At 63.4% G+C, this 362,605-nt stretch carries 312 protein-coding genes, 3 tRNA genes, 1 other RNA gene and 1 pseudogene (1 of these 317 only partly in view); 198 read left to right on the plus strand and 119 right to left on the minus strand.

What is annotated here, in order from left to right; all coding sequences use genetic code 11:
- The 7 genes in view from dapB to BLT66_RS10130 are tightly spaced (at most 56 nt apart) and all read left to right on the plus strand, a layout consistent with a single transcriptional unit that may run on beyond the window.
- A protein-coding gene (gene dapB / locus BLT66_RS10100; RefSeq protein ID WP_092757550.1) for a 4-hydroxy-tetrahydrodipicolinate reductase crosses the window boundary here: on the plus strand, positions 1 to 259 show its final stretch. 581 nt of this gene lie to the left of the window's left edge; 259 of the gene's 840 nt are visible here — the last part of the coding sequence; its start codon lies beyond the left edge, outside the window; its stop codon occupies positions 257 to 259.
- A 4-nt stretch (positions 260 to 263) separates the two neighbouring features.
- Positions 264 to 908, plus strand: coding sequence for a MotA/TolQ/ExbB proton channel family protein (locus BLT66_RS10105; RefSeq protein ID WP_092757551.1), 645 nt, complete (start codon positions 264 to 266; stop codon positions 906 to 908).
- 4 nt (positions 909 to 912) lie between these two features.
- A complete protein-coding gene (locus BLT66_RS10110) occupies positions 913 to 1,335 on the plus strand; it encodes an ExbD/TolR family protein (protein ID WP_092757552.1) in 423 nt (140 codons plus the stop codon).
- A gap of 56 nt (positions 1,336 to 1,391) precedes the next feature.
- Entirely contained in the window at positions 1,392 to 4,049 is a 2,658-nt protein-coding gene (gene leuS, locus BLT66_RS10115) for a leucine--tRNA ligase (protein WP_092757553.1), read from the plus strand.
- Positions 4,049 to 4,543, plus strand: coding sequence for an LPS-assembly lipoprotein LptE (gene lptE, locus BLT66_RS10120; RefSeq protein WP_092757554.1), 495 nt, complete (start codon positions 4,049 to 4,051; stop codon positions 4,541 to 4,543). The genes leuS and lptE overlap by 1 nt, the downstream gene beginning before the upstream one ends.
- A gap of 8 nt (positions 4,544 to 4,551) precedes the next feature.
- A complete protein-coding gene (gene holA, locus BLT66_RS10125; protein ID WP_092757555.1) occupies positions 4,552 to 5,613 on the plus strand; it encodes a DNA polymerase III subunit delta in 1,062 nt (353 codons plus the stop codon).
- Between the two features lie 29 nt (positions 5,614 to 5,642).
- On the plus strand, positions 5,643 to 6,935 hold the full coding sequence (locus BLT66_RS10130) for a glutamate-5-semialdehyde dehydrogenase (protein WP_092757556.1): 1,293 nt from the start codon (positions 5,643 to 5,645) through the stop codon (positions 6,933 to 6,935).
- 13 nt (positions 6,936 to 6,948) lie between these two features.
- Here the strand turns inward: BLT66_RS10130 and BLT66_RS10135 are convergent, their stop codons facing one another.
- Complete coding sequence (locus tag BLT66_RS10135; RefSeq protein WP_092757868.1) at positions 6,949 to 7,827, minus strand: amino acid ABC transporter substrate-binding protein; 879 nt, start codon at positions 7,825 to 7,827, stop codon at positions 6,949 to 6,951.
- A 205-nt stretch (positions 7,828 to 8,032) separates the two neighbouring features.
- Here BLT66_RS10135 and gshA point away from each other — a divergent pair, with 205 nt between their 5' ends.
- The 4 genes from gshA to nadB all read left to right on the plus strand — a co-directional run bounded on the left by gshA (position 8,033) and on the right by nadB (position 15,038).
- A complete protein-coding gene (gene gshA, locus BLT66_RS10140; RefSeq protein WP_092757557.1) occupies positions 8,033 to 9,316 on the plus strand; it encodes a glutamate--cysteine ligase in 1,284 nt (427 codons plus the stop codon).
- 154 nt (positions 9,317 to 9,470) lie between these two features.
- Entirely contained in the window at positions 9,471 to 11,339 is a 1,869-nt protein-coding gene (locus BLT66_RS10145) for a potassium transporter Kup (protein ID WP_092757869.1), read from the plus strand.
- Positions 11,340 to 11,551: 212 nt separating this feature from the next.
- Positions 11,552 to 13,315: a methyl-accepting chemotaxis protein gene (locus BLT66_RS10150; protein WP_092757558.1), complete on the plus strand. Its 1,764-nt coding sequence runs from the start codon at positions 11,552 to 11,554 to the stop codon at positions 13,313 to 13,315.
- Between the two features lie 130 nt (positions 13,316 to 13,445).
- The gene (gene nadB / locus BLT66_RS10155) at positions 13,446 to 15,038 is read left to right on the plus strand and encodes an L-aspartate oxidase (protein WP_092757559.1); all 1,593 of its coding nucleotides are present in this window, start codon (positions 13,446 to 13,448) and stop codon (positions 15,036 to 15,038) included.
- 54 nt (positions 15,039 to 15,092) lie between these two features.
- Here the strand turns inward: nadB and pabB are convergent, their stop codons facing one another.
- Genes pabB through nadC form a run of 3 tightly spaced genes read right to left on the minus strand, consistent with a single transcriptional unit; the run spans position 15,093 to position 18,833 of the window.
- Positions 15,093 to 16,832, minus strand: a complete 1,740-nt coding sequence (gene pabB, locus BLT66_RS10160; RefSeq protein WP_092757560.1) for an aminodeoxychorismate synthase component I — start codon at positions 16,830 to 16,832, stop codon at positions 15,093 to 15,095.
- Positions 16,832 to 17,941, minus strand: a complete 1,110-nt coding sequence (gene nadA, locus BLT66_RS10165; protein WP_092757561.1) for a quinolinate synthase NadA — start codon at positions 17,939 to 17,941, stop codon at positions 16,832 to 16,834. The genes pabB and nadA overlap by 1 nt, the downstream gene beginning before the upstream one ends.
- A gap of 10 nt (positions 17,942 to 17,951) precedes the next feature.
- Entirely contained in the window at positions 17,952 to 18,833 is an 882-nt protein-coding gene (nadC, locus tag BLT66_RS10170; RefSeq protein WP_092757562.1) for a carboxylating nicotinate-nucleotide diphosphorylase, read from the minus strand.
- 113 nt (positions 18,834 to 18,946) lie between these two features.
- Between nadC and BLT66_RS10175 the strand changes: the two genes are divergently transcribed.
- Both BLT66_RS10175 and BLT66_RS10180 read left to right on the plus strand, forming a co-directional pair.
- On the plus strand, positions 18,947 to 20,347 hold the full coding sequence (locus tag BLT66_RS10175; RefSeq protein ID WP_092757870.1) for a coniferyl aldehyde dehydrogenase: 1,401 nt from the start codon (positions 18,947 to 18,949) through the stop codon (positions 20,345 to 20,347).
- 93 nt (positions 20,348 to 20,440) lie between these two features.
- Positions 20,441 to 21,628: a benzoate/H(+) symporter BenE family transporter gene (locus BLT66_RS10180; protein WP_092757563.1), complete on the plus strand. Its 1,188-nt coding sequence runs from the start codon at positions 20,441 to 20,443 to the stop codon at positions 21,626 to 21,628.
- Between the two features lie 13 nt (positions 21,629 to 21,641).
- Here the strand turns inward: BLT66_RS10180 and BLT66_RS26435 are convergent, their stop codons facing one another.
- The 7 genes from BLT66_RS26435 to BLT66_RS10215 all read right to left on the minus strand — a co-directional run bounded on the left by BLT66_RS26435 (position 21,642) and on the right by BLT66_RS10215 (position 29,790).
- Positions 21,642 to 22,073, minus strand: a complete 432-nt coding sequence (locus BLT66_RS26435; RefSeq protein WP_143029186.1) for an energy transducer TonB — start codon at positions 22,071 to 22,073, stop codon at positions 21,642 to 21,644.
- Positions 22,074 to 22,194: 121 nt separating this feature from the next.
- A complete protein-coding gene (locus BLT66_RS10190; protein ID WP_092757565.1) occupies positions 22,195 to 26,313 on the minus strand; it encodes a pilus assembly protein in 4,119 nt (1,372 codons plus the stop codon).
- A gap of 50 nt (positions 26,314 to 26,363) precedes the next feature.
- A complete protein-coding gene (locus BLT66_RS10195; RefSeq protein ID WP_143029187.1) occupies positions 26,364 to 26,990 on the minus strand; it encodes a pilus assembly PilX family protein in 627 nt (208 codons plus the stop codon).
- Positions 26,991 to 26,998: 8 nt separating this feature from the next.
- Positions 26,999 to 28,321, minus strand: a complete 1,323-nt coding sequence (locus tag BLT66_RS10200) for a PilW family protein (RefSeq protein WP_092757567.1) — start codon at positions 28,319 to 28,321, stop codon at positions 26,999 to 27,001.
- A complete protein-coding gene (gene pilV / locus BLT66_RS10205; RefSeq protein WP_255406862.1) occupies positions 28,318 to 28,761 on the minus strand; it encodes a type IV pilus modification protein PilV in 444 nt (147 codons plus the stop codon). Before pilV ends, BLT66_RS10200 begins: the two co-directional genes overlap by 4 nt.
- Positions 28,751 to 29,341 (minus strand): GspH/FimT family pseudopilin, encoded by a 591-nt coding sequence (locus BLT66_RS10210; RefSeq protein WP_092757569.1) that lies wholly within the window; start codon positions 29,339 to 29,341, stop codon positions 28,751 to 28,753. Before BLT66_RS10210 ends, pilV begins: the two co-directional genes overlap by 11 nt.
- Positions 29,335 to 29,790 (minus strand): type IV pilin protein, encoded by a 456-nt coding sequence (locus BLT66_RS10215; protein ID WP_092757570.1) that lies wholly within the window; start codon positions 29,788 to 29,790, stop codon positions 29,335 to 29,337. Before BLT66_RS10215 ends, BLT66_RS10210 begins: the two co-directional genes overlap by 7 nt.
- Before the next feature lie 228 nt (positions 29,791 to 30,018).
- On the opposite strand from BLT66_RS10215, the gene gshB reads away from it, so the two are divergent.
- Positions 30,019 to 31,005: a glutathione synthase gene (gene gshB / locus BLT66_RS10220; protein ID WP_092757571.1), complete on the plus strand. Its 987-nt coding sequence runs from the start codon at positions 30,019 to 30,021 to the stop codon at positions 31,003 to 31,005.
- 65 nt (positions 31,006 to 31,070) lie between these two features.
- Here gshB and BLT66_RS10225 read toward each other — a convergent pair whose 3' ends face one another.
- The 3 genes from BLT66_RS10225 to BLT66_RS10235 form a co-directional block, all read right to left on the minus strand.
- Positions 31,071 to 31,835 (minus strand): class II glutamine amidotransferase, encoded by a 765-nt coding sequence (locus tag BLT66_RS10225; RefSeq protein ID WP_092757572.1) that lies wholly within the window; start codon positions 31,833 to 31,835, stop codon positions 31,071 to 31,073.
- Between the two features lie 126 nt (positions 31,836 to 31,961).
- Positions 31,962 to 33,425 (minus strand): MFS transporter, encoded by a 1,464-nt coding sequence (locus tag BLT66_RS10230; protein ID WP_369821588.1) that lies wholly within the window; start codon positions 33,423 to 33,425, stop codon positions 31,962 to 31,964.
- Positions 33,422 to 33,661: a cysteine-rich CWC family protein gene (locus BLT66_RS10235; RefSeq protein ID WP_092757872.1), complete on the minus strand. Its 240-nt coding sequence runs from the start codon at positions 33,659 to 33,661 to the stop codon at positions 33,422 to 33,424. The genes BLT66_RS10230 and BLT66_RS10235 overlap by 4 nt, the downstream gene beginning before the upstream one ends.
- A 274-nt stretch (positions 33,662 to 33,935) precedes the next feature.
- Between BLT66_RS10235 and BLT66_RS10240 the strand changes: the two genes are divergently transcribed.
- The 4 genes from BLT66_RS10240 to BLT66_RS10255 all read left to right on the plus strand — a co-directional run bounded on the left by BLT66_RS10240 (position 33,936) and on the right by BLT66_RS10255 (position 38,507).
- Positions 33,936 to 34,652, plus strand: a complete 717-nt coding sequence (locus BLT66_RS10240) for a hypothetical protein (protein WP_143029188.1) — start codon at positions 33,936 to 33,938, stop codon at positions 34,650 to 34,652.
- Between the two features lie 159 nt (positions 34,653 to 34,811).
- Positions 34,812 to 35,828, plus strand: coding sequence for an iron ABC transporter substrate-binding protein (locus BLT66_RS10245; protein ID WP_092757574.1), 1,017 nt, complete (start codon positions 34,812 to 34,814; stop codon positions 35,826 to 35,828).
- A gap of 7 nt (positions 35,829 to 35,835) precedes the next feature.
- Entirely contained in the window at positions 35,836 to 37,431 is a 1,596-nt protein-coding gene (locus BLT66_RS10250) for an ABC transporter permease (RefSeq protein ID WP_092757575.1), read from the plus strand.
- Positions 37,428 to 38,507 carry an ABC transporter ATP-binding protein gene (locus BLT66_RS10255; protein WP_092757576.1) on the plus strand — a complete coding sequence of 360 codons (1,080 nt, stop codon included), beginning with the start codon at positions 37,428 to 37,430 and terminating at the stop codon, positions 38,505 to 38,507. Before BLT66_RS10250 ends, BLT66_RS10255 begins: the two co-directional genes overlap by 4 nt.
- A 420-nt stretch (positions 38,508 to 38,927) precedes the next feature.
- Here the strand turns inward: BLT66_RS10255 and BLT66_RS10260 are convergent, their stop codons facing one another.
- Both BLT66_RS10260 and BLT66_RS10265 read right to left on the minus strand, forming a co-directional pair.
- A complete protein-coding gene (locus tag BLT66_RS10260; protein WP_092757577.1) occupies positions 38,928 to 41,105 on the minus strand; it encodes a malate synthase G in 2,178 nt (725 codons plus the stop codon).
- Between the two features lie 123 nt (positions 41,106 to 41,228).
- Complete coding sequence (locus tag BLT66_RS10265; protein ID WP_092757578.1) at positions 41,229 to 41,951, minus strand: IclR family transcriptional regulator; 723 nt, start codon at positions 41,949 to 41,951, stop codon at positions 41,229 to 41,231.
- Positions 41,952 to 42,021: 70 nt separating this feature from the next.
- Between BLT66_RS10265 and BLT66_RS10270 the strand changes: the two genes are divergently transcribed.
- The 3 genes from BLT66_RS10270 to BLT66_RS10280 all read left to right on the plus strand — a co-directional run bounded on the left by BLT66_RS10270 (position 42,022) and on the right by BLT66_RS10280 (position 45,166).
- Positions 42,022 to 42,948, plus strand: coding sequence for a hydroxymethylglutaryl-CoA lyase (locus BLT66_RS10270; RefSeq protein ID WP_092757579.1), 927 nt, complete (start codon positions 42,022 to 42,024; stop codon positions 42,946 to 42,948).
- Positions 42,941 to 44,125: a CaiB/BaiF CoA transferase family protein gene (locus BLT66_RS10275; protein WP_092757580.1), complete on the plus strand. Its 1,185-nt coding sequence runs from the start codon at positions 42,941 to 42,943 to the stop codon at positions 44,123 to 44,125. Before BLT66_RS10270 ends, BLT66_RS10275 begins: the two co-directional genes overlap by 8 nt.
- A gap of 87 nt (positions 44,126 to 44,212) precedes the next feature.
- Positions 44,213 to 45,166 (plus strand): LysR family transcriptional regulator, encoded by a 954-nt coding sequence (locus tag BLT66_RS10280; protein WP_092757581.1) that lies wholly within the window; start codon positions 44,213 to 44,215, stop codon positions 45,164 to 45,166.
- A 3-nt stretch (positions 45,167 to 45,169) separates the two neighbouring features.
- Here BLT66_RS10280 and BLT66_RS10285 read toward each other — a convergent pair whose 3' ends face one another.
- From BLT66_RS10285 to BLT66_RS10300, 4 genes are all read right to left on the minus strand, one after another.
- On the minus strand, positions 45,170 to 47,611 hold the full coding sequence (locus BLT66_RS10285) for a TonB-dependent siderophore receptor (protein WP_092757582.1): 2,442 nt from the start codon (positions 47,609 to 47,611) through the stop codon (positions 45,170 to 45,172).
- Positions 47,612 to 47,779: 168 nt separating this feature from the next.
- On the minus strand, positions 47,780 to 48,790 hold the full coding sequence (locus BLT66_RS10290; protein WP_092757583.1) for a FecR domain-containing protein: 1,011 nt from the start codon (positions 48,788 to 48,790) through the stop codon (positions 47,780 to 47,782).
- Positions 48,787 to 49,341 carry a sigma-70 family RNA polymerase sigma factor gene (locus tag BLT66_RS10295; protein ID WP_092757873.1) on the minus strand — a complete coding sequence of 185 codons (555 nt, stop codon included), beginning with the start codon at positions 49,339 to 49,341 and terminating at the stop codon, positions 48,787 to 48,789. Before BLT66_RS10295 ends, BLT66_RS10290 begins: the two co-directional genes overlap by 4 nt.
- A gap of 129 nt (positions 49,342 to 49,470) precedes the next feature.
- Positions 49,471 to 49,791, minus strand: a complete 321-nt coding sequence (locus BLT66_RS10300; RefSeq protein WP_092757584.1) for a PsiF family protein — start codon at positions 49,789 to 49,791, stop codon at positions 49,471 to 49,473.
- A gap of 122 nt (positions 49,792 to 49,913) precedes the next feature.
- Here BLT66_RS10300 and argS point away from each other — a divergent pair, with 122 nt between their 5' ends.
- The 8 genes from argS to BLT66_RS10340 all read left to right on the plus strand — a co-directional run bounded on the left by argS (position 49,914) and on the right by BLT66_RS10340 (position 57,857).
- Positions 49,914 to 51,587, plus strand: coding sequence for an arginine--tRNA ligase (gene argS / locus BLT66_RS10305; RefSeq protein WP_092757585.1), 1,674 nt, complete (start codon positions 49,914 to 49,916; stop codon positions 51,585 to 51,587).
- Positions 51,588 to 51,599: 12 nt separating this feature from the next.
- The gene (locus BLT66_RS10310) at positions 51,600 to 52,310 is read left to right on the plus strand and encodes an SPOR domain-containing protein (RefSeq protein ID WP_092757586.1); all 711 of its coding nucleotides are present in this window, start codon (positions 51,600 to 51,602) and stop codon (positions 52,308 to 52,310) included.
- Between the two features lie 78 nt (positions 52,311 to 52,388).
- A complete protein-coding gene (locus BLT66_RS10315) occupies positions 52,389 to 53,051 on the plus strand; it encodes a thiol:disulfide interchange protein DsbA/DsbL (RefSeq protein WP_092757587.1) in 663 nt (220 codons plus the stop codon).
- Positions 53,052 to 53,188: 137 nt separating this feature from the next.
- The gene (lptA, locus tag BLT66_RS10320) at positions 53,189 to 53,815 is read left to right on the plus strand and encodes a lipopolysaccharide transport periplasmic protein LptA (protein ID WP_369821589.1); all 627 of its coding nucleotides are present in this window, start codon (positions 53,189 to 53,191) and stop codon (positions 53,813 to 53,815) included.
- Positions 53,812 to 54,576 (plus strand): LPS export ABC transporter ATP-binding protein, encoded by a 765-nt coding sequence (gene lptB / locus BLT66_RS10325; protein ID WP_092757589.1) that lies wholly within the window; start codon positions 53,812 to 53,814, stop codon positions 54,574 to 54,576. The genes lptA and lptB overlap by 4 nt, the downstream gene beginning before the upstream one ends.
- A 7-nt stretch (positions 54,577 to 54,583) precedes the next feature.
- Entirely contained in the window at positions 54,584 to 56,161 is a 1,578-nt protein-coding gene (locus BLT66_RS10330) for an RNA polymerase factor sigma-54 (protein WP_092757590.1), read from the plus strand.
- Positions 56,162 to 56,212: 51 nt separating this feature from the next.
- Positions 56,213 to 57,418 carry a THUMP domain-containing class I SAM-dependent RNA methyltransferase gene (locus BLT66_RS10335; protein ID WP_092757591.1) on the plus strand — a complete coding sequence of 402 codons (1,206 nt, stop codon included), beginning with the start codon at positions 56,213 to 56,215 and terminating at the stop codon, positions 57,416 to 57,418.
- Positions 57,405 to 57,857, plus strand: coding sequence for a putative toxin-antitoxin system toxin component, PIN family (locus BLT66_RS10340; RefSeq protein ID WP_092757592.1), 453 nt, complete (start codon positions 57,405 to 57,407; stop codon positions 57,855 to 57,857). Before BLT66_RS10335 ends, BLT66_RS10340 begins: the two co-directional genes overlap by 14 nt.
- On the opposite strand, the gene BLT66_RS10345 is transcribed toward BLT66_RS10340, so the two are convergent.
- A complete protein-coding gene (locus BLT66_RS10345; RefSeq protein WP_092757593.1) occupies positions 57,838 to 59,496 on the minus strand; it encodes an FMN-binding glutamate synthase family protein in 1,659 nt (552 codons plus the stop codon). The two genes, BLT66_RS10340 and BLT66_RS10345, sit on opposite strands and share 20 nt — an antisense overlap.
- A 62-nt stretch (positions 59,497 to 59,558) precedes the next feature.
- Between BLT66_RS10345 and BLT66_RS10350 the strand changes: the two genes are divergently transcribed.
- Entirely contained in the window at positions 59,559 to 60,377 is an 819-nt protein-coding gene (locus tag BLT66_RS10350; RefSeq protein WP_092757594.1) for a YecA/YgfB family protein, read from the plus strand.
- A 43-nt stretch (positions 60,378 to 60,420) separates the two neighbouring features.
- On the opposite strand, the gene BLT66_RS10355 is transcribed toward BLT66_RS10350, so the two are convergent.
- On the minus strand, positions 60,421 to 60,906 hold the full coding sequence (locus BLT66_RS10355; protein WP_092757595.1) for a nuclear transport factor 2 family protein: 486 nt from the start codon (positions 60,904 to 60,906) through the stop codon (positions 60,421 to 60,423).
- Positions 60,907 to 61,233: 327 nt separating this feature from the next.
- Between BLT66_RS10355 and BLT66_RS10360 the strand changes: the two genes are divergently transcribed.
- The 4 genes from BLT66_RS10360 to BLT66_RS10375 are packed head-to-tail and all read left to right on the plus strand — an operon-like array spanning position 61,234 to position 66,197.
- The gene (locus BLT66_RS10360; protein ID WP_092757596.1) at positions 61,234 to 62,658 is read left to right on the plus strand and encodes a class I SAM-dependent methyltransferase; all 1,425 of its coding nucleotides are present in this window, start codon (positions 61,234 to 61,236) and stop codon (positions 62,656 to 62,658) included.
- A 10-nt stretch (positions 62,659 to 62,668) separates the two neighbouring features.
- Entirely contained in the window at positions 62,669 to 64,012 is a 1,344-nt protein-coding gene (locus BLT66_RS10365) for a sensor histidine kinase (RefSeq protein ID WP_092757597.1), read from the plus strand.
- Positions 64,005 to 65,186 carry a sensor histidine kinase gene (locus tag BLT66_RS10370; RefSeq protein ID WP_092757598.1) on the plus strand — a complete coding sequence of 394 codons (1,182 nt, stop codon included), beginning with the start codon at positions 64,005 to 64,007 and terminating at the stop codon, positions 65,184 to 65,186. The genes BLT66_RS10365 and BLT66_RS10370 overlap by 8 nt, the downstream gene beginning before the upstream one ends.
- 36 nt (positions 65,187 to 65,222) lie before the next feature.
- Complete coding sequence (locus BLT66_RS10375) at positions 65,223 to 66,197, plus strand: response regulator (protein WP_092757599.1); 975 nt, start codon at positions 65,223 to 65,225, stop codon at positions 66,195 to 66,197.
- Here BLT66_RS10375 and BLT66_RS10380 read toward each other — a convergent pair.
- The gene (locus tag BLT66_RS10380) at positions 66,169 to 66,672 is read right to left on the minus strand and encodes a CinA family protein (protein ID WP_092757600.1); all 504 of its coding nucleotides are present in this window, start codon (positions 66,670 to 66,672) and stop codon (positions 66,169 to 66,171) included. The two genes, BLT66_RS10375 and BLT66_RS10380, sit on opposite strands and share 29 nt — an antisense overlap.
- 23 nt (positions 66,673 to 66,695) lie before the next feature.
- On the minus strand, positions 66,696 to 67,217 hold the full coding sequence (locus BLT66_RS10385) for a phosphatidylglycerophosphatase A family protein (protein WP_255406863.1): 522 nt from the start codon (positions 67,215 to 67,217) through the stop codon (positions 66,696 to 66,698).
- Positions 67,218 to 67,255: 38 nt separating this feature from the next.
- Between BLT66_RS10385 and BLT66_RS10390 the strand changes: the two genes are divergently transcribed.
- Positions 67,256 to 68,392, plus strand: a complete 1,137-nt coding sequence (locus BLT66_RS10390) for a M14 family metallopeptidase (protein ID WP_092757875.1) — start codon at positions 67,256 to 67,258, stop codon at positions 68,390 to 68,392.
- A 217-nt stretch (positions 68,393 to 68,609) separates the two neighbouring features.
- Here the strand turns inward: BLT66_RS10390 and BLT66_RS10395 are convergent, their stop codons facing one another.
- From BLT66_RS10395 to BLT66_RS10405, 3 genes are all read right to left on the minus strand, one after another.
- Entirely contained in the window at positions 68,610 to 68,879 is a 270-nt protein-coding gene (locus tag BLT66_RS10395) for a hypothetical protein (protein ID WP_092757601.1), read from the minus strand.
- 119 nt (positions 68,880 to 68,998) lie between these two features.
- Complete coding sequence (gene glpK, locus BLT66_RS10400; protein WP_092757602.1) at positions 68,999 to 70,492, minus strand: glycerol kinase GlpK; 1,494 nt, start codon at positions 70,490 to 70,492, stop codon at positions 68,999 to 69,001.
- Positions 70,493 to 70,513: 21 nt separating this feature from the next.
- Positions 70,514 to 71,281, minus strand: a complete 768-nt coding sequence (locus BLT66_RS10405; RefSeq protein ID WP_092757603.1) for a DeoR/GlpR family DNA-binding transcription regulator — start codon at positions 71,279 to 71,281, stop codon at positions 70,514 to 70,516.
- Positions 71,282 to 71,428: 147 nt separating this feature from the next.
- Here BLT66_RS10405 and BLT66_RS10410 point away from each other — a divergent pair, with 147 nt between their 5' ends.
- The 26 genes from BLT66_RS10410 to BLT66_RS10535 all read left to right on the plus strand — a co-directional run bounded on the left by BLT66_RS10410 (position 71,429) and on the right by BLT66_RS10535 (position 89,184).
- Positions 71,429 to 72,517, plus strand: a complete 1,089-nt coding sequence (locus tag BLT66_RS10410; protein ID WP_092757604.1) for an ABC transporter ATP-binding protein — start codon at positions 71,429 to 71,431, stop codon at positions 72,515 to 72,517.
- Entirely contained in the window at positions 72,517 to 73,587 is a 1,071-nt protein-coding gene (locus BLT66_RS10415) for an ABC transporter ATP-binding protein (RefSeq protein WP_092757605.1), read from the plus strand. Before BLT66_RS10410 ends, BLT66_RS10415 begins: the two co-directional genes overlap by 1 nt.
- The gene (locus tag BLT66_RS10420) at positions 73,584 to 74,477 is read left to right on the plus strand and encodes a carbohydrate ABC transporter permease (protein ID WP_092757606.1); all 894 of its coding nucleotides are present in this window, start codon (positions 73,584 to 73,586) and stop codon (positions 74,475 to 74,477) included. The genes BLT66_RS10415 and BLT66_RS10420 overlap by 4 nt, the downstream gene beginning before the upstream one ends.
- Complete coding sequence (locus BLT66_RS10425; protein ID WP_092757607.1) at positions 74,470 to 75,282, plus strand: carbohydrate ABC transporter permease; 813 nt, start codon at positions 74,470 to 74,472, stop codon at positions 75,280 to 75,282. The genes BLT66_RS10420 and BLT66_RS10425 overlap by 8 nt, the downstream gene beginning before the upstream one ends.
- 21 nt (positions 75,283 to 75,303) lie before the next feature.
- Positions 75,304 to 75,612, plus strand: a complete 309-nt coding sequence (locus tag BLT66_RS10430; RefSeq protein WP_092757608.1) for a DUF2160 domain-containing protein — start codon at positions 75,304 to 75,306, stop codon at positions 75,610 to 75,612.
- 92 nt (positions 75,613 to 75,704) lie between these two features.
- The gene (locus BLT66_RS10435) at positions 75,705 to 77,435 is read left to right on the plus strand and encodes an ABC transporter substrate-binding protein (protein WP_092757609.1); all 1,731 of its coding nucleotides are present in this window, start codon (positions 75,705 to 75,707) and stop codon (positions 77,433 to 77,435) included.
- 120 nt (positions 77,436 to 77,555) lie between these two features.
- Entirely contained in the window at positions 77,556 to 79,160 is a 1,605-nt protein-coding gene (locus tag BLT66_RS10440; RefSeq protein ID WP_092757610.1) for a glycerol-3-phosphate dehydrogenase/oxidase, read from the plus strand.
- Entirely contained in the window at positions 79,157 to 79,996 is an 840-nt protein-coding gene (locus BLT66_RS10445) for an HAD-IIB family hydrolase (protein WP_092757611.1), read from the plus strand. Before BLT66_RS10440 ends, BLT66_RS10445 begins: the two co-directional genes overlap by 4 nt.
- Before the next feature lie 209 nt (positions 79,997 to 80,205).
- Positions 80,206 to 80,574: a 50S ribosomal protein L14 gene (gene rplN, locus BLT66_RS10450; protein ID WP_068674584.1), complete on the plus strand. Its 369-nt coding sequence runs from the start codon at positions 80,206 to 80,208 to the stop codon at positions 80,572 to 80,574.
- Positions 80,575 to 80,583: 9 nt separating this feature from the next.
- A complete protein-coding gene (gene rplX, locus BLT66_RS10455; protein WP_092757612.1) occupies positions 80,584 to 80,904 on the plus strand; it encodes a 50S ribosomal protein L24 in 321 nt (106 codons plus the stop codon).
- A 2-nt stretch (positions 80,905 to 80,906) separates the two neighbouring features.
- Positions 80,907 to 81,446, plus strand: a complete 540-nt coding sequence (rplE, locus tag BLT66_RS10460) for a 50S ribosomal protein L5 (protein ID WP_092757876.1) — start codon at positions 80,907 to 80,909, stop codon at positions 81,444 to 81,446.
- A gap of 8 nt (positions 81,447 to 81,454) precedes the next feature.
- Positions 81,455 to 81,760, plus strand: coding sequence for a 30S ribosomal protein S14 (gene rpsN / locus BLT66_RS10465; RefSeq protein WP_092757613.1), 306 nt, complete (start codon positions 81,455 to 81,457; stop codon positions 81,758 to 81,760).
- A 21-nt stretch (positions 81,761 to 81,781) separates the two neighbouring features.
- On the plus strand, positions 81,782 to 82,177 hold the full coding sequence (rpsH, locus tag BLT66_RS10470) for a 30S ribosomal protein S8 (protein ID WP_092757614.1): 396 nt from the start codon (positions 81,782 to 81,784) through the stop codon (positions 82,175 to 82,177).
- A 16-nt stretch (positions 82,178 to 82,193) separates the two neighbouring features.
- Positions 82,194 to 82,727 carry a 50S ribosomal protein L6 gene (rplF, locus tag BLT66_RS10475; RefSeq protein WP_092757615.1) on the plus strand — a complete coding sequence of 178 codons (534 nt, stop codon included), beginning with the start codon at positions 82,194 to 82,196 and terminating at the stop codon, positions 82,725 to 82,727.
- Positions 82,728 to 82,738: 11 nt separating this feature from the next.
- The gene (gene rplR, locus BLT66_RS10480; RefSeq protein ID WP_092757616.1) at positions 82,739 to 83,104 is read left to right on the plus strand and encodes a 50S ribosomal protein L18; all 366 of its coding nucleotides are present in this window, start codon (positions 82,739 to 82,741) and stop codon (positions 83,102 to 83,104) included.
- 17 nt (positions 83,105 to 83,121) lie between these two features.
- The gene (gene rpsE, locus BLT66_RS10485; RefSeq protein ID WP_092757617.1) at positions 83,122 to 83,646 is read left to right on the plus strand and encodes a 30S ribosomal protein S5; all 525 of its coding nucleotides are present in this window, start codon (positions 83,122 to 83,124) and stop codon (positions 83,644 to 83,646) included.
- 14 nt (positions 83,647 to 83,660) lie between these two features.
- A complete protein-coding gene (gene rpmD, locus BLT66_RS10490) occupies positions 83,661 to 83,843 on the plus strand; it encodes a 50S ribosomal protein L30 (protein ID WP_092757618.1) in 183 nt (60 codons plus the stop codon).
- Between the two features lie 9 nt (positions 83,844 to 83,852).
- A complete protein-coding gene (gene rplO / locus BLT66_RS10495) occupies positions 83,853 to 84,284 on the plus strand; it encodes a 50S ribosomal protein L15 (RefSeq protein WP_092757877.1) in 432 nt (143 codons plus the stop codon).
- Between the two features lie 23 nt (positions 84,285 to 84,307).
- Positions 84,308 to 85,624, plus strand: coding sequence for a preprotein translocase subunit SecY (gene secY, locus BLT66_RS10500; protein ID WP_092757619.1), 1,317 nt, complete (start codon positions 84,308 to 84,310; stop codon positions 85,622 to 85,624).
- Between the two features lie 191 nt (positions 85,625 to 85,815).
- Positions 85,816 to 85,929 (plus strand): 50S ribosomal protein L36, encoded by a 114-nt coding sequence (gene rpmJ / locus BLT66_RS10505; protein WP_028820150.1) that lies wholly within the window; start codon positions 85,816 to 85,818, stop codon positions 85,927 to 85,929.
- 23 nt (positions 85,930 to 85,952) lie between these two features.
- A complete protein-coding gene (rpsM, locus tag BLT66_RS10510; protein WP_092757620.1) occupies positions 85,953 to 86,318 on the plus strand; it encodes a 30S ribosomal protein S13 in 366 nt (121 codons plus the stop codon).
- An 18-nt stretch (positions 86,319 to 86,336) separates the two neighbouring features.
- Positions 86,337 to 86,741, plus strand: a complete 405-nt coding sequence (gene rpsK / locus BLT66_RS10515; protein WP_092757621.1) for a 30S ribosomal protein S11 — start codon at positions 86,337 to 86,339, stop codon at positions 86,739 to 86,741.
- 110 nt (positions 86,742 to 86,851) lie between these two features.
- The gene (gene rpsD, locus BLT66_RS10520; RefSeq protein ID WP_092757622.1) at positions 86,852 to 87,475 is read left to right on the plus strand and encodes a 30S ribosomal protein S4; all 624 of its coding nucleotides are present in this window, start codon (positions 86,852 to 86,854) and stop codon (positions 87,473 to 87,475) included.
- 108 nt (positions 87,476 to 87,583) lie between these two features.
- Positions 87,584 to 88,576: a DNA-directed RNA polymerase subunit alpha gene (gene rpoA / locus BLT66_RS10525; protein WP_092757623.1), complete on the plus strand. Its 993-nt coding sequence runs from the start codon at positions 87,584 to 87,586 to the stop codon at positions 88,574 to 88,576.
- A gap of 111 nt (positions 88,577 to 88,687) precedes the next feature.
- Positions 88,688 to 89,086, plus strand: coding sequence for a 50S ribosomal protein L17 (rplQ, locus tag BLT66_RS10530; protein ID WP_092757624.1), 399 nt, complete (start codon positions 88,688 to 88,690; stop codon positions 89,084 to 89,086).
- Positions 89,087 to 89,107: 21 nt separating this feature from the next.
- Positions 89,108 to 89,184, plus strand: a tRNA-Met gene (locus BLT66_RS10535).
- Positions 89,185 to 89,349: 165 nt separating this feature from the next.
- Here the strand turns inward: BLT66_RS10535 and BLT66_RS10540 are convergent.
- Positions 89,350 to 90,027: a ProQ/FINO family protein gene (locus tag BLT66_RS10540; RefSeq protein WP_255406864.1), complete on the minus strand. Its 678-nt coding sequence runs from the start codon at positions 90,025 to 90,027 to the stop codon at positions 89,350 to 89,352.
- Positions 90,028 to 90,418: 391 nt separating this feature from the next.
- Positions 90,419 to 92,506 (minus strand): molybdopterin-containing oxidoreductase family protein, encoded by a 2,088-nt coding sequence (locus BLT66_RS10545; RefSeq protein ID WP_092757626.1) that lies wholly within the window; start codon positions 92,504 to 92,506, stop codon positions 90,419 to 90,421.
- 29 nt (positions 92,507 to 92,535) lie between these two features.
- On the opposite strand from BLT66_RS10545, the gene BLT66_RS10550 reads away from it, so the two are divergent.
- Positions 92,536 to 93,669, plus strand: coding sequence for an ABC transporter substrate-binding protein (locus BLT66_RS10550; RefSeq protein ID WP_092757627.1), 1,134 nt, complete (start codon positions 92,536 to 92,538; stop codon positions 93,667 to 93,669).
- Positions 93,670 to 93,679: 10 nt separating this feature from the next.
- The gene (locus BLT66_RS10555) at positions 93,680 to 94,864 is read left to right on the plus strand and encodes a M20 aminoacylase family protein (protein ID WP_092757628.1); all 1,185 of its coding nucleotides are present in this window, start codon (positions 93,680 to 93,682) and stop codon (positions 94,862 to 94,864) included.
- Between the two features lie 219 nt (positions 94,865 to 95,083).
- Here BLT66_RS10555 and BLT66_RS10560 read toward each other — a convergent pair whose 3' ends face one another.
- Positions 95,084 to 95,851 (minus strand): type III pantothenate kinase, encoded by a 768-nt coding sequence (locus tag BLT66_RS10560; protein WP_092757629.1) that lies wholly within the window; start codon positions 95,849 to 95,851, stop codon positions 95,084 to 95,086.
- Positions 95,852 to 95,965: 114 nt separating this feature from the next.
- Between BLT66_RS10560 and BLT66_RS10565 the strand changes: the two genes are divergently transcribed.
- On the plus strand, positions 95,966 to 96,940 hold the full coding sequence (locus tag BLT66_RS10565; RefSeq protein ID WP_176955029.1) for a DNA-binding transcriptional response regulator: 975 nt from the start codon (positions 95,966 to 95,968) through the stop codon (positions 96,938 to 96,940).
- Here the strand turns inward: BLT66_RS10565 and BLT66_RS27155 are convergent.
- The 5 genes and pseudogenes from BLT66_RS27155 to BLT66_RS10585 form a co-directional block, all read right to left on the minus strand.
- Positions 96,937 to 97,407 carry a rhodanese-like domain-containing protein gene (locus BLT66_RS27155; RefSeq protein ID WP_255406881.1) on the minus strand — a complete coding sequence of 157 codons (471 nt, stop codon included), beginning with the start codon at positions 97,405 to 97,407 and terminating at the stop codon, positions 96,937 to 96,939. The two genes, BLT66_RS10565 and BLT66_RS27155, sit on opposite strands and share 4 nt — an antisense overlap.
- A gap of 138 nt (positions 97,408 to 97,545) precedes the next feature.
- Positions 97,546 to 98,046 (minus strand): annotated as a pseudogene (locus tag BLT66_RS27160) (MBL fold metallo-hydrolase); the annotation flags it as partial.
- Positions 98,047 to 98,111: 65 nt separating this feature from the next.
- A complete protein-coding gene (locus tag BLT66_RS10575; protein ID WP_092757632.1) occupies positions 98,112 to 98,585 on the minus strand; it encodes a DUF3237 domain-containing protein in 474 nt (157 codons plus the stop codon).
- Positions 98,582 to 100,264: a DUF6351 family protein gene (locus tag BLT66_RS10580; protein WP_092757633.1), complete on the minus strand. Its 1,683-nt coding sequence runs from the start codon at positions 100,262 to 100,264 to the stop codon at positions 98,582 to 98,584. The genes BLT66_RS10575 and BLT66_RS10580 overlap by 4 nt, the downstream gene beginning before the upstream one ends.
- Positions 100,265 to 100,293: 29 nt before the next feature.
- Entirely contained in the window at positions 100,294 to 101,271 is a 978-nt protein-coding gene (locus BLT66_RS10585; protein ID WP_092757634.1) for a Bug family tripartite tricarboxylate transporter substrate binding protein, read from the minus strand.
- Between the two features lie 106 nt (positions 101,272 to 101,377).
- Between BLT66_RS10585 and BLT66_RS10590 the strand changes: the two genes are divergently transcribed.
- On the plus strand, positions 101,378 to 102,202 hold the full coding sequence (locus BLT66_RS10590; RefSeq protein WP_092757635.1) for a helix-turn-helix domain-containing protein: 825 nt from the start codon (positions 101,378 to 101,380) through the stop codon (positions 102,200 to 102,202).
- A 2-nt stretch (positions 102,203 to 102,204) separates the two neighbouring features.
- Here the strand turns inward: BLT66_RS10590 and BLT66_RS10595 are convergent, their stop codons facing one another.
- Together BLT66_RS10595 and BLT66_RS10600 are read right to left on the minus strand one after the other, a co-directional pair.
- Positions 102,205 to 103,878, minus strand: coding sequence for a magnesium transporter CorA family protein (locus BLT66_RS10595; protein WP_092757636.1), 1,674 nt, complete (start codon positions 103,876 to 103,878; stop codon positions 102,205 to 102,207).
- Between the two features lie 137 nt (positions 103,879 to 104,015).
- Positions 104,016 to 104,624 carry a TetR/AcrR family transcriptional regulator gene (locus BLT66_RS10600; protein WP_092757637.1) on the minus strand — a complete coding sequence of 203 codons (609 nt, stop codon included), beginning with the start codon at positions 104,622 to 104,624 and terminating at the stop codon, positions 104,016 to 104,018.
- A gap of 142 nt (positions 104,625 to 104,766) precedes the next feature.
- Between BLT66_RS10600 and BLT66_RS10605 the strand changes: the two genes are divergently transcribed.
- The 3 genes from BLT66_RS10605 to adeC are packed head-to-tail and all read left to right on the plus strand — an operon-like array spanning position 104,767 to position 110,557.
- The gene (locus BLT66_RS10605) at positions 104,767 to 105,963 is read left to right on the plus strand and encodes an efflux RND transporter periplasmic adaptor subunit (protein ID WP_369821590.1); all 1,197 of its coding nucleotides are present in this window, start codon (positions 104,767 to 104,769) and stop codon (positions 105,961 to 105,963) included.
- An 18-nt stretch (positions 105,964 to 105,981) separates the two neighbouring features.
- The gene (locus tag BLT66_RS10610) at positions 105,982 to 109,143 is read left to right on the plus strand and encodes an efflux RND transporter permease subunit (protein WP_092757638.1); all 3,162 of its coding nucleotides are present in this window, start codon (positions 105,982 to 105,984) and stop codon (positions 109,141 to 109,143) included.
- A gap of 1 nt (position 109,144) precedes the next feature.
- On the plus strand, positions 109,145 to 110,557 hold the full coding sequence (gene adeC / locus BLT66_RS10615) for an AdeC/AdeK/OprM family multidrug efflux complex outer membrane factor (RefSeq protein WP_092757639.1): 1,413 nt from the start codon (positions 109,145 to 109,147) through the stop codon (positions 110,555 to 110,557).
- A 59-nt stretch (positions 110,558 to 110,616) separates the two neighbouring features.
- Here the strand turns inward: adeC and BLT66_RS10620 are convergent, their stop codons facing one another.
- Positions 110,617 to 111,450: a M90 family metallopeptidase gene (locus tag BLT66_RS10620; RefSeq protein ID WP_092757640.1), complete on the minus strand. Its 834-nt coding sequence runs from the start codon at positions 111,448 to 111,450 to the stop codon at positions 110,617 to 110,619.
- Between the two features lie 48 nt (positions 111,451 to 111,498).
- Between BLT66_RS10620 and BLT66_RS10625 the strand changes: the two genes are divergently transcribed.
- From BLT66_RS10625 to BLT66_RS10650, 6 genes are all read left to right on the plus strand, one after another.
- On the plus strand, positions 111,499 to 112,500 hold the full coding sequence (locus BLT66_RS10625) for an alpha/beta hydrolase family protein (protein ID WP_143029190.1): 1,002 nt from the start codon (positions 111,499 to 111,501) through the stop codon (positions 112,498 to 112,500).
- Between the two features lie 173 nt (positions 112,501 to 112,673).
- Entirely contained in the window at positions 112,674 to 114,107 is a 1,434-nt protein-coding gene (locus tag BLT66_RS10630) for a sensor domain-containing diguanylate cyclase (protein WP_092757879.1), read from the plus strand.
- A gap of 209 nt (positions 114,108 to 114,316) precedes the next feature.
- A complete protein-coding gene (locus BLT66_RS10635; RefSeq protein ID WP_255406865.1) occupies positions 114,317 to 115,276 on the plus strand; it encodes an AraC family transcriptional regulator in 960 nt (319 codons plus the stop codon).
- Positions 115,277 to 115,378: 102 nt separating this feature from the next.
- Positions 115,379 to 115,843: a nuclear transport factor 2 family protein gene (locus BLT66_RS10640; RefSeq protein WP_092757642.1), complete on the plus strand. Its 465-nt coding sequence runs from the start codon at positions 115,379 to 115,381 to the stop codon at positions 115,841 to 115,843.
- Between the two features lie 59 nt (positions 115,844 to 115,902).
- Positions 115,903 to 117,339 carry an MFS transporter gene (locus BLT66_RS10645; protein ID WP_092757643.1) on the plus strand — a complete coding sequence of 479 codons (1,437 nt, stop codon included), beginning with the start codon at positions 115,903 to 115,905 and terminating at the stop codon, positions 117,337 to 117,339.
- Between the two features lie 19 nt (positions 117,340 to 117,358).
- Positions 117,359 to 117,793 (plus strand): (R)-mandelonitrile lyase, encoded by a 435-nt coding sequence (locus BLT66_RS10650; protein ID WP_218922592.1) that lies wholly within the window; start codon positions 117,359 to 117,361, stop codon positions 117,791 to 117,793.
- A 74-nt stretch (positions 117,794 to 117,867) separates the two neighbouring features.
- Here the strand turns inward: BLT66_RS10650 and hutG are convergent, their stop codons facing one another.
- Positions 117,868 to 118,671, minus strand: a complete 804-nt coding sequence (gene hutG / locus BLT66_RS10655; protein WP_092757645.1) for an N-formylglutamate deformylase — start codon at positions 118,669 to 118,671, stop codon at positions 117,868 to 117,870.
- A gap of 147 nt (positions 118,672 to 118,818) precedes the next feature.
- Here hutG and BLT66_RS10660 point away from each other — a divergent pair, with 147 nt between their 5' ends.
- Positions 118,819 to 120,132: a GGDEF domain-containing protein gene (locus BLT66_RS10660; protein WP_143029191.1), complete on the plus strand. Its 1,314-nt coding sequence runs from the start codon at positions 118,819 to 118,821 to the stop codon at positions 120,130 to 120,132.
- A 29-nt stretch (positions 120,133 to 120,161) separates the two neighbouring features.
- Here BLT66_RS10660 and BLT66_RS10665 read toward each other — a convergent pair whose 3' ends face one another.
- The 18 genes from BLT66_RS10665 to BLT66_RS10750 all read right to left on the minus strand — a co-directional run bounded on the left by BLT66_RS10665 (position 120,162) and on the right by BLT66_RS10750 (position 140,419).
- A complete protein-coding gene (locus tag BLT66_RS10665; RefSeq protein ID WP_092757647.1) occupies positions 120,162 to 121,535 on the minus strand; it encodes a formimidoylglutamate deiminase in 1,374 nt (457 codons plus the stop codon).
- A 576-nt stretch (positions 121,536 to 122,111) separates the two neighbouring features.
- A complete protein-coding gene (gene hutI / locus BLT66_RS10670; protein ID WP_092757648.1) occupies positions 122,112 to 123,338 on the minus strand; it encodes an imidazolonepropionase in 1,227 nt (408 codons plus the stop codon).
- A 64-nt stretch (positions 123,339 to 123,402) separates the two neighbouring features.
- The gene (locus BLT66_RS10675) at positions 123,403 to 123,969 is read right to left on the minus strand and encodes a HutD/Ves family protein (RefSeq protein ID WP_092757881.1); all 567 of its coding nucleotides are present in this window, start codon (positions 123,967 to 123,969) and stop codon (positions 123,403 to 123,405) included.
- On the minus strand, positions 123,969 to 125,474 hold the full coding sequence (hutH, locus tag BLT66_RS10680) for a histidine ammonia-lyase (RefSeq protein WP_092757649.1): 1,506 nt from the start codon (positions 125,472 to 125,474) through the stop codon (positions 123,969 to 123,971). The genes BLT66_RS10675 and hutH (BLT66_RS10680) overlap by 1 nt, the downstream gene beginning before the upstream one ends.
- Entirely contained in the window at positions 125,475 to 126,263 is a 789-nt protein-coding gene (locus tag BLT66_RS10685) for an ABC transporter ATP-binding protein (protein ID WP_092757650.1), read from the minus strand.
- A gap of 7 nt (positions 126,264 to 126,270) precedes the next feature.
- On the minus strand, positions 126,271 to 126,993 hold the full coding sequence (locus tag BLT66_RS10690; protein WP_092757651.1) for an ABC transporter permease: 723 nt from the start codon (positions 126,991 to 126,993) through the stop codon (positions 126,271 to 126,273).
- Between the two features lies 1 nt (position 126,994).
- On the minus strand, positions 126,995 to 127,720 hold the full coding sequence (locus BLT66_RS10695; protein ID WP_092757652.1) for an ABC transporter permease: 726 nt from the start codon (positions 127,718 to 127,720) through the stop codon (positions 126,995 to 126,997).
- A gap of 43 nt (positions 127,721 to 127,763) precedes the next feature.
- Positions 127,764 to 128,615, minus strand: coding sequence for a transporter substrate-binding domain-containing protein (locus tag BLT66_RS10700; RefSeq protein ID WP_092757653.1), 852 nt, complete (start codon positions 128,613 to 128,615; stop codon positions 127,764 to 127,766).
- A gap of 104 nt (positions 128,616 to 128,719) precedes the next feature.
- Positions 128,720 to 130,414, minus strand: a complete 1,695-nt coding sequence (gene hutU, locus BLT66_RS10705) for a urocanate hydratase (protein ID WP_092757654.1) — start codon at positions 130,412 to 130,414, stop codon at positions 128,720 to 128,722.
- Positions 130,415 to 130,424: 10 nt separating this feature from the next.
- Entirely contained in the window at positions 130,425 to 131,966 is a 1,542-nt protein-coding gene (gene hutH / locus BLT66_RS10710; protein ID WP_092757655.1) for a histidine ammonia-lyase, read from the minus strand.
- A gap of 61 nt (positions 131,967 to 132,027) precedes the next feature.
- Complete coding sequence (gene hutC, locus BLT66_RS10715; protein WP_092757656.1) at positions 132,028 to 132,825, minus strand: histidine utilization repressor; 798 nt, start codon at positions 132,823 to 132,825, stop codon at positions 132,028 to 132,030.
- Positions 132,826 to 132,851: 26 nt separating this feature from the next.
- Positions 132,852 to 133,628, minus strand: coding sequence for an ABC transporter ATP-binding protein (locus tag BLT66_RS10720; RefSeq protein WP_092757657.1), 777 nt, complete (start codon positions 133,626 to 133,628; stop codon positions 132,852 to 132,854).
- Complete coding sequence (locus tag BLT66_RS10725; protein ID WP_092757658.1) at positions 133,628 to 134,464, minus strand: ABC transporter permease; 837 nt, start codon at positions 134,462 to 134,464, stop codon at positions 133,628 to 133,630. Before BLT66_RS10725 ends, BLT66_RS10720 begins: the two co-directional genes overlap by 1 nt.
- A 30-nt stretch (positions 134,465 to 134,494) precedes the next feature.
- On the minus strand, positions 134,495 to 135,460 hold the full coding sequence (locus BLT66_RS10730) for an ABC transporter substrate-binding protein (protein ID WP_092757659.1): 966 nt from the start codon (positions 135,458 to 135,460) through the stop codon (positions 134,495 to 134,497).
- A gap of 460 nt (positions 135,461 to 135,920) precedes the next feature.
- The gene (locus BLT66_RS10735) at positions 135,921 to 137,621 is read right to left on the minus strand and encodes an NAD(P)/FAD-dependent oxidoreductase (protein WP_092757660.1); all 1,701 of its coding nucleotides are present in this window, start codon (positions 137,619 to 137,621) and stop codon (positions 135,921 to 135,923) included.
- Positions 137,622 to 137,700: 79 nt separating this feature from the next.
- Positions 137,701 to 138,894, minus strand: a complete 1,194-nt coding sequence (locus tag BLT66_RS10740) for an amidohydrolase family protein (protein ID WP_092757661.1) — start codon at positions 138,892 to 138,894, stop codon at positions 137,701 to 137,703.
- Positions 138,895 to 138,927: 33 nt separating this feature from the next.
- Entirely contained in the window at positions 138,928 to 139,632 is a 705-nt protein-coding gene (locus BLT66_RS10745; protein WP_092757662.1) for a TetR/AcrR family transcriptional regulator, read from the minus strand.
- A gap of 10 nt (positions 139,633 to 139,642) precedes the next feature.
- Positions 139,643 to 140,419: a ferredoxin--NADP reductase gene (locus BLT66_RS10750; protein WP_092757663.1), complete on the minus strand. Its 777-nt coding sequence runs from the start codon at positions 140,417 to 140,419 to the stop codon at positions 139,643 to 139,645.
- Between the two features lie 207 nt (positions 140,420 to 140,626).
- On the opposite strand from BLT66_RS10750, the gene BLT66_RS10755 reads away from it, so the two are divergent.
- From BLT66_RS10755 to BLT66_RS10810, 12 genes are all read left to right on the plus strand, one after another.
- On the plus strand, positions 140,627 to 142,210 hold the full coding sequence (locus BLT66_RS10755; protein ID WP_092757664.1) for a 6-hydroxynicotinate reductase: 1,584 nt from the start codon (positions 140,627 to 140,629) through the stop codon (positions 142,208 to 142,210).
- Between the two features lie 13 nt (positions 142,211 to 142,223).
- On the plus strand, positions 142,224 to 143,147 hold the full coding sequence (locus tag BLT66_RS10760) for a UPF0280 family protein (RefSeq protein ID WP_092757882.1): 924 nt from the start codon (positions 142,224 to 142,226) through the stop codon (positions 143,145 to 143,147).
- Between the two features lie 25 nt (positions 143,148 to 143,172).
- On the plus strand, positions 143,173 to 143,814 hold the full coding sequence (locus BLT66_RS10765) for an amino acid synthesis family protein (RefSeq protein ID WP_092757665.1): 642 nt from the start codon (positions 143,173 to 143,175) through the stop codon (positions 143,812 to 143,814).
- Between the two features lie 37 nt (positions 143,815 to 143,851).
- The gene (locus BLT66_RS10770) at positions 143,852 to 144,436 is read left to right on the plus strand and encodes an amino acid synthesis family protein (protein WP_092757666.1); all 585 of its coding nucleotides are present in this window, start codon (positions 143,852 to 143,854) and stop codon (positions 144,434 to 144,436) included.
- Between the two features lie 32 nt (positions 144,437 to 144,468).
- Positions 144,469 to 145,674 (plus strand): ABC transporter substrate-binding protein, encoded by a 1,206-nt coding sequence (locus BLT66_RS10775; RefSeq protein ID WP_092757667.1) that lies wholly within the window; start codon positions 144,469 to 144,471, stop codon positions 145,672 to 145,674.
- A gap of 46 nt (positions 145,675 to 145,720) precedes the next feature.
- A complete protein-coding gene (locus tag BLT66_RS10780) occupies positions 145,721 to 147,619 on the plus strand; it encodes an ABC transporter permease (RefSeq protein ID WP_092757668.1) in 1,899 nt (632 codons plus the stop codon).
- 5 nt (positions 147,620 to 147,624) lie between these two features.
- On the plus strand, positions 147,625 to 148,407 hold the full coding sequence (locus BLT66_RS10785) for an ABC transporter ATP-binding protein (protein WP_092757883.1): 783 nt from the start codon (positions 147,625 to 147,627) through the stop codon (positions 148,405 to 148,407).
- Entirely contained in the window at positions 148,407 to 149,144 is a 738-nt protein-coding gene (locus tag BLT66_RS10790; RefSeq protein ID WP_092757669.1) for an ABC transporter ATP-binding protein, read from the plus strand. Before BLT66_RS10785 ends, BLT66_RS10790 begins: the two co-directional genes overlap by 1 nt.
- 25 nt (positions 149,145 to 149,169) lie before the next feature.
- Positions 149,170 to 149,898 carry a bifunctional nicotinamidase/pyrazinamidase gene (gene pncA, locus BLT66_RS10795; protein ID WP_092757670.1) on the plus strand — a complete coding sequence of 243 codons (729 nt, stop codon included), beginning with the start codon at positions 149,170 to 149,172 and terminating at the stop codon, positions 149,896 to 149,898.
- Positions 149,899 to 149,902: 4 nt separating this feature from the next.
- Positions 149,903 to 150,367 carry a (2Fe-2S)-binding protein gene (locus tag BLT66_RS10800; RefSeq protein WP_092757671.1) on the plus strand — a complete coding sequence of 155 codons (465 nt, stop codon included), beginning with the start codon at positions 149,903 to 149,905 and terminating at the stop codon, positions 150,365 to 150,367.
- On the plus strand, positions 150,364 to 153,894 hold the full coding sequence (locus BLT66_RS10805; protein ID WP_092757672.1) for a molybdopterin cofactor-binding domain-containing protein: 3,531 nt from the start codon (positions 150,364 to 150,366) through the stop codon (positions 153,892 to 153,894). Before BLT66_RS10800 ends, BLT66_RS10805 begins: the two co-directional genes overlap by 4 nt.
- A 155-nt stretch (positions 153,895 to 154,049) precedes the next feature.
- Positions 154,050 to 155,525: a putative bifunctional diguanylate cyclase/phosphodiesterase gene (locus tag BLT66_RS10810; protein WP_092757673.1), complete on the plus strand. Its 1,476-nt coding sequence runs from the start codon at positions 154,050 to 154,052 to the stop codon at positions 155,523 to 155,525.
- A 74-nt stretch (positions 155,526 to 155,599) separates the two neighbouring features.
- Here BLT66_RS10810 and BLT66_RS10815 read toward each other — a convergent pair whose 3' ends face one another.
- The 5 genes from BLT66_RS10815 to cysK all read right to left on the minus strand — a co-directional run bounded on the left by BLT66_RS10815 (position 155,600) and on the right by cysK (position 160,197).
- A complete protein-coding gene (locus tag BLT66_RS10815; RefSeq protein ID WP_092757884.1) occupies positions 155,600 to 156,535 on the minus strand; it encodes an XdhC family protein in 936 nt (311 codons plus the stop codon).
- 165 nt (positions 156,536 to 156,700) lie between these two features.
- Positions 156,701 to 157,756, minus strand: a complete 1,056-nt coding sequence (gene ada / locus BLT66_RS10820; RefSeq protein WP_092757674.1) for a bifunctional DNA-binding transcriptional regulator/O6-methylguanine-DNA methyltransferase Ada — start codon at positions 157,754 to 157,756, stop codon at positions 156,701 to 156,703.
- Between the two features lie 83 nt (positions 157,757 to 157,839).
- Positions 157,840 to 158,499, minus strand: coding sequence for a DNA oxidative demethylase AlkB (alkB, locus tag BLT66_RS10825; protein ID WP_092757675.1), 660 nt, complete (start codon positions 158,497 to 158,499; stop codon positions 157,840 to 157,842).
- Positions 158,486 to 159,184, minus strand: coding sequence for a 2OG-Fe(II) oxygenase (locus BLT66_RS10830; protein WP_092757676.1), 699 nt, complete (start codon positions 159,182 to 159,184; stop codon positions 158,486 to 158,488). Before BLT66_RS10830 ends, alkB begins: the two co-directional genes overlap by 14 nt.
- A 95-nt stretch (positions 159,185 to 159,279) precedes the next feature.
- Positions 159,280 to 160,197 (minus strand): cysteine synthase A, encoded by a 918-nt coding sequence (gene cysK, locus BLT66_RS10835; RefSeq protein WP_092757677.1) that lies wholly within the window; start codon positions 160,195 to 160,197, stop codon positions 159,280 to 159,282.
- 70 nt (positions 160,198 to 160,267) lie between these two features.
- Here cysK and rnpB point away from each other — a divergent pair.
- The 27 genes from rnpB to BLT66_RS26775 all read left to right on the plus strand — a co-directional run bounded on the left by rnpB (position 160,268) and on the right by BLT66_RS26775 (position 189,244).
- Positions 160,268 to 160,703: RNase P RNA component class A (gene rnpB, locus BLT66_RS10840), an RNA gene on the plus strand.
- A gap of 145 nt (positions 160,704 to 160,848) precedes the next feature.
- Entirely contained in the window at positions 160,849 to 161,718 is an 870-nt protein-coding gene (dapF, locus tag BLT66_RS10845; protein WP_092757678.1) for a diaminopimelate epimerase, read from the plus strand.
- Positions 161,719 to 161,732: 14 nt separating this feature from the next.
- Entirely contained in the window at positions 161,733 to 162,416 is a 684-nt protein-coding gene (locus BLT66_RS10850) for a DUF484 family protein (RefSeq protein ID WP_092757679.1), read from the plus strand.
- 3 nt (positions 162,417 to 162,419) lie between these two features.
- Positions 162,420 to 163,373, plus strand: a complete 954-nt coding sequence (locus tag BLT66_RS10855) for a tyrosine recombinase XerC (RefSeq protein ID WP_092757680.1) — start codon at positions 162,420 to 162,422, stop codon at positions 163,371 to 163,373.
- A 17-nt stretch (positions 163,374 to 163,390) separates the two neighbouring features.
- A complete protein-coding gene (locus BLT66_RS10860) occupies positions 163,391 to 164,587 on the plus strand; it encodes a class I SAM-dependent rRNA methyltransferase (protein ID WP_092757681.1) in 1,197 nt (398 codons plus the stop codon).
- A 109-nt stretch (positions 164,588 to 164,696) separates the two neighbouring features.
- A complete protein-coding gene (locus BLT66_RS10865; RefSeq protein WP_092757682.1) occupies positions 164,697 to 165,755 on the plus strand; it encodes a CobW family GTP-binding protein in 1,059 nt (352 codons plus the stop codon).
- A gap of 54 nt (positions 165,756 to 165,809) precedes the next feature.
- Positions 165,810 to 166,520, plus strand: a complete 711-nt coding sequence (dksA, locus tag BLT66_RS10870; protein WP_369821591.1) for an RNA polymerase-binding protein DksA — start codon at positions 165,810 to 165,812, stop codon at positions 166,518 to 166,520.
- A 42-nt stretch (positions 166,521 to 166,562) separates the two neighbouring features.
- Complete coding sequence (locus BLT66_RS10875; RefSeq protein WP_092757683.1) at positions 166,563 to 168,347, plus strand: STAS domain-containing protein; 1,785 nt, start codon at positions 166,563 to 166,565, stop codon at positions 168,345 to 168,347.
- 60 nt (positions 168,348 to 168,407) lie between these two features.
- Positions 168,408 to 168,956, plus strand: coding sequence for an ATP-dependent protease subunit HslV (gene hslV / locus BLT66_RS10880; protein ID WP_092757684.1), 549 nt, complete (start codon positions 168,408 to 168,410; stop codon positions 168,954 to 168,956).
- A gap of 3 nt (positions 168,957 to 168,959) precedes the next feature.
- On the plus strand, positions 168,960 to 170,285 hold the full coding sequence (gene hslU / locus BLT66_RS10885) for an ATP-dependent protease ATPase subunit HslU (RefSeq protein ID WP_092757685.1): 1,326 nt from the start codon (positions 168,960 to 168,962) through the stop codon (positions 170,283 to 170,285).
- A 286-nt stretch (positions 170,286 to 170,571) separates the two neighbouring features.
- Positions 170,572 to 171,000 carry a division/cell wall cluster transcriptional repressor MraZ gene (gene mraZ / locus BLT66_RS10890; RefSeq protein WP_092757686.1) on the plus strand — a complete coding sequence of 143 codons (429 nt, stop codon included), beginning with the start codon at positions 170,572 to 170,574 and terminating at the stop codon, positions 170,998 to 171,000.
- A 9-nt stretch (positions 171,001 to 171,009) separates the two neighbouring features.
- Positions 171,010 to 171,963, plus strand: a complete 954-nt coding sequence (rsmH, locus tag BLT66_RS10895; protein ID WP_092757687.1) for a 16S rRNA (cytosine(1402)-N(4))-methyltransferase RsmH — start codon at positions 171,010 to 171,012, stop codon at positions 171,961 to 171,963.
- Complete coding sequence (gene ftsL, locus BLT66_RS10900; RefSeq protein ID WP_092757688.1) at positions 171,960 to 172,256, plus strand: cell division protein FtsL; 297 nt, start codon at positions 171,960 to 171,962, stop codon at positions 172,254 to 172,256. The genes rsmH and ftsL overlap by 4 nt, the downstream gene beginning before the upstream one ends.
- Entirely contained in the window at positions 172,253 to 173,983 is a 1,731-nt protein-coding gene (locus tag BLT66_RS10905) for a peptidoglycan D,D-transpeptidase FtsI family protein (protein WP_092757689.1), read from the plus strand. Before ftsL ends, BLT66_RS10905 begins: the two co-directional genes overlap by 4 nt.
- Positions 173,983 to 175,473, plus strand: coding sequence for a UDP-N-acetylmuramoyl-L-alanyl-D-glutamate--2,6-diaminopimelate ligase (locus BLT66_RS10910; protein WP_092757690.1), 1,491 nt, complete (start codon positions 173,983 to 173,985; stop codon positions 175,471 to 175,473). The genes BLT66_RS10905 and BLT66_RS10910 overlap by 1 nt, the downstream gene beginning before the upstream one ends.
- Positions 175,470 to 176,855 carry a UDP-N-acetylmuramoyl-tripeptide--D-alanyl-D-alanine ligase gene (gene murF / locus BLT66_RS10915; protein WP_092757691.1) on the plus strand — a complete coding sequence of 462 codons (1,386 nt, stop codon included), beginning with the start codon at positions 175,470 to 175,472 and terminating at the stop codon, positions 176,853 to 176,855. Before BLT66_RS10910 ends, murF begins: the two co-directional genes overlap by 4 nt.
- Positions 176,845 to 178,023 carry a phospho-N-acetylmuramoyl-pentapeptide-transferase gene (gene mraY / locus BLT66_RS10920; RefSeq protein WP_092757692.1) on the plus strand — a complete coding sequence of 393 codons (1,179 nt, stop codon included), beginning with the start codon at positions 176,845 to 176,847 and terminating at the stop codon, positions 178,021 to 178,023. The genes murF and mraY overlap by 11 nt, the downstream gene beginning before the upstream one ends.
- Positions 178,024 to 178,027: 4 nt before the next feature.
- Complete coding sequence (gene murD / locus BLT66_RS10925) at positions 178,028 to 179,635, plus strand: UDP-N-acetylmuramoyl-L-alanine--D-glutamate ligase (RefSeq protein ID WP_092757693.1); 1,608 nt, start codon at positions 178,028 to 178,030, stop codon at positions 179,633 to 179,635.
- On the plus strand, positions 179,632 to 180,888 hold the full coding sequence (ftsW, locus tag BLT66_RS10930; protein WP_092757694.1) for a putative lipid II flippase FtsW: 1,257 nt from the start codon (positions 179,632 to 179,634) through the stop codon (positions 180,886 to 180,888). Before murD ends, ftsW begins: the two co-directional genes overlap by 4 nt.
- Positions 180,885 to 181,964 (plus strand): undecaprenyldiphospho-muramoylpentapeptide beta-N-acetylglucosaminyltransferase, encoded by a 1,080-nt coding sequence (gene murG, locus BLT66_RS10935; protein WP_092757695.1) that lies wholly within the window; start codon positions 180,885 to 180,887, stop codon positions 181,962 to 181,964. Before ftsW ends, murG begins: the two co-directional genes overlap by 4 nt.
- A complete protein-coding gene (murC, locus tag BLT66_RS10940; RefSeq protein ID WP_092757696.1) occupies positions 181,961 to 183,385 on the plus strand; it encodes a UDP-N-acetylmuramate--L-alanine ligase in 1,425 nt (474 codons plus the stop codon). The genes murG and murC overlap by 4 nt, the downstream gene beginning before the upstream one ends.
- A 5-nt stretch (positions 183,386 to 183,390) precedes the next feature.
- A complete protein-coding gene (locus BLT66_RS10945) occupies positions 183,391 to 184,350 on the plus strand; it encodes a D-alanine--D-alanine ligase (RefSeq protein ID WP_092757697.1) in 960 nt (319 codons plus the stop codon).
- 23 nt (positions 184,351 to 184,373) lie between these two features.
- The gene (locus BLT66_RS10950; RefSeq protein ID WP_369821592.1) at positions 184,374 to 185,156 is read left to right on the plus strand and encodes a cell division protein FtsQ/DivIB; all 783 of its coding nucleotides are present in this window, start codon (positions 184,374 to 184,376) and stop codon (positions 185,154 to 185,156) included.
- Between the two features lie 14 nt (positions 185,157 to 185,170).
- The gene (gene ftsA, locus BLT66_RS10955) at positions 185,171 to 186,400 is read left to right on the plus strand and encodes a cell division protein FtsA (RefSeq protein WP_092757699.1); all 1,230 of its coding nucleotides are present in this window, start codon (positions 185,171 to 185,173) and stop codon (positions 186,398 to 186,400) included.
- A gap of 152 nt (positions 186,401 to 186,552) precedes the next feature.
- Positions 186,553 to 187,767 carry a cell division protein FtsZ gene (gene ftsZ / locus BLT66_RS10960; protein ID WP_092757700.1) on the plus strand — a complete coding sequence of 405 codons (1,215 nt, stop codon included), beginning with the start codon at positions 186,553 to 186,555 and terminating at the stop codon, positions 187,765 to 187,767.
- 208 nt (positions 187,768 to 187,975) lie between these two features.
- Positions 187,976 to 188,899: a UDP-3-O-acyl-N-acetylglucosamine deacetylase gene (lpxC, locus tag BLT66_RS10965; protein WP_092757701.1), complete on the plus strand. Its 924-nt coding sequence runs from the start codon at positions 187,976 to 187,978 to the stop codon at positions 188,897 to 188,899.
- A 168-nt stretch (positions 188,900 to 189,067) separates the two neighbouring features.
- The gene (locus BLT66_RS26775) at positions 189,068 to 189,244 is read left to right on the plus strand and encodes a hypothetical protein (protein WP_165830892.1); all 177 of its coding nucleotides are present in this window, start codon (positions 189,068 to 189,070) and stop codon (positions 189,242 to 189,244) included.
- Between the two features lie 4 nt (positions 189,245 to 189,248).
- Here BLT66_RS26775 and BLT66_RS10970 read toward each other — a convergent pair whose 3' ends face one another.
- From BLT66_RS10970 to BLT66_RS10985, 4 genes are read right to left on the minus strand one after another with little or no spacing between them, the layout of a single operon-like run.
- Positions 189,249 to 190,223 (minus strand): glycerophosphodiester phosphodiesterase family protein, encoded by a 975-nt coding sequence (locus BLT66_RS10970; RefSeq protein WP_092757702.1) that lies wholly within the window; start codon positions 190,221 to 190,223, stop codon positions 189,249 to 189,251.
- A gap of 7 nt (positions 190,224 to 190,230) precedes the next feature.
- The gene (gene ruvC / locus BLT66_RS10975) at positions 190,231 to 190,779 is read right to left on the minus strand and encodes a crossover junction endodeoxyribonuclease RuvC (protein WP_092757703.1); all 549 of its coding nucleotides are present in this window, start codon (positions 190,777 to 190,779) and stop codon (positions 190,231 to 190,233) included.
- 40 nt (positions 190,780 to 190,819) lie between these two features.
- Positions 190,820 to 191,809: a phosphatidate cytidylyltransferase gene (locus tag BLT66_RS10980; protein ID WP_092757704.1), complete on the minus strand. Its 990-nt coding sequence runs from the start codon at positions 191,807 to 191,809 to the stop codon at positions 190,820 to 190,822.
- Between the two features lie 3 nt (positions 191,810 to 191,812).
- Entirely contained in the window at positions 191,813 to 192,439 is a 627-nt protein-coding gene (locus BLT66_RS10985) for a lysophospholipid acyltransferase family protein (protein ID WP_092757705.1), read from the minus strand.
- Positions 192,440 to 192,681: 242 nt separating this feature from the next.
- On the opposite strand from BLT66_RS10985, the gene BLT66_RS10990 reads away from it, so the two are divergent.
- The 6 genes from BLT66_RS10990 (at position 192,682) to prsT (ending at position 201,445) form a co-directional block, all read left to right on the plus strand.
- Entirely contained in the window at positions 192,682 to 193,932 is a 1,251-nt protein-coding gene (locus BLT66_RS10990) for an ABC transporter substrate-binding protein (RefSeq protein ID WP_092757706.1), read from the plus strand.
- Between the two features lie 110 nt (positions 193,933 to 194,042).
- Complete coding sequence (locus BLT66_RS10995) at positions 194,043 to 194,924, plus strand: carbohydrate ABC transporter permease (RefSeq protein ID WP_092757707.1); 882 nt, start codon at positions 194,043 to 194,045, stop codon at positions 194,922 to 194,924.
- On the plus strand, positions 194,914 to 195,768 hold the full coding sequence (locus BLT66_RS11000) for a carbohydrate ABC transporter permease (protein WP_092757708.1): 855 nt from the start codon (positions 194,914 to 194,916) through the stop codon (positions 195,766 to 195,768). The genes BLT66_RS10995 and BLT66_RS11000 overlap by 11 nt, the downstream gene beginning before the upstream one ends.
- A 4-nt stretch (positions 195,769 to 195,772) precedes the next feature.
- On the plus strand, positions 195,773 to 196,843 hold the full coding sequence (locus BLT66_RS11005) for an ABC transporter ATP-binding protein (protein ID WP_092757709.1): 1,071 nt from the start codon (positions 195,773 to 195,775) through the stop codon (positions 196,841 to 196,843).
- Positions 196,844 to 196,964: 121 nt separating this feature from the next.
- Positions 196,965 to 198,500, plus strand: a complete 1,536-nt coding sequence (locus tag BLT66_RS11010) for a methyl-accepting chemotaxis protein (protein WP_092757710.1) — start codon at positions 196,965 to 196,967, stop codon at positions 198,498 to 198,500.
- Positions 198,501 to 198,613: 113 nt separating this feature from the next.
- Positions 198,614 to 201,445: an XrtA/PEP-CTERM system TPR-repeat protein PrsT gene (gene prsT / locus BLT66_RS11015; protein ID WP_092757711.1), complete on the plus strand. Its 2,832-nt coding sequence runs from the start codon at positions 198,614 to 198,616 to the stop codon at positions 201,443 to 201,445.
- A 50-nt stretch (positions 201,446 to 201,495) separates the two neighbouring features.
- On the opposite strand, the gene BLT66_RS11020 is transcribed toward prsT, so the two are convergent.
- On the minus strand, positions 201,496 to 202,290 hold the full coding sequence (locus BLT66_RS11020; protein WP_092757712.1) for a PEP-CTERM sorting domain-containing protein: 795 nt from the start codon (positions 202,288 to 202,290) through the stop codon (positions 201,496 to 201,498).
- A gap of 365 nt (positions 202,291 to 202,655) precedes the next feature.
- Here BLT66_RS11020 and BLT66_RS11025 point away from each other — a divergent pair, with 365 nt between their 5' ends.
- The 4 genes from BLT66_RS11025 (at position 202,656) to BLT66_RS11040 (ending at position 206,959) form a co-directional block, all read left to right on the plus strand.
- On the plus strand, positions 202,656 to 203,894 hold the full coding sequence (locus tag BLT66_RS11025; RefSeq protein ID WP_092757713.1) for an ABC transporter substrate-binding protein: 1,239 nt from the start codon (positions 202,656 to 202,658) through the stop codon (positions 203,892 to 203,894).
- Between the two features lie 225 nt (positions 203,895 to 204,119).
- Positions 204,120 to 204,986 (plus strand): carbohydrate ABC transporter permease, encoded by an 867-nt coding sequence (locus BLT66_RS11030; protein ID WP_092757714.1) that lies wholly within the window; start codon positions 204,120 to 204,122, stop codon positions 204,984 to 204,986.
- Positions 204,979 to 205,839 (plus strand): carbohydrate ABC transporter permease, encoded by an 861-nt coding sequence (locus BLT66_RS11035; protein WP_092757715.1) that lies wholly within the window; start codon positions 204,979 to 204,981, stop codon positions 205,837 to 205,839. The genes BLT66_RS11030 and BLT66_RS11035 overlap by 8 nt, the downstream gene beginning before the upstream one ends.
- Positions 205,840 to 205,843: 4 nt before the next feature.
- Positions 205,844 to 206,959 (plus strand): ABC transporter ATP-binding protein, encoded by a 1,116-nt coding sequence (locus BLT66_RS11040; protein WP_092757716.1) that lies wholly within the window; start codon positions 205,844 to 205,846, stop codon positions 206,957 to 206,959.
- A gap of 71 nt (positions 206,960 to 207,030) precedes the next feature.
- Here the strand turns inward: BLT66_RS11040 and BLT66_RS11045 are convergent, their stop codons facing one another.
- Positions 207,031 to 208,278 carry a YbiU family protein gene (locus tag BLT66_RS11045; protein WP_092757717.1) on the minus strand — a complete coding sequence of 416 codons (1,248 nt, stop codon included), beginning with the start codon at positions 208,276 to 208,278 and terminating at the stop codon, positions 207,031 to 207,033.
- The gene (locus tag BLT66_RS11050; protein ID WP_092757718.1) at positions 208,265 to 209,278 is read right to left on the minus strand and encodes a LacI family DNA-binding transcriptional regulator; all 1,014 of its coding nucleotides are present in this window, start codon (positions 209,276 to 209,278) and stop codon (positions 208,265 to 208,267) included. The genes BLT66_RS11045 and BLT66_RS11050 overlap by 14 nt, the downstream gene beginning before the upstream one ends.
- 105 nt (positions 209,279 to 209,383) lie before the next feature.
- Between BLT66_RS11050 and BLT66_RS11055 the strand changes: the two genes are divergently transcribed.
- From BLT66_RS11055 to BLT66_RS11070, 4 genes are all read left to right on the plus strand, one after another.
- Positions 209,384 to 210,385 (plus strand): Gfo/Idh/MocA family protein, encoded by a 1,002-nt coding sequence (locus BLT66_RS11055; protein ID WP_092757719.1) that lies wholly within the window; start codon positions 209,384 to 209,386, stop codon positions 210,383 to 210,385.
- On the plus strand, positions 210,382 to 210,693 hold the full coding sequence (locus tag BLT66_RS11060; protein ID WP_092757720.1) for a Dabb family protein: 312 nt from the start codon (positions 210,382 to 210,384) through the stop codon (positions 210,691 to 210,693). The genes BLT66_RS11055 and BLT66_RS11060 overlap by 4 nt, the downstream gene beginning before the upstream one ends.
- Before the next feature lie 106 nt (positions 210,694 to 210,799).
- On the plus strand, positions 210,800 to 211,075 hold the full coding sequence (locus tag BLT66_RS11065) for a hypothetical protein (RefSeq protein ID WP_092757721.1): 276 nt from the start codon (positions 210,800 to 210,802) through the stop codon (positions 211,073 to 211,075).
- A 187-nt stretch (positions 211,076 to 211,262) separates the two neighbouring features.
- Positions 211,263 to 211,532: a hypothetical protein gene (locus BLT66_RS11070; protein ID WP_143029192.1), complete on the plus strand. Its 270-nt coding sequence runs from the start codon at positions 211,263 to 211,265 to the stop codon at positions 211,530 to 211,532.
- 37 nt (positions 211,533 to 211,569) lie between these two features.
- Here BLT66_RS11070 and BLT66_RS11075 read toward each other — a convergent pair whose 3' ends face one another.
- Positions 211,570 to 212,478, minus strand: a complete 909-nt coding sequence (locus BLT66_RS11075; protein WP_092757723.1) for a LysR family transcriptional regulator — start codon at positions 212,476 to 212,478, stop codon at positions 211,570 to 211,572.
- Between the two features lie 134 nt (positions 212,479 to 212,612).
- Here BLT66_RS11075 and BLT66_RS11080 point away from each other — a divergent pair, with 134 nt between their 5' ends.
- Entirely contained in the window at positions 212,613 to 213,362 is a 750-nt protein-coding gene (locus tag BLT66_RS11080; RefSeq protein WP_092757724.1) for an SDR family oxidoreductase, read from the plus strand.
- A 70-nt stretch (positions 213,363 to 213,432) separates the two neighbouring features.
- Here BLT66_RS11080 and BLT66_RS11085 read toward each other — a convergent pair whose 3' ends face one another.
- The 5 genes from BLT66_RS11085 to BLT66_RS11105 form a co-directional block, all read right to left on the minus strand.
- Positions 213,433 to 215,979, minus strand: a complete 2,547-nt coding sequence (locus tag BLT66_RS11085) for a bifunctional diguanylate cyclase/phosphodiesterase (RefSeq protein WP_092757725.1) — start codon at positions 215,977 to 215,979, stop codon at positions 213,433 to 213,435.
- Between the two features lie 251 nt (positions 215,980 to 216,230).
- A complete protein-coding gene (locus tag BLT66_RS27415; RefSeq protein ID WP_092757726.1) occupies positions 216,231 to 217,811 on the minus strand; it encodes a methyl-accepting chemotaxis protein in 1,581 nt (526 codons plus the stop codon).
- A 97-nt stretch (positions 217,812 to 217,908) separates the two neighbouring features.
- The gene (locus tag BLT66_RS11095) at positions 217,909 to 218,370 is read right to left on the minus strand and encodes a cache domain-containing protein (RefSeq protein WP_165830925.1); all 462 of its coding nucleotides are present in this window, start codon (positions 218,368 to 218,370) and stop codon (positions 217,909 to 217,911) included.
- A gap of 134 nt (positions 218,371 to 218,504) precedes the next feature.
- Positions 218,505 to 219,977, minus strand: coding sequence for a sensor histidine kinase (locus BLT66_RS11100; RefSeq protein WP_092757727.1), 1,473 nt, complete (start codon positions 219,975 to 219,977; stop codon positions 218,505 to 218,507).
- The gene (locus BLT66_RS11105) at positions 219,974 to 220,675 is read right to left on the minus strand and encodes a response regulator (RefSeq protein WP_092757728.1); all 702 of its coding nucleotides are present in this window, start codon (positions 220,673 to 220,675) and stop codon (positions 219,974 to 219,976) included. The genes BLT66_RS11100 and BLT66_RS11105 overlap by 4 nt, the downstream gene beginning before the upstream one ends.
- A gap of 192 nt (positions 220,676 to 220,867) precedes the next feature.
- Between BLT66_RS11105 and BLT66_RS11110 the strand changes: the two genes are divergently transcribed.
- Entirely contained in the window at positions 220,868 to 221,530 is a 663-nt protein-coding gene (locus BLT66_RS11110) for an HAD family hydrolase (RefSeq protein WP_092757729.1), read from the plus strand.
- Positions 221,531 to 221,548: 18 nt separating this feature from the next.
- Here BLT66_RS11110 and BLT66_RS11115 read toward each other — a convergent pair whose 3' ends face one another.
- Positions 221,549 to 223,561 (minus strand): hypothetical protein, encoded by a 2,013-nt coding sequence (locus tag BLT66_RS11115; protein WP_092757730.1) that lies wholly within the window; start codon positions 223,559 to 223,561, stop codon positions 221,549 to 221,551.
- Positions 223,562 to 223,670: 109 nt separating this feature from the next.
- On the opposite strand from BLT66_RS11115, the gene BLT66_RS11120 reads away from it, so the two are divergent.
- The 15 genes from BLT66_RS11120 (at position 223,671) to BLT66_RS11190 (ending at position 238,294) form a co-directional block, all read left to right on the plus strand.
- Entirely contained in the window at positions 223,671 to 224,660 is a 990-nt protein-coding gene (locus tag BLT66_RS11120) for a helix-turn-helix transcriptional regulator (RefSeq protein WP_176955030.1), read from the plus strand.
- 119 nt (positions 224,661 to 224,779) lie between these two features.
- Entirely contained in the window at positions 224,780 to 225,274 is a 495-nt protein-coding gene (locus tag BLT66_RS11125) for a rubrerythrin family protein (protein ID WP_092757732.1), read from the plus strand.
- An 81-nt stretch (positions 225,275 to 225,355) separates the two neighbouring features.
- Positions 225,356 to 225,520, plus strand: coding sequence for a rubredoxin (locus BLT66_RS11130; protein ID WP_092757733.1), 165 nt, complete (start codon positions 225,356 to 225,358; stop codon positions 225,518 to 225,520).
- A gap of 33 nt (positions 225,521 to 225,553) precedes the next feature.
- Positions 225,554 to 226,747, plus strand: a complete 1,194-nt coding sequence (locus BLT66_RS11135) for an FAD-dependent oxidoreductase (RefSeq protein ID WP_092757887.1) — start codon at positions 225,554 to 225,556, stop codon at positions 226,745 to 226,747.
- A 90-nt stretch (positions 226,748 to 226,837) separates the two neighbouring features.
- Positions 226,838 to 228,460 carry a carboxyl transferase domain-containing protein gene (locus BLT66_RS11140; RefSeq protein WP_092757734.1) on the plus strand — a complete coding sequence of 541 codons (1,623 nt, stop codon included), beginning with the start codon at positions 226,838 to 226,840 and terminating at the stop codon, positions 228,458 to 228,460.
- Positions 228,461 to 228,609: 149 nt separating this feature from the next.
- Complete coding sequence (locus BLT66_RS11145) at positions 228,610 to 229,659, plus strand: hypothetical protein (protein WP_092757735.1); 1,050 nt, start codon at positions 228,610 to 228,612, stop codon at positions 229,657 to 229,659.
- A 76-nt stretch (positions 229,660 to 229,735) separates the two neighbouring features.
- On the plus strand, positions 229,736 to 230,605 hold the full coding sequence (locus BLT66_RS26780; protein ID WP_176955031.1) for a hypothetical protein: 870 nt from the start codon (positions 229,736 to 229,738) through the stop codon (positions 230,603 to 230,605).
- Entirely contained in the window at positions 230,605 to 231,684 is a 1,080-nt protein-coding gene (locus BLT66_RS11155; RefSeq protein ID WP_143029193.1) for a hypothetical protein, read from the plus strand. Before BLT66_RS26780 ends, BLT66_RS11155 begins: the two co-directional genes overlap by 1 nt.
- On the plus strand, positions 231,681 to 232,346 hold the full coding sequence (locus BLT66_RS11160) for a DUF4126 domain-containing protein (protein WP_092757737.1): 666 nt from the start codon (positions 231,681 to 231,683) through the stop codon (positions 232,344 to 232,346). Before BLT66_RS11155 ends, BLT66_RS11160 begins: the two co-directional genes overlap by 4 nt.
- The gene (locus BLT66_RS11165; RefSeq protein WP_092757738.1) at positions 232,339 to 233,511 is read left to right on the plus strand and encodes a dienelactone hydrolase family protein; all 1,173 of its coding nucleotides are present in this window, start codon (positions 232,339 to 232,341) and stop codon (positions 233,509 to 233,511) included. Before BLT66_RS11160 ends, BLT66_RS11165 begins: the two co-directional genes overlap by 8 nt.
- A 160-nt stretch (positions 233,512 to 233,671) precedes the next feature.
- Positions 233,672 to 235,678 carry an acetyl/propionyl/methylcrotonyl-CoA carboxylase subunit alpha gene (locus BLT66_RS11170; protein ID WP_092757739.1) on the plus strand — a complete coding sequence of 669 codons (2,007 nt, stop codon included), beginning with the start codon at positions 233,672 to 233,674 and terminating at the stop codon, positions 235,676 to 235,678.
- A 62-nt stretch (positions 235,679 to 235,740) separates the two neighbouring features.
- On the plus strand, positions 235,741 to 236,661 hold the full coding sequence (locus BLT66_RS11175) for a 2-hydroxyacid dehydrogenase (RefSeq protein ID WP_092757740.1): 921 nt from the start codon (positions 235,741 to 235,743) through the stop codon (positions 236,659 to 236,661).
- Entirely contained in the window at positions 236,662 to 237,570 is a 909-nt protein-coding gene (locus tag BLT66_RS11180; protein ID WP_092757741.1) for a hydroxymethylglutaryl-CoA lyase, read from the plus strand.
- Positions 237,570 to 238,070, plus strand: a complete 501-nt coding sequence (locus tag BLT66_RS11185) for a YbaK/EbsC family protein (protein ID WP_092757742.1) — start codon at positions 237,570 to 237,572, stop codon at positions 238,068 to 238,070. Before BLT66_RS11180 ends, BLT66_RS11185 begins: the two co-directional genes overlap by 1 nt.
- Before the next feature lie 5 nt (positions 238,071 to 238,075).
- Positions 238,076 to 238,294: a DUF1289 domain-containing protein gene (locus BLT66_RS11190; protein ID WP_092757743.1), complete on the plus strand. Its 219-nt coding sequence runs from the start codon at positions 238,076 to 238,078 to the stop codon at positions 238,292 to 238,294.
- On the opposite strand, the gene BLT66_RS11195 is transcribed toward BLT66_RS11190, so the two are convergent.
- Positions 238,291 to 240,018 carry a cation acetate symporter gene (locus BLT66_RS11195; protein WP_092757744.1) on the minus strand — a complete coding sequence of 576 codons (1,728 nt, stop codon included), beginning with the start codon at positions 240,016 to 240,018 and terminating at the stop codon, positions 238,291 to 238,293. The two genes, BLT66_RS11190 and BLT66_RS11195, sit on opposite strands and share 4 nt — an antisense overlap.
- The gene (locus tag BLT66_RS11200) at positions 240,015 to 240,323 is read right to left on the minus strand and encodes a DUF485 domain-containing protein (protein ID WP_092757745.1); all 309 of its coding nucleotides are present in this window, start codon (positions 240,321 to 240,323) and stop codon (positions 240,015 to 240,017) included. The genes BLT66_RS11195 and BLT66_RS11200 overlap by 4 nt, the downstream gene beginning before the upstream one ends.
- Before the next feature lie 291 nt (positions 240,324 to 240,614).
- On the opposite strand from BLT66_RS11200, the gene BLT66_RS11205 reads away from it, so the two are divergent.
- Entirely contained in the window at positions 240,615 to 242,309 is a 1,695-nt protein-coding gene (locus tag BLT66_RS11205) for an MFS transporter (RefSeq protein WP_255406866.1), read from the plus strand.
- Between the two features lie 67 nt (positions 242,310 to 242,376).
- Here the strand turns inward: BLT66_RS11205 and adhP are convergent, their stop codons facing one another.
- Positions 242,377 to 243,402, minus strand: coding sequence for an alcohol dehydrogenase AdhP (gene adhP, locus BLT66_RS11210; RefSeq protein WP_092757747.1), 1,026 nt, complete (start codon positions 243,400 to 243,402; stop codon positions 242,377 to 242,379).
- Positions 243,403 to 243,608: 206 nt separating this feature from the next.
- On the opposite strand from adhP, the gene uvrA reads away from it, so the two are divergent.
- From uvrA to BLT66_RS11225, 3 genes are all read left to right on the plus strand, one after another.
- A complete protein-coding gene (gene uvrA, locus BLT66_RS11215; protein ID WP_092757748.1) occupies positions 243,609 to 249,512 on the plus strand; it encodes an excinuclease ABC subunit UvrA in 5,904 nt (1,967 codons plus the stop codon).
- Between the two features lie 130 nt (positions 249,513 to 249,642).
- Positions 249,643 to 250,989, plus strand: a complete 1,347-nt coding sequence (locus tag BLT66_RS11220) for a KAP family P-loop NTPase fold protein (RefSeq protein ID WP_176955032.1) — start codon at positions 249,643 to 249,645, stop codon at positions 250,987 to 250,989.
- Between the two features lie 164 nt (positions 250,990 to 251,153).
- The gene (locus BLT66_RS11225) at positions 251,154 to 251,996 is read left to right on the plus strand and encodes a DMT family transporter (RefSeq protein ID WP_092757750.1); all 843 of its coding nucleotides are present in this window, start codon (positions 251,154 to 251,156) and stop codon (positions 251,994 to 251,996) included.
- Positions 251,997 to 252,070: 74 nt separating this feature from the next.
- On the opposite strand, the gene BLT66_RS11230 is transcribed toward BLT66_RS11225, so the two are convergent.
- Positions 252,071 to 252,556 (minus strand): Lrp/AsnC family transcriptional regulator, encoded by a 486-nt coding sequence (locus BLT66_RS11230; protein WP_092757751.1) that lies wholly within the window; start codon positions 252,554 to 252,556, stop codon positions 252,071 to 252,073.
- A gap of 116 nt (positions 252,557 to 252,672) precedes the next feature.
- On the opposite strand from BLT66_RS11230, the gene BLT66_RS11235 reads away from it, so the two are divergent.
- From BLT66_RS11235 to BLT66_RS27420, 11 genes are all read left to right on the plus strand, one after another.
- Positions 252,673 to 253,293 (plus strand): cysteine hydrolase family protein, encoded by a 621-nt coding sequence (locus tag BLT66_RS11235; protein WP_092757752.1) that lies wholly within the window; start codon positions 252,673 to 252,675, stop codon positions 253,291 to 253,293.
- Positions 253,294 to 253,324: 31 nt separating this feature from the next.
- Complete coding sequence (locus tag BLT66_RS11240) at positions 253,325 to 254,371, plus strand: histone deacetylase family protein (RefSeq protein ID WP_092757753.1); 1,047 nt, start codon at positions 253,325 to 253,327, stop codon at positions 254,369 to 254,371.
- Positions 254,372 to 254,673: 302 nt separating this feature from the next.
- Positions 254,674 to 255,984, plus strand: coding sequence for an ABC transporter substrate-binding protein (locus tag BLT66_RS11245; protein ID WP_092757754.1), 1,311 nt, complete (start codon positions 254,674 to 254,676; stop codon positions 255,982 to 255,984).
- A gap of 195 nt (positions 255,985 to 256,179) precedes the next feature.
- On the plus strand, positions 256,180 to 257,037 hold the full coding sequence (locus BLT66_RS11250; RefSeq protein WP_092757755.1) for a carbohydrate ABC transporter permease: 858 nt from the start codon (positions 256,180 to 256,182) through the stop codon (positions 257,035 to 257,037).
- A 17-nt stretch (positions 257,038 to 257,054) separates the two neighbouring features.
- The gene (locus BLT66_RS11255) at positions 257,055 to 257,867 is read left to right on the plus strand and encodes a carbohydrate ABC transporter permease (RefSeq protein ID WP_092757888.1); all 813 of its coding nucleotides are present in this window, start codon (positions 257,055 to 257,057) and stop codon (positions 257,865 to 257,867) included.
- A 57-nt stretch (positions 257,868 to 257,924) separates the two neighbouring features.
- Complete coding sequence (locus tag BLT66_RS11260) at positions 257,925 to 258,968, plus strand: ABC transporter ATP-binding protein (protein ID WP_092757756.1); 1,044 nt, start codon at positions 257,925 to 257,927, stop codon at positions 258,966 to 258,968.
- Between the two features lie 48 nt (positions 258,969 to 259,016).
- The gene (dalD, locus tag BLT66_RS11265) at positions 259,017 to 260,411 is read left to right on the plus strand and encodes a D-arabinitol 4-dehydrogenase (protein WP_092757757.1); all 1,395 of its coding nucleotides are present in this window, start codon (positions 259,017 to 259,019) and stop codon (positions 260,409 to 260,411) included.
- Positions 260,408 to 261,199: an L-iditol 2-dehydrogenase gene (locus BLT66_RS11270; RefSeq protein WP_092757758.1), complete on the plus strand. Its 792-nt coding sequence runs from the start codon at positions 260,408 to 260,410 to the stop codon at positions 261,197 to 261,199. Before dalD ends, BLT66_RS11270 begins: the two co-directional genes overlap by 4 nt.
- Before the next feature lie 17 nt (positions 261,200 to 261,216).
- Positions 261,217 to 262,146 (plus strand): AraC family transcriptional regulator, encoded by a 930-nt coding sequence (locus BLT66_RS11275; protein WP_092757759.1) that lies wholly within the window; start codon positions 261,217 to 261,219, stop codon positions 262,144 to 262,146.
- A 133-nt stretch (positions 262,147 to 262,279) separates the two neighbouring features.
- On the plus strand, positions 262,280 to 263,740 hold the full coding sequence (gene xylB / locus BLT66_RS11280; RefSeq protein WP_092757760.1) for a xylulokinase: 1,461 nt from the start codon (positions 262,280 to 262,282) through the stop codon (positions 263,738 to 263,740).
- Between the two features lie 168 nt (positions 263,741 to 263,908).
- Positions 263,909 to 265,468: a methyl-accepting chemotaxis protein gene (locus tag BLT66_RS27420; RefSeq protein WP_092757761.1), complete on the plus strand. Its 1,560-nt coding sequence runs from the start codon at positions 263,909 to 263,911 to the stop codon at positions 265,466 to 265,468.
- A gap of 28 nt (positions 265,469 to 265,496) precedes the next feature.
- Here the strand turns inward: BLT66_RS27420 and BLT66_RS11290 are convergent, their stop codons facing one another.
- The 4 genes from BLT66_RS11290 to BLT66_RS11305 all read right to left on the minus strand — a co-directional run bounded on the left by BLT66_RS11290 (position 265,497) and on the right by BLT66_RS11305 (position 271,746).
- Positions 265,497 to 267,860, minus strand: coding sequence for a tetratricopeptide repeat protein (locus tag BLT66_RS11290; protein WP_092757762.1), 2,364 nt, complete (start codon positions 267,858 to 267,860; stop codon positions 265,497 to 265,499).
- 28 nt (positions 267,861 to 267,888) lie between these two features.
- Positions 267,889 to 268,185, minus strand: coding sequence for a hypothetical protein (locus BLT66_RS11295; RefSeq protein ID WP_092757763.1), 297 nt, complete (start codon positions 268,183 to 268,185; stop codon positions 267,889 to 267,891).
- 148 nt (positions 268,186 to 268,333) lie between these two features.
- Positions 268,334 to 270,001 carry a methyl-accepting chemotaxis protein gene (locus BLT66_RS11300; protein ID WP_143029194.1) on the minus strand — a complete coding sequence of 556 codons (1,668 nt, stop codon included), beginning with the start codon at positions 269,999 to 270,001 and terminating at the stop codon, positions 268,334 to 268,336.
- Positions 270,002 to 270,180: 179 nt separating this feature from the next.
- Positions 270,181 to 271,746, minus strand: coding sequence for a methyl-accepting chemotaxis protein (locus BLT66_RS11305; RefSeq protein ID WP_092757764.1), 1,566 nt, complete (start codon positions 271,744 to 271,746; stop codon positions 270,181 to 270,183).
- A gap of 212 nt (positions 271,747 to 271,958) precedes the next feature.
- On the opposite strand from BLT66_RS11305, the gene BLT66_RS11310 reads away from it, so the two are divergent.
- On the plus strand, positions 271,959 to 272,579 hold the full coding sequence (locus tag BLT66_RS11310) for a tRNA-uridine aminocarboxypropyltransferase (RefSeq protein WP_092757765.1): 621 nt from the start codon (positions 271,959 to 271,961) through the stop codon (positions 272,577 to 272,579).
- Between the two features lie 59 nt (positions 272,580 to 272,638).
- Here BLT66_RS11310 and priA read toward each other — a convergent pair whose 3' ends face one another.
- The 6 genes from priA to apaG all read right to left on the minus strand — a co-directional run bounded on the left by priA (position 272,639) and on the right by apaG (position 278,784).
- Positions 272,639 to 274,747, minus strand: a complete 2,109-nt coding sequence (priA, locus tag BLT66_RS11315; protein WP_092757766.1) for a replication restart helicase PriA — start codon at positions 274,745 to 274,747, stop codon at positions 272,639 to 272,641.
- A 321-nt stretch (positions 274,748 to 275,068) separates the two neighbouring features.
- Positions 275,069 to 276,157: a uroporphyrinogen decarboxylase gene (gene hemE, locus BLT66_RS11320; RefSeq protein ID WP_092757767.1), complete on the minus strand. Its 1,089-nt coding sequence runs from the start codon at positions 276,155 to 276,157 to the stop codon at positions 275,069 to 275,071.
- A 32-nt stretch (positions 276,158 to 276,189) separates the two neighbouring features.
- On the minus strand, positions 276,190 to 276,864 hold the full coding sequence (locus tag BLT66_RS11325; protein ID WP_092757889.1) for a hypothetical protein: 675 nt from the start codon (positions 276,862 to 276,864) through the stop codon (positions 276,190 to 276,192).
- A gap of 68 nt (positions 276,865 to 276,932) precedes the next feature.
- Entirely contained in the window at positions 276,933 to 277,355 is a 423-nt protein-coding gene (locus BLT66_RS11330) for a CoA-binding protein (RefSeq protein ID WP_092757768.1), read from the minus strand.
- A gap of 45 nt (positions 277,356 to 277,400) precedes the next feature.
- On the minus strand, positions 277,401 to 278,384 hold the full coding sequence (gene thiL, locus BLT66_RS11335) for a thiamine-phosphate kinase (RefSeq protein ID WP_092757769.1): 984 nt from the start codon (positions 278,382 to 278,384) through the stop codon (positions 277,401 to 277,403).
- Between the two features lies 1 nt (position 278,385).
- A complete protein-coding gene (gene apaG, locus BLT66_RS11340; protein WP_092757890.1) occupies positions 278,386 to 278,784 on the minus strand; it encodes a Co2+/Mg2+ efflux protein ApaG in 399 nt (132 codons plus the stop codon).
- A gap of 52 nt (positions 278,785 to 278,836) precedes the next feature.
- Here apaG and rpe point away from each other — a divergent pair, with 52 nt between their 5' ends.
- Together rpe and BLT66_RS11350 are read left to right on the plus strand one after the other, a co-directional pair.
- The gene (gene rpe, locus BLT66_RS11345; RefSeq protein ID WP_092757770.1) at positions 278,837 to 279,520 is read left to right on the plus strand and encodes a ribulose-phosphate 3-epimerase; all 684 of its coding nucleotides are present in this window, start codon (positions 278,837 to 278,839) and stop codon (positions 279,518 to 279,520) included.
- 34 nt (positions 279,521 to 279,554) lie between these two features.
- A complete protein-coding gene (locus BLT66_RS11350) occupies positions 279,555 to 279,818 on the plus strand; it encodes a YfhL family 4Fe-4S dicluster ferredoxin (RefSeq protein ID WP_092757771.1) in 264 nt (87 codons plus the stop codon).
- Here BLT66_RS11350 and pth read toward each other — a convergent pair.
- The 7 genes from pth to BLT66_RS11385 form a co-directional block, all read right to left on the minus strand.
- The gene (pth, locus tag BLT66_RS11355; RefSeq protein WP_092757772.1) at positions 279,815 to 280,426 is read right to left on the minus strand and encodes an aminoacyl-tRNA hydrolase; all 612 of its coding nucleotides are present in this window, start codon (positions 280,424 to 280,426) and stop codon (positions 279,815 to 279,817) included. The genes BLT66_RS11350 and pth overlap by 4 nt on opposite strands.
- A gap of 63 nt (positions 280,427 to 280,489) precedes the next feature.
- Positions 280,490 to 281,146: a 50S ribosomal protein L25/general stress protein Ctc gene (locus tag BLT66_RS11360; protein ID WP_092757773.1), complete on the minus strand. Its 657-nt coding sequence runs from the start codon at positions 281,144 to 281,146 to the stop codon at positions 280,490 to 280,492.
- A 97-nt stretch (positions 281,147 to 281,243) separates the two neighbouring features.
- Positions 281,244 to 282,218 carry a ribose-phosphate pyrophosphokinase gene (locus BLT66_RS11365; protein ID WP_092757774.1) on the minus strand — a complete coding sequence of 325 codons (975 nt, stop codon included), beginning with the start codon at positions 282,216 to 282,218 and terminating at the stop codon, positions 281,244 to 281,246.
- Between the two features lie 76 nt (positions 282,219 to 282,294).
- A tRNA-Gln gene (locus BLT66_RS11370) sits at positions 282,295 to 282,371 on the minus strand.
- 32 nt (positions 282,372 to 282,403) lie between these two features.
- Positions 282,404 to 283,249: a 4-(cytidine 5'-diphospho)-2-C-methyl-D-erythritol kinase gene (gene ispE / locus BLT66_RS11375; protein WP_092757775.1), complete on the minus strand. Its 846-nt coding sequence runs from the start codon at positions 283,247 to 283,249 to the stop codon at positions 282,404 to 282,406.
- A 2-nt stretch (positions 283,250 to 283,251) separates the two neighbouring features.
- Positions 283,252 to 283,698, minus strand: coding sequence for an outer membrane lipoprotein LolB (locus BLT66_RS11380; RefSeq protein WP_092757891.1), 447 nt, complete (start codon positions 283,696 to 283,698; stop codon positions 283,252 to 283,254).
- Between the two features lie 35 nt (positions 283,699 to 283,733).
- Positions 283,734 to 285,473: a tetratricopeptide repeat protein gene (locus BLT66_RS11385; protein WP_092757776.1), complete on the minus strand. Its 1,740-nt coding sequence runs from the start codon at positions 285,471 to 285,473 to the stop codon at positions 283,734 to 283,736.
- A gap of 86 nt (positions 285,474 to 285,559) precedes the next feature.
- Here BLT66_RS11385 and mutM point away from each other — a divergent pair, with 86 nt between their 5' ends.
- Genes mutM through mutY form a run of 3 tightly spaced genes read left to right on the plus strand, consistent with a single transcriptional unit; the run spans position 285,560 to position 289,473 of the window.
- Complete coding sequence (mutM, locus tag BLT66_RS11390; protein ID WP_092757777.1) at positions 285,560 to 286,375, plus strand: bifunctional DNA-formamidopyrimidine glycosylase/DNA-(apurinic or apyrimidinic site) lyase; 816 nt, start codon at positions 285,560 to 285,562, stop codon at positions 286,373 to 286,375.
- 57 nt (positions 286,376 to 286,432) lie between these two features.
- Positions 286,433 to 288,376: a dynamin family protein gene (locus tag BLT66_RS11395; protein ID WP_092757778.1), complete on the plus strand. Its 1,944-nt coding sequence runs from the start codon at positions 286,433 to 286,435 to the stop codon at positions 288,374 to 288,376.
- A gap of 44 nt (positions 288,377 to 288,420) precedes the next feature.
- A complete protein-coding gene (gene mutY / locus BLT66_RS11400) occupies positions 288,421 to 289,473 on the plus strand; it encodes an A/G-specific adenine glycosylase (protein ID WP_092757779.1) in 1,053 nt (350 codons plus the stop codon).
- A 59-nt stretch (positions 289,474 to 289,532) separates the two neighbouring features.
- Here the strand turns inward: mutY and rapZ are convergent, their stop codons facing one another.
- The 3 genes from rapZ to BLT66_RS11415 are packed head-to-tail and all read right to left on the minus strand — an operon-like array spanning position 289,533 to position 292,972.
- Positions 289,533 to 290,435, minus strand: coding sequence for an RNase adapter RapZ (rapZ, locus tag BLT66_RS11405; RefSeq protein WP_092757780.1), 903 nt, complete (start codon positions 290,433 to 290,435; stop codon positions 289,533 to 289,535).
- Positions 290,432 to 292,078: a DNA repair protein RecN gene (gene recN / locus BLT66_RS11410; RefSeq protein WP_092757781.1), complete on the minus strand. Its 1,647-nt coding sequence runs from the start codon at positions 292,076 to 292,078 to the stop codon at positions 290,432 to 290,434. Before recN ends, rapZ begins: the two co-directional genes overlap by 4 nt.
- Positions 292,079 to 292,972: an NAD kinase gene (locus BLT66_RS11415; RefSeq protein WP_092757782.1), complete on the minus strand. Its 894-nt coding sequence runs from the start codon at positions 292,970 to 292,972 to the stop codon at positions 292,079 to 292,081.
- Positions 292,973 to 293,000: 28 nt separating this feature from the next.
- Here BLT66_RS11415 and hrcA point away from each other — a divergent pair, with 28 nt between their 5' ends.
- The 4 genes from hrcA to BLT66_RS26440 all read left to right on the plus strand — a co-directional run bounded on the left by hrcA (position 293,001) and on the right by BLT66_RS26440 (position 295,791).
- Complete coding sequence (gene hrcA / locus BLT66_RS11420; protein WP_092757783.1) at positions 293,001 to 294,005, plus strand: heat-inducible transcriptional repressor HrcA; 1,005 nt, start codon at positions 293,001 to 293,003, stop codon at positions 294,003 to 294,005.
- A 34-nt stretch (positions 294,006 to 294,039) separates the two neighbouring features.
- Positions 294,040 to 294,116: transfer RNA gene (locus BLT66_RS11425), tRNA-Ile, on the plus strand.
- An 83-nt stretch (positions 294,117 to 294,199) separates the two neighbouring features.
- Positions 294,200 to 295,042: a TIR domain-containing protein gene (locus tag BLT66_RS11430; protein ID WP_092757784.1), complete on the plus strand. Its 843-nt coding sequence runs from the start codon at positions 294,200 to 294,202 to the stop codon at positions 295,040 to 295,042.
- A gap of 224 nt (positions 295,043 to 295,266) precedes the next feature.
- Positions 295,267 to 295,791 (plus strand): hypothetical protein, encoded by a 525-nt coding sequence (locus tag BLT66_RS26440; protein WP_143029195.1) that lies wholly within the window; start codon positions 295,267 to 295,269, stop codon positions 295,789 to 295,791.
- 108 nt (positions 295,792 to 295,899) lie between these two features.
- Here the strand turns inward: BLT66_RS26440 and BLT66_RS11440 are convergent, their stop codons facing one another.
- Complete coding sequence (locus BLT66_RS11440; protein WP_092757785.1) at positions 295,900 to 296,202, minus strand: tyrosine-type recombinase/integrase; 303 nt, start codon at positions 296,200 to 296,202, stop codon at positions 295,900 to 295,902.
- Positions 296,203 to 296,390: 188 nt separating this feature from the next.
- Between BLT66_RS11440 and BLT66_RS11445 the strand changes: the two genes are divergently transcribed.
- The 3 genes from BLT66_RS11445 (at position 296,391) to BLT66_RS26785 (ending at position 298,133) form a co-directional block, all read left to right on the plus strand.
- Entirely contained in the window at positions 296,391 to 296,993 is a 603-nt protein-coding gene (locus BLT66_RS11445; protein WP_143029196.1) for a hypothetical protein, read from the plus strand.
- Positions 296,994 to 297,336: 343 nt separating this feature from the next.
- On the plus strand, positions 297,337 to 297,996 hold the full coding sequence (locus BLT66_RS26445) for a hypothetical protein (protein ID WP_143029197.1): 660 nt from the start codon (positions 297,337 to 297,339) through the stop codon (positions 297,994 to 297,996).
- Positions 297,993 to 298,133 carry a hypothetical protein gene (locus BLT66_RS26785; protein WP_176955034.1) on the plus strand — a complete coding sequence of 47 codons (141 nt, stop codon included), beginning with the start codon at positions 297,993 to 297,995 and terminating at the stop codon, positions 298,131 to 298,133. The genes BLT66_RS26445 and BLT66_RS26785 overlap by 4 nt, the downstream gene beginning before the upstream one ends.
- On the opposite strand, the gene BLT66_RS27460 is transcribed toward BLT66_RS26785, so the two are convergent.
- The 5 genes from BLT66_RS27460 to BLT66_RS11465 all read right to left on the minus strand — a co-directional run bounded on the left by BLT66_RS27460 (position 298,079) and on the right by BLT66_RS11465 (position 303,141).
- Positions 298,079 to 298,288: a MarR family transcriptional regulator gene (locus BLT66_RS27460; RefSeq protein ID WP_369821593.1), complete on the minus strand. Its 210-nt coding sequence runs from the start codon at positions 298,286 to 298,288 to the stop codon at positions 298,079 to 298,081. The genes BLT66_RS26785 and BLT66_RS27460 overlap by 55 nt on opposite strands.
- Before the next feature lie 388 nt (positions 298,289 to 298,676).
- Positions 298,677 to 300,020, minus strand: coding sequence for a glycoside hydrolase family 125 protein (locus BLT66_RS11450; RefSeq protein ID WP_218922593.1), 1,344 nt, complete (start codon positions 300,018 to 300,020; stop codon positions 298,677 to 298,679).
- 196 nt (positions 300,021 to 300,216) lie between these two features.
- Complete coding sequence (locus BLT66_RS11455) at positions 300,217 to 301,308, minus strand: ABC transporter substrate-binding protein (RefSeq protein ID WP_218922594.1); 1,092 nt, start codon at positions 301,306 to 301,308, stop codon at positions 300,217 to 300,219.
- The gene (locus tag BLT66_RS11460) at positions 301,286 to 302,320 is read right to left on the minus strand and encodes an ABC transporter permease (protein WP_092757789.1); all 1,035 of its coding nucleotides are present in this window, start codon (positions 302,318 to 302,320) and stop codon (positions 301,286 to 301,288) included. The genes BLT66_RS11455 and BLT66_RS11460 overlap by 23 nt, the downstream gene beginning before the upstream one ends.
- Positions 302,317 to 303,141, minus strand: coding sequence for an ATP-binding cassette domain-containing protein (locus BLT66_RS11465; protein WP_092757790.1), 825 nt, complete (start codon positions 303,139 to 303,141; stop codon positions 302,317 to 302,319). Before BLT66_RS11465 ends, BLT66_RS11460 begins: the two co-directional genes overlap by 4 nt.
- A 348-nt stretch (positions 303,142 to 303,489) precedes the next feature.
- Here BLT66_RS11465 and BLT66_RS11470 point away from each other — a divergent pair, with 348 nt between their 5' ends.
- The 4 genes from BLT66_RS11470 to BLT66_RS11490 all read left to right on the plus strand — a co-directional run bounded on the left by BLT66_RS11470 (position 303,490) and on the right by BLT66_RS11490 (position 306,773).
- A complete protein-coding gene (locus BLT66_RS11470) occupies positions 303,490 to 304,473 on the plus strand; it encodes a LacI family DNA-binding transcriptional regulator (RefSeq protein WP_092757791.1) in 984 nt (327 codons plus the stop codon).
- A 421-nt stretch (positions 304,474 to 304,894) separates the two neighbouring features.
- On the plus strand, positions 304,895 to 305,098 hold the full coding sequence (locus BLT66_RS11480) for a hypothetical protein (RefSeq protein ID WP_143029198.1): 204 nt from the start codon (positions 304,895 to 304,897) through the stop codon (positions 305,096 to 305,098).
- A 626-nt stretch (positions 305,099 to 305,724) separates the two neighbouring features.
- Positions 305,725 to 306,093 (plus strand): DUF1428 domain-containing protein, encoded by a 369-nt coding sequence (locus BLT66_RS11485; RefSeq protein WP_092757794.1) that lies wholly within the window; start codon positions 305,725 to 305,727, stop codon positions 306,091 to 306,093.
- Positions 306,094 to 306,443: 350 nt separating this feature from the next.
- On the plus strand, positions 306,444 to 306,773 hold the full coding sequence (locus tag BLT66_RS11490) for a hypothetical protein (RefSeq protein WP_092757795.1): 330 nt from the start codon (positions 306,444 to 306,446) through the stop codon (positions 306,771 to 306,773).
- 305 nt (positions 306,774 to 307,078) lie between these two features.
- Here BLT66_RS11490 and BLT66_RS11495 read toward each other — a convergent pair whose 3' ends face one another.
- From BLT66_RS11495 to BLT66_RS26450, 4 genes are all read right to left on the minus strand, one after another.
- The gene (locus BLT66_RS11495; protein WP_092757796.1) at positions 307,079 to 307,375 is read right to left on the minus strand and encodes a hypothetical protein; all 297 of its coding nucleotides are present in this window, start codon (positions 307,373 to 307,375) and stop codon (positions 307,079 to 307,081) included.
- A gap of 420 nt (positions 307,376 to 307,795) precedes the next feature.
- Positions 307,796 to 308,260 carry a hypothetical protein gene (locus BLT66_RS11500; RefSeq protein WP_092757797.1) on the minus strand — a complete coding sequence of 155 codons (465 nt, stop codon included), beginning with the start codon at positions 308,258 to 308,260 and terminating at the stop codon, positions 307,796 to 307,798.
- A gap of 6 nt (positions 308,261 to 308,266) precedes the next feature.
- Positions 308,267 to 308,665, minus strand: coding sequence for a DUF6152 family protein (locus BLT66_RS11505; protein WP_092757798.1), 399 nt, complete (start codon positions 308,663 to 308,665; stop codon positions 308,267 to 308,269).
- A gap of 57 nt (positions 308,666 to 308,722) precedes the next feature.
- Entirely contained in the window at positions 308,723 to 309,061 is a 339-nt protein-coding gene (locus tag BLT66_RS26450) for a hypothetical protein (RefSeq protein WP_143029199.1), read from the minus strand.
- A gap of 146 nt (positions 309,062 to 309,207) precedes the next feature.
- Here BLT66_RS26450 and BLT66_RS26455 point away from each other — a divergent pair, with 146 nt between their 5' ends.
- Positions 309,208 to 309,681 (plus strand): hypothetical protein, encoded by a 474-nt coding sequence (locus BLT66_RS26455; protein ID WP_143029200.1) that lies wholly within the window; start codon positions 309,208 to 309,210, stop codon positions 309,679 to 309,681.
- Between the two features lie 156 nt (positions 309,682 to 309,837).
- Here the strand turns inward: BLT66_RS26455 and BLT66_RS11510 are convergent, their stop codons facing one another.
- Positions 309,838 to 310,122, minus strand: a complete 285-nt coding sequence (locus tag BLT66_RS11510; RefSeq protein ID WP_143029201.1) for a hypothetical protein — start codon at positions 310,120 to 310,122, stop codon at positions 309,838 to 309,840.
- A gap of 881 nt (positions 310,123 to 311,003) precedes the next feature.
- On the opposite strand from BLT66_RS11510, the gene BLT66_RS11515 reads away from it, so the two are divergent.
- From BLT66_RS11515 to BLT66_RS11525, 3 genes are all read left to right on the plus strand, one after another.
- Complete coding sequence (locus BLT66_RS11515) at positions 311,004 to 311,240, plus strand: hypothetical protein (protein ID WP_143029202.1); 237 nt, start codon at positions 311,004 to 311,006, stop codon at positions 311,238 to 311,240.
- Between the two features lie 76 nt (positions 311,241 to 311,316).
- Positions 311,317 to 311,649 carry a hypothetical protein gene (locus BLT66_RS11520; RefSeq protein WP_143029203.1) on the plus strand — a complete coding sequence of 111 codons (333 nt, stop codon included), beginning with the start codon at positions 311,317 to 311,319 and terminating at the stop codon, positions 311,647 to 311,649.
- A gap of 43 nt (positions 311,650 to 311,692) precedes the next feature.
- A complete protein-coding gene (locus tag BLT66_RS11525) occupies positions 311,693 to 312,679 on the plus strand; it encodes an SDR family oxidoreductase (RefSeq protein WP_092757802.1) in 987 nt (328 codons plus the stop codon).
- Between the two features lie 45 nt (positions 312,680 to 312,724).
- Here BLT66_RS11525 and ligD read toward each other — a convergent pair whose 3' ends face one another.
- The 3 genes from ligD to BLT66_RS11540 form a co-directional block, all read right to left on the minus strand.
- The gene (ligD, locus tag BLT66_RS11530; protein ID WP_092757803.1) at positions 312,725 to 315,205 is read right to left on the minus strand and encodes a DNA ligase D; all 2,481 of its coding nucleotides are present in this window, start codon (positions 315,203 to 315,205) and stop codon (positions 312,725 to 312,727) included.
- Positions 315,206 to 316,120, minus strand: coding sequence for a non-homologous end joining protein Ku (locus tag BLT66_RS11535; protein ID WP_092757804.1), 915 nt, complete (start codon positions 316,118 to 316,120; stop codon positions 315,206 to 315,208). It abuts the gene before it with no gap.
- A gap of 67 nt (positions 316,121 to 316,187) precedes the next feature.
- A complete protein-coding gene (locus tag BLT66_RS11540) occupies positions 316,188 to 316,805 on the minus strand; it encodes an SAM-dependent methyltransferase (protein ID WP_092757805.1) in 618 nt (205 codons plus the stop codon).
- A 346-nt stretch (positions 316,806 to 317,151) separates the two neighbouring features.
- Here BLT66_RS11540 and BLT66_RS11545 point away from each other — a divergent pair, with 346 nt between their 5' ends.
- Positions 317,152 to 317,694 carry a hypothetical protein gene (locus BLT66_RS11545; RefSeq protein WP_255406870.1) on the plus strand — a complete coding sequence of 181 codons (543 nt, stop codon included), beginning with the start codon at positions 317,152 to 317,154 and terminating at the stop codon, positions 317,692 to 317,694.
- A gap of 199 nt (positions 317,695 to 317,893) precedes the next feature.
- On the opposite strand, the gene BLT66_RS26465 is transcribed toward BLT66_RS11545, so the two are convergent.
- Positions 317,894 to 318,196, minus strand: coding sequence for a hypothetical protein (locus BLT66_RS26465; protein WP_143029204.1), 303 nt, complete (start codon positions 318,194 to 318,196; stop codon positions 317,894 to 317,896).
- Positions 318,197 to 318,552: 356 nt separating this feature from the next.
- Positions 318,553 to 319,518, minus strand: coding sequence for a bifunctional helix-turn-helix transcriptional regulator/GNAT family N-acetyltransferase (locus tag BLT66_RS11550; RefSeq protein ID WP_092757806.1), 966 nt, complete (start codon positions 319,516 to 319,518; stop codon positions 318,553 to 318,555).
- Positions 319,519 to 319,643: 125 nt separating this feature from the next.
- Here BLT66_RS11550 and BLT66_RS11555 point away from each other — a divergent pair, with 125 nt between their 5' ends.
- On the plus strand, positions 319,644 to 320,390 hold the full coding sequence (locus BLT66_RS11555) for an SDR family NAD(P)-dependent oxidoreductase (RefSeq protein ID WP_092757807.1): 747 nt from the start codon (positions 319,644 to 319,646) through the stop codon (positions 320,388 to 320,390).
- Positions 320,391 to 320,480: 90 nt separating this feature from the next.
- On the opposite strand, the gene BLT66_RS26790 is transcribed toward BLT66_RS11555, so the two are convergent.
- Positions 320,481 to 320,618: a hypothetical protein gene (locus BLT66_RS26790; RefSeq protein WP_176955035.1), complete on the minus strand. Its 138-nt coding sequence runs from the start codon at positions 320,616 to 320,618 to the stop codon at positions 320,481 to 320,483.
- 655 nt (positions 320,619 to 321,273) lie between these two features.
- Between BLT66_RS26790 and BLT66_RS11560 the strand changes: the two genes are divergently transcribed.
- The 3 genes from BLT66_RS11560 (at position 321,274) to BLT66_RS11570 (ending at position 324,052) form a co-directional block, all read left to right on the plus strand.
- Positions 321,274 to 321,687: a hypothetical protein gene (locus BLT66_RS11560; protein WP_092757808.1), complete on the plus strand. Its 414-nt coding sequence runs from the start codon at positions 321,274 to 321,276 to the stop codon at positions 321,685 to 321,687.
- Positions 321,688 to 322,398: 711 nt separating this feature from the next.
- A complete protein-coding gene (locus tag BLT66_RS11565; protein WP_092757809.1) occupies positions 322,399 to 322,800 on the plus strand; it encodes a hypothetical protein in 402 nt (133 codons plus the stop codon).
- 79 nt (positions 322,801 to 322,879) lie between these two features.
- Complete coding sequence (locus BLT66_RS11570) at positions 322,880 to 324,052, plus strand: hypothetical protein (protein WP_143029205.1); 1,173 nt, start codon at positions 322,880 to 322,882, stop codon at positions 324,050 to 324,052.
- 214 nt (positions 324,053 to 324,266) lie between these two features.
- Here the strand turns inward: BLT66_RS11570 and BLT66_RS26470 are convergent, their stop codons facing one another.
- Both BLT66_RS26470 and BLT66_RS11580 read right to left on the minus strand, forming a co-directional pair.
- Positions 324,267 to 324,839: a hypothetical protein gene (locus tag BLT66_RS26470; RefSeq protein ID WP_143029206.1), complete on the minus strand. Its 573-nt coding sequence runs from the start codon at positions 324,837 to 324,839 to the stop codon at positions 324,267 to 324,269.
- Positions 324,840 to 325,100 carry a hypothetical protein gene (locus BLT66_RS11580; RefSeq protein ID WP_092757812.1) on the minus strand — a complete coding sequence of 87 codons (261 nt, stop codon included), beginning with the start codon at positions 325,098 to 325,100 and terminating at the stop codon, positions 324,840 to 324,842.
- An 823-nt stretch (positions 325,101 to 325,923) separates the two neighbouring features.
- On the opposite strand from BLT66_RS11580, the gene BLT66_RS11585 reads away from it, so the two are divergent.
- From BLT66_RS11585 to BLT66_RS11640, 12 genes are all read left to right on the plus strand, one after another.
- Positions 325,924 to 327,309: a site-specific integrase gene (locus BLT66_RS11585; RefSeq protein ID WP_143029207.1), complete on the plus strand. Its 1,386-nt coding sequence runs from the start codon at positions 325,924 to 325,926 to the stop codon at positions 327,307 to 327,309.
- A 697-nt stretch (positions 327,310 to 328,006) separates the two neighbouring features.
- On the plus strand, positions 328,007 to 328,549 hold the full coding sequence (locus tag BLT66_RS11590; protein ID WP_092757814.1) for a sigma-70 family RNA polymerase sigma factor: 543 nt from the start codon (positions 328,007 to 328,009) through the stop codon (positions 328,547 to 328,549).
- Between the two features lie 17 nt (positions 328,550 to 328,566).
- Complete coding sequence (locus BLT66_RS11595) at positions 328,567 to 328,833, plus strand: FecR/PupR family sigma factor regulator (protein ID WP_255406871.1); 267 nt, start codon at positions 328,567 to 328,569, stop codon at positions 328,831 to 328,833.
- 214 nt (positions 328,834 to 329,047) lie between these two features.
- Positions 329,048 to 329,287, plus strand: a complete 240-nt coding sequence (locus tag BLT66_RS11600) for an MbtH family protein (RefSeq protein ID WP_092757815.1) — start codon at positions 329,048 to 329,050, stop codon at positions 329,285 to 329,287.
- A gap of 5 nt (positions 329,288 to 329,292) precedes the next feature.
- A complete protein-coding gene (locus BLT66_RS11605; RefSeq protein ID WP_092757816.1) occupies positions 329,293 to 330,033 on the plus strand; it encodes a thioesterase II family protein in 741 nt (246 codons plus the stop codon).
- Entirely contained in the window at positions 330,011 to 330,709 is a 699-nt protein-coding gene (locus BLT66_RS11610; protein WP_092757817.1) for a 4'-phosphopantetheinyl transferase family protein, read from the plus strand. Before BLT66_RS11605 ends, BLT66_RS11610 begins: the two co-directional genes overlap by 23 nt.
- A gap of 5 nt (positions 330,710 to 330,714) precedes the next feature.
- A complete protein-coding gene (locus BLT66_RS11615) occupies positions 330,715 to 336,018 on the plus strand; it encodes a non-ribosomal peptide synthetase (RefSeq protein ID WP_092757818.1) in 5,304 nt (1,767 codons plus the stop codon).
- Positions 336,018 to 343,076 (plus strand): type I polyketide synthase, encoded by a 7,059-nt coding sequence (locus BLT66_RS27180; protein WP_092757819.1) that lies wholly within the window; start codon positions 336,018 to 336,020, stop codon positions 343,074 to 343,076. The genes BLT66_RS11615 and BLT66_RS27180 overlap by 1 nt, the downstream gene beginning before the upstream one ends.
- Positions 343,073 to 346,171, plus strand: coding sequence for a non-ribosomal peptide synthetase (locus tag BLT66_RS11625; RefSeq protein ID WP_255406872.1), 3,099 nt, complete (start codon positions 343,073 to 343,075; stop codon positions 346,169 to 346,171). Before BLT66_RS27180 ends, BLT66_RS11625 begins: the two co-directional genes overlap by 4 nt.
- Entirely contained in the window at positions 346,168 to 349,443 is a 3,276-nt protein-coding gene (locus BLT66_RS11630) for a non-ribosomal peptide synthetase (RefSeq protein WP_092757820.1), read from the plus strand. Before BLT66_RS11625 ends, BLT66_RS11630 begins: the two co-directional genes overlap by 4 nt.
- Positions 349,440 to 354,080: a type I polyketide synthase gene (locus BLT66_RS11635; RefSeq protein ID WP_092757821.1), complete on the plus strand. Its 4,641-nt coding sequence runs from the start codon at positions 349,440 to 349,442 to the stop codon at positions 354,078 to 354,080. The genes BLT66_RS11630 and BLT66_RS11635 overlap by 4 nt, the downstream gene beginning before the upstream one ends.
- Before the next feature lie 68 nt (positions 354,081 to 354,148).
- Positions 354,149 to 362,605, plus strand: an 8,457-nt coding sequence (locus BLT66_RS11640; protein WP_092757822.1) for a non-ribosomal peptide synthetase, incomplete at its 3' end; no start/stop codon positions are given.

Genomic DNA, 362,605 nt, shown 5'->3' on the forward strand with positions numbered 1-362,605 from the left:
GAAAGACTGCGCCGTCTACGAGCGCTACGGCGTGACCGGCGAGCGTGATCCGTCCAGCATCGGTTTTGCCACCATCCGCGGTGGCGACATCGTGGGCGACCACACGGTATTGTTCGCCGGCACCGGCGAACGCATCGAGATCAGCCATAAATCGTCTAGCCGCGCCACCTACGCCCAGGGCAGCCTGCGCGCGGTGCGCTTCCTGGCCGACAAGCAGACCGGCTTATTCGACATGTTCGACGTGCTGGGCCTGAAGTAAGCCCATGAACGCGCTGCCGCTGCTGAGCCAGGGCGACTTCGTGAGTCGCGTGGTGGCGCTGCTGCTGCTGCTGATGTCGGTGGCCAGCTGGGTGGTCATTCTGTGGAAAGGCTGGCTGCTGCGCCGCGCCCGCGTCGATGTGGCGCGCAGCACCGCGGCTTTCTGGCAGGCGCCCAGCGTCGCCGAAGCCCAGCGGCGTTTGGCATCTTTTGACCCTCTGGCGCTGGTCCTGCCTTTGCTTGTAGCTACAAAAATAGAAGCAAACGGTACCCTGGCTGCGGCCGGTGACCGCTCGCAGCAGCTCACCCGCGTACTGCGCAACGCCTTGCACGCCGTGCTGCACAAGCTGCAGTTCGGCCAGGTGCTGCTGGCCACGGTGGGCTCCACCGCACCGTTTGTCGGCCTGCTGGGCACGGTCTGGGGCATTTACCACGCGTTGGGCGCGATTGCGCTGTCGGGCCAGATCAGCATCGACAAGGTGGCCGGCCCGGTGGGTGAGTCGCTGGTGATGACTGCCGCCGGCTTGGCCGTCGCCATTCCTGCGGTGCTGGCCTACAACGTCTATGGCCGCCTGCTGGGCAGCATAGAGGCCGATCTCGAAGGCTTTGCCCGCGATTTGCGCGAGTTGCTGGTGGACCACCCGGCCTAACACCATGGCTTTCGGCCGCCTCGAACGCACCAAAGGGCCCGAGCCCATGAGTGACATCAATATGACGCCGCTGGTCGACGTGATGCTGGTGCTGGTGGTGATCTTCATCCTGACCGCGCCCCTGCTGGCGACTTCGATTCAACTGGACTTGCCCAAGACCGATGCCGCCAAGCCGCAGACCGCGCCGCAGTTCGTCAGCCTGGTGGTCGACAAGGCGGGCAATGCCTTTCTGGACAACCAGCCGGTGGGCTCCGCCGAGCTGGCCGCCCAGCTTGCCACCATTGCCGAGCACGACCCCGATACCGAGGTGCAGCTGCGTGCCGACACCACGGTGCCCTATGGCCGGGTGGTCGAAGTCATAGGCGTGGCGCAGAAGGCCGGCCTCAGCCGTATCGGCTTTGTGGCCGAGCCCGCGGCCAGACCCTAAAATCAGCCCCTTGCGGTCCATTTCGCCGCCCCGTCTTTTTGCCTCCCCCGTCCGCCATGCTCGAAAAATACAACCATCTCGAAGTCGAATCCGCAGCCCAAGCCCATTGGACGGCGCGTGACGCCTACCGCGTCACCGAAGACCGGTCGAAGAAGAAGTTCTACGCCTGCTCCATGCTGCCCTACCCCAGTGGCAAGTTGCATATGGGCCATGTGCGCAACTACACCATCAACGACATGCTGGCGCGCCAGCTGCGCATGCAGGGCTACAACGTGCTGATGCCCATGGGCTGGGACGCGTTCGGCCTGCCTGCGGAAAACGCCGCGATAAAGAACGGCGTGCCGCCCGCGCAGTGGACCTTCGACAACATCGCCTACATGAAGACCCAGATGCAGGCCATGGGCCTGGCCATCGACTGGAGCCGCGAAGTCGCCACCTGTACGCCCGAATACTACAAGTGGAACCAGTGGCTGTTCCTGAGGATGCTGGACAAGGGCATTGCCTACCGCAAGACCCAGGTGGTCAACTGGGACCCGGTCGACATGACCGTGCTGGCCAACGAGCAGGTGATCGACGGCAAGGGCTGGCGTACCGGCGCGGTGGTCGAAAAGCGTGAAATCCCCGGCTACTACCTGAAGATCACCGACTACGCCGAGGAACTGCTGGGCCAGGTCCAGGACGACCTGCCCGGCTGGCCCGAGCGCGTCAAGCTGATGCAGGAAAACTGGATCGGCAAAAGCGAAGGCGTGCGCTTCGCCTTCCCGCACAGCATCAAGGATGGCAGCGGCCAGCTGATCGACGGCGGCAAGATGTATGTGTTCACCACCCGTGCCGACACCATCATGGGCGTGACCTTCTGCGCGGTGGCGCCCGAGCACCCCTTGGCCACGCATGCTGCCAAGACCAATCCCAAGCTGGCGGCCTTCATCGAGTCCTGCAAGCAGGGTGGCACCACCGAGGCCGAGCTGGCGGTGCGCGAAAAAGAAGGCATGCCTACCGGCCTGCAGGTCACGCATCCGCTGAACGGCCATCCTATCGACGTATGGGTCGGCAACTACGTGTTGATGGGCTATGGCGACGGTGCGGTGATGGGCGTGCCCGGCCACGACGAGCGTGATTTCGCCTTCGCCCTGAAATACGATTTGCCTATCGTTCAGGTGGTGCATATTGACCATCTGCATTACGACTACCACCACTGGAACGACTGGTACGGCGACAAACAGCGCGGCGTCACCATCAACTCCGACAGCTTCAGCGGCCTGAGCTTCCAGGACGCGGTCAACGCCGTGGCCCATGCGCTGCAGGTCAAGGGCCTGGGCGACAAGAAGACCACCTGGCGGCTGCGCGACTGGGGTGTGAGCCGCCAGCGCTACTGGGGCACGCCCATTCCCATCATCCACTGTGACGAACACGGCGCGGTGCCGGTGCCCGAAAAGGATTTGCCCGTGGTGCTGCCGCAGGACTGCATCCCCGACGGTTCCGGCAACCCGCTGAACAAGCATGAAGGCTTCCACGCCGGCGTGGTCTGCCCGATCTGCGGCGCCAAGGCCCGGCGCGAGACCGACACCATGGACACCTTCGTGGATTCCAGCTGGTATTTCATGCGCTACTGCGACCCGCATAACACCGACAAGATGGTGGCCGAGGGCGCCGACTACTGGATGCCCATGGACCAGTACATCGGCGGCATCGAACATGCCATCCTCCACCTGCTGTACGCCCGCTTCTGGACCAAGGTGATGCGCGACCTGGACATGGTCAAGTGCGATGAGCCATTCAGCAAGCTGCTGACCCAGGGCATGGTGCTGAACGGCGCCTTCTCGCACAAGCCGGCGGCTGGCGGCATCCAGTACCACTGGGAGAGCGAGGTCGACGTGGTGCGCAACGAGCGCGACCAGATCACCGGCGGCAAGCTGAAGGCCGACGGCACGCCGCTGCACTACGAGCTCACCACCATGAGCAAGAGCAAGAGCAACGGCGTCGACCCGCAGGACCTGATCGAGCGCTACGGCGCCGACACCGCCCGCCTGTACACCATGTTCACAGCGCCGCCCGAGGCGACGCTGGAATGGAACGACGCCTCGGTTGAAGGCAGCTACCGCTTCCTGCGCCGGGTGTGGAACTTCGGCGTCAAGCTCGCTGCTATGGATTCTGCAGCTGCCCGTGCAAGCGTGGCCAGCGCCAGCAGCTTGAAAGATGTTGAATTCGGCAAGGAAGCCAAGGCCTTGCGCCACGAAGTCCATACCGTGCTCAAGCAGGTGGACTACGACTACCAGCGCATGCAATACAACACCGTGGTGTCGGGTGGCATGAAGCTGCTGAACGCGCTGGAAGACTTCAAGGCGCTGGACACGCCCGGCGCCCAGGTGGCGCTGATCGAAGGCTTCGGCATCCTGCTGCGTTGCCTGTACCCGGCCACCCCGCATGTGACCCACGCGCTGTGGACCGAGCTCGGCTACGTGGACCGCTTCGGCGATCTGCTCGACGCGGCCTGGCCGGTGGTCGACCCGCTGGCCCTGGTGCAGGACGAGATCGAACTGATGCTGCAGGTCAACGGCAAGCTGCGCGGTTCCATCCATGTGCCGGCCGCTGCCAGCAAGGCCGAAATCGAAGCCGCGGCCCTGGCCTGCGAAGCCTTTACCAAGGCCGCTGCGGGCGCTGCCCCTAAAAAGATCATCGTGGTGCCTGGGCGCCTGGTGAACCTGGTGCTGTGATGCGCCGCCGTAATTTTCTGTTCGCCGCCCCCGCATTGGGGCTGACCGCCTGCGGCTTCGCGCTGCGCCAGGCGCCGACCTTCGCCTTCAGCACCATCTTCGTCCGCGTGGCCGAAGCCTCGGCGCTGGGCAATGAGCTCAAGCGCAACCTCACCGGCAGTGGTTTGGTTGTCATCACCGATGCGAAACTGATGGACACCGCCCAGGTGGTGCTGGATATCGTTACCGACCAGCGCGAGAAGAGCGCCGCCTCGTTGACCTCGGCCGGCCAAGTGCGCGAATTCCAGTTGCGCGTGCGCGTCAAGTTCCGCCTGCGCACGCCGCAAGGCAAAGAGTTGATTCCCGACGTGGAACTGCTGCAGCAGCGCGACATCAGCTATTCCGAAACCCAGGCCCTGGGCAAGGAAGCGGAAGTGGAACTGCTGTACCGCAGCATGCAGACCGACATCGTGCAGCAGATGCTGCGCCGGCTGGCGGCATTGAAAGAGATCTAGCCCAGGCTATGCAACTTGCCCCCGGCCAGCTTTCGGCGCAGCTCAGCAAGGGCCTGCGCTCCCTCTACACCTTGCACGGCGACGAGCCGCTGCTGGTGCAGGAGGCGCTGGACGCGATCCGGGCCACGGCGCGTGGGCAGGGCTATACCGAGCGCACGGTGCACAGCGTGGCCGGCGCGCATTTCGACTGGAGCGAGGTGCTGGCGGCCGGCGGTTCGCTGAGCTTGTTTGCCGACAAGCAGATCCTGGAGGTTCGCATTCCGTCCGGCAAGCCGGGCAAGGATGGCAGCGTCGCCTTGCAGCAGCTGGCCCAGCAAGCCGAGGGCAATGCCGACACCCTGACCCTGGTGGTGTTGCCGCGGCTCGACAAAGTGGCCAAATCGGCCGCCTGGTTTGTGGCGCTGGAGCGCTTTGGCGTGACCATCCAGGTCGAACCGGTGGAGCGCGGCGCCTTGCCGCAGTGGATTGCCCAGCGCCTGCAGGCCCAGGGCCAGCGCGTCGAAGCCGGGGTCGAAGGCCAGCGCACTTTGCAGTTTTTTGCCGACCGGGTCGAGGGCAACTTGCTGGCCGCGCACCAGGAAATCCAGAAACTAGCGCTGCTGCATCCACCGGGCGAGCTGCAGTGGGCGCAGGTCGAGTCCGCGGTGCTGAACGTGGCGCGCTACGACGTGTTCAAGCTGTCCGAATCCGTGCTGGCCGGCCAGCGCCTGCGCACCCAGCGCATGCTCGACGGCCTGCAGGCCGAGGGCGAGGCCGAGGTGCTGGTGCACTGGGCTTTGGCCGAAGACATCCGCGCGCTGAAGCGCGTCAAAGACGCGATGGATGCCGGCAAGCCGCTGCCGATGGCGTTGCGCGACAACCGCGTCTGGGGCGCCAAGGAGCGGCTGTTCGAACGCGTGCTGCCGCGCCTGGCCAGCGCCCAGATCGCCCAGCTGCTGCAGGCCGCGCACCAGGTGGACGGCATCGTCAAAGGCCTGAAGCAGCCCGACTGGCCGGCCGATCCCTGGCAGGCGCTGCACCGACTGGCCGGCATGCTGTGCCAGGCCTGCATTCCGCAGCCCGGGCGCTAGGTTTTTGCCGCCCGTGACAAAATACGGGCATGAACGCTCTGAACATCGCCGAATACGCCCAGACTCTGGGTTTGCAAGCAAAAGTGGCTTCTGCGCATATGGCACGTGCGTCAACAGCTACTAAAAATATAGCTTTACGCAGCCTGGCCCGGCTGCTGCGCGAGAGCATCGCGCCGTTGCAGATAGAGAACGCCAAAGACCTGGACCGGGCGCGCGCCGCCGGCCTGGCCGCACCCATGGTGGACCGGCTCAAGCTCAGCCCGCAGACGCTGGAAACCTGTGCCCAGGGCTGTGAGCAGCTGGCCGCCATGCCGGACAGCATTGGCGAGATCATTGGCTTGCAGCAGCAGCCCAGCGGCATCCGTGTCGGCCAGATGCGCGTGCCGATTGGCGTGTTCGGCATGATTTTCGAAAGCCGCCCGAATGTGACCATCGAGGCCGCCAGCCTGTCGATTAAGAGCGGCAATGCCTGCATACTGCGTGGCGGCTCCGAGGCGATCGAGTCCAACAAGGCCCTGGCCCTGCTGGTGCAGCAAGCCCTGGTCGAGGCCGGCTTGCCCGCCGACGCGGTGCAGCTGGTGCAGACCACCGACCGCGAAGTCGTCGGCCAGCTGATCGCCATGCCCCAGTATGTGGACGTGATCATCCCGCGCGGCGGCAAGAGCCTGATCGAGCGCATCAGCCGCGACGCCAAGGTGCCGGTGATCAAGCACCTGGACGGCAACTGCCATGTGTATGTGGACGACCCCTGCGACATCGCCATGGCCGTCACCGTGGCTGACAACGCCAAGACCCAGAAGTACAGCCCCTGCAACGCGGCCGAAGGCCTGCTGGTGGCGCGCGGCGTGGCGGCCGAGTTCCTGCCGCTGATTGGCGCCATCTACGCCGCCAAAGGTGTGGAAATGCGGTGTGATCCGGCTGCAGTGCAGATACTGTCTGCGCATGAAGCTACCAAAGATATAGCAAATATCGTATTGGCAAGCGAGCAGGACTGGTTCGAGGAATACCTGGCGCCCGTCATCAGCATCAAGATTGTTGAAGGTGTGGATGAGGCGATTGCCCACATCAACAAGTATTCGTCCCACCATACCGACGCCATCCTGACGCGCGACCACATGCATGCCCAGCAGTTCCTGCGCGAGGTGGATTCGGCCAGCGTGATGGTGAATGCCAGCACCCGCTTTGCCGACGGCTTCGAGTTCGGCTTAGGCGCGGAAATCGGCATCAGCACCGACAAGTTCCACGCGCGCGGCCCGGTCGGGCTGGCGGGGCTGACCTCGCTGAAATACGTGGTGCTGGGCCAGGGCGAAGTGCGCGGTTAAACCGCGCGGGCGATTACAGGTCGCCTACCTTGTCGCTTGGGTACTTGAACGAGTCCTTGAGCATGTAGGGCATGGGCAGGTCCAGATTGACATTCTTGGGCGGAATGGGGTGCTGAAACCACTTGGCGTACAACGCATTGATTTCGCCGCTGAGGATGATGCGGCGCATTTCCTGGTCCACCAGTTTTTTGAATGGCGCATCGTCCTTGGGCAGGATGATGGCGTAGGGCTCGATGCTCAGGGCTTTGCCGATCAGCATGAAGTCTTCGGGCTTGGGCGCAGTGGCGCGCAAGCCCGACAGCAGTACATCGTCCATGGCAAAGGCAGAAGCCTGGCCGGCGACCACCATCGAAAAAGCCTGGGCATGGTCTGCCGCTTCGACGATTTTCAGGCCCAGTAATTTGTCGTTGTTGACGCGGCCCAGGGACTTGATATTGGTGGTGCCTTTGGTGGACACCACGGTATGGCCATTGAGTTGTTCGATGGACCGTATTTGGGAATCGGTGCGAACCAAAAAGCGGGAGCTGGAAATGTAGTGTGGAATGGTGAAGTCGACCAGCTTGCGCCGTTCCGCATTGTTGGTGGTCGAGCCACATTCCATCGAGGCCTGCCCTTCTGCGACGGCTTTCATGCGTGTATCGGGCGTGACCAGCAGGTATTTGACGGTCAGCTTGGGCAGCTTCAGCTCGCGCTTGATGGCGTCGGCCAGTTTCAAGCACAGGTCCACCGCATAGCCCATGGGACGGCCGTCGGCGTCCACGTACGAGAAGGGAATCGAGGCATTGCGGTGCGCCAAGGTGATCTCGCCGCTGCTGCGGATGGTGTCCAGGGTATCGGCCGAGGCCGATAGGGCAGTGAGGCAGGCGCAGAACAACAGACTGGTAGATTTCATGGTCAAGGGCTTGGTGGCAAACAGGTAGGCGATGATCCGCCGACTCGGCAAAGTCAGGCAGCGATATTGCGCACATTCCATGCCAATTTCTTTGGGCGGGCCTGCTATTTCGGCATGACGCGGTGTTCCAGGCCCTGGCGGCGGCGCCGGGCAGGGCGATCTGCCAAGTTCCTACAATGCGGTTATATCTTTCAAAGAAAACCCCATGGTTCCCCATCTCATTACCGCGCTCACCGGCCCGATCAACGAACTGGAACAGCGCATTCTCGACTCCATGCCGGCCATTGAGCGCTGGTTCCGGCTGGAGTGGATGGAGCACACGCCGCCGTTTTACTGCGCGGTGGACATCCGCAATGCAGGCTTCAAGCTGGCCCCGGTCGATACCAACCTGTTTCCCGGCGGCTGGAACAACCTGACGCCGCAGATGTTGCCGCTGGCCGTGCAATCGGCCATGGCCGCGATTGAAAAGATCTGCCCCGAGGCCAAGAACCTGCTGCTGATCTCGGAAAACGACACCCGCAGCACCTTCTACTTGTCCAACGTGGCGCAACTGCAGCGCATCTTCCACATGGCGGGCTTGAACGTGCGGATCGGCTCGGTCAACCCCGACATCAAGGAAACCACGGTCGTCAACCTGCCGAATGGCGAACAGGTGACGCTGGAGCCGGTGATCCGCAGCAAGCGCCGCCTGGGCTTGAAGGATTTTGACCCCTGCACGATTCTGCTGAACAACGACTTGTCGGCTGGCGCGCCTGGCATTCTGGAAGAGCTGCATGAGCAGTACCTGTTGCCGCCGCTGCATGCGGGCTGGTCGGTGCGGCGCAAAAGCACCCATTTCCGCAACTACGAAGAGCTGGCCAAGCGCCTGGGCAAGCTGCTGGGCATCGACCCCTGGCTGATCAACCCGATGTTCAACCAGTGCGGTGCGGTCGACATGGCCCAGGGCCAGGGCATGGAATGCCTGAACACCAATGTGGATGCGCTGCTGGGCAAGATCCGCCGCAAATACAAGGAATACGGCATCAACGAGAAGCCGTTTGTCATCGTCAAATCCGACAGCGGTTCGCGCAATATGGGCATCATGACGGTGCGCGACGTGAAAGACCTGGCGGTGCTGCACCACCGGGCCAAAACCCAGCAGGACAACGTACCCGCGCAGGACATCATCATCCAGGAAGGCGTGCTGACCAACGAGCGCATCAACGACGCCGTGGCTGAGCCGGTGGTCTACATGATGGACCGCTATGTGGTGGGCGGCTTCTACCGCATCCACGCCGAGCGCGGCGTGGACGAAAACCTCAGCGCCCCTGGCTCCAGCTATGTGCCGCTGGCATTTGCCGAGAGCGCGCACCTGCCCCAGGTGGGTATGCGTCCGGGCGCCAGCGCGCCCAACCGCTTCTACATGTACGGCGTGGTGGGGCGTTTGGCCATGGCCGCGGCCAGCTACGAGCTGGAAGCCACCGATCCGGATGCAGAAACTTACGATTGAAGACGATGGTGTGTCAGTTGCTGCACTGCAACATTTATTTTTTCTAGAGGCTTCATCCTGCGCGCGCAGGGGTATGTGAAGCGCAAAATACCCATCCCAAAGTTTATGGAACCCCGCCGACCCTTTTAGGGGTCATCTGGACGGGGCCTTGTTTGTGCAAAGTACAAAGTCTTCGCTTGCAGCGCTCACTCTGGGTGCGATTGGTGTGGTGTACGGTGACATCGGAACCAGTGTCCTGTATGCCGTCAAAGAGGTCTTCAACTCCGGCCATGTGCCTTTCACCCCCGACAACATCTTTGGCGTGTTGTCGATGTTCTTCTGGACCTTGACGGTCATTGTCTCCATCAAATACGTCGTGCTGGTGCTGCGCGCCGACAACAACGGCGAAGGCGGCCTGATTGCGATGTTGGCGCTGGCCTCCGAGGCGGTGCGTGACCAACCTAAATTGCGGCAGGTGCTGCTGGTTGTGGGTATCTTTGGCACCTCGCTGTTTTACGGCGACGGCGTCATTACCCCGGCGATCTCGGTGCTGTCGGCGGTGGAGGGCTTGGAGGTGATCTCGCCCAACCTGCACCGCTACATCATTCCGATGACGCTGGTGATTCTGTTTGCGCTGTTTGCGGTGCAAAAGCACGGCACCAGCGGCATAGGCAAGTTTTTTGGCCCGGTTACGCTGCTGTGGTTTCTGTGCATTGCCGTGCTGGGTGTCAACCAGATCCTGCTGCATCCGTCCATCCTGCTCGCGCTGAACCCGCTGTACGCGCTGCGCTTCATGTGGGACAACCCGGGCATTACCTTCATCATCCTGGGCGCCATCGTGCTGTGCGTCACCGGTGCCGAGGCGCTGTATGCCGACCTGGGCCATTTCGGCAAGCGGCCGATCCGTTTGGCCTGGTTTGCCATCGCCATGCCGGCGCTGACACTGAACTATTTCGGACAGGGTGCGCTGCTGCTGCGTGCACCCGAGTCGGTGAAAAACCCGTTCTACCTGATGGCTCCCGACTGGGCACTGATACCGCTGGTGCTGCTGGCCACAGCGGCTGCCGTGATCGCATCGCAGGCCTTGATCACCGGCGCCTTCAGTGTCACCAAGCAGGTGATCCAGTTGGGCTATTTGCCACGGCTTAACATCCAGCACACCAGTGTGCGCGACACCGGGCAGATCTACATCCCCTTCGTCAACTGGGGCCTGTTTGGCGCCATCGTGGTGGCCGTGGTGATGTTCCGCTCGTCCAGCAACCTGGCTGGGGCTTACGGCATTGCAGTGTGCACCGACATGCTGATCACCACGGTGTTGACCTTCTTCGTGATCCGCCACGGCTGGAAGTACCCGCTGTGGCTGTGCCTGCTGTCCACCGGCTGGTTTTTCATCGTCGACTTTGTGTTCTTTTCGTCCAATCTGCTCAAGCTGTTCGACGGCGGCTGGTTCCCGCTGATGATAGGCGGCGTCATCTTCACACTGATGATGACCTGGCAGCACGGCCGCGAACTGGTGAAGGAAAAGCTCCGTGCCGACGCCGTCGACCTCAGCAGTTTCCTGGAGTCGGTGTTCGTCAGCCCGCCCACCCGGGTGGAAGGCACGGCGGTATTCCTCACCGCCGACCCCGGCACCGTGCCCAATGCGCTGCTGCACAACCTCAAGCACAACAAGGTGCTGCATGACCACAACCTGTTCGTCACCGTGCACAACCACCCGATTCCCTGGATCGGCATGGACAAGCGCGTGGAGGTAGAGGCGCTGGGGCACAAATGCTGGCAGGTCATCATCCACTACGGCTTCAAGAACAACCCGGATGTACCCCGCGCCCTGGAGCAGATCCGTAGCCGCGGCTGCGAGCTGGAGACCATGACCACAAGCTATTTTCTGTCGCGCGACACCATCATTCCCACCCTGGGTGGTGGCATGGCGCCGTGGCGTGAAAAGCTGTTCGCGCAAATGCACCACAACGCCAGTGCCGCAGCCGACTTCTTGCGGCTGCCCAATAACGCGGTCGTCGAACTCGGCTCCAAAATCGAGATTTAACCCATGGGCTGGCAGGCCCGTGCCGCAGCCGATGGCGGCGCTGCGGACCCCGGGTTTGCCCCCCCGACTTTTTGTCGGCGGGCGTGTCAAACGCCCTGAATGCATGTAACATTTTGTGCGCGTAAGTGCTTTGCAGGGCCCCGCGCCCGGGCATTCCACAAGACGGCAGTTGCTGCCAACGCAGCTGTACTTTTACTTCACCGGTAAAGCCCATGCACTTCCTCGCCAACCTCAAAATTTCCACCCGCCTGGCAGCCGTGCTCGGCTTGTTGGTGGCCATGCTGCTGCTGATGGGGGGCATGGCCCTGGTGGAAATGGCGGCCATGCGGGCGGTCACCACCGGCATCACCCACAACTGGCTGCCCAGCGTCGAACTGGTGAACAAAATGAACACCAGTACGGCGGATTTCCGGGTTTTTGAGTTCCAGCATGTGCTCAACACGGACGAGAAGGCCATGGCCACCATCGAAAAATCCATGGCGTCGACCCTGGCGATCTTTGAGAAAAGCCGCCAAGAGTATTTGGCGCTGATCTCCAGCCCCGAAGAACGCAAGCTGTATGCAACATTCGATGCCGACTGGAAGCAGTACCTGGTGATCCACGAGCAGGTCAAAGCCCTGTCGCACAAAAATGAAAACGACCAAGCCCGTGCTTTGTTGGAGGGCGACAGCAAGAAGTTTTACGATAACGCCAGCGACACCCTGGACCAGCTGATCGTGTTGAACCGCGCAGGTGCAGATGCTGCAGCCGTTGACAGCGACAACGCGTTTGCCACGGCGCGCGACACCATGCTGGGCGTCGCGCTGTTGGCCACTTTGCTGGCGGTGGTTGCGGCCGTGTGGTTGATACGCTCGATCACACGGCCGCTGGGCAAGGCCATCATTGCCGCAGACAGCGTCGCCGCGGGAGACCTGGCCAGCCGCATCGATGTCGACAGCCGGGACGAAATCGGCCAACTGTTGGGTGCGTTGCAGCGCATGCAGCACAGCCTGGTGCAGACCGTCAGCCGCGTGCGCAGCAATGCCGATGGGGTGGCCGCGGCCAGCACCCAGATTGCCCAGGGCAACCACGACCTGTCGGGCCGCACCGAATCCCAGGCCTCGGCGCTGGAAGAGACGGCCGCGTCCATGGAGCAGTTGAGCTCGGCCGTCAAGCAAAACGCCGACAACGCCCGCCAGGCCAACCAGCTGGCCCTGAGTGCCAGCACGGTCGCCATCCAGGGCGGTGAAGTGGTGGGCCAGGTGGTAGAGACCATGAAGGGCATCAACGACAGTTCCAAAAAGATCGCCGACATCATTGGCGTGATCGACGGCATTGCCTTCCAGACCAACATCCTGGCGCTGAATGCGGCCGTGGAAGCCGCCCGTGCCGGCGAGCAGGGCCGGGGCTTTGCGGTGGTAGCCAGCGAGGTGCGTTCCTTGGCCGGCCGCTCGGCCGACGCCGCCAAAGAAATCAAACTACTGATCTCTGCCAGCGTCGAGCGGGTGGAGCAGGGCACCGTGCTTGTCGACAAAGCCGGCGTCACAATGACCGAGGTGGTTGGGTCCATCCGCCGGGTGACCGACATCATGGGCGAGATCAGTGCCGCCAGCAGCGAGCAAAGCGCGGGTGTGGCCCAGGTCGGTGACGCGGTGGTCCAGATGGACCAGGCCACCCAGCAAAATGCCGCCTTGGTGGAGGAAATGGCCGCCGCTGCCAGCAGCCTCAAAACCCAGGCCGAAGAACTAGTGCATGCCATGGCCGTCTTCAAGCTGGCGCAGGGGGCCCAGAGCGCCGCCGCCCCCCAAGTGCCGCGTCCTGCGCCGCCGCGGCCCGCACCGGCACCGGCACCAGCACCAGCACCAGCACCAGCACCTGTGGCCGCGCCTGCGCGACCCAGCCTGAAGCCTGCTCCCCCCAAGAAGCTTGCGCCCGCAGCTGCCAAGCTGCCTGCGCCGCAGCCCAAAGCCGGCGTGGACGACTGGGAATCGTTCTAAGCTTCCAAGCCCGCGGTCACCCAGCCCAGCACCGCATGGGCAATGCGACAATCTGCAAGATATGCGTTTCCCAAGGCCGCGCGCCCGCTGCCCTGCCGCTGATACGCTGACTTACAGATAACGGCCTAGCTTGAAACCACCTGTTGCCTCCTCCCTGGATTTTGATGTCTTGATCGTGGGCAGCGGCCTGGCCGGCCTCAGTGCCGCGCTGTTGCTGGCCCCCACCCACCGTGTCGCGGTGCTCACCAAGCGTGGCCTGAACGACGGCGCCAGCGCCTGGGCCCAGGGCGGTATTGCCGCGGTGCTGGGCGAGGGCGACAGCTTCGCCTCGCATGTCGACGACACCCTGGTTGCCGGCGGTGGCCTGTGCGACGTGGACGCCACCCGCTTTGTGGTCGAGCACGCGCCCGAATGCATCGCCTGGCTGCAGTCGCTGGGCGTGCCCTTTTCGCTGGAAGACGGCCACTTGCACCTGACCCGCGAAGGCGGCCACAGCCACCGCCGTATCGTCCATGCCACCGACGCCACCGGCGCTGCGGTGCAGGCCACCATGATGGCCCAGGTGCGCAAGCACCCGCAAATCCGCCTGTTTGAAAACCATACGCTGGTCGACCTGGTGATCGGCAGCAAGATCGGCCTGCCCCAAAAAGGCTGCGTCGGCCTGTACGCATTGGACGCTGATACCGACCAGGTGCTGACCTTCAGCGCACCCAACACCATCCTGGCCACCGGCGGTGCCGGCAAGGTGTATCTGTACACCACCAACCCCGACACCGCCACCGGCGACGGCATTGCCGCCGCCTGGCGCGCCGGCTGCCGCGCCGCGAACATGGAGTTCATCCAGTTCCACCCGACCTGCCTGTACCACCCGCACGCCAAGTCGTTCTTGATCTCCGAAGCCGTGCGCGGCGAAGGTGGCCGCCTGCTGCGCCCCGACGGCAGCCGCTTCATGCCCGAGCATGATGAGCGCGCCGAACTCGCGCCGCGCGACGTGGTGGCCCGCGCCATCGATTTCGAGATGAAGAAGGGCGGCTTTGACTGCGTGTACCTCGACATCTCGCACCAGCCCAAGGCCTTTTTGCTGGAGCACTTTCCGAACATTTACGACCGCTGCATGGCATTGGGCATCGACATCTCAAGCCAGCCGATTCCGGTGGTGCCCGCTGCCCACTACACCTGCGGCGGCGTGCTGACCGATCTGCAGGGCCGCACCGATGTGCCCGGCCTGTATGCGCTGGGCGAAGCCGCCTGTACCGGCCTGCACGGCGCGAACCGGCTGGCCAGCAACTCGCTGCTGGAATGTATGGTGTTCGCCCGCGCCGCCGCGCAAGACTTGGCGCAGCTAGAACGCGCACCTGCGCTGCAGCTGCCGGCCTGGGACGACACCCAGGTCACCGACAGCGACGAGCTGGTGGTGTTGTCGCACAACTGGGACGAGCTGCGCCGCTTCATGTGGGACTACGTGGGCATCGTGCGCACCACCAAACGGCTGGAGCGCGCGGCCCACCGCATCGCCCTGCTGCAAAGCGAAATCCACGAGTTCTACGCCCGCTTCCACGTCACCCGCGATCTGCTGGAGCTGCGTAACCTGGTGCAGGTGGCCGATCTGATCGTGCGCAGCGCCCGCGCCCGGCTGGAGAGCCGAGGCGGCCATTTCAGCCGCGACTACCCGGAGCTGGCGCCATCGTCCGAGCCCACGGTGCTGGTGCCTGAGAATTTATAAATAATCGGGCTTCAGCGCAGGTAGTACCTGCGCTAGCAGCTACTGAAAATATAGCTAAACCAGATCGGCGTCTATCCAGCCGCGCAGGCTGTTGACGAAGGCCAAGCCCTGTACCCGCGGCAGATCGTCTACCCGTACCAGCGCTTCCACCAGCCGGCCGTCTTCTAGTGCTTTGGCGCGGCCTATGCCGCCCAGCAGGCCACAGGCCAGCGGCGGCGTAACCCAGCGGCCATCCAGCAGCAGCGCGATATTGCCGCGCGTGCATTCGGTGATCTCACCGGTGGCGTTCCATAGCAGCGTGTCGAAGACACCGGGTGGCGTGGTAAACGCCTCGTATTGGCCGCGGCGCGTGGTTTTGAAGCGCACGAATTCGCTGTGGGCTTCGAGTAGGGGCCGGTCCGCCAGCTGCAGCCGCACCCGCGCGGGTGAGGCTTCGAGCGCATAGGCCTCGGCGGCAGCATGGCCTTGCGCATCCAGCAGCAGGCGCACGCGCCAGGATTTTTCTGGATGGCCGGCGATCAAAGTGTCCAGGGTGTGCGCCACATGCGCCGCATCCCACGGTGTGCCGAAATGCGCGGCCGCCTGGGCCAGGCGCGCCAGATGCTCGGCGCGGTTGCGCAGCACGCCATCCACCAGCGCCAGGGTTTCCAGCAGCGCGAACGGCGCGCTGGCGCGCTGCACAAAAGCCTGCTTGTTGGCCCATTCCTGCCATTCGCCCTCGGCGCTGGCGTCGAAGGTGATGCCACTGCCGATGCCGCACTGGGCCTGGGCGCCGTGCAGGGTCACGGTGCGGATCGGCACGTTGAAGGTCGCTGTACCTCCGGGCTGCACGACGCCGATGGCGCCGCAGTAAACGCCGCGCGCCCCGGGTTCCAGCGACTTGATCTTGCGCATGGCTTGCACCTTGGGCGCGCCGGTGACCGATCCGCAGGGGAACAGCGCGGCGAATACATCCGCCAGGCTGCAGCCAGCACGGGTGCGGGCACTCACATCCGAGGTCATCTGCCACACCGTCGGCAGTGCTTCGGTGTGGAACAGGCGCGGCACCTTGACGCTGAACGGCTGGGCGATGCGCGACACATCGTTGCGCAGCAGGTCCACGATCATCACGTTTTCGGCCCGTTCCTTGGGCGAGCTGCGAAGCGCTGCCGCCAGGGCCGCGTCCTCGGTCTCCGTCGCGCCGCGGCGTGCCGTGCCCTTCATCGGGCGGGCCAGAATCTGGCCGTCACGCCAGTCGAAAAACAGCTCGGGCGAGACCGACAGGATTTGCATATTGTCGGTATGGCCGGTATCAATGAACGCCGCATAGCCACCCGGCTGGGCGCGCTGCAGCGCCGCGAACAAGGCCTGCGGCGCACCACTGAAGTTGCCGCGCATCTGCGCCGTCAAATTCACCTGGTACAGCTCGCCGTCGGCAATCGCCTGCAGCAGCGTGGCCATCGCGGCGTCGAAATCTGCACGGGTGATGAAGCTCTGCCAATCGATCTGCGCTGTCTGCGTGGGGGCTACAGGCCAGGGCAGAGGTTTGTCGTACACCGCGAACCAAGCTAGCGGGCCGTCTGCCGCATGCACCGCCAGCGCTGCATCAAAAGCCGGCGCGGCTTCGTACTGCAGATAGCCTACGCACCACAGGCCTTGGGCGCTGGAGGCCTGCACGGCATCCAGCAACGGCCGCACCTGGTCCAGCGTATGGGCTACCAGCGTCTGCAGCGGCGAGCCAAACGCGTGGCGCAGCCGCGGCGCGTTGGGCTGGGCCGGGTCGCTGAAGTCGACCAGCGCGGTGATCTGCGACATCAAGCTGCGCCGATATGCGGCACCAGGCCGGTGGTGGGCTGGCCGTTCTTCAGCGCTGCGGTAAAGGCCAGCATGCGGTCGATCGGCACGCGGGCGCGCAGGCCCAGCGCGGGATCGATGTGGATCTCGTTCGTGCCCAGCTCCAGCACCTGGGCCAGGCCGGCCAGGCCGTTCATCGCCATCCAGGGGCAGTGCGCGCAGCTCTTGCAGGTGGCGCTGTTGCCGGCGGTGGGGGCTTCGATGAACAGTTTGTGCGGGTTCTGCGTGCGCAGCTTGTGCAGCATGCCGTTGTCGGTGGCGACGATGAATGTGATGGCGTCCATGGTCCGCGCGGCGTTCAAGATGGCCGAGGTGGACCCCACGGCATCGGCCAGCGCGATCACGTCGGCGGGGGATTCGGGGTGCACCAGCACCTTGGCCTCCGGGTGCTCGGCTTTCAAGGCCTCCAGCTCAAAAGCTTTGAACTCGTCGTGCACGATGCAGGCGCCGTTCCAGAACACCATGTCGGCCTGCGTTTCCTTCTGGATGTAGGCCCCAAGATGCTTATCGGGCGCCCAGAGGATCTTGTGGCCCTGGTCCTTGAGTGCGCGCACTACGTCGAGCGCGCAGCCCGAGGTGACCAGCCAGTCGGCGCGGGCTTTGACCTCAGCGCTGGTGTTGGCGTAGACCACCACGGTGCGGTCGGGGTGGGCGTCGCAAAAGGCGTTGAACTCGGCGCTCGGGCAGCCCAGGTCGAGTGAGCAGGTGGCGTCCAGGTCCGGCATCAGGATGCGTTTTTCGGGCGACAGAATCTTGGCGGTTTCGCCCATGAAGCGCACGCCGGAGACCACCAGGGTCTGCGCCGCGTGGTCGCGGCCGAAGCGCGCCATTTCCAGCGAATCGCTGACCAGGCCGCCGGTTTCCTCGGCCAGATCCTGCAGATCGGGGTGCACGTAGTAGTGCGACACCATCACCGCGTTGCGCTCTTTCAGCAGGCGGCGAATGCGGTCTTTCAAGGCCAGGCGTTCGGCCGGGCCGGGCTCGACCGGCACGCGGGCCCAGGCGTGGCGCGGGGCGCAGACCGACTCCGAGGTCGGCTGCTCGTATTCGACTTCCATCAGGGTGTGCATGGCCGTTTCCTCACAGGTCCTGGAAGCGCATGGAATAGTCGGTGGCCTTGACATCCTTGGTCAGGCCACCGATGGAGATGCGGTCCACGCCGGTTTCGGCCAGCGCGCGCAGGCCGTCCAGGGTCACGCCGCCCGAGATTTCGAGAATCGCCTTGTTGTCGCCGCGGGCTGTGTTGCGGCGCACGGCTTCATGCAGCGTCGGCAGCGCCATGTTGTCCAGCAGCACCATGCGGGCGCCGGCGTCCAGCGCCTCGTCCAGTTGCTCCAGGGTTTCGACCTCGATCTCGACGAAGCTGGCCTGCTGCGCGAGCTCGGCGGCGCGGCGCAGCACGGCGGTCACGCCACCGGCAGCGGCAATGTGGTTTTCCTTGATCAGCACCGCGTCATACAGGCCGATGCGGTGGTTGGTACCGCCGCCTACGCGCACCGCATATTTCTGCGCCAGGCGCAGGCCGGGCAGGGTTTTGCGGGTGTCGACGATGTGGGTGCCGGTACCGGCCACGGCTTGCACATGCAAGGCGGTGCGGCTGGCCACGGCGCTCAGCAGTTGCAGAAAGTTCAGGGCGGTACGCTCGGCCGTCAACAGGGCCTGGGCCGGGCCTTCCAGCTCCAGCACCACCTGGTCGGCGGCGCAGCGTTGGCCTTCATTCACCAGCCAGCGCCAGGTGGCGGTGGGGGCGATTTGGCGCAGCGTGGCCTCGACCCAGGGCGTGCCGCACAGCACCGCCGCTTCGCGGGCCAGGATGCGGGCCCGAGTATGGCGGGCCGGGTCGACCAGCGCGGCCGTCAGGTCGCCGGGGCCTACGTCTTCGGCCAGGGCGCGGGCTACATCGGCCTCGGCCAGGGTGGCGATGCTCGCCGGGGAAAAATCAAAAAACCGTGTCGTTGTCATTGTTGTGGGGCAAGTCAGTGTCTGTCGCCTATGTCGCGGGCGGGACCGAAGTGTGTCACATCCGTGTCGGCCCTTTCCCGCCATGGATTCTCCAGACTGGCACTATGCACACCATGAACACCACCGAATCCGAGCTCCAACGCCTGCTGGACCTGCAGCGCCAGGCCCACGCGGCTGACCCGGCGCCGGCCTATGCCGTGCGGCGGGACCGCTTGCAACGCCTGGGCGCACTGATTGACACCTACGCCGAGCGCTTCACCGCCGCGGTCAGTCAGGACTTCGGCAACCGCTCGGCCACAGAGACCACGCTGACCGAAATCGTGCCGCTGCGCGCCGCCATCCGCCATGCGCAAAGCCATTTGCGGGCCTGGATGCGGCCGCGCCGGGTGGCCACGGCCTGGACCTTCTGGCCGGGCCACAGCCGGTTGCTGCGCCAGCCGCTGGGCGTGGTGGGCATCGTCAGCCCCTGGAACTACCCGCTGCTGCTGGCCTTGTCGCCGCTGGTCGATGTGCTGGCGGCCGGCAACCGCGCGCTGCTCAAGCCCTCTGAGTTGACGCCCTTGTTTGCCGACACGCTGCAGGCGGCGGTGGCGGAATTTTTTAAACCGGAAGAGGTGGCGGTGCTGACCGGCGACGCGGCCCTGGGCCAGGCGTTCTGCGCCACGCCCTTCGACCACCTGGTGTTCACCGGCTCTACCGCCGTGGGCCGGCTGGTGGCGCAGGCGGCAGCCAAAAATCTGACGCCGGTGACCCTGGAGCTGGGCGGCAAGTCGCCGGCCATCGTCGATGTGTCTTGCGACCTGGGCAAGACCCTGGAGCGACTGGCCTGGGGCAAGCTGATCAACGCCGGCCAGACCTGCATCGCGCCCGATTACGCGCTGGTGCCGCGGCCGCAGCTGGATGCCTTTGTGGCGGCCTTGCGCGCCAGCATGCAGCGCCTGTACCCGCGCTTTGCCGGCAACCCTGACTACACCAGCATCGCCAGTGAACGCCATCTGCAGCGCCTGCACAGCCTGGTGGAGGATGCGCGGCAGCAGGGCGCGACCGTGCTGGAGCTGGAGCCTGGCAGTGGTCGGCAGATGGCGCCGGTGCTGCTGCTGAACGTGCACGCCGGCATGCGCGTGCTGCAGGAGGAAATATTCGGCCCCCTGCTACCCATCGTGGCCTACGACACGCTGGACGAGGCGATTGCCTTCGTCAACGCCCGCGACAAGCCGCTGGCGCTGTACTGGTTTGGCAGCGACAGCGCGCACCGCGACCAGGTGCTGGCGCAAACCCTGTCGGGCGGCGTGTCCATCAACGACTGCCTGGTGCATCTGGCGCAGGACGGCCTGCCGTTCGGCGGCGTCGGACCGTCGGGCCAGGGGCATTACCACGGCGAATACGGCTTTCGCCAGTTCAGCAAGGAAAAGCCGGTGTTCCTGCAATCGCGCTGGTCGGCCGGTGGCCTGGTCTATCCGCCGTACACGCCGCGGGTCCAGCGGATGCTGCGCTGGCTGGCCAGGCGGGCCTGATGTTTGCTCTTTAATTAATAGCTGCTTGCGCTGGTGGAATATGCGCTAGAAGCTGATTCTTCTCATATTTTTTGCGTCGCGGACAATCGCCTCATGCGTTTTTTCAAAGATCTCCATCTCTCCGCCGTCACCGCTGGCTTTGTGGCCGTGCTGGTCGGCTTTACCAGTTCGGTGGCCGTGGTGTTCCAGGCGGCCCAGGCGCTGCACGCCACGCCCGAGCAAACGACTTCCTGGATGTGGGCGCTGGGCCTGGGCATGGGCTTGTGCACCTTGTTGCCATCGCTGTGGCTGCGCCAGCCGGTGATGATTGCCTGGTCCACCCCGGGCGCGGCGGTGATCGCCACCGCGGCCGTAGCCGGCGGCTTCAACATGGCCGAGGCGGTGGGGGCTTTCATGGTCAGCGCCGTGCTGATTGCGCTGTGCGGCATCACTGGCTGGTTCGAGAAGGTGATGGACCGCATCCCCATGGCGGTGGCCGCAGCCCTGCTGGCCGGCGTGCTGGCGCGCTTCGGGCTGAACGGCTTTGTGGCCGCCCAGTCGGCCCTGCCATTGGTGCTGCTGATGCTGGCGGTGTACCTGCTGGCACGCCGCTGGTGGCCGCGCTACGCGGTGGTGCTGACCCTGCTATCTGCTATTGCTTTTGTAGCTGCCCGCGGAGAGGTGGTCAGCGCCAACATCGTATTTTCCTTGGCAACGCCAGTGTTCGTGGCGCCGCAGTTCAGCTGGGCGGCGATGGTCGGCATGGCTTTGCCGCTGTTCGTGGTGACCATGGCCTCGCAGAACCTGCCGGGCGTGGCGGCGATCCGCGCCGCCCAGTACGACATGCCGATCTCCAAGCTGATCACCCTCAGCGGCCTGGCGACCCTGGTGCTGGCGCCGTTTGGCGCGTTCGCGCTGTGCCTGAGCTCGATTACCGCCGCCATCTGCATGGGCCCCGAGGCGCATGCCAACAAATCCCAGCGCTACACCGCGGCCGTGTGCTGCGGCGTGATCTACGTGCTGATCGGCATCTTCGGCGCGGCCATCACCGGCCTGCTGACGGCGTTTCCGCGCGAGCTGATCGCCGCCATCGCCGGGCTGGCGCTGCTGGGCACCATAGGCAATGCGCTGGCCGCCGCGTTGCACGACATCCAGCACCGCGAGGCCGCTACCATCACTTTCCTGGTCACGCTCAGCGGCGTGGTGATAGCCGGTGTCGGCTCGGCCTTTTGGGGCGTGGTGGCCGGCGCGCTGGCGCTGTTTGTGCAGAGCCTGGGGCGCAGGACGCGCGCCAGCACCTGAGGGGGCGGCCGGGTTAGATCACTCCCAGGCTCAGCTCTATGTCCAGGCGCGCTGGCACCACCCGGCCATGCAAAAGCCCAGGCACGTAGGCAGTTGCCAGGAACATGGTCTTCATGTGCGCTGCCGCCTCTTCGTCGCCGCTGCTGGCCTGCAGCACCGCCACATCCACCACCCGGCCCTGGCTGTCAATAAACAGGCGTAAGCGGATCGGGTAGCCGGTGAAGCCCAGGCCTTCCAGCTGCTTTAAATCGGGTTCCGATCGGGGCAGTACCGGCTGGTCCAACTGGGTGGATGCGATAAATGCGTCTGGCGGGGCTGCTGCTTGCGTGACTGCGGGTGTGGCAGCGGAAGGCGCTGCGGGTGTCGGCGTAGGTGCCCGGCTGCTGGGCGCAGGGGGCGGCAGTAGCTGAACGTGTAGCGGTGGCAACGTGGCGGCTGCTGGCATTGTTGGCTGCGCCGGGGCGATTGCGAGCCAGGCCGCGTACAGCACCAGATGTGCGAGTAAAGAGCAGGCTGCGGCCCGAGCGAGGCCTGGTGTGCCAAGGAATGCCATCGCGGAGGGTTGGCTATTGGGCCGTCACGTCGCGCCAGTTCAGGCGCTTGATGCCGCTGGCGGTGGATAGGGCGGCCGGCGTGGTGACCGCAGTGCCAGTGCTGTCGCCCGCCACCACGCGCAGCTTGCCGTTGACGTTCTGGATCGCCAGGTCGACGATCACGCCGGACATGGTGGCGGACTGCGCAATGGTGGTGCCCGCGCTGTTCTGCAGCACGCTGGCGCCTGTCGCGATATTGAAGCCCAGCAGGTAGCCGGTGCCGGACGGGCTGCAGACCGAGCCGTTCGGCAGGTTTACGCCAAAGATGGCCGTGCCGCTGTAGGCCGTGGGGTTGACGTTGACGCGTTCGGCAATGCCGGTCGAGGTGGCGACAGACAGGTCGTAGTACCAGCCCAAAGCCGAGGTGGGGGCGCTGCCAATGCCGGTCAGCATGCTGGTGTTGGCCTCCAGCGCGCTGCGCGTCAGCGGCGTGGCATAGGTGCTTGCGGTCTGGAACGCGCCAAAGCCCGTGGTGCCGTCGTAGACCGAGTAAATGCTTTGCACGGCTGTGCTGGCAATGTCGCTGTCGGCCAGCAGGCGGCCTGTGCCCACGATGACATAGCGTTTGGAGGTGGTGGGGTTGATCTCAACCAGCGGCCGCGTCGTCACGGGCTGCGGTGTGCCCGATGTTTTGTACAGGGTTGCCATCTTCGTAGGGGTGGAGTAGGCGGCTGTTGTGGGGGTCAGGTCCAGCCGCCACAGATTGCCTTGCAGATCGCCGGTATAGATGGCGTCGGCGGTGAAGTCGGTATGGTTGGGCGAATAGCTTTCGGCCGACGCCAGATTGATCGGGGCGCTGGTCGAGCCTTCCGGTGTGGCCACGGTTTCCAGCAAGGCCCCGGTTCTGGGGTTGACGATGAAGAAGTAGCCTTTGCCGTCGCTGTTGTTGTAGCCGGAGGTGAACACCACGACCCAGCCGTATTTATTGGTTTTCATCACCATGGGCGGGCCAAAGCTGTAGCCTAGGCGGGCAATGGTGGCGGTGTCGTTCACCAGGGGGAATTCCCACAGCACTTTGGCGGCCAAGCTGGTTTCGCTGGTCCAGTCGCCATAGGTGGCACTGGTGGTGACGCCCGCGGTGGTGGTTTCGGGGGTGCCGGGATTGGTGATGTCGATGGCATAAAAGCCTTTGCCTCCCTTGCCCAGGCCGCCGACCAGCAGGGAGCGCCAGTCCGGGGTGCTGCTGACTTTGCTGCAGACGCCTGCGTTACTGCTGGTGCTGGCATCGCATACCTTGCTGAGGTCTACATCAAAGCTGAGCGGGGTGGCGTCCACCTGGTAGTAGTGAGAACGCGTCGGGCTGCCGACGGAGGCCAAGCCCGAGGTGGCGGCGCTGCTGGCGCTGCCGTAGACAAAACTGGGAATGAAGGCAAACAGTTCCTGGCCGCAGCTGGTGCAGCTGGAGGCTGCAGCCGTCGCGCCGGTGCTGGTGGTGCCCGGCATGCTGCCGTCGAAGGCGTGCAGCATGCCGTCATTGCCGCCTGCGTAGACCACGGTTTTGCGATTCGCATAGCTGCTTTTGAAGGCGGTGTAGCCGGTGTTGTACATATCGTAATAGGCTGCGCTGGGGGCGTTGACCGCGGTGACCTTGGAGTTGACGATATCGCCCAGCAGGTAGTCGCGGCGCCGGTAGATCCGGTTGGTGGCGCTCACCGTGGCACTCAATTCGTTGCTGCGGTCACCGCGCAGATAGGCCAGATACTCGGCCGCGGCAGAGCTGGAACTGGAGGTGGTTCCGGTGATGTTGGCGAACGAGGGGTAGTACAGGCGGCCGGTACTGCCGCAGGCGGTCAAGGCTGTGGAGGTAAAGGCGATGCCGGCTTTGGTGGTGTCGCAAAAGGTGATGATCTTGCGGGTGCTTGCGGGTGTTGCCAGTGCTTCCAGCTTGTCGCGGGCATTCCAGATCGCCGTGGCGGTGGCGTTGCCACTGGTGTCGTAGCTGAGGGTCGCGCCTACTACGCTGGAAGTCCAGTTCGACGGGTCGTAGCTGGCGGAGTAGCTGGCGTCACCGGAAACCACGTTGGGCGAGGCCATCGCATAGGTGGAGCTGTTGGCTGAACTCAGCTCGGTCGATATTTTGTTGAACGCGGCCGTCAAACCGGACTTCATGGTGGCCGGAGAGCTGCCGAAGTAGTAGTTGTCAGGGCGCTTGTCGTAGGTGGTGTCGGTGCTGTAGCTTAGGCCTGTGCTGGTGGTCAGGCCTGAGCTGGTGTCGGAGTTGGTATACCAGGTGCTATCCGACAATGTGCTGGTGCTGTTGCTGCTGGCATAGGGCGAGAAGCCGCTGGGCACCGTAAACCCCCCATACTTGGCGGCCAGCCAATACTGGTTCTTGTGCTTGTAGGTCTGGCTTTCCATCACGTCCAGCCAATAGGTATTGATGGTCTGCTTGCCCGACCAGTCGGAGCGCAGGTCCACTGTGTGGGCGTCATATGCCAGGCCCGCGATGTAATAGGTGTTGCATTGCTCGTAGCTGGTGCTGGAGCAACTGCTGGAGCCCGAAGACGCATAGATGCTGCTCAGGCTGGAATTGCCCTCCAGGGAGCCGACCATGCTGGTGGCCGTCGCCGCATTCACGGAGCTGTCGTCGCTGGGGTAGGCGAGTGTACTGTCCAGGGCACTGCTGGAGCGCAGGCTGCTGCCGTAGAGATTGGCATCCCGGTGCGTGTTCACGTCGCCAATGCCCAGTATGAAGTTCTTCTGGCAGGCATACAGGATGGGGTCGGCGCCCATGCTGCTGCTATCGCTCTTGCGCCATTTGGTAATCACCGGAAAGCCGTCCGCATAGGTGGCATAGGTGCTGGCCGATGCGGTGGTGGTGGTCGTGGTGGTGGCTTGCGAGGTGGCCGAGGTATAGGGGCTCCAGTTCGCCAGACCTTTGTAGTAGCGCAGAACCGTGTTGTACAGCTCGCTTACCGGGTCTTTGGACTTGTAGGCGTGAGCGTAGTTGCCGAATTTGTTGAGGTAGTTCATGGCGCCGCTTTGCACCACGGCGGTGGAGGCCAGGCCAAAGGTGCTGACGGTGTCAGACGCATCCAGGGCCGCAGGGTTGCTGGCCATGATGCCGGTGCTGGCGCTCCATTCGGGATAGCCGTCGTTGCTGACGTCGGCCGAGCCGGGTACCGGCTTGTAGGGGCCTATGTAGTTCATGCGTGCCCGCATGACCCCACCGTCGCGCTGCTGGCCGCTAACGCTGCTGTCGCCGTTGTGGTTGAGGTAGCCAAAGGCCGAGTAGCGCAGCTGCATGGCGTAGTTCTGCATCAAGCCTTCGGGTTTGTAGGTGCTGCCGTACAACACACAGTTGTCTTCCTTCAAGGCCTTGGAAACGCAGACGGCCACGTTGATGTACAGCTCGTAGACATTGCTGCTGCTGGCCCCCGAACCCTGGTCGTTATAGGCCACCAGCGTGGTGGCGGCGGTGCTGCCGCCGGTCTTGGCATTGCTCAGGTCGCCGCCGCTGCTGCCATTGGTAATCCACATCCGGTTGCCCAGGTTGCGGATGCGGGTGGCCGCGGTGGCCCAGGAAAACGGGGTGGCTCCGGCCGTGGTGGTGGTCGAGGAGGGCGTGGTTTTGTCCGGCGCGGAGCTGGTGCTGTCCACAGCCGCATAGGTCTTGGTCAGAATGGTGTCGAGATTGGTGGTGCTGGTGGCCGTGTCGGTGCTGCGGTAGCCGCCGGTCATGATCCAGCGGAATTCATCCAGGGTCTGCATCGACGCCCAGTTCATGTAGTTGCCACTCCAGAGCGCGCTGCAGGTATGGCTGGTGGCGGCACTGACGGGCAGGAAATAGCTGTTGGCGGGTGTCGTTGCGTTGTAGACGTACTGGTAGCACATCTCCGGATTGAAGTAGCCGATGAAGGTGCTGGCACTGCTGTACGCCGTGGTACTCATATAGGCCGAGGTAGTGGCGGTCGGCCATTCCACCGACAAGGCCAAGGCCAGATTGCCGGGCACCTTGACGGTGGAAAACAGGGGGTAATCTGCCAGATCGATAGCGGCCTGTGCGGGCAGCGCCAGGCCCGCATTCAGCAAAACGCAGCACAGGCCGCGGACCAGAAGCTTGAGCGAAAGACGGATGGAGTAGTTCAACATGCAGGGCTCGTGGAAGTAGGAGTGGGGCCGTGATGCCAAGCGGCAAGAACTTAGTACGCGACCACCATCTGGTGGAACACCTGGGTGTTGCGCGGGCCGGTGACGCGCACGCTGATGCGGTAGGTGGCACGGCTCTCGCCCTTGGCCCGCTTGATGGACATGGAGCCGGTTTGCGCTGCGGCGACAGCCGGTGTATTGCCCACGCAGGTGGCTGTGTCATAGGCGCCGGCTGCCGTGCATTGGCGGTCCACCACGGTGCGGATGGCGATGCCTGCCGCGGTGTCGGTGTAATCCTGGCTGGACAGCATGCCTGCGCTGGCAAAGGTGCCGTCGTTCACCAGCACATTGGGTATGCCTTGTTCGTTGGACGCCAGCATGGACGAGGAATAGTGGAGCTTGTTGGCGTCCAGATTCAATTGGTCGGCGATGCGCGCCGACTCTGCCATAAGGGTACCGCTGGAAAACTCCTTGACCGCCGCCGCCATGCCCCGCTCGGCCTGGTTGAGCAGGTCGCGCTTGAAGGCCAGGTTGCCGGCCTGCAGCAGCGAATTGGTCGAGGAGCGGGTCAAGGCGATGGCGGCGACCAGCATCAGCACCAGGCAGATGAGTGCCATCACCATCACGATGCCGGACTCCTGCTGGCGGTTGCTGGACCTGGGAGCAATGCGTTTGTGCATGGCCATCCTCACGGCAGCAGCAAGTTGTTGCGTACCGGGATGGTGGTCTCTAGCGTGCGGTAGCGGTAGAGCCGTTCGGTGTCGCTGAGACTACGGGTATAGGTCACGGCCGTGCTGGGGGGGCTGCTGGCGGCGTCCAGGTCGGCAAACAGCGTGATGCTGCTCTGGGTGCTGGTGCCCATCACGGTTTGGCCACCGGCGTTGCTGCTGGTGGTCACGGCCTTTTCTTGCAGATTGGTGCGCAGGATCAGGCCGACTCTGATCGCCAGAATTTTTTGCAGGTAGTCATTGGCGGTGGTCAGGCTGCTGCACGCCGAGGCTCTGGTGGTGGTGCTGGTGGGGCGGTTCTGTACCTCTTGCACCGTTCCCGCCATCAGGGCCGCCAGGCTGTAGCTGCTGTCGGTCGGTTTGACCCATTCATCGCTGCTGATTTTGCCGTCGCAGTTTTTATCCATGCCGTACAGGGCATGCATTTCAAATACCCCGTCTGCCCGGGCTAGGGCGGTGCGCGTGCTGTCGTTGGTCGTATTCAGCAGGTCATAGCTGTACAAGGTGTTGTGTTCGCCCACACCCCATACCTGGAACTGGGGCGGCTTGCCGAGAGCCACATTGCCCAGCCCCATGGCTGCGCTGTTGTCGGAGAAGGCCGCAAGCTGGCTGCCCGCCACGTGGTAGAGGCCTGCGAGTCTCAAGGTTTTGCTGGTCAGGTTGGCGACCTGCTCGATCAGGCAGTCGGCCACGCCACCGGTGCTGGCATCTGGTTCAGTTTGTGCCACCAGCACGATGTCATTGGCGGCGAACGGAACCGTGTTGCTGAGATTGAGCAGTGCGGCCGTGGCGAAGCTGGAAAACGTGGTGGGTGTCTCGCCAATTCCTTCGGCCCCGCCCATCACCACCAGTACGTCGGACTTTTGGCCGCTGACTCCCGGCGTGGTCTGGTTGGGCAGTATCAGTACCGGAGCCAGGCGGAAAACACCCGCAGTGCCGGTACTGGTGTCCGCAAACGGTGCGGGCAGCGCCGTAGCGTTGTAGGTCGGCAGTATCTGCGAGTTGGACTGCGAACTCTGGTAGGCATACAGCTTGCAGCCGAAGGCATAGGGTGCGGCCTGGGTGAAGCCGCTGCCCGCGTTGCGTACCGCCTGCTCCATCAACTGCAAGGCATAGTTGCCGGCCTGCTGGGTGTCGTTGACCGAGGTGAGGGTGCGCCTACGGCCTTCGGCCGAAGTCATGACGCTGAACATGGCCAGCGACAGCAGCATGCCGAGCAGCAAGGCCACCATCAACTCCAGTAGGGTCATGCCGCCTTGCCGGGCGCGGGCGCTGCGCATCATGGCATCACCACCTGCGTGAAATACTGGCTATCGGCGTCGCCCATTTTTCTGGCGGGGGCTTTCCAGCCGATGGTGACCTTGGTGATGCTGACCCCGGTGGTGGCATCGGTGCTGGTGGCGAGACTGGCGCTTGCATTTGGCAGCCCAGAGGCCGCAGGGTCTTTGACGCGCGCCATCCATTTCGCCAGAGTGGAGGGGTTGGTGGTTTGCTCCGCCCACATGGTGGCCACCAGTTCATTGGCTAGCCGGGCGGCCCGGGAGCGGTTTTCGGCGTCGATGGCATAGCTGGAGGCCTTGGCTTGCATGGCTACCATGCCTAGCACCCCGATGGAGAACAGCAGCAGCGACACCAGCACTTCGATCAGGGCAAAGCCGGCGGCAGCGCTGGGGCTGGCGCGGCGCATGCGGGGTGGCCAGGGATGCAGGGGTTTAGCAGCCATCGGGGGTGTCGGTGGAAAGCGTTTTTTTCGGATCGCACATGCGCACTTGCCCGCCTACGTTGACCACCACCTTGAGGGCGCGGTCGGAGCTGCTATTCGCCACGCTGTAGCTGGTAGCGGCCGAGGTGCAGGCGGTGCCGAGCACGTTGATGGCGCTGCTAGCGGCCAGGCTGACCACGCTGCCCAGGGGGCCAAAGCAGACCATGGCCGGGCCGGTGATCACCACTCCGGCCTGTTTGGCGTAGTTGCCGCCTTGCACAAAGTCGCTGCTGACAGCTGTTTCAGAGGTGGCGCCGCTGGTTAACGGCAAGGTCTGGATAAACCAGTTCTTGCCATTGGCAACGGGGGCTGCGTTCAGGGCCGGGCTGGCGCTGGTCAATGCAAAAACGGTCGCCCGGTTGCGCCGCAAAGCCTCGGCCTGGGCCAGGCGCAAACCGTTTTGTATTTCGTCGGCCACGCTGCGGACCTTGGCGTTGGCGATCCAGGCGCTGAAGGACGGCACGCTCGCCAGCAGTAGCAGCGCAGCGATGGTCAAAGTCACCATCAGCTCGATCAGGGTCAGGCCGTGTTGCTTCAGCATGCATCCCCCTGGCGCATGATCCAGCAGGCGGATGTGGTGCCGCCCCAGGCCGTGGACAGCGTGCTGGTCTTGCTGTCCGACTGGTCGATGGTGTAGCTGAAGCCGGCAATCACCCCCGAGCCCGTTGCGGTGGCCGTAAAGCTGCTACTGCTGATGTTGGAGCACACCAGCGCATACGGTGTGGGGCTGGTGTAGGTGCTGGCCGTCACGGTACAAGGCGCTACGGCGCTGGTCGACGTCACATAGGTGCGATTGTCTTGATAGAACTGCTCCATCTTGGCCCGGGTGGCTTGCAAGTCATTGGTCAAGGCCGCCAGATGCCCGCGTATGACGTAATTTCTGTAGGAAGGCAGTGCCACGGCCGCCAGGATGGCGACCACGGCCACGGTGATCATCAGTTCGATCAGGGTGAAACCCCGCGTCGTCGACGGCTGGCCAGGCGGGTGCATCGGGGCTAAGGAGGGTCGTTGGAAACGCATGTAGCAAATTGTAAATGGGTAAATTTCCCATTTATATGAACTTATGTAGAGATTTGTGAAGCTGGAGCCCTTGTGATGCGGGCGGCGCCGGGTTCTTGTGCTGGCCTAGGGGCAGGCAGGGCATTGGCGTGGGCTGCGGCGGCGCTTGCGTCCGGCTGTTAAGCTTTGCGCCGCTCACCATTCGACTGCCCAGACCCCATGAACATCCTCTTCGTCGCCGATCCCCTCGAGTCTTTCAAGATCTACAAGGACAGCACCTTCGTGATGATGCGCGAGGCCCAGCGCCGCGGCCACAGCATCTCGGCCTGCGAACCGCAAGACCTGCAGTGGCAGACCGGCGGTGTGGTGACGGCCCAGGTGCGGGATATCCACCTCACCGGCAAAGCCGGTGATCCACAAACCCGGGGCGACAAGACCGACTGGTTCAGCGTCAGCCAGCCGCTGTTTGCCAACAGCCCGCGCGCGCTGAAGGACTTTGGCGCCATCATCATGCGCAAAGACCCGCCGTTTGACTCCGAATTCTTCTACGCCACGCACCTGCTGGAGCAGGCCGAGCGCGAGGGCGCCAAGGTGTTCAACAAGCCGCGCGCGCTGCGCGACCACCCAGAAAAGCTGGCCATCATGGAGTTCCCGCAGTTCAGCGGTCCGACCCTGGTGACGCGCAGCGCCGAGGCGATCCGCCGCTTCCACGCCGAGCACAAGGACATCATTCTGAAGCCGCTGGACGGCATGGGCGGCATGGGCATCTTCCGCGTCAAGGAAGACGGGCTGAACCTGGGCGGCATCATCGAAACGCTGAACAAGAACGGCGCCGAGAGCGTGATGGTGCAGAAGTTCCTGCCCGCGATCGCCCTGGGCGACAAGCGCGTGCTGGTGATCGGCGGCAAGCCCGTGCCCTATTGCCTGGCGCGGATTCCGCAGGGCGGCGAGGTGCGTGGCAACCTGGCGGTGGGCGGCAAGGGCGTGGCCCAGCCGCTGTCGGCGCGCGACCGCGAAATCGGCGAAGCCCTGGGCCCTATCCTGGCGGCGCGCGGCCTGCTGCTGGTGGGCGTGGATGTGATCGGCGACTGCGTGACCGAGATCAACGTCACCAGCCCGACCTGCTTCCAGGAAATCTTCGACCAGACCGGTTGCGATGTGGCCGCGCTGTTCATCGACGCGCTGGAAGCCGCGCTGGCGGTTTAAAGAAAATCGGGCTTTGGCGCAGATACTACCTGCGCTGGCAGCTATCTAAAAGATAGCGCGCCGGTTCAGCCGACCAGCGCGCCGTCGACAAATACCTTGAGTTCGCCGGTGGCGAAGGCGGTCCAGTCTTCGTTGCTGGTCAGCGGCGCGGTGGCCACCATGGCCACGCGGTCGTTGGCGCTGGTGTGCTCGGCAAAGTTCACGCTCAGGTCTTCGTCCTTCAGCGTGGCGTGGGCAAACGGGTGTTTGCGTTCCACATAATGCAGCTGGGTCGAGGCATGGGCCCACAGCGCCTCGCCGTTGCTGAGCAAAAAGTTGAAGGTGCCGTGGCGCGCAATCCGTTGGCTGAGTTCGCGCAGGGTCAGCGTCAGCTCGGCCACGCTGGGCACGCCGGCGTGCGACTTGGCCAGCTCCTGCATCAGCCAGCAGAACGCGCGCTCGCTGTCGGTATTGCCCACCGGCTGGAAGCTGGCGTGCAGCCGCGGGTGGAAGTCCTTCAGGTCGCCGTTGTGGGCGAACACCCAGTAGCGGCCCCAGAGCTCACGCACGAACGGGTGGCAGTTCTCCAGCGCCACCACGCCCTGCGTGGCTTTGCGGATGTGGGCGATCACGTTGCGGCTCTTGATCGGGTATTGGCGGATCAGCGCCGCCACTGGCGACTCACAGGCCGCCTGGTGGTCGACAAAATGGCGCAGGCCGCGGCCTTCGAAAAAGGCGATGCCCCAGCCGTCGCTGTGGTGGTCGGTGCGGCCGCCGCGTTCGGCAAAGCCGCTGAAGCTGAACACCACGTCGGTCGGCGTGTTGCAGTTCATTCCCAGGAGTTGGCACATGGTTACTTCTTGCTCACCCCCAGGCTACAGAGCTTCGCTTCTTCCGCCAACCCCCTTGCAGGGGGCAACACCAGCAGCCTGGCAAAGCCAGTTCTGCGGTGTTTCTGGTGTGCGTGCGTTCTCAATTTAGCCGGGAGGGGTGGTGTTACGGTTAGTTTTCAGTTGCCAGGCGGCGACAAGGGCCAGCGCGCACAACGCGGCCAGCATCAGGAACGACTCATTAAACGCCATCAGCCGCTCCGGGCTGGTAACCGGGTTCGCAAACGAATCGCCGTGCGCGGCGAGCCGCCATTCCAGCACGATACCGCACAGGCTGACGCCGGTGGCGCCGCCCAGCATGCGCAGAAAGTTGATCGCGCTCGAACCCTGCGGGATCAACGCCTTGTCCAGCGGCCGCATTGCGCCCAGGTTCAGCGAGGGCAGGATGAAGCCCAGGCCGATGCGCCCCAGCACCGCCCACAGCACCAGCATCCAGATCGGGCTGCCCAGGGCAATGGTCACCATCAGCGCGAACGAGCTGGCCAGCAGCGCCAGGCCTATGCTGACCAGCAGGTAGGTGGGTTGCTTGTCGGCCAGCCGGCCCACCAGGGCGATGGTGATGGCCAGCACCAGCCCGGCCGGCAGCAGGATGGCCCCCACGTAAGAGGCCGACAGGCCCAACCCGACCTGCATGTAGACCGGCAGCAGATAGGTCGAGCCAAACAGCGCGGTGCCGTAGATCACCGCCACGATGCTGCCCATGGCGAACGGCCGGTAGCCGAACAGCGCCAGGTCCATCAGCGGCGCACCGCCCCGGGCGGCTAGGCGCCGCTGCCAGGCAATGAATCCGACCACGGCTAGCACCGCGCCCAGCAACAGCAGGCCGGCTACCGGCAGCGTGCCGCCGCGCAACTGCACCATGCCGTTCAGCAAGCACAGCGTGCCGACCGCGGCCAGTAACAAGCCGCGCCAATCCAGCGAAGCACCGCTGCTGGCCAGCGCGCCGCCGGGGGCGGTGGTGGGCACGAACTTGCGCGCCATCCACAGCGACACCAGGCAAAACGGCACCACCATGAAGAAGATCGAGCGCCAGCCGAACAGATCGACCAGGATGCCGCCGATGCTGGGGCCAATAGCTGGCGCCAGCACCACGCCCATGCCGAACAGGCCGCTGGCGCGCCCTTGCTCGTGCGGCTGGAAGGCGCGCAAGATGATGATGGCCGGTATCGGCTGCACCACGCCGGCCGCCAGCCCTTCGGCAACGCGGGCCGCCAGCACCAGGCCGTAGTCGCCAGCCAGGCCGCCGGCGATGCCGCCGACCATCAGCAACCACATGGCGCCCGCATAGGTGCGCCGGTAGCCGTAGCGGGCCAGCAGCCAGGGCGTGGTCAGCATGGACACCGTCATGGCCACCATGAAGCCGGAGGTGACCCACTGCGCGCGCGACGGCCCCAGGGTGAAGTGGTGGCTCATGTCGGGCACCGCCACGTTGACGATGGTGGACGACATGATGGACGCCATGGTGCCGATCATCACCGCCAGCAACAGCAGCCAGCGGTAGCGCTCGCCGTAGCGGGCTTTCAGGTCGGCGGTGGGGATGTGCGGGCTCAAGATGTGGGGGAGGTTGGTTGGCTGCTGTTGTTGGCGGGTAATGCGGCGCAGCGTGGGCACAGGCAGGCCCGGTCCAGCGCCGCCGGGTCGATCTGCGCCAGTGTCTCTGGGGCGATGGATTGCTGCATGCACCAGCAGGGCCCGGGTGGCAGACCGGTGCTGCGCGCCAGTTCCATCGCGCACTGGTTGGGCTGGCCGCACAGCGGGCAATAGCGGGGATCAACGGCGGAGGACATGGCAGTGGGGCGGCTGGCAGCAAGCATCGGCTGCTCAATTTATAGGAAACCAGGCATTTAAGCATGGCATATGTGCAGTAGTTGCTACACATTGGATAGTATTTGGCTATGCTTTTGTATACACGCTGAACGAATGGAAGTGCTGTTCGGTATGTGCTATTAGGTCCGTCTTTCTCATAAAATCAAATGCATTACAAAACAATACGCAGACCGGACACGGCCCCGATCCAAGGCTTGGCGGGGGCTCGCGGATCTTCGCGTTTGGAGACAAATCATGGACATGCGGGTCGGTAACGGGCGCCACAAGCCCGTCGGGTGTCTCACTGTGCTCGTGGGATGGGGCTTGGCCGCTGCCGCCTGGGCCGTACCCATAGCCGACCAGCCTGCTTCCGCTTACCAGTCAGAGCCTGCTGCCGAGGCGCCTACCGTCGATGTCAGCGCCTTGGCGGCAGCTGCCGATGCGCCGGCCAAAGCCACGGCGGCCAAGTCGGCCGAAGCCCCTGCCCGTAGCGGGAGCCCCGAGCTGCCCATGCCCCGTGCCGAGGCGACCAAGACCTCGGATGCAGCGGAACCCGAGTCGCTGCGCTCCAGCCTGAAAGAGCTGGCCAACTCCACCGGCGTGGTGGATGCCGTGCACACCCTGAATTCCGAACTGAACGGCAGTGCATCGGGTAATTTTGCCGATGCGCACGATGGCGGCGCGGAGATGGCGCGCCGCGCCGAGGCGCAGGCCGGCAGCGAGCCGCGCATGGGGGTGCGCGCCGCGCCCTTGACGGAAGAGCAACGCAAACTGGAGGAGGCGCAGGCTTCGTTCCTGTTTTCTGCCCTGGTGCAAGAGGTCACGCCGTGGCTGATCGCGGCGGTGCTGATGTACATCGTGATCTACGGTGCCCGCGTGATGCTGGCCTATTCCCGCATGAAAGCCGAGCGCAAACGCAAGCGCCGCCAGTCCAAGTCCGGTGCCCGTACGCGCAGCGCCCGTATAGATTGAGGTAAAGATCGGCAAACCCTGTGGCCTCTCGGTACCCCGCCTCCAGCAGGTGCGGGGAGCGCAGTACAATTCAGATGCAAGTAGTTCTTATTTGCAGCCCTGGTGCCCATGCCCTGTGCGTTTTGGCACCTGCGTCCACCCTCCATCTGAAGTGTTTTCATGAAAATATCTCTTCCGTTTTTGGCCCGCGCCGTCGCGTTGGCCGCCAGCATGCTGGCCGCTCCTTTGGTCGTGCTGGCGCAGGGTTCTGACAGCCTGGTGGTGTACAACGCGCAGCACGTTAGCCTGACCCAGGCCTGGGCCGATGGCTTCACCAAGGAAACCGGCATCAAGGTCACCATGCGCAATGGCGGCGACAGCGAGCTCGGCAACCAGCTGGTGCAAGAGGGCGCGGCCTCGCCGGCCGATGTGTTCCTGACCGAAAATTCGCCCGCCATGGCTTTGGTGGATGCGGCTGGCCTGTTTGCCCCGCTGGACGCAGCCACGCTGGCCCAGGTGCCGGCCAATTTCCGCCCATCGCATGGCCGCTGGATCGGTGTGGCGGCCCGTACCACCGTCTTCGTCTACAACAAGAGCAAGCTGACTGCGGAGCAGTTGCCCAAGTCCATGCTCGACCTGGCCAACCCCAGCTGGAAGGGCCGTTGGGCGGCGTCGCCCTCCGGTGCCGACTTCCAGGCTATCGTCAGCGCGCTGCTGGAGCTGAAGGGCGAAACCGTCACCGCCGGCTGGCTCAAGGCCATGAAGGAAAACGCCACGCCCTACAAGGGCAATAGCACGGTGATGAAGGCGGTCAACGCCGGCCAGATCGACGGCGGCGTGATTTACCACTACTACCATTTTGGCGACCAGGCCAAGACCGGCGAGAACAGCAAGAACACCGGCCTGCACTACTTCCGCAACGAAGATCCAGGCGCTTTCGTCAGCATCTCCGGCGGCGGCGTGCTGTCCACCAGCAAGCATGCAGCCCAGGCCCAGGCCTTCGTCAAGTGGGTGGCGGGCAAGGGCGGCCAAGAGATCCTGAAGACCGGCGACTCGTATGAATACGCCGTGGGCGTGGGCGCGCAGTCCAACCCCAAGCTGGTGCCGCTGGCCGAGCTGCAAGCGCCCAAAGTCGACCCTTCCAAGCTGAACAGCAAAAAGGTATCGGACCTGATGACACAGGCCGGCCTGCTGTAAACCTCCGGTGTCAGTCGTTCCTTCGGCCATCCCCCGCGCACCTGCCGCTGTAGGTGCGCCGCTGCATGGCTTGCGCCGCCGTGGCCCCAGGGGCTTCTCCTGGGTCGGGTCGGCGGCGGTGTTGGTGTCCTTGTTCGCGCTGCTGCCGCTGGGCTTTGTGGTCTGGGTGGCCTGGCAGACCGGCTGGGATGTGGCGGCGCCCCTGGTGTTCCGCCCACGGGTCGGCGAATTGCTGGTCAACACCGCTCTGCTGGTGGTCATCACGGTCCCCTTGTGTGCGGTGCTGGCCTTGGCCCTGGCCTGGCTGACTGAGCGCAGCGACCTGCCCGGCGCCCGCACCTGGTCCTGGCTGGCCGTGGCCCCGTTGGCGGTGCCGGCTTTTGTCCACAGCTATGCCTGGATGACGGTAGCGCCCAGCCTGCACGGCCTGCTGGGCGGCGTGCTGGTGTCGGTGATCGCGTATTTCCCGTTCATGTATCTGCCCTTGTCGGCCGCGCTGCGCCGGCTCGACCCGGGCATGGAAGATGCCGCCGCCTCGCTGGGCCTCGGCCCCTGGGGCGTGTTCTTCCGAGTGGTCTTGCCGCAGCTGCGGCTGGCTTTGTGCGGCGGTGCGCTGCTGGTCGGCCTGCACCTGCTGGCCGAATATGGCTTGTTCGTGATGATCCGGTTCGATACCTTCACCACGGCCATCGTCGACCAGTTCCAGTCCACCTACAACGGGCCGGCGGCCAATATGCTGGCCGGCGTGCTGGTGGTTTGCTGTTTTGTATTGCTGGGGCTGGAGTCGGGCGTGCGCGGCAGCGAGCGCTATGCGCGCGTCGGCACCGGCGCGGCCCGCATGCCGCTGCGCAGCGGTTTGGGCCGCTATACCGTGCTGGCCTGGCTACTGCCGTTTGCCACCACCTTGCTGGCCCTGGGCGTGCCGTTTTTCACGCTGGGCCGCTGGCTGATTGCCGGCGGCAGCGCCGTCTGGCAGCTTGACGCGATGGGCGCCGCCTTGGGCCAGACCCTGCTGCTGGCCTTGGTGGGCGGGCTGCTGACCACGCTGGTTTCGGTGCCCATGGCCTGGTTGTCGATCCGCGCGCCGGGCAAGCTGCAGCGCGTGCTGGAGGCGTGCAACTACATGGTCGGCTCTCTGCCTGGCGTGGTGGTGGCGCTGGCGCTGGTCACCATCACCGTGCGGGTCGCGCTGCCGCTGTACCAGACCGCAGCGACGATCTTGCTGGCCTATATGCTGATGTTCCTGCCGCGCGCGCTGGTCAGTCTGCGTGCCGGTATTGCCCAGGCGCCTATCGAGCTGGAATACGCGGCCCGCAGCCTGGGCCGTTCGCCCGCGCAGGCTTTGTGGTCGGTGACGATGCGGCTGGCCGCCCCCGGCGCGGCGGCCGGCATGGCCCTGGTGTCGCTGGGCATTACCAATGAATTGACGGCGACTTTGCTGCTGGCACCCACCGGCACGCAAACCCTGGCCACCGCCTTCTGGGCCTTCAGCAGCGAGATCGACTACGCGGCGGCTGCGCCCTACGCGCTGACCATGGTGCTGCTGTCCATGCCACTGACCTGGCTTTTATACGTGCAATCGAAACGGACCGCTGGACGATGAGTTTTCTTGAATTACACGCGGTGCGCAAAAGCTACGGCCCCATGCTGGCCTTGGCCGGGGTGGACCTGCATGTGCCCGCCGGCAGCCGCACTGCCATCGTTGGACCGTCTGGCTCGGGCAAGACCACGCTGCTGCGCATCATTGCCGGCTTCGAGGCGCCCGACGTCGGCCGCGTCACCCTGGGCGGCCAGGTGCTGGCCAATGGCCCGGATTCCATCCCCGCCCACCGGCGCGGCATTGGTTTTGTGCCGCAAGAGGGCGCATTGTTTCCCCATCTCAGCGTGGCCGACAACGTCGGCTTTGGCCTGGCCCGCAACGACCCGAAGCGCAGCCAGCGCATCCATGAGCTGATGCAGATGGTGGCGCTCGACCCCGCCATGCTGACGCGTCGCCCGCACGAGCTGTCGGGCGGCCAGCAGCAGCGCGTCGCCCTGGCCCGGGCCTTGGCGCAAAGCCCGCGCCTGATGCTGCTGGACGAGCCTTTTTCGGCACTCGACACCGGCCTGCGCGCCAGTACCCGCAAGGCCGTGGCCCAACTGCTGGGCGCGGCCGGCATCACTACCATTCTGGTCACCCACGACCAGGCCGAAGCCCTGTCGTTCGCCGACCAAGTAGCCGTGATGCGCGCCGGCCAGCTGGCCCAGGTTGGACCGCCGCACGCCTTGTACCTGCGCCCGACCGACCCGGCCACGGCCCAGTTCCTGGGTGAAACCATTGTGCTGCCAGCCCAGTTGGCCCAGGGCTGGGCGACCTGCGCGCTGGGCGTGGTGGCGGCTGACGACGCGCAACGCCGCGGTGCCGCACAGATCATGTTGCGCCCCGAGCAGTTGCAGCTGACCCAGGTGCCGGCTGAGGCGCTGGACCCGGACGCCGAAGCCTGCTACGGCGTGGTGGAAGACATCGACTTTGGCGGCGCGCTGTGCGGCCTGACGGTACGCCTGATGGGCGAGGCCCAGGCCGCCACGGCGCCGCTGCTGGTGCGTACCCCGGCCATCCACATCCCGCCGCTGGGTTCGACCGTGCAAATTACCGTGATGGGCCAAGCCCATGTTTTTGTGGAATCCGTCACGGTTTGAGGCCAGGTGCGGCGCAGCCGGTAAAAAACTTGTAAAAAAATTGTCAACCGTGGGGGAAGACGGTTCGTTGTAGGTGCACAAGGAGATTCCCATGAGCACCACGCAACGTACCACCGAATACAACTGGCCTTCCGACGACCGCGATCGTCGCCGTATGCCCGCCCGTTGATTCCCAACGGGGTATTTCCCGCCCGTCCGGCAACCCCGGCGCGGTGAGACTCCGGTATAACGGCAGCCCAGGCTGCCGTTTTGCATTTTTGGCATGAGATATGCCCTCTGCGCAGATAGAGACTGCGCAGGCAGCTATTATTGGAGTAGCAAAAATAAATGGCACCCGCAGGTGCCATTTTTTGTGCATGAAATCAGGCTTCTGAGCTTACTTTATAAGCGCAAGCAGCTGCTAATTCAATAGCAATCCACTCAAGCCTTGCCCGCCTTCACCTTCAGGCGCCAGGCGTGCAGCAGCGGCTCGGTGTAGCCGCTGGGTTGCTCCAGGCCCTTGAACACTAGATCGCAGGCTGCCTTGTAGGCCGCCGAGCTGGTGAAGTTCCCTGCCATGTTCGTATACAAGGAATCGCCCGCATTTTGCCCATCTACCACGGCGGCCATGCGCTCGAAGGTTTCGGTGATTTGCGCCTTGGTGACCACGCCGTGCAGCAACCAGTTGGCCATGTGCTGGCTGCTGATGCGCAGGGTGGCGCGGTCTTCCATCAGGCCGACGTTGTGGATGTCGGGCACCTTGGAGCAGCCGACGCCCTGGTCGACCCAGCGCACCACGTAACCCAAAATGCCCTGGGCGTTGTTGTCCAGCTCCTGCTGCTTTTCGGCGGCGCTCCAGTGCGGCGCGGCGCTGACGGGGATGGTCAGCAGGCCGTTCAGCAGGGTTTCGCGTTCGGCGTTGGCGTCGATCTTTTCCAGTTGAATTTGGATATCTGACACCTTGACCTGGTGGTAGTGCAGGGCGTGCAGGGTGGCGCCGGTGGGGCTGGGCACCCAGGCGGTGTTGGCGCCGGCCTTGGGGTGGGCAATCTTTTGCTCCAGCATCGCCGCCATCAGGTCCGGCATGGCCCACATGCCTTTGCCGATCTGGGCCTTGCCGCGCAGGCCGCAGCTGAGTCCGACCAGCACATTGTTCTTCTCGTAGGCCTGGATCCAGGCGCTGGTCTTCATGTCGCCCTTGCGCACCATGGGGCCGGCGTGCATGGCGGTGTGCATCTCATCCCCGGTGCGGTCCAGGAAGCCGGTGTTGATGAAGGCCACGCGCGCGCTGGCGGCGGCGATACAGGCTTTCAGATTCACGCTGGTGCGGCGCTCTTCGTCCATGATGCCCAGCTTGACGGTGTTTTCCGGCAGGCCCAGCACGGCTTCGACGCGGCCAAACAGCTCGCAGGCAAAAGCCACTTCGGCCGGGCCGTGCATCTTGGGTTTGACGATGTAGACCGAGCCGGTGCGCGAATTGCCCTTGCGTTTCAAATCGTGCATGGCGATGGTGACGGTGACCATCGCGTCCAGGATGCCTTCGGGGATTTCCTGGCCGTTACCGTACAGAACGGCCGGGTTGGTCATCAGATGGCCGACGTTGCGCACAAACATCAGCGAACGGCCGTGCAGAGTCACTTCGCCGCCAGCCGCGCCGGTGTATTGGCGGTCCGGGTTCAGGCGGCGGGTGAAGGTGCTGTTGCCCTTGTGCACTTCCTCGGTCAGCGTGCCCAGCTGGATGCCAAGCCAGTTGCTGTAGGCCAGCACCTTGTCTTCGGCGTCGACCACGGCGACAGAGTCTTCCAGATCCAGGATGGTGGACAGCGCGGCTTCCAGCACCACGTCGCTGATGCCCGCGGCGTCGGTCTTGCCGATGGTCGTGCTGCGGTCGATCTGGATGTCGATGTGCAGGCCGTTGTGCTGCAGCAGGATGGAGCTGGGGGCAGCCGCATCGCCCTGGTAGCCGATAAAGGCCTCGGGGTGCGCCAGGTGCGTGCTGCTGTTGTGCAGGGTGACGACCAACTGGCCATGCTTGACGCTATAGCCGGTGGCTTCCTTGTGCGAGCCATTGGCCAGCGGCGCGGCCTGGTCCAGCACATTGCGGGCGAAGGCGATGACCTTGGCGCCGCGCACCGGGTTGTAGCCCTTGCCTTTTTCGGCGCCACCGGCCTCCGAAACGGCATCCGTGCCGTACAGCGCGTCGTACAGGCTACCCCAGCGCGCGTTGGCGGCGTTCAGCGCATAGCGCGCGTTCAGCACCGGCACCACCAGCTGCGGGCCGGCTTGCAGGGCCAGTTCGGCGTCGACATTGCTGGTGGTGGCCGTCACGTTGGCGGGCATGGGCACCAGGTAGCCGATGGATTCCAGGAACGCACGGTAGGCCGGCATGTCGGCAATCGGGCCGGGGTGGGCTTTGTGCCAGGTGTCGAGTTCCAGCTGTAAGCGGTCGCGTTCGGCCAGCAGAGCGATGTTCTTCGGCGCCAGGTCGGCCACGATGGCATCAAAACCGGCCCAGAACTGGGCGCTGTCCACGCCCGTGCCGGGCAGCACTTTTTCTTCGATGAAGCGTTCGAGAACGGTGGCTACCTGCAGCTGGTGGCGTGTCGTGCGTGCGGTCATGGTGTGCGCCTTTGCGATGGGGAGGATGGGTAATTAAAGCAAACGATAGGCCTACTGTATTCGAACCTTTAAGACGCATTAACCGGATTAAATCGTATTTATATGTGACTTAAATGAATGCAATCAGACCTGGCCGCTCAGGCTGCGTGCGGCCTCCAGCACATGCACCACATAGCGCTCGTCGTAGCGGTGCGCGGGCATGGTCAGGGTGACGGCGGCGGCGATCGCGCCCGCGCTGTCAAACACCGGTGCCGAGATGCCGGCCACCTCGGCGAGCCGGTCGCCCACCGCGGTGTAGTAGCCCTGGGCCCGGATCTGCGCGTACAAGGCCCGGTCCTGGGCTGCTTGCTTGCTGTCGCTGCCGAAGGCGGTCAGCACGCGGCCGCCGGTGCCGTTCTCAAGCGGCAGCACGTCGCCAGCCTTGATGTGGTCGCGGATCGGGTGCGGCGAATCGACCCGGTAGCGGCACAACCGTACATCACCTTGGCGCACATGGTAGGCCGCGCTTTCGCCGGTGGCAGCCACCAGCTGGCGCAACACCGGCAGCACGACACGGTCGAGCGAAAACGCCGCCTGGTAGACGCTGTGCAGGCGCGCGACCTCGGCCCCTAGCGCGTAACGGCCGTCGTCCAGGCGCTGCACCAGTCGCGCGTGCTCCAGCGAGGCCAGCAGGCGCAGCACCGTACTTTTGTACAAGCGCGTGCGCTCGGCCAGCTCGGCCAGGCCCAGCGCCAGATCGCCGCTGCGGAAGGCCGACAACAGGGTTAGCGCGCGGTCTACTGCGGCAGCGCCGCCGGGAGCGGCATGGCTGTCGGCCAGGGATTCGGTTTGGGCTTTGCGTGGCATGGGTTGACAGCACAGTGGGAAACTGTGACTATTTCAATAGAAAGAATATTGTTCTATCTTACAGAATTTTATGAAAAACTCCATCCGTTCTATTTTGATCAGCGAAGTCGGCCCACGCGACGGCCTGCAGTCGGTCCAGGCCACCATGTCCACCGCCCACAAGCTGCGCTGGATAACCGCCTTGCATGCGGCAGGCCTGCGCGAGATCGAGGTCGGCTCCTTCGTGCCCGCTAAGCTGCTGCCGCAGATGGCCGATGTGGCCGATGTCGTGCGCCACGCACTGGCCTTGCCCGGCTGGACCGTGATGGCCCTGGTGCCGAATGCGCGCGGCGCCGAGGCCGCGCTGCAGGCCGGCGTGCACAAGCTGACGATTCCGGTGTCCGCCAGTGCCGCCCATTCGCTGGCCAATGTGCGCAAGACCCGCGAGGAAATGGTGGCCGAGGTGGAGCGCATCGTCGCCCTGCGCAATGCGACCGCGCCGCAGGTGCCGATTGAGGTCGGCATGTCCACCGCCTTCGGCTGCACCCTGCAAGCCCGGGTGGCCGACGAAGACGTGGTCTGGCTGGCCTCCGAGCTGGTGCGCGCGGGGGTAGACGAAGTGGGCCTGTCGGACACCACCGGCATGGCCAACCCCGCCCAGGTGCGGCGCCTGTTTAACCTGGTGCGCGCCGAGATCGGCGACAAGACCGGCGCTGCCCACATGCACAACACCCGCGGCCTGGGCCTGGCGAACTGCTTGGCAGCCTATGACGTGGGTGTGCGCACTTTCGATGCCTCGCTGGGCGGACTCGGCGGCTGCCCGTATGCGCCCGGTGCCTCGGGCAATGTGGTTACCGAAGACCTGGTGTTCATGTTCGAAGCCATGGGCATAGACACGGGCATCGACATCGAAAAACTCATGGCCGCCCGCGCACCGCTGCAAGCCGGCCTGCCGGGCGAGCCGATTTACGGCATGACGCCCGAAGCGGGCTTACCCAAAGGATTCAAGAATGTCTGAACCCAACACCCTCCCGTATGCGGGCATCCGCGTAGTCGAGTTCACCCACATGGTGATGGGCCCGTCCTGCGGCATGCTGCTGGCCGACCTGGGTGCCGAGGTCATCAAGGTCGAGCCCATAGGCCATGGCCGCGAGGGCGATGCCACGCGCAAGCTGGTGGGCTCTGGGGCGGGCTTCTTCCCCATGTTCAACCGCAACAAGAAAAGCCTGGCACTCGACCTGCAAACGCCGGCCGGCAAAGAGGCCGCGCTGCGGCTGATCGCCACCGCCGACATCGTCAGCGAGAACTTCAAGCCCGGCACCATGGCCAAGCTGGGTCTGGACTACGCCAGCCTGAAGACGCTGAACCCGCGCCTGATCTACATCAGCCACAAGGGCTTTTTGCCCGGCCCCTACGACCACCGCACCGCGCTCGACGAAGTGGTGCAGATGATGGGCGGCCTGGCCTACATGACGGGCCGGCCCGGCGACCCGCTGCGCGCGGGCACCAGCGTCAACGACATCATGGGCGGCATGTTCGGTGCTATCGGCGCCATGGCGGCGCTGGCCCAGCGCGAGAAGACCGGCCGGGGCCAGGAGGTGCAAAGCGCCTTGTTCGAGAACAACGTGTTCCTGGTGGCGCAGCACATGATGCAGTTCGCCGTCACCGGCAAGCCGGCCGCACCCATGCCGGCGCGCATCTCGGCCTGGGCGATTTACGACGTGTTCGCGGTCAAGGACGGCGAGCAGATCTTCCTGGCCGTGGTCAGCGACTCGGCCTGGGCCACTTTTTGCACCGCCTTCGGCTTTGCCGATCTGCAGGCCGATGCGCGCCTGGCCAGCAACAACGAACGGGTCCATGCGCGCGACTGGATGCTGCCGCTGCTGCGCGAGCGCCTGGCGGTTTTTAGTGCCGCCGAGATATCGGCCGTGTTCGAGAAGCACGCCTTGCCCTTCGCCCCCATCACCCGCCCGCACGACCTGCTGGACGACCCGCACCTGAACGCCACCGGCGGCCTGGCGCCCATCACCTTGCCCGATGGCCGCAGTACCAAGGCGGTGTTGCTGCCGCTGATGCTCGACGGCCAGCGCCCCGGCATCCGCCTGAACCCGCCGCGCCTGGGTGAGCACAGCGCCGAGCTGTTGCGCGAGCTAGGCTATGGCGACGCCGAAATTGCTGCGCTCAGTGCGCCTTGATGCTATGGATTAAATAGCTGCTGGCGCAGGTGTTATCTGCGCCAGAGCCTTATTTTTCATAAATTTCCGGCGTGCGGATAATCCGGCATGGCCCAATTCAAGCAGCTTGAGACCTTCGTCGCCGTCGTCACCCGCGGCAGCCTGACCGCGGCCGCCAAGGCCGAGGGCGTGGCGCCGGCCATCATCGGCCGGCGTCTTGATGCGCTGGAAGAGCGACTGGGCGTCAAGCTGTTGCTGCGCACCACCCGGCGCATCAGCCTGACGCACGAAGGCAGCGCGTTTCTGGAAGACTGCCAGCGCGTGCTGGCCGACCTGGCCCAGGCCGAGGCCAGCGTCTCGGCCGGCGGCGTCCAGGCCAGCGGCCATTTGCGCATCACCGCGCCGGCCGGCTTTGGCCGCCGCCACGTGGCGCCGCTGGTGCCCTGGTTCCGCGAGCAGCACCCCGAGGTGACGGTGTCGCTGAACCTCAGCGACCGTGTCGTGGACCTGGGGCGCGATGGCTTTGACTGCGCAGTGCGGGTCGGTGACCTGCCGGATTCCAGCCTGGTCAGCGTGCGCCTGGCCGACAACCGGCGTTTGTGCGTGGCCACGCCGGCGTTCCTGAAGCGCCACGGCACGCCACAGCACCCCAGCGAGCTGGGCAAGTTCGCCTGCCTGGCCTTGTCCAGCGAGTCTTCGCAAACCCGCGGCTGGGCGTTCCGGATTCCGGCAGCGTCGGGCGAAAAAGATGGCTTTGAAACCTTCTATACCAAGCCCGGCGGCCCGCTGGACTGCTCGGACGGCCAGGTGCTGCACGACTGGTGCCTGGCAGGCTACGGCATTGCCTGGCGCAGCACCTGGGAGGTGGAGGCCGAGATCGCCCGCGGCCAGCTGGTGTCGGTGCTGGACGCGTTCGCCGCACCGCCGAACGGCATTTACGCGGTGTTCGCCCAGCGCAAGCACCTGCCATTGCGGGTGCGGCTATGGATCGATTTTCTGAAGCAGCACTACGGTCGGGCAGATTTCTGGCGCGGTGGGGCCGCGTTGCATGCCGCCGGATAGCGGTCAGAACTTGGTGCGTAGCACCAGGCTCGCGTTGCGCGGTTCTCCGTAGAAGTTTTGGTAGCGGGTGGAACTGAGTCCGGCCCAGTAGCGCTGGTCAAAGACGTTCTTCAGGTTGAACTGCACGGAGGTTGTATCGCTGATGCGGTAAGCCAGCAGCAGGTCGGCCACCGCGTAGGCCTTCTGTTCTAGTCGAACCGAGCCGCTCTCCACATACTGCTGGCTTTGCGCGCGCAGTGAGCCGCCTACAGTCCATGCTTGCAGCGTGCCGGGCAGGCGGTGCGCGCTGCTCAGGCGCAGCAGGTGCCGGGGCGTGAAACTGCTGAATACATTGCCTTCGGCCGCGGTGTCGTTGAGGTATTTGGTCGTGTTGTAGGTGTAGCCCGCGGACAGTTGCCATCCTGGTGCCGGGCTGCCGGCGACCTCTGTTTCGAAGCCCTGGCTGCGGACTTTGCCTGAGGGTACATAGCAGCTGAAGGCGGTGCCGCAAGGCAGCGGCGCATTGGTATCGAGCAGCGGCCGGTTCTTCTGGTCGATCCGAAAGAGGGCCAGCGAGGCATTCAGCCGTTTGTTGAAAAACTCGCGCTTGATGCCCGCTTCAAAGTTGGCCCCGACGATGGGGTCGAGCACCTTTTGGTCCGCACCCTTGGCGTTTTGGGCTTCGAAGATGTCCGCGTAACTGGCGTAGAGCGAGGTGTTCGGATTGAGGTCGTACACCAGACCCGCATAAGGTGTCAGCGTGTTGTCGGTGCTGCTGCGGATGTCATAGCCCCAGGTGGCGGGTGCGACGCCAGCGGCCCGGTAGACGTTCTCGTAACGGCTCAAGCGCGCGCCGATGATCAGCTTTAGCGGGTCGGACAAGCTCAGGCGCGTAGTGGCGTAGCCCGCATGCTGCCGGCTGGTCTCAGAAAAACGCGAGCGGTGTGCCAGCCCGCCTTGGGGGCGTACAAAGCTGGCGGGGTCCCAGGCGTGGATATTCACTGTGCCGTTCGCGTCGTTGGCGAAGACGTAGTTGTCCATGTGCATCTCGCTGCGCTGGGTGGACGCGCCCAGCACCAGTTCGTGGTTGCGGCCCAGCAGGCGGAACGGCCCGGAGGCGTAGAGGTCGAGCCCATCGGCCTGCGTGTCGTAGACGAACGGGCCGGAAGAAAGGCCGAAGCCGACCAGGTCGTCCGCGGCCGACACCGGGCCGCTGCCGGCCGTGCCTTCTTTGTACATATCGGTCCGGTTGCTCCGGGCCGACAGCCTGAACTTCCAGGCGTTGGCGAAGCGCTGTTCGAGGTCGGCATAAATCGTGGTGCGGTCGCGGTCAGACAGGTTCCAGTTCGCGCCCAGGTAGGTGGAGCGCGGCATGCCGATGTCGCTACCGTCGGCGTAGAAGGGCAGCCCCCACCATTCCTGCGCGCCCTTGGCTTTTTGGGATGACAGGCCCAGGCTCACGGTCGTGTCGGGGGTGAGGTCGGCTTCCAGCACGCCGTACAGCACGGTCTTTTTCTCGTTGACCACGTTCTGGAATGAATGGCTGTCATCAAAGGCGGCCACCAGGCGCCCCCGCAGCCGGCCACCTTCCACCAGCGGCCCGGAGATGTCGACTTCGGTCCGGTAAGCATCCCACGAGCCCACGCTGACGCTGGCGCTGCCCTGGAACTCGCGCGTGGGCTTCTTGCGTACCAGGTTGATCGCGCCGCCCGGCTGGCCGTTGCCCTGCGTGAGCCCTGCGGCACCACGCAGGATTTCGACGCGGTCATAGAGCACCAGGTCGTCCTGCTGGCTGGTGATGCGTGCGCCGAAGTCGGTGGCCGGTGTGCCGTCGGGAATGCCGTCGTACTGCTGCGCCACGCCGAAGCCGCGCGCGGTATAGATGGCCGTGTCGGCCTGGCCTGTCTGCACGGTGATGCCGGTGGCGCCGCGCACCACCTGGTCGATGGTGGTCGCACCCTGGTCCTCCATCTGCTGCTGCGTGATGACCGAGACCGATTGCGGCGTTTCGCGCAGGGACAGGTCGAGCTTGGTCGCCGTCGTCACGGCGTCGGTGGTGTAGCTGCCGCTGCCTTCGGTGGTGGCGCTGCGCTCGGCTTGGGCGGTCACCGTTACGGTCGGCAGGGTGGTGGTGGATGCAGGGGTGGTGGCTGCAACGGCTTTGCGCAGCGTCCAGTGGCCGCCTGCTGTTTTGACCAGATCCAGCCCGCTGCCCGTCAAAGCCGCCTGTGCGGCCTGCTCGGTGGTGTAGCTGCCGCGCACCACGGGCGCATTCAGCCCGCGCACTAGCTCGGCATCGATGCTGATCTGCTGGCCGCTGGTGCCTGCAATGCGCGCCAAGCTGCTGCCCAGCGGCTGGGCGGGCAGGTCGTAGCTGTGGACGGACTGCGCATGGGCACTGAACATGCAGACGGTGGCCACGGCGGCGGCCAGCGCGCGCAATGGCACGGGGTGAAATACAGGCATGGGACTCCTCGGAAGAGCGGTTACTGGGGTGTGAAGGGCTTCCGAGGCTTGTCGATGGAGTCCAAAAAAGTGTTCATCTTTTTTGTGTTGTACCGAGATATTTTCTTGATTTACTATCGAATGTATAGCTGCTTACGTTGGTGAAATAAGCGCTAGAGGCCTATTTGGCTATGATTTTTTGCCCGATGCGGCTTCAACCACCACCAGCCAGCCCCGCTGGTAGGTGCGCACGCTGATGGGCAGCGTCTCGGCCAGCGCGGCGAGTGCGCGGTCGGTGTCGTCGAGTGCATAGCTGCCGTAGACCCGCAATGCCGTCGCCTCGGGGGCCACGCGCAGAATGCCGGGGCGGTAGGCCCGCAGTGCCTGTACCACCTCGCCCAATGGTTGGTCGTGCACTTCGAGCATGCCGTGCTGCCAGGCGCTGGCGGCATCCGGGGCATCGAGCACGGCGGTGATGCCGCCTACCCCGAAGCGGGCACTGCAGCCTTCGACCAGTTCCCGCCGCTGGCCATCCGCTGCGGTGATCTCCACGCTGTGCTCCAGCATGCCGACATAGCTGTGCTGCGCCTCTTTGCGCACCACGAAGCGGGTACCAAGTGCACGCACCTGGCCGTGGGCGGTGGCCACTACAAAGGGCGCATGTACGGCTTGCGTGGGGGTGGCCTGTGCGATCAGCGCGCCCTGGCGCAGGGTGACACGCCGGTGGCCGGGGCGGAAGTCGATGTCGGCGGCCGAACGGGCGTCGAGCGTGATCTGGCTACCGTCGGGCAGGGTGAAGTTGCTCCGTTGGCCGGTGCCGGTGCGCAGGTCGGCGTGGATCTGCGCCAGCGGGGTGTAGCGCTCGGCCACCAAGGCCACTGCGGTGGCCACGCCGCCCACGGCGAGGGCGCCCCGCAGCAGGCGGCGGCGCTGCCGGATGCGGCTTTCGGCATGGGCCAGGGTGTCGCCCAGCAGGCTGCCGATGCCCACTGTATTTGCTGCCTTGCGCGCGGGCGTGAGCAACATGCCCAAGGGCGCGGCCAGCCGTTCCCAGGCGTCGCGGTGCTGGGGGCTGGCCTGCAGCCAGGCGTCAAAACCGTGCTGTTCGGCGCGGCTCATGTTCCCTGAATGCAGTGTGACCAACCAGCCGACGGCGGCCTCGGTCGCGGCATCGAGGGTCTGGGGCGGATGCGCGCTCATCGCTTGAGCGTGCGGCTAGGTTCGGCAATGCCCGCCTGCTGGCGCGCCAGGGCCAGCGCGATGCGGCGAAAGGCATCGGCCATATGGCGGCGCACGGTGCTGTGCGAGATGCCGAGTTGCGCGGCAATCGCGTGGTAGCCCAGGCCGTCCATCTGGCTCAACAGAAACGCCTGGTGCGCCTTGAGCGGCAGTCCGTCCAGCGCGTGGGCAATGTAGTCCAGGGTCTCTAGCAGCACGGCGCGGTCTTCGGGCGAAGCGGCGGTGTCGTCGGGACGCAGGGCTAGTGCGTCCAGGTAGGCCTGCTCCAGCTCGCGCCTGCGCCACAGTGTGAACAGCAGGCGTTTGGCGATGGTGGTGAGAAAGGCGCGCGGCTCATGTACCGCGTCCAGCTGGCGGTAGGTCACCACGCGCAGAAAGGTCTCGGACGCCAGATCCTGTGCATCCGCCGTGTTGTGCAGCCGTGCCTGCAGCCGGGTCAACAGCCAACCATGGTGCTCGGCGAACATCTGCCGGGCGTGGTGCAGCAGGGCGAGGGGCGGCGGCGAGGGCATCATGCGGCCTATTTTAAGTTCTTAAATGGGAATCGTTTTCATTTGAGATGGCGTGTAACGGCCGGAAGCTGCGTAGCGCAGCCATAAAAAAACCCGGCGAGGCCGGGTTGTGTGTAGTGCGGTAGAAGATTAGCCCTTTAGGCAATCGCTCATGAACTTCTTGCGTTCGTCGCCCTTGAGTGCCTTGGTCTTGGCGTCGGCGTTGCAGGTGGTCATCTTGGTTTGCTGGGCGGTCTTGCCGTCGGCGGCTGCCGGGGCTTCGGTCTTGGCGCTCAGGCATTCGCTCATGAACTTCTTGCGGTCATCACCCTTGAGTGCCTTGGTCTTGGCGTCGGCATTGCAGGTGGTCATCTTCATTTGCTGGGGCGTTTTTTCCTTGTCGGCCGCGTGGACCGTGCCCAGGGAAAAGGCCAGGCCCAGGGCGGCGATGAGGGGGAATAGTTTTTTCATGCGAGCTCCAGTAGAAAGGAGGGGGTGGAAGTAATCCGGTGCAAAACGCCATCAGGCCATCGGATTGCAACCTATAACGGCGCATCCTGCAAGTCGGATGACCGGCCCCGTAAAATCGCCGAATGCTCTCAGTCAAACACGAATTGCTCGCGGCGCTGGCCGTCGGGCTGGAAAAAATTGCCCCCGGCGCTGGCACCAAAGCCGCGTTCGAGTCCCCCAAGGTCGCGGCCCATGGCGATTTCGCCTGCACCGCTGCCATGCAGCTGGCCAAGCCGCTCAAGCTGAACCCACGCCAGCTGGGTGAAAACCTGCGCGCGGCGCTGCTGGAGCAGCCGGCGTTCGAGAAATGGGTAGAGGCTATCGACATTGCCGGGCCCGGCTTTATCAACATCCGGCTGTTGCCCGCGGCCAAGCAGGAAATCGTGCGCGAAGTGCTGTCTGCCGGCGCCAGTTTTGGCGTGCAGCCCAGCAACGGCCAGCACATCCTGGTGGAATTCGTCTCGGCCAACCCCACCGGCCCGCTGCACGTAGGCCATGGCCGCCAGGCGGCGCTGGGCGATGCCATCTGCAACCTGTATGCGACCCAGGGCTGGGACGTGTACCGCGAGTTCTATTACAACGACGCTGGCGTGCAGATCGCCACCCTGGCCAATAGCACGCAGATGCGCGCCAAGGGCTTCAAGCCCGGCGACGCCGAGTGGCCTGAAGCGGCCTACAACGGCGACTACATCGGCGACATCGCGGCCGACTTTCTGATCAAGAAGACGGTCAAGGCCGACGACCGTGAAGTCACCGCCTCGGGCAATGTGGATGACCTGGATTCCATCCGCGAATTCGCCGTGGCCTACCTGCGCCGCGAGCAGGACCTGGACTTGCAAGCCTTCCAGGTCAAGTTCGACAACTTCTACCTGGAATCCAGCCTGTACACCAGCGGCCGGGTCGATGCCACGGTCAAGCTGCTGCAGGATGCCGGCAAGACCTACGAGCAAGACGGCGCACTGTGGCTGCAGTCCACCGACTACGGTGACGACAAGAACCGCGTGATGCGCAAGACCGATGGCGGCTACACCTACTTTGTGCCGGATGTGGCCTACCACATCGCCAAATGGGAGCGCGGCTTCACCAAGGTGGTGAATATCCAGGGCACAGACCACCACGGCACCATTGCCCGCGTGCGCGCCGGCCTGCAGGCGGCCAATGTCGGTATCCCGCAGGGCTACCCCGACTACGTGCTGCACACCATGGTGCGGGTGGTGCGCGGTGGCGAAGAGGTGAAAATTTCCAAGCGCGCCGGCAGCTATGTGACGCTGCGCGACGTGATCGACTGGACCAGCAAGGACGCTGTGCGCTTCTTCCTGCTGAGCCGCAAGCCGGATACCGAATACACCTTCGACATCGACCTGGCACGTTCGCAGAATAACGATAACCCGGTGTACTACGTGCAATACGCCCATGCGCGGATTTGCAAAATGTTACGTGACTGGGGCGGCGACGTCGCGGCGCTGCAGAGCGTGGACCTGTCCAGCCTGCTGGTGCCGCAGGCCCAGACCCTGATGCTGCAACTGGCCAAGTACCCGGAGATGCTGAGCAGCGCCACCGAGACCTTTGCACCGCACGACGTGACCTTTTATTTGCGCGAGCTGGCGGCTAATCTGCACAGCTACTACGACGCCGAGCGGGTGCTGGTAGACGACGAGCCGCTCAAGCTGGCCCGCCTGGCGCTGGTCGCGGCCTGCGCCCAGGTATTGCACAATGGCCTGGCAGTACTGGGCGTGAGTGCGCCGGAAAAAATGTAATTGACAGCAAGCATGAAAAAACAAAAGCAAAGCGGCGGCACCATCATCGGCTTCATCGTCGGTGTGGTGGTCGGTCTGGGTTCGGCTCTGGCGGTGGCGGTCTACGTCACCAAGGTGCCGGTGCCGTTCATGAACGGCAAGACCCAGAACAGCAGTGCCGACCACGATGCGGCCGAAAACCAGAAGAACAAGGACTGGGACCCGAACACGCCCTTGCATGGCAAGAACCCGGTGCGCCCGGTGGCGCCCGTCGTGGCCTCGCCCGAAGTCGCCCCCGAGCCGCCAGCTACCGCCACGCCCGTGCTGGTGCCGTCGGCACCGGTCGTGGCGGCGTCCAAGCCGGCCAAGGCCGATGCCAAGCCGACTGCTGCCGCATCCGCCAGCGCCGACCCGCTGGGCGATCTGGCCAAGGCCAAAGCGAAGGCGGCGACTACGGCCACCGCGGCAGCTGCTCCGGCCGCCCCGGCGCTGGGCCCGACGGCCGAGCCTTTTGAGTATTTTGTGCAGGCCGGCGCCTTCCGCACCCCGGAAGACGCCGAAGCCCAGCGCGCCAAGCTGGCCATGATGGGCATGGAAGCCAAGGTCAGCGAACGCGAGCAGTCCGGCCGCACCGTGTTCCGGGTCCGCATGGGCCCGTATGCCAAGCGCGACGACGCCGAGCGTGCCAAAGACAAATTGGAAAACGCCGGTGGCGAAACCACGCTGGTGCGCGTGCAGCGCTGAACGCCTCAGAACCCCGCACCGGGCGCGCTGAACTTTTCGGCTGCCGACCGGTCCGACCCCCACAAGGAGTGATTGCATATGAAACGTCGTGAGTTTTCGCTGACCTCAGCCGGTGTGCTGGCGGGCTCGGTAGTGGCCTTATCGCCCGTGGGCACGGCCCAGGCCCAGGGCAAGCCGCCTGAAGCCGGCAAAGACTATCTGGTGCTGGAGAAGAAAGTGCCGGTCGAGGCGCCTGCGGGCAAGGTCGAGGTGATCGAGTTCTTTTGGTACGCCTGCCCCCATTGCTTTGCGTTTGAGCCGGCTTTGACCGCCTGGCTCAAGCAATTGCCCAAGGACGTTGCGTTCAAGCGCGTGCCGGTGGTGTTCCAGGACAGCTTCGTGCCGCCGCAAAAGCTGTACTACACGCTGGAAGCCATGGGCCAGCTGGAGGCCATGCACTCCAAGGTGTTCAACGCCATCCACGTAGAGCGCCAAAAGCTCGACAAAGACGCGCTGGTGATCGAATGGGCTGCCAAGCAAGGCCTGGACAAAGCCAAGTTCAGTGAAACCTATAACTCGTTCTCGGTGGCTACCAAGGTGCGCAAGGCGGCCCAGCTGCAAGAGGCTTACCAAGTGGCTGGCGTGCCCGCCATGGGCGTAGCCGGCCAGTTCTATACCGACGGCACCCAGGCCCAGTCGATGGAGCGTGGTCTGACAGTGGTGGACTACCTGGTCGCCCAGCAGCGCAAGATCAAGTCCTGAAGCGCCCATGGCGTCTTGTGGCGCATAGGCCCCATAAATCTCATGGGGGCCGAATCTTCAAAAGCCCGCGAATGCGGGCTTTTTCGATTTGCGGGGCCGGATCGGCCGTTACAATGGATTGCAAGATTCGTGCCTCTATGAAAAAAGCCTACCTCTCCACTCTCCAATACCTCCTTCTGGCCCTATGCGCCCTCACGGGTGGGTGGGCCGCGGCTGAAAAAGCCGACCGTCTCAAGCCCATGAATGTCGAATCCGACGCCATGCGCTACGACGACTTGAAGCAAACCAATGTGTTTACCGGCCGCGTGGTGATGACCAAGGGCACCATCATCATCCGCGGCGCCCGCGTCGATGTGCGCCAGGATTCCGAGGGCAACCAGTTCGGCGTGGTGACCGCCGAGCCCGGCAAGCTGGCCTATTTCAAGCAAAAGCGCGATGGCTTGGACGAATACATCGAAGGCGAAGGCGAAACCATCGAATACAGCAGCAAGCTAGACAACGTGCGCTTCATCAAGCGCGCGGTAATGCGCCGCCTGGTGGGCAGCAAGGTCAACGACGAGATCACCGGCGGGCTGATCGTCTACGACAACACCACGGACGTGTTTACCGTGGACAACAACCTGGGCGGCCAGAACACGCAGAACGGCCGGGTCCGTGCGATGCTGACGCCCAAAGCCGCGGCCTCCGCCCCGGCGGGCACGGCTAGCTCCGGCGGCGGGCCGGTATTGCGCCCCAGCACCACGCTGGAGGGGGGGCAGAAGTGACGGCGGCAGTGGAAGTCGCCGACAGCCGTCTGGAAGCCCGCCACCTGCAAAAGGCCTATGGCAGCCGCAAGGTGGTGAAAGACGTGACCCTGGCGGTACGCAAAGGCGAGGTCGTCGGCCTGCTGGGCCCGAACGGCGCTGGCAAAACTACCTCGTTCTACATGATCGTGGGCCTGGTGCGGGCCGATGGCGGGCACATCTCCATCGACGGCCAGTCGGTCGAGCACATGCCTATCCACCGCCGCTCGCGCCTGGGTTTGAGCTATCTGCCGCAAGAAGCCTCGATTTTCCGCAAGCTCACGGTAGCCGAAAACGTGCGCGCTGTGCTCGAGCTGCAGCAGGATGAAGCGGGCAAATCGCTGTCCAAGGCCGCGATTGAAGAGCGTTTGACGGCCTTGCTGCAGGACCTGCGGGTCGAGCATCTGCGCGAATCCAGCGCCATGGCGCTGTCCGGGGGCGAGCGCCGCCGGGTCGAAATCGCCCGTGCGCTGGCAACCCAGCCGCGTTTCATCCTGCTGGACGAGCCGTTTGCCGGTATCGACCCGATTGCCGTGATCGAAATCCAGCGCATCATCAGCTTCCTCAAGTCGCGCGGCATCGGCGTGCTGATTACCGACCACAACGTGCGCGAAACCCTGGGTATTTGCGACCACGCCTACATCATCAGCGACGGCAATGTGCTGGCCCAGGGCACGCCCGCCGAGATCGTGGACAACGCCGATGTGCGCCGCGTCTATCTGGGCGAGCATTTCAAGATGTGATGGCGCCATGAAACAAGGCCTTTCCCTCCGCGTTTCCCAGCACCTGGCGCTGACGCCCCAGCTGCAGCAGTCGATCCGTCTGCTGCAGCTGTCCACGCTTGAGCTGAGCCAGGAAGTCGACCAGATGCTGGACGAGAACCCGTTTCTCGAACGCAACCTGGACGAAGCGCCGCGCGAGGAGTTTGGCTTGGCGCAGTCGGATACGCCCGTCAGCGCCGGCGACCGGGAAACCGAGTCTGCTACCAATTCCGTAGCTGAATACGCAGGTGAGAGCAGCGCAGAAGCCTCAAATGACTCTGAATCTCCGCTGACCGGCGGCGACGACACCAGCTGGGACGGCGACGGCACCTCCGAGGTCAAACCCGACGACAGCGAATGGGGCGGTGACGCCCCCGCGCGGCAGAACAACCTGGGCGAAGACGGCGAGGTGGACGCCACCGAGCTGGCGCGCAGCCAGGAGTCGCTGACCAGCTTCCTGCACCGCCAGGCCCTGGCCCTGCGCCTGGGCGAGGTTGACCAGGCGGCGCTGCGCTTTTTGATCGAATCGCTGAACGACGACGGCTACCTGGAAGACGATCTGCCCACCCTGGCCCAGGGCCTGGCGGGCGACGACCCGGAGGCTGTTGACGAGCTGGTGCACCGTTTCACCGTGGCGCTGCGCCTGCTGCAAAGCCTGGAGCCGGCCGGCGTCGGCGCCACCCATCTGGGCGAATGCCTGGTGCTGCAGCTCAAGGCGCTGCAATCCACTATGGGCGACGACCCGGCGCGCAAAACCGCGCTGCGCATCTGCCGCCAACCGATGGACTTGCTGGCCCGCCGCGACGTGAAGCGCTTGTCGCAGCTCTGCCACGCGACCGAGGCCGACATCAAGTTGGCCATGGGCTTGATCGCCCGGCTCGAGCCTAAGCCCGGCCGTCGCTTCGTCGACGTGGAGCGGAACATCGTGGTGCCTGACGTCATCGTCGCCAAGGTCGGCCGCGGCGCCAATGCCAAGTTCCGTGTGCTGCTGAACCCCGAGGTGATGCCGCGCTTGCGCGTGCACGACATCTACGCCAATGCGCTGCGCCAGCACAAGGGCGGCGGCAAGGATGCGTCGAACAACGCGGCGCTGCAGCAGCGCCTGCAGGAAGCGCGCTGGTTCATCAAGAACATCCAGCAGCGCTTTGACACGATTTTGCGGGTCAGCAACGCCATCGTCGAGCGGCAGAAGAACTTCTTCAGCCACGGCGCGCTGGCCATGCGCCCGTTGGTGCTGCGCGAGATTGCCGACGAGCTGGGCCTGCACGAATCGACCATCAGCCGCGTCACCACCGCCAAGTACATGGCCACGCCCTATGGCACGTTTGAGCTCAAGTACTTTTTCGGCTCGTCCCTGGGTACCGAAACCGGCGGCAATGCGTCGAGCACCGCGGTGCGCGCGCTGATCAAGCAGTTTGTCGCCTCCGAAGATTTGAAGAAGCCGTTGAGCGACAGCCAGTTGTCCGAAATGCTGAAAGAGCAGGGCATTGAATGCGCGCGCCGCACCGTGGCCAAGTACCGCGAAGCGCTCAGAATCGCCCCGACGAATCTGCGCAAAGCTCTGTAAGGGGCTGCCGCGGGCCTGTCTGGGACGCGGTGACACTAGGAAACGATTGATATGAACCAACTCCAATTATTTTTACCCTGCGCCGCCGGCGTGGAAGAGCTGCTGGCCGAAGAGGTCCATGAGATCACCGGCCTGCAGGGCGAAGACCTGCGCTCGCACCGCGGCGGCGTGCTGGTGCGCTCGTCGTGGCGCGATGCGATGCGCCTCAATTTGCACAGCCGGCTCGCGCAGCGGGTGCTGATTGAGCTGTCGAACACGCCTTACCGCAACGAGCAGGATTTGTACGAGGCGGCCAGCAATATCGCCTGGGAGATCTGGTTCACGCCCAAGCAAAGCTTCAAGATCGAAGTCACGGCCCAGCACAGCCCGCTGACGTCGCTGAACTTTGCCGCGCTCAAGGTCAAGGACGCCGTGGCCGACCGCTTCCGCTTCAAGACCGGCGTGCGCCCCGACGTCAACACCCAGTGGCCTGATGTGCGCATCTACCTGCACCTGACTACCGAACGCGCCACGGTCTACATCGACACCTCGGGCGACGCGCTGTTCAAGCGCGGCTGGCGTGAAGACAAGGGCGACGCGCCGCTGAAGGAAACCCTGGCCGCCGCGATGATCGCCGCCAGCGGCTGGGACGGCACGACACCGCTGTACGACCCCTGCTGCGGCAGTGGCACCATCGCCATCGAGGCCGCGCAGATCGCCTGCAACATCGCCCCGGGCTCCTTGCGCCGCTTTGGCTTCGAGAAGCTGCTGCCATTTCAGCCCCACGTGTGGAGCGCCATCCAGGAGCAGGCCCACGCTGCCGAGCATGAGCCGCAGACGCAGATATTCGGCAGTGATGTGGCTTTCCGGATGGTCGATTTCTCCACCCGCAATGCCGAGCGCGCAGGCGTGGCCGGCGTGGTCGAGTTCCGCGGCGGCGATGCCTTGCAACGTATGCCGCCCGCCGAATCCGGTGTGATGCTGCTGAACCCGCCGTATGGCGAGCGGATCGAAGTCGCCGGTGTGGCGGGCCGCCGCGAAGCCGCGCAGACCGAAGACGGCAGCGGCGATTTCTTCCCGCAGCTGGCCACCCACTGGAAGCGCAACTACGCCGGTTGGACCGCCTGGATGCTGACGCCCGACCTCAAGCTGCCGGGCAAGATGCGCCTGAAGGAATCGCGCCGCGTGCCGATGTGGAACGGCCCGATCGAATGCCGGCTGTTCAAATTCGACATGGTGGCCGGGTCTGCACGCCGCACGACCGATGCCGCCAAATAAGCCGCTGGAGTTGGGCCCGGGCCCGCACGCGGTGGTGCTGGACACCAACATCGTGCTGGACATGTTCATCTTCGACGACCAGGCCTCCAAGCCGCTGCAGCCCGCGCTGGTGGCCGGCCAATTGCGCTGGCTGGCGACCCAGCACATGCGCAACGAACTGGAGCGGGTGCTCGACTACACCCATCTCATTCCCCGCCTGGCGTTCTACCAAACCAGCAAGGCCGACGTGCTGGCCCAGTTCGACCGCTTTGCCAACCTAGTCGAAGTGGCGCCCCGCATCAGCGCCATCTGCAAAGACCCCGATGACCAGTGCTTCATCGACCTAGCGGTGGCCCACAAGGCCGTGCTGCTGAGCAAGGACAAGGCCGTGCTTTCCATGAAAAAACGGCTGTTAGCGCAGGGTGTATCTGCGCAAGCCGCTATTCAATTTGTAGCGTAAAGCTTTCCGCACTGGCGCGCGGCCAGTAGAACTTGTAGACATTCGGCAGGCTGCTGATGTCGCGGTCCAGCAGGGCGTCTATGGCCAGCGGTGGCAGGATGGTGACCAGCAGCTTGACCCCGGTTTCATTCACCCGGCGCACGATGTGGTGGGCGGTGATCTCACCCGGATGGCGCAGGCCCGCGGCCTGGACCATTTCCTTCAGCGCTTTCAGCGTGTTCTGGTGGAACTGCAGCACCCGCTCGGCCTTGTCGGGCACGATCAGCGCTTGCTGGCGTACCGGGTCCTGGGTGGTCACGCCGGTGGGGCAGTGGCCGGTGTGGCAGGACTGGGCCTGCAGGCAGCCCAGCGCAAACATGAAGCCGCGTGCCGAATTGCACCAGTCGGCGCCCAGCGCCATCATGCGGGCGATGTCGAAGGCGCTGACCACCTTGCCCGCGCAGCCCAGTTTGATGCGGCTGCGCAAACCGACACCGCGCAAGGTGTTGTGCACCAGCTGCAGGCCTTCCTGCAGTGGTGCGCCCACGTGGTCGGTGAACTCCAGCGGCGCGGCGCCGGTGCCGCCCTCGGCACCGTCCACCACGATGAAGTCCGGCGTGATGCCGGTGCTCTGCATGGCCTTGACCATGGCAAACCATTCCCAGGGGTGGCCGATGCACAGCTTGAAGCCCGTGGGCTTGCCGCCCGACAGCTCGCGCAGCCGGGCGATGAACTGCATCATCTCCACCGGTGTCGAGAACGCGCTGTGCGACGAGGGCGACACGCAGTCCACGCCTTCGGGCACGCCGCGGGCCTCGGCAATCTCGGCGCTGACCTTGGGGCCGGGTAGCACGCCGCCGTGGCCGGGCTTGGCGCCTTGGCTGAGCTTGAGCTCGATCATCTTGACCTGCGGGTTGCTGGCGTTGACCGCAAAGCGCTCGGCGTTGAAGCTGCCGTCGTCGTTGCGGCAGCCGAAGTAGCCCGAGCCTATTTCCCATACCAGGTCGCCGCCGTGCACCTTGTGGTGTACCGAGATTGAGCCCTCGCCGGTGTCGTGCGCGAAGTGGCCGCGCTGCGCGCCCTGGTTCAGCGCCAGGATGGCGTTCGCAGACAGCGCGCCAAAGCTCATGGCTGAGATGCTGAAGATGCTGGCGTCGTAAGGCTGGGTGCAGCTGGAGCTGGTGGCAGGCAGCCCAGTCTGGCTGTCCAGACCGATGGTGATGCGGAAGTCGTGGGTGGCGACCTCGGTGGGCGCGACCGAATGGTTGATCCACTCGTAGCCTTCGGCCAGCACGTCCAGCTGGGTGCCGAACGGCCGCTTGTCGATATCGCCCTTGGCGCGCTGGTAGACCAGGGCCCGCTGGGCACGCGAAAAGGGGTTGGCTTCGTTGTCGGCCTCGATGAAATACTGGCGGATCTCCGGACGCACATATTCCAGCATGTAGCGCATGTGGCCGATGACGGGATAGTTGCGCAGCACCGATTTTTTGGTTTGCTGCAGGTCGTAGATGCCCAGGCCGACCAGGCACAGAAACACCAGGCCGGCCAGGGCGCCGGTGTGGAAGGCAACGACGCTGAACAGACTCAGCAGCAAGCCCATCACGCACAGGCCCATGGCGGTGTAGCGCACCGGGTAAATCGAATTCAGATAGTTCAACATCGGGGGATTCTCCTGGCCGCGATGCTACTGGCTAAACTTGGGGTTTGCTATCCGAGATCACCATGACTTCCACCCCCAATTCCGCCCCTCTGCAGCCCGAAGACTTTGACGCGCTGGACCTGATCCTGGAGGATTTGCGCACCCGGTACGACGAAACACCGCAGTGGGAATTCTGTGAAGGTTTCATGGCGGCGTTGGTCTGCGGCCGCAAGGTGATTGCGCCCAGCGAGTATTTCTCGGTGCTGCTGGATATTGGCGACGAGGGCGAGGGCAGCTTTGCCGATGAGGCCCAGAAAGAAGCCTTCATGGCGCTGTGGACCCGGCGCTGGAACGAGGTGGCCACCGCGTTGGACGAGAAGGACGTGAAGAACCTGTCGGACGAAAAAGCCTACACCCCCGAGGTGCTGGATGTGCGCGCCATGATGCTGTCGCTGACCCCTGAAGAACGCGCCGAAGCCATGGTGGACGACGAGGACGGCCCGCTGCCCTCGTTCGGCCAGGTCTGGGCGCTGGGCTTCATGTTCGCGGTGGAGGCCTGGCCCGAAGAGTGGGAAGCCCCAGCTAAGGACAAGGAGGCCGTGCAGTGGTTGGACGGCGCGCTCAGCGCCATCGTGGCCCTGACCGAAGACGATACCGGACCGGCCGAGATTTCTGCCTTTGGCCCCGACGAAGAGGGCGGCGAAGAGCCGCCACCTAGCATGTCCAACGCCCGTATGGAGGCTTTCGGCGAAGCCATGTGGGCGGTGTACGACCTGCGTGAACTCTGGCGCTCGCTAGGTCCGCGGGTCGAGACGGTGCGCGTCGAAGCCACCCCGGGCCGCAACGATCCCTGTCCTTGTGGCAGCGGCAAGAAATACAAGAAGTGCCACGGCATGACCTGATCGCCATGGCTTGAGGTCGTGATCCTTTAGCGGTTTTACAGGCTCACTGTTTCGCCAGAAACTTCTGCAGATTGGCGGCCGCCTGCTTGCGCACCTTGGCGCGCAGAAACGGCGTCCAGCCCAGCAGCAGGCCGGGCGTGCCCAGCGCCTGACGCGACCAGGCCCAGAAATCGAATGCATCGCGGTGCTCGCTGATCAGGCCGGCGGCATTGAAGCGGAACCGCCCGTCGATCCGGTTGTGTACCAGCCGGCCAGTGGCGCTGAAGCGGTAGTGCGCTTCCCAGTGGGCCTGGCCGGTGTTGGCATCGGCCTGCAGGCCATTGAATTCCAGCTTCCAGGCGTCGCGTCCCTTGGCCTGGGTGGCCGTGCACAGCATGCGCCACATGCCGCCGACTTGCTGCTGGCCGCTCAGCGTGAACACCGGGTCTGTAAATTGCACATCGCTGGCATAGCAGGCGGCCATGGTGTCGGCATCGAGCCGGGCAAAAGCGGTGTAGAAGCGTTCAAGCGTGGCCTGGTTGGGGTGCATGTAAACCTTTTTGTGTTACATAATGTTGCGTTATGCGGCGATTTTGTGGGGTGCGGGCGCTTCTTGTTATCGAGTCGCGCAGCCACCACAAAGAATGCATTTTGACGGCCTGGCTGGTCTTTGGTGGCGCACAACGGTGACAGAATGGCCGGGCTTGAATGTTGTGAACCTTCGTCGCTGCGTGCGGCGGGCCAGTCCGACAGATCCAACGCCCGCCTTGACTGGGATAGGCGGGCCGCGGAATGCCCCGGAGCATGGCGGTTTTTTCACCTTAACCGACAGCCTGTTGAACCCTGCAGGCCCACCTCTTGTGAGTGCCCCATTCCCGTGCAGTCTTTAAGCTCCATCCATCCGGTGATCACGTTCCGCAACATCCACGGTGAAGCGATGCGCGGCACCCTCACAAGCTACCAGAAACGCGCTCTGGTGATGGAGGTCTATAGCCCCAATGCGATTGTGCAGATCAGCGAAGTGGTGCATGACCTCACGGTACGCGCTGGCGACAAGAGCATTTACAAGGGCAAGGCGGTGGTGGTCAGCCTGGTCAACACCGGGCTGATGACCGTGGTGTCGGTTACCTTGACCGACGATTGGAACGAAGTCCTCGGTATCCAGTCCGATCCGGCATCCTTCGCGCAGCAGGCTGCGGCCTTCGTTGAAGACTGGACTTCACGTTTCACCATCGCGCAGGACTACCAGGTCGCCGTCAGTGAACTGCGTGCCTACCTGGCCGACGTATCGCGCTGGGTCGATCAGGCCGATCTGGTGGCAACCTTGCCGCGCGAAGCCTCAGGGCGTTTGCGGGAGGACGTGTTTATGGGCATCGCGCAACCACTGATTCTGAAGGCCCGCGATTACTTTGATCGGTTTGAAGCCGTAGCCAGCGCCATTGAGCCCGAACTGAAAACTGCGCACCGCGTGTTCGCACAAGCCGCCATTCATCCGCTGATCTTGCGGGCACCGTTTGTCTACCGCACCTTCGCCAAACCTATGGGTTATGCGGGCGACTACGAGATGGTTAACCAAATGCTCACCGATCCACGGGAGGGCGGCAGTACCTACTTCCAGATCGTCAACACCCTGTTCCTGCAGGCGGCCGTGGCCCGCGCCCACCGTAATCGCATCGACATCCTGGACGGTTATCTCGCGCGCCTTCCAGTGGGATCAGACGAAGCTGCCGAACCGATCCATATCCTGAACGTAGGCTGCGGGCCAGCGATTGAAGTGCAGCGACTGATAGCGAACCATCCGACGCCCGAACGCCTGCACTTCACGCTGATGGACTTTAGCGAAGAAACCCTGGCCTACACCCAGGCCCGCATTGACGAAGCCTGCGCCAGGCGCGGCGTGCGCATTACGGTGGAATGGGTCAATGAATCGGTGCACAACCTGCTGAAGCGGGCCTCGGGTTCCGCGTCGCGGAAGTTGAACGAGCAGATGTTCGACTTTGTCTACTGCGCCGGCCTGTTCGACTATTTGTCTGAAAAAGTATGCCAGCGGCTACTCAAGTATTTTGCGGCCCGCACCAAATCCGATGGCACCATTCTGGTGACCAACGTGCATTCGAGCAATCCCGAGAAAAACACCATGGAGCATTTGCTCGAGTGGCATTTGATTTACCGTGACGAAGAAGAAATGCGTCACCTCGCCCCCACCACATGCGAGGTGCGCAGCATCTATACCGACGACACCGGCGTCAACGTTTTTCTGGAATTGCAGAACACGGCGCTGTCCTTGGACACGATGGCTTGACGCCGCGACGATGCAGCCGCAGATTCACCTCGGATACCAGGCAGAGTTGGCGAATTTTCGCCTGGCATACAGCCGCGTCGGCTGCGCGTTGGCAATTGTGCTGGTGCTCGGAGGTGTGGCGCTGGACCACGCGTTTTACCCGGACCAGGTCTGGGCGCTGGGCTTGGCCCGGCTGTGGACAAGCGGGGTCCTGGTGTTGCTGCTCGGTGCGCTGTACACCCCTCGGCTGGCCAGCACCTATGTGCGTGTTATCACTCTGCTCTGGCTGGCCCTGCCCCAGATCATGATCGCCTGGATGATCTACCGTACACAAGGCGCAGCGTCTCCCTATGTATTCGGTCTGAGCTTGGCACTGTATGCAGCCGGCATCATCATGCCGATCAGTTTTCTGCAGGGGATTTCGCTGGGCGTTTTCACTTTCGTGGCCTATATTTTGGCCTGCTTGGGGTTTGCAGCGGGTGCGCCGGACAATGCGTCGGTGCTGGCAGGCAATACGCTGTTTTTGGTGTTCTCCGCCACCATCTCCGCCGGTTGCACCTGGTTTAACGAAAAAGCTCGGCTGCAGCTGTTCCAGCTACAGCATGAAGTGTCTGAAAAAAACACCGCCCTGCAACAAACCAACAAAGCCCTGGCCGAGATCAAGGGCCACATGATGCAGCAAGAAAAAATGGCCGCCCTCGGCACTTTGGCCGCGGGCCTGCTGCACGAAGTAAACAATCCGGTGAACTACAGCCTGATGGCCCTGAACATGTCGATGATGGACCCCTTGGTGGCCAATAGCCCCGAGCTCAAGGAAAGCCTGGGCGACGCCAAGGAGGGCATGCAGCGCGTGCAAAGCATCGTCTCCGACCTCAAGACCTTCGCCTACCAAAAGCCTGGCGACGAAACCAATACTCGCATCTTCTTGTTCGAGAAAGCCCTGCAGTCGGCCTTGCGCCTGACCGGCTTCGAGCTCAAGGGGATTGCGGTGACCGTCGAATTGCCGATGGACACCCATGTGCGCGGCGACGAACCGGCGCTCATCGGCGTGCTGATCAATCTGCTGGGCAATGCGGCGCTGGCCTTGCACAAGGCCGCGCGCACCGGGCCGCGCATCGATGTGCGCGCGGTGCGCACGGGCGAGCGGCTGGAGGTCACGGTGCGTGACAACGGCACAGGCATCCAGCCCGACCACCTGGCGCGGGTGTTCGAGCCCTTCTTCACCACCCGCGACGTCGGCAAAGGCCTGGGCCTGGGCCTGAGCGTCAGCTACGCCATCGTGCAGCGCCACGGCGGGGCGCTGCGGGTGAACAGTGAGCCCGGCGTCTGGACGGAGTTTGCTTTTGACCTGGGCCTGGCGAATCAAAATGTCTGAACTGCTGCTGCCCCCACCGATCGCCGCCACGGCCTGCACCATCCTGTATGTGGACGACGAGCCGCAGTCCTGCAAATGGTTTGCGCGCAGCCTGGCTGACGAGTTCACTATCCTCACCGCCACCAGCGTGGATGCGGCGCTGGCCCTGTTGCGGGCCCACGCGTCCGAGGTGGCGGTACTGGTTACCGACTACCGCATGCCCGAGCGCAACGGGCTGGACTTGCTGGACGTGGCACTGCGCGAGCACCGCCATCTGGTGCGCCTGCTGGCCACCGGCTATGCCGAGAAAGCGGTGGCCATCGCCGCCGTGAACGTGGCCCAGGTGTTCCGCATCCTGGAGAAGCCGCTCGATGCCGAGGCCACCCGCCAGGCCTTGCGCGATGCACTGGCCTTGCACCGCCAGCAAGCGCTGCAGCGCCTGGTGCATGAAAACCGTGTCACCGCCATGCACGACACCCTGGGCTTTCTGGCGCACGAGCTGGCTACCCCGCTGAGCACGGTGCGCGGCTATATGGACGCGCTGCAGGCCCGGCATATTGCTCCCGAGAGCGGCGTGGCCCGGTTTTCCGAAAGCGGCGCGGGCGAGGTGCTGGCCGCGCTGGCCGCCAGCGAGCGCCAGGCCGCCTACTGCCAGTCGCTGGTGTCGCGCTTTGTGCAGTCGGCGCGCGATGCTGATCCGGGCGGTGTCGCCAGCCAGGTGGCGGCCAGCAGCTTGCTCAAGTCCTTGCTTGACGGCTACCCGTTTGCGGGCGACCAGCGCGCCTGGGTCCACACCCAGCTGGATGCCGACTTTGTGCTGCCCGGCAAGCGCGATCTACTGTACCTGGTGCTGTGCACGCTGACCAAGAACGCCTTGCAAGCCCTGCAGGGCCGGCCCGATCCGCAGCTGCAGATCTGGCTGGGCCACGACCCGGCCAGCCAGCGCGACTGCATCCGTGTCAGCGACAACGGCCCCGGCATCGCCCCAGAACTGCTGGCCCGGTTGAGCCTGGAGCCAACCACCACCCGGGCTACCAGCGGCGGCCACGGCATGGGCCTGGTGCTGTGCCGGCGCGTGCTGCAATCGCTGGGCGCCAGCATGGTGCTGGCCTCGCCGCCGGGCCAGGGCACCTGCGTGAGCCTGTATTTCAAACCCTTTCCTGCGCGACTTGCACCGCATCCGGATGCTGCGTAAGTTCTTCTCCTTCCACAAACATGGCAAGATGACCCTATGAGACCTGACAAAATTCTGTACGTCGATGACGAACCCATGGCGCTCAAGTACTTTGAGCGCTTGATCAGCCCGATGGCGCCGGTGCTTACCGCGTTGTCGGTGGAAGAGGGCAAGGCGGTGCTGCAAGCCCGCGGCGGCGAGATCGCGGTACTGATCTCCGACCAGCGCATGCCCGGTGCCATGGGCAACGAGTTGCTGCGCTATGCGCGCGACCACCACCCGAGCATGGTGCGCATGCTGACCACCGCGTACTCGGAACTGGGTGAGGCTATCGAGGCCATCAACACCGGCGAAATCTACCGCTACGTCACCAAACCCTGGGACCTGGAGTTGCTGCGCGCCGACATGCGCAACGCGCTGGAGCTGTCCGAAACCCGCTGCGAGCGCGACAACCTGCTGCGCGAAAAAATGGCCGTACAGCGCCAGCAACTGCTGGCCAGCCGCATCTCGCAGCTGGCCGTGGTCTGCGCGGGCTTCATGCACGCCGACTACGCGCGCGGCCTGCAGGTGTTTTTGCAGGCAGCCGAGCGCAGCGGCTGCGCGCTGCCGCCTATCGATTGGCGCAGCATGGACCACGCCGAGCTGATGCAGTACGAGGCCCAGCGCAGCGTCGCCATCGGCCAGGCCATGGCCGGCTGGCAGCATGTGTTTGCGGCTGTAGCCACCCCGGCCGCTGCCTTGCAGGCACTGGCCGATGCCTTGCCCGGCCAGGTCGAATTGGCCGGCGATAGCGCCACCATCAGCAACCGCCAGCCGCTGACCTGGCTGCTGGATGCGGCTTCGCACGAGCCGCCGTCGCCCGCACTGGTCGCCTGGCTGGCTTGGCTGATGTGGTGGGGCGGCAGCGCCCAGCTGCAGAGCAGCGAGCAGGGCCTGGTGGTCCGCTTGGGCGACACAGCATCGGCGGCGCCGGCCGACTGGATGGCGACCGCGATCGAGCGGATCAGCCTGGCGGCGTCCGAGGCGGCTTAATCAGTTCGACCAGCCGCTGCAGCGCGTACTCCACCGTGGCGGCACGCACCGCGGCCCGGTCGCCGGCGAACTGCCGGCATTCGCTGTAGATTGCGGTCTGTTCGGGGCCGGGCAGCGCAAAGCCCAGCCATACCAGACCTACCGGTTTTTCGGCACTGCCGCCGCCCGGGCCGGCCACGCCGGTGACGGCAATTGCCACCTGGGCTTGCGAGTGTGCGAGCGCCCCGGCAGCCATGGCGCGCACCACCGGCTCACTGACCGCGCCGTGCGCCGCGATCAAGGCCGCGTCCACCCCCAGCATCTGGGTTTTGGCGTGGTTGGAATAGGTCACAAAGCCGCGTTCAAACCAGTTGCTGGAGCCGGCCAGGTCAGTGCAGGCGGCTGCAATCATGCCACCAGTGCAGCTCTCGGCGGTCGCCAAGAACCAGTGGTTTTTCAGCATCAAATCGGCTATTGGCGCAGGTAGTGATTGCATGGCTAGCTATGAAAAAGATAGTTTTAGAGGAAGCGCCAGAGCGCAATCACCAGCAGTGTGCAGAACGCCGCCACCAGGTCGTCAAAAATAATCCCCCAGCCGCCACGGGCGTTCAAACCCTTGAACACCTTGTCGGCCCAGCCCACCGGTCCTGGCTTGGCCGCATCGAAATACCGGAACAGCCCAAACGCCACCAGCTGGCCGACAAAGCCGGTCGGCATTACCAGCCACAGCACCAGCCAGAAGGCGATGATTTCGTCCCAGACGATGGCGCCGGGGTCGGCCACATTCATGTGCCGCGCGCACACCGTGCAGGCCCACCAGCCGACCAGCAGCGAGCCTAGCAGCAGCCAGCCCATCTGCGCCTGCGTCAGTTGCGGCTGCAGTACCAGAAACGCCAGCCAGGCCCACAGCGTGCCGGCCGTACCCGGCGCCACCGGGCTTAGGCCCGAGCCAAAGCCCAGCGCGATGAAGTGCGCCGGGTGGGAGAGTAAAAACCGGGCGCTGGGGCGCCGCATAGGGGGCTGGGGCGAAGGCAAATCCATAGCCGACGATTATGGTGGAGGCCACTGATAATCTGCACATGACCCCACTGCATATCTCCTCCCAGTTCGACGCCGGCGCCATCGATGTCATCAGTCTGGCCGACCCGCAAGACATCCAGCTGCAGATCCGCCCCGACAACGCCAGCCCCTTCGCCCAGTGGTTCTACTTCTGCCTGCAGGGCGCGGCCGGCGTGCCGGTGGTGCTGCGGTTTTTGAACGCCGGCCAGAGCGCCTACCCGCCCGGCTGGGACGGCTACCGCATCGTGGCCAGCGTGGACCGCCAGCATTGGTTCCGCCTTGACGCCAGCTACGACGGCCAGGTGATGACGGTGCACACCACGCCCACGGCGAACCGCCTGTACTTCGCCTATTTCGAGCCTTATTCGCACGAGCGCCATCTGGACCTGCTGGCCGAGGCCACGGCCTCGGAACTGGTGGCGGTAGAGCACCTGGGCGCCACGCTGGACGGCCGCGACATGACGCTGCTGCGCATCACCGACCCGCTGGTGGATACGGCGAAGAAGAAAGTCTGGCTGATTGCCCGCCAGCACCCGGGCGAAACCATGGCCGAGTGGTTCGCCGAAGGTTTCGTGCAGCGCCTGCTGGACCGCGCTGACCCGTTGAGCCGGGTGTTGCTGCAGCAGTGCGAGTTCTACGTGGTGCCGAACATGAACCCCGACGGCGCGGTGCGGGGCAATCTGCGCACCAATGCCGGCGGCGCGAACCTGAACCGTGAATGGCTGGCACCCAGCCTGGAAAAATCGCCAGAGGTGTTCCATGTGCGCGCCAAGATGCAGGCCGTGGGCGTGGACCTGTTCCTGGACGCGCATGGCGACGAGAACCTGCCCTACAACTTCGTCGTCGGTACCGAGGCCAACCCCGGCTTCAGCCCGCGCATCGAGGGCTTGCAAAACACGTTCAAAGCCGCCTGGCTGGCCGCCAGCCCTGACTTCCAGACGGAAGTAGGTTACCCGCGCGCCGCCCCCGGCCAGGCGAACCTGAGCCTGGCGACCAACTGGGTGGGGCAGCACTTCGACTGCCTGGCGTTCACCATTGAAATGCCGTTCAAGGACAACGCCAACCTGCCGGATGCCGATGCAGGCTGGAATGGCGAGCGCTCAAGGAAACTGGGGGCCAGCGTACTGGCTGCGGTACGGGCCGCGGTTTTTGCATAAAAACGGCCTCTAGCGCAGTATTGGTCTGCGCTGGCAGCTATTTAAAATATAGCGCTATATAGCCCGCATCCGAAGCGCTGCAGGCGACCGGGAGAGCTTGCAATAAAAAACACCTGCTAGCGCAGGTGGATTGTGCGGAGTCCGCTATTTAAAAAATAGCGTCTCGGCACTTCGCCATGGGACCGGAGCCCCATTCCCGATGCGGGTGGCGCCGGGCTTACTTGGCGGCGTGCTGGATTTCGTGGCGGTCGGCGGCAGCGAACAGGTCGGCGGCGAAGCCTGGGTCGGTGTCGGCGTAGGACTCGGCCATCAGGCGCACTTGTTCGGCTTCTTCGAAGACGGTCAGGGCGCGGGGGGCGGACTTTTGGAACAGCGAAGCGGATACGGCGGCGACCAGGTTGGCGGCGGCGGTAGCGAGTTCACGCAGAGCAGAATTGACCGCAGGTGCTGTAGCGGTGCTGGTCAGTTGCAAAGTATTGGTGGTCATGGTGTTTACTCCTGTACATCGGGTTGACGTTGGAGTGAATTATAGGGTTAACCCTAGTTTTGCGCTAGCGCCTTCCTAGGGTTAACCCTCTAGCGTATCTTTTACGCCACCGTGTTGTTTTATTCCAATACGGTCTGCCGCACCGCATGTTCCCAGCGCGCCATCAATTCCGCAGCACGTTGCGTGCCAAGCGTCGGCAAAAACCGCCGTTCGGCGCGCCACAGCGCCGACAGCTCGTCGGTATTGCGGTACACGCCTACCGCCAGCCCGGCCAGATAGGCCGCACCCAGGGCAGTGGTTTCGGTGACGGCGGGGCGTATCACCGGGATGCCCAGCAGGTCGGCCTGGAACTGCATCAGCAAGTCGTTGACGCAGGCGCCGCCGTCTACCCGCAGCTCGGCCACCGGTGTGCCGCCAGCCTGCACCGCGTCGCGGCCCATGGCCAGCAGCAGGGCGGCGCTCTGGTAGGCGATGCTTTCCAGCGCGGCACGCGCGATATGCGCCAGGGTGGTGCCGCGGCTCAGGCCGGTGATGCTGCCGCGGGCCTCGGGTTTCCAATACGGCGCGCCCAGGCCTGTGAAGGCGGGCACGAACATCACGCCACCCGAATCGGGCACGCTTTGCGCAAGGTTTTGCACCTCGCCGCTGTTCGGTATGGCGTGCAGGCCGTCGCGCAGCCACTGCACCACGGCGCCACCGACGAAGACACTGCCTTCAATGGCGAATTCGGGCTGGGCCGAGGGCTGGGCGGCGCTGGTGGTGAGTAGGCCGTTATGGGATGTCTGGAAGGTACTGCCGGTGTGCATCAGCATGAAGCAGCCGGTACCGTAGGTGTTCTTGGCCATGCCGGCCTTGAAGCAGGCTTGCCCGAACAGCGCGCTCTGCTGGTCGCCGGCGACGCCGCCGATGGGGATGGCGTGGCCTAGCAGTGCGGGGCTGATGTCGCCGTAGATGGCGCTGCTGGGTTTGACGGCCGGCATCAGGCTGGGCGGTATGTCCAGCATGGCCAGCAGCTCGGCATCCCACTGGTTGCTGTGCACATTGAACAGCATGGTGCGCGATGCATTGCTGACGTCGGTGGCATGGACACGGCCCTCGGTGAGCTGCCACATCAGCCAGCTGTCGATGGTGCCGAAGGCCAGCTCACCGCGCTCGGCCTGGGCCCGGGCGTTGGGCACGTTGTCCAGCAGCCATTTGAGCTTGGTGCCTGAAAAATAGGCATCGACCAGCAGCCCGGTCTTGCGCTGGATCGTATCGGCCAGGCCGTCGGCGCGCAGTTGCACGCAGGTGGGTTCGGCGCGCCGGTCCTGCCAGACGATGGCGTGGTGGATGGGCTGGCCGGTGGCGCGGTTCCATACCACCGTGGTTTCGCGCTGGTTGGTGATGCCGATGGCGCGGATGTCCTTGGCCTGCAGCTTTGCCTGGGCCAGGGCGGCGCGGGCCGTGGCCAGCTGGGTGCGCCAGATTTCTGCGGGATCGTGCTCGACCCAGCCGGGCTGCGGGAAGATTTGCGGCAATTCCAGCTGCGACTGACTGACGATGTGGCCATCGGCATGGAACACGATGCTGCGGGAGCTGGAGGTGCCCTGGTCGAGCGCGAGGAGATAGGTCATGGTGAGGCGGTAGGGAGAGCGTTATGACGTTGCAATATGGCAGCGCACCTGGGCGTCGCGCAACAGGGCGGGGAAGGGCTCGGGCACCGGGGCATCGGTGAACAAGCGGTCGATCTGCGACAGGCTGGCCACTTCGACCATCGCCGGGCGGTTGAACTTGCTGCTGTCGGCGGCCATCCAGACCTCGCGCGCGTGGCTGATGATGGCCTGCGAGACCTTCACTTCGCGGTAGTCGAAGTCGCGCAGCGTGCCGTCCGATTCAATCGCTGAAATGCCGATCAGCGCAATATCCACCTTGAACTGGCGTATGAAATCGATAGCAGCCTCGCCGACCACTCCACGGTCGCGGCCGCGCACCACGCCGCCCGCGATGATGACTTCGCATTGTGGATTGGCGCACAGGATTGTGGCCACGTTCAGGTTGTTGGTGATCACGCGCAGGCCCTTGTGCTGCAGCAGGGCCTTGGCGATGGCTTCGGTGGTGGTGCCGATGTTCAGTATCAGTGAGCAGTCGTTGGGCACCTCGGCCGCCACCGCGCGGGCGATGCGGGCCTTGCCCTCGGCATGCAGGTTCTCGCGCTGCGGGTGGGCGATGTTTTCAATCGTCGAGCTGGGCACGCGCACCCCGCCGTGGAAGCGGGTCAACAGACCGTCGTCGGCCAGGCGCTGTACGTCGCGGCGCACGGTTTGCAGGGTGACGCCTAGCTTGTCGGCCAACTGGTCGACGGTGAAAGATCCTTGGGCCTGCACGGCATGCAACAGCAGGAGTTGGCGGGGGTTGGGATTCACAGTGTTTCGTTATGCATAAAAGACGTGTGCGGACTTTAAAACGAAAGACAAAGAACGAACCGAGGGTTGTTACTGATAAAAAAGAAACACAAACGAACAATAATTATCAAATTCGAAGATTTGTACCAGTAGCAACAAAGGAATGTGATGCAGTTGAGCTTAGAAGGCATCAGCAAAAAGGTGGGGGCGCAGACCTGGTTGTATGAAATGGGCTTGTCGCCCCAGCCCGGCGCGGTCACCGTATTGCTGGGTGCCACCCAGGCGGGCAAGACCAGCCTGATGCGCATCATGGCCGGGCTGGATGTGCCCAGCCATGGCCGCGTGCGTGTTGACGGCGTGGATGTGACGGGGCAGCCGGTGCGCGAGCGCAACGTGGCCATGGTCTACCAGCAGTTCATCAACTACCCGTCGCTCAAGGTGCGTGACAACATCGCCTCCCCGCTCAAGCTGCGCGGTGAAAAGAACCTGGAACAACGGGTGCGTGAGCTGGCTGAAAAGCTGCACATCGAGATGTTCCTGGACCGCTATCCGGCCGAGCTGTCGGGCGGCCAGCAGCAGCGCGTGGCGTTGGCACGGGCGTTGGCCAAGGCCGCGCCGCTGATGCTGCTGGACGAGCCCTTGGTGAACCTCGATTACAAGCTGCGCGAAGAGCTGCGGGATGAGCTGAGCTCGTTGTTCGCGGCCGGTGAATCCACCGTGGTCTACGCCACCACCGAGCCCGGCGAAGCCTTGCTGCTCGGGGGCTATACCGCGGTGATGGATGCGGGCGAACTGCTGCAGTATGGCCCTACCGCCGAGGTGTTCCACCAGCCCAAGTCGCTGCGGGTGGCCCGGGCTTTCAGCGACCCGCCGATGAACCTGGTTGCCGCACACACCGCCGCCGGTGGCGTGCAGTTGCAGGCTGGCCCGCTGCTGGCACTGGCTTTGCCGCCGACCACCCCGGGTGGCTTGTTGACCGTGGGCCTGCGTGCCAGCGCGCTGCGGGTGCAGGCGCGTCCCGGTGACGTGGCCTTAAACGGACATGTCGAGCTGGCCGAGATTTCGGGTTCCGACACCTTTGTGCACGTGTCTACGCCTATCGGTGAGCTGGTGGCCCAGCTGACTGGCGTGCATTACTTTGAACTGGGCACTGCTTTGACCTTGTACTTCCACGCCACCCAGGCCTATGTGTTTGACGCCCAGGGAGCCTTGCTGCTGGCCCCAGTGCGCAAGGCGAACGCCGGGGGAGCGATCTAATGGCCCGCATCGAACTCGACCTGGCGCACGCCTACCGCGCCAACCCCACGCAGGACAGCGACTACGCCTTGCTGCCGCTGAAGATGACCTTCAACGATGGTGGCGCCTACGCCTTGCTGGGCCCGTCGGGCTGCGGCAAGACCACCATGCTGAACATCATGTCGGGCCTGCTGGCGCCGTCGCAGGGCACAGTGCTGTTTGACGGCAAAGACGTGACCCGTGCCTCGCCACAGGAGCGCAATATTGCCCAGGTGTTCCAGTTCCCGGTGATCTACGACACCATGACCGTGGCCGAGAACTTGGCGTTTCCGCTGCGCAACCGCAAGGTGCCGCAGGCGCAGATCGACAAGCGCGTCGGCGAGATCGCCGAGATGCTGGAGATGAGTGGCCAGTTGAACCAGCGCGCGGCCAACCTGGCGGCGGATGCGAAGCAAAAGATATCGCTAGGCCGCGGCCTGGTGCGTCCTGACGTGTCGGCCGTGCTGTTCGACGAGCCGCTGACCGTGATCGATCCGCACCTGAAATGGCAGCTGCGCCGCAAACTCAAGCAGATCCACCGCGAACTCAAGCTGACTCTGATCTACGTGACCCACGACCAGGTGGAGGCGCTGACCTTTGCCGAACAGGTGGTGGTGATGACGCGCGGCCGGGCTGTGCAAGTGGGCTCGGCCGACGCTTTGTTCGAGCGGCCCAGCCATACCTTTGTAGGCAACTTCATCGGTTCACCGGGCATGAACTTCTTGCCTGCGACTGCGACTGCGGATGTGCTGCAGGTTGCGGGTGCGCAATGGTTTCTGCCGCGCGCATTGCCGGAGGGCGCGCTCAAGCTGGGCGTGCGGCCCGAATACGTGTCGCTGGCCCAGCCCGCCAGTGCGGGGGCCTTGCGCTGCACGGTTTCCAAGATCCAGGACGTAGGCACCCATGTGATGCTGACGGCCAGCGTGGACGGCCAGGCGCTGAAGGCCCGGCTGAGCCCGGAGGTCCAACTGCCGGCCGAGGGTGACGAGGTTTGGCTGCAGGTGCTGGGCGAGCACACCTGCTTTTATAAGAACGAGGAGATTGTGCAATGAGCACTACGACGAAACCGGTGAACCAGAAGGCCTGGTTCTTGATTCTGCCGGTGCTGATTTGCGTGGCGTTCTCCGCCATCATTCCGTTGATGACGGTGGTGAATTATTCGGTGCAGGACATCATTTCACCCGAGCGCCGGGTGTTCGTGGGCACCGAGTGGTTTGTGGCGGTGATGCGCGACGAAGAGTTGCATGCGGCGCTGCTGCGGCAAATCACCTTCTCGCTGGCTGTGCTGGCGGTGGAGCTGCCGCTGGGCATCTTGCTGGCCTTGTCCATGCCCGCAGATGGCTGGAAGGCTTCGGTGGTGCTGGTGATTGTGTCGCTGTCACTGTTGATTCCATGGAACGTGGTGGGCACCATCTGGCAGATTTTTGGCCGCTCCGATATCGGTCTGCTCGGGGCCGCGCTGCAAGGCATGGGCATCGAGTACAGCTACACCGGCAACGCCACCCACGCCTGGCTCACCGTGCTGCTGATGGACGTGTGGCACTGGACACCGCTGGTGGCTTTGCTCGGCTATGCGGGCCTGCGCTCGATTCCCGATGCCTACTACCAGGCGGCACGGATCGACGGCGCCAGCAAGCTGGCTGTGTTCCGCTACATCCAGCTGCCCAAGATGCGTGGTGTGCTGATGATTGGCGTGCTGCTGCGCTTCATGGACAGCTTCATGATCTACACCGAGCCGTTCGTGTTGACCGGTGGCGGGCCCGGCAATGCGACCACCTTTCTGTCGCAGTTCCTGACGCAGAAAGCCGTGGGCCAGTTTGACCTGGGCCCGGCAGCAGCGTTCTCGCTGATCTACTTTTTGATCATCTTGCTGCTGTGCTTTATTTTGTACAACTGGATGCAGCGCGTCGGCACCCAAGAGAAAGAAGGCGGCCATGAATAAGCCCAAGTTCCAGAAGCGGACGATCTTCCTGCTGGCCTATATCGTCTTCGCCTTGCTGCCGATCTACTGGATGGTGAATATGTCGTTCAAGACGAACGGCGAAATCGTGGCCAGCTTTTCGCTGATTCCCCAGCACTTCACCTGGGACAACTACCGCACCATCCTGACCGATCCATCCTGGTATTCGGGCTATGTCAACAGCCTGATCTACGTGAGCATCAACATGGTGATCACGCTCACCGTGGCCCTGCCAGCGGCCTATGCGTTTTCGCGCTACAGCTTTCTGGGCGACAAGCATGTGTTCTTCTGGCTGCTGACCAACCGCATGACGCCCCCGGCCGTTTTCCTGCTGCCGTTCTTCCAGCTGTATACCACCGTGGGTTTGATGGACACGCACTTGGCAGTGGCCCTTGCGCATCTGCTGTTCAGCGTGCCGCTGGCGGTGTGGATTCTGGAAGGCTTCATGAGTGGCATTCCGCGCGAGATTGACGAAACGGCCTACATCGACGGCTATACCTTCCCGCGATTCTTCTTGACGATCTTCCTGCCGCTGATCAAGGCCGGTGTGGGCGTGGCGGCGTTCTTCTGCTTCATGTTCAGCTGGGTCGAGCTGCTGCTGGCCCGTACGCTGACCAGCGTGAACGCCAAGCCCATCGTGGCCACCATGACACGCACCGTGTCGGCCTCGGGCATGGACTGGGCGACGCTGGCGGCGGCCGGTGTGTTGACCATTGTTCCGGGTGCCATCGTGATCTGGTTTGTGCGCAACTACATCGCTAAGGGCTTCGCCATGGGGCGGGTGTGATCGGACTAACAGGAGATATGTATGTTTGAGTGGATGGCCTGGACCTTGCCGGTCGCAGTTTTCTTTATTTGCATCGCGCTGATGCTGGTGGGTATGACGGTGTGGGAAATCAGGTCGCCGACCACCGTGCGGCGCGGTTTCTTGCCGATGGAAACCACCCGTGGTGACCGCTTGTTCATCGGCCTGCTGAGCGCGGCCTATGTGAACCTGGCGTTTGTCGGTTTGAGCGGCAAGTTTGCAGAGTGGTTCAGCCTGGACGGCGACCCTTCGATCTGGATCAGCTTCTTGCTGTCCATGGTTTTGCTGGCGCTGGTCATGCGCAAAGGTTGAGCAGTGTGTTTTCAAGGATTCGGCTTCCATTGCCCCCAGAGCCGAGCAAGCCTTTCGTTCCATGGGGGTGTACACCAATGAGGAGACGAGACATGAAGATGCGTTATTCCCTACTGGCCGTTGCAGCCGCTTGCGCGCTGACCGGCCATGCATTCGCCGACGAAGCGGCTGCCAAGAAGTGGATCGACAGCGAGTTCCAGCCTTCTACCTTGAGCAAGGACCAGCAGACTGCCGAGTTGAAGTGGTTCATCGAAGCGGCCAAGAAGCTGCAGGCCAAGGGCGTGAAGGAAATTTCGGTCGTGTCCGAAACCATCACCACCCACGAATACGAGAGCAAGACGCTGGCCAAGGCGTTTGAGGAGATCACGGGCATCAAGGTCAAGCATGACCTGATCCAGGAAGGCGACGTGGTCGAGAAGCTGCAAACCTCGATGCAGTCGGGAAAATCGATCTATGACGGCTGGATCACCGACTCGGACCTGATCGGTACCCACTACCGCTACGGCAAGATCATGAACCTGACCGACTACATGGAAGGCAAGGGCAAGGAGTGGACCAACCCAGGTTTGGACCTGAAAGACTTCATCGGCACCAGCTTCACCACCGGCCCGGACAAAAAGCTCTACCAGCTGCCCGATCAGCAGTTTGCCAATCTGTACTGGTTCCGTGCCGATTTGTTTGCCCGCCAGGATTTGAAAGACAAGTTCAAGGCCAAGTACGGCTATGAACTGGGCGTGCCACAGAACTGGAGCGCCTACGAAGACATCGCCGCCTTCTTCAGCGAAGACGTGAAGACCATCGACGGCAAACCCGTCTACGGCCACATGGACTACGGCAAAAAAGACCCATCCCTGGGTTGGCGTTTTACCGACGCCTGGCTGTCCATGGCCGGTACGGCTGACATTGGTAATCCGAATGGTTTGCCCGTGGACGAATGGGGTATCCGTGTAGGCGCCGACAAGTGCACCCCGGTGGGTGCCTCGGTGTCGCGTGGTGGTGCGACCAATTCGCCTGCAGCGGTCTACGCCCTGACCAAGTACGTCGACTGGATGAAGAAGTACGCGCCCAAAGAGGCTAGCGGCATGACCTTCGGCGAAGCCGGCCCCGTGCCCGCCCAAGGCCAGATTGCCCAGCAGATCTTCTGGTACACCGCTTTCACCGCCGACATGATCAAGCCCGGCCTGCCCGTGGTGAATGCCGACGGCACACCCAAGTGGCGCATGGCCCCTGGCCCGAATGGCCCGTACTGGAAGCAAGGCATGCAGAACGGCTACCAGGACGTGGGTTCCTGGACCTTCTTTGCCAACCACGACGCCGACAAGACCGCCGCTGCCTGGCTCTATGCGCAGTTCGTGACTGCCAAGACCACCTCGCTGAAAAAGACCACGGTGGGCCTGACCCCGATCCGCGAGTCCGACATCCAGAGCAAGGCCATGACCGATATGGCCCCCAAGCTGGGTGGTTTGGTGGAGTTCTACCGCAGCCCTGCGCGCGTTGCCTGGTCGCCCACCGGCACCAACGTGCCCGATTACCCCAAGCTGGCCCAGCTGTGGTGGAAAAACGTGGCCCAGGCCGTGACGGGTGAAAAGACCCCGCAAGGCGCGATGGACAACCTGGCGGAAGAGATGGACCAGGTGATGTCCCGTCTGGAGCGCGCTGGCATGGCCCATTGCGCACCCAAGCTCAACCCCAAGGGTGACCCCAACAAGTACCTGAGCGATAAGGGTGCTCCCTGGAAGAAGCTCGCCAACGAGAAGCCAAAGGGCGAAACCATTGCCTACGAAACGCTGCTGAATGCGTGGAAGAACGGCAAGGTGCGCTAACTTCGTAACAGAGATGCAATAGGCTCTGGACTGGCCGCGTGGACTGGGTTCCGCGCGGCCGTTTCTCACCCGGCACGTTTCGCGCTTGGCGGGTTTATTTGATGGTTGGAATTTAGGTTTATGACGCTCGCATCTCCCCCCCAAGCTACTGTGCGTGCTGCCCTGCTGGCGCAGCTGACGGCACCTGCCCACTATGACGTGGTGGTCATCGGTGGTGGCGCGACAGGCTTGGGTGTGGCGCTGGATGCCGCGTCCCGTGGATTTAGTGTGGCCTTGGTGGAGTCGCATGACTTTGCCAAGGGCACTTCGTCGCGCGCTACCAAACTGGTGCATGGTGGCGTGCGTTACCTGGCCCAGGGCAATATCGCCCTGGTCCGCGAGGCCTTGCACGAGCGCACCACGCTGCTGCATAACGCGCCGCACCTGGCCCAGCCGCTGGCCTTTGTGATGCCCTCGTACAAGTTGCTGGACACGCCTTTCTATGGCATCGGGCTGAAGATTTACGACGCCCTTGCCGGCAAGGCAGGGCTTGGTGCTACCGAGTTTTTAGGGCGCGACAAAACCCTGCAGTACCTGCCCACCGTCCAGGCACAAGGCCTGAAGGGCGGTGTGAAGTACTGGGATGGCCAGTTTGACGATGCGCGCCTGGCGCTGGTGCTGGCACGCACCGCGGCCGCCCACGGCGCCGTATTGGTCAACTACTGCGCGGCCACCGGCCTGCTGCACGAAGACGGCAAGGTGGCCGGCGTGCATTGCGAGGACCGCGAAACCGGCGTCCATATCACGCTGCGGGCTGGCTGCGTTGTCAACGCCACCGGCGTATGGGTCGATGATTTCCGGCAAAAGGACGGCGCGGCGACCGGCCGGGCCGCCAAGCCCATGGTCGCGCCCAGCCAGGGCGTGCACATCGTGGTGGACCGCGACTTCCTGCCCGGCGACCACGCCATGCTGGTGCCCAAGACGGCCGATGGTCGTGTGCTGTTTGCCGTGCCCTGGCTGGGCAAGGTCATTCTGGGCACCACCGATACCCCACGCGACGATCTGGCCCGCGAACCCCGTCCGTTCAAGGAAGAGGTGGAGTTCATCCTGAGCGAATCGGCACGCTACCTGAGTCGCGCGCCTACCCGGGCCGACGTCAAGAGCGTCTGGGTCGGCCTGCGCCCCCTGGTCAAGCCGCAGGACGACGATGGTGGCAATACCAAGGGCATCAGCCGTGAGCACACGGTGCTGGTCAGCCGCAGCGGGCTGGTCACGGTGACCGGCGGTAAATGGACTACCTACCGCGCCATGGCCGAGGATGTGTTGGATAAATGTTTCGATGCCGCCCTGCTGCAACCGCGCAAACCCGGTGTGACTGCCGGCTTGCGCCTGGTGGGTGCGGGCGAGGCAACCGACCTGACGCCGCCGCAGCAGAAACTCAGCGACCCACCGGGTTGGCAGGCTTATGGCACCGAGCAGGCCGCCGTCCGCGCCTTGCCGGGGGCAGACCGGCTGTTGGGTGGCGGCTTGACCGAGGCCATGGTGCGTTTCGCCGCGCGCTTCGAATATGCGCGCACGGTGGAAGATGTGTTGGCCCGTCGCAGCCGCTTGCTGTTCTTGGATGCCCGGTTGGCTGCATCTTTGGCTGCGGACGTGGCAGAGATCCTGTTGCAGGAAACTGGCGTGGACCCGCATAAAGATGCGTTTGTTGCATTGGCGCAACTCTATTTGACCCTGCCGGCGTGATCCCCTTGGCGCAATGGCCGCTGGAGCAGCGGCGCGGGCTGGTCGGTGTGCTGACCGATATCGACGACACCTTGACCACCGACGGCGCCATCACCGCAGACGCCTTGCGGGCCTTGGCCGATCTGAAGGCCGCGGGTTTGGTGGTGATCGCCATCACGGGGCGCCCAGTAGGCTGGAGCGAGCCGTTTGCCCGCACCTGGCCGGTGGACGCCATCGTTGCCGAGAACGGTGCGGTTGCGCTGTTAAATACTAGCCAAATCGGCCTCCAGCGCAATCAGGATCAGCGGGAGCTGCTATCAAAACTGTATATCCAGGATGCCATGACTCGGCAGGCCAACTTCGCCCGCATGCGGCAGGTGGCGCAGCGGGTGCTGGCCGAGGTGCCGGGAACCTGTCTATCCGAGGATTCGCCGGGGCGGGAGACCGATATCGCGATCGACCACAGTGAATTCACCTGCCTGCCGCCGGACAAAATTGCCCGGGTGGTGGCGATCATGCGGGCCGAGGGCATGCACGCGACCGTCAGCTCCATCCATATCAATGGCTGGTTTGGCGAGCACAACAAATGGGTGGGCGCGCGCTGGATCGTGCGTAGCCTGTTCGGTCGGGAGCTGGATGCCGAAGCGGACCGCTGGGCCTATGTAGGCGACTCGACCAACGACCAGCTGATGTTTGCCGCTTTACCGCACAGCATAGGCGTAGCCAATGTGCGCCGCTTTGAAGCCGAACTGTTGTCCAAGCCGCGCTACATCACCCTTGGCGAGCGTGGTGCGGGGTTTGCCGAGGTGGCCCAGGCCATTTTGGCGGCCCGCGGCGCTGGCGTTGTGGCTTCTTGACAAGGGGGTACGACGTTTTTCTTTGTGGGGTGTTGACGCACTCCGATTAATTCTGCATAATCGTGGGCTTCGCTTCCAAAAAGCGATGCTTCTGCCCAAAGGAAGCGCTATGAGTGGTTTGTAGCGTGGACGACGGGCCCAAGACTGATCAGGCGTGCTGCTTAACGAACTTGAGCAAAACAACTGATGCAAGTTGGGAAAACATAGACATGATCCAAACTGAATCCCGGTTAGATGTTGCCGACAATACTGGCGCGAAATCCGTTCTCTGCATCAAGGTGCTGGGCGGCTCCAAGCGTCGCTATGCCAGCGTTGGCGACGTCATCAAAGTGAGCATCAAAGAAGCCGCTCCTCGTGGTCGCGTCAAAAAAGGCGAGATCTACAGTGCAGTGGTGGTGCGCACCGCAAAAGGCATCCGTCGTGCAGACGGTTCGCTGGTCAAATTCGACGGCAACGCAGCAGTGTTGCTCAATGCAAAGCTGGAGCCCATCGGCACCCGCATCTTTGGACCCGTGACGCGTGAATTGCGTACCGAAAAGTTCATGAAGATCGTGTCCCTGGCTCCCGAAGTTCTGTAAGGACGCAACATGAACAAAATTCGCAAAGGCGACCAAGTCGTTGTGCTCACCGGGCGCGACAAGGGCAAGCGCGGCACCGTGGCGCTGCGCAAAGATGATTCTTACCTGTTGATCGATGGCATCAACATGGTCAAGAAGCACGCTAAACCCAATCCCATGAAGGGCGAGGCCGGCGGCATCATCGAAAAGAATATGCCGATTCACCAGTCCAACGTAGCTATCTTCAATGCAGCTACTGGCAAGGCTGATCGGGTTGGAATCAAGTTGCTGGCAGATGGCAAGCGCACCCGCGTTTACAAGTCTAGCGGCGAAGAAATCAAGGTGGCATGAGCATGGCACGTCTACAACAACTCTATCGCGACAAAGTCGCTCCCGAGCTGATGGCCAAGTTTGGCTACACCTCGCCGATGCAGGTTCCACGTTTCACCAAGATCACCTTGAACATGGGTGTGAGCGAAGCGGTTTCCGACAAGAAGGTTATGGACAACGCAGTTGCCGACCTGACCAAGATCGCAGGCCAGAAGCCTGTGGTGACCAAGGCCAAGAAGGCTATCGCGGGTTTCAAAATCCGTGAAGGCCAGGCCATCGGTTGCATGGTGACCTTGCGCGGCGTGCAGATGTTTGAGTTCCTGGATCGTTTCGTTACCGTGGCTCTGCCCCGCGTACGTGACTTCCGTGGTATCTCTGGTCGCGCTTTCGACGGCCGTGGTAACTACAACATCGGCGTGAAAGAACAGATCATTTTCCCTGAAATCGAGTACGACAAGGTTGATGCCTTGCGCGGTCTCAATATCAGCATCACGACGACGGCCAAGAACGACGAAGAGTGCAAGGCACTGCTCGCCGGCTTCCGTTTTCCGTTCAAGAACTGAGGTGACGTGTGGCTAAACAAGCTCTGATTCAGCGTGAACTCAAGCGTGACCAACTGGTCGCCAAGTACGCAGCAAAACACGCAGAGTTGAAGGCAACTTCGACCGATGCTAAGAAGACCGACGAAGAGCGCGCAGCTGCTCGCTTGGCTTTGCAAAAGCTTCCACGCAATGCAAACCCCACGCGTCAACGTAACCGTTGCGCCATCACGGGTCGTCCTCGTGGAACATTCCGTCAGTTTGGTCTGGCTCGCGCAAAAATTCGCGAACTGGCTTTTGCTGGCGACATCCCCGGTATGGTCAAGGCCAGCTGGTAAGTAAGGCAGGAGAACCTAAACATGAGTATGAGTGATCCCATCGCCGACTTGCTGACTCGCATCCGCAACGCGCAAATGGTGGCCAAAACAACGGTATCGATTCCTTCGTCCAAAGTGAAGGTTGCGATTGCCCAAGTCCTGAAGGACGAAGGCTACATTGACGGCTTCAAGGTGAAAACCGAAGACGGCAAGAGCGAACTCGAAATTACCTTGAAATATTACGCCGGTCGCCCTGTGATCGAACGTATTGAGCGCGTAAGCCGTCCCGGCCTGCGTGTTTACAAAGGCCACGGTGCCATTCCTCAAGTCATGAACGGCTTGGGCGTGGCGATTGTTACCACTCCGCAAGGCGTGATGACGGACCGCAAAGCCCGCGCTACCGGTATCGGTGGCGAAGTCTTGTGCTACGTCGCTTAAGCAGGAGAAATAGCAAATGTCTCGCGTAGGAAAAATGCCTGTTGCTATCCCCGCTGGTGTGGATGTGGCAATCAAGGACGACCAAATCAATGTCAAGGGCACCGGCGGTACGCTGTCGTTGACCCAAAATGCGCTGGTTACGGTGACGAATGACGCTGGCAAACTCACGTTTGTCCCCGCCAACGACTCCCGTGAAGCCAACGCCATGTCGGGCACCATGCGTCAGCTGGTGAACAACATGGTCGTGGGCGTGACCAAGGGTTTCGAGAAGAAGCTGAGCCTGATCGGTGTGGGCTACAAAGCCGCAGCCCAAGGCACCAAGCTGAACTTGACCGTGGGTTACTCGCATCCTGTGAATAAAGAAATGCCCGCCGGCATCACCGTAGCGACGCCTACCCCCACGGAAATCGTGATCAAGGGTGCGGACCGCCAACGTGTGGGCCAAGTGGCTGCTGAGATTCGTGCAATTCGTCCTCCTGAGCCTTACAAGGGCAAGGGCATCCGTTATGCGGATGAGAAGATCACGATCAAAGAAACCAAGAAGAAATAAGGAGCCGCAACATGTTGACCAAAAAAGAACAGCGTCTCCGCCGTGCGCGTCAAACCCGCATTCGTATTGCCACCCAGGGCGTTGCACGTCTGACGGTGAACCGTACGAATCTGCACATTTATGCAAGCGTTATTTCTGGCGACGGTGCCAAGATCCTGGCCAGCGCGTCTACCGCCGAAGTGGCTGTGCGCAAAGAGCTGGGCGGTTCTGGCAAGGGTGGCAACACCACCGCAGCACAGGCCATCGGCAAGCTGATTGCTGAAAAGGCAAAAGCTGCTGGCGTTGAAAAAGTAGCGTTTGATCGCTCAGGTTTTGCGTACCACGGACGCGTCAAGGCGCTTGCCGATGCTGCCCGCGAAGCTGGCTTGCAGTTCTAAGCAGATCGGAATAAATCATGGCTAAAGTTCAAGGAAAAATGCAAGGTAAGGCTGAAGGGCCTGAAGACGGCTTGCGTGAAAAGATGATCGCGGTCAACCGCGTTACCAAGGTGGTCAAGGGTGGCCGTATTCTTGGTTTCGCAGCGTTGACCGTGGTAGGCGATGGCGAAGGTCGCGTTGGCATGGGCAAGGGCAAGTCGAAAGAAGTGCCTGCTGCTGTGCAAAAAGCGATGGAAGAAGCCCGTCGCAACATGGTTAAGGTGACTTTGAAAAACGGTTCCGTTTTCCACAAAGTGACCGGCCAGCATGGCGCTGCTAACGTGATGATGGCTCCAGCACCTAAGGGTACCGGCATCATTGCAGGCGGTCCAATGCGCGCAGTGTTTGAAGTGATGGGCATCACCGATATCGTGGCCAAGAGCCATGGTTCGTCGAACCCTTACAACATGGTGCGTGCCACCTTGGATGCATTGCGTAATTCGACCACTCCTTCTGACATTGCTGCCAAGCGCGGCAAGAATGTCGAAGAAATCTTCGTCTGAGCAAGGTTATTCAAATGACAACGCAACAAACACTCAAAGTGACGCTGGTTCGCAGCCCGATTGGTACCAAAGAATCGCACCGTGCAACCGTTCGTGGCTTGGGTCTGCGCAAGATTCGCAGCGTAAGCGAATTGCAGGACACGCCCGAAGTCCGCGGCATGATCAACAAGATCAGTTATCTGGTCAAAATCATCTAAGGATTGACGATGGAACTCAATGGCATTAAGCCCGCAGAGGGTGCAAAGCACGCCAAACGTCGCGTCGGTCGCGGCATTGGTTCTGGTCTGGGGAAGACGGCAGGTCGTGGCCATAAAGGTCAGAAATCCCGTTCTGGTGGTTACCACAAGGTTGGTTTTGAAGGCGGTCAAATGCCTATGCAACGCCGCCTGCCTAAACGTGGTTTCAAATCGCATCTGCTGAAGTTCAACGCCGAAGTTACTTTGACTGCACTCGAGCAATTGGGTCTGGCTGAAGTGGATGTTTTGGTATTGAAGCAAGCTGGCTTGGTAGGCGAGTTGGCTAAGGTCATCAAGGTTATCAAGACGGGCGAACTCACCAAGGCAGTCAAGCTCACCGGCATCGGCGCAACCGCCGCTGCAAAGGTGGCGATTGAGGCTGCCGGCGGTAGCCTGGTTTAAGTAATTGTTGAAGGAAATATTCGGTGGCAACTAGCGCACAAATTGCGAAGACGGGTAAGTTTGGTGATCTACGTCGCCGCTTGGTGTTTTTGCTTCTCGCGTTGGTTGTCTACCGGATAGGCGCACATATTCCCGTGCCTGGTATTGATCCTACGCAGTTGCAGCAACTGTTTAATGGTCAGCAAGGCGGCATATTGAGTTTGTTCAATATGTTTTCCGGTGGAGCTTTGTCGCGCTTTACGGTATTTGCTTTGGGCATCATGCCCTACATTTCTGCTTCCATCATCATGCAGTTGATGGGCTATGTAGTGCCAATGTTCGAGCAGATGAAGAAAGAAGGCGAAGCTGGACGTCGCAAGATTACCCAGTACACCCGTTATGGAACGTTGGGTTTGGCGCTTTTCCAGTCCTTGGTGATTGCCACCGGTTTGGAAAGTTCTCCAGGTCTTGTTCTGTCTCCAGGTTTTGGTTTCCGCATGACAGCGGTGGTCAGTCTGACCGCCGGCACTATGTTTCTGATGTGGCTGGGTGAGCAAATTACCGAGCGTGGTTTGGGTAATGGCATTTCAATCCTGATCTTTGCCGGTATTGCAGCGGGCTTGCCTGGCTCGATTGGCGGATTACTGGAATTGGTGCGAACTGGTGCTATGAGCATTATTTCGTCCATATTCATTGTTGCTGTTGTTGCACTGGTTACTTACTTCGTTGTATTTGTGGAGCGCGGCCAGCGGAAGATTCTTGTAAATTATGCGCGCCGACAGGTTGGTAATAAGGTTTACGGTGGCCAGTCGTCGCATCTGCCTTTGAAGCTGAATATGGCAGGTGTCATTCCTCCCATTTTTGCTTCATCCATTATTCTGTTGCCTGCAACGGTCGTGAACTGGTTCAGTACTTCTGAATCATTGCGTTGGTTGAAAGATGTTGCTGGCATGTTGAGCCCAGGTCAGCCTGTATATGTGCTCTTCTATGCAAGTGCCATTGTGTTTTTCTGTTTCTTTTACACTGCGCTGGTTTTTAACAGCCGTGAGACTGCAGATAACTTGAAGAAGAGTGGTGCGTTTATTCCCGGTATTCGTCCTGGTGAACAAACGGCACGCTATATAGATAAGATTTTATTGCGTTTGACTTTGGCTGGTGCGGTATATATTACCTTTGTATGTTTGATTCCTGAGATATTGGTTTTGAAGTACAACGTACCATTTAATTTTGGTGGAACCTCGTTGCTGATCATTGTGGTGGTAACCATGGATTTCATGGCGCAGGTTCAGAATTACATGATGTCGCAGCAATACGAATCGCTGCTGAAGAAGGCAAACTTCAAATCGTCTGCAGGTGTTTAATCAGCATTTGTGAATGGGAAGTTTGCAAGTCGTGTAGTCCTGGGACATATTTCTGTTGGGTATAGATTTATATCTGTATCCATGCACGGGATAAGGTAACGGTTAAGTTGATGCCCTTCGACTCGTCGTGGGCTCGTATTGTGTTCTGAGCCGGTTGGGCAAGATTTGCTAAAGAGTTTTAGGAGAATTAAATGAGAGTTTCAGCTTCGGTTAAGAAAATTTGCCGCAACTGTAAAGTCATCCGTCGCAAGGGTGTGGTTCGCGTGATCTGTACAGATCCCCGCCACAAACAGCGCCAAGGCTGATAGAAAAGTTTTAGAGGACGCACATGGCACGTATCGCTGGTATTAACATTCCGCCGCAACAGCATTCTGAAATTGGCTTAACCGCTATTTTCGGTATCGGTCGCACCCGCGCTCGCAAGATTTGCGAAGCTTGCGACATTGCATATTCCAAGAAGGTCAAAGACTTGACCGACGCAGATCTGGAAAAGATCCGCGACCAAATCGCCCAATTTACCATTGAAGGCGATTTGCGTAGAGAAACCACGATGAACATCAAGCGATTGATGGACATCGGCTGCTACCGTGGTTTCCGCCACCGTCGCGGTTTGCCGATGCGTGGTCAGCGCACGCGTACCAACGCGCGCACCCGCAAGGGGCCGCGCAAGGCTGCGGCGTCTTTGAAGAAATAAAGGGATTGAGAGATCACTATGGCTAAAGCTCAACAAAGCAATGCATCGCAGCGTGTACGTAAGAAAGTTCGTAAGAACGTTTCTGACGGTGTCGCGCACGTGCATGCTTCATTCAACAACACCATCATCACGATCACCGATCGCCAAGGCAATGCATTGTCTTGGGCTTCTTCGGGTGGCCAAGGTTTCAAGGGTTCGCGTAAATCGACACCGTTTGCAGCCCAGGTCGCTTCTGAAGTGGCTGGTCGCGCCGCCATTGAACAAGGCATCAAGAATCTTGATGTCGAAATCAAGGGACCTGGTCCTGGCCGTGAATCGTCGGTTCGTGCACTGGGTGCACTCGGTATCCGTATCACCTCTATTGCAGACGTGACACCGGTTCCGCACAACGGCTGCCGCCCTCAAAAGCGTCGTCGTATTTAATTCTCTGAAATTTAATTTCGGACGAAGCTTTTTCATAAGCCCACCGCCATCTGCTGTGCGCAGGTGGCTCCCACGTTTATGCGTGGAAGATAATATTTAAGGAAGCTCAAGTGGCACGCTATCTCGGCCCCAAGGCCAAACTCTCTCGCCGTGAAGGCACCGATCTTTTCCTGAAGAGCGCGCGTCGTTCGATCAGCGATAAGGCGAAATTCGACTCCAAGCCTGGTCAGCACGGTCGCACCTCCGGTGCCCGTACTTCTGACTTCGGTTTGCAGCTGCGCGAAAAGCAAAAAGTAAAGCGCATGTATGGTGTTCTGGAGCGTCAGTTCCGTCGCTATTTCGAAGAAGCCGATCGCCGTAAGGGCAACACTGGCGCCAATCTGCTGTTCCTGCTGGAATCGCGTTTGGACAATGTGGTGTACCGCATGGGCTTTGGTTCTACCCGTGCTGAAGCGCGTCAACTGGTTTCGCACAAAGCGATTACCGTGAACGGCCAGTCGGTGAACATTCCTTCGTACATGGTCAAGACCGGTGACGTCGTAGCTATTCGCGATAAATCTAAGAAGCAAAACCGCATTGTTGAAGCCTTGCAATTGGCCCAACAAGTTGGCTTGCCAGCTTGGGTTGAAGTGAGCATTGAAAAGGCTGAAGGCGTTTTCAAGAAGGTGCCAGACCGTGATGAGTTTGCTTCCGACGTCAACGAATCCCTGATCGTTGAGTTGTATTCGCGTTAATTCCGCATTTTTCGTTTGATTTTGTTCCTAGGCTGCGGGGCACTGCGGTCTAGAACCAACACCTGCCTTACCGGTGTAACGAGCTGGGGGCAATGAGAGGAAGCATGCATGCAAACTAATTTGCTGAAACCTAAAGCCATCAACGTTGAGCAGCTTGGCCACAACCGTGCCAAAGTCGCGTTGGAGCCGTTCGAACGCGGCTATGGACACACTTTGGGTAATGCACTACGTCGGGTACTGCTGTCCTCCATGGTCGGCTACTCGGCAACGGAAGTGACGATTGCTGGTGTGTTGCATGAGTATTCGTCGATTGATGGTGTGCAGGAAGATGTTGTCAACATTCTCTTGAATCTCAAAGGTGTAGTTTTCAAACTGCACAACCGCGACGAAGTCACCTTGAGCCTGCGTAAAGATGGCGACGGTGTGGTGACGGCTGCAGACATTCAGACTCCCCATGATGTGGAAATCATCAATCCAGAGCACGTGATTGCGCATTTGTCGCAAGGTGGCAAGCTGGACATGCAGATCAAGGTCGAAAAAGGCCGTGGTTATGTACCCGGTAGCATGCGCCGTTATGCGGATGAGCAAACCAAGTCGATCGGCCGTATTGTGCTGGACGCCTCGTTCTCGCCCGTTAAGCGCGTGAGCTACACGGTGGAAAGCGCGCGCGTTGAGCAGCGTACCGATCTGGACAAGCTGGTGGTTGAGATTGAAACCAACGGTGCGATTTCTGCTGAAGATGCAGTGCGCGCTTCGGCTAAAATCTTGGTTGAACAGCTGGCTGTGTTTGCACAGTTGGAAGGCAGTGAACTGGCAGGTGTGTTTGAACAACCTGCACCACGTGGCAACACGCAGTTTGATCCGATCCTGTTGCGCCCTGTTGATGAGCTGGAATTGACGGTTCGTTCCGCGAACTGCCTCAAGGCCGAAAATATTTATTACATCGGTGACCTGATTCAGCGTACCGAAAATGAATTGCTCAAGACGCCTAATCTGGGTCGCAAGTCATTGAACGAAATCAAGGAAGTGCTCGCTTCGCGCGGCCTGACCTTGGGTATGAAGCTTGAAAGCTGGCCACCGGCCGGCCTCGACAAGCGTTAATTGGAAAAAGGCTCGTAAGGGCCTAGTTTAGAAGAGAGACCTTCGCAGGTCTCAGTGCAACGCGCAGTACCTGATCCGGCTGCGCGTCAAAATAATTGAAAGGAATGCACCATGCGCCACGGACACGGACTTCGTAAACTTAATCGCACCAGCTCGCACCGTCTTGCTATGTTGCGCAACATGATGAATTCGTTGATCGAACACGAAGCCATCAAGACCACTTTGCCCAAGGCAAAGGAACTGCGTCGCGTTATCGAGCCGATGATCACTTTGTCTAAAGTGGCAACGGTTGCAAACCGCCGTCTGGCATTTGACCGTTTGCGTGACCGCGATAGCGTCACCAAGCTGTTCAATGACCTGGGCCCCCGTTTCAACGCCCGTCCAGGCGGCTACACCCGTATTCTGAAAATGGGTTTCCGCGTGGGTGATAATGCGCCTATGGCTCTGGTTGAATTGGTCGACCGTGCTGAGTCAAAAGAAGTTGTAGAAATAGCAGCTGCCGCAGAATAAGCTGCTATAATAGAAAGATACCGCGCGATGGAGCAGCCTGGTAGCTCGTTGGGCTCATAACCCAAAGGTCGTAGGTTCAAATCCTACTCGCGCAACCAATCAGTAGCATTTCGGTGCTACGAATTAAAAAACCCGCCTTGTGCGGGTTTTTTAATTTCTGGAGCCTCATTTCAACCTATGTTGGAGGCGTTGTTTACCAACAGGCTACTCGGTAATCAACAGCCAAGCATGGCCAGCGCGCAGGCCGCCATGCTTTGACGCCGTCAGGCCGTGCTCTTGCTGGCGCGTTCTTGCTTTGCGTGTGCCAGTGCATCTTCCGCAGTGTTGAGATCCATGCCGTACATATCGGCGAACTGGGCCAGGGTTTGTCCGCTGGCTTCAAAGGCCTTCAAAAGTGCTTCGCGCTTGGCGGCGACCGCCCCGTGTTCTGCATAGGCATGGTCCAGCAATGCATTCCATGCCTCCAATGGTGGTTTGACCAGCTCTGCGTACTCGCCGCGGCTTAGCCCCGAGGCTTCAAAAGCATTGCGTAACCGCATACGGAGCTTGGCTTGGGACGCCGCACTTTGACCATTGCGATCGCGGCGCACCACTTCCATGATGGCCTGGTGGACGTGTTCGGGTGCCAGCTCCTCGACCGGGTTGCCTTGTAGGTCATGGCGTGGGACACCCATGGCCACTTGTTCCAGATAACGTGTCGAGCGTGTGTGCTGACCTAGCGCTTCGCGCAAGGCTTTGGCTTCCAGCAGGTCGGGGTGGTTGGCCACCAATTCATGGAAGACGCCCAACTTCAGAGGCAAGGCCTGTGCGCCAAACACCTTGGGGTACAGCTCGCGCAGCTTGGGTAGCAAGGGATGGATTTCTCGGGTCTGTGGTGCGCGCGCAGGCTTTGCGGTGCGGCGGGGAGCTGGTGCGGTCGGTGTTGCGGGGGAGCTTGTCACGGTGGTGCTTGTCTTCGGTAAATGGGGAAATGGGGTGCGGATGGATCGTCTTCGCAGGGGCCCCATTTTGATCGAAAACCTCTATGCGCTTATCTTGCGCGCTCTGCCGTGCACTTTGACGCTGTGCCCCTCAGTCCCCATGGCCTAACGAGATGCTCCAGCGCGAAAGTCGTCTGCGAGCGGGCCATGGCTTTGCTGCGACAATCGGCGCTCTCAAAATTTTGAAAGTGCTCATGGCTAAGAAAGCTCCCGTGGTTCCCGCAACTCCTCCAGAAGCAGTACGTACCAAACCTCTGCCCATCCCAGAAACCCCATTCAAGACGATTTGGCAAGTGGTAGGCGCCCCACCTGCAGCCACTAAAGGCAAGGGCGAAAAGGCGACTGCCGCCGCCTAGGCAACACCCGAGGTGGCGTGCTGCACTGGCGTGTCCAGTGCCACATCGACCCAACAGTCGTAGAAGGTCGGCGCACGGCCCAGGTCCGTCAACCGCTGGCTGGTCAGCTGGTTCACATTGCTGCCGTCCAGGCCCAGTTTGCGCCACCAAATTCCCATTCCGTTCACCACGCCCGCACGGGCTCGGGGCGATACCTTCGCCTTGCAACGGTAGGTGCCGCGTTGGTTGAAAACGCGCACCACCGCCCCGGTGGTGATGCCCCGGGCCTGCGCATCACTCGCATGGATCTCCAAAACCGGCTCCCCTTCAATGGCGCGCAAGCTGGTGACATTGACGAAGCTGGAGTTGAGGAAGTTACGCGCTGGCGGTGAAATCATCGCCAGCGGGTAATCGCTAGAGATTCCGGCGCCCTCATAGTTCGGCAGGTAATCGGGCAGGCCATCCAGGCCTTGCGCCGCCAGCCGCTCACTCCAAAACTCGCATTTACCGGATGGCGTAGGGAACTGCCCTGCGGCGAACGGCGCATCCGGCAACGGAATAGTGGCAAAGCCATGTTCATCCAGTGCGCCGAAGTCCACCTGGTCGCCATAGGCTGCACGGCACAAGCTCTCGTCGCTGTCGTTGAAACAATCCTCGGTAAACCCCATGCGCACAGCCAGCTCGCGGAAGATCTGGGTGTTCGGCTTGGACTCGCCTAGCGGCGCAATCGCCGGCCGGTTCAGCAAGGCATCGGTGTGGCCGTAGCTGCTGTGCACATCCCAGTGCTCCAGCTGGGTGGTGGCGGGCAGGATGTAGTCGGCATAGTCGGCGGTATCGGTTTGGAAGTGCTCCAGCACCACGGTGAACAGGTCTTCGCGCGCAAAGCCTTGCACCACCTTGCCCGACTCCGGCGCTACCGCGACCGGGTTGCTGTTGTAGACCACCAGCGCTTCGATCTTTGGTTCGACCGGGTCCAGCAAGGCATCGCCAATCGTGCTCATATTGACGGTGCGCGGCTGGCGCCCGGCCAATAGATCGGGCCGCTGCAAGGCCGCGCGCTGCAACGGGAACTGGCCCGAGCTGCTCATCAGTACGCCGCCTGCCCGGTGCCTCCAGGCGCCGATCAGCGCTGGCAGGCTGACGACGGCGCGCGTGGCGTTGCCGCCGCCACGGGTGCGCTGCATGCCGTAGTTCAGGCGGATGGCGGCGGGCTGCCCGTTCATAAAGCATTGGCCGTAATCCTGCGCCAGCGCGCGGATCTGTTCCACCGTCACCCCGCAGACCTCGGCGGCGCGCTCGGGTGGCCATTCCAAGGCCCGTTCGCGCAAGGCGGGCCAGCCCAGGGTGTGCTCGGCCAGATAGGCGTGGTCCAGCCAGTCGTGCTGGACCAGCTCGTGCATCAGGGCGAAGGCCAGGGCTGCGTCGGTACCGGGGCGCAGGGCGATGTGCTCATGGCATTTCTCGGCGGTTTCGGTTTTGCGCGGATCGATGCACACCAGGCGTGCGCCGTCGCGCTTGGCCTGCTGCACATAGCGCCAGAAGTGCAGATTGCTGCCAATCGAATTGCTGCCCCAGATCAGGATCAGCTTGGACTCGGCGAAGAACTCCACCTTCATGCCGACCTTGCCGCCCAAGGTCTGCACCAGGCCCTCACCGCCGGCCGAGGCGCAGATCGTCCGGTCCAGTAGGGATGCACCCAGCCGGTGGAAGAAGCGCGCGGCAATGCTTTCACCCTGCACCAGCCCCATGGTGCCTGCATAGCTATACGGCACGATGGCCTCCGGGTTGCGGGCGGCGATGGCCTGCAGGCGTGCCGCGATGTCGGTCAAGGCCTCGTCCCAGCTGACCGCAGCAAACTGCCCCGAGCCCTTGGGGCCGGTGCGCTTCAGCGGCTGCAGGATGCGGTCCGGGTGGTAGCTGCGCTCGGTGTAGCGCGAGACTTTGGTGCACAGCACGCCGTCGGTGTGCGCATGCGCGGGGTTGCCCTGGACTTTGATGGCGACTCCGTTATGCACCGTGGTCAGTAGCGCGCAGGTATCGGGGCAGTCGTGCGGGCAGGCGCCGCGCACCAGGCTTGTCGCGGATTGGTCTGGGTCTTGCATCATGGGTTTATCGCTTCTGACAGAATAGGTCCATGATAAATCGCCGCCGTTTTTCCATCGCCGCCGGGGCTACTGCAGTCGCTGGTATTTCAACCGTGCGCGCGCAGCCCAGCGGCAAAATCCTGATCGGCCAGTCGGCCGCGCTCACCGGGCCGGCTGCACAGCTCGGCCTGCAGTTTGCCCAGGGTGCAAAGCTGTACTTCGACCAGGTGAACGCCCAGGGCGGGGTGGAGCGCCGGCAGATCGAGCTGCGCTCGCTGGACGACGGCTACGAGCCCGAGCGCTGCATTGAAAACACCCGCAAGCTGCTTGCCGACGACACGCTGGCCTTGTTTGGCTACATCGGCACCCCCACCAGCCTGGCCGCGCTGCCGCTGGCCACCCAGGCGAAGACCGCGTTCGTGGCCCCGTTCACCGGCGCCATGGCCTTGCGCACGCCGTTCAATCGATACGCCTTCCATGTGCGCGCCTCCTACCAGGACGAGACCGCGCTGATCGTCAAGCAGCTGACCCAGCTTGGGTTGGACCGGATCGCGGTGTTCTACCAGAACGATGCCTATGGCAAGGCCGGCCTGGACGGCGTGAACCTGGCTTTGTCGGCGCTGGGCCGCAAGCCGGTGGCGCTGGCCACGGTGGAGCGTAATTCGGTGGACGTGGCTGCCGCGGTGCAGACCCTGCGCGCTGCCGAGCCCCACGCCATCGTGCAGATCAGTGCCTACAAATCCTGCGCGGCCTTTATCCGTGCCGCGCGCAAGGCCGGCTTCGGCGGGCAGTTCTTCAACGTCTCGTTTGTCGGCACCCAGGCGCTGGCTGACGAGCTGGGCAAGGATGCCGCCGGTGTGGTGGTCTCGCAAGTCATGCCCTCACCCTACAGCCCGACCAGCGCCATCGCCCGCGAGTTCACCGCCGCGGTCAAAACCGCTGGCGGCGACGCCCGCGCCAACTTCTCCAGCATGGAGGGCTATTTGTCGGCCAAGGTCTTGGTCGAGGGCCTGAAGCGCGCCGCCGGCAAAGGCCTGACCCGCGAGGCTGTGGTGGCCGGGCTGGAAGCGCTGGGCTCGCAGAACTATGGCGGCTTTACCGTCACCTTCTCTGCCACCGACCATGTGGGGTCGAGCTTTGTCAATCTGTCCATGCTCACCGGCGACGGACGGGTGCGCACCTAAGGAGTCCGCCATGCCCCTGATCGACACCCTGGTTCAGCAAGCGCCTCGTATTGCGGCCCTGCGCCGCGACCTGCACGCCCACCCCGAGCTGAGCTTCCAGGAGGTGCGTACCGCCGACCTGGTGGCGCAGCAGCTGACCGAATGGGGCATCCCCATCCACCGCGGCCTGGCCGGCACCGGCGTGGTCGGCATTTTGCAGAACGGCAATTCCAAGCGCGCCATCGGCCTGCGCGCCGACATGGACGCGCTGCCGCTGCAGGAATTCAACACCTTTGCCCACGCCAGCCAGTACCCGGGCAAGATGCACGCCTGTGGCCATGACGGGCATACCGCCATGCTGTTGGCCGCTGCCCAGTACCTGGCCGAGCACCGTAACTTCGACGGCACGGTGTACCTGATCTTCCAGCCGGCCGAAGAAGGCGGCGGTGGCGCCCGCGACATGGTGCAAGAAGGCCTTTTTGAGCGCTTCCCCATGGACGCGGTGTTCGGCATGCACAACTGGCCCGGCATGCAGGTCGGCCAGTTCGCCCTCAGCCCCGGGCCGGTGATGGCGTCCAGCAATGAATTTAAGATAACCATCCGTGGCAAAGGCAGCCACGCCGCCATGCCGCAGATGGGCGTGGACCCGGTGCCTATCGCCTGCCAGATGGTGCTGGCCTTCCAGACCATCATCAGCCGCAACAAAAAGCCCATCGACGCTGGCGTGGTGTCGGTCACCATGGTGCACGGCGGCTCGGCCACCAATATCGTGCCCGACAGCGTCGAGCTGCAGGGCACGGTGCGCACCTTCAGTATCGAGGTGCTGGACCTGATCGAAGCCCGCATGCGCCAGATTGCCGACAACCTGTGCAGCGCCTTCGACGCCCGCTGCGAGTTCGAGTTTGTGCGCAACTACCCGCCCACCATCAACCACCCGGCCGAGGCCGAGTTCGCCCGCCGGGTGATGGCCGAGGTGGTCGGTGCCGAGAACGTCATCGCCCAGGAACCCACCATGGGTGCCGAAGACTTCGCCTTCATGCTGCTGGCCAAGCCCGGCGCCTACTGCTTCATCGCCAATGGTGACGGCGACCACCGCGCCATCGGCCACGGCGCCGGCCCCTGCACCCTGCACAACCCCAGCTACGACTTCAACGACGACCTGATCCCCATGGGCGCCACCTACTGGGTGCGGCTGGCCGAGGCTTGGTTGAAATAACGCTCACCCCCAGGCTGCAGTGCTGCGCACTTTCCGCCACCCCCTTGCAGGGGGCGATGCCAGTGGCCCGGCAAAGCCGGTTCCACGGCATCCCTGGGGCATGCGCGTCATGGCTGAAGCCGCGGGTTGATCCCTTGCTAGTAGCTATTTCTGGTGCTATCAAATAAATAGCTGGTAGCGCAGGTACTACCTGCGCTGGAGGCCTAAAAAGCTTAAAAACTATGGCTTGAAGCGGCCGGCGGCCATCTCCAGCAGCCCGTCGAAGATCAAGTTGTCCACCAGCTCGAACGGCACCGACATGCTGGGCGCCATCTTCCAGCCGGCGCCGCCGGTCATGAAGCAGGCCGGCTCGGCGCCGCAGTGCTGGCGTACGTGCTGCACCATGCGCTCCACCGCGCCGGCAATCGCATAGGTGCCGCCGCTGGTCAGGGCGTCGCTGGTATTGGTGGGGAACTCGCGCACCTCGCCGGTCGGCACGTGCAGGCCGGCGGTGCCGGATTCCAGCGCGCGCAGCATGATGCCGTGGCCCGGCAGGATCAGCCCGCCGAGAAACTTACCCTGCGTGTCTACGGCCTCCACCGTCACGGCCGTGCCCACCATCACCACCACCATGGGCCGCTCGGGGCCCTGGGCCAGCATGCGGTGGCGTGCGCCCACCATGGCGACCCAGCGGTCGGCGCCTAGGCGGGTGGGGTGGTCGTAGCCGTTGACCAAACCGGCCTCGGCGGCGCTGGCCACGACCCACTGGGGCGCCACCTCCCACAGCTCCATCTGCTCGTGGACGCGGCGCTTGACCGCATCGCCGGCGACGATGCAGCCCAGCATCTGCTTGGGCGCGGCCAGACCGGCCCAGGGGCCGTCGGCCAGCTTGTCGATGTTCTCCAGAAACTCGGCGCCATGGGCCAACAAGGTGGCCCCAGGGCGGGGCGCTTCGTACAGCGACCACTTGAGGCGGGTGTTGCCAATGTCGATGGCGAGAAAACTCATCCTGCGGTCTCCGGTGTTCTTTGCGCGCATTATCGACGTCTGCCGGCTAGTAGACTCGCTGGATGGGAAAGATACCGACGTGAGCTACCCGCGCAGCACCAACCACCAGACTCCATGAGCTTCCCTCTTTTTGCATCCCCCGGCAGTGTGGTGTTTCTGGACGACGATCCCGACTACTTGGCCATGCTGCAGCTGCTGGCGCCCGCGGCCTGGCCGGTGCGCTTTTACCTGCGGCCTGCGCACTGCCTGCGCCAGCTACAGCAGGAGGTGGCCGACTGGGAGGCCGATGTGTGGGCCCAGCAGGAAATCATCGACCGCTGGCACCGCCATGGCACGCCGCTGATACCGCAGATCTTGCAGTACTGGGCGCAGCACGGCGCGCGCCGCTACGGCCTGACCCAGGTGTGCGTGGTCGACTACTCGATGCCGCTGACCGACGGCCTGCAGCTGCTGGACGCGCTGCGCGACTGGCCGGGCGCTAAGGTGCTGCTGACCGGCCAGGCCGACGAACAGTTGGCGGTGCAGGCCTTCAACCGTGGCCTGATCGCACAGTTCATCCCCAAGCAGGCGCCCGACATTTCCCGGCGCCTGGTGGATGCGGTTACCCAGCTGCTGGTAGCCACCTGCCAGCGCCATGCGGCCCTGTGGCGCGCCACGTTGACGCCCGTACAGAACGCCATGCTGCGCACCCCGGCGATGGCCCAGGCGCTGGCGCAATGGGTGGCGGCGCAGGGCTGGGTCGAGTACACGGTGATCGGTGCGCCGTTCGGCATCCTGGGGCGTAACGCGCAGGGCCAGACCGGTTGGCTGCAGCTTGAACCGCATAGCGGTCTCGACGAACTGGCGGAGCTGGCCGAATCCGTGGGGGCGGGGCCGTCGGCCCTGACCCAGATCCGCCAGGGCCGCCAGCTGATGGCCATCGAGCTTTGCCAAGCGCTAGGCTCCAAGACCTTGCCGGCCATGGCCGAGGCTTTCAGCCTGGGCGATGACGACAGCCTGTTGGGCGCGTTGTTTGCGGTGCCGGGCGACGTGGTGAGCAGCTTTGCCGAATGGATGGCAGAGCAGCCGCCACGCTTTATCCAAATCTAGCCCTGGCGCCAGGGCAGGCCGTGGAAGCGCCAGCCGCCTTGGCGGCCCCGGTGGGCATCGCCGTCCGGGTCGCCCTCGAAGCCTTCCAGGATGTTGTAGGCCTGCAGGCCCAGCTCGGTTGCGCGCTTGGCCGCGGCCACCGAGCGCACGCCGCTGCGGCACAGCAGCACGGCCTTTTTGCCGCCGGCCAGCGCGGCTTGCAGGCCGGCGTCAAAGCCCGGGTTCAGGGCCATGCCTGGCCACTGTTTCCAGGCCAGCGGCACGGCGCCGGGCACAAAGCCCACCCATTCGCGCTCGGCATCGGTGCGTACGTCGACCAATACCGCTTCACCGGCCTGCCACCACTGACAGGCCAGCTGGGGCGATACGTCGCCGGCATAGCCTTCGGCCGGGCGAGCCGCAGCGGCGGGCGCACCGGCATCGTGGCGCAGGCCGGACTGCAGGTTGGCGGGCACGGCTTCGTCCATGCGTTGCGGGCGGGGTAAATGCAATGCGTCCATGGTGGCGGTGAACTCCTCTAGGGTTTTGTGGGCGATACGGGGATTGTGTTCCCGCTCGTCGGCGATGCTGGAATGGCTGAGGCCATGGTAGTCGTGGCCCGGCCAGACCACGGTCTCGTCGGGCAGCGCAAACAGCACCTGCGTCAGGCTGTTGTACAGCGCCTTGGCGCTACCGGACTGGAAGTCGGTGCGGCCGCAGCCATTGATCAGCAAGGTGTCGCCGGTGAACACATGGTTGCGCCAGACGAAGCTCATGCTGCCCGCGGTATGGCCGGGCGTGTGCAGGGCCTGCAGGGTTTCGCCGCCAAAGCTGAGGAAGTCGCCATGCTGCAGCTGCACAGCCGCGCTGTGGATGCCGCAGCCGGCCGGGGCCGCCGTTTTGGCGCCGGTGTGTTCAGCCAGTTTGCCGGCACTGGTGATGTGGTCGGCGTGGGTGTGCGTCTCCAGCGTCCAGACCAGGGTTAGGCCCTGGGCTTGCAGCAGAGCCAGGTCGCGCTCCAGCTGGGTGTCCACCGGGTCGATGATGGCGGCGGAGCGGCTGGCGGGGTCTGCCAGCACATAGGTGTAGGTGCTGGTGGCGGGGTCGAAGAGTTGGATCGGTTGCATGGTCGGGCTCCGGGAATGCGGCAACCCTATTTTGCGGCTTGCAGCCCCACCCGGTGCCCCGTAAGTTAGCCCAGGGTAAAAAAGCGCATCTCCACCGTCTGCGGGTAGCGCGCGCCGCTGCCGACGAACAGCCGCTGGTTGATCCACTGCAAGGCCGGCGCCGCGGTTTCAAAGCGCGGCAGGCAGCGGAAGTAGATCTGCGCCGGGTCCACGGTTTCGCCGCGCACCAGGCGCGCCATCAGCTCGGCCGGCCCGGTGCGGATGGCGCGGTTGTGCACGTAGATCAGCTCGCCGCTGTCGGTCTCCAGGCAGTAGCGCGCGTCCAGCTCGGCCAGTTGCGCGTTCACCACCAGCTGGGCATCGGCTCCGCCGGGCAGCACCCGGGCGGTCCAGCCCTCGCCACGGGCGCTGCCGCCCAGGATAGGGATCAGGCGGCGGTGGCCGTGGTCGCTGGTACCGACTTCCTGCGGCGCCGCCACCTGCACCGACAGGTCGGCGAAGAAGGCCAGGCTGGGGGTGGCGATGGTGTCGGCGCTCATGGGGTGGCGCAGCTGAAGTTGCTGGCGTCTTCCATGCTGCCCGATCCCTTGTACTTGGCGTACAGCGGGTAGGCGCAAAGCGGCCGGCTGCGGTTCGGGAAGTAGCTGTTGCTGGCCGTGGCCACGGCACGGATGGTGTCGGGCGCAATGCCTTTTTCCACCCAGTCGACCATGGTTTGCAGCGAGTCAAAGCTGTCGGTGGCCGGGCCGCCCGAGCAGTGGTTCATGCCCGGCACCAGAAAGGTCCGCGCAAAGCCCTGGGTGGCGGCCAAGCCACCATTGTTGGCGCTGAGCCGGGCGTAGTAGGCCAGGGTGTCGGAGGCCGAGAAGATCGGGTCCGACATGCCGTGGATCAGCAGCAGCTTGCCACCGTGCTTCTGGTAGGCGGTCAGGGTGGCGTCGACATAGGTGTCGTACACCGCCGAGAACCAGGCCATGCGCGCCGGATCGGTATCGAAATTGAAGTTCAGCGCGTTGAACGTCGGGTCCGGCGGGGTGAAGAACTCGTGCACCAGCGCGTCGCGCATCAAGGTGTTGTAGCGCGAGTCAGGGGTGGCGGTGGTCGAGCTGCCCAGGGTCCAGCTGCGCCAGCCCGGGGCGGCCAGGCCCGGGTCCCAGGGCTGGCCGGTGTACAGCGCGCTGCCGGCGCTGTTCTTCGGGCCGCCGAACACGTCTTGCAGTGCACCCACCTGGGCGCTGCTCAGGCAGCTGGCGGTCTTGGCGCCCACGCACTGCAGCACGGCAGGGTTGAAGCTGCAGGCCTGCACGTTGTTGACCATGCCGTCGACCACGCCGTCGGCCCCATCGCAGGCGCTGTTGATGGCCTGGGCGGTGAGGTTCAGGTCGGCATCGCTGAAAGCCTGCGACAGGATGGGGTTGCCCGCGCCGTCCTGTGGCGCGATGGCCGTGAGCTGGCGGTTGTTCCACATCGCCGCCACCGTGGCGCCGCTGGACACGCGCATCGCCGGGGCGCCGGCAGTGATGCCGTCGAAGTAGTCCGGGAAGCGCTGCGAGAACATCATGCCCTGGCGGCCACCGCCCGAGCAGCCCGAGAAATAGGATTTGTCGGGCGTGCGGCCGTAGCGCTGGCGTATCAGTTCCTTGGCGCTGACGGCGGTCTTGTCGTGTGCGTTGTAGGCGTGGTCTATGCGCGCCTGCGGGTCCAGGCCGAACAGCGCACTGGTGCCGCTATGCCCTGCGTCGGTGGAGACCACGGCAAAGCCCTGGCCCAGCGGCGAGGCGGTGGCGATCGAGATGCTGGAGCTCAGCGAGGTGTCGCGCAGCGTGCCGTCGTTGCCGCCGCCACCCAGGTACAGGAAGCGGCCGTTCCAGTTGTCGGGCAGGCTCAGTTGGAAGCCGATCGCGTAGTTTCTGCCATCCACGCCGACGCGCGGGTTGATGCTGCCGGTCAACGTGCAATGGCCGGGCAGAAAGTCGCCGCTGCTGGCATTGCCCGGGCGCTTGGTGCCGGCCGGTACGTACTGGCTGGTCAGGGTGGCGGCCGACAGGCCGGCCTGGGCGGCCAGCTTGCTGCAGGCGGCGGCCGATGCGCTGGCATCCAGCGGTGCACCGGCGGCATTGCCGTCACTGCCGCCGCAGCCGGCGACCAGGCTGGCCAGCAGGCCAGCCAAGATGGAGTGTTTGGAGCGTTTGCGGCGCAGAAGGGGCAGGGTGTGCATGCGGTTTCCTGGCTGGGGTGCGGCGGCCATCAGTCGGCCTTGAATCCGGTGGCAGCCACGGCCTTGCCCCATTTGGCGGTGTCGGCGGCGATGCTGCGGGCGAAGTCTTCGCGGCTGCTGCCGGTGGCGCGAAAGCCCGCGTCCTCCAGCTTGGCCTTGCCTTCGGCGGATCGCACCACCTTGACGATGTCGGCATTCAGCTTGACCAGCACATCGGCCGGCGTTTTGGCCGGCGCCACCACGCCGAACCAGGAGTTGAATTCCAGCTCGGGGTAGCCTTGTTCCTTGAAGGTCGGCACCTCGGGCAGGGTGCTGGTGCGCACCGGGCCGGTGGTGGCCAGGGCCAGCAGCTTGCCGGCTTTGACCTGGGGCGCGGCCAGCCCCATGCTGGCGAACACGCCTTGCACATCGCCGCCGAACAGGCCTGTCAGCGCATCACCTGTCGACTTGTAGTGCACCGGCTCGGGCTGCAGCTTCAACGCGTCGCCCAGCATGAAGACCCCGAAATGCCCGGGTGTGCCGGCGCCAAAAGTGGCCATGAACAAGCCCTTTTGCGTCTTGGCAGCGTCCACGAAGTCCTTCACATTGCGGGCGGCCACCTTTTGCGGATTCACCAGAAAGGCGAAGTCCACACTGGCCACCTGGCTGACCGGGGCGAAGTCGCGCTGCACGTCGTAGGGCAGCTTGTTGTAGCTGCTGGGGGCGATGGCCAGCTGGCCGGTTTCTCCCAGCAGCAAGGTGTAGCCATCGGACGCGGCGCGGGCCACTTCGGTGGCGGCGATCAGGCCGCCGGCACCGGGCTTGTTGTCCACCACCACGCCCATGCCCCAGGCTTCGGCGAGCTTCTGGCCCAGCACCCGGGCCACGATGTCCGGCCCGGTGCCGGCGGCAAAGCCGACCACCAGGCGGACCGGTTTGCTGGGGTAGCTGGTCTGGGCGCTGGCGGCGCTGCAGGCCAGTGCGGTGAACAGGGTGGCGAGCACGCAGCGGCGTGAGGGAATGGGCATGGGGTGTCTCCGACTAGGTGTAATGCTGCATAGCGTAGGCGCCGGCCTGCCCGTATGCTGTCATCCCAGAAGATGACGCGTTAACCCTATAAGCGAAGGTACGAGGATGCGACAGTGGGCTGCCAATGCAAACGCCGCCACGCCCGGCGAGCTGCTGAACGTGCTGACCCAGGCGGTGCCCCGCCTGGGCGAGAACCACTTTGAGCAAACCCTGCTGGACAGCCTGTACCCGCTGCTGCCTGCTGCTTCCTGGTCGGTGTACCGCACCGGGCCGCTGTGTCAGCCGGTGATCTACATGTCGGCCAGCCACGGTGTGCCCGACACCACGCGCGACTGCTGGCGCGCTTACCTGTCTGGCCCGTACCTTGGCGACAGCACGCTGTACCGGGCTCCATCGGCGGCTGCGCCGCAGCAGCAGGTCAGCCACATCACCGCGCAAGAGGTGCCGCCCGAGCACCGGGCCAAGGTCTACGAGGCGCATGGCATGGCCGAACGGGTGTCGGTGGTGGAGCCGCAGGGCGACGGCGCGCTGTTTGCCCTCAACTTCTACCGCCACCAGCACCAGCGGCCGTTCAGCGATGCGCAGATTGCCGATTTCACCCAGCTGGCGCCCAGCTTGTTGGCGCTGGCCCACAAGCATCTGTTGTTGCGGCTGCCGCTGCCGCCCCACCCGACTCCCTCCGCACCCGCACGGGATGCGGGCTTTGCGGCCCAGGTGCTGCAGGTGCAGCGCCTGCACCCGGGGCTGACCTTGCGCGAATGCGAGGTTTGCGCCGGCATGCTGCAAGGCCTGACCCTGGACGGCATTGCCTGCCAGCTGGGCCTGGGCCTGCCCACCGTCAAAACCTACCGCAAGCGGGCCTTCGCCCGCCTGGGCATCCACTTCCGCAACGAGTTGTTCGCCCGGGTGCTGTCGGCCCAGGGCGTCTAGCTTCAGTCGTCCTTGCGGGTCCAGACGCCGATCAGCGCCTTGGTCTTTTGCCAGGCGGTGGTGCGCTCGTCGGACAGCACGTCCAGGAAGTCCGACAGGCGTTTCGACTTGACCATGGTGTAGACCGTCAGCGCCGTGGTCAGCACAAAGGTGATGGCAAAAATGCCCAGCCGGCGCCCCATGGGCGCATCGGCTTCGGCCAGCAGGTTCATGCCCAGGAAGCCGGTGGTCACGGTGCCGATCAGGCCGAAGATGGTTACCACCGTCAGGCGCACCACGGTGTTGGCCTGGCGGCGCAGGCTGTCGGCCTCCAGGTACTGGTTCATCTCGGCGATGCGCTCCTTGACCTCGGCGTACAGCGCGTCCAGCCCCAGGTGCTGGGAACACATCTGCGACAGCGCGCGCACCTGGGCCTGCTCGGACAGCTCGTGGAACCAGTAGCGGTGGGTGAAGCGCAGAAAGCTGCCAAAGCCCTCGCGTATGGCACGCTTGAACTGGCGGATGCTGGCGGCGTCGCTGATGTCCAGGTTCTTCAGCGCCTCGGCCAGCCGGTCGGAATACATCAGCAGCGCGGCCTTCTGGAAGTGGGCGATCAGGAACACCAGAAAGTGCTGGTGCCGGAACTGCGCCAGCACGCCGCGGTCGCGGCAGCCGTAGAACTGGCTGCTGGCATCGCCGACCACCACCATTGCATGGCCGTTGCACAGATAGCGGGTGTTCGGCGCGGCACCGGCGTCGGCCCAGAAGCGGTCGTAGCAGTATTTGTGTTCGAAGTCGCTCAGGTGCTGCTCTCCATAGGGCAGGGCGCAGTCGCCTGCCAGGTCCACCGGGCTGGAGCCGGTGACCAGGCCCAGGCGCACGAAGTCGCTGCGGGTCAGCGCGCGCGGTCGGTCCAGCGCCAGGTAGGCCATCAATGGCATGCGGTAGTACTCGATCTGCCGAAAGCGCAGCGGGCCTTCGTGGTCCGAATGGTCTCCCACCAGCGGCTGCATCACGTAGTCCCAATGGGCCGACATGCGCGGCGCGCGGCGGGTGCTGACATGGGCCATGAAGGCGTCGCGCTGGTTGGCGTCGGAGGCGGCCAGCACCTGGCCTTGCGCGTCCAGCCATTCGGCGCTGGCCAGGCAGTGCAAGGCCTGGCCGGTCGCGTCCCAGCCGGCCGGGTAGGCGCGGCCGAAGCGGTACATCAGTTCCTGCGCCTGCTCCAGGCCGAGCTTTTCGCCCACCACCTCGACGTTCAGCAGCACCAGGTCTACGTCCAGAAAGAAGTACAGGTCGACGTGCACGGTTTGCAGCGTGATCGGCGCGTCGCCGGGGCGTGGCACCACGCGCACCGCGGCAATGTCGTGGCGCCGGAACACCCGCATCGGCGAGCCCTGGGTCTTGCCGGGCTGGCCGTGCTTGGGCAGGCCCTCGCCGTACAGAAAGCGCTGCACATAGGGCAGGAAGGTGACGAACTCGTTGTAATGCCGCTCGTGGAAGCGGCTGCTGTCGCCGGTGAACTCGTCCACCACCTCGCGCCAGGGCGAGGCGTCGCCCATGTCGGCCAGCACCTGCCAGGGTTTGGCATGCTGGCCCTGGCTGCCGCGCACCGGCATCAGCCGCAGCGGCCAGAGCAAAACCTGGCGAAAGTGCTCAACCTGGGGGCGTGCGGGGGCGGCGGTTTCGGTGGACATCGTGGGCAATCCGTGGGCGGCTATTGCGCGAAGTGTAGAGGAGCCAGGGCCCGATGGGGCGTCCTTGCATTTTGCTATCTAAATAATAGCTGCTGGCGCTTGTGGAATGTGCGCCAGAGCCATTATTTTCATAAATTTCAACGCGGGCTGTAGCCACCCAGGAAGACCTGCACCGCCCGCGCCGCCATGCCCTTGGTCTGCTCGGGGCTCAGCTCGGGCAGGTCGCGGTAGAAGTAGCGGTGGTCGACCTCGGAATGCACCAGTGCCCCCAGGTGCTGGGCGGCGATCACCGGGTCGGACTGGCGCAAGCGGCCGCGGTCCATCAGCGTCTGCAGGTACGCGCCCATGGTGGCGATGCCCTGCTTCTGGCCGGCTTCGTAGAACAGCCGGCCCACGTCCGAATGGCCGGCCTCGGCCAGCACCAGGCGGTGGGCGGAAATGGTTTCGGACGCGCTCAGGAAGCTCAGCAGGCGTTCGCAGAAGCGCTCCAGCACGGCGGTCAGGTCTTCGTCCACGGCGGCCATCAGCTCGTCCATCGCAGGGTCGATGTGGTCGGCGCCGAACTTGTGCGCCAGGGTCATGAAGATGGCTTCTTTGGAGGGGAAATAGCCGTACAGCGTGGCCTTGGAGCCGCCCACGCGGGCCGCGATTTCGGCCATCGAGGTGCGCTCGTAGCCCATTTCCAGGAACACCTCGCCGGCGGTGCGCAGGATGGCATCGCGCTTGGCATCGGTTCGGACTTTCATCGTGTCTTCTCTTTTTAATTGAACTCAGGTGTTCATTTTTGATTGACAGGCGTCAAAAGTCAAATTTAAAATGAACTGTACGGTACTGTTTTGACTGGATAGCCATCTTGGCCATCTGCAGTGGCCGCCCAGGAGAATTCCCATGCCCATGCTTTTTTCATCCGTCCGCCGGCCCGCCGGTCTGGCCGTGGCCCTGGCGGCCAGCGCGCTGCTCGCCGCCTGCGGCAAAGCCCCGCAAGGCGGCCCACCGCCCCAACTGGGTACGCCCCAGGTCAGTTTTGTGGTGGTGCAGCCGCAGCGCGTGGCGCTGACCACTGAGCTGCCAGGCCGTACCGCGCCGGTGCTGGTCTCCGATGTGCGGCCGCAGATCACCGGCCTGGTGCAGACCCGGCGTTTTACCGAGGGCAGCGATGTGAAGGCTGGCGAGTTGCTGTACCAGATCGACCCGGCGACCTACCGCGCCAGTGCCGACAGTGCCCAGGCCGCGCTGGCCAAGGCCGAGGCAAACCTGGTGTCGGTCAAGCTCAAGGCCGGCCGCTACCAGGAGCTGGTGGCGATCAAGGCGGTCAGCCAGCAGGAAGCCGACGACGCGGCGGCGTCCTTGCTGCAAACCGAGGCTGATGTGGCCTCGGCCAAGGCCGCGCTGCAGACCGCCAAGATCAACCTCGACTACACCCGCATCACCTCGCCGATCAGCGGCCGGGTCGGCAAGTCCTCGGTCACGCCCGGTGCGCTGGTCACCGCCAACCAGGCCACCGCGCTGGCCACGGTGCAGCAGCTCAACCCCATCTATGTGGACGTTACCCAGTCCAGCAGCGAAGTGCTGCGCCTGAAGCGCGCGCTGTCCCAGGGCAGCCTGCGCAGCGGCACGGCCAAGGCCAAGCTGCTGCTGGAAGACGGCTCCAGCTATGCGCTGGAAGGCAAGCTCAAGTTTTCCGACGTGACGGTAGACACCAGCACCGGTGCCATCACCCTGCGGGCTGAGTTCCCGAATCCCACGGGCGAGCTGCTGCCCGGCATGTATGTGCGCGCCGTGCTGGAAGAAGGCGTGATGGAACAGGCGGTGCTGGCGCCCCAGCGGGCCGTGGCCCGCGACGCCACCGGCAAGCCCACAGCCTATGTGGTGACGGCCGACGGCAAGCTGGAGCAGCGCACGCTGCAAACCGGCCAGGCGATTGGCGACCAGTGGCTGGTAACCAGCGGCCTGCAAGCCGGCGACCGCCTGGTGGTCGAAGGCCAGCAGAAAGCCCGCCCAGGAGCCGCCGTGGATGCGGTGGCCTACGACCCCGCCCGTGCGGCCGCGGCCAAGCCGTCTGCCTCGGCACCCGCCAAGAGCTAAAGCCCAAGGACGACCACCATGGCCCGTTTTTTCATTGACCGCCCGATCTTCGCCTGGGTACTTGCCATCATCGTGATGCTGGCCGGTGTCCTGGCTATCAACACCCTGCCGATTGCGCAGTACCCCAGCATTGCGCCGCCGGCGATTGCCATTTCAGCCAACTACCCCGGCGCTTCCGCCAAGACCTTGGAAGACACCGTCACCCAGGTCATCGAACAGAAGATGAAGGGGCTGGACCGACTGTCCTACATGGCGTCGACCAGCGAGTCCTCGGGCTCGGTGACGATCACCCTGACCTTCGAGAACGGCACCGACCCCGACACCGCCCAGGTGCAGGTGCAGAACAAGCTGGCCCTGGCCACGCCGCTGCTGCCGCAAGAAGTGCAGCAGCAGGGCGTGCAGGTCACCAAGTCGGCCAGCAACTTCCTGGCCATTCTGGCCTTCACCTCGGAAGACGGCAGCATGGACGGCTCGGACCTGTCCGACTACGTGGCCGCCAATGTGCAGGAGCCGCTGAGCCGGGTCGAAGGCGTGGGCGACACCACCTTGTTCGGCTCGCAGTACGCGATGCGCGTCTGGCTGGACCCGAACAAACTGAACAACTTCAAGCTGACGCCGCTGGACGTGAAATCCGCGATCCAGGCACAGAACGCCCAGGTATCGGCTGGCCAACTGGGCGGCCTGCCGGCGGCCCAGAACCAGCAGCTGAATGCCACCATCACATCGCAGACCCGTCTCAAGACCGCGGCCGAGTTTGAATCCATCCTGCTGCGCACCCAGGCCGACGGCTCCCAGGTGCGGCTGCGCGACGTGGCCCGCATCGAGCTGGGCAGCGAAAGCTATGGCGTGGTGGCACGCTACAACGGCAAGCCGGCCGCCGGCCTGGCTATCAAGCTGGCCACCGGCGCAAATGCGCTGGACACGGTGCGCGGCGTCGACGCGCGGGTGGAAGAGCTGAGCAAGTTCTTCCCCACCGGCATGAAGGTGCAAAAGCCGTACGACACCACACCCTTTGTGCGCATCTCCATCGAGGAAGTCATCAAGACCCTGGTCGAAGCCGTGGTGCTGGTGTTCCTGGTGATGTTCCTGTTCCTGCAGAACTTCCGGGCCACGCTGATCCCGACGATTGCCGTGCCGGTGGTGCTGCTGGGTACCTTTGGTGTGCTGGCCGTGTTTGGCTATTCGATCAATACGCTGACCATGTTCGCCATGGTGCTGGCCATCGGCCTGCTGGTCGACGATGCGATCGTGGTGGTGGAAAACGTCGAGCGGGTGATGACCGAAGAGGGGCTGTCGCCACTGGAGGCCACGCGCAAATCCATGGGCCAGATCACCGGCGCACTGGTCGGCGTGGCCCTGGTGCTGGCCGCGGTGTTCGTGCCCATGGCCTTCTTCCCCGGCTCCACCGGCGTGATCTACCGCCAGTTCTCCATCACCATCGTCGCGGCGATGACGCTGTCGGTGTTCGTGGCCATGGTGCTGACCCCCGCGCTGTGCGCCACCCTGCTCAAGCCGGTGGCCAAGGGCCATGCGATGGCCAGCACCGGCTTCTTCGGCTGGTTCAACCGCAACTTCGACCGCGGTAATAGCCGCTACCAGGGCGTGGTGCGCCACATGGTGGGCAAGGGCTGGCGCTACATGGCCGCCTATGCGGTGATCGTTGCCATGGTGGTGTTCGGCTTCCTCAAGCTGCCGGTCGGCTTCTTGCCCGACGAAGACCAGGGCACTTTGTTTGGCCTGGTCCAGCTATCGCCCGGTGCCGCCCAGTCGCGCACCTTGGACGTGATGAAGCAGGTCGAACACCATTTCCTGGAAGACCAGAAAGACGCGGTCGAAGGCTTGTTCACCGTGGCGGGCTTCAGCTTTGCCGGTAGCGGCCAGAACGCAGGCCTGGTGTTTGTGCGCCTCAAGTCCTGGGACCAGCGCGCGACCGAGGCGCTGAGCGTCAGCGGTGTGGCAGCCAAGGCCGGCGCCTTCTTTGCCACCATCCGCGATGCGCAGGTGTTTGCCTTCGCGCCGCCAGCGGTGTCCGAGCTGGGCAACGCTACCGGCTTCGACCTGATGCTGCAAGACCGCGCGAATCTGGGCCACGATGCCCTGATGCAGGCGCGGAATCAGCTGCTCGGCCTGCTGGCCCAAGAAGACGGCCTGGTGGCGGTGCGCCCTAACGGCCTGGAGGACACGCCCGAGTTCAAGCTCGACATCGACGCCCACAAGGCGGGCGCCATGGGCCTGACCATGGCCGACATCAACGACACCTTCTCCGCCGCCTGGGGCAGCAGCTATGTGAACGACTTCATCGACAAGGGCCGCGTCAAAAAGGTGATGATGCAGGCCGATGCCCAGTACCGCATGCTGCCCGAAGACATCAACAACTGGTATGTGCGCAACAGCGCCGGCAGCATGGTGCCGTTCTCGGCCTTCTCTACCGCCAGCTGGTCGGTGGGCTCGCCGCGGCTGGAGCGCTACAACGGCGTGCCCTCGGTCGAAATCCTGGGCATGGCCAAGCCGGGCACCGCGTCCAGTGGCCAGGCGTTGGCCATCGTGGAAGCTGCGGTGGCCAAGCTGCCGCCCGGCATAGGCTACGAATGGACGGGCCTGTCGCTGCAGGAAAAGCAGTCCAGCGGCCAGACCGCGCTGCTCTACGGCCTGTCGATCCTGATCGTCTTCCTGTGCCTGGCCGCGCTGTACGAGAGCTGGGCGATCCCGTTCTCCGTCATCATGGTGGTGCCGTTGGGTGTGTTCGGCGCCTTGCTGGGCGCGATGCTGACCTGGAAGATGAACGACGTGTACTTCCAGGTGGGCTTGCTCACCACCATCGGTCTGGCCTGCAAGAACGCGATCCTGATCGTCGAGTTCGCCAAGGACTTGCAGGCCCAGGGCATGGGCCTGGTCGAGTCGGCCATTACTGCCGCCCGGCTGCGCCTGCGGCCGATCCTGATGACCTCGCTGGCCTTCATCCTGGGCGTGCTGCCCCTGGTGCTGGGCAGCGGGGCCGGTGCCGGCGCCCAGAACGCGCTGGGCACGGCCGTGATCGGCGGCATGATTTCCGGCACCGTGCTGGCGATCTTCTTCGTGCCGGTGTTCTTTGTGCTGGTGCGCAGCATCTTCAAGGGCAAACCGGCTCCTGCCGCACCCGCATTGCCGCAGCCTGCGGCCACCATCCAAGAGGCACACTGATATGAAAAAACGCAACTTCACCGTCCTGGCCTTGGCCTTGGCGCTGGCCGGCTGCAGCAGCCTGGCGCCCGACTACCAGCGCCCGGCAGCGCCCGTGCCCGCCAGCTTTGCCACCAGCAGCACAGCGCCATCTGGCGCGGCGGCGGCCGATATTGATTGGCGCAGCTTCTTTGCCGATGCGCGGTTGCAGCGCCTGATCGAACAGGCCCTGGCCAACAACCGCGACCTGCGGATCGCCGTGCTCAACATCGAGCAGGCGCGCGCCCAGTACCGCATCCAGGACGCCAGCAGCTGGCCTACGGTGAACGCCAGCGGCAGCAATACCGCCGGCCGCACGCCGGCCAGCCTGTCGGGCACCGGGCAGGCGGTGGTGGGCCACCAGTACAGCGCGACCATCGGCTTCAGCGCCTACGAGCTGGACCTGTTTGGCCGTGTGCGCAGCCTGAACGCTCAGGCGCTGGAGAGCTTTCTGGCCACCGCCGAGGCCCGCCGCAGCACCCAGATCAGCCTGGTCGCCGAGGTGGCCAGCGCCTACCTGACCTGGGCGGCCGATGCCGAGCGCCTGGCGCTGGCGCAGCAAACCCTGCGCAGCCAGAGCGACTCGTTCGCGCTGACCCAGTGCAGCTACCAACTGGGCAATGCCTCGGCCCTGACCCTGCGCCAGCAGCAGACCAGCGTGGACACGGCGCGGGTCGACGTGGCCCGCTACACCGGCCAGGTGGCGCTGGACCAGAACGCGCTGGCCTTGCTGGTCGGCGCGCCGGTGCCGGCCGATCTCGCGCCCACCAGCCTGGGCGACAGCCTGGGCCCGCTGGAAAACCTGCCCGCCGGCCTGCCGTCGGACCTGCTGCAGCGCCGCCCCGACATCCTGCAAGCCGAGCACCAGCTGAAGGCCGCCAACTTCAACATTGGCGCCATGCGCGCGGCTTTCTATCCGCGCATCAGCCTCACCGCCTCGCTGGGTTCGGGCAGCAACGAGCTGTCGAGCCTGTTCAAGGCTGGCTCGGGCAGCTGGAGCTTTGTGCCGCAGATCAGCCTGCCGCTGTTCGACGGTGGCAGCAACCAGGCGAACCTGGACTACGCCACCATCGGACGTGACATCAACGTGGCAACCTACGAGAAGACCATCCAGACCGCCTTCCGCGAGGTAGCCGATGCGCTGGCCCAGCGCGGCACCCTGGGCGCCCAGCTGGAAGCCCAGCAGTCGCTGGTGGGCGCGACCTCCGAGTCGTTCCAGCTGTCGGACGCGCGTTTCCAGAAGGGCGTGGACAGCTACCTCAGCGTGCTGGACGCGCAGCGCTCGCTGTACACCGCCCAGCAGACCCTGATCGGTACCCGTTTGTCACGCGTGTCCAACGCGGTCACGCTGTACAAGGTGCTGGGTGGGGGCTGGACCGGCGAGTCTGCTATTTAAATGAGAGCTGCTAGCGCAGGTGGAATGTGCGCCAGAGCCTCATTTTTTATAAATCCTGCTCACCAGTTAGCGGGGTCAACTCGGTAGTAGCCGCAGAGTTCGCGGTACAGCGCCGGGTCGTAGGCGGCCAGTTCGGCGGCTTGCTCGAAGAACACCTCGGACACCACGGCAAAGAACTCGGCCGGGTCTTGCGCGCCGTAGTGGTTCAGCAGGCCGGGCTCGCCCGCATGGGCCTGGGCTTGCAGCCGGGCGTAGGCGGCGTTGAACACCTGTGACCAGCGCTGCGGGTCGGCGCCATGCGGGCGCAGCGGCGCTCCATTCGCCGGGCCGTTCTCCTGGTCCAGCTGGTGGGCGAATTCATGGATCACCACGTTGCGGCCATCGTCGGCCACGGCCGCGCCTTCCAGCGTGTCCTGCCACGACAGGATCACCTGGCCTTGCGACCAGGATTCGCCGGCCAGCGCATGGCGTTGCTCCTGCTGCACGCCCGCGCCGTCGGTGCTGGCGCGCTGCACCGCGAACGCGCCGGGGTAGACCAGGATCTGCCGCAGATTGCGGTAGTAGCCGGTGGGCCGGTTCAGCAACAGCAGGCAGGCCTGGGCGGCGACCACCACCCGCATTTCTTCGGTGATCTGCAGCCCGGCGCAGCCCAGAAAGGCTTTTTCGGCGATGAATACCTGCATGTGTTTTTTCAGCTGCAGCTGCAGGTCTACCGGCAGGCGCCGCACCAGGGGCACGCGGCGGCGCAATATCTTGCGCCAGGCCGCCGGAAACACCTGCCCGCGCAGCTGCTGCCGGCGCCGCGCGACCCACCAGGCCGGCAGCCACCAGCCCAGCGCGCAGATGGCGGCCAGTATCAGCAGGGCAATGAGGGTGGCGGTGGATGTGTCCATAAAAATCGGTGCAGGCACTGCTAGCTGGGTGCCGGCTTGGCGTTTGCAATGCCGCTCCCCATAATTCTGTCGATGCACTATCCACCTGCTTTGACCCGCCGCCTATTGCTGGCTATGGCGGCGTGCACGCCACTGGGCCTGCGCGCGCAAGCCGCCGTGGTGGCCGATGAAACCTGGACCGACGCCACCCGCCAGCGCGCGCTGCCGGTCAAGATCCGCTGGCCGGCTACGCCGGGGGCTGTGTTGCCGGTGCTGCTGTACTCGCACGGCCTGGGCGGCTCGCGCGACGGCGGGGCGGTCTGGGGCCAGGCCTGGGCGGATGCGGGATGCGTGGTCGTACACCTGCAGCACCCGGGCAGCGATACCGACGCGGCCCGCGCCGCAGGCCTGAACCGGGCCGCGCTGCGCAGCCTGGCCAGCGCGGAACAGCTGCGCCAGCGCCTGCAGGACGTGGTCTTTGTACTGGACGAGATCGCCCGCCGCCAGCGTGCGGGCCAGGGCGCTTGGGCCCGTGTCCGGCCCGATGCGTTGGGCTTGGGCGGCCATTCCTTTGGCACCCACACCACGCTGGGCATGGCAGGGCAAAGCTACCCCGGTTTCGCGGGCATGGACGAGCCCCGGCTGGCCGCCTTCATCGCCTTGTCGCCCACCTTGCCGATGGCCGGCGACGCCACCCAGGCCTTTGCCCGCGTGACCCGCCCGCTGCTGGCGGTGACCGGCACGCGCGACGACGACGTGGCCGACATGGGTGCCACCCCGGAGCGCCGTCGCGCTGTCTTCGACGCCTTGCCGCCCGGCGGCAAGGCCCTGCTGGTGCTGCAGGATGCCGACCACATGACGCTGGGCGGCGGGGCTGGCGCGGCCAGACGCCCGCTGATGGAGGCCCGTCGCAACGAGTCCACCCGCGCCCAACAGCAGCGCCACCACGCGCTGCTGGCGCAAACCAGTACCGATTGGTGGCGCGCGCACTTGCTGGGCGATGCCGCTGCCCGGGCTCGGATGCTGCGTCCTGCGGGTTTGGCGGTGGGCGATGTCTGGCAGCAAAAGTAGGGGGCGGGCGTCAAAGTGATAGCAATGACAACCGCCGCCCTGCCGACACGGTTTACAGGCATTTATTCACGTAAAGGCTGCTACAACTTGGGGTCGACCCTAGGGTAAAACGAGGGCACTGGGCGCAAGATTAACAGGCGGCGAAGGTATACAAAGTGCCCGTCGTGAACACCATGTCAACAGACTGTGACCCCGGCAAGGCGCCCACCGGTTTGCTTTCAACGGAACCCGCCGGTTACCGCGAGGTTCGGCAGGCGGCCATATGCGTTTTGGTGTCGCTGGTGGTGTTTTTCGCGGCAGTGCCTTTTGCCAAAACGCCGCTGGTGCAGGCGTTTGCCTTCATCCCCATGTACGTGTCGGCCCTGGTGATTTGCGACCTGATCACCGCCGTGCTGCTGTTTGGCCAGTTCAGCGTGCTGCAAACGCCGGCACTGCTGGTCTTGGCCAGCGGCTACTTGTTCACCGCATCTGCCACCGTGGTCTATATGCTGATCTTTCCGGGGCTGTTTTCCCCGACCGGGTTGTTCGGCGCCGGCCCGCAGACATCTTCGGCGATGTACATGTTCTGGCACAGCGGCTTTCCGCTGGCGGTCATCGGCTACACCCTGCTGAAGGGCAAAAAAATCAAGCCCCGCAAGCTGCCGCTGCTGATACTGGCGTCGCCCCGTACCGCGATTGCCACCGCTGCGGTCGTGGTGCTCAGCGTGGTGGTGGGGTTCGGTATCTTCGCCACCTGGGGGCAGGCCTGGATTCCGATTTTCCTGAACGAACACCGCACCACCACCACCGGGCGCATGTTTTTGTTCGGCGTCTGGCTGCTCAGCCTGATCGCCCTGGTGGGGGTGTGGAAGAAGCGGCCGCATACCGTGCTCGATATATGGCTGCAGGTGGTCATGTGCGTGTGGCTGTTCGACATTGCGCTGGCAGCACTGTTGAACTCCGGCCGCTACGACCTGGGCTGGTATGTCGGCCGGATCTACGGTTTGCTGGCTGCCAGCTTTCTGCTGGTGGTGTTGCTGGTGGAAGATCTGAAGCAGTACAAGCGCCTGTTCCAGCTCTCGGTCAAGCTCAGTGCGGCGAATACCGTCTTGGCCAATCTGGCACGGCATGACAGCCTGACGGGGCTGGCCAACCGGCGGTTTTTTGACGAGTACCTGGCCGAGCAGATCGCGATTGCGAACCGCTTCAACCGGCCCCTGGCGCTGATCCTGTGCGACATCGACCACTTCAAGAACTTCAACGACCACTATGGGCACCAGGAGGGCGACGCCTGCCTGAAGCGCATCGCCCGCGTACTCAAGTCCTGCTCGCGGCGCCCGGCCGATATGGTGGCGCGCTACGGTGGCGAAGAGTTCGCCTTCATCCTGCCCGACACCGATTTGCGCGCTGCGGCACGGGTGGCGGAAGAGGTCCGGGCCGAAGTCAGCCGCCTGGGGATCTCGCATGCCTATTCCTCGGCCGGGTCTTGCGTCAGCATCAGCAGCGGGGTGTCCGAACTGGTGTCGTCCATGAAGGCCACGCAGCTGATTTCTGCGGCGGACAATTTTCTCTATAAAGCCAAGGGCCAGGGCCGGAATCAGGTGGTCAGCACCTGGGCGAGCGTCTAGGCCCGGTAGGCCAGAGAAACCTGTTTTGCTATATTTAAAGTAGCATGTTGCGTTGATCCTGCCTGCGCCAGAGCCCTGTTTTGCTTAAATCTGGGCGGCAGCACCCTGGCACCCCCGGCTTTGCAGGATTGTTGGCGATGTTTGCCCGATTCTCCGGGATGGCGGCAAAAGGGCAGACAAGCGCGGGCCAGATGCGTAAGCTTGGTTCCATGCTGACATCCACCCCCCAGGCACTGCGCGACGAACGGTCTGCCAACCCATTGCAGGCCACGGTCATGCGGGCCGAACTGGCCGCCCTGATCGACCGCTTCACCGGCACCGACGGCGCCCACGCGACGCTGATTCCGCGCCTGACCCTGGCCCGGATTTCGCACAGCCAGCATCCGGTGCACACGGTGTACGAGCCGGCCTTCTGCGTGCTGGCGCAAGGCAGCAAGCGGGTGCTGCTGGGCGACGAGGTCTACGTGTACGACAGCAACCACTACCTGGTGGTTGGGCAGAACCTGCCGGTGGCCGGCCAGGTTGTCGACGCATCGCCCGAGGCGCCATACCTGAGCATGCGGCTGTTCTTTGACGTCAAGGACATTGCCGCACTGGCGCTGGACCTGCAGCTCGGCCAAGCCTTTCCCGCGCGGGCCTCGCAGCGCGGGATCTTCACCGGCACGCTGTCCGCCACGCTGCTGGACCCGCTGCTGCGCCTGGTCAAGCTGCTGGATACGCCCGAGGAAGTGGCCGCGCTGGCGCCGCTGATCACCCGCGAGATCCTGTATCGCCTGCTGAAGTCGCCCGACGGCTGGCGCCTGGTGCAGATGGCCATGGTGGACAGCCACAGCCAGCGTATCGCCCAGGCCATCAGCCTGCTGTCGCAGCGCTACCAGGAGCCGCTGCGCGTCGACGAGCTGGCCAACGAGGTGCACATGAGCGTGTCCTCGCTGCACCAGCATTTCAAGGCCGTCACCGCGATGAGCCCGCTGCAGTTCCAGAAGCAGCTGCGCCTGCAGGAGGCACGCCGCATCATGATCAGCGAGCACCTGGACGCCGCCGCCGCGGGCCACCGCGTCGGCTACGAGAGCCAGTCGCAGTTCAACCGCGAATACAGCCGCTTCTTCGGCTCGCCGCCCGTGCGCGACGTCAAGCGTCTGCGCGAACAACAGCTAAGCCGGGCTTAGCCAAGCTCTCCGCCATCCTCCATTGGCCCCGCTTGCGGCAGGCCCGGGGAGCGTGCGGCCCATTTTTCGCCTCAACCCCATCGCAGCACACCAGGAGAAACCATGCAAAACGACACCCTAGAACAACGCATCCAGAAACTCGAAGACAAGTCCGCTCTCAAAGCGCTGGTCGACACCTTCTCCAACCTCGCGGACCAGAAAGACCTGGCCGCCCAGGCACTGCTGTTTACCGAAGATGCCGTTGTCGACACCTACTTTGAAGGCCAGCTGTTTGCCTCGCTCAAAGGGCGCCAGCAGATCCAGGAAACCTTTACCGCCTTCCTGGCCAATGTCCAGACCGGCTACCACCTCAACGGCCAACATACGGCCGAGCTGGATGGCGATAGCGCAACGGCGGTCCACTACTGTCTGGTGGACCTCGTCCATACCGTGAACGGCACGAAGAGCAGGAACTCCAATGGCGTGCGCTACAACGACGAATACGTGCGCCAGGACGGCCAATGGCTGATCTCGAAGCGGACTGCCCATTTCGCCTGGCGCGACCAGCAGGCCATGGGCCAGGTTTGAGCCACAACAGTGGCCCTAGGAAAGCAAATGCAAAAACGCAAACCGGGCTGGAAACTGCCATGAAGCCACCCCTCCCCGATCCAGCCCAGCATGTCGTTCGCCGCGGACCCTTGCTGGCCATCATCCTCACCAGCTACCTGATGATCGTGCTCGACATCTCCATCGTGATCACGGCGCTGCCGAAGATCCGCGAGAGCCTGGGCTTCACCGTCACCGGCCTGTCCTGGGTGCAGAACGCCTACACACTGACCTTTGGCGGCCTGCTATTGCTGGGCGCCCGGGCCGGCGACATCCTGGGGCGGCGCGCCATGTTCATCGCGGGGTTGGCGCTGTTCACCCTGGCGTCGATGGTGATCGGGCTGGCGGCTTCTCCGGCCTGGCTGGTGGGGGCGCGCGCGGTGCAGGGCGTGGGTGCGGCCATCCTGGCGCCGTCCACGCTGGCGCTGCTGTCGACCAACTTCGCAGAAGGGCCGGAGCGCACCCGGGCGCTCGGCTTCTACGGCGCCACGGCCGGCATCAGCGCCAGCGTAGGCCTGGTGCTGGGCGGCATCCTGGCCGACTTGGTTTCCTGGCGCGTCGGCTTCTTTTTGAATCTGCCGATTGGCCTGGCACTGATCTGGGCCGCGCGCAAATACATCGTCGAGACGCCGCGCAGTTCGGGTGAGTTGGACCTGGTGGGTGCGGTCTGCTCCACGCTGGGCATGGGGGCGCTGGTCTACGGCCTGGTCCATGCCGCCAGCGCTGGCTGGGGTGATGTGTGGACGGTCGGTCCGCTGGTTGTCGGCATCGCCGCGCTGGCCTTGTTTGTGTTCAACGAATCCCGGGCGCGCCAGCCCATCCTGCCGCTGCACCTGTTCGCCAGCCGCGAACGCACCGGCGCATTGGCGGGCCGTTTGCTGTTCCTGGGCGGGATGGTCGGCTTCTGGTTTTACACCACCCAGTTCCTGCAGGAGGTGCTGGGCATGCGGCCGCTGCAGGCCGGCTTGGCCTTTCTGCCGACCACGGTGGTGAACTTCGCCGTGGCGCTGGCCGTGCCCCGCCTGTCCCAGCGCTTTGGCAATGCCCGGCTGCTGGCGGTGGGGCTGCTGGTCTCGGTGATCGGCATGGTCTGGCTGGGCCAGGTCACGGCCGACACGGTGTATCTCACGGGCGTGGCCTTGCCGATGCTGCTGGTCGGCGCGGGCCAGGGCGCAGCGCTCAGCCCGCTCACGATTGCCGGTGTGGCCGGGGTGGCGGCGGAAGACGCGGGTGCCGCCTCGGGCCTGGTCAACGTGGCACACCAGCTGGGCGGCTCGCTGGGCCTGGCCGTGCTGGTGGTGGTGTTTGCCGCCGCCGGCCCGGGCAATACCGACACCCACACCCGGGTGGACCTGGCGCACCGCATCGCCACCGCAATGTCTGCCGGCGCCGTGCTGTTGGGCCTGGCGCTGGCCGTGGTGCTGTTCTGCATTGTGCGGCGGTCGCCGCCGATCCCATTGCCGGTGAAACCGGCCTGACAACTACGGAGTAATTTCCATGATCACTTCTGAAAATTTATCCCCCATGGCGCCCAGTGTCCGCGTCACCCGCTGCGGGGCGCAGCCTTCCGGTGCTGGTCCGGCCGACTGGTTCAGCGGCACGGTGCGGGTCGATCCCCTGTTTGTGCCGACGGAGCCCGCGCGGGCCTCGGGGGCGCTGGTCATCTTCGAGCCCGGTGCACGCACCGCCTGGCATAGCCATCCGCTGGGCCAGACCCTGGTGGTGACGGCGGGCTGCGGCCGCGTGCAGCAATGGGGTGGCCCGGTGGAGGAGATCCGGCCCGGCGATGTGGTCGAGATCCCGCCGGGTGTGCGGCATTGGCACGGCGCGGCAGCGGCGACCGCGATGTCGCACATTGCCATCCAGGAGCTGCAGGACGGCAAGTCGGCCGACTGGTTCGAGAAGGTGGCCAACGAACCGTCAGCTTGCTGACTGTTTGCTATATTTTAAGTAGCGTGCTGCGCAGGTAGTAAATGCGCTAGAGCCACTTTTTTATCAGATAGTGTCTAACGTGCGCCTTGCTGCGCAAACGCCAGCGCCGCTTCCACCATGCGCTGCAAATGCGGCTGGATGCGGGCCGCCACCTCGGGCAGGTAGTCGAAGGGCAGGGCTTCCTGCATGTAGCTGCACTGCGTCATCTCCAGCTGGATGGCGTGGATGTTTTGCGCGGGCTGGCCGTACTGGCGGGTGATGTAGCCGCCTTTGAAGCGGCCGTTCAGCACCGCGGTGTGGCCGGGCGCGGATTCGGCAATCGCCAGCAGCGTGGCCGCCATCGCCGGGTCGCAGCTGGTGCCGTTGCCGCTGCCCAGGTTCAGGTCGGGCAGCTTGCCTTCAAAGAAGCGCGGCAGCACGGAGCGGATCGAATGCGCGTCCCACAGCACGGCTTTGCCATGCACGGATTTCAGCCGCGCCAGCTCGGCCTGCAGCTGCTGGTGGTAGGGCTGCCAAAGGTTGTCGCGGCGCTCGGCGATTTCGGCCTCACTGGGCACGTCCTGCGGGTCGCGGTATAGCGGCAGGTTGTCGAAGTCGTCCACCGGACACAGTCCGGTGACGCTCTGGCCCGGGTACAGGCTGGCGCCCGAGGGATCGCGGTTCAGGTCGATCACGTAGCGCGAATGGGTGGCTATCAGCAGCGAGGCGCCGAGGGCCTTGGCGAAGTCGTACAGGCGCTCCAGGTGCCAGTCGGTGTCGGGCACCTGCTGGGCGCTGTCGGTCAGGCGCGCGGCCAGGGCGGGCGGCACGTAGGTGCCGACGTGGGGCATGGAGATCAGCAGCGGCTGGCTGCCTTGGTGGAAGCGGAAGGCTTGCATGGAGGTTCCTTGGACGGTGTGAAGTTTGGGCCTGCAGGGGGGCTAGGCATCCGGGTAAATTCGAGGCATGGCGGTCGCCGGCGCACGCGACAATAATCTGCTTATCCACGGCGCTACATTTTTCAGCAGGTTCGCGTGCTGGCTTCCATGTCCCAAGACCCCACACCGTTCTTCCTGCTCAGCGATGCACCCGTTCCAGCGGCTTTGCAAGCGTGGGTAGGTTCGCGCCACAGCCTGTCTTTGCCCGCCTTGCCTGCCGACCCTGCCGTGCAGGAGTGGATGCGTGTCGCGGAACTGGGCCATTGTTGGCTGGTGGACGGTAGGGATGCACATGCATGGCGCAGCTGCGTGGCAGCCCTGCGCAGCGCGGGCTGGTTGGACGGCCTGCCTTGGGCACTCTGGCTGCCCGAGCCTGGCCTGCGGGACAGCCAAGCCTCCATGGCCTGGGAGCAGGGAGCGGTGGAGGTGTTTGATGCCGCGCAGGGAGAAGCTTTGGCGAACAGTGTCCACGCCTTGCTGCAGCGCCTGCGCTCGCCCCATGGGCAGGCCGCCCAGTTGCGCCGCGACCGTGCCGAGCAAAAGGCTTTGCGCGCCAGCCTGGACAACCTGCCGGCGCCCATCTTCATCAAGAACGCCGCCGGCGTCTACACCGAAGCCAACCAGTCCTTTGTGGACTTCTTGGGCCTGTCGCGTGAACAGATTATTGGCAAGACGGTGTATGACGTGGCGCCGCCGGAGTTGGCTGCGGTCTATGCCGATGCCGACCAGCGCCTGCTGGCATCCGGCGCACGGCAAATCTACGACACCCAGGTGCGCTGGGCCGACGGCGGCCTGCGCGAGGTGACCTTCTACAAGGCCGTGTTCCACGGCATGGACGGCGCACCCGCAGGGCAGGCCGGCGCCATTTTTGACATCACCGAGCGCAAGCGCATGGAGCGCCGTTTGCGCACCCTGGCAGAGACCGACAGCCTGACCGGCATCCTGAACCGGCGCAGCTTTATCGAGCAGGCAGAGCGCCGCATGCGCGATGCCCTGGCCGCGCAAGAGCCGGTCACCGTGATGCTGTTCGACCTGGACCATTTCAAGCAGATCAACGACCTGCAAGGCCATGCGGCGGGGGATGCGGTGCTGTGCCACATCAGCAGCGTGGTCGGCCAGCTGCTGCGCGCCGAGGACATGCTGGCGCGCATGGGCGGCGACGAATTCGCCATCATGCTGCACGGCGCGCTGGACGGCCAGGCCGTGGCCGAGCGTCTGCCCGCCGTGGTGGCCGCCACCCCCATGCTGCAAGCGGGCCAGCCCGTGGCGTGCACCATCAGCCTGGGGGCTTTGATCATCCATCCGGGGCAGCACAGCCTGGACAGCCTGCTGCACCAGGCCGACCTGGCCTTGTATGAGGCCAAGAACCAGGGGCGCAACCGCAGCGTGGTGCGCGACTACCGGCTGTTGAGCCCGGGCTAGGCCCGGTCTGCGGCTCGGCGACCAGCACCTCATACCAGCGCCGAGCGCGCAGCGACGAACGCCGCCTGGGCCTGCGTCCGCAATGGGTGGTGGCTGCCGCTGGCAGTGCGCTGCTGGCCGGCGACCCAGACGGCATCGAGCGCGGAAGTGCGGTGGCTGCCGAACACATGGGCCGAGAACATTTCGGGCGCCGGCAAACCGCACAGCGCCAGGTGCTGCGCATCCAGCACGCAGAAGTCGGCACGCTGGCCCACCGCCAGGCCCTGCGCGTTGCGGCCCGAGGCTTGCGCGCCGCCGGCCACAGCTTGGAGCAAGGTGGCCGTAGCCACTTGCGGCTGCTGCGCGCTGGCCAGCACATTGCGCTGGCGGAACTGCAGGCGCTGGCCGTATTCGAGCAGCAGCAGCTCCTCGGCGGCATTCACGCAGGCATGGCTGTCCGAGCCCAGGCCCCAGGCGCCGCCGTGGCCCAGCCAGCGCGGCATGTCGAACAGGCCGTCGCCGAGGTTGGCTTCGGTGCTCGGGCAGATGCCGGCCACGGCGCCGCTGGCGGCGGCGCGTTGGTATTCGGATTCGCTCATGTGGGTGGCGTGGACCAGGCACCAGCGCGCATCGACCGGCGCGTGGTCCAGCAGCCATTCCACCGGGCGCTGGCCGCTCCAGGCCAGGCTGGCGTCGACTTCTGCGGTTTGCTCTGCGATATGGATGTGCACCGGCGCGCTGGCGTCGATGGCGTGCAGTCCAGCCACGGCGTCGCGCAGGCTGTCGGGCGGCACGGCGCGCAGCGAATGCGGCGCCATGCCCAGGCGCGCGCCCTGGGCGTCGCACAGGGGCTTCAGCGTTTCCAGCAGGCGCAGCATGGAGTCGGTGGAGCGGATGAATCTGCGCTGGCCTTCGTTCGGCGGCGTGCCGCCGAAGCCGCTGGTTTGGTACAGCACAGGCAACAGGGTGATGGCGATGCCGGCCGTCTGGGCGGCGCGCAGCAGGGCTTTGGACAGCTCGGCGTCGTCGGCATACGGCGTGCCGTCGGCGCTGTGGTGCAGGTAGTGGAATTCGCACACCGAGGTGTAGCCGGCTTCCAGCATTTCGATGTACAGCCAGGTGGCGATGGCTTCGACCTGCTCGGGCGAGAGGCGGGCGGCGAACTGGTACATCAGCGTGCGCCAGCTCCAGAAGCTGTCTTGCGCGGCGCCGCGGAATTCGGTCAGGCCGGCCATGGCGCGCTGGAAGGCGTGGCTGTGGAGGTTGGGGAGGCCTGGGGTTAGGGGACCGGCGGTTGTCGGTGCGCCGTTGGGTTTGGTGTTGGGTGTGACTGTGGTGAGCTCGCCCAGGCTGTTCCATTGGAGCAGGACGTTTTTTTCCCAGCCGGTGGGGAGTAGGGCGTCTTTGGTGAAGAGGCTTGTCATAGCTTTGTCTGGTTTATTGAGATCGTCGGCCGGGATGTGCGCCCGGCGGCGCAGTCACTTTTCTTTGTGTGGCCAAAGAAAAGTAACCAAAAGAAAGGCCACCCCCACTGTCTGCGCCCTTCGCTGGCGCTGCGGGAACCTGCGGTGCTCGCTGCAGTCGGGGTCTGGCTAAACTCGCTGCGCTCAAACAACGCCAGCCCTTGTCCGACTGCAGCTGTGCTCCTCGGCGCATACAGAGGGGGACCCCTAATGCGGGATCGGTGGCGCGCAGCGCCACATCGCGCCTAGGGCGCGAGCCCGGCTTGCCGGGCTGGCTGTCCGCTCCCGACCCCACGCCGTGTGGCGTCGGCGAGTAGCGCAGGGCTGGGCGGATCAGGGCCCGCGACTGTTTGAGCGCAGCGAGTTCGAGCGGGACCCCGACCAGACCGAGCAACGCAGCGTGCCCGGAGCGCAGCGCAGGGACGACGACTTCGGCTCGCCTTTCTTTTGGGTACTTTTCTTTGGCGAAGCAAAGAAGAAGTACCTCGCCTGCCGGGGCGACTCCCGGCCGGGGATGCCGATTAAAACCAGTCCAACTCACAGCAAGCCTAAAGTATCCAACGCCACGCCCCCCTGCCGAACAATAGTGCGACGAGGCCGCTGCCCCAACCAGTACACCAGCTCCGCCGGCTCCTGCAAATCCCACAGCACAAAGTTCGCCGCCCGCCCCACGGCGATGCTGCCGTGCGTTTCCTGCAAACCCAGCGCCCGGGCCGCGTGCGTGGTGATCCCCGCCAGCGCTTCCGGCACCGTCAGCCGGAACAGCGTGCAAGCCATGTTTGCCATCAGCAGCAGGCTCAGCGCCGGCGAGGTGCCGGGGTTGTGGTCGGTGGATACCGCCATCGGCACACCCGCAGCGCGCAAAGCCTCGATCGGCGGCAAATGCGTGTCGCGCAGCGTGTAGTAGGCGCCGGGCAGCAGCACGGCCACCGTGCCGGCAGCACGCATCGCCTCGATACCGGCCTGCGACAAATGCTCGATGTGGTCGCAGGACAAAGCGCCATAGCGCGCCGCCAGCGCCGAACCGCCCATGTCGGACAGCTGTTCCGCATGCAGCTTCACCGGCAGCCCCAGAGCCCGCGAGGCTTTGAACACCTGCTCGGTTTCGGCCAGCGAAAACGCGATGCGCTCGCAGAACACGTCGACCGCATCCACCAGGCCTTCGGCATGCAGCGTGGGCAGCATCTCATTGCACACCAGATCGATGTAATCCTGGCTGCGCCCCGTGTACTCGGGCGGGAGGGCGTGTGCGCCGAGGAAGGTGGTGCGAACCGTCACGCCAAAATCTTGGCCGAGGCGCCGGGCCACGCGCAGCTGCTTGCGTTCATGTTCCAGGCTCAGGCCGTAGCCGGACTTGATCTCGATCGCGCAAACGCCGTCATCCAGCAACTGCTGCAGCCGCGGCGCGGCCTGGGCATAGAGGGCGTCTTCGCTGGCGGCGCGCGTGGCCTTGACCGACGAGACAATGCCGCCGCCGGCCTTGGAAACCTCCTCGTAGCTGGCGCCGGCCAGACGCATCGCAAACTCATTCGCGCGTTGGCCGCCGTAGACCAGGTGCGTGTGGCAATCGACCAGGCCGGGCGTGGCCAGTGCGCCACGGGCGTCGATGCGCGGCAGGTCGGCGAAGGCTGCGGGCAGCGCCGCCAACTCTCCCATCCAGGCGATCTGGCCGTGCTGCACCGCCAGTGCGTTGGCCGTGCCGCCGTCGGCGAGGCGCAGGTTGTGCCAAAGGCCGTCGGCGCTGGGGTGTTGGGTTGTGCTCATATTTGGTTTGCTATTTAATTCATAGCTGCTTGCGCAGATGTTGATTGCGCTAGCGGCCTATTTCTTATAAATCATGCAGGCTGACCCACACCAGCTGCGCATGGGTGTCCAGCGGCGTGGCCTGCCAGCCAGCGGCTGCATTCCACCACAGGCCGTGGCCGCTGACGCAGCGGAAATCGTGCGCACCGCACTGCAGATGCCAGGCGCCGTTCAGGGCCAGCAGCAGGCCTTGGGCCGATGCCGGAATCTGCTGGGTGGCGCTGAGCACCTGCACCTCGGCGCGCAAGCGGCTGCGCCGTGTCATCACATTGAAATCGGTGGATGCGCCGCCCAGCAGATCGCAGTCCAGCGCCACGTCGCCAGAGAACGCGAAGGGCTGGCCCGGCGTGTCCAGCGCGTGGTCTATGCCCGGCGCATGCAGCCGTACGCCGTCGCCGCTCAGCAGCATGATCACCCGATCCACACCGGGGAAGGCCGAGAACGGCCCAGCCTGGGCGATGCTGGCGATGCTGACGCGCCAGTCGAAGCTGTCCATGCCCGCGCCCGCTGGCTGGCAGACGATCTCGCGCGTGGTGCCGCCGCCGTTCTTCCACGGCGTGGCGGGCAGGGTGGCGGTGTCGAAGCTGTGGATCACGGCAGCAGTCCTGAAGGTGTGCGCAGCAGCTTGGCGGCCGTGGCAATGTCAGGCGCCAAGAAGCGGTCGGCATCGTAAGACGGTACTTGTTGGCGCAGCAATTGCCAGGCTTTACCGGTGCCCTGGCCGAAGCGCTGTGTCTTCAGGAACTCGAAGGCCTGCGCGGCCAGCAGGTATTCGATGGCCAGGATCTGCGTCAGGTTTTCGGTGGACTTGTGCAGGTCCAGCGCCGCGCTGGTGCCTAGGCTTAAATGGTCTTCCTGGTTGCCGGAGGTGATGAAGTTGTCGACCACCACCGGCTGGGCCAGGCGGCGGTTTTCGCCAGCCAGCGAGGCCGCGGTGTACTGGGTGATCATGAGTCCTGAATTCACCCCCGGCTCGGCCACCAGAAAAGCCGGCAGGCCGCTGACCAGCGGGTTCACCAGCCGGTCGATGCGGCGCTCGGCCACACCGCCGAGTTCGGCCACGGCGATACGCAGCAGGTCGGCCGCCATGGCCACCGATTCGCCGTGCGGATTGGCCTGCGAGACCACGCGGTAGGCATCCGGTGTGCCCAGCAGCAGCGGGTTGTCGGTGGCGGAATTCAGCTCGGTTTCGATCTGCCGTGCCGCGTGCGCGATCTGGTCGCGGCAGGCGCCGTGGATCTGCGGCATTGAGCGGATGCTCAGGGCATCCTGCGTGCGGATGCCGCGGCTGCTGGCGATGACTTCGCTGCCTTCGAGCAGGCTGCGCAGGTTGCGGCCTACTTGCTGCATGCCGGGGTGCGGCTTCAGCGCCAGTATCTCGGCATCAAAGGCGTCGGTCTGGCCGCGCAGCGCCTCAAAACTCATCGCGCCCACTACATCGGCCCAGTCGGCCAGGCGCTCCACGTCGGCCAGCGCCAGTGCGGCCAGGCCGGTCATGCAGGGCGTGCCGTTGACCAGGCACAGGCCGTCCTTGGCGCCCAGCACCAGCGGTTGCAGGCCGATGGCGGCCAGCGCCTCGGCAGCCGGCTGGGTGCGGCCCTGGAACTGCACCTCGCCGACGCCCAGCAGCGCCACGCTGATGTGCGCCATGTGCGTGAGGTAGCCGACCGAGCCCTGTGACGGCACGCAGGGCGTGACACCATGGTTCAGCAGCGCCAGCAGGCCTTCAACCACCTGGGGCTGCAGGCCCGAATAGCCTTGCGAGAAATTGGCCAGCGCGGCGACCAGGATGGCGCGGGTCTGCGCTACCGTCAGCAGCGGGCCTACGCCGACCGCATGGCTGAGCAAGGTGTTTTTCGACAGCTGGGCCAGTTGCTCGCCGTGCAGCAGCACATTGCTCAGGGCGCCGAGTCCGGTGCTGATGCCGTAGGCGCGTTCGCCGCTGGCAACGATGCGGTCCACAATGGCGCGGGCATTGGCGATGCGGCTCCAGGCTGCGTCCGACAGCGCCAGCGGCGCGCCATCGCGGCCCACGGCGACCAGCTCGCGCCAGCCCAGAGGGGCGTCGCCGAGGGTGATGGTGGTGGGGGTGTTCATTTAAGCTGCAGCCCTTTCCTGGTGGCCGGAATTGAACTGGCGGAAGCGCTCGGAACTGGCGGCGCCAAACACATCGGCCGGCGCGCCTTCCACATCCACCAGGCCCTGGTGCATGAAGACCACGCGGTTCGACACATTGCGGGCAAAGCCCATTTCGTGCGTCACCACCAACATAGTACGGCCCTCTTCGGCCAACGATCGCATCACCTTCAAGACCTCGCCGACCAGCTCGGGGTCGAGGGCCGAGGTGGGTTCATCGAATAGCATCACCTGCGGGCGCATGGCCAGCGCGCGGGCAATCGCCACGCGCTGTTGCTGGCCGCCAGACAGGTGGGCGGGGTAGTAGTCGCGCCGCTCGAACAGGCCTACGCGCTGGAGCAAGGCCTCGGCCTCTTCCACGCATTCGGCGCGCGCGCGCTTCTGCACCCGCATCGGGCCTTCGATCAGGTTTTGCAGTACCGTCATGTGCGACCAGAGGTTGAAGTTCTGGAACACCATGGCCAGCTGCGAGCGCATGCGCTCGACCTGCTTGCGGTGCACCGGCTCCATGCGGCCGTCCTTGCGCTGGCGCATCTCCAGGGTCTCGCCGTCCAGGCAGACGCTGCCCTGGTCGGGCGTTTCCAGCAGGTTGATGCAGCGCAGAAAAGTGCTCTTGCCCGAGCCGCTGGCGCCCAGGATGGAGATCACATCGCCCTTCTGGGCGGTCATGGAGATACCCTTCAGCACATGGTGGCTGCCGAAGGATTTATGGATGCCGGTGACGGCCAGAGTCGCAGGTGTGGTGGTCATGGTCGGGTCAAACGGTTTGGGCTTGGGGTTTCACAGCGGTGGTGGGGCGCTTGCGCAAGTGCGGCGACAGCCGGTGCTCCAGCACGGCCACGGCGCGCACCAGCAGGAAGTTCAGCACCAGGTAGATGGCGGCGGCGCAGATGAAGACCTCCATGGTGCGGTAGGTACGCTGGATGATTTGCTGGGCCACGCCCGTCACGTCCCAGACCGTCACCAGGCTGGCCAGCGCGGTGGACTTGACCAGCAGCACCAGCTCGGTGGAGTAGGCGGGCAGGCACTGGCGCAGCGCGATCGGCGCGATGACGCGGTGCAGCAGCGTCCAGCGCGACATGCCGGTGGCCAGGCCGGCTTCGATCTGGCCTTGCGGCACGGCGATCAGGCCGCCGCGCAGGATCTCGGCCGTGTAGCCGGCGGTGCACAGGGCCAGGGCCAGCACTGCGCAGGAATAGGGCGAGCGCAGCACGATCCAGGCAAAGCTTTCGCGCACCAGTTCAAACTGACCCAGGCCGTAGTAGATGAGGAACAGCTGGATCAGCAGCGGCGAGCCGCGGAATACCAGCACATAGCCGCGCGCGAACCAGCTGAACGCCGGGTAAGGGCTGACGCGCATGGCCACGATAACCAGCGACAGCAGGCCACCGCAGAGCATGGACAAAAAGAACAGGCCCAGGGTGGTGGGCACGGCGGCCAGCAGCTTGCCCAGGGTGTCGAGGAGGAAGTCGAAGTCCATATCAGTTACCTGCAGCGAAGTTGCGGCGTTGGGACTTGCCCATGTGTTTTTCGGCGCGGCCGAACACCTGGTTCGACATGCCGGTCAGCACCAGGTACAGAATGCCGCCGACGATATAGAAGGTGAAGTACTGACGGGTCGAGCCGGCGGCGATCTGGGTGGTGCGCATCAGCTCGGCCAGGCCGGTGACGGATATCAGGGCCGAGTCCTTCAGGCTCATCTGCCAGACGTTGCCCAGGCCGGGCAACGACAGGCGAAAAATCTGCGGCATCAGGATGCGCCGGGCCAGCATCAGCGTGGGCATGCCGATGGCGCGCGCGGCCTCCAGCTCGCCCTGCGACACGGCCAGGTAGGCGCCGCGGTAGACCTCGGCCTGGTACGAGCCCGAGATCATGCCGACGGCCAGCGCGCCGACCAGAAACGGCGGTGTGGCGATGAAGCCCTCGGCGCCGAACCACTGGCCGATGGCTGTGATCAGCGTCGAGCCGCCGAAGTAGAACAGGTAGATCACCAGCAGCTCGGGGATGCCGCGGAACACGGTGGAATACAGCTCGCCCACGCTGCGCAGGCTGCGCCGCGGCGACAGCTTGGCCGCCGCCACCAGCGCGCCGAACACCGAGCCGACCAGCAGCCCGCACAGGGTCAGCGCCACAGTCAACAGCGTGGCCAGCAGCAGGGCGGCGCCCCAGCCTTGCTCGCTAAAGCCCAACATTTCGAATAGTTCCATGGCGGTCTCTCCGGTGTCCAGGTGGCTGTGGCTTGCTGACGAATTAAGGCGTGGCGGGGGTCAGGTCGGTCTTGAACCACTTCAGCGACAGCTTCTTCATCGTGCCGTCGGCCAGCGCGGCCTTGATGGCCACGTCGAACAGGGCTTTCAGGTCGGCATCGGCCTTGCGGAAGCCCAGGGCTTCGCCTTCACCGAACACCAGGCCGCCGATCTTCGGACCGCTGTAGGCCAGGCCTTTGTTCTCGGGCTTGGCGAGGATGGAGTTGATCAGGGTCACGTCGTCGAACGCGGCGTCGATGCGGCCGGCCTTCAGGTCGAGCATGGTGTCGGCCGAGGCGCTGTATTCGCGCACCGTGGCGATGTCCTTGAAGTGCTCGTCGATGAACTTTGTGTAGACCGTGCCGGAGGCGATGCCGATGGTCTTGCCCTTGAGCGCGGCGCGCAGCGGCTCGACGGCGGCACGCACGGTCTTGGCGTCGGTGCCCAGCTTCAGGGTGTCGCCCTTGCCTTCGGGCAGCAGCTTGCCGCTGGCAGCAACAAAGCTGGCCGAGGTGGAGGCGTAGGGGGCGGAGAAGGCGACTTCCTTCTTGCGTTCGTCGGTGATGACGATGGAGTCCATCATCACGTCGTACTTGCCGGCTTTCAGGCCGGCGATCATGCCGTCCCAGTTCTGCACCACCAGCTTGCAGGTGATCTTCATGCGCGGGCACAGGTCTTCGATCATGTCGATCTCGAAGCCGCCGAGTTTGCCGCCGGGCAAGGTCAGGTTCCAGGGTTCGTACGCGCCTTCGGTGGCGATGGTGACGGTCTTCCAGTCCTTGGCCTGGACGGGGGCGGCGCTGGCCAGAAAGCCCAGGGCGAGCAGACTGGCGGAGAGGAGTTGCGAGGTCTTCATGGTTTCACTTTCAGAGGGTTGAGGGACAGGCGAGAATTTGGATAAAAACTGCCACTGGCGCAACATCTATCAGCGCCAGCAGCTATGAATACAGTAGCAATGCCTTACTTCACCATGGGCAGGTTCAGGCCCTGCTTCTTGGCGGTGGCGATGGCGATCTCGTAGCCGGCATCGGCGTGGCGCATCACGCCCGAGCCGCTGTCGTTGACCAGCACGCGGGCCAGGCGCTCGGCTGCGGCGTCAGTTCCGTCGGCCACGATGACCATGCCCGAGTGCTGCGAATAGCCCATGCCGACGCCGCCGCCGTGGTGCAGGCTGACCCAGGTGGCACCGCCGGCGGTGTTCAGCAGTGCGTTCAGCAGTGGCCAGTCGGACACGGCATCGGTTCCGTCCATCATGGATTCGGTTTCACGGTTCGGGCTGGCTACCGAGCCGGTGTCCAGGTGGTCGCGGCCGATGACGATGGGGGCTTTGAGCTCACCGTTCTTCACCATCTCGTTGAAGGCCAGGCCGGCGATATGCCGCTCGCCCAGGCCTAGCCAGCAGATGCGCGCGGGCAGGCCCTGGAAGCTGATGCGTTCGCGCGCCATGTCCAACCAGCGGTGGGTGTGGTGGTTGTTCGGGAACAGCTCTTTGATCTTGGCGTCGGTCTTGTAGATGTCTTCCGGGTCGCCCGACAAGGCCACCCAGCGGAACGGGCCCTTGCCTTCGCAGAACAGCGGCCGGATGTAGGCGGGCACAAAGCCGGGGAAGTCGAAAGCGTTCTTCACGCCCACGTCGAAAGCCACCTGGCGGATGTTGTTGCCGTAGTCCACTGTTGGGATGCCCATGGCCTGGAAGTCCAGCATGGCTTGCACGTGGACGGCGCAGCTCTGGGCGGCGGCCGCTGTCAGCGCGGCGTGCTGGGCCGGGTTCTTTTGCGCGGCCTTCCAGTCGGCCACGCTCCAGCCGGTGGGCAGGTAGCCGTTGACCAGGTCGTGGGCGGAGGTCTGGTCGGTCACCAGGTCGGGCTTGATGGCACCGGCCTTGGCGCGTTTCACCAGCTCGGGCAGGATGTCGGCTGCATTGCCTAGCAGGGCGATGGACACGGCTTCTTTGCGGTCGCAGTGGTGGGCGATCAGCGCCAATGCGTCATCGATGTCCTTGGCCTGCTTGTCCACATAGCGGGTGCGCAGGCGGAAGTCGATGCTGCTCTGCTGGCATTCGATGTTCAGCGACACGGCGCCGGCCAGGGTGGCGGCCAGCGGCTGGGCACCGCCCATGCCGCCCAGGCCCGCGGTCAAGATCCACTTGCCGGCCAGGTCGTTGTTGTAGTGCTGGCGGCCGGCTTCGACGAAGGTCTCGAAGGTGCCTTGCACGATGCCCTGGCTGCCGATGTAGATCCAGCTACCGGCGGTCATCTGGCCGTACATGAACAAGCCCTTGCGGTCGAGCTCGTGGAAGTGTTCCCAGTTGGCCCACTTGGGCACCAGGTTGGAGTTGGCGATCAGCACGCGCGGTGCGTTGGCGTGGGTTTTGAACACGCCGACCGGCTTGCCCGACTGGACCAGCAAGGTTTCGTCGTCATTGAGTTCGCGCAGGCTGGCCAGGATCTGGTCGAAGCAGGCCCAGTTGCGCGCGGCCCGGCCGATGCCGCCGTAGACCACCAGGTTCTTCGGGTCTTCGGCGACCTCGGGGTCGAGGTTGTTTTGCAGCATGCGGTAGGCGGCTTCGGTGAGCCAGCTCTTGCAACTGAGTTCGGTACCGCGCGGGGCGCGGATTTCGCGGCTGGCGTCAAAGCGGGTGTCTTGTTGGGTCATGGTGGTCTCCTTAGGCAGAAATGTGGCTGGGCAAAATGTTGAGCAGGGCGGCGGGCCAGTCGCTGCGGTGGGCCCACTGGCGCATGGCTTCGATGTCGTTGGCCAGGAAGCGGTCCTGGTCGAGGAAGGCAACGCGCTGGCGGATGTCGGCAAACGCGGCTTCGACCAGCGGGGAACTCTTCAGGCCGCGTTTCAGTTCCATGCCCTGGGCGGCGCCCATGGCCTCGATGCCGATGACGATGGCGGTGTTGTTCACCATCTCGGCCAGGCGGCGCGCGGCGAAGGTGGCCATGGACACATGGTCTTCCTGGTTGGCCGATGTGGGTAGGCTGTCCACGCTGGCCGGGTGGGCCAGGGATTTGTTCTCGGACGCCACGGCGGCAGCCGTCACCTGGGCCATCATGAAGCCCGAATTCAGCCCGCCATCGCGCACCAGGAAGGGCGGCAGGCCCGACAAGCCGGTGTCCAGCAGCAGGGCCAGGCGGCGCTCGGCAATCGCGCCGATCTCGGCCACCGCCAGGGCGATGATGTCGGCGGCAAAGGCCACGGGCTCGGCGTGGAAGTTGCCGCCAGAGATCACGTCGCCGTTGTCGAAGACGAGAGGGTTGTCCGATGCGGCATTGGCCTCGGTCTGCAGCACCTTGGCCGCATGGGTGAGGTTGTCCAGGCAGGCGCCCATGACCTGCGGGATGCAGCGTATCGAATACGGGTCTTGGACCCGGCCGCAGTCGGGGTGCGAGGGCACGATCTCGCTGCCGTCCAGCAGAGTCCGTACGGCGGCTGCCACGGCGATCTGGCCGGGCTGGCCGCGGGCGGCGTGGATGCGCGCGTCAAACGGCTTGATCGAGCCCTGCACCGCTTCCAGCGACAAGGCGCCCGACACCAGGGCGGCGGCAAACACGTTCTCGGTGCCGAACAGGCCGTGCAGCGCCAGCGCGGTGGACACCTGGGTGCCGTTCAGCAAGGCCAGGCCTTCCTTGGGGCCGAGCACAAAGGGGTCCAGGCCGATGCGGGCCATGGCCTCACGGCCGGAAATGACTTCGCCCTCGGGCGTGCTGGCCTGGCCTTCGCCGATCAGCACGCAGGCCATATGGGCCAGCGGCGCCAAGTCACCCGAGGCGCCGACCGAGCCCTTGGCCGGAATGCGCGGCAGCAGGCCGGCATTCGCCAGGGCCAGCAGTGCATCGACCAGCTCGGGCCGCACACCCGAGTGGCCGCGTGCCAGGCTGACCGCTTTGGTCGCTAGCACCAGGCGCACCACCGGTGCGGCCAGCGGTTCGCCGGTGCCCACGCTGTGCGACAGCACCAGGTTGCGCTGCAGGTCGGCCAGGTGGTCGGGTGCGATCTTGGTGCTGGCCAGTTTGCCGAAGCCGGTGTTGATGCCGTAGACCACTTCGTCATTGGCGACGATGCGTTGCACCGTGGCTTGCGAGGCCAGCAGGCCGGCGCGGGTCTCGGGCGCCAGCGCCAGCTGGACGCCGCCGGTGTGGATGGCGCGCAGCAGGGGCAGGTCGACCTGGCCGGGCCGCAGGGTGTGGATGGTGGTTGTCATAGCTTCTCCTGTATATACAAGTAGTTTTAGTTTTGAAACAGCGCTGTCGAATGGCTCTAGTTCAGGACGTGACGGCGTTGCCGTCGGTTCGGAATCGGCTGCCCAGCCGGTAGCGCGTGCCGGGGTGCAGGCAGCGCACCAGGGTGATCGGGGTTTCGCGGGTCCAGGTGCGGCGGGTCAGCAGCAGGCAGGGCAGGTGGGCGTCCATCTGCAGCAGGCCGGCCTGGGCGGCGGTGGGCAGCACCGCGTCGACCACATGCTCCATCTGGTCGAACAGCACGGTGCGGACCAAGAAGTCGGACGGCTGCTCGTGGTGAAAGTCTTGTTGGATGAAGTCGGGCACCACTCGGGGGTTCACGTAGCGGTCTTCCAGCTGCATGGGCACACCGTCTTCCAGGTGCACGCAGACGGTGTGGAACACCGACTCGCCGGTGCCCAGGCCCAGGGCCGAGGCGATTTCCAGGCTGGCCGAGACGCGCTCTACCGTGACCACATTGCACTGGTAGTCGTGGCCGCGCCGGCGTATGTCTTCGGCCAGGCTGACGATCTGCAGCAGATTGGCTTGGGGCTTCTCGTCGGCCACAAAGCTGCCGACGCCGGCGATGCGCTTGATGCGGCCTTGCTCGACCAGCTCGCGCAGCGCGCGGTTCACCGTCATGCGCGACATGCCGAACTGCACCACCAGGTCGTTCTCGGACGGCAGGCGGTCGCCGGCGTTCCAGGTACCGTCCTGGATCTTGCTGGCGATGAAGTCCTTGATCTGCTGGTACAGGGCGACGTTTTGCGGCAGCTGCGCAGCGTCGACGCCGCTGGCTTTGTTGCGGGAGGCGGGGCGCACGAGGGAGAGTTTGGAGGACATGGCTTTATGAGGTCTTGCTGAGGGCACTAGTGTGCCGCGGCCATGGACTCGGATCGGATTTCTTCGGTCAAGCGGGCCTTGAGCTGCATGAACTCGGGCGAGGTCTTGACCGTGTAGTGCCGCGGGTGCGGCAAATTCACCGCGATGTCGGACTTGATGCGGCCTGGCCGGGCGCTGAACACCGCCACCCGGTTGGCCATGAAGATGGCTTCGTCGATGTCGTGAGTGACGAACAGCACGGTCTTGCGCGCAGATTCCCAAATGCCCAGCAGCAGCTCTTGCATCAGCACGCGGGTCTGGTTGTCGAGCGCGCCAAACGGTTCGTCGAGCAGCAGGATCTTGGGGTCGTTGGCCAGGGCGCGGGCAATCGCGGTGCGCTGCTGCATGCCGCCGGAGAGCTGCTTGGGAAAGTGGTTCTCGAAGCCGCGCAGGCCGACCTTGGCCATGAAGTAGTCGCAGCGCTCCTTTTGCGCGGCCTCGGCCATGCCGCGCTCGCGCAGGCCGAAGCGGATGTTCTGCGCCACCGTCAGCCAGGGGAACAGGGTGTAGCTCTGGAACACCATGCCGCGGTCGGCGCCCGGACCGTCCACCGGCTGGCCGTCCAGCATCACCCGGCCGGTACTGGGCCGCTCCAGCCCGGCGACGATGCGCAGCAGCGTGGATTTGCCGCAGCCCGAGGGGCCGAGGATGGTGACGAAGTCGTTGTCGTGGACGTTGAAATCCACCGGCAGCAGGGCTTGCGTGCGCTGGCCTTGGGCGGTTTCAAAAACGCGAGATACACCCTGGATGGAGAGCGCGCTCATCAGATGCTGCTCCAGGCAAACAGGCGGCGGTTGATGGCCTTGAATGCAAAGTCGGAGACCAGGCCGATGATGCCGATGACGATGATGCCGAAGATGATCTGCCCGGTGTTCAGCAGCGCCTGGCTGTCGGTAATCATGTGGCCTATGCCGCTGCTTGATCCGATCAGCTCGGCCACGATCACATAGGTCCAGGCCCAGCCCAGCACCAGGCGCAGCGATTCGGCGATGCCGGGCGCCGCACCCGGCACCAGCACGCGCCGCACCACGCCGCTGTCGCTGGCGCCCAGGGTGTAGGCGGCTTCGACCAGGTCGCGCCGGGCGCTGCCCACGGTAACGGCGACCATCAGCACCACCTGGAAGAACGAGCCGATGAAGATCACCAGGATCTTCTGCATCTCGCCGATGCCGGCCCACAGGATCAGCAGCGGGATAAAGGCTGAGGCCGGCAGGTAGCGGCAGAACGACACAAAGGGCTCGAAGAAGGCTTCCACGCCCTTGTAGGCGCCCATGGCAATGCCCAGCGGCACGGCGATCACGCTGGCCAGTAGAAAGCCGCCGAACACGCGCCATACCGTCATGCCTATGTCGTGCAGGAAGTTGTATTCGGTGAATAGCAACCAGCCTTCGCGCGCCATGGTGGCCGGGCTGGCCAGGAAGGTGGGCGAGACAAAGCCGCCCAGGGTGAAGCCGGCCCAGACCAGCACGAACAGCACGAAGAAGCCCACGCCCAGTAGCCAGCGCGTGCGCGCGGCTACCGGCTCCAGCGGTGCGAAGCGGCGGCTGCGCAGGCGCCGCGGCGCTTGCGGGAGGTGGGCGGGAACCTGGATGGCGTCCATGGTGGTTGCGTAGCGGTGCTTTGGCGCGGCTTACTTGATGAAGCTGTCGTCGAAGGTGGCGGCTAAGTTCTCGGGCGCCTTGCGGATCACGCCGGCTTCGAGCAGGATTTTTTCAGCATCCTTCATGAAGGCGGTGATTTCGCCGGCAAAGAACTTCTGGTTCGCCGCCTTGTCCTGCCAGCGCAGGAAGGCGGAGGACTTGGCGAACTGCTCGCCGGTCTGCTTGACGGCCGCGCCCATGAGTTCATTGGACTTGGCCGGGTCGGCCTTGATCATCTCCAGCGCTTCGAAATAGGCGTTGGTCAGGGCCTTGGCGGCCTTGGCATTGGCCTTGAGCCAGGTGGGGGCGCAGCCCACGGTGTCCATCACCATCGGGTAGTCGAGGGTGGTGGCCATGATCTTGCCGGAGGCCGGGTTCTCGCGCACGGTGGATAGGTAGGGCTCGTAGGTCATGGCGGCGTCGTTCTGGCCGGCTACGAAGGCCTGGGCGGCGGCTTGCGGTGCCAAGGTGGTGAGCTTCACGTCCTTTAGCGTCATGCCGTTCTTGTTCAGCATCCAGGCCAGGCCGAAGTAGGGCGCGGTGCCGGGCGCGTCCACGCCGATCGTCTTGCCCTTGAGGTCGGCAAAGCTCTTGATGTCGCCGCGCACCACGATGCCGTCGGCGCCATAGGATTTGTCCATCTGGAAGATCTGCACGATGGGCACGCCGTTGGCGTTCCAGGCCACATGGGTTTCCACCGTGGTGGCTGCGCACTGGATGGCGCCGGCGGCCAGGGCCAGGTGCCGGTCTTTTTGCGGGATGAACTTGATCTCTACGTCGAGCCCGTTTTTCTTGAAGATGCCGGCCTTGTCGGCCAGGGAGAGCGGTGCAAAGCCGGTCCAGCCCGACATGCCCAGCACCAGCTTGGTGTCCTGTGCCTGCGCGCTGCCTGCCAGGGCGGCCATGCAGGCGCCCACGGCCCAGGCTGCGGTGGATTTCTTGACTGACTTTGCCATGGTCGACTCTCCTGTGGGTTCGAGAAAAAGGGTGAACTTGCAGGCTATGCCACGTCCCAAAGACGTGGCAAGCCCCAATTTTCGGTGTTCAGCTGCCAACATGTATATACAGGATTACCCTGCAGGCGCCATTTTGATACTTCGGAGGCACCAAACTGGTGACGTTCTGTGTGCATTTGCGTGCGGAGAACGCTATTCTGCTGGGATTATCAAGCTGTCTATACAGGTATGCAGAAAAACAGGATTGACTAAGCAAAACCTGGGCCAGCGAATGGAAACCAGATGTAAGTCGTAAAAGTGGTGCAGGCGGCAAAAAGCCTGTGCCCATGCCTGCGCACAGGCCGCAGTCAGGTGCTGCTTGCTATATTAAAAATAGCTGCCGTCGCAGAGTAAATAAGCGCTGGAGGCCTATTTCTTATAAATTTCTCCCGCAGCCGGCCTGGCTGCGGGGAGGCTGCGCTCAGCCCAGCAGGCTGCGCGCCACTGCTTCGGCGACCTTGATGCCGTCCACCCCGGCGGACAAGATGCCGCCGGCATAGCTCGCGCCCTCGCCTGCGGGGTACAGGCCGCGCACCGTCAGGCTCTGGAAGTCGTCGCCGCGGGTCATCTTCAGCGGCGACGAGGTGCGGGTCTCCACGCCGGTCAGCACTGCATCGGGCAGGTCAAAGCCCTTGATCTTGCGGCCAAAGGCCGGCAGCGCCTCGCGGATGGCCTCGATCGCGTAGCTGGGCAGGGCCTCGGCCAGGCTGCCCAGGCGCACGCCGGGCTTGTACGAGGGCTCGACCGCACCCAGCTGGCTGGAGGCGCGGTTGGCGATGAAGTCGCCGACCAGCTGGCCCGGCGCTTCGTAGCTGCTGCCGCCCAGTACATAGGCCTGGGATTCGAGTTTGCGCTGCAGCACGATGCCGGCCAGGGGATGCACGCTGTGGCCGGGCGGCAGGGTCGTGTCCACCGCATCGCCGAGCGCGGCGCGCAGGGCGGCAGCGTCTTGTGGATAGTCTTCGGGCGTGATGCCGACCACGATGCCGGCATTTGCATTGCGCTCGTTGCGCGAATACTGGCTCATGCCGTTGGTGACCACGCGGCCGGGTTCGCTGGTCGCGGCCACCACGGTGCCGCCCGGGCACATGCAGAAGCTGTAGACCGCGCGGCCGTTGCTTGCGTGGTGCACCAGCTTGTAGTCGGCCGCGCCCAGCAGCGGATGCCCGGCGTGCTGGCCCCAGCGTGCGCGGTCGATCAGGCTTTGCGGGTGCTCGATGCGGAAGCCGATGGAGAAGGGCTTGGCCTCTACATACACGCCGCGCGCATGCAGCATGGAAAAAGTGTCGCGCGAGCTATGGCCTAGCGCCAGCACCACCTGGTCGGCACGCAGCGCGTAGCTCTCGCCCGTCGCCTGGTTCAGCACGGTCAGGCCGCGCATGTGTTTGCCGTCGGGGCCGTCTTCGATCTGCACATCGGTGACGCGCTGCTCGAAGCGGATTTCGCCGCCCAGGGCGATGATCTGCTCGCGCAGGTTCTCCACCACTTTCACCAGCTTGAAGGTGCCGATGTGCGGATGCGCGGCGACCAGGATTTCCTCGGGTGCGCCGGCCTTGACGAACTCGTGCATCACCTTGCGGCCCAGAAAGCGCGGGTCCTTGATCTGGCTGTACAGCTTGCCGTCCGAGAAGGTGCCGGCGCCGCCTTCGCCGAACTGCACATTGCTCTCGGGCTTGAGCACGTTCTTGCGCCACAGGCCCCAGGTGTCCTGGGTGCGCTGGCGCACCGTGGTGCCGCGCTCCAGCACGATGGGTTTGAAGCCCATCTGCGCCAGCACCAGCGCCGCGAAGATGCCGCAGGGGCCGAAGCCAACGACCACGGGGCGTACCGGTAGGTCGGCGGGCGCCTGGCCAACCGGGTAGTAGGCCATGTCGGGGCTGGGGCGCAGGTGCGGGTTGTCGGGGTGGCGTCGCAGCAAGTCGGCTTCTTGCGCTGCATCCACCAGTGCCACGTCGACGATGTAGACCTGCATCAGCGTCGCCTTGCGGGCGTCGAAGCTGCGCTTGTGGATGCTAAAGCGCGCAATCTGCTCGGCGGGCAGGCCCAGGGTGTGGGCGACCAAGGCGGGCAGCGCGCCCTCGGCGTGGTCGAGGGGGAGTTTGAGTTCGGAGATGCGGATCATGGGGGCAGCCTAGAGGCTTGTAGTTATCAAGCAAGAGCTGCGATTTTACGGGAGCCACCCCGTGTGGATGCGTGTTGCCTCAGTGCGGCAAGACCACCGGGACGTTAGTGGCGGGAGGTGTATTCCGGCTGCGCTCGCAGCGCACGATGCCGTCGATCATCACCATGCCCACGCCGGGCAGGTCGCCGAGCTGCACGCTGTCCAGCAGGTCGCGGCCGGCCGAGTGCTGGGCCTTGTCCATGAAGACGAAGTCGGCGGCGCGGCCGACCTCGATCAGGCCGCAGTTCAGATTGCGGATGCGCGCGGTATTGCCGGTGGCGAAACAGAACACCAGCTCGGCCGGGATATTGCCCAGGCTGGACAGCAGCGCCACCATGCGCAGCATGCCCAGGGGCTGCACGCCCGATCCCGCCGGGCCGTCGGTACCGAGGATCACGCGGTGTGGGCATTTGAGCTGCAGTGCGGCCTGGGCGGCGGCGATGGCCACTTTTTCGTTGCCGTTGTGCACAATCTCGATGGCGCGCGACGACTTCTCGCACAGCTCGCACACATGGGCTTCGGACAACGAGGTGTGGCCGCCGTTGATGTGGCCGATCACGTCGGCATCGGCCTCCAGTACCACGTCCTTGTCGATCAGGCCCGAGCCGGGGATCGATGGACCGCCGGTGTGGATGGTGCTCTGGATGCCGTACTTGCGCGCCCAGGCCACCATCTGCTGGGCTTCGTAGCCGGCCTTGACCGAGCCCAGGCCCACTTCGCCCAACAGGCTGACACCAGCGTCGGCCAGGTCCTTGAAATCCTGCTCGACCATGCCTTTTTCGATGATGGGCGCGCCGGCAATCACCTTTACGCCGCCGGGGCGGAAGTTGTCGAATGCGCGCTGGGCCGTGATGGCCAGGGCCTTCAGGCCGACGATGTCCTTGGGCCGGCCAGGCAGGTGCACTTCGCCGGCCGAAACCATGGTGGTGACGCCACCGTGCATGGTCGAGTCGATCCAGCCCAGCTGGTTCTGCCGCGGGGTCCAGTCGCCGAACACCGGGTGTACATGGCTGTCGATCAGTCCGGGGGCTACGCAGGTCTGGCGGGCGTCGATGGTGGTGCGGGCCTCGCTGGTGTCGCAGTCCTTGGCTTTGCCCACAGCGACGATCAGGCCGTCGTGGATGACGATGGTGTCGGCGTCGAGGATGGGCTGGTCGATGTCGCCCGACAGCAGCAGGCCTATGTTCTGGATGACGACCTTGCCAGACTTTGTGCCGGCGATTGCTTCTGCCATGGTGTTCTTTCGTGGGGTGGTTGTATCGGGTAGCTACCGGGTCACGGTGCGCAGCACGGTGTCAAGCACAAAGCCTTCCCAGTGCGCCAAGGCATCCGGGGCTTCGAGGTTGTCGCCCAGAAACGCGGACAAGGTGTGCCGGTTCGACAGGTAGAAGTAGCCAAGCGAGGCGATCAGCAGATACACGTCGCGGGTCTGCAGATCGTCACGGAACAGCTTTTGTGCGATGCCGTTTTGCATGATCTCGCCAAGGATGGCGATCGCCGGCGACGAGTATTCGCGGGCCCGCAGCGACTTGGCGATGTGCTTGCCCTTGTGCAGGTTCTCGGTGTTCAGCAGGGTGATGAATTCCGGGTGCTTGCGGTAGTAGTCCAGCACAAAGCGGATCACCGCGCGCAGCGCCTCCAGCGGCTGGGCTACGTCCAGCGCCAGGCGCGACTCGGCCTCGTTCATGCGCCGGTAAATGCCCTCCAGCACCTCGATGTACAAGCCTTCCTTGCTACCAAAGTAGTAGTAGATCATGCGGTCGTAGGACTTGGCGGCGGTGGAGATCTTCTCCACGCTGCCGCCGTCGTAGCCGTGCTTGGCAAAGACCTTGGTCGCGGCGCGCAGGATGCTGTCGCGCGTGGCCTGGGCGTTTTGCTCGCGTACCCCGGGCTTGCCGGTTTTGCCGGCTTTGCTAGCCGGTGCTTTCTTGCTGGCAACCGGTTGGCGGCCGGATTTGGCGGTGCTGGACATGGTGTGGTGCTTACTGTTCGGCGAACGCACGTTCTATCACGAAGTCGCCGGGGCGCGAGGTGTTGCCTTCCTTGAAACCGCTTTCTTCGAGGCTGATTTTCAGGTCGCGCAGCATGGCCGGGCTGCCGCAGATCATCGCGCGGTCGGTGGCCGGGTCCAGATCAGGCAGGCCCAGGTCTTTGGCCAGCTTGCCGCTTTCTATCAGGTCGGTGATGCGGCCCATGGTGTGGAAGGCTTCGCGCGTCACCGTGGGGTAGTAGCGCAGCTGTTTGCTCACCAGCTCGCCCAGAAACTCGTGCTGGGGCAGGTGCTGGGTCAATAGATCGTGGTAAGCCAACTCTTCCACCTGGCGCACACCGTGCACCAGAATGAGTTCTTCGTATTTTTCATAGGTCGCGGGGTCGTGGATCACGCTCATGAATGGTGCAAGCCCCGTGCCCGTCGAGAACATATACAGGCGCTTGCCCGGCAGCAGATAGTCGATCAGCAGGGTGCCGGTGGGCTTGCGCCCGACGATGATGTTGTCGCCCACCTGGATGTGCTGCAGGCGCGAAGTCAGCGGACCATCGGGCACCTTGATGCTCAGAAATTCAAGGTGTTCTTCATAGTTGGCGCTGACGATGCTGTAGGCGCGTAGCAGCGGCTTGCCGGTCTCGGTCTTCAGGCCGATCATGGTGAAGTGGCCGTTGGAAAACCGCAGCGATGGATCGCGGGTGGTGGTGAAGGTGAACAGCTTGTCTGTCCAGTGGTGCACGCTCAGCACGCGCTCTTCGTTGAATGCACTCATATGGTGTGTGGTGGAAAGTGGATGAAAACAGTGGATGCAATCTGCGGGTTGGCTAGTGTCTTTTCTGTTGCGGTGTGCATATGCTTATGCTAAATTGCCAGCACATAAAAATGTAGTGCTTGCAACATTTAAGTTCAGTGAATGCTACATAAATAGAGATTGCGGGACAAGTACTTTTCATAACCTCTGCTTGGTTGGTGCCCCACGATGACAGAACACACGAAGACTGACGGCCTGCCTGCAATGGATGGTGGTGTCCCTCCTTTGCCAGAGCGGGCGGTGCCACGCCATGAGCGCATGGCGACCGACAAGATTGCCTGCAATGCCTGCCCAGTGCTGTGCCAGATATCCGAAGGGCGTGCCGGGGCTTGCGACCGCTATGCCAACCAGGGCGGAACCTTGGTGCGGGTCGATCCGGTCGTGCTGCTGCGCCGTGCGGTATCGGACGGCGCAGTACCGCTGGTGGCGTTCTCGGCCGCCGACGTGGCCGCCGACTGGAACGGCGACCTGCTGCGGTCCGACGAGGTGTTCGTCACCGGCGTGGGCTCGTCCACCACCTACCCCGACTACAAGCCCGCGCCCTTCATCGTCGCCTCCCAGGCCCAGGGCGTGGACATGGTGACCGTGGTCACCGAGGGTATCTTCAGCTACTGCAGCTTCAAGATCAAGATCGACACCGACCGCTACCTGGGCCCCGAGCAGGCCAATGTGCGCTGCAAGGGCGAAGTGGTCGGCCATGTCACCACGGCCGAATACGGCTCGCAGATGCTGTCGCTGGGTGGCGTACACCACCTGACCGGCGGCAGCAAGAAAGAGGGCCGCGTCACCGTGCAGATGATGGAGGCCCTGGGCAACAAGCAGGCGGTGGAGCTGACTATCGACGGTGGCTCGCAGATCGTGGTGCAGGCTGGGCGCCCGCCCATCGTCAACGGTGTGGAAGAGCAGCGCATGCGTGTCGGTTGCGGCTCGGCGGCGGTTGGCATATTCGCCAAGCAGTTGTTCGGCGAGGCCGATGAAGTGGTGGTGGTCGATGACCACATCACTGGCGTGCTGACCGAGCACCAGGCCGGCCGTTGCCTGGACATGCCGCGCTCGGGCATCCAGATGCGCGGCCGCAAATCCACGCCTGGGCGCTACTTCCAGGTGGCGAATCCGGGTACCGGCTGGGGCGGCACCGATATTGCCGACCCGCTGTCCATCATCGAAGGCTGGGACCCCGAGGTGGCCCGGCCCGGCATGCGCCTGCTGATGACCTCCACCACCGGCGAGCACGCAGCCTGGTATGTGCTGGACGACGCCTTGCAGCCTGTGGAGCAGCCCATGCCGGCCAGCGTGCAGCGCATCATCGAGCGGATTGGCGAAAACTGCGAACCTTCACTCTGCACAGTACTGTTCCTCGGTGGCGCGGGCGGTAGCCTGCGCGCCGGCGTGACCGAGAACCCGGTGATGCTGACCCGCGCCATCAAGCAGGCGCTGGTCAACGTGACCTGCGGCGGCGCGCCCGCCTACGTCTGGCCGGGCGGCGGCATCACGGTGATGGTCGATGTGATGCGCATGCCCGACAAGAGCTTCGGCACCGTGCCCACGCCGGCCATCGTTGCACCGATTGAATTCAGCCTGCGTCTGGAAGACTACCGGGCGCTGGGCGGCCATATGGACCATGTGCGCAGCCTGGAGCAGGCCTTGCGCACGGGGGCATGGCACAGCGACGGCGCACCCACGGCGCGGCTCTGGGTGCAGAACCCTGCCGCCAATGCCTGGCCCCTGGGACAACCGCCGCTGCTTGGCTGAAACAGCACCCACCATGTCCGCCCAACGCGCACCCTTGTCCGACGGCCGCTGGCACTTCCAGCATGGTCCCATCGACATCGTGATCGGTGCCAACGGCGAGTCTGCGGCGGTGGCCTCCGCCCATCAGGCGGCATGGCAGCGCTTTCAAACCCTGCTGCAGGGGCTGGTGGCCGAGCTGCCCATCCTGCGCCAGGCCTTGCCGTTGGCAGGCGCCTTGCCCAAAGTCCATGAGCGCTTGTCGGGTGTCGTGGCGCAGCGCATGTGGATGGCTTGCGCTCCGTTCCGTGCGGGTTTCATCACGCCCATGGCTGCCGTGGCCGGCGCCGTGGCGCAAGAGCTGATTGCCTGCTATCAACGTCCTGGTGTAGACCGGGCTTGGGTCAATAACGGCGGCGATATTGCATTCCATCTGACGCCGGGCCATAGTCTGCGGGTAGGGCTGTTCGTCGACCTGGATGCCATGGGTGCGGCGCTGGCGGACCCTGCGAGTTTGCGTATCGATGCACAGGCTGGCCTGGAATACGGCTTACCGGTGCGTGGCATCGCCACCAGCGGTTGGCGCGGACGCAGTTTTTCGCTGGGGATTGCCGATAGCGTGACGGTGCTGGCGGCCACCGCGGCGCAGGCCGATGCGGCCGCCACGGTGGTGGCGAACGCGGTGAATGTGCAGCATCCAGGCATCCTGCGGCAGCCGGCCTGCATGCTGCGCGACGACAGCGATCTGGGCAGCCTGCCGGTGACCACGGAGGTGCCGCCGCTGCCCCCCGACTTGGTGCGCAAGGCGTTGGCGGCAGGGCTGGCCGAGGCCCAGGCTTTGCAGCAGGCCGGCTTGCTGTGGTCTGCGACCCTGGTGTGCCAGGGCCAATGGCAGCAGACGCAGGTATTTCCCAGTCTGATAGCCGAGGATTCTCCGCAAGTTGGTTCAGTATTTGCTTAATGAAATTTACAAGACGATTTAACCCATGATCACGATCCGACGCATCTTCACCCACGTGGAGGAAATCCGCCACGAGTTCGGCCCCGAGGCCAAGGTTCCGCTGCTGCGCGGCGCCATCGGCGCGGTTCTGACCAACCCCTTCGCTGGGCGCTATGAACCCAATATTCTGCCGATGATGGACGCGCTGCAAGACGTGGGCATAGACATGGCGCACCGCCTGCTGGCCGCGATGCAGCTGCCGGTGGAGCGCATCGCCAGCTACGGCAAGGGTGCGGTCATCGGCGCGGCCGGTGAGCTGGAGCACGGCGCACTCTGGCATGTGCCTGGCGGCTATGCCATGCGCGAACTGTTGGGTTGGAAGGGCGACCGCAACGCCTACGCCAAGGGCCAGGCGGAAGAGAAAACCGGCCAGCCCGGCAATGCCCTGGCCATCGTGCCGTCGACCAAGAAAGTCGGCGTGCCCGGCACCGCGCTGGACGTGCCACTGACCCACATCAACGCCGCCTATGTGCGCAGCCATTTCGATGCCATCGAAGTGCGCGTGCCCGGTGCGCCGGCCGCCGACGAGATCGTCTTCATCCTCGCCATGGCCTCCGGTGCGCGGGTCCACGCCCGCGTCGGCGGCCTAGAACCCCAGGGCATCGCCCGCTGGGACGGTCTGCGCTGAGCCCCGCGTCACCTACACACCATCCAGGAAACACACCATGTCCGCCAAGATCCGCAAAATCATCGTCCAGGTCGATGAAGTCCTGCTCGAAATGGGCCAGCCCGTTACGCCGCCCACCCGCCGCGCGCTGGCCATGGCGGTGATCGCCAACCCTTACGCGGGCCGCTATTCCGAGAGCCTCGACGAGCTGATCGCCATCGGCGAAGAACTCGGCGGCTTGCTGGGCGAAAAATGCGTGCAAGCCCTGGGCATTGCGCCCGGTGCGGCGCAAAGTTACGGCAAGGCCGCCATCGTCGGCGAGGGCGGCGAACTCGAGCACGCGGCTGCCATCCTGCACCCCAAGCTTGGCGCGCCGCTGCGCAAGGCTGTGGAGAAGGGCGCGGCCCTGGTGCCATCGGCCAAGAAGATCGGTGGTCTGGGCACGGCGATTGACGTGCCCCTGGGCCACAAGGACGCGGCCTTCGTGCGCAGCCATTTCGACGCCATGGAAGCCCGGGTGTCCGATGCTCCCCGCGCCCATGAAATCGTGGTGGCCGTGGTCGTCACCGACAGTGGCCGCCCGCTGCCGCGCATCGGTGGCCTACAGGTTTCCGAGATCGTCGGCCAGGACGGCCTGCGCTGAAATTTTTCCTTTTTGACCCCAGGAGTTTTGCCATGAAGTTTTTGCGTCCTCTGCTCTACACCGCCAGCTGTGCCGCCACGCTGGCCATGCTCTCCACCGCCCATGCCCAGGGGGTCATCAAGATCGGCGAGGTCAATAGCTACAAAGCCCAGCCGGCCTTTCTGGAGCCCTACAAGAAGGGCATGGAGCTGGCCGTCGAAGAGATCAACGCCAGTGGCGGCGTCAACGGCAAGAAGATCGAACTGATCACCCGTGACGACAATGCCAACCCCGGCGACGCTGTGCGCGTGGCCGAAGAGCTGATTTCGCGTGAAAAGGTCGACGTGCTTACCGGCACCTTCTTGTCCAATACCGGACTCGCCATGACCGACTTCGCCAAGCAGAAGAAGTTCTTCTTCCTGGCCGGCGAGCCGCTGACCGACAAGATCATCTGGGGCAGCGGCAACAAATACACCTACCGCCTGCGCCCCGGCACCTATATGCAGGCCGCCATGCTGGTGCCCGAGGCCGTGAAGCTGAAGAAGAAGCGCTGGGCCGTGGTCTACCCCAACTACGAATACGGCCAGTCGGCGGTAGCCGCGTTCAAGCAGCTGTTGAAGGCCGCGCAGCCCGATGTGGAGTTCGTCGCCGAGCAGGCCACGCCGTTGGGCAAGGTGGATGCCGGCAGCGTGGCCCAGGCCCTGGCCGATGCCAAGCCCGATGCGATCTTCAATGTGCTGTTCGGCGCCGACCTGTCCAAGTTTGTGCGCGAAGGCAATACCCGCGGCCTGTTCAAGGACCGCGAAGTGGTCAGCGTGCTAACCGGCGAGCCCGAGTATCTGGACCCGCTGAAAGATGAATCGCCCAATGGCTGGATCGTCACCGGCTACCCCTGGTACGGCATCCAGACGCCCGAGCACAAGGCCTTCTTCCTGGCCTACCACGGCAAGTACAAGGACTATCCGCGCCTGGGCTCGGTGGTTGGCTACACCGCCATCAAATCGCTGGCCGCCGGCATGAAGAAAGCCAAGAGCAGCGAGTCCGAGAAGCTGGCCGTCGCCTTCCAGGGCCTGCAGGTGGACAGCCCGTTCGGCAAGATCACCTACCGCGCCCAGGACCACCAGTCGACCATGGGCGCCTTCGTGGGCAAGACCAAGAACGATGGCGGCAAGGGCGTGATGGTGGACTACACCTATCTCGACGGTGCCAAATACCTGCCCACAGACGCCGAAGTGGCCAAGCTGCGCGCTCCCGACTAAGGCCTTCGACACAGCAGATTTCGCCCACGGCTCTTGAGGATACGGAATGAATTTTTCAGGCTTTGTGGTCCAGCTGCTTAACGGGCTGGCCGGGGCGTCGTCGCTGTTTCTGGTGGCGGCCGGGCTGTCGCTGATCTTTGGTGTGACCCGCATCGTGAACTTTGCCCACGGCTCGTTCTTCATGGTCGGCATCTATGTGGCGTATTCGCTGGTCGAGCAGCTGGGCACGCGCCTGGGTTTCTGGCCGGCGGTGCTGCTGGCGGCGGTGGCGGTGGGCGTGCTGGGCGCCCTGATGGAGATGCTCTTGCTGCGCCGCATCTACAAGGCGCCCGAGCTGTTCCAGCTGCTGGCTACGTTTGCTCTGGTGCTGGTGATCAAGGACGCCGTGCTGTGGCTCTGGGGTCCGGACGAGTTGCTGGGCCCGCGCGCCCCCGGCTTGTCGGGCGCAGTGGAGATTCTGGGCCGGCAGTTTCCTTCGTATGACGTTTTCCTGATCTTTGTCGGGCCCATCGTGCTGGGCTTGCTCTGGCTGCTGCTGACGCGCACCCGCTGGGGTACGCTGGTGCGCGCCGCTACACAGGACCGCGAAATGGTCAGCGCGCTGGGCGTGAACCAGGCCTGGCTGTTTACCGCGGTGTTCGCCCTGGGCGCGACGCTGGCCGGCCTGGGCGGCGCCCTGCAGCTGCCGCGCGAACCGGCGACGCTGGAGATGGACCTGAACACCATAGGCGCGGCCTTTGTGGTGGTGGTGGTGGGCGGCATGGGCTCGATCCCCGGCGCCTATGTGGCGGCGCTGTTGATTTCTGAAATCAAGGCTGTCTGCATCTGGTTAGGCGTGGTCGAGATACTGGGTTACAGCCTGTCGTTTTCCAAGCTGACCTTGGTGGTTGAATTCCTGGTCATGGCCGTGGTGCTGGTGGCCCGGCCCTGGGGTCTGATGGGCCGGCCCCAGCCCGCCAGCCGCTATGTGGGCATGCAGGAAGAACCCTTGCGCCGCGCCAGCAAAGCCTATGGCATCGCGGCTGCGCTGCTGGGACTGGTGCTGCTGGCCTTGCCCGTGCTCACCGCGGGCTCGCCTTACACCACGGTGTTGATGATCGACCTGCTGGTGGCCGCGCTGTTCGCCGCCAGCCTGCACTTCATCATGGGGCCGGCGGGCATGCATTCCTTCGGCCATGCGGCTTACTTCGGCCTGGGTGCGTATGGCGCCGCGCTGCTGGTGCGCAGCACCGGTATGCCGATGGAACTGGCGCTGGTGGTCGCGCCCCTGGTGGCCGCGCTGGGCGCCTTGGTCTATGGCTGGTTTGCCGTGCGCCTATCGGGTGTGTACCTGGCGATGCTGACCCTGGCTTTCGCCCAGATCACCTGGGCCATTACCTACCAATGGGATGCTCTCACCGGCGGCAGCAATGGGCTCACCGGCGTCTGGCCGTCGGAATGGCTGTCCGACAAGCAAAGCTATTACTACCTCACCTTGGCGCTGGTGGCAGCGGGCGTGCTGTGGCTGCGCCGCGTGCTGTTCTCGCCGTTCGGCTATGCCTTGCGGGCCGGCCGCGACTCCCATCTGCGAGCCGATGCCATCGGCATCGACGTCAAGCGCATGCAGTGGGCTGCCTTTGTGCTGGCCGGAGCGGCGGCGGGTTTGGCGGGAGCTTTGTATGCCTTCTCTAAGGGCAGCATCTCGCCCGAAACCCTCAGCGTGGGCCGTTCGGTCGATGGCCTGGTAATGGTGCTGCTGGGTGGCATCCAAACCCTGGCCGGGCCGGTGGTCGGCGCGGTCACATTCACCTGGCTGCACGACACCGTGGCGCGCAACACCGACTACTGGCGCGCCATGCTGGGCGGCATCATCCTGCTGCTGGTGCTGCTGTTTCCGCAAGGCATTGCCGGCTATGCGCAGCAGCTGTTTGCCCGCTTGCGCCGTGCGCCGGAGGCCAAGCCATGAGCAATATTCCTTTGCTGAAAGTCACCGGCCTGGGCAAGTCCTTTGGTGGCAACAAGGCGGTCGACGGCATCGCCTTCGAGCTGGCCGCCGGCGAGCTGCTGGCGCTGATAGGCCCCAACGGCGCGGGCAAGTCCACCACCTTCAACATGGTCAACGGCCAGCTCAAGGCTGACCGTGGCTCGATCCAGCTCAATGGCCAGGAGCTGGTAGGCCGCAAGCCGCGCGACATCTGGCACATGGGCGTGGGCCGCACCTTCCAGATCGCCGAAACCTTTGCCTCGCTCACCGTGGTGGAGAACGTGCAGATGGCGCTGCTGTCGCAGGCCGGCAAGCTGTTTTCGATGTGGCGGCGGGCGGCGGACTTTCAGCGCGACGAAGCCCTGCATCTGCTCGACCAGGTCGGCATGCGGGCCCAAGCCGAGCGCCCCTGCAATGTGCTGGCCTATGGCGACGTGAAGCGTGTCGAGCTAGCCATCGCCATGGCCAACAGCCCCAAGCTGCTGCTGATGGACGAGCCCACCGCGGGCATGGCCCCCAAGGAGCGCAACGACCTCATGGCCTTGACCAAGCAGCTGGTGGTCGACCGTGGCATGGCCGTGCTGTTCACCGAGCACAGCATGGACGTGGTGTTCGCCTACGCCGACCGCATGATCGTGCTGGCACGCGGCCGCCTGATCGCCGAGGGCAAGCCGCTGGAGATCCGCGACCACCCCAAGGTGCAAGAGGTCTACTTCGGCACAGGCAAAACATTTGAGAAACCCGCCCCGGCGGCGAAGAAGGTGGCCTGATGGCAGAGCAAACACAACCCTTGCTGGACGCCCAAGGCCTGTGTGCCTGGTACGGCGCGGCCCAGGTGCTGTACGGCGTGGACCTGAACGTGCAGCGTGGCGAAGTGGTGGCCTTGATGGGCCGCAACGGCGCGGGCAAATCCACCACCCTCAAGGCCGTGATGGGCATGCTGGCCAAGCGCCAGGGCCGTGTACAGTTCATGGGGCACGACATTTCGACCAGCGAGCCGCACCACGCGGCACGTCTGGGCCTGGGCTATGTGCCCGAAGACCGGCGCATCTTCACCGACCTGTCGGTGCTGGAGAACCTGTCCGTCGGCCAGCAGCCACCGCGCCGCTGGGCTGACGGCACGGACGCCCCGCTGTGGACGCCCGAGCGCCTGTTCCAGCTGTTCCCGAATCTGGGCGAAATGCCCAACCGCCCCGGCGGCCAGATGAGCGGCGGCGAGCAGCAGATGCTGACTGTCGCGCGCACCCTCATGGGCAACCCGTATCTGGTGCTGCTCGACGAGCCCTCCGAAGGCGTGGCGCCGGTGATCGTCGAGCAGATGGCCCACATGATTCTGGCCCTCAAGGCCCAGGGCGTGAGCATCCTGCTGTCCGAGCAGAACATGCACTTCGCCGAGCTGGTGTCCGACCGCGCCTACGTGCTCGAAAAAGGCCAGATACGTTACCAAGGCCGGATGAGCGATCTCGCCGCGAACGACGAAGTGCGCCGCGCCTATCTCAGCGTCTGATTTTTCTAACCTCTGGAGTCCCACCATGCTCAGCAGCCACCGCAGAACCCTTTTGAAGTCCACTGCCGCTCTCGGCTTGCTGGGCGGCCTCGGCCTCTCGGCATTCGCCGCCGGCAAGATCAAGCCCGTTAAACCTGGTAATGCAGCCCTGATCGTGGTCGATGTGCAGAACTGCTTTCTCGAAGGCGGGACTCTGGCCGTGAAGGGCGGCACCGAGGTGGTTCCGGTCATCAACCAGCTGGCACCGGCGTTTGAGAATATCGTCGTCACGCAGGACTGGCACACGGCCGGCCACGCGTCTTTTGCCAGCAGCTATGCGGGCAAGAAGCCATTCGAGACCACCAAGCTGAATTACGGCACCCAGGTGCTGTGGCCCGACCACTGCGTGCAGGGCACGGACGATGCGAACGTCAGCAAAGACCTGAAGCTGCCTACCGCCCAGCTCATCATCCGCAAGGGCTTCCATAAGGAGATGGACAGCTACTCGGCCTTCGAAGAAGCCGACCACAAGACCGCCACCGGCCTGGCCGGCTACCTGAAGGCGCGCGGTATCAAGACGGTGTTCGTCACCGGCCTGGCCACCGACTTCTGTGTCGCCTGGACGGCTATGGACGCGCGCAAGCTGGGCTTCGAGGTCTATGTGGTCGAAGACGCGACACGCGCCATCGACCTGAATGGCTCCCTGGCTGCCGCCTGGAAAGCCATGGCCGCCAAGGGCGTGAAGCGCATCCAGTCGACCGACATCGCCACCTGAATCCGTGCCCACGCTGCACGTCAACGGCCACCCCCATGCGCTGCCCGCCGGCGGCGCCACCCTGCTGCACCTGCTGCGCAACGACCTGGGCCTGAACAGCCCCAAGTACGGCTGCGGCCTGGGCGAATGCGGGGCCTGCACGGTGCTGGTCGACGGCATGGCGGCACGCGCCTGCGTGATCCCCGCACAGGGCGTGGCCGGGCGTGACATCACCACTTTGGAAGGCTTGCGCACGGCTGCCGCCTTGCACCCGGTGCAGCAGGCTTTTCTGGACACCCAGGCCGCCCAGTGCGGCTACTGCCTGAACGGCATGGTGATGATGGCCGTGTCGCTGTTGCAGCAGAATCCGCAGCCCACCGAGGCCGAGATTCGCGCCCAGCTGTCGCACAACCTGTGCCGTTGCGGCACGCATGTGGAGATACTGCGGGCCGTGCAACGTGCCGCAGTCTTACTGGCGGAATCCGCATGAGCTTCCGGGCCCAGGATGCGCTGACCCGCGCCGACTTCCACGCGGCCAGCGGCGTGCTGCTGGTGGTACGCCAACCGCCAGCCCCGCCGCCGCCCGTGCCCGGCCAGCCGGCCGCCGTGGCCGCCAACCCGGCCGAAGGGGTGGAGATTCTGTTGGCCGTCTGGGACGACGGCAGCGTCACCGCGCTCAATGGCCATGTGGACCTGGGCACCGGCCTGCGCACTGCGCTGACCCAGGTGGTGGCCGAAGAGCTGGACCTGCCGATGGAGCGCATCCACATGGTGCTGGGCGACACCGCGCGCGCGCCCAACCAGGGTGCGACCATCGCCAGCGCCTCGCTGCAAATCCACGCCGAGCCGCTGCGCCGCGCGGCCGCCCAGGCCAAGGCCTGGTTGGCACAACGTGGCGGCAATATTGCGGAAGCCTTGGCCGGCCAGCATGTGCAGTTGCTGCTGGACCTGCAAGCTCCAGTCAAAGACCCCAAGGACTACCGCACCGTCGGCCAGTCGATCCCGCGCGTCGAGCTGCTCGACAAGCTCACCGGCGAACTGGTGTTTGTGCACGACATGCGCGTGCCCGGCATGCTGCACGGCCGCGTGGTGCGCCCGCCGTATGCGGGGGCCGACCATGGCGACTTCATCGGCAACACGCTGCAGGCTGTGGACGAATCCAGCATCGCCCACATCCCCGGCATCCGCGCGGTGGTAGTGCTGCGCGACTTCGTCGGCATCGTCGCCGAGCGCGAAGAACAGGCCGAGCAGGCCCTGCGCGAGTTGCGCGTGCTGTGGAAGCCCTGGCCCGGCATGCCGGATATGTGCGACGTGCAGCAGGCCATCCGCAACAACCCGCGCACGACCCGCAAGCTGGTGGACGAGGGCGATGTGGATGCGGCGTTGGCGGCAGCTGCTGAGTCCATGCCGCGCACCTATGTCTGGCCCTACCAAATGCATGCGTCGATCGGGCCGTCGTGCGCGGTGGCCGATTGGCAAACCGAGCAGCTCACAGTCTGGGCCGGCACGCAGAACCCGCACGTGCTGCGTTTCGACTTGTCGCGCCTGGTGGGCCTGCCCGACGTGGCCATCAACGTCATCCGCATGGAGGCCGCCGGCTGCTATGGCCGTAACGGCGCTGACGACGTGGCGGCCGATGCGGCCCTGCTGTCACGCGCAGTCGGCGCCCCGGTGCGGGTGCAGCTGACGCGCGAGCAAGAGCATTTGTGGGAGCCCAAAGGCGCGGCCCAACTGATGGAAGTGCAGGGCGGGCTGAATGCCGATGGCTCGCCGGCCGCCTATGATTTCCAGACCTCGTATCCATCGAACGGCGCACCCACCCTGGCCCTGCTGCTGACCCGCAGCATAGAGCCGGCGGCCCAGGCCTTTGAGATGGGCGACCGCACGGCCCGCCCGCCCTACAGCTATGACAACCTGCGCGTCAGCGTGCACGACATGCCGCCCATCGTGCGTGCGTCCTGGCTGCGCGGCGTGTCGGCCTTGCCGAACTCCTTCGCCCACGAGTCCTATATCGACGAGCTGGCCACGGCCGCCGGCGTGGACCCGGTGGACTACCGGCTGCGCTACCTGCACGACCCGCGGGCCGTCGAGCTGGTGCGCGCCACCGCCGACAAGGCCGGCTGGAAACCGCACACCCAGCCGCAGCAGCAAGCAGCGAATGGCGACTGGGTCACCGGCCAGGGCTTCGCCTACGCCCGCTACAACCACAGCAAATGGCCTGGCTATGGCTCGGCCTGGGCTGCCTGGGTGGCCGATGTGGACGTGAACCGCGCCACCGGCGAGGTACATGTGCGCCGTGTGGTGGTCGGGCACGACGCCGGCCTGCTGGTGAACCCTGCCGGCGTCGAGCAGCAGATCCACGGCAATGTGCTGCAAACCACCAGCCGCGCGCTGAAGGAGAAAGTGCAGTTCACTCCCGGCACCAATACCGTGGCTAGCCAGGAATGGGGCAGCTACCCGATCCTGAATTTCCGTGAAGTGCCGGTCATCGAGGTCATGCACATGCCGCGCCCCGGCGAGCCGGCACTGGGTGCGGGCGAATCATCTTCGGTGCCCGGAACGGCGGCGATTGCGAACGCGATCTTCGACGCCACCGGCGTGCGCTTCCGCGAGCCGCCGTTCAGCCCCGAAGTCGTGCGTTCAGCACTAAATGTGCCTCCAGCGGAGGTACTACCTGCGCAAGCAGCTATCAATTCAGGAGTGAATGCCGCGCAGCTGGGACGCCTGCCCTGGCCGGCCCGTCGCACGCTATGGGCTAGCGCGGGCGCGCTGCTGGCCGGTGTGCTCGGCCTGGGCGCGGCGCTGTTTGGCGGGCGCGCCTCTATCGCGCCCAGCGTGCAGGCCGGCCCATCCGCCTATACCGCCGCGACCATAGAGCGCGGCCGCCAGCTGGCCGCCGTGGGCAATTGCGTGGGCTGCCACACCACACCCGGTGGCGCGCCCAACGCCGGTGGCCTGGCCATGCACACGCCGTTCGGCACGGTCTACAGCACCAACCTCACGCCGGATCTGGAGACCGGCATCGGCCAGTGGTCGTACCCGGCCTTCCAGCGCGCGATGCGCGAAGGCATCAGCCGCGACGGCCGCCAGCTGTACCCGGCCTTCCCGTTCACAGCCTTCGCCAAGACCAGCGACGCCGACCTGACCGCGCTCTACGCCTACCTGATGGCCCAGCCGGCGGTCCAGGCTGCCACGCCGCCCGCGCAGATGCGCTTCCCGTTCAACCTGCGCCCGCTGATGGCTGGCTGGAACGCGCTGTTCCACGACGCCACGCCCTACCAGCCACAGCCCCAGCAATCGGCCGAATGGAACCGCGGCGCCTACCTGGTCAACGGCCTGGGCCACTGCGGCGCCTGCCACACGCCGCGCAACGCGCTCGGTGCCGAGCAGGGCGGCAGCAGCTTCCTGGCCGGCGCCCTGGTCGACGGCTGGGAAGCCCCGGCGCTGACCGCCTTGTCCAAAGCCCCCGTGCCCTGGAGCGCCGACGCGCTGTACAGCTACCTGCGCCACGGCCACGCCCCCGAGCACGGCGCTGCCACCGGCCCCATGGCCCCGGTGGTGCGCGAGCTGACAGCCCTGCCCGACGCCGACATCCGCGCCATGGCGAGCTACCTTGTCAGCTTTCAGGCCGATACCGTGCCCAAAACCAATTCCCAGGCCGTCGTCCAGCAAGCCGCCCTGGTAGCCCCGTTGCCTGGTGCGGCGCAGCGCCTGTTCAACGGCGCCTGTGCCGCCTGCCACCACGACGGCGACGGTCCGCGCTTGCTCGGCGTCAATGTGCCGCTGGCGCTGAACAGCAATCTGCACAGCGACCGGCCCGACAACCTGCTGCAGACCATCCTCAATGGTGTGCAAGAGCCGGCGGGACTCGAGGTCGGCTTCATGCCCGCTTTCCGCCACAGCCTGTCCGATGCCCAGGTGGCCGAGCTGGCCGGCTATATGCGACAGCGCTTTGCGCCAGGCAAGCCGGCATGGGAGGATTTGCCGGAAGCAGTGGCGCGGGTGCGGGGGCCGTAATCGGTTCTGCCCAGCGGCTCTAAAACCACCGGTTTACAGTACACCTGCGCGGTTCCCGCAAAAACCGGGCACCATACGTGGCCTGGCCGCAGTTTGTTGCTGGCATGACGCCGTTTTTCTAGCCCATCCAACCCGCACCCTATCGGTACCTGACCATGGAATTCATCCGCTCCAGCCCGTTGGCGCCCTGGCTGCTGCTGTGCCTGGCGGTGGGTGGCGCGGCGCTGGTGGCTTATCTGTTCTGGCGCTGGCGGCGCACGGCGGCCTTGCTGGCCCAGGTGTCGGGCGAGCTGGCGCAGGCCTATGCACGCGATGGCTTGACCGGTTTGCTGACCCCGCGCCAGTTTGAGCGCGAGCTGGACGACGCCGTGCTGCGCGGCGATTTCGACGGCCACCGGGTCTGCGTGCTGTATGTCGATGTAGACCATTTTCGCGCGACCAACGAGGCCTATGGCAAGAAGGCCGGCGACCAGGTGCTGCAAGAGCTGGCCAACCGCATCAAGACCGGGCTGGGGCCGGACACCGCTGCGGCGCGCATGGTGGGCAACGAGTTCGCGCTCATCGTGCGCGGTGGGCTGGATGCGGGCCGGCAGGCCGCGGCCACGGTGGCGGCAGCGTTTGTGGCGCCTATCCTGGTGCAGTCCAAGGCCAAGTCGCAATCGCTGACCCTGACCAGCTCGGTCGGCCTGGCGGTGTATCCGCTGCAGGCCGAGCGGCGCAACCTGGTGGAGCGGGCGGCGATGGCGATGCGCTCGGTGAAGCTGGCCGGCGGCGACGGCTTTGCCGAATACGATCCACAGCTGGCCCAGGCGCGGCGCGACAGCGCTTCGCTGATGCACGACCTGCGCGGCGCGCTGGAGCGGCAGGAGTTCCAGCTCTACTACCAGCCGAAGATCGACGCGCGCAGCCTGCAGGTCACATCGGCCGAGGCCTTGATACGCTGGCGCCACCCCAAGCGCGGCCTGGTCGGGCCGGACAAGTTCATCCCGCTGGCCGAGCGCTACGGCATGATGCAGTCCATCGGCCGCTGGGTGATCGAACAGGCCTGCCAGCAGGCGATGGTGTGGCGCCAGGAAGGCTTGAGCATGCGCATCGCCGTCAACATCTCGGGCCAGCAGATGCGGCGCGAGGATTTTGCCGAGCACCTGGAAACCGTACTGGTGCAGACCGGCACGCCGGCCAACCGCTTCACCTGCGAGATCACCGAGTCGGTGGCGCTGGAAAACACCGCCGCCACCATGCAGACGTTTGAGAAGCTGCGGGCCATGGGCGTGCATGTGTCGATTGACGACTTCGGCACCGGCCACTCCAGCCTGGCCACCTTGCGCAAGCTGCCGGCTGCCGAGCTGAAGATCGACCGGGCCTTCATCATCGACCTGGAAACCAGCGAGCACGCCCAGTTCATCGCCAATACAGTCGTCCGCATGGCACATGCGCTGGAGATGCGGGTGGTGGCCGAGGGGGTGGAGACCCGCACGCAGCGCGACCTGCTGGTGCAGATGGGCTGCGACGAGCTGCAGGGCTATCTGTTCGCCAAGCCGATGCGGGCCCGGGAGCTGGGCGTGTGGGCCGTGCGCGACCACAACAATGCCGAGGCCCTGTTCCGGCCGTCGCTGTACTTCGAATCCTAGTCCGTACTGGTGCTGCGCTTTTGATAGCTGCTCGCGCAGGTAGAACCTGCGCTAGAGCCCTATTTTCTTTAAATTTATGTGGCAGCGTTCTTCACCTGGATGATCTCGGCCAGGATGGACACCGCAATCTCCGCCGGCGTGCGCGCGCCTATGCGCAGACCCACCGGGCCGTGCAGGCGCTCCAGCTGGGCGGCACTCAGGTTGAAGTGGGCGGCCAGGCGCTGCCTGCGCGTGGCCTGGTTGCGTTGCGAACCCAGGGCGCCGACGTAGAACGCATCGGATGTCAGCGCCTCCATCAGCGCCATGTCGTCGAGCTTGGGGTCGTGGGTCAGGGCGACGATGGCGGTGTGGGTGTCGGGCTGCAGCGCGCGCACCGCGTCGTCTGGCATGCCGTCGACGCGCCTTACAGCGGAGGCAAATGGCTGGGCGTATTCCTCGCGTGGGTCGCAGACCAGCACTTCAAAGTCCAGCGCAGCCGCCATGGCGGCCACCGCCTGCGACAACTGGCCGGCACCGATCAGCAGCAGGCGCCAGCGCGGGCCGAACAAGGTGGTCAGCGTCTGGCCGTCGAAGGCCATGGCCTGGTCGCGCGTGGCATGGTGCAGCTGTACCGCGCCGCTGGCCAGGTCCAGGCTGCGGGCCACCAGCTGGTGGGCGGCGGTGCGCTGCAGCAGCGCGGCGATCCAGGTGCCGTCGTGCAGCGGCTCTTGCACCAGCCGCAGGCTGCCGCCGCAGGGCAGGCCGAAGCGCGCGGCTTCGTCTTGCGTCACGCCGTAGCTCAGCAGCTTCGGTAAGCCCCCTGCTGGCCGGGCGCGGGTGTGCAGGTCGTCCTCGATACAGCCGCCCGACACCGAGCCGCTGACCAGGCCGTCGCCGCGCAATGCCAGCAGCGCGCCGGGCGGGCGTGGCGCGCTGCCCCAGGTCTCCACCACGGTGAACAAGGTGGCGCTGTGGCCGGCTTGCAACCAGGCCAGGGCATCGGCCAATACGCGGAGATCGAGACTTTCCATCCGCGCATCGTAGCGGTTGGTGTAACACCCCCAGGCTACGCTGCGCTTCGCCAACCCCCTTGCAGGGGGCAATACCAGTGGCCCGGCAAAGCCGGTTCCACGGTATTTTTGGGGTAGTGCGTTCTGGCTGAAGCGGGGTTGGCAGTATCTGGCCTGTGGCTTATTTCAAACCGCGGTTTCGCGTTCCAGCAGGCTGCGTTTGCGCTCTACGCCCCAGCGGTAGCCCGACAGGCCGCCGTCGCTGCGCACCACCCGATGGCAGGGGATGGCCACGGCCAGCCGGTTCGCACCGCAAGCCTGGGCCACGGCGCGGAAGGAATTCGGCGCGCCGATGCGGGCCGCAATTTCGGCATAGCTGGCGGTGCTGCCGGCCGGGATGTTGCGCAGCGCCTGCCACACCCTTTCCTGGAACGCCGTGCCGCGCACATCCAGCGGCAACTGCAGGCCCAGGCCGGGCGCTTCGATCAACCCCACCACCTGGGCCACGCGCTGGGCAAAAGCCGCGTCGTCGCCAACCAGCTGGGCCTGCGGAAACATGTCCTGCAGCTCGCGCGCCAGGGCGTCCGGGTCGTCGCCCAGCAGGATGGCGCAGACGCCGCGCGGGCTCTCGGCCACCAGGATCGCGCCCAGCGACGATGCGCCGATGGCGAACTGGATCGCGGTGCCGCTACCGCCCGCGCGGTAGTCGCTGGCCGTCATGCCCAGGCGCTGGTCAGCGGCTTCGTAGAAGCGGCTGCTGCTGTTGAAGCCGGCGCTGTAGATCGCCTCGGTCACCGTGCTGCTGCTGCCCAGCTGGGCGCGCAGCTTGCGGGCCCGCTGCGCGTCGGCATAGCCCTTGGGGGTAAGCCCGGTAACCGACTTGAAGACGCGGTGGAAGTGGAACGGGCTGAGTCCGGCCTGTTCCGCCAATTCTTGCAAACCAGGCAGGCTGTCGCTGGCCTCGATCTGCCGGCAGGCGGCCGCCACCAGCGCGGCGTGCTGGGTAGACAGCGCCGTTTGGTCGGCCACGGCCCGTCGGCTCGGGCGGTAGCCGGCGGCTTCGGCCGCGGCCGGTGTGTCGAAGAACTCCACGTTCTGCGGCTGCGGCAGGCGCGCTGCGCTGCTGGGCCGGGCGTAGACGCCGGTGGTCTTGACGGCGTAGACAAACTGCGCGTCGGCGGCCGGGTCGCGGGCCTGGACTGCGGCCCAGCGTGGGTCGTTGTGGGTAGCGGAATTTTTCATGGCACGGCTCCAAAATCTTCGGTGTGTTGCCACTGTAGGCAAGCCTGCGTGTGGCCGCACTCCGGGTCTTGCGATTGAATTTTTTATCCGGCTTTGCGTAATGTGAGGTTGATGCGCTGCGCGCCCAGCAGCGGGTGCTCGGCCTGCGGCACGGCCAGTACGCCGTGGTAGCGCAGCCGGTCGGCACCGCCCCATACGACGACGTCGCCGTGCACCAGCGGCACGCGCAAGGTTTTGTCGCTGCGGCTGAATCCGCCGAGCAGAAAGGTGGCCGGAATGCCCAGCGATACCGAGACGATGGGCGCGCTGTAGTCGCGCTCGTCCTTGTCCTGGTGCAACGACAGCCGGGCGCCGGGTTGGTAGCGGTTCACCAGGCAGGCGTCGGGCACAAAACCGGCAAAGCCGGCGCGCTCTGCGGCTGCGTGTGCCAGTTGCAGCAGTACCTGGGGCAGCGGCGGCCAGGGTTGGCCGCTGTCGGGGTCGTGCGCGGCGTAGCGGTAGCCGCGGCTGTCGCTGGTCCAGCCGAGCGCGCCGCAGTTCGTCAGCGCCACCGACATCTCCAGCCCGCCCGGCGTGCGCATGTGGCGGAACGGTGCGGCTTGCTGGATGGTTTGCAGCGCAGTCAGCAGTTCGGGCACGTAAGGCAGGGCAAAGCCTTGCAGCAGCAGGGCCTGCGGTGCCAGTGGCAGCTCGGCCGGTACGCTGCCGAACAGGTCGGCAGCAGCTGCGTCACTGCGCGTCATGGAAGATCACACCCAGCGTATGCCGTTGCCCGGTACGCACGCGGCTCACCCCGTGGCGCAGCTGTACCCGGTAGCTGCCGCGCGTGCCCTGCACCGGCCGGTGGTGCACGGCGAACAGTACGGCGTCGCCTTGCCGCAGCGGCACGACCTCGGGGCGCGATTGCATGCGCGGGCGCTGCTCGGTCAGCACGAATTCGCCGCCGCTGAAATCGCGCCCAGGCTCGGACAACAGCACCGCCAGCTGCAGCGGAAACACATGCTCGCCGTACAGGTCCTGGTGCAGGCAGTTGTAGTCGCCGGGGCCGTACTGCAGCAGCAGCGGCGTGGGCCGCAGCTGGCCGGCCGCATGGCAGCGCTGCAGGAAGTCACCGTGTTCTGCCGGATAGCGCACCGCGATGCCCATGGCCTCGTTCCAGCGGTTGGCGATGGGCACCAGGTGCGGATAGATGCCGTTGCGCAGGCTGGCAATCGGATCCGGCAGCGGGTAGTTGAAGTACTGGTATTCGCCGCGGCCAAAGCTGTAGCGCTCCATCACCACCCGGCTGCGGAACAGCGCAGTGTGTGGATACAGCCCGGCCAGCGCCGCGCATTCGGCGGGGCTGAGCAGTTGGGGGATGTGGGCGCAGCCGCTGTCGTCCAGGCTTTGCGAAATAGCCGGCCAGTCCAGGCTGTGGGGGGATTGCATGCTCTATTCCTTCGGATTTTTAAGGCGTCGGAATGGAGTCTAGGCAGGGCAGGGTGCGGTGGCACCCCGCGGCTTGCGGTCGAATTCGCGCTGGTTTAGGCGGGCAGGAAGCCGTCCACCGACAGGTAGCGCTCGCCGGTGTCGTAGTTGAAGCCCAGCACCCGTGCGCCGGCCGGCAGATCCGGCAGCTTTTGGGCAATCGCCGCCAGGGTGGCGCCGCTGGAGATGCCGACCAGCATGCCTTCTTCGCGGGCGCTGCGGCGGGCCATTTCGCGGGCCGGCTCGGCGTCGACCTGGATGGTGCCGTCCAGCAGTTCCACGTCCAGGTTCTTGGGGATGAAGCCCGCGCCTATGCCCTGTATCGGGTGCGGCGAGGGCGCGCCGCCGGAGATCACGGGGGAAGCCGTGGGTTCGACCGCAAACACCTGCAGCTTGGGCCATTTGGCTTTGAGCACCCGGGCGCAGCCGCTGATGTGGCCGCCGGTGCCCACGCCGGTGATCAGCGCGTCCAGCCCGTCGGGGAAGTCGGCCAGGATCTCCTGCGCGGTGGTGCGCACGTGGACGTCGATGTTGGCAGGGTTTTCGAACTGCTGCGGCATCCAGCTGCCGGGGGTGGCGGCGACCAGTTCCTGGGCGCGGGCGATCGCGCCCTTCATGCCTTTTTCGCGCGGGGTCAGGTCGAAGCTGGCGCCGTAGGCCAGCATCAGGCGGCGCCGTTCGACGGACATGCTGTCGGGCATCACCAGCACCAGCTTGTAGCCCTTGACCGCGGCCACCATGGCCAGGCCCACGCCGGTATTGCCCGAGGTGGGTTCGATGATGGTGCCACCGGGCTGCAGCGCGCCGGATTTTTCGGCGTCTTCGACCATGCTCAGCGCGATGCGGTCTTTGATTGAGCCGCCGGGGTTGCTGCGCTCGGACTTGATCCAGACATTCGCGCCCGCGCCAAACAGGCGCTGGATGCGGATGTGGGGGGTGTTGCCTATGGTCTGCAGGATGTTGTCGGGTTTCATGGGTCTCCTAGGATGTGGGCGTGAAGCGGGAGCAAACCGGGGCATTGTGGCACTGCCATAATCGGGGGGTGAAGCCCGCCAGACCGCCGCTGGTGCAATCTGGGAAACCAGGCACTGGAGGAACGTCCGGACTGCATAGGGCAGCGTAGCAGCTAATGGCTGTCCACCGTGAGGTGAGGATTAGAGCAACAGAGACGAGTCAAGTCAGGTCAGCCTAACAAGGGTGGTCTGTGCGATGCCAGCGCAAGCTGGCAAAGGGCGGCGTAAGCCGACCGGTCCCGGCGCAAGCCGGGAAAGCACAGCACCCAAGTCGGGCAAAGCCCGACTTGGGTGAAACGGGCAATCTCTACGCGCAGCAATACCAAATAGGCCAACGTTGACGGGGCCCCCTGAGTTGGCGGGTAGGTAGCACCGAGCCGGGCGAGCGATCCCCGGCCCAGATTAATGGCGGTCACACGGGAGGTAACTCCCGCGCACAGAATCCGGCTTATCGGTGGGCTTCACACTTTTATAGAAGAAATAGGCCGCTAGCGCTTATTTCACCAGCGCAAGCAGCTATCAATTGAGTAGCAAGTGCGCGCCAACACGGCGCGCAGCGCTTGAATCGCCCTGCAGCCTAAAAATCCACGCGCCAGAGCGGATAATTCCACCATGCACATCCCATTCACCAAAATGCAGGGCGCGGGTAACGACTTTGTGGTGCTCGACGAGACCCAGGGCCGTTTGGGCCTGAGCAGCGCCCAGTACCGCTTCCTGGCCGACCGCCACTTTGGCGTCGGCGCCGACCAGATTTTGTCGGTGCGGGCTGCCAGCGCGCCCGGTATCGACTTTGAATACGCCATCCACAACGCCGACGGCGGCGAGGTCGAGCACTGCGGCAACGGCGCGCGCTGCTTCATGCGCTTCGTCCACAGCCGCGGCCTGACCGCGCAAAACAGCGTGCGGGTCCAGACCATGGAACGCGTGCTGCAATTGAATATGCAAGAAGACGGCCGTGTCACCGTCGACATGGGCTTGCCGGTGTTCGACCTGGCGCAGATTCCCTTCGATCCGCAAGGCCTGCAGCCCATAGCCACAGATTCATGGCAAAAATGGCCGCTGGCGCAGCTAGAGTCTGCGCAAGGCGCTATGTTTAACGTAGCAGTTGTGTCCATGGGCAACCCACATGCGGTGTACCTGGTGGACGACGCCGAGGCGACGCCGGTCGCTACCCTGGGCCCGCGGGTGCAGAGCCAGCCCTGCTTTCCGAATGGCGTGAACGTCGGCTTCATGCAGGTCGTCAGCCGATCGCAGATCAAACTGCGCGTGTACGAGCGCGGCGCGGGCGAAACCCTGGCCTGCGGCACCGGCGCCTGCGCGGCCGTGGTGGCGGGCATCCGCCTGGGCCTGCTGGACAGCAAGGTCGATGTCGACACCCATGGCGGCCGCCTGACCATCGAATGGGCCGGCATGGGCCAGCCGGTGCTGATGACCGGCCCGGCCACCACCGTCTTCGACGGCTCGATCACGATTCCAGACTAATTGATTGCACCCCTATGAACACCACCAATCCGATTACCGAAGACGACATCGCCAACTTCCTGGCCAACACGCCCGAGTTCTTCGAGCGCCATTCGCAGGTGCTGGCCTCGGTGCAGCTGACCAGCCCGCACGGCAACCGTGCGGTCAGCCTGCAGGAACGCCAGGCCGAGATGCTGCGCGAGAAGATCAAGGGCTTGGAGCACCGCATCATGGACATGGTGCGCCATGGCAACGAAAACGTGATCATTGCCGACAAGCTGCAGCGCTGGGCGCGCAGCCTGCTGCTGACGCGCTCGCCGGCCGACCTGCCCGAGCGCATTGCCCACGAGATCGAGGTGCAGTTCTCGGTGCCGCAGGCTGCCATCAAGGTCTGGGGCGTGGCCGACGAATATGCGCACGCCCATTGGGCCCAGGGCGTGAGCGAAGACGCGAAGATTTTTGCCTCGTCGCTGACCGCGCCGTTCTGCGGCGTGAACTCGGGCTTCGAAGCTGTCACCTGGCTGGCCCAGCCGGCCGCCGCCATGTCGCTGGCGCTGATGCCGCTGCGCACCGGCGTGCTGAACAGCCCGAGCCCGGCCTTCGGCATGCTGGTACTGGCCTCGCCCGACGCGCAGCGCTTTGAATCGGCCATGGGCACCGACTTTCTGGAGCGCATTGCCGAGCTGGCCGGAGCCGCCCTGTCGCGCCTGCGCGCCTAAAACATGGCCGACGCCAGCGCCGACCCCACGGTTCCGCCGCTGGTCGCCCAGTACCTCGATTACGCGCGCTTTGAAAAGCGCCTGGCCGAGCGCACGCTGGCGCTGTACACCCTGGACCTGCAAAAACTCAGCCAGCAGGCCGACAAGGCCGGCGTCGCGCTGCAGCAGGTCGGCCAGCACCATGTGCGCCGCTGGGCCGCGCAGCTGCACAGCCAGGGCCACAACGGGCGCGGCATTGCGCTGATCTTGTCGGGATGGCGCGGCTTCTACACCTGGCTGGGCCGGCAGGGCCTGGTGGCCAGCAATCCGGTGCAGGATGTGCGGGCCCCCAAATCGCCCAAGCCACTGCCCAAGGCACTGGGCCTGGACGAGGCCATCGGTTTGGCCGACTTCGAGAACGAGGCCGACGACCCCTGGCTGGAGGCGCGCGACGCGGCCATGGTCGAGCTGCTGTACGGTGGCGGCCTGCGGGTCGGTGAACTCACCGGCCTGGACGCGGCGCCCGGCAAGGCGGCGCGGGGCTGGGTCGATCTGGAAGCCGGCGAAGCCCATGTGCTGGGCAAGGGCAGCAAGCAGCGCATCGTGCCGATAGGCAAAACCGCGGTGGCCGCGCTGGAGAAATGGCTGGCCATCCGGGCCGAAGGGCAGGGCGCCGCGCTGTCCGCCGCCATGTTCCTGGGCCGCTACGGCACGCGGCTGACTGCCGCCTCGGTCTGGCAGCGGCTGCGCCGGCGCAGCCAGCTGGCCGGCACCGCCACCCCGGTGCATCCGCACATGCTGCGCCATTCGTTCGCCAGCCACGTGCTGCAAAGCAGCGGCGACTTGCGCGCGGTGCAAGAGCTGCTGGGCCACGCCAATATCAGCACCACCCAGGTCTACACCCGGCTGGACTTCCAGCACCTGGCCAAGGTGTATGACGCGGCCCACCCCCGGGCCAAGTTGCCGCCGGGCAAATAGGCCCCACAATCCCGCCCATGAAAGTTATTCGTTTACGTGAAGGCAAGGAGCGCTCGCTGCAGCGCCGCCACCCCTGGATTTTTGATTCGGCCATCGCCAAGGGCGGTGGCGACCCGGGTGAAACCGTGCGCGTGGAGTCGCACGAGGGCAAGTTTCTGGCCTGGGCTGCATTCAGCCCCACGTCCAAGATCCGGGCCCGGGTTTGGAGCTTTGACGAAACCCAGCGCATAGATGCTGCGTTTTTTGTAGCTGCTGTCGCAAGTGCTATCAGCGCGAGAGCCCGATTTGACGTAAATAGTGATGGCGTGCGTCTAATCCATGGCGAATCCGATGGCCTGCCGGGGCTGATCGTGGACCGCTACGGTGACACCCTGGTGGCGCAGTTCCTGTTTGCCGGCGTTGAGCGCTGGAAGCAGGTGCTGGTCGACGCCATCCTGGCCGCGACGGGGCTGAGCAAACTGTACGAACGTTCGGACACCAACACCCGCTCATTGGAAGGCCTGGAGCCGACCACCGGCTGGCTGCGCGGTGACGGCCCTACCGGCCTGACCATCCAGGAGCACGACTGGCGTCTGGGCCTGGACATCGCCGAAGGCCACAAGACCGGCTTCTACCTGGACCAGCGCGACAGCCGGCAGAAAATGGCCAGCTACGCCCAGCGCCTGCAGTTCCAGCGCGTGCTGAACTGCTATTGCTATACGGGGGGATTTACCGTGGCAGCCTTGGCCGGTATGCGCGCCGGCGGCAGCCAGGGCCATGTGACCTCGATCGATTCGTCCGGCCCGGCGCTGGAGCGGGCCGCGGCGAATGTGGCGCTGAACGGCTTTGCGCCGGACCGCGTCACGTTCATGGACGCCGATGTGAATGCCTCGCTGCGCCAGTTCGCCGCGCAAGGGCAAACTTTTGACTGCATCGTGCTCGATCCGCCCAAGTTCGCGCCCACGGCGGCCCACGCCGACCGCGCGGCCCGCGCCTATAAAGATATCAACCGGCTGGCCTTCAAGATACTGGAGCCGGGCGGCGTGCTGTTCACGTATTCGTGTTCGGGCGGCATCAACGCCGACCTGTTCCACAAGATCGTTGCCTCGGCCGGCATCGACGCCGGGGTGGACGGCTATATCAGTGAGCGCCTGGGCGGCGCCCCTGACCACCCGATGACGGTCAATTTCCCGGAAGGCGAGTACCTCAAAGGCCTTGTAATTCTGAGGAAATAGCCCCATCTAAAGCCCGCCTGAATTGGCCGCTACACTCCCCACCTGTTAATTTCCACGAAATCGCGGGAGCAGCGCTGTTCCCAGTGACAAATTAGCAATGAAAGAACCCATGGCACTCATTCCCGTCACCATCCTGACCGGCTTTCTGGGCTCGGGCAAGACCACGCTGCTCAAGCGCGTGCTGACCGAGGCCCACGGCCAGAAGATCGCCGTCGTTGAAAACGAATTCGGCGAGGAAAACATCGACAACGAGATCCTGGTGTCCGAGCCAGGCGAGCAAATCATCCAGCTGAACAATGGCTGTATCTGCTGTTCGATCCGTGAAGACCTGCGCGCCACCCTGAGCCTGTTGGCCGCCAAAAAGCGCAAAGGCCTGCTGGACTTCGAGCGCGTGGTCATCGAAACCACCGGCCTGGCCGATCCTGGCCCGGTCGCCCAGACCTTCTTCATGGACGACGAGATCGCCGAAAGCTATCTGCTGGACTCGATCCTGACCCTGGTGGATGCCAAGCACGCGGCAACCCAGCTGAACGACCGCCAGGAAGCCCGCCGCCAGGTGGGTTTTGCCGACCAGATCTTTATCAGCAAGACCGATTTGGTCGAGCCGGCCGAAGTCGACGCGCTGATGCACCGCCTCAAGCACATGAACCCGCGGGCCCCGCAAAAAGCCGTGCATTTTGGTGAAGTGCCCCTGAGCGAGGTGTTTGACCTGCGTGGCTTCAACCTTAACGCGAAACTGGACATTGACCCCGACTTCCTGAAGGAAGACGAGCACGACCACCATGACCATGCCGAGGGCGAGCACTGCGACCACCCTTCGCACAAGCACGACCATGGCCACGGGCATGAGGGCCACCACCATCACCACGATGACGATGTGAAGAGTTTTGTCTTCAAATCGGAGCGGCCGTTCGATCCCGCCAAGCTGGAAGACTTCCTGAGCGCCATCGTTAATATTTACGGCCCGCGCATGTTGCGCTACAAAGGCGTCTTGAATATGCAAGGCACCGAGCGTAAAGTCATTTTCCAGGGTGTACACCAGCTGATGGGCAGCGATTTGGGCCCTGAGTGGGGTGCAGACGAGCTACGCGGCAGCAAAATGGTATTTATTGGCATTGATTTGCCGAAAGACATCTTTTTGCAAGGTATGGAGCAGTGTTTGGTGTGATGCCAGAGCAGAATCTAAGAAGTCAGCGGGGAAACCAGCATCCCCGCGCCAACCGTGAGTACTACTAAAGTGACCCCAGCGCCTAAGACCACCCCCGCCCCCGCGGCAGCTACCACCGAAGCAGCTCCAGCGGTGCAGACCAGCCCTCGCTACACGTCGATTCCGGCGAAAAGCGTGCGCCCCTCATCGCGTCTGGCGCAGCTGACCGTGCCGTCCATGGCCCCGACCGTCGCATCCACCGCGGCCAAGTCCAGCTACATGCAGAACGCACCCGAGCCCATGATTGCGCCGCCACCCCATGTGGCCGCCAAGAAGGACCCGAAGCTGGCGAACAACTGGAAGACCACCCCGGCCGACAAGCTGACCGATGCCGAAGTCATCGCCATGCCGGATTCGGAGTACATGAACGAGAAGCAGACTGCGTTCTTCCGCCTCAAGCTGACCGCGCTCAAGCAGGACATGCTGAACAACGCCGGTGAAACCACCGAGCATTTGCGCGAAGACACGGTGGTGGTGCCTGACCCGGCCGACCGCGCCACCATCGAAGAAGAGCATGCGCTGGAGTTGCGCACCCGCGACCGCGAGCGCAAGCTGCTGAAGAAGATCGAGCAATCCATCAACCGCATCGACGCGGGTGACTATGGCTACTGCGACGAAACCGGCGAACCTATCGGCGTGGGCCGTCTGCTGGCCCGTCCTACTGCCACGCTGTCGCTGGAAGCCCAGCAACGCCGGGAGTTGAAGCAAAAAATGTTTGGCGATTGATCGCCGACGCGTTCAATCCCATCACGCTGCGCTGACACGACCATGCCGCCCAACGAACCCTCTGGCTTGCTGTCCAAGGTCGTCAAGTTCGTCCGCAATCCGACGACGAACTGGTCCGACCTGGACCAGCCTGAGCTCGACAAGGAGAGCCAGTACAGCAAGCAGATGCTCAAGGAGATGATTGAGCGCAAGCGCCGCAACGACTTTGTGCGGCGCCGGGAGTTCGACCAGCTGCGCAAGCTGCGCCAGCGCGAAGTCCAGGCCTCGCCGGACACGCCCGAGCGTCCATCCTTCTTCCAGAGCAGCATGCAGTCCAAGCTGGACGACCGGGCCGGCACGATCAAGAAGATCGACGAAATCGAAGCCCAGATGTCCAAACAATGGTGGAAGGCCAAGGACAGCGGCATTAGCAAGCCGGTGCATTTGTCATCGCGCGCCTCTCTGATACCCACTGAGTCGGCGGCTCTGGACGGCGGTCGTGCCTACGCCGCCACGGTGCCGGCCTCTTTGCCGCTACCTTTGCAATCCGCGCGGCATGCCGATGCGTTCGCCCCAACCGACGTCTCGCCCTTGCGTGCCAATGGGCGTAGCTTCTCGGCGCCCGAGGCCGATCCAGTGGTCGACATGCTGGCCGCGCTGGACGAAAGCATCAACTTTGCCTCTGCTTCTGTTCCCAAGCCCGTTCCCGCTGCGCCGCCCGAGCTGTTTGCGCTGGATACCGTGGATTACGAGCACAACCCCGAGCTGGAAGAAGCGGCTATCCGCTTTGCCAATGGCGATACGGAAGGCGCAGAGAGCGCGCTGTATACCTTGTTGCGTGCGGAGCCCGCGCCGGACAGCCGGGCCGAGGTGTGGCTGGCCTTGTTTGACCTGTACCGTGCGACTGGGCTGCAGGATGGATTCGATACCGTAGGCATTGATTACGCCACCCGCTTTGGCCATTCGGGGCCGGCGTGGTTTTCTATCCCCGACCAGGCGGGCCAGTTGCCGGCGGCCGGCGCACAGGCCGATATGGCTGGTAGCGACAGCGGCCATTTCAGCTGGGCTTGCCCGAGTGCGCTGAGTGCGGCGGCGGTGTCCGGTTTGCAATCGGCACTGCGCCAGCGCACGCCCTCGGTGGTGCAGATAGGCTGGACCAGCCTGAGTGTCATCGACAGCGCTGCCGTGGAGGGTCTGGGGGCGCTTTTTGCAGACTGGACACACGAAGCGGTACAGCTGAAGTTCCTGGATGGCGACCGCCTGGAAGAGGTGGTGAAAAGCTATACCCGCACCGGCGACCCCGGGGTGAACCAGGCCTGGTGGCGCCTGCGCCTGGACCTGCTGCGCGCCCAGCAAAACCCCGATGCCTTCGACATGGTGGCGCTCGAATACTGCATCACCTACGAGGTTTCGCCTCCGTCGTGGCAAGAGGCTGTATGCAGCTATGTCGCCTTGGACGAGGACGGCAGTGTTTCCATGCCTGCGGCCCTGGAGGGCATACGCTCCGACAGGCCAGAGTTCAAGGATTCCGACATCGGCATGGGCGCCACGCAGATGTCGAGCTTGCCGCCGACCTTGAGCGTGCTGACCGGCTTGGTGCTGGGCGATGCCTCCAGCGCTTTGGCGGCGGTGGACGCGCCAGCGGAAAGCGGCGGTGTGCTGGTGGTGTCTTGCGACCACCTGATGCGTATCGATTTCTCTGCGGCCGGCTCGGTACTCAACTGGGCGGCCGTGCAGCACGCTGCGGGCCACCAAGTGCAGTTTGTCGGCCTGCACCGCCTGGCGGCCATCTTCTTCAATGTGATTGGCATCAACGAGTATGCCAAGGTCATTCCACGCCGGAACTGACCTTCGTCACCCGGGGTGTGGTGCGCTTGCATCTACCGGTTTCACCCTTATCTGGATTTTATGGAACAGTTTCACGGCACCACCATCATCAGCGTGCGGCGCCAGACCCCCAACGGCGTGCAAGTCGCCATTGGCGGCGACGGCCAAGTCACGCTGGGCAATATCATCATCAAAGGCACGGCCCGCAAGGTTCGCAAGCTGCACCACGACAAGGTGCTCGCTGGCTTTGCCGGTGCCACGGCCGATGCCTTTACCTTGTTTGAGCGCTTTGAAGGCAAGCTGGAAAAGCACCAGGGCCATCTGGTCCGTGCGGCCATCGAGCTGACCAAGGACTGGCGTACCGACCGCGTGCTGCGCCGCCTGGAGGCCATGCTGGCCGTGGCCGACAGCACGGCTTCGCTGATCATTACCGGCAATGGCGATGTGCTCGAGCCGGAGCAGGGCATTGTGGCGATTGGGTCGGGTGGCGCCTATGCGCATTCGGCGGCCAAGGCACTGCTGGACAACACCGACCTGACGGCCTCGCAGATCGTCAAAAAGTCGCTGGAGATTGCAGGCGAGCTGTGCATCTACACCAACATGAACCACATCATTGAAACGCTGGACTGAAGCATGTCCTCTATGACTCCTCAAGAAATTGTTGCCGAACTAGACCACCACATTGTTGGCCAGCACCAGGCCAAACGGGCGGTAGCGATTGCCCTGCGCAACCGCTGGCGCCGGCAGCAGGTGGCCGAGCCGCTGCGCTATGAAATTACGCCCAAGAACATCTTGATGATCGGCCCCACGGGAGTGGGCAAGACCGAGATCGCCCGCCGGCTGGCGCGCCTGGCCGATGCGCCCTTTATCAAGGTCGAGGCCACCAAGTTCACCGAAGTGGGCTATGTGGGCAAGGATGTGGATGCCATCATCCGGGACCTGGCCGATATAGCCGTCAAGCAAACCCGCGAAACCGAGATGCGCAAGGTGCGCGTGCGGGCCGAGGATGCTGCCGAAGAGCGGATTTTGGATATCCTGATACCGACCGCACGTGGCCTGGAAGCGCAGGGTGAAGTGCCTGACAGCGCGGCGCGCCAGGCGTTCCGCAAGAAACTGCGAGAGCACCAACTGGACGACAAAGAGATCGAGCTCGACGTGGCTGACCCCAAAGCCCAGCTGGAAATCATGGGCCCGCCCGGCATGGAAGAGATGACCGAGCAATTGCGCGGCATGTTCAGCCAGATGGGCCAGCCCAAGCGCAAAACCCGCAAGCTGCGGATTGCCGAAGCCCTGAAGCTGCTGATCGAGGAAGAGGCTGGCAAGCTGGTCAACGAGGAAGACATCAAAACCCAGGCGATCCAGAACGCCGAGCAGAACGGCATTGTTTTCATCGATGAAATCGACAAGGTGACCTCGCGCAGCGAGGGCAGCGGCGCCGAGGTGTCGCGCCAGGGCGTGCAGCGCGACCTGCTGCCGCTGGTCGAGGGCACCACGGTGTCGACCAAGTACGGTACGGTCAAGACCGACCATATATTGTTCATTGCTTCCGGAGCCTTCCATCTGAGCAAGCCCAGCGACCTGATCCCCGAGCTGCAAGGCCGGTTTCCGATCCGGGTCGAGCTGCAATCGCTGTCGGTGCAGGATTTCGAGGCGATTCTGATCCAGACCCATGCCTCGTTGGTCAAGCAGTACCAGGCCTTGCTGGCCACCGAAAACGTGACCCTGGAGTTTGCCCCCGAGGGCATTACCCGGCTGGCGCACATCGCGTTCGACGTGAATGAGCGCACTGAAAACATTGGTGCCCGGCGCCTTTCTACCGTGATGGAGCGGCTGCTGGACGATGTCAGTTTCGATGCTGCCCGGCTGGCGGGCCAAACCGTGGTGGTGGATGCCGCTTATGTGGATGCGCGGCTCAAGGAATTGAGCAAGAACGAGGATTTATCGCGCTATATTCTGTAAAGCTGAGCGTTCCAACCAAGCCCTCGGGCTTTATTTGTTACACGCTGTGCCGCGTATCTCAATTGGCACATTCACAATCTGCGCTAAGTGCTTAATTTAGAACGTTTTTTGCATGTGTCTACTTGCAAGATTGTCGCTAAGTCCTTGATTTGATTACAAAAAATACTGCACCGGAGGTGGGCGCAGTGTTTTTTTCCTGCTACAGTGCAAAAAAGTGCAATTAAGTGGTGAAAAGTGCCTTCGCATGGCCCATTTGGTTGCTGCTCTATAGCGAGGGTGGGCTGTTGTGTTTCAAGGGGCTTCGTCTCTAAGTCTGGATGCCAAGGGGCGGCTATCGGTGCCGACCCGGCATCGTGACGTCTTGAGCGCGACCGCAGCTGGCCAACTGACCATCACCAAACACCCTCACGGCTGCCTGATGGTGTTTCCCCGTCCCGAGTGGGAGAAGTTCCGCGAACGGATTGCCGAGCTGCCCATGTCGGCGCAGTGGTGGAAGCGTATTTTTCTGGGCAATGCGATGGATGTAGAGATGGATGCCACCGGCCGCGTGCTGGTGTCGCCCGAGTTGCGGGAAGCCGCAGGCATCGCCAAAGACACCATGCTGCTGGGCATGGGGCGGCATTTTGAGTTGTGGGATAAAGCCACCTACGATGCACAAGAAGCCAAGGCGATGCAAGGCGACATGCCCGAAGTGTTCAAGGACTTTTCTTTCTAAGGCCCTACGGTGGACGCGATATGGAAACATACCACCGTCTTGTTGAACGAAGCAGTCGATTCTCTTCTCAACAAGCCGGAGACCTCAAACCCCAGCGCCGCCGGCGCTGCGGCGACCTACGTCGATGCGACGTTCGGCCGCGGCGGTCATTCGCGTCTGCTGCTGTCCCGGATGGCGCCGCAAGACCGGCTGATCGCCTTCGACCACGACCCGGACGCGATTGCCGAGGCCGCCACCATTGCCGACCCGCGGTTTTCCATTCGCCACCAGGGCTTTCGTCATTTAGGCGAGCTGCCCGACGCCAGTGTGACCGGGGTGTTGATGGATCTGGGCATCAGCTCGCCGCAGATCGACAACCCCGAGCGCGGTTTCAGTTTCCGTTTCGATGGCCCGCTCGATATGCGCATGGACACCACGCGCGGCGAGAGTGTGGCCCAGTGGCTGGCAACGGCCGAAGTAAAACAGATCGCAGAGGTGGTACGTGACTACGGTGAAGAACGGTTTGCTGGCCCCATTGCAAAGGCGATTGTTGCTCGCCGACAGGAACGGGGCCCTATTTCAACCACCACTGAACTGGCCGAACTCGTGGCTGGCGCGGTCAAAACCCGCGAGTCGGGCCAGAACCCTGCAACGCGCACATTTCAGGCTCTTCGGATTTTCATCAATGCCGAGCTTGAAGAGCTGCAACACGCGCTAGACGCGAGTTTGCGGGTGCTGCAACCGGGAGGACGTCTGGTGGTGATCAGTTTCCATTCGCTGGAAGACCGCATCGTCAAGCAATTCATCGCCAAGCATGCGCGCGAGGTGGTGGACCGCCGCGCGCCCAGCTGGATGCTGGGCGGTGCCACCGCCATGCCACTGGAGGCCTTGGGCCGCGTCAAGCCCAGCGCCGCAGAAGTGGCCGGCAACAAGCGTGCACGTAGCGCCGTGATGCGGGTAGCCCGCAGGACGGACGCGCCATGACCCGCCTCAACCTGGTTTTATTGTTGGCGGTGATTGCCAGCGCCCTGTATCTGGTGCACACCCAGTACGAATCGCGCAGCCTGTTTGTCGAGGTGGACAAGGCCATCGCCCTGTCGCACAAGCTGGAAATCGAAAACGAGCGCCTGCAGGTGGAAAAACGCGCACAGGCCACGCCTTTGCGGGTGGAAAAACTGGCCAAGGAACAGCTGCAGATGCGCACCAGCACGCCGGCCATCACCCAGTACGTGACGGTAATGGCCCCCACCAACGCGGCTTCGGAGGCCCGGCCATGAGCCGCAGCGTGCGTTACACCTCCAGCCCCTTGCTGGCCAGCAAAACGCCGGTATGGCGCAGCAAGCTGGTGGTGGCAGCGATTGCCGTGGGCTTTCTGGGCCTGACGGCCCGGGCCGCCTATATCCAAGTGATAGGCAATGATTTCTTCCAGCGCCAGGGCGAGGTGCGGTTTGCCCGGACGCTGGAGCTGCCGGCAAACCGCGGCCGCATCCTGGACCGCAACGGCTTGATCCTGGCCTCCAGCGTGATTGCCCCGAGCATCTGGGCCATCCCCGAGGACGTGGACCACGACCCGGTCAAGCTCAAGCAGCTGGCCAAGCTGCTGGAGATGCCGCTGGCCGACCTGAACAAGAAGCTCAACGAGGACAAGACCTTTGTCTGGGTCCAGCGCCAGGTGGACGAGCCCATCGCCCAGCAAATCGCTGCGCTGAACATCAAGGGCATCTACCAGCGCAAGGAATACAAGCGCCAGTACCCCGAGGGCGAGGCGATTGCCCATGTGGTGGGCTTCACCAATGTGGAAGACAACGGCCAGGAAGGCATTGAACTGGCCTTCAACAAGGAGCTGGGCGGCAAGCCCGGTTCGCGCCGCGTCATCAAGGACCGGCTGGGTCGGGTGGTGGAAGACGTGGGTGACCAGGTGCCGCCGGTAGACGGCCGCGAGATCCAGCTCAGCATCGACAGCAAGGTGCAGTTCTTCGCCTACCAGAAGATGCGCGATGCGGTGATTGCCAACAAGGCCAAGGCCGGCAGCGTGGTGGTGCTGGATGCGATCACCGGCGAAGTGCTGGCCCTGGCCAATTACCCCAGCTACATCCCGAACAAGCGCAAGAACCTGACGGGCGAGCAGCTGCGCAACCGCGCCCTGACCGATACCTTCGAGCCCGGCTCGACCATGAAGCCCATCACCGTGGCGATGGCGCTGGAGGCTGGGCGCATCACGCCGCAGACCCTGGTGGATACCTCGCCGGGCCGCCTGACCATCACCGGCTCCACCATCACCGACACCCACAACTACGGTTTACTCACCGTTGAGGGGGTGATCCAGAAGTCCAGCAACGTGGGCGCGACCAAGATCGCCCAGCGCATGTCGCCGCACGAAATGTGGGACACCTATACCGCCGTAGGCTTTGGCCAGAAGCCGCAGATCAGCTTCCCAGGTGCGGTGTCCGGCCGCTTGCGACCTTGGAAGACCTGGCGCCCCATCGAGCAGGCCACCATGTCCTACGGCTATGGCCTGTCGGCCTCGCTGTTCCAGATGGCGCATTCCTATACCGCGTTCGCCCACGACGGCGAAATCATCCCGGCCACCATGCTCAAGAGCAGCGAGCCGGCCGTGGGCGTCAAGGTGTTCTCGGCCCAGAACGCCGCCGCCATCCGCAAGATGCTGCAAATGGCTGCCGGCCCGGGCGGCACCGGCCCCAAGGCGCAGACCGTGGGCTATTCGGTCGGCGGCAAATCGGGCACGGCGCACAAGCAGGTCGGCAAGGGCTACGCGAGCAACAAATACCGCGCCTGGTTCACCGGCATGGCGCCTATCGACAAGCCGCGCATCATCGTCGCCGTGATGGTCGACGAGCCCAGCGCAGGCCAGTATTTCGGCGGTGCGGTGGCCGCCCCGGTGTTCAGCGAAGTGGTGCAGCAAACCCTGCGCATGATGGGTGTGCAGCCAGATCTGGATGTCAAAGCCCAGGTGGTGACCCAGGCCGTGGAGGAGTCGTTCTGATGCTGCAACTCCATACCCCGGCAGAGGCGGTCGCCTGGTTGCAAAGCCGGGTCCGCGGTAGTCTGCAGGTCGATAGCCGGGTGATCCAGTCGGGCGACGGTTTCATCGCCTGGCCGGGCGCCGCCACCGATGGCCGCAAATTTGTCCGCGCCGCGCTGGCCCAGGGCGCGACTGCCTGCCTGGTGGAGCAGGCCGGCAGCGAGGCCTTTGGTTTCGACGGCGAGGAGGCGGTGGCCTGCTACACCGGCCTGAAAGCCAGCACCGGCCCGATTGCCGCCGCCTATTTCGGCCAGCCCAGCCAGAGCCTGGATGTGTTGGCCGTGACCGGCACCAATGGCAAAACCTCCACCACCTGGTGGTTGGCTCAGGCGCTATCAAAAACGCAGCTGTATGCGCACTCTCCCTGTGCGGTAGTGGGCACTTTGGGCATAGGAATTCCGCCCGATGTGCTGGCCACCGGCCTGACCACGCCCGACCCGGTGCGGTTGCAACAGGCGTTCCGCGGCTTTGTCGATCTGGGGCTGGGCGCCTGCGCCATCGAGGCTTCGTCGATCGGCGTGGTCGAGCGGCGGCTGGACGGCACCCGCATCCGCGTCGCCGCCTTCACCAATTTCACCCAGGACCACCTGGACTACCACGGCAGCACCGAGGCCTATTGGCGTGCCAAGGAAGAGCTGTTCCGCTGGCCCGGCCTGCAGGCCGCGGTGCTGAATGTCGACGACCCGCAAGGCGTGGCGCTGGCCAATCTGTTTGTCGATCTGGACCTGTGGACCGTCTCCTGCACCCACCAGGCGCGGCTGCAGGCGCAGGACATCCGCTACGAAGCCGGCGGCCTGTGCTTCATGGTGGTCGAGGGCGGGCAGCGCGTCGCCCTGCAGACCTCGGTGATCGGCCAGTACAACGTGGCCAATCTGCTGGGCGTGATCGGCACCATGCGGGCGCTGGGCGTGCCGCTGGCCGATGCCGTTGCCGCCTGCCACGGCCTGCTGCCGGTGCCGGGGCGCATGGAATGCATCAGCCAGCCCAGCCAGCCGCTGGTGGCCATCGACTATGCGCACACACCGGATGCGCTGGACAAAGCCCTGCTGGCCTTGCGACCGCTGGCACAGACCCGCGGCGGCAAGCTCTGGTGTGTGTTTGGCTGCGGCGGCGACCGTGACAACCTGAAACGGCCCCTGATGGCGGCCGTGGCCGAGAAGAACGCCGACATGGTGCTGGTCACCAGCGACAACCCGCGCAGCGAGCGGCCCGAGGCCATCATCAGCCAGATCCTGCTGGGCCTGAGCCATAACGCCTGCGTGCATGTGCAGTCCGACCGGGCAGTGGCGATTGCCGAAGCGATTGCCCAGGCAGCGCCCGCCGATGTGATTCTGCTGGCTGGCAAAGGCCATGAGGCGACGCAGGAAGTGGCCGGCGTGAAGCACCCGTTCCTCGACAAAACCCATGCCGAAGCCGCGCTGGCGCGCCGTCCTGCCGGAGCCGCAGCATGATGAACTTGCGACAAGCCCTGGCGCTGTTGCCTGGCGCCACCCTGGTGGGCGATGGCGCGGTGGTTTTCACCCGGGTGCACACCGATACCCGCAGCCTGCAGCCCGGCGACCTGTTCGTCGCGCTCAAGGGCGAGAAGTTTGACGCCAACGGCATGCTGGCCCAGGCGCAGGCCCGTGGCGCGGTCGCCGCGCTGTGCCACCGCGGCTATGCGCTGCCAGGCCTGCCGTGCATCGAGGTGGACGACAGCCTGCTGGCGCTGGGTGATTTGGCCACTGGCTGGCGCGCCCAGTTCCAGCTGCCGCTGATTGCCGTCACCGGCAGCAACGGCAAGACCACCGTGACCCAGATGGTCGCCTCCATCCTGCGCGCCGCCCAGCCCGATGCCTGCCTGGCGACGCTGGGCAATTTCAACAACAGCATCGGCGTGCCGTTGACCTTGCTGCGCTTGCGTGCGCACCACCGCCTGGCCGTGGTCGAGCTGGGCATGAACCACCCGGGCGAGATCGCAGCGATTGCGGCCATGGCCCAGCCCACCGTGGCCCTGGTGAACAACGCCCAGCGCGAGCACATGGAATTCATGGCCACCGTCGAAGCCGTGGCGCAGGAGAACGGCGCGGTGCTGTCCGTGCTGCCTGCCGACGGCGTGGCGGTGTTCCCGGCCGACGATAGCTATACGCCGCTCTGGCAAGGCCTGGCCGCCCACTGCGCGCATCTGCAATTTGCGCTGGGTGCAGCCGATGTATGGGCCGAGCCACCGGTCTGGGCCGATGGTGCCTGGCAAGTCAGTGCCCACACACCGGCCGGGCCGTTGCAGTACGCCCTGCATATCGCCGGCTTGCACAACGTGAAGAACTCTCTGGCCGCTGCGGCCTGCGCGCTGGCGGCCGGCGTGCCCTTGGCCGCCGTGGCGCAAGGCCTGGCGGCGTTTGAGCCGGTCAAGGGCCGCTCCAAGGCGTTGACCGTGCACCTGGGTGGCCGCAGCCTGACCCTGGTGGACGACAGCTACAACGCCAACCCTGATTCGATGCAAGCCGCGATCCAGGTGCTGGCCGCCTTGCCGGGCCCGCGCCTGCTGGTGGCCGGCGACATGGGCGAGGTCGGCGACCAGGGCCCCGCGTTCCATGCCGAAGCTGGCGTGCAGGCCCAGCGCAGCGGCATCGAGCAGGTGCTGACCCTGGGCGCCATGTCGGCCCACATCAGCGCCCATGGTGGCCGGCATTTCGACAACATCGACGCACTGCTGGCGGTCGTGCAGGCCCAGCTGCCGCAGGTGGCCAGCATTCTGGTCAAGGGCTCGCGCTTCATGCAGATGGAGCGGGTCGTGGCTTTTATCCAGTCCCAAGAAGAACAACAATACAAGGAGCCGCCCCGTGCTGCTTAGCCTCGCCCAGTGGTTGCAAACCCTGTCGCCCGAATTCGGGTTTTTTCGCGTTTTCCAGTACCTGACGTTCCGGGCGGTGATGGCAGCCATGACGGCCTTGCTGATCGGTGTGGTGGCCGGGCCGGTGGTGATACGCCGGCTGACGGCGCTGAAGATCGGCCAACCCGTGCGCGGCTACGGCATGGAAAGCCATCTGGTCAAGCAGGGCACGCCCACCATGGGCGGCGTGCTGATCCTGCTGTGCATCGCCATTTCTACCTTGCTGTGGGTGGACTTGAGCAACCGTTTTGTCTGGATCGTGCTGCTGGTGACCCTGGGGTTTGGCGCCATTGGCTGGGTGGATGACTGGCGCAAGGTCGTCAACAAAGACCCCGAGGGCATGCGCTCACGCGAGAAATACATGTGGCAGTCGCTGATCGGCCTGGTGGCCGCTTTGTATTTGGTGTTCAGCATTTCCGAGAACTCGAACATGCGGGTGCTGGAGCTGTTCTTCAGCTGGGTGCAGTCGGGCTTTGACCTGAGCCTACCGCCTAAGGCCGGCCTGCAGCTACCGTTCTTCAAGGAGGTCAGCTACCCGCTGGGCGTGCTGGGCTTTGTGGTGCTGACCTATCTGGTGATCGTCGGCTCCAGCAATGCCGTGAACCTGACCGACGGCCTGGACGGCCTGGCCATCATGCCGGTGGTGCTGGTGGGCTCGGCGCTGGGCGTGTTTGCCTACGTGACCGGCAGCTCGGTGTTCTCCAAGTATCTGTTTCTGCCGCATATCCCCGGCGCGGGCGAGCTGCTGGTGTTCTGCTCGGCCATGGCCGGTGCCGGCCTGGCCTTTCTGTGGTTCAACGCCTATCCGGCCCAGGTGTTCATGGGTGACGTGGGCGCGCTGGCACTAGGCGGAGCTCTCGGCACGGTGGCGGTCATTGTGCGGCAGGAAGTGGTCTTGTCCATCATGGGCGGCATCTTCGTGGTCGAGGCCCTGTCGGTGATGTTGCAGGTCAGCTGGTTCAAGTACACCAAGAAGAAATACGGCGCGGGTCGGCGCATCCTGAAGATGGCACCGCTGCACCACCACTTCGAGAAGAGTGGCTGGAAGGAGACGCAGGTGGTTGTGCGCTTCTGGATCATCACCATGCTGCTGTGCCTGGTGGGCTTGTCCACCCTGAAGTTGCGCTAAGACAATGCAGCACTTGCAAGACCTCCGCGTACTGATCCTGGGCCTGGGTGCGTCCGGCCTGGCCATGGCGCGCTGGTGTGCGCGCCATGGCGCGCAGGTCACGGTGGCGGATACCCGCGAGGCCCCGCCGCAACTGGCAATCCTGCAGGCTGAGCTGCCGGCTGCGGTGTTCATCGGCGGCCCGTTCAATGCCGCCCTGGCGCAGGGCATGCACGCTGTTTACCGTTCGCCGGGTTTATCGCCCGAGGTGCTGGCCCCGGTACTGGCCGAGGCGCAGCGCGCCGGCCTGCCGGTGGGTGGCGAGCTGGATCTGTTTGCCCGGGCCCTGGCCGACATGCGCCAGGCCAGCGCCGTGGCCGAGCCGCTGCCTGAAGCGCTGCCCGAGCCAGAGGACGAAGCCGAACTGTCGGAAGACGATGAAGCGCCGGTTGCCGTCGTGCCCGAAGCCACGCTCGGCTACCACCCCGCGGTGCTGGCCATCACCGGCACCAACGGCAAAACCACGGTCACCTCGCTGACCGGCCAGCTGGTGCTGCGCGCCGGCAAGACGGTGGCGGTGGCAGGCAATATCGGCCCGACCTTGCTGGATACGTTGGCCGCGCACATGGAGGCCGACAGCTTGCCCCAGGTCTGGGTGCTGGAATTGTCCAGCTTCCAGCTGGATGCAGCGCGCAGCTTCGAGCCCACGGCGGCGGCCGTGCTGAACCTGACCCAAGACCATCTGGACTGGCACGGCAGCATGGAAGCCTATGCGGCCGCCAAGGCCCGTGTCTTCGGCCAGCACGGTCTGATGCTGCTGAACCGAGAAGACCCGGGTGTGATGGCCATGCTGCCTGCGCCGCTCAAGCTGCGGCTGCAAAAGCCCCAGCTGCGCCGGCACACCACCTTTGGCGGCGACATGCCGCAGCGCCCCGGCGATTTCGGCATCGAAGTGGTCAACGGCATGGCCTGGCTGGTGCGCGCGCTGGAGGCCGATGAAACCAAGCGCAAACGCAGCGAAGCCGCCGACGACCTGTACATCCAGCGCCTGATGCCGGCCGATGCACTGCGCATCCGCGGCCGGCACAACGCCGTCAACGCACTGGCAGCGCTGGCCCTGGCCTCGGCCGCCGGCTGCGCACTGGCGCCCATGCTGTATGGCCTGCGCGAATACCGGGGCGAGCCGCACCGTGTCGAATCGGTGGATACGGTGCGCGAGATCGAATACTTTGACGACAGCAAAGGTACCAACGTGGGCGCCACCGTGGCCGCGCTGACCGGCCTGGGCGCCGAGCGCCGCATCGTCGTCATTCTGGGCGGCGAGGGCAAGGGCCAGGATTTCAGCCCCTTGGCCGCGCCCGTGTCGCGCTATGCGCGCGCCGTGGTACTGATCGGCCGCGATGCGCCGTTGATCCGTGCCGCGCTGGCCGATGCCGGCGTGGCCCTGGTCGATGCCGGCAGCATGCAGGAGGCGGTGCAACTGGCCAGCCAGCGCGCGCACCCGGGCGACGCGGTGCTGATGTCACCGGCCTGCGCCAGCTTTGACATGTTCAACAACTACGAGCACCGCGCCCAGGTGTTCATCGAAGCGGTGATGGCTTTGGCCGACGCTGGACAGGAGGACGCGGCATGAGCCAGATGTCCTTGCGTTTTACCGATTGGTTCAAGGGCTTGCCGAAAGCGGCGGCCGATGCTTTGCCGGTGCGCCTGGGCGCCAGCGGCTTCTCGCGCACGCCCAGCCAGCCCGCGCGCGTGCATGGCTTTGACCAGCCCTTGTTGTGGGTCACGGTTACCTTGCTGGCCTGGGGGCTGGTGATGGTCTATTCGGCATCGATTGCCATGCCTGACAACCCACGCTTCGCCAAGTACGAGCACCATTTCTTCCTGGTGCGGCATGCGGTGTTCCTGTGCGTGGCCTTTGTGGCGGCGCTGATCGCCTTCCAGGTGCCGATGCGCACCTGGGAGCGCTGGGCACCCTGGCTGTTCATCGTTTCGCTGTTGCTGCTGATCGCGGTGCTGATCCCGGGCGTGGGCAAGGTGGTGTATGGCGCGCGGCGCTGGCTGCCGCTGGGGGTGATGAACTTCCAGCCCTCGGAGATGGCCAAGTTCGCCATCGTGATCTACGCGGCCGACTACATGGTGCGCAAGATGGACGTGAAGGAAAACTTCCTGCGCGCCGTCTGGCCCATGGGGGCGGCGGTGGGCGTGATCGGCGTGCTGCTGCTGGCCGAGCCCGACATGGGGGCGTTCATGGTGATTGCCGTGATCGCCATGGGCATCCTGTTCCTGGGTGGCGTGAATGCCCGCATGTTCTTTCTGATCGCCACCATCCTGGTGGGGGCCTTCAGCATGATGATCGCCTTCAACGACTACCGCCGCGCGCGGATTTTTGCCTACCTCGACCCCTGGAGCGATACCAATGCGCTGGCCAAGGGCTACCAGCTCACGCACTCGCTGATTGCAATTGGCCGCGGCGAGATTTTTGGCGTCGGCCTGGGTGGCAGTATTGAAAAACTCAGCTGGTTGCCGGAAGCCCACACCGACTTTTTGCTGGCCGTGATCGGCGAAGAATTTGGCCTGGTCGGCGTGGTCTGCGTGATTGGCCTGTTCTTCTGGTTGATCCGCCGCATCATGCACATCGGCCGCCAGGCGATTGCCCTCGACCGGCTGTTTGCCGGCCTGGTCGCCCAGGGCGTAGGTCTGTGGATGGGCTTCCAGGCCTTCATCAACATGGGCGTCAACCTGGGCGCACTGCCCACCAAGGGCCTGACCCTGCCGCTGATGAGCTTCGGCGGCTCGGCGATTCTGTGGAATCTGGTGGCGCTGGCCGTTGTCCTTCGGGTGGACTATGAGAACCGACAGTTAATGCACGGAGCCCGCGTATGAGCGCGCGCCATCTGGTCGTCATGGCCGCAGGCACCGGTGGGCATGTGATTCCCGGCCTGGCGGTAGCGCGCGAGATGCAGCAGCGCGGCTGGACCGTCAGCTGGCTGGGCACGCTGCACGGCATGGAGAACAAGCTGGTGCCGCCGTCCGGCATTGCCATGGACCGGATCGCCTTCAGCGGCCTGCGCGGCAAAGGGCTTGTGCATATGTTGACCGGCGGTCTGCGCATGCTGGCGGCGTTCTGGAGCTGCCTGCAGATCCTGCGCCAGCGCCATGCGAATGCCGTGCTGGGTATGGGCGGCTATGTCTGCTTTCCCGGCGGACTGATGGCTTCGCTGCTGGGCAAGCCGCTGATGCTAGTGAATGCCGATGCCGCGCTGCTGATGAGCAACAAGGCCTTGCTACCGGTGGCCGACCGCGTGGCCTTCGGCTTCGAAGGCCCGGCCACGCAAGGCATACGCCGTGCGGTGGTCACGGGCAATCCGGTGCGCGCCGAGATCGAATCCATCCCCCCACCGGCCGAGCGCTTCGCCGGCCGCCAGGGGCCGCTGCGGTTGCTGGTGGTGGGTGGCAGTCTGGGCGCCAAAGCCATCAACGACTGCCTGCCGCAGGCCCTGGCCCGGTTGCCCGCCGACCAGCGGCCCCAGGTGGTACACCAGACCGGCGTGGCCCAGCAGTCGGCGGTGCAGGCCGCCTATGCCGAGCTGGGCATCGCTGCGCAGGTGCTGCCGTTTATCGACGACATGGCGGCCGAGCTGGCGGCCTGCGACCTGATCGTCTGTCGCGCCGGTGCCGTCACCGTCAGCGAGCTGTGCGCTGCGGGCGTGGCGGCGGTGCTGGTGCCGCTGGTGGTCAGCACCACTTCGCACCAGCGCGACAACGCCGCCTGGCTGGCCTCCAAGCAGGCCGGCATCCATCTGCCGCAGGCCGAGCTGGCACCGCAGCCGCTGGCGGATTTGTTGACCAGCCTGAGCCGCGAGCGCCTGCTCGCGATGGCGACCCAGGCCCGTGCACTGGCCAAGCCGCATGCGGCGGCGCGCGTGGCCGATGAACTAGAAAGATTGGTACGACCATGAAACACGCCGTACGCCATTTGCATTTTGTCGGTATCGGTGGCTCGGGCATGTCGGCGATTGCCGAGGTGCTGCATAAGCTGGGTTACATCGTCTCGGGCTCCGACCAGTCGGACAGCAGCACGCTGCGCCGCCTGGGTGGCCTGGGCATTACCACCTTCATCGGCCACAGCTCGGCGAACGTGCTGGGGGCCGATGCCATCGTTACCTCTACCGCCGTCAAGGCCGACAACCCCGAGGTGCTGGCCGCGCGCGAGAACCATGTGCCCATCGTGCCACGCGCCCTGATGCTGGCCGAGCTGATGCGCCTCAAGCAAGGCATTGCCATCGCCGGTACGCACGGCAAGACGACCACCACCAGCCTGGTCTCCAGCGTGCTGGTCGAAGCCGGGCTGGACCCAACGTTTGTGATCGGCGGCCGCCTGAACAGCGCCGGCGCGAACGCCAAGCTGGGCAATGGCGACTACATCGTGGTTGAAGCCGACGAGTCGGACGCGTCCTTCCTGCACCTGCTGCCGGTGATGGCAGTGGTGACGAACATCGACGCCGACCACATGGAAACCTATGGCCACGACTTCAATAATTTGAAGAAGGCGTTTGTTGATTTCCTGCACCGCATGCCGTTCTACGGCACGGCCATCCTGTGCACCGACGACCCTGGTGTGCGCGACATCCTGGACCAGGTGACCTGCCCGATCACCAGCTACGGCTTTGGCGAAGACGCCCAGGTGCGGGCCATCGACGTGCGTGCCGTCGGCGGACAGATGCACTTCACGGTGCAGCGCCGCAACGGCGTGACCCTGCCGGACATCCCGGTGGTGCTGAATTTGCCCGGTCGGCACAACGTGCTGAATGCGCTGTCGGCAATTGCCGTAGCCGTCGAGCTGAACATCCCCGACGCCGCGGTGCAAAAAGCCCTGGCTGGCTTTGAAGGAGTGGGCCGCCGCTTCCAGCCCTATGGCGACTGGACCGCCAAGGACGGCGGCACTTTCACCGTGGTCGACGACTACGGCCACCACCCGGTGGAAATGGCCGCCACCTTGTCGGCCGCGCGCGGGGCTTTTCCCGGCCGGCGCCTGGTGCTGGCGTTCCAGCCGCACCGATACAGCCGCACCCGCGACTGCTTTGAAGACTTCGTCAAGGTGATAGGTGAGGCCGACGTGGTGCTGCTGACCGAAATCTATGCGGCCGGCGAGGCGCCCATCGTGGCCGCCGACGGCCGGGCCCTGGCGCGCGCGCTGCGCGTGGCCGGCCGGGTCGAGCCGGTGTTCATCGACGATATCGCGGCCTTGCCTCAGGCCATTCTGGACACCGCCCAGGGGGGCGACGTGGTGCTGTGCATGGGGGCTGGCTCCATCGGCAGCGTACCCGGCAAGGTGGTTGATTTGCTATCAAAAAATGAGCACGTTGTGCTGGTGGAATAAGCGCTATGAGCCTAAACTCTGTAAATCTTGGAAAAGTTGCGGTGCTGATGGGCGGGGCCTCGGCCGAGCGCGAGGTGTCGCTGATGTCGGGTACCGGCGTGCTGAATGCGCTGCGCAGCCAGGGTGTCGATGCCCATGCCTTCGATCCCAGCGAACGCGACTTGGTCGAGTTAAAGCGTGAAGGCTTTGCGCGCTGCTTCATCGCGCTGCACGGCCGTTTCGGCGAAGACGGCACGGTGCAGGGCGCGCTGGAGTTGCTGGGCATTCCCTACACCGGCTCGGGTGTGATGGCCTCCAGTATCGCCATCGACAAGGTGATGACCAAGCGCATCTGGCGTGCCGAGGGCCTGCCGACGCCGGGCTGGTTCGAGGTGGGCAGCGCCGAAGCCACGCGCCACGCGTTTGCCCAGCTGGGCGCGCCGATGATCGTCAAGCCCGCGCGCGAAGGCTCGACCATCGGCCTGACCAAGGTGGCCACGCTGGACGAATGCGATGCTGCTTATGCGCTGGCCGCGCAGCTGGACACGGCGGTGCTGTGCGAGCAGTTTGTCAGTGGCGACGAAGTCACCATCCCGCTGCTGGGCACGGGCGCGCAGACCGAGGTGCTGCCGGTGATACGCATCGTCGCGCCCGAGGGCAACTACGACTACCAGAACAAGTATTTCACCGACACCACCCAGTACCTGGTGCCCTGTGGCCTGCCCGAAGGCGAGGAAGCCGCCATCCAGGCCCTGGTGCGCAAAGCCTACTTGACCCTGGGCTGCCGCGGCTGGGCCCGGGCCGACGTGATGATCGATGCGCGGACCCGCCAGCCCTATCTGCTGGAGATCAATACCGCGCCCGGCATGACCAGCCACTCGCTGGTGCCGATGTCGGCGCGCGCCGCTGGTATCTCCTACGAAGCCTTGTGCGTGCGCCTGCTGCAATCGGCGGCGCTGGACTACGGGACGGCAAGCGCCGCCTGAAGATGCAAAAAACCGCCCCTCCCATGGACGTGAAACTCATGAACGCCACCGCTTCGGTGCTGTTCCTGGGTGCGCTCGTCCTGGGCTTGGTCGGGCTGGTGAAATGGGTGGCGCGCCAGCCGCTGTTTGCGATTGGCGGCATCGCCGTCGTGGGCGACGTGGCGCACAACAACGAGGTCACGCTGCGCGCCAACCTGAACGGCAAGATCAAGGGCACCTTTTTCACCGTCGATCTGGCGGCCACCAAGGCGGCTTTCGAGTCTGTGCCTTGGGTGCGCAAGGCTGTGGTGCGGCGCGAGTTTCCGAACCGCCTGAAGGTGGTGCTCCAGGAGCAGCAGGCCGTGGCCTACTGGGGCGACGAGGACGAATCCCGTCTGCTGAACAATTTTGGCGAGGTGTTCGAGGCCAATGTGGACGAGGTCGAGCGCGACGACCTGCCGCACCTCGACGGCCCGGTGGCGCAGGCCGGCCAGATCCTGGGCATGTACCAGACGCTGTCGCCGCTGTTCGCACCGCTGGACATGGCGTTGGACCAGCTGACCCTGACCAACCGCGGCGGCTGGCGCGCCCAGACCAATGCCGGCGGCGAGATCGAGCTGGGCCGCGGCACGACCGAAGAAATTACCCAACGCGCCCAGCGCTTCATAGGCACGGTGGCCCAGGTGGCTACCGCCTATGGCCGCACGGCAGATGCATTGGAGCGCGCAGATTTGCGTTACGGCGAGGGCTATGCCTTGCGCCTGCGCGGCGTAACCACGGTAGCGACCCCGGTGGCTACGCCCAAGAAGAAACAAGCAGAGCATTGATTACAGGACGAACTATGGCAAAAGAGTACAAGGACTTGGTCGTCGGGGTGGACATAGGGACCGCCAAGGTGATGGTGGTGGTGGCCGAGGTGTTGGCCGGTGGCGAGCTGAAGCTGGCCGGTTTTGGCGTGGCGCCGAGCAACGGGCTGAAGCGTGGCGTGGTGGTGAACATCGACGCCACGGTGCAGAGCATCCAGCTGGCGCTGAAAGAGGCCGAGCTGATGGCCGACTGCAAGATCTCCCACGTCTACACCGGCATCACCGGCAGCCACATCCGCGGTATCAACTCCAGCGGCATGGTGGCGGTGAAGGACCGCGAGGTCACCGCCGCCGACGTGGCCCGGGTGGTGGAGACCGCCAAGGCCATCAACATCAGCACCGACCAGCGCCTGCTGCTGGTCGAGCCGCAAGAGTTCGTGATCGACGGCCAGGATGTGAAAGAGCCCATCGGCATGAGCGGCATCCGCCTGGAGGCCAAGGTGCATATCGTCACCGGCGCCCAGAGCGCGGCCGAGAACATCATCAAATGCGTGCGCCGCTGCGGCCTGGATGTGGACCAGCTGATGCTGAACCCGCTGGCCAGCAGCCTGTCGGTGCTGACCGAAGACGAACGCGAGCTCGGCGTGGCCCTGGTCGACATTGGCGCTGGCACGACCGACGTGGCCATCTTCACCAACGGTGCGATCCGCCACACGGCCGTGATCCCGATCGCCGGCGACCTGATCACCAGCGACATCGCCATGGCCTTGCGCACGCCGACCAAGGACGCCGAGGACATCAAGGTCGAAAGCGGCTACGCCAAGCAGTTGCTGGCCGACCCGGACGCGCAGGTCGAAGTACCCGGCCTGGGCGACCGTGGCCCGCGCATGCTGAGCCGCCAGGCGCTGGCCGGCGTGATCGAGCCGCGGGTCGAAGAAATTTATTCACTGGTGGCCCAGGTCATCCGCGAGTCGGGCTTTGAAGAAGTGCTGTCCAGCGGCATCGTGCTGACCGGCGGCAGCGTGGTCATGCCCGGCATGGTCGAGCTGGGCGAAGACATCTTTTTGAAACCGGTGCGCCGCGGCGTGCCCAAGTACCGCGGTGCCTTGTCCGACATGGTGGCCCAGCCGCGTGCGGCCACCGTGATGGGCTTGCTGGAAGAGGCGCGCATCGGCCGCCTGCGCGGCTTCAAGGTGGCGCAGAAGAACGGCTCGATGAAGACTGCGGTTGGCCGCGTCAAAGACTGGTTCGTGGGGAATTTCTAGCCATGGAAACCAAAATCTGGCTAGCCCGGGGCAGCCCCCCGCAAACGGGACGATGGCGTCACTGCCATCCCCCCTGGAGGTGAAATGCCTCAAAAACAAGAACTACACCCGCATTCAACAAACCTATTAATTGCAAGTATCAGGAGCACCACATGCCTATCGAAATGATTGAAGTAGAAGAATTTAACCTGGGCACCCAGATCAAAGTGATCGGTGTCGGCGGCGGCGGCGGCAATGCTGTCGAACACATGATCGGCTGCAATGTGCAGGGCGTGGAGTTCATCAGCGCCAACACCGATGCCCAGGCCCTGGGCCGCAGCGTCGCGCACAAGACCATCCAGCTGGGCCTGAGCGGCCTGGGCGCCGGCAGCAAACCTGACAAAGGTCGTGAAGCCGCTGAACTGGCCGTGGACGACATCCGCGCGGCGATTGCCGGCGCGCACATGCTGTTTATCACCGCTGGCATGGGTGGCGGTACCGGCACCGGTGCCGCTCCTGTGATCGCCCGTGTGGCCAAGGAAATGGGCATCTTGACGGTCGGCGTGATCACCAAGCCATTCGACTTCGAAGGCCCGAAACGCATGACCAATGCCGACAACGGTCTGGCCGAGCTGGAAGCCAATGTCGATTCGCTGATCGTGGTGCTGAACGAGAAGCTGCTCGAAGTGCTGGGCGACGACGTCACGCAAGATGAAGCCTTCGCCCACGCGAATGACGTGCTGAAGAACGCCGTCGGCGGGATTGCCGAAATCATCAACGTGCCCGGCCATGTGAACGTCGACTTTGAAGACGTGCGCACCGTCATGGGTGAGCCTGGAAAGGCCATGATGGGTACGGCTGTGGCCGATGGCCCGGACCGCGCGCGCATCGCCGCCGAGCAGGCCGTCGCCTGCCCGCTGCTGGAAGGCATCGACCTGTCGGGTGCCAAGGGCGTGCTGGTGCTGATCACCGCCGCCAAGGGCTCACTGAAACTCAGCGAATCCCGCCTGGCGATGAACACCATCCGCGCCTACGCATCGCCCGAAGCGCATGTGATCTACGGCACGGCCTACGACGACAGCCTGGGCGAGCAGATCCGCGTCACCGTGGTGGCGACCGGCCTGAGCAAGCGCCGCGCGGTAGCACCTCCGCTGCAGGTGGTGGTGCAACGCACGGGTACGGATAACGTCGGCTTCACCCTGCCAGCGCAAGCGGCGGGTAACGGCGGCCTGAGCAGCATTGCCCAGCCCGACTACGAAGCCCTGCGTGGCCCAGCGGTATGGCGTACGCCGAACCGCACCCAGGCCAGCGCCCGCGTCGATGCCTTGTCTTCCGGTGGCATGGACGACTACGAGATCCCTGCCTTCCTGCGCAAACAGGCGGATTGAGGGGCGTAAAGCTACTGCGCACACCGATCTCGGGCCTGTGGTCCTCGCCGTACGGGAGTACGGCTCCGGTCCTCGACCCGACCTCGGCGCGCTCGCTACGCTTTCCACTCCCTCAATCCTGTTCTGTTCCGGCTGAGATTGAGATGTTCAATCGCTACCATCAAGCTTGCTGATCACGGGTTATCCACCCGCCAATTAAAATTACAAGATGCTGCAGCAAAGAACCCTCAAGTCCCTCACCCGTGCCGTGGGTGTGGGCGTGCACAGCGGCCAGCGGGTCGAGTTGACGCTGCGCCCGGCTGCACCCGATACCGGCATCGTGTTCCGCCGTACCGACCTGGCCGTGCCGGTGGACATTCCCATGACCGCTACGTCGGTCACCGACACCCGCATGGCGACCACGGTGTCCAGCGGTTCGGCCAAGGTGTCGACCGTGGAGCACCTGATGTCGGCCTGCGCCGGCCTGGGCATTGACAACCTGGTGGTGGAAATCACCGCCGAAGAAGTACCCATTCTGGACGGCTCGGCTGCGGCCTTCGTCTACCTGCTGCAAACCGCCGGCATCGAGCTGCAGAATGCGCCGCGCCGCTTCATCCGCGTGCTCCAGCCGGTGGAGGTGCGCGAAGGCGAGGGCGCGGCCGCTAAGTGGGCGCGGCTCGAGCCCTACCACGGCTACAAGCTGAGTTTTGACATCATCTTCGACCACCCGGCGGTGGATTCGACCGGCCAGCACGTGGAGTTCGACCTGGGCTCGGGCTCCTACACCCGCGACATTGCGCGGGCCCGCACCTTCGGCTTCACCCGCGACGCCGAGATGCTGCGCGCCAACGGCCTGGGCCTGGGCGGCGGCATGGACAACGCCATCCTGATGGACGATTACAAGGTGCTGAACGCAGGCGGCCTGCGCTACGACGACGAGTTCGTTAAACACAAGGTGCTGGACGCCATGGGCGATATGTACATGCTGGGCAAGCCCTTGCTGGCCAGCTACAGCGCCATGAAGTCCGGCCACGCGCTGAACAACAAGCTGATCCGCGCGCTGATGCTGAACACCGCTTCCTGGGAGATCGTCACCTTTGACGATGCGTCCAAGGCACCCGCTGGCTTCGCCCAGCTGGCCCGGGCCTGGTAATGTTGGCACACCCCCAGGCTTGCCCACTGCGTGTGGCAGCGCCAACCCCCTTGCAGGGGGCAACATCAGCAGCCCGGCGGAGCCGGTTCTGCGGTGTTTCTGGAACTGCTATGGCCTTCCCGCTGCGTCTGCGCATTGGCACAGCCGTCACATAAAGTTGTATTAACTATGCTGCTGTTCCGCTGGGCCATTCTGTTGCTGCTGCTGGCAGCGGCGGTGTCCTTCGCCTTCTATGCCGGTACCGGCCAGCCGCGCTACAAACGCTGGGGCTGGGTGGTATTGAAGTGGACGCTGCTGGCGGCGTTCGGCTTCTTTACCGTGCTGATTCTGGAGCGCGTCGCCTGAGCGCTTACTTGGGCTGCAGGTAGCGCTTGCGCGCCGTGACCGCCAGGTCCGGGTAGTTGGCAAACACGCCGTCCATGCCCATCTCCAGGTACTGCTGGAATTCTGTGGCCGCCGCCGCTGGGTCGGCCTTGGCGAAGGTCCAGCCATGCACCTGCAGGCCCGCCGCATGGGCTTGCGCGATGAAACTCTTGTCCACTGCATAAGCCGGCCGGTGGATGCTCACGCCTATGCCTTCGCTGAAGCTGGCCACCTCTTGCAGGGTCAGCGGCGTCACCGTGTTGCCCGAGACCACGCCCAGGCGGGCCACACCGTCGGCGCCGGTGATGGCGACCCCCAGCAGCACCAGCGGTAGGACGTTGTTCTGCGCAGTTTGTTTGCGGCGCAGGCTGCGCAAAGTGGTGTCGCTGAACGACTGGATGAATACCTTGCTCTGCGGTCCGTAGTGGTTGCGCGCCAGGGTGGCGAGGATGCCGTCTTCCATGGCCGGATCGGCCTGCTTGGCTTCGGGGTAGATGCCTATGCGGCGTCCGCTGGCCTGGTTTTGTTGCTGGACCAGGTCGATCACCTGCTGCAAGGTCGGCACCTGGAACGGCTCGGCCGCGCTGGGCGCAAAGCCGGGGTGGCTGCTCTGGCCGGTGCCGGTGGGCTGCACGATCAGGGTCTTGATTTCGGGCAGGCTGAAGTCCGCCACCTTGTAGCCGCCGTGGCGCGGTGCGAACCGGCTGGCGACATTGGTGGTGCGCAGCAGACTGTCGTCGTGCATGGCGACCAGCACGCCATCCTGGGTCAGTTGCAGGTCGGGCTCGATGAAGTCTGCGCCCATGCGGATCGCCAGCTCGTAGCCGGCCAGCGTGTGTTCGGGCAGGTAGCCGCTGGCGCCACGGTGGGCAATCACCAGCGGGGAGGGGGCGGCATCGCCGCCGTGGGCGAAGCCTGCCAGGGTGGCCAGCAGCAGCGCCAGCAGAGTGGTGCGTCGCATGGCGGGTTCAGTGGGTGCGGCCGTCGCGGTACATGCCGCTGGTCTTGCGCGCCAGCGGCGTGGCCTGGGCCAGCCGGGCCATGGCGTGGCCTACGTGGGCGTGGGTGATGGCCATGCCCAGCGCATCGGCGGCGTCCTTGCCGGGCAGCACGGGTAGCTTTAGCAGGCGCTTGACCATTTCCTGCACCTGCGATTTGTCGGCCCGGCCGTGGCCGACCACAGCTTTCTTCATCTGCAGCGCGGTGTACTCGGACACCGGCAAATTGCTGTGCCCCAGCGCCGCCAGGCTGGCGCCGCGCGCCTGGCCCAGCAGCAGGGTGGACTGCGGGTTCACGTTGACGAAGATGATTTCCACCGAGGCCGCGTCCGGCTGGTAGCGCGCGCAGACCTCGCAGATGCCGTCGAACAAGATCTTGATGCGCGCCGGCAGCTGGCCCAGGTCCAGGTGCGTGGTCTTGATGGTGCCGCTGGCCACATAGCCCAGGTTGGAGCCGTCGACGTCGATGATGCCGAAGCCGGTGGTCTGCAGGCCGGGGTCTATGCCAAGAAGTCGCATGCTATTTAATTCGTAGCTGGTGGTGCAGGTAGAGTATGCGCTACAGCTTGAAAAACCACCGAACCGAGTGGAAGAAGATCGGCGCCGCAAAGCATAGCGCGTCGACCCGGTCCAGCAGACCGGTGGCGCCGGTAATGGACTGGCCCTGGTTGCCCCAGTTGGTGATGCCGCGGTCGCGCTTCAGCGCCTTCATCACCAGATGCCCGGCGGTACCGGCAATGCAGGCGATCAGCGCCATGGCCAGCGCCTGGCCGGGTTTGAACGGGGTGATGGCCGACAACAATCCGCCCAGCACGCCGCCGACCGCCACGCCAATCGCCCAGCTGCTCCAGTTGAAGCTTTGGCTGATGTGTGGTGCGCGCGGCGGGCGCTGCAGCTTGCGGGCCGCCAGGTGCTGCACCAGCATGCAGGTCTGCACCACCAGTACCAGGAAGAACACCAGAAACGCGCTTTTGTCCTGGTAGCCGGGGATCTCCAGCCGCACCAGCGCCGGTACATGGCTGGTGCCGTAGACGCAGACCATGATGCCCCACTGCATCTTGGCGTTGCGCTCCAGGAAACGGTGCGGGTCGTCGGCCAGCGCGCCCACCAACGGCAGCGCCAGGAATACATAGACCGGGATGAACACGGTGAACAGGTCGAAGTGCCGGCCACCGACCAGCCAGAACTGCACCGGCAGCACCACGAAAAACGCCAGGATCAGGCTGCGGTGGTCGCCCCGGTGGGTGGGCGACAAGGTGATGAATTCGCGCAGTGAGAAAAACGCCACCATGGCAAACAGCGCAATCGCCACCACCCCGCCCAGCACCCAGCTGAGCCAGAACATACCGGCCATGAACCAGGTGTTTTGCAGCAGCCGGCGCAGGTTCTGCAGCTCGTGCCCGAAGGCCGCGCCAAAGCTGTCGTCACGGCGCTCGCGCAGCGACACCAGCAGCAGCGCGCCGCTGGCCAGCACCAGCACACCAAATACCAGGATGAACAAGGCCCCGACTTGCTGGGAGGCAGTGAGGCTGCGCAGGAACTGGTTCATGGCTTAAATGTCGCGCAGCGCGATGACGTTCAGCCGCGCCCGGTCCAGGAACGCGCGGCGCTCCTCGCCGGGCTCGACCTGCATCGGCGTGCCGAAGGTTACCGAGCACAGCACCGGCACCGGGATCACCTCGCCCTTAGGCATTACGCGCTGCACGTTGTGGATCCAGGTCGGCACCAGCACCACCTGCGGGAATTGGGTGGCCAGGTTGAACAGGCCGGCCTTGAAGGGCTGGGGTTCGGGCGCATGGCCGCGGGTTCCCTCGGGGAACAGGATGATGGAGTCGCCGCTCTGCAGCGCCTCGACCAGCGGCTCCAGCGGGTCTTGCTCCACGCCCTGGGCATCCTTGGTACGGCTGCGGTCCACATAGATGGCGTTGAAGACCGCGCTGGTCAGCCATTTCTTGAAGCCGGAGGCGGTCCAGTAGTCCTTGGCAGCGATGGGGCGGGTGATGCTGCGTAGCTCTTGCGGCAGCGCGGCCCACATCAGGATCAGGTCGATATGGCTCTGGTGGTTGGCAAAATAAATCCGCTGTTCGGCCTTGGGCGGGCAGCCGTACCAGCGCGCCTGGGCACCCGTGAGCAGCCGCACAATCGCCAATAAAACAAAACCCATGATCTTTGCAAGCATGGCAGCGATGATAAGCGGGGCTGAATTTCAGGTATAAAAAGTGGCTCTGGCGTATATTCAATAAGCGCAAGCAGCTATCTATTTTGAAGCGTTCCCCGGATGCCAAGGGAAATCCCTAGTTTTCAGATTACATTAATTAATGAAAAATTAATACCATCAGCGGGGCATGGTGCCGCGCTGAGCCAACCCTTTGCTCTCACCCCACTTTTGAACGGGGAACGGCAAATCCAGGAGACTGATAGATGTTGAAGCTTTCCCAATTGGCACTTGCCATGGCCGCCGTTGTATCCGCTGGGGCCATCCAGGCCGGTGAAGTCGAAGTCCTGCATTACTGGACTTCCGGCGGTGAAGCCAAGTCGGTCGCCGAACTGAAGAAGATCATGCAGGCCAAGGGCCATGTGTGGAAAGATTTCGCCGTGGCCGGTGGCGGTGGCGACAACGCTGCCACCGTGCTGAAGAGCCGTGTGGTGTCGGGCAACCCGCCTGCGGCTGCCCAGATCAAGGGCCCAGCGATCCAGGAATGGGCTGCCGAAGGCGTGCTGGCCAATCTTGACGCGACCGCCAAGGCCGAGAAATGGGACAGCCTGCTGCCCAAGGCCGTGGCCGATGGCATGAAATACAAGGGCAACTACGTGGCCGCTCCGGTCAACGTGCACCGCGTGAACTGGGTGTGGGCGAACCCCGAAGTGCTGAAGAAGGCTGGCGTGGCTGGCATGCCCAAGACCTACGACGAATTCTTCGCCGCTGCCGACAAGATCAAGGCCGCTGGCCTGATCGCCGTGGCACACGGTGGCCAGAACTGGCAAGACTTCACCACCTTTGAATCGGTGGTGCTGGGGGTGGGCGGCGCCAAGTTCTACAGCGACGCGCTGATCAAGCTGGACCAGAAGGCTCTGACCAGCCCGACCATGCAAAAGTCGCTGGAAACCTTCCGCAAGATCAAGGGTTACACCGACGCAGCCTCCGCTGGCCGCGACTGGAACCTGACCACCGCCATGGTCATGCAGGGCAAGGCAGGCTTCCAGTTCATGGGTGACTGGGCCAAGGGCGAGTTCCTGGCGGCTGGCAAGGTGCCAGGCAAGGACTTCCTGTGCGCTGCCGCTCCTGGCACCGCCACGTCCTACACCTACAACATCGACTCGTTCGCCATGTTCAAGCTGAAGTCTGCCGATGCGCAAAAAGCCCAGGGCGACCTGGCTGCCGCCATCATGGGCACCGAGTTCCAGGAAATCTTCAACCTGAACAAGGGCTCGATCCCGGTGCGTCTGAACATGAACCTGGACAAGTTTGACGACTGCGCCAAGACCTCCGCCAAGGACTTCGTGGCCACCGCCAAGACCGGTAGCCTGGTGCCTTCCATCGCCCACGGCATGGCCGTCAGCCCTGCGGCTGAAGGTGCGATCAAGGATGCCGTCAGCCAGTTCTGGAACGACGACAAGATCTCGGTAGCTGCAGCGATGAAGAACATCGCCTCCGCCGCCCAGACGAAGTAACTCGCGCCTGGCGCATCCCCCCATCCTGCGTACGCGGGTTGGGGGTTTTAAGTTTTCAGACCGGTGCCGTAGCGCATGGCACCGGTCGTGTTTTTGAGAGCCTTCCCCCCATGAAACTGAATTTTGAGCAGGCACTGCCCAAGCTGGTGATTGCGCCCGGCTTTGTGCTGGGCTTTGCCTTTATCTATGGGCTGATGATCTGGAACGGGGTGTTGTCGCTGACGGCATCCCGCATGCTGCCCAACTACGACGAGTTTGTCGGCCTGGCGCAGTACGCCAAACTGTTCGAGATGGACCGCTGGTGGCTGGCCCTGAAGAACCTGGGCATCTTCAGCGTGCTGTACGTGGGTGGCGCGATGCTGATCGGCATGGCCCTGGCCATCGTGCTGGACCAGAAGGTTCGCGCCGAAGGCCTGCTGCGCACCATCTACCTGTACCCGATGGCGCTGTCCTTCATCGTCACCGGCACCGCCTGGAAGTGGATGCTGAACCCCAGCCTGGGCCTGGAAAAGCTGATGCACGACATCGGCTGGACCAGCTTCAGCTTCGACTGGCTGATCCAGAGCGACACCGCCATCTACTGCGTGGTGATTGCCGGCATCTGGCAGTCGGCCGGCTTTGCCATGGCCTTGTTCCTGGCCGGCCTGCGCGGCATCGACGACAGCATCATCAAGGCCGCGCAGATCGACGGCGCCAGCCTGCCGCGCATCTACTGGCGCATCATTTTGCCGATCCTGCGCCCTGTGGTGTTCTCCACCATCATGGTCTTGTCGCACCTGTCGATCAAGAGCTTCGACCTGGTGATGGCCTTGACCGGCGGCGGCCCCGGCTATGCGACCGATGTACCCGCCACCTTCATGTATGTGATGAGCTTTACCCGCGGCCAGATCGGTCTGGGCGCTGCCAGCGCCACCATGATGCTGGCCACCGTGGCCGCGATCGTGGTGCCCTATTTGTACAGTGAACTGCGGAGCAAGCCCCATGATCGCTAAGAACTTTTCCCGTGCGCTGATTTACGGCGTGCTGCTGATCGCAGCGCTGTTCTTCCTGGCACCCATGTATGTGATGCTGGTGACCTCGTTCAAGGATGCCGAAGAAATCCGCAGCGGCAACCTGCTGAGCCTGCCGCATGGCTTGAACTTCGAGTCGTGGACGCTGGCCTGGTCGAGCGCCTGTACCGGCACCGATTGCCGCGGCCTGCAGCCCTTCTTCTGGAACTCGGTGCTGATCGTGTTTCCGGCGGTGCTGATCTCTACCCTGTGGGGCGCGATCAACGGCTATGTGCTGAGTTTGTGGAAGTTCAAGGGCAGCGAGCTGCTGTTCGGCTTCATGCTGTTCGGCGTGTTCATGCCGTTCCAGGTGGTGCTGCTGCCGATGAGCCAGGTGCTGGGCTGGTTGGGCATTTCCAGCTCGGTCTACGGCCTGATCTTTGTGCACTGCCTGGCCGGTCTGGCCGGTACCACGCTGTTCTTCCGCAACTACTACGCGGCCATCCCGAAAGAGCTGGTGAATGCCGCGCGCATCGACGGCGCAGGTTTTTGGCGCATCTTCATCCGCATCATCGTGCCGCTGTCCACGCCCATCGTGATGGTCACCTTGATCTGGCAGTTCACCAATATCTGGAACGACTTCTTGTTCGGCGTGGCCTTCAGCGGCGCCGACAGCAAGCCCATCACCGTGGGCCTGAACAATATGGTCAACACCACCAGCAGCGTGAAAAACTACAACGTGGACATGGCGGCTGCCGTGATCGCGGGCCTGCCCACCATGCTGATCTACGTGTTGGCAGGGCAGTATTTCGTTAAAGGACTGACGGCCGGCGCCGTCAAGGGATAAGCACATGGCATCCGCACTCAAAATTTCTGGCATCCGTAAAACCTTCGGCAACGGCGACAAAACCGTCGAAGTGCTCAAGCGCATCGACATCGACGTGGCCCCGGGCGAGTTTTTGATCCTGGTCGGCCCGTCCGGCTGCGGCAAGTCCACCTTGCTGAACATCATTGCTGGCCTGGAGGAGCCCACCGAAGGCGCGATCCGTATCGGCGACCGCAATGTGGTCGGCGTTGCGCCGGCCCAGCGCGACATCGCCATGGTGTTCCAGAGCTATGCGCTGTATCCCACCATGAGCGTGGCTGAGAACATCGGCTTCGCGCTGGAAATGCGCAAGGTGCCCAAGGCCGACCGCGACAAGCGCATCAACGAAGTCGCCTCCATGCTGCAGATCACCCATTTGCTGGACCGCCGCCCCGCGCAGCTGTCCGGCGGCCAGCGCCAGCGTGTGGCCATGGGCCGGGCCCTGGCACGCCAGCCCCAGCTGTTCCTGTTCGACGAACCGCTGTCCAACCTGGACGCCAAGCTGCGCGTCGAGATGCGCGCCGAGATCAAGCGCCTGCACCAGGTGTCTGGCATCACCAGCGTCTACGTGACCCATGACCAAATCGAGGCCATGACCTTGGGCAGCCGCATCGCGGTGATGAAGGACGGCGTGCTGCAGCAACTCGGCACCCCGGACGACATCTACAGCCGCCCGGCCAACACCTATGTCGCCGGCTTCATTGGCTCGCCTACTATGAATATGATAGCTGGTCGTGCAGATGGTACGGGCGCTAACGGCCTGTTTGCCATCAAGGGCGGGAGCCTGCCGCTGGCCTGCCCGGCCTCCGGCGTGGATACCCTGCTGGGCCTGCGCCCCGAGCACATCGAGCTGGTAGACGCGGCGCCCTGGCGCGGTGAAGTCAGCGTGGTCGAGCCCACCGGCGCCGACACCTATGTGGTGGTGAAGACCGAGGCCGGCAACGTCACCGTGCGCACCGCGCCGCAAATCAGCGTCAAGCCTGGCGACCAGGTCGGCCTGCAGGTGGCGGCCGCCCAGGTCAGCTGGTTCAACGAAAAGACCGGCGTACGCCTGTAGCCCGGTGCTGACGGGGCCACTGCCCCCCGTCTCTCTTTCCTTCTAAGTCCTTGCCCGCATCGCAAGATGCTGCACCGTGCGCGTCACGGGGTTGGCGCGCACCCCACCCGAAAGTGTTGTTATGCGCTTGCGAAATCAGATTCTGGCCATTGGTTTGGCCGGTGCGGTCATGGCGTCTTTGGTCGGTGGCATGGGGCTGTTCAGCGCCGGGCGCCTGGCCGGGGCTTTTGACAACTCGGTCAGCATGGGCCAGGCCGTGCAGAGCAGCCAGCAGGCGGCGATGATGCAGGGCGCGGTGCGCGGCGACGTGCTGCGCGCGCTGTTCGGCTCGATCAGCCGCGACAAAGAACAGATCAGCGGCGCCCAGAAAGACCTGGCGGAACACATCGCGCTGTTCAACACCTCGTTCCAGAAGCTGGACAGCCTGCCGCTGTCGCCCGATGTGAAGGCGGTTATCGCCGCCACCCAGCCGCAGGTCAAGCAGTACACCGAGGCCGCCAGCCGGGTGCTGGACTTGACGGCCAAGGGCGCGATGGCGGCCGGCGCCATCCCCGAGTTCAACCGGCTGTTTGCCGAGCTGGAAAAGCAGATGGCGGTGCAGGTGGTGGCCATCGACAAAGATGTGCAGGCCCTGAGCGGCCGCTCCAGTCAGGTGGTCGCGCAGGCCACGCTGCTGGTGGGCACGGCCCTGGTGGTGGCCATCGTGCTGCTGGTGTTGGCTGCGCTGTGGCTGGCCCGGCATCTGGGCCGGCCCATGGCTTATGCGGTGCAGATCGCCGACCAGCTGGCCGAGGGCGATTTATCGCAGCCTGTGCGCCCGGTGGGCAACGATGAAACCCTGCAACTGCTGAACGCCATGGCGCGCATGCAGACCAGCTTCAGTGGCATCGTGCGCAGCGTCAAGGCGAATGCCGAGAACGTGGCGATCGCCAGCGCAGAGATCGCCCAGGGCAACCACGACCTGAGCGCCCGTACCGAGCACCAGGCCAGCGCGCTGCAGCAGACCGCAGCGTCGATGGAGCAGCTGCGCGCCACCGTCAGCCACAACGACCAGAACGCCAAGCAGGCGAACCAGCTGGCCCTGGGCTCGTCCAGCGTGGCCGTGCAGGGCGGCGAAGTCGTCGGCCAGGTGGTGGAGACCATGAAGGGCATCAATGAGGCTTCGCGCAAGATCGCCGACATCATCAGCGTCATCGACGGGATTGCCTTCCAAACCAATATCCTGGCGCTGAACGCGGCGGTGGAAGCCGCGCGGGCCGGCGAGCAAGGCCGCGGCTTTGCGGTGGTGGCCAGCGAGGTGCGCAGCCTGGCAGGCCGTTCGGCCGAGGCCGCCAAGGAAATCAAGCTGCTGATCGACACCAGCGTGCAGCGCGTCGAGCAGGGCAGCACCTTGGTGGACCGCGCCGGTGCCACCATGGCCGAGGTGGTGGGCAGCATCCGCCGGGTCACCGACATCATGGGCGAGATCAGCGCCTCCAGCTCCGAGCAAAACTCGGGCGTGTCGCAGGTCTCCGAGGCCGTGGCCCAGATCGACCAGGCGACCCAGCAGAACGCCGCTCTGGTGGAAGAAATGGCGGCCGCCGCCAGCAGTCTGAAAGCCCAGGCGCAGGAGCTGGTGCAGACGGTGGCGGTGTTCAAGCTGGGCGAAGCTTCCTGATGCCGCTGAGCTGATTCGCTGCCTGGCCGGGTATTCCCTATTGGGGGGATGTTTGGGGCGTCAGAGGGGCTCTGGTGCGCATAATTTGGCGCAGTTTGAACTGGAGCCGGTGTATGCTGAAGGTCGATTTTTATGCCATAAATGCCCCTGGGAGCAGCTGGATGCCGACCTTCATGAATGACCAACCGCTGTCGCGAGGAACTTCGCTTTTTCGCCAACTGACCCTCGTCACTGCTATAGCTGCGTGCTTGGCGGCTTGCCAGGAGGACCCCATGGTGGCGGGTAAGGCGCACCTCCAAAAAGAGAACTACCCCGCGGCGGTGATCGAGTTCAAGAATGCCGTCCAAGCCAATCCGAATTCGGTTGCCGCACGGTTGGCGTTGGCGGATGTGCTGGAGCGCACCTATGACTTGACGGGCACCGAGCAGCACCTGCGCAAGGCCTTGGAAGCCGGAGGCGACGCAGATGTGCTGGTGCCGCGGATTGCCCTGGTGATGCTGGATCTGAACGAGGTCGCGCAGGTCATCAATGCATTCAAGGAACGCCGCCTCGGCTCTCCCGATGCCGACAGCAATTTGCGCGCCGCGGTAGCCGTGGCCTATGTAGGTCAAAAGCAGTTTGCAGCGGCGGACGAACAACTCAAATCTGCGGCGACAAAAACGGCGGCCACTTTACTGGCCCGTGCCCAGCTGCTGCTGGCCCAAGAAAAGAAAGAGCAGGCCCTGGAAGTACTGGCCGACCCGTTGGTTGGGCAGGACGCGCCATGGTGGATTCTGCGCGGATTGGGCCGCGTCTACGAGGCGAATGGTCGGCGAGAGCAGGCCGTGCAATTTATGGCCCGTGCCTATGCCGCCGCTCCCTGGCATCGGGGTGTCGCCGGGGAATACGGGGAGTTTTTGGTGGGCTCTGGGCAGGTGGACCAGGCGATCGTGATCCGAGACAAGCTCAAGAAAATAGCGCCTGGTTATTACTGGACCCACTATCTCGATGCCCTGGTGCTGTCGCGCCAAGGCCGAACCGACGAAAGCCTTGCCGCGGCATTGAAGGTGTTAACGGTCGCACCTGAACATTTGCCCGCGAACCTGATTGTGGCTTCTGCGGAGGTGCAGAAAGGCGATCTCTTGGTGGCGAGTAAGCGGCTCAACAAGATCGCATCGGATTACCCTTATTCTTTGCCGCTGTTGCAAATGCTGGCCGAAGTTGCCATTCGCCAGAATAAAGCCAGTGATGCAACTGCCGCGATCAAGCGCGGCTTGGGCGTTGATCCCGGTAATGCGCGTTTGCTTTCTTTGCAGGTTGAAAATGAGGTCCGGCGCGGAGCCCCGAAAGAGGCTATTGCGATGCTCGAGAAGCTGCGCGCCAAAGATCCACAAAATGCCTCGTATCTACTGCGTTTGATTGAGTTGCGCCTCGCCGCAGGTGACAAGGCCGGCGGCCGGAAGCTGCTGGACCAAGCGACCCTGGCAGGACAGGATAACCCGGCGATTCAGGAGCGCGTGGTTGCGCTCGCATTGGCGATGGGGGACGTCGACCGCGTGCGCCAGTTGGCCGATGCTGCCATGCGTTTAAAACCCAAGGACCCGCAGTCGCATCTGACGCTCGCGGCAGCGCTGGATACGCAAAAAGACTCTGCCGGCGCCTGGCGCGAAGTCTTGGCGGCCCTGGATCTGCAGCCGGCTTTTCAGCCCGCATTGGTTGCGCTGGGGATGATGGCGAAAGCGCCTCAGCAGAAAGAAGAACTGCGGGAGCGCTATGGGAAAGCGCTGCAAGAAAAATCCGCGGGTGCGTCCACGTATCTTGAATATGCCCGCTTATTGCAGGACGTCAAAGCTGAGCCTGATCGGATCAAGAAGGTGTTGGAGCGCGGAGTCGTGGCCCAGCCTGCATCTACCGCGCTTCGCCAAGCCTTGGTGATGGAACAAATGCGGGCGGGGCAAGCCGATGCGGCTCTCAGCGTAGCCCAGGCGGGTGCCGCCGCCAACAATGCCAGCCCGGATGCGGTGGCTTTGCTGGCTTCTGTTCACCTACAGTCGGGCAACCAGCTTATGGCGGCGGAAACCTACCGCAAATTGGTTACAAATTACCCACAACGTTTTGAGTGGCGGCTTCAGCTGGCGGAGTTGGAGGCTGCTGCAGACCGCAAGAGAGAGGCTGCGACTCTGTTGCGTGGCTTGATCACGGATCGTCCTTCAGACTCCACGGCTTACATCATGTTGGCCAAGCTGACCTGGGCCGATAACCTGTCCGAGGCGTTGTCGATTGCCAAGGCACTCGGCGAGAAGGAGTCGCATCAGCGAACGGCGATGCTGTTGGAGGGCGACCTGCTATTTCTCGCTGGCAAGTACGACGACGCGCTTCAGCAATTCGGTAAAGCTGCCAAGGCCGGCGCGGTGCCAGCGGCTCGGCTACGGAGTATCCAGGTATTGGATAAAGCCCAGCGTGAGGATGCAGCCGAGCAGGAGCTGGCGGATAGTTTGCGCAAGTTTCCGGATGATCCGAGCGTGATCGGGTTTGCTGCCCAGCGTGCCCGTGCGCAGGGAAAGCCTGCCGTGGCGGTGGAATTCCTGAAGAAGATGGCGGCAAAAGATGCCAGCAATCCCATTGTGCTCAATGACCTTGCCTGGGCCCAAGTGGAGGCCAATCAGCCTGAGGCACTGAAAAATGCAACCCGCGCTGCGGAGCTTGCTCCCAATAGCCCGCAAGTGCTGGATACCCTGGCCATGGCGCAGGCCCAAGGCGGCTTGCAGACCGAAGCCATCGGCAATCTGCACACTGTGATCAACCTGGCTCCTACAGCGGTGGCCCCACGCTTGCGGCTTGCCGAGCTGTATATCAATGCAGGCAAACCGAAGGAAGCGACCCAATTGATGCGGGCGCTGGACCAGAAGAAACTGTCAGTTAAAGACAAAGAAACTGTGAGCCGACTCACCAAGCTGGCAGCCTGACAAGAATGAAAAAAGCGACCCGAGGGTCGCTTTTTTCGTGGGCTGCAAGTTTAGACTTGCTTGCGCCGGCGCGATGCCATCAGGCCCGCCAGGCCGATACCCATCAAAGCCAGTGATGTGGGTTCTGGAACGTCGCTGGTGGGGGGGGTGACGGAACCAAAACCGTCCAGGTACACATAGCCCGTGTGACCGGTGGGATTGCAGTCTGCGGCCAGCACCGACAAGGTGAACGTATGGCCCGACAAAGCGGAGTCGATGGCCAGTTGTTCGATTTGCCAATCTGCCGTGTAAAAGAAGTCACCCAATGCGGTAAAGCGAGTGTCTACACCACCACCACCTGCGGCGGCGTTATAAATACGGCTGATCACAGTGGTATTGGTCGTGTCGTCGTGCAATGTCAGCATCATCAAGGCGGACTCGTCTGCATCGTGACCACCATTTTCAAGAACGGCCTTCCAGGCGAAGAAGATGTTCGCCTCGGTGTAGTTGCTCACCGTTTGACTGATCGCCGAAGCGTAGCCACCATTTGTCGTGTCTTCTACGCGGTAGGAGGAATTGCCGCTGTAAACCGTGGTTCCCAACGCTGCGCCGATATTGGGATCTATCGTGCCACTGGCAATGATGGCCGAATGGGGGGTGTTGGTGTTGTATTCGGTACCGCCTGGCAGAAAAGTCGCAGGGGACATGGCTGGGTTCAAAATACTGCTACGGTCTCCACTGCTACCCACGGTCCAACCCGAGGTGTTTCCGCTTTCAAAGCCGCCGTTTACAAACGAATCGGCGTATGCGGGCGCTGCGAACAGTGCCGCAACTGCTATCCCTATTGCTGCATTTTTTAGTTTCATTGTGAGCTCCGAAGTTAGTTTCTTGAAACGTGTTAGCGGTGTTATGCCACCGCGTTGCAAGCAATCCGCACGAAATGTGCCAATTCAGTAAAGTTTCGTAAAGTGTTGTTTTGTAAAGGGTTTTTGTAAAGCGCGAAAGTTGGTTCTAAAAAATGTCAAAAATACCGACATATTTGCAGTTGCAGACATAGGGAGTAAATGTTTTGCCGAGAATGCAGAACGCTCAGCGGCATTCAGGGAAAACACCTGTTTTATTGGTCGTTAATTAATAAACAATTAACGAGTTCGGCGCGGCTATGCATGCCCGAACCCACCGGACGCAGCCTGCGCTGCGGCCACACCATAAAGAGACAGGAGACAAAAGCATGAAGAAGAAACTCATCGGGCTGGCCATCACCGCCGCCTTTGCCGTTCCGGCCATGGCGCAACAAAGCGTTGAAGTGCTGCACTGGTGGACCTCGGGTGGCGAGGCTGCGGCGCTGGGCGTGCTCAAGGGCAATCTGGAAAAGCAGGGCATCAAGTGGAACGACATGCCGGTCGCTGGTGGCGGTGGCGAACAGGCCATGACCGCGGTGCGTGCCCGCGTCACCGCTGGCAACCCACCCACCGCCGTGCAGATGCTGGGTTTCGACATCCAGGACTGGGCCAAGCAAGGTGTGCTGGCCGACCTGAACGACGTGGCCGCCAAAGAAGGCTGGGACAAGACCGTGCCTGCCGCACTGCAACGCTTCTCCAAGTTCAATGGCAAGTGGGTGTCGGCACCAGTGAACGTGCATTCCACCAACTGGGTCTGGGCCAACAAGGAAGTGCTGGCCAAGGCTGGCATCACCTCCGACCCCAAGACCTGGGATGAATTCATTGCCGACGGCGAAAAGCTGCAGAAAGCCGGCTTCATCGCCCTGGCCCACGGTGGCCAGCCATGGCAGGACGCCACGATATTCGACGGCGTGGTGATCTCCACTGGCGGCGTGGACTTCTACCGCAAGGCCTTTATCGACCTGGACCCCAAATCGCTGAACTCGCCCACCATGCTGAAGGCGTTTGACCGTATGTCCCAGCTGCGCAAGCTGGTCGATAAAGACTTCTCCGGCCGCGACTGGAACGTGGCTGCCGGCATGGTGATCAGCGGCAAGGCCGGCTTCCAGATCATGGGCGACTGGGCCAAGGGCGAATTCATTGGCGCCAAGAAGGTGCCGGGCAAGGACTTCTCCTGCTTCCGCGTACCCGGCACGCAAGGCGTGGTGTCATTCAACTCCGACCAGTTCGCCATGTTCAAGGTCGGTGCCGATAAGGTGGCGGCCCAGACCAAGCTGGCTTCCGCCATCATGGACCCCGGCTTTCAGTCGGCCTTTAACGTGGTCAAGGGCTCGGTGCCTGCGCGTACCGATGTGTCCGACAAGGACTTCGACGACTGCGGCAAGAAGGGCATGAAGGACTTCGCCGAAGCCAACACCAAGAATACCTTGGTCGGCTCCATGGCCCACGGCCATGCTGTGCCAGCGTCCATCAAGAATGCTTTCTACGACGTGATCACGCGCCACTTCAATGGCCAGATCGATTCGAAGAAGGCCGTGGTGGAACTGGCCGCTGCTGCGAAAAGCTAAACACCCCCAGGCTTCGCTGCGCTACGCCAACCCCCTTGCAGGGGGCGATACCAGTGGCCCGGCAAAGCCGGTTCCACGGTATCCCTGGAGGGGGAGCTCGCGTCTGAGCCAAGGGTTGACTAGTTGGCAAGAGGCTCAACCTGCTCGCAGGGCGGGTTTTCGCCCTGTTTGTATCTGGGCCGACCTTGTAGCGTCGGCCCTGTTCGTTTCCCTTTGAGGTTCCGCATGAAAGCTGGTTTTCTACCCAAGCTGCTGATCACCCCGAGCGCCTTGTTGGTGCTGGTGTGCGTCTACGGCTACATCATGTTCACCATTTATTTGTCGTTCACCGCCTCGACCCTGATGCCGCAGTACGAGTGGGTGGGCACGGCCAATTACCACCGGCTGATGGGCCTGGAGAACTGGTCGGTGGCGCTGTCGAATCTGTGGGTGTTCGCCTCGTTGTACATCGTGATTGCGATGGCGCTCGGTCTGACCTTGGCGATTCTGATCGACCAGAAAGTGCGTGCAGAAAGCGGCTTGCGTTCGGTGTTTTTGTACCCGATGGCGCTGTCCTTCATCGTCACCGGCACCGCCTGGAAATGGCTGCTCGATCCCGGCGTGGGCCTGGAGCACACCATGCAAACCCTGGGCTGGAGCAACTTCACCTTCGGCTGGATCAAGGATTCGGAAATGGCCATCTACTGCGTGGTGATTGCCGCCGTCTGGCAGACCACGGGCTTTGTCATGGCGATGTTTCTGGCAGGCTTGCGCGGGGTTGATTCCGAGCAGATCAACGCCGCCCGGCTGGACGGCGCCAAGAGTTGGCAGATCTACCAGCGCATCATCATTCCGCAGCTCGGGCCGGTGTTCATCTCGGCCTTTGTGATCCTGGCGCACATGGCCATCAAGTCCTACGACCTGGTGATCGCGCTGACCAATGGCGGGCCGGGCCGCTCCACCTGGCTGCCCTCGGTGTTCATGTACCAGTACACCTTTACCCGCAACGAAATGGCCGTCGGCGCCGCCAGCTCGGTGCTGATGCTGGTGGCCATCGGCGTGGTGGTGCTGCCGTATCTGTACGGCGAAATGCGGAAGGTCAAAAATGGATAAGACCTTGTCGCGCTTTCTGCGCATTGCGCTGTATGGGGTGCTGGTCGGTACGGCGCTGCTGTTCATCCTGCCGGTGTACGTGATGGTGGTGAATTCGCTCAAACCACTGGACGAAATCCGCAACGGCAATCTGATGTCGCTGCCGCTGGACTGGACGCTGGCGCCCTGGCGCAGTGCCTGGAGCACGGCGCAGATCGGCGTGCAGGCCACGGGCCTGAAGCCGTATTTCATCAACTCGTTTCTGCTGGTGATTCCGGCGGTGGTGATCTCCACGCTGATCGGCGCGCTGAACGGCTACATCCTGACCCAGTTCAAGATGCGCTTCGCCCACGCGCTGTTTGCGGCGATGCTGTTCTCGGTGTTCATTCCGTTCCAGATCGTGCTGATACCGATGGCCAAGACCTTGGGCTTCCTGGGCCTGGCGGGCACGGTGAAGGGACTGATTTTCGTCAACGTGGTCTACGGCATCGGCTTCACCACGCTGTTCTTCCGCAACTACTACGCGGCCTTTCCGGCCGAGCTGATCCGCTCGGCGCGGATGGACGGCGCCAACTTCTTTGGCGTGCTGTGGCGCATCCTGCTGCCCAACAGCGCGCCCATCATTGTGGTCACGGTGATCTGGCAGTTCACCAACATCTGGAATGAGTTCCTGTTCGGCGCTTCGTTCAGCGACTACACCTCGTTCCCGCTCACCGTAGCCTTGAACAATCTGGTCAGCAGCTCCACCGGAGTCAAGGAATACAACGTGCATTTCGCCGGCGCCTTCATCGCCGCGATTCCCACGCTCATCGTCTACCTGGTGTCGGGTAAATATTTCGTCCGCGGCCTGATGGCCGGGTCTGTCAAAGGTTGATCACATGGCTTCGTTAGACCTCGTTCACATCAAAAAGAGTTTCGATAGCGTTCAGATACTGCACGACATCACCATCTCGCTGGCCGATGGCGAATTCCTGGTGCTGGTCGGCCCCAGCGGCTGCGGCAAGAGCACGCTGATGAATGTCATCGCCGGGCTGGAAGACCCCACGGCCGGCAGCCTGCGCCTGGATGGCCAGGACATTACCCAGGTGGCGCCGGCCGAGCGGAATATCTCGATGGTGTTTCAGTCCTACGCGCTGTACCCGAACATGACGGTGGCCAAGAACATCGAGTTCCCGCTGGAGATGCGCAAGGTGGCGAAGAACGTGCGCGCCGAGCGCGTGGCCAGCGTCGCCAAACTACTGCAGATCGAGCACCTGTTGCAGCGCAAGCCGCGCCAGCTGTCTGGCGGCCAGCGCCAGCGCGTGGCCATCGGCCGGGCCTTGGCGCGCGAGCCCAAGCTGTACCTGTTCGACGAGCCGCTGTCCAACCTCGACGCGCAGCTGCGGCTGGATATGCGTACCGAAATCAAGAAGCTGCACCAGCGGCTGAAAGCCACCATCGTCTACGTGACGCACGATCAGATCGAGGCCATGACCCTGGCCACCCGCATCGCCGTGATGAAGGGCGGCGTGGTGCAGCAGCTGGGCACGCCGCACGAGGTTTACAACCGGCCGGCGAATACCTTTGTCGCCAGCTTCATGGGTTCGCCGCGGATGAACCTGGCCAAGGCCCGCGTCATCGAGGAAGGTGCCGGCCTGGCGCTGGAGATACAGCAGGGCGATCGACCGGCGGTGCGCATCGCGCTGCCCTCGGTGCCGGCCGGACTGAATGCCTACCGCGGCAAGGAAGTGATTGCCGGCATCCGTGCCGAGGCGATCGACCTGGTGCGCGACGGTGCGACGCCGACCGCGATGCAGCGCCTGGTGTCAGCCCGTGTCGAAGTGATCGAGCCCACCGGCGCCGACACCCTGGTAGTACTGAATGTCGGCGGCCATGAGTTCACCGCCCGGGTCGAGCCCGACGCGCCGCTGACGCCGGGCCAGGAGACGCAGTTCCTGGTCGATCTGAGCAAGCTGGTCTGCTTCGATGTGCAGACCGAGCAGCTGATCGCGTGAAGCGTTTTTGAAAGAAATAGGCTGCTAGCGCAGGTATTACCTGCGCTAGCAGCTATTAATTCAGTAGCAATTCAATTGCCGTACCCCATCTGGCTGCGGCCCAGCGGTGTCAGGTCGGCCGGCGTGAAGCGGCCCTCGAAATCCACCTCGTAGTCCTCAGCCGCAAAGTCGGGCGATGATTTGCCGGCCTCGAACGCGGGCCGCTGTTTCGCCAGAAACGCCTGGTTCTTGGCGCAATCGGGGGCGGCGCCGATGTAGATCACATTGCTGTATCCGCTACCCTGGTGCTTGTCTTCCACGCCGTGGATGGTGTCGGGGTGCCACCAGACGGTGTCGCCGGCGTTGACCTTGGGGATGGGGCCGTAGGCGCGCAGTAGCAGCGCGTGGTGCTCGGGCGAGGCGACCAGCGCGCGGCCGGCACGGGCGCCGCAGAGCTGGTCTTCGGCGATGTCGTCCTGCAGCGCGCGCAGCAGCATCCAGGCCATCGCGTTGGCGACCGGTACCAGGTTTAGCGTGCCGTCGCCCGGGCCTTGCGGCGTGAGCGCGGTCCAGCCCTGGAAGGTGCGGAACATGCTGCACACGGCGGGCGAGGGGATTTCATGTGTCTCGGTGCGGTAGGCAGCGGCGAACGGGTCGTACTGGCTGATGTCGCCACCGAACACATGGCGGAAGACGTTCTGGTAGCCGGGGTCGATCCAGCGCTCGATGGAACCGCCGTCCATGTGCGGCGACAGGCCTAGCGAAGCATCGCCCGGTTCGCGCTGGCGCACGCGGTCGGAGTAGGTGCATTCCTGGTCCGGGTTGAACACCGGCTTGCCGTCATGCTGGCTGTCCCACAGGCGGTTCAGCCAGCGGCGCGTCTGGGCCAGCTCGACCGACTGGCGCGCATCCATCTGCGGCTTGGACCAGTAGATGCCGTAGATTTGCGGCTTGGAGCTGGCCAGCGCGCTGAAGTACTTGTCGATGCCGCGCTTGCTGACCTGCTTGTCCAGGTAATGGTTGTCGCTGATGTAGCTGGCCAGGTCGGTGTTCCATTGCGCCACGCGTGCCGGATCGAACACGCCGCGGATCACCACGCAGCCGCGCTGCTTGATACGGGCGATCTGCGCCGCGTCCAGCGTGTCGAGCTGGCTGAACTGCACATCGGGCACCGGCTGCAGGCCCTGGGCGCGTTCGCGTTCTATGGTTTCCACCTGGGCTTCGATGTTGCGCGTCAGGGCTTCGAAGCGTTCTTTCAGGTCTGGTATCTGGGCGCGCAGCTGGCGCTTGGCGGCGATGATCTGGCTTTGGAAATTCAGGTTCGGGTCAGCTTGTTGCATGGAATAGCTCCAGAGTGGGCGGGGTGAAAAGTTGCTGGCTGGGCGCCAGATCGGGCTGGGCAAAGCGCGCCAGCATGCGGCTGCCCAGCGCGTGGCCGGCGCGGTGCATGTCTTCAAAACAGGCCCAGAACGGCTGGCGTATGTACTGCGGCAGCGGGCTGCTATAGCGCAGGACCAGCTCCATCTGCTTGCTGGCACCGGGGCCCACCTGCAGGCCGCTGTCAGCCAGGGCACTGAGCAGTGGCAGGATGGGGGCTTCGCGCGTCAGCACCAGGCCGTCAAAGGCGCTGGCATGGGCACGCGTCCATTGGTAGATGGCATCCGGCGGGTCGTCCAGGCTGACTGCCTGTATGCAAACGCCTGCTACGCCCAGGCGCAGGCAGGCCTGCGCGAAACCATCGGCCAGATGCTGCTGAAAGCTGGCGGCCCCTGCCGGCAGCAGAATGCCCAGGCGCTTGCGCCCCTGCGCCACCAAGGTTTCTACCGCCATGTCGGCAAAGCGCTCGTTGGCAAAGTCCACGCTGTCGTGGGCGGGCAGCTGGGTGCGGCCATAGGTGATGAAGGGAAAGTCCATGCGCTGCAGCCAGCGCACGCGCGCATCTTGCGGCGAGGTATACGACAGCACCAGGCCATCGGCCAGGCCGCGCTCCATCACGTACTGCACGCTGTCCAGCGCATCGTGGCCGGCCAGCTGCGGCAACACGATCAGGTGGTAGTCGGTGTCTTGCAGCGCATCGCCCAGGCCGAGCAGAAAGTCCTTGAAGCCGAGTTGGGTCGCGTCCTGCCGGTCCTGGATGAAGGCCAGCGTATGGGTCTTGCCGGTTTTCAGCCGCACGGCCGCGCGGTCGCGCACATAGTGCAGATCGCGGGCGGCCTGCAGCACCTTGTCGCGGGTTTCGGGCAGCACGCTGGGCAGGCCCGCCAGCGCGCGCGACACCGTGGCCGACGACAAGCCGGTGGCCTTGGCCAAGGTGGTGATACTGGCTTTTCTGGGTTGCATCTTGTCTCCTGGTGCAAATTATGTAAACGTGTACATGGCTTGTCAAGCTTTGACTTAACGAAATGTAAACGTTATCATTTTGATTTTAAAAATAAAGGAGACCGTATGCGTTGGGCTTTCATTGGAGCCAGCACGATTGCTGGCGAGTGGATGGTGGCCGCCGTGCGTTCCGCCGGCGACGAGGTGGTGGTGGTGGTCTCTGGCGACCTGGCGCGGGCCCGGGCGTTTGCCAACAGCCACGGCATCGCCCACGCCACAGACGACGAAGCCGCGATCGCCGGCCTGGGTGTGGACGCGGTCTACATCTCCAGCACGAATGAAAAACACGAGGCCTCGGTGCTGCACGCCGCCCGCTTGGGCCTGCATGTGCTGTGCGAGAAGCCGTTGGCGACCTCGCTAGTTGCGGCGCAGCGCATGGTGCAGGCCTGCGCCCAAGCCGGCGTGGTGATGGGCACCAACCACCATCTGCGCCACAACAGCGCGCACCGGCAGATGCGCGACAAGATCCAGCAGGGCGGGCTGGGCCGGCTGGTGTCGGCGCGGGTGAACCACTCGGTCTACCTGCCGGCGCATCTGCAGGGCTGGCGTTTGAAGGACAAGGGCGCGGGTGGCGGCGTGGTGCTGGACATCGCGGTGCACAACGCCGACTCGCTGGCCTTTTTGCTCGGAGAGTACCCGACCGAGGTGGTGGCCATGACCAGCAACAGCGGCATGGCCGAAGGCATGGAAGACAACGCCATGTCGGTCTGGCGCTTCCCTAGCGGGCTGACGGCCTTCACCCACCAGGGCTTCAACACGCCGTATGCCGAGGTCGGGCTGGAAGTGCATGGCACCCAGGGTTCGCTGCAGGGCGTGGGCATCTTGCACCAGGGGCCGGATGGGCGGCTGAACTTCAAGGACGGCCAGGGTACGCACGAGCTGCCGCTGGACCAGGTCGACCTGTACAGCCGCGGCGTGCAGAACTTCCACCTGGCCATCCAGGGCCAGCCGCATGACATGGCCGACGGCCAGGCCGGCCTGCGTTCGCTGGCCGTGGCACTGGCGGTGCTGGAAAGCGCGCAGACCGGCCGCAGCGTGACCGTGCCATACCCGGGAGCCGCAGCATGATCCACCACTGCGTTTTCGTCCGCTTCCGGCCGGAGATCAGCGCGGTCACCAAGCAGGCGCTATGGGCCGAGCTGCAGGCGCTGGTCGGCGTGGTGCCGGGCCTGCGCGAAGTGCGCGCCGGTGCCAATGCCCGCTATGAAGACCTGGACCATGGCTTTGCCGAAGGCTTCATCGCGGTGTTCGACGACCGGCCGGCGCTGGCTGCCTACCAGGCCCATCCTGCCCACCAGGCCACCGGCGCCAAGCTGGTGCAGGCGGCACTCGGTGGCCTGCAGGGTTTGCTGGTGTTTGACCTGGATCTTCCGTAGTGCATCCGTAGTTCAGGTGCGGCACCAGCTGCACTAGCCGCGGGGCGCGCAGCTTCTCCACACAGCACTGCAGCGCCGTCACAATGCGAGCAGGAGTGCGACCCATATGTTCAAAATTTACTGGACCGACGAAAACAACCAGGCCCACGGGCAAGAGACTGCAGAGCTTGCGCAAGCCTTGCAGATCACCAAAGACAAACGCGACGCGGGCTACAGCTTTGTCACCATGGTCAGCGAAAACCTTCAGCATGTGGGCAAGCAGGGCGTGGACTCCGTTGTAGGCGGTAAGACGCCCGACGGCCAAGCCTACGACTGGTCCAAGGCCGGACGCGCCGGTATGCCGCGCCGAAACGACAGGGTCATCACCAAGAAAGACAACTGAGCCCAAGCTTGGCGCATGGTTGGTTTTGCTATGAAAAAAGAAGCTGCTTGCGCATATTTAATATGGGCTAGAGGTCTATTTTGTCCCATGAGGAGCCAAACGCCGCAAGGCGGGCGCGACGGAGGTCAGCTCTGCATGACGGTGCGGCAGTAGACTTCATTCCATCGCCGTTCCACACATTCCAACCATGTCCCCTACGCCTTATCTCTCCAACAGCGCTGCCTCCGAAATTCAAGCCTGGGAGGCGCTCAAGACTTTGGGCGACGCCGCCATGGCGCATGGCGGCTTGCAGGGGGTGCTGCAAATGTTTGTAGCAACGCTGACCGGAGCCGAAGAAGTGGCCCGTGTGAGCGAAGAAGCGGGCCACCCCGACAGCATGACGCCTGAAGTGATTGCGCAGTGGGTGACTACCGACTACGTGCCGGGCATGCAGCAGGCGTTGAAGGCTATCAAATAGATAGCTGCTGGCGTAATATTTATAAGCGCTGGAAGGCTCAATAGTTCTGGTGCAGCAGCGGCGCCACCAGGCGCGGGTCGCGCAGCTTGTCGACCCACCACTGCAGCGCCGGCCCGGCGCGGTGCGAATGCCAGCCCACAAACAGCAGGTTCGGCTCGCGCGGGTCCTGCGTGGCCAGCGCCACCAGCGTGCCCTGGGCCAGGTGCTGGCGCACTTTCTCCAGCGGTAGCCAGCCCACTCCCAGGCCGGCCACCTGGGCGGCGATCTTGGCGCGCATGCTGGGCATGGCGAGGCGCTCCTGGTGTGTCTGTACGCCGTAGCTGCGGGCCATCGCCAGGCGCGAGGTATCGGCCACCACCACGGCGCGGTGGGCGGTGATGGCCTCCATCGGCAAAGGCTGGGCTGCCTGGGCCAGCGGATGCCGCGGCGATACGGCAAACACCCATTCCAGCTGCGTCAATTCAAACCACTGCAGATGCGCCATCGCCGGCGGCTCGTTGGTGGCGGCCACCACCAGGTCGGCGCGCTGGTCCAGCAGCGCCTCCCAGGTGCCACCCAGTACCTCGTGGGCAAAGCGCAGGCGCACGCCGCTGTTCAGCGCATCGAAGTCGGCCACCAGCGGTAGCAGCGCCTCGATGTTCGCCAGCTCGTCGGTGGCGATGCGCAGCTCGGACTCCCAGCCGCGCGCCACCTGCTTCACCCGCTCGGTCAGGCGCCGCGCCTGGGCGTGCAGCTGCGCGCCCTGCTCGACCAGCAGCAGGCCGGCCGGCGTCAGCGCAATGCGGTAGCCGGCACGGTCAAACAGCAGCGCATCGAGACGATCTTCCAACTGGCGTGCGGCATACGAGACGGTGGAAGCGGCCTTGCCCAGACGCTCGGCCGCGCGCGACAGGCTGCCGGTGGCGCGCACCGCTTCCAACAGTTGCAGATCTTCCAGGCTCAACATGTTCGATGATTCCGCATGAGTTCATCGAGATTATGGCGCTTATAGACCGGTTGATCGCCGGATACTTGCTCCATCAGCCCCGCAAGGACTGACAAACCAAGTAAGACATCAACGAAACAACCGAAGGAAACATCATGAACCGCTTTGAAGGTAAAAACATTCTGGTCACCGGTGGCAGCAGTGGCATCGGCGCAGCCGCCGCCATCGCCTTTGCCCGCGAAGGCGCCCGAGTCGCCATCACCGGCCGCGACGCCGACAGCCTGGCCCGGGTCAAGGCCGAGCTTGGCCCCAACGCTCTGGCCCTGGTCAGCGAAGCCGGCGATGTGTCGGCCCAGGCCGCGCTGGTAGCCGAGCTACAGGCGCAGATGGGCGTCATCGACGGCGTCTTCATCAACGCTGGCGTCGCCAAGTTCGGCCCGCTGGCGCAGATCGACGAAGCGCTGTGGGACAGCAGCTTCGACACCAATGTCAAAGGCCCGTACTTCCTGATCCAGCGCCTGGCGGCACTGATGACCCGTGGCGGCTCCATCGTGCTGAATGGCTCGATCAATGCCCACATCGGCATGCCGAATTCCAGCGTCTACGCCGCCAGCAAGGCCGCACTGATTTCGCTGGCCAAGACCTTGTCGGCCGAGCTGCTGCCCCAGGGTGTGCGCGTGAATGTGGTCAGCCCCGGCCCGGTGACCACGCCGCTGTACGGCAAGCTGGGCCTGGCGCCCGACCAGCTGCAGGCCATGGCCGCCAGCATCCAGACGCAGGTGCCACTGGGCCGCTTCGGCACCCCGGAAGAAATCGCCGCCACTGTGCTGCACCTGGTGTCCAAGGAGTCGGGCTTCATCGTCGGCACCGAGATCATCATCGATGGCGGCATGAGCCAGATGTGAGGCTACGCGCAAGCAGCTATCTATTTAATAGCTTCTTGCGCAGATGGAATATGCGCTGGAGGCCGATTTTTTATAAATTTTCAGCACTGCCGCCGGGCAGGGCGCGGGCGCTCCAGTCGACTTGCTCCAGCGGCACCGGACGGCCAAACCAATAGCCTTGCGCGTGGCTGCAGCCCATCTGCCGCAGGCGCTGCGCCTGGGCCGCGGTTTCCACCCCTTCGGCCACCACGGCGACATCAAAGCCCTCGGCCATGTGCAGCACGGCGGACACGATGGACGCGTCCTGCGGCGAGCTGCAGAGGTTGCGCACAAAGCTCCGGTCGATCTTCAGGCAGTCGAATGGCAGCAGGCCCAGGTAGGCCAGCGAGGAGTAGCCGGTGCCGAAGTCGTCGATGGCGATCTTCACGCCCTGGGCGCGGATCTCGCGCAGCCGCTCTTCGGTCTGGCCGTCTTGCTCGATCAGCACCGACTCGGTCAGCTCCAGCGTCAGGTGCTGCGGCGGCAGGCCGCTGTCGTGCAAGGCCTGCTGCAGTGTGGCGCTGAAGTCGGACTGGATCAACTGGCGCGCCGACACGTTCACGTGCAGCTCGAAGTTGGCCGGCAGCTGCGCCAGACGCTGTGCGATGTCGCGGGTGGCCGTGCGCAAAACCCAGTCGCCCAGCGCCAGGATCAGGTCGGAGGTTTCGGCGATCGGAATGAACAGGCCGGGCAGCACCAGGCCGCGCGCCGGGCTCTGCCAGCGCACCAGGGCTTCCACGCCGCTGACCTGGCCGGTGGCCATCTGCACTACGGGCTGGTAATGCAGCAAAAACTGGCTGCGCTCCAGCGCCTGGCGCAGCTCATTGGCCAGCCGCGCCTGTTCCAGCGATTGCTCCATCATGCCGGGCTCGAACAGCATGCAGGCACCCCGGCCCCGGCGCTTGACTTCGCCCAGGGCCACGCTGGCATTGCGCAGCCATTCCGGCAAGGCATGGGCAAACAGCTGCCCCTGGACCATGCCGACCGAGGCGGTCACGATCACCTCGTCACCGCCCGAGGCGAACGGGTGCGAGAACAAACGGCCGATGTCCGAACCCAGCTCGCCCGCGGAATGCGCCGGGCCCAGATGCAGCACGGCAAATTCGTCGCCGCCCACCCGTGCGAGCAGCACCGGATCGGGGAACCGGGCGCGCATGCGCTCGGCGATGGCTTGCAGCAAGCGGTTGCCGGTGCCGTGCCCCACGTTGTCGTTGATGGCGCGAAAGCCGTCCAGCCCGACCAGGCACAAGACCGCGGGGCGGGCGTCGTCCCAGTCGACTTCTTCCAGCAGGCCCTGGCGCGTGAGCAACTGGGTCAGGTGGTCGTAGCGCAGCTGCTTGCGCATATCGTTGAAAGAATGCTGCAGGCGTTGCGCCATGGCATTGAAAGCCTGCACCAGGGTGGCGGTTTCCTGCACGGCGTTGACCGGAGTGATCTTGGTGTCCCATTGGCCCAGCGCCAGCTGGTTGGCGGCCTGGGCGGTGCGCTGGATGGGGCGGGTAACCCATCCAATGGCCCACAGGCCGAGCAGGCAGCCCAGGCCCGCAAAGCCGGCGATCCACACCAGGCTGCGCCGGCTGGAGGCGCGTATATCGCCCAGCAGATCGGATTCGGGCACCAGGGTCACGATGCGCCAATGCAGTCCGCGTATGTCCGAGTAGGGGGCGACCCGGCCGATGTACAACTGGCCGTTGACGTCCAGCTGAAAGCCCGAGGTGCTTGCCGGGGCGGCTTCTGCGACGGCCGGTGCAGCGGCGCGCAGCACCGGGTTGGCCGCTTCCTGGAGGCGCAGGCGTTCGCCGCGGGAGGTGCCGTTGTGGCCGTCGGCCAGCACCGAGCCGGGCTCCGAATGCGCCACCAGGCGCCCTTCGAGATCGGTGATGGCGATGATGCCAGTACCGCGCAGAGGCTCCTCGCGCAGAAAATGGTTCAGGCCGTCGAGCTTGATATCGGCCTCCATGACACCGATCAGCTTGTTCCCGACCTTGACCGGGCTGGCCGCCGAGATGGTGATCTCGGCCCGCTCGTCGTAGTTGGCGTAGATGTCCGACCAGCCGGCCTTGCCGGACTGGGCAAACGGCGCATACCAGGGGCGCACGCGCGGATCGTATGTGTCGTAAGAGGCGACGACTTCGCTACCGGGGTGGTCGCCCTTGTAAATGCGCAGCTGGCCCTGGGTCGAGGCGTCTTTGAGCATCAGCGCGAAATGGGCTCCGGCACCTTCCCGGCGCATGCCGGCGAGTTCTCCTGCCTCGCTGCCGAAATCCAGCACGCTCATTTGCGTGTGGTCCAGGTAGCGGTCTTGGTAGACGCCGCGCAGATGGCGGTAGATGGGGCCCAGGTCATGCGGGGTGTAGAGCCCATGGCGGCTGATCGCGTCGGCAATATCGGCCTGGATGCGAAACGGCTCGTCTAGAAAATTGGCCAGCCGGTTGCTGGAGGCCACCATCAGTGCATCCAGTATGCGGGTGCTGGTGGTGTCTATCAGGCGGGCGGTGTTGGCTTGCTGCGTCAGTGCCTGCAAGGCCACGGTCACCACCAGGATCAGCGCAAACGGCACGGTGATCGCGACTCTGAGGGATGGCCGAAAATTACGCATGTGCAATTCTGCAAGAGCGGGGCTTGCGACGATAGGTTGGCAGTGGGGATGCGGTCACATGACAGCGTTCACCGTTCCGTCCTCGCCGATACAACGGTCGAAATCCAGTATCCCACACGCAGACCGGTACGGCAGCCAGAAATTGCGCCGAAAAGCCGCCTCAGGTCGGTTATGCCAAGGCTGGTTCGGCCAGCGGCCGGCTCCGACTACGCATAAACCCTGGGGTCGCGCATTCAGCGCGGCTGGGCTTTTCAGGTGGCGGACAGCAGGGTGGGGCGATGGCCCGCCTGCGGCATGCCGCTGAGCCGGAACGTGGACACCAGTTGGGCCAAACGGTTCGCCTGCTCGCCCAGGCTTTCGGCCGCGGCTGCAGACTGCTCGACCAGCGCGGCGTTTTGCTGCGTCATCTGGTCCAGGTCGGTGACGGCGGTGTTGACCTGCGAGATGCCATCGCTCTGGGCAGAGGAGGCGGTGGAAATTTCACCGATCATGTCCGACACGCGGCGCACCGAACTGACGATTTCGGTCATGGTTTTGCCCGCATCGGCGACCAGTTGCGTGCCCTGGTTGACCTTGGTGACCGAGATGTCGATCAGGCTCTTGATTTCTTTGGCGGCACCCGCAGAGCGCCCGGCCAGGCTGCGCACCTCGTTCGCCACCACGGCAAACCCGCGGCCTTGCTCGCCGGCACGGGCCGCCTCTACCGCGGCATTCAGCGCCAGGATATTGGTCTGGAACGCAATGCCATCGATGATGCCAATGATGTCGGAGATCTTGCGGGCGCTGACGTTGATCTCCTCCATGGTGCTCACCACATGCGCCACTGCCGCGCCGCCGCGCACCGCCACCGCGGTGGCCGATGCGGCGAGCTGGTTGGCCTGCTGCGCCGAGTCGGCCGATTGGCGGACGGTGCTGGTCAGCTGCTCGGTCGACGAGGCTGCGTGCTGCAGGTTGGTGGCGGTTTGTTCGGTGCGCAGTGCCAGGTCCTTGTTGCCGGTGGCGATCTCGGCGCTGGCCAGGCGAATCGATTCGGAAGAGTCGAATACCGTGGAGATCGACTGGTTCAGCTGCGCTGCCATGGAGCCCAGCGCGCGCATCAGGTCGCCCACTTCATCGGTGCGCGTACTGGATGCGTCGACCCGCAGGTCGCCTCCGGCCACGCCATGCGCCACTTCCACGGCGCGGGCCAGTTCTTTCACCAGCTTGCGCTGCACCAGCCAGGACAGGCCGACCGCGATGCCCGCAACCAGCAGGCTCAGCGCACCAAGCCAGAGGTTGGTGCGCTGTGAGCGCTGCTGTGACGCCACTATGGCGGTGTGCGACCGGGCTTCGCTGCGCTCCACGATGCCGGACAGGGTTTTGTTGAGGCTGGAGAAGGTGGCGTCGGCGTTTTGCATGGCCGCAATACCCGTATTCGGGTCCATCGATGCGAGGTCGATGGCGGCGTCCGTCTGCTTGCCGTAACTGGCGATCTGCTTGCCCAGGTCGGCGACGGCGGCCTGCAATTCCGGGTTGCCGCTTTCGGTGCCGGCGAGCGCGGCCGCCACCCGCTTGATGCCATCGAGCTGGGCCGCCAGATCGGTACGGAACGCCTTGGTCTTGGCGTCGTCCATGGAGCCGATCAGCGTCATGGTCTTGTAGACGCTGGAATGCACGTGCCCCAGCTGCAGTTGCACCTGGGCGATGGTCTTGAAGTCCTCCAGGCTGGACGCCGAGCTGGCGAGCCCCTTGCTGGTCTCCTGGCTCATCAGCTGCGAATTGATGTGCCCGGCAAACAGCACCACCACGGCGGTTAACAAAGGCGCGGCCAGTAGTTTCAGACCTAGTTTCATAGGAGCTTCCTCAGCGTGACCGCGCAGCGGCGGGTGGTGGGTCTGGCCAAAGCAACTGCTACCTCAGAGCCCGGCGTGGCTCTTGGCTGTTGGGCTCTTATTTGTAGATGCCACCGCACACCACTGCATCGTCGAGCTTTTCGCAGTACATGCTTTTGGGGGCGATCTTCTTGGTCGTGGGGTCGGTGAACTTGTAGTCCTGCCAGAACGTGCCCTTGCTCTTGGCCAGTTCCATGCGTTCTTTGACGAACTCTTTGCCGTCCACATCCTTCAGGTCGATCAGGTTCTTGCCGACCATTTTCTCGTTGGCACCGTGGGCGCGGACCGTGCCGTCCAGCGCATAGATCACCAGGTACAGATCGCGGTCAACGAACTGGCCGGCCTTGTTGCTGATCTCGGCGGCGCCTTTGTCCTTGCCATTGGCTTTGATGAAGGCCACCCCTTTCTTGACCATGGCCGTGGCTTCTGCCGCCGTGGCCTTGTCCTGGGCGTGGGCCAGCTGCATGAAGGGAGCTGCCAGCACGCAGGCTAAAGATGCAATGAGAATAGACGGCTTCATGGGATCTCCTGTGGTTATCTGTGAATATGCGTCACGTCAAGGTTCCTAGGCCAGTATCAACCCATTTGGTCCAGCGGCGGCTCCAGATTTTCCCCTTTTGTGTGGATGTGCGGTAGATGCCACAACACCGGGTGTTATTGCGGATAGGGCGCGGGCGGTGGATGGCGGAACGTGCCGTCGGTGAGTGGGAATGCTGGCAGCGGCAGGCTCAGGCGCACGCACAGGCCGTGCGGCTGCATGTTCAGCGCCGCCGCTGTGCCGCCATGGCGTGCCGCAATTTCTGCCACGATGGACAGGCCCAGGCCGCAGCCGCCGGGTATCTCGCTGGCGCGCCAGAAGCGTTCGAACACCCGCGACACATCTGCATCGGGCAAGCCCGGGCCGTTGTCCTCTACCTCGACCACGGCCTGGCCTTGCTGGCGTTGTACCCGCAGGGTGACGGTGGCGCCACGGCCTGCATAGTGCAGGGCGTTGTCGATCAGGTTGCTCAGGGCTTCGCGCAGCAGCAGCTTTTCGCCCTGGGTGATCATGCTGTCCTCGCCCTCAAAGCCCAGGTCGATGCCGGCGGCGATGGCGCGCGGCGTCCATTCGCGGGCCACTTCGCGCGCCAGCGCCGCCATGTCCAGCGGCTGCTGGTTGATGTCGGCCTCGGTACGCGCCAGCGACAGCAGCTGGTGCACCAGGTGGGCGCTGCGCAGCGCGCCAGAGTGCACCTTGGCGAGCCGTTCCTGCAGCGCCTGCGGGTCGCGTTCCGTCAGGGCCAGCTCGGTCTGGCTGATCAGCCCGGCCAGCGGGGTGCGCAGCTGGTGGGCCGCGTCGTTGATGAAGCGCTTTTCCTGGCCCAGGCTGCGGCGCACCGCGGCCAGCATCTGGTTGACCGCCTCGGCCAGGGAATGCACCTCTTGCGGCGCCTGGGTCAGCTCGATCGGCGACAAGGTCGTGAAGCTGCGCTGGGTGCGGTCGCCGAGCAGGGCTTCGAGCCGCTTCAGCGGCTGCAGGCCGCGGCCGATGCCGATGTAGACCACGCTGCCGATTAGCGCGCCCAGCAGCACCAGCGGCACCAGCATGTCGGCCACCAGTTCGCGGGCGATGCGCTGCTGCACGGCCAGGCTTTTGGCTACCTGCACGCGCAGCCGCTGCGGTGCGTCTGCGTCGCCGTAGTTCACCTCCAGCAAGGCCACGCGCACCGGCTTCTTGTCCAGCAGGGCTTCGTAGATCAGCGGCTCGCCGGCCGTCACCGGAATGTCCAGCAGCGGGTCGGGCAGCTTGCTATTGCCCAGCACGAACTGGCCGGGTGGCGACGACACCATGTAGCTGACGCGGTCGGTCGGGTCTTGTTCGATGATGTCCTGCGCGGCGCGCGGAAAGTCCACCAGCAGGCCCGAACCCATGGGCTTGACCTGGCGCGCCAGCGAACGCACCGACTGGGTCAGCGACTGGTCGATGCCTTTCTCTGCATAGTTGAGCGCGATGCGGTAGGCCAGCAGCCCGCCGACCAGCCACAGCAGCAGCTGCGGCAGCAGCAGCCAGAGCAGCAGCTGGCGCTTCAGCGAGAGGCCGGGGGCTTTGTCTTTCTGCAGGCCGGGCGGTAGCCCCAGCAGCGTCATGGCGTGGCGGTTTCCAGCATGTAGCCCAGGCCGCGCACATTGCGGATGCTCAGGCCTGAGTCGGCCAGTTTGCGGCGCAGCCGGTGCACATACACCTCCAGCGCGTTGGAGCCGGTATTGGTGGTGTCGCTGGGGTCGTTGGGGTCAGCCTTCCAGGCGGACAGTACGTCTTCGCGGCCGACCACCTGGCCGGCGTTGGCCACCAGCAGCGACAGCAGCGCCCATTCGCGCTGGGTCAGCTCCAGCGGCTCGTCGCCCAGCCAGGCCAGCGGCTGGGTGGCGTCCAGGCGCAACCGACCGGCCGGCAGCTCCAGCGAGCCGCCGAATGCGGGCAGGCGCGATCTGCGCAGCATGGAGCCGAGCCGGGCTTCCAGCTCGGCCATGTTGAAGGGCTTGGTCAGGTAGTCGTCGGCGCCGGCGTTCAGGCCTTCGACCCGGTCTTCCACGCCGTCGCGCGCCGTCAGAATCAGCACCGGCAGCGCCAGCAGGCGTTTCCGAATCCAGCGCAGCAGCTGCATGCCGTCGAGCAGCGGCAGGCCCAGGTCGAGCACCACGCCGTCGAAGCGGGTGGATTCCAGCAGCTCCTGGGCCAGCGCGCCGTTGGCGGCCGTGGTCACCTGGTGCCCGGCCTGGCCCAATTGGGCCGCCAGGCCGTCGCGCAGCAAATCGTCGTCTTCCACAATCAGTAAATGGGCCATGGGCAGAGCATAGCAAGCCGCGGTTTACTATTGACCTCTCGGTCACCCTTAGCCCGGGTGCACCGTCCCGAGTCCCTGCGCTACGGCACTACATAAATGCTAGCTGCCTGCGCTTATTTAATCTGCGCTAGAGCCCGATTTAATGCATAAATCTGGTTCTGGCCCTCCCAACCTCTTGAGAAGCGAGATCGCATGAAATTTGAAGCCGTGTTGTTTGACTGTGATGGCGTGCTGGTGGATTCGGAGCCGTTGACCAACGGCGTGCTGCGCGACATGCTGGCCGAGCGCGGCTGGGAACTGTCGGTAGACGAGTGCATGCGCTTCTTTGTCGGCAAGGCGGTCATGGACGAGGTCGCGACCATCGAGAAGCACACCGGCCAGCCCGTCACCGAAGCCTGGATGGCCGAGTTCCGCAGCCGGCGCAACCAGGCGCTGCAAGACCAGCTGCTGCCCATCCCCAATATCCACGCGGCGGTGCAGGCCATCCATACTGCCTACGCGGGCGGCATTGCCTGCGCCTCCGGGGCTGACCGGATCAAGGTCGAGCTGCAGCTGCGCAAGGTCGGCCTGATCGAATACTTCGACGGCCGGGTCTTCAGCGGCCACGAAATGCCGCGCTCCAAACCCTGGCCCGACGTGTATCTGGCCGCCGCCGCGGCGCTGCAGGCCAATCCGCAGCGCTGCGCGGTGGTCGAAGACACGGTAACCGGCGTGCGCGCCGGCGTGGCGGCCGGCGCCACGGTGTTCGGCTATTCGCCCGCCAGCTCCGGCCATGTGGATGCGCAAACCCTGCGCGAAGCCGGCGCCTCGGCCACCTTTACCGACATGGAGCAGCTGGCCGCGCTGTTGGTTTAGCCGGAGTTTTCAGGCCTCTCAGGGTGTGAACGTGGGGAGGCCTAGTTGGCTGAGTACCGCATTGCCGGCAGTGCCGTTCAGGCGGACCACTTTGTAGCTCGACAGCTTGTCTTTGTAGCCCCAGTACACCTGGCCCGCCCGTTCCACAAACACGCGGTCGTAGGTCAAGGCGGCAAATGCTGCGGGCAGGGCGCTGAACGTCATGACACGGGCATCGCCCAGGGTGGTGATGGTGTACGTGCCGGTTCCCACGGTGGTGCAGTTGCGGGTGGAGCCGTTGATGGAGCGCTGCAGGCAGGTGTAGAAGGTAACCGCATTGCTGCTACCCCCGGCAAAAGAGACCCGTAGCCGCTTGTTACCGGTGTAGTAACCGGTGGCCGTGCTGCTGGTACCCAACGCTGCGCTGCCCAAATTGCCCATGCTGGTGGTGGTGTTGCCCCAGGCCGTGTTCGGCGTCAGGCTGGAGAAGGTCTGCCCATTCAGTCCCGTCAGGGTGCCTGCCGCATAGCTGCAGGGTGTACCTGGGTTGCGGGCAATCACGGTTTCCAAAGTCACCGCCTGGGATGCATTGTTGGCCTGCGCGGTATTGCAGGCTACGCCGCTGTTGGCCACGGCATCTCCGCCCGCGGCTACGTCGGCATCGGCTACGGTGACGATATTGTCGGATTGCACGTCATACGCGATGGCCACCTCTGTGGTGACGGAATTTTGCACCTGCAGTTTCGAGTCGGCAGGGAACGTGGCTGAGCCCACACTGGCGGTGACCGTGCCGGTAAACCAGGTGGGGGCTTTGCCCCAGTTGCTGCCGCCGGTGCGTGTGGCCTGGATCAGGGCGAACACGTCGGCCATGGTTTTGCCCTCTATGCTCGTCGTGACCCGCTGGGAGCTGCCTTTTTCGGAGCTGTCGCAGAAGTTGTAGCTTGAGCGCCCTTGCGCATCGCGCACCGTGCTGGTGTTCTGGAAGCCAATCGTGCAGCCCACCCAGGCGCTACCGCTCCAATGCAGGTCGCCAGCCCGGGTCGGGTCATTGCTGCGTACCCATTCGGTGTCCACGCCGGCGACCCGTGCGTGCCGGATGGAGCGGTAGCGCACCAAGCCATTGGCGTCGGGTGTGTTTTCTGCGGCCGTCGAGGTAAAGATGCGGGTGTACCAGTTGCTGCTGTCGCCGGCGTTCACCCAGTCCAGTGCGAAACTGGCGACCGGCGTGGCGGATTCCGTCACGGCCGGGGCCTTGGCCAGCTCTACCGCTGCCGCCACGGTGGTGGGCGTCAAGCCTGCGTCGGCCACCACCGTGGCCACGGCGTTGGCGATGGCCGTCTTGCAGGCATCCGAGGTTTTGACCGCGCAGGCCGTCACCACCGCGTCGTCGCTGCCGGCCAGCACGGCCGCTGCCAGCAAATTGCTGGCGTTGTCCAAAATGGCTTTTTGGATTTCTGCTTTGGTCAGGCTGGGTGTGGCCAAGGTGCTGGTTTGGCTCTGGATGGCGGCTACCAGCACCCGCGCCGCATTGGCGGCCTGGCTGTCGGGGGTGGCCACGTAATTGGCCATGGGGGAGTTGCTCAAACCCGCCTGCGACTGCACCGCAGCGGCGGCTGCGGTGGTGCTCAAGCCCTGGGATGCCACCAGCAGCTGCACCAGCGTCGTCAAGGGGCTGACCACCGCCGTTTGGTCGGCCGGGGCCGTCAGGGTATAGGCGGTGGCGGCCGTAATCGGTGTGCTGGGGTCGTCCATGTCGATGGCGCCAGGCCCGACCACGGCCACTACCGGGTATTTGCCCAGATCCGTGTTGGGTACGGAAAAACTGACTTTCCCGTCGGCACCGCTGGTGCCCTGCGGCTCGCTTGCGTCGCAGCTGCTGTTGCCGTTGACATCCAGGCAGACCGTCGCACCCTGGATGAGGCCGTCCATCACCGTCAAGGCGACGGTCGAGCTGGCGGGCGCGACCGCGACCGGGCTACCACCGTCTCCGCCGCAGGCTGCAAGTGCTGCAATCGCGGCGCCGGACAGCGCCCATTTCACATGGCTTTTCATCGTGGTTCCTTTGGGTGGATGCGCTGTGCGCGCTTTTGTAAAGAAACTTAGTCTCGATGCCCCAAAGGCCCGCCACAATAGTGCAATTGCACTACTGGCAGGCTCTTGTATGGATCGCTTCCGTGACCCGCCTATGGATTTCAGTAGCCTGCTGCTGCGGCTCTACCGCTTGTCGCAGGAGCTGCCTATCCAGCACTTCCAGGATGCGGCGCTGTCCCTGGTGAAGCAGGTTCTGCCGTTTGATTCGTCCATGTGGGGCACGGCCACGACCACGCCCGAGGGCATTGAAATCCATACCGTGCACCTGCACGAGAAGTCGCCCGAGATGGTGGTCGCCTACGAAGACCTCAAGCACCAGGACCTGGCCGCGGCCAGCGTGTTCGGCAAGTCCCGGGTCACCCATACCTTCAATACCGACAGATTTTTCGCCGGCGCGGCCCACAGCGAGTTCCGCGGCTTTCTGCAGCGCTTCGGGCACGAGAATTTCTTTGTCTCCGCCGAAGGCATTCCCAGCCGCAACTTCATGCACTGGTTCAGCCTGTACCGGGCCGACAAGCACGCGCATTGCACCGAAGACGAGCGCTTGTTGCTGGGCCAGCTGGCACCGCACGTGATGCAGGCGCTGGCGCTGAACCGGGTGATGCACCTCGACCACCTGGAGGCTGCGGACCGGGCCTTGTCGCCCCACGGCTCGGCCATCGCCGATGGGCGCGGCGTGCTGTACCACGCCGACCCCCAGTTCAACGCGCTGGCGCAGGCCGAATGGAGCGACTGGCGCGGGCCGCATCTGCCTGCCCCTTTGCTGGCCGAGCTGGCGCTGGGCCACGAGTGCTTTATCGGCCGGAGCATCATCGTGCGGCCCTATCTGGAGCAAGGCCTGCTGTTCCTGAAGGCCCGCGCGCGCTGCCCGGCCGACCAGCTGACCCCGCGTGAATGGACTATCGCCCGGTTGATCGCCAAGGGCGAGAGCCACAAGCAGATCGCCCAGGCCCTGGGCCGTTCGCCGGCCACGGTGCGGAACCAGATCCAGGGCATCTATGAAAAGCTGCAGGTCAGCAGCATTGCCACGCTGATCGAGGCGCTGCGCAGCGCCGAGTAATGGTGGTTGGATTTGTCATAGTTTCTATTAATTGATTAGGTTTTATAAATTGTTATTATTGATCAATCGGACGTAAGATTGCCCCTGTTCACAACGACTACACCCTACAGGAGCCCACGATGTCCATCGCTAGCCAACGCCCAGAAATCAAGACCCTTGCCAACCTCGAATCGGCTTTCGCCGGTGAATCGATGGCCCACATCAAGTACCGTTACTTCGCCAAGCTGTCGCGCGAAGCCGGCGACGAAGCCACGGCGCTGGCCTTTGAAGCCACGGCCGACCAGGAAGTCATGCACGCCTTCGGCCACCTGGACCTGCTGTATCCCAAGGCCACAATGACCCCGGCCAAGGCGCTGCAGATCGCCATCGACGGTGAAACCTACGAATACACCGAGATGTACCCGGGCTTCCGCGCTACTGCCGAAGCCGAGGGCAATGCCGCTGCCGTGGCCGAGATGGACGAGCAGATCGAAGAATCCAAGGTACACGCCGCCCAGTTCAAGGCCACCCTGGAAAAAGCCCAGAAACGCTTTGCCGCCCTGGCCAAGGTGGAAGAGCGCCACGCCAACCACTACAAGGCCCAGCTGGCTTCGCTCTCCGCCGTCACGGCATAATTACTACGCTTTTCATAGCTGCTGGCGCAGGAGATATATGCGCTAGAGGCACTTTTTATATATAAAACTGAGAACCCCACCATGAAAACTTATGTCTGTATCGTTTGCGGCTTTTTGTACGACGAAGCGGCTGGCCGCCCGGAAGACGGCATCGCCCCCGGCACCCTGTGGGCCGATGTGCCCGCCAGCTGGGAATGCCCGGAATGCGGCGTCGCCAAGGCGGATTTCGAAGCCGTAGAAATCTAAACTCGGCGTACTTCTTACTTTCCTTTTTTGCTGATGACCCATCCGCTTCTCATCATTGGCGCCGGCCTGGCTGGCTGGCAGACGGTGCGCGAGTTCCGCAAGCTCGACGCCGACACGCCCATCACCCTGGTCACAGCCGACGCCGGCGACTTCTACGCCAAGCCCACGCTGTCCAACGCCTTTGGGCAGAAGCGCGGCCCGGCGCAGCTGGTCACCACCCCGGCGGCCACGATTGCCCAGACGCTGAACGTCACCCTGCTGCCGCACACCCGCGTCACCGCCATCGACAGCGCTGCGCGCACCGTGCAAACCAGCGCCGGCGTGCTGGCCTACCGCGACCTGGTGCTGGCCACCGGCGCCCAGGCGATCCGCGTGCCGCTGGCTGGCGATGCGGCCGAGCAGGCGCTGTCGGTCAATTCGCTGGATGACTTCGGCGTGTTCCACCAGCGCCTGACCGCGCTAGGTGAGGGCGTACGCGTGGCCGTCATGGGCGCAGGCCTGATCGGCTGCGAATTTGCCAATGACCTGGCGGGTGCGGGTTACGCGGTGACGGTGATTGACCCGGCCGACCGCCCCTTGGCCGCCTTGCTGCCGCCCACCGCCAGCGTCCAGCTGCAAGAGGCCCTGACCGGCCTGTCGGTGCAATGGCATCTGGGCGCCACGGTGCAGGCGGTGAACCGCCAAGCCGATGCACTGGCGCTGACCCTGTCGAACGGCCATACGCTGGTGGCCGACATCCTGCTCAGCGCCATCGGCTTGCGCGCCGACACCAGCCTGGCCCTGGCCGCGGGCATCGCCTGCGAGCGCGGCATCGTGGTGGACCGCCAATTGCAAACCAGCGCCGCCCACGTATGGGCACTCGGCGACAGCGCGCAGTACGCCAGCGCTGCCAGCCCGGGCGCGCCCACCGGCCGCACCCTGCCTTACGTGATGCCCATCATGTCGGCGGCCAAGGTGCTGGCCGCCAGCCTGCACGGCACAGCTGCCAGCCTGGAATTCGCCGCCATGCCGGTGGCCATCAAAACCCCGGCCCTGCCCATCGTGGCCCACCCGCCCGCCCCCGGCCAGCTGGGCCAGTGGGTCGAACAGGCGCTGGGCGAATGGTGGTTTGCCTCGGCGGATCTGCCCGAGCGCGCCCACGGCTTTGTGCTGACCGGCCCGCACACCAGCAAGCGCATGGCGCTGGTGAAGCAGATGACGGCTACCGCGACGGTGGCGGCAACCTAGGGTTTACCGGCGCTAGCTGCTCCCCGCCGCCAAGGCTATGATTGACGTTGACGTAAACGTCAATCATCTTTGGCGTCTTGGAGGATCTGCATGCCGGTACTGGAGTCCCAACTTTCCCCGCGCTCGGCCGCGTTCCAGGCCAACGCGGCCGCCATGCGCACGCTGGTTGCCGACCTGCAGGCCAAGCTGGCGGCCGCAGCCCTGGGCGGCGGCCCGGCGGCGCGGGCCAAGCACAGCGGCCGCAACAAGTTGCTGCCGCGCGAGCGGGTCAATCTGCTGCTGGACCCGGGCACGCCCTTCCTCGAACTCTCGCCCCTGGCCGCCCTCGGCCTGTACCCGGACCGCGACGGCTCCGACAGCGCGCCCTGCGCCGGCCTGGTCACCGGCATCGGCCGTATTAGCGGCGTGGACTGCATGGTGGTGTGCAACGACGCCACCGTCAAAGGCGGCACCTATTTCCCCCTGACCGTCAAAAAGCATTTGCGCGCCCAAGAGGTGGCCCAGCAGAACCGGCTGCCCTGCATCTACCTGGTGGATTCGGGCGGCGCGCATCTGCCAAGCCAGGACGAAGTCTTCCCCGACCGCGACCACTTTGGCCGCATCTTCTTCAACCAGGCCACCATGAGCGCGCAGGGCATTGCGCAGATCGCCGTGGTCATGGGTAGCTGCACCGCCGGCGGTGCCTATGTGCCGGCGATGAGCGACGAATCCATCATCGTGCAAGGCCAGGGCACCATCTACCTGGCCGGGCCGCCGTTGGTCAAGGCCGCCACCGGCGAGGTGGTCAGCGCCGAAGACCTGGGCGGCGGCGATGTGCACACCCGGCTGTCCGGCGTGGCCGACCACCTGGCGCAGAACGACATGCATGCGCTGGCGCTGGCCCGCGCGGCGGTCAAGAATTTATATAAAAACAAAGCTCCAGTGCAGGCAGAATCTGCGCCGGTAGCTCCTAAATATGCAGCAGAAGAGCTGCATGGCGTGGTGCCTACCGACAGCCGCAAGCCCTTCGATGTGCGCGAGATCATTGCCCGCATCGTCGACGGCAGTGCGTTCGACGAGTTCAAGGCGCGCTACGGCACCACCCTGGTCTGCGGCTTTGCCGCCATCGAAGGCATGGCCGTCGGCATCATCGCCAACAACGGCATCCTGTTCAGCGAGTCGGCGCTCAAGGCCACTCACTTCATCGAACTCTGCTGCCAACGCAAGATCCCGCTGGTGTTCCTGCAGAACATCACCGGCTTCATGGTTGGCCGCAAGGTGGAGAACGAGGGCATCGCCCGCCACGGCGCCAAGATGGTGATGGCCGTGGCCAACGCCCAGGTCCCCAAGTTCACCGTCATCATCGGCGGCAGTTTTGGCGCCGGCAACTACGGCATGTGCGGCCGGGCCTTCAGCCCGCGCTTTCTGTGGATGTGGCCGAACGCGCGCATCAGCGTGATGGGCGGCGAGCAGGCCGCCGGCGTGCTGGCCACCGTCAAGCGCGATGCGATCGAAGCCCAGGCCGGCGCCTGGAGCGCCGAGGACGAAGCCGCCTTCAAAGCCCCGATCCGCCAGCAGTACGAAACCCAGGGCCACCCTTACTACGCTACCGCCCGCCTGTGGGACGATGGCGTGATCGACCCGGCCGATACCCGTCGCGTGCTGGCGCTGGGCCTGAGCGCGGCCCGCAATGCGCCGATTCCGGATACGCCGTTCGGCATTTTCCGCATGTGATGGCAGGCCGGTGGTGCGCCATGGATCGGTTACAAATGGCGGTGCCCATAGACTCCGGCGGCACGGGTTGTGCCAAATGCGCCGTGTGCACCATAGTTCCCGCACAGGTGGCCCGCCATCTCCCCAATAACCGTATCTGAAGGAAACCCATGCACCCTTTGTCCCAAGCCCTGCGGCATCTTGGCCTGGCGTTCGGCCTGCTGCTGACCGTTCCTGCCAGCTTTGCGCTGGACGTGGTGGAATCCCCGCCGGACCTGGAGATTCTCGACAAGCAGCTGAGCATCGGCGGGCGCACCCTGGCCTTGCCCGATGGCAACTGGTTGTATGCGAACCGCACGCAGTGGAACGCCGTGCTGCGCACGCCACCGCCGCTATCGATTTTTGCGGCCTATGCCATGGACGTGCAAAACGGCAGGATGCAAAGCGCCATCGTGCTGGAACTGCCGGTGCGCAGCGGCAATGCGCCCGACTGGCGCGCCGACGGCTGCACGCAGCCCAGCCAGCTGTTCCGCGACGATTTCGGCAGCGACAGCAAGACGCCCGAATGCCTGCAGGTGTACCGCCGCCCTGGCCATCTGGTCGGGCAGCAAACCGTGTTCTACAGCGACGTGCAGCAGTGGGTGCAGGCGCGTGGCATCAAGCTGCCCGGCCCGGTGTACGAGGTGGTGTATGCCAAGTACTCGCGCAACGACTATGGCCGGGTGCGGGTGTTTGTGCCTATGAAGGCCGTGGCCAATGACGAGGAAATCGTGGCCTGGGCCCAGAAGCTGCCCGCCACCCTGGCCGCGTTCATGGACAAGCGTGACAAACAGGCCAAGCTGCCACCCATTCCGGCGCTGCCGATCGAGGCCAGCGCGCCTGTGGCACCCGTCGCCGTACGGCCCAGCTACCCAGCAACCGGCTTTGCCGCGCTCGACGATGTGGCCCGCGTCCCCGTCAACAACGACGGCGGCCGCGAGATGTACCGCGAATTTCTGACCCGGCCGTTGCCGCGGGCGTTCGTGATTTCGAACGAAACCGTGCTCTACACCGTGGGCCGCAATCCACCCGATTTGCGCGAACCCGGCGAGCCCACCGAGCGTGCACTGGAGCGCTGCCGCAAGGTCAGCCAGTCCCCGTGCATGCTGTATGCCGTGGACGAGCGGGTGGTGTGGGCTCCCGGGCCTCCAACCAATCCGCCGGCCAAGGCCGCGCCCTGAGGTTTCAAACGTTCAGTTGGCATGCGGCCTGCCACAGGTTTGCATACATGAAGTAGCACCATACGAAGGGAACAGTGTGCTGAGAATTTTGAACTTTTGCTGGTTGTTCACGGCCATGCTGGCAACCGTCGGGTGTGCATCGATTACCCATGAAACCAGCCACCCGATGCGGGTGGAAACGTTCACACAGGAGGGCCAGGCCGTGCTGGGCGCCGAGTGCACGCTGACCAACGATTACCCGGCCACGACAGGCAAGTCGGGCAGGGGTGTCAGTGTGCACCGGTCCAGCAAGGATCTGGATATCGCCTGCATATCCCAAGAGCATGGCTTAGCCACCGGGCGGGCGATCTCGCGTGCCAATGCGGGGATGGCGGGCAACCTTCTTTTTGGCGGCGGTATCGGCGTCATCATTGACCACAATAAAGGCACAGCCTATACCTATCCGACCTGGGTTCGCCTGGTCTTCGGCCAGGCGCGCACTTTTGACCGGCGGGACGAAAAGGACGGCCACGTGGTGCTGGGCACATCGTCCGATGCCGCGCCGCTGCTGGCCGATAGCCAAGTGCCACCTGTGGCCACTCCCGCTGCACCACCTGCGCTGCGCGCTGCGCCGCTAGCCGTGCCCCAGCCCGCACAACGCGCCGCTTACATCGCAACGGGCTACGCCAAGATTGATGACGTAGACGCGATTCCGTTTCTCAATGACAACGGGCGGCAGAGTTACCGCAACTGGCTGACCAAGGGAACGCCGCGTGCTTTTGCCATCTCGCCTACGGGTACGTTGGCGGCATCTTTTGGCCTCAAGCCGGGGGATGAGACATTACCCAGCGATCCCGTGGAGCGGGCCGTGGTGGCTTGCAACCGCATCAGCAAGACTGCCTGCCGTTTGTATGCCGTAAATGGGTCGGTGGTCTGGGTGAAGGATGCGGCGCCCGCCGCACCCTGATGCCGGCACGTTCTGCCGGTCACGCCCGTTTGGAGAATATTTTGAGAGCTTTTATGTACCGACCTTACCTGGCCCGTCTTGCCGCGTTGGTGGCGGGCTGTGCTGCCGTTGCACAGAGCGCCCTGGCCGTCAATGTGGCCGAGGCCGTGCCGGCCATGGAATTGGCCGACCAGCAAATCCAGGTCGACTCGCGCATCGTGCGCTTGCCCGTGGGCCAGTGGAACTACATCGCGCTGAGCCAGGGCGCGGTGACATCCGGCGGTCGCAAGATCGGCTCTACTTACACCGCCTATGCGATGGATGTGCAAGGCGGAAAAATGCGCAGCGGCATTGTCTTGACATTGCCCTCCGGTAGTTTTTCGGCATCCAACTGGTTGAATGAGCCGTGCAAGGACGAGACGGCCTTGTTTAAGAATGATTTTGGCGGCAGTTTTTCGCAACCCGAGTGCCTGCTGGTGTACCGGCGGCGTAGTCATCTGCAGGGTGCCGTTACGGGGGTTTATGCACAGGCGCAGCAATGGATGAATGCGACGTCGGTCAAACTGCCGGGGCCTGTGTATGAGGTGGTTTACAGCAAGTATGCAGGCAGCGATTACGGGCAGATTCGGGTTTTTGTCCCGACGAACACCGTGGCCAATGACCAAGCCATCATCGGCTGGGCCGAGCAGCTGCCTTTGCAGCTGCGGCGGATTTTTGAGAACCGCGATTCTCTGGCCGCATTGTCCGAGCTGCCGGTGGCCGCTGAAAAGGTGAAAGTGCAGCCACCCGTGGCGGTTGCGGATGGCCGTCTGCAGGATATTGATGCAATCCCCTACATCAATGACAAAGGGCGGGAGCGGTACCGGGTGTGGTTGAAGCACACGCTACCGCGCGCTTTTGCTATATCGCCGACAGGTTCTTATGCCTACACCAGCGGTGCGAGTCCGGCCGATGAAACCTTGCCATCGGCTCCGGTAGAACGGGCGCTGCTGCTGTGCAACCGCAGCAGCAAAACGCCCTGCAAGCTGTATGCCGTGGATAAAGCCGTGGTCTGGGCGCAGGACAGTGGCCTGGTTGCCGGAACACCACAAAAGCCATGAACAGCTTGAGTGCATGGTGGTCATCGTTGGCACAAGGCAGCGCCGCGGTCACTGCATTGGCCGACCTGCCCGCCCTGCTGGCCCTGGCCGCCGCTCTTGGTTGGGCTAGCGGTATACGCCTGTACGCCGTGGTGTTCGTTACCGGTATGGCGGGTGTGTTGGGTTGGCTGCCTTTGCCGCCTGGACTGCAGGTGCTGCAGCACCCGGCGATGCTGGCGGCCAGCGGGGCCATGCTGTTCGTGGAGTTTTTTGCCGACAAGATTCCGGGGCTGGACAGTCTGTGGGATGCGCTGCATGCGGTCATCCGCATCCCTGCCGGGGCTGCGCTGGCCGCCGGTGTGTTTGGGGCCGACAACGCCACCATGGGGGCGGTGGCGGCACTGCTCGGCGGTTCGTTGGCGGCGACCTCTTTCGCCACCAAGGCGGTGACCCGGGCTGCGGCGAATACCTCGCCGGAGCCGTTTTCTAACATTGGCCTGAGCCTGCTGGAAGACGGCCTGACCCTGGGCGCGCTGTGGCTGGCCACGCACTACCCGGTCGCCTTTGGCATCAGCCTGTGCGTGGTGCTGGCCATCAGCGCGTGGCTGCTGGTGGTGTTGTGGCGGTTTTTGACGGCGCTGGTTCGGCGCGTGCGGGCTTGGTTTGGAGCGGCTTATGGTTAAAAAAATAGGCGCTGCCTGCGGGCATGTGCTGGCTAGTGGTCTGCTCGCGCTGGGGCTGCAAGGCTGGGCCTACGCGCAAACCGATGTGCCCCTGAATACGGCCCTGCGCGAAGAAGTGCAGATGGTCAAGAAAGACGGAGTCTTCGCCACCGAACTGGAGACAACGATTTTCCGGCCACCGGGGCCGGGGCCGTTCCCGGTGGTGCTGATCAACCACGGCAAGGCGCCAGGCAATCCGCGCTTTCAGCCGCGCCAACGCTACGAGCTGCCAGCGCATGAATTTTTGCAGCGCGGTTACATGGTGGTGGTGCCAATGCGGCAGGGCTTTTCCAAGTCCACCGGCTCGTATATCGGTGGCGGCTGCAATGTGGAGAGCAATGGCGCGGTGCAGGCCGAGGACGTTGTGAGCGTGCTCAACTACCTGAAGACCGTACCCGATGCCGATACCAGCCGCGTGGTGGTCGTCGGGCAGTCGCACGGGGGGCTGACCACCTTGGCGTTCGGTGCGCTCAACTACCCGGGCGTCAAAGGCCTGGTCAATTTTGCGGGCGGCCTGCGGCAGGATGATTGCCCCGGCTGGCAGGGCACGCTGGTCCGTGCGTTCAAGAGCTACGCCAGCCATACCAAGCTGCCCTCGCTATGGTTTTACGGCGACAACGACTCCTATTGGCAGCCCTGGCATTACAAAGAGATGTACCGGCAATACCAGGAAGGCGGCGGCAACGCGCGCCTGGTGGCGTTCGGTAACTTCGGCAGCGATGCGCACGGCATGTTTGGCGCCCGCGGCGGCTTGCCCATCTGGGTGCCCGAGGTCGATGCATTCTTGGATACGCTGGGGCTGCCCCACACCGTGCTGTACCACCTGCCGGTGACCAGCCATGCTACGGCGCCGCCGAGTTCCACAGGCTTTGCCCGGATCGACGACGAAAAAGCCTTGCCGCGCAGCAAAGAGACTGGTCAGCAGGGCTACCAGCGGTACCTGGCTGCCGAGGCGCCCAAGGCCTTTGCCCTCTCCACCACCAGCAGCGCATGGGCCTGGTCGTCGGGCAGCGCACGGGCCATGCAGGCGGCGCTGGATCGCTGCAACCGCTCGACCAAAGACGCCAGCTGCAAGCTGTACGCCGTAGACGATGCGGTGGTGTGGGATGCCGCTGATGCCAACTAAGTGGGGCAGGTTCGCCCGCACGGTTTTATTCTGGAGACCTGGATGTTTACAAAAATACTGATCGCCAACCGCGGTGACCAGTGGCCCTGCCGCGCAGCAGCGAAGCTACATTGCCTGGCACACGCAGTGTGTGCAGGCGAACTCACCGCGAAGGAAACCCATGTTTGACAAAATCCTGATCGCCAATCGCGGTGAGATCGCCTGCCGCGTGGCCGCCACCTGTGCGCGGCTAGCTATTAAAACCGTAGCGGTGTATTCAGATGCGGATGCCGGCGCGGCCCACGTCGGCGCCTGCGACGAGGCAGTGCATATCGGTGGCAGTGCGCCCAAGGACAGCTATCTGCTTGGTGAGCGCATCATCCAGGCTGCGCTGGATACCGGGGCGCAGGCCATCCACCCCGGATACGGCTTTCTCAGCGAGAACGCGGGCTTTGCCCAGGCCTGTGCCGATGCCGGTCTGGTCTTCATCGGCCCGCCGGCCGCCGCCATCCAGGCCATGGGTTTGAAGGCCGAATCCAAGCAGCTGATGGCGCGCGCCGGCGTGCCCCTGGTTCCCGGCTACCACGGCGCCGACCAGGACCCGGCGCTGCTGCAGCGCGAAGCCGATGCCATCGGCTACCCGGTGCTGATCAAGGCCAGCGCCGGCGGGGGCGGCAAGGGCATGCGGGTGGTCGACAGCGCGCCGGACTTTGCGGCGGCCCTGGCCAGTTGCCAGCGCGAAGCCAGCAGCAGTTTTGGCAACACCGCCGTGCTGGTGGAGAAGTACGTGCAGCGCCCGCGGCATATCGAGGTTCAGGTATTTGGCGACAGCCACGGCAACGTGGTGCATTTGTTCGAGCGCGATTGCTCGGTGCAGCGCCGGCACCAGAAGGTGCTGGAAGAAGCGCCCGCGCCTGGCATGACCGAGGCTCTGCGCCAGCAGATGGGTGCGGCCGCGGTGGCGGCAGCGCGCGCCGTGCACTACGTGGGCGCGGGCACGGTGGAGTTCATCGTCGAGCAAGACGATGCCGGCCGGATGGACTTTTTCTTCATGGAGATGAACACCCGGCTTCAGGTCGAGCACCCGGTGACCGAGGCCATCACCGGGCTGGACCTGGTGGAGTGGCAGCTGCGCGTCGCAGCGGGCGAGCCCTTGCCGCTGGCGCAGAGCGATCTGCAGATCACCGGCCACGCGATCGAGGCCCGCATCTGCGCCGAGACGCCCGACCAGCAGTTCCTGCCGGCCACCGGCAGCTTGCAGGTGTTCGCGCTGCCCGCGCATGTGGCGTTCACCCGCGGCGCGGTGCGGGTGGACACGGGTGTGCGCGCGGGCGATGTGGTCTCACCGTTCTACGACCCGATGCTGGCCAAGCTCATCGTCCACGGCGCCACCCGCGCCCAGGCGCTGGCGCGTATGGACCAGGCTTTGTCGCAGCTGCATGCGGTGGGCGTGGCGACCAATGTGCAGTTCCTGCGCCATGTGCTGCAGAGCCCGTCGTTCGCCCAGGCGCAGCTGGACACGGCGCTGATCGGCCGCGAGTCGGCCGTGCTGTTCCAGCAGGAGCGGGTCGGCCTGCCGCTTGCGGTAGCGGCCTGCGTGGCGCAAACGCTGCGTGCTGAGGCGGCGCTGCAAACCGCCGACCCGTTCAGCCGCCGTGATGGCTGGCGCGCCTATGGCGAGCTGGTGCGCCGGTTCGCCTTCGAGTTCCATGGCGAGGCGGTGGAGGCCAACCTGCGCTACCTGCACGACGGCCTGCTGCAGCTGGCAGTGGGCGACACGACGGGCCCGCTGCAGTGGGAAGCTAGCGGGGAGGGCGCCGACGGCATGGTGCTGCAGTTCGCCGGCCAGCGCCAGACCGTTGATTTTTATCAAAATGGGCCGGTAGCGCATATACACACTGCGCAAGGTGCTACACAAATAATAGTAATTAACCCGTTTGCCCAGGCCACTGCGGTACACGCCACGGCCGGGCGTTTGACCGCGCCTATGCCGGGCCGGCTGGTGGCGTTTGCGGTGCAGGTGGGGGCGACCGTCACCCAGGGCCAGCCGCTGGCGGTGATGGAGGCCATGAAGATGGAGCACACGATCGCCGCACCGGGCGACGGCATCGTCGCCGAGCTGCTGTTCGCCCCGGGCGACCAGGTGGCCGAAGGGGCCGAGCTGCTGCGTCTGGAAGCCAATGCCTGAGCGCCAGCGCGGCCTGGCGCACTGCGGACACAATAGAAAGACCTGAAACAAGAGGACATCGGATGCGGATCGCGTTGTACGGGGCGGACGGCCCCGCGGAATTCTGGACAGACGGTTTGCGCGCCCTGTGGCCACAGGCCGAGGTGGCGCACTGGGCGCCGGGCAGCCCGCCGGCCGACTACGCGGTGGTGTGGGCGCCGCCGCAGGCCTTCTTCGACGAACAGCCGGGCCTGAAAGCCGTGTTCAACCTGGGCGCGGGCGTCGACGCCTTGCTCAAGCTGCGCATTCCGCCGCAGACCCAGCTGGTGCGGCTGGACGACGCCGGTATGGCGGTGCAGATGGCCGAGTACGTGTGCCATGCGCTGATCCGGCATTTCCGGGCGCTGGACGCCTACGAGGCCGACACCCACGCAGGCCGGTGGGCGCAGCGGCCTACGCGGGCACGGGCCGATTTTCCGGTCGGCATTCTGGGCGCCGGCGTGCTCGGGCAGCGGGTGGCGCAGGCGCTGCGTGGCTTCGACTTCCCGGTCAACGTCTGGAGCCGCCAGCCCAAGCAGCTGGACGGCGTGCGCGGCTTTGCGGGGGCTGCGCAGCTGGACGATTTTCTGGCCGCATCCAAGGGGCTGGTGTGCCTACTGCCGCTGACTGTGGATACCGAGAACATCCTGAACCGGCGCAGCCTGTCGCGGCTGCAGCCCGGCGGCTACCTGGTCAACGTGGCGCGCGGCGCGCATCTGGTCGAGGCCGATCTGCTGGCGCTGCTGGACAGCGGCCACCTAGCCGGCGCCACGCTGGACGTGTTCCGCAACGAGCCGTTGCCGGCCGCACACCCGTTCTGGGCGCATCCCAAGATCAGCATCACCCCGCATACCTCGGCCCGCACGTTGCGCGAAGAAAGCCTGGCGCAGATCGCCGGCAAGCTGCAAGCGCTGCTGCAAGGCCAGCCGGTGGCGGGCATGGTGGAACGCGAAAGAGGTTATTGAATGGCACTCCCCACCCAGGTCAAACTCGTCGATGTAGGCCCGCGCGACGGCCTGCAGAATGAAAAGCAGATGGTGCCCGCCGCCGTCAAGATCGAGCTGGTGCAGCGTCTGCAGTTGGCTGGCCTGAAGGAGATCGAGGTCACCAGCTTTGTCTCGCCCAAGTGGGTGCCCCAGATGGCCGACAACGCCGAGGTGATGGCCGGCATTGCGCGCCAGCCTGGCGTGCGCTATTCGGTGCTGGTGCCGAACCAGCAGGGCTTCGAGGCGGCGCAGAAGACGCAGCCGGACGAGATCGTGGTTTTCGCCGCGGCCAGCGAGGCCTTCAGCCAGCGCAACATCAATTGCAGCATCGCCGAGAGCATTGAACGCTTCCGCCCGGTAGTAGCGGCGGCGCGCGCGCAGAACATTTATGTGCGCGGCGCCATCTCTTGCGCTGTCGGCTGCCCCTACGAGGGCGAGATTGCGCCGGAGCGCGTCGCCATGGTGGCGCGGCTGATGCGCGAGATCGGCGTGCAGCATGTGGGCGTGGCCGACACCATAGGCGTAGGCACGCCGCTGAAGGTGCAGCGCGCGCTGGAGGCGGCTTTGCAGCATTACGGCATCGATGAAATTTCCGGCCACTTCCACGACACCTATGGCCAGGCGCTGGCGAACACGCTGGCCGCGCTGCAGCTCGGCGTCTGGCAGTTCGACGCTTCGGTGGCCGGCCTCGGTGGCTGCCCGTATGCCAAGGGCGCAACCGGCAATGTGGCGACCGAAGACGTGGTCTACCTGTTGCATGGCATGGGCATAGACACCGGCATCGACTTGGAGCTGCTGGTCGATGCGGGCCAGTTCATCAGCGACTATCTGGGTAGAAAATCCAACTCTCGCGCCGCCACGGCGCTCTGGACCAAGAGGTTGAACTGATGTGTGGAGCTGAATTGAAATCGCTGCCCGACGGCGTGCAGCGCGTAGTGGCTGCCTTGCAGGCCAGCGGCCACGCGCAGCTGCCGCGCATGCTGGAAGACGCGGCGCGCACCGCCCAGCAGGCGGCCGATGCGCTGGGCATCGTGGTCGGGCAGATTGCCAAGAGCATCATCTTTCGCCGGCTGTCGGACGACGCGGCGGTGTTGGTCGTGACCTCGGGCGACCGACGCGTCGACGAGCACAAGGTGGCGGCGCTGGTCGGCCCGGTGGGGCGGGCGGACGCGGCCTTCGTCAAGGCTCGCACCGGCTTCACCATTGGCGGCGTGGCGCCGGTGGCGCATGCGCATCCGCCGGTGACCTTGATAGACCGCGAGCTGTTCCGCTTTGCCGAGATATGGGCCGCGGCCGGCCACCCGCATGCGGTGTTCGCGCTGGCGCCGCAGGACCTGGAGCGACTCACCGGCGCGCCGGTGGCCGACGTGGTGCTGGCTGCGGCTTGAGTACTATGGATTTGATAGCTGCTGGCGCAGGTGCTGAGAGCGCTAGAGGCCTAAATAGTGCCGAAGTGGCGTCGCCCTGCATAGCGGTCTGCCAAATGGATGCAGCCGGTGTTTTCTGCACCGGCTGCTGGCGGACTCTGGACGAGATCGCGGCCTGGAGCCGCCTGGACGCGCCCGCGAAGCGGGCGGTCTGGCAGGCCATCGCCGAACGTGCTTTGGCTTAGTGGCCCGAAGCGCCCGAGGCGCCAAAGCCGGTTTCCGAACGCACCTGCTGGGTCTTGAACGCATCGCGTTCCTTGGCGGCTTGCGGGCTGCGGTCGAGTACCGAGAACAGCCAGATGCCGATAAAGCCGATGCTCATGGAGAACAGCGCGGGCGAGGTGTAGGGGAACCAGGCCGAGCCCTTGGGGTAGCCCAGGGTGGCTTCCCACACCGACGGTGACACGACGGTCAGGCCTACCGACGAGATCAGTCCCATGAAGCCGCCGATCACCGCGCCGCGGGTGGTGCAGTCCTTCCACAGTACCGACATGAACAGCACCGGGAAGTTGGCAGAGGCTGCAATCGCGAAGGCCAGCGACACCATGAAGGCGATGTTCTGCTTCTCGAACGCAATGCCCAGCAACACCGCGATGATGCCCAGTACCACCGTGGTGATACGCGAGACCTTGAGCTCGGAGGCGCTGTCGGCCTTGCCCTTCTTGAACACCGTGGCGTACAGGTCGTGCGACACCGCAGAGGCGCCCGACAGTGTCAGCCCCGCCACCACCGCCAGGATGGTGGCAAAGGCCACGGCCGAGATGAAGCCGAAGAAGATGTTGCCGCCCACGGCCTTGGCCACCAGCACGGCTGCCATATTGCTGGAGCCACCGCCGCCCTTGATCACGCCTTTGATGGTGTCGGCGAACTCGGGATTCGTCAGCACCAGGGTGATGGCGCCAAAGCCGATGATGAAGATCAGCAGGTAGAAGTAGCCGATCCAGGTGGTGGCCCAGAGCACGGATTTACGCGCTTCCTTGGCATTCGGCACGGTGAAGAAGCGCATCAGAATGTGGGGCAGGCCGGCGGTACCGAACATCAGCGCCATGCCAAAGGAGATGGCCGAGATCGGGTCCTTCACAAAGCCACCGGGGCCCATGATGGCCAGACCGATCTTGGCGGCTTCTTCTGGCAGCTTGCCGTCGTTGGCGGCGATCTGCGTCTTCACTTCCACGGCCTTGGCAAACAGCGCTTCGGGGCTGAAGCCGAACTGCGCGAGTACGGCGATGGCCATGAAGGTCACACCGGCCAGCAGCAGGCAGGCCTTGATGATCTGCACCCAGGTGGTGGCCGTCATGCCGCCGAACAGCACGTAAATCATCATCAGCGCACCCACGATCACCACCGCCAGCCAGTAGTCCAGGCCGAACAGCAGCTTGATCAGTGCACCCGCACCCACCATCTGGGCGATCAGGTAGAACGCCACCACCACCAGCGTACCCGAGGCCGCGAACATGCGGATCGGCGTCTGCTGGAAGCGGTAGGCCGCCACGTCGGCAAAGGTGAACTTGCCCAGGTTGCGCAGGCGCTCGGCCATCAGAAAGGTGATGACCGGCCAGCCGACCAGGAAGCCGATGGAGTAGATCAGGCCGTCATAGCCGGATGCCATTACGGCCGCAGAAATGCCCAGGAAGGAGGCCGCCGACATGTAGTCGCCCGCAATCGCCAAGCCATTCTGGAAGCCGGTGATGCCGCCACCGCCGGTGTAGAAGTCCGATGCGGATTTGGTTTTGGCCGCCGCCCATTTGGTAATGAACAAGGTGCCCACTACGAAGATACCGAACATGCTGATGGCGACCCAGTTGGTGGGTTGCTTGTCGACCTGGCCCAGGTCGGCGCCGGCTGCGCATACGGCGCCCGCGGCGGCCAGAAGCGCCCAGGCTGCCAGCGCTTTGAAGATGGTTTTCATTGGGCTGCATCCTTCAGGATTTCGGCGGTCAGGCGGTCGTATTCGCTGTTCGCCCGGCGCACATACAGGCCGGTGATCAGGATGGTGAAAACGATCACCCCCAAGCCGATAGGGATGCCGATGGTGGTGACGCCAGCGCCTATGGGCTGGGACAGAAAGGGTTTGTTGAAGGCGATCAGCGCGATGTAGCCGTAGTACACCAGCATCATCAGCGCGGTCAGCGTCCAGCCGAACGTGCCGCGCTTGCGCCGCAGTTCGTGGTACTTGGGATTGGCCTCTATTCTGGCCACGATCGGGTCGGTCATGGTTGTCTCCTTGGGTGTGTCAATCGCGCCGCCACCGGATTGGTGGGGTCTTGTTGCAGCAGCGCGAGTGTGGGTAGAGGCGCTGACCATGAACTGACGGATCAGCACCGATTCACGGCATACAGGGCAGATCCCGCCGCGTTTACCCATGGCACAAAAATGAGTCCGAGGGTTTGCACTAGGGTTGTAAGTGTTTGTACGTTTTTGTCAGGAAACGGTCAGCAAGGCTTCCAAGAATGCGCCTCAGGCCACCCTTGAGGAGGCCCTTAACTACATCAGGAGACAAGCACCATGGCTACAAGCACTATGGCGACACATGTGGGCGCGGCGCCCAGGCCCATGACGGGCGAGGAAAAGAAGGTCATCTTCGCGTCCTCCCTCGGCACGGTGTTCGAGTGGTATGACTTTTACCTTTACGGATCGTTGGCCGCCATCATCGCCAAGCAGTTCTTTGGCGGACTCGATCCCACATCGGCCTATATTTTTGCGCTGCTGGCGTTTGCCGCGGGCTTCTTGGTGCGGCCGTTTGGCGCCATCGTGTTCGGCCGTCTGGGCGACATGATCGGGCGCAAGTACACCTTTCTGGTGACCATTCTGATCATGGGTTTGTCGACCTTCGTGGTCGGCTTGCTGCCTACCTATGCCTCCATCGGCATTGCCGCTCCCATCATCCTGGTGGTCCTGCGCATGCTGCAAGGCCTGGCCCTGGGCGGCGAGTATGGCGGTGCCGCCACCTATGTGGCCGAACACGCGCCGCATGGCAAGCGTGGCGCCTATACGGCCTGGATCCAGACCACGGCAACGCTGGGCCTGTTCCTGTCGCTGATCGTGATTCTGGGCTGCCGCGAAGCCCTGGGCCCAGAGTTTGATGTCTGGGGTTGGCGCATTCCGTTCCTGGTGTCTATCGTGCTGCTGGGCGTATCGGTGTGGATCCGTTTGAGCATGAACGAGTCGCCAGCCTTCCAGAAGATGAAGGCCGAGGGCAAGACCTCCAAGGCGCCGCTGACCGAATCCTTCGGCCAATGGAAGAACCTGAAGGTGGTGATCCTGGCGCTGATCGGTTTGACCGCTGGCCAGGCTGTGGTCTGGTACACCGGCCAGTTCTATGCGCTGTTCTTCCTGACCACGATTGCCAAGGTGGACCCCACGACGGCCAATCTGTTCATCGCCGTGGCCCTGGTCATCGGCACGCCGTTCTTCATCGTTTTTGGTAGCCTGTCCGACAAGGTGGGCCGCAAGCCCATCATCATGGGTGGCTGCCTGATTGCCGCGCTGACCTACTTCTCGGTGTTCCCTGCCTTGCTGCAGTACGCCAACCCCGCCCTGGTGGCTGCGCAGAAGTCGGTGCCGGTGGTAATCACCGCCGACCCGGCCCAGTGCTCGTTCCAGGGCAGCCCGATTGCGCGTGACATCGACTTCACCAGCTCGTGCGACATTGCCAAGCGGACTTTGACGCAGAACTACATCCCCTACACCAACGTGAACGGTGCAGCGGGTAGCGTGGCCACCATCAAGCTGGGCGACAAGGAAATCCCCTCGGTGACCGGCATCCTGAACGAGAAGCGTGATGCGTTCTCGGCAGAGGGCAAGAAGTCCATCGACGAGTTCCGCAAGACCGTGGTCGACACCGCCAAGGCCGCGGGCCTGACCACCAAGGCCGACAACGCTGCGATGAACAAGCCCATGGTGCTGCTGATCCTGGTCTACCTGGTGATCCTGGTAACCATGGTCTACGGTCCCATCGCCGCCATGCTGGTCGAGATGTTCCCAACCCGCATCCGCTACACATCCATGTCTTTGCCGTACCACATCGGTAACGGCTGGTTCGGCGGCTTGCTGCCCACCACTGCGTTCGCCATGGTGGCGGCGACGGGCGACATCTTCTACGGCCTCTGGTACCCCGTGGTGGTGGCGGCTGCGACCTTTGTGATCGGCATGCTGTTCATCAAGGAAACCAAGGACGTGGATATCTACGCCAACGACTAAGCTGTGTGTCCTGGGTTGCGGCCCAGGCTCTCAAAGCCCTCCAGCCGGAGGGCTTTTTTGTTGGGGCCTAGTCGGCGATGCGCATCACCACACGCCCCTCTATGCCGCCTTGGCGCATGCGGTCGAGGATGGCGTTCACATTGTCCAGGCTGTCTTCGGTGTAGATGGTGCGCACCTTGCCTTCGCCGGCGAATTCCAGCGCCTCCTGCAGGTCTTTGCGGGTGCCGACAATCGAGCCGCGCACGGTTTTGGCGTTCAGCACCATGTCGAAGATCGGTAGCGCAAAGTCTCCGGGCGGCAGGCCCACCAGCGCCATGGTGCCGCGCTTATGTAGCATGCCCAGGCCCTGGGCAAAAGCCGAGCGGGATACGGCGGTGACCAGCACGCCGTGCGCGCCCTGCAGCGTGCGTTGCACCTCCTGCGCCGGGTCTTGCTTTATGGCGTTTATCACCATGTCGGCACCCAGCTGCTGGGCCAGCTGGAGTTTGGCGTCGTCGATATCGACGGCAATCACATGGAAACCCATGGCCTTGGCGTACTGCACGGCCAGGTGCCCAAGCCCGCCGACGCCGGAGATGGCGATCCAGTCGCCGGGCTTGCAATCCAGCATCTTCAGGCCCTTGTAGACCGTGACACCCGCGCAGAGCACGGGCGCTATCTCCGAAAACTCGCGGTTGGCCGGCAGATGGCCGATGTAGCCAGGGTCGGCCAGCACATATTCGGCATAGCCACCGTTGACGGTGTAGCCGGTCATCTGCTGCGCGTCGCACAGGGTTTCCCAGCCGGTGATGCAGTGTTCGCAATGGCCGCAGGCGGTGTGCAGCCAGGGCACGCCCACGCGGTCGCCCTCTTTGACCGTCTTCACCCCTGCACCAATCGCCGCCACAAAGCCCACGCCTTCGTGGCCGGGAATGAAGGGCAGGGCCGGCTTGACCGGCCAATCGCCCTCGGCTGCATGCAGGTCGGTATGGCAGACGCCCGAGGCCACCACCTTCACCAGCACCTGGCCTGCGGCGACCTCCGGGATGGGGACTTCCTCGATCTGCAAGGGTTGGCCAAAGGCGTGGACGACGGCAGCTTTCATTGTGCGCATGGCAGGCTCCTGAAAAAGCGGGTGGGGAGACGGCGGGACGGCGATTGCCGTACAGGCCCTGGGTATTCACTTTAGGCGGCCCATCCACCTCCGGCTTTGCGCTGGATCAAGCTTTTGCATGGGCTAAAGACCGAATAACCCCCGGGCGCGCAACGCCTGGCGTGCTCCCTACAATGGTCCGCCTTACCCCTCCGAGCACCGCACTTATGACCCAGGGAACCATCCGCATCCGCGGAGCGCGACAGCACAACCTCAAGAATCTGGACCTGGATATCCACACCGGCGAACTGACGGTGGTGACCGGCCCCAGCGGGTCCGGCAAGTCCAGCCTGGTGTTCGATACCTTGTTTGCCGAAGGCCAGCGCCGCTATGTCGAGACCTTCTCGGCTTATGCGCGCCAGTTCCTGGACCGCATGGACAAGCCGGCGGTGGACAAGGTGGAGGGCGTGCCCCCGGCGATTGCCATAGACCAGACCAACCCGGTACGCTCCAGCCGCTCCACGGTCGGCACGATGACCGAGCTGAACGACCATTTGAAGCTGCTGTTTGCCCGCGCCGGCAACCTGTTCGACCGCGTGACCGCGCTGCCGGTGCGGCACGACACGCCGGAAAGCATCTACGCCGAGCTGTGCGAGCGCGCCGCGGCGGCGCAAGACCCCAGGTTGGTACTCACTTTCCCGGTAGAGCTGCCCGGCAATACCTCGGCGGAAGAAGTGACCCAATGGCTTTCGGCCAGCGGCTTCACCCGCGTGCAGGCCGAGCGCGAAGTGGCGGTGGAGGCTCCTGCCACGCCCGCCAAACCCAGCAAGAAGGCCGTGGCCCCGGCCACCCGCAAGGTGCTGGACGTGGTGGCGGACCGCTTCCGCATTGCCGGTGCCGAAAAGGCCCGCGCGCTGGAAGCCATCGAAGTCGCCATCAAGCGCGGCGGCGGTCGGCTGAATGTGTACGTGCTGCCGGCAGAGGAAGGGGCTGAGCCACTGCTGTGGAAGTTCTCCACCGGCCTGCACTGCGCCGAGAGCGATGTGCGCTACACCGACCCGATTCCGTCGATGTTCTCCTTCAACTCGCCGGTGGGCGCCTGCGAGACCTGCAAGGGCTTTGGCCGCGTGATCGGCGTGGATTACGGCCTGGTCATTCCGAACGACAAGCTGACCCTGCGCTCCGGCGCCATCAAGCCCATGCAAACCCCGGCCTGGCAGGAATGCCAGGACGACCTGATGCGCCACGCCGAGGCTGCAGGCATCCCGCGCGACACACCGTATTACAAGCTCACGCCCGAGCACCAGCACTGGGTGATCAATGGATCGCCGAACTGGAACGGCAAGTGGAACCAGCACTGGTTTGGCGTGAAGCGCTTCTTCGAGTACCTGGAAACCAAGTCCTACAAGATGCACATCCGGGTGCTGCTGTCCAAATACCGCAGTTACACCACCTGCACGGCCTGCAATGGTGCCCGGCTGAAGACCGAGAGCCTGCTGTGGCGCCTGGGCAGCCAGGAGGATGCGAACGCGGTGCTCGACCCCGCCAAGCGCCATCTGCCGCAAGGCGTGGATTGGAGCCGCGCCCAGCTCGAATCCTTGCCAGGCCTGTGCCTGCACGACCTGATGCTGCTGCCGATAGACCGGCTGCGCCGCTTCTTCGACCTGCAGGCCGACCGCATACTCGGCACGCGTGCAGAGCAGGGCGGTGATGTGCAAGCACTGAAGCTGCTGCTGGACGAAATCACCACCCGCCTCAAATACCTGTGCGACGTCGGCATTGGCTACCTGACGCTGGACCGGCAAAGCCGCACCCTCAGCGGCGGCGAGGTGCAGCGCATCAACCTGACCACGGCGCTGGGCACCTCGCTGGTGAACACCTTGTTTGTGCTGGACGAGCCCAGTATCGGCCTGCACCCGCGCGACATGCACCGCATCATCGAGGCTATGCAGCGCCTGCGCGACGCCGGCAACACGCTGGTGGTGGTGGAGCATGACCCGGCCGTGATGCTGGCTGCCGACCGGATGATCGACATGGGCCCCGGCCCCGGCGCGCGCGGCGGGCAGATTGTGTTCGACGGCACCACCGACGACCTGCGCCACGCCGATACCCTGACCGGCGCCTACCTGGGTGGCCGCAAGACCATAGGTATGGGCTTCAAGAAACTGGTGACCGACAGCACGCCGCGCCTGGTGCTGGAAGGCGCGCGCGAGCACAACTTGCAAAACGTCTCGGTCGAGTTTCCGCTGCAGCGCCTGGTGTGCATCACCGGCGTCAGCGGCTCGGGCAAGTCCACGCTGATCCAGGACGTGCTGGCACCGGCGCTGATGCGCCACTTCGGCAAGGCCACGGAAACCCCCGGCCTGCACGACCGGCTGCTGGGTGCCGACTACCTCAGCGAGGTGGTGTTTGTCGACCAGTCGCCCATTGGCAAAACCGCGCGCTCGAACCCGGCCAGCTATGTAGGCGCCTGGGATGCGATCCGCGAGATTTTTGCCAATGCAGCGCTGTCGCGCCAGCGTGGCTATACCGCCAGCAAGTTCAGCTTCAACAGCGGCGACGGCCGCTGCCCGACCTGTGGCGGCTCGGGCTTTGAGCATGTGGAAATGCAGTTCCTCAGCGACGTCTATCTGCGCTGCCCGGACTGCGACGGCAAGCGCTACCGGCCCGAGATTCTGGAGGTGACGATAGAGCGCCGCGCCGTGGCCGACGCCCGGCTGCAGCAGTTGAACGTGGCCGACGTACTGGATCTGACGGTGGCCGAGGCTGCTATTATTTTTGAAGGTGACCGCGACGTCATACGTGCGCTGCAGCCGATTGTGGATGTAGGTCTGGAATACGTGAAGCTGGGCCAACCGGTGCCCACGCTGAGCGGCGGCGAAGCCCAACGGCTGAAGCTGGCTGGCTTTCTGGCCGAGGCGGCGAAGAGTAGCAGCGCCAGTCGCCAGTCGGTCGCCAAGAAGGGCACGCTGTTTCTGTTCGACGAGCCGACAACCGGCCTGCATTTCGACGATATCGCCAAGCTGATGCGCGCGCTGCGCAAGCTGCTGGATGCCGGTCATTCCATGGTGGTGATCGAGCACAACCTGGATGTCATCCGCGCCAGCGACTGGCTGATCGACATGGGCCCCGAGGGCGGCTACGGCGGTGGCCTGGTGGTCGTCCAGGGCATGCCCGAAGAGGTGCGTCTGCACGCTACATCCCATACCGGCGCCGCGCTGCGCGAATACGAATCGACGCTGGGCATCGGCGCCCAGGTGGTGAAAGAAAAGACGCCCGCCTGGTTGGCCCAGCAGGCTGCGCGGGTTGTGCCGCCGAACGCCATCCAGATCGTCAACGCCAAAGAACACAACCTGAAGTCGCTGAGCGTGGACATTCCGCGCGGGCAGTTCAATGTGGTGACCGGCGTTAGCGGCTCCGGCAAGTCGACGCTGGCCTTCGACATCCTGTTCAACGAAGGCCAGCGCCGCTATCTGGAGTCGCTGAACGCCTACGCCCGCAGCATCGTGCAGCCCGCGGGCCGGCCCGAGGTGGACGCGGTCTATGGCATTCCACCGACCGTGGCCATCGAGCAGCGCCTGAGCCGGGGCGGTCGCAAATCGACCGTGGGAACGACCACCGAGGTCTGGCACTTTCTGCGCCTGCTGTACGTGAAGCTGGGCACGCAGCACTGCGTGTTCGACGGCGCGGCGGTACAGCCACAAACCCCGGACAGCATCGCCGCCCAGCTGCTGAAAACCTTCCGCGGCCAGCACATCGGCCTGCTGGCGCCGCTGGTGATCAACCGCAAGGGCGTCTACACCGAGCTGGCCGACTGGGCCCGTCCCCGCAACTACACCCATCTGCGGGTCGACGGCGACTTCCTGCCGACCACCGGCTTCCCACGCATCGACCGCTTCAAGGAGCACACGGTAGAGCTGCCGGTGCTGAGCCTGGATGTCGGCCCGGGCAACGAAGCCCGGCTGCGCGAAGGCCTGGCCACCGCGCTGGAGCATGGCAAGGGCGTGGTCCATGTGCTGGTCGGTATCGACGGCCTGAAAGAAGCCATGGCCGACGGTCTGCCCACGGCCCACATCGGCAAGGTGATGGTGTTCTCCAGCAAGCGCGCCTGCCCGGTGTGCAGCACCAGCTACGCCGAGCTGGACCCGCGTTTGTTCAGCTACAACAGCAAGCACGGCTGGTGCCCCGATTGCGTGGGCACCGGCGTGAAGCTGACCAAGGATCAGCGCGCGGTGTTCGACGACTCGGTGCGCGCCGACGACACCGGTGGGCGCGAGCAGACTTTTGCCGAACCCGAGGTCGAAGATCTGCACGATGTGGCCTGTCCAACCTGCCAAGGCACGCGACTCAACGCCAACGCCCGCGCCGTGCGCTTTGCCAATGTGGGCATCACCGACTTAGCGCGCCTCAGCGTTACCGATATCCGCGTCTGGGTGCAAGCCCTGCAGGTGGCCGGCCAGATGAGCCAGCGTGAGGTCGACATCGCCCGTGACCTGGTGCCCGAGATCCAGAGCCGTTTGGAGTTTTTGGAGGAAGTCGGCCTGGGCTATCTGACCCTGGACCGCGGCGCGCCGACCCTGAGCGGTGGCGAGGCCCAGCGCATCCGCTTGGCGGCGCAGCTCGGCAGCAATCTGCAAGGCGTGTGCTACATCCTCGACGAGCCGACCATCGGCCTGCATGCCCGCGACAACCACATCCTGCTGAACGCGCTGCACAAGCTCAGCAGCAAGGGCAATACCCTGGTGGTGGTGGAGCACGACGAAGACACCATACGCCGCGCCGACCACATCATCGACATCGGCCCCAGCGCCGGCAAGCGCGGTGGCCGGTTGGTGGCGCAGGGCGCGGTGGCCGATATTTCGGACGCGACAGAGTCCGTCACCGGTCGCTACCTGCTGCACGCCATGCGGCATCCGCTGCAGGCACGGCGTGCTGTAGGCACGTTCGACCCGGCGGCGGTGGCCGTCCCGGTGGCCGATCTGCCCTATGTGGCGCCGACTGCCAAGAGCAAAGCTGCCGCCAAAAAGAAGGCCGCGGATGCGCCCGAAGCGGTAGCTGTAGCCGAGCCGCTGCAGTGGCTGACCGTCAGTGGCGCCACCATGCACAACCTGCAGAACGTCAGCGTGCAGATTCCGCTCAAGCGCCTGGTGGCCGTCACCGGCGTCAGCGGCTCGGGCAAGTCGACCCTGGCGCGCGACGTGCTGCTGGCCAACGTGCAGACCGCCGTGGTACAGCGCAGTACCAAGGCCGGGCGCGACAGCTGGGCTGCAGGCCAGCGTCCGGCCTGGCTGGGCTGTGCCGACGTGGCCGGCTTTGCCGCCATCGACCGGGTGCTGGAAGTAGACCAGACGCCGATCGGCAAAACCCCGCGCAGCTGCCCGGCCACCTACATCGGTTTCTGGGACACCATCCGCAAGCTGTTCGCCGACACGCTGGAAGCCCGTGCCCGTGGTTACGGCCCGGCGCGTTTCTCGTTCAACACGGGAGAAGGCCGCTGCCCGAGCTGCGAAGGCCAGGGCCTGCGCACCATCGCCATGAGCTTCATGCCCGACGTGAAGGTGAAGTGCGAAACCTGCCATGGCGCGCGCTTCAACCCCGAGACCCTGACCGTCACCTGGCGCGGCAAGAGCATTGGCGACGTGCTGCAGATGGAGGTCGACGAAGCGGTGGATTTCTTCGCCGTGATGCCGGTTATCGCCTACCCGTTGCAGCTGCTGAAGGACGTGGGCCTGGGCTACCTGACCATAGGCCAGCCGTCGCCGACGCTGAGCGGCGGCGAGGCCCAGCGCATCAAGCTGGTCACCGAGCTCAGCAAGGTGCGCGACGACATCACCCGGCGCGGTCAGAAGGCGCCGCACACCCTGTATGTGCTGGACGAACCCACCGTGGGCCTGCACATGGCCGACGTGGAAAAACTGATCCGCGTGCTGCACCGCCTGGTCGACGGCGGCCACAGCGTGGTGGTCATCGAGCACGACTTGGACGTGATCGCCGAGTCCGACTGGATCATCGACCTGGGGCCGGACGGCGGCAATGCGGGTGGCCGTATCGTCGCTGCGGCACCACCGGAGGCCGTAGTGGCGCTGGGCACGGCGACGGGCGTGGCGCTGAAGCCGGTGCTGGCACGTTAGTCAATTGCTATGTAAAACGTAGCTGCCAGCGCATGTTTAGTATGCGCTGCATACTCTTTTCACTCATCAGTCCGGTCTTGAAATGACATATCGAATAACAGAGTTGGAAGTTCCCCCAGAATCGCCTTTTGTGAATGATGGCTTGGGGCGGAGACCTCTCGTCGAGTTTTTGGCCAGCCTGATCGGCAAGCTGCAAGGGCCTTTTGTTCTTGCGTTGGACTCCCCTTGGGGAACCGGTAAGACCACGCTCGTCAAGATGCTGAAGGCCACTCTGGAGCAACAGGGGTTCCAGTGCATTTACTTCAACGCGTGGCAGGTTGACTATGTGACAGATCCACTTGTTGCCCTGGTGTCCTCCGTTGACCGTCTTTCCCTGGGCACGGCAGAAGCCGAATCTGCTTTCAGATCGCACTTGAAAACGGTCAAAAAAATCACTTCTGCAGTTGCTAAGCGTGGTGCTATTGCTGCAGCAAAGGCCGTCACTTTGGGAGCACTAGATCTGGAGAAGGATATCGAAGCGGTGGCGGCGGAAGTGGTAGGGGGATTGGCGGGTGACGCAGTAGATGCGTTCCAGAAAGAGACAGAGGCGCTGGCTAAGTTTCGAGAGGAGCTTGAATCGGCAGTGTTTCAATTGAAAAAGGCTGGAAAGAAGGAAACGTTGGTTTTCTTCTTGGATGAACTTGATCGTTGCCGTCCTACATTTGCTATAGAAATGTTGGAGCGTATCAAGCACCTTTTTGATGTGCAAAACATTGTGTTTGTATTGTCTGTTGATAAGTCTCAGCTTGAAGCGAGCACGGCGGCTGTTTACGGTGAAAAAATCAATGCCCAAGAATACTTAAGGCGTTTCATTGATATCGAGTATGCACTTCCTGTGATTAAGGGGAAAGCATTTACAGAGTTGCTTCTCAAAAAATTTGATCTTGATGGTGCTTTTGAAAAGCGATCTCATCCTGAGTTGAGGCACGACAGGGAACAGTTTGTTGATTTCTTTTCTGCGGTCGCAGATGTAGCCGGGCTTTCGTTAAGGACTAGAGAGCGCTGTATCACTCGGCTTCAGGTGGTTATTGAGCAAACACCTCACAATAACTATTTGTTTGCACCTTTGATTGCTTTGCTTATTGTGCTTCGGGTTATTAATAAGGATCTTTTTTCTTCGTTGCAGAAGGGGATTGCGTCAGCAATGGATGTGATGGAATATCTGAAAGGTTTGCCGGGTGGTGGGGGTTTTGTTGCATCTCACGAAGGTGTAGTTTTGGAGATTGGGCTAATACTTTCGGATGGAAATGGCGAAAGAAAAGATGAGGCACTTTCTGAGTTGAATAATCAAGCGCAGTCGGAAAAATTAGATCAGATTATTGGTAGAGCTTCAGAGCTGCAGGGGATGATTCGGTATTTTCGTGGTCCTGGTCAGAGGGGGCCTAGTCTTAGTACTTTGCTGAATAAAATTGAGTTGGCTTCTGGTTTTGAAAATTAACTCTTATTTGTTGTTGTGAAGTTGATAATCAGCGCAGAGTTTGAGGTGCATGGTCGAGCCGAGCTAAGCAACTTCCGATGCCTTGGGCGAATTGCTTGCAAGTACCTTGTGGTAGACGCCGTTCATGTTTCGGGTTCTAAACAGCGCAATTGGATGAAAGGCGCATGACCCCCACCGTCATCCTCCTGGTGCTCTGCGCCGCGCTCTGCCATGCGAGCTGGAACGCCATGCTGAAAAGCACTGCCAGTACCGACCGCAAGGCGGTGCTGACGCTGATGATGGTGGGTGCCGGCCTGGGCGGGCTGCCGCTGGCCGTATTGCGGCCGTTCCCGCTGCCGGCCAGTTGGGTCTATGTGGCGCTGGGCGTGGCGCTGCATGTGGGCTACAACGTGTTTCTGGTGCGGGCCTACAAGGTCGGTGACTTCGGCCAGTCCTACCCGATCGCGCGCGGTTCCTCGCCCATGCTGGTGTCCATCGGCGCGGCGCTGTTTGTGGGCGAGAACATGGGGCTGTGGGTCTGGCTGGGCGTGGTGTTGATTTCGGTGGGCATCTTCAGCCTGGCGGAGTTGCGCCGGGGCATGCCGCTGGCCGGTCCGCTGACGGCGGTGACCACCGGCGCCTTCATTGCTGCCTACACCGTGGTCGATGGGCTGGGGGCGCGGGCGGCGGGTGATGCGCTGGCCTATGCGGGCTGGCTGTTTGTGCTGGACAGCCTAGCGATGCTGCTGTTGTACTGGTACCAGCACCGTGCCTGGCCGCGCAACTTGGGGGCGCGCGCCATTTGGACCGGTCTGGGCGGCGGGGTGATGTCGCTGGCGTCCTACGGCATCGTCATCTGGGCCGTGGCCCGTGCGCCCATGGGTACGGTGTCGGCGCTGCGCGAAACCTCGGTGCTGTTTGCCGCGCTGATCGGCGCGCTGTTCCTGGGCGAGCCGCTGACCTTGCGGCGTGGCCTGGCCTGCGTGCTGATCGCCGCCGGGGCGATGGTACTGGGCTTCTACCACTGAGATCGTTTTGCTATCTAAAATATAGCTTCTAGCGCAGTTACTACCTGCGCTAGCAGCCTGTTGTCTATAAATTTTTACGCGGCCACCGGCAACTGGCTAGACGCCTTGATCTCGCGCAGCGCCAGGCTGGAATGGATCAGGCTGATGCCGGGGATGGTACGTAGCACGTTCTCGATAAAGTCGCTGTAGGCGTCCAAATCCTGTGCGACGACCTGCAGCAGGTAGTCGGTCTGGCCCGTGACCTTATGGCATGACAGCACCTGAGGATGCAGCTGCACCACGTCTTCGAAGCGTTTCACTGAGCTATCGGTGGCTACGCCGAAGCTCAGTTGAACAAAGGCCAATACGTCCAAGCCCAGTTTGCGCCGATCCAGGTTGGCCTGGTAGCCTTTGATGAAACCTTCTTCTTCCAGTCGTTTCAGGCGACGCCAGCAGGGGGTGACGCTGAGCGAAACTTGCTCCGCCAGCTGCGGGTGGGACAGGGTGCCGTCTTGCTGCAGCAGCCGAAGGAGAGTTCTATCCGTATCGTCTAAGGCGGATAATTGGTTTTTCTTTCCCATTTTTATAGATATTTAAGTCTATTCAATTCGAATTATGCGCCAGAGCGCAAGGATAAAGCACAGTCCATCCAGCCTGCTGGCGAGATACTTTGGGCTTCACTACGAAGGAGCTTTGGATGATTTCAAAATTTGGTGCAAACACCGCGCTGTTGCTGATCGATGTGCAAAAAGGCGTGAACGACTTGCTGCATTGGGGCGGTCCCACGGGGCGACGCAATAACCCGGATGCCGAGGTGCAGATGCAGACCCTGCTGAGCGCCTGGCGCGCACGTCGGCTGCCGGTTATCTTTACCCAGCACGATTCGCGGCAGACGGTGTCGCCGTTGAAGATCAGCCTGCCGGGTGGCGCTTTTCTGCCGGGGTTGGAGCCGCTGGCGGGAGAGTTGGTGGTTTGGAAGGATGTGAACAGCGCCTTCATCGGCACGGTTCTGGAGCTGGAATTGCGCCGGCGGGGCATCACGCGGCTGGTGGTGGTCGGATTCTTCACCAACTTCTGCGTGGAGACCACGGTGCGCATGGCGGGCAATATGGGCTACGACACCTATCTTGTGCCCGACGGCTGTTCCACCTCCAACCGCATCGGACCAGACGGGGTCGACCACGATCCCGAGCGGGTTCACGACCTAGCGGTGGCCAGCATGCACGGCGAGTTCTGCACCGCGCTGACGCCCCAGCAGGTACTGGCGTTGCTGGAAGGCGATTTGGCCACGGCGCAGCGCATGCAGCGAAACGAGTAAAGAGTCCATCCATTCCCAACCGAGGCTCCCCATGATCACTGTCTACAACCACCAGCACGCCCTGCACCAAGGGCAGTTTGAAATGTTCCGCGGCCAGCTTGTTCCTTGCTTCGAGGTGCCGGCGCGGGCCGACTATGTGCTGCAGGAACTGCAGGCCCGCAGCTTTGGCGAGATCCAGGCGCCGCAGGACTGCGGCCTGGCGCCCATACAGCGCATCCACAGCGGCCGCTACCTGGACTTTCTGGCCAGCGCTTGGAGCGAATGGGTGGCGCTGGACCCAGAAAATGCAGCGCGCGATGCCTTGCCTTCGGTGTGGCCGGTGCGCAGCTTTCGGTCCGATGTGCTGCCGGCCAATTTCTCGGCGCGCATGGGACTGTTCTCTTACGACGCCGGCACACCGCTCACGTCTGGCACCTGGGCCGCGGCCTATGCGGGCGCCTGCTGTGCGGTGACGGCGGCGCAGCTGGTCAGCGCGGGGCAGCGCTCGGCGTTTGCGCTGACCCGGCCGCCGGGCCACCATGCCGGGGCTGATTTCTTTGGCGGCTACTGCTTTCTGAACAATGCCGCGATTGCCGCGCAGACTTTGCGCGATGCGGGGGCTGAGCGGGTGGCGGTGCTGGACATCGACTACCACCATGGCAACGGCACGCAATCGATTTTTTACGAGCGCAGCGACGTGTTTTTCGCCAGCGTGCATGGCGACCCGCACACCGAATACCCGTTCTACCTGGGCTATGCCGACGAGACCGGGGCCGGTGCGGGGCTCGGCCACAACCTGAACCTGCCGCTGCCGCGCGGTACCGACTTTGCGCGCTGGCGGGATGCGCTCGCACTGGCCCTGCAGCGCATCGCCCAGAGCGGCGCGCAGGCGCTGGTGGTGTCGCTGGGGCTGGACACCTTCGAGGGCGATCCGATCTCGGGCTTCACCCTGCGCAGCGAAGACTATCTGCGCGTTGGTGAAGACCTGGCCGCCGCCGGCTTGCCCACGGTGTTTGTGTTCGAGGGCGGCTATGCGGTGGAAGAGGTGGGCGTCAACGCTGTGAATGTGCTGGCCGGCTTTGCCCAGCACAGCGCCTGATGTGCGACTGCGCTTGCTCCTGATTGCATAGCGGCTGGCGCAGGTGCTATCTGCGCTGCAGCCTCATTTTTTATATAAGCCGGCGCGGGGCCTGCCTGGCGCCCGCGCGCAGCGCAGAGTACGAAAATTCAGATACTTTAAGGTGGGTGATAAGGGTTTTTACTAGAGTTCCTCTGCAAGAAAGTACAACAACTAGCTTTTTCGGTATCGCTGTTTGCAAGAGCTGTCTCTACGATTGCGGCACCGACCAAGTGCATTGAATGCGCTAGCGGAATACGTCAAAAACCATCAGGAGACACTCCATGAAACTGAAAATCTGCGCCGCTGTTGTCACCGCGATGCTCGGATCTGCAAGCGCATTTGCTGCGACCGAATTGGTCATCGCCACCGTGAACAACGGCCACATGATCACCATGCAAAAGCTGACCAAGCACTTCGAGTCCGCCAACCCCGACATTAAGGTCAAGTGGGTCACGCTGGAAGAAGGCGTGCTGCGCCAACGCGTCACCACCGACATCGCCACCAAGGGCGGCCAGTTCGACGTGATGACCATCGGCCTGTACGAAGCACCGATCTGGTCCAAAAAGGGCTGGCTCGCGCCCATCACCACCGATGCCGCCTATGACGTGGACGACATGCTGCCGGCCATCCGCAACGGCCTGACCCTGGACGGCAAGCTGTACGCAGCGCCGTTCTACGGCGAAAGCTCGATGACCATGTACCGCGCCGACCTGGTGAAGGCCGCTGGCCTGACCATGCCTGCCAACCCCACCTGGACCGAGATGGCCAACATCGTGTCCAAGATCCACGATCCTGCCAAGGGCGTGTACGGCCTGTGCCTGCGCGGCAAGCCGGGCTGGGGCGACAACATGGCCTTCCTGTCCACCATGGTCAACACCTACGGCGGCCAGTGGTTCGACATGTCCTGGAAGCCGCAAATCGACAGCAAGCCCTGGCATGACGCGATCAACCAGTACGTGGACCTGATGAAGAAGTACGGCCCTCCCGGCGCTTCGGCCAACAGCTTCAACGAAAACCTGGCCTTGATGAACGAAGGCAAGTGCGGCGTGTGGATCGATGCGACGATTGCCGCGTCCTTCGTCAGCGATCCCAAGCAGTCGAAGGTGGCAGACAAGATGGCCTTCACCCAGGCGCCTGTGGCCGTGACCCCCAAGGGTTCGAACTGGCTGTGGTCGTGGAACCTGGCCGTGCCAGCGTCTTCCAAGAAGCCGGCCGAAGCACAGAAGTTCATCGCCTGGGCGACCTCCAAGGAGTACGTGAACCTGGTCGCAAAGGAAGAGGGCTGGAATGCCGTGCCTACCGGCACCCGCAAATCCACCTATGCGAACCCCGAGTTCCAGAAAGTGGCTAAGTTCGCCACCGAAGAGCTGAAGGCCATCAACAGCGCCAACCCCAACGACAGCACCTTGCCCAAGTCGCCGTATGTGGGTGTGCAGTACGCTGCGATTCCTGAGTTCCAGGCCATCGGTATTGCCGTAGGCCAGCAAATGAGCGCTGCGCTGTCGGGCAAGGTCACGGTGGATGCGGCTCTGAAGACTTCGCAAACCGCTGCGGAACGCGAAATGACCAAGGGCGGCTACTTCAAGAAGTAAGTCGGCCAGGCCACCGGGCGTGATGCCCGGTGGTTGCCATTTGCCGGCTTGCGCTGTGTACGCCTGGCGGGGCTGCAGCAGGACCTGGTCCGCTGCAGCGCCGTTCCGCTGGACCGCGGGCAACCGAAAAATGGGCTCCCCCATCCGCCTCCACGCCAGGGCCGATGCTGCGGGCCCGCTACCGAAAGCTACACCATGAGCCGATTTCTCCCCCGTGCCTTGATGGCACCCTCGATCGTCACCTTGTTTCTGTGGATGATCGTTCCGCTGGTGATGACGCTGTATTTCTCCGTCATCCATTACAACCTGATGCAGCCTGGCGAGACCGGCTTCGTCGGACTGGAAAACTTCCATTACTTCATCACCGACCCCGACTTCTGGCCGTCGGTGATGCACACCTTGCAGCTCCTGGGCTCGGTGGTCGTGATCACCGTGGTGCTGGGCGTGGGCCTGGCGCTGCTGGTCAACGAGCCGTTTCCCGGCCAGGGCATCGTGCGCGTGCTGCTGATCTCGCCGTTCTTCGTGATGCCCACGGTGAATGCGCTGCTGTGGAAGCACATGATGATGAACCCGATCTACGGGGTGCTCGCCCATGTGTGGCAGTTCTTCGGCCTCACGCCGATCGACTGGATGACCGACTTTCCACTGCTGTCGGTAATCATCATGCTGTCCTGGCAATGGCTGCCGTTTGCTTGCCTGATCTTCATTACCTCGCTGCAGTCGCTGGACCGTGAGCAGATGGATGCCGCCGGCATGGACGGCGCCACCAAATTTGACAAGTTCTATTACCTGGTGCTGCCCCACATGGGCCGCTCTATCGCCGTGGTGGTGATGATCGAAATGATCTTCCTGCTCAGCGTGTTTGCCGAAATCTTCACCACCACCGGTGGTGGCCCGGGCAACGACAGCACCAACCTGGCCTTTCTGATCTTCAAGCAGGCGCTGATGAATTTTGACGTGGGCGTGGCCTCGGCCGGCGCCTTGTTCGCGGTGATCCTGGCCAACATCGCCTCGGTGTTCCTGGTCCGGCTGGTTGGCAAGAACCTGGACTGAACCGGAGCAATACCATGATGAAAAAAACACCTTTCCCTATCGTCCGCACGGTGTGCGCCTGGGGCGTTGCGCTGTTCCTGTTCTTCCCGCTGTTCTGGCTGACCATTACCGCGTTCAAGACCGAGGGCCAGGCGATTGCCGCCGAGCTGTTCTTCTCGCCCACGCTGGCCAGCTTTGCCGAAGTACAGGTGCGCAGCGACTACCTGCTGTTTGCCAAGAACTCGCTGATCACCAGCCTGTTGTCCACCGTTCTGGGCATCTTGATCGCGGTGCCGGCGGCCTATTCGATGGCCTTCTTCCCGACCAAGAGGACCCGCGACATCCTGCTGTGGATGCTGTCCACCAAGATGATGCCGGCCGTGGGCGCACTGGTGCCGGTGTATGTGATGGCGCAGACCGTGGGCATGCTGGATTCGCTGATCGCCTTGATCATCGTGTTCACCTTGTCGAACCTGCCGATCATGGTCTGGATGCTGTTCAGCGCCTTCAAGGAAGTGCCCAAGGACATCCTGGAAGCCGTGCGCCTGGACGGCGCCTCGGTGTGGGAAGAGTTTCGCTGGGTGATCCTGCCGCTGACCATGGGCGGTATCGCGTCCACCGGCCTGCTGTGCCTGGTGCTGTCGTGGAACGAGGCCTTCTGGGCCTTGAACCTGACCTCGGCCAACGCTGGCACGCTGGCTTCGCTGATCGCCTCGTACTCCAGCCCCGAAGGCCTGTTCTGGGCCAAGCTGTCGGCGGCCTCGCTGATGGCCATCGCGCCCATCATCGTTTTTGGCTGGTTTAGCCAGAAGCAACTCGTCCAGGGTCTCACCTTTGGCGCCGTGAAGTAACTGTTTCACCGTCCGGGGCTTCTGCCCCGGACTGCACCCCCATTCAAGGATTCCATCATGTCATTTCTACAACTCCGCGGTGTTGAAAAATTCTTTGGCGAGCACCGCGCCATCAAGGGCGTCAACCTCGACATCCAGAAGAACGAGTTCATCGTTTTTGTCGGCCCCTCGGGCTGCGGCAAGTCGACCCTGCTGCGCATGATTGCCGGCCTGGAAAGCATAGACGGCGGTTCGCTGCACGTCGATGGCAAGGACATCACCCACCTGCCGTCCAGCCAGCGCGAGCTGGCCATGGTGTTCCAGAGCTACGCCCTGTACCCGCACATGACGGTGTTCGACAACATGTCGTTCGCCCTCAAGCTGGCCAAGGTGCCGGTGGACGAGATCAAGCAAAAGGTAGAGCGCGCCGCCGAAACGCTGAACCTCACGCCCTACCTGAAGCGCACGCCCAAAGAGCTGTCGGGCGGCCAGCGCCAGCGCGTCGCCATCGGCCGCGCCATCGTGCGGGCGCCAAAGATCTTCTTGTTCGACGAACCGCTGTCGAACCTGGACGCCGCACTGCGTGGCCAGACCCGTGTGGAGATCCACAAGCTGCACCGCGCATTGGGCGTGACCACCATCTACGTGACCCACGACCAGGTCGAGGCCATGACCCTGGCCGACCGCGTGGTGGTGCTGCGCGATGGCGCGATCGAGCAGGTGGGCGCACCGCTGGAGCTGTACGACAAGCCGGCCAACCAGTTCGTCGCCCAGTTCATTGGCATGCCGTCGATGAACATCGTCAAGGCGGCCCAGTTGTCGCAGTTCGGCACCCTGGCCGGCCAGGCGGCGGGCCGGGTGCCGGCCGATGGCCTGATCGGCGTGCGCCCCGAAGGCGTGCGTGTGCTGCCGGTGGGCAATGCCGGCGTACCGGGCAAGGTCGAGCTGATCGAGGCCCTGGGGGCAGACACCCTGATCCACGTGGACGTGATGGGCACTTCGATGATTTCGCGCCAGGCCGAGCGCACCCATTTGCGCATCGGCGACCCGGTGGCATTGGAGTTTGACCTCGACACCCTGCATTGCTTCGACCATGCGGGCCGCACGGTTTCATTGGCTTAACTCTTCTGCGGATTCCCTAACATGGCTACTACTTCCAACCACCTTGTGATGTTGCATCTGGGCATGGGTTCGTTCCACCGCGCGCACCAGGCCTGGTACATGCACCGCCTGCGGCTGCAACAGGCCGCGGGCGGCGACCAGTGGTCGCTGGCCGGCGGCAATACCCGCCCCGACATGCCCGAGACCATGGCAGCCTTGGCGGCCCAAGGCGGCGCCTATACGCTGGAGACCGTGACCCCGGCGGATGAGCGCCACTACGAGCGCATCGAATCGATCCGCCGCATCATCCCTTACGAGCCCAGCCTGGCCGGCTTGATCGCAGTGGGCGCCGATGCGAATACCCGCATCATCTCGTTCACCGTCACCGAGGCTGGCTACTACCTGGACGCGCAGGACCAGCTGGACCTCAGCGTGGCCGATCTGGCCGCCGACCTGGAGCGCGCCAAGCAGGGCCAGCCCGGCAGCACCATCTATGCCGCGCTGACCGCCATCCTGCGGACCCGCATGGCCGGAGGTGGTGGCAAGCTCACGCTCCTCAATTGCGACAACCTGCGCCACAACGGCGACCGGGTGCGCAAGGGCTTGCTGTCCTTCATCCAACTGGCCGGCGACACGGCCTTGCACGCCTGGGTGCAGGCCCATACCACCTGCCCGAACGCCATGGTCGACCGCATCACGCCCCGCCCCGCGCCCGAGCTGCGCGCCCGCGTGCTGGCGGCCACCGGCTGGGACGACGCAGCGCCCATCATGGGCGAATCTTTCATCCAGTGGGTGATTGAAGACAATTTCTGCAATGGCCGGCCCGACTGGGAAAAGGTGGGTGTGCAGATGGTCGAGTCGGTGGCACCTTTCGAAGAAGCCAAGATCCGCCTGCTCAACGCTACCCACAGCTGCATTGCCTGGGCCGGCACCCTGGTCGGCTACCAGTACATCCACGAAGGCACGCTGGACCCGCGCATCCGCAAGATGGCGTTCGACTACGTCACCAATGACGTGATGCCCTGCCTGGACACGCCCGAACACCCGTGCCCGCTGGACCTGGCCGCCTACCGCGACGTGGTGCTGGACCGCTTTGGCAATGCCGCGATCCTGGACACCAACCAGCGCGTGGCCGCCGATGGCTTCTCCAAGATTCCGGGCTTCATCGCCCCGACGGTGCGCGAATGCCTGGCACGCGGCACCAGCATCGATTCGGTGGCTGTGCTGCCGGCCTTGTTCCTGGCCTTCTTGCAGCGTTGGCACCGGGGCGAGCTGGCCTATGTGTACCAGGACCAGGCCATGGACCCGGCGGTCGCCCACGCCATCTGCGATGCGGCCGATCCGGTGCTGGCGCTGGCCGGCAATGTCAGCTTCTGGGCCGAGCTGGCCGGCGATCCGCGCCTGGTCGCCGCGCTGCAGAAAGCCACCATCCAAGTTAACCAATTCACCAAGGACGAAAAATGAGCACCCCCCAACGCCTGGCTGGACAACATGCTTTGCTGACCGGCACCGCCGGCGGCATTGGCCTGGCCGCGACCACCGCTTTCTTGCGCGAAGGCGCGCATTGCACCGCCGTTGATCTGGCGGCCACGCCATCCGCCGAGCTGCAAGCCTTGCTGGCGCAGTATCCCAGCCATTTTCAATACCTGAGTGCCGACGTGTCGCGCCAGGACAGCATCGCTGCCATGGTGGCCGCCGCCCGGGAGAAGTTTGGCACTATCACGACGCTGCTGAACAACGCCGCCGTGTTCAGCCTGGGCGACATTCTGGAGATCACCGAGAAGCAATATGAGGTGATCTTCAACGTCAACGTCAAAGGCATGTTCTTCGTGATGCAGGCCGTGCTCAAGCAGATGGTGGCCGATGGTTGCAAGGGCAGTGTCACCAACCTGGCATCGCAAGCTGGGCGCCGCGGCGAGGCCCTGGTGGCCCACTACTGCGCCAGCAAGGCCGCCGTCATCAGCTACACCCAGTCAGCTGCGCTGGCCATGGCGCCGCACGGCATCCGCGTCAACGGCATCTCGCCGGGCGTGATCGATACGCCCATGTGGAAGGACGTGGACGCGCAGTTCGCCAAGGCCGAAGGCCTGCAGATCGGCGAGAAGAAAAAGGCCGTGGGCCTGGCCGTGCCGCTGGGCTACATGGGCGCACCCGAAGACGTGGCCCGGGCCGCGGTTTTCCTTGCCAGCCCCGAGGCTTCTTACATTACCGCCCAGACGCTCAACGTGGACGGTGGTAATGTGATGAGCTAAGTACAAAGGAGATAAGCATGGTCAGCCTGCGCCAACGCGCCCGCGAACCGGAGCTGGAGCATGACATGGGGCGCGACCCAACCCTGGGTTACGAGCCGCATGAAAGCCACAGCAGCCTGCGCTATCTGGAGCACGGTATTCCCACGCCGCTGGTGCGCTGGCACCAGCACGAGGAATGCGAGCTGCACCTGATCGTGCAAACCCGGGGCAAGCTGTTCGTGGGCGACTACATCGGGCATTTCGAGCCCGGTAACCTGGTGCTGACAGGGCCGCGCCTGCCGCACAACTGGATTTCCGGCGACAACCCCGACGAGGTGGTCCACCTGCGCGACATGGTGCTGCAGTTCTCGGAAGCCCCGCTGCGCCAGGTCGGCAGCGAGGTGGGCGAACTGCAAGCCGTGCTACCCCTGCTGGAACGGGCCCGCCACGGCATCGAATTCTTCGACATGAGCGAGATGGCACGCGATGCGCTGGTTCGCATCAAGCACAGCCATGGCCTGGCCCGGTTTGGCGAGTTTCTGATGCTGCTCGACAAGCTGGCGCAATGCACCGACTACCGCTTGCTGTCCACCGTGCAGATGCAGAGCTATGACGACGACGCCTCGCTGGCGCAGGTCAGCGGCATCGTCAGCTTCCTGACCGACCACAGCGCCGAGCAGTTCACCATGGCCGAGGTATCGGCGCGCTTCAACATGACCGAAAGCCAGTTCTCGCGCTATTTCCGGCGTGCCACTGGCAACACCTTTACCGACTTCATGAACCGCCTGCGCATCAACCGCGCCTGCCAGCTGCTGATGGAAACCGACCGCTACATCAACAATGTCTGCTACGACGTGGGCTTCAACAACGTGGCCAATTTCAACCGGCGCTTCATGCAGATTAAAGGCATGACGCCCAAGGACTTCCGCCGCCAGGCCGAAGCACGCTTTGGCAGTAAAAACCCCTAGTGCTATATAAAACATAGCTGCTTGCGCAGGAGGAATATGCGGTAGAGTTAGTTTGTCTTTAAAACTAATGCACTTGTGCCCAGCCTTACGCACTCCCTGCACTCCCCGCACTCTCTATACAAAAGGCCATGCCATGTACCTTGGACTCGATTTAGGCACCTCTGAACTCAAAGCCCTGCTGCTCGCGGACGACCACCGCGTGGTGGCGGTGGCGCATGCACAGCTCACCGTGCAGCAACCCCAGCCGCTGTGGTCCGAGCAAGACCCTTACAGCTGGTGGCGGGCGCTGGAGTCGGTCATGGACCAACTGGCCAACGGCCACCGCGCCGCCTTGTCGGCGGTGCGCGCCATCGGTTTGTCGGGCCAGATGCATGGCGCGGTGTTGCTGGATGCGCAAGACAAGGTGCTGCGTCCGGCGATTCTGTGGAACGACGGCCGCAGCGGCGCCGCCTGCGTGGCCTTGACCGAGGCCGTGCCCGAGGTTGCCCAGATCACCGGCAACCTGGCCATGCCGGGCTTTACCGCGCCCAAGCTGTGGTGGCTGCGCGAGCACGAGCCCGACATCTTCAACCGCACCGCCCGCGTGCTGTTGCCCAAGGACTATCTGCGCCTGCTGCTGACCGGCGAGGCGGTGACCGACTGCTCCGACGCCTCCGGCACCCTGTGGCTGGACGTGGGCGCACGCCGCTGGTCGGCACCGCTGCTGGCGGCGTGCGGCCTGGACGAGTCGCACATGCCGCGCGTGGTCGAGGGCAGCGCCGTCTCGGCCGGCCTGTCGGCCGCCATCGCCGCCCGCTGGGGCCTGCGCGCTGGTCTGCCGGTAGCCGGTGGCGGTGGCGACAACGCGGCCAGCGCCGTCGGCATGGGCGTGGTGGCGCCGGGCCAGGGCTTTGTGTCGCTGGGTACCTCGGGCGTGGTGTTCTTGGCTACCGACAGCTTCCGCCCGAACCCGGCCCAGGCCGTGCATGCCTTCTGCCACGCGCTGCCGCAGCGCTGGCACCAAATGTCGGTGATGCTGTCGGCCGCCAGCGCCGTGAGCTGGGCCACCAAGCTGCTCAAGTTCGAGAATGAGGCCGCACTGCTGGCCGCCGCCGCCCAGCTGTCGCCCAGCGCCCGGGCCCAGGCGCCGCTGTTTTTGCCCTATCTGTCGGGCGAGCGTTCGCCGCACAACAACCCGAACGCGCAAGGCGTGCTGTTCGGCCTGACCCACAGCCACGACGCGGCGGCCATGGCTTACGCCGTGGTCGAGGGCGTGAATTTCGGCCTGTGCGACGGCTGGCGCACCCTGGCCACCGACCAGCCCATCGGTGCGCTGTCGGTGGTGGGCGGCGGCGCCCGCAGCGCCTGGTGGTCGCAAGAGCTGGCCAACACCCTGGGCGTGCCCCTGGTGACGCAAGAGGGCGGTGCCACCGGCGGCGCATTGGGCGCGGCACGGCTGGCCTGGCTGGCCGATGGCGGCGCGGAGGCCGAGGTCTGCCTGAGCCCGCCCGTGGCCCAGCGTTTCGAGCCGGCCACACCCGTGGCCATCGAGCAAGCGCGCTACCAACGGTTCCGCGCGCTGTACCAAACCCTGCGCAATAGCTTTTCCGTCTAAGAGGATTTCAAGCCTTTTAGGCCTGTAGCGTAGGTAATACCTGCGCGAGCTGCTATCTTTATTGCTATTGCGGGTGCATCGGCGCGCAGCTTGCGCGCTTGTCATCAAAACATGTAGCTTGATCGGCTACCTTCCCGGCCAACCGCTGTTGGTTGTGAAGAGCAATGCATGAAAAATTTCAAGATATCCACCCGTCTGCTGATACTTGTGGGTGTTTTATCGGCCCTGTTGGTGGCCGTGGGTTCCATCGGCCTGCTGGGTATCGCCCAGGCCAATGCCGTCGTCGAGTCGATGTACAAGCAAAGAATGCAGTCCATCGCCTCCGTGGGGGCTTACCAGTTCCTCAGCATGCGGGCGCGGCAAGTCATTTCCGACACCTTGATCGACCCCTCGCCCCTGGTCGTGGCCAAGAACATCAAGGACATCGATGCCATCACCGCGGCATCGCAAAAGGCCTGGGACGGCTTGCTGGCCGTTCCCCTGTCGGCCGAGGGCGCGAGCCGCGTCCAGGCACTCGAAGCCAAGCGGCAGAAATTCCAGCAAGAGGGTTTGAAGCCCGTCATGGCCGCCCTGCGCGATGACGACTTCCTGCCCGCCCAGGTGCTGGTGCTGGGCAAGTTCAGCGCCCTGTTCAACCCCATCAGCGACGACATCCAGGCCTTGATTCAGCTGATGGAGGGTGAAGCGCGCAGCGACTTCGAAGCGGCTGTGCTGCGCTACCAGGCGATCCGAAATGCCTGCTTGGCGGCTATCGGTTTTGGTGTGCTGTTTGCGCTGCTGTTTGGCCTGGCGCTGGTGCGCGGCATCACCCGTCCGCTGCTGCACGCAGGCGCGGTCGCCAACGCCGTGGCGCGCGGCGATCTGAGCCAGCAGATCGACACCCGCGGCCAGGACGAAGTCGCTGTGATGATGCAGGCACTGGCTGCCATGCAGGCCAGCCTGTCCCGGGTGGTGGTCAGCGTGCGCCAGGGCTCGGAGAACGTCTCCAGCGCCAGCTCTGAAATGTCGCAGGGCAACTACGACCTCAGCGAGCGCACCGAACGCCAGGCCAGCACCCTGCAGCAAACCGCTGCGTCCATGGAGCAGCTGGGCGCTACGGTACGGCAAAACGCCGACCATGCGGCCCAGGCCAACCAGCTGGCGATTCAGGCCAGCAGCGTGGCCGCACAAGGCGGTGCCGTGGTGGCCGAAGCCGTGGCCACCATGCAAGGCATCAACCACAGCACCAAGCAGATCTCCGAGATCATCGGCGTGATTGACAGCATCGCCTTCCAGACCAATATCCTGGCCCTGAATGCCGCCGTAGAGGCGGCCCGCGCGGGCGAACAAGGGCGCGGTTTTGCGGTGGTGGCCAGTGAAGTCCGCAGCCTGGCCGGGCGCAGTGCCGAAGCCGCCAAACAGATCAAACAGCTGATCCAGGCCAGCGTGGCGCGCATGGAGCAAGGCAGCCTGCTGGTCGGCAAAGCCGGCACCACCATGACCGAAGTGGTGCGCTCCATCCGCAGCGTGACCGACATCGTGGGCGAGATCAGCGCCGCCAGCAGCGAGCAAAGCACGGGGGTGTCCCAGGTCGGCCAGGCCGTCACCCAGATCGACCAGGCAACCCAGCAAAACGCCGCTTTGGTAGAGCAAATGGCCGCCGCCGCCAGCAGCATGAAAACCCAGGCGCAAGACCTGGTGGCGGCGGTGGCGGTGTTCTCCTTGCCTACGCGAGTGGCGCTAGCCTAGGCCGAGAACGCGAGATCGGCGCGCTAGTTCACGCCGGTTGTGCGGCCCAATGGGCGAACATGTCGGCATACGCCGACTCCACTGCGCGCGCAAAACCCGGTTCGTCCATCAAGACGCTGGTTTGCATTTGCTGGCGCAATGTGGCGCGCAACTGCGCCAACGCCGGCAGGTCGGACGCCAGGGCGACGACTTTCTCCACGTAGTCGACCTCTGTTTGGGCAATCCATTCGGAGTGGCCCAGGCCGTGCAGTATGGCGCTGCCCATCCGGCCAACGCTAGGGCGGCCTTCCAGCGTCACATAGGGCAGCCCCATGTAAAGGGTTTCAAACAGGGTCGTGCCGGAGTTGTGTGGAAAACAGTCCAGGCCGATATCGATGCCGCGCAGCACGTCCCAGGGAGGGCTATGGAAGCCGATCTGTAAACGCTCTGCAGCAATGCCCTGGGCCGTGAATGTGGCAAGGGTCTCTTCTTGCATCTTCGGGTCTTCAAAAGATCGGCTGTCGATGACCAGGCGCGCCGTAGGCAGGCGCTGCAGTATCTGCGTCCATACGCGAATCGTTCGGTGGTTGATGCGAATCGCCCGCGTGAGTGTGCCTAGGGTGATGTAGCCGCGCTCCAACGCCGGCAGGGCATTCACCTCGCCCATGGCGGCACTGGCACGGTAGGCTACATAGCAACCGGGTAACCGCCAGGGCGCTTCGGAGAAAAGCGGCTCGGAGCCGGCGGGAGCGCTTGTGGCATCGGTAAGGTAGTAGTCCACGGCCTGCAAACCCGTGGTGTAGCCATAACCCATCCAGCTCACGGACACGGGGGCGGGTTTGCGGGCAAACACGGCCAGGCGGTTGCCAACCGTGTGTCCGGCGGCATCGACAAGAATGTCGATGCCATCGGCGCGGATGCGTTCGGCCAGCGCAGCATCGGACATCCCTTGTGTTGGCACCCAATGATCGACGTACTGCTTGTAGCGTTGCGTGACCGCATCCTCTTTGGCCAGTTCGGCATAGGCATATAGCTCTACCACTTGGCGGTTGTGTTGTGACAGCAGGGGTTCGAGGAAGAAGCTTGCCGCGTGGTTTTTGAAGTCCGGGGAAACGTAGCCGACTTTCAGTCTTCGATCCGTGCGGCGCACATTGCTGTGCGCTGCCCAAGTGGGCTTCAGTGGTGCGCCCACGCTACGCTCGTATGCGCGGTAGCTTTCGAATATTTCTTCCGCGCCCAGGTCTGGGTGGTAGTTCAGCGCGAAGAGCAGATTCGAGTAAGCGCTGTGCAATGACGAGGGCGGGCTTTTGGGGTCTGTTGTTGCGTGGCGAAGGTGATGGATGGCATCTTCCAGCTTTCCCTGCAGCAACAAGATGCCACCCAGGTTGCTGTGGAATACCGCAGATGTGGCGTCGATGGCGACAGCCGCGCGCAACGCATTTGCCGCATCGTGCAACTCGCCCTGTGAGGCAAGCGCGTTGCCCAGGTTGTTCAGTGCATCGGCATTGCGGGGCGCCAGCTCCAGGGCCTTACGGCTATGCTGGGCTGCAAGGCTGTAGTTTTCTGTCTGTAGATGGATGTAGCCGAGTATGCGGTGGGCATCTACCGAGTTTGGTGCGATAGCCAACGCCTCCTGGCAGCTGCGGAGGGCCTGGGCATGCTGGCCGAGTTGTAGCAAGACGGTTGCCCGGCCGGTGAGGTGCGCGGCATCGCGAGGGTTGAGCCGCAAGGCATGCTCATACTGCTCCCATGCCTGCTGCCAATTGTGCTGGGCTTGAAAGACTGCGGCCAAGTTGCCGTGGGCCTCAATTAACTGCGGATTCAGGCGCAGAGCCGCTGCGTATTGCACCGCTGCCTCGGTCCATTCCTGGGCCTGGGTATGCAGGTTGCCCCGAAGGAAGTGGAATACGGCGTTGTTCGGGAAGCGCTGCATGCCGCCAGCAAGGGTGCTGACTGCCTTGTCCCACGCTCCGGTCTTGGACAGGGCCTGGCATAGCTCTGCGTACAAGGGTTCAAATGTGGGCTGCAGTGCGAGTGCCGCCTCCCAGTGGCGGATGGCCTGCTCTGGTTGTTCCAGGCTTGCACAGACCTGGCCTGACAGGTACGCGGCGTCAAAATTTTCGGGTTGCAACTGTAGCGCCTGTGCCAGAGACGCTTGGGCCGCGACCAGGTCTCCGGACTGCTGCAGTGCATACCCCAGGCTGGTGTGGGCATCGGCCGAATGGGGGTCTAGCGCCGCTGCTTGCCGGTAGCAGGCCAGAGCCGCCGCCAGGTTGCCCTGGTCCAAAAAACGGTTACCCCGGCGCCGCTGGTCGGCACTGGTTTCTGGGGGGGCTACAGCTGGTGCTGGAAGTGGGGCTGCTGGGACAGGGCTGGAGCCAGCCGAAAAAAGTTTCTTGAGCCAGGAATTCATGGAGGCCAACGGTTGGATCTTGGAAATCTTAGAGACGCTTGACCAGCCACTCGGTCAGCTCTTCCACATACGTGCTTTCATAGCCCGCATCTTTCAGCGTCCATTTGAAGTTGTTGGCCAGCTTGGCGCGGGTGTAGAGGTTCAGCGTGTGGCTGACCTGGAACTGGCGCGTGCGCAGTGCGATCTGGTCCAGAGCCCGCTGGGTTTTGATGGCAAATTTCTTGTCAGTGCGAGGCGTGCCCAGGGGGATTTTCTCTATGAAAATCTGCGCCAACTCGGCCCCAAACCGGTTGGCTTCTTTCGCGTTAAACCAAGAAAATAGCATGTGAATCCCAGCATGGTCGACAGTGCCCGGGATTGTAGGGCGCCGATGGCCGGCATCCGTCGGCCTAGCCCAGGGTTTCAGGCTTTTAAGGCCTGTAGCGCAATCTCTCTCAGCGTGAGTAGCTATTTTTTATATAGCATTTGGCAACCTAGGCCTCCTTGCGCAGAGGCTGGGTGTTGTCGGCGACCAGCCGGGGGCGCGCCGGCTCGGTGCTGGGGCGGCGGCTGGTATTTGCGCTGCTGGAGCCGCTGGCCGACAGGCGGAACACCCGCACGCTTTCCGACACCGCTTCAGACTGGCCGTGCAGCGCATTGGCGGCGGCGGCAATTTGTTCGACCATGGCGGCGTTTTGCTGGGTGATGCTGTCCATCTGCGTGATGGCGTTGTTGACCTGGGCAATGCCGTCCAGTTGCTCGCGCGAGGCGGCGCTGATTTCCGTCACCAGCGCGGTGACCTGGCTGACCGCTTTCAGTGCATCGGTCATGGTGATCTGGGCGGCATCGGCCAGGCGGCTGCCGGTTTCCACGGTGGAGGTGGATTCGGCGATCAGGCTCTTGACCTCGCGGGCGGCCGCGGCGGTGCGCTGAGACAGTGCGCGGACTTCGCTGGCCACCACCGCAAAGCCACGCCCCTGGTCCCCCGCGCGCGCGGCTTCCACCGCGGCGTTAAGTGCCAGGATATTGGTCTGGAAGGCGATGCTGTCGATCACCTGGATGATTTCGCCAATCCGGTTCGAGGATTCGGTGATCTGGCGCATGGTGCGGGTCACGTCCAGCACCGCATCGCCGCCGCGCCGGGTCACGGTATCGGCCTGGGAGGCGAGCTGGGCCGCCTGGGCGGCAGATTCGGCGCTTTGCCGCACGGTGCCGGTGATCTGCTCCATGGACGCTGCCGTTTGCTGCAGGCTGCTGGCCTGGTCCTCGGTGCGGTTCGACAGGTCGTCGTTGCCGGCGGCGATTTCCTGGGTGGCCACGCTCATGTTGTCGACGCCAGTGCGCGCGTCGCGCACGATGGACTGCAGGTTCACGTTGAGCTGGTTCAAGGCCCCGGACAGTTCGCCCATGGCATCGTTGCCGCTGCCCTTCAGGGTCTGGGTCAGGTCCCCGGCGGCCATGCGGTTGGAGAAGCTGACCAGGTTGTGCAGCGGCGTAATGGACAGGCCGCTCAATACAAAGCCGCCGGCCAGCGCGCAAACCACCGCCGTGGCCAATGCCGCCAGCCAGATGCCGGCCCCCAGGCTGGACACCGCCAGGGCGCCCACGCCGAAGCCAACCAAGCCCAGTATCCCCGCCGTCATGGCCAGCTTGCCCGCCAATCCCAGCGACAAGGCTGTTTTCAGCCGGCCCACCGGGGTGTCGACGCGCAACTGGCCACGGTACAGGCGCAGCACGCGCTGGCCCTGGGCTTTTTCAGCGCGCATCCTGGCGTACAGCGTGGTGGCTGCGTCGATGTCGGCGCGCAGCGGCTCGGTGCGCACGGACATGAAGCCGATGGGCTGTGTGCCCTCCATCAGCGGGGTGACATTGGCCCGCACCCAGTAGTAGCTGCCGTCCTTGCGCCGGTTCTTGACCATAGCCGACCAGGGCCGGCCGCCCTTGATGGTTTCCCACATGTCGCGGAAAGCCTCTTCGGGCATGTCGGGGTGGCGGATCAGGTTGTGCGGCTGGCCTATCAGCTCCTCGCGGGTGAAGCCGCTGACTTCAATGAAGACAGGGTTGCAGTAATTGATGTTGCCGTGCAGGTCGGTGGTGGAGACCAGTGTTTGGCCGGGTGGAAAGCTGTATTCCTGGTTCAGGATGGGCAGGTTGTTGCGCATGCGTGCTCGCTCCAGTGCTGTGTTTGTGGGACAAATACATTTCCAGACTTCGGCAGCCTTGGTACTGCCTGTAAATCAATGTATCTGTAAACAAACATCCGCTGTTGCAATTCCAGTCGGCTCTAGGGTGGCGCATCATCCATTTTGAGTACGCCGCCGCCCGCTGTCCTGGCGCTGGGTCAACCCGCCAGCTTGAACACGCTGACCTGCTGCGACAGCCGCTCGGCCTGGCTCCGCATCGATTCGGCGGCCGAGGCCGCTTCTTCCACCAGGGCGGCGTTTTGCTGCGTCACTCCGTCCATGGCGGTGATGGCGCCGTTGATCTGGTCTATGCCCTGCGACTGGTCCTGGCTGGCCGCGGCGATTTCGCCAATGATGTCGGTCACCCGCTTCACGCTTTGCACCACCTCGGTCATGGTGGTGCCGGCGTCGTTGACCAGGCGGGTGCTGTGCTCTACGTTTTCCACCGACTCGTGGATCAGGGTCTTGATCTCCTTGGCGGCGGCGGCCGAGCGTTGGGCCAGGCTGCGCACCTCGCTGGCCACCACGGCAAAGCCGCGGCCCTGCTCGCCGGCGCGCGCGGCTTCCACCGCCGCGTTCAGGGCCAGGATATTGGTCTGGAAAGCGATGCCGTCGATCACCCCGATGATGTCGACGATCTTGTTCGACGAGGCATTCACCGTGGCCATGGTGCCGACCACCTGGGCCACCACCGCGCCGCCCTTGATGGCCACGGTGGACGCGGTGGCCGCCAGCTGGCTGGCGTGGCGCGCGTTCTCGGCGTTCTGCTTGACGGTGCTGGTCAGGTGCTCCATCGAGGCCGCGGTTTTCTCCAGCGAACTGGCCTGCTGCTCGGTGCGCACCGACAGATCGTTATTGCCCGCGGCGATCTCGCCCGAGGCGGCGGCAATCGAATCGGTGCCGACCCGCACCTCGCCGACGATGTGGGCAATGCTGTCGCGCATGCCCTGGATGGCGTGCAGCAGGCTGCTGTTGTCGCCGGCCTTCAACGCAATCGGCACCGACAGGTCGCCACGGGCCATGTGCTCGGTGATGCTGGCCGCATAGCCGGGCTCGCCGCCCAGCTGGCCGATCAGGCTGCGCGCGATCAGCGTGCCCAGGCCCAGTTGCAAGACCAGCAGCACCAGTGTCGCCAGCCCAAAGGTGATGACCCGGCCGCGGATCGCCGAGTCCACCGTGTCCACATACACTCCCGAGCCAATCACCCAGCCCCAGGGCGCGAAGCCTTTGACGTAGGAGACCTTTTGCACCGGGTTTTCGCTGCCGGGCTTGGGCCACAGGTAGTTCACATAGCCGCTGCCCTCGGCCTTGACGGTGTTGACGAACTCGACGAACAGGCGCTTGCCTGTGGGGTCTTTGTTCTCGCTGAGGTTCTTGCCGTCCAGCTCGGGCTTGATGGGGTGCATCACCATCACCGGCTGCATGTCGTTGATCCAGAAGTATTCGCTGCCGCTGTAGCGCATCACCTTCAGCGCGGCCATGGCCAGCTTCTGCGCCTCGGCGTCGGTGGATTTGCCCTGGGCCACCAGGCCGTGGTAGTTGACCACCAGGCTGTGCGCCACCTCGACGGCCTGGCGCACGCTGTTCTGGCGCTCCTCCATGATCAGGCGCCGTTCGGACACCAGGAACACTGCCGTCAGCAGGATCAGGCCCAGCAGTGCGCTGAAATTCAGCACAGCCAGGCGTTTGGCAATACTCAGAGCGCGGAAACCAGTAGGGGCCATGGGGCAGCTTTCAGAGTAAGCAAAATAAAACAAACGCGTTACAAAGCGTAGCAGTTTTGCGCGGCGCTGGGAGCGGTGAAAACGCGCGGTCGCGCGGCAGAACAGGTAACAGTCATTACTGCATTTGCTATTGAATGCATAGCTGGTTGCGCAATATCCGCCTGCGCTAAATTTGGTTTTTACGTAAAAATACCTGGCCTAAAATGGGCCACATGTCCGATGCCGCCACCGCCGCCCGCCTGCGCTGTACCCGCTGCCTGCGGGCGCAGAGCAGTTGCATTTGCCAGTGGATCAGGCCCACCGTGCACCAGGTCGAGGTGCTGATCCTGCAGCACCCGCTGGAGGTGTACAACGCCAAAGGCAGCGCCCGGCTGCTGCACTTGAGCCTGCCGCACAGCCGTTTGCTGGTCGGCGAGATATTTGCCGAAGCCGATGTGCGGGCCGGCTCCAGCCGCCTGGTTCTGCTCTACCCCGATACCCCGCAGGACGCGGCCGTGGGCCTGCCAGCCGCACCCGCGCTGCCGCCGGACTGGCTGCAAGACCCGGTCCAGCTGTGCCTGGTGGTGCTTGACGGTACCTGGCGCAAAAGCCGCAAGCTGCTGTTCCAGAACCCGCTGCTGCAGCAGCTGCCGCGCCTGGCGCTGCGTGGCATGCCGCCGTCGCAGTACCGCATCCGCAAGGCGCACAAGCCCGACCAGCTGTCCACGTTGGAGGCTAGCTGCGCCGCGCTGGCCCAATTGGAAGGAGGGGAGGGTGAAGCCGCGCGCTACCAGCCCTTGCTGGACGCGTTTGACGGCTTCGTGGACCAGCAGCTGGCCTACCGTTCGGGCTAGATGCTTCTATTTTGATAGCTGCTCGCGCAGGTACTACCTGCGCCAGAGCCCGATTTTCTTTAAATGCTCAACGGGTCCACGTCAATCGCCCAGCGCACCAGGCCCTTGGCCTCGGGCTGGCTGCGGGTGGCGCGCAGCACCGCCTGCCAGGCCAGCAGAAAGCGCTGCAGCGCTTGGCGCGACGGGCTTTCCACCAGCATCTGGGCGCGCTCTATGTTCGCCACCCGCTGCACGCCCATGGGCACGGCGGGGTAGAGCGTGACGCGCTCAACGTCCGGCACATCGCAGGCGGCGGCACTGGCCAGGCTCAGGAACGCCTGGGCGGCTTCCTGGGTGCGGGCCTCGGCGCGCACCAGCGCCTGGTAGCTGAACGGCGGCATGCCGGCGATGCGGCGCTCGTCCAGCTGGCTGGCGGCAAAGTCCGGGTAGTCGTGTTTTTTGAGCGCGGCAAACAGCGGGTGCTGGGGGTGCATGGTTTGTATCCACATCTCGCTGGCCGCGCTGTGGGCGGCATCGCGGCCGGCCCGGCCGCCGGCCTGCATCAGCAGCGCAAACAGCCGCTCGGGCGCGCGGAAGTCGCTGGAGAACAGCGCGCCGTCGGGGTTGATGGCGGCCACCAGGGTGATGCGCCGGAAGTCGTGGCCCTTGGCAATCATCTGCGTGCCGACCAGCACATCGACGGCGCCGGTGTGGACTTCAGCCAGCTGGGCTTCAAGCGCGCCCTTGGCTTTGGTGCTGTCGGCGTCGATGCGAGCCACTACGACCGGGCCACCATCGGGGCGGCGCAGGTCGGCCAGCAGCTCGGCCAGGTGTTCCTCCAGCCGCTCGGTGCCGCGGCCTACCGGTGAGATGTCGGGGTTGCCGCAGCTCGGGCAGGCGCGCGGCACCGGCTCGGCGTAGCCGCAGTGGTGGCAGCGCAGGCTGCGGTCGATCTTGTGGAAGACGCGGTAGGCGCTGCAGTGCGGGCACTCGCTCTTCCATTCGCAGCTGCTGCAGGCCAGCACCGGGGCGTAGCCGCGCCGGTTCAAGAACACCATGCTCTGCTCGCCGCGCGCCACGCGCTGCTGGATCGCGGCCAGCAGCTGCGGCGAGAACACGGTTTTCTTCTGCTGCAGATTCATGTCGACCAGCCGCACCTTGGGCAGGCTGCCCGCGCCTATGCGGCTGGGCATGGCCAGGCGAACATAGCGGCCGCCCTCGGCCGCCGGGCGGCTCAGGTGCCAGCTCTCCAGCGCCGGCGTGGCCGAGCCCAGCAACACGCGGCAAGGCTCATCGTCGGGATTGAGCCGCGTCTCCAACTGGCTGCGGTACACCGCCAGGTCGCGGGCCGAGTAGCGTGCGCCTTCCTGCTGCTTGTAGCTGGGGTCGTGCTCCTCGTCGACGACGATCAGCTTCAGCCCGGGCATGGAGGCAAACACCGCCATCCGCGTGCCCAGCACGATGCGCGCCGTGCCGCTGTGCGCGGCCAGCCAGCTTTTCAGGCGCTGCGGCGGTGTCATGCCGCTGTGCATCGACACCACTGAGGCCGCGCCGTAGCGCGGCTCGAAGCGTTCGCGGAAGCGGGCTTCGAGCTGCGGCGTGAGGTTGATCTCGGGCACCATCACCAGCGCCTGGGCGCTGGGGTCGCGGGACAACAGGCTTTGCACCAGCTGCAGATAGACCTCGGTCTTGCCGCTGCCGGTGGAACCGAACAACAAGAATGGCCCTTTTTGGGCATCAAATTCGGCAATGACGCTGGTCTGCTCTGCGCTGAGTGCTACGGAATGTGTAGTGTCGACAGCGTTCGTATCGATGGCGCCATTCACCTCTTTCGGCCGCTTGAGGCGCCGCGTCAGCTGCGCCGCGCCGAGTTCGCGCAGCTGCGGCGGCAGGGCGGCCAGCGCCACCTCGCCCACCGCGCGCTGGTAGTACTGGGCGGCAAACTGCACCAGGCCGCGCCAGACGGCGTTCAACGGGGCCAGGCCGTCGAGTGCATCGCTGATGGCGCGGATCTCAAAATTGCTGTCTTCCGGTGTGCCGTCCCACACCACGCCCAGGGTTTCGCGCTTGCCCAAGGGCACGCGCACCAGGCTGCCGGGCGGCAGCGGCGTGGCGTGGCCATAGGTCAGCGGCCCGGCAATTGCGCTGTGGGCAGGGGTCTGGACGACGACGGAGAGCCGGTGGAGCATTTGTGTGAGTTATTTCACGTGAACTTGCGGAAACGGGTCTAAGTGCTTGATTTACAAATGATTTACCAAGTATCCCAAGAAGCTGTGGATAACTTTGTTGATATCTCTCTGTGGCAGGCCGCCAAGCCCAGTAAATCAAGGCTTTGGACAAAATGCCTGAAAAAAAAGCATTTTCAGATGACTATATAAATCAAGGGCTTACGATCGCTATGGGTTTTGTAGCGGAGTAGAGGCCCCAGGCGTTGCCGGGTCAAAGCCCACCACAAATTGTGTGCATAAGTGGTGCGTGGCAAAACTATTTTTCGGGCCTATAGCTCCGTTTTATGCCCGAATTTGGCGCGAAGCCCGGTGCACGGCCTCGACCAGCGCCGCTACGTGCTCCGGCGGCGTGTGCTGGCTGATGCCATGCCCCAAATTGAAGATATGGGTGGGGCCCTGGCCTGCACCCTGGTGGGGCACGCCAAAGCTGTTCACCACGCGCTCGACCTCGGCCGCGATCTGGGCCGGCGGGGCGAACAGCACGTTCGGGTCGATATTGCCTTGCAAGGCCTTGCTGCCACCGACCAGGGCGCGGGCCTTGGCCAGGTTCACCGTCCAGTCCAGGCCCAGCACCTCGCAGTCCAGGCCGGCCATTTCGTCCAGCCAGAGCCCGCCGCCTTTGGTGAACACCAGGCGTGGGATGCGTTGGCCGTTGTGCTCGGTCTTCAGCTGCTTGAGCACCTGCTGGGTATAGGCCAGGCTGAACTGCTGGAACGCGCCATCGGCCAGCACGCCGCCCCAGCTGTCAAAAATCATCACCGCCTGGGCGCCGGCCTCGATCTGGGCGTTCAGGTAGGCGGCCACCGCGTCGGCGTTCACCTGCAGCATGCGGTGCATCAGGTCGGGGCGGCTGTACAGCATGCTCTTGACCAGGCGGTAGTCGTCGGAGCCCTTGCCTTCGACCATGTAGCAGGCCAGGGTCCAGGGGCTGCCGGAGAAGCCGATCAGCGGCACCCGGCCGTTCAGGGCCTTGCGGATCGAGGTGACGGCGTCGAACACATAGCGCAGCTTGTCCATATCGGGCACTTGCAGCGCGGCCACGGCGGCCTCGTCGCGCACCGCATGGGCGAAGCGCGGGCCTTCGCCCTGGGCAAAGCTCAGGCCCAGGCCCATGGCGTCGGGCACGGTGAGGATGTCGCTGAACAGGATGGCCGCGTCCAGCGGGTAGCGCTCCAGCGGCTGCAAGGTGACTTCGGTGGCGTAGTCGGTGTTGGTGGCCAGGCCCATGAAGCTGCCAGCCTTGGCGCGGGTGGCCAGGTATTCGGGCAGGTAGCGGCCGGCCTGGCGCATCAGCCAGACGGGGGTGTGGTCGGTGGACTGGCGCAGGCAGGCGCGCAGAAAGCTGTCGTTTTGGAGCGGAGCGAAGGACATGGGGGAGGGCAGAGGCGGTGGAAGCGTGGAGCTTAGCGCACCGGCAGGAACTGTAAGAAGGAGCCGCCCAGCAGGTTTTGTACATAGCTGATGGCGGCCCGGCGGTATTTTTCGGTGACCACGGCGGACAACAGGTCCAGGCGGCCGACGATTTTGCCAAACTCGCGTTCGAAGCTGAGGTTGCGTTCGCGTTCGTTGACCTCGTCGGCCAGCAGCAGCGGCTGGCCGGCAGCGGTGCGGCGGCTGGACAGCAGCCAGACGGCGATCTCGACATTCCGCGCGGCGTTGTAGATGTGCTGGGCGTCCAGGCTGTCGATCAGGTAGAACGTGGTCTTGTCGCCATGGGCAGCGACCAGCATGTCGGCATTGGCCAGGATGAAGGCGGCCACACGGTCGCCCTTGAAGTCCGGGCTAAGCGCCAGCGACAAGGCCTGGATGTCGCGCTGGCCTTGCAGCGCCGGCCAGGGCTGGCGCCGGTCCATAGCGGTACGTACCTGGGCCAGGGCGTCTTCGCGGCTGCTGGCGCTGGTCTTGCGCCATTCGGCGGGGTTGCGCTTGTACAGCTTGTCGGCCAGGCGCAACAGGCTTTCCAGGTTGTCGCGCATGCCCAGGGTGGCCATGCGGTTCACGTCCGACTGGGCCAGCTCGGCGGGGGCTGCGGGGCTGCTGCGGGCCTCGCCATGCGGTGCCGGCGTGGGGCTGAGCATGCCGCAGGCACACAGCCCCAGCGGCAGCAGCGCCGCAGTCCAGCGCGCCGTGGGGGCGGGCTGGGGGCTCAAATCACGCCGCGGGCGGACAGCACCGCGTGTTCGGTACGGATGCATTTGTTTTGTACCACCCGCAGCCCGGCCGCCTGGGCCCGTTGGGCTGCGCCGGCGTGGGCGATGCCCAGCTGCATCCACACGGCCTTGGCGCCGATGGCGATGGCTTCTTCGACCAGGGGCGGGATGTCCTTGCTCTTGCGGAAGCAGTTCACCACCTCGATGCGATGGTGCTCGGCCGCGGCGGTGAGGCTAGGGTAGGCGGTTTCGCCCAGGATCACGGTAGCGTTGGGGTTGATCGGGATGATGCGGTAGCCGCGCGCCTGCAGGGTGCGCGCCACGTCGTGACTGGGCCGCATCGGGTCCGGCGACAGGCCGACCACCGCAATCGTGCGGGCGTGGGTCAGTATCTGGCGGATGGCGTCGGCTTCACTCATGGCTCTTTAGTTTACGCAAGCTTGTATGACAGCGTTTGACGGATGTCATGCGAAGTGGTCGAAGCTGGCAAATTGCTGCAGCACCGGTGCCCCGGCGGCGTCCACCAGGCGCACGGCGGGCGCACTGCTGGCGGCCTCGATCTGGCCGATGCGCGTGACCCGGGTCTGTGCCTGGGCGGCGGCAGCCTGCACCGCCTGGCGGGCCGATGGCGGGGCGGTGAATACCAGCTCGTAGTCGTCGCCGCCAGCCAGCACGCAGGCCAGGATTTTTTTTACGTCAAACAGGCCTTCAGCGCAAAGATTATCTGCGTTAGTAGCTATTAATTGCATAGCAATCGAGGTGTCCACCACCGCGGCTACGCCGGAGGCCTGCAGGATGTGGCCGAGGTCGCCGAGCAGCCCGTCGCTGACATCGGCCGCCGCCGTGGCCACGCCGCGCAGCGCCAGGCCTAGGGCTACGCGCGGTGTCGGGGTTTCCAGCCGGGCCCGGGCCTGGGCAAATACGGCTTCGGGCAGCGACAGCGTGCCGCGAAAAACCTCCAGCGCCAGTCGGGCATCGCCCAGGGTGCCGCTGACATACAGGTCGTCGCCAGCTTGGGCGCTCGAACGCAGCAGCGCCTGGCCGGGTGGCACCTCGCCAAACACGGTGATGCAGATGTTCAGCGGGCCCTGGGTGGTGTCGCCGCCGACCAGCTCGCAGCCGTGCGCGTCGGCCAGGGCCAGCAGGCCTTGCGAGAACGGCTCCAGCCAGCCGGCGTCGGCGCGCGGCAGGGCCAGCGCCAGGGTAAAGGCCAGCGGCTGCGCGCCACAGGCGGCCAGGTCGCTGAGGTTCACCGCCAGCGCCTTGTGGCCCAGCGCCGCGGGGGATACGGTGGATAAAAAATGCCGGCCTTCGACCAGCATGTCGCTGGAGATGGCCAGCTGCATGCCGGGCCGCGGCTGCAGCAGCGCGCAGTCGTCGCCCACGCCCAGCACCGCGCGCGGCGTGGGCCGGGTGAAATAGCGGCGAATCAGGTCGAATTCGCCCATCTCAATGGAGCGTGTGGCTGGCCGGCGGCAGGCTGTTGTCGGTGGCGTCGAGCACAAAGGTCGGGATGGGGGTGTCGAAGCGCTCGCCGTCTTCGGCCACAAAGAAATAGCTGCCGCGCATCGCGCCGGTGCCGGTGCGCAGCCGGCAGCCGCTGGTGTATTCAAAGGATTCGCCCGGCTTCAGCAGCGGCTGGTGGCCCACCACGCCCAGGCCCTTAACTTCTTCCATGTGGCCGTTGCCGTCGCTGATGGTCCAGTGGCGCGCAATCAGCTGGGCGGGTACTTCGCCGGTGTTCTGGATGGTGACGGTGTAGGCGAAGCTGAAAATCGCTTGCGCGGGGTCGGATTGGTCGGGCAGATACTGGGGTGCGACCGCGATGGTGAACTGGTATTTGGACATGGCGGCATCGTACCGCGGCAGGCTCTGGGCGTAGCCTGCGAAAATACGGCCCATGAAAAATTACCGCATTGCCCCCTCGATCCTGTCCGCCGACTTCGCCCGCCTGGGTGAAGAGGTGAAAAACGTCATTCAGGCCGGTGCCGACTGGATCCATTTCGACGTGATGGACAACCACTACGTGCCGAACCTGACCTTCGGGCCAATGATCTGCAGTGCCTTGAAGCCCCATGCCAAGAAGCCTGACGGCACGCCCGTGCCCATCGACGTACACCTGATGGTGCAGCCCGTGGACGCGCTGGCGGCCTCGTTCGCCGATGCTGGGGCTTCCCTGATCAGCTTCCACCCCGAGGCTTCGGGCCATGTGCACCGCAGCGTGCAGGCCATCAAGTCCAAGGGCTGCCAGGCGGGCCTGGTGTTCAACCCCGCCACGCCGCTGGACGTGCTGGACTGGGTGATCGACGATATCGACCTGATCCTGATCATGAGCGTCAACCCCGGTTTTGGCGGCCAGAGCTTTATCGATTCGGCGCTGCGCAAGATCGAGCAGGCGCGCAAGCGCATCGAAGCGTCGGGCAAGGATATCCGCCTGGAAGTCGATGGAGGCATCAAGACCGACAACATCGCGCGCGTGGCCTCGGCCGGTGCCGACACCTTCGTGGCAGGCAGTGCGATCTTCGGCAACCCTGATTACAAGGCGGTGATTGACAGCATGCGCAGCGCTCTGGCGGGCGTGTGACCTACTATCCGCAGATGAACGACGGGACCACGCCATGGCTTTGATCATCACCGACGAGTGCATCAACTGCGATGTGTGCGAGCCCGAGTGCCCGAACGATGCGATCTACCTGGGCGTCCAGATCTACGAGATCGACCCGCACAAGTGCACCGAGTGCGTGGGCCATTTCGACGAGCCGCAATGCGTGCAGGTGTGCCCGGTATCGTGCATTCCGGTGAACCCGGACCACGTGGAAGACAAGGAAACCCTGTGGGCCAAGTACCGGCGCCTGCAGGCCGAGATCGTTCCAAAGATTTAATCGGATTCGGGCGGCCGCACCGGCTTGGGCCGCGGCGGTTTGCTGGTGTGGATGGCCATCGTGGCCTTCTCCATGTCGCCGGCCAGCAGCAAGGGGGCGGCGAGTATCGCCCGGGTCATGCTGTCTTCGATGGCCGTGCGGTGTTCTGCCGAGGGCTTTTTCAATACCCAGTTCGCGACTTCGTCTTTGGCCCCAGGGTGGCCGATGCCAATGCGCAGCCGCCAGTAGTCGGGGCTGCCCAGCTGTCCATGGATGTCGCGCAGGCCGTTGTGCCCGGCATGGCTGCCGCCGAGCTTGAGCTTGGCTTGGCCGGGCACGATGTCGAGTTCGTCGTGGGCGACCAGGATTTCCGACGGCTGGATCTTGAAGAAGCGGGCCAGCGCTGCCACCGATTTGCCGGACAGATTCATGAAGGTTTGCGGCTTGAGCAGCCAGCGCGGCTCGCCGTCCACCACGGTGCGTGCGACCAGGCCGTAATAGCTTTTGTCGGGCTGCAGATTGGCCTTGAGCTCGCGCGCCAGTGCATCGATCCACCAGAACCCGGCGTTGTGGCGGGTGGCTTCGTAATCGGGGCCAGGATTGCCCAGGCCGACAAACAGTTTGATCATTGCGGTGATTATCCAGAAACAAAAATGGCCCACCGAGGTGGGCCATTTTCTTGCTGAAAAGAATTACTTCTTGGCAGCAGGCTTGGCAGCGGGAGCCTTGGCACCGGCTTTGCCCTTGGCGGGTGCGGCAGCAGCTGCAGCTGGATCGACAGCTACTTCTTCAGCCAGAGCCACCACGGACACCAGAGCGGGGTTTTCTTTGCCGCGGGTCACAACCGACACGCCCTTGGGCAAGGTCAGGTCTTTGGCGTGCAAGGAAGAACCCTTGGTCAGGCCGCTCAGGTCCACAGCGATGAACTCAGGCAGATCGGCAGGCAGGCAGGAAATCAGCAGTTCGGTCGCCACGGGGGTGACCATGCAGTTTTCGGTCTTGACCGCTGGCGAAACTTCCTGGCCGCTGAAGTGCAGAGGCACCTTCATGGTCAGCTTGGTATTGGCTTCCACGCGCTGGAAGTCAGCGTGCAGAATCAGTTGGCGGAAGGGGTGCATTTGCACATTGCGCAACAGAACCTTGCTTTCCTTGCCGGCCAATTCCATGTCCAAAATGGTGGAGTGGAAGGTTTCTTTCTTCAGAGCGTGCCACAGTGCGTTGTGGTCGATTTCGATCTGGGTGGCAGGCGTTTCACCGCCGTAGACGATGCCGGGGGTACGGCCGGTAATGCGGAGACGGCGGCTCGCACCCGTGCCCTGCTTTGCGCGCTCAAAAGCGACGAATTTCATAATTAACTCCTGTAAGAGTGCACCGCGACCAGTGTCACTCCGTTGTGAAAAAGACCGGCAACGCCAGAAGCGTTGCCGGTCTGCTTTTTTATTCCCGTTAGAAAAGGTTTTCTTGATCGGAGAACAAACTCATGACCGACTCACCATTGGCAATGCGCTGGATCGTCTCGGCGATCAGCGGGGCCACGGTGAGTTGGCGAATTTTGGAACACGCCGCTGCAGCCGGGCTGAGCGGAATGGTGTTGGTCACCACGACTTCATCCAGGGCCGAACCATTGGCAATGCGCTCAATGGCGGGGCCGGAAAAGATCGGGTGGGTGCAATAAGCGTAAACCTTCTTGGCGCCACGCTCTTTCAAGACTTCAGCGGCTTTTACCAAGGTGCCGGCGGTGTCGATCATGTCGTCCATGATGACGCAGTTGCGGCCATCGATTTCACCGATCACGTGCATGACTTCGCTGACATTCGCCTTCGGGCGGCGCTTGTCGATGATGGCCATGTCGCAGCCCAGCTGCTTGGCCAGAGCACGCGCACGGACCACGCCACCGACGTCGGGAGAGACCACGATCAGGTCTTCGTAATTCTTTTGGCGCAGATCGCCCAGCAGCACGGGAGACGCGTAAATATTGTCCACCGGGATGTCGAAGAAGCCCTGGATCTGGTCGGCATGCAGGTCCATGGTCAACACACGGTCCACACCCACGGCTTGCAGCATATTGGCTACCACCTTGGCGGTGATAGGCACACGGGCCGAGCGTGGACGGCGGTCTTGCCGCGCATAACCGAAGTAGGGGATCACGGCGCTGATGCGTTCAGCGGAAGCGCGCTTCAGCGCGTCCACCATGATCAGCAGTTCCATCAGGTTTTCGTTGGTCGGAGCGCAAGTGCTTTGCACTACAAACACGTCGCGGGCACGCACGTTCTGGTTGATTTCGACCGTGACTTCTCCGTCGGAGAAGCGGCCTACACGGGCGGCGCCCAGTGAAATGCCAAGGTGCTTGGCAATGTCAGCGGCCATGCCTGGATTGGCATTACCCGTGAAAATCATGAAATCGGTGTGGTGGGGCTGCATGAGCTTTCCGGCGATGAAGTAACTGGCGATGAAGTAACTGTGTGCATATTTTGAACATCTGTGTGTTCAAAATATTTGGCAGGGGAAGAAGGATTCGAACCTTCGCATGCTGGAATCAAAATCCAGTGCCTTAACCAACTTGGCGACTCCCCTACACGGGTTAACAGCGCGACGCTGTCAACCGATTAACCATCGCTGGAGGCCCATCCCCACAAAGGATGAACGTCCATATTGCTGCATTTGCGAACCTGCCAAGCACCGGGTGCATCGGCTGTATCCACATTGCCCAACATCTGCGCAAACACTGCGCTTCCAGAGCCAGTCATTCTAGCATTTAAATCTTTGCTTTCCAGCCACTCAAGGGCTTGGATTACAGCGGGGCAAAGATTCTCTGCGACTGGCTGCAAGCTGTTGGCACCGAAGTGATATGGCTGTGCAGCAAAGCCTGCGAGTATAGCACTATCTGAATCGCGTTTTAAATATGGCGATGAAAAAATCAGTTTGGTATCCAGGCCTTCGGGCGGTTTGACGACCAAGAAACGGCTGGGTGGCAACGATATAGGCGTGATTTTTTCGCCTATGCCTTCGACCCAGGCATTGCGGCCGGCAACGAAAAAAGGCACGTCGGCGCCGAGTGGTAGGGCGATGGCTTGCAGCTCGGCGGTTGTGAGGTTCAGCTGCCAGAGTCGGTTCAGTGCCAGCAGGCAGGATGCTGCGTCCGACGAGCCGCCGCCCATGCCGGCCTGCGCGGGAATGCGTTTCAGCACGCCGATGTGCGCCCCTAAGCGCGTGCCGCTGGCAGCTTGCAGGGCCCGGGCCGCGCGCAGCACCAGGTCATCGGGCGGCAGCGGGGTGCTCAGGTCTTCTCGGCTGAGTTGGCCGTCGGTGCGGATGTCGAAATGCAGGGTGTCGCACCAGTCGATCAGCATGAAGACCGATTGCAGCAGGTGGTAGCCATCAGCGCGGCGGCCGGTGATGTGCAAAAAAAGGTTCAGCTTGGCCGGTGCGGCCACGTCGTACAGGGCTTGCATGCTTATTTATCGAGAACTACGCGCAGAGTGGCTACGGGTGTGGGCTGGTTGCGCAGCGCTGTCAGGCGCCCCGTATCCAGGCGCGACAAATCCGCATTCCAACCCGGAACCGCCGTATCGCTGCCTTGCAGCCAGTCGAACAGCGCGGCCAGGGGCAGTGGGGCGCCTGTAGCTTGTTCGACCAGGGCATCCAGCGAGTCGAACGGGCGGACCTCGCCATTGGTGTGCAGCACGGCCGAACCCGGCTGCCAGACCAGGCGGGCGACGACGCCGCCCAGCGGGTTGAATAAGGTGAGTTCGCCCTGCTGGGCCGAGCCCTTGAGCTCGAAGCTGGCCGAAAAGGATTGGGCTGATTCCGCGTCTACCTGCAGCGCGATGCGGCCGCTCCAGAACGGTCCAGCGTCGCTGCTGGGCCGGTTGATGTGGGCGCAGCCGGTGAGCAATACCATGCACACCAGCAGAGCCCACCAATGGCGGATGGGTTTCAAAGCTTGACGCGCAGGCGTTTGAGGGTTTCCTGCAGGGTTTCGTTTTCAGAATTGATCTGCAGGCCTTCTTTCCAGACGCTGGTGGCGCGCTCGCGCTGGCCTAGCACCCAGAGCACTTCGCCCAGGTGGGCCGCAATTTCGGCGTCTGGCTTGGCTTTGAAGGCGTCGTCCAGCACCCGCAGCGCTTCGTCGCGGTTGCCCATGCGGAACTCGACCCAGCCCAGGCTGTCGGCGATGAAAGGGTCGTTGGGCACAAATTCCAGTGCCTTGCGGATCAGTTCACGGGCTTCGGGCAGCCGCATATTGCGCTCGGCCAGCGAATAGCCGAGCGCGTTGTAGGCGTGGTGGTAATCGGGTTTGGCCGCAATCAGCTGGCGCAGCAGGCGCTCCATTTCGTCGAGCTTGTCGAGCTTTTCGGCCAGCATGGCCTGGTCGTACAGCAGGTCCGCGTCTTGCGGATTCTGCGCCAGGGCGGCGGCCATCAAGTCATACGCTGCCTGGTACTGCTTGTTGTCGCGCAGCAGCTGCACTTCGGCCGCGCGTTTCAGCCGGACTTCTTCAGGGGTGCGCGCGGGCAAGGATTGGAGCAGGGCGCGGCCTTCGGCCAGCTTGCCTTGCTTGGCCAGCAGCGAGGCCCGGCGGCTTTGGGCGGCCAGCAGGTCTTGCGGGTTTTCTATCTTCTGCAGCCAGGCTTCTGCAGCCGGATAGTCTTTGCGGGTTTCTGCCACCTGGGCCAGCGCCATATAAGCCCGTGCCAAGCCGCGGCTACGGCCATCGCTAGGAGGCAGTGCAAGGGCTAGGGTGACAAAGCGCTGTAGCGATGCGTCTGCCGCATCGGTTTGTTTTTCTTGGGCTTGCAAGCTGCCCAGTACCAGCCAGGCGTCCGCCATTTCAGGGTTCTGGGTGGTCAGCAATTGCAGTTGTTGGGTGGCTTCTGCGTAGCGCATGGCATCCAGCAGCACCCGCACATAAGCCATGCGCAACTCGGGCAAGGGTTTGCCTGCTAGATAGTGCAGTACCAGGGGCTCGGCCAGCGGTACCTTAGGCCCCATCATTTCCAGAGCCAGTTGCACCGGGCCGGGAGCGCCGGGTTCCAGGGCCTGGGCCCGGCGCGCGGCTTCGAGTGCGCCGGAGGTATCGCCTGCGGCCAGGCGCATGCGGCCAACCGTGGTCCAGGCGGCGACACCCACGGCTGGGTCGTTGAGGTAATCGGCCAGCGCTTGTTCGACCAGGCTGGCTGCCAGTTTTTTGTCGGAAATCTGGGCGTAAGTAGCGGGAATGGCGCTGATGGCCGCGCCGCGGTCCATGACCTTGGCCAGATTCAGCTCGACTTTCAGCGGCTCGGCTGTGTCTGCCACGCGGTTCAAGGCCAGCAGAATCTGCAGCACATAGCGGTTGGCTTCGCGCGAATCGGGCATGGCCCGACTCCAGGCGCGGGCCGCCTGCAGTGCTGCGTCGCCGGAGCGCGACTGCAGTGCAATTTCTATGGCCCGCTGGTACAGGCTGGCGTCATTGGCCTTGCGCGCGCCTTCCAGATACAGCTGGTAGGCGATGCCCGGCTCGCCGCCGGCCGAGTTGAGCTCGCCCAGCAGCAGGATGTAGAACAGCTCGCCATTGATGGCGGAGTTCTCCGGTGCGGGCGGCGGCGGAGACTCTTGCGCGTGCGCAGGCAGGCAGCCCGCCACCAAAGCCAGTGTGGCAAAACCGTAGGCGGCCAGTCGGGGAAATCGCTTCATCGGCTCATAATAATCCAAGCCCGCGCACTTGCACGCGCCGTGGCGAGAGCCCCTACCTGCGTTCTTTACATCCTCTATTGCCTGTTATGCCCGAGTTACCCGAGGTGGAAGTCACCCGTTTGAGCTTTGCCGATCGCATCCAGGGCGCGCGTATCGCCTCGGTGCGCATGGGCAAACCGCTGCGCTGGCCGCTGGGTTGCGACCCTGCGCAGCTGCACGGGCGCACCGTGCTGGAAGTGCGGCGGCGTGGCAAATACCTGTTGCTCGACCTTGATCCCGGCTTGCTGCTGCTGCACCTGGGCATGTCGGGCAGCCTGCATTTCGCGTCGCAGCAGCCCGAACCCGGCGCGCACGACCATTGCGACCTGGCCACCACCCAGGGCGTGCTGCGGCTGCACGATCCGCGCCGTTTTGGCGCCGTGGTGTATGCCGACAGCCAGGACGCACCCGAGGCGGTCAAGCTGCTCGGCCATCTGGGCATGGAGCCCTTGGGCGATGGATTTTCTTTACCCAACTTTTACGCAGGCCTGCAGGCGCGCAAGACTGCCATCAAACAGGTGCTGCTGGCGGGCGAGGTGGTCGTCGGGGTGGGCAATATCTATGCGTCCGAGGCCTTGTTCATCGCCGGCATCCGGCCGACCTTGCCAGCCAACCGCATCAGCCGGCCCCGCGCCGCCAAGCTGCACTCGGCGGTGCGCGACGTACTGGCGCGGGCTGTGCTTAAAGGCGGCAGCACTTTGCGCGACTTTTCCAACGCCCATGGTGAGAGCGGCTACTTCCAGCTGGAAGCCATGGTCTACGACCGCCGGGGCGAGCCCTGCCGGGTTTGCTGCACGCCTATCCAGTCCATGCGGCAAGGCCAGCGGGCCACGTATTTCTGTCCGCAGTGCCAGAAGCGCTGAACGGACAGGGCACAGTGCTATATTGAATTTTTTGTCTTTGCGAAAACCGACTGCCCCGTGGTGACCTCCTTTAACGAACAAATCGGCCATTACGGCGCTTGGCGGCGTGAATTCGCCCTGCGCCTCAAGTTGCTAGCCGCCTGGATGAAGGAGCACGGGCTGATGGACTCCGGGGTCGAGGCCCGGCTCCAGCGGCTGGAAGACCAGATGCGCAGCGACAAGGTGATGGTCGCCTTCGTGGCCGAGTTTTCGCGCGGCAAGTCCGAGCTGATCAACGCCTTGTTCTTTGCCAACTACGGCCGGCGCATCATGCCGGCCAGCGCCGGGCGCACCACCATGTGCCCCACCGAGCTTGGTTTTGACGCCGGCGTACCGCCCAGCCTGCGGCTGCTGCCCATCGAGTCGCGCCTGCACCCGCAGTCGCTAGCCGAGTGGCGCCAGGCGTCCGACCAATGGACCCATGTGCCCCTGGATGTGGACGACGCCGAGCAGCTGGCCCTGGCGCTGGAGAAGGTCACTGACGTGCGTCGCGTCACCCAGGACGAAGCCCGCGCACTGGGCTTCTGGCACGACGAAGTGCCTGACGACAACCCGCCCATGGATGCCGACGGCCGCGTCGAGGTGCCGCGCTGGCGCCATGCGCTTGTCAATATCGAGCACCCGCTGCTGGCGCAAGGCCTGGTGATTCTGGACACGCCGGGGCTCAACGCCATCGGCGCCGAGCCCGAGCTCACCGTCAATCTGATCCCGCAAGCCCACGCCGTGGTGTTCCTGCTGGCGGCCGATACCGGCGTCACCAAGTCCGATCTGTCGGTCTGGCGCGAGCACTTGAGCCATGGCGCCGACGAAGTCAACGCCCGCTTGGTGGTGCTGAACAAGATCGACACCCTGTGGGACACGCTGAGCACGCCCGAGCAGGTGAAGCTGCAGATCGTCCAGCAGCGCGTGGCTTCGGCCGAAATACTCGGCGTGCCGGCGCAGCAGGTGATGGCGGTGTCGGCGCAAAAAGGTTTGGTGGCCAAGATCACCTTCGATGCCGAGCTGCTGCAGGCCAGCGGCCTGCCCGCGTTGGAGGCCGCGCTGGGCGACGGCATCCTGGCCCAGCGGCACGAGATTCTGCGTGCCGTGGTGGCGCGCGGCGTGACCGACCTGCGTAACGAGACCGGCCGCGTGCTGCAGGTGCGGCGCCGCGACCTGGCCGAGCAAAAAATGGAGCTGCAAGGCCTGGGCGGCAAGAACTCGGCCGTCATCAAGAACATGCGCTCCCGCATCGAACAGGAAAAGCACGAGTTCGACATGGGCAACGCCAAGATCCATGCGGTGCGCTCGGTGCAGCACAAGCTGCTGGGCGAGATGTTTGCGCTGCTGGGCAGCCGCAACCTGAAAGCCGAAATGGCCCTGCTGGCTGCTGCCATGCGCCAGCGCGGCCTGAAGCTGGGCGTGAAAACCGTGTACGGCGAAACCTTTACCCGCCTGCGCGCCAACATGACCAAGGCCCAGGCCCACGGCGTCGAGATCCACAGTATGCTGGATGCCACCTTTCGCCAGTTGAATGCCGAGTTCGGCTTCTCGCTGCAGTTGCCGCCGATTCCCGATATTCCGCGCTACCACGCTGAGCTTGACGAGATCGAGGCCAGCCACCTGCAGTACCTGGGCCTGCGCAATGCCCTGAAGCTGGCCCAGCCGGAGTTTGCCGAACGCCTGGTGCGGGCGCTGGCGACGCGGCTGCGCGCCGTCAACGACTCGGCCTTTGGCGAAGTCGAGCTGTGGAGCAAGTCGGCCGCGGCCCAGCTGGAAGACCAGCTGAAGGAACGGCGCAAAAGCTTTGTGCGGCGCATCGACGGTATCGACCGCATCCAGGAAGCCGCCGGCGGCCTGGACGAACGGGTTGCCGAGATCGAAGCCCAGGAGGCCGTGCTCGGCCAGTTCGACACCCGGCTGCAGCTGCTGACCTCCTACTTCCTGACCACCGCCGCGCCCACGCTGCCCCCTGCCGCATGACGGCCCCTCGCGCAATGGAGGCCGCTGCGGCGGGTCTCGGCAGTATGGGCACGTATGCCGCGCCAGCTGCGGTGGCGACGGCGTTTGCCTCCCAGGTGATCCACTGGCAGCAAAGCCATGGGCGCAACAGCCTGCCCTGGCAGAACACCCAAGACCCGTACAAGGTCTGGCTGTCCGAAATCATGCTGCAGCAGACCCAGGTGAGCTCGGTGCTCGAGTACTTTCCGCGCTTTCTGGCGCGCTTCCCCGATGTGGCCAGCCTGGCCGCCGCCAGCCTGGACGATGTGCTGGCGCTGTGGAGTGGCCTGGGCTATTACAGCCGGGCCCGCAACCTGTACCGCTGCGCCCAGCAGGTGGTGGAGGTGCATGGCGGCAAGTTCCCGCCCACCGCCGAGCTGCTGCAGACCCTGCCCGGCATAGGCCGGTCTACCGCGGCCGCGATTGCCTCGTTCTGTTTTGGTGAGCGGGCGGCGATTCTGGATGCGAATGTGAAACGTGTGCTGACCCGGGTGCTGGGCTTCGATGCCGACCTGGCCGTCGCCGCCAACGAGCGCGCGCTGTGGGACCAGGCCACAGCCTTGCTACCGCTGCAGGCCGGCCTGCAGACCATGCCGCGCTACACCCAGGGCCTGATGGACCTGGGCGCCACCGTCTGCGCGCCGCGCCAGCCGACCTGTTTGCTGTGCCCGGTGCAGCCTGTGTGCACCGCCCAGCGCCAGGGCACGCCGGAGAAATACCCGGTCAAGACCCGTAAGCTCAAGCGCAGCACCGAATCTTGGTGGCTGCTGTGGGCGCAGGATGCGGCCGGCCGGGTCTGGCTGCAGCGCCGGCCGGATGCGGGCGTCTGGGCCGGTCTGTACTGCCTGCCGGTGTTCGACAGCCGCGAGGCGCTGGCCGCCACGGTGGGTGCTGCAGAGCTGGACGATCTGCCGGTGTTCCTGCATGTGCTGACCCACAAGGACTTGTACCTGCATCCGGTGCAGATCCAGCTGGCGCCCGGCGTGCGGCCGGGGCCTAACGGTGACTGGGTTGAGGCCGCGCGTTGGCCGGAGATGGGTTTACCCGCACCGATCCGCAAACTGCTGGCCGCTGTCTAGTTGCTATTGAATTGGTAGCTGCTGGCGCAGGTGGTATCTGCGCTACAGGCCTAAAAAGCTTAAAAAACCGTGGCGCCACCTGATGGCGCTTCAAAGCCACTGCGCGCGTCCAACTCGCGGTGCCGCTTCAGCGTGACCCAGCGCTTGCTGAAGGCCGCGGCCAACTGCTCCACCAGATACACCGAGCGGTGCTGGCCGCCGGTGCAGCCTATGGCCACCGTTACATAGCTGCGGTGGTCGCGCGCCAGCAGGTCCAGCCAGTGGCTCAGGAACTGGTCGATGTGGCTGAACATCTGCGCCACGTCGCGGCTCTGGCGCAGGAACGCAGCCACCGGCTCGTCGCGGCCGGTCAGCGCGCGCAAGTCGGGCTCGTAGTGCGGGTTGGGCAGCATGCGCACGTCGAACACATAGTCGGCGTCCACCGGAATGCCGCGCTTGAAGGCGAAGGATTCGAACACCAGGGTCAGCTGCGCCTCGGGCGCGGCCACCAGCGACTTGATATAGCCCTGCAGCTGCGACGAGCGGATGATGCTGGTGTCGATCACATGGGCTTGTTCGCGCAGGTCGGCCAGCAGCTCGCGCTCCAGCTCGATGGCCTCCACCAGCGCATGCTGCTGGTCGGTCAGCTCGGAGCGCGACAGCGGGTGCTTGCGCCGGGTTTCGGAATAGCGCCGTACCAGGGTGTCGGTGGCAGCGTCCAGAAACAGCGACTTGATGTTGACGCCGTGCTTGCGCAGCGTCTCCAGCTGCTGCGGCACCAGCGGCAGCGAGGTGGCGCTGCGCACGTCCATGGCAATCGCCACCTTCTTGGCGTCGCGGGTCTGCTCCAGCTTGATGAAGCTCAGCAGCAGCTCGGGCGGCAGGTTGTCCACGCAGTAGTAGCCCGCGTCTTCCAGTGCATGCAAGGCCACCGATTTGCCCGAACCGGACATACCGGTGATCAACACGATTTCAAGTTTCATAGTGCGCTGCCTAACATTTCTTTCGCATGGGCCAGGGTGGTGACGGAGAGCTTTTCGCCCCCGAGCATGCGCGCCACTTCGGCCACCCGCTGCTCGCCCAGCACCAAGCCCACGCTGCTGACCGTGCTTTTGCCATCGCGCTGCTTGGCCACCACCAGGTGGTGGTCGGCGCAGGCGGCGACCTGGGGCAGATGGGTGACGGCCAGTACCTGGCGGTCCCGGCCCAGCTGCTTCATCAGCCGGCCTACGGTCTCGGCCACGGCACCGCCGACGCCCGAGTCCACCTCGTCAAAAATCAGGGTTTGCGCCGTGCCCAGCTCGCTGGTGGTGACGGCAATCGCCAGCGCGATGCGCGACAGCTCGCCGCCCGACGCCACCTTGCCGACCGCGCGCGGCGTGCTGCCTGCGTGGCCGGCCACCAGGAACTGCACCTCTTCTAGGCCGCTGGCGCTGGGCTCGGTCTTTTGCAGGGCCACCTGGAACTGGCCACCCTGCATGCCCAGGCCTTGCATGGCCAGGGTGATGGCTTTGGCCAGTTTGGGGGCAGCCACAGCCCGGGCTTTGGACAGGGCCAGGGCCTCGGTGCGGTAGGCGCTTTCGGCCTTGCGCTCGGCGGCTTCCAGCGCCTGGCTGTCGGCGGCGGCGTCCAGCCGGGCCAGTTCGGCTTGCCAGCTGGCGAGCAGGGCTGGTAGCTCGGCCGGCGTGCGTTTGTAGCGCCGGGCCAGCGACACCCATTGCGACAGGCGTTCGTCCAGCTCGGCCAGGCGCTGCGGGTCCAGCTCGGTCTTGCGCAAGGTGCTGTGCAGCGAATGCGCGGCGTCTTCGGCCTGCGCCAGGCTTGAAGCCAAAACCTCGGTCAGCGCAGCATATTCGGGCGCAATGTGCTCTTGATTTTGTAGCGATGCATGGGCCCGCACCAAACCGGCCAGTGCGCCGGACTCGTCGTTTTCGAGTGCATCTATGGCGGTCTGCACCGCGTCCAGCAGGGCCTGGGCGTTGGACAAGCGGGCGTGCTCGGCGTTCAGCTCGGGCCATTCGTCGGCGCCGGGGGCCAGCTTGCCGACTTCGCCGATCTGCCAGGCCAGGCGCTCTTGCTCCTGCTGCAGCGAGTCGCGGGCCGCGTGGGCATCGGCCAGGGTTTTCTGGGCGCTGCGCCAGTCGCTCCAGCGGGCGGCCAGGGCGCTGGTGGAGCAGCCCGCATAGGCGTCGAGCAGGCCGCGCACGGTGTCCGGCCGGGTCAGGCTTTGCCAGGCGTGCTGGCCGTGGATGTCGAGCAGCTGGTCGCCAATCTCGCGCAGCTGGGTGGCGGTGGCCGGGCTGCCGTTGATCCAGGAGCGGCTCTTGCCCTGGGCGTCGACGGTGCGGCGCAGCAGCAGGCTGTCGGCCACGTCGAAGCCGGCCTCTTCCAGCCAGGCAGCGGTGCCGGGCAGGCTGTCGAACTCGGCGCTGATGTCGGCCCGGGCCGCGCCTTCGCGCACCGTACCGGCATCGGCGCGGCTGCCCAGCGCCAGTTGCACAGCGTCGACCAGGATGGACTTGCCGGCGCCGGTTTCGCCGGTCAGCACGCTGAAGCCGTTTTGCAGGTCCAGCTCCAGCTCGCGCACGATCACGAAGTCGCGCAGGGTGATGCGTTTCAGCGCCATTCAGGTTCCTTCGTTCCAGTGGAGTTTTTTGCGCAAGGTGTCAAAGTAGCTCCAGCCCTGGGGATGCAGGAAGCGTGCGCGGTGCTCGGAGCGGCGCACGATGATGCGGTCGCCGTGCTGCAGGGATGCCAGCGACTGCATGTCGAAATTGGCGCTGGCGTCCCGGCCTGCTATGAGTTCTATAGCTACTTCCGCAGGATCTGCCAGCACGATAGGCCGATTTGTCAATGTATGCGGGGCAATCGGCACCATCACCCAGCCGGGAATGGACGGGTGCAGCAGCGGCCCGCCGGCGGACAGCGCATAGGCGGTGGAGCCGGTGGGCGTGGCGATGATCAGGCCGTCGGCGCGCTGGTTCGACACCAGCTGGCCGTCCACCTCGACGCGCAGTTCCAGCATGCCGGAAGTGGAGCCGCGGTTCACCACCACATCGTTCATGGCCAGCGCGTCGAAAACGCATTCGCCGCCGCGCATCACCCGCGCATGCATCAGGCTGCGGTGGTCTTCCTCGTAGGTGCCTTGCAGCATGGGCAGCAGCGTGGCCTGGTAGTGGTTCAGCGGAATGTCGGTGATGAAGCCGAGCCGGCCCTGGTTGATGCCGATCAGCGCCACCCCGTGGCAGGCCAGCTGGCGGCCTATGCCGAGCATGGTGCCGTCGCCGCCGACCACTAGGCCCAGGTCGCAGCGGCGGCCAATCGCGTCCACATCCAGCGCCGGGTAGCCGGTGATGCCGGTATTGGCCACGGTTTCCTGGTCCACGACCACTTCGCAGCCCAGGGTGGTTAAAAATTCGGCGATTTCCTGCAATATCTTGCGGGACGAGGCGTTGGCGACGCGGGTGCCCGGTGCAGCATATTTCCCGAAGAGCGCAACCTGGCGGAATTGTGATTTCATTCACAAATTACATCACTAAAATAAGAACATGCTCGATGACCGTGCCAAGTTGTTAATGAAAGCGCTGGTCGAGCGATATATCGCCGACGGCCAGCCTATTGGCTCGCGCACTTTGTCCAAAGCCTCGGGCCTGGACCTGTCGCCCGCCACCATCCGCAACGTGATGTCCGACCTGGAGGACATGGGGCTGATCGTCAGCCCGCATACCTCGGCCGGGCGCATCCCCACGGCCCGCGGCTACCGCTTGTTCGTCGACACCATGCTCACCGCCCAGCCCGGCCCGCTGGCGCCGCCCAAGCTGGTGGCTGAGCAGCCGCAAAAGGTCATCGTCAACGCCGCCAATCTGCTGTCCAGCCTGTCGCAGTTCGTCGGCGTGGTGATGGCGCCGCGGCGCACCTCGGTGTTCCGGCACATCGAATTCTTGCGCCTATCGGAAAAGCGCTTTCTGGTCATCATCGTCTCGCCCGAAGGCGATGTGCAAAACCGGGTGATCTTCACCGAGGTCGACTACACCTCGTCCCAACTGGTCGAGGCCGCCAACTATCTGAACGGCCACTACGCGGGCCTGTCGATCGAGCAAGTGCGCGAGCGGCTGAAGAACGAGGTCGAAACCCTGCGCGGCGAAATCGCCACCCTGATGCAGGCCGCGGTGAACGTAGGCTCCGAAGCCCTGGCGCGCGAGCAGGACGAGGTGGTGATCTCGGGCGAGCGCAATCTGCTGTCGGTCAGCGACTTCTCGGGCGACATGGGCCATCTGCGCCGCGCCTTCGACCTTTTCGAGCAAAAAACCCAGCTGATGCGCCTGCTGGACATTTCCAGCAAGGCCGAGGGCGTGCGCATCTACATCGGCGGCGAAAGCCAGGTCGTGCCGTTCGAAGAGCTGTCCATCGTTAGCGCCCCCTACGAGGTGGACGGCCAGGTGGTCGGCACCCTGGGCGTCATCGGCCCGACCCGCATGCCCTATGAGCGCATGATCCAGATCGTGGACATCACGTCCAAGCTGGTAAGCAATGCGCTGAGCCACCAGAAATAAGCCCCGCCACGCACAGTAGAATGCTGGGTTGTGTGGGGCGTTAGCTCAGTTGGTTAGAGCAGAGGACTCATAATCCTTTGGTCGAGTGTTCAAGTCACTCACGCCCTACCATTCATATTTTTGCGCCTCAGCGCCCGTTTTGGGTCCTGGGGCGTTTCTACAATTCGGATGGCCTTTCTACAAAAGCGGTGCTCATGCAAGTCTTTATCAGTTGGTCAGGTGAACACAGCAAGCAAGTTGCAGCAGCACTGCGTGATTGGCTGCCTATGGTGATCCAGGCAATAAAGCCGTGGTTTTCAACCGTTGATATTGAAAAGGGTGAGGCCTGGTTGACCTCAATCCAGGGCTCCTTGAGCGACTCCAAAGGGATGGGCATTTTTTGTCTATGCCCAGACAACTTAGCGGCCCCTTGGCTCGCCTTCGAAGCTGGGGCATTGTCTGCGCACGATAGAGGGCGTGTTGCGACGTTTCTGCACGACGTGGACGCTAGCGCTATAAAAGCCCCGCTTTCGCTTTTCCAGGCTACAAAATCGGCTGATAAGGAAGATGTTTTTAATCTTCTTAAGACCATTAACGCGCGACTTGAAGTGCCTCTTGAGGCAGGTTTGCTAACTCGGTCATTTGAGGCAAATTGGCAAGGTCTTCAACATGCATTGAATTCAATTCTTGTGCAACCCGGCGTAGCAAAGCGGACTGCGGTCGATCAAAATGCAATGCTCAAAGAGATTCTGAATACAGTTCGTCGCCTGGAGCGAGACAGTGAAGTGCGAGACGTCGAAAGTGATCGAATCCTAAAAAGGTGGTCTCCTACTCGGGAGTATGACAGCCGCGACAAATCCCTCCAATCTTTGCTCAAAATCGCAAAAGCGAGGGGAGCTGATGAGGAAGTGATTCAGGCCTTACTGAGAGATCACGATCGAGCTCGTTTGTATGTAGAAAAGGATATTGTGGGAATTCAATCGCCCGCCGAAGCCTTTCCTTTCCCGGTGGAAGAATCTAGCGCAAGGGCTTCACGCGTTCGCCCAACCCCGCCCTGATATAGCACTCGGTCATCCCCCGATTCTTGTGCGCCAGCAGTTTCTGCGAGTGAACTAGGTCGCCCGTATCCGTTGCCGCCTTGGCCCGGATATCCCGAAACTGAAAGCTCACCCCGGCCAGCGTGCGGGCCTTGTTAAAGCGTGAGCGCAGCGCATCCTCGGTGAGTGGCTTAATAGGTGGGTTTCTAGGACATGCAACTTTGTCTTCGTCCAGCAGCGTGGTAGTGGCCACCGTTCCTAAAAAAATGACCTTCCCAAAAATGCAACAAATCAGAAGCATACTTATTTCGCTCCCATCCTGGCGTATCAAACTGCTAACGCTCAGTTTTCTGGCCGCCTGCACCGGCTACGCAAATGCTGAGCGGTCGGAAGCATTAACTATCACCGGGCGAATCTCGGATTATTCTGTAGTGAACAAGCAAGAGCGTTCATTTAAACCGGAACTGATGTTCGGGGCATTCGGCGCCCTCATCGGGCATGGGTTACGTGGAGGGCAACCCGATATAGCGCAGGACTATCGAATTTACGACATTGCAACTGAAGGTGGTTCCATTTTTCGGGTGGCTAGCAGGCAGGAGTTTGAAAGGACTTCTTGCGTTGAGGTGAAAACTTTAAAGCCTGATACTCTCAATAATTTTGCAGGACTTGGGGATGCAACAATGCGTGAAGTTGACACGTGTTCGGAGTTAAAGCCGATTCTTCCTATCTCCGCCGACGAAATAAAAGAAAAGCCCGGGCGTCCCAACTGATAGCTTTGCAGGGTGCAGTTGCCTTTTGTGTCTACTATCTAGGCTGGACAAATTGAATGTCAGCGTGCTTGGTCGTTGACGGTCACTGCGTTCTTGATTTCAACCTGCTCAACGTAGAGGTTTCACTCTTTCCCCCATCCGGGTCTTAACGTAGTGCTCGGTCATCCCCCGATTTTTGTGCGCCAGCAACTTCTGCGAGTGCGCCAGGTCGCCTGTATCGGTTGCCGCCTTGGCTCGAATATCCCGAAACTGAAAACTTACCCCGGCCAGCGTGCGGGCCTTGTCGAAGCGTGAGCGCAGCGCATCCTTGGTGAGCGGCTGGCCGTTTGCGTTCTGGATCAGGTAGGCGCTGGTGGCCTCGTAGGGCCGGGCGTTGATCCTGGCGATGGTGGCCGCCAGCTCCCCGGTTATCTCAACATCAGCACATCAGCACATCAGCACATCGGCCGGGCGCTGGTCGGTGCGAACGGCTGGGCTCATCGCGCATGCTCTTTCACCGCTCGCGATAGCACCTTGTGCTGGAATATGACCGTTCCAAGCTATCTCGATCAATGTGAGAATTGGTTGCCTACAGTGTGTTGTAGTTGGTGGAGCATATATTGAAGAGCGCAAGACAGTCCTGGGAAGATGAGCATGCCGAATTTAAGAACAATGCTTCAGAACTCAAGCCAAGTGATGAGTGGAAATTTGGTTTCTACCAAATAGTTCCTGACGTCAGTTCTCCCAAAACAAAGCTGAAAGACAACAGTTTTATGGAGTTCCTCATTCCAGAGGAGCACCTTTCGCTCAAGCTCTTCTTCGACAACCTCCGAAACTATGGCATATGTGCAGCGTTCGCCATCCTCGGTTTATGGGTCTGGTCCAACGCAGAGAGTTTGCTTGGAAATTGGAATGCCATATGGCTTATTCGATCAGCCGCTATTGCGATCTGGATATTGGTTGGATGCTTGCTGCTCCTCAACTGTATCCAGACTTGGACGCTCACGCGAGAAATGTATTTCTCACTTCGAGCTATACGAATATCAAAGACCTACATCTTCGGAGGTGACACGCGCTTCCATTTTGTGCTTGGCGTTATTTACATAGCCTTTTCTTGGCTTAGCGACGTCATCGTCTCAGTAGTTTTTCTGTTAGCCAGCGTCGCAGTAGTTGCGATGTCTGTTGGATTTGTGATGCATGCCGTTTTTATACGACATATGTAAGTCGTGATGAGAGCTACTGGTTAAGGCCAAGTACCTAGACCTGCGCCAGGCAGCGCGGTGCGACCTGGGGCGGCAGTCCTCGGGCCATTAGCAAGGAGGACGCACTAGAGCTTGTAGCGATGAAGGATACCGGCTTGTTCGGCCCGAAGCTCCTAGCGGAGATATTCGATATATCGATTTCTACGGTGTGGTACACCTACTGGACCCATCGCAAGCCGGATGCAAAGAAGCTGCGCCATCGCGGGTGCCCAGTTATAGGGCATTTCATGTGAACTCTGAGGCGTTATATCAATTTCAGCAGAATTGACGTTAGCATGAGGCATTCCATAGCTAGGGCGCTCTTGTGACAATTTTAAAAAATGCCATAGATTCCATACAAATTGGTGTTGACGATTTTGAAGACCCTGATGAGCGTCGAAGTGCGTCTGCAGTGCGAAATATTTTCGCTGGACTCTTACTTCTTTATAAAGAGAAGCTTTGTCGGTTGTCGCCTGCTCATGATAAAGAGCTTTTGATTAGGCAGAATATTCTTCCAGTTCAGGATGCGGATGAAAATATCCTTTTTAAAGGAAAAGGAAATAAAACCGTAGATGTTTCAACGATTGAGGAGCGTTTTAAAAGCTTAAATGTGAATGTTGATTGGGCTCGATTTAGGGAAATTAATAGCCTGAGAAATGATCTTGAGCATTACTACACTGCTAAATCACCGGATGCTGTGCGTGAAGTCATTAGTAAGTCTTTTCTTTTGATCCGAGATTTCTTGGTTTCGGAGCTTAATGAAGACCCAGTAGAGCTGATCGGTAGCGATTGTTGGAGCACCTTGCTAGCGATGAGCGATGTGTATGCGGCTGAACAAAAAGACTGTAATACATCAATTCTGAAAATTGATTGGAAATATCGTACTGTAAAGGAGTCTTTGAGGCATTTGAGATGTCCTGAATGTAGTTCCGCTCTTGTTCAAGCTCCATATGAAGATGATCTGTTGACGCCAACTGCAGAATGACCAACATCGCCAGTAATTTCATGGCCACCCCGAGTCCTTACAGAACGAAGCTGGATGCGCCTTTCCTGAAAAATGCGACCTATCAGTTCGGCATTGGCACAAGTGCGCTGAACTGGTCAATTGAAGGTTGGCAGTAACAGCCAGAGACTAGGAGGTCTCGCAAGGCCCGGTTGATAGTGGGTCGGGAAACCTGGAGGACTTGCTCTAATGCACCAGGCTGTACAGCTTCCCCCGCGGTAATGATCAGGCGCAGCAACGCATAGTGACGGGGCGACAGTGCGGGGGTGGTCATGCAGTAGGGAGTCTAATGAATCTTTTTAGCTGAGGAGTTTTGGTTTGAATCTCGTCACAATGACAAGAATAGATCAAAACCTTATCACTTTGATAAGTTTGTGACAAGATTGATGACAAATTAATGGATTGATGATAAGAAAACCTTGGGCAATCTGGGGCTTTGTAACTCAGAGAACCCAAGGTGGTGGGCTAGGCATCTACGAGAGGGTGGTACAGCGGCTGATGAAGCAGGAAAGCCTGGTTGTTGCGAAGCCCAAGTGGAGCAGGTAGCAGCGATGGTTTGATTCAAAGATGTCGGTGATGGCTTGCCGCACCGAAACGCATTTGTCGCCCACCGCTGTCCGCGGAAGTTCATTCTGTAACGAAGGGCGAGGTGGAATTCGCCGTCAACCTGCGTTGGCCGGTTGCTTACTTTTTTGCGCAGCTCCTTTCAAGATTTCGGTTTCTTCTCCCGACATCTGACTTTGCTGCGCCAGAAAATGTAAGACTGTCTCGGCGAGCAGACTGTTTGCCCATGCGAACCACGGTCGGCTGAATGCGGCGGGATTCTCCGGATCGAAACTTTCATGCATCATTGAGGTTCCGTCTGTAGTCTGAGACAGAACTTGCAGCAGCTCAGCGGCTTCTTTTCGACCTTCAGCCGTCTGCTGAACCGTTAATGCCTGTATGCACAGCGAAATTGGCCAGACGCGTCGTCCGGGTGTATGCGGGCTGCTGATTCCTGCGGCGTAGCTACCCTCGTGGTAATGCGGATTCTGACGGCTTAGAACGAAGCGCCGTGTGTTCAGGTACAACTCGTCGTCGGGTCGGCAGTAGCCTAGGTAAGGTAGGGACAGAAGGCTAGGAACGTTGGCATCGTCCATCAAAAGGTGGTTTCCAAGCCCATCGGTTTCATAGGTATAGATCGGTCCGTATTCCGGATGAACCACAACCGCATGCTGGCGCAGCCCCTCCTCAATGCCCGATTCCAGCGTCTTTGCACGCGTCGCCAGCCGTTCATCCCCGTAGACATTCCGGGCAAGGTCCGCGGCGTGCCTCAGCGCCACTACCGCAAACATGTTGGCCGGAATCAGATAGGGATAGACGCATGCGTCGTCGCTGGGCCGAAAGCCGGACCACACCAGTCCGCAAGGCGCGCACACCGCTCCTCGTCCCTCGTTGGGCAAGGTATCGCTGGGTAGCACACAGTATTCCGTGGGGCGCTGAAATGTATAGTCCGAGCGTTCGTTATGGTGCTGCTCTGTTTCCATGGTGTCCAGAATGGTGTTCAGCATCGGACGCAGGTCACCCAGGGCAGATGCGTCTCCAGTGGCTTGGACATATCTCCAGGCTAGCCAGACCGGGAAACACAGAGAGTCGAGTTCGAATTTTCTCTCCCATACCCAAGGATCGGGCTGCGGCAGATCAAACGAGTATTCATGCCCTTCTTCGCGGTTGAATGCGTTTGCGTAGGGGTCGATGCTGATAAGGTGAGCCTGTTGCCGCACGACTCCTGCCACCAGTTTTGCCAGCACGGGGTCTTGAGCGCAAAGATGCACGTACGGACTGACCTGAGCCGATGAATCTCTGAGCCACATGGCTGGAATGTCTCCAGTCACCACGAACGTTCGACCATCCTGCAGATCTTCCAGAGTGGTCTGAAAGGTGTTGGGGAAGCAATTCTGAAAGAGTTTTGCCAATTCCGGATGGGTGTGCAACCGTCTAGTGGTCTGCAGAATAGTTGCCTGCATGCTATGCGTCAGGCCGCGCCGCGGCTCCGGCATGGGTGTTTGATGAACAGGAGGCTGAGGTGAGTGTTTTATTGGATTCACGAGAGACCTTTGTGCGGCCAGCCTGCGCTCTACCAGATAGAACAGGCTGCGATCTAAACATGACCGGAAGAGCCACACGAGTGGCCTCCTTCGGTCATGGATAGCGGGCTTTAGTTCAGTTGCAATTGGCTTTGTAGATGTATTGCGCGAAATCTGGGTTGCTCACGTTGCTGCGGGTGAGGCCTACGCCACCAGTGGGGATGTTCTTGGGCATGCTGGTACCCATCAAAGCCTTGCGGGCATTCTGAACCGCTAGTGCTCCCATCTCGGCCGGCTTCTGCGCAACAATGGCCTGGATCTGGTTGTCTTTCAGCGATTGCACCAATGCGGGAGAGGCGTCGAAGCTGACTACGCTAATCTTGTCTCGGCGCTCGGCAGGAAGCTGACGAATCGCGCCAGCGGCCAATAGAGCCTCAGTGTTGGCAATCAAGAACATGCCGGTAACGTCGGGGTTGGCAGCGAACGCTGCGCTGAATGCCGACGAGTCTTGGCTGGCGCCCTTGTAGACCACTTTGATATTCTTGTGGTTGGCTTTTATCTCGTCCAGAAAACCCTGAATGCGATCTGCAACGGTGATTACGCCGGGGAGGATCGGTGGAACCATCGCTGTGCCCTTCTCACCCATTAGTTTTGCAAGGGTGCGGGCAGCTTCTTCGCCGAGTGCCCGGTTGTCGGAAGATATGTTGGTCACGACAAAGCTGGAGTCGGCCAGGCGGGTGTCCACCCCGATGATCTTGATACCTTTGTCGTTCGCCGCTTTCAAGGGAGCGTACAGCGCTTGTCCGTCGTTCACAGCGATAGCGATAGCCTGGACATTGCTGGCCACCACCGCATTCACTACTGGGGTCTGTAGAGTCGCATCCCAGGCCGGTGCGCCCTGCACCGTGAGTTCCACGTCACCCAATCGCTTGGCCTCTGCTTGTGCACCGCACTGCATCGAGGTATAGAAGTTATCTGTGGTGGTTCCCAGAACCAGGGCGATGCGGTACTTGGGCGTTACAGCGGTTGTCTGCGCCAAGGTTGGAGCGGTTACAGATGCGAGAAGCAGGGAAACGAGGCTGAGAGAAAGTAGTTTTTTCATGATGAACTCTTTTAAGTTGGCCGCAACGGGCCGATGAAAGTTTTGAAAGTTTTCTGGAGAAAGCAGATATTTGGTAGTGCGGATTCGTTCTATCTGAATGGACTCAGCCGCCTTCGCTACGGCCACGTCTTTTGACCAGATCAACGTAGACCACACCGATCAGCACTACGCCGACGATGATGTATTGCCAGTACGGAAGTACCTGCATCATCACCAGGCCGTTGGAAAGAACGCCGGGAATGAATACACCTACCGCCGTTCCAACCACTGTGCCGGTTCCACCGAACAGACTTGTTCCCCCAAGAACCACGCCCAGCAGCGCTGTGAGGTTGTCGCTCTGATGCGCTGCTAACGTGGTCGAGCCGAAGCGTGCTAGGCTCATGAATCCGGCCAATCCCGCTCCGCAGCCCGAGATGAGGTAGAGCGTGATCGCCACCCGGTCGATATTGATGCCTGCCCGACGTGCCGCCTCGGCGTTGGAGCCGATGGCACAAGCGTATTGACCGAAGCGGGTCTGGGACAAAACGAAAGCTCCGACCACGACAGCGACCAGCGCCACCAACACGGGAATCGGCAACCCCAGGAGGCGCCCCTGGCCAATCTCGTCCAGCATCGGTTTGGGAACGCCATACAGGTCAACGCCACTGGTCAGCACGTAGGCTGCGCCCTGGGCGATACTCAGAGTACCGAGCGTGACAATGATGCTGGGTACGCGGGCCTTAACGATCAGGAATCCGTTGATGAACCCGGATAGCAAACCGATTCCAAGGCAAGTAGTGAAACCTAGAAGTACCGCGCCCCAGCCGCCAGCGCTGCCTCCGAGTAGTTCCATCGCCTTGACACCCATCACGCAAGAAAACACCAGCACTGCGCCGACTGAGAAGTCGAAACGTGCGCTGGTCATGATGAAGGTCAGGCCTACGCCCAGCAGCACGATGCCGGAGTAGTCCACCGCCAGCGTCTGGATGTTGTACAGCGTCGGGAATTTGCTCGGGAACAACACCGAGAAAAAAACCATCACGACCGCCAAAGTGCCAGCTGTAAGCATGGCTTGTGACCCGGTTATTCGACGCAGCAGCATCGCCACCGGAGTTGTGTCGTTCACCGGTTGGGGGAGGGAAGACGTAGGGGCGCTCATGCAGCAACTCCTGCGCCCAGTCCTGTCATGGCTAGAACGACTTCTTCTATTGAGGTTTGGGCCTTGTGAAACTGCGCGACCCGCTTACCTAGCCGCAGAATTTCGATCCGGTCCGCTACCTCGAAAACGTGCTGCATGTTGTGACTCACCAGCACTACCGCGACGCCAGAATCCTTGACCCGCAGAATCAGATCATTGACGTTGCGGGCCTGTACCACGCCGAGTGCTGCAGTCGGCTCATCCATCAGCACCATCTTGCTGGCCCAGACCATGGCACGGGCTATGGCTACCCCCTGGCGTTGCCCGCCCGACATCCCGATTACCTTGGCTTGGGTATCCTGAATTTTGACTCCCAGACGTCCAAACGCCTCTACCGTGCGCTCATGCATGGCCTTGCGATCTAGCATGCCCAGGCGTCCCATCAGGCCAGGCCGCAGAACTTCACGCCCCAGGAACAGATTGCCGGCGGGGTCCATGTCCGGAACCAGCGCCAGATCCTGAAAGACGGTTTCGATCCCCAGATCTCGGGCATCCAGCGGCGACCTCATCTGAACGGCCTTGCCCTCGAAGTACACCTCACCTTCGTCTGGCGTGATGGTGCCCGTGATGACTTTAACTAGGGTGCTTTTTCCTGCGCCGTTGTCACCCAGAAGGGCCACGACCTCACCGGGGTAGACACTGAAATCCGCGCCCCGTAGTGCCTCGACCTGTCCGTAACGCTTGGTAATTCCCCTCGTTTCCAGAAGTGGTTGCCCCCTTGGAGGGACACCTGATGGTGTACTACCCGCTAAGGGGCTGAGTATGGGTACAGCTTGCGACATATGCTCCTCTAAACCATGAATAAGGCTGGGCCGTAGTCACCTGCTGGTCCTGAGGTTGGGAAGGGGTTTCCCAAATCATCAGAGAGAAGTAGATGCTGCGGTTCTTGATTTGTGACAACGTTGTCATATGACTGTAATTGTGCAAAAGTGCGCTGTCAAGAGCACAACAACCTAGTCCCATTTAGCGATTTATGAATGCCTTTTGCCCGTCTGTGAGAACCCGGAAAGCAAAGCCCTGGATCGAGGTTGGAGAAACAATCCGATATCGGTTCAAGGGCGTATCGGAGGTAGTTCGTATTTGGCTAGGGGCGGCGGTCCGGATGGCTGGGCCACTCTAGAATGAAGAAAATGAACTACCGTCCCACCATGCACGATGTGGCCCGACTGGCAGGGGTCAGCATCAAAACTGTCTCACGGGTAGTCAACAACGAGCCGCGCGTCAATCCTGAAACTGGAGCCAAGGTCAGCAAGGCCATACAAGAGCTGGGATTTCGGCGCAACGAACAGGCTCGAAGCCTGCGTCCCGGTCAGGCATCGGGGCTATTGGGACTGGTCACTAGCGATATGTCCAATCCGTTCTATTCGGCCATCGCATGCGGTATAGAGGAGGTTGCTCAGCAACGCGGCTATTTCGTGTTGACAGCAAGTTCGGAGGAGGACGCAAGCCGCGAGCAGCGGCTGATCGAATCCCTGTTGCAACACAATATCGATGGATTGATGATTGTTCCGGCGGTGGGCGATCACCAGTATCTCAGTCCTACACTTTTGCGTGATGTGCCAGCGGTGGCCCTAGACCGACCAGGACATGCGCAGATGGACTCCGTACTGCTAGACAACCGCGAAGGCGCACTGCAGGCTGTTACGGCACTGATCGGGGAGGGTCACCGTCGCATTGCAATGATTGATGGATATCCTCAGGTGTACACAGGCGCCGAGCGAATAGCAGGATATGCAGCGGCGCTGCGGCAGCACCAGATCGAACAAGTGCCCGACTTGATCATGACCGGACATCACGGCGAACTCCAAGCGGAGGCCGCTATGGACAGGTTGTTTCGGCTTGGTGATCCACCCACTGCGGTGTTCACCACCAACAACCGCATCACATTGGGGGTGTTGCGGGCCATGAAACGATGGAACCGATGGTTGGCTGTGGCCAGCTTTGACGATTTCGAACTTGCAGACATGCTGCATATTCCAATATTGGTCGTTCGGTACAACGCTGTGGAGATGGGCCGCAAGGCGGCTGAACTGCTTTTCCACCGCCTGGAAGACCCACAAACTACCGCTCGTACGTGCTACGTTCCGGTCGAGGTGGTTATTCGAGGGGGGTGAGGAGCCCAGGTGCGGACTACGCTGCCAGTGCCAACAGCTTCTACACCATGCGCGGTGCGGCAGTCTGGGTGGTGCAAGGCAAGGTGGCGGAACTGCTGTCGCAGCCGGACAAGCTGCAAAGAGGGGCCGCGCCACTCAGGTGTGGGTGGATTGCGTGGCGGCACTCGGCCTGGCAGCACAGCTTCTGCGGGACATCCTGGGCTTTAGCTTGGAGAGTGCGCGTGCGATCAGTGCTGCGATGGCGGTCGCACCGAAATCCAAGCGCCAGATGCTGAAGAATGCGGAGGCGGACTGGCAGGACAAATACTTCCGGGTGAGGGCTAGATAGAGGAAGTACCGGCATGCAGCCCTGCTGCAAGGGTTGTGCGGGATGCGGCCGCGGGAACTGGGGCGAGGGGTGACCGTGCGGTGGCGCGGCGCCATGGTGGCCATCAAGATCCTGGGCGCGAAGTTGCGCAAAACCACTGGCCAGGAGTGGCGAGGGATGCTCATTCCGGCCGAGAGGTTTCCGGACTGGTTCCTGCAGGATTTGGGGCGTGAGCAGAAGACGTATTCCGCGCCCCGTGGCGCGATGAGCATCTATTTCAAGCGACTCTCTTCTCGTGTTTTCGGTCGACGGCAATAGGCCACCTCTGATACTGAGCAGCTATGTGCTGCGGCATGTGATCGTCACCGACCTACGACAGGCGGGGTGGGATTCTGCGGAGATCGCTTAGGTCCTGGGGGAGCGGCGCGCATAGACGTCTCGGCGATATGGGCTGCGCTGGCGGGGAGGCAAAGTTCAGGTGTAGTCCGGAGATTGCGATCAAGCGGGGGACGGTGGATACGGAACGGCCGGTGGTAAGGCGGGAGTCGGAGTTCCTGGCGAAGACGAGGGAGGCGAAGGCTGGGAAGATGAGGTAGAACAAGCACGAGTTTGCATATAGAGGCTCACTTGTAGGACCGCTCTAGGCTGGCTGCTGTCATAGGCTGGATCTGGCTGGACGGGTCCTATCGGCCAGCAGCGGGCATTGTTGAGAGGAAGTGCCCGCTTGCTCTAGAGTGACCTGCGGCGCCAAGGGGTCTACACTGAGGACGCCGCGGTGGCTGACCCGGCGGGCACCCCGCAGCGGCGGTGCTCCGGGGCCGCTACAGGGCGCGTGTCCTCCGGCCGGGCAGGTCAAGTCGATTTGGCTTCCTGCCATTCGTCGATGGGATACGAGGCGCTCTCATGCGGGCGCGCCGACTCGTCAACCCAACAGGAGTGAAGACATGTCCTACATCGATGGTTTCGTGATCGCGGTCCCCACCGCCAACAAGCAGAAGTTCATTGAGCACGCGCGCCAGCTCGACCCGATATTTATCGAGCTGGGCGCAATCCGTGTGATCGAGGGTTGGGGCGACGACGTCCCCGACGGCAAAGTCACCGATTTCCGCCGGGCAGTCCAGGCGACGGCCGAGGAGACGGTGGCCTTTTCTTGGATTGAATGGCCGGACAAGGCCACGCGCGACGCCGGCATGAAGAAGATGATGGAAGACCCGCGCATGGATCCGTCCACACCCGGCAACCCGCCCATGCCCTTCGACGGCAAACGCATGATCTTTGGCGGCTTCGAGCCAGTGGTCGAAGTGAAGGCTTGAGCGGCGGGGGCGACGCCGCCCCTTGACGTTCCACGCGTCACGGCGGGCCTGGCGCAAATTGTCGACCCGCAGGCAGGCGGCCTCGCAGTGGTCATGGACGGCGATGACAGCGCATATTTCGAAGTCGTTTTTGTCTACGACGTCGACTACAAGCACAGCGCGAAAGGCGTTCTTCGAAGTGAGCCGGCATGCTTACCGGCATGTGGCGCGATTTACAGTTGCGCAATAGAATTATTTGCCCAGGAGAGGCATAGGCCATTGGTTATTCCGGACGCATCCATAGGCCAAAAGACAAACTTTCGCACGTCCGCTGACGCGATTGCCTGAAACACGGCGGTAGGAGTTATATCGTGGTCCAAAGTGACTCGCAGCTCGACCTGGCTATGCGGACGCTCGCACATCGCGACGTCCTCGATTGGCTTACAAACTTCATCCGAATTCAGCTTGCCACCCAGTCCCCTATACAGCGAGAGTTCACCCTCGCCGTCATTGAGGAAGGATTGAACAACGAGCGCATTCGGTTCAGAGGCTATCAGGGGAGTAGCCCGAGTCAAACAGAATTCGAAGTTCTTCTATACAGGCGAGCCTTCGCGAGACTTGCGGGAGATATTCTCGCCACGATGGGCAGTGGCTTGACGATGGAGGAAGCGACTGCAACGCAGCCGATGCCGCTCGAATAACGACCTATGCTCACCGGCACCGGTGGGATCAGAAGTCTGGTCGTGGCCGAGAGTAGACGTCAACGAGTGCTTGCGTTCGTCTTTTTGCCTGTCAGTGCTGAATAGACCAGCTGGATGACACCCGCAACAAAAAGGACCACCCGTCCTGCTGCTGTAAGTCCCACAAAGACCAAGGCTAGCCCGACGACGAACGAGGCCAACATAGACCAAGGAATGTATTTAATACGCCTCCTTTGTTGCCGCTCTTGGTCGATGGCGGTCACCCACTAAATCAACCACCACAAAGCGATTCTTGTGCCCAGAAATCAAATTACAAATTTCTGCAGGAATTGATCCGTATATGCCTCCAAAATCTCACGAAAATCATGGCTTCGGCGGTTCAAGGCATTGGACTCAGCTACTAGGGTGCTGCTCTGGGCCTGTAGAAGCCTGAAAAACTCAGCATCAGCCTGATGGTCGGTAAATCCCAGTCGGCACACAGAAGCTGTCAATTCGGTGCGCCGTTGCAGCAAAATTTCTAAGGCTTGCTGTTCAAACTTCAACGTACCGCAAGCAAATTGCCAGGAAATGCGTGCAGCATTCACGTCTTCCTTAGAGACCATAACCGACTCCACCGAGTCACGACAACTCGAAATAGATCAATGCAGGATTGCAAGGGGCGCAATGCAGCTGCTTTTGCAACTTCCAGACCGTCAGAATTTGATGACGGTTTGCGCGAACTGGCAATCCCTCGTTGTTCTTCATTATGTGCCTCTGGACGTAGCTCCCCATCTCCGCAAGGGGTAATTTGTTACAGCGCGTAGCGCTAAACATGGCCCGAGCCCCGACATGACAAAGGCCATAACCCTGGCCGGTAAATGCACTGATCTTCTACTTCAAACTAGAGTGCCCAGGATTGCGAACGTGATAAGCCCTCTTGTCACCATCAACGACGACGGCAAGGCGCCGGGCTCAAACCGTCGGCTACCGACTCAGTTGAGCCGCGGCATTGAAAATCCCAATGTCCAGGTCTGAAGTTCCAGTTAAAGAAACCCGATCCATCGACCTGCCAGCAAGGCTGACAACCAAAGAAAGATAGACGCTATCGCGCGTAGTCGGACCCTGTGGGTTGGGGCACTTCCTCGGAGGACTTGAACCCAATCTACGCTTGCATGCTGCCAAACGATGTTTGCAATAGCCAAAGCAAGGATTGCAAGCTTGAAGAGGAACGCCGGGTTGCTCACGTAGTCGTAGGGGCGGACTGTAAAAAGCCACAGCCCGGTCAAGGCTGCCAAGATCAGCCCCCACCGTGCAACCCCAGGCAAGATGCGGGCAAGGATTTGCAGTTCGCCACCGGAGACATTTCTTGCGAGCAACACGTCCAACGGGATGATGCTACCCACAAGAAGTGCAATGCCCAAGATATGGGCTGCATTGACAAACATGTAAGCCGTGCCCGAGCTTTGTAGCCAAAGAGAGCCCGGCCAAATCGCAATCAAATCAAGCACAAAGCATCAATCTTTGATGCGCTCCGGATACATGTCGTAATGCTTACCGTCCAAGGTAATGCGCACGGCCTTCATATGCAGGGATTTCTTGTCCGTGGCCCGGTTTCCGAGAACCGTGATTGCATCGCCTGCCTTTGCCGTGCCGCCCTTGAATCCGGAGCGCTCAGTCTGCGACGGATTTCCCAGATCAACTTGCCAAGTGCCGCCTTCTGCGGATTTCACTTTCAAGATGGGGTGAGGCGGCGCCATGGAAATCGACTCTATGGTGCCTTGCAGCGTCATTTGATCACCTTCGGCCCAGGCCCAGCCGTGGTGGGCGAAAGCGTCGGCAGCGACCAGCGTCAGTGTGGCCAAGCTCAGTACTTGTGCAAGCCGCCCAAACTTGGAAATGCAAAGAGCTTTCATATCAACTCCTGTCGTCTACAAAAACCATGTCCTCTGTCAGAGTGGCACAAGGACGCGCTACGGTGGGTGTTCGTATGCATGCAAAAGATTGAGAAACTGAAGCGATAGTTTGTTTGCCGCAGCATACTGAACCGCAAGTAACTCTCGTTGCGCTCCTACAAGATGTTTGAAATTTACTTCGGCTTGATCCCGCATCAAGCCGTTTTTTTGTAACAAATTTACCAAAGCGTCGTGACCGTCATTGATTGCATCTAAAGCGCACTCTTCAATATGCAACGAGTCGGATGCAGCTTGCCATGACGTGCGCGCTGCACCAAGTTGTTCCTTTGAAACTATCACTTTTAACGCAATGTTTCGTGCCACCTCTAGCTTTGAAGTCTCTTTTTTTGCCATCATGGGCCGCGATCAGTCAGTCCATTGCGCGGCTAAATTTTATGCTTTTGCCCAGAGGCTCAAGAAGTTCGCATCCAGGGCCGTGTGCCGCTGAAATCCGCATCGACGAGTGGGCTGACGAAACGCTTTTCCAGTAAGGAGGAGACAACGTGAACACAGACTATCAGCCCGGATATGAAGCTAGCCCTGTTTTGGGAAAAAAAGAGCCGTCAGCCCACGGACATCCCGATCCCAACATCGAGAAACCGATCCCGGATGTGAGAAATCCTGGCTCGGATATCGATGACCCTGGCGGCCCGAGCATCGAAAAACCGATACTGGATGTTGTGACTCCGTCGAATAGCGACGATCTTGACCGTCCAGGGATTGACGACCTTGGCGGCCCACCTTTCGAGAGACCTGTGCCGGATGTTATAAATCCCGGCTCCAATATCGATGATCTTGGGGGCCCAAGCATTGGGCCGCTTGGTCCGAAGGTGCCAGACTCTGGCGTAGACACTACATCACCGCGTGTGCCGGCCCGCAGCGAGGGCTGGAACAACGCTTGGCCAGGTCTGGCCATGGCCTTGGGCGGTGTGTTGCTCTACCGCTGGAAGAGCAAACGCCGACACACGAGGGTCTAGCTTGGCATGAGAGTTGCCAAGCTGGGCCATGTCGAATTCCCAAAGGCAACGATCAGACAAGGCATAGCTGCCAACTCTGGTGTTCACTGCACATAGAAAGAGCTGCTTCCTTCTCCATCCACCTTAATACCATCGAGACATGGTGGCGTGTCGCCCCTACTTGTGTGGGCTGGCGACGGTGGAGCGCAACTTCGCGGTTGTCTCTGTGTGCTCCAGATTCGAGGGGAGGTTTCGCCATGTATCGGTTTGGATGCGTGCATGAGCTTCCAATAGCATCGTCAGGTTTGCATGGTCTTCGCTCTTCACTTCCACATCGACCGAGACATAGGAGACTTCCTTGTTCGCCGGGTCCTCAATGACCGCCCCAGGGCGCCATGTGTGTTCATCCACTTTTCGTGGCACCAAATGGACCAACAGATCACGAAAGCGCGTGGTTTTCATGGCGATTCCCTCTCTTGTTCTTGCGCCTCTATGCTATGAAATCTGGGTGTGAAAACTCCAGCTTTGTATGCCACGTTTTGTAAGTGCTGTTGCCTTCTTTTTCCTCCAGCCGGTTTGCTGGCTTAGCCGGTGCACGTGCACGGTTTAGGGTGCAAGGGGCGTGGCGTATCGGCATTGAGATGGCGGTACTTTTCGCAGCAAGGCAGCTCAACGAAGGAACGTCACCATGCTCAAGTTTTACGGCTTTTCGAAAGTTGACGCTGCCGCCCGCTGCCACGCCCGCGACCTGCGTGTGCTATGGGCGCTCGAAGAGATGTAGCTGTGTCACGGTCCATAAACATGTGACCACTTCGGGTTGGTTGTTCTGATGGTCAGTATTCCACCCTAAGTGAGGTCGCTCGTCTACATCTCGGCACTCGCAGGGAACGCCTGCCTCTGAGGCGGCTAGGCAAATGGTTTTAATGCCTACAAGCCCCTTGGTGTTCGTCCTACACCCAGTTCGACGCGTCATTGGTGAAATTGCCGATCCGTGGCACGCCAAAGGAGGCCCGACGATGGACCCACGATCGATACTCACGAGTGCCGGCGTTTTGTGCATTTGCTATGTTTCGCCGACTTCTTTTTTTTCAACCCCACCGCCGCAGGCTAACTCTCCAGAGGCGAGTTCGCTCCCTGCGAATACCCAAGCTGATGCGAGACCCATGCCCACGCCGGAGGCAACCAACTACCAGTACCAGTTGGCAAAACAGCAATGCGATGCCGTACAGAGCTTCGAAAAAGCCCGGCTGAAGGAAGGCAGGCCAGCCTACGAGAGGATCACCACCGCTTACAGAACTCGGTAAAGGTAAGCGACGCTTCAAAGCGAAGAAGGGGGAATCGTCATGAAAACCACCTATGTACGAGGTCTTTTGGTACATCTGATTCCATACAGAGTTAATGCGCACACGTGGCTTCCGCGGGCGGTTATCGAAGTCCCGAAGAGCAAGGAAATCTCCCAACTTATTTTGGATATCGAAGTGAAGAGCGAGGACCAAGCCAACATCAAGATGCTCTTAGAGGCGCACGCAAGCATCCAAACCGATGCATGGCAACTTTTCCATCGGACAAGCGGCACATAACGGACAACGAAAAATAGCCGCCCATCGTCGAACACCACCGCCCAGGCGGCTGTAGAACATCCGCTAACAGAGATGCGTGTCACAAAAACGCGCCTTGGTCCTACAGCGATTCCTGATCAATGTAGCCATTATTGAATGGCATCAACTATGGAGAAAGCAGATGGCCTCCAACCATTTACGACGCATCGCTGTCAGCGTACATGAGCCCCGACGGGGTGAGTTCTACTGGACGTTGATGGAATCTACTGGCGACATCACGGTGTGGAATGAACTGTATGCAGCCAAAGAAAGCGTGCCGACCTATGGGGAAGCTCTGCGCACCGGCGTCGGCATCCTGGTGGACATGGGCAGCGATGAGGACGGCCCCCGTCTTGTCGGGGAGGACGAAAACATGCCCCCAGTAGGGTAATGCAGAAAGCTTCTTCAAGCACACACCATGAAAGGACCTGGCAATGGACAAATCTCGCAATTCGCTGGCGCATGGCAACAGGGGCGAGGCGACTGCCGCGAAGCAGCGGCGTTTGCAGAAAGAGCAAGATCTGCGCGATGTGCAGCCATCTGAAAGCTCTGCAACCGTAAAAAAGCGCCGTAAAGTACCTCTGCCCACCCAGCACCTATTGAAGCCAGGGCTGGAAACAGAGATGCAACTCAAACCACAGTTTGACGCACCGCATTACAAGGGCAGCGGTAAATTGCGGGGATTTTCTACTTTGATCACAGGTGGTGACTCCGGCATAGGGCGTGCAGTGGCAGTTTTGTTTGCGCGCGAAGGCGCCGATGTCGCGATCGTCTACCTCAACGAGCACACAGATGCGGAAGAGACAAGAAGGCACGTGGAAGCGGAGGGCGCACGGTGCACCGTCATTCCCGGGGACGTAAAAGACGCCGGCTTTTGCACGCGCGCTGTCAAGACGGTAATAGACAACTGGGGACGACTGGACGTACTGGTCAACAACGCAGCATTCCAGGAACATGCAGAATCTTTGGCCGACTTGAGTGAGGAGCGGTTTGATGAAACCATGAAGACCAATGTCTATGGCTATTTCCACATGGCCAAGGCTGCGCTACCGCACCTGCAACAAGGAGCCAGCATCATCAATACAGGATCGGTGACAGGGCTGAGAGGCAGCAAGGAGCTACTGGATTACTCGGCCACCAAGGGAGCCATCCACGCTTTTACCAAAGCGCTGGCCAGCCAACTCGTAGACAAAGGTATCCGCGTCAATGCAGTGGCTCCGGGTCCGGTATGGACCCCACTGAACCCAGCCGATAAACAACCAGAAGACATCGCCGAGTTTGGTCATAAAACCGACTTTGGTCGTCCAGCACAGCCTGAAGAAATATCTCCCGCGTATGTGTTCTTAGCCGCACCGTGCTGCTCAAGCTACATCACGGGAATGGTGCTACCGATCACCGGATCCGCTGGCGATGGGGCTTAGCACCATCGGTGCAGTGCGTACGACACGGGTTTCACAAGGGCCAAATTATTCCGCTTTTGGGGGATCGAAATCCAATAGCTTCATTGCATTACCCAGGTTTTGTGGGGCGTAGTTCTTCCACGGCCCATTGCCTAGATCCAAGCGCGTATGAATGTTGGCAATGGTCCAATGGGCAGAGCCTGAGATCTCTGACACCTCATCCCATAAGATGGGTACGGAAACTCCCATTCCCGGCCGTGCCCGTGCCGACCAAGCGGTGACCGTTGTGGCCCCAAAACCATTGCGCAGGTAGTCGACAAAAATCTTGCCAATACGATTTTTCGGGCCACTTTTAGCGACAAACAGCTGCGGCAAGGTGTGAGCCAAATGCTGAACAACGGTTTGCGAGAATGCTTTGACGGCATCCCAGTGGTAATACTTCTTGAGTGCCACCACGATGTGCAGGCCTTTGCCTCCACTGGTTTTAACGAACGATGCGAGGCCCAGTTGCTGCAGGAACTGGTGCACTAGCTCGGCGCCCTGTTGCATCGTTTTCCACTCCACACCCTCTCCCGGATCCAGATCGAAGGTCATGCGGTCAGGCTTATGGATCGCGGTTTTGACGCCATTCCAGGTATGGAACTCCACCACATTCATCTGAGCCGCCGACAGCAGCGCATGCAGCGTAGCGACCTCCATCAGGGGGGCATGCCCGGGATCGAGCACGGGGTCTAGCAGTTTCACACCCGGCATCTTGCCCTCCAGATGCTTCTGAAAGAAGAGTTCGCCATCGATACCTGCCGGTGCCCGTACCATGGACACGGGGCGATGCTTTAAGTGCGGCAGCAGCAAGGGCGCCACCAGGTTGTAGAAGCGCACCAGCTCCAGCTTGGTCAGGCCTGTGGAGCTGTCAATCACGCGCTCAGGGTGGGTAATTTTGAGGCGCGGCGACAACGAGACAGGTTGGGGTTCGCTGGTGGAAATGGATGTCGGATTTTCCCGTGTGATGGACTCCGGAGCTTTGTCAGCCCGTAGACCGTGGAACACCGCGTGCCGGATCCGCTGCGTGTCCGTCCACTCCCCGAACGAGACCTCCGCCAGCAGAACTGGCTGGACCCAATGGGCGGTGCCATCCAAATCGGTTTTACAAGCCAATGGACTGGTTCTTGCAGCCACAGTTTCAAGCTTCTGCTTCAGTTGCAGCAAGGTTCGACCGTCGAAGCCGGTTCCCACGTTGCCCGCATACTGCAGCAGGCCCTTGTCATCGTGCACCCCCAAGAGCAGGGATCCCAGGCCGACGCGACTGCCTTTGGGGTCGGTGTAGCCAACAACCACAAACTCCTGTCGCAACCGACACTTGAGCTTGATCCAGCTATCAGAACGGCGTGACACATAGACAGCGTTTTTCTTCTTTCCGATCACTCCTTCCAAGCCCATTTTGCAAACGGTGGACAGAAGGTCCTGGGCCCGGACGTCGAAAGTATCGCTGAAGCGCAGGTTATCCGGCGTTTTATCGTTGAACAGCTGTTGGAGTACAGCGCGCCGCGTTTCGAGTGCTTCTTGACGGAGGTCTCGGCCGTCAAGATATGGAACATCGAAGAGGTAGTAGAGGATGTCGTCGGTGCTACCACGGTCAAACGCGTTCTGCAGACGCTGAAAATCCGGTATGTCCTTGTCATTGGTCACGGCGATTTCCCCGTCGAGCCAAGCCGACTTCAGCCCGAGCTGTCCCAGCGATTGAGCGAGCTTGGGGAGCTTGTGCGTCCAGTCGTTTCCGTTGCGCGTGAACAGCTGCACCGTCTTGCCCTCTATGCGCGTGAGCAAGCGGTAGCCATCGAACTTGATTTCAAACAACCAGTCGGTTGGATTGCTGGGGACCGCTTCCATGAGGACGGCGAGTTGGGGTCGGAGTGTGGCGGGCAATGCATCGGATGCACCCGGAAGTGACGTGGTTGGGGCCGCCACTTTCGCGCCGTTGGCGCTTTTCTCGATACGTCTTGAACGCAACGGCACAACGCTGTCAGGCATTTCGTCCACTACGCTGAACTCTGCCGCGGTGCGGGCGAAGCCATCCTTTTCTTTGATGAGAAGCCAGGGGATCTGTTTCTCGCTTTTCCCCTTCATCCGGACCAGCGCCCAACGGCCTTGAAGTTTGTGCCCATGCATGTCGAACTTCAGACTGCCATCGCGATAGCCCTTCACGGGGTCACCCAACGGGACCCAGTGGCCCTCGTCCCAGATGATGACCTTTCCGGCGCCGTATTGGCCAGCGGGGATCTCCCCTTCAAACTGGTTGTAGGCGATCGGGTGATCTTCTACCTGCACCGCCATACGTTTGTCCTTGGGGTCCAGACTAGGGCCCTTGGGCACCGCCCAGCTTTTCATTGTGCCCTCCAGTTCCAAGCGAAAGTCGTAGTGCAAATGCGAGGCCCAATGCTTTTGGACCACGAAGGACAGCACGCCTGTCTCCGATACACCGCCATGCAACGGTTCAGGGGTGATGGCGAAGTTTCGCTTCGCTTTGTACTTGGCGAGAGCGTCCACCATTTACGCGGCTCTTTTTGCTGAAACCCCTGGCTTACGCGGCGTAGGTTTGGCGGCAACGGACGATTTTGCAGGCGCAGTGGGCTTAGCCGCTGCCTTGGTTTTGGTATCGGTGCCGGCCCGGCCTTTGAGGCTGCGCGCCAACAATTCGCTGAGGTCAATGATCTCGGCACCGCCTGACGCGGCTTCAGCGGGCTGGATGACCGTCTCAGTAGCGCCGGCTTTGACCTTCTTGTCGACCAGCTGCATGATCTCCTGCCTGAACTCATCTTTGAAGTCTTGGGGATCCCAAGTGCCAGTCATCTCCTCAACCAATTGCCGGGCCATCTTGAGTTCGTTGGGCGTCAACCTGGCCTCTTTGGTGCCCAGCGGCGGCAGATCCAGGTCGTCATAACCCTTCACCTCATCACCCCAGCGCAGCAAATTCAACACCAGTACCGGACCCGAGGGCACCAAGACCGCCAGATGCTGCTTGGTTTGGATCACCACTTTGGCCAAACCGACTTTGCCCGTGCTCACCAAAGTTTCCCGCAAGAGTGCGTACACCTTTTGGCCTTTGTTGATAGGTGCTACATAGTAGGGGCGCTCCAGATAAACAAAAGGAATGTCGCCTGCGTTCACAAATCGCTGTATTTCGATGGTCTGCGTCGTCTGGGGAAAGCTGGATTCGATTTCGTCTGCAGACAGGATCACATACCGGCCATCTTCGTACTCGATGCCTTTCACGATGTTGGCGGCGTCGATCTCTTTGCCGGTTTTCTTGTTGATGCGCTTGTAACCGACCGGATCCATCGTGCGCTTGTCGAGCCAGTCGAAATTGATTCCTTGCTCCGTGCTGGCGGTATGAAGCCCCACCGGGATATGCACCAAGCCGAAGCTGATGGCTCCCTTCCATAAAACGCGGCTCGCTGTTGCCATGGGATTTTCCTTCTATTCCAGGATCAAGGTTTGGAAGGCTGTACCCCCATCTCATGGAGCGCCATGCCTACGCCGTAACTTCCTCGCGCTCCGCAACAGTGCGCGCGTTGAGGCACCAGACATCAATGCGGAGATCGGCATCTTCTGTCTTGCACACATGGGGAATTTTTAGCAGGGTGTGGAACTGGTCGTGGACTTGGTCGCCGTTCAGGGGGCAGCCCGCAAGAGGCTTTCGCCCGTGGCATGCCAACACAGTTCCGCCCTCTTGCAAGGAGGTGGAGATCTTTCCGACCAAGCGGAGTACCTCGTCAGGGTTCAGGTAATACGCCAGTTCATTAATGACAATGAGATCGAACTGCTCGTCCGGCCAATCTTCTGGCACACCTGCTTGTATCACCCGTACGTTTTCAAAGTCCGTCAGACGTTCTCGCAGGACTCCTACAGCATCGGCTGCACCACCTGAGACAAGTAGTCGATCGCAACGTGTTGCCAAGCCGGCCGCCAACTCCCAACTTCCACAACCGGGCTTGTAAACATTCCCGTAGCGGGCAGCCGGCAGACTTGCGTGGATCAGCGCATGTTTCCGCAATTCGGACCAGTGCATGCGAAAGCCGCTTAGATCTTCCTCTTGGGAGAACAGTGAATCCAAATAGACGACCGAGGTCGGTGGACAAAAGTTATTCATTGCTTCAATTGAAGAACATTCAACCTCATATTTCGATATTTATACCAATTGTTCTTTCGAAACAATATATTGAAAAATTGAACGATGCTGTAGGAGAATTGCTTGTCGACAGGTAGGGCCAAGGCAATGGCAGTTCTAGGCAAGAAGTCGATTGCCCAATATTTTTTAATATGAATTGGATGTTGTTAAATCTGACAAAAATAACTCTGCGTTGCACCTGTTAAAAAGTTTAGTTCGCGCGATGTCCTACACCAGCAGTAGAAGAATTGAATTTCATAGTTCTCCGTGACCTTCTAGCATTCCATTGCCTGACAGAGGCAGTTTTATTATTCTTATGGAGGCAGATATGGGGAACTCACTGAAATCGAATCCAAGCGGACATCTCGTTACTGGAATCTTTCCAAACCGGGAAAGTGCTGAGTCCGCATTCGACGCAGCAACGGAGCATGGTTACTCAAAAGACGATGTCAACCTGCTCATGTCTGACGAAACTCGTAAGCGCCATTTCGCTGGTACATCAGCCGGAAGAGAAACGGAGCTGGGCACCAAAGCGGCCGAGGGCGCAAGTGTGGGAGGCGCTATCGGTGGCACGGTGGGTGCGATCGCAGCAGCCATTGCCGCAGCAGGAACCAGCATTGCTTTACCCGGGCTCGGACTGGTGATTGCCGGCCCCTTGGCGGCTGCGCTGGCAGGAGCCGGGGCGGGTGCCGCTAGCGGTGGTTTGATTGGCGCCCTGGTTGGATGGAATATGCCAGAGGAACGGGTAAAGAACTACGAGGCGGGGATCAAAAAGGGTGGCATTCTGATGGGCTTGCATGCCAGAAATACGGAAGATGCATCCCATATTGAAAATAAATGGCGTACCCACGGTGATCAGATATACCGATAGCTAGTAAAAACTCCTGTCTTCAGTAGGCAGGAGTTTTTACTTAAATCGTAGTGCTTTTCGAGCCATTTACTCAAAATAGGCGGTGCATAAGTTATTGATATGGTTTTATATGGAAATTAGCTGGATTTCACAGCCTGAAGCCTAAAGAGGTGTCGACATTTATGTAGTCCCACTACGCCTAACTTACCGCCACTTGGATTTAGGCATTGACTTCGGCCAATTCTGCCCGCGGCAGCACCGGCATCCAATTCCACGAAATAACGTCCCGTGGACTATCAATAGCGATCGTCCCTTTAAGTGCATTTCTTCCTTCGGCAGTCAGGCCATTTACCAACGCGCGTATGGGTGGCCGAGGGCGTAGCGCAGTTTTTATAGGCTGTTCAAATTCGGCGTCTACCCACCCTTTGGACTGGTATACCAATAACCATCCCACCTCAATCGGGTTGGTCACATAGATATGTCCTTCACACTGGGATATTTCCCTCAGAAAAATCATTGACATTTTTATCTCCATGCACAGTTTTATGACTGCATGGAGTGGATAGTATTTCTTCGGTCAAACATCTCTGTAGGAAAAAATCCTATCCGCCGGTAAGGATGCTGCTCATTTAATTGAGCGCCACCACCAGCTTGGGATCACTATAAATACTTCTGAAAACAGAAGAGGTAGCAGGAGATGATTGCACTCACGATCCAATTGACCCAGGTGCGCTGCGGCCCGCATTGCTAAAACGCAATTCAAAGTAGGCGTAATTGACACCCGTGAGCAAAAGGTATCGCCGGCACGGGCCATCGCCCGAGGAGCCGACGGCGTGGAACGTTCGGCTTGCATGAACGGGCGGTCTCCACGCTCCGGAATCAAGTGACAACCGCGTACCGTTCCCGCACGAACCGTTGCTCAACGACCTGGATGCCCCACTGCTGGCCAGCACGCTCTTCATTCAAAACAAAACCCTCGCTCTCGTAGAGCCGACGCGCCGCATTCAACCCCTGGAATGACCACAACTGGACTGCAGCAAATCCGTGGCGGTCGCAGAACGCCAACGCCTCGGCCAGCAGCCTTCGGCCCACGCCCGTACCGCGCATACCGTCACCCACAATGAACCAGCGCAAGTGCGCGGTGTTGTTTCCCAAGCCTTCACCATCGATGGCAACAGATCCGACGATGCGACCTGCAAGCATGGCGACCCATAGACCATTGCAAGGGTTCGCCAGCCGTGGTGCGAACTCCGCCATGCCTGCGGCCACCATGCTTTCAAAAAACTGCCCGAACCCAACGCTACGGGCATAGAAATGCGCATGCATTTCCGTCACGCGCCCGATGACTCCAGGCAGATAGCCCTGCTGTATCTCGATGGACTCGGCCGGATTGAGCGGGTTGCCAATGCGGTGGGCTTGGAGTGCCTGGGAATAAGTTGCCAACCCTTGGCCCACGATATGCTGCTTGGCTTCCGGCAGCTGCGCCAATGCGGCAATGACCTGCTGGCGGCCAAATGCATGGATGGCCGCCAGCGTGCGCTTTCCCTTGGCCGTCAACGCCAGCAGCTTGGCGCGCGCGTCAGCGGTACTCGTCGTCTCTTTCAGCTCTCCCGCGTCGATCAGCTTGCGCACCATCCGGCTGACACTGGACTTTTCCAAGTACAGCACCTCGGCCAACTGCGCTGAAGTCAGTGATTGCCGTGCGCCGATTTCCATGATCGCGTGGACCGCCGAGGGTGGGTATTCGGTTCCCGCCAATGTCGCCTGCATGAAGCCGAGTTCGCGCACCATCTGGCGTGAAGCTGCACGGACATGCTCAACAAGCACGGGATCGCAATCGGTCATTTTTATCCTTGTTCAAATTTGGTTGTATTATGCAACCAACTATGTAAACGACGTCGTTGAAGATGGAGTGCTTTGGCATGGACACACGCGAGCAACTACACGGTTTGTCCACGAAGTGTGGTCGCATGGCGGGGCGCGTGGGACTGGTCACGGGCGGTGGTAGTGGCATTGGCCGTGCAACCGCGATCCTGATGGCGCACGAAGGCGCCTCAGCGGTCGTGATTGCCTGCCGTCGCGAGCCTGAGGGCCAGGCGGTGGCCGCCGAATGCCGTGCCTTGGGCGCGCAATCAGTGTTTGTGCCAACGGATGTCACGCAAGAGGATGAGGTGGCTCGGCTTGTCCAAACTATTGTGGGACGGTTTGGCTGTCTGGACGTGGCGTTCAACAACGCCGGGTTCCAGGAACGGCGTGCTCCGATCGAGGCGCAGGACGGCAGCGTCTACGACAGCGTATTCAATGCCAATGTGCGCTCGGTATTCCTAGGTCTGAAATACCAGCTGCCGGCCATGGCCGCACAAGGTGCTGGCCGCATCGTCATCAATGCCTCGGTCAGCGGCCTGCGTAATCCCAATCCGGGCCTGTCGCTTTACTCCGCCTCCAAGGCCGCCGTGATTTCCTTGATGCGCTCTGCCGCCATGGAATGCGCACCGCGCGGCATCCGCATCAACGCGGTGGCACCGGGGCGCGTGGTAACCGACATGATGCTGGCTTCTGGTATTGCGGACATGTCGGCTGTGGCCGCCGCCCTGCCACTGCGGCGCATGGGAAAGCCCGAAGAAGTCGCCGAGGCCGTGGTCTGGCTGGCTTCGGATGAAGCTTCGTATGTGGTGGGCCATGTATTGGCTGCGGATGGTGGTTTCATGGCGTCGTGAGTCGGTGCTTACTGGCGTCTGACGCACAGGGCGTGCCGCCAAAGCATCGATCGCGCAAAACATGTAGAAGCATTGCCATGCCGGGACGGCTTATCGCGAGTGAACTGGCAAGCGGAAGTCGATAGGTCCGTAGTGCATGCGCATATAGCCAAAGCCCAGTGCGGCCAATAAGGCAGCGATGGTCACGGTCCAGCCGATGGCGGTCATGACGGAATTGAGAATTTTCACAGGTACGGTTTCGTTGTTTACGACAAGTTGAGTTTACGGCCGACCATCATCAAGTACACAGCCATGACCCTTACCTGTAGATCGTGCGTGCCCTAAAAGATGAATATCGAACCGCGGGCAGTGGACGATCAAGTCCGCCCGATGTCGTTCGAGGAACTGAGCTGTTGGACGGTTTCACGTCCCCCTCAGTATTCTTACATCACGGCTTTCTGGCTCTCCGTATCCTCCGTTCTTAGCTTGTCCCCGGTGTCTCGGGGCAGGTCAGCTTCACGGCCGGGCTAAGCACGCGGCCGAACGATCTGCAGCGGATGTCCAAAGTTCATCGCCCTATTGCTCAGGCCTACCCCCCGCACCATGTGCTTTCTTGCTCGATTGGATCTTGACGTGACTTGCTTGCATCTACTCACCCGTCAAGGCCCATATCTGCAGGGGGTAAACCATCCCCTTTGGCCCCCAAGCGTCATCGTCTTTGATAAATTTGAAGATGCACTGACATAGCTACTCAACGTCGCCTCGCGACATCCCAAAATCGGTGGTCAGGCAGTGCGTTTGCAGAGCTGACCCTGCAGTTTTCGGTTCATCGCCGGAACTGCAGCCGCGTCTGAGCAGTTCCTGGAGATGGACATCCACCCAGTCCTTTTTTCAGGAGCATCCTATGACACGCCAGCAAGCCACCTTCGCCAATGACCAGTCCGTTCCGACCCCGGATTCCGCAGCCCTCCATGTCACCTCACTGGAAGTGGACATCCTCGCGTTACTGGGTAGCCCGCTCCCTCCACCTAAACCGACGTCGCAGTCCATGGCCCTCGACGGCAAGCAGTTTGGTCACTGGTCACTGAACACCCAGGACGCACTGATTCTGCAAATCGATGCTGCGATGTCGGACTCCCAACGTGCCGAGCTAATCAGGTTGACCAGCAACTTCATCCGGCGCAAGGTATGGGCGAAACCCAAGCGAAAGTCGACATCCAAAACCACCCAAGCCGGAACCGTGCTGCAGCTCGATCTGTTCGAGACCGTTCCAGCAGCGGAATCGCTACCGCAGCTCTCCTCCACGGAGTGCGTATGAAAACAAGCCTCATAAGGTGCCAGGAGGTTGCCCATCCTCAGGGAAGATCGCCGGGCATCGGTTCTAGTGTTTCTGCTCCCTCCAACCAGAGCGGCAAAAGCACACCCCTGACGTACCAGCACACAAAACTGAGCGGAGAGCATGCAAAACCGGGTGCACACCATTCCAAAACGTGTGCCACACGCGCCACGTTGCGCGGGCTGCGCGCTAATCCATGTGCGGATGGCTCAACTGCGCACGCTCAGTGCGCAGAAATGCATGTACAGCCACCAAACCAGAGTGGCGTGGTCTCCTCGGCCATCGAAGCGTCAGCATTCCGTGGGGCTCAGGAGCCCGCGGATGTGTTCTGCGATGCGCTAAGGTGCTCTACAAAGCCTATTTGCAACTCCGGTGACTGTGGAATGGCATCTCCGATGGCGTTCCGATCATCGGAGTTCATCGGTGCTCTGGGTTGCGGATGCCACTTCCCCCACAGTGGGCGGAAGTCTTCACCTGTATCCACCGCCTACATGGGCCTTAGTCTGTTCACTAAGGTCCATGTCCCATCACCCATTTCACCGGATACACGACAAGGACGGACAGCAGCAGGTCCGAAGCCTTCGATGCCGAAACTGCTCCGATGCCGATGCCCGTCGTCATCGTCGTCGAGGCCGCTGCAGTGGCCCACAGTAGCGTTGTCGAAGATGGCCGCGACGGTAGCGACGACAGTACATGCACTGCGGGGAGGGGCCACAGCATGAGCGAACCGTCACCGTTCTCGCATGCTTCGCCCGCGCAGGCACCATCGACCCCGAATGCAGCTTCGGGAACGAAGGCATCTTCGACAACGTACTCTCCATCGACGACGCAGTCCTCTCCGGCAACGCATCCCTCTTCGACGGCGAAGACCGCAACGTCCAGCGAATACACGGTAACTGGGGCAGCTACGTCCACGAAGTCAGCTTCGGTCACGATGGCTTCGAAGGCGTCATCTCATGCATCTTCGGTATCGAAGTCGGTCCCCGCATCGGCATCGGAATCCAGGGGCAACGCCCCTGGCACCCTCGGTACCGGTGCCACTACGGTAACGAAACCTGCCTCGACAACGAAGAAATCTTCGGCTACGAAGCGTGAACGTGCGCCGGTGCTGCGCGGGATGGTCGCTTCCTTTGGAAGCGGAGCGAGCGGTACTCGGCCCGCGCAGTTCGTTCGCGTGGAAATCTACGCGATCAAAGGTGTGGCTACCACCACGAAATCCGGCAGCAGACAGCAGGGTAAAGCATCCATCCACCAGATCCTGGACGAGGCCACCAGGTCAACGCCGGACGGGCATAAGCACTTGATCGCGCAGGGGCTGAAGCCGAAACCGCCGGTGTGTCTGTGGGGACTGACGACCGAAGAATTGTGGCCCTGGTTTCAGGAGCACAAAGTCCGCGCGTCCGAGAACCGGGTGCCCTACAGCTACCGTGGTCGAGACCATTCGAAAGCGCAGCCTGTGACCTGGCCAACCTTGCTCGGGGAAGTCGCCTCGTATCCTGGGGCGCCCGACGATACCGATGTGGGGTACGTAGATTGGAAGCGGCTTTGCTTGGCACGGCTGCATGAGGTGTATGGCGAGCGCCTAGTGACCGTCATGGAGCACCTCGACGAGGGCCACGGCCACTTACATGCGCTCGTGGCCAATCCGGATGCAAGCCCTGTGAAGGCATTGCATCCGGGGCATGGGCCTTCCGATGCCTGCCTCGCGTTGGGAGGCACCTACAAGGACGCGCAGCAGGCCTATATTGCCGGACTGCAGCGGTTCCAGGAATTGTTCTCTGATCTGGTCGGACGGCCCGCGGGTCTGGAGCGCACTGCACCTGATCCCAGACGCCGCTACAGCTATGCCGAAGCCCAGGTGCGCAAGCAGATGGCTGAGGAGATTGCCGTGATCGATGCTAACCTGGCCGGACGTGCCTGGTCCCTTGCGCAGGAACGTGAGGCGTTTGAAGCCGACTTCATGCGCCGGGTTGCCGAAGTCGAGCTCCGTGAGGAAAATGCCATGGCCATGGCGTTTCGCGAAACCTCTGCCAAGGTAGAGGCCAAATTCGCACGGCGGCAAAAGGAGCAGGATGCCCAAGCCGCGCTTCTGGAGACGGAGCGTGCGGCACTGGTACGCGACCGTGCGGTTCTGGATGCAGGGTTGTCTGCGCTGACGGAGAAGGTAAGGGCCATCAGCGCGGAGGCCAAAGAGCGGGTAGCGGCCGCACTGGCGCAGGTTGACCGGGTGATGGAGCTGGTTGAGCGCCGTGTGGATCAGGCAACCTTGGAGCTGATCCGGCGGGACTTGGCAGTCGACACCGCAAAACAACGCGGTTCGAATCTAAGCCCGGTACGACCACGCTAAAGCCGCGGATTTCCCTGGCACCAGCGCAAGCGGGAGCTGCTCATGCCTGGATTTCTACGTAGAAACTTTCTTGGACCATGGTGAACGTCGCATGGCCGAATCGTCTGAAGTGCCCCCGTGAGTGCTTTCAACGCCCTCGGACCTTCAGGGGACTGGGGAGGGCGGCCCGACTTCACCGCTCCCCCAGCCGGCCCTGCTTCCTAGCCGGGGGGATTTATTGAAATAGCTTTAGTAGTTCAGGTCGCTTAACGGCCGCTGTTGGGGGGGCTGAGGATGCTGCTGGCGCTGTTTCCAGGGATTGATTCGGCGGCGTTGAGGGTAGGCCTTGGATGCCGTTGGACTTCGTTGACGTTGTGGCGGTGGCGATGGGTTTCCGACTGGGTTCTGCGCTGGCCATTGTTGCGGTTGACGTTGCGACGGTATCGATTTCAAGATCCAGGGTTTGGAGCTGTCCGAGGAGTCCTGCGATGAGCCGATCGCGCAGGAACTCGCTCACCAGCTTGGGGTGGACGAGCTCCACGTCGGCCAGCACTGCAGCATCGCCGGGGGCGGTGGGGTACAGGTAGATGCCCAAACGTACTGGTGCCAGTGGCGCATCATTGCGTGCATGGCCGGATGTGTAGGGGACCTGAGGGATTTCACGGAATGCACCGCGCGCTAGCAATTCGCGAACCCGGTCTGCGCGTCGGCGCATGGGCAAAGCCATCAGCTCGGCGATCAATGCGGCCTCGTGCGGGTGTTCATGGCGCAATGGCGTGAGAAAGCGTTTGGTTTTACGAGGCTGCATTCAGTAGATCTGATTGTTGGCGCCAAAAGAAATGACGACGCTCTGCTTCTTCGCCAACCGCTCTGGTTGCGCGTTCTTCGATTCGTCGACGGCCACAGGTTTCCATACCTCATCAACAGCGTCAGTGGTGGCTTGCGTTGGGCTCAGACCGGAGCCGTGGGCGTACATGCATCGGCAGGCGTGTTGCGGTACAGCCATGGTCATCTCTGCCTTATCTGTGTAGCCGCGGGGAGAGTAAGTGTGGACGTCGGCTGGTTCCATGGGCTCGCATTCATGAGGGGATTGCTTCGGCGCAGGCGCTCTGTAAATTCTGCTTGGTTTGAGCGAATCAATGCAGAGTGCCGATGGTGAGATTCTTTCTCAAAACGGACGTTTTGAGGGGCAGGTTGCCGGCTTATGCCTGTGCTCATTTGGTTGCGGTGGTTACGTTCTGGCGTCACGCCATATCCGGCAGGAGCCTGCATCGAGAGCGACGCGGCTGGCACCGATGGCGGACGGTGAGTGCATCCCCTAGATTTGCTGAATGTTGCAATCAACTCGCCTTGGTGATTGAGCAGTGCCTTCGCGTTGGGATCGCTGCAACACAATGCAAATGAGTGCTCTTTGAAGCTGGATTTCTGGTGAGGGTTTTATCCCTCCTGTGGTAAATTTCAATCTGGACGACATTACATCTTCTCTTAACTATTGCGTAAGCAACAGATCGTTGGCCGGGTGCGCGTGACCGGGGCTCTAGTCGTCCTTGAATGCGGTTGCAGCCACCGTACCGCGGTGTCAATTGAATGGCACCGATGAAGGGCAAGGAACTGTAGGTCTTTGCGATTGACGCCGGAGGAAGGTACGGCACGCAGGGACTGAGGATCTGAGTCCTCTCCATTTACAGATGGAGGGTACGGTCATGCCTGAACGCAAGAACCACCCAGCGCGACAAAATGATTTCTCAGATGGCACCGCGAGTTCTGCAGTTGCCTCAACATCAACCAACTCTGTTGGCGCGGATTCCGCCGGATTGCCCCGGCGCACCCATACGCCCACTCGGCCTGCAAGTGAGTCCAGTGAGGCAGGCTCTCCCGGCTTGGACAAGAGGTTGGCCGAATTGGTCCGCGGTCGAGACGTGAACCTTCAGAAGGTTCAACCATGCGGCGCGCTCATGGCGCGCAAGCGGTCGAGCGGTTCCGTCCTGTTCTTCTGGCGCACCACGTACCAAGGCGAACTCGTGCGGTTGGACGTTGGCATCTACAGTGCCTCGGCAAACCGGGCCTGGAAGATGCCCGCCGAAGACGGTCGGTATTCTGTGGCGGCAGCGTTGTTCAAGGCCAGCGAGTACGCCTTGGAACACGTCAAGGCGCTACCGGCGGGAGGGATTTTGGGGTCACGCCGTCGCGCAGTGGAAGAGGGGCTGAAAGCCGTGGCACAGGCGCAGGCCGATCGCGAAGCACTGGAGAACCACACGCTCGCGCATTTGAGCGACTTGTACTGGCAATGGATGAGAGACAAAGGCCGTCAGACTTGGAACGAAACCAAAAATGCATTGGGGGTCTACGTGCTCAGCAACCCGCTTGCAAAAAAGCCCGCCAGCCAGATCACCGATGAGGATATTGCTGACATCCTCAGACCGATTTATGGGAGTAAGAAGGGGCGCCAAGCCAACAAAGTTCGGAGCTACCTTCACGCGGCATTCGCACTCGCGGCCAAAGCACGGGTAAACGGCAAGTTGGTGCCTGCCTTCAAGGAGTTGAATGTGCGGTTCAATCCTGTCAGCACCACACTCGCCGATCAGGAATTCAATGGGGTCGACAAGAACCCCCTGAATGTGGATGAAATGCGGCTGTACTGGCTGCAGATTAAAGAAATCCCTGGCAAGCGCGGCGCAGCGCTTCGGCTGCATCTGCTTTCTGGCGCTCCACGCATTGCGCAGTTTGTACGGGCCCGGTGGTCTGAATTGGACGATGAGGGAGTGACGCTGTGGGATACGAAAGGGCGACCCGGATCCGGTGCTCGAAAACACAAGTTGCCGATGCTGTTGGAAGCTGAGGACGCGTTGTCAGAACTGACGAGAGTGGGCCCATTTTTGTTCTCCACTAACCACGGAAAAACGCACATCAGCAATACGACCTTGAGCAACTGGGCCAAGGAAGCCGCAGGCGAAAAGATCCGCGCGTTCACAATGAAAAGAGTCCGCAGCGGCGTGGAGACTTTGCTCTCATCCCTCAAGGTGGACGAGAAGCATCGAGGGCATCTGCAAAGCCATGGAATCAGCGGCGTGCAGTCCAAACATTACGACGCGCACGACTATCTGGACGAAAAGTACGATGCGCTTGAGGTGCTGTACGACGCCCTCACGCGTGACGAAGCGCCGATGCCAAAGCACGTACAGAAGCGCCGGCAAGCGGCGCGGGAGAGGGCGCGCATGGAAGAGGAGCGCGCGCAGTCGCTCAACGCGCAGCCGGCAGGTGACGGCGATACGGATTAGCAGTCATTCCAGGGAGGCTGCGCTCGGTGGTCGAGAACACGAGGTAATGTAGAGTTCGACTGTTCGAATTCTGTCTTCGTACGAACATATGAATTACCTTTTGGTCGTCCAAGTTTTGTCCCACCCCTGATTGGGGGGGCGGAAATTGGAGTTCAACTGAGGGGCCAGGAATTCTGATTCTTTCTGAAGGCCGTAGGGGCGAGACTCATCGCGGGACAGCACCTCCATTGTTCATGCTGCTTGATGTCCGGACCCTTATTGGGCGTGCGGGCTCATTGTGTCGCGCTGTGAGCCAGCCTTGGCAGTTTATTGGCAGTCTGTGAGACGGGCGAGTATTCATTTGCTTGGGTGCTCTTCTTCGCACATCGACTTGGCTCACCCAACTCAGCGTCCGTGCCAACACCCAGCAGATGTCATGTACGCCTTGGTGCACCTGGCATAGAAACTTCACCACCGGGCTTTGCTTAATGTCGCCCCACATGGCGATGTCTCCCTTTTTGCTCATCAAACGTCTATTGAACAAGAAGGATAGATTTTTCTCGTCACGATAGTTAATGATTCTCATTTGTATTTGTAACTAAGTGTGGAAACTTCAAATTTGTGCTTTTCCGACCGCGTCTAGCCCAGTTGACCACTGCTTGAAGTCATCTTTCTTTCTCGCTGCCATTTTCTCGACCGAAGAACACTTGGATCACTTATGAAAAGAGAATGCATTGATATGCCATTGCCGGCATCGGAGTTCACGCTGGCGGATGTCTTTATCGCGAACCGGGCTCAGTTACAACGAGTTGCACAAAAAATTGTTCGCACCACCGATCTTGCTGAGGAAGTTCTTCAAGATGCCTATCTGAAACTGGCCGATGGTGCCGCTGTGCGCGCCGTACACAAGCCGTTGGGGTATTGCTGTCAAGTGGTGCGCAACGTGGCGTTCGATTACCACCGCCACCATTCTGTCGAAGCCAGCTACCGAACTTACTGCGACGACGTCGAATTGATGAGTCCACCTAGCAACGATGCGCCCGAGCGCGTGCTGGACGGACGTCAAGCGCTGGTCGTGATCGACCGAGTGCTGGGTGCGTTACCCGCGCGCACGCGCCTAGCGTTTGAACTTAGCCGCCTTAGCGGAATGACGCAACGTCAGATCGGTGTGCAGCTTGGCTGCTCCGCCACGCTGGTGAATTTTATGATCAAGGATGCTGATGCGGCGCTAGAGACTTGCCGCTATTTGGTGCAGGGCTGAAACGACGGGCAGCCCGATTGGCCATCGGCGATACCATGGAGCTGATGAAGAAGGATAAAAACCAGGATCCGATATGGCAGTCCGCGTGGACATGGGCACGCCGACAGCACGAAGGCGCCAGCCTGGACGACGCCACCTGTGCGGAGCTCGCGCAGTGGCTTGCAGCTGATCCGATGCACCGCAAGACCTTTGATGAAGCTGCTCGGCTCTGGTTGCTGGTGAGCTTGGTGCCACCAGCGAACGACATACCCTTGCCAGACTCCGACAGACTAGCCGACCTCTAGCCACGGCAGCTGTTTGCCTCGCGCCTTAGCGCATCCCAATCTGGTGTTTTACCGGCTACTACGCCGAAGGTTAGCCATGCGCATGCGAAATGCTTTGCGACTAAACAGCTGGCTTTGCGCAGCGTCATGTATCGCAAGGGGATGGGTTTTTGCTTTACTTTTACTGAGTGAAGCCCCTTTGCCCGTCGTTTCATAAACTCCAAAAGGATTACCAATGTCTACCAGTTGCTTTGACCGCGAGGACGAAACATTTGTCGTTCTCGTCAACCACGAAGAGCAGTATTCAATATGGCCGCATTGGAAGACCGTACCTGGTGGTTGGGCAGCAGTTCAAGGCGTCAAAGGGGACAAGAAGACCGTCCTCGAATACGTCGAGCAGCAATGGACCGACATGCGTCCCAAGTCGCTGCGCGACTGGATGGCCCAGCAGGACAGCCCGCCAGCCGCTGCTTGAAGACAATGCAGCCGACGCTTTCCTTGCTATGTCTGCCCTGTGCTGGCGCCAGTGCCACCATGTACCTGCGCTGGCGGCGCCTACTGCCTCGTTGGATTGAGATCGTGCCGGTGGAGCTGCCGGGCCGTGGTGTACGCCTGGGCGAGGACTTCGTGGAGGATTTTGATCGCATGGTCGCGCTCCTGTGCGTTGAGCAAGATGCCGCAATGCGCGGCCACTTTGCACTCTTCGGGCACAGCATGGGCGCCTTGCTGGCATGGGGCATCGCTCAGCGGCTCCACGTGACGGGCATGACGCTGCCGCGCGCGCTGCTGGTGTCCGGCAGTGCCGCGCCATCGCAGCGTGATCCTGAGCGCTTCGTCGATCTGAGTGACGATGATGCCCTCATTGCCGATCTGCGCAAGCAGGGGGGGACGCCTGAAGAACTCTTCCTCAGTCCTGAACTCCTGCGCATGACACTCGACACACTGGCCGCGGATTACAGCGTATGCAAGAGCTTCATGCGTGTGGGCGATGCGTCGCTGCCAGTGCCTTTGCATGTTCTTGCGGGCCAGAAAGATGATATTGAGCCCTGGCGCATTGAAGCTTGGTCCGGCGAGACCGTACATAACGGCTTTACTCTCGACTGGTTCGAGGGCGGTCATTTCTTTATCCGACAGCAGGAGACGCGGGTCCTCTCCACACTGGCGCAGCGATTGGCACAGTCGATAACGGGAGGAGTCTATGCGCCTCGTGCCTTTGCATGAATCGCTACCGATCGGCATTGAGCTCCATCGACTGGACCTGATCTCGGAGTTGAAAGATAAGTGCGCGTGTAACGGGGATGACATGCTTGCGCCCTCTGAGTGCTTACGCGCACAGCGGTTCGTCCTCCATGCCGACCGCGTTCGCTTTGTGCAGACCCGTATCGCTGTACGCCGCTTGCTGGCTGATCGGCTGGCCTGTCATCCCGCAGATGTACCGATCGGCACGGGACTGCACGGCAAGCCCTGCGTGGTGGGTGATGCCGAGGGCCTGCCAATCTTCAATGTCTCGCATGCCGGTGCCTACGCGCTGATCGCTTTGGCAGATCCTGGCCATGTGACCCATGTGGGCGTGGACATTGAGGCGCACAAGAACGACCTTGACACCGACGCAGTCCTTGCCCTTGCCTTCACCGAGCGCGAGTGTCGCGAGGTGCGCGGTGCGCACGATGTTACGCGCGCCTTTTATCAGCGCTGGGTCGGCAAGGAGGCTGTGCTCAAAGCCATTGGTGTCGGCGTTACCGAACACCTGCAATGCGTAGGCATCCATCCCGATGTGAATGGCGGAATCGACATCGCATGCGCCATTCCTGAGTGGCGTGGCTTTGAAGCGGTGGCGCTACCCATGCCGCCCGGTTACGCCGCAGCGCTGGCCTGGCAAACCAAGGAACCGATTTGAATTCCATGACTTCCACTGACTTTGTGAGCCACTTGCGGGATTTGGCCGTCCGGCGGCCGGGCGATACCGCCTTGATTGCCGTGACCGATCGCGAAGGCTCGGCCATCGACACCCATACAACCTACAGCCAGCTCGACGTTCGTATACGTGCTTTGGCCGCACGGCTGCAGCAGTCTTTTGGCCGCGGCGAGCGTGCAATGATTATGTTGGACAACGGCGAAGACTACGTCGTCAGTTTCTTTGCTTGCCTTTACGCGGGACTTATAGCCGTGCCGGTGTTTCCTCCCGAGTCCACGCGCAAGCGTCACCTCGGAAAGCTTGAGGGTATCGCGGCCGACGCCGACGCCTGTTGTGTGCTGACCCACGGTGCCGTCAAGGCGTCCATGGCCGGAGTTGCCGACGCCTTCGCCGAAGTACCGCTGATCGCCGTGGACGCGATTGGCACTGAAGACGCCGACCGCTGGTCTCCGCACACATCAGCGGCCACCGATATTGCATTTTTGCAATACACCTCCGGCTCAACCTCAGCGCCCAAGGGCGTGGTGGTTACGCACGCCAGCCTTATGGCAAACATGCGTGCCATTGAGGAGGGGTTGTCCGTTGCGCCGGACGATATCTTCGCGACTTGGTTGCCGCTGAACCACGATATGGGGCTGATTGGCGGCCTCCTGCAGCCCCTGCACCGCGGTATTCCTGTCGTATTGATGTCACCGCGCTATTTCTTGGAGCGGCCTGTGCGCTGGCTTGAAGCTATCTCGCGCCATCGCGTCACTATCAGTGGTGGCCCCGATTTTGCCTATCGCCTTTGCCTCGAAAGGGTGTCGGAAGGGCAGATGCAGAAACTCGACTTGTCGAGCTGGAGTCTGGCTTTCTCTGGAGCCGAACCTGTGCGCGCCGACACGTTGCACGAATTCAAGACTCAGTTTGCGGCTGCGGGTTTTTCTGCCGATGCGGTATATCCATGTTATGGTCTGGCCGAATCGACATTGTTCGTGACTGGTGGGCAGCGCGGCGCTGGCATGGTCGCGCAGGACTTCTCCAGCCAGGGACTTGCGCGCGGAGTCGTCGAGATCGACGGGGAAGAGGGTGCCACTCTCGTTGGCTGCGGACGTTCCGTTTCTGGCCACGCGGTGCGCATCGTTGATCCGGCTTCGTTGGCGATTTGCGATACCGGCGTTGTCGGTGAAATCTGGGCCAGTGGACCCAGCATCGGTAGTGGCTACTGGAACAAGCCCGAGGTGTCGCGGCAGGCCTTTGTCACCCAAGATGGTGCCATCTGGCTGCGAACCGGCGACCTCGGCTTCGTGCATGATGGCCAGCTCTACGTTGCTGGACGCATTAAGGACATGATCATCGTGCGCGGGCACAACCTGTACCCGCAAGACATAGAGCGCGTGATTGAGTTCGAGCTTGACACCGTGCGCAAAGGCAGGGTAGCGGCCTTTGCCATCGACGGTACCGACGGAGAGGGCATCGGCCTCGCGGCCGAGGTGTCGCGCAGCGTCCAGAAGCTGATCACGCCGGAAGCGCTGGTCGAGGCCCTTAACGCTGTGGTGAGTGAACAGTTCGGCGAGCCACTGTCCGTTGTCATGCTGCTGAATCCTGGTGGCATGCCCAAGACAACGAGCGGTAAGTTGCAGCGCGGCGCCTGCCGGCAAGCCTGGATTGACCGCACGGCCGATGCCTATGCAATGTATGCGCATGGCAAGTTCGTGCTTGGCGGTTCTGCCGCTACGGACATGCCGGTCGCGCAATCGGTATTGGACGAGGTCGAGCAATCCGTTGCCGTGATCTGGAGCGAAGTGCTTCGTCGCGATGCGCTGCCTGCGTTAACACGTGATGCCCATTTTTTCACGCACGGTGGAAACTCACTTGCTGCGACACAGGTAGCGGCTCGAATCGCCGACCAATGGAAAATTGAGTTCTCCGTGCGTGCGTTGTTCGAGCAGCCGCGCCTGGATGAGCTCGCTGCGGAAGTGCGTCGCGTACTCGCCACGGGCAGGCGCAGTGTGCGCAGCAGCATTCCCGTACTACAGGCAGAGCACCGGTTGAAGCCGCTCGCGCTGTCGCATGCACAAGAGCGCCAATGGATCCTGTGGCAGCTCGCTCCGAAGAGCACTGCATACCATGTGAGTGTGGCCCTCGAACTGTCCGGGCAGCTCAATGCCGAGGCGCTGGGCGCGGCCTTCGATGGATTGGCCGCTCGCCATGAAAGCCTGCGGACCGTCTTCCGTGTGGCGGCGGATGGCACGGTTGGCCAGTGGATTCAACCCGCGTCACGGCTTCTGTTGCGCCAAATCGACCTGCGCGCGCTGCCGGCAGAGGCACGCGAAGCGAGTGCCGCCGAGCACGTCAGTCAGTGTCATGCCGATCCCTTTGATCTTGGCGAAGGTCCGCTGCTGCGCTCGTCGCTCATCCGCCTGGACGAAGCGCGGCATCTGCTTGTTGTCGTCACGCATCACATCGTGTCCGATGGCACTTCGATGCAAGTGCTGATAAGCGAACTTTGCACTGCCTATGCCGCCCATATGGAGGGCGAAGCGCCGCAATTCGACGCGCTGCCGATCCAGTACGCCGACTACGCCCTCTGGCAGCGCGACTGGCTCGCCGCCGGAGAAAGTGAGCGCCAACTGGCGTACTGGCGCAACCAGCTCGGTGATGAGCATCCCGTGCTGGCTCTGCCCACGGACCACCCACGGCATGCAGTGGCGAGCTACCGTGCTGCTAGCCACACCTTCGAGTTGGACATGACGTTGGTCGAACTGCTGCGCTCTAAGGCTCAAGCCCAAGGCGCAACCTTGTTCATGACGCTGATGGCCGGCTTCCAGGCGCTGCTGTATCGCTATACCGGCCAGCAGGATGTGCGCGTTGGTGTGCCCGTTGCCAATCGACATCGTTCCGAGACCACTGGATTGATCGGCTTCTTCGTCAACACTCAGGTGCTCCGCGCCGTGGTGAACGGTCGCATGAGCTTCGCGCAACTGCTAGAACAAACCCGAGAGGCTGCACTCGGCGCACAGGAACATCAGGATCTGCCGTTCGAGCAATTGCTAGAGGCCCTGAAACTGCAGCGCAGCCTGAGCCAGAGTCCCTTGTTCCAAGTAATGTTCAACCACCTGCGAGAGGATATGGGCGCGCTGCAAATGCTGCCAGGCCTCACAGTGAGCGAATACCGTGTCGACGACAGCACCGCACAGTTTGAACTCATGCTTGACATTCGCGAGAGGGTCGACGGTGGCGTCGCTGCGGTGTTCACCTATGCGGTCGAACTGTTCGAGCCTGCCACTGTCGCGCGCTTGGTCGAACACTACCGAGCACTGCTGGAAGCGTTGGCAGTCGACACTTTTCAAGCATTAGGCGACGTGCCCTTGCTTGACGTGACTGAACGGCGGCAAATGCGTGAATGGTCTGGGGGGACGCGGCATATGTTGCGCAAGGATTGCGTGCATCGTCTATTTGAAGAGCGGGCTCGAATCAATCCCGACGCGGTCGCATTGGTCGATGGTGACATAGAGCTCAGCTACGCGGCCCTGAACCAGCGTGCCAATTGCCTTGCCCACCGGCTGATTTGCCAGGGTGTAACCCCTGACAGCACCGTCGCGGTGGGCATTGAGGCCGTTGCCGATCGCGTGATCGGCTTGCTCGGCGTGATGAAGGCCGGCGGGACCTACCTGCCGCTGGACCCGTCGCACCCCGCGCAGCGGCTTGCGCAGTTGTTAGAAGACAGTGGTGCCAGGGTGCTCCTTACCGGCCGCCGCGGCGCGATGGAGGTGAGCGGCATCGCCAAGGTAGCGCTTGACGAGTTGACACTCTACGATGAGCTGGCCACCAACCCCAGCGTCGAACTGCACGAATCCCATCTCGCCTACGTTATCTACACCTCCGGCACCACGGGTCGGCCCAAGGGCGTAGCGGTGCCGCACGGTGCGCTGTCGATGCACGTACAGGCTATGGCGCGGACTTGCGGTATGCGTGCCGAGGATCGTTCGCTGCAATTTGCGCTACCGCACGTAGATGCTGCAGTGGAGCAATGCCTGATGTCGCTCATTTCGGGCGCAACCCTCGTGGTGCAGTCGCAGTGGTGCTCGCTCGGTAGCGAACTCGATGCCTTGCTGCGGCGTCATGGTGTGAGTGTGGTGGATCTTCCGCCGGCCTACGTGCGCCAGGTGCTGCAGGGAGCTGCGCCATTCAAGCATGCGGTGCGTTTAGCGCTCTTCGGTGGAGAGGCATGGTCCGGAGAAGACCTGGAGTTGATTCGGCGCGTGCTGCGTCCCGCGCGGATTGTCAATGCCTATGGCCCGACGGAAGCAGTAATTACACCCATGGTGTGGTCTATGGCCTGGCCTTGTGCGGATCATGACGTCGCGCAGGGGAATCTGCAGGGCTATGTGCCCATTGGTCGTCCTGTGGGCTACCGCACGGCCCATGTGCTCGACACAGGCATGCAGCCCGTTCCCCAAGGCGTACCAGGTGAGCTGTACCTAGGCGGCGAAGGGCTCGCGCGTGGTTACATCGGCCGCGCAGCCATCACTGCCGATCGTTTTGTCGCCGATCCGTTCGATGCCACGGGTGGCAGACTCTATCGCACAGGCGACCTCGTGTGTTGGCGACATGACGGTCAGCTTGAATACCTTGGCCGCCTCGACCATCAGGTGAAGATCCGTGGCTTTCGCATTGAACTCGGTGAAATCGAAGCGCGCCTGCGTGAGCACGCAACCGTGCGGGAGGCGCTGGTGCTCGTGCACGACAGCGCGGCCGGTCCTTCTCTGACTGCGTATGTTTCGTTCGCAACCTCCGCACAGATCGATCCTGCCGCGCTCAGGGAGCAACTGGCGCGCACTCTGCCCGACTACATGGTGCCCGCGGCCATCGTGGTTCTCGACAGCTTCCCACTCACAGCGGGCGGCAAGGTCGATCGTCGCGCGTTGCCCGCGCCCGCCGTGGCCAGCAGCCAGGACTACGAGGCCCCGCAGGGCGACACCGCCGAGACGTTGGCCTCGATTTGGGCCGGGCTGCTCAAGGTCGAGAAGGTCGGCATGAACGACAACTTCTTCGACCTCGGCGGCAATTCGTTGTTGGTGATCCGCATGCACCGCCTGATTGAAGAGCGGCTGAACCCTGGCCTGACGGTGGTCGATCTTTTCAAGTACCCGACCGTCGGCGCGCTCGCGCGGCGCATCGAGCAAGGCTGCGGCGCTGCGCAGTCCGCCGCCGGCAAGGACGACAACGACGACAGCGAACAGGCCCGGGCCCAACGCCAGCGCGCCGCCTTGCTGCAACGCCGCCGTCCCACCGAAAGAAGCATCTGATGCAAGACCAAACACTGCCGCCCGGACTCACGGGCATCGAGATCGCCATTGTCGGCATGGCCGGCCGCTTTCCGGGTGCGCCGGACATCGACGCCTTCTGGCGCAACATCCGCGACGGCGTGGAGTCGGTCACCGTCTTCAGCGACGAGCAACTGCGCGCGCGCGGTGTGCCCGAGCGCACGCTGGCCGACCCCGACTACGTGAAGGCCGGCGTGCTGTTCGAAGGCTTCGACCAGTTCGACGCAGGCTTCTTCGGTTATTCGCCGCGCGAGGCCGAACACCTCGATCCGCAACAGCGCATCTTTCTCGAATGCGCATGGGAAGCGCTGGAGCACGCCGGCTGGAAGGGCGGAAAGGGGAACGCATCGGTCGGCGTCTACGCCGGCGACGGCCCGAACCTCTACCTCATGCGGCACCTGCTGCCCGCCTTCGGTGTCGATGCGAGCACCGGCATCGCCGACTTGCTGGGCCTGATGAGTGGCAACTCCGCCGGCTCGCTGTGCACGCGCGTGGCCTACAAGCTCGACCTACGCGGCCCGGCCGTCAGCGTGCAGACTGAATGCTCGACCTCGCTGGTGGCCGTGCACATGGCCTGCCAGGCGCTGCTGAGCCACGACTGCGACATGGCGCTGGCCGGCGGTGTGTGGCTCAACCTGCTGCAGGAAGGCGGCTACCGCTACCAGAGCGGCGCGATCCTCTCGCCCGACGGTCACTGCCGAGCCTTCGACGCGAAGGCCGCGGGCACCGTCATCGGCAGCGGCGCGGGCATCGTCGCGCTCAAGCGGCTGGAAGAGGCGCTACGCGACGGCGACACCATCCATGCCGTCATCAAGGGCAGTGCCGCCAATAACGACGGTTCGGATAAGATCGGCTTCACCGCGCCCAGCGTGCAGGGGCAGGCCAGCGCGATCCGTGCCGCGCTGATGGTGGCGGATGTGCCCGCGAGCACCATCGGCTATGTGGAGGCACATGGCACCGGCACCACTCTCGGCGATCCGATCGAGATGGCCGCGCTGATGCAGGCCTTCGCGAGCGGCGAGTTGACCGCGAAGGGCCAATGCGCCATCGGCTCGGTCAAGACCAACATCGGCCACCTCGACGCGGCCGCCGGCGTGGCCGGCCTCATCAAGGCCGCGATGGCGCTGCGGCACAGAACGCTGCCGCCCAGCCTGCACTTCGAGCAGCCCAATCCGCAGATCGACTTTGAGAACAGTCCGTTCTACGTGAACACAGAGGCTAGGCCTTGGCCGAAGGGGGGCGCACCTCGCCGCGCGGGCGTCAGTTCCTTCGGTATCGGCGGTACGAACGTACACGTCGTGCTTGAAGAGGCTCCGGCTGTTGTCGCGCAGACGGAGACGAGCGGTTGGCAGGTGCTGCCGCTGTCGGCTATGAGCGCTACCGCTTTGCGACAGGCCACGCAAAGACTTGCAGCGCACATTGAGGAGCATCCGGGAGTCGCATTGGCCGACGTCTCGCACACGCTGCAGACGGGCCGACGCGCCTTCACCCATCGCTGTGCCGTGGTGGCCAACGAGTCGGCGACTGCCGCGCGCATGCTCGCTTCCGGTGAGGACCTCATCACAGCTTCCGCCCCGGTGCCCGAGCAGCCAGCCGAAGTGGCCTTCCTGTTTCCCGGCGGCGGAACGCAGCACGCCAATATGGGTCTGGCGCTCTATCGCGGCGACGTGAAGTTCCGCGAAGACATCGACCACTGCTGCGAACTGCTGCGTCCCGAACTCGGCCTTGACCTACGCGAACTGCTGTTCCCCGCACCGGGCGCAGAGGTCGACGCAGACGCGAAGTTGTTCGACATCGCCCTCGCGCAGCCCGCCTTGTTCGTCATCGAATATGCAATGGCGTATTGGTGGATGCGGCGTGGCGTGCAGCCCACCGTGATGATGGGCCACAGCCTCGGCGAGTACGTCGCTGCCTGCCTGTCCGGTGTATTTCGGCTGGAAGACGCGCTGCGCGTCGCAGCCTTGCGCGGCCGCCTGCTGCAATCCATGCCGCCCGGCGCGATGACGGCGGTGCCGCTCTCACAGGCTGAGCTTGCACCCTTCTTGACCGATGGTTGCGATCTCGGAGCAGCCAACGGCGAGCAACTGTGCGTGATCTCTGGTCCACTCGAAGCCATTGAGGCTGCCGAACAGAAGCTGCGCGTGCAGGGCCATCTGCCGCGTCGTCTCCATGTATCCATAGCTTCGCACTCGGCCATGACGCAGCCGCTGCTCGCAGAGCTGGAACAGCTCATCGCCTCCGTGCCGCGGCAGGCGCCGAAGATTCCGTTTATTTCCAACGTCACCGGTCGACTCATCACTGCGGCGCAGGCGGTGAGCCCGAACTACTGGGCGCAGCACCTGCGCGGTACAGTGCATTTCACGGCCGGCTTGCGCACGCTCTTTGAGGTGCCGGGGCGCGTGGTGCTCGAAGTCGGCCCTGGTGAAACGCTCGCCGGGCTGGCGCGCCAGCATCCGATGGCCGGATCAGCCGCAGGTGTGTACGCCAGCCAGGCCCACCCGCAGCAACAGACGCGCAACGCGCAGCAGATCGTGCACGCGCTCGCAAGCCTGTGGCTCGCGGGTGTGGATATCGACTGGACAGCCTGCCACGCAGGGCTGGCACGGCGCCGTGTGCCGCTGCCGGCTTATCCGTTCCAGCGCCGCCGCTACTGGGTCGATATGCCCGATGCCGCATCAGCGAAGTCTGCACACAAGCCGCCTTCTGATGCGTTCTACGTGCCATCGTGGAAGCGGATCGAGCCATTGGTGCCTACAGTCGGAAAAACGACGGATGCCGGCTGCGTGCTCGTGCTCGGCGACAGCCGCAGCTTCACCTGTCATCTTGTGCAACATTTACAGTCGCAAGGCCACGCGGTAGTCGTGGCGGAGCGTGGCCAGACTTTTGCGCGCACCGACCGCGAGGGCTGGATGCTGCGCCCCGGAGAGCATGACGATCACGCGCAACTGTTGCGCGAGGTCGAAGCCGACTTCGGCGCCATCACCGCCATCTACCACCTCTGGTGTCTCGACGAGGTTCCGGCCTGGCAGCCACAGCCCGAGTTGCTGGAACGCAGCTTCTTCAGCCTGCTGGCGCTGGTTCAGGCACTCGACACAGGTGGTGGCAACGCCCGAAAGTTACCCCTCGCCATCATCGCCAACCAGATCGAGGACGTTACCGGTGCCGAGACGCTGTGCCCCGAGAAGGCCACGCTGCTGGGCATCGGCAAGGTGATCGGGCAGGAGTGTTCTCGAGTCCATTGCCGTGTGATTGACGTTATGCTGCCCGCGCCCGACAGCGAGGCAGAGACCCTGCTGGTCGAACAGATCGCAGCTGAATCCGTCGTGCTGCAGGCCGAGCCTGGTGAACCGCTGCTGGCCTATCGCGGTGCGCACCGCTGGGCGAAGACTTATGAGCCCGCACCGCTTCCTGCTACCGCACAGCGACTGCGGCAGCAGGGCGTCTACCTGATAACCGGGGGACTCGGTGGTGTTGGCCTCGCCATCGCTAAGCATCTGGCCCAGCACTGGAAAGCCAGACTGGTGCTTCTTGGCCGCACCGCGATGCCGAAGCACACGGCGTGGGCTTCGATCACAACTGCTGCTGACCAGTCCGATGCACTGAAGAACAAGTTGCTTCGGTTGCTCGAAATCGAAGCGCTAGGCGCTGAAGTGCTGACCGTCGTGGCCGACGTGTCCGACCCAGCTCAGTTGCACGCCGCACTCGAACTGGTACACGTGCGCTTCGGCGCTCTGCACGGGATCGTCCACGCGGCGGGCGATGCGGGTGGTGGCATGATGGCCAAGCGCACGCGCGCGCAGGTCGACACCGTCTTCGCAACCAAGGTGCGCGGCACCCGCACGCTGCTGGACGCGGTGCGCGGACAGCCGCTCGACTTCGTGCAGTTCTGCTCTTCCATCTCCAGTGTGGCCGGTGGCTTGGGTATGAGCGACTACGCCGCGGCCAACGCGTACCTCGACGCCACGGCCATCGCCCATGCGCGCATCGCCAGCTATCCGATCTTCTCGGTCAATTGGGACGCCTGGCGCGGCCTCGGCATGGCCGAGAACATGGAAGTTCCCGACGGCATCGGCATGCACGGTCCGGAGGGCGCACGCACCTTCGAGCGTATCGTCAATGGCCCGCTGCGGCCGCAGACGGTGATCTCCACCACCGACCTCGCGCAGCGCCTCGGTCCCCTGGACGACGACATGCTCGACATGCTCGATGCCGGCAATGCTCAACCGGTCACCGGTGGCAGCAGCCATCCGCGCCCCGCGCTGCAGACTCCCTTTATCGCACCCGAAGGCGAACTGGCGAATGCCCTGGCCGCGCTGTGGACCGAGCGCCTGGGCATCGCGCCCATTGGCGTGAACGACAACCTGTTCGAACTCGGCGGCGATTCGCTGGTGGCCATCCAGCTGCTATCGCGTGTCCGCAAGGCTTACGCGGTCGAACTGCATCCCAGCGAGTTCTTCAAGGCGCCGACCATCGCCGGACTGATGACGCACATGCCAACGAGTGGCGCCCCCCCCGAGCCGCAGCAGGCCGCTGCGATGGAGATCTCACCTGTGGCACGCACCGGTGTGCTGCCGCTGTCACCGATGCAACGCCGCCTCTGGCTGGTCGACCGGCTTACCGATGCAGGCAACATCACCGGCCGCGCAGCGTACAACATGTCGGCCGGGCTGGCCCTGCACGGCGAGCTGAACGTCGACGTGTTGCGCGCAGCCATCGACGCCATCGTCGCGCGGCATGAAGTGCTGCGCACCCTGTTCGCCGAAGACGATGAAGGCGAGCCCGTGGCGGTGATCCGCCCCTGCGTGCACTTGGACGTTCCGCTTATCGAGATAGACGAAGCTAGCACGACAACGCGCGAGCGCCGCTACGCCACGCTGTTCGATGAACTCGTGCGCATGCCGTTCGCGCTGGCCGAAGGCCCACTCATCAAGGCGACCATCGTGCGTCTCGGAGAGCACGAGCATGTATTGGTCCTCGTTGTACATCACATCGTGTTCGACGGCTGGTCGATTGCGGTGTTCGCGCGCGAGCTCGGTGAGTTCTACGAGCGGGCATTGCGTGGTCAGCTGCTGCAACTCACGCCGTTGCCTGTGCAATACGTTGATTACGCCGCGTGGTACGACCGCGCGCTGGCTTCCGAGACATTCGCACCCAAGGCCGGCTTTTGGCGGACCTACCTGCGCAACGCGCCGCAGGTGTCGACCCTGAAGCCCGATCACCAGCGACCGGCCATGGCCTCGCATGCAGGCAACTCGGTGCAGCTCGTACTGTCGCCGATCCTGTCGCAGGCGCTCGCAACGTTGGCGCGCGAGTCTGACACTTCGCTGTTCACGCTGCTGTTGTCCTCCTTTTTTCTGTTTTTCCACCAGGCTTCGGGTGCCGACGACATCGTGATCGGTACCGACGTGGCGGGCCGTGGCCATCCGGACCTCGAACAGCTGCTGGGCTTCTTCGTCAACGTCGTGCCAGTGCGCTCGCGCATGGTCGACCGGCAGGCCGGTTTCAGTCAATGGCTTGCGCAGACGAAGCAGCAAACGCTCGCCGCCATGGACCACCAGGACGTGCCCTTCGATCAGATCGTCGAGCTGTCGGGCGCGCAGCGCGCACGCGACCGTAACCCGCTGGTGCAGGTGCTCTTCGTCCTTCAAAACACACCCGAGATCCGGTTCTCCATTGAGGGCGCCGAGGTCGAAGTGTTGCCCCAGCAGATGAACGAATCCAAGTTCGACCTGGCAGTGTTCGCCAGAGAACAAGCTGGCGTGCTCACCGTCGAGTGGGTGTACGCCACAGACCTGTATCAACGGGAAACCGTTGAGAAGTTCACCGCTTCGTGGCATGCGCTGCTGGAGCGGATCGTCGCAATACCGGGCCAGGCTGTCGACGCGCTGGCTCCCACGAAAACGCAGGAGCGAATCACCATGAACACCGCGAAATCCACTGGTGCTAAAAGCAAGCTGGACAAGCTGGGGAAAATCGGTAAGGCAGGACTGGGTGGTGTGCCGCCGCGTGCCGCCGTACGTCCCGCTGTCCAGACCTCTTTCCTCAAGCCCGGCGCCGACTTCCCTATCGTGCTGCAAGCCACCACCGACGACCTCGACACAGTGGCCTGGGCGAGGAGCCAGGCAGACTACATCGAAATGCTTGTCGCCAAGCACGGTGGCATCCTGTTCCGCAACTTCGGTCTGAGAACGCCGCAGGACTTCGAGGCCTTTGCCGAGGCCATCGAGCCCGAGCTGTACGGCAGCTACGGTGACCTGCCGAAGAAGGAGGGCGGCAAGAAAACCTACCGGTCCACCCCATATCCCGAGCAGCAAATGATCCTGTTCCACAACGAGAGTTCGCACCTCGACCGCTGGCCTCGTAAGCAGTGGTTCTTCTGTGAGATGCCGTCGCCTGTGGGCGGTGCTACGCCCATCGTCGATTGTCGCGAGATGCTGCGCCGCCTGCCCGTCGACATGGTGGCCGAGTTCGAGCGGAAGGAACTGCTGTATGTGCGCACCTTTACACCGGGACTGGACGTGAGCTGGCAGGACTTCTACAAGACCAACCGCCGCGAGGACGTCGAGGCCCGCCTGGTCGCCGCGGGTATCACCTGGCGATGGCTCGACAATGATACGCTGCAGACACGCACGCGCTGCCCGGCGGTGATCCGCCATCCGCTCACTGGTGAGAAGGTGTTTTTCAATCAGATTCAGCTGCACCACGTGGCCTGCTTGGAAGGACAGGTGCGCGAGGATCTACTCGCGATGGGTGGTATTGATCGTCTGCCGCGCCACGTGATGTACGGCGACGGTTCGCCTATTTCCGACGAGACCATGGCCTTCGTCGGCCGCGTATACGAGGAATGTGCGGTGCGCTTCAATTGGCAGCAGGGCGACATCGTCATGCTCGACAACATGCTCGCGGCCCATGCGCGCGACCCGTACGAAGGGCCGCGCAAGATCGTGGTGGCCATGGGTGCGATGTTTGACCGCACCGCGCTCGAAGATGTACCGAAAGTAGCAGCCGATACACGACTGGCTGACGAGCTGGGGGCATGAACGCAATGAACATGATGGCCGACAGCATCGAAGTCACATTCCCGCTGAGTCCCGAGCAGCGTACGGTACTCGCCGGCGCGAAGCGCCTGCTCCTGTTGACCGGTATCGAAGGCGCGCTGGATGCGGCGCGCCTGCACGTCGCCGTGGAGAGTGTGCTAAGCGCGCATGGTGCTCTGCGCGTGGCTGTCTGCCAGGTACCTGGCTACAGAGGCTTGCGGCAACAGTATTTCGACGAGATGCCACCGCTAAAATGGCAAATGGCCGATTTGAGTGAGTCAGCCGATGAAGCGTTGCACACGTGGGTCGAAGACTTTAACGCCGAACCGCTGGCAATGGAACGCGGTGAACTCGTCAGCGCTGGCCTCGTGCGTACGGGCGAGGGCCGCCATACGCTGGCCCTGTCGGTGAACTCGCTGGTGGCAGACAGGGAGAGTTTGCATAACCTGTTCGACCAAATCGTTGCGGCCTACCAGGGCGAGGGCTGCCTCGACCCGGAGAGCATCTTCCAGTACACGCGCTTTGTGGAATGGCGGCAGGACCTGCTTGACGGCGAGGACGCGGCCGGAGGGCGCGCCTACTGGCTGCGGATTGCGGCCGATGCCGTGGCTATCGCCCCGCTGCGTTTGCAAGGGCGGTTGGACGGTGCTCAGGAGCGGGCCACGCGCCATCGGATCTCCGTTGCCATTGATGCGGCGTTTGCTGACCGTGTGGTAGCGCGCGCCAATGTGCTCGGTGTGCAACCCGAGACCTTGCTGCATGCCGCATGGTGGCTATTGCTTGCCCGATTGAACGGCATGGACCGCTTCATCGGCGGCTGGCAGCACGACTGCCGGCGCGACTATGAACCGATGCAAGGTGCGGTTGGCTTGTTTGACAAAGTGCTGCCGGTCATGGTCGACGTGGCTGTCGACGAATCTTTTGCAAGCTGGCTTGGCCGGCTGGACGCAGCCTTGACTGCACACATCGATGTTCAGGAATACTGGGCCGTAGATGCGCCTCCGTTCTCGACACATACCGTCGTGGGCTTCGCGTCGCACGAAGTTCCCCGGCCTCACGGCACAGATTCGCAGTGGCGCCTGATCGGGTTGCCCGGCCCGATGCCTTGTTTTGAACTCGCGCTGCAGACCGCATGGCAGGCTGAAGGTGTAGAACTGGCGCTGTATGCCGATATCGCGCGCTATAGCCATGCCGCAGTCGAACGTTTGCTGCTTCAGTTTGTCACTTTGCTCGAAGCCGTGGTTGCGCACCCTGATGCACCCGTCGGCACGCTGTCGCTGGTCGGCCCGAAAGAGCGTGAGTTGCTGTTGGTGCCGAACGATCCACGCATTGATGTCGGAACGCAGACCGTGGCCGACCGCATCACGCACTGGGCCGAAGCAACACCGGACGCTCCTGCGCTCCAAGCCGGTGAGCAACGGTTGACTTACCGCGAACTCGACAACCGGATCAATGGGCTTACGCATTGGCTCACTAAGCAGGGAGTGATGCCGGGCGCGATCGTTGCGCTCAACCTGCCGCGTTCGCTCGACCTGCCCGTGGCTATGTTCGCCACCTGGCGTGCGGGGGCCGCCTACCTGCCGCTGGAGCCGGAATGGCCCGAGGCGCGCCGCGCAGCCGTGCTCGCGGACGCACAACCAGTGCTCGTGCTCGATGCCGCTGCGCTGCCCGCACTCGACGATACGCTCGACGCAGTGCCGAAACACCGCATCGCCCTGCAAGACCTTGCGTATGTGCTCTACACCTCCGGTTCCACCGGCAAGCCCAAGGGCGTCGCCATCGAGCAGGGCCATTTGCTGAACTACATAGCCGCAGCCTCGGCCGCAATGAAGTTCGATGCCTGTCGCCGTTGGGCGCTCACCAGCTCTGTTGTTGCCGACCTGGGCAACACCGCGCTGTTCGGTGCGTTTTTCAACGGTGCCTGTCTGGTCGTGGCGGCCGAAGACGAAGTGAAGGACGCCCAAGCCTTTGCGCGCTTCATGGGTAAAAACGAGATCGATGCGATCAAGATCGTGCCCTCGCACCTGGAGGCACTGCTCGAATGCGAGTCGCCGCACCTGCCTCGCACGCTGGTGCTGGGCGGGGAGGCCGCGCCGCGCGCGTTGGTCGAGCGTATCTCGCGGATTGCACCGCAGTGCGCCATCTACAACCACTATGGGCCGACCGAAACTACGGTCGGTGTGATGGTTCACGCGGTGTCCGCTGGTGCGCCGCTACCAGAGCAGTTGCCGCTTTCGCAGGTGCTCGCGAACAACCGCGTGCACGTGCTTGACGCCTCGCTGCGCCTGGTGCCTGCGGGCGGCCTGGGCGAGGTCTATGTCGGCGGCGCGCAGCTGTGCCGCGGCTACCTGAACCGCGAGCCGGGCGATGCCTTTGTGGCCGACCCGTTCAACCCGGGTGAGCGCCTCTATCGGACGGGCGACCTGGCCTACGTGCGGGCCGACGGCGGCATCCGCCTCACGGGGCGCGTCGATCACCAGGTCAAGATCCTCGGCTTCCGTGTCGAGCCGGCCGAGGTCGAGGCGGTGCTGCTGGCGCAGCCCGGCGTGCGGCAGGCGGTGGTGCTCGCCGTGCCGGATGCGGCGGGGGCGATGACGCTGTCCGCCTTCGTCGTCGCCGACGTGGCGCTGGCCGACGGCCGCGAGCTGCGCGAATGGCTGGCCGCCTTGCTGCCCTCGCACATGGTGCCGGGGAGCTTCACGGCCGTCGATGCCTTCGCCCGACTGCCCAACGGAAAGATTGACCGACTGGCACTGGCCGCGATCGTGCCTTCTACCGCCGTAGGCAAGGACCGCATCGAACCGCGCGACGCACTCGAAGCCGTGCTCGCCGACAGCATGGCTTCGCTGCTCGGCAGCGGCCCCATCGGCATCGATGACGATTTCTTCGAACTCGGCGGCCACTCTCTGCAGGTCATCAAGTTGGTCGCGCGTATCCGTAAGCTGTTGCAGATTGAGTTGCCGGCGGGTGTGGTGTTCGACCATCCGACACCGGCTGGACTGGCGGCTGCGCTGCGTGAGGGCCGCGACGATGTCGCGCAGCTCGAAGCGCGCGCGCAGGCGTACCGGCAGCCAGAAGACGTGAGCGAGACCGTATGAACAATCCCCTGATGCCGCTCACCATCCATCGCACCGTGACTGACGGCGATGCCGTGGCTTTGTCCTATGCGCAGGAACAGCTGTGCTTCTTGCAGAAGCTTGAGCCGGGCCTGACCGCCTACAATCTGCCGCGTGTCATCCGCCTTACCGGTGGGCTCGATGTGACCGCGATGGAGCATGCATTCCAGGCGCTGATCGCGCGTCATGCCATCTTGCGCACTTGCTTCTTCGAGCAGGAAGGCGTGCCGATGCAGAGCGTGCAGGCCACCGTGCCGTTCGCGTTGGAGCGCATCGACCTGTCGGTCCTAGACGACGAGGCACAGAAGGCGCAGTTGGATGTTGTCGTGCGTCGCACTGCCGGGCATGTGTTCGACCTTGGCGTCCCGCCCGCGTTAGTTGCGCGGCTTGTGAATCTGGGATGCGACCGGTATGTGCTGGCGGTTTGCCTGCATCACATTGTGTCCGACGCATGGTCGAACCCGATTCTCGTCCACGATCTGGCCGAGGCCTATCGGCTCGCTTTGCGCACCGGCGGCCCAATTCAATTGCCGTCGCTGCCTGTGCAGTACGCCGACTATGCTGTGTGGCAGCGCGCGAGCGTGCAGGGCGGAGCGCTGGAGCGTCAGCTCGACCACTGGAACCGGCATCTCGGTTCCGACGTTCCGGCGCTCGATCTGCCGACCGACCGCATGCGGCCTTCGGGCAAGACCTTCGTCGGGACCGCACTCGGCTTCGATGTGCCGTCAGAGCTTGCCGTCGCACTGCAGACGTTCTGCCGTGTCGAGAAGTGCACGCCCTTTGTCGCCCTGCTCGCGGTATGGCAGGTGCTGCTTGCGCGTTGCAGCGGCCAGAATGATTTCGCCATCGGCGTGCCCAATGCCGGGCGTCACCATGAGGAAGTGAGCGAACTGCTCGGCTTTTTCGTGACCACGCAGGTGTTCCGCGCGCGACTGTCACCGTGGCAGAGCCTGCGTCAGGTCTGCCGCCAGGTTCGCGTCGATGCACTGGCGGCGCTGGACAATGCCGAACTGCCCTTTGAAGTGTTGCTCGCGAGCCGCAAGGACCGCCGCGATCCGGCGCGCAGCCCGTTGTTCCAGGTGATGTTTGGCGTGCAGATGGTTGGCAATGCGGTGGCGCTCGACTTCGACGGTTTGAGCGCCGAGTTCGAAGAGTTCGACGATGCGGGCGCCAAGTTCGATTTGTCGCTCGACTTCTACATTGGCCCGCAAGGCGTGCGCGGTCGGCTCGAATACAACACTGACCTGTTCGACGCTACTACCGCTCGGCGGCTGGTGGCTGGCTACACCAGGGTGCTTGAAGTGCTAGCGGTCGATCCTGATCGGGTGCTCGCTAATCTGGTTCTGACCAGTGAAAACGAGCGTGCTGGTCTGATGCAGTGGAGTCAAAACCTAGCGAATCGGCCTTTCGAGGCGCCGGTGCACCAACTGATCACCCAGCGTGCCCGTCACACACCGGAAGCTGTGGCCGTGGTCTTCGGTGAAGCATCCTTGACCTACGCCGACCTCGAAGCCCGTGCTAACTGCCTGGCCCATCGGTTGATCGCGCTCGGTGTAAGGCCCGACACCCCAGTCGGCATCGCAGTGGAACGCAGCCCGGAGATGGTTCTCGGCCTCTTGGCCATCCTCAAAGCCGGTGGTGCCTATGTGCCCATCGACCCCGAATACCCGCCAGACCGCATTGCCTACATGCTGGAAGACAGCGGCGTCGCGCTGCTGCTCACCCAAAGCCACCTGACTCTGCCCATGCGCGACGGCCTCAAGACGATCGAACTCGATCGGCTGGATTTAGCGTCCGAGCCCTCCACTGACCCTGGTGTTCCCGTGAATGGCGAACACCTGGCTTATGTCATCTACACCTCCGGCTCCACCGGCCGGCCCAAGGGCGCGGCCAACCGCCACCGTGCACTGGCCAACCGTCTGGCCTGGATGCAGGACGCCTACACCCTGACCCCGGCCGAAACCGTGCTGCAGAAAACCCCATTTAGCTTCGACGTTTCGGTGTGGGAGTTCTTCTGGCCGCTGCTGCAAGGGGCGCGTTTGGTCGTGGCTCAGCCCGGAGCCCACCGCGAGCCGGCCAGGCTGGTCCAGCTCATCCGCGAACACGCGGTGACCACCCTGCACTTCGTGCCCTCTATGCTGCAGGCCTTCATGGCCCACGCCGGGGTGGAAGCCTGCATTAGCCTCAAGCGTATCGTCTGCAGCGGCGAAGCTCTGCCCGCCGAAGCCCAGGCCCAGGTCTTCCAACGTCTGCCTGGTGCCGGCCTGTACAACCTCTATGGCCCCACCGAAGCCGCCATCGACGTCACCCACTGGACCTGTCTGGCTGACGGCCTGAACCACGTAGCCATCGGCCGCCCGATCGCTGGTAGCAGGACCTATGTGCTCGACGACGGACTGAACCTGGTAGCCCCAGGCTTGCCCGGTGAGCTCTACCTCGGAGGCGTCGGCTTGGGTCGGGGCTACCTCGGCAAGCCTGGCCTGACTTCGGAACGCTTTGTCGCCGATCCTTTCGATGCCGCCGGCGAGCGTCTGTACCGCACCGGTGACCTGGTGCGCTGGCGCACCGACGGCCAACTCGAATACCTGGGTCGGCTCGATCACCAGGTGAAGATCCGCGGCTTCCGCATCGAACTCGGCGAGATCGAGGCCCAACTGCTGGCCCAGCCCGAGGTGCGTGAGGCGGTGGTGGTGGCGCAGCCGGCCACTGGCGGGCCACGACTGGTGGCCTATGTATCGGCCTCCACTGCGCAGGCTATTGACACGCAAACGCTGCGCGCGCGACTGGCGGTGGCGCTGCCCGAGCATATGCTGCCGAGCTTGGTGGTAGTGCTCGACACCCTGCCGCTGAATGCCAATGGCAAGGTCGATCGCAACGCCCTGCCCGCGCCGCAACCGCCTGATGCCACCCGCCGGGTGGCGCCCACGCGCGACATCGAGAAGGCGATCTGCGCCATCTGGGCACAGGTGCTGGGCACCGAGGGCGTGGGCATCCACGACAACTTCTTCGACATCGGCGGCCATTCGCTGCTGCTGGTGCAGGTGCAGGCCCAGATCCAGTCGCGACTAGGCTTGGCCGTGTCCCTGGTCGATTTGTTCAAGCACCCCACCGTGGCCGCGCAGGCCCGTTGTCTACGGCCGGAGCCGACGGATGGGGCCATCGACACCGCCATGCGCCCCGCGCGTGACGGTGCGCGCCGACAGCGAGAGGCCATGTTGCGGCGAAAGAATGCCGCGGAAGGAATGCAGCGATGAACCATGCCATCGAATCAGACGACACCAACGAGATGGCCGTCGCCATCGTCGGCATGGCCGGGCGCTACCCAGGGGCGCCCAACGTTGGGGCCTTCTGGCGCAACATCCACGCAGGCATCGAATCGGTGAGTTTCTTCTCCGACGAGGAATTGCGCGCGCGTGGCGTGTCGCCCGAGGCCCTGGCCGACCCAGATTACGTGAAGGCCGGCGTGCTGCTCGACGGCATGGACCGCTTCGACGCCGGCTTCTTTGGCTATTCGGCGCGTGAGGCCGAATACCTCGACCCGCAACAGCGCTTCTTCCTAGAGGTCGCGGTCGAGGCGCTGGAGCATGCGGGCTACTATGGCGAGCGCCAGTCCAGGCGCATCGGTATCTACGGCGGCGCGAGCACCAACCAGTACGCCTGGCGCAACCTGCTGCCGGCAGGTGTGCTCGGTGGCAAGGGTGAGGAAGCTTCGTTGCAGACCCTGCTCAACGGCAATGAAAAGGATGCACTGTGTACCCGAGTGGCCTACGAGCTCGACCTGCAGGGGCCGGCCGTCACGGTGCAGACCGCCTGCTCGACCTCGCTGGTGGCTGTGCACATGGCCTGCCAGGCGTTGTTGAACCATGAGGCCGACATGGCGCTGGCCGGTGGCGTGTCTTTGAACCTGGGGCAGGGCTTGGGCTACCGCTACCAGGCCGGCTCCATCGCCTCGCCGGACGGCCATTGCCGCGCCTTCGACGCACGGGCCGCCGGCACCATCAGTGGTAGTGGCGTGGGCATCGTGGTGCTCAAGCGCCTGGCCGATGCGCTGGCCGATGGCGACACCATTTACGCCCTCATCAAGGGCTCGGCCATCAACAACGACGGCTCGGCCAAGGTGGGCTACACCGCGCCGAGCGTAGAAGGCCAGGCCCAGGTGATCCTGGCCGCACAGACCATCGCCGATGTGGCGCCCGACAGCATTAGTTATGTGGAGGCACACGGCACCGGCACCCCGATGGGCGACCCGATCGAGATTGCCGCGCTGACGCAGGCTTTCCGCGACGGCGATGGGGAAAGCACTGTGCGCAGTGGCTGGTGCGCCGTCGGCTCGGTGAAGACAAATATCGGCCACCTTGACGCTGCCGCCGGCGTGACCGGGTTGATCAAGGCCGTGCTCGCACTGCACCACAAGACCCTGCCGCCTAGCCTGCACTACGAGCAGCCCAATCCACAGATCGACTTCGCGGCCAGTCCGTTCTACGTGAACACAGAAGTCAAGGACTGGGCTGCGGGCCGCACGCCGCGCCGCGCGGGCGTGAGCTCTTTCGGCATGGGTGGCACCAATGCGCACGTGGTGCTGGAGGAGGCGCCTGCGCTTGTACCTTCCGGCGCTGGGCGTGATTGGCAGGTGCTGCCGGTATCGGCCCGCAGCGCCGAGGCCGCGCAAACGGCACAGGCGCAGCTCGCGCGGCATCTGTCCGAACATGATGCGCAGCCGCTTTCGGCCGTGGCCTACACGCTGCAGACCGGGCGCCGACATTTCGCGCATCGCCGGGTCGTGCTGGCATCAACCCTGGGTGAGGCGGCCCACCAACTGGCCTCGCCCGACGCGGCGCATGCGTGGTCAGGGCAGGGCCCCGGCGAGGCGCCGGAGGTGGCCTTTCTGTTCCCCGGTCAGGGCGCGCAGCACGCCCACATGGGCCAAATGCTCTACGAGAGCGAGCCGGTGTTCCGCGAGATGATCGACCACTGCTGTGAATTGCTGCAGCCCACGCTCGGGCTGGACCTGCGGCAATACCTGTTCCCCACCGAGGCCGAAGAGACCACCGCCTCCGAACAGCTGGCCCAGACCGCTATTACCCAGCCCGCGCTGTTCGTCGTGGAATACGCCACGGCGCGGCTGTGGCTGCATTGGGGCCTGCGGCCGGCGCTGATGCTCGGCCACAGCGTCGGCGAATATGTAGCTGCCTGCATTGCCGGCGTGTTCGACCTGCGGGACGCGCTGGATCTGATCGCCGCGCGCGGCCGACTGATGCAGGCCTTGCCGCGCGGTGCGATGCTCGCGGTCGAGCTGCCGGAAGCAGAGCTGCAGCCTTGGTTGTCAGCGCACCGTAGCCTCGCGGCTGTCAACGCTGAGCGTATGTGCGTACTGTCCGGCACGCCGGAGGCCATTGATGCGGCCGAGCGGGAGCTCATGGCGCGCGGCACCGAAACGCGCCGACTGCAGGTTTCGCATGCCTTCCATTCTGCCATGGTGGACCCGGCGCTGCCGGCCTTTGAGGCGTTGGTGACCGCCGTGACCAAACGCACGCCGGCGATCCCGTTCATTTCCAACGTCACCGGCCGGACCATCACCGATGAAGAGGCTACCAGCGCCGATTACTGGGTGCGGCATTTGCGCGGTACGGTGCGTTTCGCTGAGGGCTTGGGCGTGCTGCTGGCCACGCCGGGCCGGCTGTTGCTGGAGGTGGGGCCGGGCGAGGTGCTTACCGCGCTCGTGCGGCGCCATGCCAATGCGTCCTTGGCTACCGCCATATTGACCTCTCAGCCCCGGCCGCCCCAATGGCGGCAGGGCGATGCGCAGTGCGCGCGCGCGCTGGCGCAGTTGTGGGTGGCCGGGGCACCGGTGGACTGGCAGGCCTACCATGCCTGCCACACCGGTCATGGAGGTACGGCGCGGCGGCATGTGCCGCTGCCCACCTATCCATTCGAAAGCCGGTCATACTGGATTGAGCCAGGCCAGCCAGCCTTTGGTGGATCGGCGAAGGCTGAGCCTGCGCGGCGCGAACTGGCGGATTGGTTCCAGGCACCGATCTGGCGGCGCGCGCCAGCCTTGGCCAGGATGGCGCAGGCGGCGGATGGCATGGAGAGTGGATTTAGCCTGGTATTCGGCGACGCGGGGGGGCTGCGCGATGCACTTGTGCAAAGCTTGGCTCTGCCGTCTCGGTCCGTCGTTGTAGTGGAAAGTGCGGCGGCCTTCGAGGCCGTGGACGCCCATCACTATCGTGTGCGCACCGATGCGCGTGAAGACTTGGCGCGCGTGCTGCGCGAGGCGGGTGCTGAGCTCGGGCCGTTGCGGCAGGTGTTCCACCTGTGGAGCCTTGAAGAACAGGATCCGCATGGCCCGTTGGCGCTGGTGCTAGCGCGGGGCCTGCACAGCCTGCTGGCGCTAGTGCAGGCACTGTATGCCGAGGGTATGGCGAACCAGGCCGAGTCCCTGCGCTTGACCGTGGTGGCCAGCCAGCTCGAAGACGTGACCGGCCTGGAAAGCCTGAACCCTGGCAAGGCCCTGTTGCACGGACCCTGCAAGGTGCTTCCGCATGAGTTTCCGAACATCGCCTGCCAGCTGATCGACGTGGTTCTGCCCACCGGTGACGGCGCGACCTCGGCTCGCCTGGCAGAGCAGGTACTGGCCGAATCCCAAGTCGCCGATCCGGCCGAACTGGTGGCATACCGCGGGCCGCATCGTTGGTTGCAGGCCTTCGAGCCGGTCAGTGGTGCTGCGGCCCAATCCGTTCAGCGGCTCAAGCAGCGCGGTGTCTACCTGATCACTGGTGGCCTGGGTGGCATCGGCCTGGCGCTTGCCGGCCGGCTGGCGCACAAATGGCAGGCCCGGCTGGTGCTGGTGGGGCGTTCGGAAGTGCCGGCGCGCCACCTCTGGGGTGAAATCATCGCGGATCCGTCCACCGTGCCTGCGTTGCGCGAGCGGCTGCAGAAGCTCACTCAGTTGGCCCAGGCTGGCGCCGAGTTGCTGGTGCTACAGGCCGACGTGGCCGATGCACCGCGCATGCGCGAGGTGGTACGCCAGGCGGTCGAGAAGTTCGGCGGCTTGCATGGCGTGGTGCATGCGGCGGGCCTGCCGGGCGGCGGTGTGATGGCCCAGCGCGAACGCACCGCGGTAGAGGCGGTGTGCGCGCCCAAGGTGCAGGGCACGCGCGCGTTGATGGCCGCGCTCGAAGGGCAGGCGCCCGACTTCGTGCTGCTGTGCTCGTCTACCGCCGCTGCGCTCGGCGCCTTCGGCGATGCTGACTACTGCGCGGCCAACTGCTACCTGGATGCTACGGCGCGGCTGGCGCTGCGTGAGCAGTGCTTTCCGGTCTGGTCGGTCAACTGGGACACCTGGCGCGAGGTCGGCATGGCCGCGCACCGTGCGCATCCCGAGGGCATGGGTATTTCGACTGAGATGGGCGCGCTGGCCTTCGAGCACCTGCTGGCCGGCACGGTGCTGCCGCAGTTGTTCGTCTCGCCGCTCGGCTTGTCGGAAAAACGCGCTCGGCTGAACTCGCTGGATTTCGACGTCGAAACCGTGCCCACCGCCGCACCCGTTGCCGGTGGTCGCCACGATCGACCCGCGCTGGCCACGCCCTTCGTGCCACCCGAGGATGGGCTGGAGGCCGACATCGCGCAGCTGTGGACCGAGGCGCTGGGCTTCTCGGTGATCGGCGTGAACGATAGCCTGTTCGAGCTCGGTGGCGACTCGCTCACGGCCATCCAACTGCTGGGTCGGGTGCGCAAGCAGTTCGGAGTGACACTGCATCCGGCGGCGTTGTTCAACGAGCCCACGGTGGCGGCACTGGCGGTGCTGGTGGAGCTGCGCCTGATCGAGCAGATCGAGCAGGAAGCCGCAAAGGAAGCCAGCGGCGACGAGGCCATGGAAAAGGTGGCCTGAACAAAGCGGCCTCGGATACGTCATCAAGGTGAAGCGCATGTCGCGCAAAACGAATCTTCTTCACCGCCATGTCTACATCCAAAAAACTGTCAGTCCAACGCGCTCGCCTTACGCCCGCGCAACAAGCTCTGCTGGCCAGCCGCCTGAAGGGCGTGCCCGTGGCGGAGCGGGAGCCGCCGCTGCGACCTTGCGACGATCCGGCCGAGCGCGCGGCGCTGTCCTTCGCGCAGCGTCGCCAGTGGTTCCTGTGGAAGTTGGATCCGGTGAGCACGGCATACCACATCGCCGAAGGCTTGCGGCTGCAAGGTGCGTTGGACGTGGATGCGGTGCGCGCCGCCTTCCAAGCGCTGGTGGCGCGCCACGAGTCGCTGCGCACCGTATTCCGCGCCAACAACGAAGGCATGGCCGAGCAGCTCGTGCAAGCCGAGCTGGCGCTGGAGATACCGCTGGTCGACCTGAGTCAGGCTCCGGAGGCGCTGCGCGGCGACTTGGTGGATGAGGCGGCTCGGACTGTGAACCTCAGGCCCTTCGATCTGCAGCGTGGCCCGCTGTTCAGGGTCAGCGTGATCCGTGAAAGCGCACACAGCCATGTGCTGGCGGTGGTGATGCACCACATTGTGTCCGACGGCTGGTCGATGCAGATCCTGGTCGACGAGTTTGTGGCGCAGTACCGCGCCATCACTCAAGGAGAGTCGGCAGTGCTACGGCCGCTGCCGGTGCAGTACGCGGACTATGCGGCCTGGCAGCGGAACTGGCTGGAAGACGGCCAACGCGAGCGCCAGCTTGCCTACTGGTTGGCGCAGCTGGGCTCGGAACAGCCGGTATTGCAACTGCCCACCGACCACCCGAGAAAAGCCGACGGCGGCTACAGCGCGGCCAGCCACATCGTCGACCTGCCGGCAGCGCTGGCCGAGGGGCTGCGGCGCCAGATGGCGGTACGCGGCGCCACACCGTTCATGCTGCTGTTGGCGGCATTCCAGGCGCTGTTGCACCGCTACACAGGGTTGGAGGACATCCGCGTTGGCGTGCCAGTGGCGAACCGCAACCGCAGCGAAACCGAGGGAGTGATCGGCTTCTTCGTCAACACCCAGGTGTTGCGCAGCCCGGTGCACGGGCGCATGCCGCTGGCGCAACTGCTGGCGCAGACCCGCGAGTCGGCTCTCGGTGCGCAGGCGCACCAAGACCTGCCTTTCGAACAACTGGTTGAAGCCCTGCAGCCAGAACGTAGCATGGGAACGTCACCGCTGTTTCAGGTCATGTTCAACTACCTGCGCGGCGGCTACGAGGCCTTGCGCAGTCTGCCGGGCTTGACAATGCAGGGCTGTGCGCTCGGCGACAAGTCGGCGCAGTTCGAACTCACGCTGGATGCGATGCAGGACGAAACCGGCGAGCTGCGGTTGAAGTTTGTTTATGCGAAAGAGCTGTTCGACGCGGCCACCATCGAGCGCATGGGCATGCACTACTTCGCGCTGCTAAAAGCCTTGTTGGAGGAGCCTGCGCACAGCGTGGGCGCGGTGGCGCTGCTCGGCGATGCCGAATCGGCTCAAATCGCTCTTTGGGGGCGGCCCTCACCGCAGCACGGGCTGGCGCAGCCGCTACACCATGTGATCGAACAGCAGGCCCAGCTTCGGCCCGACGCCGTGGCCGTGGTGTATGAACAAGCCTCGCTTAGCTACGGCGAACTCGACACCCGTGCCAACCGCCTCGCGCACCGCCTGATTGCGCTTGGCGTGCGGCCCGAGACCCGTGTTGGCCTGGCGGTGGAGCGCTCGCTGGACATGGTGGTCGGCCTCTTGGCCATCCTCAAGGCCGGTGGCGCTTATGTGCCACTGGACCCGCAATACCCGAGCGACCGGCTTGCCTACATGGTGGTGGACAGCGGCATCTCGTTGCTGCTCACCCAAAGCCAGGTGCGCGAATGCATTGATACGCATGCCGATCTGCAGGTGCTTGAGCTCGACACTCTGGACCTCACCGGCGAATCCGGCAGTGCCCCCGGTATGGCGGTGCATGTCGACCACCTCGCCTACGTGATTTACACCTCCGGCTCCACAGGCCGACCCAAGGGCGCGCAGCTCAGCCACCGCAACGTGGCCAGGTTGCTCGGTGCGACCGAACCTTGGTTTCGTTTTGGTCCTGAGGACGTGTGGACCATGTTCCATTCCTACGCCTTCGATTTCTCTGTGTGGGAGATTTTCGGTGCGCTGTGCACCGGCGGCCGGCTGGTGGTGGTGCCTTATTGGATCAGCCGTGCTCCGGGCGACTTCTTAGAGCTGCTGCGCCGTGAGCAGGTCACGGTGCTGAACCAGACGCCTTCGGCCTTCGGCCAGCTCATCCATGCATCAACGGCCGTGGAAGCGAGCGAAGGGCTTGCGCTGCGCTACGTTATCTTCGGCGGCGAAGCGCTGGAGCCAGAGAGCCTGCGCCCGTGGATTGAGCGCCACGGCGACAGCCATCCGCAGTTTGTCAACATGTACGGGATCACCGAGACCACGGTGCATGTCACCTACCGCCCGATCACGCAAGCCGATCTGGACGAAGGCCGGCGCAGCCCGGTAGGCATCGCCATTCCCGACCTGGGCCTGCAGGTGCTTGATGGCGAGCTCAACCGCCTGCCCGTGGGCGTGCCGGGTGAGCTGTATGTGGCGGGCGCAGGGCTAGCGCGCGGTTACGGCAACCGGGCCGGCCTGAGCGCCGAGCGCTTCATCGCCAATCCGTTCGGCCAGGCGGGCGAGCGTCTTTACCGCACCGGCGACCTGGTGCGCTGGCGCGCCGATGGCGAACTTGAATACCTGGGCCGCATCGACCACCAGGTGAAAATCCGTGGCTTCCGCATCGAACTTGGCGAGATCGAGGGGCAGTTACTGGCCCAGCCCGAGGTGAGAGAAGCCATCGTGCTGACCAAGGAAGGACCAGGCGGCACGCGGCTGGTGGCCTATGTCTCGCCTCAGGCGGGAAGGGAAGTTGACCCGACCGAATTGAAGTTACGGCTCGGCGCGGTGCTGCCCGAGTACATGGTGCCGGCCGCCTGGGTGGCGATGCCCGACGGCTTGCCGTTGAACGCGAACGGCAAGGTCGATCGCAAGGCTCTGCCCGAGCCGGAGCGCGCGGGCACGGATGGCTACGAGGCCCCACAGGGAGAAACCGAAGCCGCAGTGGCTGCGGCATGGGTCGAACTGCTGGGTCTGGCGCGCGTGGGCCGGCACGACAATTTCTTCGAGCTCGGTGGCCATTCGCTGCTGGCGATCCAACTGCTGGAGCGGCTGCGGCGCCAGGGCTGGAACGTCGAGGTGCGCACGCTGTTCCAGAAGCCCAGGCTGGCGGCCTTCGCGCAAGCGCTGACGCCTGCCGCTCGTGCGCAGGCGGCACCGGCTTGGGTTTCAGAGAGCTGCATTCCCGCGGGCTGCGCAGCCATCGAGCCCGACATGCTGGCTCTGGTCGAACTCTCGCCCGAGCAGTTGCGCGGCATCGAGGCCGCGGTGCCCGGTGGTGCGGCCAATATCCAGGACATCTATCCGCTCGCGCCGCTGCAGGAAGGCATCCTATTCCATCACCTGATGCAGACCGAGGGCGATGTTTACGGCAATGCCTTTCTGCTGAGCTTCGATTGCGAGGCCCGGCTCAAGGACTTCGTGGCCAGCCTCGACGAGGTGGTCGCGCGCCACGACATCCTGCGTACCGCGGTGCTGTGGGAGGGCTTGCCACAGCCGGTGCAGGTGGTGCACCGCCAGGCCGCGCTGCCGCTAGAGTGGCTGGCGGTAGACCAGAGTTCGGACGTGGCGGCGCAGCTCGACGCCCATGTCGATGCCACGCACTACCGCATCGATGTGCGCCGCGCGCCGATGCTGCGCGCCATCGCCGCGCGCGACGAGACGAACGAACGCTGGCTGCTGCAGTTGCCCAGCCACCACCTCGCGCTCGACCATGCGTCAGTGGAGGTGGTGGTGGAAGAGGTTGGGCTCATCTTGCAAGGTCGGCGCGAGGCACTACCTGCGCCTGTGCCCTTCCGACGCTTCGTAGCCCAGGCGCGGCGCGGTGCGGGCCCGGCCGAGGCTGAAACATTCTTCAGCGCCATGCTGGGTGACGTGACCGAGCCCACCGCGCCTTTCGAGATGCTCGACGTACGCGGCAACGGCAGCACGCTGGCCGAGGCCCGGCTGCCGCTCGATGCGGGACTGGCTGACGCGCTGCGGCGCCAGGCCCGCCAAGCCGGCGTGAGCGCCGCCACCTTGTTCCACCTGGCCTGGGCGATGGTGTTGGCCAAGACCACCGGCCGCGACGACGTGGTGTTCGGCACCGTGCTGTTTGGCCGCATGCAGGCCGGCGAGGGTGCCGAGCGCGCGCTCGGCATGTTTATCAACACCCTGCCACTGCGCGTGCGGTTTGGCAGCCGCGGCGTGGCCGTCTGCGTGCAGGAGACGCATGCCGCGCTCACCGGGCTGCTGCACCACGAGCATGCCCAGCTGTCGCTGGCGCAGCGCTGCAGCGGCCTGGCCCAGGGCACACCGCTGTTTTCGGCCTTGTTCAACTACCGGCACATCGCGCAGCGCGCGGTGGGTGCGGACCATGACGGCGGCCTGGCTGGCATTGAGGGACTGGGCTTCAAGCAGTCGTCGAACTATCCCTTCGTGATGTCGGTGAACGACCGCGCTGACGGCTTTGAGCTGGTAGCCCATGCGGATGCCTTGATTGGCGCGCAGCGCATGGGTGATTACATGCTGGCGGCGGTGGCTTCGATCGTCGTCGCGCTGGAGGCTGGCGATGCCGGCGCCGACCAGGCGGTGGGCGACATGGACATTCTGGGTGAGTCCGAGTGGCTGCGCCTGCGGGCCTGGGGCACGGGCAGTGCAAGCGTGCGCGAGCTTCCGGTGCATCGCCTCGTCGAGGAACAAGCCCGGCTGCGACCGGAGGCGCTGGCGCTGATCGGCAACGCGCGCAGCCTGAGCTATGCGCAGCTCGACGTCCGCGCCAACCGTCTGGCGCATCTCCTCATCGCCGCGGGCGTGCGGCCGGAAGTCCGTGTTGGGCTGGCCGTGCCACGTTCGATCGACATGGTGGTCGCATTGTTGGCCGTGCTCAAAGCCGGCGGTGCCTATGTGCCGCTGGACCCGGCCTATCCGGCCGAGCGCCTTGCCTACATGGCGCGCGACAGCGGCATTGGCCTGCTGCTGTGTCACCAGGGCATGGAAGAGTTGGTTCCGGCACCGGCAGTGCTTGCACTCGATACGCTGGATCTCGACGATCCGCGGATGCCTGCGCATGCGCCGGCGGTGCCGGTGTCGCCCCACAACCTAGCCTATGTGATTTATACCTCCGGCTCCACAGGCTTGCCCAAGGGAGTGGCCGTGGCGCATGGCCCGCTGTCCATGCACATCCAGGCCATAGGCCAGGTCTACGGCATGACACCGGAAGACCGCGAGCTGCAGTTCGCGTCGATCAGCTTCGACGGCGCGCATGAACGCACCTGGACGCCGTTGGTGTTTGGCTCGGCGCTGATGCCGCGCGACAATGAGGTCTGGTCGGTGGAGCGCACCTGCGCCGAGATTGCGCGCCATGGCATCACCATGGCCTGCTTTACACCCAGCTACCTGCACCAGTTGGTCGAGGTCATGGGCCCGGTGGCCGCAGCACTGCCGATCCGCTCTTACACCGTAGGCGGTGAGGCCATGCCGCGCGCCAGCTTCGAGCTGCTGCGCCGCGTGCTGAATCCGCAGCGAGTGATCAACGGGTACGGGCCAACCGAGACCGTGATCACGCCGACCATCGCGAAGATGGGCCGGGACGAGGGTTTCGATTCCGCCTACATGCCGATCGGCCGGCTCATCGGCGACCGTCGTGCCTATGTACTTGACGGCAACCTGAATCCGGTGGCCGAAGGCGCCGCAGGCGAGCTCTACCTTGGCGGATCGGGCCTGGCGCGTGGCTATCTCGGCCGTGGCGGGCTGAGCGCCGAACGCTTCGTGGCCGACCCCTTCGTCGGCGGAGGTGCGCGCATGTACCGCAGCGGCGATCTGGTGCGATGGCGGGCTGACGGTCAGCTCGACTACCTGGGCCGGCTCGATCACCAGGTCAAGATTCGCGGTTTCCGCATCGAGCTGGGCGAGGTGGAGACGGCCTTGCTGGCCCAGCCCGGCGTCCGTGAGGCGGTGGTTGTCGCCGTGGGCGGTAACGGCGCCGCCGGACAGAACCGGCTGGTAGCCTATGTATCGGCGGCGGAAGGTGACCGCATCGCCGGCTCCGAGCTCAGGACCCGATTGGCGCAGGCGTTGCCCGACTATATGGTGCCCGGCACCATCATGGTTCTTGATCGCTTGCCGATCAACGTCAACGGTAAGCTTGACCGGGCCGCGCTGCCCGCGCCAAGCTTTGAGGCCAGCGCCGAGCATATGCCGCCGCAGGGTGGGGTGGAGGTGGTGCTGGCCGCTATATGGTGCGAAGTCCTGCGGTTGGCTCAGGTGGGCCGCCACGATAACTTCTTCGAGATCGGGGGCGATTCCATCCTGAGCCTGCAGATCGTGGCACGTGCGCGGCAACAAGGCCTGGTGATCTCGCCGCGCCAGCTCTTCGAACGCCAGAGCGTGGCCCTGCTGGCGGCGGTGGCCGAAACGCTCGACCCCGCTGATGGTCGCAGCCCCGCGGCGGCGCGCCCCGCGCCCAGCGGCCTGGTGCCTCTGCTGCCGATCCAGTCCGACTTCTTCGCCCGCAGCAGCCTGCAATGGCAGAACGGCTTGCAACACAGTCATTGGAACCAATCCGTTCTGCTGCAAGCCGCGCAGCCACTGGATATCGCCGCGTTGCGCCAGGCCCTGGCCGCGCTGCTCGCACACCACGATGCGCTGCGTCTGCGCTACACCCGCCTTGAAGATGGCCACACGGGTGACCAATGGCGCCAGGTTTATGCACCGATGGCCCCCCATGCTGTAGACCAAGTGTTGTGGCAGCGCCAAGCCGACGATGCCGCCGACATCACCGCCATCTGCCAGCAAGCCCAACGCAGCCTGGACCTCGCCGCTGGCCCGCTGCTGCGCGCTGTGGCCATCGACGTCGCCGACGGCAGCTCGCGGCTGCTGCTGGTCATCCACCACCTGGCAGTGGACGGAGTGTCCTGGCGCATCCTGCTGCAGGACTTGAACCAAGCCTATGACCAGGCCCTGGCCGGCCAGCCGCTCACACAGCCCCTCCGCACCAGCAGCTACCAGGACTGGGCGCAAACACTGGTCCGCCACGCTTCCGACTACGCCGGTGAACTCGACCACTGGCGCGCCCAGCGTGCCGCACCGGCCCTTGCCTGCGCCCATCCGCAGGGCGCTGCCACCCAGCGCGAACGCGAACGTCTGGAAGTGCGGCTCGGCCGCGCCCACACCCAGGCCTTGCTAAAACAGGCGCCCGCGGCCTATCGCAGCCAGGTCAATGACCTGCTGCTGACCGCACTCGGCCGCGCCCTGTGCGAGGCCGGTGGCGTCTCGCGCGTGGCCATCGATCTCGAAGGACATGGCCGCGAAGACGTGTTCGACGGGATCGATCTCACACGCACCGTTGGCTGGTTCACCAGCCTGTACCCGGTGGTGATTGAGCCCACTGGTGACACCGGCGCAGCGCTCAAGCGCGTCAAGGAAACCCTGCGTGCCGTGCCCGGTCGTGGTCTGGGCCATGGCGTGCTCAAGGCCCTGGGCACGCCGGCGCAGCGCGAAGCGCTGCAGACCGGCACCACCGCTGCCCAAGATGGCGACTACGGTCCCGCGCAAGTGCTGTTCAACTACCTGGGCCAATTCGACGGCAGCTTCGATGCGCAGGCGCGCTGGCGCCCGGCGGCCGAATCGGCCGGCGACGAAGTGCACCCCGACACCGCGCTGACCCACGAATTCGCCGTCAACGGCCAGGTTTACGACGGCGAGCTGCGCCTGGTCGTGAGCTACAGCCGGGCCCGCCACGACGAAGTGGCAGTGCGCGCCTGGGTAGACGCCTTCCAGCGCGAGCTCGAAGCCCTGATTGCGCACTGCACCAGCGGCGCCCAGGGACTCACGCCATCGGACTTCCCGTTGGCGCAACTGGCCCAGCCGGGCCTGGATGCGCTGGCGTCGACGCTCGCCCCTTCGCGGGTGGAGGACCTGTACCCGCTGTCACCGATGCAGGCCGGCATGCTGTTCCACAGCGTCTACGAACGCCAGGGCAGCGCCTACGTCACGCAGCTGCGGGTAGACGTGCAGGGCCTGGACGTGGAACGCTTCCGCCAGGCCTGGCAGGGCGCCATGGCGCGCCACGAGATCCTGCGCACCGGCTTCCTGGCCGATGCGGAGCGACCACTGCAGTGGGTGGCGCGCCAGGTGGAGGTACCGTTGCGTCTGGAGGACGGGCGGCGCTGGGAGGATGTGGCCGGCGGGCTGGACGCGTTGGCGCAGGCCGAGCTCGTGCAGGGCTTTGACCTGGCCGAGCCGCCGCTGCTGCGCCTGGTGCTGGTGCGCACCGGTCCCGATGCCATGCATCTGGTCTGGACCAGCCACCATCTCCTGCTCGATGGCTGGAGC

Source organism: Rhodoferax sp. OV413 (assembly GCF_900104385.1).
Classification (GTDB): Bacteria; Pseudomonadota; Gammaproteobacteria; order Burkholderiales; family Burkholderiaceae_C; genus Rhodoferax_B.

Excerpts from the sequence above, each read along its gene's own strand:
- uvrA (WP_092757748.1), top strand. The coding sequence starts at position 243,609 with ATGACCCAGGGAACCATCCGCATCCGCGGAGCGCGACAGCACAACCTC.
- BLT66_RS10755 (WP_092757664.1), top strand. The coding sequence starts at position 140,627 with ATGACAGAACACACGAAGACTGACGGCCTGCCTGCAATGGATGGTGGT.
- BLT66_RS10910 (WP_092757690.1), top strand. The coding sequence starts at position 173,983 with ATGCTGCAACTCCATACCCCGGCAGAGGCGGTCGCCTGGTTGCAAAGC.
- BLT66_RS10625 (WP_143029190.1), top strand. The coding sequence starts at position 111,499 with ATGCCGCTCCCCATAATTCTGTCGATGCACTATCCACCTGCTTTGACC.
- BLT66_RS11230 (WP_092757751.1), bottom strand. The coding sequence starts at position 252,556 with ATGGGAAAGAAAAACCAATTATCCGCCTTAGACGATACGGATAGAACT.
- BLT66_RS11630 (WP_092757820.1), top strand. The coding sequence starts at position 346,168 with ATGAACAATCCCCTGATGCCGCTCACCATCCATCGCACCGTGACTGAC.
- BLT66_RS10335 (WP_092757591.1), top strand. The coding sequence starts at position 56,213 with ATGAACCAACTCCAATTATTTTTACCCTGCGCCGCCGGCGTGGAAGAG.
- BLT66_RS11550 (WP_092757806.1), bottom strand. The coding sequence starts at position 319,518 with ATGACCGATTGCGATCCCGTGCTTGTTGAGCATGTCCGTGCAGCTTCA.
- BLT66_RS10730 (WP_092757659.1), bottom strand. The coding sequence starts at position 135,460 with ATGGCAAAGTCAGTCAAGAAATCCACCGCAGCCTGGGCCGTGGGCGCC.
- BLT66_RS10270 (WP_092757579.1), top strand. The coding sequence starts at position 42,022 with ATGAAAAACTCCATCCGTTCTATTTTGATCAGCGAAGTCGGCCCACGC.
- BLT66_RS10770 (WP_092757666.1), top strand. The coding sequence starts at position 143,852 with ATGTCCGCCAAGATCCGCAAAATCATCGTCCAGGTCGATGAAGTCCTG.
- BLT66_RS10950 (WP_369821592.1), top strand. The coding sequence starts at position 184,374 with ATGGACGTGAAACTCATGAACGCCACCGCTTCGGTGCTGTTCCTGGGT.
- BLT66_RS11605 (WP_092757816.1), top strand. The coding sequence starts at position 329,293 with ATGCAGCCGACGCTTTCCTTGCTATGTCTGCCCTGTGCTGGCGCCAGT.
- rapZ (WP_092757780.1), bottom strand. The coding sequence starts at position 290,435 with ATGAAACTTGAAATCGTGTTGATCACCGGTATGTCCGGTTCGGGCAAA.
- BLT66_RS10340 (WP_092757592.1), top strand. The coding sequence starts at position 57,405 with ATGCCGCCAAATAAGCCGCTGGAGTTGGGCCCGGGCCCGCACGCGGTG.
- BLT66_RS11255 (WP_092757888.1), top strand. The coding sequence starts at position 257,055 with ATGAAAAAAACACCTTTCCCTATCGTCCGCACGGTGTGCGCCTGGGGC.
- BLT66_RS26465 (WP_143029204.1), bottom strand. The coding sequence starts at position 318,196 with ATGTCAATGATTTTTCTGAGGGAAATATCCCAGTGTGAAGGACATATC.
- rpsM (WP_092757620.1), top strand. The coding sequence starts at position 85,953 with ATGGCACGTATCGCTGGTATTAACATTCCGCCGCAACAGCATTCTGAA.
- pilV (WP_255406862.1), bottom strand. The coding sequence starts at position 28,761 with ATGGCTGCTAAACCCCTGCATCCCTGGCCACCCCGCATGCGCCGCGCC.
- BLT66_RS27155 (WP_255406881.1), bottom strand. The coding sequence starts at position 97,407 with ATGGACGAAGCCGTGCCCGCCAACCTGCAGTCCGGCCTGCGCCACGAT.
- BLT66_RS26775 (WP_165830892.1), top strand. The coding sequence starts at position 189,068 with ATGCTGCTGTTCCGCTGGGCCATTCTGTTGCTGCTGCTGGCAGCGGCG.
- BLT66_RS11240 (WP_092757753.1), top strand. The coding sequence starts at position 253,325 with ATGATCACTGTCTACAACCACCAGCACGCCCTGCACCAAGGGCAGTTT.
- BLT66_RS11200 (WP_092757745.1), bottom strand. The coding sequence starts at position 240,323 with ATGACCGACCCGATCGTGGCCAGAATAGAGGCCAATCCCAAGTACCAC.
- BLT66_RS11250 (WP_092757755.1), top strand. The coding sequence starts at position 256,180 with ATGAGCCGATTTCTCCCCCGTGCCTTGATGGCACCCTCGATCGTCACC.
- BLT66_RS11260 (WP_092757756.1), top strand. The coding sequence starts at position 257,925 with ATGTCATTTCTACAACTCCGCGGTGTTGAAAAATTCTTTGGCGAGCAC.
- BLT66_RS11470 (WP_092757791.1), top strand. The coding sequence starts at position 303,490 with ATGAACTACCGTCCCACCATGCACGATGTGGCCCGACTGGCAGGGGTC.
- ruvC (WP_092757703.1), bottom strand. The coding sequence starts at position 190,779 with ATGCGACTTCTTGGCATAGACCCCGGCCTGCAGACCACCGGCTTCGGC.
- BLT66_RS11325 (WP_092757889.1), bottom strand. The coding sequence starts at position 276,864 with ATGCTCAGCCCCACGCCGGCACCGCATGGCGAGGCCCGCAGCAGCCCC.
- BLT66_RS10315 (WP_092757587.1), top strand. The coding sequence starts at position 52,389 with ATGAAACGTCGTGAGTTTTCGCTGACCTCAGCCGGTGTGCTGGCGGGC.
- ftsW (WP_092757694.1), top strand. The coding sequence starts at position 179,632 with ATGAGCCAGATGTCCTTGCGTTTTACCGATTGGTTCAAGGGCTTGCCG.
- BLT66_RS10745 (WP_092757662.1), bottom strand. The coding sequence starts at position 139,632 with ATGTCCAGCACCGCCAAATCCGGCCGCCAACCGGTTGCCAGCAAGAAA.
- BLT66_RS10780 (WP_092757668.1), top strand. The coding sequence starts at position 145,721 with ATGAATTTTTCAGGCTTTGTGGTCCAGCTGCTTAACGGGCTGGCCGGG.
- murG (WP_092757695.1), top strand. The coding sequence starts at position 180,885 with ATGAGCGCGCGCCATCTGGTCGTCATGGCCGCAGGCACCGGTGGGCAT.
- lpxC (WP_092757701.1), top strand. The coding sequence starts at position 187,976 with ATGCTGCAGCAAAGAACCCTCAAGTCCCTCACCCGTGCCGTGGGTGTG.
- BLT66_RS10945 (WP_092757697.1), top strand. The coding sequence starts at position 183,391 with ATGAGCCTAAACTCTGTAAATCTTGGAAAAGTTGCGGTGCTGATGGGC.
- ada (WP_092757674.1), bottom strand. The coding sequence starts at position 157,756 with ATGAAAAATTCCGCTACCCACAACGACCCACGCTGGGCCGCAGTCCAG.
- BLT66_RS11225 (WP_092757750.1), top strand. The coding sequence starts at position 251,154 with ATGACCCCCACCGTCATCCTCCTGGTGCTCTGCGCCGCGCTCTGCCAT.
- BLT66_RS11075 (WP_092757723.1), bottom strand. The coding sequence starts at position 212,478 with ATGTTGAGCCTGGAAGATCTGCAACTGTTGGAAGCGGTGCGCGCCACC.
- BLT66_RS11330 (WP_092757768.1), bottom strand. The coding sequence starts at position 277,355 with ATGAGTGAAGCCGACGCCATCCGCCAGATACTGACCCACGCCCGCACG.
- BLT66_RS10355 (WP_092757595.1), bottom strand. The coding sequence starts at position 60,906 with ATGCACCCCAACCAGGCCACGCTTGAACGCTTCTACACCGCTTTTGCC.
- BLT66_RS10875 (WP_092757683.1), top strand. The coding sequence starts at position 166,563 with ATGCCGCCCAACGAACCCTCTGGCTTGCTGTCCAAGGTCGTCAAGTTC.
- BLT66_RS10295 (WP_092757873.1), bottom strand. The coding sequence starts at position 49,341 with ATGCCCTCGCCGCCGCCCCTCGCCCTGCTGCACCACGCCCGGCAGATG.
- BLT66_RS11050 (WP_092757718.1), bottom strand. The coding sequence starts at position 209,278 with ATGCAACCCAGAAAAGCCAGTATCACCACCTTGGCCAAGGCCACCGGC.
- BLT66_RS11485 (WP_092757794.1), top strand. The coding sequence starts at position 305,725 with ATGTCCTACATCGATGGTTTCGTGATCGCGGTCCCCACCGCCAACAAG.
- BLT66_RS11380 (WP_092757891.1), bottom strand. The coding sequence starts at position 283,698 with ATGGTATTGCTCACCGGCTGCGCCCACATCAACCGGCCCAGCAGCGAC.
- BLT66_RS10640 (WP_092757642.1), top strand. The coding sequence starts at position 115,379 with ATGCAAAACGACACCCTAGAACAACGCATCCAGAAACTCGAAGACAAG.
- BLT66_RS10135 (WP_092757868.1), bottom strand. The coding sequence starts at position 7,827 with ATGAAATCTACCAGTCTGTTGTTCTGCGCCTGCCTCACTGCCCTATCG.
- BLT66_RS27460 (WP_369821593.1), bottom strand. The coding sequence starts at position 298,288 with ATGACCACCCCCGCACTGTCGCCCCGTCACTATGCGTTGCTGCGCCTG.
- BLT66_RS11460 (WP_092757789.1), bottom strand. The coding sequence starts at position 302,320 with ATGAGCGCCCCTACGTCTTCCCTCCCCCAACCGGTGAACGACACAACT.
- BLT66_RS11450 (WP_218922593.1), bottom strand. The coding sequence starts at position 300,020 with ATGCAGGCAACTATTCTGCAGACCACTAGACGGTTGCACACCCATCCG.
- BLT66_RS11140 (WP_092757734.1), top strand. The coding sequence starts at position 226,838 with ATGCCGGTACTGGAGTCCCAACTTTCCCCGCGCTCGGCCGCGTTCCAG.
- mutY (WP_092757779.1), top strand. The coding sequence starts at position 288,421 with ATGGGCACGTATGCCGCGCCAGCTGCGGTGGCGACGGCGTTTGCCTCC.
- BLT66_RS10660 (WP_143029191.1), top strand. The coding sequence starts at position 118,819 with ATGTCCCAAGACCCCACACCGTTCTTCCTGCTCAGCGATGCACCCGTT.
- BLT66_RS10735 (WP_092757660.1), bottom strand. The coding sequence starts at position 137,621 with ATGATCCGCATCTCCGAACTCAAACTCCCCCTCGACCACGCCGAGGGC.
- BLT66_RS10740 (WP_092757661.1), bottom strand. The coding sequence starts at position 138,894 with ATGGCAGAAGCAATCGCCGGCACAAAGTCTGGCAAGGTCGTCATCCAG.
- BLT66_RS27420 (WP_092757761.1), top strand. The coding sequence starts at position 263,909 with ATGAAAAATTTCAAGATATCCACCCGTCTGCTGATACTTGTGGGTGTT.
- BLT66_RS10855 (WP_092757680.1), top strand. The coding sequence starts at position 162,420 with ATGGCCGACGCCAGCGCCGACCCCACGGTTCCGCCGCTGGTCGCCCAG.
- BLT66_RS11105 (WP_092757728.1), bottom strand. The coding sequence starts at position 220,675 with ATGGCCCATTTACTGATTGTGGAAGACGACGATTTGCTGCGCGACGGC.
- rplX (WP_092757612.1), top strand. The coding sequence starts at position 80,584 with ATGAACAAAATTCGCAAAGGCGACCAAGTCGTTGTGCTCACCGGGCGC.
- hutH (WP_092757649.1), bottom strand. The coding sequence starts at position 125,474 with ATGAACACCCCCACCACCATCACCCTCGGCGACGCCCCTCTGGGCTGG.
- rplE (WP_092757876.1), top strand. The coding sequence starts at position 80,907 with ATGGCACGTCTACAACAACTCTATCGCGACAAAGTCGCTCCCGAGCTG.
- BLT66_RS10830 (WP_092757676.1), bottom strand. The coding sequence starts at position 159,184 with ATGCAATCCCCCCACAGCCTGGACTGGCCGGCTATTTCGCAAAGCCTG.
- BLT66_RS10685 (WP_092757650.1), bottom strand. The coding sequence starts at position 126,263 with ATGACCACCACACCTGCGACTCTGGCCGTCACCGGCATCCATAAATCC.
- BLT66_RS10300 (WP_092757584.1), bottom strand. The coding sequence starts at position 49,791 with ATGAAAAAACTATTCCCCCTCATCGCCGCCCTGGGCCTGGCCTTTTCC.
- BLT66_RS11190 (WP_092757743.1), top strand. The coding sequence starts at position 238,076 with ATGGATTTGATAGCTGCTGGCGCAGGTGCTGAGAGCGCTAGAGGCCTA.
- BLT66_RS11365 (WP_092757774.1), bottom strand. The coding sequence starts at position 282,218 with ATGCAGCCCCACCACACCGATTTCATGATTTTCACGGGTAATGCCAAT.
- argS (WP_092757585.1), top strand. The coding sequence starts at position 49,914 with ATGCTCTCAGTCAAACACGAATTGCTCGCGGCGCTGGCCGTCGGGCTG.
- BLT66_RS11010 (WP_092757710.1), top strand. The coding sequence starts at position 196,965 with ATGCGCTTGCGAAATCAGATTCTGGCCATTGGTTTGGCCGGTGCGGTC.
- BLT66_RS10235 (WP_092757872.1), bottom strand. The coding sequence starts at position 33,661 with ATGTCCTCCGCCGTTGATCCCCGCTATTGCCCGCTGTGCGGCCAGCCC.
- BLT66_RS10210 (WP_092757569.1), bottom strand. The coding sequence starts at position 29,341 with ATGCTGAAGCAACACGGCCTGACCCTGATCGAGCTGATGGTGACTTTG.
- BLT66_RS10200 (WP_092757567.1), bottom strand. The coding sequence starts at position 28,321 with ATGATGCGCAGCGCCCGCGCCCGGCAAGGCGGCATGACCCTACTGGAG.
- BLT66_RS10665 (WP_092757647.1), bottom strand. The coding sequence starts at position 121,535 with ATGACAAGCCTCTTCACCAAAGACGCCCTACTCCCCACCGGCTGGGAA.
- BLT66_RS10420 (WP_092757606.1), top strand. The coding sequence starts at position 73,584 with ATGAGCACTACGACGAAACCGGTGAACCAGAAGGCCTGGTTCTTGATT.
- BLT66_RS10725 (WP_092757658.1), bottom strand. The coding sequence starts at position 134,464 with ATGGACGCCATCCAGGTTCCCGCCCACCTCCCGCAAGCGCCGCGGCGC.
- adhP (WP_092757747.1), bottom strand. The coding sequence starts at position 243,402 with ATGCGCACAATGAAAGCTGCCGTCGTCCACGCCTTTGGCCAACCCTTG.
- BLT66_RS10195 (WP_143029187.1), bottom strand. The coding sequence starts at position 26,990 with ATGCACAAACGCATTGCTCCCAGGTCCAGCAACCGCCAGCAGGAGTCC.
- BLT66_RS11060 (WP_092757720.1), top strand. The coding sequence starts at position 210,382 with ATGATCCACCACTGCGTTTTCGTCCGCTTCCGGCCGGAGATCAGCGCG.
- BLT66_RS10760 (WP_092757882.1), top strand. The coding sequence starts at position 142,224 with ATGTCCGCCCAACGCGCACCCTTGTCCGACGGCCGCTGGCACTTCCAG.
- rpe (WP_092757770.1), top strand. The coding sequence starts at position 278,837 with ATGAAAAATTACCGCATTGCCCCCTCGATCCTGTCCGCCGACTTCGCC.
- recN (WP_092757781.1), bottom strand. The coding sequence starts at position 292,078 with ATGGCGCTGAAACGCATCACCCTGCGCGACTTCGTGATCGTGCGCGAG.
- BLT66_RS10690 (WP_092757651.1), bottom strand. The coding sequence starts at position 126,993 with ATGGACTTCGACTTCCTCCTCGACACCCTGGGCAAGCTGCTGGCCGCC.
- BLT66_RS11020 (WP_092757712.1), bottom strand. The coding sequence starts at position 202,290 with ATGAAACTAAAAAATGCAGCAATAGGGATAGCAGTTGCGGCACTGTTC.
- BLT66_RS10860 (WP_092757681.1), top strand. The coding sequence starts at position 163,391 with ATGAAAGTTATTCGTTTACGTGAAGGCAAGGAGCGCTCGCTGCAGCGC.
- BLT66_RS10585 (WP_092757634.1), bottom strand. The coding sequence starts at position 101,271 with ATGCCCATTCCCTCACGCCGCTGCGTGCTCGCCACCCTGTTCACCGCA.
- BLT66_RS10310 (WP_092757586.1), top strand. The coding sequence starts at position 51,600 with ATGAAAAAACAAAAGCAAAGCGGCGGCACCATCATCGGCTTCATCGTC.
- BLT66_RS11245 (WP_092757754.1), top strand. The coding sequence starts at position 254,674 with ATGAAACTGAAAATCTGCGCCGCTGTTGTCACCGCGATGCTCGGATCT.
- BLT66_RS10430 (WP_092757608.1), top strand. The coding sequence starts at position 75,304 with ATGTTTGAGTGGATGGCCTGGACCTTGCCGGTCGCAGTTTTCTTTATT.
- BLT66_RS11120 (WP_176955030.1), top strand. The coding sequence starts at position 223,671 with ATGGATCGCTTCCGTGACCCGCCTATGGATTTCAGTAGCCTGCTGCTG.
- BLT66_RS10380 (WP_092757600.1), bottom strand. The coding sequence starts at position 66,672 with ATGCAATCACTACCTGCGCCAATAGCCGATTTGATGCTGAAAAACCAC.
- BLT66_RS10440 (WP_092757610.1), top strand. The coding sequence starts at position 77,556 with ATGACGCTCGCATCTCCCCCCCAAGCTACTGTGCGTGCTGCCCTGCTG.
- hutC (WP_092757656.1), bottom strand. The coding sequence starts at position 132,825 with ATGTCCTCCAAACTCTCCCTCGTGCGCCCCGCCTCCCGCAACAAAGCC.
- BLT66_RS11415 (WP_092757782.1), bottom strand. The coding sequence starts at position 292,972 with ATGAAATCACAATTCCGCCAGGTTGCGCTCTTCGGGAAATATGCTGCA.
- BLT66_RS10265 (WP_092757578.1), bottom strand. The coding sequence starts at position 41,951 with ATGCCACGCAAAGCCCAAACCGAATCCCTGGCCGACAGCCATGCCGCT.
- BLT66_RS10555 (WP_092757628.1), top strand. The coding sequence starts at position 93,680 with ATGCCCCTGATCGACACCCTGGTTCAGCAAGCGCCTCGTATTGCGGCC.
- BLT66_RS11565 (WP_092757809.1), top strand. The coding sequence starts at position 322,399 with ATGCACTGCGGGGAGGGGCCACAGCATGAGCGAACCGTCACCGTTCTC.
- BLT66_RS10700 (WP_092757653.1), bottom strand. The coding sequence starts at position 128,615 with ATGAAGACCTCGCAACTCCTCTCCGCCAGTCTGCTCGCCCTGGGCTTT.
- BLT66_RS10580 (WP_092757633.1), bottom strand. The coding sequence starts at position 100,264 with ATGCACACCCTGCCCCTTCTGCGCCGCAAACGCTCCAAACACTCCATC.
- BLT66_RS26785 (WP_176955034.1), top strand. The coding sequence starts at position 297,993 with ATGACCAACATCGCCAGTAATTTCATGGCCACCCCGAGTCCTTACAGA.
- BLT66_RS11300 (WP_143029194.1), bottom strand. The coding sequence starts at position 270,001 with ATGCGCAACAACCTGCCCATCCTGAACCAGGAATACAGCTTTCCACCC.
- nadA (WP_092757561.1), bottom strand. The coding sequence starts at position 17,941 with ATGCACACCCTGATGGAAGTCGAATACGAGCAGCCGACCTCGGAGTCG.
- hutH (WP_092757655.1), bottom strand. The coding sequence starts at position 131,966 with ATGACAACCACCATCCACACCCTGCGGCCCGGCCAGGTCGACCTGCCC.
- BLT66_RS11000 (WP_092757708.1), top strand. The coding sequence starts at position 194,914 with ATGATCGCTAAGAACTTTTCCCGTGCGCTGATTTACGGCGTGCTGCTG.
- BLT66_RS10980 (WP_092757704.1), bottom strand. The coding sequence starts at position 191,809 with ATGAACCAGTTCCTGCGCAGCCTCACTGCCTCCCAGCAAGTCGGGGCC.
- BLT66_RS11045 (WP_092757717.1), bottom strand. The coding sequence starts at position 208,278 with ATGCAACAAGCTGACCCGAACCTGAATTTCCAAAGCCAGATCATCGCC.
- BLT66_RS11235 (WP_092757752.1), top strand. The coding sequence starts at position 252,673 with ATGATTTCAAAATTTGGTGCAAACACCGCGCTGTTGCTGATCGATGTG.
- hslU (WP_092757685.1), top strand. The coding sequence starts at position 168,960 with ATGTCCTCTATGACTCCTCAAGAAATTGTTGCCGAACTAGACCACCAC.
- hemE (WP_092757767.1), bottom strand. The coding sequence starts at position 276,157 with ATGTCCTTCGCTCCGCTCCAAAACGACAGCTTTCTGCGCGCCTGCCTG.
- BLT66_RS10600 (WP_092757637.1), bottom strand. The coding sequence starts at position 104,624 with ATGAAAGTCCGAACCGATGCCAAGCGCGATGCCATCCTGCGCACCGCC.
- BLT66_RS10560 (WP_092757629.1), bottom strand. The coding sequence starts at position 95,851 with ATGAGTTTTCTCGCCATCGACATTGGCAACACCCGCCTCAAGTGGTCG.
- BLT66_RS10190 (WP_092757565.1), bottom strand. The coding sequence starts at position 26,313 with ATGTTGAACTACTCCATCCGTCTTTCGCTCAAGCTTCTGGTCCGCGGC.
- BLT66_RS11035 (WP_092757715.1), top strand. The coding sequence starts at position 204,979 with ATGGATAAGACCTTGTCGCGCTTTCTGCGCATTGCGCTGTATGGGGTG.
- BLT66_RS10565 (WP_176955029.1), top strand. The coding sequence starts at position 95,966 with ATGAGCTTCCCTCTTTTTGCATCCCCCGGCAGTGTGGTGTTTCTGGAC.
- BLT66_RS10150 (WP_092757558.1), top strand. The coding sequence starts at position 11,552 with ATGCACTTCCTCGCCAACCTCAAAATTTCCACCCGCCTGGCAGCCGTG.
- BLT66_RS10375 (WP_092757599.1), top strand. The coding sequence starts at position 65,223 with ATGAGACCTGACAAAATTCTGTACGTCGATGACGAACCCATGGCGCTC.
- rplF (WP_092757615.1), top strand. The coding sequence starts at position 82,194 with ATGTCTCGCGTAGGAAAAATGCCTGTTGCTATCCCCGCTGGTGTGGAT.
- BLT66_RS11175 (WP_092757740.1), top strand. The coding sequence starts at position 235,741 with ATGCGGATCGCGTTGTACGGGGCGGACGGCCCCGCGGAATTCTGGACA.
- BLT66_RS10790 (WP_092757669.1), top strand. The coding sequence starts at position 148,407 with ATGGCAGAGCAAACACAACCCTTGCTGGACGCCCAAGGCCTGTGTGCC.
- BLT66_RS10985 (WP_092757705.1), bottom strand. The coding sequence starts at position 192,439 with ATGCTTGCAAAGATCATGGGTTTTGTTTTATTGGCGATTGTGCGGCTG.
- BLT66_RS11515 (WP_143029202.1), top strand. The coding sequence starts at position 311,004 with ATGAAAACCACCTATGTACGAGGTCTTTTGGTACATCTGATTCCATAC.
- rpsE (WP_092757617.1), top strand. The coding sequence starts at position 83,122 with ATGGCTAAAGTTCAAGGAAAAATGCAAGGTAAGGCTGAAGGGCCTGAA.
- BLT66_RS10350 (WP_092757594.1), top strand. The coding sequence starts at position 59,559 with ATGACTTCCACCCCCAATTCCGCCCCTCTGCAGCCCGAAGACTTTGAC.
- BLT66_RS10365 (WP_092757597.1), top strand. The coding sequence starts at position 62,669 with ATGCAGCCGCAGATTCACCTCGGATACCAGGCAGAGTTGGCGAATTTT.
- BLT66_RS10995 (WP_092757707.1), top strand. The coding sequence starts at position 194,043 with ATGAAACTGAATTTTGAGCAGGCACTGCCCAAGCTGGTGATTGCGCCC.
- BLT66_RS11145 (WP_092757735.1), top strand. The coding sequence starts at position 228,610 with ATGCACCCTTTGTCCCAAGCCCTGCGGCATCTTGGCCTGGCGTTCGGC.
- BLT66_RS11350 (WP_092757771.1), top strand. The coding sequence starts at position 279,555 with ATGGCTTTGATCATCACCGACGAGTGCATCAACTGCGATGTGTGCGAG.
- BLT66_RS26435 (WP_143029186.1), bottom strand. The coding sequence starts at position 22,073 with ATGCCAGCAGCCGCCACGTTGCCACCGCTACACGTTCAGCTACTGCCG.
- BLT66_RS11170 (WP_092757739.1), top strand. The coding sequence starts at position 233,672 with ATGTTTGACAAAATCCTGATCGCCAATCGCGGTGAGATCGCCTGCCGC.
- BLT66_RS11305 (WP_092757764.1), bottom strand. The coding sequence starts at position 271,746 with ATGGCCCCTACTGGTTTCCGCGCTCTGAGTATTGCCAAACGCCTGGCT.
- ftsL (WP_092757688.1), top strand. The coding sequence starts at position 171,960 with ATGACCCGCCTCAACCTGGTTTTATTGTTGGCGGTGATTGCCAGCGCC.
- BLT66_RS10575 (WP_092757632.1), bottom strand. The coding sequence starts at position 98,585 with ATGAGCGCCGACACCATCGCCACCCCCAGCCTGGCCTTCTTCGCCGAC.
- BLT66_RS10105 (WP_092757551.1), top strand. The coding sequence starts at position 264 with ATGAACGCGCTGCCGCTGCTGAGCCAGGGCGACTTCGTGAGTCGCGTG.
- BLT66_RS10110 (WP_092757552.1), top strand. The coding sequence starts at position 913 with ATGGCTTTCGGCCGCCTCGAACGCACCAAAGGGCCCGAGCCCATGAGT.
- BLT66_RS10175 (WP_092757870.1), top strand. The coding sequence starts at position 18,947 with ATGAACACCACCGAATCCGAGCTCCAACGCCTGCTGGACCTGCAGCGC.
- ftsZ (WP_092757700.1), top strand. The coding sequence starts at position 186,553 with ATGCCTATCGAAATGATTGAAGTAGAAGAATTTAACCTGGGCACCCAG.
- BLT66_RS10275 (WP_092757580.1), top strand. The coding sequence starts at position 42,941 with ATGTCTGAACCCAACACCCTCCCGTATGCGGGCATCCGCGTAGTCGAG.
- BLT66_RS11100 (WP_092757727.1), bottom strand. The coding sequence starts at position 219,977 with ATGACGCTGCTGGGGCTACCGCCCGGCCTGCAGAAAGACAAAGCCCCC.
- BLT66_RS10605 (WP_369821590.1), top strand. The coding sequence starts at position 104,767 with ATGCCCATGCTTTTTTCATCCGTCCGCCGGCCCGCCGGTCTGGCCGTG.
- BLT66_RS10180 (WP_092757563.1), top strand. The coding sequence starts at position 20,441 with ATGCGTTTTTTCAAAGATCTCCATCTCTCCGCCGTCACCGCTGGCTTT.
- BLT66_RS10650 (WP_218922592.1), top strand. The coding sequence starts at position 117,359 with ATGATCACTTCTGAAAATTTATCCCCCATGGCGCCCAGTGTCCGCGTC.
- alkB (WP_092757675.1), bottom strand. The coding sequence starts at position 158,499 with ATGACGCGCAGTGACGCAGCTGCTGCCGACCTGTTCGGCAGCGTACCG.
- BLT66_RS10765 (WP_092757665.1), top strand. The coding sequence starts at position 143,173 with ATGATCACGATCCGACGCATCTTCACCCACGTGGAGGAAATCCGCCAC.
- BLT66_RS11040 (WP_092757716.1), top strand. The coding sequence starts at position 205,844 with ATGGCTTCGTTAGACCTCGTTCACATCAAAAAGAGTTTCGATAGCGTT.
- BLT66_RS10330 (WP_092757590.1), top strand. The coding sequence starts at position 54,584 with ATGAAACAAGGCCTTTCCCTCCGCGTTTCCCAGCACCTGGCGCTGACG.
- BLT66_RS10245 (WP_092757574.1), top strand. The coding sequence starts at position 34,812 with ATGAAAATATCTCTTCCGTTTTTGGCCCGCGCCGTCGCGTTGGCCGCC.
- BLT66_RS11165 (WP_092757738.1), top strand. The coding sequence starts at position 232,339 with ATGGTTAAAAAAATAGGCGCTGCCTGCGGGCATGTGCTGGCTAGTGGT.
- BLT66_RS11195 (WP_092757744.1), bottom strand. The coding sequence starts at position 240,018 with ATGAAAACCATCTTCAAAGCGCTGGCAGCCTGGGCGCTTCTGGCCGCC.
- BLT66_RS11065 (WP_092757721.1), top strand. The coding sequence starts at position 210,800 with ATGTTCAAAATTTACTGGACCGACGAAAACAACCAGGCCCACGGGCAA.
- rpoA (WP_092757623.1), top strand. The coding sequence starts at position 87,584 with ATGCAAACTAATTTGCTGAAACCTAAAGCCATCAACGTTGAGCAGCTT.
- BLT66_RS10425 (WP_092757607.1), top strand. The coding sequence starts at position 74,470 with ATGAATAAGCCCAAGTTCCAGAAGCGGACGATCTTCCTGCTGGCCTAT.
- BLT66_RS11130 (WP_092757733.1), top strand. The coding sequence starts at position 225,356 with ATGAAAACTTATGTCTGTATCGTTTGCGGCTTTTTGTACGACGAAGCG.
- BLT66_RS11125 (WP_092757732.1), top strand. The coding sequence starts at position 224,780 with ATGTCCATCGCTAGCCAACGCCCAGAAATCAAGACCCTTGCCAACCTC.
- BLT66_RS10240 (WP_143029188.1), top strand. The coding sequence starts at position 33,936 with ATGGACATGCGGGTCGGTAACGGGCGCCACAAGCCCGTCGGGTGTCTC.
- BLT66_RS10385 (WP_255406863.1), bottom strand. The coding sequence starts at position 67,217 with ATGGATTTGCCTTCGCCCCAGCCCCCTATGCGGCGCCCCAGCGCCCGG.
- leuS (WP_092757553.1), top strand. The coding sequence starts at position 1,392 with ATGCTCGAAAAATACAACCATCTCGAAGTCGAATCCGCAGCCCAAGCC.
- ftsA (WP_092757699.1), top strand. The coding sequence starts at position 185,171 with ATGGCAAAAGAGTACAAGGACTTGGTCGTCGGGGTGGACATAGGGACC.
- BLT66_RS11295 (WP_092757763.1), bottom strand. The coding sequence starts at position 268,185 with ATGCTATTTTCTTGGTTTAACGCGAAAGAAGCCAACCGGTTTGGGGCC.
- BLT66_RS11270 (WP_092757758.1), top strand. The coding sequence starts at position 260,408 with ATGAGCACCCCCCAACGCCTGGCTGGACAACATGCTTTGCTGACCGGC.
- BLT66_RS10620 (WP_092757640.1), bottom strand. The coding sequence starts at position 111,450 with ATGGACACATCCACCGCCACCCTCATTGCCCTGCTGATACTGGCCGCC.
- BLT66_RS10130 (WP_092757556.1), top strand. The coding sequence starts at position 5,643 with ATGAACGCTCTGAACATCGCCGAATACGCCCAGACTCTGGGTTTGCAA.
- apaG (WP_092757890.1), bottom strand. The coding sequence starts at position 278,784 with ATGTCCAAATACCAGTTCACCATCGCGGTCGCACCCCAGTATCTGCCC.
- BLT66_RS10435 (WP_092757609.1), top strand. The coding sequence starts at position 75,705 with ATGAAGATGCGTTATTCCCTACTGGCCGTTGCAGCCGCTTGCGCGCTG.
- BLT66_RS11480 (WP_143029198.1), top strand. The coding sequence starts at position 304,895 with ATGGTGGCCATCAAGATCCTGGGCGCGAAGTTGCGCAAAACCACTGGC.
- prsT (WP_092757711.1), top strand. The coding sequence starts at position 198,614 with ATGCTGAAGGTCGATTTTTATGCCATAAATGCCCCTGGGAGCAGCTGG.
- priA (WP_092757766.1), bottom strand. The coding sequence starts at position 274,747 with ATGCTCCACCGGCTCTCCGTCGTCGTCCAGACCCCTGCCCACAGCGCA.
- BLT66_RS11180 (WP_092757741.1), top strand. The coding sequence starts at position 236,662 with ATGGCACTCCCCACCCAGGTCAAACTCGTCGATGTAGGCCCGCGCGAC.
- BLT66_RS10805 (WP_092757672.1), top strand. The coding sequence starts at position 150,364 with ATGAGCTTCCGGGCCCAGGATGCGCTGACCCGCGCCGACTTCCACGCG.
- hrcA (WP_092757783.1), top strand. The coding sequence starts at position 293,001 with ATGCTCGATGACCGTGCCAAGTTGTTAATGAAAGCGCTGGTCGAGCGA.
- mutM (WP_092757777.1), top strand. The coding sequence starts at position 285,560 with ATGCCCGAGTTACCCGAGGTGGAAGTCACCCGTTTGAGCTTTGCCGAT.
- BLT66_RS10850 (WP_092757679.1), top strand. The coding sequence starts at position 161,733 with ATGAACACCACCAATCCGATTACCGAAGACGACATCGCCAACTTCCTG.
- rplO (WP_092757877.1), top strand. The coding sequence starts at position 83,853 with ATGGAACTCAATGGCATTAAGCCCGCAGAGGGTGCAAAGCACGCCAAA.
- BLT66_RS11635 (WP_092757821.1), top strand. The coding sequence starts at position 349,440 with ATGAACCATGCCATCGAATCAGACGACACCAACGAGATGGCCGTCGCC.
- BLT66_RS10290 (WP_092757583.1), bottom strand. The coding sequence starts at position 48,790 with ATGAGCGCGCATCCGCCCCAGACCCTCGATGCCGCGACCGAGGCCGCC.
- BLT66_RS11005 (WP_092757709.1), top strand. The coding sequence starts at position 195,773 with ATGGCATCCGCACTCAAAATTTCTGGCATCCGTAAAACCTTCGGCAAC.
- BLT66_RS10590 (WP_092757635.1), top strand. The coding sequence starts at position 101,378 with ATGCGACAGTGGGCTGCCAATGCAAACGCCGCCACGCCCGGCGAGCTG.
- BLT66_RS11155 (WP_143029193.1), top strand. The coding sequence starts at position 230,605 with ATGCCGGCACGTTCTGCCGGTCACGCCCGTTTGGAGAATATTTTGAGA.
- BLT66_RS10865 (WP_092757682.1), top strand. The coding sequence starts at position 164,697 with ATGGCACTCATTCCCGTCACCATCCTGACCGGCTTTCTGGGCTCGGGC.
- glpK (WP_092757602.1), bottom strand. The coding sequence starts at position 70,492 with ATGACCTATCTCCTCGCGCTCGACCAGGGCACCTCCAGCTCCCGCAGC.
- BLT66_RS10810 (WP_092757673.1), top strand. The coding sequence starts at position 154,050 with ATGGAATTCATCCGCTCCAGCCCGTTGGCGCCCTGGCTGCTGCTGTGC.
- BLT66_RS11055 (WP_092757719.1), top strand. The coding sequence starts at position 209,384 with ATGCGTTGGGCTTTCATTGGAGCCAGCACGATTGCTGGCGAGTGGATG.
- pth (WP_092757772.1), bottom strand. The coding sequence starts at position 280,426 with ATGATCAAACTGTTTGTCGGCCTGGGCAATCCTGGCCCCGATTACGAA.
- BLT66_RS11615 (WP_092757818.1), top strand. The coding sequence starts at position 330,715 with ATGACTTCCACTGACTTTGTGAGCCACTTGCGGGATTTGGCCGTCCGG.
- BLT66_RS11135 (WP_092757887.1), top strand. The coding sequence starts at position 225,554 with ATGACCCATCCGCTTCTCATCATTGGCGCCGGCCTGGCTGGCTGGCAG.
- BLT66_RS11185 (WP_092757742.1), top strand. The coding sequence starts at position 237,570 with ATGTGTGGAGCTGAATTGAAATCGCTGCCCGACGGCGTGCAGCGCGTA.
- BLT66_RS11545 (WP_255406870.1), top strand. The coding sequence starts at position 317,152 with ATGGGGAACTCACTGAAATCGAATCCAAGCGGACATCTCGTTACTGGA.
- rpsH (WP_092757614.1), top strand. The coding sequence starts at position 81,782 with ATGAGTATGAGTGATCCCATCGCCGACTTGCTGACTCGCATCCGCAAC.
- adeC (WP_092757639.1), top strand. The coding sequence starts at position 109,145 with ATGAAAAAACGCAACTTCACCGTCCTGGCCTTGGCCTTGGCGCTGGCC.
- BLT66_RS10635 (WP_255406865.1), top strand. The coding sequence starts at position 114,317 with ATGCTGACATCCACCCCCCAGGCACTGCGCGACGAACGGTCTGCCAAC.
- BLT66_RS10395 (WP_092757601.1), bottom strand. The coding sequence starts at position 68,879 with ATGACCACCAATACTTTGCAACTGACCAGCACCGCTACAGCACCTGCG.
- gshA (WP_092757557.1), top strand. The coding sequence starts at position 8,033 with ATGGTTCCCCATCTCATTACCGCGCTCACCGGCCCGATCAACGAACTG.
- dalD (WP_092757757.1), top strand. The coding sequence starts at position 259,017 with ATGTTGCATCTGGGCATGGGTTCGTTCCACCGCGCGCACCAGGCCTGG.
- BLT66_RS10410 (WP_092757604.1), top strand. The coding sequence starts at position 71,429 with ATGCAGTTGAGCTTAGAAGGCATCAGCAAAAAGGTGGGGGCGCAGACC.
- BLT66_RS11535 (WP_092757804.1), bottom strand. The coding sequence starts at position 316,120 with ATGGCAACAGCGAGCCGCGTTTTATGGAAGGGAGCCATCAGCTTCGGC.
- holA (WP_092757555.1), top strand. The coding sequence starts at position 4,552 with ATGCAACTTGCCCCCGGCCAGCTTTCGGCGCAGCTCAGCAAGGGCCTG.
- BLT66_RS10415 (WP_092757605.1), top strand. The coding sequence starts at position 72,517 with ATGGCCCGCATCGAACTCGACCTGGCGCACGCCTACCGCGCCAACCCC.
- pabB (WP_092757560.1), bottom strand. The coding sequence starts at position 16,832 with ATGTCGCAGATCACCGCGCTGGTCGACTTCAGCGACCCGGCCCAGCCC.
- BLT66_RS11025 (WP_092757713.1), top strand. The coding sequence starts at position 202,656 with ATGAAGAAGAAACTCATCGGGCTGGCCATCACCGCCGCCTTTGCCGTT.
- rpsK (WP_092757621.1), top strand. The coding sequence starts at position 86,337 with ATGGCTAAAGCTCAACAAAGCAATGCATCGCAGCGTGTACGTAAGAAA.
- BLT66_RS11205 (WP_255406866.1), top strand. The coding sequence starts at position 240,615 with ATGGCTACAAGCACTATGGCGACACATGTGGGCGCGGCGCCCAGGCCC.
- BLT66_RS11030 (WP_092757714.1), top strand. The coding sequence starts at position 204,120 with ATGAAAGCTGGTTTTCTACCCAAGCTGCTGATCACCCCGAGCGCCTTG.
- BLT66_RS10990 (WP_092757706.1), top strand. The coding sequence starts at position 192,682 with ATGTTGAAGCTTTCCCAATTGGCACTTGCCATGGCCGCCGTTGTATCC.
- rplR (WP_092757616.1), top strand. The coding sequence starts at position 82,739 with ATGTTGACCAAAAAAGAACAGCGTCTCCGCCGTGCGCGTCAAACCCGC.
- thiL (WP_092757769.1), bottom strand. The coding sequence starts at position 278,384 with ATGGGCGAATTCGACCTGATTCGCCGCTATTTCACCCGGCCCACGCCG.
- BLT66_RS10545 (WP_092757626.1), bottom strand. The coding sequence starts at position 92,506 with ATGATGCAAGACCCAGACCAATCCGCGACAAGCCTGGTGCGCGGCGCC.
- BLT66_RS10345 (WP_092757593.1), bottom strand. The coding sequence starts at position 59,496 with ATGTTGAACTATCTGAATTCGATTTACCCGGTGCGCTACACCGCCATG.
- BLT66_RS11085 (WP_092757725.1), bottom strand. The coding sequence starts at position 215,979 with ATGCGTAATTTTCGGCCATCCCTCAGAGTCGCGATCACCGTGCCGTTT.
- BLT66_RS10260 (WP_092757577.1), bottom strand. The coding sequence starts at position 41,105 with ATGACCGCACGCACGACACGCCACCAGCTGCAGGTAGCCACCGTTCTC.
- cysK (WP_092757677.1), bottom strand. The coding sequence starts at position 160,197 with ATGAAACCCGACAACATCCTGCAGACCATAGGCAACACCCCCCACATC.
- BLT66_RS10390 (WP_092757875.1), top strand. The coding sequence starts at position 67,256 with ATGACCCCACTGCATATCTCCTCCCAGTTCGACGCCGGCGCCATCGAT.
- BLT66_RS11560 (WP_092757808.1), top strand. The coding sequence starts at position 321,274 with ATGACACGCCAGCAAGCCACCTTCGCCAATGACCAGTCCGTTCCGACC.
- murD (WP_092757693.1), top strand. The coding sequence starts at position 178,028 with ATGCAGCACTTGCAAGACCTCCGCGTACTGATCCTGGGCCTGGGTGCG.
- BLT66_RS11600 (WP_092757815.1), top strand. The coding sequence starts at position 329,048 with ATGTCTACCAGTTGCTTTGACCGCGAGGACGAAACATTTGTCGTTCTC.
- lptA (WP_369821589.1), top strand. The coding sequence starts at position 53,189 with ATGAAAAAAGCCTACCTCTCCACTCTCCAATACCTCCTTCTGGCCCTA.
- BLT66_RS10695 (WP_092757652.1), bottom strand. The coding sequence starts at position 127,720 with ATGGAACTATTCGAAATGTTGGGCTTTAGCGAGCAAGGCTGGGGCGCC.
- BLT66_RS11555 (WP_092757807.1), top strand. The coding sequence starts at position 319,644 with ATGGCGGGGCGCGTGGGACTGGTCACGGGCGGTGGTAGTGGCATTGGC.
- nadC (WP_092757562.1), bottom strand. The coding sequence starts at position 18,833 with ATGACAACGACACGGTTTTTTGATTTTTCCCCGGCGAGCATCGCCACC.
- BLT66_RS10750 (WP_092757663.1), bottom strand. The coding sequence starts at position 140,419 with ATGAGTGCATTCAACGAAGAGCGCGTGCTGAGCGTGCACCACTGGACA.
- BLT66_RS11430 (WP_092757784.1), top strand. The coding sequence starts at position 294,200 with ATGCAAGTCTTTATCAGTTGGTCAGGTGAACACAGCAAGCAAGTTGCA.
- dapF (WP_092757678.1), top strand. The coding sequence starts at position 160,849 with ATGCACATCCCATTCACCAAAATGCAGGGCGCGGGTAACGACTTTGTG.
- pncA (WP_092757670.1), top strand. The coding sequence starts at position 149,170 with ATGCTCAGCAGCCACCGCAGAACCCTTTTGAAGTCCACTGCCGCTCTC.
- BLT66_RS11465 (WP_092757790.1), bottom strand. The coding sequence starts at position 303,141 with ATGTCGCAAGCTGTACCCATACTCAGCCCCTTAGCGGGTAGTACACCA.
- BLT66_RS27415 (WP_092757726.1), bottom strand. The coding sequence starts at position 217,811 with ATGAAACTAGGTCTGAAACTACTGGCCGCGCCTTTGTTAACCGCCGTG.
- BLT66_RS11360 (WP_092757773.1), bottom strand. The coding sequence starts at position 281,146 with ATGAAATTCGTCGCTTTTGAGCGCGCAAAGCAGGGCACGGGTGCGAGC.
- BLT66_RS10775 (WP_092757667.1), top strand. The coding sequence starts at position 144,469 with ATGAAGTTTTTGCGTCCTCTGCTCTACACCGCCAGCTGTGCCGCCACG.
- hutU (WP_092757654.1), bottom strand. The coding sequence starts at position 130,414 with ATGACCCAACAAGACACCCGCTTTGACGCCAGCCGCGAAATCCGCGCC.
- BLT66_RS11160 (WP_092757737.1), top strand. The coding sequence starts at position 231,681 with ATGAACAGCTTGAGTGCATGGTGGTCATCGTTGGCACAAGGCAGCGCC.
- BLT66_RS10610 (WP_092757638.1), top strand. The coding sequence starts at position 105,982 with ATGGCCCGTTTTTTCATTGACCGCCCGATCTTCGCCTGGGTACTTGCC.
- BLT66_RS11310 (WP_092757765.1), top strand. The coding sequence starts at position 271,959 with ATGTCCGATGCCGCCACCGCCGCCCGCCTGCGCTGTACCCGCTGCCTG.
- BLT66_RS11095 (WP_165830925.1), bottom strand. The coding sequence starts at position 218,370 with ATGAAGCCGTCTATTCTCATTGCATCTTTAGCCTGCGTGCTGGCAGCT.
- ispE (WP_092757775.1), bottom strand. The coding sequence starts at position 283,249 with ATGCAAGCCCTGTACGACGTGGCCGCACCGGCCAAGCTGAACCTTTTT.
- rpmJ (WP_028820150.1), top strand. The coding sequence starts at position 85,816 with ATGAGAGTTTCAGCTTCGGTTAAGAAAATTTGCCGCAACTGTAAAGTC.
- BLT66_RS11610 (WP_092757817.1), top strand. The coding sequence starts at position 330,011 with ATGCGCCTCGTGCCTTTGCATGAATCGCTACCGATCGGCATTGAGCTC.
- BLT66_RS11385 (WP_092757776.1), bottom strand. The coding sequence starts at position 285,473 with ATGAAGCGATTTCCCCGACTGGCCGCCTACGGTTTTGCCACACTGGCT.
- BLT66_RS26470 (WP_143029206.1), bottom strand. The coding sequence starts at position 324,839 with ATGCAGCCTCGTAAAACCAAACGCTTTCTCACGCCATTGCGCCATGAA.
- BLT66_RS10815 (WP_092757884.1), bottom strand. The coding sequence starts at position 156,535 with ATGGAAAGTCTCGATCTCCGCGTATTGGCCGATGCCCTGGCCTGGTTG.
- BLT66_RS11580 (WP_092757812.1), bottom strand. The coding sequence starts at position 325,100 with ATGGAACCAGCCGACGTCCACACTTACTCTCCCCGCGGCTACACAGAT.
- BLT66_RS11275 (WP_092757759.1), top strand. The coding sequence starts at position 261,217 with ATGGTCAGCCTGCGCCAACGCGCCCGCGAACCGGAGCTGGAGCATGAC.
- BLT66_RS11070 (WP_143029192.1), top strand. The coding sequence starts at position 211,263 with ATGTCCCCTACGCCTTATCTCTCCAACAGCGCTGCCTCCGAAATTCAA.
- xylB (WP_092757760.1), top strand. The coding sequence starts at position 262,280 with ATGTACCTTGGACTCGATTTAGGCACCTCTGAACTCAAAGCCCTGCTG.
- rplQ (WP_092757624.1), top strand. The coding sequence starts at position 88,688 with ATGCGCCACGGACACGGACTTCGTAAACTTAATCGCACCAGCTCGCAC.
- rplN (WP_068674584.1), top strand. The coding sequence starts at position 80,206 with ATGATCCAAACTGAATCCCGGTTAGATGTTGCCGACAATACTGGCGCG.
- BLT66_RS27180 (WP_092757819.1), top strand. The coding sequence starts at position 336,018 with ATGCAAGACCAAACACTGCCGCCCGGACTCACGGGCATCGAGATCGCC.
- BLT66_RS11290 (WP_092757762.1), bottom strand. The coding sequence starts at position 267,860 with ATGAATTCCTGGCTCAAGAAACTTTTTTCGGCTGGCTCCAGCCCTGTC.
- BLT66_RS11115 (WP_092757730.1), bottom strand. The coding sequence starts at position 223,561 with ATGAAAAGCCATGTGAAATGGGCGCTGTCCGGCGCCGCGATTGCAGCA.
- BLT66_RS10630 (WP_092757879.1), top strand. The coding sequence starts at position 112,674 with ATGTCAACAGACTGTGACCCCGGCAAGGCGCCCACCGGTTTGCTTTCA.
- rpmD (WP_092757618.1), top strand. The coding sequence starts at position 83,661 with ATGACAACGCAACAAACACTCAAAGTGACGCTGGTTCGCAGCCCGATT.
- murC (WP_092757696.1), top strand. The coding sequence starts at position 181,961 with ATGAAACACGCCGTACGCCATTTGCATTTTGTCGGTATCGGTGGCTCG.
- BLT66_RS10905 (WP_092757689.1), top strand. The coding sequence starts at position 172,253 with ATGAGCCGCAGCGTGCGTTACACCTCCAGCCCCTTGCTGGCCAGCAAA.
- BLT66_RS10215 (WP_092757570.1), bottom strand. The coding sequence starts at position 29,790 with ATGCACCCGCCTGGCCAGCCGTCGACGACGCGGGGTTTCACCCTGATC.
- BLT66_RS10970 (WP_092757702.1), bottom strand. The coding sequence starts at position 190,223 with ATGCGACGCACCACTCTGCTGGCGCTGCTGCTGGCCACCCTGGCAGGC.
- BLT66_RS11540 (WP_092757805.1), bottom strand. The coding sequence starts at position 316,805 with ATGAATAACTTTTGTCCACCGACCTCGGTCGTCTATTTGGATTCACTG.
- BLT66_RS10550 (WP_092757627.1), top strand. The coding sequence starts at position 92,536 with ATGATAAATCGCCGCCGTTTTTCCATCGCCGCCGGGGCTACTGCAGTC.
- BLT66_RS10225 (WP_092757572.1), bottom strand. The coding sequence starts at position 31,835 with ATGTGCCAACTCCTGGGAATGAACTGCAACACGCCGACCGACGTGGTG.
- BLT66_RS11510 (WP_143029201.1), bottom strand. The coding sequence starts at position 310,122 with ATGAAAACCACGCGCTTTCGTGATCTGTTGGTCCATTTGGTGCCACGA.
- BLT66_RS10645 (WP_092757643.1), top strand. The coding sequence starts at position 115,903 with ATGAAGCCACCCCTCCCCGATCCAGCCCAGCATGTCGTTCGCCGCGGA.
- murF (WP_092757691.1), top strand. The coding sequence starts at position 175,470 with ATGATGAACTTGCGACAAGCCCTGGCGCTGTTGCCTGGCGCCACCCTG.
- BLT66_RS11525 (WP_092757802.1), top strand. The coding sequence starts at position 311,693 with ATGGACAAATCTCGCAATTCGCTGGCGCATGGCAACAGGGGCGAGGCG.
- BLT66_RS11505 (WP_092757798.1), bottom strand. The coding sequence starts at position 308,665 with ATGAAAGCTCTTTGCATTTCCAAGTTTGGGCGGCTTGCACAAGTACTG.
- BLT66_RS10370 (WP_092757598.1), top strand. The coding sequence starts at position 64,005 with ATGTCTGAACTGCTGCTGCCCCCACCGATCGCCGCCACGGCCTGCACC.
- ligD (WP_092757803.1), bottom strand. The coding sequence starts at position 315,205 with ATGGTGGACGCTCTCGCCAAGTACAAAGCGAAGCGAAACTTCGCCATC.
- hutI (WP_092757648.1), bottom strand. The coding sequence starts at position 123,338 with ATGAGCACAACCCAACACCCCAGCGCCGACGGCCTTTGGCACAACCTG.
- BLT66_RS10255 (WP_092757576.1), top strand. The coding sequence starts at position 37,428 with ATGAGTTTTCTTGAATTACACGCGGTGCGCAAAAGCTACGGCCCCATG.
- BLT66_RS10280 (WP_092757581.1), top strand. The coding sequence starts at position 44,213 with ATGGCCCAATTCAAGCAGCTTGAGACCTTCGTCGCCGTCGTCACCCGC.
- BLT66_RS11110 (WP_092757729.1), top strand. The coding sequence starts at position 220,868 with ATGAAATTTGAAGCCGTGTTGTTTGACTGTGATGGCGTGCTGGTGGAT.
- BLT66_RS10285 (WP_092757582.1), bottom strand. The coding sequence starts at position 47,611 with ATGCCTGTATTTCACCCCGTGCCATTGCGCGCGCTGGCCGCCGCCGTG.
- BLT66_RS11590 (WP_092757814.1), top strand. The coding sequence starts at position 328,007 with ATGAAAAGAGAATGCATTGATATGCCATTGCCGGCATCGGAGTTCACG.
- BLT66_RS11080 (WP_092757724.1), top strand. The coding sequence starts at position 212,613 with ATGAACCGCTTTGAAGGTAAAAACATTCTGGTCACCGGTGGCAGCAGT.
- hslV (WP_092757684.1), top strand. The coding sequence starts at position 168,408 with ATGGAACAGTTTCACGGCACCACCATCATCAGCGTGCGGCGCCAGACC.
- gshB (WP_092757571.1), top strand. The coding sequence starts at position 30,019 with ATGAACATCCTCTTCGTCGCCGATCCCCTCGAGTCTTTCAAGATCTAC.
- BLT66_RS10720 (WP_092757657.1), bottom strand. The coding sequence starts at position 133,628 with ATGAGCGCGCTCTCCATCCAGGGTGTATCTCGCGTTTTTGAAACCGCC.
- BLT66_RS11625 (WP_255406872.1), top strand. The coding sequence starts at position 343,073 with ATGAACGCAATGAACATGATGGCCGACAGCATCGAAGTCACATTCCCG.
- BLT66_RS26450 (WP_143029199.1), bottom strand. The coding sequence starts at position 309,061 with ATGATGGCAAAAAAAGAGACTTCAAAGCTAGAGGTGGCACGAAACATT.
- lptE (WP_092757554.1), top strand. The coding sequence starts at position 4,049 with ATGCGCCGCCGTAATTTTCTGTTCGCCGCCCCCGCATTGGGGCTGACC.
- BLT66_RS11495 (WP_092757796.1), bottom strand. The coding sequence starts at position 307,375 with ATGGTCTCTAAGGAAGACGTGAATGCTGCACGCATTTCCTGGCAATTT.
- hutG (WP_092757645.1), bottom strand. The coding sequence starts at position 118,671 with ATGCAAGCCTTCCGCTTCCACCAAGGCAGCCAGCCGCTGCTGATCTCC.
- BLT66_RS10595 (WP_092757636.1), bottom strand. The coding sequence starts at position 103,878 with ATGTCCACCGAAACCGCCGCCCCCGCACGCCCCCAGGTTGAGCACTTT.